This is a genomic window from Flagellimonas meishanensis, assembly GCF_019880545.1.
GTDB lineage: Bacteria > Bacteroidota > Bacteroidia > Flavobacteriales > Flavobacteriaceae > Flagellimonas > Flagellimonas meishanensis.
The window spans coordinates 980,147-1,441,519 of the sequence record NZ_JAINVW010000001.1; the positions used below are offsets into that span (position 1 = coordinate 980,147).

410 protein-coding genes, 8 tRNA genes and 2 riboswitches (2 of these 420 only partly in view) are annotated in these 461,373 nt (G+C 44.0%); of the genes, 235 read left to right on the forward strand and 183 right to left on the reverse strand.

Annotated elements, in window-relative coordinates; genetic code table 11:
* The 3 genes from K7G75_RS04430 to K7G75_RS04440 form a co-directional block, all read left to right on the forward strand.
* Positions 1–272: the 3' portion of a single-stranded DNA-binding protein gene (locus tag K7G75_RS04430; RefSeq protein ID WP_222983013.1), read on the forward strand. 61 nt of this gene lie to the left of the window's left edge; only the last 272 of its 333 coding nucleotides appear in the window; its start codon lies beyond the left edge, outside the window; it ends in the stop codon at positions 270–272.
* A gap of 141 nt (positions 273–413) precedes the next feature.
* Positions 414–809, forward strand: coding sequence for a hypothetical protein (locus tag K7G75_RS04435; RefSeq protein WP_222983014.1), 396 nt, complete (start codon positions 414–416; stop codon positions 807–809).
* Between the two features lie 166 nt (positions 810–975).
* Positions 976–1,395, forward strand: a complete 420-nt coding sequence (locus tag K7G75_RS04440; protein ID WP_222983015.1) for a hypothetical protein — start codon at positions 976–978, stop codon at positions 1,393–1,395.
* A 276-nt stretch (positions 1,396–1,671) separates the two neighbouring features.
* Here the strand turns inward: K7G75_RS04440 and K7G75_RS04445 are convergent, their stop codons facing one another.
* The 5 genes from K7G75_RS04445 to K7G75_RS04465 all read right to left on the reverse strand — a co-directional run bounded on the left by K7G75_RS04445 (position 1,672) and on the right by K7G75_RS04465 (position 8,916).
* Entirely contained in the window at positions 1,672–2,511 is an 840-nt protein-coding gene (locus K7G75_RS04445) for a phosphatase PAP2 family protein (RefSeq protein WP_222983016.1), read from the reverse strand.
* Positions 2,512–2,542: 31 nt separating this feature from the next.
* A complete protein-coding gene (locus tag K7G75_RS04450; RefSeq protein WP_222983017.1) occupies positions 2,543–3,445 on the reverse strand; it encodes a histone deacetylase family protein in 903 nt (300 codons plus the stop codon).
* Positions 3,445–5,526: a methionine--tRNA ligase gene (metG, locus tag K7G75_RS04455; protein ID WP_222983018.1), complete on the reverse strand. Its 2,082-nt coding sequence runs from the start codon at positions 5,524–5,526 to the stop codon at positions 3,445–3,447. Before metG ends, K7G75_RS04450 begins: the two co-directional genes overlap by 1 nt.
* 149 nt (positions 5,527–5,675) lie before the next feature.
* Positions 5,676–7,394: a DUF1501 domain-containing protein gene (locus K7G75_RS04460; RefSeq protein ID WP_222983019.1), complete on the reverse strand. Its 1,719-nt coding sequence runs from the start codon at positions 7,392–7,394 to the stop codon at positions 5,676–5,678.
* Positions 7,395–7,404: 10 nt separating this feature from the next.
* Positions 7,405–8,916: a DUF1800 domain-containing protein gene (locus K7G75_RS04465; protein ID WP_222983020.1), complete on the reverse strand. Its 1,512-nt coding sequence runs from the start codon at positions 8,914–8,916 to the stop codon at positions 7,405–7,407.
* Between the two features lie 170 nt (positions 8,917–9,086).
* Here K7G75_RS04465 and K7G75_RS04470 point away from each other — a divergent pair, with 170 nt between their 5' ends.
* The 4 genes from K7G75_RS04470 to K7G75_RS04485 all read left to right on the forward strand — a co-directional run bounded on the left by K7G75_RS04470 (position 9,087) and on the right by K7G75_RS04485 (position 13,465).
* Positions 9,087–9,446, forward strand: a complete 360-nt coding sequence (locus K7G75_RS04470) for a YraN family protein (RefSeq protein ID WP_222983021.1) — start codon at positions 9,087–9,089, stop codon at positions 9,444–9,446.
* A gap of 51 nt (positions 9,447–9,497) precedes the next feature.
* The gene (locus K7G75_RS04475; protein ID WP_222983022.1) at positions 9,498–10,157 is read left to right on the forward strand and encodes an aspartate kinase; all 660 of its coding nucleotides are present in this window, start codon (positions 9,498–9,500) and stop codon (positions 10,155–10,157) included.
* Positions 10,158–10,217: 60 nt separating this feature from the next.
* Positions 10,218–12,200, forward strand: a complete 1,983-nt coding sequence (locus K7G75_RS04480) for a DUF3352 domain-containing protein (protein WP_222983023.1) — start codon at positions 10,218–10,220, stop codon at positions 12,198–12,200.
* 104 nt (positions 12,201–12,304) lie between these two features.
* Positions 12,305–13,465 carry a serine hydrolase domain-containing protein gene (locus K7G75_RS04485; RefSeq protein ID WP_222983024.1) on the forward strand — a complete coding sequence of 387 codons (1,161 nt, stop codon included), beginning with the start codon at positions 12,305–12,307 and terminating at the stop codon, positions 13,463–13,465.
* Between the two features lie 10 nt (positions 13,466–13,475).
* Here the strand turns inward: K7G75_RS04485 and K7G75_RS04490 are convergent, their stop codons facing one another.
* From K7G75_RS04490 to K7G75_RS04515, 6 genes are all read right to left on the reverse strand, one after another.
* The gene (locus K7G75_RS04490) at positions 13,476–14,981 is read right to left on the reverse strand and encodes a hypothetical protein (protein WP_222983025.1); all 1,506 of its coding nucleotides are present in this window, start codon (positions 14,979–14,981) and stop codon (positions 13,476–13,478) included.
* A 42-nt stretch (positions 14,982–15,023) separates the two neighbouring features.
* Positions 15,024–18,416 carry a transcription-repair coupling factor gene (mfd, locus tag K7G75_RS04495; protein WP_222983026.1) on the reverse strand — a complete coding sequence of 1,131 codons (3,393 nt, stop codon included), beginning with the start codon at positions 18,414–18,416 and terminating at the stop codon, positions 15,024–15,026.
* A 193-nt stretch (positions 18,417–18,609) separates the two neighbouring features.
* Positions 18,610–19,242 carry a ligase-associated DNA damage response endonuclease PdeM gene (gene pdeM / locus K7G75_RS04500; RefSeq protein WP_222983455.1) on the reverse strand — a complete coding sequence of 211 codons (633 nt, stop codon included), beginning with the start codon at positions 19,240–19,242 and terminating at the stop codon, positions 18,610–18,612.
* Positions 19,243–19,245: 3 nt separating this feature from the next.
* Entirely contained in the window at positions 19,246–19,539 is a 294-nt protein-coding gene (locus K7G75_RS04505) for a type II toxin-antitoxin system RelE/ParE family toxin (RefSeq protein WP_222983027.1), read from the reverse strand.
* Positions 19,524–19,757, reverse strand: coding sequence for a hypothetical protein (locus tag K7G75_RS04510; protein ID WP_222983028.1), 234 nt, complete (start codon positions 19,755–19,757; stop codon positions 19,524–19,526). The genes K7G75_RS04505 and K7G75_RS04510 overlap by 16 nt, the downstream gene beginning before the upstream one ends.
* A gap of 259 nt (positions 19,758–20,016) precedes the next feature.
* Positions 20,017–22,479, reverse strand: coding sequence for a ligase-associated DNA damage response DEXH box helicase (locus tag K7G75_RS04515; protein WP_222983456.1), 2,463 nt, complete (start codon positions 22,477–22,479; stop codon positions 20,017–20,019).
* A 112-nt stretch (positions 22,480–22,591) separates the two neighbouring features.
* On the opposite strand from K7G75_RS04515, the gene K7G75_RS04520 reads away from it, so the two are divergent.
* A complete protein-coding gene (locus tag K7G75_RS04520; protein ID WP_222983029.1) occupies positions 22,592–23,014 on the forward strand; it encodes a TerB family tellurite resistance protein in 423 nt (140 codons plus the stop codon).
* A gap of 1 nt (position 23,015) precedes the next feature.
* Here K7G75_RS04520 and fbp read toward each other — a convergent pair whose 3' ends face one another.
* Positions 23,016–24,020: a class 1 fructose-bisphosphatase gene (gene fbp, locus K7G75_RS04525; protein WP_222983030.1), complete on the reverse strand. Its 1,005-nt coding sequence runs from the start codon at positions 24,018–24,020 to the stop codon at positions 23,016–23,018.
* Between the two features lie 109 nt (positions 24,021–24,129).
* On the opposite strand from fbp, the gene K7G75_RS04530 reads away from it, so the two are divergent.
* From K7G75_RS04530 to K7G75_RS04540, 3 genes are all read left to right on the forward strand, one after another.
* On the forward strand, positions 24,130–24,612 hold the full coding sequence (locus K7G75_RS04530) for a GNAT family N-acetyltransferase (protein ID WP_222983031.1): 483 nt from the start codon (positions 24,130–24,132) through the stop codon (positions 24,610–24,612).
* Complete coding sequence (locus K7G75_RS04535) at positions 24,613–25,863, forward strand: aspartate kinase (protein ID WP_222983032.1); 1,251 nt, start codon at positions 24,613–24,615, stop codon at positions 25,861–25,863. It abuts the gene before it with no gap.
* 73 nt (positions 25,864–25,936) lie between these two features.
* Positions 25,937–27,754: a GNAT family N-acyltransferase gene (locus K7G75_RS04540; protein WP_222983033.1), complete on the forward strand. Its 1,818-nt coding sequence runs from the start codon at positions 25,937–25,939 to the stop codon at positions 27,752–27,754.
* 9 nt (positions 27,755–27,763) lie between these two features.
* Here K7G75_RS04540 and K7G75_RS04545 read toward each other — a convergent pair whose 3' ends face one another.
* The 19 genes from K7G75_RS04545 to K7G75_RS04635 all read right to left on the reverse strand — a co-directional run bounded on the left by K7G75_RS04545 (position 27,764) and on the right by K7G75_RS04635 (position 41,607).
* Positions 27,764–28,186 carry an arsenate reductase ArsC gene (locus K7G75_RS04545; RefSeq protein WP_222983034.1) on the reverse strand — a complete coding sequence of 141 codons (423 nt, stop codon included), beginning with the start codon at positions 28,184–28,186 and terminating at the stop codon, positions 27,764–27,766.
* Between the two features lie 22 nt (positions 28,187–28,208).
* Entirely contained in the window at positions 28,209–28,700 is a 492-nt protein-coding gene (locus tag K7G75_RS04550) for a GNAT family N-acetyltransferase (protein WP_222983035.1), read from the reverse strand.
* Positions 28,701–28,709: 9 nt separating this feature from the next.
* Positions 28,710–29,201: a DUF6428 family protein gene (locus K7G75_RS04555; RefSeq protein ID WP_222983036.1), complete on the reverse strand. Its 492-nt coding sequence runs from the start codon at positions 29,199–29,201 to the stop codon at positions 28,710–28,712.
* Between the two features lie 2 nt (positions 29,202–29,203).
* The gene (locus K7G75_RS04560) at positions 29,204–29,527 is read right to left on the reverse strand and encodes an ArsR/SmtB family transcription factor (protein WP_222983037.1); all 324 of its coding nucleotides are present in this window, start codon (positions 29,525–29,527) and stop codon (positions 29,204–29,206) included.
* A gap of 80 nt (positions 29,528–29,607) precedes the next feature.
* A complete protein-coding gene (locus K7G75_RS14730) occupies positions 29,608–30,036 on the reverse strand; it encodes a YtxH domain-containing protein (RefSeq protein ID WP_262420240.1) in 429 nt (142 codons plus the stop codon).
* A 51-nt stretch (positions 30,037–30,087) separates the two neighbouring features.
* Positions 30,088–30,474, reverse strand: coding sequence for a VOC family protein (locus K7G75_RS04570; protein WP_222983038.1), 387 nt, complete (start codon positions 30,472–30,474; stop codon positions 30,088–30,090).
* Positions 30,471–30,929, reverse strand: coding sequence for a DUF1801 domain-containing protein (locus K7G75_RS04575; RefSeq protein ID WP_222983039.1), 459 nt, complete (start codon positions 30,927–30,929; stop codon positions 30,471–30,473). The genes K7G75_RS04570 and K7G75_RS04575 overlap by 4 nt, the downstream gene beginning before the upstream one ends.
* A 7-nt stretch (positions 30,930–30,936) precedes the next feature.
* The gene (locus tag K7G75_RS04580) at positions 30,937–31,443 is read right to left on the reverse strand and encodes a DUF4199 domain-containing protein (RefSeq protein ID WP_222983040.1); all 507 of its coding nucleotides are present in this window, start codon (positions 31,441–31,443) and stop codon (positions 30,937–30,939) included.
* Positions 31,444–31,542: 99 nt separating this feature from the next.
* Positions 31,543–31,959 carry a response regulator transcription factor gene (locus K7G75_RS14820; RefSeq protein WP_313777812.1) on the reverse strand — a complete coding sequence of 139 codons (417 nt, stop codon included), beginning with the start codon at positions 31,957–31,959 and terminating at the stop codon, positions 31,543–31,545.
* A gap of 9 nt (positions 31,960–31,968) precedes the next feature.
* Entirely contained in the window at positions 31,969–32,901 is a 933-nt protein-coding gene (locus K7G75_RS04590) for a 2-hydroxyacid dehydrogenase (protein ID WP_222983041.1), read from the reverse strand.
* Between the two features lie 18 nt (positions 32,902–32,919).
* Positions 32,920–33,285: a cupin domain-containing protein gene (locus tag K7G75_RS04595; RefSeq protein ID WP_222983042.1), complete on the reverse strand. Its 366-nt coding sequence runs from the start codon at positions 33,283–33,285 to the stop codon at positions 32,920–32,922.
* 8 nt (positions 33,286–33,293) lie between these two features.
* On the reverse strand, positions 33,294–34,646 hold the full coding sequence (mgtE, locus tag K7G75_RS04600; RefSeq protein WP_222983043.1) for a magnesium transporter: 1,353 nt from the start codon (positions 34,644–34,646) through the stop codon (positions 33,294–33,296).
* Positions 34,633–35,484, reverse strand: a complete 852-nt coding sequence (gene rsmA / locus K7G75_RS04605; RefSeq protein ID WP_222983044.1) for a 16S rRNA (adenine(1518)-N(6)/adenine(1519)-N(6))-dimethyltransferase RsmA — start codon at positions 35,482–35,484, stop codon at positions 34,633–34,635. The genes mgtE and rsmA overlap by 14 nt, the downstream gene beginning before the upstream one ends.
* Positions 35,485–35,502: 18 nt before the next feature.
* Positions 35,503–35,811: a gamma-glutamylcyclotransferase family protein gene (locus K7G75_RS04610; RefSeq protein WP_222983045.1), complete on the reverse strand. Its 309-nt coding sequence runs from the start codon at positions 35,809–35,811 to the stop codon at positions 35,503–35,505.
* Between the two features lie 4 nt (positions 35,812–35,815).
* The gene (locus K7G75_RS04615) at positions 35,816–36,133 is read right to left on the reverse strand and encodes a DUF4286 family protein (RefSeq protein ID WP_222983046.1); all 318 of its coding nucleotides are present in this window, start codon (positions 36,131–36,133) and stop codon (positions 35,816–35,818) included.
* Positions 36,134–36,168: 35 nt separating this feature from the next.
* Positions 36,169–37,923, reverse strand: a complete 1,755-nt coding sequence (locus tag K7G75_RS04620; RefSeq protein WP_313777813.1) for a tetratricopeptide repeat protein — start codon at positions 37,921–37,923, stop codon at positions 36,169–36,171.
* 113 nt (positions 37,924–38,036) lie between these two features.
* The gene (serS, locus tag K7G75_RS04625) at positions 38,037–39,308 is read right to left on the reverse strand and encodes a serine--tRNA ligase (protein ID WP_222983048.1); all 1,272 of its coding nucleotides are present in this window, start codon (positions 39,306–39,308) and stop codon (positions 38,037–38,039) included.
* 51 nt (positions 39,309–39,359) lie between these two features.
* Positions 39,360–40,676, reverse strand: coding sequence for an HTTM domain-containing protein (locus K7G75_RS04630; RefSeq protein WP_222983049.1), 1,317 nt, complete (start codon positions 40,674–40,676; stop codon positions 39,360–39,362).
* Positions 40,669–41,607, reverse strand: a complete 939-nt coding sequence (locus K7G75_RS04635) for a bifunctional riboflavin kinase/FAD synthetase (protein WP_222983050.1) — start codon at positions 41,605–41,607, stop codon at positions 40,669–40,671. The genes K7G75_RS04630 and K7G75_RS04635 overlap by 8 nt, the downstream gene beginning before the upstream one ends.
* 55 nt (positions 41,608–41,662) lie before the next feature.
* Here K7G75_RS04635 and K7G75_RS04640 point away from each other — a divergent pair, with 55 nt between their 5' ends.
* Complete coding sequence (locus tag K7G75_RS04640) at positions 41,663–45,436, forward strand: reprolysin-like metallopeptidase (protein ID WP_222983051.1); 3,774 nt, start codon at positions 41,663–41,665, stop codon at positions 45,434–45,436.
* Positions 45,433–46,119: a hypothetical protein gene (locus K7G75_RS04645; protein ID WP_222983052.1), complete on the forward strand. Its 687-nt coding sequence runs from the start codon at positions 45,433–45,435 to the stop codon at positions 46,117–46,119. Before K7G75_RS04640 ends, K7G75_RS04645 begins: the two co-directional genes overlap by 4 nt.
* On the opposite strand, the gene pth is transcribed toward K7G75_RS04645, so the two are convergent.
* The 3 genes from pth to K7G75_RS04660 form a co-directional block, all read right to left on the reverse strand.
* Complete coding sequence (gene pth / locus K7G75_RS04650) at positions 46,120–46,686, reverse strand: aminoacyl-tRNA hydrolase (protein ID WP_417950133.1); 567 nt, start codon at positions 46,684–46,686, stop codon at positions 46,120–46,122. It lies immediately after the preceding gene.
* A 155-nt stretch (positions 46,687–46,841) separates the two neighbouring features.
* On the reverse strand, positions 46,842–47,498 hold the full coding sequence (locus K7G75_RS04655; protein WP_222983054.1) for a 50S ribosomal protein L25/general stress protein Ctc: 657 nt from the start codon (positions 47,496–47,498) through the stop codon (positions 46,842–46,844).
* A gap of 79 nt (positions 47,499–47,577) precedes the next feature.
* Entirely contained in the window at positions 47,578–48,519 is a 942-nt protein-coding gene (locus tag K7G75_RS04660; protein WP_222983055.1) for a ribose-phosphate pyrophosphokinase, read from the reverse strand.
* A 280-nt stretch (positions 48,520–48,799) separates the two neighbouring features.
* Between K7G75_RS04660 and K7G75_RS04665 the strand changes: the two genes are divergently transcribed.
* Together K7G75_RS04665 and K7G75_RS04670 are read left to right on the forward strand one after the other, a co-directional pair.
* The gene (locus K7G75_RS04665; RefSeq protein WP_262420266.1) at positions 48,800–48,988 is read left to right on the forward strand and encodes a GIY-YIG nuclease family protein; all 189 of its coding nucleotides are present in this window, start codon (positions 48,800–48,802) and stop codon (positions 48,986–48,988) included.
* 6 nt (positions 48,989–48,994) lie between these two features.
* Positions 48,995–49,076 (forward strand) — tRNA-Leu (locus K7G75_RS04670).
* 39 nt (positions 49,077–49,115) lie between these two features.
* On the opposite strand, the gene K7G75_RS04675 is transcribed toward K7G75_RS04670, so the two are convergent.
* Complete coding sequence (locus K7G75_RS04675) at positions 49,116–49,988, reverse strand: hypothetical protein (protein ID WP_222983057.1); 873 nt, start codon at positions 49,986–49,988, stop codon at positions 49,116–49,118.
* 302 nt (positions 49,989–50,290) lie between these two features.
* Positions 50,291–50,599 (reverse strand): hypothetical protein, encoded by a 309-nt coding sequence (locus K7G75_RS04680; RefSeq protein ID WP_222983058.1) that lies wholly within the window; start codon positions 50,597–50,599, stop codon positions 50,291–50,293.
* A 503-nt stretch (positions 50,600–51,102) separates the two neighbouring features.
* Here K7G75_RS04680 and K7G75_RS04685 point away from each other — a divergent pair.
* The 4 genes from K7G75_RS04685 (at position 51,103) to K7G75_RS04700 (ending at position 59,136) form a co-directional block, all read left to right on the forward strand.
* A complete protein-coding gene (locus K7G75_RS04685; RefSeq protein WP_222983059.1) occupies positions 51,103–55,512 on the forward strand; it encodes a T9SS type B sorting domain-containing protein in 4,410 nt (1,469 codons plus the stop codon).
* A 19-nt stretch (positions 55,513–55,531) separates the two neighbouring features.
* The gene (locus tag K7G75_RS04690) at positions 55,532–56,470 is read left to right on the forward strand and encodes a PorP/SprF family type IX secretion system membrane protein (protein ID WP_222983060.1); all 939 of its coding nucleotides are present in this window, start codon (positions 55,532–55,534) and stop codon (positions 56,468–56,470) included.
* 1 nt (position 56,471) lies between these two features.
* Positions 56,472–58,421 (forward strand): OmpA family protein, encoded by a 1,950-nt coding sequence (locus K7G75_RS04695; protein ID WP_222983061.1) that lies wholly within the window; start codon positions 56,472–56,474, stop codon positions 58,419–58,421.
* A 127-nt stretch (positions 58,422–58,548) separates the two neighbouring features.
* Positions 58,549–59,136 (forward strand): precorrin-2 dehydrogenase/sirohydrochlorin ferrochelatase family protein, encoded by a 588-nt coding sequence (locus K7G75_RS04700; protein ID WP_222983062.1) that lies wholly within the window; start codon positions 58,549–58,551, stop codon positions 59,134–59,136.
* Positions 59,137–59,263: 127 nt separating this feature from the next.
* On the opposite strand, the gene K7G75_RS04705 is transcribed toward K7G75_RS04700, so the two are convergent.
* On the reverse strand, positions 59,264–60,394 hold the full coding sequence (locus tag K7G75_RS04705) for a response regulator (RefSeq protein ID WP_222983063.1): 1,131 nt from the start codon (positions 60,392–60,394) through the stop codon (positions 59,264–59,266).
* Between the two features lie 441 nt (positions 60,395–60,835).
* Between K7G75_RS04705 and K7G75_RS04710 the strand changes: the two genes are divergently transcribed.
* The 3 genes from K7G75_RS04710 to K7G75_RS04720 all read left to right on the forward strand — a co-directional run bounded on the left by K7G75_RS04710 (position 60,836) and on the right by K7G75_RS04720 (position 63,360).
* Complete coding sequence (locus tag K7G75_RS04710) at positions 60,836–61,429, forward strand: porin family protein (RefSeq protein ID WP_262420241.1); 594 nt, start codon at positions 60,836–60,838, stop codon at positions 61,427–61,429.
* Between the two features lie 13 nt (positions 61,430–61,442).
* Positions 61,443–62,528 (forward strand): DUF6544 family protein, encoded by a 1,086-nt coding sequence (locus K7G75_RS04715; protein ID WP_222983064.1) that lies wholly within the window; start codon positions 61,443–61,445, stop codon positions 62,526–62,528.
* Positions 62,529–62,850: 322 nt separating this feature from the next.
* On the forward strand, positions 62,851–63,360 hold the full coding sequence (locus tag K7G75_RS04720) for a flavodoxin domain-containing protein (RefSeq protein ID WP_222983065.1): 510 nt from the start codon (positions 62,851–62,853) through the stop codon (positions 63,358–63,360).
* A 612-nt stretch (positions 63,361–63,972) separates the two neighbouring features.
* On the opposite strand, the gene K7G75_RS04725 is transcribed toward K7G75_RS04720, so the two are convergent.
* From K7G75_RS04725 to K7G75_RS04800, 16 genes are all read right to left on the reverse strand, one after another.
* Positions 63,973–64,926, reverse strand: coding sequence for a hypothetical protein (locus K7G75_RS04725; RefSeq protein ID WP_222983066.1), 954 nt, complete (start codon positions 64,924–64,926; stop codon positions 63,973–63,975).
* Positions 64,927–64,956: 30 nt separating this feature from the next.
* A complete protein-coding gene (locus K7G75_RS04730) occupies positions 64,957–66,657 on the reverse strand; it encodes a SusD/RagB family nutrient-binding outer membrane lipoprotein (protein ID WP_222983067.1) in 1,701 nt (566 codons plus the stop codon).
* Positions 66,658–66,675: 18 nt separating this feature from the next.
* Entirely contained in the window at positions 66,676–69,921 is a 3,246-nt protein-coding gene (locus K7G75_RS04735; RefSeq protein ID WP_222983068.1) for a SusC/RagA family TonB-linked outer membrane protein, read from the reverse strand.
* A 259-nt stretch (positions 69,922–70,180) separates the two neighbouring features.
* The gene (locus K7G75_RS04740) at positions 70,181–70,534 is read right to left on the reverse strand and encodes a LytR/AlgR family response regulator transcription factor (protein ID WP_262420242.1); all 354 of its coding nucleotides are present in this window, start codon (positions 70,532–70,534) and stop codon (positions 70,181–70,183) included.
* A gap of 343 nt (positions 70,535–70,877) precedes the next feature.
* Positions 70,878–71,549, reverse strand: a complete 672-nt coding sequence (locus K7G75_RS04745) for a hypothetical protein (RefSeq protein ID WP_222983070.1) — start codon at positions 71,547–71,549, stop codon at positions 70,878–70,880.
* A gap of 3 nt (positions 71,550–71,552) precedes the next feature.
* Positions 71,553–72,446: a TolB-like translocation protein gene (locus tag K7G75_RS04750; protein WP_222983071.1), complete on the reverse strand. Its 894-nt coding sequence runs from the start codon at positions 72,444–72,446 to the stop codon at positions 71,553–71,555.
* Between the two features lie 7 nt (positions 72,447–72,453).
* Entirely contained in the window at positions 72,454–72,891 is a 438-nt protein-coding gene (locus K7G75_RS04755) for a TolB family protein (protein WP_222983072.1), read from the reverse strand.
* A 10-nt stretch (positions 72,892–72,901) separates the two neighbouring features.
* Positions 72,902–73,381, reverse strand: coding sequence for a TolB family protein (locus tag K7G75_RS04760; RefSeq protein ID WP_222983073.1), 480 nt, complete (start codon positions 73,379–73,381; stop codon positions 72,902–72,904).
* Positions 73,382–73,407: 26 nt separating this feature from the next.
* Positions 73,408–74,652, reverse strand: a complete 1,245-nt coding sequence (locus tag K7G75_RS04765) for a serine aminopeptidase domain-containing protein (protein ID WP_222983074.1) — start codon at positions 74,650–74,652, stop codon at positions 73,408–73,410.
* 179 nt (positions 74,653–74,831) lie between these two features.
* On the reverse strand, positions 74,832–75,275 hold the full coding sequence (locus tag K7G75_RS04770) for a DinB family protein (RefSeq protein WP_222983075.1): 444 nt from the start codon (positions 75,273–75,275) through the stop codon (positions 74,832–74,834).
* Positions 75,276–75,306: 31 nt separating this feature from the next.
* Positions 75,307–75,840 (reverse strand): ankyrin repeat domain-containing protein, encoded by a 534-nt coding sequence (locus K7G75_RS04775; RefSeq protein WP_222983076.1) that lies wholly within the window; start codon positions 75,838–75,840, stop codon positions 75,307–75,309.
* On the reverse strand, positions 75,840–77,429 hold the full coding sequence (locus K7G75_RS04780; protein WP_222983077.1) for a serine hydrolase domain-containing protein: 1,590 nt from the start codon (positions 77,427–77,429) through the stop codon (positions 75,840–75,842). Before K7G75_RS04780 ends, K7G75_RS04775 begins: the two co-directional genes overlap by 1 nt.
* A 50-nt stretch (positions 77,430–77,479) precedes the next feature.
* Complete coding sequence (locus K7G75_RS04785) at positions 77,480–78,211, reverse strand: LytR/AlgR family response regulator transcription factor (protein WP_222983078.1); 732 nt, start codon at positions 78,209–78,211, stop codon at positions 77,480–77,482.
* Positions 78,198–79,376, reverse strand: a complete 1,179-nt coding sequence (locus K7G75_RS04790) for a sensor histidine kinase (RefSeq protein ID WP_222983079.1) — start codon at positions 79,374–79,376, stop codon at positions 78,198–78,200. The genes K7G75_RS04785 and K7G75_RS04790 overlap by 14 nt, the downstream gene beginning before the upstream one ends.
* Positions 79,336–79,839, reverse strand: a complete 504-nt coding sequence (locus K7G75_RS04795) for a YybH family protein (protein ID WP_222983080.1) — start codon at positions 79,837–79,839, stop codon at positions 79,336–79,338. The genes K7G75_RS04790 and K7G75_RS04795 overlap by 41 nt, the downstream gene beginning before the upstream one ends.
* A gap of 72 nt (positions 79,840–79,911) precedes the next feature.
* A complete protein-coding gene (locus K7G75_RS04800) occupies positions 79,912–82,518 on the reverse strand; it encodes a DUF5916 domain-containing protein (protein ID WP_222983081.1) in 2,607 nt (868 codons plus the stop codon).
* Positions 82,519–82,805: 287 nt separating this feature from the next.
* Between K7G75_RS04800 and K7G75_RS04805 the strand changes: the two genes are divergently transcribed.
* Complete coding sequence (locus tag K7G75_RS04805) at positions 82,806–83,594, forward strand: alpha/beta hydrolase family protein (RefSeq protein ID WP_222983082.1); 789 nt, start codon at positions 82,806–82,808, stop codon at positions 83,592–83,594.
* 84 nt (positions 83,595–83,678) lie between these two features.
* Positions 83,679–84,359: a TolB family protein gene (locus tag K7G75_RS04810; RefSeq protein WP_222983083.1), complete on the forward strand. Its 681-nt coding sequence runs from the start codon at positions 83,679–83,681 to the stop codon at positions 84,357–84,359.
* 376 nt (positions 84,360–84,735) lie between these two features.
* Here the strand turns inward: K7G75_RS04810 and K7G75_RS04815 are convergent.
* The 5 genes from K7G75_RS04815 to K7G75_RS04835 all read right to left on the reverse strand — a co-directional run bounded on the left by K7G75_RS04815 (position 84,736) and on the right by K7G75_RS04835 (position 91,344).
* A tRNA-Asp gene (locus tag K7G75_RS04815) sits at positions 84,736–84,809 on the reverse strand.
* Between the two features lie 131 nt (positions 84,810–84,940).
* The gene (locus tag K7G75_RS04820; RefSeq protein ID WP_222983084.1) at positions 84,941–85,870 is read right to left on the reverse strand and encodes a DUF58 domain-containing protein; all 930 of its coding nucleotides are present in this window, start codon (positions 85,868–85,870) and stop codon (positions 84,941–84,943) included.
* Positions 85,871–85,942: 72 nt separating this feature from the next.
* Entirely contained in the window at positions 85,943–86,260 is a 318-nt protein-coding gene (trxA, locus tag K7G75_RS04825) for a thioredoxin (protein WP_222983085.1), read from the reverse strand.
* Positions 86,261–86,360: 100 nt separating this feature from the next.
* Positions 86,361–90,746, reverse strand: coding sequence for a DNA polymerase III subunit alpha (gene dnaE, locus K7G75_RS04830; RefSeq protein WP_222983086.1), 4,386 nt, complete (start codon positions 90,744–90,746; stop codon positions 86,361–86,363).
* 142 nt (positions 90,747–90,888) lie between these two features.
* Positions 90,889–91,344 carry a ferritin-like domain-containing protein gene (locus tag K7G75_RS04835; protein ID WP_222983087.1) on the reverse strand — a complete coding sequence of 152 codons (456 nt, stop codon included), beginning with the start codon at positions 91,342–91,344 and terminating at the stop codon, positions 90,889–90,891.
* 261 nt (positions 91,345–91,605) lie between these two features.
* Between K7G75_RS04835 and K7G75_RS04840 the strand changes: the two genes are divergently transcribed.
* Genes K7G75_RS04840 through K7G75_RS04855 form a run of 4 tightly spaced genes read left to right on the forward strand, consistent with a single transcriptional unit; the run spans position 91,606 to position 94,691 of the window.
* Positions 91,606–92,202: a 30S ribosomal protein S16 gene (locus tag K7G75_RS04840; RefSeq protein ID WP_222983088.1), complete on the forward strand. Its 597-nt coding sequence runs from the start codon at positions 91,606–91,608 to the stop codon at positions 92,200–92,202.
* 10 nt (positions 92,203–92,212) lie between these two features.
* Positions 92,213–92,740: a ribosome maturation factor RimM gene (gene rimM / locus K7G75_RS04845; RefSeq protein ID WP_222983089.1), complete on the forward strand. Its 528-nt coding sequence runs from the start codon at positions 92,213–92,215 to the stop codon at positions 92,738–92,740.
* Between the two features lie 2 nt (positions 92,741–92,742).
* Positions 92,743–93,456: a tRNA1(Val) (adenine(37)-N6)-methyltransferase gene (locus tag K7G75_RS04850; RefSeq protein ID WP_222983460.1), complete on the forward strand. Its 714-nt coding sequence runs from the start codon at positions 92,743–92,745 to the stop codon at positions 93,454–93,456.
* Positions 93,457–93,512: 56 nt separating this feature from the next.
* Positions 93,513–94,691: an acyl-CoA dehydrogenase family protein gene (locus K7G75_RS04855; protein WP_222983090.1), complete on the forward strand. Its 1,179-nt coding sequence runs from the start codon at positions 93,513–93,515 to the stop codon at positions 94,689–94,691.
* Here K7G75_RS04855 and K7G75_RS04860 read toward each other — a convergent pair whose 3' ends face one another.
* The 8 genes from K7G75_RS04860 to hutH all read right to left on the reverse strand — a co-directional run bounded on the left by K7G75_RS04860 (position 94,692) and on the right by hutH (position 107,944).
* The gene (locus tag K7G75_RS04860) at positions 94,692–96,998 is read right to left on the reverse strand and encodes an FdhF/YdeP family oxidoreductase (RefSeq protein WP_222983091.1); all 2,307 of its coding nucleotides are present in this window, start codon (positions 96,996–96,998) and stop codon (positions 94,692–94,694) included. It abuts the gene before it with no gap.
* Positions 96,999–97,004: 6 nt separating this feature from the next.
* Positions 97,005–97,373: a DUF7009 family protein gene (locus K7G75_RS04865; protein WP_222983092.1), complete on the reverse strand. Its 369-nt coding sequence runs from the start codon at positions 97,371–97,373 to the stop codon at positions 97,005–97,007.
* Between the two features lie 201 nt (positions 97,374–97,574).
* On the reverse strand, positions 97,575–100,604 hold the full coding sequence (locus tag K7G75_RS04870; RefSeq protein WP_222983093.1) for a DNA polymerase III subunit alpha: 3,030 nt from the start codon (positions 100,602–100,604) through the stop codon (positions 97,575–97,577).
* 53 nt (positions 100,605–100,657) lie between these two features.
* Positions 100,658–101,872, reverse strand: a complete 1,215-nt coding sequence (dinB, locus tag K7G75_RS04875) for a DNA polymerase IV (RefSeq protein WP_222983094.1) — start codon at positions 101,870–101,872, stop codon at positions 100,658–100,660.
* 266 nt (positions 101,873–102,138) lie between these two features.
* Positions 102,139–103,101, reverse strand: coding sequence for a formimidoylglutamase (gene hutG / locus K7G75_RS04880; protein WP_222983095.1), 963 nt, complete (start codon positions 103,099–103,101; stop codon positions 102,139–102,141).
* A 2-nt stretch (positions 103,102–103,103) separates the two neighbouring features.
* Positions 103,104–105,122, reverse strand: a complete 2,019-nt coding sequence (locus tag K7G75_RS04885; protein ID WP_262420243.1) for a urocanate hydratase — start codon at positions 105,120–105,122, stop codon at positions 103,104–103,106.
* A gap of 12 nt (positions 105,123–105,134) precedes the next feature.
* Entirely contained in the window at positions 105,135–106,361 is a 1,227-nt protein-coding gene (gene hutI / locus K7G75_RS04890) for an imidazolonepropionase (RefSeq protein ID WP_222983096.1), read from the reverse strand.
* Between the two features lie 2 nt (positions 106,362–106,363).
* Positions 106,364–107,944: a histidine ammonia-lyase gene (gene hutH, locus K7G75_RS04895; RefSeq protein WP_222983097.1), complete on the reverse strand. Its 1,581-nt coding sequence runs from the start codon at positions 107,942–107,944 to the stop codon at positions 106,364–106,366.
* Positions 107,945–108,028: 84 nt separating this feature from the next.
* Between hutH and K7G75_RS04900 the strand changes: the two genes are divergently transcribed.
* The gene (locus K7G75_RS04900; protein ID WP_222983098.1) at positions 108,029–108,583 is read left to right on the forward strand and encodes a nitroreductase family protein; all 555 of its coding nucleotides are present in this window, start codon (positions 108,029–108,031) and stop codon (positions 108,581–108,583) included.
* On the opposite strand, the gene K7G75_RS04905 is transcribed toward K7G75_RS04900, so the two are convergent.
* Entirely contained in the window at positions 108,580–109,092 is a 513-nt protein-coding gene (locus tag K7G75_RS04905; protein ID WP_222983099.1) for a DUF456 domain-containing protein, read from the reverse strand. The genes K7G75_RS04900 and K7G75_RS04905 overlap by 4 nt on opposite strands.
* A gap of 123 nt (positions 109,093–109,215) precedes the next feature.
* Between K7G75_RS04905 and K7G75_RS04910 the strand changes: the two genes are divergently transcribed.
* The 8 genes from K7G75_RS04910 to K7G75_RS04945 are packed head-to-tail and all read left to right on the forward strand — an operon-like array spanning position 109,216 to position 114,002.
* Complete coding sequence (locus K7G75_RS04910) at positions 109,216–109,689, forward strand: hypothetical protein (protein ID WP_222983100.1); 474 nt, start codon at positions 109,216–109,218, stop codon at positions 109,687–109,689.
* Positions 109,690–110,247, forward strand: a complete 558-nt coding sequence (gene ruvC / locus K7G75_RS04915) for a crossover junction endodeoxyribonuclease RuvC (protein ID WP_222983101.1) — start codon at positions 109,690–109,692, stop codon at positions 110,245–110,247.
* A gap of 45 nt (positions 110,248–110,292) precedes the next feature.
* Positions 110,293–110,649 (forward strand): four helix bundle protein, encoded by a 357-nt coding sequence (locus K7G75_RS04920; RefSeq protein ID WP_222983102.1) that lies wholly within the window; start codon positions 110,293–110,295, stop codon positions 110,647–110,649.
* A gap of 36 nt (positions 110,650–110,685) precedes the next feature.
* Positions 110,686–111,840 (forward strand): radical SAM family heme chaperone HemW, encoded by a 1,155-nt coding sequence (gene hemW, locus K7G75_RS04925; protein WP_222983103.1) that lies wholly within the window; start codon positions 110,686–110,688, stop codon positions 111,838–111,840.
* Positions 111,837–112,586 carry a cyclase family protein gene (locus tag K7G75_RS04930; protein ID WP_222983104.1) on the forward strand — a complete coding sequence of 250 codons (750 nt, stop codon included), beginning with the start codon at positions 111,837–111,839 and terminating at the stop codon, positions 112,584–112,586. The genes hemW and K7G75_RS04930 overlap by 4 nt, the downstream gene beginning before the upstream one ends.
* 32 nt (positions 112,587–112,618) lie before the next feature.
* The gene (locus K7G75_RS04935) at positions 112,619–113,242 is read left to right on the forward strand and encodes a DUF4230 domain-containing protein (RefSeq protein WP_222983105.1); all 624 of its coding nucleotides are present in this window, start codon (positions 112,619–112,621) and stop codon (positions 113,240–113,242) included.
* The gene (locus K7G75_RS04940; RefSeq protein WP_222983462.1) at positions 113,242–113,646 is read left to right on the forward strand and encodes a Dabb family protein; all 405 of its coding nucleotides are present in this window, start codon (positions 113,242–113,244) and stop codon (positions 113,644–113,646) included. The genes K7G75_RS04935 and K7G75_RS04940 overlap by 1 nt, the downstream gene beginning before the upstream one ends.
* The gene (locus K7G75_RS04945; protein WP_222983106.1) at positions 113,643–114,002 is read left to right on the forward strand and encodes an MmcQ/YjbR family DNA-binding protein; all 360 of its coding nucleotides are present in this window, start codon (positions 113,643–113,645) and stop codon (positions 114,000–114,002) included. Before K7G75_RS04940 ends, K7G75_RS04945 begins: the two co-directional genes overlap by 4 nt.
* Before the next feature lie 185 nt (positions 114,003–114,187).
* Here K7G75_RS04945 and K7G75_RS04950 read toward each other — a convergent pair whose 3' ends face one another.
* Both K7G75_RS04950 and K7G75_RS04955 read right to left on the reverse strand, forming a co-directional pair.
* On the reverse strand, positions 114,188–114,991 hold the full coding sequence (locus K7G75_RS04950; protein WP_222983107.1) for an MBL fold metallo-hydrolase: 804 nt from the start codon (positions 114,989–114,991) through the stop codon (positions 114,188–114,190).
* A gap of 367 nt (positions 114,992–115,358) precedes the next feature.
* Positions 115,359–116,459, reverse strand: coding sequence for a DUF4407 domain-containing protein (locus K7G75_RS04955; protein WP_222983108.1), 1,101 nt, complete (start codon positions 116,457–116,459; stop codon positions 115,359–115,361).
* 253 nt (positions 116,460–116,712) lie between these two features.
* Here K7G75_RS04955 and K7G75_RS04960 point away from each other — a divergent pair, with 253 nt between their 5' ends.
* On the forward strand, positions 116,713–117,915 hold the full coding sequence (locus K7G75_RS04960; RefSeq protein WP_222983109.1) for an NAD(P)/FAD-dependent oxidoreductase: 1,203 nt from the start codon (positions 116,713–116,715) through the stop codon (positions 117,913–117,915).
* A 45-nt stretch (positions 117,916–117,960) separates the two neighbouring features.
* Here K7G75_RS04960 and K7G75_RS04965 read toward each other — a convergent pair whose 3' ends face one another.
* Positions 117,961–119,355, reverse strand: coding sequence for a dipeptidase (locus K7G75_RS04965; protein ID WP_222983110.1), 1,395 nt, complete (start codon positions 119,353–119,355; stop codon positions 117,961–117,963).
* A gap of 227 nt (positions 119,356–119,582) precedes the next feature.
* Here K7G75_RS04965 and K7G75_RS04970 point away from each other — a divergent pair.
* A tRNA-Leu gene (locus K7G75_RS04970) sits at positions 119,583–119,664 on the forward strand.
* Between the two features lie 350 nt (positions 119,665–120,014).
* Here the strand turns inward: K7G75_RS04970 and K7G75_RS04975 are convergent.
* A complete protein-coding gene (locus K7G75_RS04975; RefSeq protein WP_222983111.1) occupies positions 120,015–120,965 on the reverse strand; it encodes a hypothetical protein in 951 nt (316 codons plus the stop codon).
* Positions 120,966–121,566: 601 nt separating this feature from the next.
* Here K7G75_RS04975 and K7G75_RS04980 point away from each other — a divergent pair.
* Genes K7G75_RS04980 through K7G75_RS04990 form a run of 3 tightly spaced genes read left to right on the forward strand, consistent with a single transcriptional unit; the run spans position 121,567 to position 123,936 of the window.
* Entirely contained in the window at positions 121,567–122,202 is a 636-nt protein-coding gene (locus tag K7G75_RS04980) for an outer membrane beta-barrel protein (RefSeq protein WP_222983112.1), read from the forward strand.
* Between the two features lie 4 nt (positions 122,203–122,206).
* A complete protein-coding gene (locus K7G75_RS04985) occupies positions 122,207–122,776 on the forward strand; it encodes a hypothetical protein (protein WP_222983113.1) in 570 nt (189 codons plus the stop codon).
* Positions 122,777–122,823: 47 nt separating this feature from the next.
* The gene (locus tag K7G75_RS04990; RefSeq protein ID WP_222983114.1) at positions 122,824–123,936 is read left to right on the forward strand and encodes a hypothetical protein; all 1,113 of its coding nucleotides are present in this window, start codon (positions 122,824–122,826) and stop codon (positions 123,934–123,936) included.
* 417 nt (positions 123,937–124,353) lie between these two features.
* Here K7G75_RS04990 and K7G75_RS04995 read toward each other — a convergent pair whose 3' ends face one another.
* The 3 genes from K7G75_RS04995 to K7G75_RS05005 form a co-directional block, all read right to left on the reverse strand.
* A complete protein-coding gene (locus K7G75_RS04995) occupies positions 124,354–125,058 on the reverse strand; it encodes a LytR/AlgR family response regulator transcription factor (RefSeq protein WP_222983115.1) in 705 nt (234 codons plus the stop codon).
* A complete protein-coding gene (locus K7G75_RS05000; RefSeq protein ID WP_222983116.1) occupies positions 125,033–126,088 on the reverse strand; it encodes a sensor histidine kinase in 1,056 nt (351 codons plus the stop codon). Before K7G75_RS05000 ends, K7G75_RS04995 begins: the two co-directional genes overlap by 26 nt.
* Positions 126,089–126,150: 62 nt before the next feature.
* Complete coding sequence (locus K7G75_RS05005) at positions 126,151–127,410, reverse strand: amidohydrolase family protein (RefSeq protein ID WP_222983117.1); 1,260 nt, start codon at positions 127,408–127,410, stop codon at positions 126,151–126,153.
* Between the two features lie 319 nt (positions 127,411–127,729).
* Between K7G75_RS05005 and K7G75_RS05010 the strand changes: the two genes are divergently transcribed.
* Positions 127,730–128,122, forward strand: a complete 393-nt coding sequence (locus K7G75_RS05010) for a response regulator (protein ID WP_222983118.1) — start codon at positions 127,730–127,732, stop codon at positions 128,120–128,122.
* A gap of 82 nt (positions 128,123–128,204) precedes the next feature.
* Here K7G75_RS05010 and K7G75_RS05015 read toward each other — a convergent pair whose 3' ends face one another.
* Together K7G75_RS05015 and K7G75_RS05020 are read right to left on the reverse strand one after the other, a co-directional pair.
* On the reverse strand, positions 128,205–129,116 hold the full coding sequence (locus tag K7G75_RS05015; RefSeq protein WP_222983119.1) for a universal stress protein: 912 nt from the start codon (positions 129,114–129,116) through the stop codon (positions 128,205–128,207).
* An 84-nt stretch (positions 129,117–129,200) separates the two neighbouring features.
* The gene (locus K7G75_RS05020) at positions 129,201–129,890 is read right to left on the reverse strand and encodes a Crp/Fnr family transcriptional regulator (RefSeq protein WP_222983120.1); all 690 of its coding nucleotides are present in this window, start codon (positions 129,888–129,890) and stop codon (positions 129,201–129,203) included.
* 118 nt (positions 129,891–130,008) lie between these two features.
* Between K7G75_RS05020 and K7G75_RS05025 the strand changes: the two genes are divergently transcribed.
* From K7G75_RS05025 to K7G75_RS05075, 11 genes are all read left to right on the forward strand, one after another.
* Entirely contained in the window at positions 130,009–132,381 is a 2,373-nt protein-coding gene (locus K7G75_RS05025) for a heavy metal translocating P-type ATPase (protein ID WP_222983121.1), read from the forward strand.
* A gap of 71 nt (positions 132,382–132,452) precedes the next feature.
* Positions 132,453–132,659: a cbb3-type cytochrome oxidase assembly protein CcoS gene (ccoS, locus tag K7G75_RS05030; protein WP_222983122.1), complete on the forward strand. Its 207-nt coding sequence runs from the start codon at positions 132,453–132,455 to the stop codon at positions 132,657–132,659.
* Positions 132,660–132,661: 2 nt separating this feature from the next.
* Positions 132,662–134,866, forward strand: a complete 2,205-nt coding sequence (ccoN, locus tag K7G75_RS05035) for a cytochrome-c oxidase, cbb3-type subunit I (RefSeq protein WP_222983123.1) — start codon at positions 132,662–132,664, stop codon at positions 134,864–134,866.
* 86 nt (positions 134,867–134,952) lie between these two features.
* Positions 134,953–135,141 carry a CcoQ/FixQ family Cbb3-type cytochrome c oxidase assembly chaperone gene (locus tag K7G75_RS05040; protein WP_222983124.1) on the forward strand — a complete coding sequence of 63 codons (189 nt, stop codon included), beginning with the start codon at positions 134,953–134,955 and terminating at the stop codon, positions 135,139–135,141.
* A 4-nt stretch (positions 135,142–135,145) separates the two neighbouring features.
* Entirely contained in the window at positions 135,146–136,093 is a 948-nt protein-coding gene (locus K7G75_RS05045) for a cbb3-type cytochrome c oxidase N-terminal domain-containing protein (protein WP_222983125.1), read from the forward strand.
* 53 nt (positions 136,094–136,146) lie between these two features.
* Positions 136,147–137,559: a cytochrome c oxidase accessory protein CcoG gene (ccoG, locus tag K7G75_RS05050; protein ID WP_222983126.1), complete on the forward strand. Its 1,413-nt coding sequence runs from the start codon at positions 136,147–136,149 to the stop codon at positions 137,557–137,559.
* A gap of 11 nt (positions 137,560–137,570) precedes the next feature.
* Positions 137,571–138,017, forward strand: coding sequence for a FixH family protein (locus K7G75_RS05055; protein WP_222983127.1), 447 nt, complete (start codon positions 137,571–137,573; stop codon positions 138,015–138,017).
* Position 138,018: 1 nt separating this feature from the next.
* Positions 138,019–138,726 carry a sulfite exporter TauE/SafE family protein gene (locus K7G75_RS05060; protein ID WP_222983128.1) on the forward strand — a complete coding sequence of 236 codons (708 nt, stop codon included), beginning with the start codon at positions 138,019–138,021 and terminating at the stop codon, positions 138,724–138,726.
* A gap of 143 nt (positions 138,727–138,869) precedes the next feature.
* A complete protein-coding gene (locus tag K7G75_RS05065; protein ID WP_222983129.1) occupies positions 138,870–140,285 on the forward strand; it encodes an MBL fold metallo-hydrolase in 1,416 nt (471 codons plus the stop codon).
* Between the two features lie 3 nt (positions 140,286–140,288).
* Positions 140,289–140,561, forward strand: coding sequence for a heavy-metal-associated domain-containing protein (locus tag K7G75_RS05070; RefSeq protein ID WP_222983130.1), 273 nt, complete (start codon positions 140,289–140,291; stop codon positions 140,559–140,561).
* Between the two features lie 87 nt (positions 140,562–140,648).
* Positions 140,649–141,914: an acetyl-CoA hydrolase/transferase family protein gene (locus K7G75_RS05075; protein ID WP_222983131.1), complete on the forward strand. Its 1,266-nt coding sequence runs from the start codon at positions 140,649–140,651 to the stop codon at positions 141,912–141,914.
* An 80-nt stretch (positions 141,915–141,994) separates the two neighbouring features.
* Here the strand turns inward: K7G75_RS05075 and K7G75_RS05080 are convergent, their stop codons facing one another.
* Both K7G75_RS05080 and hemN read right to left on the reverse strand, forming a co-directional pair.
* Complete coding sequence (locus tag K7G75_RS05080; protein ID WP_222983132.1) at positions 141,995–142,816, reverse strand: universal stress protein; 822 nt, start codon at positions 142,814–142,816, stop codon at positions 141,995–141,997.
* Between the two features lie 17 nt (positions 142,817–142,833).
* Entirely contained in the window at positions 142,834–144,192 is a 1,359-nt protein-coding gene (hemN, locus tag K7G75_RS05085; RefSeq protein ID WP_222983133.1) for an oxygen-independent coproporphyrinogen III oxidase, read from the reverse strand.
* Positions 144,193–144,354: 162 nt separating this feature from the next.
* On the opposite strand from hemN, the gene K7G75_RS05090 reads away from it, so the two are divergent.
* Complete coding sequence (locus K7G75_RS05090) at positions 144,355–146,202, forward strand: glutamate-cysteine ligase family protein (protein ID WP_222983134.1); 1,848 nt, start codon at positions 144,355–144,357, stop codon at positions 146,200–146,202.
* A 2-nt stretch (positions 146,203–146,204) separates the two neighbouring features.
* A complete protein-coding gene (locus tag K7G75_RS05095; RefSeq protein WP_222983135.1) occupies positions 146,205–147,398 on the forward strand; it encodes a succinylglutamate desuccinylase/aspartoacylase family protein in 1,194 nt (397 codons plus the stop codon).
* A gap of 52 nt (positions 147,399–147,450) precedes the next feature.
* On the opposite strand, the gene K7G75_RS05100 is transcribed toward K7G75_RS05095, so the two are convergent.
* Both K7G75_RS05100 and K7G75_RS05105 read right to left on the reverse strand, forming a co-directional pair.
* Positions 147,451–148,176, reverse strand: coding sequence for an energy transducer TonB (locus K7G75_RS05100; protein ID WP_222983136.1), 726 nt, complete (start codon positions 148,174–148,176; stop codon positions 147,451–147,453).
* Between the two features lie 295 nt (positions 148,177–148,471).
* Positions 148,472–149,437 (reverse strand): ROK family protein, encoded by a 966-nt coding sequence (locus tag K7G75_RS05105; protein WP_222983137.1) that lies wholly within the window; start codon positions 149,435–149,437, stop codon positions 148,472–148,474.
* A gap of 191 nt (positions 149,438–149,628) precedes the next feature.
* Here K7G75_RS05105 and K7G75_RS05110 point away from each other — a divergent pair, with 191 nt between their 5' ends.
* From K7G75_RS05110 to K7G75_RS05135, 6 genes are all read left to right on the forward strand, one after another.
* Positions 149,629–150,420 carry a universal stress protein gene (locus K7G75_RS05110; protein WP_222983138.1) on the forward strand — a complete coding sequence of 264 codons (792 nt, stop codon included), beginning with the start codon at positions 149,629–149,631 and terminating at the stop codon, positions 150,418–150,420.
* Positions 150,421–150,440: 20 nt separating this feature from the next.
* On the forward strand, positions 150,441–152,276 hold the full coding sequence (locus K7G75_RS05115; protein ID WP_222983139.1) for an SLC13 family permease: 1,836 nt from the start codon (positions 150,441–150,443) through the stop codon (positions 152,274–152,276).
* A 20-nt stretch (positions 152,277–152,296) separates the two neighbouring features.
* Positions 152,297–153,913 (forward strand): phosphoenolpyruvate carboxykinase (ATP), encoded by a 1,617-nt coding sequence (gene pckA / locus K7G75_RS05120; protein WP_222983140.1) that lies wholly within the window; start codon positions 152,297–152,299, stop codon positions 153,911–153,913.
* Positions 153,914–153,925: 12 nt separating this feature from the next.
* Positions 153,926–155,242, forward strand: a complete 1,317-nt coding sequence (locus K7G75_RS05125; protein WP_222983141.1) for an ATP-dependent 6-phosphofructokinase — start codon at positions 153,926–153,928, stop codon at positions 155,240–155,242.
* 77 nt (positions 155,243–155,319) lie between these two features.
* Complete coding sequence (locus tag K7G75_RS05130) at positions 155,320–155,619, forward strand: HPF/RaiA family ribosome-associated protein (protein WP_222983142.1); 300 nt, start codon at positions 155,320–155,322, stop codon at positions 155,617–155,619.
* 44 nt (positions 155,620–155,663) lie between these two features.
* Positions 155,664–156,290, forward strand: coding sequence for a hypothetical protein (locus K7G75_RS05135; protein ID WP_222983143.1), 627 nt, complete (start codon positions 155,664–155,666; stop codon positions 156,288–156,290).
* Between the two features lie 16 nt (positions 156,291–156,306).
* Here the strand turns inward: K7G75_RS05135 and K7G75_RS14740 are convergent, their stop codons facing one another.
* The 3 genes from K7G75_RS14740 to K7G75_RS05145 form a co-directional block, all read right to left on the reverse strand.
* Positions 156,307–156,435: a hypothetical protein gene (locus K7G75_RS14740; protein ID WP_262420244.1), complete on the reverse strand. Its 129-nt coding sequence runs from the start codon at positions 156,433–156,435 to the stop codon at positions 156,307–156,309.
* A 119-nt stretch (positions 156,436–156,554) separates the two neighbouring features.
* Positions 156,555–157,934 (reverse strand): sugar porter family MFS transporter, encoded by a 1,380-nt coding sequence (locus K7G75_RS05140; protein WP_222983144.1) that lies wholly within the window; start codon positions 157,932–157,934, stop codon positions 156,555–156,557.
* Between the two features lie 34 nt (positions 157,935–157,968).
* The gene (locus K7G75_RS05145; RefSeq protein WP_222983145.1) at positions 157,969–159,210 is read right to left on the reverse strand and encodes a 3-deoxy-D-manno-octulosonic acid transferase; all 1,242 of its coding nucleotides are present in this window, start codon (positions 159,208–159,210) and stop codon (positions 157,969–157,971) included.
* Positions 159,211–159,292: 82 nt separating this feature from the next.
* On the opposite strand from K7G75_RS05145, the gene K7G75_RS05150 reads away from it, so the two are divergent.
* From K7G75_RS05150 to odhB, 5 genes are all read left to right on the forward strand, one after another.
* Positions 159,293–160,447 (forward strand): DegT/DnrJ/EryC1/StrS family aminotransferase, encoded by a 1,155-nt coding sequence (locus tag K7G75_RS05150; RefSeq protein WP_222983146.1) that lies wholly within the window; start codon positions 159,293–159,295, stop codon positions 160,445–160,447.
* Position 160,448: 1 nt separating this feature from the next.
* A complete protein-coding gene (gene galE / locus K7G75_RS05155) occupies positions 160,449–161,465 on the forward strand; it encodes a UDP-glucose 4-epimerase GalE (RefSeq protein ID WP_222983147.1) in 1,017 nt (338 codons plus the stop codon).
* 146 nt (positions 161,466–161,611) lie between these two features.
* Positions 161,612–161,965, forward strand: coding sequence for a hypothetical protein (locus tag K7G75_RS05160; RefSeq protein ID WP_313777817.1), 354 nt, complete (start codon positions 161,612–161,614; stop codon positions 161,963–161,965).
* Positions 161,966–162,061: 96 nt separating this feature from the next.
* The gene (locus K7G75_RS05165; protein ID WP_222983149.1) at positions 162,062–164,860 is read left to right on the forward strand and encodes a 2-oxoglutarate dehydrogenase E1 component; all 2,799 of its coding nucleotides are present in this window, start codon (positions 162,062–162,064) and stop codon (positions 164,858–164,860) included.
* 25 nt (positions 164,861–164,885) lie between these two features.
* Positions 164,886–166,103: a 2-oxoglutarate dehydrogenase complex dihydrolipoyllysine-residue succinyltransferase gene (gene odhB, locus K7G75_RS05170; RefSeq protein WP_222983150.1), complete on the forward strand. Its 1,218-nt coding sequence runs from the start codon at positions 164,886–164,888 to the stop codon at positions 166,101–166,103.
* Between the two features lie 105 nt (positions 166,104–166,208).
* Here odhB and K7G75_RS05175 read toward each other — a convergent pair whose 3' ends face one another.
* On the reverse strand, positions 166,209–166,649 hold the full coding sequence (locus tag K7G75_RS05175; protein ID WP_222983151.1) for a retropepsin-like aspartic protease: 441 nt from the start codon (positions 166,647–166,649) through the stop codon (positions 166,209–166,211).
* A 129-nt stretch (positions 166,650–166,778) separates the two neighbouring features.
* On the opposite strand from K7G75_RS05175, the gene K7G75_RS05180 reads away from it, so the two are divergent.
* The 8 genes from K7G75_RS05180 to K7G75_RS05215 all read left to right on the forward strand — a co-directional run bounded on the left by K7G75_RS05180 (position 166,779) and on the right by K7G75_RS05215 (position 171,911).
* On the forward strand, positions 166,779–167,546 hold the full coding sequence (locus K7G75_RS05180) for a TatD family hydrolase (RefSeq protein WP_222983152.1): 768 nt from the start codon (positions 166,779–166,781) through the stop codon (positions 167,544–167,546).
* 3 nt (positions 167,547–167,549) lie between these two features.
* The gene (locus K7G75_RS05185; RefSeq protein ID WP_222983153.1) at positions 167,550–168,581 is read left to right on the forward strand and encodes an asparaginase; all 1,032 of its coding nucleotides are present in this window, start codon (positions 167,550–167,552) and stop codon (positions 168,579–168,581) included.
* Between the two features lie 68 nt (positions 168,582–168,649).
* Positions 168,650–168,737, forward strand: a tRNA-Ser gene (locus tag K7G75_RS05190).
* A 77-nt stretch (positions 168,738–168,814) separates the two neighbouring features.
* The gene (locus K7G75_RS05195) at positions 168,815–169,549 is read left to right on the forward strand and encodes a MotA/TolQ/ExbB proton channel family protein (RefSeq protein ID WP_222983154.1); all 735 of its coding nucleotides are present in this window, start codon (positions 168,815–168,817) and stop codon (positions 169,547–169,549) included.
* A gap of 26 nt (positions 169,550–169,575) precedes the next feature.
* Complete coding sequence (locus K7G75_RS05200; RefSeq protein ID WP_222983155.1) at positions 169,576–170,013, forward strand: hypothetical protein; 438 nt, start codon at positions 169,576–169,578, stop codon at positions 170,011–170,013.
* 12 nt (positions 170,014–170,025) lie between these two features.
* On the forward strand, positions 170,026–170,634 hold the full coding sequence (locus K7G75_RS05205) for an ExbD/TolR family protein (RefSeq protein WP_222983156.1): 609 nt from the start codon (positions 170,026–170,028) through the stop codon (positions 170,632–170,634).
* A gap of 12 nt (positions 170,635–170,646) precedes the next feature.
* Positions 170,647–171,129: an ExbD/TolR family protein gene (locus K7G75_RS05210; RefSeq protein ID WP_222983157.1), complete on the forward strand. Its 483-nt coding sequence runs from the start codon at positions 170,647–170,649 to the stop codon at positions 171,127–171,129.
* A 95-nt stretch (positions 171,130–171,224) separates the two neighbouring features.
* Positions 171,225–171,911, forward strand: a complete 687-nt coding sequence (locus K7G75_RS05215; protein WP_222983158.1) for a porin family protein — start codon at positions 171,225–171,227, stop codon at positions 171,909–171,911.
* On the opposite strand, the gene K7G75_RS05220 is transcribed toward K7G75_RS05215, so the two are convergent.
* The 15 genes from K7G75_RS05220 to hppD all read right to left on the reverse strand — a co-directional run bounded on the left by K7G75_RS05220 (position 171,906) and on the right by hppD (position 188,378).
* Positions 171,906–172,508: a hypothetical protein gene (locus K7G75_RS05220; RefSeq protein ID WP_222983159.1), complete on the reverse strand. Its 603-nt coding sequence runs from the start codon at positions 172,506–172,508 to the stop codon at positions 171,906–171,908. The genes K7G75_RS05215 and K7G75_RS05220 overlap by 6 nt on opposite strands.
* The gene (rpoN, locus tag K7G75_RS05225) at positions 172,508–173,965 is read right to left on the reverse strand and encodes an RNA polymerase factor sigma-54 (protein ID WP_222983160.1); all 1,458 of its coding nucleotides are present in this window, start codon (positions 173,963–173,965) and stop codon (positions 172,508–172,510) included. Before rpoN ends, K7G75_RS05220 begins: the two co-directional genes overlap by 1 nt.
* A gap of 37 nt (positions 173,966–174,002) precedes the next feature.
* Entirely contained in the window at positions 174,003–175,436 is a 1,434-nt protein-coding gene (gene asnS / locus K7G75_RS05230) for an asparagine--tRNA ligase (protein ID WP_222983161.1), read from the reverse strand.
* A gap of 88 nt (positions 175,437–175,524) precedes the next feature.
* Positions 175,525–177,921 carry an efflux RND transporter permease subunit gene (locus tag K7G75_RS05235; RefSeq protein WP_222983162.1) on the reverse strand — a complete coding sequence of 799 codons (2,397 nt, stop codon included), beginning with the start codon at positions 177,919–177,921 and terminating at the stop codon, positions 175,525–175,527.
* A gap of 76 nt (positions 177,922–177,997) precedes the next feature.
* Positions 177,998–178,552: a ribosome recycling factor gene (gene frr, locus K7G75_RS05240; protein WP_222983163.1), complete on the reverse strand. Its 555-nt coding sequence runs from the start codon at positions 178,550–178,552 to the stop codon at positions 177,998–178,000.
* A 42-nt stretch (positions 178,553–178,594) separates the two neighbouring features.
* The gene (gene pyrH, locus K7G75_RS05245) at positions 178,595–179,302 is read right to left on the reverse strand and encodes a UMP kinase (protein ID WP_222983164.1); all 708 of its coding nucleotides are present in this window, start codon (positions 179,300–179,302) and stop codon (positions 178,595–178,597) included.
* 104 nt (positions 179,303–179,406) lie between these two features.
* Positions 179,407–180,231, reverse strand: a complete 825-nt coding sequence (tsf, locus tag K7G75_RS05250; RefSeq protein WP_222983165.1) for a translation elongation factor Ts — start codon at positions 180,229–180,231, stop codon at positions 179,407–179,409.
* A 77-nt stretch (positions 180,232–180,308) separates the two neighbouring features.
* The gene (gene rpsB / locus K7G75_RS05255; RefSeq protein ID WP_222983166.1) at positions 180,309–181,433 is read right to left on the reverse strand and encodes a 30S ribosomal protein S2; all 1,125 of its coding nucleotides are present in this window, start codon (positions 181,431–181,433) and stop codon (positions 180,309–180,311) included.
* A gap of 207 nt (positions 181,434–181,640) precedes the next feature.
* The gene (rpsI, locus tag K7G75_RS05260; protein WP_222983167.1) at positions 181,641–182,027 is read right to left on the reverse strand and encodes a 30S ribosomal protein S9; all 387 of its coding nucleotides are present in this window, start codon (positions 182,025–182,027) and stop codon (positions 181,641–181,643) included.
* Positions 182,027–182,482 carry a 50S ribosomal protein L13 gene (gene rplM / locus K7G75_RS05265; protein WP_222983168.1) on the reverse strand — a complete coding sequence of 152 codons (456 nt, stop codon included), beginning with the start codon at positions 182,480–182,482 and terminating at the stop codon, positions 182,027–182,029. The genes rpsI and rplM overlap by 1 nt, the downstream gene beginning before the upstream one ends.
* 207 nt (positions 182,483–182,689) lie before the next feature.
* Complete coding sequence (locus K7G75_RS05270) at positions 182,690–183,793, reverse strand: pyridoxal phosphate-dependent aminotransferase (protein WP_222983169.1); 1,104 nt, start codon at positions 183,791–183,793, stop codon at positions 182,690–182,692.
* A gap of 2 nt (positions 183,794–183,795) precedes the next feature.
* Positions 183,796–184,665 (reverse strand): flavin reductase family protein, encoded by an 870-nt coding sequence (locus tag K7G75_RS05275; RefSeq protein WP_222983170.1) that lies wholly within the window; start codon positions 184,663–184,665, stop codon positions 183,796–183,798.
* On the reverse strand, positions 184,662–185,882 hold the full coding sequence (gene fahA / locus K7G75_RS05280; RefSeq protein ID WP_222983171.1) for a fumarylacetoacetase: 1,221 nt from the start codon (positions 185,880–185,882) through the stop codon (positions 184,662–184,664). Before fahA ends, K7G75_RS05275 begins: the two co-directional genes overlap by 4 nt.
* A 92-nt stretch (positions 185,883–185,974) precedes the next feature.
* Complete coding sequence (locus K7G75_RS05285) at positions 185,975–187,132, reverse strand: homogentisate 1,2-dioxygenase (RefSeq protein WP_222983172.1); 1,158 nt, start codon at positions 187,130–187,132, stop codon at positions 185,975–185,977.
* Positions 187,133–187,241: 109 nt separating this feature from the next.
* Positions 187,242–188,378, reverse strand: a complete 1,137-nt coding sequence (gene hppD, locus K7G75_RS05290; RefSeq protein ID WP_222983173.1) for a 4-hydroxyphenylpyruvate dioxygenase — start codon at positions 188,376–188,378, stop codon at positions 187,242–187,244.
* Positions 188,379–188,566: 188 nt separating this feature from the next.
* On the opposite strand from hppD, the gene K7G75_RS05295 reads away from it, so the two are divergent.
* Entirely contained in the window at positions 188,567–189,013 is a 447-nt protein-coding gene (locus K7G75_RS05295; RefSeq protein ID WP_222983174.1) for a MarR family winged helix-turn-helix transcriptional regulator, read from the forward strand.
* 163 nt (positions 189,014–189,176) lie between these two features.
* Complete coding sequence (locus K7G75_RS05300; RefSeq protein ID WP_222983175.1) at positions 189,177–189,347, forward strand: hypothetical protein; 171 nt, start codon at positions 189,177–189,179, stop codon at positions 189,345–189,347.
* An 87-nt stretch (positions 189,348–189,434) separates the two neighbouring features.
* On the opposite strand, the gene K7G75_RS05305 is transcribed toward K7G75_RS05300, so the two are convergent.
* Positions 189,435–190,172, reverse strand: coding sequence for a sulfite exporter TauE/SafE family protein (locus K7G75_RS05305; protein ID WP_222983176.1), 738 nt, complete (start codon positions 190,170–190,172; stop codon positions 189,435–189,437).
* Positions 190,173–190,349: 177 nt separating this feature from the next.
* Between K7G75_RS05305 and K7G75_RS05310 the strand changes: the two genes are divergently transcribed.
* Positions 190,350–190,904, forward strand: a complete 555-nt coding sequence (locus K7G75_RS05310; protein WP_222983177.1) for a hypothetical protein — start codon at positions 190,350–190,352, stop codon at positions 190,902–190,904.
* Between the two features lie 48 nt (positions 190,905–190,952).
* On the opposite strand, the gene K7G75_RS05315 is transcribed toward K7G75_RS05310, so the two are convergent.
* The 5 genes from K7G75_RS05315 to K7G75_RS05335 all read right to left on the reverse strand — a co-directional run bounded on the left by K7G75_RS05315 (position 190,953) and on the right by K7G75_RS05335 (position 198,029).
* Positions 190,953–192,455, reverse strand: a complete 1,503-nt coding sequence (locus K7G75_RS05315) for a serine hydrolase (RefSeq protein ID WP_222983178.1) — start codon at positions 192,453–192,455, stop codon at positions 190,953–190,955.
* Between the two features lie 75 nt (positions 192,456–192,530).
* Complete coding sequence (locus K7G75_RS05320; RefSeq protein WP_222983179.1) at positions 192,531–193,136, reverse strand: SET domain-containing protein; 606 nt, start codon at positions 193,134–193,136, stop codon at positions 192,531–192,533.
* Between the two features lie 187 nt (positions 193,137–193,323).
* Positions 193,324–193,575 carry a hypothetical protein gene (locus K7G75_RS05325; RefSeq protein ID WP_222983180.1) on the reverse strand — a complete coding sequence of 84 codons (252 nt, stop codon included), beginning with the start codon at positions 193,573–193,575 and terminating at the stop codon, positions 193,324–193,326.
* 471 nt (positions 193,576–194,046) lie between these two features.
* Positions 194,047–196,881 (reverse strand): DNA polymerase I, encoded by a 2,835-nt coding sequence (gene polA / locus K7G75_RS05330; RefSeq protein WP_222983181.1) that lies wholly within the window; start codon positions 196,879–196,881, stop codon positions 194,047–194,049.
* A 158-nt stretch (positions 196,882–197,039) separates the two neighbouring features.
* Positions 197,040–198,029 carry an isoaspartyl peptidase/L-asparaginase family protein gene (locus K7G75_RS05335; RefSeq protein WP_222983182.1) on the reverse strand — a complete coding sequence of 330 codons (990 nt, stop codon included), beginning with the start codon at positions 198,027–198,029 and terminating at the stop codon, positions 197,040–197,042.
* Positions 198,030–198,070: 41 nt separating this feature from the next.
* Between K7G75_RS05335 and K7G75_RS05340 the strand changes: the two genes are divergently transcribed.
* Together K7G75_RS05340 and K7G75_RS05345 are read left to right on the forward strand one after the other, a co-directional pair.
* Positions 198,071–198,790 (forward strand): copper homeostasis protein CutC, encoded by a 720-nt coding sequence (locus K7G75_RS05340; RefSeq protein WP_222983183.1) that lies wholly within the window; start codon positions 198,071–198,073, stop codon positions 198,788–198,790.
* 55 nt (positions 198,791–198,845) lie between these two features.
* The gene (locus K7G75_RS05345) at positions 198,846–200,081 is read left to right on the forward strand and encodes a metallophosphoesterase (RefSeq protein ID WP_222983184.1); all 1,236 of its coding nucleotides are present in this window, start codon (positions 198,846–198,848) and stop codon (positions 200,079–200,081) included.
* Positions 200,082–200,161: 80 nt separating this feature from the next.
* On the opposite strand, the gene K7G75_RS05350 is transcribed toward K7G75_RS05345, so the two are convergent.
* Positions 200,162–201,475 carry an OmpP1/FadL family transporter gene (locus K7G75_RS05350; protein ID WP_222983185.1) on the reverse strand — a complete coding sequence of 438 codons (1,314 nt, stop codon included), beginning with the start codon at positions 201,473–201,475 and terminating at the stop codon, positions 200,162–200,164.
* Between the two features lie 373 nt (positions 201,476–201,848).
* Here K7G75_RS05350 and K7G75_RS05355 point away from each other — a divergent pair, with 373 nt between their 5' ends.
* Positions 201,849–202,145 (forward strand): thioredoxin family protein, encoded by a 297-nt coding sequence (locus K7G75_RS05355; RefSeq protein WP_116185038.1) that lies wholly within the window; start codon positions 201,849–201,851, stop codon positions 202,143–202,145.
* Between the two features lie 33 nt (positions 202,146–202,178).
* Here the strand turns inward: K7G75_RS05355 and K7G75_RS05360 are convergent, their stop codons facing one another.
* On the reverse strand, positions 202,179–205,514 hold the full coding sequence (locus tag K7G75_RS05360) for a glycosyltransferase family 117 protein (protein WP_222983186.1): 3,336 nt from the start codon (positions 205,512–205,514) through the stop codon (positions 202,179–202,181).
* A gap of 192 nt (positions 205,515–205,706) precedes the next feature.
* Between K7G75_RS05360 and K7G75_RS05365 the strand changes: the two genes are divergently transcribed.
* The 4 genes from K7G75_RS05365 (at position 205,707) to infB (ending at position 210,360) form a co-directional block, all read left to right on the forward strand.
* A tRNA-Gln gene (locus K7G75_RS05365) sits at positions 205,707–205,778 on the forward strand.
* 140 nt (positions 205,779–205,918) lie between these two features.
* Positions 205,919–206,383, forward strand: coding sequence for a ribosome assembly cofactor RimP (gene rimP / locus K7G75_RS05370; RefSeq protein WP_222983187.1), 465 nt, complete (start codon positions 205,919–205,921; stop codon positions 206,381–206,383).
* A gap of 10 nt (positions 206,384–206,393) precedes the next feature.
* The gene (gene nusA / locus K7G75_RS05375) at positions 206,394–207,626 is read left to right on the forward strand and encodes a transcription termination factor NusA (protein ID WP_222983188.1); all 1,233 of its coding nucleotides are present in this window, start codon (positions 206,394–206,396) and stop codon (positions 207,624–207,626) included.
* Positions 207,627–207,669: 43 nt separating this feature from the next.
* Positions 207,670–210,360 carry a translation initiation factor IF-2 gene (gene infB / locus K7G75_RS05380; protein ID WP_222983189.1) on the forward strand — a complete coding sequence of 897 codons (2,691 nt, stop codon included), beginning with the start codon at positions 207,670–207,672 and terminating at the stop codon, positions 210,358–210,360.
* A gap of 50 nt (positions 210,361–210,410) precedes the next feature.
* Here the strand turns inward: infB and K7G75_RS05385 are convergent, their stop codons facing one another.
* Positions 210,411–210,782, reverse strand: a complete 372-nt coding sequence (locus tag K7G75_RS05385) for an SPOR domain-containing protein (protein ID WP_222983190.1) — start codon at positions 210,780–210,782, stop codon at positions 210,411–210,413.
* Between the two features lie 235 nt (positions 210,783–211,017).
* Here K7G75_RS05385 and K7G75_RS05390 point away from each other — a divergent pair, with 235 nt between their 5' ends.
* The 9 genes from K7G75_RS05390 to K7G75_RS05430 all read left to right on the forward strand — a co-directional run bounded on the left by K7G75_RS05390 (position 211,018) and on the right by K7G75_RS05430 (position 223,753).
* Positions 211,018–212,385, forward strand: a complete 1,368-nt coding sequence (locus tag K7G75_RS05390) for a cytochrome c3 family protein (RefSeq protein WP_222983191.1) — start codon at positions 211,018–211,020, stop codon at positions 212,383–212,385.
* A gap of 32 nt (positions 212,386–212,417) precedes the next feature.
* A complete protein-coding gene (locus tag K7G75_RS05395; protein ID WP_222983192.1) occupies positions 212,418–215,543 on the forward strand; it encodes a TAT-variant-translocated molybdopterin oxidoreductase in 3,126 nt (1,041 codons plus the stop codon).
* A 31-nt stretch (positions 215,544–215,574) separates the two neighbouring features.
* Complete coding sequence (nrfD, locus tag K7G75_RS05400; RefSeq protein ID WP_222983193.1) at positions 215,575–217,320, forward strand: NrfD/PsrC family molybdoenzyme membrane anchor subunit; 1,746 nt, start codon at positions 215,575–215,577, stop codon at positions 217,318–217,320.
* Between the two features lie 2 nt (positions 217,321–217,322).
* Positions 217,323–217,850 (forward strand): DUF3341 domain-containing protein, encoded by a 528-nt coding sequence (locus K7G75_RS05405; RefSeq protein ID WP_222983194.1) that lies wholly within the window; start codon positions 217,323–217,325, stop codon positions 217,848–217,850.
* A gap of 4 nt (positions 217,851–217,854) precedes the next feature.
* Complete coding sequence (locus K7G75_RS05410; RefSeq protein ID WP_222983195.1) at positions 217,855–218,424, forward strand: c-type cytochrome; 570 nt, start codon at positions 217,855–217,857, stop codon at positions 218,422–218,424.
* 17 nt (positions 218,425–218,441) lie between these two features.
* Entirely contained in the window at positions 218,442–219,779 is a 1,338-nt protein-coding gene (locus K7G75_RS05415) for a quinol:cytochrome C oxidoreductase (protein ID WP_222983196.1), read from the forward strand.
* Between the two features lie 27 nt (positions 219,780–219,806).
* Positions 219,807–220,931 carry a cytochrome c oxidase subunit II gene (locus tag K7G75_RS05420; RefSeq protein WP_222983197.1) on the forward strand — a complete coding sequence of 375 codons (1,125 nt, stop codon included), beginning with the start codon at positions 219,807–219,809 and terminating at the stop codon, positions 220,929–220,931.
* A 41-nt stretch (positions 220,932–220,972) separates the two neighbouring features.
* Positions 220,973–222,802: a cytochrome c oxidase subunit I gene (locus tag K7G75_RS05425; protein ID WP_222983198.1), complete on the forward strand. Its 1,830-nt coding sequence runs from the start codon at positions 220,973–220,975 to the stop codon at positions 222,800–222,802.
* Between the two features lie 126 nt (positions 222,803–222,928).
* Complete coding sequence (locus tag K7G75_RS05430) at positions 222,929–223,753, forward strand: GIN domain-containing protein (RefSeq protein WP_222983199.1); 825 nt, start codon at positions 222,929–222,931, stop codon at positions 223,751–223,753.
* On the opposite strand, the gene K7G75_RS05435 is transcribed toward K7G75_RS05430, so the two are convergent.
* Positions 223,754–226,018 carry an acyl-CoA dehydrogenase family protein gene (locus tag K7G75_RS05435; protein WP_222983200.1) on the reverse strand — a complete coding sequence of 755 codons (2,265 nt, stop codon included), beginning with the start codon at positions 226,016–226,018 and terminating at the stop codon, positions 223,754–223,756. It abuts the gene before it with no gap.
* A gap of 119 nt (positions 226,019–226,137) precedes the next feature.
* Between K7G75_RS05435 and ruvB the strand changes: the two genes are divergently transcribed.
* The 26 genes from ruvB (at position 226,138) to tsaB (ending at position 257,316) form a co-directional block, all read left to right on the forward strand.
* Positions 226,138–227,160, forward strand: coding sequence for a Holliday junction branch migration DNA helicase RuvB (gene ruvB / locus K7G75_RS05440; RefSeq protein ID WP_222983201.1), 1,023 nt, complete (start codon positions 226,138–226,140; stop codon positions 227,158–227,160).
* Position 227,161: 1 nt separating this feature from the next.
* Positions 227,162–228,085 carry a tRNA epoxyqueuosine(34) reductase QueG gene (queG, locus tag K7G75_RS05445; protein WP_222983202.1) on the forward strand — a complete coding sequence of 308 codons (924 nt, stop codon included), beginning with the start codon at positions 227,162–227,164 and terminating at the stop codon, positions 228,083–228,085.
* Between the two features lie 185 nt (positions 228,086–228,270).
* Positions 228,271–229,947: an MFS transporter gene (locus K7G75_RS14745; RefSeq protein WP_417950225.1), complete on the forward strand. Its 1,677-nt coding sequence runs from the start codon at positions 228,271–228,273 to the stop codon at positions 229,945–229,947.
* Between the two features lie 121 nt (positions 229,948–230,068).
* Positions 230,069–232,363 carry an NADP-dependent malic enzyme gene (locus K7G75_RS05460; RefSeq protein ID WP_222983203.1) on the forward strand — a complete coding sequence of 765 codons (2,295 nt, stop codon included), beginning with the start codon at positions 230,069–230,071 and terminating at the stop codon, positions 232,361–232,363.
* Positions 232,364–232,397: 34 nt separating this feature from the next.
* Entirely contained in the window at positions 232,398–232,979 is a 582-nt protein-coding gene (gene ruvA, locus K7G75_RS05465) for a Holliday junction branch migration protein RuvA (protein WP_222983204.1), read from the forward strand.
* Between the two features lie 5 nt (positions 232,980–232,984).
* Complete coding sequence (sov, locus tag K7G75_RS05470; protein WP_222983205.1) at positions 232,985–240,112, forward strand: T9SS outer membrane translocon Sov/SprA; 7,128 nt, start codon at positions 232,985–232,987, stop codon at positions 240,110–240,112.
* Positions 240,113–240,216: 104 nt separating this feature from the next.
* The gene (gene gcvH, locus K7G75_RS05475; protein ID WP_222983206.1) at positions 240,217–240,597 is read left to right on the forward strand and encodes a glycine cleavage system protein GcvH; all 381 of its coding nucleotides are present in this window, start codon (positions 240,217–240,219) and stop codon (positions 240,595–240,597) included.
* Complete coding sequence (locus K7G75_RS05480) at positions 240,590–240,997, forward strand: VanZ family protein (protein WP_222983207.1); 408 nt, start codon at positions 240,590–240,592, stop codon at positions 240,995–240,997. Before gcvH ends, K7G75_RS05480 begins: the two co-directional genes overlap by 8 nt.
* Before the next feature lie 52 nt (positions 240,998–241,049).
* The gene (locus K7G75_RS05485) at positions 241,050–241,754 is read left to right on the forward strand and encodes an energy transducer TonB (RefSeq protein WP_222983208.1); all 705 of its coding nucleotides are present in this window, start codon (positions 241,050–241,052) and stop codon (positions 241,752–241,754) included.
* Between the two features lie 164 nt (positions 241,755–241,918).
* The gene (cyoE, locus tag K7G75_RS05490; protein WP_222983209.1) at positions 241,919–242,821 is read left to right on the forward strand and encodes a heme o synthase; all 903 of its coding nucleotides are present in this window, start codon (positions 241,919–241,921) and stop codon (positions 242,819–242,821) included.
* 3 nt (positions 242,822–242,824) lie between these two features.
* On the forward strand, positions 242,825–243,406 hold the full coding sequence (locus tag K7G75_RS05495) for a cytochrome c oxidase subunit 3 (RefSeq protein WP_222983210.1): 582 nt from the start codon (positions 242,825–242,827) through the stop codon (positions 243,404–243,406).
* A 93-nt stretch (positions 243,407–243,499) separates the two neighbouring features.
* Entirely contained in the window at positions 243,500–244,474 is a 975-nt protein-coding gene (locus K7G75_RS05500; protein ID WP_222983211.1) for a cytochrome c oxidase subunit 3, read from the forward strand.
* 15 nt (positions 244,475–244,489) lie between these two features.
* Positions 244,490–244,873: a cytochrome C oxidase subunit IV family protein gene (locus tag K7G75_RS05505; RefSeq protein ID WP_222983212.1), complete on the forward strand. Its 384-nt coding sequence runs from the start codon at positions 244,490–244,492 to the stop codon at positions 244,871–244,873.
* Between the two features lie 66 nt (positions 244,874–244,939).
* The gene (locus K7G75_RS05510; RefSeq protein ID WP_222983213.1) at positions 244,940–245,572 is read left to right on the forward strand and encodes a hypothetical protein; all 633 of its coding nucleotides are present in this window, start codon (positions 244,940–244,942) and stop codon (positions 245,570–245,572) included.
* Positions 245,553–246,296: an SCO family protein gene (locus K7G75_RS05515; RefSeq protein ID WP_222983214.1), complete on the forward strand. Its 744-nt coding sequence runs from the start codon at positions 245,553–245,555 to the stop codon at positions 246,294–246,296. The genes K7G75_RS05510 and K7G75_RS05515 overlap by 20 nt, the downstream gene beginning before the upstream one ends.
* Positions 246,296–246,829 (forward strand): DUF420 domain-containing protein, encoded by a 534-nt coding sequence (locus K7G75_RS05520; protein WP_222983215.1) that lies wholly within the window; start codon positions 246,296–246,298, stop codon positions 246,827–246,829. The genes K7G75_RS05515 and K7G75_RS05520 overlap by 1 nt, the downstream gene beginning before the upstream one ends.
* A 6-nt stretch (positions 246,830–246,835) precedes the next feature.
* Complete coding sequence (locus tag K7G75_RS05525; RefSeq protein WP_222983216.1) at positions 246,836–247,048, forward strand: hypothetical protein; 213 nt, start codon at positions 246,836–246,838, stop codon at positions 247,046–247,048.
* 107 nt (positions 247,049–247,155) lie between these two features.
* The gene (locus tag K7G75_RS05530; RefSeq protein WP_222983217.1) at positions 247,156–248,400 is read left to right on the forward strand and encodes an ABC transporter permease; all 1,245 of its coding nucleotides are present in this window, start codon (positions 247,156–247,158) and stop codon (positions 248,398–248,400) included.
* Between the two features lie 23 nt (positions 248,401–248,423).
* A complete protein-coding gene (locus tag K7G75_RS05535) occupies positions 248,424–249,683 on the forward strand; it encodes an ABC transporter permease (protein WP_222983218.1) in 1,260 nt (419 codons plus the stop codon).
* A gap of 25 nt (positions 249,684–249,708) precedes the next feature.
* A complete protein-coding gene (locus K7G75_RS05540) occupies positions 249,709–250,821 on the forward strand; it encodes an efflux RND transporter periplasmic adaptor subunit (protein ID WP_222983219.1) in 1,113 nt (370 codons plus the stop codon).
* A gap of 91 nt (positions 250,822–250,912) precedes the next feature.
* Positions 250,913–251,614: an ABC transporter ATP-binding protein gene (locus tag K7G75_RS05545; protein WP_222983220.1), complete on the forward strand. Its 702-nt coding sequence runs from the start codon at positions 250,913–250,915 to the stop codon at positions 251,612–251,614.
* Positions 251,607–252,836 carry an ABC transporter permease gene (locus K7G75_RS05550; protein WP_222983221.1) on the forward strand — a complete coding sequence of 410 codons (1,230 nt, stop codon included), beginning with the start codon at positions 251,607–251,609 and terminating at the stop codon, positions 252,834–252,836. The genes K7G75_RS05545 and K7G75_RS05550 overlap by 8 nt, the downstream gene beginning before the upstream one ends.
* A gap of 59 nt (positions 252,837–252,895) precedes the next feature.
* Positions 252,896–254,095: an ABC transporter permease gene (locus K7G75_RS05555; RefSeq protein ID WP_262420248.1), complete on the forward strand. Its 1,200-nt coding sequence runs from the start codon at positions 252,896–252,898 to the stop codon at positions 254,093–254,095.
* 21 nt (positions 254,096–254,116) lie between these two features.
* Positions 254,117–255,235: an efflux RND transporter periplasmic adaptor subunit gene (locus K7G75_RS05560; protein ID WP_222983223.1), complete on the forward strand. Its 1,119-nt coding sequence runs from the start codon at positions 254,117–254,119 to the stop codon at positions 255,233–255,235.
* 34 nt (positions 255,236–255,269) lie between these two features.
* Positions 255,270–256,622, forward strand: a complete 1,353-nt coding sequence (locus K7G75_RS05565; protein WP_222983224.1) for a TolC family protein — start codon at positions 255,270–255,272, stop codon at positions 256,620–256,622.
* A 16-nt stretch (positions 256,623–256,638) separates the two neighbouring features.
* Complete coding sequence (tsaB, locus tag K7G75_RS05570) at positions 256,639–257,316, forward strand: tRNA (adenosine(37)-N6)-threonylcarbamoyltransferase complex dimerization subunit type 1 TsaB (RefSeq protein ID WP_222983225.1); 678 nt, start codon at positions 256,639–256,641, stop codon at positions 257,314–257,316.
* Here the strand turns inward: tsaB and K7G75_RS05575 are convergent.
* The 4 genes from K7G75_RS05575 to K7G75_RS05590 form a co-directional block, all read right to left on the reverse strand.
* Positions 257,313–258,158, reverse strand: coding sequence for a mechanosensitive ion channel family protein (locus tag K7G75_RS05575; RefSeq protein WP_222983226.1), 846 nt, complete (start codon positions 258,156–258,158; stop codon positions 257,313–257,315). The two genes, tsaB and K7G75_RS05575, sit on opposite strands and share 4 nt — an antisense overlap.
* A gap of 49 nt (positions 258,159–258,207) precedes the next feature.
* Complete coding sequence (locus tag K7G75_RS05580; RefSeq protein ID WP_222983227.1) at positions 258,208–260,322, reverse strand: thioredoxin domain-containing protein; 2,115 nt, start codon at positions 260,320–260,322, stop codon at positions 258,208–258,210.
* 64 nt (positions 260,323–260,386) lie between these two features.
* Positions 260,387–260,587 (reverse strand): dodecin family protein, encoded by a 201-nt coding sequence (locus K7G75_RS05585; protein WP_222983228.1) that lies wholly within the window; start codon positions 260,585–260,587, stop codon positions 260,387–260,389.
* A 71-nt stretch (positions 260,588–260,658) separates the two neighbouring features.
* On the reverse strand, positions 260,659–261,558 hold the full coding sequence (locus tag K7G75_RS05590; protein ID WP_222983229.1) for a NifU family protein: 900 nt from the start codon (positions 261,556–261,558) through the stop codon (positions 260,659–260,661).
* Between the two features lie 127 nt (positions 261,559–261,685).
* On the opposite strand from K7G75_RS05590, the gene K7G75_RS05595 reads away from it, so the two are divergent.
* Positions 261,686–262,681, forward strand: a complete 996-nt coding sequence (locus K7G75_RS05595; protein WP_222983230.1) for a PorP/SprF family type IX secretion system membrane protein — start codon at positions 261,686–261,688, stop codon at positions 262,679–262,681.
* 49 nt (positions 262,682–262,730) lie between these two features.
* On the opposite strand, the gene K7G75_RS05600 is transcribed toward K7G75_RS05595, so the two are convergent.
* Positions 262,731–263,894, reverse strand: a complete 1,164-nt coding sequence (locus K7G75_RS05600; protein WP_222983231.1) for a VWA domain-containing protein — start codon at positions 263,892–263,894, stop codon at positions 262,731–262,733.
* Positions 263,895–264,092: 198 nt separating this feature from the next.
* Between K7G75_RS05600 and K7G75_RS05605 the strand changes: the two genes are divergently transcribed.
* The 7 genes from K7G75_RS05605 to K7G75_RS05635 all read left to right on the forward strand — a co-directional run bounded on the left by K7G75_RS05605 (position 264,093) and on the right by K7G75_RS05635 (position 274,772).
* Positions 264,093–266,084, forward strand: coding sequence for a tetratricopeptide repeat-containing sensor histidine kinase (locus tag K7G75_RS05605; protein ID WP_222983232.1), 1,992 nt, complete (start codon positions 264,093–264,095; stop codon positions 266,082–266,084).
* Between the two features lie 2 nt (positions 266,085–266,086).
* The gene (locus K7G75_RS05610) at positions 266,087–266,818 is read left to right on the forward strand and encodes a LytR/AlgR family response regulator transcription factor (protein WP_222983233.1); all 732 of its coding nucleotides are present in this window, start codon (positions 266,087–266,089) and stop codon (positions 266,816–266,818) included.
* 76 nt (positions 266,819–266,894) lie between these two features.
* Positions 266,895–267,422: a gamma carbonic anhydrase family protein gene (locus K7G75_RS05615; protein ID WP_222983234.1), complete on the forward strand. Its 528-nt coding sequence runs from the start codon at positions 266,895–266,897 to the stop codon at positions 267,420–267,422.
* A 33-nt stretch (positions 267,423–267,455) separates the two neighbouring features.
* Entirely contained in the window at positions 267,456–268,337 is an 882-nt protein-coding gene (fabD, locus tag K7G75_RS05620; RefSeq protein WP_222983235.1) for an ACP S-malonyltransferase, read from the forward strand.
* Positions 268,338–268,493: 156 nt separating this feature from the next.
* Positions 268,494–271,826, forward strand: coding sequence for a T9SS type B sorting domain-containing protein (locus K7G75_RS05625; protein WP_222983236.1), 3,333 nt, complete (start codon positions 268,494–268,496; stop codon positions 271,824–271,826).
* Positions 271,827–271,861: 35 nt separating this feature from the next.
* A complete protein-coding gene (locus tag K7G75_RS05630) occupies positions 271,862–272,827 on the forward strand; it encodes a PorP/SprF family type IX secretion system membrane protein (protein WP_262420249.1) in 966 nt (321 codons plus the stop codon).
* Between the two features lies 1 nt (position 272,828).
* Entirely contained in the window at positions 272,829–274,772 is a 1,944-nt protein-coding gene (locus K7G75_RS05635) for an OmpA family protein (protein ID WP_222983238.1), read from the forward strand.
* Here the strand turns inward: K7G75_RS05635 and K7G75_RS05640 are convergent, their stop codons facing one another.
* Positions 274,773–276,026, reverse strand: coding sequence for an NRAMP family divalent metal transporter (locus K7G75_RS05640; RefSeq protein ID WP_222983239.1), 1,254 nt, complete (start codon positions 276,024–276,026; stop codon positions 274,773–274,775).
* A gap of 89 nt (positions 276,027–276,115) precedes the next feature.
* On the opposite strand from K7G75_RS05640, the gene K7G75_RS05645 reads away from it, so the two are divergent.
* The 3 genes from K7G75_RS05645 (at position 276,116) to K7G75_RS05655 (ending at position 279,903) form a co-directional block, all read left to right on the forward strand.
* Positions 276,116–277,141 (forward strand): alpha/beta hydrolase, encoded by a 1,026-nt coding sequence (locus K7G75_RS05645; protein ID WP_222983240.1) that lies wholly within the window; start codon positions 276,116–276,118, stop codon positions 277,139–277,141.
* A gap of 152 nt (positions 277,142–277,293) precedes the next feature.
* Positions 277,294–279,486 (forward strand): PAS domain-containing sensor histidine kinase, encoded by a 2,193-nt coding sequence (locus K7G75_RS05650; RefSeq protein ID WP_222983241.1) that lies wholly within the window; start codon positions 277,294–277,296, stop codon positions 279,484–279,486.
* 12 nt (positions 279,487–279,498) lie between these two features.
* A complete protein-coding gene (locus tag K7G75_RS05655) occupies positions 279,499–279,903 on the forward strand; it encodes a response regulator (RefSeq protein ID WP_222983242.1) in 405 nt (134 codons plus the stop codon).
* Between the two features lie 64 nt (positions 279,904–279,967).
* Here K7G75_RS05655 and K7G75_RS05660 read toward each other — a convergent pair.
* From K7G75_RS05660 to mutS, 3 genes are all read right to left on the reverse strand, one after another.
* Positions 279,968–280,055 (reverse strand) — tRNA-Leu (locus tag K7G75_RS05660).
* Positions 280,056–280,111: 56 nt separating this feature from the next.
* Positions 280,112–280,184: transfer RNA gene (locus tag K7G75_RS05665), tRNA-Gly, on the reverse strand.
* Positions 280,185–280,281: 97 nt separating this feature from the next.
* Entirely contained in the window at positions 280,282–282,873 is a 2,592-nt protein-coding gene (mutS, locus tag K7G75_RS05670) for a DNA mismatch repair protein MutS (RefSeq protein ID WP_222983464.1), read from the reverse strand.
* 148 nt (positions 282,874–283,021) lie between these two features.
* On the opposite strand from mutS, the gene K7G75_RS05675 reads away from it, so the two are divergent.
* Positions 283,022–283,591 (forward strand): RNA methyltransferase, encoded by a 570-nt coding sequence (locus K7G75_RS05675; RefSeq protein ID WP_222983243.1) that lies wholly within the window; start codon positions 283,022–283,024, stop codon positions 283,589–283,591.
* 89 nt (positions 283,592–283,680) lie between these two features.
* On the opposite strand, the gene folK is transcribed toward K7G75_RS05675, so the two are convergent.
* Positions 283,681–284,823 carry a 2-amino-4-hydroxy-6-hydroxymethyldihydropteridine diphosphokinase gene (folK, locus tag K7G75_RS05680; RefSeq protein WP_222983244.1) on the reverse strand — a complete coding sequence of 381 codons (1,143 nt, stop codon included), beginning with the start codon at positions 284,821–284,823 and terminating at the stop codon, positions 283,681–283,683.
* 70 nt (positions 284,824–284,893) lie between these two features.
* On the opposite strand from folK, the gene sppA reads away from it, so the two are divergent.
* Genes sppA through K7G75_RS05695 form a run of 3 tightly spaced genes read left to right on the forward strand, consistent with a single transcriptional unit; the run spans position 284,894 to position 290,090 of the window.
* Positions 284,894–286,654: a signal peptide peptidase SppA gene (sppA, locus tag K7G75_RS05685; RefSeq protein WP_222983245.1), complete on the forward strand. Its 1,761-nt coding sequence runs from the start codon at positions 284,894–284,896 to the stop codon at positions 286,652–286,654.
* A gap of 4 nt (positions 286,655–286,658) precedes the next feature.
* Positions 286,659–287,366, forward strand: coding sequence for a queuosine precursor transporter (locus tag K7G75_RS05690; RefSeq protein WP_222983246.1), 708 nt, complete (start codon positions 286,659–286,661; stop codon positions 287,364–287,366).
* A gap of 36 nt (positions 287,367–287,402) precedes the next feature.
* The gene (locus tag K7G75_RS05695) at positions 287,403–290,090 is read left to right on the forward strand and encodes an AsmA-like C-terminal region-containing protein (RefSeq protein ID WP_222983247.1); all 2,688 of its coding nucleotides are present in this window, start codon (positions 287,403–287,405) and stop codon (positions 290,088–290,090) included.
* A gap of 6 nt (positions 290,091–290,096) precedes the next feature.
* On the opposite strand, the gene K7G75_RS05700 is transcribed toward K7G75_RS05695, so the two are convergent.
* Positions 290,097–290,861 carry a DUF6090 family protein gene (locus K7G75_RS05700; RefSeq protein ID WP_222983248.1) on the reverse strand — a complete coding sequence of 255 codons (765 nt, stop codon included), beginning with the start codon at positions 290,859–290,861 and terminating at the stop codon, positions 290,097–290,099.
* Positions 290,862–290,897: 36 nt separating this feature from the next.
* Positions 290,898–291,692, reverse strand: coding sequence for a DUF2797 domain-containing protein (locus K7G75_RS05705; protein WP_222983249.1), 795 nt, complete (start codon positions 291,690–291,692; stop codon positions 290,898–290,900).
* A 97-nt stretch (positions 291,693–291,789) separates the two neighbouring features.
* Here K7G75_RS05705 and K7G75_RS05710 point away from each other — a divergent pair, with 97 nt between their 5' ends.
* Together K7G75_RS05710 and K7G75_RS05715 are read left to right on the forward strand one after the other, a co-directional pair.
* Positions 291,790–293,301, forward strand: coding sequence for a GH3 auxin-responsive promoter family protein (locus K7G75_RS05710; RefSeq protein ID WP_222983250.1), 1,512 nt, complete (start codon positions 291,790–291,792; stop codon positions 293,299–293,301).
* A 176-nt stretch (positions 293,302–293,477) separates the two neighbouring features.
* Positions 293,478–294,017 carry a hypothetical protein gene (locus K7G75_RS05715; RefSeq protein ID WP_222983251.1) on the forward strand — a complete coding sequence of 180 codons (540 nt, stop codon included), beginning with the start codon at positions 293,478–293,480 and terminating at the stop codon, positions 294,015–294,017.
* A gap of 4 nt (positions 294,018–294,021) precedes the next feature.
* Here K7G75_RS05715 and clpX read toward each other — a convergent pair whose 3' ends face one another.
* From clpX to K7G75_RS05750, 7 genes are all read right to left on the reverse strand, one after another.
* Positions 294,022–295,257, reverse strand: a complete 1,236-nt coding sequence (gene clpX, locus K7G75_RS05720) for an ATP-dependent Clp protease ATP-binding subunit ClpX (RefSeq protein WP_222983252.1) — start codon at positions 295,255–295,257, stop codon at positions 294,022–294,024.
* An 87-nt stretch (positions 295,258–295,344) separates the two neighbouring features.
* A complete protein-coding gene (gene clpP, locus K7G75_RS05725; RefSeq protein ID WP_222983253.1) occupies positions 295,345–296,025 on the reverse strand; it encodes an ATP-dependent Clp endopeptidase proteolytic subunit ClpP in 681 nt (226 codons plus the stop codon).
* Between the two features lie 90 nt (positions 296,026–296,115).
* Complete coding sequence (gene tig / locus K7G75_RS05730; RefSeq protein WP_222983254.1) at positions 296,116–297,438, reverse strand: trigger factor; 1,323 nt, start codon at positions 297,436–297,438, stop codon at positions 296,116–296,118.
* A gap of 100 nt (positions 297,439–297,538) precedes the next feature.
* Positions 297,539–297,883 (reverse strand): phage holin family protein, encoded by a 345-nt coding sequence (locus tag K7G75_RS05735; RefSeq protein ID WP_222983255.1) that lies wholly within the window; start codon positions 297,881–297,883, stop codon positions 297,539–297,541.
* A gap of 67 nt (positions 297,884–297,950) precedes the next feature.
* A complete protein-coding gene (locus tag K7G75_RS05740) occupies positions 297,951–299,450 on the reverse strand; it encodes an SGNH/GDSL hydrolase family protein (protein ID WP_222983256.1) in 1,500 nt (499 codons plus the stop codon).
* A gap of 134 nt (positions 299,451–299,584) precedes the next feature.
* Entirely contained in the window at positions 299,585–300,355 is a 771-nt protein-coding gene (locus tag K7G75_RS05745; RefSeq protein ID WP_222983257.1) for an alpha/beta fold hydrolase, read from the reverse strand.
* Positions 300,355–301,071, reverse strand: a complete 717-nt coding sequence (locus K7G75_RS05750; RefSeq protein ID WP_222983258.1) for a pyridoxine 5'-phosphate synthase — start codon at positions 301,069–301,071, stop codon at positions 300,355–300,357. The genes K7G75_RS05745 and K7G75_RS05750 overlap by 1 nt, the downstream gene beginning before the upstream one ends.
* 84 nt (positions 301,072–301,155) lie before the next feature.
* Here K7G75_RS05750 and K7G75_RS05755 point away from each other — a divergent pair, with 84 nt between their 5' ends.
* From K7G75_RS05755 to murI, 8 genes are all read left to right on the forward strand, one after another.
* Positions 301,156–301,812, forward strand: a complete 657-nt coding sequence (locus K7G75_RS05755; protein WP_222983259.1) for a CBS domain-containing protein — start codon at positions 301,156–301,158, stop codon at positions 301,810–301,812.
* A 1-nt stretch (position 301,813) separates the two neighbouring features.
* Entirely contained in the window at positions 301,814–302,695 is an 882-nt protein-coding gene (locus K7G75_RS05760) for an NAD kinase (RefSeq protein ID WP_222983260.1), read from the forward strand.
* 114 nt (positions 302,696–302,809) lie between these two features.
* Positions 302,810–303,493, forward strand: a complete 684-nt coding sequence (porG, locus tag K7G75_RS05765) for a type IX secretion system protein PorG (protein ID WP_222983261.1) — start codon at positions 302,810–302,812, stop codon at positions 303,491–303,493.
* A gap of 1 nt (position 303,494) precedes the next feature.
* Positions 303,495–304,235: an isoprenyl transferase gene (locus tag K7G75_RS05770; RefSeq protein ID WP_222983262.1), complete on the forward strand. Its 741-nt coding sequence runs from the start codon at positions 303,495–303,497 to the stop codon at positions 304,233–304,235.
* Complete coding sequence (locus tag K7G75_RS05775; RefSeq protein ID WP_222983263.1) at positions 304,207–306,882, forward strand: BamA/OMP85 family outer membrane protein; 2,676 nt, start codon at positions 304,207–304,209, stop codon at positions 306,880–306,882. Before K7G75_RS05770 ends, K7G75_RS05775 begins: the two co-directional genes overlap by 29 nt.
* 98 nt (positions 306,883–306,980) lie before the next feature.
* Positions 306,981–307,817, forward strand: a complete 837-nt coding sequence (locus K7G75_RS05780; RefSeq protein ID WP_222983264.1) for an OmpH/Skp family outer membrane protein — start codon at positions 306,981–306,983, stop codon at positions 307,815–307,817.
* 45 nt (positions 307,818–307,862) lie between these two features.
* Positions 307,863–308,372 carry an OmpH/Skp family outer membrane protein gene (locus tag K7G75_RS05785; RefSeq protein WP_222983265.1) on the forward strand — a complete coding sequence of 170 codons (510 nt, stop codon included), beginning with the start codon at positions 307,863–307,865 and terminating at the stop codon, positions 308,370–308,372.
* Positions 308,373–308,462: 90 nt separating this feature from the next.
* Positions 308,463–309,242, forward strand: a complete 780-nt coding sequence (gene murI / locus K7G75_RS05790; RefSeq protein ID WP_222983266.1) for a glutamate racemase — start codon at positions 308,463–308,465, stop codon at positions 309,240–309,242.
* Between the two features lie 4 nt (positions 309,243–309,246).
* Here the strand turns inward: murI and K7G75_RS05795 are convergent, their stop codons facing one another.
* Entirely contained in the window at positions 309,247–309,738 is a 492-nt protein-coding gene (locus tag K7G75_RS05795) for a dihydrofolate reductase (protein ID WP_222983267.1), read from the reverse strand.
* A complete protein-coding gene (locus K7G75_RS05800; protein ID WP_222983268.1) occupies positions 309,735–310,127 on the reverse strand; it encodes a 2TM domain-containing protein in 393 nt (130 codons plus the stop codon). The genes K7G75_RS05795 and K7G75_RS05800 overlap by 4 nt, the downstream gene beginning before the upstream one ends.
* Positions 310,128–310,181: 54 nt before the next feature.
* On the opposite strand from K7G75_RS05800, the gene K7G75_RS05805 reads away from it, so the two are divergent.
* Complete coding sequence (locus K7G75_RS05805) at positions 310,182–311,264, forward strand: aminotransferase class V-fold PLP-dependent enzyme (protein ID WP_222983269.1); 1,083 nt, start codon at positions 310,182–310,184, stop codon at positions 311,262–311,264.
* A gap of 155 nt (positions 311,265–311,419) precedes the next feature.
* Entirely contained in the window at positions 311,420–311,716 is a 297-nt protein-coding gene (locus tag K7G75_RS05810; RefSeq protein WP_222983270.1) for an isoamylase early set domain-containing protein, read from the forward strand.
* Between the two features lie 22 nt (positions 311,717–311,738).
* Here K7G75_RS05810 and K7G75_RS05815 read toward each other — a convergent pair whose 3' ends face one another.
* From K7G75_RS05815 to K7G75_RS05835, 5 genes are read right to left on the reverse strand one after another with little or no spacing between them, the layout of a single operon-like run.
* Positions 311,739–312,020, reverse strand: coding sequence for a DUF427 domain-containing protein (locus K7G75_RS05815; protein WP_222983271.1), 282 nt, complete (start codon positions 312,018–312,020; stop codon positions 311,739–311,741).
* Positions 312,017–312,994 carry an L-histidine N(alpha)-methyltransferase gene (locus K7G75_RS05820; protein ID WP_222983272.1) on the reverse strand — a complete coding sequence of 326 codons (978 nt, stop codon included), beginning with the start codon at positions 312,992–312,994 and terminating at the stop codon, positions 312,017–312,019. Before K7G75_RS05820 ends, K7G75_RS05815 begins: the two co-directional genes overlap by 4 nt.
* Before the next feature lie 16 nt (positions 312,995–313,010).
* Positions 313,011–314,171, reverse strand: a complete 1,161-nt coding sequence (egtB, locus tag K7G75_RS05825; RefSeq protein WP_222983273.1) for an ergothioneine biosynthesis protein EgtB — start codon at positions 314,169–314,171, stop codon at positions 313,011–313,013.
* Between the two features lie 38 nt (positions 314,172–314,209).
* Positions 314,210–315,703: a sensor histidine kinase gene (locus K7G75_RS05830; protein ID WP_222983274.1), complete on the reverse strand. Its 1,494-nt coding sequence runs from the start codon at positions 315,701–315,703 to the stop codon at positions 314,210–314,212.
* A 14-nt stretch (positions 315,704–315,717) separates the two neighbouring features.
* Complete coding sequence (locus K7G75_RS05835; RefSeq protein ID WP_222983275.1) at positions 315,718–316,431, reverse strand: response regulator transcription factor; 714 nt, start codon at positions 316,429–316,431, stop codon at positions 315,718–315,720.
* 224 nt (positions 316,432–316,655) lie between these two features.
* Between K7G75_RS05835 and K7G75_RS05840 the strand changes: the two genes are divergently transcribed.
* A complete protein-coding gene (locus tag K7G75_RS05840; protein ID WP_222983276.1) occupies positions 316,656–318,065 on the forward strand; it encodes a hypothetical protein in 1,410 nt (469 codons plus the stop codon).
* 97 nt (positions 318,066–318,162) lie between these two features.
* On the opposite strand, the gene K7G75_RS05845 is transcribed toward K7G75_RS05840, so the two are convergent.
* The 16 genes from K7G75_RS05845 to K7G75_RS05920 all read right to left on the reverse strand — a co-directional run bounded on the left by K7G75_RS05845 (position 318,163) and on the right by K7G75_RS05920 (position 331,642).
* The gene (locus K7G75_RS05845) at positions 318,163–319,023 is read right to left on the reverse strand and encodes a DUF5694 domain-containing protein (RefSeq protein ID WP_222983277.1); all 861 of its coding nucleotides are present in this window, start codon (positions 319,021–319,023) and stop codon (positions 318,163–318,165) included.
* Between the two features lie 91 nt (positions 319,024–319,114).
* Positions 319,115–319,351, reverse strand: coding sequence for a DUF1059 domain-containing protein (locus tag K7G75_RS05850; protein WP_222983278.1), 237 nt, complete (start codon positions 319,349–319,351; stop codon positions 319,115–319,117).
* A 95-nt stretch (positions 319,352–319,446) separates the two neighbouring features.
* Complete coding sequence (locus tag K7G75_RS05855; protein ID WP_222983279.1) at positions 319,447–319,797, reverse strand: nuclear transport factor 2 family protein; 351 nt, start codon at positions 319,795–319,797, stop codon at positions 319,447–319,449.
* 16 nt (positions 319,798–319,813) lie between these two features.
* Complete coding sequence (locus K7G75_RS05860; RefSeq protein ID WP_222983280.1) at positions 319,814–321,199, reverse strand: S41 family peptidase; 1,386 nt, start codon at positions 321,197–321,199, stop codon at positions 319,814–319,816.
* A 127-nt stretch (positions 321,200–321,326) separates the two neighbouring features.
* Entirely contained in the window at positions 321,327–322,889 is a 1,563-nt protein-coding gene (locus K7G75_RS05865; RefSeq protein WP_222983281.1) for a sugar porter family MFS transporter, read from the reverse strand.
* Between the two features lie 223 nt (positions 322,890–323,112).
* Positions 323,113–323,496, reverse strand: coding sequence for a VOC family protein (locus tag K7G75_RS05870; RefSeq protein WP_222983282.1), 384 nt, complete (start codon positions 323,494–323,496; stop codon positions 323,113–323,115).
* Between the two features lie 376 nt (positions 323,497–323,872).
* Positions 323,873–324,328, reverse strand: a complete 456-nt coding sequence (locus K7G75_RS05875; protein WP_222983283.1) for a VOC family protein — start codon at positions 324,326–324,328, stop codon at positions 323,873–323,875.
* 47 nt (positions 324,329–324,375) lie between these two features.
* Complete coding sequence (locus tag K7G75_RS05880; RefSeq protein WP_222983284.1) at positions 324,376–325,014, reverse strand: DUF998 domain-containing protein; 639 nt, start codon at positions 325,012–325,014, stop codon at positions 324,376–324,378.
* Between the two features lie 154 nt (positions 325,015–325,168).
* Positions 325,169–325,714, reverse strand: a complete 546-nt coding sequence (locus tag K7G75_RS05885) for a hypothetical protein (RefSeq protein WP_222983285.1) — start codon at positions 325,712–325,714, stop codon at positions 325,169–325,171.
* Between the two features lie 171 nt (positions 325,715–325,885).
* Positions 325,886–326,410, reverse strand: a complete 525-nt coding sequence (locus K7G75_RS05890; protein ID WP_222983286.1) for a hypothetical protein — start codon at positions 326,408–326,410, stop codon at positions 325,886–325,888.
* 110 nt (positions 326,411–326,520) lie between these two features.
* Positions 326,521–327,345, reverse strand: a complete 825-nt coding sequence (locus tag K7G75_RS05895; RefSeq protein ID WP_222983287.1) for a thymidylate synthase — start codon at positions 327,343–327,345, stop codon at positions 326,521–326,523.
* A 126-nt stretch (positions 327,346–327,471) separates the two neighbouring features.
* Complete coding sequence (locus K7G75_RS14860) at positions 327,472–327,660, reverse strand: four helix bundle protein (protein WP_417950271.1); 189 nt, start codon at positions 327,658–327,660, stop codon at positions 327,472–327,474.
* A gap of 11 nt (positions 327,661–327,671) precedes the next feature.
* Positions 327,672–329,138 carry a NupC/NupG family nucleoside CNT transporter gene (locus K7G75_RS05905; protein ID WP_222983289.1) on the reverse strand — a complete coding sequence of 489 codons (1,467 nt, stop codon included), beginning with the start codon at positions 329,136–329,138 and terminating at the stop codon, positions 327,672–327,674.
* 9 nt (positions 329,139–329,147) lie between these two features.
* Entirely contained in the window at positions 329,148–329,780 is a 633-nt protein-coding gene (locus K7G75_RS05910; protein WP_222983290.1) for a bifunctional nuclease family protein, read from the reverse strand.
* Between the two features lie 90 nt (positions 329,781–329,870).
* Entirely contained in the window at positions 329,871–330,839 is a 969-nt protein-coding gene (locus tag K7G75_RS05915; RefSeq protein ID WP_222983291.1) for an electron transfer flavoprotein subunit alpha/FixB family protein, read from the reverse strand.
* Between the two features lie 56 nt (positions 330,840–330,895).
* The gene (locus K7G75_RS05920) at positions 330,896–331,642 is read right to left on the reverse strand and encodes an electron transfer flavoprotein subunit beta/FixA family protein (protein WP_222983292.1); all 747 of its coding nucleotides are present in this window, start codon (positions 331,640–331,642) and stop codon (positions 330,896–330,898) included.
* A gap of 168 nt (positions 331,643–331,810) precedes the next feature.
* Here K7G75_RS05920 and K7G75_RS05925 point away from each other — a divergent pair, with 168 nt between their 5' ends.
* From K7G75_RS05925 to K7G75_RS05935, 3 genes are all read left to right on the forward strand, one after another.
* The gene (locus tag K7G75_RS05925) at positions 331,811–332,788 is read left to right on the forward strand and encodes a pyruvate dehydrogenase complex E1 component subunit beta (RefSeq protein WP_222983293.1); all 978 of its coding nucleotides are present in this window, start codon (positions 331,811–331,813) and stop codon (positions 332,786–332,788) included.
* 157 nt (positions 332,789–332,945) lie between these two features.
* Complete coding sequence (locus tag K7G75_RS05930; RefSeq protein ID WP_222983294.1) at positions 332,946–335,441, forward strand: DUF5686 and carboxypeptidase-like regulatory domain-containing protein; 2,496 nt, start codon at positions 332,946–332,948, stop codon at positions 335,439–335,441.
* Between the two features lie 143 nt (positions 335,442–335,584).
* Entirely contained in the window at positions 335,585–337,987 is a 2,403-nt protein-coding gene (locus tag K7G75_RS05935; RefSeq protein ID WP_222983295.1) for a sodium-translocating pyrophosphatase, read from the forward strand.
* 61 nt (positions 337,988–338,048) lie between these two features.
* Here the strand turns inward: K7G75_RS05935 and K7G75_RS05940 are convergent, their stop codons facing one another.
* The 5 genes from K7G75_RS05940 to K7G75_RS05960 all read right to left on the reverse strand — a co-directional run bounded on the left by K7G75_RS05940 (position 338,049) and on the right by K7G75_RS05960 (position 342,333).
* The gene (locus K7G75_RS05940; RefSeq protein ID WP_222983296.1) at positions 338,049–338,753 is read right to left on the reverse strand and encodes an energy transducer TonB; all 705 of its coding nucleotides are present in this window, start codon (positions 338,751–338,753) and stop codon (positions 338,049–338,051) included.
* Positions 338,754–338,864: 111 nt separating this feature from the next.
* Positions 338,865–339,905: a zinc-dependent alcohol dehydrogenase family protein gene (locus K7G75_RS05945; protein ID WP_222983297.1), complete on the reverse strand. Its 1,041-nt coding sequence runs from the start codon at positions 339,903–339,905 to the stop codon at positions 338,865–338,867.
* Positions 339,906–339,944: 39 nt separating this feature from the next.
* Entirely contained in the window at positions 339,945–341,222 is a 1,278-nt protein-coding gene (locus K7G75_RS05950; RefSeq protein ID WP_222983298.1) for a serine hydrolase domain-containing protein, read from the reverse strand.
* Entirely contained in the window at positions 341,219–341,620 is a 402-nt protein-coding gene (locus K7G75_RS05955) for a hypothetical protein (protein ID WP_222983299.1), read from the reverse strand. Before K7G75_RS05955 ends, K7G75_RS05950 begins: the two co-directional genes overlap by 4 nt.
* 98 nt (positions 341,621–341,718) lie before the next feature.
* Complete coding sequence (locus K7G75_RS05960; protein WP_222983300.1) at positions 341,719–342,333, reverse strand: deoxynucleoside kinase; 615 nt, start codon at positions 342,331–342,333, stop codon at positions 341,719–341,721.
* A gap of 286 nt (positions 342,334–342,619) precedes the next feature.
* Between K7G75_RS05960 and metK the strand changes: the two genes are divergently transcribed.
* The 10 genes from metK (at position 342,620) to K7G75_RS06010 (ending at position 355,969) form a co-directional block, all read left to right on the forward strand.
* Positions 342,620–343,873 carry a methionine adenosyltransferase gene (gene metK, locus K7G75_RS05965; RefSeq protein ID WP_222983301.1) on the forward strand — a complete coding sequence of 418 codons (1,254 nt, stop codon included), beginning with the start codon at positions 342,620–342,622 and terminating at the stop codon, positions 343,871–343,873.
* 74 nt (positions 343,874–343,947) lie between these two features.
* A riboswitch (SAM riboswitch) is annotated at positions 343,948–344,071 on the forward strand.
* Positions 344,072–344,187: 116 nt separating this feature from the next.
* Entirely contained in the window at positions 344,188–345,486 is a 1,299-nt protein-coding gene (locus tag K7G75_RS05970; RefSeq protein WP_222983302.1) for an O-acetylhomoserine aminocarboxypropyltransferase/cysteine synthase family protein, read from the forward strand.
* 24 nt (positions 345,487–345,510) lie between these two features.
* The gene (gene thrA, locus K7G75_RS05975) at positions 345,511–348,897 is read left to right on the forward strand and encodes a bifunctional aspartate kinase/homoserine dehydrogenase I (RefSeq protein ID WP_222983303.1); all 3,387 of its coding nucleotides are present in this window, start codon (positions 345,511–345,513) and stop codon (positions 348,895–348,897) included.
* Positions 348,894–350,066 (forward strand): trans-sulfuration enzyme family protein, encoded by a 1,173-nt coding sequence (locus K7G75_RS05980; protein ID WP_222983304.1) that lies wholly within the window; start codon positions 348,894–348,896, stop codon positions 350,064–350,066. The genes thrA and K7G75_RS05980 overlap by 4 nt, the downstream gene beginning before the upstream one ends.
* Before the next feature lie 57 nt (positions 350,067–350,123).
* Positions 350,124–350,534, forward strand: coding sequence for an RrF2 family transcriptional regulator (locus tag K7G75_RS05985; RefSeq protein WP_222983305.1), 411 nt, complete (start codon positions 350,124–350,126; stop codon positions 350,532–350,534).
* Positions 350,535–350,704: 170 nt separating this feature from the next.
* A complete protein-coding gene (locus K7G75_RS05990) occupies positions 350,705–351,328 on the forward strand; it encodes a phosphoadenosine phosphosulfate reductase domain-containing protein (protein WP_222983306.1) in 624 nt (207 codons plus the stop codon).
* Positions 351,329–351,426: 98 nt separating this feature from the next.
* Complete coding sequence (locus K7G75_RS05995) at positions 351,427–353,517, forward strand: nitrite reductase (protein ID WP_222983307.1); 2,091 nt, start codon at positions 351,427–351,429, stop codon at positions 353,515–353,517.
* A complete protein-coding gene (cobA, locus tag K7G75_RS06000; RefSeq protein ID WP_222983308.1) occupies positions 353,510–354,286 on the forward strand; it encodes a uroporphyrinogen-III C-methyltransferase in 777 nt (258 codons plus the stop codon). The genes K7G75_RS05995 and cobA overlap by 8 nt, the downstream gene beginning before the upstream one ends.
* A gap of 52 nt (positions 354,287–354,338) precedes the next feature.
* Positions 354,339–355,400, forward strand: coding sequence for an NAD(P)/FAD-dependent oxidoreductase (locus K7G75_RS06005; protein ID WP_222983309.1), 1,062 nt, complete (start codon positions 354,339–354,341; stop codon positions 355,398–355,400).
* A 107-nt stretch (positions 355,401–355,507) separates the two neighbouring features.
* Positions 355,508–355,969 (forward strand): DUF805 domain-containing protein, encoded by a 462-nt coding sequence (locus K7G75_RS06010; RefSeq protein ID WP_313777818.1) that lies wholly within the window; start codon positions 355,508–355,510, stop codon positions 355,967–355,969.
* Positions 355,970–356,028: 59 nt separating this feature from the next.
* On the opposite strand, the gene K7G75_RS06015 is transcribed toward K7G75_RS06010, so the two are convergent.
* A complete protein-coding gene (locus K7G75_RS06015) occupies positions 356,029–356,787 on the reverse strand; it encodes an RDD family protein (protein ID WP_222983310.1) in 759 nt (252 codons plus the stop codon).
* A 22-nt stretch (positions 356,788–356,809) separates the two neighbouring features.
* On the opposite strand from K7G75_RS06015, the gene K7G75_RS06020 reads away from it, so the two are divergent.
* The 13 genes from K7G75_RS06020 to K7G75_RS06080 all read left to right on the forward strand — a co-directional run bounded on the left by K7G75_RS06020 (position 356,810) and on the right by K7G75_RS06080 (position 373,263).
* On the forward strand, positions 356,810–357,787 hold the full coding sequence (locus K7G75_RS06020; protein ID WP_222983311.1) for a stage II sporulation protein M: 978 nt from the start codon (positions 356,810–356,812) through the stop codon (positions 357,785–357,787).
* Positions 357,777–358,499, forward strand: a complete 723-nt coding sequence (locus K7G75_RS06025) for a hypothetical protein (protein WP_222983312.1) — start codon at positions 357,777–357,779, stop codon at positions 358,497–358,499. The genes K7G75_RS06020 and K7G75_RS06025 overlap by 11 nt, the downstream gene beginning before the upstream one ends.
* The gene (locus K7G75_RS06030; protein ID WP_222983313.1) at positions 358,496–359,695 is read left to right on the forward strand and encodes a hypothetical protein; all 1,200 of its coding nucleotides are present in this window, start codon (positions 358,496–358,498) and stop codon (positions 359,693–359,695) included. The genes K7G75_RS06025 and K7G75_RS06030 overlap by 4 nt, the downstream gene beginning before the upstream one ends.
* Positions 359,685–360,665, forward strand: a complete 981-nt coding sequence (locus K7G75_RS06035; RefSeq protein WP_222983314.1) for an AAA family ATPase — start codon at positions 359,685–359,687, stop codon at positions 360,663–360,665. The genes K7G75_RS06030 and K7G75_RS06035 overlap by 11 nt, the downstream gene beginning before the upstream one ends.
* A 10-nt stretch (positions 360,666–360,675) precedes the next feature.
* A complete protein-coding gene (locus K7G75_RS06040) occupies positions 360,676–362,040 on the forward strand; it encodes a DUF58 domain-containing protein (protein ID WP_222983315.1) in 1,365 nt (454 codons plus the stop codon).
* A gap of 84 nt (positions 362,041–362,124) precedes the next feature.
* Positions 362,125–362,245: riboswitch (SAM riboswitch) on the forward strand.
* A gap of 71 nt (positions 362,246–362,316) precedes the next feature.
* Positions 362,317–363,330, forward strand: coding sequence for a homocysteine S-methyltransferase family protein (locus K7G75_RS06045; RefSeq protein ID WP_222983316.1), 1,014 nt, complete (start codon positions 362,317–362,319; stop codon positions 363,328–363,330).
* Positions 363,331–363,333: 3 nt separating this feature from the next.
* Positions 363,334–366,012, forward strand: coding sequence for a methionine synthase (gene metH / locus K7G75_RS06050; RefSeq protein WP_222983317.1), 2,679 nt, complete (start codon positions 363,334–363,336; stop codon positions 366,010–366,012).
* Between the two features lie 80 nt (positions 366,013–366,092).
* The gene (gene metF / locus K7G75_RS06055) at positions 366,093–367,046 is read left to right on the forward strand and encodes a methylenetetrahydrofolate reductase [NAD(P)H] (protein ID WP_222983318.1); all 954 of its coding nucleotides are present in this window, start codon (positions 366,093–366,095) and stop codon (positions 367,044–367,046) included.
* Positions 367,047–367,065: 19 nt separating this feature from the next.
* Positions 367,066–368,166: an acyloxyacyl hydrolase gene (locus K7G75_RS06060; RefSeq protein ID WP_222983319.1), complete on the forward strand. Its 1,101-nt coding sequence runs from the start codon at positions 367,066–367,068 to the stop codon at positions 368,164–368,166.
* Between the two features lie 76 nt (positions 368,167–368,242).
* Complete coding sequence (locus K7G75_RS06065) at positions 368,243–368,974, forward strand: head GIN domain-containing protein (protein WP_262420250.1); 732 nt, start codon at positions 368,243–368,245, stop codon at positions 368,972–368,974.
* Positions 368,975–369,039: 65 nt separating this feature from the next.
* A complete protein-coding gene (locus tag K7G75_RS06070; RefSeq protein ID WP_222983321.1) occupies positions 369,040–370,128 on the forward strand; it encodes a serine hydrolase domain-containing protein in 1,089 nt (362 codons plus the stop codon).
* A 123-nt stretch (positions 370,129–370,251) separates the two neighbouring features.
* A complete protein-coding gene (locus tag K7G75_RS14825) occupies positions 370,252–370,878 on the forward strand; it encodes a helix-turn-helix transcriptional regulator (RefSeq protein ID WP_313777819.1) in 627 nt (208 codons plus the stop codon).
* A gap of 63 nt (positions 370,879–370,941) precedes the next feature.
* Positions 370,942–373,263, forward strand: a complete 2,322-nt coding sequence (locus K7G75_RS06080) for a TonB-dependent receptor (RefSeq protein ID WP_222983322.1) — start codon at positions 370,942–370,944, stop codon at positions 373,261–373,263.
* On the opposite strand, the gene K7G75_RS06085 is transcribed toward K7G75_RS06080, so the two are convergent.
* On the reverse strand, positions 373,256–374,719 hold the full coding sequence (locus tag K7G75_RS06085; RefSeq protein ID WP_222983323.1) for a pyridoxal phosphate-dependent decarboxylase family protein: 1,464 nt from the start codon (positions 374,717–374,719) through the stop codon (positions 373,256–373,258). The two genes, K7G75_RS06080 and K7G75_RS06085, sit on opposite strands and share 8 nt — an antisense overlap.
* Before the next feature lie 192 nt (positions 374,720–374,911).
* Between K7G75_RS06085 and K7G75_RS06090 the strand changes: the two genes are divergently transcribed.
* From K7G75_RS06090 to K7G75_RS06105, 4 genes are read left to right on the forward strand one after another with little or no spacing between them, the layout of a single operon-like run.
* The gene (locus K7G75_RS06090) at positions 374,912–375,145 is read left to right on the forward strand and encodes a conjugal transfer protein TraF (RefSeq protein WP_222983324.1); all 234 of its coding nucleotides are present in this window, start codon (positions 374,912–374,914) and stop codon (positions 375,143–375,145) included.
* Between the two features lie 38 nt (positions 375,146–375,183).
* Positions 375,184–375,915, forward strand: coding sequence for a hypothetical protein (locus tag K7G75_RS06095; protein WP_222983325.1), 732 nt, complete (start codon positions 375,184–375,186; stop codon positions 375,913–375,915).
* Positions 375,912–376,175: a DUF2024 family protein gene (locus K7G75_RS06100; protein ID WP_222983326.1), complete on the forward strand. Its 264-nt coding sequence runs from the start codon at positions 375,912–375,914 to the stop codon at positions 376,173–376,175. The genes K7G75_RS06095 and K7G75_RS06100 overlap by 4 nt, the downstream gene beginning before the upstream one ends.
* Positions 376,176–376,229: 54 nt before the next feature.
* Entirely contained in the window at positions 376,230–376,835 is a 606-nt protein-coding gene (locus K7G75_RS06105) for a MarR family winged helix-turn-helix transcriptional regulator (RefSeq protein ID WP_222983327.1), read from the forward strand.
* A 36-nt stretch (positions 376,836–376,871) separates the two neighbouring features.
* Here K7G75_RS06105 and gldA read toward each other — a convergent pair whose 3' ends face one another.
* Complete coding sequence (gldA, locus tag K7G75_RS06110; protein WP_222983328.1) at positions 376,872–377,765, reverse strand: gliding motility-associated ABC transporter ATP-binding subunit GldA; 894 nt, start codon at positions 377,763–377,765, stop codon at positions 376,872–376,874.
* A gap of 447 nt (positions 377,766–378,212) precedes the next feature.
* Here gldA and K7G75_RS06115 point away from each other — a divergent pair, with 447 nt between their 5' ends.
* The 5 genes from K7G75_RS06115 (at position 378,213) to K7G75_RS06135 (ending at position 382,939) form a co-directional block, all read left to right on the forward strand.
* A complete protein-coding gene (locus tag K7G75_RS06115; protein ID WP_222983329.1) occupies positions 378,213–379,043 on the forward strand; it encodes a prephenate dehydratase in 831 nt (276 codons plus the stop codon).
* Positions 379,040–380,182 carry a pyridoxal phosphate-dependent aminotransferase gene (locus tag K7G75_RS06120; RefSeq protein WP_222983330.1) on the forward strand — a complete coding sequence of 381 codons (1,143 nt, stop codon included), beginning with the start codon at positions 379,040–379,042 and terminating at the stop codon, positions 380,180–380,182. Before K7G75_RS06115 ends, K7G75_RS06120 begins: the two co-directional genes overlap by 4 nt.
* 3 nt (positions 380,183–380,185) lie before the next feature.
* Positions 380,186–381,052 carry a prephenate dehydrogenase gene (locus K7G75_RS06125; RefSeq protein WP_222983331.1) on the forward strand — a complete coding sequence of 289 codons (867 nt, stop codon included), beginning with the start codon at positions 380,186–380,188 and terminating at the stop codon, positions 381,050–381,052.
* Between the two features lies 1 nt (position 381,053).
* Positions 381,054–382,136 carry a bifunctional 3-deoxy-7-phosphoheptulonate synthase/chorismate mutase type II gene (locus K7G75_RS06130; protein WP_222983332.1) on the forward strand — a complete coding sequence of 361 codons (1,083 nt, stop codon included), beginning with the start codon at positions 381,054–381,056 and terminating at the stop codon, positions 382,134–382,136.
* A gap of 128 nt (positions 382,137–382,264) precedes the next feature.
* Complete coding sequence (locus tag K7G75_RS06135) at positions 382,265–382,939, forward strand: head GIN domain-containing protein (RefSeq protein WP_222983333.1); 675 nt, start codon at positions 382,265–382,267, stop codon at positions 382,937–382,939.
* A gap of 65 nt (positions 382,940–383,004) precedes the next feature.
* Here the strand turns inward: K7G75_RS06135 and K7G75_RS06140 are convergent, their stop codons facing one another.
* Positions 383,005–383,445, reverse strand: a complete 441-nt coding sequence (locus tag K7G75_RS06140; protein ID WP_222983334.1) for a hypothetical protein — start codon at positions 383,443–383,445, stop codon at positions 383,005–383,007.
* Positions 383,446–383,539: 94 nt separating this feature from the next.
* On the opposite strand from K7G75_RS06140, the gene rsgA reads away from it, so the two are divergent.
* The 8 genes from rsgA (at position 383,540) to rlmN (ending at position 392,819) form a co-directional block, all read left to right on the forward strand.
* Positions 383,540–384,481 (forward strand): ribosome small subunit-dependent GTPase A, encoded by a 942-nt coding sequence (gene rsgA, locus K7G75_RS06145; RefSeq protein WP_222983335.1) that lies wholly within the window; start codon positions 383,540–383,542, stop codon positions 384,479–384,481.
* Positions 384,478–384,930, forward strand: a complete 453-nt coding sequence (gene dtd / locus K7G75_RS06150; protein WP_222983336.1) for a D-aminoacyl-tRNA deacylase — start codon at positions 384,478–384,480, stop codon at positions 384,928–384,930. Before rsgA ends, dtd begins: the two co-directional genes overlap by 4 nt.
* A 79-nt stretch (positions 384,931–385,009) precedes the next feature.
* On the forward strand, positions 385,010–386,911 hold the full coding sequence (locus K7G75_RS06155; protein ID WP_222983337.1) for a DUF3857 domain-containing transglutaminase family protein: 1,902 nt from the start codon (positions 385,010–385,012) through the stop codon (positions 386,909–386,911).
* A gap of 5 nt (positions 386,912–386,916) precedes the next feature.
* Positions 386,917–388,935 (forward strand): transglutaminase family protein, encoded by a 2,019-nt coding sequence (locus K7G75_RS06160; RefSeq protein WP_222983338.1) that lies wholly within the window; start codon positions 386,917–386,919, stop codon positions 388,933–388,935.
* Positions 388,936–388,939: 4 nt separating this feature from the next.
* Complete coding sequence (locus K7G75_RS06165; RefSeq protein ID WP_222983339.1) at positions 388,940–389,266, forward strand: nucleotide pyrophosphohydrolase; 327 nt, start codon at positions 388,940–388,942, stop codon at positions 389,264–389,266.
* A 70-nt stretch (positions 389,267–389,336) separates the two neighbouring features.
* Positions 389,337–390,566 carry a 3-phosphoshikimate 1-carboxyvinyltransferase gene (locus K7G75_RS06170; RefSeq protein ID WP_222983340.1) on the forward strand — a complete coding sequence of 410 codons (1,230 nt, stop codon included), beginning with the start codon at positions 389,337–389,339 and terminating at the stop codon, positions 390,564–390,566.
* A gap of 86 nt (positions 390,567–390,652) precedes the next feature.
* Positions 390,653–391,702, forward strand: a complete 1,050-nt coding sequence (gene queA, locus K7G75_RS06175) for a tRNA preQ1(34) S-adenosylmethionine ribosyltransferase-isomerase QueA (protein WP_222983341.1) — start codon at positions 390,653–390,655, stop codon at positions 391,700–391,702.
* Between the two features lie 76 nt (positions 391,703–391,778).
* Complete coding sequence (gene rlmN, locus K7G75_RS06180; RefSeq protein WP_222983342.1) at positions 391,779–392,819, forward strand: dual-specificity RNA methyltransferase RlmN; 1,041 nt, start codon at positions 391,779–391,781, stop codon at positions 392,817–392,819.
* A gap of 2 nt (positions 392,820–392,821) precedes the next feature.
* Here rlmN and K7G75_RS06185 read toward each other — a convergent pair whose 3' ends face one another.
* A complete protein-coding gene (locus K7G75_RS06185) occupies positions 392,822–393,232 on the reverse strand; it encodes a DOMON domain-containing protein (protein WP_222983343.1) in 411 nt (136 codons plus the stop codon).
* Positions 393,233–393,422: 190 nt separating this feature from the next.
* Here K7G75_RS06185 and K7G75_RS06190 point away from each other — a divergent pair, with 190 nt between their 5' ends.
* Positions 393,423–394,397, forward strand: coding sequence for a polyprenyl synthetase family protein (locus K7G75_RS06190; RefSeq protein WP_222983344.1), 975 nt, complete (start codon positions 393,423–393,425; stop codon positions 394,395–394,397).
* A 12-nt stretch (positions 394,398–394,409) separates the two neighbouring features.
* Here K7G75_RS06190 and K7G75_RS06195 read toward each other — a convergent pair whose 3' ends face one another.
* Positions 394,410–394,646, reverse strand: coding sequence for a zinc-ribbon domain-containing protein (locus tag K7G75_RS06195; protein WP_222983345.1), 237 nt, complete (start codon positions 394,644–394,646; stop codon positions 394,410–394,412).
* 111 nt (positions 394,647–394,757) lie between these two features.
* Here K7G75_RS06195 and K7G75_RS06200 point away from each other — a divergent pair, with 111 nt between their 5' ends.
* A complete protein-coding gene (locus K7G75_RS06200; protein WP_262420251.1) occupies positions 394,758–395,387 on the forward strand; it encodes a 2OG-Fe(II) oxygenase in 630 nt (209 codons plus the stop codon).
* 41 nt (positions 395,388–395,428) lie between these two features.
* Here K7G75_RS06200 and K7G75_RS06205 read toward each other — a convergent pair whose 3' ends face one another.
* Positions 395,429–396,313, reverse strand: coding sequence for a hypothetical protein (locus K7G75_RS06205; protein ID WP_222983346.1), 885 nt, complete (start codon positions 396,311–396,313; stop codon positions 395,429–395,431).
* A 226-nt stretch (positions 396,314–396,539) separates the two neighbouring features.
* Between K7G75_RS06205 and dnaG the strand changes: the two genes are divergently transcribed.
* A complete protein-coding gene (gene dnaG, locus K7G75_RS06210) occupies positions 396,540–398,510 on the forward strand; it encodes a DNA primase (protein WP_222983347.1) in 1,971 nt (656 codons plus the stop codon).
* Positions 398,511–398,559: 49 nt separating this feature from the next.
* Here dnaG and K7G75_RS06215 read toward each other — a convergent pair whose 3' ends face one another.
* Positions 398,560–399,189 (reverse strand): response regulator, encoded by a 630-nt coding sequence (locus K7G75_RS06215; protein ID WP_222983348.1) that lies wholly within the window; start codon positions 399,187–399,189, stop codon positions 398,560–398,562.
* A gap of 151 nt (positions 399,190–399,340) precedes the next feature.
* Complete coding sequence (gene nadE, locus K7G75_RS06220; RefSeq protein ID WP_222983349.1) at positions 399,341–400,129, reverse strand: NAD(+) synthase; 789 nt, start codon at positions 400,127–400,129, stop codon at positions 399,341–399,343.
* Between the two features lie 66 nt (positions 400,130–400,195).
* Here nadE and gldB point away from each other — a divergent pair, with 66 nt between their 5' ends.
* The 3 genes from gldB to K7G75_RS06235 are packed head-to-tail and all read left to right on the forward strand — an operon-like array spanning position 400,196 to position 401,939.
* The gene (gldB, locus tag K7G75_RS06225; RefSeq protein WP_222983350.1) at positions 400,196–401,179 is read left to right on the forward strand and encodes a gliding motility lipoprotein GldB; all 984 of its coding nucleotides are present in this window, start codon (positions 400,196–400,198) and stop codon (positions 401,177–401,179) included.
* Positions 401,180–401,512 carry a gliding motility protein GldC gene (gldC, locus tag K7G75_RS06230; protein ID WP_222983351.1) on the forward strand — a complete coding sequence of 111 codons (333 nt, stop codon included), beginning with the start codon at positions 401,180–401,182 and terminating at the stop codon, positions 401,510–401,512.
* Between the two features lie 52 nt (positions 401,513–401,564).
* Positions 401,565–401,939: a hypothetical protein gene (locus K7G75_RS06235; RefSeq protein ID WP_222983352.1), complete on the forward strand. Its 375-nt coding sequence runs from the start codon at positions 401,565–401,567 to the stop codon at positions 401,937–401,939.
* 45 nt (positions 401,940–401,984) lie between these two features.
* On the opposite strand, the gene yihA is transcribed toward K7G75_RS06235, so the two are convergent.
* Together yihA and K7G75_RS06245 are read right to left on the reverse strand one after the other, a co-directional pair.
* Positions 401,985–402,599 carry a ribosome biogenesis GTP-binding protein YihA/YsxC gene (gene yihA / locus K7G75_RS06240; RefSeq protein ID WP_222983353.1) on the reverse strand — a complete coding sequence of 205 codons (615 nt, stop codon included), beginning with the start codon at positions 402,597–402,599 and terminating at the stop codon, positions 401,985–401,987.
* Positions 402,600–402,601: 2 nt separating this feature from the next.
* On the reverse strand, positions 402,602–403,366 hold the full coding sequence (locus K7G75_RS06245) for an alpha/beta fold hydrolase (RefSeq protein ID WP_222983354.1): 765 nt from the start codon (positions 403,364–403,366) through the stop codon (positions 402,602–402,604).
* A 265-nt stretch (positions 403,367–403,631) separates the two neighbouring features.
* Here K7G75_RS06245 and K7G75_RS06250 point away from each other — a divergent pair, with 265 nt between their 5' ends.
* From K7G75_RS06250 to K7G75_RS06350, 21 genes are all read left to right on the forward strand, one after another.
* Positions 403,632–404,087 (forward strand): division/cell wall cluster transcriptional repressor MraZ, encoded by a 456-nt coding sequence (locus tag K7G75_RS06250; protein WP_222983355.1) that lies wholly within the window; start codon positions 403,632–403,634, stop codon positions 404,085–404,087.
* Complete coding sequence (gene rsmH, locus K7G75_RS06255; protein WP_222983356.1) at positions 404,080–404,982, forward strand: 16S rRNA (cytosine(1402)-N(4))-methyltransferase RsmH; 903 nt, start codon at positions 404,080–404,082, stop codon at positions 404,980–404,982. The genes K7G75_RS06250 and rsmH overlap by 8 nt, the downstream gene beginning before the upstream one ends.
* 10 nt (positions 404,983–404,992) lie before the next feature.
* Positions 404,993–405,310, forward strand: coding sequence for an FtsL-like putative cell division protein (locus tag K7G75_RS06260; protein WP_222983357.1), 318 nt, complete (start codon positions 404,993–404,995; stop codon positions 405,308–405,310).
* A complete protein-coding gene (locus K7G75_RS06265; RefSeq protein ID WP_222983358.1) occupies positions 405,310–407,319 on the forward strand; it encodes a penicillin-binding protein in 2,010 nt (669 codons plus the stop codon). The genes K7G75_RS06260 and K7G75_RS06265 overlap by 1 nt, the downstream gene beginning before the upstream one ends.
* A complete protein-coding gene (locus tag K7G75_RS06270) occupies positions 407,316–408,779 on the forward strand; it encodes a UDP-N-acetylmuramoyl-L-alanyl-D-glutamate--2,6-diaminopimelate ligase (RefSeq protein ID WP_222983359.1) in 1,464 nt (487 codons plus the stop codon). Before K7G75_RS06265 ends, K7G75_RS06270 begins: the two co-directional genes overlap by 4 nt.
* 105 nt (positions 408,780–408,884) lie before the next feature.
* A complete protein-coding gene (mraY, locus tag K7G75_RS06275; RefSeq protein ID WP_222983360.1) occupies positions 408,885–410,105 on the forward strand; it encodes a phospho-N-acetylmuramoyl-pentapeptide-transferase in 1,221 nt (406 codons plus the stop codon).
* Entirely contained in the window at positions 410,106–411,440 is a 1,335-nt protein-coding gene (gene murD, locus K7G75_RS06280; protein ID WP_222983361.1) for a UDP-N-acetylmuramoyl-L-alanine--D-glutamate ligase, read from the forward strand.
* Positions 411,441–411,443: 3 nt separating this feature from the next.
* Complete coding sequence (locus tag K7G75_RS06285) at positions 411,444–412,649, forward strand: FtsW/RodA/SpoVE family cell cycle protein (protein WP_222983362.1); 1,206 nt, start codon at positions 411,444–411,446, stop codon at positions 412,647–412,649.
* Positions 412,636–413,724, forward strand: a complete 1,089-nt coding sequence (gene murG / locus K7G75_RS06290; RefSeq protein WP_222983363.1) for an undecaprenyldiphospho-muramoylpentapeptide beta-N-acetylglucosaminyltransferase — start codon at positions 412,636–412,638, stop codon at positions 413,722–413,724. The genes K7G75_RS06285 and murG overlap by 14 nt, the downstream gene beginning before the upstream one ends.
* Complete coding sequence (gene murC, locus K7G75_RS06295; protein WP_222983364.1) at positions 413,721–415,070, forward strand: UDP-N-acetylmuramate--L-alanine ligase; 1,350 nt, start codon at positions 413,721–413,723, stop codon at positions 415,068–415,070. Before murG ends, murC begins: the two co-directional genes overlap by 4 nt.
* The gene (locus K7G75_RS06300; protein WP_222983365.1) at positions 415,060–415,779 is read left to right on the forward strand and encodes a cell division protein FtsQ/DivIB; all 720 of its coding nucleotides are present in this window, start codon (positions 415,060–415,062) and stop codon (positions 415,777–415,779) included. The genes murC and K7G75_RS06300 overlap by 11 nt, the downstream gene beginning before the upstream one ends.
* A 3-nt stretch (positions 415,780–415,782) precedes the next feature.
* Entirely contained in the window at positions 415,783–417,111 is a 1,329-nt protein-coding gene (ftsA, locus tag K7G75_RS06305; RefSeq protein ID WP_222983366.1) for a cell division protein FtsA, read from the forward strand.
* A 29-nt stretch (positions 417,112–417,140) separates the two neighbouring features.
* Complete coding sequence (ftsZ, locus tag K7G75_RS06310; protein WP_222983367.1) at positions 417,141–419,087, forward strand: cell division protein FtsZ; 1,947 nt, start codon at positions 417,141–417,143, stop codon at positions 419,085–419,087.
* A 101-nt stretch (positions 419,088–419,188) separates the two neighbouring features.
* On the forward strand, positions 419,189–419,638 hold the full coding sequence (locus K7G75_RS06315) for a GatB/YqeY domain-containing protein (protein ID WP_222983368.1): 450 nt from the start codon (positions 419,189–419,191) through the stop codon (positions 419,636–419,638).
* Between the two features lie 8 nt (positions 419,639–419,646).
* Positions 419,647–419,720, forward strand: a tRNA-Arg gene (locus K7G75_RS06320).
* Between the two features lie 499 nt (positions 419,721–420,219).
* Positions 420,220–423,078, forward strand: a complete 2,859-nt coding sequence (locus K7G75_RS06325) for a hybrid sensor histidine kinase/response regulator transcription factor (RefSeq protein ID WP_222983369.1) — start codon at positions 420,220–420,222, stop codon at positions 423,076–423,078.
* A gap of 137 nt (positions 423,079–423,215) precedes the next feature.
* A complete protein-coding gene (locus K7G75_RS06330; RefSeq protein WP_222983370.1) occupies positions 423,216–423,794 on the forward strand; it encodes a hypothetical protein in 579 nt (192 codons plus the stop codon).
* 123 nt (positions 423,795–423,917) lie between these two features.
* Positions 423,918–424,331, forward strand: a complete 414-nt coding sequence (locus K7G75_RS06335) for a hypothetical protein (protein ID WP_222983371.1) — start codon at positions 423,918–423,920, stop codon at positions 424,329–424,331.
* 72 nt (positions 424,332–424,403) lie between these two features.
* Positions 424,404–425,639 carry a BspA family leucine-rich repeat surface protein gene (locus K7G75_RS06340; RefSeq protein ID WP_222983372.1) on the forward strand — a complete coding sequence of 412 codons (1,236 nt, stop codon included), beginning with the start codon at positions 424,404–424,406 and terminating at the stop codon, positions 425,637–425,639.
* Between the two features lie 22 nt (positions 425,640–425,661).
* Positions 425,662–426,273 (forward strand): DUF2306 domain-containing protein, encoded by a 612-nt coding sequence (locus tag K7G75_RS06345; RefSeq protein WP_222983373.1) that lies wholly within the window; start codon positions 425,662–425,664, stop codon positions 426,271–426,273.
* Between the two features lie 164 nt (positions 426,274–426,437).
* Positions 426,438–427,712: an amidohydrolase family protein gene (locus K7G75_RS06350; protein ID WP_222983374.1), complete on the forward strand. Its 1,275-nt coding sequence runs from the start codon at positions 426,438–426,440 to the stop codon at positions 427,710–427,712.
* Between the two features lie 279 nt (positions 427,713–427,991).
* Here the strand turns inward: K7G75_RS06350 and K7G75_RS06355 are convergent, their stop codons facing one another.
* On the reverse strand, positions 427,992–428,717 hold the full coding sequence (locus tag K7G75_RS06355) for a nitroreductase family protein (RefSeq protein ID WP_222983375.1): 726 nt from the start codon (positions 428,715–428,717) through the stop codon (positions 427,992–427,994).
* 360 nt (positions 428,718–429,077) lie between these two features.
* Between K7G75_RS06355 and K7G75_RS06360 the strand changes: the two genes are divergently transcribed.
* The 7 genes from K7G75_RS06360 (at position 429,078) to K7G75_RS06390 (ending at position 440,468) form a co-directional block, all read left to right on the forward strand.
* The gene (locus K7G75_RS06360) at positions 429,078–433,082 is read left to right on the forward strand and encodes a response regulator (protein ID WP_222983376.1); all 4,005 of its coding nucleotides are present in this window, start codon (positions 429,078–429,080) and stop codon (positions 433,080–433,082) included.
* A gap of 62 nt (positions 433,083–433,144) precedes the next feature.
* Positions 433,145–433,879 (forward strand): Hpt domain-containing protein, encoded by a 735-nt coding sequence (locus K7G75_RS06365; RefSeq protein ID WP_222983377.1) that lies wholly within the window; start codon positions 433,145–433,147, stop codon positions 433,877–433,879.
* Positions 433,848–434,216 (forward strand): response regulator transcription factor, encoded by a 369-nt coding sequence (locus K7G75_RS06370; protein ID WP_222983378.1) that lies wholly within the window; start codon positions 433,848–433,850, stop codon positions 434,214–434,216. Before K7G75_RS06365 ends, K7G75_RS06370 begins: the two co-directional genes overlap by 32 nt.
* Positions 434,217–435,239 carry a HEAT repeat domain-containing protein gene (locus K7G75_RS06375; RefSeq protein WP_222983379.1) on the forward strand — a complete coding sequence of 341 codons (1,023 nt, stop codon included), beginning with the start codon at positions 434,217–434,219 and terminating at the stop codon, positions 435,237–435,239. It begins immediately after the preceding gene.
* Entirely contained in the window at positions 435,239–436,678 is a 1,440-nt protein-coding gene (locus K7G75_RS06380; protein WP_222983380.1) for a glycosyltransferase family 2 protein, read from the forward strand. Before K7G75_RS06375 ends, K7G75_RS06380 begins: the two co-directional genes overlap by 1 nt.
* A 42-nt stretch (positions 436,679–436,720) precedes the next feature.
* A complete protein-coding gene (locus K7G75_RS06385) occupies positions 436,721–437,956 on the forward strand; it encodes a YaiO family outer membrane beta-barrel protein (protein WP_222983381.1) in 1,236 nt (411 codons plus the stop codon).
* A 541-nt stretch (positions 437,957–438,497) separates the two neighbouring features.
* Positions 438,498–440,468, forward strand: coding sequence for a sulfatase-like hydrolase/transferase (locus K7G75_RS06390; protein WP_222983382.1), 1,971 nt, complete (start codon positions 438,498–438,500; stop codon positions 440,466–440,468).
* 48 nt (positions 440,469–440,516) lie between these two features.
* On the opposite strand, the gene K7G75_RS06395 is transcribed toward K7G75_RS06390, so the two are convergent.
* Positions 440,517–441,503 (reverse strand): formylglycine-generating enzyme family protein, encoded by a 987-nt coding sequence (locus tag K7G75_RS06395; protein ID WP_262420252.1) that lies wholly within the window; start codon positions 441,501–441,503, stop codon positions 440,517–440,519.
* Positions 441,504–442,104: 601 nt separating this feature from the next.
* On the opposite strand from K7G75_RS06395, the gene K7G75_RS06400 reads away from it, so the two are divergent.
* The 4 genes from K7G75_RS06400 to K7G75_RS06415 all read left to right on the forward strand — a co-directional run bounded on the left by K7G75_RS06400 (position 442,105) and on the right by K7G75_RS06415 (position 447,104).
* A complete protein-coding gene (locus K7G75_RS06400; protein ID WP_222983384.1) occupies positions 442,105–442,569 on the forward strand; it encodes an Hsp20/alpha crystallin family protein in 465 nt (154 codons plus the stop codon).
* Between the two features lie 209 nt (positions 442,570–442,778).
* A complete protein-coding gene (locus K7G75_RS06405) occupies positions 442,779–445,424 on the forward strand; it encodes a PAS domain S-box protein (RefSeq protein WP_222983385.1) in 2,646 nt (881 codons plus the stop codon).
* A 40-nt stretch (positions 445,425–445,464) separates the two neighbouring features.
* Positions 445,465–446,535, forward strand: coding sequence for a response regulator (locus K7G75_RS06410; protein ID WP_222983386.1), 1,071 nt, complete (start codon positions 445,465–445,467; stop codon positions 446,533–446,535).
* Between the two features lie 161 nt (positions 446,536–446,696).
* Positions 446,697–447,104 carry a hypothetical protein gene (locus K7G75_RS06415; RefSeq protein ID WP_222983387.1) on the forward strand — a complete coding sequence of 136 codons (408 nt, stop codon included), beginning with the start codon at positions 446,697–446,699 and terminating at the stop codon, positions 447,102–447,104.
* 37 nt (positions 447,105–447,141) lie between these two features.
* Here K7G75_RS06415 and K7G75_RS06420 read toward each other — a convergent pair whose 3' ends face one another.
* Together K7G75_RS06420 and K7G75_RS06425 are read right to left on the reverse strand one after the other, a co-directional pair.
* Positions 447,142–447,906 (reverse strand): exodeoxyribonuclease III, encoded by a 765-nt coding sequence (locus K7G75_RS06420; protein ID WP_222983388.1) that lies wholly within the window; start codon positions 447,904–447,906, stop codon positions 447,142–447,144.
* A gap of 82 nt (positions 447,907–447,988) precedes the next feature.
* On the reverse strand, positions 447,989–448,375 hold the full coding sequence (locus tag K7G75_RS06425) for a hypothetical protein (RefSeq protein WP_222983389.1): 387 nt from the start codon (positions 448,373–448,375) through the stop codon (positions 447,989–447,991).
* 264 nt (positions 448,376–448,639) lie between these two features.
* On the opposite strand from K7G75_RS06425, the gene K7G75_RS06430 reads away from it, so the two are divergent.
* A complete protein-coding gene (locus K7G75_RS06430; RefSeq protein WP_222983390.1) occupies positions 448,640–449,029 on the forward strand; it encodes a hypothetical protein in 390 nt (129 codons plus the stop codon).
* Between the two features lie 17 nt (positions 449,030–449,046).
* Here K7G75_RS06430 and K7G75_RS06435 read toward each other — a convergent pair whose 3' ends face one another.
* A complete protein-coding gene (locus K7G75_RS06435) occupies positions 449,047–449,907 on the reverse strand; it encodes a universal stress protein (RefSeq protein WP_222983391.1) in 861 nt (286 codons plus the stop codon).
* A 264-nt stretch (positions 449,908–450,171) separates the two neighbouring features.
* Between K7G75_RS06435 and K7G75_RS06440 the strand changes: the two genes are divergently transcribed.
* Positions 450,172–450,624 carry a DUF2267 domain-containing protein gene (locus K7G75_RS06440; RefSeq protein WP_222983392.1) on the forward strand — a complete coding sequence of 151 codons (453 nt, stop codon included), beginning with the start codon at positions 450,172–450,174 and terminating at the stop codon, positions 450,622–450,624.
* Positions 450,625–450,787: 163 nt separating this feature from the next.
* Positions 450,788–451,459 (forward strand): WG repeat-containing protein, encoded by a 672-nt coding sequence (locus tag K7G75_RS06445; protein WP_222983393.1) that lies wholly within the window; start codon positions 450,788–450,790, stop codon positions 451,457–451,459.
* A gap of 2 nt (positions 451,460–451,461) precedes the next feature.
* Here the strand turns inward: K7G75_RS06445 and K7G75_RS14750 are convergent, their stop codons facing one another.
* The 4 genes from K7G75_RS14750 to K7G75_RS06460 form a co-directional block, all read right to left on the reverse strand.
* Positions 451,462–451,812: an SPFH domain-containing protein gene (locus tag K7G75_RS14750; protein ID WP_262420253.1), complete on the reverse strand. Its 351-nt coding sequence runs from the start codon at positions 451,810–451,812 to the stop codon at positions 451,462–451,464.
* Between the two features lie 4 nt (positions 451,813–451,816).
* Complete coding sequence (locus K7G75_RS14755; RefSeq protein ID WP_262420254.1) at positions 451,817–452,209, reverse strand: SPFH domain-containing protein; 393 nt, start codon at positions 452,207–452,209, stop codon at positions 451,817–451,819.
* A gap of 218 nt (positions 452,210–452,427) precedes the next feature.
* Positions 452,428–452,817: a DUF302 domain-containing protein gene (locus tag K7G75_RS06455; protein WP_222983394.1), complete on the reverse strand. Its 390-nt coding sequence runs from the start codon at positions 452,815–452,817 to the stop codon at positions 452,428–452,430.
* A gap of 814 nt (positions 452,818–453,631) precedes the next feature.
* A complete protein-coding gene (locus K7G75_RS06460; RefSeq protein ID WP_222983395.1) occupies positions 453,632–454,096 on the reverse strand; it encodes a pyridoxamine 5'-phosphate oxidase family protein in 465 nt (154 codons plus the stop codon).
* A gap of 151 nt (positions 454,097–454,247) precedes the next feature.
* Here K7G75_RS06460 and K7G75_RS06465 point away from each other — a divergent pair, with 151 nt between their 5' ends.
* On the forward strand, positions 454,248–454,625 hold the full coding sequence (locus tag K7G75_RS06465; protein ID WP_222983396.1) for a response regulator: 378 nt from the start codon (positions 454,248–454,250) through the stop codon (positions 454,623–454,625).
* 21 nt (positions 454,626–454,646) lie between these two features.
* Here the strand turns inward: K7G75_RS06465 and K7G75_RS06470 are convergent, their stop codons facing one another.
* Entirely contained in the window at positions 454,647–456,017 is a 1,371-nt protein-coding gene (locus K7G75_RS06470; RefSeq protein ID WP_222983397.1) for an MBL fold metallo-hydrolase RNA specificity domain-containing protein, read from the reverse strand.
* Positions 456,004–456,864: an ATP cone domain-containing protein gene (locus K7G75_RS06475; RefSeq protein WP_222983398.1), complete on the reverse strand. Its 861-nt coding sequence runs from the start codon at positions 456,862–456,864 to the stop codon at positions 456,004–456,006. Before K7G75_RS06475 ends, K7G75_RS06470 begins: the two co-directional genes overlap by 14 nt.
* Positions 456,865–457,078: 214 nt before the next feature.
* On the opposite strand from K7G75_RS06475, the gene K7G75_RS06480 reads away from it, so the two are divergent.
* Both K7G75_RS06480 and K7G75_RS06485 read left to right on the forward strand, forming a co-directional pair.
* Positions 457,079–457,588 carry a nicotinate-nucleotide adenylyltransferase gene (locus K7G75_RS06480; RefSeq protein ID WP_222983399.1) on the forward strand — a complete coding sequence of 170 codons (510 nt, stop codon included), beginning with the start codon at positions 457,079–457,081 and terminating at the stop codon, positions 457,586–457,588.
* Between the two features lie 43 nt (positions 457,589–457,631).
* Positions 457,632–457,838, forward strand: coding sequence for a dodecin family protein (locus K7G75_RS06485; protein WP_222983400.1), 207 nt, complete (start codon positions 457,632–457,634; stop codon positions 457,836–457,838).
* A gap of 142 nt (positions 457,839–457,980) precedes the next feature.
* Here K7G75_RS06485 and K7G75_RS06490 read toward each other — a convergent pair whose 3' ends face one another.
* From K7G75_RS06490 to K7G75_RS06510, 5 genes are all read right to left on the reverse strand, one after another.
* Complete coding sequence (locus K7G75_RS06490) at positions 457,981–458,355, reverse strand: GerW family sporulation protein (protein WP_222983401.1); 375 nt, start codon at positions 458,353–458,355, stop codon at positions 457,981–457,983.
* Positions 458,356–458,366: 11 nt separating this feature from the next.
* The gene (locus K7G75_RS06495; RefSeq protein WP_222983402.1) at positions 458,367–458,861 is read right to left on the reverse strand and encodes a hypothetical protein; all 495 of its coding nucleotides are present in this window, start codon (positions 458,859–458,861) and stop codon (positions 458,367–458,369) included.
* A gap of 71 nt (positions 458,862–458,932) precedes the next feature.
* Entirely contained in the window at positions 458,933–459,919 is a 987-nt protein-coding gene (locus K7G75_RS06500) for an MlaD family protein (protein ID WP_222983403.1), read from the reverse strand.
* Between the two features lie 4 nt (positions 459,920–459,923).
* Positions 459,924–460,700: an ABC transporter ATP-binding protein gene (locus K7G75_RS06505; RefSeq protein ID WP_222983468.1), complete on the reverse strand. Its 777-nt coding sequence runs from the start codon at positions 460,698–460,700 to the stop codon at positions 459,924–459,926.
* 19 nt (positions 460,701–460,719) lie between these two features.
* Positions 460,720–461,373, reverse strand: the 3' portion of a protein-coding gene (locus K7G75_RS06510; RefSeq protein WP_222983404.1) for an MlaE family ABC transporter permease. Its footprint extends 153 nt past the window's final position; 654 of the gene's 807 nt are visible here — the last part of the coding sequence; the start codon falls outside the window, past its right edge; its stop codon occupies positions 460,720–460,722.

Here is a 461,373-nt window from a genome sequence, read left to right on the forward strand (position 1 = left end):
TCGTTATGGAAAATGGTACCAAATTGGCCAAATTCTCTGTCGCCACTAATGAAACCTACAAGAATGCACAAGGAGAAAAAGTAACGGATACACAATGGCACAATATTGTGGCCTGGGGCAAAACGGCCGAAATTGCAGAATCCTATTTGGCCAAGGGTAAGGAAGTGGCCATTGAGGGAAAACTGACCTCCCGCAGCTACGAGACCAAAGAGGGTGAAAAACGCTACATTACCGAAATACGTTGCAATGAGCTTTTGATGCTTGGTAAATAAGCACTCATTTAAGAGAACGAAAAAAAGAGGCAATACGCCTCTTTTTTGTTTTTAGTTAGGGTTAAATCAGTTTCAGTTGTTCTATGGATATACGCCAGATAGTAAAAACAATGAACAAAGGATTAACTCAAGCTTTAAAAGATGGGAAAATCAATACTATTTGGTGTAATTGCCTTTGGCTTCTGCACAGGGATGTTGGCCCAAAAAACAAATGGGGAATATATCAACTACGAGGATTTGGCTTTGAGAGATGCCCGATATGAGCAAACGATGGTCATGCTCAATGATGAGGATGAAAGGGATTACTGGAAAGATCAGAAGAAGTATGAAAACGATTTAAGGCGTCTAAACCAAAATGACTATCATTCCTATATGACGGTCAAATCCCATGCCCATAGCCTTCACGCAAAACATTGCAGTAGCCTCTGCAACCACAGAGATTTATATTTTAAGTTTATTAAGCATTATACTTCATATTTGGATTTTGATTCCTCCCAGTACACAACGCACTATCTATACACAGGCATACCGTATTGAGGATTCATTTTTTTGCCATTATCAGCACAGTTTCCACCTAGCAGATTATCGTAAAAGGGAACCAATTCGTCCCCTTTCTTTTTTTTAACACTCGATTCGTGATAACTTAAGGAAAGATTGGGAAACAATCAACACAGATTCCCGTCTTATGGTATAAAATAAGGTCATGAAAGCTAGGCTCCTTTTTTTGCTTCTTTTTGTATGGGTTTGCCCTTGGGTAGTTGCCCAACAGGGGGGAGCTGCATTTCAGGGACTGCGCTTTTATGAACAACTAGCCCTTAGGGATGCGGATTATGAAGCATCGCTCCATGTATTGACCGACCATGATGCCCAGGACTACTGGGTGGACCAACGCAACTATGAAAGGAAGTTGGGCAAGGCAAATTTCTCGGCTTATTTGGTGTACATGCGACAGAAAAAATCCGCCTACTACCAGCATCTTCAAAACTGCAATGCCTACTGCGGACACGGGCCGGAATATTATGCGCGGGCACAGGATTATCTTTCCTCATCCGATTTTGGCGATGTATTGGAAGAAAGCAAGAACAGGGTCTCGCAAAACCTTTTGGCAAGAAGGAAACAGTGAGATGAAACAAAAAATCCACGCAATGGTGGATTTAGGCTACTTTTTTTAGAAGGTCGAAGCAGGGACAACGCTTACAGCGCTTGTTTTCGCCCTTTTTATATTTTTTGCAGCATTTGGTCTTGCAATTGTCCAAAGGCAAGTTTTTTAGCAAGGCCTTTTTCTGCTTTTTTTTGGAATTTTTGTCCTTTTTTCCCATGGTTGGTTCCAATGGGTCAAAATTAACTATTTTAATTCAATCTAAATAAAAAATTATCAACAAAATGAAGTGGAGCAGTCCTAAAATCGGATTGCCATACCCAAAGTGCTCGGACCAAAGGTCAGGTTCCAGCTTACTTTTTTGGCGTCGGCATTGTATTTTTCATCATATTTTCTATCCAGATATCGATCTATCGATTCCACAATAAAAATACTCAGCACCGTACTGAAGGCCACATCCGAAACCCAATGGAAGTCGTCCATGATCCTTACAAACCCTGGGATGAATCCCACGGTGTACAGCCCTGCCTTCACCCAGGGACTTTTAAACTGTTTGGCTATGGCATAGGCATTACTGAAGGATAAAATGGCATGTCCCGAAGGAAAGGAATCGAAATTAAAAACGCGATTTACATTAAAGGGGTCATAAACGTCTGAATTCTCACCACTTTTGGGTCGGGCCCTGCCTATGATCCTCTTGCTCACCTGTTGCAGCAGACCTCCGGCGGTGGCCGAAGAGATGAGCAAGACCCCAGTGCGCCGTAGTTTTTCGTTCTTGGTAAACAGACCAAATAGATAAACACCCCCGGTTACCATGTAATTGTTTTCAGGACTACCATACTCATTGCCATAGTCAAGAATAAAATCGGGGACATCTTGATTGAAGCCATTGGTCCAGTTGTTGAGTTCGTCGTCCACGGTGAAGAGCAGCAAGGTGCCTCCGGCCAAGTATCCGAAATTCGCCCAATCCTTCCCTTTCCAATGAAAAGGACGTGAATAGGCATGCCCAACACCACCAAAAACATTGCCCATATCATAGGTAAAGTGATTCCAAAGGGGCTCTTTTTTTTGGGCCTTGGATGTTGATGGGGCCAGAAGCAGCAGTATTAGCAATAAGGGGAGGAATCTCATTGTTTTCATAAAGGTCGAACGGGTTGATTATTGCATAAAATTAAGCATAAATATCCTGTGCCAACCGGAAGGTGTTGGCGTGGGCCTCCACAATTGTCTTGATATCCGGGGAATAGCCTCCACCCATACTGCACTGCATGGGAATTTTGGCATCATGGCAGGTTTGGAGCACAAAGCGGTCACGTTCCTTGCAGCCCTCCAACGTCATGCCCAATGTGCCCAATTTGTCGGAGGCCAATACATCCACACCGCAGAGATAAAAGATAAAATCGGGCCGCACCCTTTCAAGAAGTGCTGGGAGGGTTCTTTTTAAGGCGGAAAGATATTCGTGGTCCATGGTTCCTTTTTCCAAAGGAATATCTAGGTCTGAAGTTTCTTTTTTGAAAGGATAGTTGCCCTTGCCATGCATCGAGAATGTAAAAACGGATGGATCGGTTCGGAAAATTTCTGCAGTACCGTTACCTTGGTGCACGTCCAAATCAATGATCAAGATGTTTTTGGCCAAACCCTTGTCCTGAAGATAACGAGCGCCAATGGCTTGGTCGTTCAACAGGCAAAAAGCCTCACCCTTATCGGAATAGGCGTGGTGGGTTCCTCCGGCAATATTCAGGGCAATGCCATTTTCCATGGCAAGATCGCATCCCTTGATGGTTCCATCCGCAATTATAAGTTCTCGCTGTATCAAGGCCTCACTCAAGGGGAACCCAATTTTTCGAATTTCACTGGGAGTAAGTTTAAGGGCAGTCAGATTTTGATAATAGCCCGCACTATGTACTGCCAAAATATGCCGTTCGTCCGGCAAAGTGGGCTCAAAAAAATCTGCTTCCGTGCAGGTGCCCTCGTGGAGCAGTTGCTGTGGCAACAGCTCATATTTGATCATGGGAAACCGATGCCCTTGTGGCAATGGGTGTTTGTAAATGGGGTGATAGGCTATTTTGAGCATCAGTTGATGGTCTCCCCATTCCCAACCCCTTCCTCATCCGGGTTTACAAAAACCAACTTGCCTTCCGCATTTTCGGTCATTAAGATCATCCCCTCACTTTCCACGCCGCGAAGTTTTCTGGGTGACAGGTTCACCAAAACGGTTACTTTTTTACCCACAATTTCCTTGGGGTCAAAACTTTCCGCTATTCCCGAAACAATGGTGCGGATATCGAGACCCGTATCGACCTTTAAGACCAAGAGTTTGTTTGTTTTGGGCATTTTTTCGGCTTCCACAATGGTGCCAACACGCATATCGAGTTTGGTAAAATCGTCGAATGTTATAGTTTCTTTCTGTGGCGTTACCTCTTTGCCCATTAGTGAGTTTGTTTTCTTTGTGGCTTCCAATTTGTCCAGTTGCTGTTGGATTTCGCTGTCCTCTATTTTTCTGAAGAGCAGTTCGCTGGGGTTGATTTGGTGTCCTGGAGGGAGAAGGGTGTCTTTTGAGGAAATATCATCCCAACCGATAGCTTTCTCCATTCCGGTGGACCTGACATTAAGCATGTTTTTAAGCTTTACCGACGTAAATGGCAAAAAGGGTTCGCTGAGAACGGCCAAGCCTGTAGCGATCTGCAGCGCTACATACATGACGGTCTTCACCCGTTCTTCGTCGGTCTTGATCAATTTCCAAGGCTCTTCATCCGCCAGATATTTGTTGCCCAATCGGGCCAAGTTCATCAACTCCTGACTACCCTCCCGGAAGCGGTATCGTTCCAGTGAACAGGAAAGGGTTTTTGGAAAACCTTGTAGAGCACTTAGGGTTTCCTTGTCAATTTCGGTAAACTCGCTGGGAGCAGGAACGACACCATTATAATACTTATGGGTCAAAACCACAACGCGATTGATGAAATTGCCAAATATGGCCACCAACTCATTGTTATTGCGTGCCTGAAAGTCCTTCCAAGTAAAATCATTGTCCTTGGTTTCTGGGGCATTGGCCGTTAATGCATAACGGAGCACATCCTGCATATCGGGAAACTCTTCCAGATATTCATGCAGCCAAACCGCCCAGTTCTTCGAGGTGGATAGCTTGTTCCCTTCCAGATTTAGAAACTCATTGGCGGGAACGTTCTCGGGCAGTACAAAATCGCCATGGGCCTTGAGCATGCACGGGAAAATGATGCAATGGAAAACTATGTTGTCCTTGCCGATGAAGTGTACCAACTGCGTGTTTTCATCCTTCCAATAGGGCTCCCAGTCCTTACCTTCGCGAGCTGCCCATTCCTTGGTGGATGAAATATAACCGATAGGCGCATCAAACCAAACGTAGAGTACTTTTCCTTCACCACCTTCCACTGGAACCGGTATTCCCCAATCCAGATCTCGGGTAACCGCCCGGGGTTTTAGGCCATCATCGATCCAGGATTTACATTGGCCATACACATTCGGCTTCCAATCATTTTTATGGCCTTCGAGGATCCACTCCTTTAAAAAATCCTCATAGCGATCTAAGGGCAAAAACCAATGTTTGGTCTTTTTTAGCGTGGGCACCCCTCCACTAATCGTGGATTTTGGATTAATGAGGTCCGTAGCGTTCAACGAAGACCCGCAATTTTCACATTGGTCTCCGTAGGCTTCCCCATGTCCACATTTGGGACAAGTACCAATCACAAAACGGTCTGCCAAAAACTGTTGGGCTTCCTCATCATACAATTGTTCTGTTTCCTCCTCAATGAAATCGTCTTGCTGGTTCAGTTTTTTAAAGAAATCGGATGCGGTACTATGGTGTACGTCCGCTGAGGTCCTTGAGTAGTTGTCAAATGAGATGCCAAAATCCGCAAAGGATTTTTTAATGATGTTGTGGTATTTATCGATAATCTCCTTGGGACTCACACCTTCCTTTTTGGCCTTCATGGGAATGGCCACCCCATGCTCGTCGCTACCACAGATAAAGGCCACATCGTTTCCTTTTAAGCGGAGATAGCGGGAATAAATGTCGGCCGGGACATAAACCCCTGCCAGGTGGCCAATGTGGATGGGGCCATTGGTGTATGGTAGGGCTGCGGTTACGGTATATCTTGCTGGAGCTATATTTTTGGGCATGTACTGGAGTTGATTAAGCCCCAAAAATACTGATTTTGGCAAAAGCCATCCCCATGTGGGCCCAAAAAAGGAAACCTCCTGATCATGCCTCCCAAATTGGGGTGTGGGGAGGTATGACCGGAGGAATCCGGAATGCGTATTTTTAGTGATTACATGATCATCACAGATTTGCTCATTCTTTGGTCACCAACCGAAATTCTGTAAATGTACTTTCCGGTGGAAAGGCTATCCCGCATGCGCTCCCGGATATTGATCTCGGTCGATCCCTCGAACATCATCTCGTTAAAGACCGTTCCCACCTTTTGTCCCAGAATATTGAACAATTCAATATCAACATGGGCGGCAAAGGGCATTTCCAAATGGATGTGCGGTGCCCGTTGATTTGGGTAGTATGGTGTATGCACGATGGTGTCCAGGATATCTGGATTTGGGTCCATGCCGTCATCGCTTGGTGGTGTATCCGGCAAAGTCGGTGGGTCACTGTCCATAGCAATATCGTCAAAGGTCTCCCCACTACAGTTGAAACCAAGATCAATGGCCCTATATTGATATCCCAATAGGTGTTGCTCCACAGCTGTCCTTGGTACGCAAAGCCATTCGGCCAATACGGTGCCGTATAGATCTCTAAAATCCATCGTATATTCCAGATTCCCCCTACTGTTTGGGCTATCTAAGGAAGGATGGTCGCCCACAAAGGCACTTCCGCTAAGCCCGGATCCAAAGAAAAGGGTGGGAGCGGCTTTTCCGTGGTCGGTACCATTGGAACCGTTTTCGAAAATCCTTCGGCCAAACTCGGAGAAAGTCATGCTCAATACTTTATCATCTTGTTCGGTACAGGCCAAATCCTCATAAAAATTGTTGATGGCAATGGAAAGATTGGACATCAAACGTTCGTGGGCAAGAGGCTGGTTGCCATGGGTGTCAAATCCTCCCATGGAAATCATGTAGACCTTGGTTCCCAAACCACCTTTGATCAACTTGGCCAATAGGGACAATTGTCGAGCAAAGTTGTTGTCTTGGTACTCCACGCATCTTAGGGCATCCCCACGCTCGTAAGCTTCATGGATTTTGCCGGCGTACTCGTAAGTTGTATTGGCAACACCGCGCAGAAAGCGAAGCTGATCACCGTACATACAGCTGTCAAAAGGAGCATTTTCGATGTCATAAAAAGTACCCGTTTGTGCTATTTGCTCTAGTTGATCAACGTTGTTGGTCACAAAGGCGTAGTTCGTCTCTTCACCCTGGAAGACCAAATTGGCAAGGTTTCCAATTTGAATGGCCGCAGGGGCTTCTGGCGGATTGATCAAATAGTCGGGGTACAGATTTTCAAAATGCCTACCCATCCAACCGGTATCCAGACCTGAAAATCCGGTAGTGGTCAAATCGGTATTGGCAAAAATATCGGATCCCGTAAAATGGGACAGACTTTGGTTTTCATAGCCCACGCCGTGAACGGCTTTGAACTGCCCCTCTCCCCAAAGGGGTTCCAGGGAGCCCATGTAGGTGGGGATACCAAAATCATCGGTAAGTTTTAGGATTTTACTTTCAGGAATATAGATATTGGGCCTGGCATTGGCATAAGAATCATATTGTTGGATAGGAATTACCGTGCTCAATCCGTCATTGCCTCCCGAAAGTCTGATCAATATGAGAATATTGTCTGTTTCGGCTTGTGCAATGGCCGCAGTAAGGGGCGATGGTGCTGAAGCTGAGACCAAGCTGCTCCCGAGGAACATGGATCCCGAACCGGCTATTCCCAAGGCTTGGATAAATGACCGTCGACTCCAGTTTTTGTGTTCCAAATCGTGGCCCTCGTGCTCGAGGCCCTTATATGGTGATGTATCGTGATTGTTATGAGTATCGCACATGATGGTAGGGTTATTTTAGTTGAAATTCGGGCTCTCTAGAAAGGTGACGTAATAGAATGTAGACCTGGGTGGGGACTTCCATACTTACGGAAAGTACCCAAAGGCTCAATCCACCGGGGACATGGTCCGGAGAGTAATACTCGTTTGGTACGTCGTCAATTTTAAAGGCATCTAGGGCCCTTTGAAAATCTGCATCTGTCAGGAGACCTTTTGGGGTAAACTTGTTTACCAAGGCCCTTACCACAATCTCTGGATTGCTGGTGCTGCTGTCGGCAGGACCGACTGCATCCATGGCCAGCGTTCTGAACTGTTCTGGGTTTGCTTGGAAAAAGCGCTCCAAGAACACTTCGGCCGTCAACCAGCGACCAATGATGAAATTGGTATTGATCCACTGCCTATCCCGTTGCCAACCGGCTACATCAAAAGGATCAAAAAGTTCCTGTCCTATCAACCTACTGGCGTCTATTACATTGATTACCGTAGAGTCATCATAGGCAAAACCAGTTTCTTTGAGCATGCCCATGTACAGATCAAATGGGCTTTTTATAATGACGCCGATGGCGGTATCATCAAAAAAGTGCTGGCTCTTGAACAATTGTCTCAGTACGGGGGCTATTTCAAAATTATTGGCGATAAAGGTCTGCGCCAGCCCATCGATGATTTGGGGTGCAATACCTCCATCATCATCTGTGGAATCTGGATGGATAAAAAATTCGTATAATTTCTTGCAGATGAACCATGCTATCTGGTTGGGTCTTTGGTTAAAGAGAATGTCAATGACATCGTCATATCCCCAATTACCGGTTTGCCCCAAAATGGTCTTGTTGTCCGTATTGAATTCCGTAGGATCAAAAGTAACCTGTGTACAGCCTTCCTCACCACGTTCGGTATATCCCGAAAGGGCCTTGGAAGTTTCTATAATGTCCTCTTCGGTATAACCGTTTCCTTCACCCAGGGTAAAAAGCTCATAGAGCTCACGGGCGTAGTTTTCATTGGGGTTGTTGCCCCGGTTTCTAACCCCGTCCAGATAGTACAGCATGGCACTTGTTAGTCCAATTTCGCTCACAAAGGTCTTGAAGTTTCCAAGGGCGTTGCGCTGCAAGCAATTAATGTAGTAGTACAAAAACTGGTTACAATTGTAGACATCCAATTCGGTCACAAAGTGGTTGCTCCAAAAGAAGCTCATTCGATCACGAAGGTTGTTGTCCAATAACTGGTTGCCGTAGGCGATAGAAAACTCTTCAGTTTGGGCTCTGCGCAGTTGTCTGGCTAAATCGTCGTCGTCTGGATAATTGGCGTCGGTCCAATCTGCCCATGCCGGGGGAGGAATGGGTGCGGCCGCAAGGGCTTGGTCTACCAGGTTATCCACGAGGGTGTTTGCGGTTTGTCCGACGGCGGCGTTTATGGTCTGCACTGAGGCACTGAAACCCAGCCTCCGGTACAAGTGGGCAGCACGTAACTCATCCAACGGAGTAGTATACGGCGCCAACGTTGAGGAATTACAATTGATAAAGTACTCCATAGCAATGTCTGGCGTTAAAAAGGTACATAGTTTTGGGGCAACTATATGTTTAGCTAACGTTGGGTGTGGTTCAATTCGGTCCAACAAATTACAATCTAAACGTTCGATTTGCCATCAACTACCAATTTTTTCGACGAACTGCACATTTTTTTTAATATTTTTCAGTTTAGATGGCGAAACACAACGAATTTGGGAGCCTTGGAGAGCAGAAAGCGGTCGACTTCCTTCGCAATGGGGGGTATGCAATTTTGGCCAGAAACTACCGATACCTGAATGCCGAGGTGGACATAATTGCCCAAAAGGAGGATACGTTGGCCATCGTTGAAGTGAAATCGAGAACCATGGGCTTTCTGGGGGATGTTTCCAATATGGTCAGTGCAAAAAAGGTGAAGCTATTGATGCTGGCCGCCAATCACTTTGTTGAGGAAAGGGACCTGGATGTTGATGTTCGGTTTGATGTGATCACCATCATCAGGAACGGAAACAAGTACGAAATTGAACATTTGGAGCGTGCTTTCTATCATTTTTAACCATTTGTTTGTTTTATAACAATATGTTATTTTTGTTATCAAATTGAACCAATGAAGACGATTTCCGCTGTAGTTGAGCATTACATTAAAAAGAAGCCATTTTTACAAAGTGCCTTGGCACAGGGTATTATCAATCTTACTTCCCTTTCAAGGCAGATTAGGCCCGAAATTGCGGAGGAATTGGGCAAGGAGGTAAAGGACGGTGCGGTTGTCATGGCCTTAAAACGCCTCTCTGATGATCTGGAGTTCCGTGCCACGCACCGAATCGTAAAAGTGCTAAAAAACATTGGTGAGATTACGGTGCGGTCCAATTTGACCGACTATACGTTTCTGGCGTCCGATAGCATTTTGGAGAATCAGGCGCGCTTGTTGGAAGAGGTCAATGCCAACCAAGATGTTTTCTATACGTCCTCGCGCGGGGTGAACGAGATCAATATTGTGATCAGCAATAGCTTGGACAACGTTGTGGAGAAATACTTTATCAATGAGCGTTGTACACAAAAGGCTGAAAACCTATCATCCATAACCGTGAAACTTCCTGCGGAAAACGTCTCGGTTCCAGGTATCTATTACTTCATCTTTCAGCGTTTGGCCTGGGAGGGCATTGTACTATACGAAGTGATTTCCACCACCAATGAGTTTACCATTTTGGTGAACGAGGAACAGGTGGATGTGGCCTTCAAGACCATCAAAGACTTAAAAACACTGTAGCACAACACTGCAAACTAAAATAGGGATGAGATCGTTATTGTTGCAGACGCTTCTTGAACAATGACCCTGAAAAGAATCTTGTATGGACTATTGGCCTTATTTGCACTGTACCTGTGCTATTTGGTCTATATTTTTGTCCTTTCCCCCAAAACCAATTTACAATCCATATACCTGATTCCCAAGGATGCGGTTTTTGTGATAGAATCCGAACAGCCGGTAAAAAGCTGGGGCAAGATCAGTGAAAGTGATGCCTGGCACCATCTGCAAAAGAATGACTACTTCGCGGAACTTACGGAGAACATTCAAAAAGTGGACACGGTTTTTAACAACAACCATAGGTTACTTGAGTTTTTTGATGGACGTTCCCTGTTCATTTGCATACACATGATTTCCCCAAAGGATTATGGGATTTTTTATGTGCTCGACCTGAAGCGAATTGCCAAACTGAAACTCCTCAAAAGTTACCTGAACACCTTGCTCAACGATAATTACACACAGAGCAAAAGACAGTACCACGGCCATGAAATTATTGAAGTACATGATCGAAATAGTAAGAAGACCATGTACTTGGCCTTTGTCAAAAACCAGCTGGTGGCGTCCTATACCCATTCGTTGGTAGAGGCTTCAATAGATCAATACCAAGAACCTGTTTTGGGGAGAAATCTCAATTTTATTGAGATCAACCAAAAAGTGGAGCATGAGGATCTTTTCCGCATGTATGTGCAATACAATTACTTTGATGATTATGTACAACGGTTTTCGGACAAACCTTCGGATTGGGTAAAAAGGGTCAGTGAAAATTTCCTCTTTACTGGATTTTATTTTGATTTGGATCCCAACGGCACCCTTACCGCCAATGGATTCACCAACATTAATCTGGCCAACGAACACTATTTAAAGGCCCTTCAAAAATCGGGAACCGCGGAGCGTACCATCCCCAGTATTGCCCCAAAACGCACTGCGCTCTACATCAGTTATGGTTTTGACAGCTTTGCCGAATTCTACAGGAATTTTGAAACGGTACAGCAGAACGACCCCAAGCAGTTTGAAAGCTATCAATCTGCGATTGAAAAGGTGGAAAAGTTCCTAAAAATCAATGTCAAGGAAAACTTTGTAAGCTGGATCGGGGATGAAATTGGACTGTTGCAGATACAATCCAGTATTTCCAAGGGAAAAAACGATATGGCCATGGTTCTCAAGGCCAATGCCATTGAGGATGCCAAAACCAATCTTGATTTTGTATTGAAGCAGATCAAGAAAAAGACCCCGGTCAAGTTCAAGGCGGTAGACTATAAGGAGCACGAGATCAATTTTCTATCAATCAAGGGATTCTTCAAAATGTTGTTAGGTGCCAGATTTGACGAATTTGACAAACCTTATTTCACCATAATTGAAGATTACGTAGTATTTAGTGATAACCCCAACACCCTGAAGAGCATCATTGATGGTGTTATGGACAAGGAGACCTTGTCCAGATCCGAGGATTTCAAAAAGTTCAACAAACACTTTGAACAAAAATCCACCGTGTTCGTGTACAGCAATGTCCCAGTGCTCTATAACAATATGTATGCGCTTGCTGATGCCACTACCAGGGAAAAATTACGCAAGAACAAGGATTTCATCATCTGCTTTCCCCAAGTTGGCCTTCAGTTGACTCCTGAGGATAACCTTTTCGAAAGCAGATTGGTGCTCAGTTATCAAGATGTGGAAGTGGTGAAAAAGAAGGTTCAGTTTGAAGAAAAGGAGCAAACATCAAGACCGATTACCCAAAACCTTGCTTCTGAAGAAATCACCGATGCCATTTTTGATCTCGCTCGCATTTATCCTACGGACCTCAATGCCGAATCTTTCCGCAAATTGTATGCGAATGGGGCGATCAAATTTGAAGTAGATCTGAGCGATGGCCTCAAACATGGCCGGTACACCGAATATTATCCGGACGGCTCTGAAAAAATTACTGGCCGCTTCCGCAAGGATGTCCAAGTAGGCGCTTGGCGCTATTATGATCCAGAAGGAAAAATGATCTGGAAAAAACGATTTTAGGCAATTCAATTCGTTCCAAATCCCAATTCAATGGTCATTCGAGCGGATGCGGGAAATCCATTTACAATCCTTAACTTCATTTATTCCAAAAAGAATATCCTCGAATGAAACATTTTTTACGATTCTCCCTGCTTCTTTTTTTGTTCGTGCCAAATCCGATGAAGGCGCAGGACCTTTATTTTCCTGAGAGAAATGAAATATGGAAGGCAGCTGAAAGCGATCAATTTAAGTTGGATGCGCAAAAGTTGAACGTAGCAGTTGGCTTTGCCAAGAATAATGAATATGCAGGCTCACGTGATTTGCGTCGCGCCATTTTGGAAGGATTTCAGCGTGAGCCCTTTCATGAGATTCTGGGTCCTACGAAAAAACGTGGTGGCCCGGCCGGAATGATCTTGAAAAATGGGTACGTCGTTGCCTCATGGGGAGATACCAAGCGTGTGGATATGACCTTTAGCGTCACCAAAAGCTTTTTGTCCACCATGGCGGGTCTGGCCGAGGACCAAGGATTGATTGCTAACACCAATGACAAAGTGGCCGACTACATTTGGGACGGTACTTTTGATGGGGAGCACAACTCCAAGATCACGTGGGAACATCTGCTGCAACAAAACTCAGATTGGTCCGGGGAATTATGGGGATTGAAGGATTGGGCAGACCGACCTCCCCGGGAAGGCGGCTTGGACGATTGGAAATTTCGAAAACTCAATGAACCGGGCACTGTAATGGAATACAACGATGTGCGGGTGAATGTATTGGCATATTCATTGACCAATGTATGGCGCAAACCTTTGCCCGTGGTTTTGAAAGAAGAGGTGATGGATAAAATTGGAGCAACCACTACGTGGCGTTGGTATGGCTATGACCACGCTTGGACGGTTATTGATGGTCTGAAAATGAAATCCGTGACGGGTGGGGGCCATTCGGGAGCCGGACTGTTCATTTCCACAGAGGATATGGCCCGTTTTGGCATGTTGTTTTTGAATGGGGGCAGATGGAAAAATCAACAGTTGATAAGCCAAGGTTGGATCAAAAAAGCGACCACCCCTTCAGTGCCCAATGTAAACTATGGATATTTGTGGTGGTTGAATGCAAAAGAGGGTCCAAGACATTGGGAAGGTGTTCCCGAACATGTTTTCTACGCATCTGGTTTTGGAGGTAACTTTATTGTGGTGGACCAAAAAAATGGACTGCTGATCGTGACCCGTTGGTTGGAGCCTTCAAAGATTGGAGAGTTTGTAAAGCAGGTATATCAGGCTATTGAATAGGATTAGGCAATTATTTTTTTGCTTCCAGAAGCATTACTTTTTTCTGATTATTGGAAGCAGTCAACATGATGAACCTATCGTTTTGAAAAAAGCCGTCGTAAGGATGATAAATATCCCTTCCTTTGTTCTCTCTCAGCTTTTCTTGGGTAACCTCACCATTTTCCTGATATACATAATCAAATAATGCCGTTGCCTCTAGCCAACCTCTCTTGGCCTTTACCCTTCCATCTTCCTTTTCTTTTAGGTTTTTGCCCGTATTGAATAAGACATGAAGTCTTTTGTCCACCACAAACGCATTGTATGAAGGTGTATAAGATGCCTTAAAAATATTTCGCCCCCATTTTAGGTCTCCGTTATTATCTAGACTTAGGACCAAAATGTTGTTATAATGAAAGGTGGTTGTCCAAGTCCCACCATACTCATTGTGCATATACGTTTGGGTTATATAAAACTGCTCGGCAAGAAGCGTGGAATTTCCATACTCATCTTCAATTACGTGGTCCAGATAATAATTGTTGAGTTCCTTATCTTTTTTTGATTCGACCTTCTCGGATTTGTATATGTCGGCCAACACAGATTCCGGCAACTTGGTTTGTTTGGTTTCGATTACGTTGATTTTATCTTTATCAACGATAAACTTATTGAGACCAGAGATTCTTCCGGCAACCTTGGTTGAGTAAAAGCCATAAAGATGAAGTTGGTCTTCTTTTTGAACCATTTTTAAGTCGGCAATGTGTTGGTTTTCGGCTAATTCGATTCGGGTGGAAATGGAGCCACTTTTGATCGTTTTATTGAGGACAATGGAATAATTTGGCGAGTCGTCCCCGGCTCTTTCTGACCTTCCTTCTGTGTACTCCTTGCCAACGGAGTATACGGCAGCAGAATCATCAATGACCATATCAAAGGATTTGAAAAAATTTTCCGGATTTTCGAAAAAAGTCTGTTCATAAACCAATTTCATGGTATGGGAGTCGTATACATGAATACTATAGGAATTGGAGTTCTTTTTGATATTATCTGTGGCCACAGCGAAGTAATTTCCGTTAGGGGAGGTGGCAAAGTTTGTCTGACGCTTGTTTTGCCCTGAGAACAATGCAGCCGTTTTCTCAACGGTGGTTTTAAAAAGCTCTACAAATTGGTGAGATCGGTTTTTGGCATCGAATACATGACATCTGATTACACGTTCGGTCTTGGAAGGTTTAAAAACGCTAAACACCTTCAAGAGGTCATTTTGTTCCAAATGACCGACAACCTCTTCTTTACTGTCCAAAACCGTGAATTTATTGAAGACCTTTTTCGCATCGGAATCATAAACATCAAATATCAATTTATTTTTTCCCGTACTCGCAGTCGCAATCTCATTATCTGAAGTGATGTAAACGGTTTTTATGGATGAAGCTTTATTTGAATCTGTGTAACCCTCAGATTCTATAATGTTGAAATATGAACTTTGGGAATGTAATGGTAATATGCTGGTTGTAAGTGTTAGAAGAAATAGGAAGGTGATTTTTTTCATTTAAACATTATTTGGTATGGCAATAAAGGAAATTATATGGTTTTATGCTAAAGTTTTTTCAGTCTTGAACGGCTCTAAAACCTCCAACGCTTTTTCTACACTGGTGATTTTATCGAAAACCAACAACAACCGCAATCCATTTCTTGTCTGTTTTTCCTTGAGTTTAGCCAGCTGTGGGTGACTTTGCACATATTGAAGCATTTGCGTAAATACTGGACTTTGGTAGAAGGCCGATTGTTGATCCGCGATAAAATAACCCAAGAATTTGCCCTGCTTCATCACGACTTTTTCCAATCCAATATGGGTGGCGATCCATTTAATTCGAACAGAATTTAGCAGGTCTTGGGCCTGTTCGGGCAATTCCCCAAAACGGTCCACCAATTCGGCCTCAAATTTTTGGAGTCCCTCCTCATTTTTCACCTCGTTGAGTTGGGTATAGAGGTTCAACCGCTCCGTGATGTTGTTGATGTAATCATCGGGGAAGAGCAGTTCAAAATCGGTATCCAGTTGCAGGTCTTTCACATACACCTTTTCCTTGTCTCCCTCAACCTCTTCATACAATTCCTTGAACTCATTTTCCTTGAGTTCTTCAATGGCCTCTGTCAATATTTTTTGATAGGTTTCGAACCCAATCTCGTTGATGAACCCACTTTGTTCCCCACCTAGCAGGTCCCCAGCACCACGTATTTCCAGATCTTTCATGGCAATGTTGAAACCACTGCCCAAATCGGTAAATTGTTCCAAGGCCTCGATACGTTTTCGGGCATCGGGGGTCATCACTTCGTAAGGTGGGGTAATGAAAAAGCAGAACGCCTTTTTATTGCTTCGGCCCACACGACCACGCATCTGGTGGAGGTCGCTCAATCCAAAATTGTTGGCATTGTTGATGAAAATGGTGTTGGCATTGGTCACATCAAGTCCACTTTCCACAATGGTGGTGGAAACGAGCACATCAAACTCCCCGTTCATAAAGGCGAGCATGAGCTGTTCCAATTTTTTGCCCTCCATTTGGCCATGGCCTATGCCAATTTTGGCATCGGGCACCAAACGTTGGACCATCCCCGCCACCTCTTTGATGTTCTCAATACGGTTGTGGATAAAGAACACCTGTCCACCCCGTTGGATTTCATAGGAAACGGCATCCCGGATAATTTCTTCATTGAAACGGATAACCTGGCTCTCGATAGGGTAGCGGTTGGGCGGAGGCGTATTGATCACGGACAGGTCGCGGGCCGCCATCAAACTAAATTGTAGCGTGCGGGGAATGGGCGTAGCGGTTAAGGTGAGTACGTCCACATTTTCCTTGATGGACTTTAATTTATCCTTCACGGAAACGCCAAATTTTTGTTCTTCATCCACAATGAGCAACCCCAAATCCTTGAACCGCACATTTTTGTTCACCAGTTGATGGGTACCAATAATGATGTCAATTTTGCCTGTTGCCAATCCCTCCAGAATTTCTTTCTTCTCCTTGGCCGTTCTAAAACGGTTAAGATAATCCACGGTAACCGGCATATCGGCAAGTCGTTCTTTAAACGTCCTGTTGTGTTGAAAGGCCAAAATGGTAGTGGGCACGAGAATGGCCACTTGTTTGCCATTGTCCACCGCCTTGAAGGCTGCCCGGATAGCCACCTCGGTCTTCCCAAAGCCCACATCACCACAGATGAGACGGTCCATGGGACGTTCACTTTCCATATCCTTTTTTACATCTTGAGTGGATTTTTCTTGGTCGGGGGTGTCCTCGTACAAAAATGAAGCCTCGAGTTCGTGTTGCAGATAACTGTCGGGGGCATATTGAAACCCTTTTTCCAGCCGTCGTTTTGCGTAGACCTTGATGAGGTCAAAAGCGATTTTCTTGACACGGCTCTTAGTCTTCTGCTTCAGTTTCTTCCAAGCAGCCGAACCCAGTTTGTATATCTTCGGTGGCGCACCATCTTTTCCGTTGTATTTGGAAATTTTATGAAGCGAATGGATGCTTACATACAAAATATCCCTGTCGCCATAAATCAGTTTGATGGCTTCCTGTTTTTTGCCCTCCACGTCAATCTTTTGCAGTCCCCCAAACTTGCCGATACCATGGTCGATGTGGGTGACATAATCCCCGATTTCAAGTTTGTTGAGTTCCTTTAGGGTAATGGCCTGCTTTTTCGCATAGCCATTTTTAAGGTGGAATCTGTGGTAGCGCTCAAAGATTTGATGGTCCGTATAGCAGGCCAATTTTAAATCTTGGTCGATAAATCCTTGATAAAGGGGAAAAACGATGGTCTTGTAATGTACCGTTTGATCTACTTCATCAAAAATGTCATGGAACCGCTGGGCCTGTTGTTCCGTGGAACAGAAAATGTAATTTTTAAAACCTGCTTCCCGGTTTTCATTCAGGTTTTCTATGAGCAGGTCAAATTTTTTATTGAATGCCGGTTGGGGTTTGGTGTTGAAAATGATTTCGTCACCCCGCACTTGTTTCAGGGTCTCACCTGAAAGAGCTCCAATTTCAACCAATAAAAAATCCTGTAGCTGCGATTTCAGCAATGCTGAATCCACAAAAAGCTCTTTGGGTTCTGCATGCTTGATCTCTTTGCTAAGTTTGGTGAAGCTTTCTTCTGCCTTGGCGAAAAAGGAATCGATGCGGTCGTAGATCAAAAAAGGGTTCTTCGCAAATACCACCGTTTTGGATGAAATGTATTTTAAAAAGCTTTCCCGGGATTCCTGCAAAAACTTGTTCTCCACATTGGGAATGATGGTGATTTTCTTCACTTTGTCCGTAGAGAGTTGGGTCTCCACGTCAAAGGTCCGGATACTGTCCACTTCATCCCCAAAAAACTCAATGCGGTAGGGTTCGTCGTTCGAAAATGAGAACACATCCACAATTCCTCCACGAACAGAAAACTCACCAGGTTCGGTAACAAAATCCACCCGTTTGAACTGGTATTCAAAAAGGACCTCGTTCAAAAAATCCAAGGAAAGGGTGTCTTCCAGTTTTATCTTGAGGGTATTTTTGTCCAGTTCCTTTCGGGTGACGACCTTTTCAAAAAGGGCGTCGGCGTAGGTAACAATCACCGCAGGCTTTTTTCGGGAGTTGATACGGTTCAACACCTCAGCACGAAGCAGCACGTTGGCATTGTCAGTTTCCTCAATCTGATAGGGTCTTCGATAACTTCCGGGATAAAAAAGCACATCGTTTTCCCCAACAAGCTGCTCCAAGTCGTTCAAATGATAGGCAGCTTCCTCCTTATCGTTTAGAATCAACAGGAAAGGCGCATCGACGGATTTGAAAATTTGGGAAACAGCAAAGGAAAGGGAGGAGCCCACCAGTCCTTTTACGTTGATTTTATGGCTGTCAGCTTGAGCGGAGTCAAGAGATTGGGAAATAGTATCCCCTAGTTTCCGGGTTTGCGGAGACTTTTCAAACAACTGGGGAATCGAGGCTTTGGTCAATCCAAAAACTTTGCGACAAATATAAAGTGAAATGTTCTTTTGGGGGAAGTGTTTTTAGATTTTTGATTGATAAGTACCAATGATAGCATAAAATTAAGGGGATGTCATTCCGTGCTTGATACGGAATCCAAACATAACAATGATGGGATGCTGAAACGAGTTCAGCATGACAATTGGGGAAAAGACTTAAAACTTAAACCCTTAGCACAGTATCTTCCACAATGGCATAAACTTCATCATCTGGTGACGGATGCAAGGCGTAGGTCCCCGTAAATTCGCCAAAAGCCGGCAATATCATTTGGTTTTTGGTCTTGAAAAAACAGGGCAGTCTCAACCGTTGCCGTCCAAAACCATGGAGCTTTATCGCAGGATGGATGTGTCCACAAAAGGTGAAGAAACCCTCTCGCTCCTCGGGATGGTGGGTGAGTAAAAAGTCCTCCATGAGTAGTTCCTGAAAAATCTCAATGCTCAACTGATTGTATTTTTCTGGAGCGATGATATCGTGGTTTCCAGCAACCAAAATGATTTCCGCAGGGGTCTTGGCCACCCAGTTCTCAAACAGTTCCCATTCCTTGTTCAGGGAAGAATGGAACAGATCACCCAAAAAACAGATCTGGAACGGCTCAAAATACGAAACAATCTTGTCCAGAAGCACGTAATTTTTGTGCAATGCCTTTCGAGGTACCGCGGCCCCGAACTTTCTAAAGTGGCTTACCTTTCCTAGATGCACGTCACTGATCAGCAGCATGGATTTATCCACCCAAAAAACACCACCCGATGGGTGGAGGTAAAAATTGTTTCCAAGTATTTGAATGAGGTAGCTGATAGTTTAAAACTTGAGTTTGTCTGGGTCTTGCCTAGTATCCCAAACCAGATGTACTATTATTTTGTTCGGTTTTGCCTCATAAAATACTTTATACTGTTTTTTTATGACAACTCGTACTCCCTTAACATTGGTTTTTATTCCCAACAAAGGATATTCAGCCACAGTATTCAATATCTGATGAATTTCTTTATTGAGCTTTCTGCTATAAGTTTTGGATTGATTTCTATGGTTGTAGAACTCAAGGATTTTGGTGAATATAGCATCTGCCCCCGAGGTCCAGATTATTCTTTTAGCCATTCCTCATTTCTTTTGTAGATGGTTTCTGAAGATAATACATGTCCTTTTTTGTATTCTTCTAAACTTTCTGAAATGAGGTTTTTCTCCAAATCCGAAACTTGATAGCCTTCCTTGGAGATACAGTTTTGTAGCATTTCTTTAAATAATGTGAGCGTACGACTGTCCTCTATGGTGAGCAGTTTTTTGATAATGTCGTTTTGCAACTCAGAAACACTCATGGATAATTCTTTTAGGTAAAGATAGTTAAATTGAAGATTTGCAGATTTTCCAGGAACACATTCGTATAGTATTTGTTAATTTGACCTGAATTTTTGGTTTAAATTTTCAAGCTTCACTCCTGCCTACCGACAGGCAGGTATCGGACGATATTACTCATTGAAATGGAGTCATATCTTAATCGATAAGTGCAATGGTAAAAACATCTTTTTTGTCAATCGTAGACGGGTTGGGAGTTTTATTGGTTACTTCAGCAGTTGGTCACTTCATCAAAATCTTGGTCATCCGCTTTATGCGGTCCGCCAATTTTTCGTTGGACAACTTTTCACGTAATCTATCTGTAATGATTGGAAAAGAGAACGGAGTGGGCCGCTCACATTTTTTCCAAACAATTTCTTGTTGGGCAATGCGCTCCAAGGCCAAACGAAGCCTACCTTCTTCCAACTGATGCTCAAAAGTCTCGGTAAATGCCTGTTGATAGAGCAAGTTATCGTCCTCAAAATCCTTGAACACATCGAACAACAATTCGGAACTGCTTTGCAGATGCTTCATTTTCACGCCTTTTTCGGGGTATCCTGTAAATACCATGCCACTGATAACGGCAATATCGCGGAACTTTCTGCGCGCCATTTCGTTGGAGTTCAAACTTTTTTGAAGGTCGGAGAGCATATACTCCGCAGTAAACAGATTGTTGTCCAGAATCGCCTGAATATCGATGGGCTTGTCCGAGAGCAGTTCAAAACCATAATCATTGAAGGCCAGGGAACAGGTTATGGGCGTCAAAAGACTGATGCGATAGGCCAATAGACTGCTCATGCCCTCATGGATGGCCCTTCCTTCAAAGGGATAGAAGATATGGTGGTAACCATCATCGGTCTTGAATGTCTCTATCAAAAATTGATGGGGTAAGGGGACAATGCTCCCTTCACGCTGTTTGGCAAACATGGGGGCCAAGGATTTTATTTCCGGGCCTTGTTTTGAAACCGGTAGCTCAGCTGTGTACAATTCTTCACGCAACAATTCCGACATTTTTGCTGAAAAACTCAGGCGGCCACCCATCCAACTGGGGACCTTATTGGTGCGCTTGGTGGAGTTTCGAACATGTGCGGACATACCTTTGATGCGGATGAACTCCAGATTCCGTCCTGCAAAGGTGAACACGTCACCTGGACTTAATTTTGAAATGAAATACTCTTCAATGGAACCGATATACCCACCTTTTTGATAGCGTACCGAGATAGTGGCATCCCCCACAATGGTCCCGATTTGAAATCGATGCCGCATGGCAACCATCCTACTGTTCACCTTGAACCTGCCGTCTTCCTCTACCTCCACTTTTTTGTACTCATCGTAGCTTTTCAGGCTTTGGCTGCCCATCACCAAAAAATTGAGAAGCCATTGCCATTGCTCCTCGGTCATGGCCTGGTAACAGAAGGTCTGTTTGATCTCATGGTAGATTTCTTCTGGGAAGAAACCATCGGAAACTGCCAAGGTGGTCAGGTATTGGATAAGCACGTCAAAGCTGTTCAAATATGGAATACGGTCTTCAACGGCACTGTTCAAAACGGCCTTTTGCATGGCCGAAGCCTCAATGAGCTCCATGGCATGGGTTGGTAGAAAATGGATAATGCTTTCCTTTCCTGGTCTATGGCCACTCCGCCCCGCCCGTTGCAAGAAGCGGGCAACACCTTTGGGTCCTCCAATTTGCACAACAGTTTCCACTGGGGCAAAATCCACGCCCAAATCCAAACTTGAAGTGCATACCACAGCCTTCAAACTTTCATTGCGTATGGCCTGTTCCACCCAAAGTCGGGTCTCCTTGTTGATGCTGCCATGGTGCATGGCAATTTCTCCTGCAAATTCAGGATACTTTTCGAGAATTTTTTGGAACCAGATTTCACACTGGCTGCGGGTATTGGTAAAGAGCAAAGTGGTTTTACTATGGTTGATGATGGGAATCACAGCTTCCAAAAGATGCAGTCCCAAGTGCCCCCGCCAAGGGAAAGTTTCCATTTTTTTTGGGATAATGCTCTTTACCGTTATCTTTTTGTTGAGATTGGCCTTGACCAATACAGAGTTCCCAAGCTCCTTTGAGGTTGGCCCCAACAGTACTTCACGTGCTTGCTCAAGATTCCCTATGGTTGCGGAAATGCCCCAAATTCTGAGGTTGGTGCAAACGGTCTTCAACCGGGAAAGCCCAAGTTCCATCTGTACGCCCCGCTTGGTTCCCATCAGTTCATGCCACTCGTCCACTACAATTGCCGAGCAGCTCTTGAACACTTTTTCATACGCCTTGGAAGAAAGCAACAATTGTAAGCTTTCAGGAGTTGTGATCAGCAGATCGGGCATAGCGGTTTTTTGCTGGGCGCGCTCTTTCGTAGGGGTATCCCCTGTGCGGATTCCTACGGTCATTTGGGTCTCCAAGTCTTGGGTGATTCGCTCAGCTGATTGTTTGATTTCTTGGGAGAGTGCACGCAAAGGAGTTATCCAAATGGCCTTAAGCCCTTTTTTGTGTCTGGTTTTATATTCGGGATGGGACTTGATGTAGTTCAAGACTATTGGAAACCAAAGGGCATACGTCTTGCCACTGCCCGTTGGGGCGTTCAAGAGACCATGTTTGCCTTCCAAAAAAGCTTTCCAGGTCTCTTTTTGAAAAGGAAAGGGTTTCCAACCCTGTTGATGGAACCAGTTTTCGGCAATATGGAAAAGTTCGGTTTTTTTCAGTGGTATGGTTTTGACAATTGTACAGCGAAACGAAAATTACAAATTTCTTTTGGGGCGAATTTTATAGACCTTTCTAGTTTAAGATTTATATTTGTTCCACAAAATTTTGACTATGCCCATAATGGACCTTTACGAGCACGGGGAAAAACGCAGGGAGCTTGCCCATTTTGCCACTTTAGCAAGCTTGGCCGCCGTGGACGGAGAAATAAATGAAAAAGAAAAGGCGGTGTTGGACAAGTTTGCCTTTAAATTGAACATTACTGCCGACGAGTACAAGATGGTAATGAAGAAGGAAAACAAATATCCGATTGAAACCCCTCATAGCGGTGAAAAACGGTTGAAGCGTTTGTTTGACTTTTTCCAAATTATCTTCTCTGACCTGGAAATGGATGAGGTAGAGCGCAAAATGGTTGAAAAATATGCCATTGGGCTAGGGTTTCCACCCAAAAAATCTCAGGAAATCATTGAAAAGTCGGTAGCAATCTTCACAGGAAAGATAGCTTTTGAAGATTACCTCTACCTGATGGAGAAATAGCTCAGGCCTGGATAAACTCCTCTACTTTTTCTACCATTTTTTTACTTCCGCAGAAGAAAGGGACCCGTTCATGTAGTTCTGTGGGTTCAATTTCCATTATGGGGCGGAAACCGTTACTGGCTTTGCCCCCTGCCTGTTCCGCCAAGAAAGCCATGGGATTGCACTCATACAAAAGACGCAGCTTTCCATTTTGGGCCACACTGCTTTTTGGGTACATATAGATTCCTCCCTTGATCATGTTTCTATGAAAATCGGACACCAATGATCCAATATATCTGGACGTGTACGGGCGGTCACCTTCTTCCATTTGGCAGTACTTGATATAGTCCTTTACACCCTGTGGGAAATGGATATAGTTGCCCTCGTTAACCGAATAGATTTTGCCCGTCTCGGGATATTTCATGTCGGGATGGGACAAATAGAAGGTCCCCAATGCTGGATTCAAGGTAAAACCATTGACGCCATTGCCCGTGGTATAGACCAGCATCGTTGAGGTACCATAAATTATGTAACCAGCGGCAATCTGGTTCTTCCCCGGTTGCAAAAAATCCTTCAGCGTTACGGGGGTGCCCACAGGGGTAACCCTTCTATAAATGGAAAAAATGGTTCCCACAGATACGTTAACGTCAATGTTTGATGAACCATCCAATGGGTCGATGAGCACAATATATTTGTTCTGATGGTTTTCATCAAAACTGTTTATGCTTATAAAATCATCTTCCTCCTCGGAAGCGATACCGCAAACAATTTCCCTGTTCTTCAATGTCTGGATGAACTTTTCGTTGGCAAGCACATCCAATTTCTGCTGGTTCTCGCCCTGTATATTCATTTCTCCCGCAGTACCTATGATGTCTACAAGACCTGCCTTGTTCACCTCATGGTTCACCACTTTTGCTGCTAGACGGATACCGTTCAGCAGACGGGAAAGCTCCCCAGAGGAATATTGAAATGAATCTTGATTGGCTATGATGAACTCACCCAAGGTAAGGTGCTGTTTTTCGAACATGGAAAGCTGTTTTATTTGGGCACAAATATCGGGCATTTTGTGAAACTACAACGATTTCGAAGAAGCAAAGTTTTCTATATTTATAACTTTGTGTTCTATTTGTAACAGTATGGAATTTTCAATCCGAGAAGCACTACCGGAAGATATGCAACAAGTGTTGGCACTGATCCAACAACTGGCCGAATATGAGAAGGAACCCAATGCTGTGGACATAGCCTCGGACGATTTGGTACGGGATGGTTTTGGTGAAAAGCCGCTTTTTCATTGCTTTGTGGCCGAATCGGAAGGTAGGATTGTGGGGATAGCCTTGGTATATCCACGTTATTCCACATGGAAAGGAGCGGTCCTTCATTTGGAAGACTTGATTGTAGCCGAGGAAATGCGCGGAAGTGGATTGGGAACCGCTCTTTTGGATGAGGTCATAAAATATGGCCATGGTTTGGGCGTTAAAAGGATTTGCTGGGAAGTGTTGGATTGGAACGAACCTGCCATTGCGTTTTACGAGAAGAAGGGAGCAAGGATTCTTAGGGACTGGGATGTGGTGCAACTGGATGAAAATGGGATTCAGAACTATATTGAAAGAATACGATAAATGAGAGTTTTTAAGTTTGGGGGGGCATCGGTAAAGGATGCCGAAGCGGTGAAAAATGTGGTTAAGGTGCTTAAGGAGGTGGGACACAAGGACACCTTGGTGGTCATATCGGCCATGGGAAAGATCACCAACGCCATGGAAAAGGTGGTGAAAGCGTACTTTGAGGATAAGAAGGCCCTATCCGGCTCGCTTCAGGAGGTTGTGGACTACCACAATGCCATAGTGTTGGATTTGTTCGAGAACAAGAACCATCCCGTGCACGAAAAGCTGAAACTGCTCTTTGATGAGATTAAGGGCTTTTTGGCATGGAACAAGTCCCCAAAATATGCGTTTGTATACGATCAGGTGGTGGGGTACGGCGAGCTGCTATCCACGACCATAATCAGCGAATATCTTAATGAAGTTGGCCTACACAATGTACTCCTGGATGTTAGAAATTTGATCAAGACCGACAACAGTTATAGGGATGCCCAGGTGAATTGGGACCGTACCCAAAAGGAAGTCGCTTCGAGAGTAGATCTATCAAAACTGAACATTACCCAAGGATTTTTGGGAAGTGATGAAAACAACTTTACCACCACTTTGGGCAGGGAAGGGTCGGATTATTCCGCAGCCATTTTGGCCTATTGCCTCAATGCGGAGTCCGTCACCATTTGGAAGGATGTGCCCGGGGTGCTGAACGCCGACCCAAGAAACTTTGAAAAGGCCCAATTGTTAAATCAAATTTCCTATAGAGAAGCCATAGAGCTAGCATTTTATGGAGCTTCCGTAATTCACCCAAAAACACTTCAACCATTGCAGCGAAAGGAAATACCATTACATGTAAAATCTTTTTTAAACCCCCAGGGCAATGGCACCACTGTGGGCAAAGGGGTGGGCATATCCCCTAAAATACCGTGTTTCATTGTAAAAAAGAACCAAGTGCTGTTGAAACTGTCCTCGCTGGACTTCTCTTTTATTTTGGAGGACAATATCAGCGAAATCTTCAAGCTGTTCCATGACCATCAGATGAAGGTGGACCTTATACAAAACTCGGCCATAAGTTTTTCGGTCTGTTTGGACAACAAGTTCAACGGACTGCAGGCCATGCTCAACGAGCTAAAGAGAAAATTCAAAGTGGTCTGTCATGAAGATGTTTCCCTGTACACCATAAGGCACTTCGATGACGATTCGGTCCTATCGCTCCAAAATGGCAGATCGGTACTGGTGGAACAACGGGGTAAGGAAACCGTTCAGTTGGTAGTCAAGTAAAATTACCTGGGACAAGTACCGAAGTCAATTACCGTAATTTTCTATCTTTACCCTTACCTAATTTTCTTGCTTTATGGGGTTGGTATCTGCGAAAGAAGTGGCAAAGGTCATTCATCTGGACAAATACGGTATTTTTGGGACCTTCGTTGGATGGCTGTTGATGGTTGCCACCAAGATTACCTCAATAAACCGCTTCTACAATAAGAACAAGGACCTCCCGGGAAAGGAGTTCTTGGATGCCATTTTGGAGCATTACGAGATCAACTTCGAGATTCCGGAGGAGGATTTAAAACGGCTTCCCAAATCAGGTCCGTTCATTACCATCAGTAACCATCCGCTGGGAGGCATCGATGGGGTGTTGCTTTTGAAGCTATTGTTGAACGAACGCAGTGATTATAAAATCATAGCCAATTTTCTGCTCCACCGAATAGAACCGCTCAAGCCCTATATTATGCCAGTGAATCCCTTTGAGACGCACAAGGATGCCAAAAATAGCTTCGCGGGATTCAAGAATGCACTTTTGCATTTAAGGGGAGGTCATCCTTTGGGCATTTTTCCAGCAGGTGAGGTGTCCACTTATAAAGATGATAAACTGGTTGTTGACAGACCGTGGGAAGAGGCCGCCATCAAATTGATTCGAAAAGCCGAAGTGCCCGTGGTGCCCATTTATTTTCATGCACGAAACAGTCGCCTTTTTTACAGATTATCAAAGATCAATGATGTTTTTAGGACCGCAAAGCTTCCATCCGAACTGACTTCCCAAAGCAGGCGCCCCATCAAGGTGAGGGTGGGGCAACCCATATCGGTTGAGGCGCAGAAAGAGGAAACGACCTTGGAATCCTATACGGAATTGTTGCGCAAAAAAACCTATCTCTTGGCCAATGTGTATGAGAAGGAACGCTTGATAGACATGGTGCCAACCACGATCAAAATTCCCAAACCTCCAAAAAAAATAGCCTCAGCGGTGAACAGCAAAGTGCTGGAAGGGGAGATAGAGCGGCTGCGGGAGAAGGATTGCAGAATGCTCCAGAGCAAGAACTACGAAGTGTACCTGGCACAGGAAAAGGACATGCCATTTATCCTTAAGGAAATAGGAAGACAGCGGGAAATCACTTTTCGGGAAGTGGGCGAGGGCACCAATAATGCTGTGGATCTTGACAAGTTCGACTCCTACTACCACCATCTTTTTCTTTGGGATGATGAGGACAAGTCCATTGTTGGGGCCTACCGCATGGGACTTGGCTCGGAAATATTCAAGAAATATGGCATAGACGGGTTCTACCTCCAAGACCTCTTCCGTTTTGAACCGGAACTTTATGGTATGATGGAAAAATCCATTGAAATGGGCAGGGCCTACATTATAAAGGAATACCAGCAAAAACCCATGCCCTTGTTTTTGCTTTGGAAAGGAATCGTGCATACCACCTTGCGCTATCCGGAGCATAAATACTTGATAGGGGGGGTGAGCATCAGCAACCAATTCTCAAATTTTTCCAAATCACTGATGATCGAGTTCATGAAATCCAATTATTGGGACCCTTACGTGGCACAGTACATAAGGCCGAAGAAAGAATTCAAGGTACAACTGAAGGATGCGGACAAAGAATTTGTGTTCGATGAGACACAGGCGGACCTTAACAAATTTGACAAGTTGATCAGCGAAGTGGAACCTGGCAGTCTCCGTCTTCCGGTGTTGATCAAAAAATACATCAAACAAAATGCAAAGGTGGTGGCCTTCAATGTGGATCCCCTTTTCAACAATTCCGTAGATGGGCTGATGTACATAAAAATTGCCGATCTGCCGGAAAGCACGGTAAAGCCGGTAATGGAGGAATTTCAGGCGGAGCTCGAACGAAAAATGTCAGAAGGCGCCACCCACAACATTGATTAGGATTTTGGATTAATCCATCAATTCTTCCTTTACAAAATCATAGCAAAATTCCTTTATGTCGTCCCGTGTGGCCACAAATGCCTCATGTATTTCTTCTTTGGAACCTTTTACTTTTGATGGATCCGCGAAATTTTGGTGCAGGCGTCTTGCATTTTTGGATGGGATAAACGGACAGTGTTCCTTGGCATGGTCGCACACGGTAATGATGAAATCCCAATCAATCCCGGCATATTCATCCACATGGTTGGACGTATGATGGGAAATGTCCACGCCATCCTCTTTCATGATGGCCACGGCATCTGGGTTGAGGCCATGCGTCTCGATTCCGGCACTGTACACTTTTGCCAGCTTGTCCTGAAAATGGTTCAGGTAGCCGTGGGCCATTTGGCTTCGGCATGAGTTTCCGGTACAGAGCACCAATATATTTTTCATAGTCGGTTTTGTTTGATTTTTATCAGCTTACGCCAACCTTGGCGCTCCTTTTTTCAAAGAGCAGGTTGTCTTTCCAAACGCCGTGAAGTTTACCCACGCGTTCACGTCTGCCAATATAGCGAAACCCAACATTTTCATGCAACTGAATGCTGCTTTTATTTTCAGGAAAAATACCTGACTGGATTGTCCAGAATCCCGCTTCTTCACTTTCTAGAATCAGACGTTCCATTAGCGCTTTTCCAACTCCTTTCCCTCGGCTTTCGGCACCTACATAAACACTTACTTCGCCGACACCACCGTATACACATCGACCGGAAACTGGCGAAAGGGCCGCCCAGCCCAGCACCGTGCCATTTTCTTCGGCTACTAGGCGGCAAGATTCGATATGGGCCTTGTCCCAGGCTTCATATGTAGGCGCTGTGGTTTCAAAGGTGGCAAAACCAGTGGCCATGCCTTCCTCATAAATTCGGGAAACCTGCTCCCAATCGGTTTGGTACATTCGGCGTACTTTCATAAGCAGGAATCAACAGCATCCACTTTCTGGGGAACAACAGGCCACAGCTTCTTTCTCCTGTTTTGTAGGAGCGACCCCACAGGTTTCTTGGGCCTTGCAGTTTGTTTTTTCCACAGATAACTTCAGTATCAGGGATTGATTTTCCAAAATATGGCCATCCACAAAGAGTTGGGCGGTATGGAAATTGGGATTGCCATATTCAAATTTTATTTCCGCATCGCGCACCATGGGTTTGATTCCATCGACCCGGTTCAAAATGTCCATAGCCTTGTTCACGGTCATGAACTCACGTTTGCCCTTTTCTTTTGGACTTTCCCAAAGCTGTACTATGGTTTCTTTCCAAAAATCGGTTCCGGCACCACAATCAACCGAGTCCACGGTTATGTTCTTGACCTCAGTGATGTGATAGTTTGCTCCCACGAATTTACCATCGGCATATTCAAAAAGAAGACTTTTTTCCTGATGTTGTTTTAGTAACGATAAAAGTTGTGCGGTATTCATAACTAACAGCAATTACGGTTTATATTGGTAAAAAATTCATTAAAGGATCGTTGCAACTCTTCCCAGCGTTCTTGATTGATGCAATAGCAAAGGTTTTTCCCTTCAAAAGTCCCTTTTAACAGGCCTATTTTTTTGATTTCGTTCAAGTGTTGGGAAATGGTGGGTTGGGCCAGGCCGATGATGTCCACCAAATCATTGCAAATACAGCTATCCTGTCGGCTTATATATTCAAGAATGGCAATACGGGCTGGGTGTGCCAAAACTTTTGCTACAACAGCCAACTCATTTTGTGTAGGTGAAAAGATGTGTGTCTTGGAAACGCCCATGAATTAAATTTAATATTGCAATATTACGATAAAGGCATTAAATAAAAAAGCCAGAAGTATTTTTTCTGACTTTTTTGGTTTTATAGATTCTTGAACCAGTTCTGAAAATACTCCCCGACCCAAAAGACCGGCTTTTGATTCCCATTGATGGCACCCACTAGACTGATAATCCATAGTATGAGTGGAAAGATCCATCCAACAAGATTTACCACGGGAATGATTCCCAATACAAATCCCACCAGGATGATTCCCAGGACCTGGCGGATATAAAAGGATCCCAGTTCCGTTTTATTGCTGCTGTTCATAATGATGGCAATAATCCAACCTATAAGTGTCAGGTGGGCAATTATGGCAACAGTTTTTCCACTTTCAGGATTTTTTGGGTCAAAAGCATCCTTTACATCTTCCTTGAATTCCTTTGCGGCTTCCTTGGCTTCCTCGGCTGCCTCTTTTGCTTTGTCAAAAGCTTCTTCCGCCTTGTCTCCTAAATCTTTTTTTTCTTCGGACATTGTTTTAATGTGTTGGTTAACAAGTTTTAAATGTAGCAAATAATTCAATATTTATTTAAAAGCTTTATCAACAGGTTCCCAAAGTTCTATTTTGTTGCCTTCCGGGTCCATGATCCAACCAAATTTTCCATAGTCATATTCCTGTACTTCACCAACTACAGTAACTCCCTCATCCCGCAGAGCCTTGAGGAGTGCTTCAAGGTTCTCTACCCTAAAGTTCATCATAAACTGCTTTTCGCTGGGTTCAAAATAGGTGGTGTCGTCCTTAAAAGGACCCCATTGGGTCATGCAGTCGTTCCCATCGTTGTCCTTCCACCAAAATGAGCAGCCATACTGATCCGTGTTCAGTCCCAAATGGTTCTTGTACCAGTCATTGATTTTTTTTGGGTCCTTGCTCTTGAAGAAAAACCCTCCGATTCCTGTAACTCTGTTTTTCATGATTTTTTAATGTTTTTTTCATAAAGGTTTATCCAATTTTCGACGGTCATTTTTTGGCAAAGCTCTCCGATAAGTTCATAGGGAATGGTGTTCACATTCTTAAATCGGATACAGCTTTTGCCCATATCCAATTTTGTCTTTACATGTTTGGGATATTCCTGCACAAACCAATCATGCAGGTCCTTGTCTGCATAAATACCAGAATGGTACAGGGCCACAAAATTTTTTTGTGAGGCAATGTTTATGAATGGCAATGGCAGTTTTGGATCACAATGATAACCATCTGGGTAAAGTGAGTGCGGGACCACATAACCGATCATTTTGTAGTTAATGCACTCTTCAAAACCCGCTGGCAGCTTCTTTTTTACGGTTTCCCGCAGTTTGGACACAGCTTCTTTTCGGTCTTCAGGCAGCTTTTCAATGTACTCGTCCGGGGTATTGGCATCAATGGTCATGGTGTTGTTATTTTCGTTGCAGGATCAAGGCTGAAATAAGGGAGATGATGAATCCGATGACGAACACCGTCATTGCCATGAGCAAAAATGACATGAGCGGGTTGGAGAACATTTCCCGCTGTGATTCCAATTCGGCCAATTTGGCTTCTACCTGATCCGCCGGTAAGGTGCTCCTTAAATTTTCTGCGGCATTTTCATAATAGCTCACCATAAAATCAGGATTCAGCACTTCGGTATATAGGATATCCAAAACACCAAAGGCCAATGCCGTGATCAAACTGATCAGAATACCTATTATAAGTGCCTTTTTAAAGCTTACAGTTCCCCCATTTTGTATATCCCTAAAGTGCTTGATTCCAAAAAAAACAAACGAGAGGGACACGACCATGGATACATATCCCAATACTTCCTGGGTGGATAGGGGTAGATCGGACAATACGAACCAGCTTATCAGAAACAATGCACAAATGGTCACTGCGCCATAGAGGCCAAATTTTAATACTGTTTTTTTCATCTTGTTTAGGTTTAGAAATTTTCTCAAAATTAGTGTCAAGAGGTTCTCCGGGACTCATACTAAAGTACCAAAAGCATGGCACTTTAGTCGGGAAATGGACTACTGGGATAGAATTTGGAGCTCTTTGGCCTTTTGTAAAGCCTGTGTTCGCCTTTTTGCATCCAATTTTATAAGAAGATTGGATACATGGGTCTTCACAGTGCTTTCTGACAAGAACAAGCTTTCGGCAATTTCTTGGTTGGACAGACCCTTACCAATCTGCACCAACACCTCATATTCCCTTTTGCTGATGCCCAACTCCTCAATTTTTTTATGATTGATTCCAGACTCGGCGATCATTTCCTTTTTGGCCGTTTTGGTTCTGAGGTACGCCCCAATAAAAAAGAAGATTATGGCGATGACGGCGATGATGATCTCAATGGATATATCGCCGGACATATAGGTGTATTTGCTCAATTGAAATAATACGAGCAGGGCAATGGTGAGTGCGGAAAAGATAAAAATGGTCTTCTTCACCCGTTCAAGTTAACAAAATCTTTTTTTGATTTTGTCCACTATGGTCTGCGCTAATTTCTCATTGCTTTCGGTGCTCCAACCGGCCACGTGGGGGGTGAGCAGTACATTTTTCGCCTTGCGGAGGTATTTGAAGGGCTTGGGTTTTTTGGAGAACATGTTCTCGAACGAGGTTTTTTCGTATTCAAGCACATCCAATGCCGCACCCAATATTTTTTTCGATTTCAGGGCCACGACGAGATCTTTTGTTACCACACAGGATCCCCGAGCCGTATTGATGAACCAAAAGGGCTTGTGGAATGCGTTGATAAATTCAGTGTTCACCATCCCTGTCGTCAATTCGGTCTGGGGCACATGCAGGCTCACGATATCAGATTTCTGTTGGAACTCCATAATGCCCACTTGTCGGGCATTTTCATCATCCACGCCACCCACAATGTCGAAACAAATCACTTCTACATCAAAACCTCGGAGTTTTTGGGCAAAGGCCTTTCCCATGTTCCCATAACCGATGATGCCCACAGTTTTTCCATTCAGCTCAACGCCGCGATTGCCCTCCCGGTCCCATTTTCCTTTTTTCACCTCCCTGTTGGCCTTGCACATATTGTTCATTATGGAGAGCAACATTCCCAGGGTGTGCTCGCCCACAGCATTGCGGTTTCCCTCGGGTGCTGAGGCCAAAAAAACATCATTCTGTTTGGCATAGCGCACATCAATATTCTCCATTCCGGCACCAACCCTTCCAATAAATTTGAGATTGGTGGCCCGGTCCAAGAATTGCCTATCTATCGGGAACCTGCTCCGGATAATGATGCCGTCGTACAGATGGATCTTTTCTTCCACGGCCTCTTTTGAAGACTTGTAGTCTTCATGGTTCTCAAAACCCAGGGCCGCAAATTGTTCAATAAGTAATGGATGGTTGGTATCTAGATGGAGGACTTTCATGGGCTAAATTTATAGATCCTAAATTTTGGGATAATGGGCCTGTGTTTTTTCATGCTGCACCTTGCCCGTGTGTGCTGTTGTCAACTTTTCAAAGAGCAGTACCTGCACCTCTTCGCCATTTTTGGTCATGGGATTGTGTTCCACGCCTTTGGGCACCACAATGATCTCCCCTTCCTTCACCACCTCGGTTCGATCACGAAACTGCATGTAAAGTGTTCCTTTGATCACTTGAAAAAGTTCATCCTCATGCTCATGCGCATGCCAAACAAATTCACCCTGTAATTTGGCCAACAGCACCTGCATATCATCCACAATGGCGATTTGGTGCGGATGCCATTGCTTGGTAAACTCGGCATGTTTTTGTATTAGGTTAATGGGTTTCATATTAATATTTATATGCCAAGAATCCATTTTGCGATCCAGAAATAGATCAAGATTCCAAAAATATCATTGCTGGTGGTGATGAATGGCCCGGTCGCAATGGCGGGATCTATATTTCTTTGATGCAGGAACAAGGGAATAAAGGTGCCGATCAATCCTGCAACCACGATGACCACCACCAAGGAAAGGGAAATGGCCAATGCGGTATCAAAAGTGCCTTTCCAGATCCACGTGAACACCAAAAGCAAAATGGCCAAAATAAGACCGTTCAATAGGGCCAACAGCATTTCCTTTATCAATCGGTTGCCCACGCTCCCCTTAAGATCATCGTTTGCCAAACCCTGCACAATAATGGCACTGGATTGCACGCCGACGTTACCTGCCATGGCGGCAATTAGTGGGGTGAAGAAAAACAGAATGGCATGTTTGGAGATCATTTCTTCAAAACCGCCCATGATGGCCGCTGCGCCCAATCCTCCCAAAAGCCCCAAAATAAGCCAGGGCAATCGGGCTTTGGTCAGCTCCCAAATGCTGTCATCCGCTTCCACATCCTGTGAGATACCGGCAGCCAGTTGGTAATCTTTGTCAGCTTCTTCCCGAATTACATCCACAATGTCGTCAATGGTGATCCTGCCCACGAGCCTCCCAATTTCATCCACAACCGGAATGGCCTCCAAGTCATATTTTGACATGATCTTGGCCACCTCTTCCGCTTTTTCATTAACATTTACAGAGTCCACTTTAGGGATGTAAACGTCCTTTATATTTGTTTTGGTTGATGTTGTCAACAGGTCTTTAAGGGAGAGCCTCCCTTTTAGTTTGTCCTCGTCATCCACCACGTAGATGGAGTGCACCCTAGTCACATTTTCGGCTTGGGCCCGCATTTCCTTTACGCAGGTGAGTACGTTCCAGTTTTCATTGACCTTTACCAATTCCTTTGCCATGAGTCCGCCAGCGGAATCCTCGTTATAGCGCAACAGTTCCACAATATCCTTGGCGTGTTCCCTATCCTCAATTTCCGAGATGACTTCCTGGACAATTTCTTTGGGCAGTTCGTTGATGATGTCGACGGCATCATCGGTGTCCAGTTCCTCCAGCTCACCGGCAATTTCCTTGGCGGTAAGGTTGTTCAAGACAGCTTCACGGGTGTCCTCGTGCATCTCCGCAATGATTTCCGAAGTCTTTTCGCTGTCCAAAAGTTTGATAAGATAGGTGGCTTCCTCGACCTCCAACTCGCCGGCAATCTCTGCAATATCCGCATAGTGAAAGTCGGTCAGCAACAACTTGAGGTCGGTATTCTTTTTTTCCCCGATCAGGTGCTGAATTTCTGAAATGAGCTCGTCTGTAAGTTTAAATGGGGTCATTGGCTATCTTCTGGGTCAATGTTATAAAATCGGTTACATGGAGCTGTTCCGGACGTTGGTCAAATATAGTATCTTCTTTTAGATTATTGGAAAGATTAAGGGTTTTAAGGCTGTTGCGCATGGTCTTTCTTCTTTGGTTAAAAGCCGTTTTCACCACTTTGAAAAAAAGCTTTTCATCGCAGGGAAGCCGCAGTGCTTTCTTCCGGGTAAGGCGAAGCACCCCTGAATGTACCTTCGGTGGGGGATCAAACACCTCTGGGGGAACGGAGAAAAGGTATTCGGCATCGTAAAATGCCTGGACCAGCACGGATAAAATACCGTAGGTTTTATTGCCTGGCGCAGCGCAGATACGCATAGCTACCTCTTTTTGGAACATCCCTGAAAATTCTGGAACTTGATGGCGCATTTCCAACATTTTGAAGACAATTTGACTGGAAATATTGTATGGAAAGTTTCCCGTTATGGCAAACTGGGCATCACCAAACAATTCTTTGAGGTCAAAATTTAGAAAATCAGCCTCAACAATTTTAAATCGATTGTTTTTTTCAATGAATTGGGCATACTCCAACCGAAAACTGTGGTTCAGGTAAATGATGGATTCCTCGTCCAAATCCATTACAACCAAATCCATATCCCTTAACAATAGGTGCTTGGTGAGCACCCCCATCCCCGGACCAATTTCCAAAACATGGGTATACCCCTGTAAAGAGAGCGTATTGGCAATTTTTTGGGCCACTTCCTCATCGTTCAAAAAGTGTTGGCCGAGATGCTTTTTGGCCTTCACCGCAGTATGCCCTGATCTTGGTTTCTGTGCGTGTTTTTGGAGTTTTTTGGGCACGGGATTTTTTTTTGCAAGTTACTCGGAATTTTTCAGATAAACCCAAGCTGTGATGCCGGATCCCAGTTGAAATGGTTCCCTTTTGTAGGCTGTGGTTTCATAGATGTCGGCCTTTTTTAAATCATGCTGTGTTACTTCATATGCCTTTCCTTGGACCATATCCCCTTCATTTTTTGTTCTGACCACCAAGGCATAGCGGCCATAGACGGCACGTTCCTGTTTTTTGAATCCTGAAAGCGAATCATCATGGCCAGAGAGGATTCTCCCAAAAATGTATTCCTGTACCTGGGGGTCCTGTAAAGTGCCGTAGGAAAAAAGGTATTCCAAAGCGTTAAGGAATCTGTTGGCTAATAACTTCGAGTTCGGTCCTGAAAGCCACAAACTTGTTTGGGAACATCTTTAGGGCATCGGTGCGGAGGCGGTCCGCATCTTCCCGATAATAGGCTTCCAATGTTTTTCGATCCTTGGTGGTGTACTGCACGGAATAGGTAATGCCCCCTTGATCCTCTTCTACCAAAACCTTGGTCATTTTTGCATGTGAGAACTTTCCGGTCGCCAACATATCGGGCACATGTTTGTCCCGCATCCAAGAAAGCCATTCGTCATGAACGCTTTCGTCTATGTTTATGGTTACACTGTATATAAGCATTCAACCCCTTATTTTGCTGTCTAAATGTATGGAAATTAATTAATGGCGTCTCCACGGAGCTGTCTAAATTTCTTTCTGGCTTTTGGAAAATAGTAGCTGTCCTGATAGGACATTATGATCCGTTCATAGTGATCTTTCGCCTTTTCTGGATCTCCCAGAAAGTTGCTGTACAATTCGCCCAAGGCAAAGTGCGCATCATCGGCAAGAATATCGTTCGCATAGAACTCCACTATTTTTTTATAATTGAATTCAGCAGCTTCATAATCCTTTTGGCCTTCGAGCAATTGCCCCTGTCGCAACAGGGCCTCGTCCTCTATTTTTTCGCCTTTGTGGTTTTGTAAGATGTCATCCAGCACTTCGATGGCCTCCTTGGTCTTGTTTTGATAGGCCAACAAATCGGCCCTTGCATACTTTTTTAATGCGGTTTGGGTGGAATCTTCCAATGAATTGTCCGAAATGGTCAAGCTCAATTGCATGGCATCATTGGCGATAAGCTGTGAGGTGGAGCCCCGAAGTACCTTTAACTGGGTGAGGGCCCAATCGAAATCTCCTTTATAAAAACTGGTCTGGGCCACTTTAAAACGGGCTTCTTGCCCCAGCACGTCGTTTTTTAGGCTTTTTTGCACCTGGGTAAAATGGATCAGTGCCTCATTGAATTTTTGGGAATAGACCAAGATATCGCCCAAGGCGAGCTTTACATAGGCATTTACCATGCGACCCATCGGCAGGTCCAAACTATTTTTGAGCATGGTTATTGCGGGGTCCGGGGTTTCCTTTTTGAATGCAAGAAAATTGGCATACGCTATTTGAAGCTGCAAGGTGTTGCTCTGGGTACCATACTCTGACACAAGGGCTTCGAACTTTTTTTCAATGACATCGAGTTTTTTATCCGATACATCCAAAAGTTCAATATCAATAAGATGTAGCTGGGCATTGAGTTTCGTCCTGGGTTCATAGGCATTGTCCACAATGAACTCAAAAACGGGGACGGCATTGTCAAAGTCCCTATCCTCAAGGGCCAGCTGCCCCAAATTTTCCATCCGGTCCAACGACCCATCATCCCTGCGCTTAAAAATGGCCTTTTCTTGCGCAAAGGCATTTCCGTATTGTTTTTGTTGCACAAATAGCCAGCTCAAGAGTTCGTTCCAAAGGATATCTGGATTTTTCTGGGCATTTTTTAGCAGTACCTTCCTGAGCAAAACGTTGTTCTCGTTTGCCGCATCCTCGGAAATGAAATCGTCCATGTTTCGCAGCACATTGGACCGTGAAGTCCTTCCTTCCCAAATTAGGTTGAGGTACGACTGGTACATTTTTTCAATATCGCCCTGTTCGCCGTATATGCGGGCCAGTTGAAAATCGTAGTTCAAATCGGGTTTTAGTTCCATAGCCCTCATGTAGGCCCGTTTGGCCTCGTCCAACAGGGCATATTTTTGAAAACGATACCCAATGCTATATCCAAAATTGGGGTTCTCATCTATTTTTTGAATGGCTTTTTCGTAATATACGGCTGCTTTTTCAGGTTGATTTTGGAGTGTATGGTTATAGCCCAATTCAATAAAAAAAGTGGGAAAGGCATAGCTGTCCTCAATTTTTTTCAACAGGAAATCCTCAGCATCCCCATAACGTTCGAGCTGTTGGTAGCAGGCCACCAGGCCTTCTGAATAATCGGTGCGCCTGGGGTTTTTCTCCACTAATTTTTCATAGAAGACCACGGCTTTTTCGTAGTCACCATCGTTGAAGTATTGCTTGGCCAAAAAATCTTCCTGAGCGTAGGAAAATGTTAGGAACACAAAATGGCATATTAGAAATAACAGGTATCGCAATAGCTTGTTTTATTTCAAATATAACGCAGAAAAACACCGGATTCTGTTAATTGAATCCAAAATTGACTTCTGATTGTCTCCTAATCGATTAGGTCAAAACCACAATAGGGCACCAATACCTCGGGGATTTTTATGCCCTTATCGGTTTGGTTGTTTTCCAGAATCCCGGCCAAAACCCTGGGCAGGGCCAGGGCACTTCCGTTCAGCGTGTGTGCCAGTTGTGTTTTTCCGCTGTTGTCCTTAAAACGTAGTTTTAATCGGTTGGCCTGAAAGGTTTCAAAGTTGGAAACGGAACTGATTTCCAGCCAACGGTCCTGGGCGGTGGAAAAGACCTCAAAGTCATAGGTTAGGGCTGAGGTGAAGCCAAGATCGCCACCACATAATCGAAGAATTCGGTAGGGTAACTTCAGTTCCCCAAGAATGCCTTTCACGTGGTCCACCATTTCATCCAAAGCGGCATAGGAACTGTCCGGATGTTCGATTCGGACAATCTCGACCTTGTCAAACTGGTGCAAACGGTTGAGTCCGCGCACATGGGCCCCATAACTTCCGGCCTCTCTTCTAAAACACGGGGTGTACCCGGTATATTTTATGGGAAAATCCTTCTCGGAAAACATGTCATCCCGATGCAGGTTGGTAATTGGCACTTCCGCAGTTGGAATCAGATATAAATTGTCAGCCTGCACATGGTACATCTGCCCCTCTTTGTCTGGCAATTGCCCGGTTCCGTAACCCGAGGCCTCATTGACCATGAGCGGGGGCTGTACCTCCGTGTAGCCAGCTTCCGTGTTTTTATCCAAAAAGTAGGCGATCAGTGCGCGCTGCAATTTGGCCCCCTTGCCTTTGTACACCGGAAATCCGGCCCCTGTGACCTTTACACCCAATTCAAAATCAATGATGTCATATTTTTTGGCAAGTTCCCAATGGGGCAGTGCATTTTCTCCCAAGGTCGGGATTGTCCCTGCACTGAAAACCTCTTCATTATCCTCTTCTGAGTTGCCTTTTGGCACTGATCCATGTGGAATATTGGGCACCAAATACAATTGCTCTTGCAGCGCTGCTGCTGCTGCTGTGAGGTCTTCGTTCAACTGTTTGGAGGTTTCCTTTAGGTTGGACGTTTTTTCCTTTAATGCATTGGCCTCTGCTGCTTTCCCAGATTTGAAAAGCATTCCAATTTCTTTGGAAAGCTTGTTGGATTCCGCAAGGGTATTGTCCAACTGGGTTTGTATGGACCTTCTTTCTTGGTCCAATTCTAGAATTTTTGCAATGATGGGAGCGGCATCAAAGTTGCGCTTTTTTAAGGCGTCAACGATTTTTTCTTGATTTTCCCGAATGGTCTGTAATTGAAGCATGGCCTACTATTGAGCCGCAAATTTAAATCAATCTATATTGCTGCCCAACAATTATTGGCTTTGGGAGGGACAGATCCATTCATTGTGAGAAAAATGTTTCCAGGGAACGCTGGCCAAGTCCACTGTTGGGTCGATAAATTCATAAAACTTTCCGTCGTTTATTTTGACCTTGTTGCGAACAAAAATCTGGACATCTTCCCCCTTTTCGGCATATTCCTTTTTTAGACGCTGTGCAAATTGCCATGTGAAATCGGGATAACAAGCCACTCTATCTTTTTGCTTGTCCGTAAGATAGTCATCCAATTTGGGGTATGTAACCCGGTTGTTTTCCTTGTTCACGATTTTGAACTGAATGGTGCCCTGCCTTCCACGGAGCATCATCCGCCAACTTAGCCGGTGGCCCTCTTCGGTCCATAGTACGTCGTCCTGAAACATATGGTGTCTGAGGGGCAACATCAACTGAACAACAAAGTAGATGCCTAAAATACCAACGATAACATTTCGGTTTTTGGGTACTTCAAATACTTTGGGGATGTCTATTTTCTTTGTCCTTAGAAAGATGTTTCGAATGGTTTGCGGCTCAAAAAAGAAAACGGTAAATGCCAGGGACAGGTAGGGGAAAATGCCTATCCTAAAAACATAGCTATTGAACAGGTGGAAGAAAATTGAAAATGCAAAGGCAATTTTCCGTGTTCGCTTCCAGAGCAGTGCGGGCACTATCAGTAAATCGAATAGAATTCCAAAAACGGCCACGGCTACATGTACCCATTTTTGCTGTAGAAGTTCCCCAACAAGGAAATAATCCTTTTTGGGCCGCATCAATACATCGATGAAAGTGAAATCCAACCAGTCCCCATAAAGTTTGGCCACTGAAGCGTAAGTATAAACAATGAAGAGCTGTAAAATGATGGTCCAGCGAATCCAGTTGGCCATGGTTTGTGCCCGTAGGACCGGATTGCGCTTGGCATCCAAGGAAGCGTCCCTATGGGCGGGGAAAAAGGCCATGATAAAGGCCAACAGCATCAACAAATAATAATGGTTGTTGTAGGATGTTTTTTGCATGAGGTAAACACCGGTCCACATAAAAGCAAAGGCAAATGCGTTGAAACGATATTTATACCCCACCATGATAAACAGGCCAAGCGTTCCCATGATGGCAAAATAAAAATACATACCATAGCCGGGAAGGGGTTGTAGCCATTCAAATCCTATAAAAGAGAAAGTGAACTTGGGTTCAACCAAAGTCCTGCGTACCCATCCTGTGATTATGGCCCCGTAGCACTCAGCGCTGACCAGGAAACCATAAAAAATTCGGAACACGACCAGTTGCGCGTTATCGATTTTTTTAAAAAGAAAACGGTCAAGCATCGGTTTTGGAAATTAGTTCCAGGGATTGGTCCTTGTCCTTGATCAATTGCGCCCTCAACTCATCTATGGTATCAAATTTATGCTCATCACGGATGCGGTGCAGGATGCCCACTTGGATTTTTTGGTCGTATAGGTTGCCATTGAAATCAAAGAAATTGATCTCAATGCTCTTTTTGGTTCCGGAGACCGTGGGGTTGAACCCAATGTTCATCATCCCGTGATATTCCATACCATTGATTTCTCCCGTAACCACGTACACTCCATTTTTGGGAATCAGCTTGTAGTCTTCCTCAATGTGTAGATTGGCGGTCGGGAACCCAAATTGCTTCCCGAGCCCTTTTCCTTTCATAATCGTTCCCGTTAATCTATAGGGATAACTTAGGTAGTTATTGGCGGTGGTGATGTCGCCTTCCAGAAGTGCTTTTCTTATTTTGGTGGAACTCACTGAAACCTCGTCGATTTCTTGGGCAGGGATTTCCTCGACCTCGAAATCAAGCGTATTCCCAAAGGCAATCAGGTCCTGTATGTTGGCGTTGCGGTTTCTTCCAAATCTGTGGTCGTACCCAATGATTATTTTCTTGGCATTTAAGCTATTGACCAATATATCCCGCACAAATTCGGTCGCTGAAAGTCTCGAGAATTTTTTTGTGAAGGGATAAATGATAAGATAATCAAGCCCCATTTCTTCCAAAATCTGTCTCTTTTCATCCAAGGTGTTGAGTAGTTGTATATCCGCATCCTTCTGCAAAACCATGCGGGGGTGGGGGAAAAAGGTAAGTACGGTGGACTTTAAGCCTGAGTTTTTGGCATCATTTATGAGGCGTTCCAATATCTTGCGGTGACCGAGATGGACACCGTCAAAAGTACCTATGGTGATGACCGTTTGATGTGCAATGCCCTTAAAACGAGAAATATCTTGGATTGTTTCCACCTAATTGAGAAATAAAAAAGGCTTATTTTTGAAATTTGACCGATGCCCTAATCGTATGAAAGCTAAATTACATCTTGTTTTTTCAATAACCATAATTTTTACTGGCTTTTCCATACACGGTCAGCAGGGCTACTGGAAATCTGTTCCCAAGGAGGCTGGCCTAAAGAGTGCCTCGGTCCACAACGCATCAAAAGCAAAGGCGGCTTATTTTCTGGACAAAGCCATGTTTGCCAAGGAATTACAACAACTTTCAGTTTCAAAAGAAAGACGCATTGTTGCCCATTTACCTATAGGAACCGACAAAATGCTGGCTTTTGACCTTAAGGAAACCGCTGTACTGAATCCTGAATTGGCCCAAAAATACCCTCAGATAAAATCCTACACGGGTTCCAGCCTCAATGGTGAATACAAGCTTAAGTTGAGCAGTTCCCACAAAGGATTGCAGGGTATGATCGTCAACAAGAGGGATGGAAAAACCTTTTTTATGGAAAAGGTGTCCAATAGGTCTGATACCTATCTTTTATATGAAAAAGGGTCTGGGGCTTCCGCCAAGGAAGACTTTTTATGCGAAACGGCGAAATTACAGGCATCGGTTTCCAAGACCATTGTGCCCTTGGTGGATGATCAATTGCTGAGGAGGTACAGGATCGCGGTATCCGCTTCAGGCGAGTATACCCAATTCCATGGCGGAACCGTGGCCGATGCCCTGGCGGCCATCAATGCAACCTTGACCCGGGTGAATGAAGTTTTTGAAACCGATCTGGGTGTGACTCTTGAACTGGTACCGAACAATGACCTTGTAATTTTTACCGATCCCAATACAGATCCCTACACTTCTAATTTGAATAGCCAAGTGCAAAATACACTGACCACCAATATTGGGGAGGCAAATTATGATGTGGGCCATCTTTTTCATAAAGTTGACGAGGGTGAGGATAATGGCAACGCAGGCTTTATCGGGGCGGTCTGTTCGGACAATCAGAAGGGCAGTGCTTTTTCCTCTGCGTTCAATCCACAGGGCGATGTTTTTGATCTGGACTACGTTTCCCATGAACTGGGCCACCAGTTCGGGGCGAACCATACGTGGTCTTTTGAGTCCGAAGGAACCGGAGTACAGGCGGAACCCGCTAGTGGAACCACAATAATGGGATATGCGGGGATTGTTCCCGGCAACAATGTGGCCCCCAATGGGGATGATTATTTTCACTATTACAGCATTCTGCAGATATCGGAGTATTTACAGACCATCTCATGTGCCCAGACTGTGGCGCTCACAAATGCTCCTCCAGTGGTTACTCCTATGGGGGATTATATTATTCCCAAAGGAACCGCCTTTGTTTTGGAAGGGGAGGCAAACGACCCCGATATTGGGGATATTCTCACCTACACCTGGGAACAGATTGACAATGGAGTAGTCACAACAGGTACGTTTGGACCCAACAATCCCAGTTCGGCCAATTTTAGGTCTTTACCGCCCAGTACCGATCCGGTACGATATTTTCCAAGACTTTCTGAAGTGGTACAGGGAAATCTTACACAAACCGATCCATTGATCAATGAGGCATGGGAAACAGTCTCCAATGTGGAACGGGACCTCAGTTTTGCATTGACCGTTAGGGACAACGCAGCAGGAGGGGGACAGGTTATTTCAGATGTACTGGGCGTTCGGGTCATCAATGCCGCAGGACCATTTGTGGTTACTTCGCAGGCATCATCGGAAGTATATGGTGCAGGAACAATACAAGAGGTGACTTGGGATGTGGCCAATACCAATCAACTTCCCATCAGTGCAGAGACAGTGGATATTTTTCTTTCCACAGATGGCGGGGCCAGTTTTCCCATTTTGTTGGCCGATGATACCTTGAATGATGGTATGGAGGATATTTTGATTCCAGGGAACGTTACAAGCAATGCCAGAATTATGGTAAAGGCTAGTGATAATGTCTTTTTCTCTGTCAGCGCATCAAATTTTTCCATTCAGCAATCAGATGTGGTGCTGGCATTTCAGAATCTCGATCATGAAGTATGTCAACCCAACGACCTTATAATTCCGTTCACCTATCAAACCTTTGGTGGTTTCAGCGAAACATCTACCTTTTCCGCCGATGTGCCTGTAGGTTTGACGGCCTCTTTCAATCCTGTAAATGCAACTGGAAATGATACTGCTGTTGATCTGACCTTGTCAAACACCAACAATGTTGCTCCAGGGGTATATGACATTACGGTTACATCAACTTCTGCATCGGTAACCAAGGAAGTTGTTTTGTCGGTTGCTATACGGGATGCAGGTTTTACCGATGTTGTGCTTTTATCACCGGTGGATGCTGCAGCCAATGTATCATTAAATGCGCAGTTGAGTTGGGAGGCAAACCCGCTTTACTCTTCCTATGACGTGGAGGTCGCAACCGATGTCGGTTTTTCGAGCATAGTTGCATCAGCAACGGTTCCATTTAATTTTTACTTGGCCTCAGACCTTTTGGAACAAACCGATTATTTTTGGAGAGCTCGGCCAAATAACGGATGCGGTTCGGGTGTTTTCGGAACACCATTTAGCTTCTCAACCACCCAGTTGGATTGCCAAAGTTTTGATAAATCAACTGATCTGCCCCTTGAAATTCCGTCCGCTGGAACCCCTACCGTATCGACTTCCATCCAAATTTTTGAGGATTTGGTCATTTCCGATGTCAATGTGAATATCGACCTTTCCCATACCTTCCTGGAAGATTTGGTAATTACGCTCATTTCACCTGCTGGCACCCGAGTGGCACTTGTGGCCAATACTTGTGGTGACCTGAACAATATCAACGCAATTTTTGATGACGATGGCTCCCCGATTTCCTGCTCGGGCAACCCTGCAATTTCAGGTACGGTTGGCCCACTGGGTTCGTTAGCCTCTTTGCAAGGTGAATCCGTCCTGGGAGAGTGGATTTTGGAAATAAGGGATACAGCTCCCAGCGATGGGGGGTTCTTGAACGGTTTTTCCCTTGAAGTCTGCGCCGAAGGAGCTTTTAGACCTGATGAAGATGAGGATGGTGTTTTTGACGACGGGGACGACCTATGCCTTGGGACTCCAAAAGGTACTGAAGTGGACGTTACCGGATGTCCCGTGAATCGATTTCCTGCGGATAACTTTACCGTGGAAATTCAGAGCGAAGCCTGCAGAAGCAACAATGATGGCTCAATTTCGGTGACGGCCTCCGACAGTTCAATAACCTATAGCGGGGTACTCACCGGGGTTGGCACGTCGCTCAATGCAGATTTCACCAGCACACACACGTTTCAAAACGTAGGGGCTGGCAGCTATACCCTGTGCATAAACGGGACAAATGGGGCCACAACTTTTCAGGAGACTTGTTTTGAGGTGGTCGTTTCCCAACCGGAAGTATTGTCGGTTGCAGCGGTTGTTGATGCAGGCCTGCTGGAACTGACCTTGCAGGGAGGAAATTTCTACAACGTTGAACTTAATGGATTGGTAACACAGACCGAAGAATCCAAAATAACGATACCCTTGGCCGAAGGGCGCAATTCCTTGAAAGTATATACCAACCTGCCTTGCCAGGGCACCTTCGAGGAAAGTTTCCTTTTTACTTCTAGACCTATTCTCTATCCCAATCCGGTGTTTGCCAGTGGCACCATTTTCTTGAACGGCTATTCGGGACCTGTTGGCATTGAGGTGTTCTCCATGATAGGAAGGCTCTCCATGTCCGATACCGTACAGGTTAATGGAAATCAGCTTGAACTGGATTTCTCAGCATTGGCATCGGGAACTTATGTTCTAAGGGTAAAGACCAATAATGCAACGGAAGTATTCAAATTGATAAAAAGATGAAAAAATACCTATACCCAATTGCTGTGTTGCTAGTGCTGACTTCATGTGGAGGCAATGACGACCCACCACCTGCTCCTGGAGGGGCAAATTTGGTCTTCCCCGAAGAGAATTCAGAATGCACAACGGGGGTGAGTGTCAATGAAAATCTTAGTCAGGTCACTTTTAGGTGGGAGGCTTCGAAGAATACGGACAGTTATACCTTGAGTGCCGTAAACTTGGACACAAACGTACCCCAAACAATATCCACAGCGGCTACTTCCGCCAGTTTATCCATTGCCAAGGGGACACCTTTTTCATGGTCGGTCACTTCTAGGAATTCGAGATCAGAACAAGTGGCTACCAGCGAAACATGGTTGTTCTACAATGCTGGTGCCCAAACAACCTATGCTCCGTTCCCGGCGCAGTTGGTAAGTCCCACATCAGGGGCAACGGTTCAAAAGAATATTGCCAATGAAGTGCTGCTCCAATGGATGGGTGCTGATGTGGACAATGATATTGATTCTTTCCAAATTCTCTTTTCGGACCAAAATCCGCCCCAAACCGAAGTGGGTACCACAGATGCATCTGTAATGGAAGTTTCCGTAAGCGTAAGTTCCGATACAGTCTATTATTGGAAGGTAATTACCACCGATTTGGAGGGGAACACCTCCGATTCGGGAATTTTTGAGTTCAGGGTCTTCTGATCAGGTTCCGTTAAATTGGTTCATGGTGTTTTTGACACCAGAAAAAACGAAAGATTGTATAAGGTCGGCTGATTTTTTAAGACGTTCCGGTAACGCGCTGGTTTCTTGCTCGTTCCATTTCCCCAAAACGTAATCCACTTGTCTTCCCTTACTAAATTCAGACCCAATGCCAAATCTAAAACGATTGTATTGTGTGGTCTGGAGTAGGTCTTGGATATTCTTTAACCCGTTATGCCCTCCATCGCTGCCTTTGGTCTTAAGCCGTAATGTTCCAAAATCCAGGTTGATGTCGTCTGTGACAATGAGCACATTTTCCAGAGGAATTTTTTCTTTTTCCATCCAATGCTTGACCGCCTTACCGCTGAGATTCATGTAGGTTGAAGGCTTTAGGCAAAGAATGCTCCGACCTTTGTGTTTGAACGTTCCTACCGACCCCAACTTTGCACTTTCAAATTTTAAGTCTTCCTGTTGGGCAAGAAAATCCAATATCTTGAAACCGACGTTATGTCGGGTTTCCTCATATTCAGGGCCAATGTTGCCAAGGCCGACGATAAGATATTTTTTCATAGCATCCTTTTCTTGAAGCCACCTTTGCGAAGGGCCAAATAAATCGGTTATCCACCTAATCATGCCTAATGTTGTTGAACGCTAAAAATACGAAAGCATCCCAAATTCTACAGCAAATGCAAAACTGGGATGCTTTTTGGTATGGATTGAAAAAATTATTCCGCCGCTTCAGTTGCAGGAGCTTCTGCACCACCTTCTTCGGCAGTAGCCTCCACGCCTTCTTCTGCACCTTCATCTTCCTCCTCCTCATCAACATCGTCAACCGATGTTCTGGAAGCTTTCACCTGAACAACAGCGGTGCTGTCGGGATGAAGAATTGTAAAATCATCGTTCAACAAGGTTTCCACGGCAATGGTACCTCCAATTCTCAGTTTGGAAATATCCACTGTAATGAAATCCGGAAGCAATCCGGGCAATGCCCTGATGGCAAGCTTTCTTTTTCTGAAAAGCAAACGTCCACCGTTTCTAACACCGGGGGAGTTCCCTTCCAATCGCACAGGAATGTTCATGGTAACAGGCTTGTCGTTGAACAACTGATAAAAATCCATGTGCAAGATCTTGTCCGTTACCGGGTGAAATTGGATATCCTGCATTACGGCATCGAACTTTTGGCCGTCCTCCAATTCAATTACGACAGTGTGTGCGTTTGGGGTGTAAACCAAATCTTTGAATGTAAGCTCGTCTGCTGAAAAGTGCAAAGCCTTATCCCCCCCGTACAACACGCAAGGGACCTTTCCAGCATTACGTAGGGCCTTGGTCGCTACCTTGCCCACGCTTTCTCTTTGGGATCCTTTGATAGTAATTGATTTCATAATAACTAGTAACTATATAAATTAAATTGTTTCTGATATCTTTTTCGAAGTGCCGGTGCCTGTCCGGCGTAGTCGAAGGCTACATTAAAAATTTTGATGATATGGAGGTGTTGTGGTGTACCCGGTGCATTACATCGGCAAACAGATCCGCACAGCTCAATACCTTTACCTTGTCCTTATTGTGCTCAACTGGGATTGAGTCGGTGATGATCAATTCCTTGAGTTTTGATTTTTCTACTTTTTCATAGGCATTGCCTGAGAGCAAACCATGGGTGGTAATGGCCCTGACACTCTGTGCCCCCCTTTCCATCATTAAGTCCGCTGCTTTTGTAAGCGTTCCGGCGGTATCCACCATATCGTCTACCAGCACCACATTTTTGTCCTTCACATCGCCAATGAGTTCCATATGTGAAATTACATTGGCCTTTGCTCGTTGTTTATAGCAGATCACCACGTCGCATTCCAAGGCTTTGGAATAGGCATAGGCCCTTTTGGAACCTCCCATGTCCGGTGAGGCCACACAAAGGTTATCCAAGTTTAATTTTTTCAAATAAGGCAGGAACAGCGTGGAGGCAAACAAATGATCAACCGGTTTTTCGAAGAACCCCTGTATCTGATCAGCATGCAAGTCCATGGTGATGATTCTGGTCGCCCCTGCGGTCTCCAACATTTTGGCCACCAATTTTGCGGCAATGGGAACCCTGGGTTTGTCTTTCCGGTCCTGTCTGGCCCAACCAAAGTAGGGCATCACAGCGGTGATGTGACGGGCGGAAGCTCTTTTGGCCGCATCCAGCATCAATAACATCTCCATTAGGTTTTCGGGACCCGGATGCGTGGAACCGATAATAAATATCCTGGCTCCACGGATGGATTCCTCGAACGAAGGCTGGAATTCACCATCGCTATACCTTGAGAACTGGACCTTGCCCAAATCGGCGCCATAGGAGGCAGCGATTTTCTTACCCAGCACAACGCTTTGTGTGCAAGCAAAAATTTTGGGTTCGGGAACTCTGTAAGACATTACAATCTGTTGTTAGCTAACTTTTTAAGATGCTTTTCCTTAAAAAGAGGTGCAAATTTAAAAATTAATTCGGGTTGCTAAAGGAATATTGATTCTAATTTTGGTGGTAAACAAAATAATTTTTTAGCTTTGCATCCGCTTTGACAGCATGTCAAGACAGTTTATGCCTTGGTGGCGGAATTGGTAGACCTGTCTGCCGACAGGCAGGCGCGCTGAAATTTTGTTTTTGATAATTGTTTATGCCATATCAAGTTTGGATTTCAACTATATTTATGTTGGAATGACATCAAATTTGGAAGAAAGGCTGAAGAGACACAACCGAGGCTGGGAACGAACAACCAGAATGTATGCTCCCTTTAGGTTAATTTACACAGAAAAGTGGGATAATAGACCTTTGGCCAGGAAGAGGGAAAAATTTTGGAAATCTGGAGTGGGAAAAGAAAACTCCGGGAGCTTAGGGATAAACTGACATAATGCCTTGGTGGCGGAATTGGTAGACGCGCTGGATTCAAAATCCAGTGACTTCGGTCGTGTGGGTTCGATTCCCACCCAAGGTACTCTAAAACCTCAACTTTCATAAATCTGATTGTTGGGGTTTATTTCTTTACGCTGATCAATACCGCTTCGCAGCTTCTAAGGTAGGAGTTCAGGGTGATGGTTTCCGCTTTGCTTGCGCTTGCTATTTCCACCGAAACCGTGTTTGGAGAAACTTCTCCTAAATTATGGGCATACAAGAGTAAGTCGTTTGGCTTTGCAGGGTCCAATTCAATGTCAAATTCCCGCAGATCATTGGTCAAAAGATGTTTGGATAGCACAAGTTCACCATTCAGGTAAATGGAAACGATGTCGCCATCCTCTTTTTCATGGTCCCATATTTTCACCTTCAAATGCTCACTTTCAAAAGCCAGATTTTTAACGTAGGAAATCCTTCGTCCCTCAAATTCTTTTGGGATTGGGCGCGCTTTTGTATTGGCATCAGCAGAAAGCGTGGCCAGTTTGTCTTGTCTTTTGGAAGGCACTTTATCGTTTCGAGCCAATTCCGATAGTCGTTTTCGCTCATCTGATTCCTTGTTTTTAATGGTGAAAAAAGGAGTCACAAATTTGGCAACTTGATCTTTTTTATTTGGAAACAATTCCATGCCCATTACTTGATAGCTACCACCAGAGTTTATGTTTTTTGCAAGCCTTATTCCCGTGGCATGCCCATTGTTTTTAAACCTGCCCAATTCTTGCACTACGGTTTTGTTTCGAACCAAGAAAAAACGGATGGATTTGGTGGTGTCCATGTTTTTGGTTGTCCAACGCAATTCGGCCAATTCCGGAATTTCCCATACCGTTGAGCTCATGGGATAGGTGATGGAAATGGTAGATTTGTCCGCCTCCTGGCCCTGTTGTGAATGGGTTGATTGCAGGCAAAGCGTAACCACCAAGAAAAACAACATCCGTATCGGGGCATTGCATTTTTCCATAGTAAACTGAACACTATTTTTCCTGCTATTCATTTAATTGAGGTAACATCTCGTGCTTTCTTAGTCCATTAGTTATAAAATCTAGAGTAAGATCTTAAAACCTTTCGGACAAAACAGGAGATTATTACTTTCTCCCTTTAAAATTGCATTCAAGATAAGGAATTGGAATCTTATTTAAGAGAATCCTACAATTCTGCCATATTTATGGGTTAGGAAAGACACTTACAGGACACCTGAAGTAAAGCGCTCAAGCATTTTGGGTCAGCGGACGGGATGGACGATTTTCGGAATAGGAGCGTTTTTTATGCGTAGTCCGGTAAGAACTCGTTCTCGACATGCAAAATCTGCAAACTAAATTTTTGGCAGAGCATCCGAAGTACATTAAAAACAGAGACTTGCATAAGGCCGTTGGCTTCCATCATCTCATTTTCCGGGTTGATCTCGATTCTTACCTGCTCACCTTTTTCGATTTGCACCTTGACACAACAGAATATGCCCAAGGTATTTTCGACCTGCTTTCTGATTGCCGTTTCATCCAACGGAAGGGATCCCACTCCCCAAATTGTAGTTGATGCCAGTTTGGTTCGTTTTGAGGTCCTTCTACCTAACATTATTTCTGTTTTGGGATGCTCAATTGTCGGTGCCATTTGTTTTTTCGGTAAAATTAGTGGGATTTAATCATATATTAATATTTATATTATAAATCTATTACATAACAATAATTTATAAACATTATCTTTTGACATTATGAAAAGTGGATGTTTTTTGGATCATCTGGGGGGTCTTTTTGAAAGAACAATGGGCGTTATCCTATTTATCAACAATGGCTTAGGCGGCTTTTCATATTAGGAAATGTTCAACCCTTTGTGTGCACTGAATTAAAGCAAAACACATAACTTCTTCATTCCCAAAACATTTGGTTGCCTATTCGAAGAATTCTAAAAGTTTAAGCCGAAACAGTGGAACAGGGCATAAAATATGCTGGGCTTTCATCACCAATCCGATGTTTCACAACAAATGATCGGTCAAATACAACATAACTTCCCTTTTGTTCCCTGTAGTTGGTATGTTTGAGGGTCTTACTACGTAAGAGAAAAACCTCATCCTCAACCGAATGAACCTAGCATCCACGTGCCAGAAAAAGAGCTTTGCCTTCACGGCACTTTCCTTGTTCTTCTTTTTTGGACAATGGATATGTGCACAAGATTGTTCCATTGGTGCGGGAGTGGATGAAACCATTTGTGAAAATCAAACACTATTTAACCTTTCTGGGACGGCTTCAGGATCTTTTTTGGTCAACCCGCAATGGTCGCAGGTAGGTGGCCCTGCAATTACAATCGATAATCCCTCCGATTTGAACACCCAGATCACTGGTTACTCTGGTGGCAATACCTATACCTTTCAATTGAGTGCAACCTGTTCCGATGGCACTCCGGTAGCTGAGGATGTTGATATCGTGGTGGAATTACAGCCTACCGCTGATGCAGGTGTTGATCAGGTTGTGAACCAGGTTACCGCTGTTTTTCTGAATGCGGTTGCGCCTTCTTCAGGTTCGGGTACATGGAGCCAAACATCTGGGCCAACCTTGGTTGGTTTTGCCAGTGCCAATGACCCAAACACACAGGTTTTTGGTCTGGTGGATGGCACCTACTTTTTTCAGTGGACCGTTTCCAATGGCGTTTGTTCCGTAGCAGCAGACATTGCTGGCATTTCCGTTCAGGGAATCGATTTGGAATTGGACCTTCAGGCCAGTGCTATAAGTCCCGATGTGGGCGATACCGTTACCTTTTCGGTAAATCTTGGCAATGATGGGGATGTGGCAGCTTCAGGCGTTTCTGTAGAGCAAATAATTCCTATTGGATTTGACAATATCGTTGGCATAAGCAACGGTGGCACATTTAATTTTGGCACACGGGCCATCACTTGGACCGGACTCAATGTTCCTTTGGGAGCGAATACCTTGGTGCTCACATTCAACGCAACCGTGCAGACTCCTACGGCCACCTCAGGCGAATTTACCCATACCGCTGAAGTGGTCTTTGCGAACGAATATGATAGCGACAGTACACCGAACAATGATGATGGGGACCAAAGCGAGGATGACGAAGCCGCACTTACTGTTGCCCCACAACAAGCCGACCTATCCTTGACGAAGACCGTTTTGGGCAACGATCTGATGCCCAATGTTGGTGAGCAGATCAGTTTTGTAATAACAGTGACCAACAACGGACCAGATGACGCAACCAATGTGGTTGTCGTGGACCAACTGCTTTCCGGATTCCAGTTTGAGTCTTATACGGCTACTGCCGGAACCTATGACAGCACCAGCGGGTTTTGGCAATTGGGGACGTTGCCGAACGGGGCGTCCGAAACCTTAACACTGACCGTAGCCGTAAATCCTACGGGAAATTATACCAATACGGCACAGGTTATAGCTTCTGATGGTTTTGATATAGACTCAACCCCGGCCAACGGGGTATCATCCGAAGATGATCAGGGCGATGTGACCGTAAGTCCTGTTGCGATTGTAGATATGGAGCTGGCCAAAACCGTGGATAATGACACACCCGATGTTGGAGACAATATTACCTTCACTTTGACCATAGCCAACTCAGGCCCCAGCGAAGCCACCAATGTGAGTGTTCAAGATGTGCTTCAAGTTGGATTCACCTATGTTTCTGATGATGGTGGGGGAAATTATGACGATGCGACCGGAATCTGGAATGTTGGTACGCTGGCGAGCGGAGCTTCCGAAACATTGAATATAATCGTGTCGGTAAATCCCGCAGGAGGCTATACCAATGTGGCAGAGGTGATTTCCCATGATCAAACAGATAGCGATTCCACACCAAATAACACTATATTGTCCGAGGATGATCAAGACGAGGTTATTGTCAACCCTAATCCAGTGGTCGACATTACTGTGACCCAGACTGCGGATAATCTTACTCCAGATGTTGGCAGTCAAATCAATTTTACAATTACCGTGCTCAATGACGGACCCAGTGATGCCACCAATGTGGTAGTGACCGATGTATTGCCTTCTGGTTATGCTTATGTCAATGCTGCCCCTTCGAGCGGGTTGTACAACCCCTTGATTGGGTCTTGGATAGTTGGAAATCTGGCCAGCGGGAACTCCGAGACATTGGTTTTGACGGCTGATGTGCTTCCGAGCGGGGTCTATGCCAATACCGCCGAGTTGACAGGGGTTTCGGAAACCGATAGTGATTCCTTCCCTGCAAACAACGATGGAACCGAAGATGATCAGCAAACGGTAGTACCAGTTCCGATACAGGTATCGGATCTTATACTTAGAAAATTTGTGAACGTTCTGAGCCCATTGGTTGGGCAAGACGTAATTTTTGATATCAACATTTCCAATGAAGGCCCCAGTGATGTCACAGGAGTGGAAATAAGGGATGTGCTGCCTTCTGGTTATACATATATTTCCAATTCGAGAACTGCCGGGGTGTATAATCCATCAACAGGCATTTGGGATTTGAATGGGGTGATCCTAAATGGCACTACGGAGACCTTGACCATTGTTGCTACGGTAAATCCATCCGGGGATTATTTCAACGTTACCGAGGTCATTGCTTCAGACAATATTGACCCCAATTCCACCCCGAACAATACCAATGTTTTTGAGAATGATTATGATACTGCCGGAACCACGCCGATTCCAGCCGCTGATTTAAGTCTGGACAAATCCGTGGACAATCAGTTTCCCGATGTTTTGGATAATGTGACCTTTACCTTGACGCTGACCAATGAGGGTCCTAGTGATGCTACCGGTGTGAGTGTTTTGGATGGATTGCTATCGGGCTATACCTATATATCGGATGATTCCGGAGGAGGATACAATCCCCTGAATGGCATTTGGAATGTGGGTAGCATCATTGCGGGAAATGATGCCGTGTTGAACATTGTGGCACAGGTGAATCCTGCTGGAAATTATTCCAATACCGCTCAGGTGTTGACAGCCATTCAACTGGATCCCGACTCAACCCCGAACAACATGTTGGCAGGGGAAGACGATCAGGACGAGCAGTCAACCACACCAAGGACTGTAACGGACATATCCATTACCAAAACGGCGGATAACCTAACCCCTTCGGTTGGTGACCCAATTGTGTTTACCATCACAGCAGAGAATTCAGGGCCGAACAATGCAACGGGATTGGTTATTGAGGACCAGTTGGCTTCGGGATACCGCTTCGTTTCTGCCTCGGCAACATCCGGGGTATATGACGAACTTTCAGGTGCATGGGATTTGCCAAATATCCTGAGCGGAACATCCGAAACGCTTCAAATCACGGCTTTGGTGCTTCCTACCGGGAGCTATCTAAATACCGCTGAATTGATAGCATTGGACACATTTGACCCAGATTCAACCCCGAACAACAATTTAAGTTCGGAAGATGACCAAGAAACCATAGTACCGGTGCCCAATGGATTGGGGGACCTCAGTCTGGACATCACGGTTGACAACCCCACGCCCAATGTAGGAGATGTGGTTCGATTTATTTTGAACATGACCAACAGCGGTCCAAGTGACGCCACAGGGATAATGGCAAACAGTTTGTTGCCCTCGGGATACAGCTACCAGTCCCATACTACCACTGCCGGTGTTTTTGATCCAGTCACGGGTCGTTGGAATTTGAATAGCACCCTGGTTGAACAGAATACGGAAACATTGGAATTGCTTGCGGTGGTGAACCCTCCAACAGGAACACAGGATGAGTATTTGACCATAGCCTCTATAACCGCCAGTGATTTTCCCGATCCCGACAGTGACCCCAATCAAGGAATTGAAACGGATGATTATTTGGATGGTATTGCCGACGATGATGAAACCAGTGTATTGGTGGTTCCGCAAACCACCGATATCGCCTTGAGCAAAACGGTAAATCGACTTAATCCCAATATCGGTGATGAAATATCCTTCACCGTAACCGCTACGAATAGGGGAAGTTCCCTGGCCACAAATCTTGGTATTGAGGAATTGTTGCCAAGAGGGTATGCGCTGGTTTCTTCACAGACCACTTTGGGGAGCTTTGATGCGTTTTCTGGATTTTGGGAAATTGATGCTTTGACCCCATCCGAAACAGCCACCCTTGTACTTAATGTGGAGGTGCTGGATGTTGACGACTATGTGAACACCGTAAATCTAGCCTTTGTGGACCAATGGGATGTGGATAACAGCAACGATACCGATCAAGCTTTTATTGAGCCAACCTGTTTGGTCATTTACAATGAGTTTTCCCCTAACGGTGATGGGGTCAACGACTTTTTCAAAATTGATTGTATCTCAAGATATCCTAACAATGTGCTCCAGGTCTATAATCGATGGGGAAATATTGTATTCGAAAAAAGGGGATATGGAAACGATTGGGATGGCATAACCAATGGCAGGGCAGCAATCCAGAAAGGGGAACTGTTGCCAGTGGGCACCTATTATTATGTGTTGGACCTGGGGGATGGCTCGGCACCAAAAACAGATTGGCTATACATCAACAGATAAAAAAGAATTTATGGGCAATATGAAAGCGACATATCAGAAAATATTGAAAGGCAAGCGACTGTTTGTAGCTTTCTTTTTGTTGTTTTCTTTTGTTGCACAAGCCCAGCAAGACCCCCAGTTCACGCAGTACATGTATAACACATTGAGTGTTAACCCAGCCTATGCTGGCTCTCGCGGACACCTGGCCAGCCTCTTGATGCACCGTTCCCAATGGGTGGGCATCAACGGAGCGCCAAATACCCAGGTGTTGTCCATGGATAGTCCCGTTAAGGAGAATATAGGTGCTGGATTAGTATTGGCCAATGATGCGTTGGGCCCGGCCTCAGAATTCTTTGTGGATGGAAATGTTTCTTATACGGTGCAATTGGACAGTGCGAACCGTAGGCTCTCATTTGGGCTTAAGTTTGGGGGCCGCCTTTTTAATGTTGATTTTTCAAAAGGACTTGTAGACGATCCAGATGTGGCTTTCCAAAATAATATTGCCAACAAGTTTTTCCCAACACTTGGTGCTGGACTGTACTATCATACCGGCAAGGCCTACCTTGGGTTTGCAGTGCCCAATTTCTTCTCACAGAACCATTATGATGTCGAAGAACAAGAAATAGCCGCGGAACGCCTGCATTACTATTTGATAGGAGGAAAAGTTATTGACATGACCCCAGAGATCAAGTTCAAACCTGCCTTTTTTGTCAAATGGGTTCCAGGGGCACCACTCATTGCTGATGTATCGGCCAATGTGCTGTTGAAGGAAACCTTTACGTTCGGACTGTCTTATAGATGGGACGACTCCTTTTCGGCCCTTTTGGGATTGCAGATATCCCCGGAACTCAATGCCGGCTACGCATACGACCTTACCACTACCAATTTGGGTAGTTACACAAGCGGTACTCATGAGATTTTTCTCCGATATGAGTTCAAAACCGTGGAAAAGAAACTAAAATCCCCCAGATTCTATTAAAATGAAGCAGCTAATAACCAATATTGCCTTATTCTTCTTGATTGGTCTTGGTGCTGTGCAGGGCCAGTTACAGTTTAACGACCCCGATACGAACTTTGATAACATGATGTACAAACGCGCCGCCAAGCAATATGAGGCCATGGCGTTGAAGGGTGATGATTCGCAACACGTGTTGCAACGGCTGGGAGATGCATACTACTTGAACTCCAATATGAAAAGTGCTGTGAAATGGTATGCCAGATTGTTCTCTAAATATGAGAAGGTATTGACCCCGGAGTATATCTTCAAATACGTCCATACGTTGCAGGGAACTGGGGACTATGTGCTTTCCAAGGCTATTATGAAAATCTACGGACAAGATCTGGAAGATTCGGGCTTTGCAGTGGCCCAGCTACAGAACAATGATGAAAGCATGGAGGAACTGCTTAACAAACAACCCGAGTTTTACATTGCAAACCTCTCCATCAATACATCCGTATCGGATTTTGGAACCACTTATTATAAAGATAAGATTGTCTTTTCATCAAGCAGGGACTCCTCGAAATTGGAAACTCGTGTCTACGAATGGAACCGACAGCCCTATTTGGATTTTTATGTTGCCGATGTCCGTGAACATGGATTCGATTTGGACAAGGTGACCTCATTTTCATCGGTGCTTAACACCAAATATCACGAAGCAGTGGCCACCTTTACCCCAGAGGGAGATCGCATCTATTTTACTAGGAACAATTTTACCGACCAAGTTTTGGGCAGGGACAACGAGGGTATAAACCACCTTAAGATCTATACGGCAAAATGGGAAGGTACGGCATGGGGGAGTGCCACTGAGGTTCCTTTCAACAACGACCTGTACTCTGTGGGGCAGCCTGCGCTTTCTCCTGATGGCTCAAAACTTTTTTTTGTGTCGGATATGCCCGGCAGTTTGGGCGGAACGGATATTTATGTGGTTAACATTCATGGGGACGGGACCTTTTCCAAACCAGAGAATCTAGGTCCTGGCGTAAACACCGGTGGAAGGGAAATGTTTCCTTTTGTTACCGAGGAGAAACTCTATTTTGCCTCTGATGGACATTTGGGCTTTGGTGGACTCGATGTGTTTGAAAGCAAAATTGGCAAAGATGGATATGGAAAACCAAATAATTTGGGAAAACCATTGAACAGTAATCTTGACGATTTTGCCTATATCGTGAATGAGGCGACCAATCGGGGGTATTTTTCGTCGAACAGAAAAGGGGGCAAAGGCGATGATGACATCTACTCCTTTCGAAGAATGGAGGAAACTTGTCACCAAAAGGTTAGGGGCAGTGTCATTAGAAAATCCAACGGTGTTCCCGTAGGGAATGTGCAGGTGCAGCTCATTTCTGAAAGCGCGGAAGTGCTTGGGGAAACCTTGACCGATTCCTACGGAGGCTACCACTTTGAATTGCCTTTGGACTGTGAATCCAAGTATGTCGTAAAAATTGAAAAACAGGGATTTGAACCTAACCAAGCTGGTTTTCGCACATCTGATGAAAAGGAGGTCGTCAACCAAGTACAGATCGAGATGACGAAGGAACTCAATAAACTTATAGTCCAAGAGAACGGGGTACTTAAAATAAAAATTGACAATATCTACTTTGATGTCAACAAAGCTGAAATTAGACCGGACGCTGCCCAAGAGCTCAACAAGATTGTTGAGGTAATGAAGGAGTATCCCAAAATGGTAATCAAAATAGAGGCACATACCGATTCCCGGGGAAGTGATACCTATAATGAAAGTCTCTCGGACAAAAGAGCCAAGGCCACTGGTAGCTACATTGTTGCCCAGGGCATAGAGGCACATCGCATTGAGAGTGCCATTGGCTACGGGGAAAAACAACTCTTAAACGGGTGTGGCAATGGGGTACAATGTTCCCAAGCAGACCATGACCTTAACAGAAGGTCGGAGTTCATTATTGTAAAACTCCAATAGATAACAAAGGACAGCCTAGATTCACCAGATCCGGACTTCGTGTTTCCATGAGATTTCTTGCTTATATTGCATAAGCGTTCTCCTTTGGGTTCCAGAGGATTTTCTTAAAGGCGCAATACAATGAGCTATGGAGCGGAATGAGCTATATCCCATTTTTTTAAAGGTTTCCAACCTAAATGTCCTGATTGTGGGTGGGGGTAATGTGGGATTGGAAAAGTTGACTTTTTTGCTAAAGTCCAGCCCAAATGCCAAGGTGCAAATGGTTGCTCCAGAGTTTTTAGACGAGACCAGGGAGCTTGCTGAAAAGCACCATGTGGATGTTGTAATCGCTTCATACCACAAAGATTTTTTACAAGGAAAGCATATGGTTGTGGCCTGTACCGATAAAGGGGAGGTCAACCAAAAGATATATAACGACTGTAGGGAACAAAGCATCTTGGTGAACGTGGCGGACAATCCACCTTTGTGTGACTTTTATATGGGAGGCATTGTGACCAAAGGAAATGTAAAAGTGGCCATTTCCACCAATGGCAAATCCCCGACCACGGCCAAAAGATTACGTCAATTTTTTGAGGATGTATTGCCCGAGAACATTGATGACTTGGTCAATAACCTGAACAAATACCGAAAAACATTACAGGGAGATTTTCAGGACAAGGTGGATGCCTTGAACGAATTCACCAAAAGTTTGGTTGAGAAGAAAAAGGACATATAAGTTTGACGTTTCCCATTTTGAACCAATTGCTCTGCCTTGACCTCAAATATTTTTAAGAGCCATGTCTGAAAATCACAAATGCCAATTGTAAGTAAGGAAAACTCCTAAAATTTTGAAAAGAAACATTTCAAAGCCGTTTCATGGCTTCCAGTAGATCGTCCTTTTTTCTAGGGGATATGCTCACATGCATATCATTGCTCATTATAATATATCCGCCATCGGATTTGATGTATTTCTTTACCTCATTCAGGTTGATCAAATAACTGTTGTGCACCCGCATAAACTGTTGGTCGGACAATAGGTTTTCATATTCTTTCAGGTGCTTGCTTACCATCAACGAGGAGTTGTCTTTCAAGATAAAGGAAGTATAGGAGCCATCCGCTTTGCAAAGCACAACATCCTCTATGGCAATAAACTCCATGCCAGCAGTGGTGGCCAAACAGATTTTTTCCTGTTTATTGGTCCCCCTCGAGAGGTTTTGCATGAGGGTATCTATCTGTTGACGGTATACGTTGGTATCCATTCTGGTTCGGGCCTTCTCAACGGCCTTCTGGAGCTCATCCAGATCAATGGGTTTGAGCAGGTAATCCAGCGAACTGAATTTGATGGCTTTGATGGCATATTTTTCAAAGGCGGTGGTGAAAATTACCTCAAAAGTAGGCTCCTTGATTTGCTCTAGGACGTCAAATCCAGTTCCGGGCTGTAGCTCTATATCCAAAAAAACTACGTCGGGACTATAAATGGACAATACTTTTACGGCTTCTTTAACCGAATCCGCTGTAGCAATTACTTTTACGTTTTTGCAGAATTCTTCCAAAAGGGACTTCAATGTCTCCCTGCTGTGCTTTTCGTCCTCAATGATTACTACTTTCAGATCCATGTCTGTGTACTTTCTTTTTTTGTTGATTCGGGGAAGTGCATAGGGTATGGCATACATCATCACCGTAGGGGCGATATCTTTTGGATAGGCATGCTTTCTTGGGGCAACTCCTCGGGTGACCTGCATGTAGATAAGGCAAGATTGGTCTTGGAGACCATTGGAACGGAGGAGTGCGGGAAGTTGGTTCTCCAATTCCATAAGATCGTACGGGATTCCAATTTTTTTTAGGTTTTCCCGAAGCCTTTGGAGGTGGGCATTTTTATAAAAGATACCATTTTCCAATTGCACCATTACCTCATAAATACCGTCACCAAAAAGGAACCCACGGTCAAATACGGAAATCTGGGTCAAGGCACTGTCCATTATTTTACCATTCAAAAAAACCTTGTCTGGGAAAGTACCCCGTGGCAACATGTCAGTATGGTTATGTCTCTTTGATCTCCATGAAGGTAGCAGATATTTTTTAAATAAAAACAGGCATTCAGGATTCTTAGCGTAGGGTGGATGAAACAATCTGCTGCGAAACTAAAATTTAGCAAGACCTGGGATCAACAGAAGCAAATTTATTGTTGTTGGAAAGGCAAGTCCATTCTCCCAGAAATGATCAGTTTCAAAGAACTTATTGCTTTTGGATTTTATAGGAGTCCCACATCTTTTTTACACCTTGACCCTGTATTGAAAAGCTTTTCATTCTTAAATAATAAGCAGCATGAAGGATGATAAACCTTAGGTTTCCAATAAATTGCTTATGACCAAGATCATTGCCAATATCTAGGCCCACGGCTACATTTGCTCACATAATCCCTTAATGGTAGAACTATGAAAACTTTAAAATTAGTTATGTTGTTTACCCTTTTGTTTCTTATTGGTGAAATGGGCAATGCGCAAGATAAGTGGTCCGTGGAAGTGCGGCCCAATCTGGATTTTCCAACCAAAGACTTGGGCAATGCCGACCTAAAGACAGGTTTTGGATTCGAGGTCGCCGTTGGCTATAAATTTATGGAGCATCTCGGGGCTTATGCCGGGTGGGGATATAATACATTCAATAGTGATATTGCTCTCACTTTTCCCGGCCCTGAGGATACGGATTTTGATGTTACAGGATATACATTTGGTCTGCAATTCATCCATCCTATTGGAGCTTCAGAAAATCTTTCCTACTTGGTAAGAGCAGGGGGGATCTACAATCACATTGAGGTAGAGAACGATGCCGGCGATATTAACGCAGATTCTGGTCATGGCCTTGGTTGGGAAGTAGGTGCCGGGGTTCAGGTAGATTTGGGAAGCAATTGGAAGTTGCGCCCCCAGTTGGGTTATCGGGCCCTGTCAAGGGATATCGAAATTGGAACGGTAACTATAGATGCGGACCTGAACTACTTCAGTTTTGGTGTTGGCATTGCCAAAGCATTCTAACATAGCAAACACCATGAGAGCAGTATTCTTCATGCTAATTCTGATTCACGGTCTTATCCATTTTATGGGTTTTGCCAAAGCATTGGATCTTGGCAATATGGAGCAGTTGACCAAAGATATCCCCAAGCCTTTGGGGATACTTTGGCTGTTAACGGGACTGCTATTTGTTATCTCCGCGGTACTCTACTTTATAAAGAAAGACTTCTGGCCAATTTTATCCATTGTCGCTGTGGTATTATCGCAGCTGCTGATTATAATGTTCTGGAAGGATTCCAAGTTCGGTACTATAGCCAATATCATAATCCTCATTATTGGAATAGTTGCATGGGCAAATACCAGTTTTGAAAATCAGTACCACGAAGATGTTTTTTTGGCAATGCGGTCAGCGCCAAAGGTGAAGGAGTTGATTACCGAGAAAGACCTAGAACATCTGCCAACACCAGTGCAGAACTACCTGAGCTACGTGGGGATAGTGGGTAAACCAAAAGTATTCAACTTTAGGATAACCTTCGAAGGGCAAATGCGGGACAAGGGGAAGGACTGGTTTTCGTTCACTTCGGAACAGTACAATTTCGTGGAAGACCCCACCCGGTTGTTCTTTATGAAGGCCAAAGTTTCGGGCTTGCCCACTGCTGGTTATCATCGGTATGCAACGGACGGCGCAAGTATGCTCATAAAACTATTATCGTTGTTCTCCGTTGCAAAAATGGACGGTCCAGAAATGTTTCCCACCGAAACGGTCACTTTTTTCAATGATATGTGCCTGTTCGCGCCAGCTGCACTTGTCGATGAACGCATCCAATGGGAAGAGCTTGACGCGTTTTCCGCGCGAGCTGTTTTTACCAATAATGGTTGCCGTATTTCGGCAGTGTTATATTTCAATGAAAAAGGGCGGCTGGTCAATTTTGTTTCGGAGGATCGGATAGCCGTATCGGAAATGAAGACTTTTCCGTTTTCAACACCCGTAGGGAACTATAAAGAAATCAATGGCCATATCCTCCCGACCTACGGAGAAGCCATTTGGCATTACCCAGATGGTGAATTTGTATATGGCAAGTTTAACCTGATGACCATCACATATAACGTAGAGAAACAATAATGAATGTCCATGCCACTAACTTGGAAAACAACCCATTGATCTTGGTGACCCCTACAGTCTGAAATACTACCAATCCAAGATGGAACAGCATGTGACCTGTACTGTTTAATGGTAGTCCGATAGTTGTAAGGGCCAAAGCGAAAAATGAAAACGGATATGGATAACGACATCAAACAGGCTGTTAAAAGGCATTCATACGGTTTAGCTTCAACCTTTATGGGATGGAAGGGTGGAACTTAAAAAAATCTTGAGGGTGATGCCGATCATTCTTGTGTTCATTACCTAAAAGTACTTTTACAATCGAACCAAAACAGCATATGCTATGAAAGGCGCAGTTTTTTATTGTAGTAAATATGGAAGCACAAAGCAATATGCGGATTGGATAGCGGGAGCTACAGGTTTGCCCATATTCGATGTCAAAAATGAGCGGACCGATCCAGCCATGTACGACTTTTTGATAATTGGCAGTCCAATTATCTACTTCAAGGTTTTAATCCGCAAATGGATTAGAAAGCATTTGGTGCATTTTGAGGACAAGCCCATAGTTTTCTTTTCGGTATCGGGCGCTCCCGCTGGGGAGAGGCTTAATGGTTGGATTGAAAACAGCTTGCCAAAGCGTTTTGTTTCAAGGATGTACCATGTGGCACTGCGGGGCAGGCAAATTCGAAAGAAGCTTACTTTTTTTGATAAAGTAATGTTGATGATTGGATCAATGTTCAACAAAGATCCGGAAGCCAGAAAACAAGAACGTAAAGGATTTGATTTCATGGACAAGGAGGCCATTGATCCTGTGGTAAAACGGGTTCACCAGTTTCAATCCCAAGCGGATTGATCAGAAGTACCCATGCCAAACCAACATATTTGCCGATATTTTCAGCCATAGGGGTAGAGGATTTATTACCACTTTCTTGACCGACTATTGGTTATTTAACTTTCCGGGACTCTTTTTTAATACTTATCCCGAGATTGTCATTGCCAATGCTGGCAAGGCGCGGTTTTCTATATACTTTGTTCAACTGTAAACTGGTTATTATCGGGGTCAAGTATTGAAAATTCTTTTGGTTTTCATAGCTTGCCAAAGGGTGGTTTTTTATGAACACAGCGGTTATCACCTTTTAACAAGGCTTAACAATATTGAAACCAGATTAAATTATTATTAAACAAATAATTCCCTTTTACATCGATGTATAGGAAAGCATATTTGAATGATACGGGGTGTGATTTTTGTAATGTTTCTCCTGAGACCGGATGCAAGCCTGGCGAAGTAAAAAATTCATGCTCATTGTCCTCATTTTTAATATATCAAATCAAAGGCTTACCATTTTCAGGGACCATTTAGCTTTAATGTTTTAGAAGTAGTAAAAGGTTTGGGCCCTGTTGGTTTAAAAAAACAACAAGGCCCAAAACCGATTTACAATCCAACCTGATGACTTATTTGTTCAACCTAAACCTTAGTCAATCGAATTGTCGCCTGTGCCGTTCCCGTGCCACAGTCATCAGTTTCATCAGAAGTGAAGTGGATGGTAAAATCGCTATCATCGGGATTTGCCAGGTCATAAGTTGCATTAATGATTGCTGGTCCATTACTTATTAAACTATTGCAGCCTACGCCACTCACACCTTGACCGGGTATAAATATAATTTCTCCACATACAAACTGAAACTGGATATTTGTGGGACCGAAAGGCCCAAATGCTGGAAAAAATGGCACGTTGTTTATCTGCCTCGTGGTATTATCTATGGTGGTCACGGTATACACTCCATCTTGGTAATCAGAAACCCCGAAAATACCTGGGGCTGTCTGTGTCAACTGGTAATTACCGGTATAAAGGTCGTCTGAGGGTAACGGAGCAATCAGGTTTACAGTATATTGAAAGGGTGAAGAAAAGAAGGATCCCCCTTGTACCGTACTGGTTACATCAGCAGAAGAAAAAGCGCGGCCGTCGGTAAGAACCAGCTCTAAACGAAGAACGAATGCATCTCCACAGTTGTAATCGCCCGGTGCTATGCCCAGGGCAGCGGCCATCTCACCCAAAGTGGCCGAAAAACTTCCCCTGGGGAGGCCGAAAGGACCTGAGGAAAAGTCAGCTGCAGGGATGGTGGTCAATATCGACTCACTCGTTGTTGTGGTTGCATCTGGGGTATTATCGGTCAGATTTACAAAAACACGTACCTCTGAGAGCAAGCCGCCATTCTCCACATCCTGTTCTTCTATTTCCACTGTGGTGGTTGCAGAGGTGTCCAATACGTCAAGGGCTCCACCAGTTACTTTGACCGTTCTTAAAACTGCACCACTTTCAACAGTTTCAAATAGGTTATCAATGATTTTGTCATCATCGCTACAGGACACTGTGGCCAGCGCCAACAGTGCCATAAAAAATATCCTTGTTCTTTTCATGAATTTGAATTTTGTGTCCATAACTTATTTTTAATTTGCCGGTGGCCCACTGGTGGTATCCCAGAAAACAGGTTCCGCATTGGTCGACTTCTGCGAGATGTTCGAGTTCGCGTTGACAGAAACCTCTGGATAATAGAATGATCGGATGAACTGTCCTGGATCTGGTTCGAGATTGGGCTGTACCGTATTCGGGAAACCCGTTCTTCTATAGAAATTGTAAGGATCTACACCGTTGCCAAAAGAGCCTATCAAGAACTGTTCACCCAATACATTCCATTTATCCTCCATAGTTCCGGAAGCAAATGCACTGTTCACCGAATTGATGTAACTCGTAACCTCTCCATCTGTAGGTGCAACACTCAAATCGGCAGCGGTGTCTAATGCTCCAAACGACCTCACCTTGGCAATCTGTTTCGTTACCCCGTTTACCAAATGATTCTGGGCAGCACCTATATCCCCAGTAACCAAGGCCATTTCTGCCCGCCAAAAATCTACCATAAAAGCTGTTAGGATGGGAGAGATTCCTGCCCCAGAAGCTCCGGCGGATGCCGGACCTTGGGCGATTGCGGTAAAGCTGCTGTCGTCAAATCGACCACCTGCTGGGTATACACCCCATGTGGTTCGCAACAGCCCATCTGGAGGAGTGCCTTCTGCATTCCCATGGTCACGACCCCAATATCCATCGTCTAGCCAGCAGAAGGTAAAGCCCCCTGCCACGTAATGTGGTGGCGGAGTAGTTAAGGAACATGCCAGTAGTTGTTCATCCGGCGGGATCTCGGCGCCCGGAACTGTGGGTGTCTGACGATAAAAATAGAAACGTATTCTCGGGTCGTTAGTAGTATTCATCAAATTCATCAACCAGTTCGACATATAGTCTCCAGCACCAGCCACGGCATAATTGATTCCATACCTGGGGTGCCTATTGTCAGGATTTGTTGCACTTGTGGCGGGCCAGTTGAACTGGAAGTCATCGGCCGTGTCCTGGATGTAGTTGCCAGAGGCGATAATTGCATTGAAGTTGGCCATCGCATTCTCATCCACCAACCTGCGCTGTAGGTAAAGTTTCAACTTCAAGGTATTGGCAGCGCGCTCCCATTGGCCATAGTCATTGCCATAGTAGAGGTCGTTAATGGGGTCGGCTGCGGGTATACTTTTGAAATTGGTGATGGCCTCATCCAGCAATACCAGGGCGGCATCATAAATGCTGGCACCCGGATCTGCAACAGGGTTCTGGATACCCTCTTCCAACCTGCCGAATTCAGAATACGGAATATCGCCAAAGAAATCGACCATTGAGCTCATTGTATAGGCCTCTATAAACTGGGCAATGCCAATATGATGGGTTAAGTCCGCTTCCTGAGCTAAGGGCTCCATAGCCTTTATATCAGCTAAAATTCCTCTATAGACATTTGTCCATTCATCGTCTACGTCAATGCCTTGAAAAGTACTTTGGTAGTTCCTTCCATTTAGATTGGCGGTGCGTACCAGTTCCATACCAAATTCGAAAAGACCATCATTACCGGTTTGGAAATTATCCTCAGTTGCAGCTACTCCTTCTAAGTGCCTTATAAAATCCTCTTGGATGGAAGCCAACAAGAATTCAGGATTGGCTTGGTTTGGTACAAGGGCATTCGGGTTCTCTGTGATATCCAGGTCCGCGGTCTCACAGGAGGTCATGGCGACCGCCCCTGAGAACAGGGCCAAAATCAAATATCTGTTCAATTTTTTCATCACTATCATTTTTTTATTTTAGAATGTTGCTTTTACACTTAACCCATATCTTCTTGAGCTTGGACCGTTCAAGAAGTCAAAGCCCTGTCCGTTGGTCACACCGAGTCCGGCCGTGTTTGGATCGAAATTGGCCCCTTTGGGCGTATTGACGGCACGGAACCATAGGTTCTGGCCGGATACAGTAAAGGTTAGGTTGCCGAAAGGTGTCCTGTCAAGGAACTTCTTAGGTAATGAGTATGATAGGGACGCCTCCTGCAAACGGATGGTCGTCGCATCATAGACCTGGAGTTCACTGGGTCCGAACAATACGTTACTGAAATAGTAGTCCGAGTTGTTGATCTGCCGACGGTTCGGGTTACCATTGGCATCCACACCGGGTAGTATAAAGGTGTTCTCCCGATCCAAGGTTTCAGGAATTAATCCTCTCCCCAGAAGAGTGGATACCGTTGCTGAAGAGACATCCCCTCCCTGGACATACTGCCATTGGAAACCAAGGGTGAAGTTTTTATAAGAAATACTGTTCCTCAAATTAGCGGTCCAATCCGGATTCGGATCACCGATAATACCATTATTGGCGTCCTGGACATAAAATCCGTTTCCACCCACTACAAAATTGCCATTGGCATCCCTTTGAATCCTATCACCATAAAGAACGCCCAAGGGCTCACCTTCAATAGCTGCATTGCCCAAATTGGTAAAGCCTGAGTAGACCACAAGGTCTGTGTCAAGGCCAAGGTCAACGACAGTAGTCTCATAGGCCGTAAAGTTTACATTGGTACTCCAATCAAAACCACCTTCTTTATCCGATCGTATCCAATTGACCCCAAGGTCTATCTCTACCCCTTCGGACTCTATCTCACCGATGTTGGTGGCAATCACCGTATTCCCAGTTGCGGGATCCAAGGGCCTGTCGAGGATAAGGTCCCTAGTATTGCGCTGGTACACCGAGGCGTCCAAGGTGATGCGGTTGTTCCAGAAGCGGGACTCGATACCAAGCTCGATTTCTTCCAATACTTCGGGCTTGAGGTCGGGGTTGCCGAAACGGCCGGCCGTGGTATTCGATACAATATTGGTGCCCGTGGCGTCTTGGGCATCCCTAACATCCAAGAACAAGGTTTGTGCAATGGGATAGGCGGTCGACTCAAAGTTCGCCGATGAACCGAAACCTGCACGAATCTTCAAATAGTTCAGCACGTTCTCCGATTTCAAACCTTCAAAGGCATTGGTCGGGATGAATGCGAGACTCGCACTGGGGTAAAACTGCGAACGGTTCTCACGGGCAAAGTTCGACACCCAGTCGTTCCTAGCCGCCAGGGTCAAGTAGATCATGTTGTCGTAGTCGAAATCCGCTTGTGCATAGACACCCGCGAGATTACGTTCCTCAAAAGCTTGTATGGGCAAGGAATTCAAGAAGTTGAAGTGCCGCAATACCCCAAATACTTGCTGGGCATTACTACTTACCCCATTTTGGTCAAAAATCTCCCTTCTTGAGGTCGCCCCGACGTTAAATGTAGAGCCAATCTTCTCGGTGATATTGTAATCACCATTCAAAACCAGGTTGTGGTCCCAGATAGTGTTGGTGTTGTTCCAGGTCTCATAGAAACCACTGGCCAATAAAACACTATTGCTATTGCTGTTGATGCCGCCCCTATTCTGGAAGTTCACGTTGTTCTCACTGTAGACATCAAGCCCCGCCCTATAGATAAGGTTGAGGTTATCGTTAATATCGTATTGCAGCGAGGCCTGTCCGAAGATTCTGTTGGTCTCTTGTGAAGATTCCGCATTGGCTATGGTCCACAAAGGATGTTGTATAGAGTTGTCTTGTCGGTAATATACGCTGCCTCCTGTAATCGGGTTTTGAAAGGGCAATCCCTGTACATCGATACTCCTTGGGGTGAACCAAAGGTCTCCAAATGTTGATGAACCTGTACCGGTTGCGCCGTTGCCCAAACTCAGCGCCACAGGTGGCGATACGAACTTGGTTCGTGAGAAGTTCAAGGTACCGCTGGCAGTGAACCTGTTCGAGAGCGCGGCGTTGCCACCGACGCTCAATGTGTTACGGATCACACTGTTGTTCGGGGTGAAGCCCTTATCATTCAGGTGACCATAGTTCACGTTATAGGATATCTTCCCGTCATCGGATGCACCACGGACGTTCACGTTCAAAGAGGCGACACCCCCTTGGCGGAAGAACTTCTCGACACTATCATAGGGCCTCCATTCGTAGCGCGCCCCCTGGAACTCCGGGAAGGCCGCCTGTATGGCTGCTGTCGATGTGGAGTATGGATGCGCCAAGGTCCCTTGTTCATTGATAAGCGGTTGGTTGCCCCACCCAGAGATACCGTCACGATCGAAGCTCGGCCCCCAGTTGCTGAAGAACCAACCGAAACTCTGGTCGAAACCATTCCCGTACTGGTCCTGGTAATCGGGCAGCGAGGCAATCTCGTTGATAAAGTATGAGGAGGTCACGGTGATTTCGGTCTTCTTTGGACCGGACTGTGCGCTGCCCCCTTTTGTCGTTATTAGGATGACCCCGTTGCGGCCCTGCGAACCGTAAAGTGTTGCGGCTGCAAGGCCCTTCAATACATTGACGCTCTCGATGCTGTTCGGGTCAAGGTCAAGGAACCTTGACGAACCATTGTTGCCGTTGATAAAGTCCTGTCGGTCGCCACCGCGGCCTTGGGAGTTGGTGTCGGTACTGAAGGGTACCCCATCCACTATGAACAGGGCTTGGTTTGACGAGCTGAAGGTTGATAGCCCGCGGATGATGATGTTAGTACCGGAACCTGAGAGCCCGTTCTGATTGGTGATCTGTACACCCGAGGCCTTGCCTTGCAGTACCCGGGCGACATCACCCTCGGCTCGCTGCTCCAGGTCCTCCTCGCCTACTTCGGCCACGGCATAGCCGAGCGCCTGTTTCTCTCTTTTGATACCAAGGGCGGTCACGACCACTTCCTCGAGGGCTTGGGCGTCCTCCTGCATCTGCACGTTGACAACATCGGCTGCGCCAACGGTACGACGTTCCTGTCGCTGGCCTATATAGGTAAACAAGAGTACCTGTCCCTGACTGGCCGAAATGACATAATTTCCATCGAAGTCGGTTTGAGTTCCAGTGGAAGTGCCCTGTACCAAGATGTTCACCCCTGGCAACGGTAGGCCGCTCTGGTCGGACACAGTACCGGACACCGTTTTTTCTTGGGACTGCGCTGTTGCAAAACACAAAAGCACCATGATGAGTGCCCCAAAAAGCTTGTTTGCTTTCATAGAATTAAAGTTTTGTTAGTAATTAATAGAGTCAGTGCAACTGAGAAAGGCGGGCAGGAGATGCGTTTGATAGCTAATTCAAAAACTTCAAAAAATGAGAACAAAACCTTATGGATTGTTCCAAGAAGAAGTAAGGCCTCTCACCGCCCTACCTTTACAATTGCGGGATAAATAAAATTGTAATAGGAATAGCTTTTTGGAATATGTTTTTTTAGGGCTACTTTTTGCAGAGAACCCACTACTTTTTGAAGTTTAATTTCTAGCTACGTATTCCAAGAGATTTAAAAAAGCTCTTTTTGTAGTTTTTGCTCAGCACGTAATTGGTGTTGTCATTCATGATAATACTAAAGTCTCCCTGTCCTTCGCTTATTATTTCTTTCATCTCATCTACATTTATAATTGCCGACCTATTTACTCTAAGAAAATTCTTGGTGCTCAGTGTGGCAATGAGATCAGACATGGTTATCCGAACGATATGTTTTTTGCCACTTTTGGTGTAAACCTCAGCATGATAATTTGAGCTCATGATATATTTTATACTCTCCACTTTGATAAAAAAGTACCTCCTTCCTTCTTTAATGAATATCTTGTGGTTGTCAAGTAGACTAATCATATAGTTCTCCAAATAGAATATCCCTTTATATTTTTACAAAGGATATATGACAATAGGTATCTATGAAGCACTAAAATCTTTTTTTAAGGGAAATAACAAGCGTGTTTTAATATAGAAAGACTTTATTCAGGGGCGAATATGACATCAATGTGAAGAATCATTAATATTTACCTAGATTCTTTCCTCTGATTCTTTTGAAAATTCTGAAAATGTTTATAGGGCTATGCCTATTTATGATTTGACGGGCGGTATTGCTGCGGAGACAATGTGAAAACAAGTATGTATCCGCTTGAACTTCTCTAACTAATGATACCACTGACACGGTAAATGCATTTCATCACAATTATTGATTGGATTCAAAATCAATGGTAAAATCATTTAAAAGAACATAATCAATCATCTGAACCCACCATTGACCACCTGGTTCATATGCAGAGTCCCAGAGGTTCAAATTGCCATATTTTATAATCTTTCCAAGAAAATGGGTCTCCGCATGATTATTTGACCTTCCGTATGCAACCGGATTTCCATTGAGATCACATGAAATCCAGACAACAAATGCATTGTCAATAAAAAAGTCTATTCTATCCTCTTTAACCAAATAACTTAGGTGTGGGTCTTTGATGGCAAGTAAATGAAAGATTCTAGTTGGAATACCAGGCCAAAATGATTTCCAATTATTTACTTTTTCATCGTCCCAGACTTCTAATTGACCTTTTGTGATAGTCCAACCATTATCAATGTTCAGGGCCTGTGTAGAGTTTGCACCATTTCCATACGTTTTTTGAAGAATCCGTGGATTTTGAAAATCAACCCAAAACTCTCGAACCAAGGGCAATTTAAGATTAGCATAGTGGGCAATTTCCAACATATGAAATCCCTTTGCATCTTTCCAAAACTTGGTCCCCCCAACAGCATTTAGAAGATTTTCGATGTCTTCTTCAAAATCTGAATTCTGACAAAACGATATTTGACAAAACAAGCTTAATACGATTATCAATCTAAGTAAATTCATTTTCTAGTAATATTTTATTGATAATACATCCGCTTTACTTCTATCGGCAGATTGTCTGGTAAATAAGACCCTTTTGTTTATCGCATCAAAAGCCGGGGTCAAATCTCTATATTCATCTTTACTTTTGGTCAATTGCGAAGTATACTGGCTTTTAATATCATACATAAAAATACTGGTGTGGTATTTTTCTGGGCCATCCAAATCTGAGACATATATTATTTGGTTTCCTGAATTGGTCCAAATGGGATGGGAATCGAATGCGGCATTATTTGTAATTCTCTGCTCTATGCCAGTTTCAAAATCAAGAATTACAATTTCTGAGTTGGTTTCATCAATTTCCTTAAAATATTTTCTAAAGACCATTTTAAGGCCGTTTGGAGAAATTTGCCCATGGGTGCTCTCTCCTGGGCTGGTTCTTAGCTTTTCAATTGTTTTGTTAACCAATGAATACGAATAGATATCATAGTCCTCTCCTCGAGCAGTAGAATTGAACACCAATTTCTTCCCATTGGGAAACCAATAGGGATGTATATCTTTCGACAGACTATCATTTGTAATGTTTCTTTGGGTTTTTCCGTCAATGTCCATTAAAAAAATATCGTAGTTACCATTTCTGGTACTTACAAATGCTATTTTTGATTTGTCGGGAGAGATGCTGGGCGTTCGGTCATTTGCTGGATTATTTGTCAACTGTTTGGTGATTCCCAAGGTTAGGTCGCTGATATAGATTTCATTGTTTCCTGAGATGTCACTATGAAATACCAGTAGTTGCGAATCATTTGAAAGATTTGGATAAGCGTTGTTTGTTTTTAATTCTCGAATCGTTTCTTGAGCCATAGCGATTGGGCAACAGATTAAAAAAAATAGCAACAAAGTATATTCACCTGTTCTTTTCATAAAGTATTTATAGTGTTATTATGAATAGTTCCACGTTACCATCCTTGGTTCTGGTACAGACTATTTTGGTGCCATCAGTTGACCATTGTGCTTTGGCAAATTCGGCATGCTGGGAATCAAAAGTGGTCAGTCTTTTCAATTCTGTGTCATCGATATTAATAGTGTAGATCTGCCAATTTTTTTCTCTTTCCCGTTCGGAAGCGAAAGCGATTTTTGTTCCATCCGGTGACCAAGAAGGCCAACCGTCATGCTCTGGATGATTGGATATGTTATGAGCATTACCACCATCCCTATCGGCAATGAACACCTCTGAATTTCCTACTTTCCTTCCCATGATATCGTCTTCGGTTCTTCTTCTGAAAGCGATTTTTGTTCCATCAGGTGAAATATCGGGATAAGAATCCCAGCTATAATAGTTGGTAACACGACTTATTATTTCTACCATCTAAATCCATTTAATAAAGTTCAACATTGGAATCTCTTGTAAATACAGACCCTTCATAGTTCTCCAATCCCATTATCCGATTGCTGTTGAATATGATTCTTTGTCCATCGGGCGGGAAATTTGGATGTCCGTCGTAGGCGGGATGATTGGTCAAATTTCTTTGCTCACTTCCATCAAGTTTCATGATAAAAATATCATGATTGCCTCCATCTCTCATAGAAGAAAAAACAATGTGTTTTCCATTGGTAGACCAAATTGGGGACCCATTAAAACCTTTGACAAAAGTGAGCCTTTCAAGATTGCTACCATCAACATTCATAACATATATTTCGGTATCGTTATCCAGTCTATCAGATTGAAAAACAATTTTTTTACCATCTGGAGACCAATAAGGATATGAGCTTTCGATGTTGGTGATTTTCTCAATCTCCTTTACCTCAGCGACTTGTGTGAAAAGAAAGTTTATTGCGCCAAAAAAAATCAAAAGCATAAGTGACCTTTTCAAATCCATTGCCTTTAAAGTTTTTGTTTTAACCAGTTCATTATGGTTTCATAGACTTTTGAATCGTATTGACCGGCCCCGAAGTTCTTAAAACTTTCCTCCACACTTTCATAGAACAACAAGCTATGGTTCATTTTTGGCATCTCAATGAATGAAGCCAAGTCTGGGTTGTTTCGATTTACAAGCTTAGTAATTTCCAAATGGTCATCCCTGTTCATAATCCAGTCGAATTCACCATAAATTGCTAAGGTGGGGACACCAACTTTGCTCCAGGCCTCTGCAAGGTTAAGGTCTTGCAATTGCTGATGGTATTCAATGGTTATACCATATTGATGATCAGGGCCCCACTGCCAAACATCGCTAAGATGGTTCCTTTCGGTCAAAACATCAATGGGTTGTCTCTTTTTGATTAAAATTTCGGTATACAGTTCTGAAACTAGTTTCAGCCTTCTCGAGACTTCTGCTGGAGAGTGGCCAAGCAATTCATATCTGTTCCTCTCAATCTCAAGCATATGCTCGAACCACGTTTTTGACCACCCACCCGAGATTACGTAGGCATTAATGTCAAATTCTTCCCCTACTAAAGGAGCGTAGGCTGCGCCGTTGCTTTGACCGATAATTATGATATTATTTTTATCGATATAGTCAAGATTCATAAAAGCTCTTAAGGCCTCCTTGTGGGCTTCAAGTTCTTCTTGAAAGGTGACATAGGCACAGGGTGGGCCTTCGCTGTCACCAAGTCCCGGTTTTTCCACCCTCATAACTGCGTAGCCTGAATTTTCTATAAATTCTTCCAATAAATAGTGTATCCCTACAGGGGAGCTCTCGGGAATGATTTCAACAGGATCACAACTTAGCCACCTGACAAAGAAAATACCAGGTACCTTTCCTGTCGTTCTTTTAGGTTTTGTTACAATTCCTTGCACTCTGTGCCCTGAAGAAAGGAGAATGGGCATGTATGTCACCTCAGAATTTTCAAATTTTTCTTTGGGGATACCAGGAATGATTCCTCGGACTTTGATTATGGTATCATTTCGCTCAATTAAGAGATTGACCTTGACATCTTTTCTTAAAATTCTAAGGGCCTCGTAATAGGATTTCCTGTCTTTTATGTAGATACTGTCAATTTTTAGGATCAAATCACCGACTTTCATGCCATTTCGGTCAGCAAATCCATCCTTGGTCGTAGCCGTTATTTTTGCGCCGACACTTTCAACGACCGGTCTTATTGAAGCTCCAAGGGTTCCCTGTCTGGTCAAAGTGCCATTCTCTTGACCTATACAATTGGCCCAACCAAAAATCAACAAAACGAAGGCGCATTTAAAATCTAGCATAACAGCTCTATTATATAATGGATAATCGAATTACTTTTGCAACAAGCTTTCCTTACCCAGTTTATATTGGCATAAAGGAGTTTTAATTCAGCCTATTGATTATTTTATTTTCTTATCTGATTAAGATGATGTTCCAAATGGGTAACATAATCCTGCATTAAAAACCTCAAATCAGCTATGGTGCCATTTGAAAGCACAATTGGATAACCCAAAGTTTTTTCAGTTTGCTGCCTCATTAAACTCTTGATTCTCCCATTTAGTGACATCCAGAGTTGTACCAACTCGCTGGTTTCTGAATTTTGATAGTCATTGGCCTTTACCAATTCACGTTGGTTATAATCTCTTATATAATAGGGCAAATGCTCAAATTGAATTTCCGTAAATCTTTGGATGTTGTTTATGGCAGAATCAATAAGATGGCCCAATATCTCCTGCTTCGACCATTTTCCGTGAGTTGGCTTTTTTTTGAATTCGAATGGTGAGGAACCGGAAATATGGTCATATCCTAAAATCAACAGTTTTTCCAATAGGGCTATGGTCTCTTCCATCTAATAAATTATAACCATATCCATGGGGCGATTACTTAAAAAAATCTTTAAACATATCTACCACAAGACCCTTCTCAATCAACCAACTCTCAAATTCTTTATGTTTTCCCATCTTGGCATGGTGCAACAAGGTAAAGCCATGGGGCCCAGGAGCATTTAATAACTGCGGGTTCAGACCAATTAATTGCTTTACCATTTCTATATGTCCAAAAAATGTCATACTAAAAATGTCCATTACGGCACCTTTTGATAACAACAAATCGGCTATATCCTTTCTGCCCATGTGGGCCGCGCCCCCAATGGCAGTTTCAAAATCTCCTCTTTGGGCCTGATTGGTACAATTTAGAATTAAGGGTTTATCCTCGATAATTCTTTTGGTTTTCTCAAAATCTGAATGTGCCGCAAAAACAAACTCCTTTATCTCTTCCAATGAAAACAAATCATTACTAACACTGTTAAATTCATTATCAAAAAACACACTTTTGGCAGATAAAGGAGTTATCGCACAGCCGGCAATCACCAGCCCTGATGTTTTTAAAAAGCTACTTCTAGACAGTTCTTTCATTATTCAATATTTGTTGTTTCTAAATATTTATGGATTGCCCAATAAATTTTTCCATTGGTAATGTCAGGAGAAACTGTAAAAGCCTGCCGCTGATTACATAATATAATAACTCCTTTACCCAAACCTAGGTTTACATCAGTACTTGAGGTAATGAACCCACCTCCCGTATGTCCAATCCAGTTATTAAAGTTATTTCTCCATACTAGGCCTACACCAGAACCAAAAGCCAAATTTGCATTCGGGTAAGCGATTTGAAGCATTTCGTCAATAGAGGCTTCATTGAGAATTCTACTGTTCTCATAAAGCCCTTTGTTGAGAACCATAATCAAGAAATTGCTCCATTCCATTACTGAAGTTCTCAAAAACACGGAAGGATATACAGGGCTGCCCAAATACTCCAGCAAAAGGTTGCCAGACGCACTAAAATTATCAGAAAGCAAAGCGTCTTCATAACTGCCAGGCTGACCCATGCGATGTTTTGTATTTATCATCCCCAATGGAATGAAAATGTTGTTTTCGGTATAATTCCTATAATCTTGCCCGCTTACCATTTCCACCGCATATGCCAAAATACTCATGCCTACATTAGAGCTGATATGGTTACCCGTTCCTGGAGCAAATTCTTTCCATATCAGCGGATTGTAATTTGGTCCACTAGGTACCAAATAATCAGGAATCCATTCCGATAGGGCAGGGGCGGTACCTGCTTGATAAGACAGGTTCAATTCTGGGATTTCACTAGCGTCAGGGTTTGCCAACCCAGCCTGATGTGACATAAGCATCCGTGGGGTTATTGTAACCTCTGGAAAATTAGGATGTCTTAGGTCAAAACCAATGTAAGAGCTAACATCGGAGTCTAGGTCAATATTTCCTAAGTCAACCTGCTGCATCACGGCAACCGCTACAACTAATTTAGCAAGAGACATGGTTACAAATAATGTGTTATCACTTGTTGAAATCCCGTCTTGCTGGTTATGTATTCCAAAACCCTTTGCATATGTAATGGTTCCGTTTTCAACCGTTGCCACCGCAAGCGCATTAATATTCCACACCCCCATTTCCTCAAGGATCAAATTTTCAAGTTTGGTTAGCTCATTTAGAAAATTTAGGGCATTTGAAGAAGTCGATAGGGAACTGATACCTGCAGCAATGCCATCTGCTATGGAAAGTACATAGGCAGTATAGCTGTTTCCTTCTGAAATTACATTTCCCGATGAATCCAATAGTGTTTCTGGAAGTGATAGGGAGACGTTGGAACCATTTGGATTAACAGTCAAAAACCTATCCCGCGATAGTGATTCACCCAGTTCAAGTGTCAACGTAGTGGATGTTTTTGCAATTATGACACGATATTCTTTGATATTTTCTTCATTTGGAGCCCTTTCAAATGAGACCCTTAGATCTGAGGCGTTTCCCTTGTTTGCAATATCCTCCAGAATGATATTTCGAGCCTGTTGCACCTGAACATCCAAAGGATTTATTTCTTCCATGGGGACTTCTTCCAAAGTAGAATCCTGGGAATCGGTTGAACAAGAAAAAATAAGAAACAGAAAAAGTATAAATGAAATTCTCATGCCATAATCTCTCATGAGAGTAATTTATGAAAGGCTTGGCATTCTCTAAATTTAGTTGGGACAGACTAACTCTTTTTAATTGTCAAATTGCTTTTGAGAATACTTTTTACGGCTTCCCGGTAGGAATTGGATGACTGAACAACATGGCGATTGGACATTGAGAAGGAATAGTCTCCCCGATCAACATGCTTCATCCTCGCAATCTGATTTTCATTGATGACATAAGACCTATGTATCCGTATAAATTGAGCATTTAGATGCTTATGTACTTGAGAGATTGAAATTCGTTTTTTGTACTCACCATTGGCCAGTACGATTTTTACGTAATTGCTTTCTGATTTTATGTAGATAATGTCGTTCAGATTTACTTTGATGAGTTCGTTTTTATCCTTGACCATGAGATACTTCACTTGATCAAAGCTTTCAATTTGTTCCATTCTTTTGGTGAGCCTTCGTAGTAGTGAATTGATCCTTGTATTATCAAAAGGCTTTAAAACGTAATCAAAGGCTTCTTTTTCGAATGCGCTGATAGCAAATTCATCGTGGGCAGTTATGAACACCAAAATTTTATAATCACTGGACCTTAATTGTTGAAGTACTTGAAAGCCATTCAATAAGGGCATTTTAACATCCAGAAATATTACATCAGGTTGCTGTAATCTTATGGTACTCAAAGTCTCAGGCCCATTGGTAGTTTTGGCAACCACTCTAAAGTCATTACTTTGGTCTATAATTTCCGAAATTCTATCCAAAGTAAGTTTCTCATCTTCTGCCACTAAAACCCTATACGGAGGCATTTTCTACTTTTTTTGGTAAGATCATTTTTATTTCGCTACCATGCACTACATCCAATATTTCGAATTCGCAATTCTCCATATAGAAATATTTCAGCCTATCCTTAAGGTTTTCAAGGCCTCCAGATTTCTTGTGGTAGGTGTCTTTTTTTTCAAACCCCGGCCCGTTATCTTTAATCAAAAAATTGACATGTTCGGTATTGCAATCAATTTCAATTACAAGCGCTGTCTTTTCTCCTGTGGCCTCAAAGCCGTGTTTAATGGAATTCTCCACAATGGGTTGAAGAATTAGACAAGGTACCTTTATGTTGGAAATTTCACCCTTAATTTGGAAGTCATAGCTTATAGTTTGGCTATATCGCAACTTTTGAAAATCCAAATACTTTTTTGTTATTTCAATTTCCTCGTCGAGCCCTACTAGATCAACTTCCAAATGGTTTATTGAAAACCTTAAGACTTCGCTTAAATTTGAAATAGCCTTATCTCCTTTCTTTTTGTCAATGTGAAATAGGTTTGAAATTGTCTGTAGACTATTGAAAAGAAAATGTGGCTGAAGTTGGTACCTTAGATTGGTGAGCCTTGTTTTTGTAAGATTTTTTTCAATAACCGTTTGTCGCTTTGCATCAGATATATTCTTTAGATATAATATGTATGCTGTCAACAATCCTACTACTATGCCATAGAATAAAGCGGAATCGGCAGATTGGTTGGGAAAGGCTCGTTGTAAGTATTCATAATACGTTTTTTTTCTCTCGGGCAACCATAAATCCAAATACGTTTGCAACCAGTAGTTCAATGTCAAAAAAAGGAAAGCATGAAGCGGGGCTATAAAGATTACTATCAAAAGGTGGTTTCGTACCCTTATTATCCATTTGGCGGAATGGAAGAAAATCTTAACGGATTCAACAAAAATGATTGGGATTAGCAAAATCCAAACTAGGGTGATACCAATGCTATGGATGAGCGCATGAGCCCAATAGACTTCCTCCCCATCTATTAGCTTTTTCAAATTATAGTTGAACGTTTTGACAACAGCATAGAACAGGGCTATTGCCAAAATGGACTGCATAAATTTTCTCCAATTTATTTGGTCAAGAATCGCTTTATAGGTGGCCTGATTCTTTTTCCTAAAGTCGCTCATAATCTTTTGGGCCAATTTTTTCTCCATTAATTTCGGCTACATCCCAATCTTGACAGATTTTCCAAACCCCATCCAATCGCTTCAGTACAATATGAAACCTACCGTATACATCCTTGGGCGACTCAGAATCTTTGTTCATCGTAATTTTGTAGTATCCGACTTCATATGCAATGTCCTTTGAATAAATTCGATGTTCAAACTTGAACTCAATCTTTCTAGGGATTGCATTTTCTTTGCCCATTGAAGATAATATTCTTTCCTTAAAGTCTGCACCCTTACGAATTTCCCACTTCGTGATTCTAAGAATGTCATCAGAATGCAAAGAGATAAAAGTATTTGCATCGTTATTGTCGAACGCTATTTTAAAGGGTTCCCAAACTTGCACATCTATTTCTTTGGAATGGTCATATCTCAGATTTTGGGCAAAAAGTTGGATGTGGCAAAAAATACCTGAAAAAAGAAGATAAAAAAATAGGGCTTTTGTGTTCATTGATTTGATTTTTAGTGATATCATGTAATTTTTAAATATTGTTTTAGTTCTTTTTAAGGGAAAGATTGCAGGTCATCTAAACCTATAAGTGGCCTTAATCAAAAATGTGTTGTCTCCCTGTGTGTTTAGCAGTTGGTTGTCCAAGCTTTGCAATAGTCCATCTGATGGATTTTGGAACCCTGTATTTGCCTTGGACCATACAAAGAACAATTCTGAACCAGGGATGTACTCCCAACGCAATACCAAGTTCGTTCTTAATTGAACAAATGAAAAGTCTGGATCGGAAAAGCTATAATCTGCGGTGCCATCCAAATCTTCGTCAATTGAGTAGCCTTGGTCAAAGCTTATTTGATTATCGTTATATAGTTGAAACCGATTTTCCAGTTTTTTTGCAATTGGGTCTGTTACATATTTGAAATCCGAAAACCTGACCCGAGAAACAAATGGTTGACCATAAAATTGAAGTGTCAAATTTGGGTTGAACGTATAGTTGAGCCTAATAGTGGAAGAAAGGGTCTTATTATCAATAGTGGCCAAAATATATCTCGGTGTTTCCACAAAATTTCTTTCAGTAACATACTGGGTGAGTGTGGGGTTGCTTACATAATCTGTCGAAATTGACAATTGAAAGGCATTAATGGGCTGGTATGTTATGCCTCCACCAATATTAAAAAGACTAAAATTATTTTGGCGACCCTCTGAATAGACGACTCCAAAGTTATAAAATAGCTTTTTCCTGTTATCAGAATTTATGAAGACTACGGCGTAGTTTTCACCTGATAAATTCCACCTTGGCCCTCCTCGAAGGAAGGTATTGCTAAAAATTCTGGGTTTGTGTGCCGCTCTAAAATCAAATTTCCAAAACGAATTCGTAAAAATCGTTGTAAACATCTCATAGTGTGAACGATTGTAATTTCCCTCAAAGTCAAATGTTGTAAACTGGTTCAATCTAATATTTCCTTCCCTAAAGGCGCCAAAAGGTTTTGTGCTCTGCAATTTGACATTGTTGTATTGCTTTATTTCATCGGTTTGCCTCAGGAAACCAATATCATTTAACTCCAATTCTGGTGAAGACCAAAAAATGCCGGAATTATAGCTCCAATTACCCCCACCTGCCTTGCCGACTTCAAATCTTCCTGCGGTACCGGTCAGTGAGGTTCGGGTAGAATCCACTTCAACATGGCCCGCATCGGTTCTTTGGAAAAGATGGGCCAAGGATTGCTGTGTCAGCAAGATGGACTCCTCACTTCCTATTACATGGCTGAATATTGCATAGCCCTCGAAGTAATATTTCCGGTCTTTCCATTGGTGTTTGAAATCAACCCCCCCTGAATAGGCGGCCTCCCTTAAAAAGGCGACCCCACGTTCAATATTTCGGTTTGTTGCGGTAAAGATTCCGCCCACAAAGGAATTCCTTTTGTTGAAATCTTTTTGAACCCTTCCGACAAAATAATTGGTCATGGGTTCTATCAGTTCTGTTGTGGTATTGCCGTCACTGGATATTTTTGCAAATTCCTTATCCGTTAGGCTTTCCAGGATCCCGATTGACCATCCATCTTTTGTTTTTCCGCTAAATTTGGCTGCTCCGATAATCGAGGTGTTTATAGGTTGGTCCAAAAATTCATGGGAGCCAATGGGAATGTTACGTTGGGGAGTGCGGCCAATCCTTCTTGAAAAGAAAACATTGTCCAATCTATCAGATGCTAAGGGATAATCAAAAATATTCTTGTTCTCCACGAAAAAGGGTCTTTGTTCCCTAAAGAATATTTCAAAGCCATCCAAGGCAATTGCAGATGGATCTGCTTCAACCTGTCCAAAATCTGGATTTATGGTGAAATCGAGCGTAAGATCGTTGGTAACCCCAAATTTTCCATCCAAACCAAAGCTGGTCTTGAACTCGTTATTGTCTCGAAAAGGGTTGTCTTTGTTGATATTATAATTTTCTAGTCTTGTAACCGTATAAGGCTGAATTTCCAATTGCCTTTGCCATTCAAGATCTTTGAGGCCATGTAATTCGCCAAACTCACTGATCCAACCAGGATTTCCCTGTGCTATTCTTTGCCATAAAGAACGTTCGGCCTCCCTGAATAGCCTTCTCTGAATCTGCAAGCCCCAGATTTGCTCCATGTCTTCTCCAAACCTAAGTTGGGTCAAAGGAATTTGCATTTCGGCACTCCAACCCTCTTCTAAAATTTTTGATTTTGTATACCAGATAGGATTCCAAGATGGATCCCAATTCACCCCATTGTTGGATATGAACTCGTCACCCTTTACTCCCGCTGCCGTAACATTAAAAGAAAAGCCAGACCTTAAATCGCGGTAACTGTCTATGTTGACCTCAACCCAATCACCTGCAAAATCGTCTCTTCTCGCTAGCCTTTTTTCTATTTTATCTGGTTCAGGATCCCAGGCCATAATTGCGATATAAAGGTTTTTGGAATCATATATAATTTTGAATTCGGTATTGAGTTTTGGGTTTTCATTGTCATTTGGAAACCACTGGACAAAATTTCCTTCCCAATTCACTAAATTCCAAGCGGCTTCATCGATAGAACCGTCAATTTTTGGAGCTTCCAGCGAACCAATTGATTTAGTATAGTACTTTTTCTTTGGCAGGGAGTTTTGTGCATAGGTCTGACAAATTATTAGGGAAAGCAGAAAAATATTGAATTTACGCACAAGAAGATATGTAATGAAAATTGAACGTTCAATTCTATACCATTCTTTGGCGTTGTCATGACTAGTGTATTTGAATCAACTCTATTCAGGGGCGAAATTACTGGTCAAAGTTCAAATAAGTGTACGCCTAATTGGTTAGAGAAATTTGTGCAGTAAGAACTTTAGTATTTAGTTACATTCTGTGGTTACCGTATTTTCCACATAAAAAAAGAGTCGACTTAAATTAAGTTTGCCGTGATATTCAATTATGTTAATGACATTGCTGTTATTAGTAAAAAGGAGAAATCTTGAAAACAGCTACTCTTTTGATAATTCCCGTTATGGTAATGATTTCATGTAAAAATGAAGGTAATAAACCTAAAGACAATGCCAACGACGTTAAAAGTGAGATTAGTTTTTATACTACAGACGATATTAAGATATACGGGGATCTTTATGAGATTGATAAAGAACATACTACCCTTTTATTGTTTCATCAAGGTGGATCGAATGCAGTGGGAGAGTATTCACCAATTATCCCCAGACTAATTGAAAAGGGGTTCAATGTTTTAGCCATTGACCAGAGAATGGGTGGACAGGCTTATGGAGGTTGCAATAGGACACTGGCCAATATACCAAGCAACCACATTGGGGATGGGTATGGTTACTGTGATGCCTATAACAATCTTGAGAGTGCTTTGGATTTTGTGATTGAATCCGGCTTTATAGGAAAGAAAATCCTATGGGGGAGTAGTTATAGTGCTTCTTTATCGATACTATTGGCGAATAAAAGGCAGGGTGATGTCAATGGCGTATTGGCCTTCTCTCCTGCATCGGGCGGACCCATGAAAGAGTGCCTACCTGATGAGTACTTCGAAACTTTGAAGATCCCTCTATTACTTTTGCGACCGGCTAATGAATTGGAAAATGAAAGCTCAAGAGTTCAGTTTGAATTGGCAAAAAGATTTGATCATAAAACCTATATAGCCAAAAATGGCATACACGGCTCATCAATGCTTGTAAAAGAAAGGGTTGGAAGTGATATTAAGGATAATTGGAATGTTGTGCTATCTTTTCTAGGGAGGATTGAACAATAGGACAATGGTCCTGAATGTAAATATTAAAAAACCCAAAGCAGCACTGATTTTTACTTTGGGATTCAAATTAAAGTTTTAAGAAACATGGGGCAGAAAGCAGTACTTATCTCAATTTTAACGGTAGTATGCAGCGCAATCTTGGCACAAGATGGGTCAACCAACGAATTGATTCTAACCAACAATGATTTTGAAGACCGATATGCTTCCTATTCGCCAGATGGTAAACAGATTCTTTTTGAGTCTAAAAGAAATGGAAAATGGGGAATATATTTAATGGATGATAGGGGTAACGGGGAAAGAAAATTGACCATGAACGCTAATGATAACCGAAGGCCCAGCTGGCATCCGAATGGTAAAAAGGTATTATTTGAATCCTTCAGGGATGGCAGAAATGGATTGTACACTTTAAACATTAAGAGCGGTAAGGAAAAACCAATAATAAAAGGGGGTAAAGGATTGGAGTTTATATTCGCTATGTACTCTCCAAATGGAAAAAAAATAGCAGTTAGTACGAAAGAAAATGAAAATAAAAGCAATATAGTGCTGCTCGGTAATAAAGGAAGGTTAGTTGAATGGTTAACAAAAAATGAATACAGAAACTTATATCCAAAATGGTCCACTAATGGAAAAGAAATAGTCTTTTTTTCTAGAAAGGATACAGATAATATAGATGACGAAATTTATCGGATAAATTTAGAAACGGGCCAGGAGATAAGATTGACCAATTGGCCAAGGCATAATTTTTGCCCCCTCGTGGTCAAATGATGGCCAGAATATTGTATTTGTCAAATCAATGGAAGGAACAAGGCCGGAAATATATGTTATGGACAAGGATGGTAGCAATGAAGTTAGAATTACAAACAACAATGATGGCGACACCCTCCCTTTTTGGTCTCCAATAGAAAACAAAATACTTATAACCGGTTATAGGAATGGCAATTTCGAGATTTGTGAAATCAAATTTCAGTGACTCCAACGGGGATAGGGAGGGTAGTTGTTTCCCAAGATAAATTCTGAGACCTTTCTCCGTTTTAAACTTTGAAAATGTTTATATGGATAACCTAGCAGAGGACCTGCATAAATGCTGTACATCTAGAAAATAAAAATGCTTCCAATCGCTTGGAAGCATTAACTTTATTTGCGGTCTGGACGGGACTCGAACCCGCGACCCCCTGCGTGACAGGCAGGTATTCTAACCAACTGAACTACCAGACCAATGATTTTGTCCTTTAAGGGACCCTGACAACAGTCAGGTTAAAATCTTGTTGCGAGTGCTTTTTTAGAAGCGAGTGCAAATATACACTCTCAATTCGGATTCAAAAAACATTTTTTTAAAAATTAGCGGCTTAAACAAACTTTTGCTGCTCTGTCATAAACGTGTTCAATACCTTGGTAAAATTGGATTGGACATCCACATTCACATACTTTATGCCATACCTTATGCATTGTAGCTTCAGGTTGTTTTGATATTCCATTACTTTTTGACTGTAAGCCTTCTGGATGTTTTCTGCGTATAGATCAATATGGGCGCCGGTTTCCACGTCCACAAATCGCTTGGGGGTGTTTTCAAAAGCGAAGTCCAGTTCATGTTTTTTATCCAAAAGATGAAACAGTACCACAGCGTGCTTGTTGTATTTCAAATGCCGTAGGGCATCAAAAAGCTCAGCTTCCCCTGTTTCGGTCTGGAACATATCCGAAAACAGGATGATAAGACTCCGCCGATGCACTTTTTCGGCTATTTGGTGCAGGTAGGTGTAGGTCTTTGTGGTTTCGGATTTACCCCTGTTCTGGGCAACCTCGTTCAATTTTGAATAGAGCATCTGAAAATGCCTTTCACTACTCTTTTCAGTAGTGTGAAAGTTATAAGTGTCCGAATAGATGCTCAATCCAACGGCATCCCTTTGTTTTTTCAGTATTTGCATTAGTGCGGCCATGGCCAGCACGCCAAAACCTATTTTGTTTAGGTTGTTCAGGGAGAGCTTCTTTACCTCTGGGTAATACATGGAAGCGGAGTTGTCCAAGACCATGTGGCACCTCAAATTCGTTTCATCCTCGTAACGTTTGGTATAGAGCCTATCCGTTTTTGCAAACAATTTCCAATCGATGTGTTTGGTGCTTTCCCCGGGATTATAGATTTTATGTTCGGCAAATTCCGCTGAAAATCCGTGAAACGGACTTTTGTGGATGCCGCTGATAAATCCCTCTACAATCTGGTGGGCCAAAAGCTCCAGGTTTTGAAACAGCGGGGCGCTGTGAAGTTCAGATCTTAAATCCATCTTGGTCCAAGATAAAACAAAAAAGGTTTGGCAATTGCCAAACCTTTTTTAAAATCCCAAAGGGGATTTTTTTTACAATGCCGCATCTATGGCATCCGTATATACTTTTTTGGGAGATACCCCTACCTGACGGTTGATTATCTCTCCATTTTTGAAGACCAATACGGTTGGTATGTTCCTGACACCATATTTCGCAGCATACTGCTGATTGGAATCTACATCCACTTTTCCTACCACGGCCTTTCCTTCATATTCTGCGCTGACCTCTTCGATGATGGGGCCAACCATTCTACAGGGACCGCACCAAGCCGCCCAAAAATCGACAACTACGGGTTTGTCGCTCTTAAGTACTACATCTTCAAAAGTTTCGTCTGTTATCTCTAGTGCCATCTTTTGTATTTTAATGTTCGCAAAGTTAGTCAAATATTGCCCAGCATCCTTACCGCTACTACATTCATTTTAATTATGGCACCATTGGCTTTGGTTATGCCTAATTTAATTTATAATGAATCTCGTTCGCTTCCAAAACAGATAACAACTCACTGTTTATCTTAACCTTTTGTTTTCTGCTGGAAAGCTTCAGTTTTATTTCATCCTCCATTTCATACACGACAAAATTGAGCGGATGGTCCCCTTTATACGACCTAAGCGTGTCTTTTAGGGTTTGGATGCGCTTTTCCTGAAGGCGTCCAATATCCAGTTTAATGGTCAATTTTTTGGCAAAAGAGTCCATTACATCCTGAAGCAGCTTAAAGTCATTGAACTGTAGACGGGGCTCTCCTTTTTTGCCAGTTTCCCGATTTACCCAGCCCTCTCGAACAAAGGCTTTGACGTACACGAAGGAATTGATCATCAAAAAATGTCTGAACTTCAGGTACTCCTCCCCAAAAATCCGAAACTCGTGGGTATCGGTATAATCCTCCAGCGTGAAGAGCCCCCAGCCTTTGCCATTTTTTGATATTCGGTGCTGCACATCGGTGATCACTCCCGCAACGGAAAGTTCCCGATTCACATAGTCATCCAAATTGGAAAAAACAGAAACGTTGGTATTGCAGAATGCCTTTATCTCCTTTTTGAAATCGTCCAAGGGGTGGCCCGAAATATAGATGCCCACCACTTCCTTTTCCCTGCGGAGTTTTTCCATGGTGCCCCAATCCTCACAAGGTGGAACCAAGGGTTCTGGAATTTGGACCTCGCTGGCCTCCCCAAAGAGACTGACCTGGGACGAATTCTCATTTTCCTGGAACTTGGCACCATATTTAATGGCCTTTTCCAAAAAGCTGATACCATCACCATCATGATGGAAATATTGTGCCCGATGCGTGTCTGTGAATGAGTCGAAGCCTCCGGCCAGGGCTAAGTTTTCAAAGGCCTTTTTATTGGCCGATCTTAAATCCACCCGCTTGGACAGGTCAAAGACAGATTTATAAGGGCCGTCTTTTTTACGGTTTTCCACAATGGTTTCCACCGCAGAACGGCCAACCCCCTTTATGGCACCCATGCCAAAACGAATCGCATTGTCCTTGTTGACGGCAAACTTATAATAGGATTCATTCACATCGGGTCCCAAAACCACCAATCCCATACGCTTACATTCCTCCATAAAGAAGGTTACCTGTTTTATGTCGTTCATATTGTTGGACAGGACCGCGGCCATATACTCGGCAGGGTAGTGGGCCTTCAAATAGGCGGTTTGGTATGCGATATAGGCATAACAGGTAGAGTGGCTCTTGTTGAAGGCATACGATGCGAACGCTTCCCAATCCTTCCAAATTTTCTCGAGCACCTCCCGTGGATGGCCATTTTTTTCTCCTCCGTCCAAAAACTGTGGCCTCAATTTTTGCAGTAGGGCAAATATCTTTTTCCCCATCGCTTTTCGCAGCACATCGGCATCGCCCTTGGAGAAACCGGCCAATTTTTGCGAGAGCAACATCACTTGTTCCTGATAGACTGTGATGCCGTAAGTTTCTTTCAAGTACTCTTCCATTTCGGGAAGGTCATAGGTGATTTCCTCGTCGCCATGTTTTCGGGCAATGAAACTTGGAATATATTCCATAGGACCGGGACGGTAGAGCGCATTCATGGCGATGAGGTCATCAAAAACCGTAGGTTTCAGGTTTTTCATGTGCTTTTGCATCCCAGGGGATTCGTATTGGAAAATACCAACGGTGTCGCCCCTTTGAAAAAGCTCATAGGTCTTTTCATCGTCCAGGGGAAACTCATCAGGAACCAGCTCAATACCTGTCCTTGCCTTAACGATTTTGACCGTATCCTTAATGAGAGTAAGGGTCTTTAGGCCCAAAAAGTCCATTTTGAGCAATCCGGCACTTTCCACCACGGAGTTGTCGAACTGGGTAACATACAGGTCTGAATCTTTTGCTGTGGCAACAGGCACAAAATTGGTAATATCATCCGGTGTGATGATGACCCCGCAAGCATGGATTCCCGTATTTCGGAGTGAACCTTCCAGCACACGGGCCATCTTTACGGTCTGGCCCTCTAAATCATCCCCCTCCGAAATATTGAGCAATTCATGAACTTTCTCCAGCTCATCGGAACGAAACCGTTTCTTCAGATCGGCTTCTTCCGTACCAAAAATCTTGTCCAGTTTGGACATATTGGGTATGAGCTTGGCAATCCGGTCGGCATCATTGAGAGGAAGGTCCAAAACGCGCGCCGTATCCCGAATGGAAGATTTGGCCGCCATGGTGCCGTATGTAATGATCTGGGCCACTTGGTTGGCTCCATATTTATTGATGACGTAGTCCATGACCTTGCTCCGTCCTTCATCATCAAAGTCGATATCAATATCGGGCATGGATACCCTATCCGGATTCAAGAATCGCTCAAAAAGCAGATCGTACTTTAAGGGGTCGATATTGGTTATGCCCAGGCAATAGGCGACCACGGAACCGGCTGCGGAGCCGCGTCCCGGCCCAACCGAGACACCCATGTTCCTTGCTTCACGGATAAAGTCTTCCACAATGAGAAAATAGCCTGGATAACCGGAGTTTTCTATGGTGGTCAGTTCAAAATCCACTCGCTCAAGAATGGGATCGGTGAGCTCTCCATAGCGTTTTTTCGCACCTTCCATGGTAATATGCCTCAAATAGGCATTTTCTCCGCGCTTGCCACCATCCAATTCATCCTCATTTACCTTGAATTCGTTGGGGATATCAAATTTTGGAAGCAAAATGTCGCTTGCCAGATTGAAGGGCTCTATCTTATCCACAATCTCCTTTATGTTGAGAATGGCCTCGGGAACGTCCTTAAAAAGTTCCTTCATCTCATTTGAAGACTTGAAGTAGTACTCTTGATTTGGAAGGCCATAGCGATATCCTCGACCCCGGCCTATGGGTGTAGCCTGCTTTTCCCCGTCCTTTACGCAAAGCAAAATATCGTGGGCCTCAGCATCTTTCTTATTACAATAATAGGTATTGTTTGTCGCCACCAATTTTACGTTGTGTTCCTTGCCAAACTGCATCAAAACTTGGTTCACCCGATCCTCGTCCTCTTGCCCGTGACGCATCATCTCTATATAAAGGTCATCACCAAACTGCTCTTTCCACCACAATAGGGCCTCTTCAGCCTGTTTTTCGCCCACATTCAATATCTTATAGGGGACCTCACCATACAGGTTTCCGGTAAGGGCGATGATGTTTTCCTTGTATTGCGATACAATTTTCTTGTCTATGCGTGGTACATAATAGAAACCATCGGTATAGGCAATGGACGACATTTTGGCCAGATTATGGTATCCTTTTTTGTTCTTGGCAAGCAAAACTATCTGGTGGCCGTAGTCCTTTACATTTTTATTGGTATGGTCCTCGCAAACGAAGAATTCACATCCAACTATGGGAATGATTTCTTTTGCAGGGGGTATTTCACCCGTATCCCCTAAGGATTCATTTTGTTCTTGGACGGATTTATTATGGGCCATTACTTCTTTCACAAAGTGAAAGGCCCCCATCATATTAGCATGATCGGTCAATGCAACGGCGGGCATTCCATTGTCCGCAGCGGATTTGACCAAATCCCTTATGTTGATGGTGGATTGAAGTACTGAAAACTGCGAATGATTGTGAAGATGTGCAAATGGGGCATCTTCAAGGGCTTGAATATTTACCTTGATTTCCTTAGCGGAAACTTCGCCCGTATCCTTCGCCCAAAGTGCATCTGCAATTTCCTGGGAAGCTTTTTTGAGGTTGATGTGCTTTAACCCAATGAGTTTGATCTCTTGCGGATTGACCTCTGAGAACCGTTCAAAGTAATCGGGCTGCACATCAAGTTCCTTGGCAGGGAAATGTCTTTTTCTGACCAATTCCAAAAAGCATCGTGTTGTAGCCTCCACATCGGCGGTGGCATTATGGGCTTCGGCAAAAGGTTCGCCAAATAGATGTTCGTGCAGTTCGGTAAGTGTGGGCAGCTTAAACTTTCCGCCGCGCCCCCCTGGCAATCTACAAAGTTCGGCCGTGGCCTCGGTACAGGTGTCCAGGATGGGCAGGGCGGTCAGTTTGCTCCCAACTTGCATCCTATGGAACTCGCATCCCATAATATTGATATCGAAATCCACATTTTGGCCAACCACAAATTTTGCTTTGGAAAGCGCTTTGTTGAATTCCTCTAGGACAAGGGTCAAATCCGCCCCCTTTTTTTCGGCAAGCGCGGTTGAGATGCCATGCACCTGTTCCGATTCATAGGGAATGTTGAAACCTTCGGGCCGTACCAAAAAATCTTTGTTTTCCACCAAATTTCCCATTTCATCATGCAGTTGCCAAGCAATCTGGACACATCTAGGCCAGTTGTCGGTATCTGTGATGGGAGCATCCCATCGCTTGGGCAGACCGGTGGTTTCGGTATCAAAGATCAGGTACATAAATGTTCTTAAGGATTGGAAGAAATTAAGCAATAAATGTAAGCAAGAAGATGGTTTTGGTAAAATTGAGTTTTTAGGAGTTATCAACGAAAAAAGCCAGACCTTAAAAGGTCTGGCTTTTTCCAGCTTATTTTATTCCTGATTAGGAGACCGCTTCTTCATATAGGTTGGCAGTTTGCAAGGTTTCCCTTATCATGTTTCGTTGTCGCATCAACAGGTTTTCGGTTGATGGTGGCAACACGAAGTCGGAGTCGTTGATAATGTCATTATAGGTTTCAATGGCTTCGTTTTCGCCACGACTTACTTCTTCCAACATGGCTTCATCGTCATTTGATGTAAAGAGTGATTTGAAATCGATCCATGTTCTGTGCAAGGTTCCTTTGGTGCTTCCACCTTTGTCCGGATTTTGTCCGAAAGCCTTTATTTCCTTCTTCAGCTCGTGGCCGAAATCATATCGTTGTTTGGCCCTGTTTTCAAAGAACTCCTTTATGACTTGATTGTTTGCCTTTTCTGCAACTTGCTTAAAGCCTTTTTCGGCATCATAAGTGCGTTCCAATAATTCGTTTAGTTTGTTTGAAATTTCTACTGTGTACTTCATTTAATCTACTTCATTTTAAATTAAAATGCCATTGACTCTCAATAGCTTGTATATAACTTACAGATTTTTTGACCAATTCCAAATCTGAGGGCACCTTTAATATAGTTTTAACGGGATTTGACGAAATTGTTAAAAGGATTTAACTTTTTGATTTCCTTTGGGATGCAATAAAGAAATAAATGTATATTTGCACCCGCTTAAGTAAAAAGCAGTTGAAAAGAATTAATAACCAGGGTCGGGCACCCTACAAATTAATGTGATATGCCAGTTAAGATTAGACTTCAGAGACACGGTAAAAAAGGTAAACCATTCTTTTGGGTGGTTGCCGCAGATTCCAGAGCAAAAAGGGACGGTAAATTTTTGGAGAAATTGGGAATTTATAACCCAAATACCAACCCAGCCACCATCGACATCAATGTTGACAATTCTGTAAAATGGTTGCAGCATGGGGCGCAACCAACCGATACCGCTAGGGCAATCCTATCTTACAAAGGAGTTTTGTTGAAACACCATTTGTTGGGAGGTGTTGCCAAGGGCGCACTAACCGAAGAGCAGGTGGAGGAGAAGTTCAACGCGTGGTTGGAAGAGAAAGAGAAAGCCATTCAGGCCAAAAAAGATGGTTTGGGCAAAGCAGAGGCCGACGCTCGTGCAAAAGCATTGGAAGCTGAAAAGGAGGCCAACGAGAAAAGGGCAGCTGCCGCGGTTGAAGTAGAAGAGGAGGTTGCTGAAGAAGCTGCCGAAACCACCGAAGCGGTCGCTGAGGAAGCTCCTGTGGCGGAAGAACCTGCAAAGGAAACTGCTGAGGAGGCCGTAGCCGAGGCTCCTGCCGAGGAAGAAGCTTCCAAAGAAGAAGAATAGAAATTGGACAATGCGCAAGGAGGACTGTTTCTACCTGGGCAAAGTCGTATCAAAATATAGTTTTAAGGGAGAGGTGTTGGTAAAATTGGACACCGATAACCCTGAAATCTACGAAAACATGGAATCAGTTTTTGTTTCAATGGGAAACAATCTGGTTCCATTTTTTATTGATAGATGCCGTCTGCACAAATCGAACCTGCTGCGAATCGATTTTGAAGAGGTAAAGGACGAGGCCTCTGCAGATAAGATTCTTGGATTGGAACTATATCTGCCCCTATCCTTGCTTCCACCACTCACAGGAAACAAATTTTATTTTCATGAGGTCATAGGCTTCACCTTAATGGACAAGTTGCATGGGAATATTGGTATCATCAAGGCAGTTAACGATAATGCTTCCCAAGAACTCTTTGAGGTAGAAAAGGAGGGGAAGGAGCTTTTGATACCCGTCAATGATAATTTCATAAAGGAAGTGGACCGGAAGAACCAAGTCATTCATATAGAAACGCCTGAGGGATTGGTTGATCTATATTTGAATTGATGATGGCGCACCCATTTAAATTCAAGCAATTCACCATCCACCAAGACCAATGTGCCATGAAAGTGGGAACCGATGGGGTTCTGCTAGGGGCATGGACATCGTTGGAACATAATCCCAACGCCATTTTGGATATTGGTGCAGGAACGGGTCTCATTGCCCTCCAAATGGCACAGCGCAGCAATGCCGAATTGATTGATGCCATTGAGTTGGATGATGCGGCCTATGAACAATGCGTGGCCAACTTTGAGGAATCGCCCTGGTCTGACAGACTGTTCTGTTATCATGTGGATTTCGATACCTTTGCGAACGAGATGGAAGAACACTATGATTTGATTGTCTCCAATCCACCCTTTTATGAAGAAGATGTGTCGAGTGGGAACATTTCAAGAGACAGGGCAAGACAAACCAATGCGTTACCATTTGATGGACTTGTGAGAGGGGTTGTAAAGTTGCTTGGGCCAGAAGGGCTTTTTTCCGTTATCATACCCTATAAGGAAGAAAAGGGGTTTCTTGCCATGGCTGGGGAAAATGGACTTTATCCAAAGCGGATAACCCGGGTCAAGGGCAATCCGAACAGTGAAACAAAGCGAAGTTTACTGGAAATGGGATTTTCCAAAGGATTGGCAAAAGTGGACGAATTGGTAATTGAAATGTCCCGTAATCAATACACAAATGCATATATTGAATTAACACGACCCTTTTATTTAAAAATGTAACAATGGTCGGTTAGATTGTTATATTTCATGATTATCTTTGACCAAAATTTCTGTAAATGAAGCCTGATCTATTCGAAGCTCCGGATTATTATAACCTGGATGACCTGCTATCCGAAGAGCACAAATTGGTTCGTGATGCGGCCCGACAATGGGTGAAACGGGACATTTCCCCCATTATAGAGGAGTATGCCCAGAAAGCTGAATTCCCCAAACAGATTATCGGCGGTTTGGCCGAAATAGGGGCGTTTGGACCGTACATTCCTGAGGAGTACGGGGGAGCCGGATTGGATCAGATCAGTTATGGATTGATCATGCAAGAAATCGAACGGGGCGATAGTGGGGTGCGTTCCACCGCTTCCGTGCAGTCCTCCTTGGTCATGTATCCCATTTTCACTTATGGCACCGAAGAGCAACGTAAAAAATATTTGCCCAAATTGGCAACCGGGGAGTGGATGGGCTGCTTCGGTTTGACGGAGCCCAATCACGGTTCCAATCCTGGCGGCATGGAAACCAAATACAAGGACATGGGCGACCATTATCTATTGAATGGTGCCAAATTGTGGATTTCCAATTCACCCTTTGCTGATGTGGCCGTTGTTTGGGCCAAAAATGAGGAAGGTCGTATCCACGGACTTATCGTGGAACGGGGGATGGAAGGATTTTCAACCCCGGAGACCCACAACAAATGGTCACTGCGAGCTTCTGCCACCGGCGAGTTGATTTTTGATAACGTAAAGGTCCCCAAAGAAAACTTATTGCCCAACAAATCCGGATTGGGTGCGCCGTTGGGCTGTTTGGATTCTGCCCGGTACGGAATTGCATGGGGGGCCATTGGCGCTGCCATGGACTGTTACGATACCGCGCTCCGCTATGCCAAGGAGCGTATCCAATTTGGAAAACCCATCGCAGCTTTTCAATTGCAACAAAAGAAACTGGCCGAAATGATCACCGAGATTACCAAAGCACAGTTATTGGCCTTCCGATTGGGTCAACTAAAAAATGAAGGTAGAGCTACCACGACACAAATTTCAATGGCCAAAAGAAACAATGTGGAAATGGCCATCAAAATTGCAAGGGAAGCACGACAGATTTTGGGCGGTATGGGCATCACTGGGGATTACAGCATAATGCGCCACATGATGAACCTGGAAAGTGTGATTACCTATGAAGGCACCCACGACATCCACTTGTTGATTACCGGAGCGGATATTACGGGAATACCAGCCTTTAAATAATCAATACTGCGAAATCTTTTCCACGGTAACCCTGATGGATTTACTGATGGGGGTCTGACTCTTATCCGCAAAATGATTGTACGGAACCAATAAATTGGTTTCGGGAAAATAGGCGGCCATGTTTCCTTTTGGAATTTCATAGGGAATCACGAGAAATTTTTCTGCAGTCCGTTGTATGCCATCATAATTGCTGTGAAGGTTTACCACATCCAATTTGCTCAATTGCCTATCCAGCATGTCCTTTTCGTTCATAAAAACCACCCTACGCTCGTTGTGAATGCCCCTGTAGCGATCGTTCAGGCCGTAGATGGTGGTGTTGAACTGGTCGTGGGAACGAATGGTCATCAACAGTAACTCATCAGGTTTCAGTTCATGGTCTGGCAAAGAGGTGATGGATAGTTGGGCCATGCCGTTAGGAAGCATTCTAAAATCACGATCACGCACATTATTGGGCAAATAGTACCCAAATCCTTTGGAGCGCTCGCTGGTATTTTCAAAGCCTTTTACAGTTTTGTCTATTAAGCTTCTAATTTGGTCATAATCTTGACCCAACATCTTCCAATCCATCGAATGGTTGCCCTTAAAATAGGCATCGGCCATGAGCGCAATGATCTCAGGCTCACTTTTGATATGTTTGGAAGCTGGTTTCAACAGACCTCTGCTCTGCCGAACCTTGCCCATGCTGCTCTCCATGGTCAAAAACTGAAGGTTGCCATTTTTCTCATCCTTTTCGGAACGGCCAAAAGTGGGGAGGAGCACCGCCGTCTTTCCAGTGACCAGGTGGCTTCTGTTCAATTTGGTGCTTATCTGAACCGTTAAATCACAATTTTGGATGGCTTCTGCGGTGTATTGGGTGTCCGAAGCGGCCATTAAAAAGTTCCCGCCCAAGCAAACAAAGACCTTGGCCTTTTTCTTATGCATCGCCTTAATGGCATGTACCGTATCATAGCCCGGCTCGGTGGGCGGCTCAAATTTAAGATGCTCCCGAATTTTGTCGTTCAAGCTTTGGCTTACATAGTGCATAATGCCTACAGAGCGGTCTCCCTGCACATTACTGTGGCCACGGACCGGACATGTTCCCGCAAAGGGTTTGCCCACAGCACCCTTCAACAACAAAATATTTACATATTCTTTGATGCATTCCACCGCATTTTTATGCTGGGTGAGTCCCATGGCCCAGCAAATCACTATTTTGGAATTTTCGGCCAACAGTTCAACCGTCTTGTCAATTTTGCGCATCGAAACCCCGGTTCGTTGGCGTAGACTTTCATTGTCATAGCGCAACAAGTCCTGAACCAATTCGTCATAACCATCCACATATTCCACTATGAACTCATGGTCAAGCACATTACTGTTTTTGGCATCCAGGGCTACCAGTTTTTTCAGAATGAGCTTGGCCAAAGCAATATCCTCATTGATTTTTACAGGTAGGTGTATGTCGGCTATTTGCTGGCCGCTGCCCAACATGTCCGAAACACTTTGGGGATTTTTAAAACTTACCAGACCTGTTTCGGCCAACGGATTAATGCTGATAATTTTACCGCCGTTGCGCTTACATTTTTCCAAAGCGGACAACATTCGGGGATGGTTGGTCCCTGGATTTTGTCCCACGACCAAGATGACTTCCGCACCATGAAGGTCATCCAATTTCACGGAACCTTTGCCAATACCCAAGGTCTCTGAAAGGGCCACACCCGACGATTCGTGGCACATGTTGGAGCAATCGGGCATGTTGTTGGTGCCAAAGGCACGGGCAAACATGCCATATAGGTAGGCCGCTTCGTTGCTCGATCTTCCAGAAGTGTAAAAAATGGCCTCATCTGGGTCGTCAAGTCGATGCAGTTCTTCCGCAATCAGTTCAAAAGCATCTGGCCACGAGATGAGCTCATAATGAGTACTGTTTGGTCGCAGGACCATTGGCTCCACAATGCGCCCCAATTTATTAAGCTCAAAATCACTTAAGCGGGATAGCTCCTCCACAGAATTTTTCGCAAAGAAATCCGCCGTAACATGGGCCGTGGTAGCCTCGTCGGCCAGCGCTTTGGCGCCATTTTCACAATATTCCGCAATTTTGGAGGGATGTTCCGGAACGGGCCATGCACAGCTGGGGCAGCGAAAACCGTCTTCTTGGTTCATATCCAAAAGCGCCCGCATGGAACGGACAACGCCCATTTCCTTGAAACTGTGCCGCAGGGCCTCCTTGACGCCCAATAGGCCCGCAGATGTTTGCATTGGTTTTTTAAGACGCAATCCTGTAAAATTGATATCCCCCGTAAGCGAAACGTTCCTTTTGAAATCTTTCTCCATGGTAGGTCAGGATTGAAGTTTGGGGTTGGGGTAGTTGTCGGATTGGTCCTCCATGGTATTATCAAGGCACACAAAATCTTTTTCCAATAAAAGATGAAGAATGGTACCATCCGGAAGCTTCAATTCGTGCTGAAATCCCACAAGTTCATTTTTGTGCCAGTTATTCGCCAGATGCAGGGGAACCATCAAAGTGATGTTCCCGTTCTCGAAACTGGCCGACAGATTATCAATTTGATCATTTTGGACAAGTTGATAGCACAGGTCACCCCCTGGGAATTGGGTATGGGCCATTACCTTTCCGGTTTCACAGAACTGTTTTACTTCGGATTGGGTAAGGCGATACCGGACAAAATTGTCCTTGATTCGTATTTTCATGTTTTGGGATATTGAGCATATAAGGTACAATGAAAAACAAGATTTATGAAGTTGACCACGGTTTTTTCTGCTTACACATCATTTCTTTTTATAAAAAAGAACAATCAGATACTTTTACTATGTAATTAATCAGAAAGTAATTTTTTCATTTTCATATAGTGTTCTCGTAAAAGAGTCCTCTCCTAACAGAAAGGGCTCTTTTTAGTTTGGGGCATTTTCTCTTGATTTCATATCCTCTCTGGGTTTCAAAAGTTTTTTACTCGTTTTCATATCCGCATAGCGGGGGTCGGGAATGTAGTCTTGCTTCACCATTTTTATGACCTCAATACTCAAAAAGCCAAATTCCTCCACGACTTTGCCATAAAAACGATAAATGCCCTTGCCCCGAAAATAATAATTGGCCGCCACGGGAGGGAACAATACTGTATCAAACACTTCTCCGTGTTGGTCCACCAAGGTGGCAAAGTGCATGCGCTTGCCCGTATGCGTATCTGTATTTTTTACTGTCACCAAATAGCCATAGATATCGATATGTTTGTTCAAATAGCGCTGCAAATCTTTTTGCCCATTGGAATTTTTGGGAGGTTCGACCAAAAGTTCAAAAGGACTGCACAGACAAAAGCCCAACAGTTCCAACTGTTCAAAAGCGGTTTCCAAAGTTGTGGTGTGCAGTTTGGGTATCTGGAATTTTTGATGCCGGGGCGGAAACAATTTGGGATGTTCCAAGCGGTCATTTTTGGAGAGCATCAAATGGGTTTTCCAAAGGAGCTCGTGCTTGTTGATGCCCGTAAACCGGAAGGCATCAATTCGGATAAGGATGGAAAGTTGTTCGACAGAAATAAAAACTCGGTCCAGAAAATCTTCCAACGAAACAAAATTCCCATTTTGTAGCCGTTCCCGTAAGATTCGCTCCATGACCCTGCTTTCCAAATCCCGTAGGTACATCATCCCCAAATAAATATGGGTTCCGCAAATGCGATTTACGATGATGCTGTTGTTGATGCAGGGCGGATGGATGGTGGCACCCAACATTCTGGCATCGTGGATATAGAATTCGGAACGGTAAAAACCACCCCCGTTGTTGAGCACGGCCACCATATATTCCAATGGAAAATAGGCCCTTAAAAACAAGCTCTGATAACTTTCCACAGCGTAGGAGGCCGAGTGCCCTTTGGCAAAAGCATAGCCTGCAAAACTGGCCACTTGGTTCCAGATCTCAAAAATCAGGGTATCTGCATAGCCCTTTTTTCGGCAGTTGGAGATAAACTTGTCCTTCACTTTCTGAAATTCTTCCCGCGACCGGAACTTACCGCTCATTCCCCTGCGGAGCACATCGGCCTCGCCCAGGTCCAAATCTGCAAAATGGTGGGCCACTTTAATGACATCTTCTTGGTAGACCATTACCCCGTAGGTGTCGGGCATAATGTCCAGCATCACAGGATGTGCCTTTTCTTCTGCCCGACCTTTGTTGCGGTGCCTCAAGATATATTCCCGCATCATCCCGCTTTTGGCCACTCCGGGCCGAATAATGGAACTGGCGGCGACCAATCCCAAGTAATTGTCAACCTCCAGCTTTTTGAGCAACATGCGCATGGCAGGCGATTCCACATAAAAACAACCCATGCACTGTGCCGTTTTGATGAGGTTATTAATGATACCGTCCTTTTTAAAACCCTTGATGTCATGGATGTCGACCTGTTCAAATTTCTCGGGTTGATTGTAGGCGACAATTTCCAGGGCCTCTTTGATCTTGCCCAATCCCCGTTGGCCTAAAATGTCGAATTTGTAGAGGCCTACATCTTCGGCAATCACCATATCGTACTGTGTGGTCGGAAATCCCTTGGGGGGAAGATGGGTGGCGGAAAACCAGTGCAGCGGCTTTTCACTGATCAAGATGCCCCCGGCATGGATGCTCAGATAATTGGGCTTGCCCTTGAGAAGGCTGCCATACTTCAAAACAAGTTTTGAAATCCCATCCAAGGCATCAAAGTTGTATCGGCCTTCAATTAAAAAATCAATTTCTTGTGGAGGAAGACCAAACACTTTGCCCAGCTCCCGAACAACGCCACGTTCCTTAAAGGTGACATAAGTGCCCAAAAGGGCGACATGCTCAAAGCGATTAAAAATGTATTCGGTCATGGCAGGGCGGTCCTTCCATGAAAAATCAATGTCAAAATCGGGGGGATTGGCCCGGTACAAATTGATGAACCGCTCAAAATAGAGGTCCAGCTCCATGGGGTCCACATCGGTAATGCGGAGCAAATAGGCCACAATACTGTTGGCACCACTTCCTCGGCCCACATAATAAAAGCCCCTTCGGCGGGCTTCGGAAACAATGTCCCAATTGATCAAAAAATAGGAGACAAATCCCATTCTTTTGATAAGTGCCAGTTCTTTATCCAATCGGTTTTTGATGGGGCCATCAACTTTCTCATAGCGATAGGGAAGCCCTTCATAGCATAGTTTTTCGATCAACTTTTCATCCGCTTCGACGCTCCCCGAATAACTTTTGAGGTTCTGGGGCTTTCTGCCTTTTGAAAAATCGAAATGGATGCTGCATTGCTTCAGCAGCCGCTCCGTGTTTTCCAAAATGAAGGGATATTCTGAAAAAGCGGCCGCCAAATTTTCTATGGGATACATTTTTTCATCCTCTTCGGCTTCTTCTTCCTTCGGAAGTTTGCTCAACAGTACATTGTTGTCAATCGCTCTCAACAAACGGTGGGCATTGAAATCTTGTCTGTTCCTAAAAGTGACGGGCTGTTGCACTACCAATTTGTCGCGAAATTTCATCAACCCAGAGAAAGGAAGTTTTCGGAGTTCTTTGATCGAGATTCCTATGAATTCGTTCTCCCGAAAATCCTGCAATTCGTTCAAAAGAACCTGTTCAAAGGGGTAGACGACAAAAGCATTTTTGAAATAAGGGGCCTTCTTGGGAATTTCAATCGTCCCATGGAGATGGTGCGATAAAAAAGTATTGAGCTCCAAATACCCTTCGTTGTTTTTTGCGATGCCCACAAAACGGGGTTGAACACCATTTCTAAAATCGATGCCGAGTATGGGCCGGACGTTGTATTCGGGTGCTTTTCGAACAAAGTTCAAACAGGCCGAAGTATTGTTTATGTCGGTCAACACCAACTGGGTCACATGGTTTTGTTGGGCCAGTTGTAGGAGTTCCTTTTCGGAAAAAGTCCCGAAGCGCATGCTGTAATATGTGTGGCAATTGAGATACAATTTTCAGTTGTCAATAATCAATTATCTGTAGTTCATTGCTCATTGAAGATTGTTCATTGTTTTCGATGTGCCAGTACCACGGGCGGCAATCCATTGAAGGGGTTGTGCATTCGGCCAATGGTCTTCGCTCCCATGGCCGAGGCCCTAAAAATGCTCCGGTCTCCAAAGCGGTTCCGAACCCTGTCCATGGCATTATATAGGTTCAGGGTCTCTTCGGTATCCTCAAAAAGGTTGATCTGATAATTACCCGATACCAGATGGCTGAAACGAATCCCGATCAAGCGCACCAACATCCGCTTGTTGTATAGCCCTCGGAACAAATCCAAGATCTTGGGTATAAGGATATGATCGGCACTGGTGTATGGAATCCGTAGCTGCTTGGAATAGGTGTTGAAATCGGAATACCGGATTTTTACCGCAATACAGGCCGTCAACTTGTCGCCTCTTCGGAGTTGATAGGCCAAATTTTCGGTCATGGCGATAAGGATGCCCTGGAGCTTGGTTACGTCAATCGTGTCACGGTCAAAGGTGCGTTCCGTCGATATGGATTTTCGATCATGGAATGGGATGACAGGGGTGTTGTCAATGCCGTTGGCCCTTTTCCAGATTACGGTCCCGTTGGCCCCCAGCACCCGTTGTATAATGTCCATTGGCATTTCCTGTATGGTCTGTACTTTTCGGATGCCCAGATTTCTAAGGGTCTGATAGGTTTTATCGCCTACCATGGGAATTTTTTTGATGGACAAAGGCGCCAAGAAGGGCTTTTCTTGCCCAAAATCTATTTTGAGTTGATTGTTGGGCTTGGCCTCGTTCGTGGCCACTTTGGAAACCACTTTGTTCACCGATAGGCCAAAAGAGATGGGCAGACCGGTCTCCCGGATAATTTTCTGCCGCATTTCTGAGGCATATTTGTAGCATCCAAAAAAGCGGTCCATGCCCGAGAGGTCGGCATAAAACTCATCAATGCTCGATTTTTCAAAAAGGGGCACATGCTCCTTGATGATTTCGGTGACCACATCGGAATACTTGCTGTAGGTGCCTGCATTGCCCCGGATCACTACCGCTTCAGGACAAAGTTCCTTGGCCATTTTCATGGGCATGCCCGAATGCACGCCAAAGCCGCGGGTCTCATAACTGCATGCGGCCACTACGCCACGATCGCTGGTGCCACCCACCAATAGGGGCTTGTTCTTGAGCTCCGAATTGATGATGCGCTCCACGGATACGTAAAAAGTATCCAGATCAAGATGTAAAATGGTCTTTTTCATTGTTCAGTTGAAGGAAAGCTAATTTATGGAATAATTCCTATAAAATGGATTTATTCCAAAAAATAAACACAAATATGATCAACTGTCATTTTTCAAAAAAATCATCATATCTTTGCCGCGTTGTGTTGGATTTCAGTCCGCAGGATTGAAATCAGGTTAAAGCATCGAAGTATGCTAACCAATGAAAGGCTTTCCTTTTGGAAGGCTTTTTTTGTTTGTGATCTCGACTGTGCCCGATCTGACAAACTATACCGATATCAATTTCCTTAACTATTGTGGGCCACGTAGTGCACCAAAGAGGCGGCCAATTTTGCCGTTTGTCCATCCACATCATATCGGGGGTTCATCTCCGCAATATCCAGACTGATCAATTTTCCAGAGGCCATGATGGTCTTTAAGCATTCAATGACAATGCGGGGCATGAAACCCATGGGAGAGGCAGCGCTCACCCCGGGAGCGAAGGCTGAGGAAAATCCATCCAAATCTATGGTCACATACACATGGTCCACATTATTGATGAAGGCGTTGATCCAGGTGTTGATTTCCTCCAAAAAGTGCATTTGAAAGGTATCGGACATCACATAAACGACATCCATGTCCTTGGCCGTTTGAAACAGTTCCCTATCGTTGGCATCCTTTCGAATTCCCAGGCATAGGTAATTGAAATCAATATTTTCTTTTTCACAATCCTTGGCTATTTGATAAAAAGGAGTTCCGGAATTGCCACGGTCCGTATTTTTTCGGAGGTCAAAATGCGCATCAAAATTGATTATGCCCATGCTCTGGCCTTTCTTCTTTGAATCCAAATAGTGCTTGATTCCCCGATAATGTCCATAGGCCACATCGTGCCCACCACCCAAAACAATGGGGAACTGTTTTTTCATGAGAAGTGATGAAACTGCATCGGCAAGTTCATTTTGTGCGGCTTCCATATCACCATCCTTGCAGGTAATGGACCCTATGTCGTGCAAAACGGTGTGACTTGCCAGATGGTTTGGCATTTTGCCAATGCTTTTTTTGATGGCATCCGGACCTTCAACGGCCCCAATTCTCCCTTGATTGCGCCGCACGCCTTCATCGCAGGCATAACCCAAAAGGGCAATGGACTTTTTCTGTGCCTCGGGAATTTCTTGCAATGGGGTACAGTGTACTTTTTCGTGCAGATACAGCCATTTGTTGGATGCTCTTCCGGTCCAAAGGTCTTTTTTTGGTGCTTCGTAATGTTCCATTTTCATTTAAAAAGGTCGTCCAAAATTTCTGGTTCCACCATGTTGGGGAGGGTCACTTTTAAGTTTGAGGTACGTTCCATTTCACGTTTTATGGCGAATAGTGCTTCTTTGTTCCGGGCCCAGCTTCTTCTGGAAATGCCATTGTTCACATCGTAGAACAACATACTTTTCAATCGGTCAGAAGCTTCCTTGGAGCCATCCAGCACCAAACCGAACCCCCCATTGATCACTTCGCCCCAACCGACACCGCCACCGTTGTGGATGGAGACCCAGGTCGCTCCGCGAAAGCTGTCCCCGATTACATTGTGTATGGCCATATCGGCGGTGAATTGACTGCCATCGTAAATATTACTGGTCTCCCTAAAGGGAGAATCGGTGCCACTGACGTCGTGGTGGTCCCTGCCCAACACTACGGGGGCGCTTATTTCCCCTTCCGCAATGGCCGTGTTGAAGGCATCGGCAATTTTACTGCGCCCCTCGGCATCGGCATACAGGATTCGTGCTTGCGAACCAACCACCAATCGGTTTTGTTCTGCTTCCGAGATCCATTTGATGTTGTCCTGCATCTGTTGTTGGATTTCTTCGGGTGCAACGGCCTTGATGTTTTTCATTACTTGGAGGGCAATAGCATCCGTTTTTTGGAGATCTTTTGGGTCTCCCGACGTACAGACCCATCGAAATGGCCCAAAGCCATAATCAAAACACATGGGACCCAAAATGTCCTGTACATAGGAGGGATACCTGAAATCTACTTTGTTTTCGGCCATGACGTCTCCACCGGCACGGGACACTTCCAATAAAAAGGCATTGCCATAATCAAAAAAATAGGTTCCCTTGGCAGTGTGCTTATTGATGGCATTGATTTGTCGCCGGAGGGATTCCTGTACTTTTTCTTTGAATTTTGCAGGATTTTCCACCATCATGGCGTTGGATTCTTCAAAAGTGATTCCAACAGGATAATATCCCCCTGCCCAAGGATTGTGCAGCGAGGTCTGGTCCGATCCCAAGTGCACAAAAATGTCTTCCTCATCAAACCTTTCCCAAACATCCACCACATTGCCAATGTAGGCCAATGAAACCACTTCTTCGTTTGCAATGGCGGTTCTGGTTCGGTCCACAAGCGTATCCAAATCTTCAATAAGCTCGTCCACCCACCCTTGCTGATGGCGTTTTTTGGCGGCTTCAGGATTTACCTCGGCACAAACGGTGATGCATTCCGCAATATTTCCCGCTTTGGGCTGGGCCCCGCTCATCCCTCCCAATCCGGCAGTCAGGAAAACTTTCCCCTCCGGGAATTGATTCCTGTTCAGTACCTTTCTGAAAGCGTTCATTACGGTGATGGCCGTGCCATGAACGATGCCCTGCGGACCAATGTACATGTATGAACCAGCGGTCATTTGACCATATTGGGTCACGCCCAAGGCGTTGTATTTTTCCCAGTCATCTGGCTTTGAATAGTTGGGAATCATCATGCCGTTGGTCACAACGACTCTTGGTGCTTCCTTTGAAGAAGGAAACAATCCCATAGGGTGGCCCGAATACACGTGTAGCGTCTGTTCCTCGGTCATTTCGGCCAAATATTTCATGGTCAATAGGTATTGGGCCCAGTTTTGAAATACAGCTCCATTACCTCCGTAGGTAATCAATTCTTCTGGATGTTGTGCCACGGCAGTATCCAGATTGTTCTGGATCATCAGCATAATTGCAGCAGCTTTTTTGGTCTTGGCCGGATATTCGGCAATGGGCCGGGCATATATCTTGTACTCCGGTTTGAACCTGTGCATGTAAATCCTTCCGAAGGTTTTCAGTTCGTTGGCAAATTCTGGAGCCAGTTCTTTGTGCCAAGTCTTTGGAAAATATCGAAGTGCATTTTGAACGGCCAGTTTTTTTTCTTCTTTGGAAAGGATATCCTTGCGTTTGGGGGCAGGATTTCCGTTTTTGGGATATTCCTTCTTAGGTGGAAGTTGTGTTGGAATCCCCTGTACTATTTGTGCTTGAAAATTGATCAATGTCGTTGTCATTTCTTTTTCATTTTAAAAAATGGGTGCACCATTTTTCCAAACGTGGCTAGGTTTCATTTGCCCTTGATGATAGGTGATTTCCTGATAATTTTCCGTTGGAAAAACTACAAAATCGGCCCTAGTGCCGGGTTCTAATTTCCCCCTGTCGGATAGGCGCAGTGCGGCAGCGGCCCTAAACGTTATTCCGGATAAAACTTCCGTATTGGACAGCTTTTCAAAAGTGCCCAGAATACTTGCTTGGGCCAATAGGTCTCCCATGGGTGCCGAACCCGGATTATGATCACTGGCTATGGACAAAGCCCCCCCAGCATCCAAAATTTTGCGAGCTGGGGTGTAGGCACATCCCAAGCCAAGGGAAGCTCCCGGCAAGGCAGTTGCTATGGTATTGCTCTGGGCCAAAAGCCGAATTTCTTTTTCGGTACTCGCTTCCAAATGGTCAGCACTGACAGCTCCAAAATCAACGGCCACCTGACTGCCCCCTGTGGTAAATTGGTCGGCATGCACCGTGATGTCAAATCCCATTTCCTTGGCTTTTTGAAAGTACGGTTTGATTTCCTCTGCAGAAAATGCACTTTCCTCTACGAAGGCATCTACCCTGTTTGCCAAATTTTCCTTCTTTATAATGGGGAACAATTCATTAATGATCACGTTCAGATATGCTTCGCCCTGATTCCAATCCTTTGGTTTCATGTGTGCTGCCAAACAGGTGGGAACCAGGTCTATCTTTGTTTTTGAGTTGGCTTGTTTGATGGCACGGAGCATTTTTAATTCTTCATCCACCGAAAGTCCATAACCGCTTTTTACTTCTATGGTCGTAATTCCATTTTTTAGATGTTTCTCGCTTCGGTAAACAATCCCTTCCCCCAACTCTTTTTGCGAAGCTTTTCGGGTCTGTGTTACCGTATCCCAAATACCGCCACCGGCCTTGGCGATTTCCAAATAGGTTTTTCCCGCATTTCGATAGGCATAGTCCCTCGCACGGCTCCCTGCAAAGCAGATGTGGGTATGGGAATCTACAAATCCGGGCAGGCAAACGTTCTTCCCCTCCAACGGATGGATTTGGACCTCATTGGATCTTAGATCTTCAAACAATCCAATTTTTAGGATTTTTCCTTTGGAAACCACTAGTCCGCCATTTTGGATCACAGGCAATTGCCCATCGTTCAATGCACCCTTTAAGGGCAATCCCGTCATGGGAAGCAGTTGTGTAAATGGTCCTATCAGGATGGGTTTGTCCATTTTTAGTATGTTTCAAATTCTTCAATATGTGGCGCGTCCCACCGAAGTTCATTGTCTTTCATCACGTGTTCCACAAGGAGGATTATCTCGCCCTTTTGAATCATCTCGATTCCTTTTTCAATGTCATCTGCGAAAACCCGATCATTCTTGGCAAAAGTAACCCGGGTGCGGATGAATTGGTGGACTTCGTCCAACAATAGCCCAGATTTGAGTGGTTTTCTATATTCAAAGGCTTGGGCTGCTGTCAAAAGTTCAATGGCCAATATCTTTTCTACATTTTCTATGATCTGAAGGGCTTTTCGACCACTGATGGATCCCATGCTCACATGATCTTCCTGACCCAATGAGGTGGGAATACTGTCTGCACTCGATGGAAAACACAACCCCTTGTTTTCGCTGGCCAAGGCAGCCGAGGTATATTGCAAGATCATATACCCAGAATTTATTCCAGTGTCTTCCATAAGCAATTTAGGCACTCCAGGACTGTTGCCTTCCAACGCAAGATAAATTCTTCGGTCCGAAATATTCCCAATCTCCGAAGCGGCCAGTGCAGCATAGTCCAAAGCCATTGCCAAGGGCTGCCCATGGAAATTACCGCCACTAATGGTGAGCTCTTCATTGATGATGACAGGATTGTCCGTCACGGAATTCAGTTCAATCTCCAAAAGTTCCTTTAGGTGTAACCACGCATTTCTGGATGCGCCGTGCACTTGTGGCATGCAACGTAACGAATAAGGGTCCTGTACCCGTTCACAGTCGATATGGTCCTCCAAAATTTCTGAACCTTGGAGCAATGTCCGTATACGCCCCGCCACATGCTGATTGCCCTTGAAAGGACGAAGCTGGTGTAAATCTTCAAGAAAAGGTTTCATGGAACCTTGCAGGCCTTCCAGCATCATGGCGCCTATAATGTCGGCATGCTTTAAGGCATATTGCAGCTTTTTGACCACCAACACACCATGTGCGGCTATAAATTGGGTGCCATTTATAAGGGCCAAACCTTCCTTGGGCCCAAGTTCTATGGGTTGAAGGCCTGTTTTTTGGAACAGTATTTCGGTGGAGATGGTATTTCCCAGATAATTAACCTTGCCAAGACCTATAAGGGGAAGGAACAAATGGGAAAGGGGTGCCAAATCTCCTGAAGCCCCTACGGAGCCTTGGGAGGGAACCACAGGAATGGCATCATTGTCGATATGCCACTTGATTCTTTCCAACGTTTCCATCCGAATACCGGAAAAGCCCTTGGCCAAGGCATGTGCCTTTAGAATTAGCATCAATTTTGCCAATTCGGCAGAGATGGGTTCCCCAACACCCACGCTGTGGCTTTGCAGAATATTTCGCTGCAGTATTCGGGTCTCTTCTTTGGAAACGCTTGTGGTGCAAAGCGGTCCAAACCCCGTATTGATTCCATAAACTGGGTGTTCCCTTTCAACAATGCGGTTCACAATTTCACTGCTCTCATGAACACGCCTTCGGGTTTCTTCGGAAAAGGTGGCTTGCAGTTTTCCGCGAGCAATGGAAATGGCAATCTTGGCGGTCAAGTGACCTTCACCGTACAGAAAATTGGTATGGCTGTCTTTCATTAAGAAAACGATTTCGTAGGGCTAAAAGTATTCATTAAGTTTGACATAAACGAGTCAAAAACCATTTCAAAAAAGATACATCCGATGATATTTGAAACCATAAAGAAAAGAAGATCTGTTTTCCCGGTTCAGTACAATGATGAGCCCATTTCCAAAGAAACCATTGAACTACTTCTTGAAGCGGCCAACTGGGCACCCACACATAAAAAGACCGAACCTTGGCGGTTTAAGGTGCTCATGGGAGAATCGAAAGCGAAGTTGGGACTGTTCCTTTCCTATAAGTATATGGACACGGAGCCAAATCCCAAGCAGATTAAAACAAGGAAATTGATGGAGAACCCAAAACGAGCCGCGGCCGTTATCGTCATTTGCATGCAACGCGACCCAAAAGAAAGTGTGCCCGAATGGGAAGAAGTCGCCGCAACCGCAATGGCAGTACAGAATATGTGGCTATGCTGTTCGGAAATGGGGATAGGTTGCTATTGGAGCTCCCCAGGACTCATTAAATATATGGACGAGTTCTTTGATTTGAAAGCCGGTGAAAAGTGCTTGGGATTTTTCTACATCGGGCATTATGATGATGAAATACCCGAGGGGGTCAGGGGTCCAATTTCGGAAAAAGTGGAGTGGATAGATTAACCGAACTGAAATATTTCGCCAGCATTCTTTATGGTCAGATAGACATAGAAAATTGCATAAAATACGGTGACTACCAATTTCATAAAGGTTCCGGTCAAAAAACCCAAAAATGAACCAAAGGCCGCCTTGAGGGCGGTTTTTTGATTGGCCTTGTTCAAAAGTTCCCCGACCAAAGCTCCGATAAATGGCCAAATAATGATTCCAAATGGACCAAAGATGGGAACAAATATGGCCACCAACAGCCCAACAATGGTCCCCCACATGCCCGCCTTGCTCCCGCCGAACCTTTTGGTGCCCATAGCAGGGATCACATAATCCATTACGGTTATGAAAAGTGCAATGAACAGCGTAATGCCCAGAACCCACCAATCGTCTGTAACGGCTTTGGTCAAATACAGTAAAAGCAGCCCTATCCAACTCAGGGGTGGACCGGGAAGCACGGGAAGAAAACTGCCTAGGATGCCAGCAAGCATCAAAATGAATCCCAAGAGGGTAAGGGCAATGTCCATATATTTTTGATTGTTAGACAAATTTAGGAAGGAATTGTTACATGGACTCTGCCTCATGACAGATAAGAACATCGATCAAAATCATTAAAAAATCGTAATTTCAACCAAATTCTTGGGGTTGCCATGAGGAAGTATCTGTTCTTGATCTGTTTGGGTATGTTCGTGTCCTGCGAACTGTTCATGTCCAAAGAAGATAAGGCCCAAAAAATAGTGAACGAAGAACTCTTGGCCATCGATTGGAACGATGTGGATCACTACCCGCTTTTTGAGGAATGCGATGAAACGGCCCTCAAACCCCAACAAAAAGAATGTTTCCAAAACGTCCTTTTGGGGCATTTTTCCAAAGCGTTGGACAGTCTCCATTTTCAAGTGGAGGAAAACCTGAACGATACCGTTTTTGTTGATTTTGAAATTGATGAGCACGGTTTCATTTCCATTAGGAATGTTGAGGAAAAAACAGCAGTTTTCAACCAGATAGAAAACTTCAAATCGGAGGTTACCGCACGGCTGAACGATTTTACGGTGAAACCGGCGGTAAAAAGGGGAATTCCGGTGAGCATACGCTTTCGCCTTCCTTTGGTATTAAGCACGGATTAAGTGGCAACAGAAAAAATTATTTTGGGAATAGATCCCGGCACCACGGTAATGGGCTTTGGCATAATTAAGGTGGTCAACAAACAGATGCACTTTGTGCAAATGAACGAATTGATGCTCAGAAAGTACGGTGATCCCTACACCAAACTCAAACTTATTTTTGACCGGACCATAGAACTTATCGACACCTTCCATCCCGATGAGATTGCCATTGAAGCTCCTTTTTATGGTAAAAATGTGCAATCCATGTTAAAATTGGGCCGTGCACAGGGGGTGGCCATGGCCGCTGGACTATCTCGACAGATTCCCATTACTGAATATATGCCCAAAAAGATAAAAATGTCCATTACCGGGAATGGAAATGCCAGCAAGGAACAAGTGGCCAAAATGCTGCAAAGCGTTCTCAAGCTCAAAACACTTCCCAACAATTTGGACAGTACGGATGGATTGGCCGCCGCGGTGTGCCATTTTTATAACGAAGGAAGGGTGGATGTTGGCAAAAACTATACTGGTTGGGAGGCTTTTGTGAAGCAGAATCCTAAAAAGGTAAATGACCAATAACCAATGAACAATTGACAATATTATCCCAATCTAAAACCTACTTTTATGGAAAAGGACAACCCTTTATTGAACAAGTCGTATCATTTTGCGCTGATAATTGTAAGATTGTATAAGAAGATTGTTGTTGAGAAACGTGAATATGTTTTGTCTAAGCAAATGCTTCGGTCAGGCACATCCATCGGCGCAAATATTTCGGAAGCTAATGGTGCAATTTCCACTGCTGACTTTTCTGCCAAAATATCCATTGCCTATAAAGAAAGCTTGGAGGTGAAATATTGGCTATCCTTAATGGAGGACTCAGGGTATATTGACCAAACCGATGCACAGAAATTGCTAACCAAGGCTGATGAGCTTTCAAAAATCATGTTTTCCATTTTGAAAACAACTAGGATAGGTAAATGATTATTGTGAATTGTTCATTGTTAATTGAAAATTGAAATGAGCGGAATTTACATCCACGTGCCATTTTGCAAACAGGCATGCCATTATTGCGACTTTCATTTTTCCACCCAAATGGACAAAAGGGAACAGATGGTCCGTATGCTCCAAAAGGAAATAGAGCTTCGCAAAGATGAACTTCAGCACCATGAAGTCGAGACGATCTATTTTGGGGGTGGTACGCCTTCAGTTCTGAATTTGGATGAAATAAAAGTGCTTATCGCCACTGTTTATGAACATTATAAGGTGGTCGATAATCCTGAAATAACCCTTGAGGCCAACCCCGACGATTTGGTTTCATCCCGAACACAATCGAGCAATGTTTTTCAGGGATATGGAAAAGTCGGAATCAACCGATTGAGCATCGGTATCCAATCTTTTTTTGATGAAGATTTGAAATTCATGAATCGGGCCCATAATGCCATCGAAGCGGAAAAATGCATCATTGGGGCCAAGGAACACTTCGAAAACATATCCATCGACCTTATTTACGGAGTACCCGGAATGGATAATGATCGCTGGAAGGCCAATATTGGGAAAGCACTGAAATTTCAATTGCCCCATATCTCCAGTTATGCATTGACCGTCGAACCCAGAACGGCCTTAAAAAAGTTCATTGAAAAAGGGATTGTTCCCGATGTGGATGATGCCCAGGCCGAGCGGCAGTTCCACATTTTATTGGAAATGTTGGAAAAAGACGGCTACGTAAACTACGAAATTTCAAATTTTGGCAAACCCGGCTTTTTTTCAAAGAACAATACTTCGTATTGGCAGGGCAAAACATATATTGGCATTGGCCCCTCGGCCCATTCTTTTGACGGGACACAAAGGGGATGGAATGTTCGCAACAATATCAAATACATCAAGACTTTGGAAAAGGGTGAATTGCCAATAGAAAAAGAGTCATTGTCCATAACAGACCAATACAACGAATATGTGATGACAGGACTGCGCACCATTTGGGGCGTTTCAAAAGAGCAGGTCAGGGACCGATTTGGAAAACAATACTTGAATTATTTAAACGTGCAGTCCCAAAGGTTTTTGGATGCCCATTTACTTTTTGAGGATGAGGGCCGTTTGCTCGCCACCAAAAGAGGAAAGTTTTTGGTGGATGGGATTGCAAGTGACCTGTTTATGCTTAATTTGGGTCAATGATTGCCAAAATAAAGCACAACTCCGAAGAATTTAAGATAGATCTATCCAAACCCCTGGATATTTCAATTCCGTTGACCGGCAATGATGATAATGTGAATGCCTGGTACCTGGACCCTCCCAAAATAGAACCGCACACGGATGGTGATTTTATAGGCAAGGTATCGGAAGGAGCTTCCACAAATTTTAATGATGTCTGGTTCAACCCCCATTCCCACGTAACCCATACCGAGTGCCTGGGACACATCACAGATGCGTTCCATTCCATCAACCAAAAGCTAAAACAATTTTTCTTTTTGGCAGAAGTAATAACCGTGATGCCTGAGCAGTCAGGAAAGGATTTTGTCATCTTAGTAAAGCAATTGAGGGATGCCTTGGGAAACAAAAAACGTGAGGCGGTCGTGATTCGAACTTTGCCCAACCCCATCGAAAAAAAATCCAGGGACTACTCGAACACCAATCCGCCCTATTTGATGGAAAGTGCCTTGGACCTTTTGGTGAAAAAGGGCGTGGAGCATTTGCTCGTGGATCTACCTTCGGTGGATAAGGAAAAGGATGGCGGAGCCCTGTTGGCCCATAAAGCATTTTGGAACGTAAATGGAAAGCCCAGGACCCGCGCTACGATTACCGAATTTATTTTTGTGCCGGATAGCGTAAAGGATGGTACATACTTTTTGAATTTGCAGGTGGCACCGTTCGAAAATGACGCCAGTCCGAGCAGGCCGGTATTATATCGGATTTTGGAATGAGAAAATGTCCACAATCTTCATATATTTAGGAAATGGGCGATATTTTAGAACTTTTTTTGGGACTCATCTTGGGGGCAATACTCATGTATTGGCTCTTTTCTTTATTTCGAAGGAAAAAAAACCGTGAAGTTACCAAGCACCAATCCACTATTTTATTGGACAAAATAAGAAGCGTCTGCAAATTGGTTTCTGTGGAAGGCGATTTTGCCGAGATCCATCATTACGAAAACACCAGGGAGGGCTTCATGAGCCTTTTCAAAAGCCGAAAAAAGGCCCTGATCGTGGTTAAGGCCAAGGCGCATATTGGATATGATCTTGCCAAACTGGACCTTAAGGCGGACAATGTGAGGAAAAAAATAATACTCACCAATTTTCCAGAACCCGAGGTCTTGTCCATTGAGCCCGAACTTCAATTCTATGACATCAAAAATGGACTGTTCAACAGTTTTTCACCGGATGACATGACCAAATTGAATCAGGAGGCCACGGAACTCATCAAGCAAAAGATCCCGGAGAGCGGGTTGATGGATACTGCCAAAAAAGAAGCACTACAGGCCGTTTTACTGGTGGAAAAGATTGTGGAGACCATTGGCTGGAGGCTCGATTATTCTGCCCTGCAGATTCCAGATGCAAAAAAACAGATATTGGAAAGATGATGAAAACTGTCAAATTGATCGCGTTGCTTTTATTTATGGTGTCAACTTTTGGAAGGGCACAAAGTCATGACACCGAGAGCATTTTTGACCATGAGTTTGCCCATGTCGTTTATTTCTGGCTCAAAAACCCGGACAATGAGGTCGATAGGGCCAAGTTTGAAACATCCCTGAAGAAATTTTTGGCCAACTCCGAATATGCCAAGACCAAATTTATAGGAAAACCTCCCCGGGCCATTCGTGGCGTTGTGGACGATTCCTTTACTTATTCGTTGATACTCTCGTTCGATTCTGCAAAGGCTCAGGCAGCCTATCAGGTTGAAGCCCCCCACTTGCTGTTCATAGAAGAATGTGAGGATCTTTGGGAAAAGGTCATCGTTTACGACTCTGAAGGGATTAAGCCATGAATGTTGAGCAGTTGCGCCATTATTGCCTTATTAAAAAGGGAGTGACCGAAGAGTTTCCTTTTGATTCGGAGACCTTGGTTTTTAAGGTGATGGGAAAAATGTTTGCCCTTATCCCCTTGGAACGTGTTCCCCCACAATGCAACCTGAAATGTGATCCCGAAAGGGCAATCGAGCTTCGGGAAGCCCATGACGGAGCTATCATGCCAGGATATCACATGAGCAAAAAACACTGGAACACCCTTTTTTTAGGAAACCTACCGCCCAACCTGATAAAGGAATTAGTGGACCACTCCTACGCATTGGTAGTTGCAGGGCTTACCAAAAAACTTAAAGAGGAACTGAAGCACCTTTCATAAACAGGCAGGCTGACCGAAGCTTTTCATCAAGAAAAAGTCATTGCACTTATCGGTCTCGGCTATGATTTTGTTTTGGAAAACGTCAAACGGACTTTTCTGCCCGAAATCGAACCTTTACTTAAAACTAGGAATTTCCGTTTAGGAAACCCTGCCATAACAAATTCGGGCCATTGTTGTGAATCGCTTTATTTTTCATAAACCCATTTCCATTTCTCACCGTTTCTTTCAGCAAACCCAAGACCTGGAAAATCAAAATGGAAAGCATTTATCCTCATACTTTCTTTGTCGGCAAGTTCCAATAGTTTGATTCTAGTCTGTTTGGCCTTTTTGTGATCCATGTCATAATTGGTCTGCCAATCTAGTTTTTCCATATGTAACGGATGTAAGAATGCATCAGAAATATATAGCAGTTGTTCATTTCCATCTCCGATTATCAATGCTATTTGTCCCTTGGTATGTCCATTTGCGTTGACTGAAATTACACCATCACAAACTTGTTGATAGTCTTGGGTAATGAAATTCAAGTTCCCGTTTTTAAGCGGTGTAATATTCTTCTCCACAAAAAATTTGAATAGGGGTGGTTGGGAATCGGACTTTGATGTATGCCAAAAATCCCACTCATCACGATGGATATGGAATTTTGCATTTTTAAACAAAAGTTTTCCTTCACTTGAGAAAACACCTCCGATGTGATCGGGATGGAAATGGGTAATCACTACATCGGTTATGTCATTTGTGTTGATGTCTTCCTTTTCCAGCAGTTGTTTTAATTTGCCCTTCAACACGAATGTTTTTCCTTTAAAAACAATCGGTTCCTCAGAAAATCCGATTCCTGAGTCAATAAGTATTTTTTGACCTCCTTTTTGCAATAGCATTGCTATATATGGGGAAGGGATGTTCTCAGGATTTGTATTGTAACTTTTCAATGCAATGTCAAGTTCATTTTCGTTTGCATTTATGAAATAGTCTTTTGCTTGATATTTGAACATCAAGTCTTTGAAAATTGTGCAGTCAAATCCTCCGATTTTACACTTGAAAGTTTCCACGTCCATGAATTCAAAGGTTAAAGGTTGCAGATTAATTAAAGGAATTGAGGCTAAAAGGCCACTATTCTTTTTAATAAATTGCCTTCTTTTCATTATACGCAGAATTTTCTAAATAATTGACTTAAAATGGTGTACGACGATTAGCTAAACATCCTTATCAAGGACGTTTTGGCGAACGAGACTGAAACAAGTTCAGCGCAGGTACGTGAAGTTCGGGAAATTCAATGTAATAGGCAATGGCTAATTTGTGAATCAGGTCTACGTATTCGCAAATTAGAGCGGGATGTCATTGGTTTGTCCCCAAGGCCAGCTACAACCCTTTTACTTGGATATTATGAAAAGAATCCGCCTGTAATCGAAGCAACTCTTCCGCTTTTTCCTTCTTATAGCGGTACAGTTCCTCCTCATTCTTGATATCAGTGTAAACTTTTTCATTTAGCGAAGCATCAGTGGCCATAAGCAGCTGCCGTTGTTCCACTTTTTGTGTCACCCAAGTGGCCACAACACTTTCCTGTTCCTCAAATTTATAATCGTATTCTCCTTTTGGAGCCAACAATTTGGCAATTATGGGTGCTGTTTCAATGGCCAAAAAAAGTAAAAAGATAAAGAAGGAGGGGAGCCAGGGCAGTTTTCCGAGCGCGTTGATGCGGGCCATAAGGCCATCAAAACCATCAATGATGGGTTGGGAATTGGTCACTGCGGAATCGTAATCGGAATTCAGGGCACTGATCTGTGCTTCCAGGGCCTGTATTCTTTCGCCATTGCTTGCCTTCAGTTGGTTAAGTTCGGCCAAATAGGTATCGTGCTTTTCCCTTTTTTCCTTGTAGACGGGTCCTTTACCCAGCAATCCTGTTCCAGCGGTGCCCTCCGCTTCCGAAATATAGACGTCGTAAAGCGCGTTTGTTTCCGCTTCTTTACCCGCAATTTCATTTTTTAGACGGGCTATTTCCTGATTGAGGGTTTCAATCTTGGGAGTATATTGAAGTGCCAGTTGCTGTTTATTGTTCAGGGTAAGGGCATTTTTTTCTTCAAGGAGCACTTGGTCAATTTCCTTTTCAAAAATCTTCAGCTCCAAGGGCTTGGAAATCACAATGGCAATGATCATTGCCAGTATGATCCGGGGCGTGGCCTGCCAAAGCTCACTTTTGATGCTGTTCCGTTTTTTGATTGTCGATACAATATATCGGTCCAGATTAAAGATCAACAACCCCCATATCAAACCAAAGAAAATGGAGGTATATATGTTGTCAAAAACCGTGAAAAGGGCATAGGAACTGGCTATAAAAGCCATTACGGCCGTGAAAAATACAGTGGCACCGATGCCAGCATATTTGTTGCGTTCCCCATTGGAACAAGATTCTAAAATGTGGGTATCCGCTCCCGAGCAGAAGATAAAAAAGCGTTGAAGCATAACAGTGTTCTCTTTTGATTGATAGGTTATTAGAACGCAAAATATGTGGATTTGTTACAATAAGGTCATGCTAAAATTGATTTTTGCGAGCATGTTTCCTGGATAGTATCCACTTGGGCGTTAGGCTTCTGAAGCGCAAGGAAAGTTGTCGTCAACCAGCTCAAAAAATCTTGAAAAAACGTGATTCTATGTGACTTAGGTTACTGTTTTTGAGCGGTAATGGTGATACCTTCATGCTATAAAATTTAAGGCCATGACAACAACAGTAGTAATAGGTGGAAATTTCGCAGGAATGACCGCTGCTTTGGAAATCAAGAGAAAGGGGAAAAAGGATCACCGAGTATTGGTTATCGATAAATCCCCTTTGTTCCTGTTCATTCCCTCATTGATTTGGGTACCCTTTGGTCGTAGGGAGGTCAAAGATATTTCCTTTAGGAAAGATGAAATTTTAAAAAGAAAAGGAGTTGAGTTCGTACAAACCGAAGCACTGAGCGTGGACCCCGAGAACAATCTTGTCAGGACCAAGAAGGGCAACTTCAACTATGATCACTTGGTTGTTGCCACAGGCCCAAAAGTGGATTATGATGTTGCTCCTGGCGTTAAGGAGCATGCCCATTATATTGGAACGCCCAATGGGGCCATGAAAACCAGAAAAGCTTTGGAGGAGTTCAAGAAAAATCCTGGCCCGATCGTAATTGGTGCTACACAGAATGCTGGATGTATGGGTGCTGCCTACGAGTTCTTGTTCAATATTGAAAAATGGCTCCGGGAGCAGAAAATCAGAAAAAAAGTGGATCTGTACTGGATTACCCCGGAGAACTATCTTGGGCATTTTGGGATTGATGGCATGCCCGGCGGCGAGACCATGTTGAAATCGTTCATGAAAATGTTCAACATCCACTACCGTACCGAGGTTGGGGTAGAGGAAGTTACCGAGAACAGTGTTAAATTGACTTCTGGAGAGGAGTTGCCCAGCGTCTTCACCATGTTGATGCCCCCATTTTTTGGGGTTGATTTTGTGACAAATTCACCGGCCCTTAATCCCACATCGAATGGATATTTGCCCGTGGGCGAGGACTATAGACATAAGGATTGGGCCAATGTTTGGGCCGCAGGGATTGCTGTCCAAGTGGATTTGCCCTTCAAGCCAGGAAAAGTGCCCTTTTCTGGACCAAAAACGGGTTACCCTTCGGATGAGACTGGTAAGATTGTTGCCGAAAACATCATCAGAGTGGAAAATGGCAAAGAAAAACTACGCAAGAAAGCTTGGGGCAAAATTCCCGGTATCTGCGTAATGGATGCAGGAAAAAAAGAGGTCATCATTTTGAGCGACCATCTCTTCAAACCAAGACGGTTCGCCATCATGATTCCGAATGTGCTCTACGACTTTTCCAAAGTGCTATTTGAAAAATACTTTTTGTGGAAGACGCGAAATGGCTATTCACAATTGCCCTAGTACATGCTACAAAAAAAAGCCGCTTGAAAGAGCGGCTTTTTTCTGTTAGGATGTTTTTGCCAGTTCGGTATAATATTTATAAAAGTAGGGGATGGTTTCAATACCTTTCAGGAAATTCCATACTCCAAAGTGTTCATTGGGTGAGTGAATGGCATCACTGTCCAAACCGAAGCCCATCAAAATAGTTTTACTGCCCAGAACTTCTTCAAACAGAGCCACAATGGGGATGCTGCCACCCGTTCGTTCGGGCACCGGTTTCTTGCCAAAAGTGGTTTCGTAGGCTTTGGCTGCCGCTTGGTAGCCAACACTATTGGTTTTGGTTACGTAGGGCAATCCACCATGATGGGGCATAACCTTCACCTTGACCCCTTTTGGGGCAATGGATTCAAAATGTTTTGCGAACAGATCGGTAATTTCGTCCGGATCTTGGTTGGGGACCAATCGCATGGATATTTTTGCATAAGCCTTACTGGCAATCACCGTTTTGGCTCCTTTGCCAATATAGCCTCCCCATATACCATTCACATCAAGTGTTGGCCGAATGGAATAGCGTTCCGGGGTCGTAAATCCCTTTTCACCATGGACATCGCCAATATCCAGTGCTTTTTTGTAGGCTTCCAAGTCAAAGGGAGCTTCCGCCATTTCGGCTCTTTCATCCTGGGACAATTCCTCTACCTTTTCATAGAAGCCGGGGATGGTAATATGGTTGTTTTCATCATGCAAGGAGGCAATCATTTTGCCGAGAATGTTGATGGGATTGGGCACGGCGCCACCATAAATTCCGGAATGCAGGTCCCGATTTGGCCCAGTGACCTCTACTTCCACATAGCTTAGGCCCCTAAGCCCGGTTGTGATTGATGGGATATCGTTGGCAATCATCCCAGTGTCAGAGATCAGGATGATGTCGTTCTTGAGTTTTTCCTTGTGCTCCTCCAAGAAATCTGCCAAACTATCGCTGCCCACTTCTTCCTCCCCTTCAATCATAAACTTGACATTGCAGGGCAACAAATCGTTTTTGATCATAAACTCCACAGCTTTTACATGCATGAAGAACTGGCCCTTGTCGTCACAGGCCCCTCGGGCAAAAATAGCACCATGAGGATGTAGCTCTGTTTCCTTGATCACAGGTTCAAAGGGAGGGGATTTCCAAAGGTCCATCGGGTCGGGAGGCTGCACATCATAATGTCCGTATACCAAGATGGTCGGCAGACTGGTATCGATGGTTTTTTCGGCATATACCACCGGATACCCTTTGGTCTCACAAATTTCCACATGGTCACAACCTGCATTGACAAGTGATTCTTCCACGGCCTTGGCTGTTTGCCAAACATCTTCGGAGTAGGCAGGGTCCGCACTGATGGAGGGGATTTTTAGAAGTTCAATAAGTTCTTGTATAAAACGGTCTTTGTGTGTGTTGATGTAGTCTTTTATTGATTCCATGTATTTTGTAAAAACTGACTAAATGTACAAAAAACAAGTTTTTAAAAGCCCTGCATTTGCAGATCGGAAAATTGATTTATATTTGCAACCCGATTCCCAATGGCTATTGGGACGGAACTAAGCGGGTGTGGTGGAACTGGTAGACCTGTCTGCCGACAGGCAGGCACGCTAGAAAGTCTAGCGATCAACGTTCAGTATATACTTTGCTTAAGGGTCTTTTTTAAATTGCGGGTGTGGTGGAACTGGTAGACACGCTAGACTTAGGATCTAGTGCCGTGAGGCGTGGGGGTTCGACTCCCTTCACCCGCACAAAGGAACTAACCTTAATCATTGATTATCAATGATTAAGGTTTTTTTGTTCTGTTCATTTGTCAACTTGTTGTCAACTATTGTATTTGTTTCAATAATTGTTGTGGAATACCCTGAAAAGTAAGGTATCTAAAATCAACAGTTAATTATTGAATCAAATAAAACCATTAATGATTCAACTGTCTGTTCATTTTGATAAAGTCAACAGGTAAGAATCAAAAAAGATTATTAATAATTCCGTCGCGCGCGTACTGTTTTGATTTTTGAAAAAAGAACAATCAATCAAACTTGAAAAACTTGATTATTCAGGAATGGAAAAGATTGGTTAATCAATTAAAGTTTTAAGTGGTTTATTCGAGATACTCTATTTGCCAAGTTGAGATAAAATCAGAGTTGAAAGTTTTAGTAAGTCTTATGGGCAATCCATCGACATCAAATTCATATTCTCGTTGGAGTTGGTCACCGACACTGACAATATATAATGGTAAATCCACTGTATCTTCATATGAAATCAACCCACTGTTACTTCTTATGATCTGATTATTTATGTTTCCGTAAAAACTTCCCCAAAAATTTTTAAAAGGTCCTGTGGGTTCAGTATTCTCTAAATATGCATGTTGAAATTCATCTGTTCCATCCGAACGTATTACAGATTTGGATATTGGCGCACCATTTTCTATAGCTACTTCTGCAATTATCCCATTATCCGATTTTGTTATAAAACCATTTGCATCTAAAGTAAATTCTGAATAAAACAATCGGTTTCTACTAGGGTTTAATGTTTCCCTAGTAATTAAATTATTTGTATAAACGAAGGAGGTGAATAGCGTGTCTGGCACAGCGCGGTTTCTTCTAATCAGTCTTATCGAACTTAAATTGTCATTTTCATAGTTCAAGTCCTCGATAATTTCTACCGTGCCATCTGAAGTATGCTCAATCCGTGTCTTCAATAATCCTTTGTCATCGTATCCATAAGTAGTGAAATTCTGTAGCACTCCGTCTGCACTTAAGCCATCCTCTCGAATCACCTTATTTCCTTCAAATTGAAACTCAACACGTCCTTGAACTATATTATTGACGATATTCTCATAACTCATTTTTGAGAAAAAAACAGTTTCTTCAGGTTCAATTGGAATTTCCTCTTCTGTCTCATTCGGTATTTGTTCCTCTTCAGATTCTTGGGTAGTTGGTGGAACATCTTCGGAATCACTACTGCTGCTACAACTGGTCAAACTGACAGAACCGATTATGAGGATAATAGAAAAGATAATTATTTGCGTAGGGTTTAATAAATGCTTCATTTAGGAAATTTCTTATTTAGGAGATACAAAAAAAAGAAAATATATTTAGTTCTGAAGAATATTGGTCCTGTATCATTTAAGGCTTAAATATCCTTTGTAGAATAATGATGTATTGGTATTTGATACAATCTAATTTCGAATTAATTAATGTTTTTTAATTCCCCTTAACCGTTTTTCAACCGTTTTTGACGTATGTTATGACTTCTCATTAATTCCGGGACTATGATTCTTTTAAGGGTTATTTGACCGTTTTTCGACCGTTAAGTTACTGGCAACTCTAAATCAATCGTCGTTTTATCGCCGTTTTTGTAAAGTGCAGTCCTCTTAATTTCTAATGCTAGGTTTAGTGAGGTTGTCAGGTTAACAAAGGCTAACAATTGAGGATGGGTTTTCTTAGGATATTTAAATATTCTATCCATTGAACAGATGGGACTGAAGTCTTCAATTTTGCCACTTCAAAGCAATCCATGATAATGAGGATTCTTTACAAAGAATGCATACTCTTTTAAGAGCTAAATGAAGTTAATCTATTTCTCTAAATGAAAATTGGTTAAGTAAAAATAATTCTACATTTTTGGATGTATTTTTTTATTGACCATAAATGGCTAAATCATTCCTACTCTCGTTAATTACCTTATTCCTTTTTTTTTCCGCTCACTCTCAAAGCAAGATTCAATTTGGCCTAAATGGAGGAGCAACTTATACCACTTTTTGGGGAAATGAATTTGCAAGGAATTTTAATCATAACATTGGTTTTATGACAGGAATCCATTTGGACTACAAATTTACACCTGGATTGTTGTTTGCTTTGAACCTTAATTACGAACGGAGGTCAATTGATGCCTCTAGTGTTCCATTTGATTCTACTGGCCAGTCATTATTTCCAACAGTAACGAATTACACTTACGACTATCTAAACATTCCAATAATGTTGAAAGTACCATTTGGTAAACAGGAATTATGGTTTTTCAATTTTGGGTTGTTTACCAATATTTTGATCAATGACAATGTAGACCAAGAAGTTTATGGAAACTCCTTCAAAAATTTGGATATTGGTCTAATTTCCGGAATTGGCAAGGCTTTTAATATTAATGACAATAACGAGTTGGCACTGGAATTGAGGACCAATCTAGGCTTGGCCAATATCAGTGACTTGGAAAGCCAGTTTCTTGGAGTTGAAAAATTGAGGACCTCTTCTTTAAATCTAATGATTACATATATTTTCAAAAACAAATAAGACAATGAAATACGTACCTCTGCTACTACTTCTTTTTATTACGATTAATGTTGATGCTCAACACGAAGTCCACCCTTCTAAAGATAAGGCTGTTGTATATTTCGTAAGATCAAAATCAATGGGGACGCTGATAAACTTCACCTATTTTGACGGGGATAAGGTAATTGGAAAATTCAATGGCCGAAATTATTTTCGTTATGAATGCGAGCCCGGTAAACATTTGTTTTGGGCCAGATCAGAAAATAAGTCCTTTGTCGAAGCCGAACTTGAAGCAAATAAAATCTATATGCTTGAAGCCATACCAAGAATGGGAGGTGTGAAAGCAGCAGTAAAACTTGTTCCAGTAGATATTGGAAAACATAAAATGAAGAATATAAAGAAACTTTTTGAAAACAAAGAACCGCTTATTTTTGAAATGGATGAAATTGTAAATACTCAAAGTGAAATGAGTGAAGTAATTGCTAGGGCAATGGAAAAATATGACAAGGACAAAGATGCGGGCAAGTCAATACCGAAATTGGACTCCCAAATGTATATTACCCGTGAGGACTTAGAGAGTGTCGATTCAAATTAGTCTTTATAAACTAACATTATACCACCAATGAAGGAGTTAATTGTTATATGAGGAAATTCTTCTTTTTGTTCTTGCCCATTTTTTTTGGTTGCTCAAATGAAGTATCCCAAAACGCATTAGTTTTTGAGGGTGATATATTGCTCGGCTCGCAAGAGGAGTTAGATAGTTTTACATCTAATGGCTATACTAGGGTTACTGGTAATCTTAGCATTAGACAAACTGCTTCTGATTCACCTATTCAGGATCTAACGGGCCTAGAATCTATATTAGAGGTTGGAAATTTGACAATTTCTGGAAACGAAAATCTAGGTAGTCTTGAAGGTCTTCACAATATTAGAAGAGTTGATGGCTATCTGACTATTGAAAATACACCACTCACAAATAGCAATTTATCGGGGTTAAGAGGATTGAAGACGGTAGGAATATCCTTCTTCGTGGCGAGAGTTGATAACCTTCTTTCTTTTTCCGGAATGGAATCCTTAGAGTCAGTTGGATCTTTGGAGATACTTGAAAACCCATCTTTGACCAGTCTTGCAGGACTTGATGTATTACAGTCCTTAGAGATGTTAAGGATTTTGGACAATCCTTTGTTGGAATCACTATCAGGTTTGGACAATTTAAAAGAAGTCGAAAGACGAATTGAATTGGTTGACAACACTTCTATCCAAAACCTCATTGCCCTATCTAATTTGAAGTCCTCTTCAAATCTATATTTTGAAATTACGACCCTTTCATCACTCCAAGATTTAAGCGGTCTTGGTGGGATGACCTATATAAAGGATTTATTGATTGGTGATATGGAGATGATGACCTCATTAAATGGATTAAGTAATCTTACCAGAGTAGATAATCTATTACTTGGAAACAATCGGTCATTAGTTGATTTAAGTGGTTTATCTAATCTTACACAAATTGGGGATGCCGAAATGACGGGTTCAATAATAATTGGCAACAACCCTAAACTGGTTTCGCTTAAAGGCTTTGAAAATATACAGTCATTTTATGGAGAAATAATTATTGAAGACAACAGTATTCTGGACAATTTATGTGATTTAGGAAGCATTTTCGCAAGTGATGGATTGAGTTCAGTCACAATTGAGAGAAACCTATTTAATCCATCATCAGAAGATATAGAAACGGGTGTCAATTGTAGTTTATGAACATTCAAGGTCCAAACATCAACAAACTTTGATATTGCTAAAAAGTCATTTGATCTGCAAGCCTGAGTTTGTCAATTAACCACTTATAACGTTTAGTCGGTTTCCCTTTATAGTGCTTTTTAAAGTAGGGTTTATTTAGTTCTAAATAATATTGTCCAATAAATTTTGAAGCTCAAATATCCTGCGGAGAATACAAGTCGGATGCTATTTGAGATAATCTAATTTCAAATTAATTAATGTTTTTTGATTCTCCTTAACCGTTTTTCTACCGTTTTGTGACCGTTTTATTATTGTCTACATTGCGTCAATCGTCGTTTTTTTGAGGTGCTGTCCTAACATTGGATAAATGAGGTTGATGAATTGTAGAGTTTAAGGTTTTTTTATTCCTATTTCTTGGGAGAGGGTTCAAAAAATCCTTCAAAAACGCCCGATAAAACTATCACCTATAATTCTATCGTAAACCTGTTTTCTAAGGTTTTTACTGATCCTGATTTTGTGGTTTTCCACATAAAGCAACGAACCCTCAATTTTCTTTACATGTGTTAGGCCCACTAGATAAGACCGGTGCACCCGCATAAACTTTGATTCGGGAAGTTGATTTTCGATATGCCCCAGGGAAACAAGGGTAAGGTATTTCTCAGAAAGAGTATGGACAAATACATAGTCCTTTGCCGTTTCAACAAAGATGATATCATCAACGGGGATACGGACCAATATTCCATTGGACTTTATAAAAATGTGATGGCTATCTTCAATAGGTCCGGGTTCGTTCATCAGGTTGACTTTGTCAATAGCCTTTAAAAAACGGGGATAGGAGAAGGGTTTCAACAAATAGTCCACGGCATTGAGGTCAAAACCCTCCAGGGCAAACTCGCGGTAAGCGGTAGTGAAGATAACCTTTGGGGGAAGGTTGAGCGATTTTATCAGTTCCAGACCGGTCATATTTGGCATTTGAATGTCCAGGAACATAATATCTACTGGATTGGACTTTAAAAACTCCAAGGCCTGAATGGCAGATCCCAAAGAACCTTTAAGCTCCAAAAATGGTGTTTGTGCCACAAACTCCTCGAGGCCCTTTCTGGCAAGAAGTTCGTCATCAACGATCAAGCACTTTAGTTTCATCCAGCTCAATTTTCAAATTCACGGTAAACCTTTCTTCCCCATCTTCTATTAAAAGATAATGATTGTTGGCATATATAAGTTCCAATCTTCGTTTAAGGTTGGTTAGTCCAATGCCCTTTTGCTCTCCTTTTTGGGGTATTTTTTTTGCGCGGTTCGATGAGGTGTTCCGTACGCTGAAGTTCAATATGCTGCCTTTAAATATCTCTGCGTTCACTTGAATTTGATAGCCTTTGCTGTTTTGACCGTGCTTGAAGGCGTTTTCAATAAGGGGCAGCAAAAGCATTGGGGCTATTTGCAAATCGCCGGGATTTTTGGGAAAATCGTAGGTCACTTTGGCCAGATCTGAATGTCTCACACTTTCAATATTGATATAATTGGCAAGGTTTTGAAATTCACTTTCCAGATTGATATGTTTCTTGTCCGTTTCATAAAGTTGATAGCTCAACAGCTCCGAAAACTCCAGCAACATTTTTTTTCCAGCATTTAGGTTTCTGTTCATCATTACGTAAATACTGTTTAGGGAGTTGAAAAGGAAATGAGGGTTTATCTGGCTCTTTAAAAGGCTCAATTCCGTTTCGAGCCGTTTTTGTTCCAATTCACTCAAAACCTGTTCCTTTTTGTACCACTGATCAATAAGGAACAATGTCATCGACAAACACAATGATAGCAATACTTCGGTGGCTATGGCAATCTTGCCCTCAAAACTATGGAAGAAATTGGCAGTGGGTAAATACACATTTATTCTCGAAAAATAGAAATGAAGATAATGGGAAGAAAACCAAGTAGTCAGAATGATGCATGCAATTAAAAAAATCAGGTAAGGGGCTATCTTCTTCTTCAACAAAAATCTTGGGGCCAAAAAATAAAGATTGAAATAGACCAGGACGGCATAAGGCACGAAGGCGACCAAATTTGTCCGAAAATTGTCCAACAGGTCACGGTGATAGTTAAGGTCGTGGGCACTCCATAAGGCTACGAATATTGCCCAAAACAACAAATGTTGGGCCACTCTTGACCACTTTTTTTTCATTTACCAAGGATTGTGGATAACGCCAATCAATTGTCGCAAAGATACTTAATCGGCATTTTTTGTCAATCTAGAATGATGCCCTGCTTTATTCGTAGATCAATATGCTCCGTAACCTCCGAAATAGCTATCAAAGGATCGATGTCCAAAACCAAAAAACTGGCCTCATAACCATCATGCAGTTTTCCGACCTTTCTGTTGGGAAAAATGGTTTCCGTTGAATTCTCGGTCCACATTTTAAGCAATTCCAAGTTGGTGAAAATGCCCAATTTCTGTAATAATTCAAATTCGTCTACGGAGTTTCCATTAAAATTATCAGATCCAATGGCCAGTTTGGCTCCTTCTCTTTTGAACTGTTCTAGGTTGTTGCCTATATTTTCCATCAATGCTTGAAAGTTGGGCTGCTTTTCCCTTTTTTGCACCAGGGAAATGGTGGTTACCGTGGTAATTCCTTTTTCTTTGGCCATTTTGATGTCTTCAGGGGCGATGGGTTGACCATTTTTTATTTCGGGCAAATGAGCAACTTCGTCCACACCGGCCATAACGGCCACGTGGAAATCATGGGCCGTCTCCACATGGGCACTTACACGGAGCCCATCAGTATGTGCTTTTTCAACAATTTTACCCACCAGTTTGGGGTCCAGTCCCTTTTTGCCAAAATACACAGGATCGTTCTTTCGCATTTCATATTCTTCAGAATATAGCAGGTTGATTTTGATAAATTCTGGCTCAAAAGAGAGGATATGCCCCCATTTTTTGGTAAGGTCCTGTTCCGTATCAATGACAAAATATCCGTGCGATTCTATGTCCTGCTTGGAATCGAATATGTCATAATAGCCCCAATCAAAGAATTTTTCACGGATTGCTATTGGATGTCCGCCGGTACCGGTCAAAGGAGCGTAGGTAGTGCTTATGTCCAACCCAGATGGTTTGTTGTAATGGTGCATCAATGGCTGTAGTTGCATCTTGATTGCAGACAGGTGTTTTACGTAGAACACCCCATTCTTGAGGTAGTCATCAATACGTTTTTCCAATTCGTAGTCACTTTCCAAGTTGTGGTTATGGGCCTCCGCAAAGGGAGGTATCACGAATTTTTCAGAGAGGTCCAATACGGTGTCTACCTCATTTTCAATGTTGTCAAAAGAAAGTAGACCGTCTTCTACCCACACTGTCCTTTCGATGAATTCCTGGCCATTGAACCATTTTCCATGCACCAGCTCCATTTTTAGACTTTTTGGATTGTCAACGGCGCTTTTTTCAGGTTTGGCCTGTTTTGTGGCACAGGAAACGAATAGAGATATTGCCAGAAGACTGTAACGTTGCATGTTCATTTTTTTCTAAAGGAACCTATTTGACCCCATACCGGAAAATCTTATAGCTGGAAGGATGTCGTTGGTAGTCATAAAGGACAAAACTGTAGATGAAATACATTGAGGATTGGGATTGTTTGAATAGAATTGTATCCAAATGCGATGTGCCCACGTAGGGGCTATCATTTTTTATAGTACTTTTCTTATAAAATATTCACAATAAATCTTTAAAAAGAAAGTTCTTTAACATACAACAAGTAGTATTTTTACAGATATTTCAGGTGTTTAAAACCAACAAAGTGACTAACTAACAAGTTAATTATAGCCAGAGACTATGTACAAGGAAATTTATTTGGTCGATGATGAAGATTTAGTAAACACGATCAATACGATTCATTTTAGGAAAATTGGAATGGAGGATAAGGTTAAAAGCTTCACCAACCCAGAATTGGCGTTGGACAATCTTCGGTTTAGGAAAAACCAGACGGATCGCACCTTGATTTTATTGGATATCAATATGCCAGAAATGAGCGGATTTGAATTTTTGGAGTTTATGGAATTGGAAAACTTTCCAGAAACCAATGAGGTACTTCTGGTAACTTCCTCCATTTCCCAGGCCGACAAAGAGGAGGCAAAGAAATATGGGAAATATGTGAAGCGATTTATCTCAAAACCCCTTCAAATAGAACATTTGGAAGAATATCTACAAACTTCGTTCGCAAAATAGTGAACGCCAATTTTTAACGGGACAGCTCGGGAATTAGCTTATCGAGGCTATGGAATGATGTAGAATGGCATCCCTGGCAGTATTATCTATTTACCGTGGTGTGTTCCTGGGCTCTATCCTTTATTTTTGCCGAAGCACCTTCCATTCCCAGTTCAGGGATCACCAATAGGGGTATCTGGGTATGGAACGCCGTTTTTTTCACAATGGGCTCCCGGGTCATCTTTTCCATATAGCTGTGCTGATAGTTCAACAAAGCCAGCAAATGGATGTCCAGTTCCTTGGAAAATATTTCCAGGGTCTGCGATACCGAGTGCAGTTCGGAAACCGTGTGCACATAATGCTCCACATCGCCCATATATCTCCGCAGCATGTTCAGGTTAAATTGCTGCAATTCGGACAGTGCCTTTATGCCGTATTGCACGTGGACGATTCGGATGGTGGCATGGAACATCCGGGCCATGTCCAGCAATGGGGTCAGTTCCGACTGGGTGTAAAAACGGTTGAAATCCGTAGCAAAGGCAATTTCGGAGGGCGTTACATAATCAAAATGATGCGGAATGGCCAAAATGGGACATTTTTTGACGCTTTTGATGATGCGTACGGTATTGCTACCCATAAAAATCTCATCAATGCCGGAAGCTCCTTTGGTGCCGGTGATTATCAGGTCTATGCCAAAACAGTCCACCATATCCTTCACTTCTTCCACCAAAAGGTTGAAAGAGGAAATGGTCTCAAATTGATGCAGCGGGTTTTTGTATTTTGATTTTATCTTGTCCACCGTTTTTTGCAAGCCCCGCTGGGAAGAATCCCTCACTGCATCAACAATGCGGACCCCATCAATCATTTTTGCCATGAATCTGCTGCTGGGAATCACAGGGGTGTAGGTATTTAGCAAATAAAAGGTGCATTCTCTATCGCGGAAAAGCTGCATGGCATAATCAATCGCGTTCCAAGCATTTTCCGAAAAATCCGTAGGTACTAAAATCTTCTGCATCACAAAAAAATAAAAGATGCAATAAAATTAGAGCCCTGTTAATAGGGATACTATGATAATTGTCAGCTTTCGGAAAAGGGACCTTTAGAACCCCTCCACGATCTCTTTCAACTTTTTCTCATCCTTTATCCCAATCCTCTTGCCGGAAGTATGGATGTACCCTTTTTTCTTGAACTCGGAAATGATTCGGATGGCCGATTCGGTGGCCGTTCCAACTACATTGGAGATATCTTCCCGTGAAAGTGTCAGGGCCAAAAAGCCGTCCTTGTCCTCACCGAAATTATTTCTTAGGTAGAGAAAAGCCTCTGCAATACGCTGTTTCACAGTCTTTTGTGAAATGTTCACTATCACGTCGTCCGCTTCCCGAAGATCATGGGCCATGTGGCGTAGCACCTCTAGGGTGAAATTGGGATTTTTCTGCAACGTGGTGTTGATGCTTTCCTTTGGAATGAAACAAACCTCCATATCGTTTATGGCCACAGCGGAAAGGTTTGTAGATTCTTCGGCAATCACGGAGCGTTGTCCAATGACCTCGCCCTTGGAGGCCAGTTTCACGATTTGATCCTTGCCATTGGCGCTCAGTTTGGAGAGTTTGGAAACCCCGTTCCGTACACAGAAAACACCATTTAACTTTTCACCCTCCTGAAAAAGCGGCTCTCCTTTTTTAATGGTTTTGGTGATTTTGGAATCCGATACTTTTTTCAATTCCTCCTTGCTCATGGCCCGTAGCGAATTGAACTGCCTAACAATACAATTTTCACACCTGCTCTCCATGACCTGTTGATTTACCTGATTAAACAAATTTAAGGCTTCATCGGTGAAATTTAACTGACAAAAGTCATATTTTTAGAAAGGAAGGTGTCTCAATTTTGTCCAAGGTAAGCAAATGTAAATGACAAACACTACATGTTATCATTGTGGGGATCAATGCGGAAAACAGCACGTCCGCTTTGACGAGCGGGATTTTTGCTGTAACGGATGCAAGACCGTTTATGAGATATTCACCACCAATGGATTGTCCACTTTTTATGACATAGAGGCCAGGGCAGGGACCACTCCCAATGCTATCGAAGGAAAATACAATTTCCTTGACAACTTGGAAATTATGGAGAAGCTGGTAGAGTTTGATGAAGGAGGCGTACAAGTGGTCAACTTGGGCATTCCTTCCATTCATTGCAGTTCCTGCATTTGGGTATTGGAAAATCTGAATCGACTGCATAAAGGCATTTCCAGTTCGCAGGTCGATTTTCCGAAGAAAACCATCCGGGTAGCCTACCGAACAGATACCATCTCATTAAAGGCCTTGGTGCTGTTGCTGGGCAGTATAGGCTATGAACCGAATATTTCACTGGAATCCTACAATAAAAAGCAAGCCGGGGTGGATAGATCTCTTATCTATAAACTCGGCGTGGCCGGATTTGCCTTTGGCAATGTCATGCTGCTGTCCTTCCCAGAATACTTTGAAGTGGAGGAATTTTGGCTGGACCAATATAAACCGGTCTTCCGGTGGTTGATGTTCGCATTTTCCGTTCCAGTGGTACTCTATGCAGGAAAGGACTATTTCATATCCGCCTACAAGGGATTACACTCCAAATTGCTGAACATTGATGTGCCCATTGCCCTAGGCATACTGACCCTCTTCTTGAGAAGCACGGCAGATATCATGTTTGATTTGGGTTCAGGTTTTTTTGACAGTTTGACGGGACTGGTGTTTTTTCTGCTCTTGGGGAAATTCTTTCAGCAGAAAACCTATGCCTATCTCTCCTTTGAGAGGGACTACAAATCCTATTTTCCCATCGCTGTTACACGTTTAAAGGAAAACGGAGTGGAAGAGAACGTTCAGATTTACAAAGTAAAGACCGGGGACCATATTTTGGTCAGAAACCAGGAAATAATACCAGTGGATTGTAGCTTGGTCAATGGCATAGCCGAAATTGACTACAGTTTTGTAACCGGGGAATCGCGCCCCGTGACCAAGGAGCCCGGCGAAAAAATGTTTGCCGGCGGCAAACAACTTGGAGGAGTTTTGGAGGTTGAGGTCCTGAAATCCGTTTCTCAGAGCTACCTCACCCAGCTGTGGGCCAATTCGGTTTTCTCAAAGGACAAGGCAAGCCAGTTTCAGACCATTACCGACAGTATCGGAAAACGTTTTACAATCGCAGTGTTGACCATTGCAACCCTAGCAACGGTATACTGGTTGATTTATGACGCCAGTATGGCATTGAATGTCTTTACGGCCGTATTGATCATAGCTTGCCCCTGCGCGATTGCCTTGGCCGCCCCGTTTACTTTGGGAAACATGCTCCGCATATTCGGCAAATATGGATTCTATCTAAAAAACACAAATACCTTGGAAAGGCTGGCCAAGATCAATATGGTCATTTTTGACAAAACTGGAACATTGACCACCACCCATAGGGACACGATTTTATATGAGGGCATGGAACTGACGGAAGAGGAGACCGCATTGCTGAAGACCACACTTCGCGCATCAAACCACCCATTGAGCCGGTCGCTTTACGACATTCTAAAATCCAATGAAATAATGACCTTGGATGAGTTTCAGGAACATACTGGAAAAGGAATTGAAGGGCGCGTCAAAGACCATTCCATGAAGGTTGGCTCCGCGGCCTATGTGGGAAAGCAAGGTTCCATGACCACGTCCAATACCGCGGTTTACATCAGTTCCGATGCGCATATAAAGGGAAAGTTTGTGTTCAAGAATGCCTATCGGGATGGGGTTGGGCAACTTTTTGGGGAGCTGGCCCAGCGGATGCAATTGGGCATCCTCTCGGGCGATAATGATGGGGAGCGTCAACAGTTGCAACACCTACTTGCCGCGGATGCCGAAATGCTGTTCAACCAAAAACCGGAGGATAAGCTCAACCATATCAAAAAGAAGCAAGAACACCATAACGTACTTATGGTTGGTGATGGACTCAATGATGCGGGAGCACTGGCCCAAAGCGATGTTGGAGTGGCGGTATCCGAAAACATCAATGTGTTTTCCCCAGCATGTGATGCCATTTTGGATGCTTCTCAATTAAACAAATTGCCTAGGCTCATTAAGTTGTCAAAAAAATCCATGCGCATTATAAAGCTCAGCTTTTTGCTGTCACTGGCTTATAATTTGGTAGGACTGTATTTCGCCGTTACGGGGCAATTGCAACCTGTCATAGCTGCAATTTTGATGCCTTTGAGTTCCATAAGCATTGTGGCCTTCACCACACTTGGCACAAATTGGGTCGGTAAGCAATTAAAATAATTCTAAATGTGATAAATGTCATTTTTTGAACATCACCATAAAACTAGTTTTACGCCTAAATTAAATCAGGTATGAGTGTCATTTATGTGTTATTGGCCATAAGCATTTCTGTTGCGCTGGCCTTTTTCGCCGCTTTTTTGTTTTCTGTAAAAAGCGGACAATATGATGACACCTACACACCTTCCGTCCGCATGCTCTTCGAGGATGAAATTGTGAGTCATCAAGACGACACGGACAGCAAATCAAAATCCAGTCAAACGAAAAGTACAAACCAATAAATATGGAAATACAGCAGTTTAGCTACGATAACAAGATCGTACAGAAGTTCTTATACGCCACCATGCTCTGGGGTGTGGTCGGTATGTTGGTGGGCCTATTGTTGGCCTTTATGTTTTTGTTCCCCAACGTAACGGATGGCATTTCATGGTTGAGTTTTGGCCGAATTAGGCCATTGCATACCAATGCGGTGATTTTTGCCTTTGTTGGTAACGCCATTTTTGCCGGGGTCTACTATTCGCTCCAGCGACTACTTAAAGCCAGGATGTTCAGTGATTTTCTGAGCAACTTCAATTTTTGGGGCTGGCAATTGATCATAGTGGCCGCTGCGGTAACATTGCCGTTGGGCTATACCACATCCAAAGAGTACGCAGAGCTGGAGTGGCCCATTGATTTGGCGATTGCCGTGGTTTGGGTAGCCTTCGGCTGGAACATGATCGGTACCATCCTAAAAAGAAGACAACGGCATTTATATGTGGCCATTTGGTTCTATCTGGCAACTTTTGTCACCGTAGCCGTATTGCATATATTCAACAGTTTGGAATTGCCTGTATCCGCATTGAAAAGTTATTCGGTGTATGCAGGAGTACAAGATGCCCTGGTGCAATGGTGGTACGGACACAATGCTGTGGCATTTTTCCTGACTACCCCCTTCTTGGGATTGATGTACTATTTCGTTCCCAAAGCGGCCAATAGGCCAATTTATTCATACCGACTTTCCATAGTCCACTTTTGGTCATTGATTTTCATCTACATCTGGGCAGGACCGCACCACTTGCTGTATTCCTCATTGCCAGATTGGGCCCAGAACCTGGGTGTTGTCTTTTCCGTCATGTTGATTGCACCTTCATGGGGAGGTATGATCAATGGGTTGTTGACACTTCGTGGGGTATGGGACAAAGTGCGTAGCGACGCCACACTAAAATTCATGGTGGTCGCTATTACCGGATATGGTATGGCCACCTTTGAAGGGCCCATGCTATCCTTGAAAAATGTAAATGCCATCGCCCACTTTAGTGATTGGATCATTGCCCACGTACACGTGGGTGCACTGGCCTGGAATGGGTTCCTCACCTTTGGTATGATCTATTGGCTTGTTCCCAAAATGTTCAAGACTACGCTGTATTCCAAAGGGCTGGCGAACTTCCACTTTTGGATAGGGACCTTGGGTATTGTGCTCTACGCTCTGCCCATGTATGTAGCCGGATTTACCCAAGCATTGATGTGGAAAGATTTCAATCCAGATGGAACCTTGGTATACGGTAACTTCTTGGAAACCGTCACTCAGATTATACCCATGTACTGGATGCGGGCCATTGGAGGCAGCATGTTCATTGTGGGTATGCTTATAATGATCTATAATGTGATAGTGACCATCAGAAAGGGAAGCAAGGTGGAAGACGAACTTGCTGAAGCACCGGCCTTGACCAGGGTTGCCAAAGGCAGGGTGGCAGGAGAAACTTTCCACAACTGGTTGGAAAGAAGGCCGATACAGTTGACCATATTGGCCACTGTCGCCATTTTGATTGGGGGAATTGTTCAGATTGTGCCCACCATTTTGGTGAAATCAAACATCCCGACAATCACCAGCGTAAAACCATACACCCCATTGGAGTTGGAAGGAAGGGACCTTTACATCCGTGAGGGATGTGTTGGGTGCCACTCACAAATGATAAGACCTTTCCGAAGCGAAGTGGAACGCTATGGAGAGTATGCCAAGGCTGGGGAATTCGTTTACGACCACCCGTTCCTGTGGGGAAGCAAGCGTACGGGCCCCGACTTGCTCCGGGTTGGTGGAAAGTATTCCGACAATTGGCACTTGAACCATATGTACGATCCACAGAGCACCTCTGCCGGCTCCATAATGCCTGCCTACCAATGGTTGGTAAGGGATAAACATGATCGGAGTGAGGTGGAGAGCAAAATGGAGGTAATGGTGAAACTAGGGGTTCCCTATACCGAGGAGGACATTGCCAATGCCCAGGAAGCTATGGCAATCCAAGCCGCTCAGATAGAACAGAACCTCTACGCAGATCCCGAATTTGCAAGGACATACGAAGCGGATAAAAAATATGCCCAAGAAAACGGGGAAGACTTCGTAGAGATGCGCGACCGTGAAATTGTAGCGCTTATTGCCTACCTACAGCGTTTGGGTACGGATATTAAAGTAAAGGAAACTGAAGAATTGCTTTCAGAGAATAAAGAATAAAAAATGAACCATGAGCCAAGACCAAGACAAAACGATGGGCTATACCTATCACGTCTTGATTCTTGTATCTAAAAGCTAATAGAACCATGTTGAAATTTGTAAAGAATCATATGGAAAGCATAGAGGGCGTTGCCAACTATCCCATGATATCCCTTTTGATATTCTTTCTGTTTTTTGTGGCCTTGTTTTGGTGGGTATTTTCCGCTTCAAAAGAGCACATAAAGGAGATGGAGGAACTGCCCTTGGACAATAGTAATCAACAAAACAAACCATAATATTATGAGCACAAGAACACCTTGGTGGATTCGGGTCCCCGTACTATTCTTTTTGATCTTCGGATTGATGGAATATTTCATCGATTCCGGTGAAAAACCGGCCATTATTGAATATCCTATCACGCAGTTTTTCATGTTCATGGTCTTGATGTTGTTGATAGCCATAGAGCTTATTGTAAAGTCTGTGGAAAACATCATGTTCCAGACCTTGACCGAGGAGGGCAAGGAACGCTATCTGGCCTCTAAAAGCAAGAAAGTGGAATGGAAATGGGCCAAAAACTTGTACCAGCGTCTTACCAAAAGTCGCTCCCTTGAACGGGAAGAGGAGATTATTTTGGACCACAACTATGACGGAATCAGGGAGTTGGACAACGTATTGCCCCCATGGTGGGTATATCTTTTCTATGCTACCATCATTTTCAGTGTGGTATACCTGGTTCGATTCCATATAGTTGGGGATTATGATCAAGCGCTGGAATATGAACAGGAAGTCGCAGCCGCCCAGATGGCCATTGAAGAATACAAAAAAACAGCCAAGAATTTGGTGGATGTGAATACCGTTGAATTTTTGACCGATGCTTCGGACTTGGCCGCTGGCGAAAAGATTTTTGTGCAAAATTGCGTGGTATGCCACATGGCTGATGGTGGTGGCGGAATTGGGCCTAACCTTGCCGATGAATATTGGATTTTGGGCGGAGGCATCAAGAACGTCTTCAATACCATTTCCGAAGGAGGAAGGGACGGTAAAGGGATGGTAGCCTGGAAACAGACGCTCAAACCATTAGAGATGGCCCAAGTGGCCAGCTACGTATTGACCTTGGGCGAAAACACGCCGGCCAATCCCAAGGCACCGGAAGGTGAAATTTGGGTAGACCCAGACGCACCACAATCGGAAGAAACGCCTGCAACGGAACAAGTCTCTGACTCGACCGATGTGGCCATGAATAAGTAGTGGGGACAAAAGGCCATTCACAATAAGGCCTGTTCCTTGATGATACAATTGCAATGGAGGAAGAAAATTTCAGGGATTCCATAGGAACTATAACCAAGGAAGGCAAACGGGCCTGGATTTTTCCCAAGAAACCCAGTGGACGTTTTTACCAATATAGAAAGTACGTAAGTTACGGGTTGCTTTTGTTTTTGTTGGCCTCGCCTTTCATCAAAATAAATGGCAACCAGTTTCTGCTTTTCAATGTATTGGAGCGCAGGTTCAATATTTTTGGTTTTCCTTTTTGGCCCCAGGATTTTCATCTAGTGGTCGTTTCCATGATCATCGGGGTGATTTTTATTGCACTGTTCACCGTGGCTTATGGCAGGATTTTCTGTGGATGGATGTGTCCACAGACCATTTTCATGGAGATGGTTTTCCGTAGGATTGAATTTTGGATAGATGGGGACCGAGGTGCCCAAATACGATTGGACAAAGCACCATGGAATGGTAAAAAAATTGGAAAAAGGGTGTTGAAATGGACCGTGTTCTTCATTATTTCCTTTTTGATTGCCAACGTGTTCCTTGCCTATTTGATAGGGAGCGATAAGCTCATTCGGTACATAATCGACGGACCAATGGCTCATTTGGGGACTATGGTACCCTTGCTGATTTTCACCGCCGTGTTCTATTTTGTTTTTGCCTGGTTCAGGGAACAGGTGTGCATTATTGCTTGCCCGTACGGAAGGCTTCAAGGGGTTCTTTTGGATGACAAGTCCATTGTAGTGGCCTATGACCATAAGCGTGGGGAAGGCGAGAGTGGGCGTAAAAAATTCAGAAAAAATGAGGACCGGGACGCATTGGGCCATGGAGATTGCATTGACTGCTTCCAATGCGTGAATGTATGCCCCACGGGTATCGATATACGCAATGGCACCCAGTTGGAATGTGTCAACTGCACCGCTTGCATCGATGAGTGCGACCATATTATGGATAGCATAAACAAACCACGAGGGTTGATTCGCTATGCCAGTGAGGATGAAATCACAAAGAAAGCCAAGTTCAGGTTTACCCCACGAATGAAAGGGTATACCGCCGTTTTGACCGTTTTGATAGGCCTGTTGATCGGGATGCTCTTTTTGAGGAATGAGTTGGAAGCCAATATATTGCGACTACCAGGTCAGCTGTACGAACGAAAGGCCGATAATATCATCAGCAATGTGTACACCTACAAGTTGATGAACAAAACCAGTAAGGATATCGAAGATGTGACCTTTAAACTGCATTCGCACAAGGGCACCATAAAAATGGTATCGCACGACAGTTTTATGGTCCCGGCGCAGGAACTGGCCGAGGGCACTTTGTTCATAGAGATAAACAATTCAGCGCTCACGGGCGACAAGGACAAATTGGAAATAGGAGTCTACAGTGGGGGTAAGCTCATTGAGACCACGATAACACAGTTTTTGGCACCTAGAAGCTATAATTAACAAGAAACAACATGAAGATAAATTGGGGAACCGGAATTGTATTGGCATTTATCGCATTTATAACCTTCATCCTATATTTTGTATACAGAATGAGCACGGATGATCGGGCCAACCACGATTTGGTAACGGAAGAGTATTATAAAAAGGAATTGAACTATCAACAAGAAATAGATGCCACTAAAAAGGCAGCTTCCATGGGAGTACAACTTACCGTGGAAAAATCGGAAAAGGGAATAACAATTCAGTTTCCAAAGCACATGGACCCCAACAAAATTAAGGGCAAAGTGTCCCTATACAGACCGTCTAACAAGCATTTGGATATAGACTTTCCAATAAGTTTGTCCAAAACACATTTGCTCATACCTGACAATAGCTTGGTGGACGGTCGCTGGGACATTACCATTGCGTGGAACTATGATGGCAATTCCTTTTTGCATAAAGAAAAATTAGTATACTGATATGCTTGCATCAGCTTTGGTCTTGGGACTTTTGGGCAGCCTGCACTGCTTGGGCATGTGTGGCCCCATTGCCTTTATGTTGCCTCTGGATAGGGATAACAAGGCAAAAAAGTTGATGCAAATGGGCGTATATCATTTGGGTAGGGCACTTGCCTATGCATCCATGGGGCTGGTTTTTGGATTTGTTGGCCGCGGATTGTATCTATTTGACTTTCAACAGAAATTGTCCATCGTAATAGGAGCTTTAATGATCGTATTGGTCTTGCTGCCTGGAAAATACCTGCAACGATTAGGGGCGGCTCGGCCCATTTATGGTCTTGTTTCCAAAGTAAAATCCAGATTAGGCAGCGAACTCCGAAAAAAAACACCGGACACTTTTTTGACCATCGGATTCTTAAACGGATTTTTACCCTGCGGGTTGGTCTATATGGCCCTTTTGGGAGCAATAGCTTTGGGCAACCCGTGGCAGGGGGCGCTCTACATGGCCTTGTTTGGCATGGGGACCATACCCTTGATGACCTCGGTCGTATTTTTCAGTTCATTTTTGAGAGGGGAAACCAGAAAGATGATTCAAAAGCTGGTGCCCGTTTTCGTCATACTTATCGGAACATTGTTCATTCTGCGTGGAATGGGCTTGGGTATTCCGTATGTGTCACCAAAGGCACCTCCCAAGGTTGAAGTGGTTACAACTGATTTGGAATGCCATTGAAATATTGGGTTTCTTCAAAACAAACGCTTCCCTGACCAAAATCATGTTTTATAGTGTAAAAAAATACCAGTTTTGCAACCGATGTTACTGAACCAAAGGAGACCAAAATCTACCTTTAAACAGTTAAACAAAATTCCAAAACCATGAGAGTACAACAGATTTATACAGGATGCCTGGCCCACGCCGCCTACTATTTGGAGAGCAAGGGCGAAGCGGCCATTTTTGACCCCTTGAGAGAGGTTCAGCCGTATATTGACCGCGCCGAAAAGGACGGGGCCAAGATAAAATATGTATTTGAGACCCATTTCCATGCCGATTTTGTCAGTGGTCATTTGAACTTGAAAGAAAAAACAGGGGCCACCATCGTTTTTGGACCCACCGCCAAGCCCGGATACGATGCGCTTGTTGCCGAAGACGGACAGTTGTTCAAGGTAGGAGATTACAAAGTGAAGGTAATCCATACGCCGGGACATACCATGGAGAGTACCACCTACCTCCTAATTGATGAAAATGGCAAGGAACATGGCATCATCACCGGTGATACCTTGTTCATTGGGGATGTTGGTAGACCAGACCTTGCGCAGCATGTGATCTCCGAACTCACGGAAGAAAAGTTGGCAGGGTACCTGTACGATTCCCTCCGAAATAAAATTATGCCATTGAGCGACCATCTCATTGTTTATCCCAACCACGGGGCAGGATCTGCCTGCGGTAAAAAAATGAGCAGCGAGACCATCGATACCTTGGGACATCAAAAAAAGACCAATTATGCCCTTCGTCCAGATATGACCAAGGAGGAATTTATCCAAGAATTGTTGGAGGGACTGACCCCGCCTCCTGGATACTTTCCGCAGAACGTGCTCATGAACATCAAGGGCTATGAAAGTATCGATACGATCATGGACCGTGGCTCCAATCCATTGTCCCCGGATGCTTTCGAAACTGCGGCCAAGGAAACGAATGCCTTGGTTTTGGACACCAGAAATGCCGAATCGTTTTCAAAGGGGTTTATTCCGAACAGCATCAACATAGGCCTTCAGGGAAATTTTGCCCAATGGGTCGGGGAAATGATACCGGATGTGAAACAGGAAATATTGCTGGTGTGTGAGCCCGGCAAGGAGGAAGAGGCCATCATCCGTTTGGCCCGCGTGGGTTACGACAAGGCGTTGGGCTATTTGGAGGGAGGCTTCGAGGCTTGGAAAAAGGCCGGAAAGGAAATGGACAAGGTACAGCGCATGGATGCCAATGCTTTTGAGCGTGTCTACAATGCCAGTCGACCCTTGGTGATCGATGTACGTAAAAAGAGTGAATTTGACGCTGAACATGTGATTGGGGCGGTGAACATTCCACTGAATGCCATCAACGATCATTTGGCTGAATTTCCAAAAGACAATGAGTTCATCTTACATTGTGCAGGAGGATATCGCAGCATGATTGCGGCATCCATACTAAAACAACGCGGCTGGGAAAATTTTGTTGATGTTTCAGGCGGGTTTGATGACATAAAGAATAAAAACGTTGAGATTTCGAAGTATGTTGAACCAAAAACCATGTTATAACCGATGATGACCACTATTGTAATTCAAAACTTGAAGTGTGGAGGTTGTGCCAACACCATCAAAAGGAATCTGGAAAAGTTGGATGGCCTCTCAAAGGTGCAGGTGAACTTGGAAAAGAACGAAGTTGTTCTTCAAGCTGTTTCAAATAGTGTTATGGAACGGGCAAAGGAATCACTTAAGCATATGGGTTATCCTGCTGTGGGGGACGATAACAGTTTTTCCACAAAGGCAAAATCCTTTATGAGTTGTGCCACTGGTAGATTATCACAGCATTAGCATAAATTTCATTTTAAAATGGATGGGAAGGATTGTCGTTTGGGATGATCCTTCTTATTTTTAACCATAATAGCTAGCACAGAAACTATGAAAATAACAACAGTTGAAGAAGCTGTCTCAATCGTTAAATCCGGTGATCGGGTGTTTGTACAGGGAGCGGCCATGACCCCGAATGAACTTGTTGATGCCCTATGCGAAAGGCACAATGAGCTTGAAAATGTGGAAATCATTTCCATACACACCGAAGGAGATGCCAAATATACCCGGGAGCCCTATCAAAAAGCGTTTAACCTTAACTGTTGTTTTGTGGGGGGCAACGTAAGAAGTTGGGTAAACAACGACCATGGGGACTATATCCCAGTGTTTTTGAGTGAGATCCCATGGCTTTTTGCTGAGGAATACCTGCCGCTGGATGTAGCCTTTGTGCAAGTGTCGCCACCGGATAAACACGGATATTGTTCTTTGGGGGTATCGGTGGATGTAGCCCTCCCCGCCGTTAGGACCGCGAAGAAAATCGTGGCGCAAATAAATCCGCAGGTGCCCCGAACCCATGGTACAGGCATTGTGCACAAGGATGAAATTGTTTTTGCCACGGAGGTCAATAGGCCGATACACGAACACGAGCCTTCGGAAATTTCGGAGGTGGAGCATCAAATTGGTAGGCACGTGGCCTCCCTGATCGAGGATGGCGCAACGCTTCAAATGGGAATTGGTAACATACCCAACGCCGTGCTTTCCAACTTGGGAAACCATAAAAATCTTGGAATCCACACCGAAATGTTCTCTGACGGTGTGCTTCCGTTGCTAGAAAGTGGGGTCATCAATGGTAAGGAAAAAACGGTCAAACAGGGAAAGATAGTCAGCTGTTTTGCGGTTGGCTCCCGAAAACTCTATGATTTTATCGACGATAACCCTATCTGCGATTTTCGGGATTCTGGATATACCAACGATACGGCACGAATCCGAAGGAATCCAAAAGTAACGGCCATCAACAGCGCCATAGAAATTGACCTGACCGGGCAGGTTTGTGCGGATACCATTGGCGGTTACCAGTTTTCAGGTGTTGGGGGACAAATGGATTTTATTCGTGGCGCATCACTGTCCAAAGGTGGGAAACCTATCATTGCCATGTCTTCCACCACAAAGAAGGGCGTTTCCAAGATTACCCCCTTTTTGAAACAGGGAGCTGGGGTTACCACCACTCGGGCACATGTGCACTACGTGGCCACTGAATATGGTGTCGTGAATCTTTTTGGGAAGAATTTGAGGCAACGGGCCATGGCCTTGGTCTCCATAGCGCATCCGGACCACAGGGAGGCTTTGGAAAGAGAGGCGAACGCAAGGTTCAAGTGAGAAAGAACTCATGAAAAGTAGCAAGGGAGGTGCCGTAGGCACCTCCCTTGCTGTTCCAATTCCATCGAAAGGAACAATCCCTAAATCTTGAAGGTGATCACTGGGGCTTTGGAATGATTGGCAATGTCCTCTCCAATGCTTCCCATAAAAAAGTGGGACAATCCCTTACGGCCATGGGTGGGAATGCCGATGAGGTCCGCATGAATGGATTCGGCAAAATTGAGCACTCCTTTTTCCACGGTATAATCGTTGTAAATTTCCACCTCAAGTCCCATATTTGCCTTTTTCAGGAACAAGGAAATTTTATCGTAGGCATCGGAGGTACTCAGGAATTCGTCCCCCGGGGTGTTTATATAGACCGGAATGAGTTCCGACTTCAGCAATTTGGCCATCTCCGATGCTTTTTTAAGGGCTGGAATGTTCTCTTCCTGGAAATCACAGGCAAAGACAAAGTTTTTGGGCTCAAATTTGTCAATCGCGCCCTTGATGACCAAAACGGGGACATCGGAATTTCTCACAACACGCTCGGTATTGGATCCAATAAAAATCTCTTGGAGCCCATCTGTGCCATGGGAGCCCATCACGATCAGATCTGCTTTGTGTTTTTCGGCAACCTCGTTCACTTCACTGAACACTTTGTAGTGCTTGATCACGGGGATGATGTTCACTCCTTTCAAATAGGGTTTGTCCAAAAAATCGTTAAATCGTTTTTCTCCTATCCTGATTAGGTGTACCACCTGCTCTTGGGACACGTAGCCCGATTCGCTCATAATGGCAGGTGACAGCTCCAACATGTGGAGCACGAACAACTCGGCATTGTTCTTTTTGGCAAGCGAACCGGCCACTTTAAGGGCATATTCAGACTGTTCTGAAAAATCTACAGGTACAATGATGCTTTTCATTTTTCTTGTTTTTTAGGTTAAACGGTCATGGAAAATATTCGGGTTTCTGGTTGTTTTCTATGTAATTTTAAATCGAAGGCCATACTGATGTTTCTAACAAATGGCCTTCCCTTTTCGGTTACTTTGATATGGTCGGGGCCAATGACCACAAGGCCATCGGTTTCCAATTCCACTAAATTTTCAATGATCTTTTGAAAGTCCACTACTTGGGTGTCCTGGTTTTCCCAAGAGGTTTCAAACCGGCACATGATGTTCAAAATGTGCTTTCTGATCAGTTGATCTTCGGAGTTCAAAATATGTCCTCTAAAAATAGGGATTATGCCATGCGCAACCAAATGTTGATATTCTTCCACGCTCTTTACATTTTGGGCAAAACCATACCAGCTATCACTGATGCTGGATACCCCAAGACCTATCATCAATTTGGTCTTGGAAGGGGTGTACCCCATGAAGTTACGGTGCAACGTGCCCTGCGCCATCGCTCTATAAAGATCATCTGTTGGCAGGGCAAAATGATCCATACCCACATCTTTGTAGCCAAAGGACACAAGCATTCTCTTGCCCAATTCGTATTGTTGCTTTTTGGTTTCGGTAGAGGGGAGGTCGGAATCTTTATATCCCCGCTGACCATTGCCCTTGAGCCATGGAACGTGGGCATAACTGTAAAATGCGATCCTATCCGGCTTCAATAGTTGGGTCATTCGTATGGTTTCCTCGACGTGGGAAACCGTTTGGAAAGGCAGGCCATAAATAATGTCATGTCCCACGGAGGTGTATCCGATCTCTCGGGCCCAATCGGTTACTTTTTTTACATTTTCGAAGGGTTGGATCCTATTTATTGCCTTTTGAACGCTATCATTATAATCCTGAACCCCATAGCAGACCCTTCTGAACCCCACATCGTATAGCGCCTCCAAGTGGGCTTTGGTGGTGTTGTTGGGATGTCCTTCAAAACTGAAATCCGCATTTTCCGCTTTTTTACCCAGTTGTAGGATTCCGTTAACCAATAGCTTTAAGTGCTCTGGAGAAAAGAAAGTGGGTGTCCCGCCACCCAGATGAAGCTCTTTGATCACCGGCTTGGCCTCCAAAAGTTCGCAATACAATTTCCACTCCCCCAGCACGGATTTGACATAAGGAAGTTCCAGTTCATGCCTTTTGGTAATACGTTTGTGGCACCCACAAAAAGTACACATGCTCTCACAAAAAGGGAGATGAATGTATAGGCTTATACCATCTTCCGGGTTTTCCTGAAAAGCCTTCAGTACGGACGACTTCCATAGTTTTCCGGAAAAATTATCCAAATCCCAATAAGGCACTGTTGGGTAACTGGTATACCTTGGACCCGGCACATTGTATTTTTGAACTAAATCACACATAAGTTGTCATTATAATCCAAAAGTAAATCTGCAAGGGAACAAAAAACATGATAATTGTCAGTATGGACATCTCTCTTGGATATGACAACAATCATGTTTTATAAATCCATGGCGTTGTAGTTTTAGAAAATTATCGGATCAAAGATTAATGTCTCTCAAAATATGGGCGAACATATAAAACAGAGCAAGTTTGACGAGGGAGAACGCAAAGCGTTTGTTGAAAACTTGATCGACGATGTCAATGCCTTGGAAATTCTTCTGAAGCGTGGACTTGTGGAAAACGATGTGATCAGAGTGGGGGCCGAACAGGAAATGTGCCTTATCGACAAGGAATTTAGGCCCGCTGGAGAATCCATCAAACTTTTGGAAAGAATAAATGATGACCATTTCACTACCGAGCTTGCCAGTTACAATCTGGAAGCAAATCTGGACCCCCAGGTCTTGGGCAAAGATTGCTTCAAGCAGGTAGAACAACAATTGGCGTCCCTACTCAAAAAAGGAAAGACGGAAGCGGAAAAAATGGGCATAAGAATACTATTGACGGGCATCCTCCCCACCATTAGCCGTGCCGAAATGGACATGGATTTCATGACACCAATTCCAAGGTATTACAAATTGAACGACAATTTAAAAGCATGTAGGGGAAAGGATTTCAGGATCAAGCTAAAAGGCGTGGACGAGTTGTCCCTCTACCATGATTCGGTACTTTTTGAGGCGTGCAATACCAGTTTTCAACTGCATTTGCAGATTGCACCAAACGATTTTATCAAAAGCTACAACTGGGCGCAGGCCATTACGGGCCCGGTACTGTCCATTTGCTGTAATTCTCCCCTGCTTATGGGCAGGGAGCTATGGAAGGAGACCCGTATTGCCTTGTTCCAGCAGAGCCTGGACACCCGTAAGTGGACCAATGCCCTGAAGGATCAACTGCCACGGGTTGGTTTTGGGGACCATTGGCAAACAGGATCTATTGCCGAGATTTTCAAAGAGGATATTTCGGCCCACCGCATTATTTTGACAAAACCCATAACCCATAATGCCCTGCAGCTGTTGGAAAATGGTGCCATTCCTAAATTGGAGGCACTCAATCTATTCAATGGCACAGTATATCGATGGAACCGTCCCTGCTATGGCGTAGGAAGTGGAAAACCACATGTGCGCATTGAAAACAGGTACATTCCCTCAGGCCCTACCGTAATCGATGAAATGGCCAATTTTGCTTTTTGGGTCGGTCTTATGGTAGGAAGGCCTGAAAAGTACGATGATATGTCCGCCATTATGGATTTTAGGGAGGCCAAACTCAATTTTTTAAAGGCGGCCTTCAATGGTAGGCAGACCGTTTTTTCTTGGTTGGGAGAACCCCGATCTTTGGAAAGCCTAGTGCTGGGAGAATTACTTCCGATAGCATACGAGGGACTACGAAAATTTGGAGTGGACGAAAAGGACATCAATCGATTGCTGGGGGTAATTGAAGCAAGGGCAAGAAAGGGAACGGGAGCAGAATGGCAGGTCTCCAATTTTAGAAGGTTGAAAAAGCAGATGAAGTTGGACAGTGCGATCGTGCAACTGACCAAGGCCATGTACAAGAACCAACAAAAAAACCTTCCAGTTTATGATTGGCCACCAATAGGACACGCAAAGGAAATAAAGGCATCCTTTCAATGGGTGTCACAGATCATGTCAACCAAGCTAATGAAGCTCCAAGAAGATGATTACGCCAATTTGGCCGTGGCCATCATGCAGTGGAACAATATTCACCATATTCCAGTGGAGGATACCGAAGGAGCGTTGGTGGGCCTTTTAACATGGAGCCACATAGAAGCGTTGGGAAAAATTAAGAACAACAGTGATATTCGTGTCTCCGACATCATGATCAAGAAAGTGGTGACGGTTCGACCCAGGACTAAGATTGAAACGGCAAGAAAACTAATGGAAGACTACCAAATTGGATGTTTGCCTGTTTGCTCCGGTTCCAATTTGGTGGGTATCATCAGTAAAGTTGATTTGTAATCATGCCAAAAGTATATAGCAAGGCCCTCGATGAAACAATCGAGGTGGAACGTGTCATTGACCATTTAAAGGGCAACCCAAATGGGCCCACCCTGGTTTTCTTTGCAGGGATACATGGCAACGAGCCCTCAGGTGTTTTTGCCCTAAAGCATGTATTACAGGAACTGAAGATCCAGGCAACTCCGGTAAACGGAGCTATTTATGCCATTGCCGGGAATCTGGTTGCATTGGACAAAGGTGTTCGCTTTGCAAAGGAAGACCTGAACAGGATATGGTTTCCGCAGCGCCTCAAAAAAATAGAACAGCGAGAAATCCTGGACAATGAAGAAAGGGAGATGTCCTCCATTTATCAACATATCAAAAAAATCCTTGATGAAGGCACGCCTCCCTTTTATTTTATCGACCTTCATACTACATCCAGTGATACGCACCCATTTATCGTGTTGAATGATAGCTTGCTGAACAGAAAATATGCTTCAAACTATCCGCTTCCAACGATTTTGGGCATTGAGGAATATCTGGAGGGAGCCTTGTTGAGCTATATAAATGAACTGGGGTATGTGTCCCTTGGCTACGAGAGCGGCAGCCATGATGATGTAAAAGCAATCAAAAACAGCATTGATTTTATCCGATATACCTTGGCCATAACGGATTCCGTATCATATGCAGCTCAAGAAACGCTTCGCTTGAGGAACGAGATCTTTGAATCCGGTGGGGTCTCAAATCGGTTTTATGAGATTTACTACCAGCATGATATTGCGCCGGAGGATCGGTTTAGAATGTTGCCTGGGTTCATCAATTTCCAGAAAATACCGAAAGGGGTGGATCTGGCCACAAGCAAAGGGGAGGTTTTGACCACAAAGGGCAAAAGACAGATTTTTATGCCCTTGTATCAAGATCAGGGAAGGGAAGGTTTTTACTTTGTAAGGCCCATCCCGAAGATATTGCTGTGGATTTCCAAGGGGTTGAGGAGGTTCAAGGCGGATCACCTTTTGGTGAGGTTGCCGGGTGTGGCCTGGAAATCTATTAGAAAAGATGCCTTGGTGGTGGACCAAAGGGTGGCCCGGTTTTTGGCCAAGTCCATTTTTCACTTATTGGGCTACCGTGCCAGACAGTTCGACAGGACCCATTTAGTAGTGAAAAGTAGGGAAATTGCATCCAAGACCAAAGACTATGTGAATACGGAATGGTTCTAAAAAAAGACCCGGAATTTATGTTCCAGGCCCTAGCTCTATGTGTATGTAACCATCACTCCATCACAAAATTTATAGGAATGCTGTATTTTACCTTGACCGGTTTGCCACGTTGTATACCGGGTTTTACCGTGGGCAAGGTGGATATTATGCGAACAGCCTCTGTTTCCAACAAACGGTCGGGCCCTCTTTTTTGAATGTCGGCCACTCTTCCCTTTGAGTCAATGACAAACTGAACAAAGACCCTACCGGTTATGCCCATTTCAAGCGCTGCTTCCGGATATTTGAACTTGGACCTGATATGTTCCTGGACCTTTTGGTTAAAGCAAGCCTTACGCTCTTCTTGGGTATCATAGACTTCACATCCCGGAAAAACAGGTACATATTCGATTACTGCAAAGGGAACTACAACATCTTCCTCAATTTCCCCCACGTCTACATCATCCACGTTTACAACGACATCTTCCACAAAGGTTTCCTGGCTACTTTCAGTGCTTTCAATGACGGATTCTTCCACATCCTCAACATCTTCAACAATCTCGATTACCTCGGGAGCCGCTGGCGGCGGTGGGGGAGGTGTGGTCTTAATGATCTCTGTAATGGGGACATCCTCGTTAAGGTCATCGGAAACTTCCAGTACTTCAGAAACCAAAGAGTCTTTCTCGTAGGTCTTCACCTCCAGGGATTGCCAAGTAAGGAACAAAACCGAGGCGAGTCCTATCATAAAATAGAGGCTGCTGTTTCGGCCTACATCTACGCTGGGATTCTTTTTAGGTTTCATGACTTTTCTACTTTAATTGTACTAAAGTTAGCCATCACCAAAAAGAAAAAACATGATAATCATCAGGTTACGGATTTGGATGGGTTAGATGCGAACCCCTACGCAACCCTTTTTATAAGTCAATAGTTGGGAATTGTGTGCACGGGACAGCTGATGAGAATTGTTTGAAGCCTTCTGGGGTAAAGAATTTTATGGAATTTCAGAAAAACACCGACCTCATTTCAAGAAGCAATTTAGCAACGTTATGGGCGGGTTGTAACTCTAGAGAGGCCTCCCTGGCGATTGGCCATCATAATTATACGTTTTGCCTCTCCCAGATAAGTGCAGCCGCTCCACAAATGGCAGCGGTTTTTCCTTCCATGGTGGAGAGCACGATCTTCACCTTGCCTTTGTACACTTCCAATAGCGATTCATTGAAATATTTTTCCAAAGGTTCCAAGATCCATTTACCACTATTGGTAAGTCCCCCCATCAATATGAATGCCTCGGGTTGCGTGAAAGCGGTGAAGTTGGCCAGGGCCAAGCCCATGATCTTTGCTGTATAGTCAAAGGCTTTTAAGGCAATTTCATCACCCTCTTCGGCCGCTTTGGTAATATCCTCCCCGTGCAGGTCGTTGAAGGCAACATCCCGAAACCTACTGTCCACCATATATTTGCTCATCATATATAATATGGTCCGTTTCAATCCGGTGGCCGACACATAGGCTTCCAAACCTCCTTTCACGCCCAGTCCTGTCAATCTCCCGTCTCCCAAAGTCATGTCCACGTGACCAAGCTCCCCCGCAAAGCCATCATATCCGTCCACGAGTTGTCCGTTGGTGACAATGCCCGCACCAAATCCGGTGCCCAATGTAATGACGATAAAATCCTGCATGTTTTTGGCCCCACCGAACAACATTTCGCCAAGGGCGGCCGCACTGGCATCGTTCATGATTCGCATGGGGAGATCCATGCGCTCCCTCAGTTTTTCCAATATGGGGACAGAGCCCTTCCAAACCAAATTGCTCGCATTTTCAATGGTGCCATTTTTGCTTGAGGCGTTGGGAGCACCTATGCCACAACCTAGCAGGTTAGCTTTGCCGTCCAGGCTTTCAAGAAGCTCGTCCGAAGTGCTTTTGATTTTGTCCAGATAGTCGTCCAAATTCGGATATTCCCTGGTCCTAAAAAAAGATTGCACAAGGCATTTTCCGTCTTTATCTACCAACCCGATCTTGGTCTTTGTTCCCCCAATATCAACCCCTAATACAATGTCCGTTGCCAAAATGCCAGTTTTTGATGTTTGTTTTAAAGATAATCATAATGGGGCTAAAAAATAAGGTCAAAGCTTTTCAAAAGACCGGATTATTTAGTATACTATGATGTAAAGCAAGAAACCTGACTTCTATCATATTTTAGGTTAAGGTGCCACTCTAATTTTGGACCGTAGTGTTTAATCAACAAACTATATAAGGTATGAGTACTATTGATAAAATTTTGGTTCCTTTTGATTTTTCCGAGGCTTCAATCAATGCCTTGGAGTATACCCTAAGTTTCGCGGGTCCAAATAGAGATATTGATATTTTGGCACTGTATGTTTCGGCCATGCCGATAACGGCATCTGAAGAAAATGGCTTGAAAACAGATTTTGCCAAAGTGGTTGCGGGATTTCAGCGAAGGGTAAAAAACACCCCCGAATTTATCACCACCACGGGAAGGGTCACCGAATCCATCCTCTCAAAAAGAAAAGAACACAACATGGACCTGATAATGATGGGGACCATGGGTGATAAAGTCACGGATGAAGCCATAACCAATACCTCCAGGCTTGTCTTGGAGGCCAATTGCCCAGTGATTTCAGTTCCCTATGGATGTGCCATAAAAGAGCCCAAAGACATTGCACTGGTCATGGGGGGTGAGGAAATCGAGGATAAAGAAGTGCTCAAAACCCTTTTGGAACTGGCCCGCACATTTGATTCCAGGGTACATGTGCTTACCATTTATAAAGAATCCGTTTACGCGGAGAAGTCTGTGGTTGACAGTACCGAGCATCTCTTGGAATATTATCTGGAGCATTTCTACGTGGAACATTCCTTTAACAAAAACCAAGATGTGGAACAAGGTATTTTGGACTATATCAATGATAAGAACATTGACCTTCTGGCCATCGTGCCCAGGAACCACGCAAAAATGAGTACACCATCCGAAGGTCGATTGACCAAGCTTTTGACCTTACATTCGGAAATTCCCGTATTGACCTTGGATTGATAACCCATTTAAGATAAAGCATGCTGCCACTGCTGGTAATACTGGGTATTACAATCATATTATTTATTTGGGGAAAATTTCCTCCCGATGTCGTTGCGCTCATGGCCATGTTGTCCCTATATCTCTCTGGGATTTTAGGGCTGGATGAAACCCTAGCGGGCTTTAGCAATCCCACAGTGATCATGATCGCTGCGCTGTTCATAATCGGTGAAGGGCTTTCCCGTACAGGTTGGACTGCAATGGCCGGACAATCCTTTGTGCGCTGGGCCAAAAAGAATGCCCCAAGGTTATTGGTGATCGTGACATTGGGCTCCAGCCTGCTTTCAGGTTTTGTGAGCAACACTGGGACGGTAGCCGCACTGTTACCCGTTACAGTCACAGCGGCATGGAGTGCAGGCACACTTCCCTCCAAATTGCTCATTCCGGTCGCTTTTGGATCCAACACAGGAGGTTTGCTGACCCTTACGGGAACCCCGCCGAATATTATTGTGAGCAATGCTCTGGTCGACAATGGATTTGAAGGCTTTTCCTTTTTCGAGTTTGGCCTGATCGGTGTCCCCTTGCTGGTCATTTCCATACTCTACTTCAGATATTGGGGGCATAAACTATTGCCGGACCATAGGACCAAGAACAAGCCCGTTGCCATAGATCAGGAAATGCACAAATGGATTGAAAACTATAGCATAGGGGATAATCTCTATCGATTAAGGATACGCTCCATGTCGGAATTGATAGGCACCAAGATTGGCGATTGGAATTTTGAGAAGACCCATAACGTGTCCATTATGCGCCTAAAAAGAAGGCACCCAAGCCAGCTTCAGGGAATACCACAGTTTGTTGAGATGCCGGGTCCCGAAACGGAAATGCGCTATCATGACATCATCACGGTAAAAGGGGAAACTGTAGATGTGGACAGGCTCATTATCAAATTCCACCTCGGGGTAATTCCCTGGAAACCGGAAAAAGACATGCTGAAAAAGGAACTGATCAATCAAGAGGTGGGCATGGCCGAAATGATGATAACACCTAAATCCGTCTTTGTGGGAAGAACGGTCCCTTTGGGACACTATTTGGAACAGACAGGGGTGCAACTTTTGGCCGCATCCAGAAAAAATAGGCCCCTTACGGGAAAAATAAAGATTGAAGCAGGGGATGCCTTCATTATTAGGGGCCAGTGGGAGAATATCGAAAGTTTGAAATCGGTTTATGAGAACTTGGTGATTTCAGGAAGTCCGGAGGCCCTCTCAAAAAATGTTGATGAACTAACGCCACGGAGCTACGTAGCATTGGGAACCTTACTTTTGATGGTTATCCTTTTGGTTTTCAATGTATTGCCTGGAGCGGTGGCAGCGCTTATCTGTGCTGGCATCATGATGCTCAGTGGATGTGTTCCGATTACCAAAGCCTACAAAGGAATAAGCTGGACCAGCGTGGTAATGATCGCCGCCATGATTCCCATGGGTTTGGCCCTCCAAAAAACAGGTGTGGCCCAGATGGCCGCAATCAGTCTGGTTGATGCTTTGGGGAGCATACACCCAACGGCACTTTTGGCCGGTATTTTTCTGTTGACAGCACTGTTCAGTCAAACCATAAACAATTCGGCCACGGCAGTACTCATGGCACCAATAGCCATTATGGCATCCACAGAACTCGGGGTTTCCCCAAAACCCTTTATGATAGGGGTTGCGGTGAGTGCGTCCACCGCATTTTTAACCCCGGTGGGGACCACTACCAATGCCATGGTGATGTCCGCAGGGGGGTATAAATTCATAGATTATGTACGAGTGGGAGGTCCGTTGCTCCTACTGTTTTTCATAGCGACACTAATATTGGTTCCATGGATATGGAGCTTTTAACCTCATAAAAACAATAGATTATGGACATGAACAAGGATTTAAGCAAATATGGACTCAAAGGGGTTACCCCCCATTGGAATTTGGCCGCAGAGACCCTGCAAAAAATAACAGTGGAAAAAGAAATGGGCGTTGAAACCAAAAATGGCACCTTGAGCATCAACACGGGAAAATTTACAGGACGTTCCCCAAAGGATCGCTTTCTGGTGAAAGATGATTATACCAAGGACCGAATTTGGTGGGGCCGTATCAACAAACCCATCTCACCGGAGAATTTTGATAAATTGTATGATGAGGTGGTCAAATACCTTTCGGGCAAGGAGCTCTACATAAGGGATGCCGCTGTGTGTGCCGACCCCAGATATCAGATGAAGGTGAGGACCATAACCGAATTTCCGTGGTCCAATTACTTCATCAAAAATATGTTTCTCCGCTTACCAGAGGAAGAGCTGAAAAATTTTGAAGAGGAATGGTTGATACTGTGTGCCCCAGGGTATGAGGCACCCAATCCGGTCGACTTTGGAATCATTGCCGGGAATTTCTCCATTTTGAACTACACTAGAAAAATAGCCCTGGTGGGAGGCTCGGAGTATCCGGGTGAAATGAAAAAAGGGGTATTTACCGCTTTGAACCTTATTTTGCCAGTGGAGAAGAACGTTTTGCCAATGCACTGTTCCGCAAATGTTGGGGAAAAAGGGGACACTGCCATTTATTTTGGACTTTCCGGAACAGGAAAAACGACACTTTCTGCAGACCCCGATAGAAAATTAATTGGGGATGATGAACATGGCTGGACCGAGGATAACACCATATTCAATTTTGAGGGAGGCTGTTATGCCAAGGTCATTGATCTTACGGAAGAGAAGGAACCGGACATTTATAGGGCCATACGGCCAGGGGCCTTGTTGGAAAACGTGGTCTTCAAAAAAGGGACCAAGGAAGTGGACTATTTTGATAGCAGCATAACCCAAAATACAAGGGTGAGCTACCCCATTGAACATATCGACAATATTCAAGTGCCATCCTATGCATCCAACCCCAAGAATATTTTCTTTTTAACCTGTGATGCCTTTGGCGTACTGCCACCAGTCTCCAAATTGACCCCTGGACAGGCGGCCTACCATTTTATTTCGGGCTATACGGCAAAAGTAGCGGGAACGGAAGCTGGAATAAACGAGCCCGTGCCATCCTTCTCGGCTTGTTTTGGAGAACCCTTCATGCCCTTGCACCCTGCCGTCTATGCCGAAATGTTGAGCAAAAAGATGACCGAGGCTGGGGTTAATGTCTGGTTGATCAATACAGGATGGAGCGGAGGGCCCTATGGTGTGGGTTCAAGAATTAAACTAAAATATACCCGTGCAATGATTTCTGCCATTTTGGAAGGGAAATTGGATGATGTGGATTTTGAAGTTCACCCTATCTTTGGATTGCATATGCCCAAATATTGCCCAGGGGTGCCCACGGAAATTCTGGATCCGATGAACACATGGCTGCAAAAAGGGGCCTATGTGAGCAAAGCCATCCAGTTGGCACACTCATTTCATATTAACTTTGATAAGTTTGCAAGTGAATCTTCTGAAGAAATCCTGAACGGAGGACCACTTATTGACTCACATCATAGTTTGGCAGAACATTTTTAACCCGAAATAGAATTGGACAAAAAAGATAGATTTCAGATAGAAAAGTTGGGAGAACCCCAGTTTAAATCTCCCCTACAGTTAAGTACCGTAAGGGGAGATAAAATTTTCAACTTTGTGGATGACAAGGACCGCTTGGTTTTTGACCTTTCCTTGGAGCAATACAAACAGAGCCTGAGCACAGGGGAGGAGCCCATGTGCTTGGATAAGGCCGGTCCACGACAGGAAATCTTTTTTGATCCCAAGCAGACCACGGCGGCCATTGTTACCTGTGGCGGGCTATGTCCTGGCATCAACAATGTAATCCGTGGTGTGGTCATGGCACTGCATTATTTTTATGGGATAAAAAGAATCATTGGCATTCCTTATGGGTATGAGGGGCTAAATCCCGAAAAAGGACATGGTCTGGTAGAACTCACACCCGAAAAAGTGAAGGACATCCACCAGTTTGGGGGAACATTCCTAGGTTCTTCACGGGGGGGCCAAGATGTTTCCACCATGGTGGACACCCTTGTGGAAAACCAAGTAAATATGTTATTTGCCATTGGCGGGGATGGAACCTTGAAAGGGGTTAATGCCATTGGGGAGGAAATTCAAAAAAGAAATGCAAAAATCAGTGTGGTGGGCATTCCCAAGACGATTGATAACGATATCGATTTGATTGATGAGTCTTTCGGTTTTGAGACCGCTTTTGATGTGGCCAGTCCCATTATCCGCGATGCCCACAACGAGGCCACTGGGGCTTATAATGGAATCTGTATCGTGAAGCTCATGGGAAGGGACAGTGGTTTCATAGCGGCTTCAGCGGCACTCGCCATGCCCGTGGTCAATTTTGTGCTCATCCCCGAAATGGATTTCTCCCTAGAGGGCGAAAATGGATTCCTTAGCGCTTTGAAAAAAAGGTTGGACCGTAAAAAACATGCTGTAATTGTGGTGGCCGAGGGGGCCGGACAACATTTATTCGAGCAGAAGACCGAGGTGAAAGATGCTTCTGGCAATATAAAGCATTCGGATATCGGACTCTTTCTTAAGCAGAAAATTGCGGAAAATTTCACCAAGACTCCTGTGACCATAAAATACATTGACCCGAGCTACATTGTACGGAGTGCCCCCGCCAATTCCAGCGACAGTGTGTATTGTAGCCGACTGGCATATCATGCGGTACATGGCGCCATGGCCGGGAAGACTAAGTTCGTGGCCTGCAAAGTGAACAACAAATATGTGTATGTGCCCATATCAGAGGTGACCAAAAAACGAAAAAAAATAGACCTGGAAGGCGAGTTTTGGTTCTCGGTGCTACAGAGCACGGGACAACCTTTTTTCTTGGGATAAAGTGGTCCCAAACTGACATTTGTCATTCAATTTTAGTTTTTACAATCCTAGCTTTGGATTAAAACAAAACGAGTAGTATGGAAGTGCATGTTCAATATCAAAAGATGAAAACCAGTGAAGCATTGAACGGGTTATTGATGAAGAAACTGGACAAATTGGGAGAAAAGTATAGTTGGATCATAAAGGCCAACGTGCTTTTTAAAATGGAAAATGTGAAGTCGGGCGATGATAAAATCTGCGAAATTGAACTGAGTGCTCCTGGGCCAAGATTATTTGCCAAGTCTCGAACCAACGATTTTGAAAAATCCATGGCCGAGACCGTGGAAGATCTGCGAAGACAACTGAAAAAGCGCCAGAGCACCTTTGCATCGCATTAGCCGATGTTAAATTTTGGCGTGCCTTAACCTGTAAAACCTTTCCGATGAGGTCAAAAATGATATCCGTTATTTTTTTGCTGCTGCTGGGTTGCTCAACGACCAAATTGGTAAGCACCTGGAAAAATCCGGAAATTGTGCTTTTTGATGCCTACAAAGTACTGGTAGTGGGTATGGCACAAGATGAGAACACAAGGATTGAGTTTGAGAGCCGTTTGGTGGACAAGTTGCAGGACAACGGTGTGGAGGCCATGCGAAGCATTGACCTTTTTGATGTGGAGTTCACAGCCTCGGAGCAATCGGAGCAAGAATTGACCCAGGTGGAGGAACAATTATTGGACAAAGGTTTCGATGCCATCTTGTTTACCAAAGTAGTGGGTACGGAAAACAAAAGGACTTTTAAGGAGAGAATGAACAATATTGATGCCCTCTTCGTTCGTTTTAGCAGCGATTATCTGGAACATCAAGATATTTATTTCGACCCGAGATATTATGACACGTTCAATATTTATCATGCCGAAACTTCATTGTACTGCATCTGTGTAGGAAAGGAACGGGAATTGATCTGGAGGGGAAATATCGATGTAACGGAACCCTCCAATGTGGACAAGACCATTGACACCTATATAAAACTGATTACCGGCGCAATGGCCGAACAAGATATCATTTTTTGATTGGGTTAGGAGGTTTCTATAAAATTCCGATCAGGTCCAACAAAATACAGACAGGAATTGCAATAAGAATAACGACCAGCACCACGACCATCACCCTTAAAAAGGCTACCATGGCCTTGTTGCCAAATGAGGTTTCATTAGACATAATAGTGTAATTTCCCTCAATGTACGGAATTATTCATTTAATCGATTCAAGTCCCCCGCCGATTTTCGATATAACGGGGGTATTTTTCGGCATCCGTTGATTCTCACTTGGATGGATAGTTATCTTTTGCCACTCAGAAGTTTGCCAAGTTCCTCAAGACTCTTTCCTTTGGTTTCGGGCATGGCGAAAATCACCCAAAGTAATTGTAGCACCATCATAAAGGCAAAGAAAATGAATATGGGCCATGGATTTTCCTTGAAAATACCTATTTCGGCATCCAAAAAGGTTGGGGTAAGCAGTGTGATAAGGGCGGCAAACACCCAATGGGTGCCCGTGCCCCAGGATTGGCCATAAGAACGAACCTTGTTCGGAAAAATTTCGGAAATGAACACCCATATCACGGCCCCTTGGCCTATGGCATGGGAGGCTATGAAAATCAGGATGAAAATCAACAAAAGCACGGAACTTGCTCCTGAATAGAAGGACCAGCCCACCATCGCCAAACTTAGAATATATCCCACGGAACCAATGTACATTAATTGTTTGCGCCCCAATTTGTCGATCAATGAGATGCCCACAAAAGTGAATATCAAATTGATCACCCCTATGGAAATGGAGCTAAAAAGGGATTCTTCGGACGCAAGGCCCGCCCGTTCCAAAATTTCGGGGGCGTAGTAAAGCACAAAATTGATTCCGGAAAGTTGATTGAAAAAAGCAATGAAGAAGGCCAAAAGAAGCGGTTTATTGAACTTGCCCGAAAACAATTTTTCCTTTTGTGTTTCTACCGACTCGGAAAGCCCCATCTTAATTTGGGTAAGGTATAGGGAGACTTGGTCGCTTTGGATCCCGAGCATGGTTATTGATTGGATTATCACCTCATCCGTCCTATTTTTCAGCGCAAGCCACCGTGGGCTATGTGGAATTCTCAAAACCAATATGGTATAGACCAGGGCCGGTAATCCTTCAATGCCCAGCATCCAACGCCAAGCTACGTTTTCGTCAAAAAGCACACCAATTACGTAGTTGGAAATGAAAGCAATCAAAATACCAAATACAATATTGAACTGGTACATGGCGGTCAACCGGCCGCGGTTCTTTGCCGTGGAAATCTCGGATATGTAGATGGGAGCGGCAACTGAGGAAACACCTACGCCCACACCACCAATAAACCTAAAGAATGAAAAAAGATACGGCTCAGGGGCCAACGCGGACCCAACCGCAGAAATAAAGTAAAGCACCCCGATCCAAAAAAGCGTTTTTTTCCGTCCGAGCCTGTCACAAGGGATACCCCCGACCAAAGACCCAAAAACGGTACCCCACAGCGCCATGGACATAATAAAAATTCCATGAAAGGTAAAAATGGAGTCGCCCAAGAACCAGTTGGTGCCCCAAAGATCTTTAATGGGTTGGTTGGCACCACTGATGACCACAGTGTCGAAACCAAACAAAAAACCGGCCAGTGCGGCGGTTAACGAAATGCCCAGAATGCGCTTGTCCATGTTGGTTGAATTTTGCTAAAGCTAACCAAAAAAATTAAAGAAACTGTTTGATATGCGCCATGATGACTTCGGTGGAGCCTACATTTTCCCTCAGGTAATCCGAATTCACCTTGCCAACTTTTTTCAAATAGGAGTCGTCCCCAAGTACATCTTCCAAGAGGGAGCTGAAATCCCCATAGGTGCCAATAGGCAGGATGCCACCCCGCTGTACCAGGTCTTCCGCCTCCCTAAAACCTTGGTATTGAGGACCTATGAGCACGGGTATTCCAAAGGCAGCCGGTTCCAAGGTGTTGTGGAGTCCGGTGGCAAACCCACCACCCACATAGGCCAAATTGGCATAGCTGTATATTTTGGTAAGAAGCCCGATGGTGTCAACAACGAGCACCTCACAATCGGCAAGCTTGGACTCCTCCATCTCGGAAAAACGAAGGGTAGTTTTGCTGATTTTGCCAACCAAACTGTCCACATGCGCCCGTTTTATCTCATGGGGAGCAATCACAAATTTTATGTCCTTGTCGGAAGTATTGATGTATTCCACCAATATCTCTTCGTCCTCGGGCCAAGTGCTTCCGGCCACCATGCAAAAATGGTCGCCCTTGAAAATTTCCATGAAGTCCAGTCGATTTTCCCTTTTCAGAATTTCATTCACCCGATCAAAACGGGTGTCCCCGCTTACGGTAGCGTTCCCAAAACCGATGGATTTCAAAAGTTTTTTGGAATTTGGGTCTTGGACAAAAAAATGCGAGAATGCCGTGAGACTCTTTCGCATAAAACCCCCAAATGGCTTGAAGAAAATCTGTCTTTTCGCAAAAATGGCCGAAACCAACAGTGTTGGGACCTTCCTTTTTTGTAACTGATGAAGGTAGTTGGGCCATATCTCATACTTTATAAAAATGGCAAGCTCGGGGTTGACCCTGTCTAGGAATCGTTTTGCATTCGAAATGGTGTCCATTGGAAGATAGGCCACCACATCGGCAATCGGAGTGTTTTTTTTGACCTCATAACCCGATGGGGAAAAAAAGGTGAGTACCAGTTGATGCTGGGGATAGTTGGCCCTTAACTTTTCCAAAATGGGCAGGCCTTGCTCAAACTCACCCAATGAGGCCACGTGCATCCAAATGGATTTGGTGCCGGGCTGAATCTTTGATTCAATCTGCTGAAAAGTACCTTCACGCCCTGATACAAAAAGTTTTATTTTGGGATTGAACAAGGCTACAACCCTGAGACCGAACCAGGAAAGTATCAAAAAAAAGGTATAGACAAAGCGCAAGGGCATCATTTTTGGCTAAAATACATTCTTTCGGCAATAAGGCGTTATGGCCCATGAATTTCTTAATTTTGAACCATAAATCTTTCGGATGAGAAAAATACAGATGGTCGACCTCAAAGGTCAGTATGAGGGCATCAAAAAAGAGGTCAATGATTCCATAGCCGAAATTCTTGATTCATCGGCGTTTATTAACGGACCACAGGTACACGCATTTCAAAAGGAATTAGAGGACTATTTGGGGGTAAAGCATGTTATTCCCTGTGCCAACGGAACCGATGCACTCCAGATTTGTATGATGGGGCTTGGGCTGCAGCCCGGTGATGAGGTCATTACGGCCGATTTTACATTTGCCGCGACTGTAGAGGTGATTGCTTTGCTCAACTTGACTCCCGTGCTGGTTGATGTTGAACCCGATACTTTCAATATTGATGTGGCTGCCGTAGAGCGGGCAATCACGCGAAAAACAAAGGCCATTGTCCCGGTGCATCTTTTTGGGCAATGTGCCAATATGGATGCCATCATGGATTTGGCCGACAAACACAATCTATATGTAATCGAGGACAATGCCCAGGCCATTGGTGCAGATTATACTTCAAAAGATGGAAGGAAACAAAAAGCCGGCACCATCGGCCACGTGGCCTCCACTTCATTTTTTCCCTCAAAGAATCTAGGGTGTTATGGGGATGGTGGCGCTATTTTTACCAATGATGATGACCTGGCGCACACCATTAGGGGAATGGTCAACCATGGCATGTACAAACGGTACTATCATGATGTGGTCGGGGTCAATTCCCGATTGGATTCGATTCAGGCGGCTGTGCTCAGGACAAAATTGCCCCACCTGGATTCGTATAATAAAAGAAGAAGGGAAGCGGCCAGAAAATATTCGAAAGCTTTTGCGGGTCAGCCCAATATTGTGGTGCCCAAAACGGTGAATGGCTGTGAGGGAATATGTGACACCTGTGACTGCCACGTCTTTCATCAGTATACCTTAAAAATTTTGAATGGCAAACGGGATGCGTTGGTGCAACATTTAAATGACAATGGGGTGCCCTGCGGAGTGTATTACCCGGTTCCCCTGCACCAACAAAAAGCGTATAGGGACGAACGATATAAAGAAACGGACTTTCCCGTGACCAACCAATTGATTCATGAGGTTATGTCTCTTCCCATGCATACCGAATTGGATGATGAGCAAATCGGATACATTACCAATTTGGTAATCAGATTCGTAAACAGTTAGGATGAAAATACTAGTTACGGGCGGATTGGGATACATAGGCTCCCACACTGTGGTTGAATTACAAAACCAAGGATTTGAAGTAGTGATCATCGACAATCTTTCCAATGCCTCCATTGAGGTTTTGGACGGTATTGAGGCTATCACGGGCAAAAAACCCATTTTTGAGAAAATTGATCTTCGAGAGAAGCAAAAAGTCCAGGATTTTTTCAAAAAACATGGAGATGTCGAAGGCGTGATTCACTTTGCAGCGTCCAAGGCGGTAGGAGAGAGTGTTGAAAAACCGCTGTTGTACTACGAGAACAATATTGCAACCTTGGTATATCTTCTTCAGGAACTACAAAAGAAAGAATCATCCAGTTTTATTTTCAGTTCCTCATGCACGGTTTATGGTCAGGCAGACCAGCTTCCCGTCAGTGAGGATGCTCCGGTAAAGCCTGCAGAATCCCCGTATGGTAATACAAAACAGATAGGAGAGGAAATCATATCGGACGTTTGCAGGGTGACCCCCCAGATAAAATCCATTGCGCTCCGGTATTTTAACCCCATTGGGGCCCATCCTTCCATTGAAATAGGTGAATTGCCTAAAGGAGTTCCTCAAAATTTGGTGCCATTCATCACCCAAACTGGAATTGGTCTAAGGAAACAGCTCGCGGTGTTTGGTGCTGATTATCCAACTGCGGACGGCACGTGCATCCGTGATTATATCCATGTGGTGGATTTGGCCAAAGCACATGTGGTGGCGTTGCAACGGTCGTTAAATGATAGAAATGAGGGTAATTTTGAAGTTTTCAATCTTGGTACGGGCAAGGGAAGTTCCGTATTGGAAGTCATACAAAGTTTTGAACGGGTCTCCGGGGTCAAATTGAATTATGAAGTTGTGGAAAGAAGACCCGGAGATGTAATACGGGCCTATGCCGATACCAAAAAGGCCAATGAGATTTTGGGATGGAAAGCGGAAACCACGTTGGATGAAGCCATTAAATCCGCTTGGGACTGGGAGCAAAAAATTCGGAACTAAGGAATTTCAATTGACCAAAGCAACCCATTGCAGCACAGCGGTTGAACAATTTCAAGACCTAGAAGAAGTTGGTTTTGCCTTAAAGAGGATAAAATCGTAGCATGAAAACAGAACCTTTTTCAAAATCTAGGCGTATATAGGGTATGATGCCAAACCCCGAAAATAGTCAGGAAGTATTGCAGCTTGCCCTGCAAGAACAATTGTACAAGAAATTGCTTCATCAACTGCAAAAGGACTTCAAACTTGCCAATGTTCGCATCAATCTCCCTGAGGACATAACACCGAAAGCATTAAAGCAACGGATACACGAAAAAATATATTTTCTTCTGGTAGAGCATTTTGATGTCTATTTGAACCTGCTATATGTTGTGGATATCCCGGAAGAGGATGTAAAGAAAATTACCGCTTCAGATGCAGTTGATATAGCTGGCGAAGTATGCTTTTTGATCTTGAAACGGGAGTGGGCGAAAGTTTGGTTCAAAAACAAATACAGGATATGAAAGATTTTTCCAATTATGGATAACTTTGTGCCCTAGCTACGCTATTTGTTGTATTTTTGATGAAATTTTCAGTTGGTTTTTAGCTAGGAACTGTCCATGGACAAATACTCATTTTTAAACGCCGCCCACACTTCTTTCTTCGCGGAGCTTTACGATAAATATCTCGCAAATCCAGATAGTATTGAGCCCAGTTGGAGGGCTTTTTTCCAAGGATTCGATTTTGGCCTGGAAGGCTCTCTCGAAGATTTGGGAATCGAGTCCAAGAAAGGTGGCATGGTGGTGCTCTCCAACGGCAGACAGGTGGAGATGCCCCAAAGCTTGCAAAAGGAATTCCAGGTCATTCGCTTGATAGATGGATACCGCTCACGCGGGCATCTGTTCACCCAAACCAACCCGGTAAGGGAACGAAGAAAGTACGAACCAACCCTGGAAATGGTCAATTTTGGACTTTCCGAAGAGGATTTGGACACTGTTTTTGATGCAGGCAAGATCATTGGGATAGGGGCCAGCACGTTAAGAGAGATTATTGATCATCTTGAGCGTATTTACTGCGATGCCATAGGGGTCGAGTACATGTACATCCGTTCCCCTGAGCGAATTCAATGGATACAGGATTGGCTCAATGTCAACGATAACCATCCCAACTTCAACGCGGACCAGAAAAAGAATATCCTAAGAAAATTAAACGAAGCGGTTTCATTCGAAAGTTTCCTACACACCAAATATGTGGGGCAAAAACGCTTTTCCCTTGAAGGAGGGGAGACGTTGATCCCGGCACTCGATGTTATCATTGAGAAAGCCGCCGATGCAGGGGTAAAGCAATTTGTAATGGGGATGGCACACAGGGGTCGTCTCAACGTTTTGACAAACATTTTTGGAAAATCACCCAAGGATATTTTCAGCGAATTTGATGGCAAGGATTATGAGGAGACCATTTTCGATGGAGACGTAAAGTATCACCTGGGATGGACTTCCATGCGGGAAACCGACTCCGGCAAAATGGTCAATATGAACATTGCCCCCAATCCTTCCCATTTAGAGGCAGTAAACTCGATTGTGGAGGGTATAACCAGGGCAAAACAGGACCGTGATCACCAAGAAAATATATCCGAGGTACTGCCCATTTTGGTGCATGGCGATGCCGCCTTTGCAGGCCAGGGCGTGGTTTATGAAATAATTCAAATGGCCCGTCTGGACGGTTATAAAACAGGAGGTACCATACACATTGTTGTCAACAACCAAATAGGCTTTACCACCAACTATTTGGATGGCAGGTCGTCTACCTACTGCACCGATGTGGGTAAAGTCACCCTATCACCAGTGCTACACATCAATGCCGATGATGCCGAAGCCGTGGTGCACGCGGCCACCTTCGCTTTGGAATATAGGATGCGCTACAAGCGTGATGTTTTTCTAGACTTGCTTGGATATAGAAAATATGGGCATAATGAAGGAGATGAACCCAAGTTTACCCAGCCGTTGCTCTACAAATCCATTTCCAAACATAAAAACCCGAGGGATATCTATGCCGAAAGGTTAATGGCCGAAGGGATCATTGACCAAGATTATGTGAAGAACCTGGAAGATGATTATAAAAAGAGCCTCGAGGAAGATTTGTTGGATTCAAGAAAAATTGAGAAAACCCGGATCACACCGTTCATGCAGGATGAGTGGGAAGGGTTCACCCAAGTGGTGGAGGATGCCATGCTAGGCCCCATTGACACCTCCTACCATTTGAAAAAGTTGGATGAGGTGGCCAGGAGCATTACGGCACTTCCTGAAGGAAAAAAATTCCTGCGCAAGTTGGAACGGCTTGTCGATTCCAGAAGAAAAATGTACTTCGAGGACAACCAATTAGATTGGGCCATGGGAGAGCTTTTAGCGTATGGTTCCCTCATTGAGGAAGGATTTGATGTGCGCATGACGGGCCAGGATGTAGAACGGGGTACTTTTTCCCATCGCCATGCCGTAATCAAGACCGAAATGCATGAGGAGGAGGTGATTTTGTTGAACAATTTGGGCAAAAACCAAAATGGGACATTTCACATTTACAATTCATTGCTTTCTGAATATGCTGTCATGGGATTTGACTACGGTTATGCCATGGCAAGCCCAGGAACACTGACAATTTGGGAGGCCCAATTTGGTGATTTCAGCAATGGGGCGCAAATCATCATAGACCAATATTTGTCATCGGCCGAAGACAAATGGAAACTCCAAAATGGACTGGTCCTATTGCTTCCCCATGGCTACGAGGGGCAGGGAGCCGAGCACTCCTCCGCACGTATGGAACGGTATCTCCAGCTATGTGCCAAGGACAATATGTTCGTGGCCGATGTGACCACCCCGGCAAACTTATTTCATCTATTCCGTAGACAGATGAAGGCGGATTTTAGAAAACCTTTGGTGGTTTTCACCCCGAAAAGCCTATTGAGACATCCCAAAGTGGTATCCACCAAAGAGGAAATGGCCAATGGAAGTTTTCAAATGGTTATTGATGATGAAACGGCTTCCGTTTCCAAGGTCAAGACGCTGGTATTCTGCACGGGCAAGTTCTACTATGATCTTTTGGAAAAGAGAGAGGAATTGGGAAGGGACGATGTGGCCCTAGTGCGCGTGGAGCAGTTGTTTCCGCTGCCCGCCAATGAGATACTGGAAATCATAAAAAAATACAATTCAGCGGACGATATCGTCTGGGCCCAAGAAGAACCCAGAAATATGGGGGCCTGGGGCCACCTGCTAATGCACTTGGAGGAGGCCAGACAGTTTAGGGTGGCATCACGAAGGTTTTATGGGGCTCCGGCGGCCGGTAGTGCTGTCCGTTCCCAAAGACGTCATGCCCAGGTAATAGAATATGTCTTTGACAAGACCAAGGACAACATGTTAATTCGATAAGGACAAAGTTTAAACTAGTATAGGAATGGTTTTAGAAATGAAAGTTCCCTCACCAGGGGAATCCATTACAGAAGTGGAGATCGCAGAGTGGTTGGTCGAGGATGGAGATTATGTGGAGAAAGATCAGGCCATAGCAGAGGTAGATTCTGACAAGGCCACGTTGGAACTGCCCGCTGAGGAAAGCGGTATCATCACCTTAAAAGCAGAAGTCGGGGACGCCGTTGCCGTGGGCGAAGTGGTATGCTTGATAGATACCAGTGCCAAAAGACCTGAAGGCGATGCACCCAAGGCCGATAAAAAAGAAGCACCAAAAAAGGAAGAACCTAAGGAGGAGCCAAAAAAGACCGAACCCAAGAAAGAAACATACGCTTCTGGAACACCATCCCCGGCCGCCAAGAAAATATTGGACGAGAAGGGCATAGAGGCCTCATCCGTAGCCGGTAGCGGGCGTGACGGGCGCATCACCAAGGAAGATGCCGTAAAAGCAGTCCCATCGATGGGAACCCCAACGGGTGGAAGTCGTGGAGAGAGCCGTTCCAAGCTTTCCATGCTGCGCAGAAAAGTTGCGGAGCGACTGGTTTCGGCAAAAAATGAAACAGCCATGCTCACTACGTTCAACGAGGTGGACATGTCGGCCATATTCGAGCTGAGAAACGAATACAAAGAAGAATTCAAAGAAAAACACGGTGTGAGTTTGGGCTTCATGTCCTTTTTCACCAAGGCCGTTATCCGCGCATTGCAGATGTACCCTGCCGTGAATTCCATGATCGATGGCAAGGAGATGATCACTTATGATTTCTGTGACATCAGCATAGCTGTTTCAGGTCCAAAAGGTTTGATGGTCCCCGTTATCCGCAACGCTGAGAATCTTACTTTTAGGGGCGTTGAGGCCGAGGTAAAGCGATTGGCCATTCGCGCCAGGGACGGACAGATTACCGTGGACGAAATGACGGGCGGCACCTTCACCATTTCCAATGGGGGTGTGTTTGGTTCAATGCTTTCCACACCCATCATCAACCCGCCACAGAGCGGCATCTTGGGCATGCACAACATTGTGGACCGCGCCATTGTCAGGGATGGAGCCATAGCCATTGCACCTGTTATGTACGTTGCCCTGTCCTATGACCACAGAATCATTGATGGAAGAGAATCTGTGGGATTCCTGGTTGCCGTGAAAGAAGCTTTGGAGAGCCCGAAGGAGTTGCTGATGGATGGCAATGTGAAAAAGGCTTTGGAACTTTAATCCCATTATGTCCGTAAACGCAGTCGAGATGCTGTCATTTCGAACCGCGCTGAGTACGAGCAGGAAACCTCAGGGGTTTAATCTCCTTTAAATTTACAAATGTCTTTACTTTTTTAAGTAGAGACATTTTTTGTCGTAGTCGATGACCGCTTGCCCCTTTTTTAGGATGTCCGCGCCAATGATCCCATCTACCGGAAGGGCGTTGTGCGATTTCAGTGCTTCGTTGACATGGACCAGGTCAAAAAGAACAATTTTTTGTTTCTTTTTTTTCCAATCCCCAATCTTGATCTTGTTTTTGGAGGAGACCAAGGTTTCCATTTCAGTGGCCCCTGCCCCTGCGGCTTTTATTTCCGAAGTTTCGGACAACATTTCAAAATAATCGATCTTATCCATTCCCACGCAGGTATTGGAGGCCCCGGTATCCAGAATAAATCGACCGGAAATCCCATTGATCTTTGCCTTGATCTCAAAATGGTCGGTATCCGTCAGTACCAAAGGTATCTTGATGTATTTTTTAGATTTGAGAAACTTTTTTAGTGATGCCATTTTGCCTTTGTCCCTTTAAACTTTAACATACTTAGCGCCCACCTGCGGACGGGCAGGCAGTTGAAATATTTAGGTGTTTATTTCAAAATGAAAATTCCATAGCATCTAAGATAAGCCTATTTTTACGACATGATTATCACTGACACCCACACCCATTTATACAGCGAAGCTTTTGATGAAGATAGGGATGCCATGATACAGCGTGCCATGGATGCTGGGGTGGAGCGATTTTTCATTCCGGCGATTGACTCCACCTACACGCAATCCATGCTGGATTTGGAGACCAAATATCCCAAAAACGTTTTTTTGATGATGGGCCTACATCCCACCCATGTAAAGGAAAACTACAAAGAAGAGTTGGCACTTGTTGCCGATTGGTTGTCCAAAAGAAAATTTTATGCGGTAGGGGAAATAGGCATCGACCTGTATTGGGACAGAGTTTTTTTGAAACAGCAACAAGAAGCTTTTGTGCATCAAATTCGACTCGCAAAAAAACATAAATTGCCCATTGTTATCCATAGTAGGGAATCCTTTGATCAGATATTTGAAATTTTGGAGCAGGAAAAAGGAGATGGCCTTTTTGGTATTTTCCATTGCTTTACCGGTACCAAACAACAAGCGGAGCGGGCTATCGGGTATAACATGAAACTGGGTATTGGGGGAGTGGTCACCTTCAAAAATGGCCAGATTGACCAATTTTTGCATGAAATCGATTTAAAGCACATTGTTCTCGAAACCGATTCGCCCTACTTGGCACCTGTTCCACATCGTGGAAAGCGTAATGAAAGTGGATACATAATTAAGGTATTGGAAAAACTTTCCCATATTTACGGTGTCCCTGCCGAAAGGATAGCGGCGATAACCACAGAAAATTCTAAACACATATTTGGCATTTAGTCCATGAAAAGGAAGACCAAAATCTTGTTGATCTATACCGGAGGGACCATTGGCATGGTCAAGGACTATAGAACCGGTTCCCTGAGGGCCTTTAATTTTGAGGAACTCATCAAGAACATTCCCGAGTTGGACCAGTTGGATTGTGAACTAAAGGGAGTTTCTTTCAAAGAACCGATAGATTCTTCCAATATGAATCCCAAATATTGGGCATTGATTGCAACCATAATCGAGGATAACTATACCGAGCACGACGGTTTTGTGGTCCTGCACGGCAGCGACACCATGAGCTATTCCGCCTCGGCATTGAGTTTTATGCTGGAAAATCTGGCCAAACCGGTCATTTTCACAGGTTCCCAATTGCCCATTGGCGATTTGAGGACCGATGCGAAGGAAAATCTCATTACATCAATAGAAATAGCATCCCTTCAAGAAAACGGTCAACCAGTGGTGCAGGAAGTAGGGCTGTATTTTGAATATAAACTGTATCGTGCCAATAGGACCACAAAAATAAATGCGGAGCATTTTAAGGCCTTTGCATCGCTAAACCACCCACCTTTGGTAGAATCTGGGGTATACCTAAAGGTGGATCATGCCAATCTGCGGGAACCGTCCCCAAAGAAAAAGCCGCTGAAGGTGCACAAGAATCTGGACGATAATGTCGCCGTCCTGAAACTTTTTCCCGGACTAAACCAGCAAGTGCTACGTTCCGTACTTGGAATACCAGGATTAAAGGCATTGATCTTGGAAACCTACGGAGCAGGGAACGCACCTATGGACAAATGGTTCCTGGATGCACTTGAAGATTCCATTTCCAAAGGATTGCATATCATTAATGTGACACAATGTTCCGGGGGCTCGGTTGCCATGGGACATTACGAGACCAGTAAAAGGTTGGGCAGCATGCAGGTGATTGACGGAAAGGACATTACGACCGAAGCGGCCATAACAAAAGCGATGTACCTATTGGGGACCAAGATTTCCGACCGGCTGTTCAAGACCGTTTTTGAAACATCGCTCAGGGGTGAAATGAGTTAAAATTAACGCCCCAAATTTCTATAACTAATAAATTTTTTGTTTATTGGACGGCCTAATTATCGATTAATAGAGAGGTGGCCGAGTGGTCGAAGGCGCACGCCTGGAAAGTGTGTATACACCAAAAGTGTATCGAGGGTTCGAATCCCTTCCTCTCTGCTAGGTATTTTAATTTTTCAATTGTAAAATTTTTATATCTTTAACATTATTAACTAACTAAATTTAAGTTTGAAGAAATGAAAAAAATATCCTTTACTCTGGCTGCTGCCGGAATGTTTGTTTTAGGAACTACGACTGCTTCTGCAGCCATGTTACAAGATGAAGCTGCGGCTGAAGCCAGCAAAGGTTTCACTCAGGTATTGAAAGAACAGTTCATCCAAGGGGGTCCTGCCTTTATGGGAATTGTACTTCTTTGTTTGATTTTGGGCTTGGCAGTGGCAATTGAAAGAATCATCTATTTGAATTTGGCCACTACCAACACATCCAAACTCAAGCAACAAGTGGAAGATGCATTGGCATCTGGAGGTGTAGAGGCCGCCAAAGAGGTTTGTCGAAATACCAAAGGACCCGTTGCTTCCATTTTCTACCAAGGTCTTGACCGAGCCGGAGAAGGATTGGAATCTGCAGAGAAGGCCGTTGTTGCCTACGGAGGTGTGCAAATGGGACAGTTGGAAAAAAACGTATCTTGGTTGTCGCTCTTTATCGCCATTGCACCCATGCTTGGGTTCATGGGTACGGTAATCGGTATGATCCAGGCCTTCCAGAAAATTGCAGCGGTAGGTAACTTGAGTGCCTCATTGATTGCAGGGGATATCCAGGTGGCGTTGTTGACAACCGTATTTGGTTTGATCACGGCGATTATCCTACAGATTTTCTATAACTATATCATTGCAAAAATCGATAGCATCGTAAACGACATGGAAGACTCCTCCATATCCTTGATTGATATGTTGGCAGCGCACAAAAAATAATTACGAATCATAAACTATCGAGAATCATGAATAAAATAGTAAAAATAGCACTCATCGTCATCGGGTTGATAGCGGCCGTACTTTGGTTCTCCCTGCCCTCTGCTGACGATCCAGATGCCATCAACAGTGGTTCCATGAACTTTATGTTCATCATTATGTATCTGTTGTTGGCCATAGCAGTGGTGGCGTCCGTATTTTTTGGTCTCAAAAAATTGCTCTCCACACCTGGAAGTCTAAAGAAATCCTTGTTTGCCATTGGTGGGTTGGCCATTGTGGTCGCCATATCCTATGGATTGTCTTCCGACAATATGGCCGTTGTTGAAGCCATGTCACAACGAGGAGTTGAAACTACTGAAAGCACCGTCAAGAATATCGGTATGGGATTGAATGTATTTTTCATTCTTACCCTTGTGGCCGTTTTGTTGATGGTATTGCCAGGTTTGAAGAAAATGTTTGTAAAGTAAAAAAAGTAAGTTATGCCTAGAAGAAAAGGAGCTCCGGAGGTCAATGCCGGTTCAATGGCGGACATTGCATTCCTACTGCTTATCTTTTTCTTGGTTACCACAACCATAGAGACTGATGCAGGCTTGGACCGTATGCTACCGCCCATGGAGCCGCCAGAGGATGTTGATGTTGTCATCAAGCAGAAAAATATCTTCACGGTGAACATCAACAAGAATGGACAATTGTTGGTAGAGGATAATCTGATGAATTTGAAGGATTTAAGAAAAGCGGCAGTTGCATTTCTTGAAAATAATGGTGATGGAAGTTGCAACTATTGCAAGGGAAAGAAAGATGCTTCTTCCTCGGATAATCCAGAGAAAGCCATTATATCGCTGAAGAACGACCGCGAAACGAAGTACAAGACCTATATAACGGTACAGAACGAACTTGTTGGGGCTTACAACGAACTTAGGAACCGGGAGGCACAAAGATTGTTCGGCAGGGACTTTACCGAAATGGAAGCGGAATTTTTGAACCCTGAGACTCCCTCCAAAGTTAGGGATGACCTTAAGGACAAAGTAAAGCGTGTTCAGGACATGTTTCCACAGAAACTGTCGGAAGCCGAAACCACAAGTAATTAAAGTATAGTTTTTATGGCAAAGTTTGCAAAAAAGAAAGACGGGGATTTACCAGCGGTTTCAACCGCATCATTGCCTGATATCGTGTTCATGTTGTTGTTCTTCTTTATGACCGTGACCACAATGAAGGACAGTTCCCTTCTTGTCGAAAATACGCTTCCCAATGCATCGGAGACCAAGAAATTGGAAAAAAAGGATCGCGTGATCTACATCTATGTGGGCAAACCCACTCAAGAGTATCAAAAGGTGTTCGGGACCGAGCCCAAGATACAGTTGAACGACAAGTTTGCCAATGTGGAGGAGGTTGGGTCCTATATCTTGGCCGAGCGTGCAAAGAAACCTCAGGAATTGCAGAATGTATTGACTACTGCGTTAAAGGTGGATAAGGATGCCAATATGGGCCTTATCGCCGATATTAAACAGGAATTAAGGAAAGTGAACGCCCTAAAGGTGAATTATACCACCTATGAGGGGGATGCCTTCAATAATTTACAGTAATCAATAACTTAGATTTAGTGGAAAACGCTCCAGATTAGTTTGGAGCGTTTTTTGTTTGGGGAGATCTCACCTATTTTTGTATGAGTCCTGTTTGAATGAGAAAATATCTGTGTGCCATATCGCTATTGTGCTGTCTGCCTCCAACCTATGGTCAGGAAGTTCGGGAGGGAGGTTATGATGAAAAATATCTGGAGGACCAGTTTTATCTGGGCCTTGGGTTCAACTTTGTGTTGGATAGGCCAGAAAGTGTTACACAGCAAAGTCTTTCCTATAATTTTCAACTCGGGTTCATCAAGGATATGCCCCTAAATAAAAGAAGAAATTTTGGTTTGGGCCTTGGCGTGGGGTACGCCACCAATTCATATTATACCAATATTGGAGCGACCGAGGTGGATGGGAGCATCGTTTATGAAGTCTTAAGTTCTGAGCAGTTTAAGCGCAGTAAGTTGGAGACGCATGCGGTGGAGTTTCCCCTAGAGCTGCGTTGGCGGACATCCACAGCCGAAACATATAAATTTTGGCGGATATATGCCGGTGCAAAATTGGGCTATGTATTTGGAGGTCGATCACGGTTGGTTACCGAGGATGGGACGGATGGTTTTTCAAATACCGATATACAGGACCTACAGTATGGCCTAATGCTCAACTTTGGGTATAACACCTGGAATATCCATGCTTACTATGCCCTTAATCCCTTGTTGAAGGATGGGGCCACTTTGGAAAATGGTGATCCAATCAACCTTAGGGCTCTACGAATCGGGGTGATTTTCTACATTTTATAGCCAGTACTTCAGTATGATCAGTTGGGAGCACGCCCCAATCAAGAATCCAATCAAAAGTTCCACTTTGGTGTGCGCACTCAGGTACAGCCTGGAGGTGGCCACCAGGCCGGTCACCAAAATGAACAAACTTATGGCCAAAGTGATGTTCTTTTCAAAATGAATGCTCAACCCAATCATGAACATCAGAATACTGCCCATGCCCAATAAGTGTATGCTTGTCTTGAATTTTAGAAAAAGCAAGATCAAGGCAGTACAGGTAGCGGTCAACAATCCGGTGAAGAAATAAAAAAGTTCATGCACGTAGTTGTTGGGGATCACCTTGTACAAAATCATCAACAGCAAGACACAACTGATATAAAGGGGGTATTTACGCTCTTGTAATGTGGGCAGGAAAATGGAATTAATGGCACCTATGTTCTTCAAGATCAAAAAGAAGATGATGGGAATGATTACCGTGAGGATGAAAATGGGAAGTATGTTGCCGCTTTGGATCTCCAGTGTGCTATAAGGGGCGATCATGAAATAAATGATAGTGCCTCCCACGGGAATGAAAAGGGGATGAAAAACATAGGAAACTATGCTGAAAAAATGACGCATCAGATCTGCTTTCTTAACCGGGCCACTGGAATCCCTAATTGCTCCCGGTATTTGGCCACAGTGCGTCGTGCTATGGGATACCCACGGTCCTTCAACATTTTGGCAAGTTTGTCATCCGTGAGCGGTTTTTTCTTTTCCTCATCACCAATGACGGTCTCCAATATTTTTTTGATCTCCCTGGTGCTCACATCCTCTCCCTGTTCATTTTTCATGGATTCGGAAAAGAACTCCTTGATCAATTTGGTCCCGTAGGGAGTGTCCACATACTTGCTGTTCGCTACCCTGGAAACGGTGGATACATCCATGTCTATCTCATCGGCGATATCTTTCAAAATCATGGGGCGAAGTTTTCTTTCATCCCCGGTCATAAAGTATTCCTTTTGATAGTTCATGATGGCGCTCATGGTCACGAACAAGGTCTGCTGCCGTTGCTTAATGGCGTCGATGAACCATTTGGCCGCATCCAGTTTCTGTTTGATGAACAGTACGGTATCCTTCTGGGACTTGGTTTTGTTTTTGGAATCCTTATATCCCTGAAGCATGTTGTTGTACTCTTTTGAGACATGGAGTTCCGGGGCATTTCTTCCATTTAGGGTCAGTTCCAGTTCGCCTTCCACGATGCGGATGGAAAAATCGGGGACAATGTGTTCCACAATTCTATTGTTTCCCGCATAGGATCCCCCGGGTTTTGGATTCAGTTTTTCAATCTCGCCTATGGCCTCTTTCAATTCCTCTTCGCCAATATGGTGTTTTTGGATAAGCTTGGCGTAATGTTTTTTGGTAAACTGTTCAAAGGACTTTTCCAAAATGGCTATGGCCAATTCAATAGCTGGTCTTTTCTCTTTTCGTTTCAATTGGATCAAAAGACACTCGTCCAATGATCTTGCGCCTACTCCAGGGGGGTCCAACCGTTGTACCACCTTTAGCACCGATTCAATCTTACGCTCCTCCACGTATACGTTTTGGGTGAAGGCAAGGTCATCCACGATGTCGGAGAGGGGCCTACGGATATAGCCGCTTTCGTCCACGCTGCCCACAAGAAATTCCGCAATGGACCATTCCTCATCATCCAAATAAATGGTATTGAGTTGGTTCAGCAGGTGTTGGTTGAAAGAAATACCCGCTGCATAAGGAATGCTTTTATCTTCATCATCGGAGCTGTAGTTGTTTGCCCTTGTCCTGTAATCGGGAATTTCGTCGTCGCTCAGGTAATCATCAATATTGATCTCGTCCGTGGAAATGGTCTCGTGGTCTGGGGAATCATCATAGGAATCTTCATAGTCATCGTCCATGCTTTCACTCTCGGCCTTTCCACTTTCAAGTGCTGGATTTTCTTCCAATTCTTGCTTCAACCGCTGCTCAAATGCCTGCGTGGGCAATTGGATCAGTTTCATGAGCTGAATCTGCTGTGGAGACAACTTCTGGGAAAGCTTAAATTGTAAGTGCTGTTTTAGCATACCTAAATGTTCCTTCTTATAAATTTAAGAATTCGGATCAAAACTCCGCATTCTGGGGTGTTCTTGGATATGGAATTACATCCCTGATGTTGCCCATGCCGGTTGCAAACTGCACCACGCGCTCAAAGCCCAATCCAAAACCGCTGTGCACAGCGGTACCAAATCGTCTTAGGTCCAGATACCACCACAGCTCCTTTTCATCAATATCCAAGGCCTTTATTTTTTGCTGCAGCACATCCAAGCGTTCCTCCCTTTGGGATCCTCCCACTATTTCCCCTATGCCAGGAAAAAGAACGTCCATGGCCCGAACGGTCTTGTCATCTTCGTTCAGGCGCATATAGAACGCCTTGATGTTGGCAGGGTAATCAAAAAGGATAACCGGGCAGTTGAAATGTTTTTCCACCAAAAAACGCTCGTGCTCGCTTTGCAGGTCGGCCCCCCATTCATTTATGGGGAATTGGAATTTTTTCTTTTTATTGGGTTTGCTGTTCTTCAGAATGTCGATAGCCTCGGTGTAGGAAACCCTTTTAAAATTGTTTTCAACAACGAACTTAAGTTTTTCAATCAGTGGCATTTCCGATCTTTCGTGCTGTGGTTTGGATTTCTCCTCATCCAACAGGCGACTTTCCAAAAACTGCAGGTCATCATTGCAATTGTCCAGTACATATTTCAGAATCCATTTGATAAAGTCTTCGGCCAAATCCATGTTGGCATCCAGATCATAAAAGGCCATTTCGGGCTCGATCATCCAAAATTCCGCCAAATGACGGGACGTATTTGAGTTTTCCGCCCTAAACGTGGGGCCAAAGGTATACACCTTGCCCAGGCCCATGGCATAGGTTTCCGCTTCCAACTGACCAGAAACGGTGAGATTGGTCTCTTTACCAAAGAAATCGTGTTCATAATCCACTTCGCCATTTTCTGTCAAGGGTGGATTCTTGGGGTTTAATGTGCTCACCCGGAACATTTCTCCCGCCCCTTCGGCATCGGAACCGGTAATGATGGGAGCATGCATGTAGTAAAATCCGTTCTGCTGAAAATAACTGTGTATGGCAAAGGCAAGTGCTGAACGCACGCGCATTACCGCAGCAAAGGTATTGGTCCGTATCCGCAGGTGCGCCTTTTCCCTTAAAAACTCGAGGGAATGCTTTTTTGGTTGAATGGGATAGGTGTCGGGATCCGCCTTGCCGTGCACAAAGATGTCCGTTGTCTGGATTTCCACAAGTTGCCCCTTGCCCTGGCTTTCTACCAAAGTCCCGGAAATTTTTAATGCCGCCCCTGTGGATATTTGTTTCAACAGGGCATCGTCAAATTGCTCAAAATCGACCACACATTGCAGATTGTGTATGGTGGAGCCGTCATTCAGGGCAATGAAGCGATTGCTCCTGAAGGTTTTCACCCAGCCGTTTATTACGACCACATCCCCAACGGGTTGCTTTTCCAATAGTTCTTTAACGGAATATGATTTCATTTCTCGCTTCTGGTAAATTAAGGCGTAAAGATAAGTTTTTGAAAAACAGAGGGCAATGGGATACCATTATTTATGGCCGTTTCCCCAACTATTTATCCTTGACGGAGTCTTCGTCCTTGGGTAATATATCGATCTGTGGTTTTTTGAGCACTTGTTTGTTGGCAATGCTTCTTTCCAAGGAGAGCAACAGGGACGGAAGCAAGATCAAATTGGACAGCATAGCGAATAGCAAGGTGGCCGAAACCAGTCCTCCCAATGCCTTTGTGCCCCCAAAATTGGAAATGATGAAAACCGAAAACCCGAAGAACAATACAATGGAAGTGTAGAACATGCTTACACCGGTCTCCCGCAGGGCCGCATAGACCGACTTTTTTATCTGCCAGCGATTGGCGGTCAATTCCTGCCTGTATTTGGCCAGAAAATGAATGGTGTCATCAACCGAGATACCGAAAGCAATGCTGAAAACAAGAATGGTGGACGGTTTGATGGGGACTCCTAGATACCCCATGAGCCCTGCCGTAATCACTAGCGGAAGCAGGTTGGGAACCAACGATATGATCACCATCCTGAAAGATCGGAACAGATAGGCCATGAACAGCGAAATCAATCCAATGGCCAAGGCAAGTGAAATCAAAAGGTTCTTTACCAAGTACCGCGTACCCTTTAAAAATAGTAGGGCCTTGCCCGTCATGTATACATTGTAGCGCTCTACCGGAAAAAATTTGTTGATGGCCTGCTGCAAATCCTGCTCGATTTCTTCCATCCGTTCTATTTTCACATCGCGCATAAAGGTTGTCAAACGGGCCACCTGCCCCGTACTATCCACAAAACTTTCTAGCAGGTCATCATCACTGGATGATTTTCTTGCCATGTCCATGATAAAAGTGTTCTCCTGCGATGTGGGCAGTTGATAGTATTTGGGAATGCCATTGTAGAAGGTCTGCTTTGAATACTTTACCAAATTGACCAAAGAAATGGACTTGGATAGCTCGGGTGTTTCCTCGATGAGCTCTCCCAATTGGTCCATCCTTTTAAGGGTGGCCGGTTTTACGGCCCCGTTCTTTCGTTTGGTATCAACAACAATTTCCAGGGGCATGATTCCATCAAACTCTTCCTCAAAAAAGCGAATGTCCTTAAAATAGTGCGTGTTTTTCGGAAGGTCTTCAATGCGACTTCCAGTAATTTTTATTTGATAAATGCCAATAATGCTGAGCACCAGAACAAGAACAGCGGTTATATATACCCCAATTCGATGATCTCTTACCATGCGCTCCATCCAGTTCACGAAAAAGTCGATCCATTTTTTGTTGAGATGCTTCAGGTGCTTGGTTTTGGGAAGCGGCATAAAACTGTAGACAATGGGAATGATCAACAGGGAGAGGATAAAAATCCCAATAATGTTTATGGAGGCCACGATTCCGAATTCTTTCAAAAGGTCACTGTCCAGTATGATGAAGGTGGCAAATCCTGAGGCCGTGGTAATGTTCGTCATAAGGGTAGCATTTCCTATTTTGGAAATGACACGTTGCAGTGAAAGGGCTTGGTTGCCGTGTTTTTTTACCTCCTGCTGGTATTTGTTGATAAGAAAAATGCAGTTGGGAATTCCAATTACAATGATCAAGGGAGGGATCAGTGCTGTAAGGATAGTGATTTCATACTGAAAAAGACCAAGAATGCCGAAGGCCCACATCACCCCAATGATCACCACGAACATGGATATGAAAGTGGCCCTGAAACTCCTAAAGAAAAAGAAAAAAATTAGGGATGTTACCAAAAGTGCCGCCAGTATGAATACTCCAATTTCGTCCACAATGGATTTGGTGTTCCAGGTCCGGATGTAGGGCATTCCCGAAACGTGGACATCCAATCCGGTTTCATTTTCAAAATTTTTGACCAGATCCCCAAGATCGTTCAAAATGAACTCGTTCCGCACCGCGGTATTCATGATGTCCTTGTCCAGATAGGCAATCGTTTGTATGGTTTCGCTTTTGGGGTTGTAGATAAGATTGTCGTAGAAGGGCAGTTGTTGGAAAAGTTGATTCCTTGTCTTTTCCACCTCGTCCTGTGTGGTGAACGGTTTTTTTATGAGAGGTTCCATGACAAACGCCTGTTGCAGGCTATCCTTCACCAACACTTTTAAGTTGTCCGTGGAAACCACAAAATCAATCTCTGGAAATGCCTGTAGCTGTTTGCTCAGCTTGTTCCAACGGTTGAATTGTTTTGGGGTAAAAAGCGCCGAGTCCCTAATGGCCAATACCACAGCATTGCCCTCTTCGCCAAATATTTTCTTAAAGGCGTTGTAATTGACCGTGGCCGGGTGGTCATCGGGAAGGATATTGGCCTCAGTATTCGAAAACTGCATATTTTTCCACTGGAGTGCCAAAAAAAAGGTAACCCCTGCAATCGCAAGTAGAATTAGAATTCTATTACGGAGGATAATACGTGCTACCTTGGGCCAAAATCCTTTTGTGAGCTTTGCTACCATGGGGGGATAATTGGGCGCAAAGGTAGAAAATGATGCGCTGTGTTCCTAGAAATTGGGTAAGTTCGACGAAAAGCGGTTAAACCTTCATGATTTCGGCTTCCTTTACCGTAAGGATAGAGTCTATTTTTTTGATGTATTTGTCAGTCAGTTCCTGTACATCCACTTCTGCATTGCTCAAAAGGTCTTCCGAAATGTCCAAGGCCTTTAATTCCTTGTTTGCGTCCTGCCTGGCACTGCGCACACCTACTTTGGCGTCTTCTGCCTCCGTCTTGGCTTGCTTCACCAGTTGTATTCTTCGTTCCTCGGTCAAGGGAGGAACGTTGATGATGACCATGTCACCATTGTTCATGGGGTTAAAGCCCAAATTGGCGTTCATAATGGCGGACTCGATTTCCGATAGCAAGTTTTTTTCCCAGGGCTGCACCGAAATGGTCCTTGCATCCGGCGTGTTTATGTTGGAAACTTGTGAAAGTGGGGTCTGGGAACCATAATATTCCACCATCACCGTGGATAGCATCATGGGGCTGGCTTTGCCCGCCCTTATTTTTACAAGCTCTTTTTCCAAATGGGAAATACTGGCGTCCATACTTTCTTTAGTGCTGTCCAGTATTATTTGTACTTCTTCGTCCATAATTTTTTCAATTTAAAATTTAAGAATCAAAGTATATGCCATTTAAATGTTGACAACGGTTCCGATATTTTCCCCGGAAACGATCTTCATCAAATTTCCCCTGGTGTTCATATCGAAAACAACAATGGGAAGTTCGTTTTCCTGACTTAAGGTGAAAGCGGTAGTATCCATGACCTTGAGCCCTTTGGACAGAACTTCGTTGAAGGAAAGGGAATCAAATTTGGTCGCATTTTTATCCTTTTCTGGGTCCGAGGTATAGATTCCATCGACCCGGGTCCCTTTCAAAATAACATCGGCCTTTATCTCTATGGCCCTTAAAACTGCTGCGGAATCGGTGGTGAAGTATGGATTTCCAGTGCCGCCACCAAAAATGACCACCCTGCCTTTCTCCAAATGCCGTATGGCTCTTCTTCTGATAAAGGGCTCGGCTACTTCGTTGATTTTTATAGCGGACTGCAATCTCGTTTCCACACCTTTTAGTTCCAAGGCGCTTTGTAAGGCGAGGCCGTTGATTATGGTGGCCAGCATCCCCATGTGATCGCCCTGTACACGATCCATGCCTTGGCTTGCACCGGAAAGACCCCTAAAAATGTTGCCTCCCCCAATTACAATGGCAATTTCCACCCCTTTTTCAACCACGGCCTTTATTTCCTCTGCATATTCGGCAAGGCGTTTACCATCAATGCCATATTGCTGCTCACCCATTAGGGCTTCTCCACTTAATTTGAGTAAAATTCTTTTGTATTGCATTGAGGATTTGTTGAAGTCCGGACAAAAATAATCAAAATTATTTATGGGATATCTCAAAAAAAAAAGCCGCTTCTTTAGAAGCGGCTTTTAATTGTAATACGTTTTTATCCCAGGGCAACCCTTGAAAATCCAGTCACTTCCAGTTTTGGGTCGACTGATTTTACATATTGGGCCACACTTTGCTTGCTGTCCTTGATAAAATCTTGATTGACCAAGGTGTTGTCCTTGAAGAAACGCTTCAATTTCCCTTTGGCAATGTTATCCAACATGGCTTCTGGTTTACCTTCTTGGCGCAATTGATCTTTGGCGATCTCAATCTCTTTATCAATAACGGATTGGTCAACACCAGCCTCGTCCAGGGCAACGGGATTCATGGCGGCCGCTTGCATGGCTACATCTTTGGCAGCCTCGGCAGCACCATCCACATTGGCGGAAAGGCCTACCAATGTTGCAATTTTATTTCCGGCATGGATGTAAGAACCGACAAAGGGAGCGCTAAGTTTCTCAAAACTTCCAATCTCGATTTTTTCACCGATAACACCGGTTTGCTCGGTCAATTTTTCGGCCACGGTAATTCCGTTGAAGGTTGCGGCCAAAAAATCATCTTTACTGTCAAATTTCAAAGCCAAATCTGCGAAATCATTGGCCAACTTCACAAAGCTTTCGTTCTTGGCCACAAAATCTGTTTCACAGTTCAACGAGATGATTACACCTTGGGTGCCATCTGCATTTACTTTTGCGATTGCGGCACCTTCAGAAGAATCCCTGTCAGCTCTGTTGGCTGCAACTTTCTGGCCTTTCTTCCTTAGGATTTCAATTGCTTTTTCAAAATCGCCCTCAGCTTCAACCAAAGCCTTTTTGCAATCCATCATACCGGCTCCGGTGGTCTGTCTCAATTTATTTACCTCTGCGGCGGTAATCTTTACCATTTTCTATGCTTTTAAAATTTATGTAGGGTAAAACACTATAAAAGTGTCTTGTTTTTATGGATAACGTTTATCAAATCTTAGGCTTCGACCCCTCCTTTGGCATTATCTTGCCATTCCTTCAGTTCGTCCCACTTACCATCTGCGGCCATTTTGGCCTGTTTGGGCCAAGTTGTTGGGTCCAAATGGGCCATTCTTGAACTTGCCTCGGTAAGGATCTCCTTGATTTTTTCCGCATCGGCCTTGCTCAACTCAGCATAGGTGCTGATGCCACTATTGCTAAGGGCTTCCGCTGCTTTTGGTCCAATTCCCTCGACCTTTGTAAGGTCGTCTGCCTGTGCAGCGGCCTTCTTCTCAACTTTTTTCTCTTCCTTGGCCTCGGTCTTTGTCTCTTCCTCCTCAACCACTGGTTCTTCCTTTACAGCTTTTTCCTCGGCTTTGGTTTCTTTCTCCTCAACTACTTCTTTTTTCTTGGCTTTTGGAGTTTCCTCTTCCTCTTCTTCTTGCTTTTCACTTTTCCTCTCTGACAAACCTTCCGCTACGGCACTGGTCACCGAGGCAAGAATAATCTCGATTGATTTTCCTGCATCATCATTGGCTGGAATGGCAAAGTCGATGGGTCTTGGGTCGGAATTGGTATCGACCATGGCAAAAATGGGAATGTTCAATTTTTGGGCTTCCTTAACGGCAATGTGCTCGCGCATAGTGTCCACAATGAAAATGGCACCTGGCAAACGGGTCATGTCGGCTATGGAACCTAAGTTTTTCTCCAACTTGGCACGCAAACGGTCCACTTGCAGTCTTTCTTTTTTAGAAAGGGTGTTGAAGGTTCCATCTTTCTTCATGCGGTCGATGGATGCCATTTTCTTGACCGCTTTTCGGATAGTGACAAAGTTGGTCAGCATACCACCGGGCCACCTTTCGGTGATGTAGGGCATGTTTACCTTGGAAACCTTGTCCGCGACAATGTCCTTGGCTTGTTTCTTTGTGGCTACGAAAAGGATTTTTCTGCCTGATGCTGCAATTTTCTTGAGGGCCTCGTTGGCTTCCTCTAACTTTGCCGCTGTTTTGTAGAGATTGATTACGTGGATTCCATTGCGCTCCATATATATATATGGGGCCATGTTGGGATTCCACTTTCTTGTTAGGTGACCAAAGTGTACACCTGCTTCCAATAAGTCTTTGACTTCAATTTTGCTTGCCATTTTTTGTAATTAGTTTACGTTCCGTTGGAGTAGCAATGGATTGGTGGTCGCACTAGGCTCGCCCTACCCATTTAGATGCTAAACTAAATTCCAAAAAGTCGATTTTTATCCTTTTTGGAACAACGACAACTTGGTTAAAATTTAACCCTGAAAAAATCAGGGCTTTCAATGAACTTCTATTTGTATGTGGTGCAAAGCACCAGAATATTAACGCTTGGAGAACTGGAATTTCTTACGGGCTTTCTTCTGTCCGAATTTCTTTCTTTCAACCATTCTTGGGTCCCTTGTCAATAAACCTTCTGGTTTAAGGATGTCCCTGTTCTCTCCATTTATTTCGCACATGGCACGGGATAGTGCCAAACGCACTGCTTCGGCCTGACCTGTAATGCCCCCACCGTACACATTTACCTTAACATCATAGGCACCTTCATTATCTGTAAGTGAGAAAGGCTGCATTACCTTGTACTGCAAGGTCGCTGTGGTAAAGTATTCTTTTAAATCTCTTTTGTTGACGGTGATATTTCCTTTTCCTTCGGAAACATATACCCTGGCAACAGCGGTTTTTCTTCTACCAATTTTATGAACCACTTCCATTATTTGTAGTCGTTTAGGTTTATAGCTTTTGGTTTTTGGGCTTCATGGCCATGCTCTTGTCCTGCAAATACTTTTAGGTTTCTAAAAAGCTCGGCGCCCAATTTATTTTTGGGCAACATTCCCTTTACGGATGTTTCAACTATGCGCTCGGGATGCTTTTGCAACAATTCGGCAACAGAGGTAGATCTTTGGCCACCTGGATAGCCGGTATATCTCAAATATTCCTTATCGTTCCATTTATTGCCGGACAAGGTGATTTTCTCCGCATTGATCACGATGACATTGTCCCCGCAATCCACATGGGGAGTGTAGTTGGTCTTATGTTTTCCTCTTAGCAACTTGGCCACTTTGGATGCCAATCTTCCCAATGCCTGTCCTTCAGCATCAACCAACAACCATTGCTTGTCAACGGTGGATTTGTTGGCAGAAATAGTCTTATAACTTAATGTGTCCACTTCTTGAAAATTATTGTTTTTGAAACCTAATCCGTTAAACGGGCTGCAAATGTACAATTATTAGATTGAATTACAAACGGTTGATTTGGAATATTTTTTCTTTTTCCGTGCCAAGTGTTGAAGCTCTTCTTCACTGGATGCCTGCCACTTTTCCAACATAATAAATGGAGCGTTTTACGAAACTGCCAAATAAGCCTGGGAACTACGTTATGTTTTTGTGATGATCACCTTCAAGGCTTCCACCAAGGCCATATTGGCCTCTTGATCCCCAATGGTGATCCGAACTTTGCCGGGAGCACCAAATTGGGAAACCGGTCGCACCATGATGCCTTCCTCCATCATTTTGTTCGTGAATTCCATCTCTGGCAACGGCGGGTCAATAATGAAAAAGTTGGCTTGGGTGGGCCAGTAGATCATGTTGAGTTTTTTAAATTCCTTTTCAAGATAGGCACGTCCCTCGTGTACCGTTTTGACGGTCTCCGCCACAAATTCATGGTCGTTGAGCGCCCCAATTCCAGCTTCTATCGAGGTCAAAGGCAATAAAAATGGTTTGTGGATCAGTCGGATGTAATTAGCTATGGTTGCAGTGGTATAGCAATATCCGATGCGCTGGCCGGCCAGTCCATACGTTTTGGAAAAGCTGTTCAAACCGATGATATTGTGTCCCTGTTGGACATAAGGAAGCGCGGTAACATAATCCCTGGCATCTGCAAAATGGCGATAGACCTCATCAAAGACCACCACTATGTTTTTTGGAATTTTGAAGAGGAAATCTTCCAAAATTGGTTTGGGAATATAAGTTCCCGTAGGGTTGTTGGGACTTGTCAAAAAAATGATTTTGGTCCTGGCGGTTATTGCGTCAAGGATACCATTTACATCCAAATCGTAATTCGGGGCCATCAAGGGAACATCAATTTGTCTGGCCCCATACCATCTTGAGAAAACGGAATAGGGCAGAAAACAGGGATTGGAGTAGATCACTTCATCTCCTTCATTAATAAAGGCCCTCAAAATCATATCAATCACCTCCGAGCCACTGTTTCCAGTCAAAAATTGGTCTGCGGCCAACTTTCCCTCAAAGTCTTGGACCAAAGCTTCCCGTAGCCTTATGTCCGTTTGGTCGGGATAAAGGTCAATCTGGTCCAAAACCGACTTAATAGCTCGTATTGCCTTGGGGGATGGACCCAATGGATTTTCATTGGAAGAAAGTTTATAGATTTTTTTCAGAGAAGGAGGGATGTTCTTGCCTCCCTTATAAACTTCTTTTGGTTCCAGATGGGATTTAAAAATGGATTCTATTCCTTTTTCCATGATCAGAGGGTTTCGGCGTGCATCAACAGGGCCATTGCCTGCTCTGTGTTTCCTTTTTCCAAAATTTGCTGTGCCATTTTATGCATTTCCGATTTGGATGTGGCCTTCAAATCCAAACTTTTGAGGGTTTCAATGACTTCTTCCTTGGAAGGCAACCGTTCCAAATTGCCCAATCGACCCAGATTGTTGCCCGTGAGCACCCCACTTTGACGGATACCCTCAGGAAGCGCATCCACACCAATTCCCTTGGTCCTAATGGGTTTGGGAATTTCAAAAAGGGCACTGTTGTTGGCACGGACATACCAGCTGCCGCCCATGCGCCCCACCAAGTCCAGTTTTTCGGTATCCAAAATACCCTCTGTTACATAAGCTTCGTTGATGTGAATGAGTTTTACTCTGGCGAGGATAAGGTTCCCTGCTCCGGGAGTTTGGCCAAGCTCAATGACCTGTTCCACGTCACATTCAAAGGAGACAGGAGCTTCGCCCACTCTGGGCGGTTTCACCGTTTCGCTGGGGACTTGTGTAAATCCAGCTTTTACAAATTCATTTACCCCTTTATCATATGCAGTACTGGAAAGTGACATTTGCTCCACCATATCATGATTGACGATGTTAATGACCACCTCAGGAACTTCTTTCACATTTTGATGGGAGTGTTTGGTTGTATTGTCGCGGCCACTTCGGGAAGGCGAGAAGATCATCACTGGCGGATTGGAACTGAATACATTGAAAAAGCTGAAGGGACTCAGGTTCACGTTTCCATCTTTGTCCACGGTGCTTGCAAAGCAAATAGGTCGTGGTGCGACTGCTGTCAACAATATATTGTGAAGGTCTGGCTGGGAAATTTGACTGGGATCTATGGTTTTTATCATTTTGCTGGGAGCACTTTTGTTGATACTTCACCAAAACCTACCCGGATACCACCTTTTTCTCCATATCCCCGCATGGTTACCGTATCGCCATCATTAATGAACTTACGCTCTGTTCCATCCTTCAATTTTAGGGGTTTTGTGCCCATCCAAGCCAGTTCCAACATGGAACCATAGCTGTTTTCATCCTTGCCCGAAATGGTTCCGGAGGCCATCATATCGCCCACGTGCACATTGCATCCATTCACGGTGTGATGGGCCAATTGCTGGACCATGTTCCAGTACATGTGTTTGAAGTTGCTATGGCACACCGTGGTTTCTTCACCATTTTCCGGTGTGATGCCAACTTCCAGATTGATGTCATAGTTTTTCTCCCCCGAATAGGCCAAGTAGGGCAGTACCATGGGCTCCTGTTTTGGACCTGGCATGCGAAACGGTTCCAGAGCCTCCAATGTGACTATCCAAGGAGAGATGGAAGAAGCAAAATTCTTGGCCAAAAATGGTCCCAGTGGCACATATTCCCATTTTTGGATGTCCCGTGCCGACCAATCATTGAACAATACCAGGCCAAAAATGTAGTTCTCCGCTTCATTGGTTGAAATGGTCTCTCCCATTTTTGTGTCTTTGCCGACCACAAAACCCATTTCCAGTTCAAAATCCAGCCGTTGCGACGGTCCAAACACAGGGGTAGTGCTATCCTTGGGCAGGGTTTGCCCATTTGGGCGGTGTATGGCCTGCCCGCTTACAATAATGGAGCTGGCCCTTCCGTGATACCCTACGGGTATATGTTTCCAGTTGGGCAACAAGGCATTTTCTGGATTGCGGAACATTTTCCCCACGTTGGTCGCATGCTCAATACTGGAATAAAAGTCGGTATAGTCGCCCACATGAATGGGCATGTGCATCTGTGCCTCGGATTGCTTTACGAACAACTCCGGATTTCCAGCCAAAATGGAATTATCATCCTGTAACCAAGCCTGAATGTCGGTCCTCACCTTGGATGTGATGTTTTTTCCCAATGAGATGAAATCATTGAGGTGTTTCTGTTCCAGAACGGCGGTGTTGAAATTGAACACATCCAGTTCTGCCAAAGCGGCCAAGTCCAGAATATGCTCTCCAATGGCCACACCGGCACGTGGGCTTCTGTCTTTGGTTGAAAATATCCCAAAAGGAATGTTATGTATGGAAAAGTCTGAGTTTTTGGGTATGCTTACGATCATTTATTATTTAAATATTAGATATGGGAAGTTAGATGTTGGATAAGATGAATTCAGTATTTCTTATATCGAAAGTCCAACGTTTAACCACTTTGCTATTCCAACCAAGATTTATAGTACTTGCCATCATCAATCTTGAGGGCATTTTCTGTAATCTGCAGGGGTTTGAAGGTATCGATCATCACCGCTAGCTCTTCGGTATTTTTTTTGCCAATACTACCTTCGTAGGTGCCCGGATGTGGTCCATGTGGAATCCCGGCGGGGTGCAGCGAGATGTAACCCGGTCCAATTCCCGTGCGGCTCATGAAATCCCCATCCACATAATATAAGACTTCATCAGAATCGATATTGGAATGGTTGTAGGGAGCTGGAATGGCCTTGGGGTGATAGTCATAAAGCCTAGGGCAGAACGAACAGATCACAAAAGCTCCGGTCTCAAAGGTTTGATGCACTGGAGGCGGTTGGTGAACGCGTCCGGTGATGGGTTCAAAATTATGGATTGAAAATCCGTAGGGGTAGTTATAACCGTCCCAGCCGACCACATCGAAAGGATGTGTAGCATAGACCAAACTGTGAAGCATACCCTGCTTTTTGATTTTCATCATGAACGCTCCAGTTTCATCATGGGCTTTTAGATCTTGCGGCAATTTATAGTCCCGCTCGCAAAAAGGGGAATGTTCCAAAAGCTGTCCGAACCAATTCCGATATCGTTTGGGTGTATAAATGGGATGGAATGACTCCGCATACAATATGCGATTTTCCTCCGTGTCAAACTCAATTTGATAGATCATGCCCCGCGGAATGATTAGGTAATCGCCATATTCAAAAGGGATATCCCCCAAAAAGGTTTTTAACCTTCCTGAACCCTTATGGATAAAGAGCATCTCATCCGCATCGGCATTTTTATAGAAATAATCCGTTAGTGATTTTTTAGGCGCGGCCAATCCAATATGCACATCGTTGTTCACCAAAAGAGGTTCTCTTGCTTCCAGAAAGTCATCTTTCGGCTGCACATCGAATCCGATCAACTTACGTGAAGTGATATTCCTTTGCACCGCAATTTTTGGAGTCATGTCCAAGGGCTTGCCAATTTCCCTCACCTGGGTGGGACGGTGGATATGATAGAGCAGGGACGACATGCCATCGAAACCGATTGTGCCGAACAACTGCTCATAATAAAGCCCTCCGTCTGATTTTTCAAACTGGGTGTGCCGTTTTTGTGGAATTTTTCCAAGCTTATGGTAAATCGGCATAGTCTAAATTTTGAAATTTAAATTCAAGTTACAAGTTCAAGTGGCAAGCAAAAAGCTCAAATAGGGATTCACCTTTGGTTTTAAAGCTTGCACTTGCACTTGTATTCTATCAATGAAGCGTTCCGCGCAACTCCTGTTCACGCTCTATAGCTTCAAACAATGCCTTAAAGTTACCTTTTCCGAACGATTGTGCCCCTTTTCTTTGTATGATTTCGAAAAACATGGTGGGTCTTGGTTCCACGGGTTTGGTAAAAATCTGCAACAGATAGCCTTCATCATCCCTATCTACAAGAATTCCAAGTTCTTTTAATGGGGCAATGTCCTCATCAATCTTGCCAACGCGATCCTTTACGGCATCGTAATAGGTCTCTGGAACCCTTAGGAATTCCACGCCACGGCTCTTTAGATCGCGTACGGTCTTGATGATGTCGTCCGTGGCCACGGCCACGTGTTGCACCCCTTCACCTTCGTAAAAATCAAGGTATTCCTCTACCTGGGATTTCTTTTTCCCCTCTGCGGGCTCGTTGATGGGAAACTTGATGCGACCGTTTCCATTGCTCATCACCTTGCTCATCAATGCGGTATATTCTGTGGAAATGTCATTGTCATCAAAAGAAAGGATGTTTTTGAATCCCAATACGTTCTCATAGAATCCGACCCAATGGTCCATCTTGTTCCATCCTACGTTGCCCACCATGTGGTCCACGAATTTAAGACCGGTTGGTGCTGGATTGTAATCTGGGGTTTCCCATTTTTTAAAGCCTGGCAGAAAAATACCGTTGTAATCCTTTCGCTCCACAAAAATATGGACCGTTTCACCGTAGGTATAGATTCCGGAACGCACCACTTTGCCAGTGCCATCTTCCTCAACAATGGGTTCCATGTACGACTTGGCTCTTTTGGCCATAGCCGTTTCGTAGGCATAGGTGGCATCATCTACCCAAAGGGCTACCACTTTTACGCCGTCACCATGCTTATCTATATGCTTGCCAATCTCCGTTCCGCTTTTTAAAGGGGAGGTCAGTACAAGACGAATCTTATCCTGCGCCACCACATAGCTTTCACGGTCTTTCAACCCCGTTTCCAATCCGGCGTAGGCCAACGATTGAAAACCAAAAGCGGTTTTATAGAAGTGAGCAGCCTGCTTGGAGTTGCCCACATAGAGTTCCACGTAGTCGGTGCCATTGATGGGCATAAAATCCTGCAACTTGCTGTTTGTTGCATTGGGCAGGGTAGAAGTTTCCATAAATTATATTTTTTTAATCCAATGATTATTGTTGTTAATGCAACAAAAATAATTATTTTTGGATTACGAAAGCGTTTTCGTGATTAAAATTTTGGTTAAAAAAAGAGGTTGTTTCAATATGGACGCAGCGATAGGAAAATTTGAGGCTGGGATCTGCCACATTCATTCGAAATGATCAAAAACAGAATATGCTAAGTCAAATTGATGAAATACAGGGAATAGGCCTGCATTTGGACCTGGTGCTTCGGAAAGTCCAGGATGCCTATCTGCGCAAGTTTGATGAGGTAGGTGTGGACATGACCATTGAACAGTGGGTGATTCTGCACCGGATTTACGAATTAGGGGAAGAAGCAAGCCAACGTGACATTGTACGAAGCAATTTTCGAAATCGTGCCACCACGTCAAGGGTTATCGGGGGACTGGAACGTAAGGGTTGGATCAACAAAACCCGTTTTAATGGCGACCAAAAAAGATTCAAATTGGAGTTGACCCCGGAGGGCCGAGAGGTAATCGATGCAGTATTGCCCCATGCCGTGCGACTTCGCAAACAGGCCATTGCAAATCTGGATGTAAGCGAATTTGAGACCTTTTTAAAGGTTTTGGACCTCATTGGTGACAATTATAGTGTTGGGTAGTGACCGTACCAGCTAATTTCCTTCCTGTTGTTACCTTTTATCCCAAAGAACTGTTAAAAAAACCCTTCAAGGTTAAAATAGCATAGAAAATGGCAAATACAGTCATTTTCGGACCCTGGAACAAGTCGGAATTTTGTTATTCATTTATCAAAAAAGTGAAAATATGAAAAAACTTGTTCATTATCCGAATATATGGCAGACGTATCCTTTTTCAATGGAACTGTTTGCCCATATTGAGAAGGAAGCCCGTTTGAGGGAAAGCGAGAAGCATGCAAGGAAAGAACTTGTGAAAAAAGAGAAAAAGTCAAAACTGAAACTGGCCTTGGGCTGGTAAACATCAAAAACGAATAGTAAGATCATTAAGGGCATCCAATTGGATGCCTTTTTTTGTTCAAAGTCCTGTGCGATAAACTTTTGGCTTTTATTGGGAGTACTTCACTGCCAATTGGGCCAGTGTGGCTAGGCCAATGAGCAGGATCAACAACAGACTTAGCCGTATAAAGACAACTTGTGGAATGTGGACCAAAATCCGTTTTCCCAAATAGGTGCCCACAAAACCGATGACCAATAGAAAGGGAAGGTAGGTGAGCTCCTGTTTTCCGATATACCCGTTGCCATAGTACACAAATGTGCGGGAAAAATCGATAAGAAAGTCGATAAAGGCGGAAGTGGCTATAAAGGCACTCTTTTCCAGGTTAAAGGCCGCCATGGTAAGCCCGCGAATGGCACCACCAGTACCCAGCAAACCTGCCGAAAACCCAGAGAGTGTACCGCCGATAACTGCATTTCTTTTATTTGGAAGGACGATAATTTCCCTTTTGATGAGAAAAAGTAGGGCAAAGGCCACCAAAAATATGCCCAAAACAATTTCCAGCATTGCAGTTTGGACCAGTTTGGAGAGAAATCCACCCACAATTACAAATAAAACAGAAGGCACTCCAATATAGAGCAAAAGCATCTTGTCCAATCCCTTTTTGAACAACAAGATTTTACTGAGATTGCTCGACAGGTGAAAAATAGCGGTCATGCCCAGTACGGAGTGGAAATCAAAATAGAAATTGCCCAACGGGACAAAAAATACCGAGGAACCAAAACCGCCCACCGTCCCGACTATCTCTGCCAAAAGGGCGAGGAGCAAAAAGAAATAATTGACTTTCATAGGTTGGTCAAGGATATGCCATCCAAAGGTAAGGAAGAATGTTTTTGTAAAATATTAACACAAAAAATAAAAAAAATGGACATAAAAGGTAAAATAGCATAGAAACTGGTGAATTCTATGGAAGTAGGGACTTATTAAGTTTCGCAATTTTGCACCGTATTTTAAATACAACGTATTATGAAGAATAACAAAGTATATCCAAATAAATGGCAAACAGTTCCTTTCACTTTTGATTTGTTTGCCGGATGGGAGGCCCAAGGAAGGCCTGCCAAGGAATTAATTCTAAAAAATGAAGTTATTAAGAACGGAAATGTTGCTGAAATGACCTTCAATATTTTCCGTTTCAGTGCCGTTGACTCGGAAGGAAGGGAATATTTGATCCAGGAATTTCCCGAAGACAATGCGGTCACTTTTAAAGGAATGGGATCAGGACATTTCACACGCTTGGGAGGCCTGGTCAATCTTCCTGCAAGGGACTACACAGCATTGCGATTTCATTTCAAGCGTTATGGCAACTTGTTGACCTGTGCCGATGGGAGTGAAGAACATGTAAATCAATTGGACCATTTGGATTTCACCATCGAAAATGGTTTTTCGATTCAAAAAGAGGGGACCATTGAGCTTAAATTATGGTTTGATTTGGTTCCTTTTCAATGGAAACGTCACCTGCGGACACTTCAAAGCTGGTTTGCCAAGAAGTATGAAAGACCCCGATGGGCGAATAGTTACTAATCCTGACCCCGCAAAATAATGGAAAAAGGCACCAAATAGGTGCCTTTTTTATTTTGTCTTGACAAAGGTTTCCCCAAATATTTCCAACGAGGCCACTTTCCCTGAAGTTCCAATTTGAAAATTGAAATCCATCACGGCATGAAAAGGATTTGCCTTGGTAGACTTGAACGCGTTGTAATGCCAATGGTAGGCGGATAATTTAAAAAAATTGTTGAAATCCATATCAAAACCATTATTCGATGATCTTATATGGACCTGCCCCAACATGGAGTGCTCGTAAGTGCCTTCGTAGGCTTGTAAAGGCAATGTGGTGCTGGTTCCAGAGACTCGTTCAGCTTTGCTTTTCTTCAAATCCTCCACTTGTTTTTCCCGGAAACCGGCATAGAGATCAAATATCTCTTTGTGCCAATCCCGACTGTCGTCATTAAACGCAAAGAGGTCCATGGCCTTGTACATGATGGCGTGGCGCAGCTCGGCATGATCTAGGTTGGCAAAAACATAAACGGCCAAATCTTTATCTCTAATTATGCCGCAAATGGCAACTAAACCTCCTATGCTGCCGGTATGAAAGTCGAGTTTCTCACCCCGATAATCATGCTGAAACCATCCCAAACCATAGGTTTTCCAATGCGGTTTGGTCAATTGCTGTGTGGGATAGAACGATTCATCGGTAACAAAACTGTGCGGTTTAAAAAGATAATCGAACGTGGACTTGCTGAGGATGGTATCCTGCCCGACCGCTGCATCGTTGACCAAATATTTCAGATAGTTGCCCATATCGGATAGGCTGGCCCAGATCATTCCCGCGGCGCCGATTTGGTCCGAAAGATTATAGTCGATGGTTACCATGCCATCTTCAATGTCGTTGAGGTAGGGGGTAGTGTAATTTCCTTTTTTGAATATATCCCCCGATTTAGCAACGGCATCTTTCATACCAATGGGTTCGAAGATGTTTTCTCGTACAAAATCCGTCCAATGTTGCCCACTCACGGCCTCAATAACCTCACCAGCGATGGCATACATTATATTATTATAATCAAAACCACCTCGGACCGGGTAGGTTTTTGGGGAATACGCAAATCGTTCAATCGTCTTTTTAGTGGAGGTGCTGTCCAGCACCCACAGCAAATCGGCCTGTTGTATGCCCAAATTGTGTGTCAACAAATCCTGTACACGGGCCTCCTCGGTGATGAATGCATCCGAAAGTTTAAAATGAGGTAGGTGCTGCCGCACTTTGTCCGTCCACTTCAGTTTTCCTTGATCCACCAAAATGCCCAATGCCATGGACACTATTGCCTTGGTAGTACTCGCCATGGTAAACAGCGTGTGCTCATCCACCGGAGCCTTGGTGTTCAAATTTTTTACTCCGTAGGTTTTCTTGAAAACGATTTCACCATCTTGCACCACCACAGCGGCTAAACCGGGGATTTTCCAATCTTCTATGCCTTTTTCGATCATGGCATCTAATTGATCGGATTTTGAACTTTGCTGGGCATAAGCCAATTGGAATATCAAAAGAAGGGTGGTGAGGGAAAGCAAATGGATTTTCATAAGTGAAAATAATGGATTAACGGTTGCCCCACTAAGATACAATGAAATGTATTGAGATCAGAAAGAGTCCAATGGTCAAGGGGAACTTTCCTCACCCTTACCATTGTAAAAATTATTGAGGATGGACTCCATTTCTTCCCTGCCATGGGTGATGTTCTCTATTTTGGACCACATGCCTTCCGGTAGAATGGATTCCAAGGGCTGTTCCAACTTGGTGATCTGGCCAAAGACCTTTTTGATCTTGTTGTCCCAGACCTTGTAGTATTTCAACAGGTCATCCGGATATACAACTTTCCTCCGGGTGCCCTCGTCCGCTGCCCTAAAGGGCAGAGGGATGTTCAGGTAGCCATAATCGTCGGTAAGTTGTTCGCCGGGTCTAATGTCGCGAATGGCGATTTCAAAATCGTAGGCCGTGGTAAGGCAGTTGGAGTTGAAACTATGGTTCACATACCGCCCATTGTCCCAACAGAGGATGTAGTTGCCCTTGTTGTTGCGGAAGGTGTAGGTGTCCAAAATGTTTTGATAGATGGGGTTCATTTCCTGGAGCTCGAGCGGGGTAAATTCCCGATCTAGTTTGTCCAAAACCCAAGTGATGGTCCCCGCAGGGATAAATTTCGTGGCCACTACGCCATAGCCAATTTCACCATTGATAAATTTTAACTCCGTATCTGGATGGATCATTTTTGTACCTTATTAAAAAGTGAATTGAAGGTATAAAATTGTTGGATATGTTTTTCGCCAATTTATGGGGTGCATACTCTTGATTTTTATTGCTGTATACAGGTAATTTTAACAAGGCTTGAGAATAATTTGGTGTTGATTGCGAATGATAAGACCTCTACCAAAGGCCTAGTTTATTTCAATTTTTCTAATCTTCAACCGCTGGAGGTGGTGGAGGTGGTGGAGGTAGTAAATCCAAAACACTCGTTGTTTCAAAAAGTATGGTATACCGATAGTACCCTTCACCCATTTCAGCATTGGCCTTGGTAAATTGCTTTTCGATATAGGCAAGGGTCTCCTTGGTCTTTAACATGGGATATTTGTCCTCTATAAATAGATGGACCAAAACTTGCTTTAGGACCGCTTGCCCATAGGAGTCAAAGTGATCAATATGCTTCATGGTTTTGAGTTGGTCACTTAGGCTGGAAATGGGATAAAGGGCCCTGTAATCCGCAGAGAAATTTTTTAAGGAATCATTTTTAATATGGATGGAATTACGATTAAAATAACAGGAAATAATATTTCTATCTGGGCAATCTGTATGGCCAAATTGATGGTATAAGGTATCATTTAAATGAAAAAAAAGGCCAGTATACTTGTCTTCGCATGACAATAGTTGCATTCTCTCAATTAGGCCACTGAAATTTGGGATTTCGTCAAGGTAAATCAATCCAAAATTTGGTTCAGACCGATGTTTTATAAATTTACTGGAAAAGACCATAGGACCAGAAAGTTTCCCATAGGTCCCATCCTGACTATTTTCTGATGAGGAATCGCAACCAATAGGGAGGTTGGTCAAGAACAATAGAAGCGCAAATTTTATATGTTTTTCCATGTTGGCATTAAATCAAAAATTATGCCTTATCGATGCTTAATGCGCCTCCAACCAGTTTTCGCCAACCCCCACTTCCACATCCAAGGGTACCGCCAAATCATAGGCACTTTCCATTTCAGTTTTGATAAGTTCCTTCATGGTTTCCAACTCGGGCTTGTAGCAATCGAACACCAATTCATCGTGCACTTGCAAGAGCATTTTGGTCTTGTACTTTCCTTCGGAAAGCTTTTTGTGGATGTTGATCATAGCAATTTTGATGATGTCCGCCGCACTCCCTTGAATGGGTGCATTCACCGCGTTGCGTTCCGCCGCCCCGCGCACCACCTGGTTGCCAGCATTGATGTCCTTTAGATAGCGACGACGGCCCAAAACGGTCTGTACGTAGCCATGTTCCCGAGCAAAATCAATTTGTTCACTGATGTAATTGCGTAGTTTGGGATAGGTTTTGTAATAGGTATCGATAAGGTCCTTGGCCTCGGTACGGCTCAAATCCGTTTGGTTGCTTAACCCAAAGGCCGAAACGCCATAAATGATCCCGAAATTTACCGTTTTGGCATTACTACGCTGCTCCCGGGTCACTTCGTCAATAGGCACGTTGAACACTTTTGATGCTGTGGACGCATGAATGTCCTCCCCATTCTTAAAGGCAGAGATCATGGTGTCTTCCTCGCTCAGGGCCGCAATGATGCGTAGTTCTATCTGTGAATAATCTGCGGAAAGCAGCACATGGTCTTCATCCCTTGGAATAAAAGCCTTACGAACCTGACGGCCCCGTTCGGTACGGATGGGGATGTTCTGTAAATTGGGGTTGTTGCTGCTCAAACGTCCCGTGGCGGCCACGGTCTGCATATAATCGGTATGCACCCGCCCACTGTGTTTTTGTACCTCGTTGGGGAGGGCGTCCACGTAGGTGCTCTTCAATTTGGTGAGCCCTCTGTATTCCAGTACATTTTTTATGATCTCATGGTCCTTGGCCAAATAGGAAAGTACATCCTCGGCGGTGGAATATTGTCCCGTTTTGGTCTTTTTGGGCTTGTCCACCAGCTTCAGCTTGTCAAACAAGATGTCGCCCAATTGCTTGGGGGAAGCAATATTGAACTGCTCCCCGGCCTGCTCATAGATTTTGGTTTCCAGATTCTTGATGTCCGCATCCAATTCTTTGGAGAGTTCCTTTAGAAAATGTTCATCCAGGTTGATGCCCTCACGTTCCATATCCGCCAGCACGCGAAGCAGTGGAATTTCAATGTCCTCAAACAATTTATCGGTATGGGCCTCTTTTAGTTCGGGCCTGAACTTTTGTGAAAGTTGGAAGGTTACATCAGCGTCTTCCACAGCATATTCAGTCTGTTTTTCCAGGGGAACTTCACGCATGCTCAGCTGGTTCTTTCCTTTTTTGCCGATGAGTTCGGTGATGGAAACCGGGGTGTAGTTGAGGTAGGTTTCGGAAAGTACGTCCATATTGTGTCGCATATCGGGGTTGATGAGGTAATGGGCCAACATGGTGTCGAACAGTTTCCCCTTGACTTCAACGCCGTAATTCTGCATCACCTTGATATCGTATTTTAGGTTCTGCCCAATTTTTTCAATGGACTCGGTTTCAAAGAAGGGGCGCAATTTTTCAATCAATGGCATGGCATCGTTTTTCCCTTCGGGAAAGGGCACATAGAACCCCTTGCCAACTTCCCAACTGAAGGCAATGCCTACCAATTCGGCCTCCAACGGATTGATGGAAGTGGTCTCCGTGTCAAAACAGACGGAGGGCTGCTCCATCAATTTTTTCAGGAAGAGGTCCAAACCCAAACCCTGCTGCACAGTCTGATAGAAATGGGGCACATCGGCAATGGTTCGCCTACTGTTGATATCCTTTATGGTAGCGGGTGCTTCGGTGGGATCGCCTCCAAAAAGTGTAAACTGTCCGCTACCTGCCACTTTGGCCTCCTGTTTTGCGGTTTCGGTACTGGTGACCTGGGGACCCGCTTCGGCCTCACCCGAAAATATCTTGATGAACTGTTCCTTGAGCCTTCGGAACTCGAGTTCCTCAAAAATTTCCTGTACTTTTTCGGCATCGGGAGGGCACATTTCATAATCTTCGGCATGAAAGGTCACATCACAATCGGTCTTTATTTCTGCCAATTGGCGGGAAAGTCGGCCCAGCTCGGCATGTTCCTCCACCTTCTCCTTCATTTTGCCCGTTAGCTTGTCCGTATTGCTCAACAAGCCTTCCAGGGACCCAAAATCCTCCAAGAATTTTTTGGCCGTCTTATCGCCGACACCGGGCAGGCCCGGAATGTTGTCGCTGGTATCGCCCATCATCCCCAAATAGTCGATCACCTGCTCGGGTCGTTCCACACCAAAACGTTTCTGTACTTCGGGAATACCCCAAATTTCAATGCCATTGCCCATTCGCGCCGGACGATACATGAAAATGTTTTCGCTGACCAATTGGCCAAAATCCTTATCGGGCGTCACCATAAATACCTTATAGTTTTCTTTTTCTGCCTGCTTGGCCAAGGTGCCTATAAGGTCATCGGCTTCGTAGCCTTCCAATTCGACCACAGGAATTTTCATGGCCTTCAATATTTTTTGGATATAGGGCACTGCGATGCGAATGGCATCGGGAGTTTCATCCCGATTGGCCTTGTAGTCCTCAAAAAGGTCCGTGCGCTCCACACTGCCACCCTTGTCGAATGCCACTGCCAAATGGTCGGGCTGTTCCCGTTTGATCACATCAAAAAGGGAATTCATAAATCCCATGATGGCAGAGGTGTCCATGCCTTTGGAATTGATTCGGGGGTTTTTGATCAAGGCATAGTAGCCACGGAAAATTAGAGCATAGGCATCAAGCAGGAAAAGTCGTTTTTGGTCGGACATGTTGTTCAGTTATCAATTAGCAATGTTCAATAAACAATAAGCAATGTGCAATAGGCAGGTTTTAAAAGTACGAATTGCTGTTTGAAAGACACAAGAAATTAGAGTCAAGAGTCAAGACATTTTGGTTCTTGTGTCTAGTAGCGCAGCGGTCTTGTTTTTCATTCATAAAAACTGCTTACTTCCTTGTTATCATGACCATTTTCCGTATACTCTCGATACGTGAATCCTGGATGCACACAGTAACCACCGGTTTCCCCCTGTTTGTTGATGGCCAAAAACCCAATCTGGAAATCCTTGCGGCCTTCATTCTTCTTCATGATTCGTTTCACCCCTTCTTCGCAGGCTTCTTGGGGGCTCATTCCCTGTCGCATGAGTTCCACGATCAAAAAACTGCCCACGGTGCGGATGACTTCTTCACCAACACCTGTGGCAGTGGCACCGCCCACTTCATTATCCACATACAAACCGGCCCCGATAATCGGTGAATCCCCCACACGACCAGCCACTTTATAGGCCATACCACTGGTGGTGCAAGCTCCGGCAATGTCCCCATTCTTGTCAATGGCGAGCATGCCAATGGTATCGTGGTTCTCTATGTTGATGGTAGTCTCATATTTTGAAGTTTTTAGCCACTCCCCATATTGCATTCGGGTACTTTCGGTCAATAGATCTTCTTTTTGGAATCCTTGTTCATAAGCGAATTTTTCAGCAGCTTTTCCTGCCAAAATGATATGGGGGGTCTCCTCCATGACCTTTCTGGCCACGGAAACGGGATGTACTATGTTTTGAAGGTAGACCACGGAACCGCAGTTGCCATCCTTGTCCATGATGCAGGCATCGAGAGTAACGTTGCCGTCACGGTCGGGCCTGCCGCCCTTGCCTACGGTTTCGTTTGTTACATCGGCTTCCTCAACCATCACGCCCTGTTCCACGGCATCCAAAGAAGTGCCTCCTGAGTTCAACACTTCCCAGGCCTTGGCAGTGGCATTATGAAAGTTCCAGGTGCATACGGTAATGGGCCTTATGGGTGTTGAAATGGTCATTGGAGCTTCAGGTTTGTTTTCAGTCTTGCAGGAAGCCAAGGCGGAGGCTGATACGATTCCTACCGTTCCCAGGCTTGAATTTTTTAGGAACTTGCGTCTTTCCATGGAAATGGATGTTTATTTTTAAGGGCCATAAATATAGCAATATGCTTGTAGAAGTTTGTGCCAATTCGTTGGAATCAGCGCTGAATGCTCAAAATGCTGGGGCGGACCGAATTGAGCTTTGCTCGGAATTGGCCGTTGGGGGAGTAACGCCATCTTTTGGAGTACTAGCATTGGTAAGGAAGAAATTGAACATCCCCATACATGTGCTAATTCGGCCCCGCAGTGGACATTTTACCTATTCCGATACAGAATTTGAGGTGATGAAGGCCGATATTGAAAAATGCAAGGAAATGGGGGTTGAAGGTATCGTTTCCGGGGTGTTGAGGGACGATTTTTCACTGGATGTGGAACGCACAGCACAATTGGTGGAACTTTCCAAGCCTTTACATTTTACGTTTCACAGGGCCTTTGACTGGATTTCGGACCCAGAAAGTGCTCTAAAAATGTTGGAGACCATTGGAGTGGATACGGTATTGACCTCAGGAATGCAGAACACTGCATTGGAAGGTTTGGAGCAGCTAAATATGTGGCAATCCCAAACCCAAATGACCCTTATGGCGGGGGGAGGAGTGAATCGAGATAATGCCAAAAAATTTATGGAAGCGGGTTTACGGGCCCTTCATCTTTCAGGAACTTTTTTTGTAAACTATATAGATGTTACCGAAAAAATCAACATGAATTCCTCCAAACATTGGGTGGAGGGTGAAGTTGCGGTAACAAATGTTGAGCAAGTACGTCATATTGTACAGACCGTTAAATAAATTTAAAATCCTCTTTAATTCAGTAGTTTAGCGATACTTTTGCAGAAAAATTGATATGCCACGATTTGTAATCGTTCTTTCCATAATTTACATCGTCATGGCCATTTATGGCTTCCAGGCGTTCCGAACCCTATTCAAGAGTGTATGGGCAAATTGGGCCTATGGTATCTTTTTTTTAGGGGCATTGTTGTTCTTAATCGTGAAGGTGTTGGCCTATACCCCAGGCGATGGTTTTAGGGGCTCTGTTGCCGTTGCAGCAGGCGTGTTTTTTGCCTTTTTCCTTTTGGGCGGGGTCTTGGGGTCTTTTATGTTGCTGGAGGATATTGGTCGCGGATTCGCCTTCGTATATAACAAGGTTTCAGGATTTTCCCATCCGGAAAACGGACATCTTCCAGCCCGTAGAAAATTCATAAGCGCCATAGCGGTAGGGCTGGCATCCATCCCCTTTGGAGCACTGCTTTATGGTATGTACCGTGGAAAATATAATTATCAAGTACTGAAATACGAATTGGAATTTGATGATTTACCGGAAGCCTTTCATGGATATCAGATAACCCAGATATCGGATGTGCACAGCGGAAGTTTTGATGATGCGGTCAAGGTGGCCTACGGCGTTGACCTGATCAACCAACAAAAAAGTGATGTTATTTTTTTTACCGGGGACATGGTCAACGACCGGACCGATGAAATGATTCCTTGGAAAGAGACTTTTGCCCGACTGGAGGCCAAGGATGGTATGTTCTCTATTCTGGGCAACCACGATTATGGGGATTATACCACATGGGAAACGGAGGAGGCCAAAGCGCAGAATCTAGAAGATCTGAAAGCAGTACAAAAGGAAATCGGTTTCGACCTGATTCTGAATTCCAATCGGTATTTGGAGCGTGACGGCCAAAAAATAGCTTTGCTCGGTGTCGAGAATTGGGGCCGGGGTGGTTTCAAAAAGGCCGGTGATTTAGAAAAGGCCAAGGAAGGTGTTTCCAAAGATGATTTCAAAATTTTGCTCAGCCATGATCCCTCCCATTGGGAGGACATTGCATTGCATGACGATTACCACTATCATCTTACCCTGAGCGGGCACACGCACGGCATGCAGTTTGGTGTGGAGATTCCGGGCTGGGTAAAATGGAGCCCTGTAAAATGGCGATACAAGTACTGGGCGGGACTCTATAAGGAACTGGGTCAGTTCATCAACGTGAACCGGGGCTTTGGGTTTATAGGTTATCCAGGTCGTGTGGGCATTTGGCCAGAAATCTCCGTGATTACCTTAAAGAAGAAGGGAATGGCCTAATATGCGATGGAATTACAATATATTATATATAAAAGCACCGATTTTAATCGGTGCTTTTTCATGATTGAAAAATGCCATTGCTATTTATTCCCCAGCTTCAGTGATGCTCCGACGGAAAACATGGAGGTCGTCATATCGTATGAAACGTCTGAGCCAGGAATGGCGCCGAATGGAGGAGAACTTTGGATAAACTGGGGATTCAATATAGGACCGGATGTGGCATCCCCGCTTGTTCCATAATGATAAAGAGCGTCAAGGGTCAGCCTTTCGCTGGCTTCGTAGCTTATACCTAACTGAAAGGCATTTTTTATAATTGCCGTTGCTGGAATGTTAAAGAAGGCCACCTCGCTATTGATTGGATTGGAACTGTAAGTGTATCCTACTCGTAATGGCAGTTTGTCTATTGCCTTGTACTGTATTCCCGCGGAGATGATGTTTATGTTTTCCCATCCAAAACCGGCAACTGATGCACGCTGTGTCCACCCCGCCGTTGAAAAGCCATCAGTATTTTCATAGTCCACCATTCTGTAATCCAGGGCTAGGTCAATGTTACCCAAAGAATAACCCAGCCCAAAAGAGAGAATGGCCGGATAGTCCAAATTAAAGGAGTTGGTCCCTTGGGAACCGTCTAAATAGGTGTTGTCAAGTTCAAAATTACCAAAGTATTGGGTGGTTTTATATGAAACACCCGCCTTGAACCCCCATGGAGCGTTGTAGAACACACCTAACTGCCCCCCAAAACCTAGGGCGGAAGATGGATCGGTACTTGGATATCCCGCTTGGGTTGGATTGGCAGTGGGATTGGGCATGAGTTCCAAGGATGCATAGTTAATAGTAGGTTGCAAGCCAATGGAAAATTCATTCGTAATCTCATATGCCCAGGCCATACCTATTTGTAGTAGGATATAGTTCGATTCTATTCTACCAAAGCCTCCCATGCTTTGCGGCATGTTAATTGGATTTGAAGTGCTTTCGGGAAAGGTTACCCCGAACCCGCTGATACCAAATGCAGATGCACCAAAGGTATGTCTGCTATCAGGTTTGCTCCAGACCACTGCAAGCGCGGGCAATGGCGATACACCTCGATCGTCCTCGGTTGTTCCACTGAAAAAGTTGCCTGTGGGTTGTCCTGTACCATCAAATTCTGGAACTGTTGAGCTCAATTCTGGAGAGGAAAAGAAAAGACCGATATCAAGTTTGAGGATATCTTCGTCAAATGTGACGATCGTAGCAGGGTTCCAGTGCAGGGCCCCTGCAATGTCCAAGGGTTGAGCGGTAGCGGCACCTCCCATTGACATATTAACAGAGCCCACGCCTTGCATAATATGTCCTGCCTGGGAAAAGATAAAGGTGCTTATAAAAAAAGCACAAAAGGGAAGGATGGAATTTTTCATAAGTTGAGGTTTTAATTCTTGAAACTTTCAGCACTCGATTGTCCAAACAGTCAGTACTGCTGAATTTCTTCACGGACAAATCTAGTTACAAACCATACCGGATTGAATGATAATTGTCATTAATAACCGGCATTTCTTGAGACTCTCCGTTGATTGCGATTGATGAGGGCTCAAAGAGGTTTCTTTTTTGGCCAAAATGAAATTGACTTCCTAGCCAATTTGGAATGCTGATAGGTATTGGTTTAAATCTTACAGCTGTAGTACAAAACAATGTTTAACGTGAATTTAACTTGTGTAGCGCTACGAATACACTTACTTGCTGTAAAACGTTAACAAATTTTCTTACTTTTGGCTAGTAAACCAGAGAATATCTATGTCTAAGTTTGGTGAACTCATTGATGTAAACGTCCCCGTGTTGTTGGACTTTTACGCCGAGTGGAACGAACAGTCCACTTCCATGCATCCTGTGCTACGCGATGTTGCCGCTGCCCTTGGTGATAAGGGAAAGGTGATCAAAATTGATGTGGACAAAAACAAGGAGCTTTCGCAGGCATTGCGAATCAAAGGTCTTCCCACGTTGATGATCTACAAAAAAGGTGAGATGGTCTGGCGGCAGAGCGGTGAGCAGGACGCCAATACACTTATCGGGATTTTGAACGAATATATCTAACAAAAAAGCGAGGCGAAAACCTCGCTTTTTTTATCATTCCTCTTCCACTATAACACCATCCTGTTCGGCCTCTAAGGTATCCAAGGGTATGGAGTCTTCCAAATCTGGATTGGATTCAGGCAATTCTTCAAAGGCATCCTCCTCTTCTCCCATGAATTGGGAAAATTTGTCGATGTATTCATTGAAAATCATCGTCTCAGATTCAGCAAACGACCTATCATCATTTTCGATAAGGATATCGATGTTCCTGCGATAGGCCTGCATATCGGCCAAAATATCATCGATTTTTTCGTATTGCTCATCCAAGGGAACACCGGCATAGTATTCCAGTCGTTCTTGGTATACTTTTTTCAGTTTTTCATAGAGTGCACGGGCCTTCTGGTTTTCCCCAACCTTATAATAACCGTCCACAAAAGGTTCCACAAAGGCATAAAAACCAAAGTGCTCCACCGGGGTATGGGTCATTGCCATGTTGATGACATCCTTGGCCTTGTCTATTTTGTTTTCTGCAATCAAGGTTTCGCTGAGACGTGCCAAATTGCTTCTGAAGGACAGCCCCTGTGAACGGGTTTGGGGATCATGGTATATATCATCACTTCCGGCATTGCCCCAATCCCACTTCTTAACAATATCGTACATGAGCTCCGAATCGATACGGCCCATTTCAAAGGAGCTTTGGTTCTCGGTCTTTATGGGGACCAATTTATAGACCAAGCCATCCAATTGCAGGTACTCCTTCATCCAAATATATTCGGCCCGGTCAAAACTTCCCCCTGAGAAATAGATGGGGCGTTTCCAGTCGTTGTTCGCAATAAGGTCCAACATTAGGATGCGGTTTTTGGGGAGTGCATTCTGCGGCAGGTCAATATCTATGTAGTCCACGATGAGTGCAGAATCTTTTTCCTTGACCAGCCCGCTTTTAAGCACATTCTCCTTATTGACTGGGATTCTGATTTTGTTGGTGGGATAGTATACAATGTCCAGATTGCTGTCGGAATACTCGCTAAGGTCCGCTCCCCGTTTTTCCAACAAGTATCGGAACTTGGTCTGGGGTTTGTCACTCCCGATCCAATTCATAAAGTCCTTGATATCCCATCGACTATCCGTAATTCCCTGATAGTATACTGCATCCCTGGTTCCGTAGCGGTATTTGTCATGCGTCAATTGCGAAGGGATAGGATTACTTTCATAGGCCCTTTTCTTCATCTGGTCAATGTACCAATCTGTGGCAAACAAACTGGTGTTCACAATTCGGACATCGGTACGGTAGTTTTCAATCTCCTGAACATACCAAAGTGGGAAGGTGTCGTTGTCACCTATGGTGAAGAGTATGGCGCCCGTATCTTCCTGACAGGAATCCAGATAGGCCTTTGCCGTGGATTGCGCTGTATATCTGCCAGAACGGTCATGGTCGTCCCAATTCTGAAAGGCCATTAAAAACGGTACTGCAATCAGGCATAATGTTGTGATCGCCGGAGCTGCTATTTTGGCGGAAAGTATTTTTTTAAATTCATCATAAAGGCCATACACCCCAATGCCAATCCAAATACAGAATATATAAAAGGAACCGACCAAGGAATAATCCCGCTCACGGGGCTGGAATATATAAGGGTTTGTGTAAAACTGAATGGCCAATCCCGTGAACATGAAAAACACAAAAAGCACCCAAAAATGTTTTGGATTCTTTGAGATCTGGAATACCAAACCGATGATTCCCAAAAGGAGGGGCAAAAAGAAATAGGTGTTTCTGGCTTTGTTGTTTTTCCAATCCGAAGGCAGGTTTTCCTGGCTCCCCAATCTTAAACTGTCCAAAAATCCGATTCCACTGAGCCAATGCCCGTTTTCATCATAACGGCCCTGCATATCGTTTTGCCTTCCGACAAAATTCCACATAAAATAACGCATATACATGTAGCCGAACTGAAATTGGAAGAGGTATCGCAGATTTTGTCCCAATGTGGGGGGCTCCACTTCAATATACTCCGAAAATTCACGCAAAAAACGGATGTATTGCTCGGTATCCAGCTCTCCCTGTTGATGGGCCGCCTTAAATTGTGCCACGGCCTGTCTCAGGTCGTTGTTTGAAATGTATTCGGACTTTATTCGAAAGTCCAGCACCCCAAAATACTGCATATAGTTCTCGGCATGCTGATCGCTCCACATTCGGGGCAGGGGACCCACGTGCTTTTCATTGGGTCCCTGCATGGCGTTTTGGTAATGGTTTACAATGACATATTTACCCAATTTTTCATCTTTCTCATATTTGGGACGGTCATCTTTGTCCTCTCCTGCCGGTGCAAACGTATCGGAATAGTAAGCCCCATAAAAGGGACTCTCCACCCCGGGATATTGCTCTCTATTGTAATAGGCCAAGAGTGAACGGGCATCCTCGGGATTGTTTTCATTGACCACTACGTTGGCATTCGCCCGTATGGGCAACATAAGCCACGACGAAAATCCAAGGATCAGGAACATGACGCTCAATACTACAAGGTTACCGGTCTGAAAATTATTCTTTCTGGTATACCTTAGGGCAAGGTAAAATGCCATAACGAACAGCAGACCCATTATGATGGTACCCGAGTTGAAGGGCAATCCAACTTCGTTGATGAAGAAAACCTCGCTCCATCCAAAAAGTCTTAGCACATAGGTAAGGGAAAATTTATAGACCAGCATGAGCAATGCCACCACCACTATGTTGGCCAGCAAAAAATTCTTGGCGTTGGTCTTTTTGTATTTTTTAAAATAGAATAACAGTCCAATGGACGGTATGGCGAGAAATCCCATGAACTGTATTCCAAATGTAAGGCCTATTACAAAGCAAATGAGCAAAAGCCATTTATGACCTCGTGGCTCATCCAGGTTGTCGGTCCATTTTATGCCCATCCAGAGCAACAGCGCCATGATCAAACTTGCCATGGCATACACTTCGGTTTCCACTGCATTGAACCAAAAACTATCGGAAAAAGTGAATGCCAGTGCTCCCACCAGCCCACTGCCCAATATGGCGATGGCCTTGCTGTTGGTAAGGGCCTTTTCCTTGGAAATCAGCTTGCGCGTAAGATTGGTTATGGTCCAGAAAGTAAACAAAACCGCAAAGGCACTGGATACTACCGATACCGCATTGACCATAAGGGCTATTTTGGAGGTGTCGCCAAAGGCAAACATGGCAAAAAAGGCCCCGATCATCTGTAAAAGTGGTGCGCCGGGAGGGTGCCCGACCTGCAATTTGGCCGAAGTGGTGATATATTCCCCCGCATCCCAAAAGCTGCCTGTTGGTTCAACGGTCAGGGCATATACCAAAAAAGCTATGGTGAAGGATATCCATCCGAAAATGGTATCCCATTTTTTAAAATTAGTTGCAAACATAAAGGTCGTGGTTAACCAAGTTGGGGCGAATTTAGTAAATATCGTACAGAAGGGCGTTTAATTTTTCAAAAGCTTTAACACGGGGCAGAATGAAAAATAGGCTCTATTCTGCTGAAATTATTTGCCGAAACCAAAGTTTGTTATAAATTTGCACGCTCAAAAGCCGAAACTGTTTCGGCGGACGACAGCGATTGGCCTATGGTGTAATTGGCAACACTACTGATTTTGGTTCAGTCATTCTAGGTTCGAGTCCTAGTAGGCCAACAAATTCCCGATCTGCCAAAGTTTTTTGTGGGGGTTGGGGTTGCATTTGCGGTAGAAATTATCGTATATTTGCACCGCTGAACGGATATATAAAGTATTCATGAGGGGACTTTGGGTCCCCTCTTTTATTACTTGGATTTATGCTAAAGGAGAAAGTGGAATCCTTATTAAACAAGGCGCTTGCGGAGCGACCATCCTTGTTTTTGATTGATTTTACGATCAGTGGCGACAATACCATACGGGTTGTCTTGGATGGCGATGAAGGGGTGAACCTCCAGGATTGCATCGAAGTAAGCCGGGCCATTGAGCACAATTTGGATCGGGAAGAGGAGGATTTTTCCTTGGAAGTGACCTCGGCAGGAGCGACCGAACCCTTGCTATTGCCCCGTCAGTACGAAAAGAACAAAGGAAGAAAGCTGAAGGTAAGAACGGACATGGGAGAACAGGAAGGAACCTTGGCCGAAGTGACCGAAAATAATATTATCTTGGAGTGGAAGGCCCGCGAGCCCAAGCCCACAGGTAAGGGAAAAGTGACCGTACAGAAAAAGCAGGAAATCGCCTTTTCTGATATTAAGGAAGCAAAAGTTGTTTTAAAATTTAATTGAAGATCAAAAAATGGAAAACCTAGCGCTCATCGAATCCTTTTCGGAGTTTAAGGACGATAAGTTTATTGACAGGGTGACCCTTATGGCCATTTTGGAAGAAGTGTTCCGAAGTGCGCTCAAGAAGAAATTCGGTTCTGATGATAATTTTGATATCATCATCAACCCAGACAAAGGAGATTTGGAGATTTGGAGGAACCGGGTTGTAGTGGAAGACGGTGAGGTCGAAGACCCCAATGAAGAAATCTCCCTTTCAGAAGCCAGAAGGATAGAGCCCGATTTTGAAGTGGGCGAGGACGTTTCGGAAGAGGTTAAATTGATGGATCTGGGCAGAAGGGCCATTTTGGCACTCCGCCAAAATTTGATCTCCAAGATCCATGAGCATGACAACACTACCGTTTATAAGCAATTCAAGGATTTGGAAGGCGAAATATACACGGCAGAGGTGCACCATATCCGTCATAAGGCCATTATCCTATTGGATGATGAGGGAAATGAGATAATCCTTCCAAAGGAAAAACAGATACCTTCCGATTTCTTCCGTAAGGGCGATAACGTTCGTGGGATCATCGAGAGTGTGGAACTCAAGGGCAATAAGCCATCCATTATCATGTCCCGGACCTCTCCTATTTTCCTTGAACAATTGTTCTTTCAGGAAATTCCAGAGGTGTTCGACGGTCTCATCACTATAAAGAAAGCGGTAAGAATTCCAGGGGAAAAGGCAAAAGTTGCCGTAGACTCCTATGATGATAGGATAGATCCCGTTGGAGCCTGTGTGGGGATGAAGGGATCAAGGATCCACGGCATTGTCCGCGAATTGGGCAATGAAAACATAGACGTTATCAATTGGACCAACAACCCCCAGTTGATGGTGACCCGGGCATTGAGTCCGGCCAGAGTGTCCTCTGTAAAGTTGAACGATGAGAAAAAGACCGCCCAGGTATACCTAAAGCCAGAGGAGGTTTCAAAAGCCATTGGAAGAGGAGGACACAATATCAGATTGGCGGGACAGCTTACCGGTTATGAAATAGACGTGTTCCGTGAAGGTGTAGAGGAAGATGTGGAGCTGACCGAGTTTTCAGATGAGATAGAAGCATGGATCATTGACGAATTCAAGAAAATAGGGTTGGATACCGCTCGCAGCGTTCTTGAACAAGACGTGGATGACCTTATTAAAAGAACGGACCTGGAAGAGGAAACCATTAGGGATGTGGTCCGCATTCTTAAAGAAGAATTTGAAGATTAAACTATATATTAGCAGCGAATTTTAGGGCAAGCAAAAACAATTTATGGCAGGAGACCCAACAATACGACTTAATAAAGTTCTCAGAGAATTGAACATTTCCCTGGATAGGGCAGTGGACTACTTGGCCGCACAAGGCCATGATGTAGAAGCCAGGCCTACCACAAAAATATCGGGAGCGGTGTATCAAGTACTGTTGGATGAGTTCCAAACGGATAAGAGCAAGAAGGTTGCTTCCAAAGAAGTAGGAGAGGAAAAGAGGAAGGAAAAGGAGGCCCTTAGGATTCAGATGGAACAGGAACAGGAGGAGCGAAGGATTGCCAGGGAAAAAAGGAATGCAGATAAAGTCATTAAGGCCAAGGTGGAACTCACCGGTCCAAAAACAGTGGGCAAAATCGATTTGGACAAAAAACCCGAGGCCCCAAAAGTAGAGGAACCGCCCAAAGATTTAGAGGAAGAGCCAGCTCCCGAGGCCAAAAAAGAAGAGGTTGCCAAAACGGAAACAGTGGAAAAGGCAGAGGCAGAACCCAAACAGGTGCAGCCAGAGCAGCCCAAGGAACCTGAAACCATTCAGACACAGTATCAAAAACTTAGTGGTCCGAAAATAACAGGGGACAAAATAGACCTTTCCAAATTCGACAAGCCCAAAAAGAAAAAAGAAGACTCCCAAAAGGCAGGGGCTTCTTCCAAGGATGATGCCGCTGACAGGAAAAAGCGCAGAAAGCGGATTATTAGCAAAAATACACAGCCTGGTGGTGGCGGAGCAAGACCCAATAAAGGTGGACAACTGCCCGGAAGAAGAGGCCAAAGGAGCGCTGCTCCGAAAGTGGAGCCCACCGAGGAAGAAGTACAGAAGCAGGTCCGCGAGACATTGGAGAAACTTCAAGGTAAGTCCGGCAAGGGTAAGGGAGCCAAATATAGAAGGGAAAAAAGGGACCAACACCGTCAACAGACCGAAAAGGACCTGGAGCAACAGGAATTGGAAAGCAAAATCCTCAAGGTTACAGAGTTTGTTACCGTAAATGAGGTGTCAACCATGATGGATGTGTCCACTACTCAGATAATATCCGCATGTATGTCATTGGGTATCATGGTGACCATGAACCAACGTCTGGATGCCGAGACACTTTCCATTGTCGCCGACGAATTTGGATACGAGGTTGAATTCGTTACCGCCGAAATAGAGGAGTCCATAGAAGAAGAAGTGGATGCCCCGGAGGATTTGAAGCCAAGGGCGCCCATAGTTACCGTAATGGGGCATGTGGACCATGGTAAAACCTCGTTGTTGGATTATGTAAGGGAAGAAAATGTGATAGCCGGCGAGAGCGGTGGTATTACACAGCACATTGGCGCCTACGGCGTTACGTTGGAAAGTGGACAAAGAATCACCTTTTTGGATACGCCGGGACACGAAGCCTTTACGGCAATGCGTGCCAGGGGAGCCCAGGTAACCGATATAGCTATCATAGTAATCGCTGCGGATGATGACATCATGCCGCAGACCAAAGAGGCTATCAGTCACGCGCAAGCAGCTGGTGTACCCATAGTATTTGCGATCAACAAAGTGGATAAGCCCACGGCGAATCCTGATAAAATAAAAGAAGGGCTTGCATCGATGAACTTATTGGTGGAAGATTGGGGCGGAAAAATCCAGTCCCATGATATATCTGCCAAAACAGGCCAAGGTGTCAAGGAACTTTTGGAGAAAGTATTGCTGGAAGCGGAATTATTGGAATTGAAGGCCAATCCAGATCGCTTGGCCACGGGTACCGTGGTAGAAGCCTTTTTGGATAAGGGCCGTGGATATGTTTCCACCGTATTGGTCCAGGGAGGTACGCTGCATATTGGCGATTATGTGCTTGCCGGAACATGCAGTGGAAAGGTGAAGGCCATGCAAGATGAACGGGGCAAGAACGTTAAAAGTGCCGGACCGGCAACCCCGATTTCCATTTTGGGATTGGATGGGGCCCCACAGGCAGGGGACAGGTTCAATGTATTGGAAGATGAAAGGGAAGCCAAACAAATTGCGGCCAAGCGTTCACAACTGCAAAGAGAGCAATCGGTCAGGGCCCAACGCCACATTACGTTGGATGAGATTGGGCGACGAATTGCCTTGGGAGATTTCAAGGAATTGAACATCATATTAAAAGGAGATGTGGATGGATCTGTGGAAGCCTTGACGGATTCCTTCCAGAAGCTATCCACTGATGAGATTCAGGTGAACATCATCCATAAAGGGGTGGGTGCCATCACAGAATCCGATGTGCTTCTGGCCACCGCCTCAGATGCCATAATCATAGGATTTAATGTACGACCCATGGGCAATGCCCGTGCGGTGGCGGATAAGGAAGAAATCGACATTAGGACATATTCCATCATCTACGACGCCATCAATGATCTGAAGGATGCGATGGAAGGCATGCTGTCCCCGGTGATGAAGGAAGAGATCACAGGAAACGCGGAAATAAGGGAAACGTTCAAAATCTCCAAAATAGGAACCATTGCCGGGTGCATGGTGACCAGTGGAAAGATCTTCAGAAACTCACAAATTCGTCTCATTCGGGACGGGGTGGTGATCTTTACAGGAGAGTTATCGTCCCTAAAACGATTCAAGGACGATGTCAAGGAAGTGTCCAAAGGATACGATTGCGGTCTTCAGGTCAAAAATTATAATGATATCAGGGAAGGCGATATCGTTGAGGCTTTCCAAGAAGTTGCCGTTAAGAAGAAGTTGTAAGACTTGGAAATAAGATCAAAAAATAAAATCCCGCTTTCGGCGGGATTTTTTTATCGGGAACTGTTTTCAGGTTTTAGCAGCATGGCATCGGGATATTTTTTCCTTACTTCCAAATACTTTCGTTCCGCTTCCAATTTTGTCTTGAATCTCCCCAAACGGACACGATAGGTCGGTGATTCAAATTCAATTTTAGAGTACCATCCAGGGAAATCGACCTCCACTTGCGATTTTAGGTTCTGGGCTTTTTGATAGCTTCCAAAACCTACCTGGATCTGATAGAAATTCTCCTTGGAATTCACTTCGGAATATAGCTCCAAGAGCCTATCTATTTTGGCGTCTTGTTTAATGCTGACCGTACCCTCCTGAGCATGGGCACTGAGGATAAAAAACATCAAAAAGGCTGTAGATACAAAGGTTTTCATAAGGCAGTACTACGATAAGAATCTGTGTTGATACAAATGTAAATTATTCTGGTTTAAACAAGGAAAGGCTTCTTTATTTAGAACGATTATAAATTATATGTTATAAATACCTTAACATTTCAAAAAAAGAGTCTATGTCGTACTTTTGTCTCCAATTTTGGTCAGGCTAAAAGCTATTATACTCAGTATCAACAGTAATTATCGTGCCAAAGATTTCGATAGAAATTTCGTGAATATGAAAAAGGTTTTATACCGCCATCTATTTTCTAAAGTTTTAGGTTTTTCTCTTTTACTTTTTTCCATTTCATTTTATGCACAAGAAGAAGCAGCTCCCGCTGAGGTAGTGGCTACGGAGGAAAGTGCCGATACGGGGGGCGGTGACCCTGTGAAGGGAAAACAGCTGTTCAACCAGAACTGTGCGGCATGTCACGCGTTGGACCGTAAAATGACCGGACCGGCCCTGGCCAATGTGGAAACTCGCTTGGCAGAGGATGAAGGTTTGGACAAGGAGTGGCTGTATGCCTGGATAAAGAATAGCGCAGGAATGATTGCATCTGGCGATGCTTACGCGAACCGGATATATGCGGAATACAATCAAGCGGCCATGACCGCGTTTCCCACGCTCTCCAATCAGGATATAGATGATATTTTGGCGTATACCGCCGCGCCACCTCCTACACCTGCAGTTACCACGGCTGCACCTGCAGATGGATCGGGCAGCGCATCGTCAGGCGGTATTTCCAATGAGATTATTTTAGGGGCCTTGGTACTGATCTTTGGCCTGTTGGTGGTGATGCTGATTTTGGTGAACAAAACTTTACGCCGCATTGCAGAGGCTAATGGCGTGATTCTTGAAAAAGAAAAGGCCGAGAAAAGAGTGCCCATTTGGAAAGCATTTGCACAGAATCAATTTTTGGTTTTGGTAAGTGCCATATTCTTGTTGTTGGCCAGTGCCTATTTCGCTTACGGTTGGATGATGCAGATTGGGGTGGATCAAGGGTATGCGCCAGTGCAGCCTATCCACTATTCCCACAAGATACATGCCGGGGACAATAAAATTGAATGTAAATATTGTCACTCTTCCGCAAGGGTTTCCAAACATTCAGGGATTCCGTCGCTCAATGTCTGTATGAACTGCCACAGATCTATCTATGAATATAAAGGAAATCCGGAAGGACCAAGTGCTGAGGATTTGGCCAACGGTTACACCAATGAGTTCTATACTGGAGAGATCAAGAAATTGTACAAGGCTGTAGGTTGGGATGAAGAGAACCAAAGATACACCGGGGAAACCCAGCCTGTGGAATGGGTAAGGATTCATAACCTGCCCGATTTTGCCTATTTCAACCACTCGCAGCACGTATCGGTTGCTGGTATTGAATGCCAGACCTGTCACGGCCCTGTCGAGGAGATGGAGATTATGTACCAATACGCCCCATTGACCATGGGATGGTGTATAAACTGTCACAGGGAAACCAATGTGCAAATGGAGGGCAACGCCTATTATGAGGCCATCCATGAGGAACTTTCCAAAAAGTATGGTGTGGATAAGTTGACCGCTGCAATGATGGGAGGTTTGGAATGTGGCAAGTGTCACTATTAACAATAAAAAGAAGATAATCTCAGATATATCGTATGGCATCAAACAAGAAATACTGGAAGAGCGAAGCGGAGTTAAACCCGAACGATTCCATTGTTGAGACGCTAAGACAGAACGAGTTTACGGAGCAGATTCCTGTGGACGAGTTTTTGGGAGACAAGGAAAAACTTTCAAACTCATCTACCAATAGGAGGGATTTCCTAAAATATGTAGGTTTCAGTACCGCCGCAGCCACAGTGGCCGCATGTGAGGGTCCCGTGCACAAATCTATTCCTTATGTGGTGCAGCCTGATCGGATTGTGCCTGGAGTGGCCAACTATTATGCCACCACCATTGCAGATGGATTTGATTTTGCCAGTATTTTGGTTAAAACCCGGGAAGGCAGGCCCATAAAGATTGAAAATAATACCGAAGCCAAGGTGAACGGAGGGGCAAATGCCCGTGTGCAAGCATCCGTATTGACACTATACGATAGCAAAAGATTGCAAGGTCCTTCTGCGAACGGCGAGCCAATCGAATGGAAGGTGCTTGATGCAACGGTAAGGGCAAAACTGAACAGTTTAAAAGGAGGCAGTCAACAAATTGTGTTGTTGACACAAACTTATGCCAGTCCTTCAACGGATAAGTTGATAGCAGAATTCAAGGCAATGTATGGTGAGAATGTGAACCATGTGGTTTACGATGCCATATCCGAGGATGCGGCACTAAATGCATTCAGCGCCGCTTATGGCGAACGTGCTTTGGCCGACTACCATTTTGAAAAGGCCGATTTGATCGTATCCTTCGGTGCGGATTTCTTGGGAGATTGGCAAGGCGGAGGTTTTGATGGCGGCTATGCGAAAGGACGTGTTCCAACGAATGGAAAAATGTCCAAGCATATACAATTGGAATCCAATATGTCCTTGACAGGGGCCAATGCCGACAAACGCTACCCTATGACCCCTACGCAACAAAAAGTTGCGCTTGCCAAATTGTATGGCAAATTAAATGGCAGTAATGTTGGTGGAGGAACTTCCGATGTTGATGAGGCTGTGGACAAGGTTGCCGCCCAAATTAGAAGAGCAGGCTCCAAGGCTGTTGTCGTCACCGGACTAAACGATATCCATGCCCAAACTGTGGTATTGGCCATCAATAAACTATTGGCCAGTGAGGCATTCGATGCTGAAAATCCACGATATGTCCGTCAGGGTGATGCTGCCAAGGTTTCCAAATTGATTTCCGATATGAATGCGGGACGTGTTGGTGCCTTGATCATGGATGGAGTCAATCCTGCGTATACCTTACCAAATGCCGATGAATTTATTTCTGGCTTGGAAAAAGTGGATGTCTCTGTGACGTTTGCCTTCAATAATGACGAAACCGCCCAGGCCTCCAAGTATGTTGGTGCAGCGTCGCACTATCTTGAATCTTGGGGAGACGCCCAGTTCAAAAAAGGACAATATAGCTTGATACAGCCCGCGATAAGGGAGCTGTTTGATACAAAACAGTTTCAGACCGCCTTATTGACTTGGATGGGCAGTGAAAAAACATACTACGAGTACATCAAGGAAAATTGGGAAACCGGTATTCTAAATGAAGCTTCTTGGAACAAAGCACTTCAGGATGGTGTTTTTGAAGAAAAAATAATGTCTGATGAAGGGCAACCCGTTGTTTCATCGGAAGAAAATGAAGGCGAACAGGCCGAAGAAAGTATTGTACCCATTGCTTCCGCGATCCGTTCTTTGGTAAACTCTACTGGAGGGGACACCGAATTAGTGCTCTATTCCAAAGTGGGTATGGGAGATGGCCGCCAAGCCAATAACCCATGGTTGCAAGAATTCCCAGATCCCATTTCAAGGGTTTCTTGGGATAACTATGTTACCGTTTCCAAAGCGGATGCAGAAAAATGGGGCTTTGAAAACTTCACAGTGGCCAACGGCGGTGTCAATGGAAGTTACGCCAAATTAACCGTTGATGGTAAAGTACTGGATCAGGTTCCTGTGATCATCCAGCCAGGACAAGCACCTGGAACAGTGGGATTGTCCTTCGGCTATGGAAAAAAGGCAGGAATGAAGGCTGAAATGGCCACTGGGGTTAATGCCTATACCTTATATAAAGACTTTTCCGATGTTCAATCGGTTACCGTGGAAAAAGCTGATGGAGAACATGAGTTTGCCTGTGTGCAGCAGCATAAAACCTTAATGGGCCGCGGGGATATCATCAAGGAGACCAGCTTGGAGATCTTCAATACCAAGGACCATCAGGAATGGAATCCAATGCCACATGTTTCCTTGAACCATCAGGAAATACCGGTTACTTCCCCCGATGCGGACCTTTGGGAAGAGTTTGATCGTTCCATCGGACACCATTTCAATCTATCCATAGACTTGAATGCTTGTACCGGATGTGGGGCCTGCGTCATTGCATGCCATGCGGAAAACAATGTGCCCGTGGTAGGTAAGGAAGAAATCCGTCGCTCTCGTGATATGCACTGGTTGCGTATTGACAGGTACTACTCGTCCGAGGAAACCTTTGAGCAGGACAATGAGAAGAAAGAGAATCTGGATGGCCTTTGGGGAGAAAAAGGTTCGTTGGGAGGCTTCCGCCAAATGGAAGATCCATCAGCAAACCCCGAAGTGGCATTCCAACCTGTAATGTGCCAGCACTGTAACCATGCACCATGCGAAACGGTTTGTCCCGTTGCGGCAACCTCGCACAGCAGACAGGGGCAAAACCACATGGCCTATAACCGTTGTGTGGGAACAAGATATTGTGCCAACAACTGTCCGTACAAAGTACGTAGGTTCAATTGGTTCCTGTACCATGACAATGATGAGTTCGATTTCAACATGAACAATGATTTGGGCAAAATGGTACTTAACCCAGATGTGAATGTGCGCTCCAGAGGAGTTATGGAAAAATGCTCCATGTGTATCCAAATGACCCAAAAAACCATTTTGGATGCCAAGCGTGAAGGCAGAACCATCAAAGATGGTGAGTTCCAAACGGCATGTTCGGCTGCATGTAACAGCGGTGCAATGGTCTTTGGGGACATTAACGATAAAGAAAGCAAGGTGGCCAAGTTGAAGGAAGATGATAGAATGTACCATTTGTTGGAGCACGTGGGTACAAAACCCAATGTGTTCTATCATGTGAAGGTCAGGAACACCGATGAAGCTTAATCAATAAAAAGAAGTAACTAGAAGATAAATTATGGCGTCGCATTACGAAGCACCTATTCGAAAGCCCTTAGTACTTGGAGACAAAGGATACCACGACGTATCTGTGGATATTGCCCGTCCGGTTGAGGGAAAGGCGAACAAGCAATGGTGGATTGTGTTTACCATAGCTTTGGTCGCATTCCTTTGGGGTCTAGGATGTATCATTTATACCATCTCCACGGGTATCGGGGTTTGGGGTCTTAACCGAACTGTTAACTGGGCCTGGGATATCACTAACTTCGTTTGGTGGGTGGGTATTGGTCACGCAGGAACCCTAATTTCCGCGGTATTGCTTCTGTTCAGGCAGAAGTGGAGAATGGCCATTAACCGCTCGGCTGAGGCAATGACCATCTTCTCGGTAATCCAGGCGGGATTGTTCCCCATCATTCACATGGGACGTCCATGGTTGGGTTATTGGGTACTTCCCATACCAAACCAATTTGGTTCGCTTTGGGTGAATTTCAATTCCCCGCTGCTTTGGGACGTATTTGCGATTTCAACCTATCTATCGGTTTCCTTGGTATTCTGGTGGACAGGTTTGTTGCCCGATTTTGCGATGATTCGCGATAGGGCCGTAAAACCCTTCCAAAAGAAAATATACAGCCTGTTGAGTTTCGGTTGGACAGGTAGGGCCAAAGATTGGCAACGTTTTGAGGAAGTCTCACTGGTTTTGGCAGGTTTGGCAACGCCACTTGTACTTTCCGTTCACACCATTGTATCCTTTGACTTTGCCACATCGGTGATTCCTGGATGGCACACCACCATATTCCCTCCATACTTTGTTGCCGGGGCGATTTTCTCCGGATTTGCCATGGTGCAGACCCTATTGATCATTATGAGAAAGGTTTGCAACCTTGAAGCCTATATTACTGTACAACATATTGAGTTGATGAACATAGTGATCATGATCACCGGCTCCATAGTGGGATGTGCCTACATTACAGAGTTGTTCATCGCTTGGTACTCTGGAGTGGAGTACGAACAATATGCCTTCTTGAACCGGGCAACAGGTCCATATTGGTGGGCTTACTGGTCCATGATGACCTGTAACGTGTTCTCCCCACAGTTCATGTGGTTCAAAAAATTGCGTACCAGTATCATGTTCTCATTCTTCATTTCCATAGTTGTGAACATAGGAATGTGGTTCGAGCGTTTCGTGATCATCGTTACCTCGTTGCACAGGGATTATTTACCATCTTCCTGGACCATGTTCTCACCCACTTTCGTGGACATTGGTATATTCATTGGAACCATAGGTTTCTTCTTTGTGCTTTTCCTTTTGTATTCAAGGACTTTCCCAGTTATTGCACAGGCCGAGGTTAAGTCCATATTGAAATCCTCCGGGGAGCGCTATAAGAAATTAAGGGACGCTGGACAGCCTTTGTACCAAAAACCATCGCAAAAGAGTGTAGCGAGAAAAGAAACCATAACCGATGATGTTTTGATGGGAGAGGTGAAACCCACTGTTGATGATAAAGTGGGCGTATCCGAATTATTGGGCTCTATCGGCACCTTTGATGCCACCACGGAAACCGCGGACGATTTGAAGAAAATCAAGGGGATTGGTCCGGAAATGGAGCGCATCTTGAATGAAATAGGCATTTTTACCTACGCTCAGGTAGGTCGAATGACAGAAAAGGAATATAACCTGTTGGACTCCATCACGGGAAGATTTCCCGGTCGCGCACAACGTGACGATTGGGCGGGTCAGGCCAGGTTGTTAAACAATAAAAAATAAGTATGGCGTCAAAAGTTATTCAGGCACTTTACAACGATGACGATGTGTTGATGCATGCCGTAAAAAAGGTACGGGCAGCACACCATCATATAGAGGAAGTCTATACACCCTTTCCAGTTCACGGTCTGGACAAGGCCATGGGGTTGGAGCATACCCGTATCGCGATTACATCCTTTATGTATGGCTGTTTGGGCCTAACCGTCGCCATTGTTATGATGAACTACATCATGATTGATGATTGGCCCCAGGATATTGGTGGTAAGCCAAGTTTTAGCTATATGGAAAATATGCCGGCATTTGTTCCCATCATGTTTGAGATGACCGTTTTCTTTGCGGCACACTTAATGGTGATCACTTTTTACCTAAGAAGTAGAATGTGGCCATTCAAGAAAGCGGAAAACCCGGACAAACGCACCACCGATGACCATTTTTTGATGGAAATAGGCGTGCATGACAATGAAAAGGAGTTGGCCGATCTGTTGTGGGAAACTGGAGCTGTGGAAATAAATGTTACTGAAAAGGAGTCTTAAAAATATGAAGCATTTAGGTAAAATAAGCGGAACGTTGATCTTGGTGCTGGCCATGGCCTCTTGTGCCGATAAGAACAGTCCCAACTATCAGTTCATGCCCAATATGTACGAATCTGTTGGTTATGAAACTTACCAAGGAGTGGACAATGGCCTCTTTCCCGATGGGACCTCAGCGATGCTTCCTGCGGAAAACACCATACCAAGAGGTTGGATGCCCTACGAATTTGAAAACACACCCGAAGGAAAGGAACTGGCCAGACTGAACCCAAGCCCTTTGGATTCCTTGAACATGGAAGAAAACTTGGCCGTCGGTAAGGAACTGTACGATATCTACTGTGCCATTTGTCATGGGACCAAGGGAGACGGGCAAGGTAATTTGGTGAAAAGAGAAAAAATATTGGGTGTTCCCAGCTACGCTGATGTCGCTAGAAACATTTCAGTGGGTACCACATACCATACCATTTATCATGGACTTAATTCCATGGGATCGTATGCCGCCCAGTTCGCCAGCGAAGAAGAAATGTGGCAAGTCTCCGAATATGTGATGAAATTAAAGGAGGACCTAACAAAATAATTGGATAAGAGTAAACTATGTACACCTTTTCAAACAGACTTAAAATAGGATCTTTCATTGCCATGGGCCTTGGGCTAATTTGCTTGGCAATCGGTTTTGTTTCTGCCCCTGCTACGGTGGAAGAAGCAAAGGCCATGGTGGCAGCTTCTCACGATGATGGCCATGGAGGAGGTCATGCAGAAGAAGCCGGCCATGAAGAAGGAGGCCAGGAAGCCCATGGTGCCACAGCCCATGATGAAGGTCACGATGCCTCACATGACGAGCACCTGCTGCACCAATTACAGAATAGACCCTGGGCTGCCCTCTATGTTGCTGCGTTCTTTTTCTTTATGATAGCTTTGGGAGTCTTGGCTTTTTATGCCGTTCAACGTGCCGCCCAGGCGGGCTGGTCACCCCTATTGTTCCGTGTGATGGAAGGAATTACAGCATATATAGTTCCTGGTGGGATTATTGTATTTGTCATTTTGGTCCTCTCCGTCATGCACATGAACCATATGTTCGTTTGGATGGATGCCGAGACCGTGGCACATGATAAATTGCTTCAGGGAAAAGCAGGCTACTTAAATCCAACGTTCTTCTTGGTAAGAGCTGCTATTTTCTTGGGCGGATGGATTTTTTACCGTGAGTACTCAAGAAAACTATCACTGGCACAGGACCAATCCGACGACAATTCAAATTTTGTGAAGAATTTTAGATGGTCGGCTGCATTTTTGGTATTCTATCTGATAACAGAGTCGATGATGTCCTGGGACTGGATCATGAGCTTAGATCCTCACTGGTTCAGTACCCTCTTTGGTTGGTATGTGTTTGCCAGTATGTTCGTTTCTGGGATCACAGTGATTGCCATGATTGCCATTTATCTGAAATCCAAAGGATATTTGGAAGATGTGAACGATAGCCATATCCATGATCTGGCCAAGTTCATGTTCGGAATAAGTATTTTTTGGACCTATCTGTGGTTTGCCCAGTTTATGTTGATTTGGTATGCAAACATTCCTGAGGAGGTAACCTATTTTGTGGCCCGTTTACAGGATTACAAATTACCTTTCTTCACCATGTTTGCCATGAATTTCATTTTCCCATTGTTGCTTTTGATGAACAGCGACTACAAGCGGGTGAACTGGTTTGTGGTAATGACCGGTATAGTATTGCTTTTAGGGCACTATTTGGATGTTTTCAATATGGTGATGCCGGCAACCGTGGGAGATCAGTGGTATTTTGGAATCCCTGAAATAGGTGGTATATTGTTCTTTGGGGGACTATTTGTGTATTGGGTCTTCAATACATTGACCAAAGCACCTTTGCAACCTAAACGGAATCCTTTTATAGAGGAAAGTAGGCAATTTCATTATTAATACGATTAAGTCTTAGATAACTATACAATGACTGCATTATTGACATTGACTGTTTTAGTTCTGGTGGGGATCGCCATTTGGCAGATGACCAAAATTTTTGAATTGTCGCAGATGAAGACAGCCGAGAATACGGAGATAGCAAACGACTCCGACAACAAGTACAACGGCTATCTGCTCTTTATGTTCCTGATTTTCATTTATGGGATCACCATCTTCAGTTTTGCCAAGTACACAAAGGTGTTACTACCAGAAGCATCTTCGGCCCATGGTGGCGAATATGACCAACTCATGTGGGTTTCCTTTGCAATCATATTTTTTGTGCAGACCATCACCCAGGCATTATTGCACTATTTCGGATATAAATACCGAGGTGAAAAAGGTAAAAAAGCATTGTTTTTTGCCGACAACGATCGATTGGAGTTTATCTGGACCATCATTCCCGTTATCGTTCTTGCTGGATTGATTCTATGGGGGCTTTACACATGGACCAATATCATGGACATCAACGATGAGGATGATCCTTTGATCGTGGAGCTTTATGCCCAACAGTTCAACTGGACGGCACGGTATGGCGGACAGGACAATGTTTTGGGGGATGCAAGTGTACGGTTGATCGACATCGACAAGGCCAATGTGCTTGGACTGGACGAATCGGACCCCAATGCGGAAGATGATATCATTGTAAAGGAACTGCACTTGCCCGTGGGTAGAAAAGTAAACTTCATGATGCGTTCCCAGGACGTACTGCACTCGGCCTACATGCCACATTTCAGGGCCCAGATGAACTGCGTGCCCGGGATGATCACCCAATTTTCATTTACTCCTACCGTAACAACCGAAGAGATAAGGCTTAATCCAGATGTTGTTGACAAGGTAAAAAGAACCAATGCAATACGCGCCGAATGGGCCGCCGAAGGAAAACCGAACTCTGAGCCATGGGTGTTTGACTACGTATTGCTGTGCAATAAAATATGTGGAAAATCCCACTACAACATGCAAATGAAAATTATAGTGGAGACCGAGGAAGAGTTCAATAAATGGTTGGCCGAGCAAAAAACATTTAAGGAAACCGTTATTGGCGATGATTCGGAACAGGCCTTCAACACCAGTGATGGAGTTGATGTGGAACCAGAAACGGAGGTAGTAGACTAATTGCTGAAAAAGAAGAAATAACTTAAAAAATACTTTGGAATATGTCTGTAGTAGCCAATGAACATGTTGACGATCATGCACACGATGATCATGGACATCACCATAAAGAGACTTTTATAACCAAATATATTTTCAGTCAAGACCATAAGATGATTGCCAAGCAATATCTTATTACCGGAGTTTTGATTATGGGCTTTATTGGGATAGCAATGTCATTATTGTTTCGGATGCAATTGGCATGGCCGGGGGAATCTTTCCCCATTTTTGAGGCCCTGTTGGGTAAATGGGCGTCCGATGGTGTTATGGATGCCGATGTGTATTTGGCATTGATCACCATGCACGGAACCATCATGGTGTTTTTTGTCCTTACAGCGGGATTGAGCGGAACATTCAGTAACCTATTGATTCCATTGCAGATAGGTGCCAGGGATATGGCATCGGGCTTTTTGAATATGCTTTCATATTGGATGTTCTTCCTGTCTTCGGTGATCATGGTGATTTCTTTGTTTGTTGAGGCAGGACCTGCCGCGGCTGGCTGGACCATCTATCCACCCTTGAGCGCATTGCCGATGGCACAACCCGGTTCAGGTGCAGGTATGACACTTTGGTTGGTTTCCATGGCCATTTTTATTGCATCATCACTTTTGGGCTCCCTGAACTATATCGTAACGGTGATCAACCTCAGGACCAAGGGTATGTCAATGACAAGATTGCCATTGACCATTTGGGCATTTTTCGTTACCGCCATTATCGGTGTCATTTCATTCCCTGTTTTGTTATCCGCAGCATTGCTGCTGATCATGGACCGAAGCTTTGGAACATCGTTTTTCCTTTCGGATATTTTCATCCAAGGAGAGGTATTGCACTATCAGGGAGGTTCGCCCGTATTGTTCGAGCACTTGTTCTGGTTCTTGGGACACCCTGAAGTTTACATCGTATTGTTGCCAGCTCTGGGAATCACCTCAGAGGTTATGTCCACCAACGCCAGAAAGCCCATATTTGGATATAGGGCCATGGTGGCATCCATTCTGGCCATAGCGTTTTTGTCCACCATCGTGTGGGGTCACCACATGTTCATCTCCGGAATGAACCCATTTTTGGGCTCGGTATTTACATTTACAACCTTATTGATTGCCATACCATCCGCGGTAAAAGCTTTCAACTATATCACTACCTTATGGAAGGGTAATCTGCAGTTGAATCCTGCAATGTTGTTTTCCATTGGCTTGGTTTCCACCTTCATAACAGGAGGTTTAACGGGGATTATCCTTGGAGACAGTACTTTGGATATCAACGTTCACGACACCTATTTTGTAGTGGCCCACTTCCACTTGGTTATGGGTATTTCCGCCTTGTATGGACTTTTTGCCGGAGTATACCACTGGTTCCCAAAAATGTTCCAAGGTAGAATGATGAACAAGAATTTGGGGTATATCCACTTTTGGATTACGGCAGTTTGTGCTTATGGGGTTTTCTTCCCGATGCACTTTGTGGGCATGGCAGGAGTGCCACGTCGTTATTACGAGAACACGGCTTTCCCAATGTTCGATGAATTGACCAATGTTCAGGTGTTGATGACCGTATTTGCCCTTATAGCCGGTTTGGCCCAATTGGTTTTTGTTTACAATTTTGTAGTGAGCATATTCTACGGAAAAAGAGGTCCCCAAAACCCATGGAGTTCCAACACCTTGGAATGGACCGCCCCGCAGGAGCACATGCATGGCAACTGGCCTGGGGAGATTCCGCACGTGTATCGTTGGCCATATGACTATAGCAAGACCTATGAGAACGGCGAATACATAATTCCTGGGCAGGATTTTGTTCCGCAGCATATTCCGCTCCAAGAAAATGAGGAGGAATTGAATCATTGATCATTTAGTCGGAAAAAAAATTAGAGCCCATTTCATGAATGGGCTTTTTTTTGGTCCCTATTGAATGATATATTGTTTACGATGAAATACATATCTTTAACATAAATGCCCCAAGCCAAGAGCACCATGAGAAAAATTTTGATACTGTTTTTTTTGGTTGGCCCAATAGGGCTGACCGCCCAACGAAAACCGAAAATAAAAGGGAGTAGGATTGTTGCACAGGTAAACGAGGAACTCCCAGCTTTCAACGCCGTTCTTCTCAACGACAACCTGGACATTATGCTTAAAAAATCCTTCGGTCCGGGGTATGAAATCATTGCAGATGACAATTTGATAGATATATTGAAATTTAGGGTAGAGGACAGTACCTTGGTAATCACTTCCTACTACGATGTGACAGCCAAGAAACAACTGGACATCACCATCAACTACACCGAGTTAAAATCAATAACAGTAAAGGAAGGGAGCGTCGTGACCATGGATAGGTTGGAGAGCGATGAACTTTTTGTTGATGGTTTTGGAACTTCTAGGCTGGACATCAAGGCGAGTGCCGCGGTTCTGGATATCAATTTGGAAGATGTGAGCAGGGGTGATTTCAATGTTGATTCGGATTCGTTGAACATAAGTCTCAATAAGCGGGCACAGGCCTATGTGTATGCCTCCGGCGAAGTAGGCTTGATAGATTTGGAAGGACAAAGCTCCTTGACTTTGGAAGGGACATCCCAACGACTACAGGTAAAATTGACGGGATATTCAAAATACAAAGCGGAGAACATGGAAACCGGAACCCTCAAAGCAATGGTGGAGAAAGAAGCAGATGCCAGGATCAATGTGTACCAACAACTCGAATTGAACGCCAGGGACAATGCCAGCATATATCTTTATGGCAATCCAAGCATCACGATAAACGAGTTTACCAATTCGGCCCAACTCATCAAGAAAGAGCTATGATCATTGGGCAATGGGGGCGGTAATGCAATGCTCTGGAATGCCGAATCCATCAACCAATACCTCAATATGTGGGCGAAGTTCGGAACACAAGCGTTCCACACGCTGTCTGATAGCCTTCGATTTGTTTCCACCTATGTAGCCCTGTTCCAAAAACCATATGGCATCCAAATGAATTTGGTCCAATGCATAAAGTGCACCCAACTTTTCCAAAAGGCCTCTGTATTTTGTGTCCTCAACGTTTTGGCAAACCTTATGGTATTCAAAATAGGCCAGTTCCACGCTATATGCTTTTCCCAGAGCCAACAGATGCGTCTGTACCTTTAAAAAAGCCTGATAGGACGGAACACCTTTCTTTATATAACTCCGGATGCGCATGGCCAATGTATAGGTCAGCCTACGGGTCCTATAATTAAAGGCGTGCATATGAAATTTTGGATTGTATAAGTGTTCCGCATCCACCTTGTTCGAATATAAAGGATTGATTACAGTCAACTTATCCGACAATTGGCTTTGCAACAATTTCAGAACCGAGGCAAACCCGGCACTGTTGAATTCAGCTTTAAAGTCGGACAAGATTCCCTTGGCGGCCAGTTGCAGTAGCACGGTATTGTCTCCCTCAAAGGTGGTGAATATGTCCACATCGGTCCTGAGGTCGGCCAATCTGTTCTCCAGCAAGTACCCTTTTCCGCCACACGCTTCACGGCACTCTTGTATGGTGCTGTTGGCAAACCAGGTAATGATTGATTTTAGTCCGGCCACTTGGGTTTCAATCTTCCTTTTGTCAGGAACTGACGGGTCCCTGTATTGGTTCATCATTGCCTCCAAAGCAAAATGATACACGTAAGTACCGGCCACTGCAGGGGTCAATCGTAATTGATGTGTGGGATAGTCCATGATCAAATCCTCCTGCATTTTTATGCTATCATTAAATTGACGACGGCCCAGTGCATACTTCACCGCAATCGTCAAGGCCATTTTGGCCCCTCCCAGGGCACCACGGGCCACGCAGATACGCCCACCAACCAAGGTCCCCAACATCGTAAAAAAACGTTTGTTGGGATTTTTAATTTTGGAAAAGTAAGAACCATCATTTCGGATTTCCCCGTACTTGTCCAAAAGGTTTGCCCTTGGCACCCTTACCTGATCGAACCAAATTTTTCCGTTGTCAACACCATTAAGACCCAATTTATATCCATTGTCTTCAACGGTGATTCCTTCGAGAACCTCGTGCTTTTCATTTCGCAAAGGAACCAAAACGGCATGTACACCCTCGTTTTTTCCATTGACGATCAACTGTGCGAACACCGTGGCCATTTTGGAATGAAGAGCGTTGCCGATATACTCCTTGTTATCGTTTTTTCCTGGGGTGTGGACGAAGATGCTGTCTGATGGGGCATCATAGGTGGCCGTGGTTTTTATTCCCCTAACGTTGGAACCGTGGCCTGTTTCTGTCATGGCAAAGCAGCCCAGTAAGTTGGCCTTAACGGTATCTTTTAGATAGAGATCATGATGTTTTGCTGTCCCTAGTTTTTGAATACTTCCTCCAAACAACCCAAATTGCACACCGAATTTCACTGCCAAACTACCATCAACAAACATAAGATGTTCAAAAATGGAGGCATAGCCAGGCATATCGTTCTTACCGCCGAATTCTTTTGGATAGGCCATGGCCCCATAACCCTTTTCGCCCAAAAGCGAAACCTGTTTCAGGACACGATTTCTGTACACTTCTTTGTCACGCTGGATATGCCATGAAAAAAGGGGATTATCCAAAAATTTACGGAACGAATCCACAATGTCGGCATGGGAACCCTTTAAAATTTCATCCAAGTTATGGGGGTCGTACAAACTGGAGGTCCTTTCATGCACCACTTCCACATCAAAAAGATGATTGTAATGATTGGGCTGGATTCCCAAATTGATCTCGATATGCTTTAGGTGATCATTGAACTCGCAGCCGGCGCAGTGGGCATTGCCCATACGTTGACTGAATGATGTAAGAGGATGGGTGTCGGTCTCAATAAGCTTCACCCGCGAAGCAGAAACAAGCTGTTTCCAGGTCTTGATTTCCTCATCCTCTGGTGGATTGCCTTTGTCCAACCATAAATATAGTTGCTGCTTTTCCTGCGTGCTCAAAGATGCGTCCAATTCTATTGTTTTCTTCACCACCGAAATCTCGGATGCGGAAAGCAGGTCATCGGACCAAATGACATAGAAAAAAGGGATATATTGTAAAACGCCCAAGGAATAATCTGTAGTGATCATAATGCTTTTGGATTGAGGCAATGCCGTTTTTTCAATCAAACTAAGTTAAGGCTAAGATTTGTAAGATGCATGGATCATTTTATAGTCCACATGCTGTTTTCAACTATATTTGTTTGAAGATGAATGAGAACTTAGACCCAACAGGGGAACATTTCTCCGAAGAGGAGCTGGATATAGAAAGGGCACTTCGTCCCGTTACCTTTGATGATTTCACAGGTCAGGAACAGGTGCTCGAAAATTTGAAGGTATTTGTGCAGGCCGCCAATCTCCGGGGGGAGGCTTTGGACCATACCCTTTTTCATGGCCCTCCGGGATTGGGGAAGACCACGCTGGCCCATATCTTGGCCAATGAATTGGGCGTAGGCATCAAGGTGACCTCTGGTCCCGTGCTGGACAAGCCCGGTGATCTGGCTGGATTGTTGACCAATTTGCAGGAGCGGGACGTCCTTTTTATTGATGAGATCCATCGTCTCAGCCCCATTGTGGAGGAATACCTCTATTCCGCGATGGAAGACTATAAGATTGACATCATGATCGAAACCGGCCCGAATGCCAGGTCCGTACAGATAAATTTGGCTCCGTTCACCTTGATAGGCGCCACTACACGTTCGGGCCTACTTACCGCCCCGATGCGTGCCCGGTTTGGAATATCCAGTCGTTTGCAATACTACGACACCGAACTGCTCTCCACCATTGTGCAGCGAAGCGCGGACATTTTAAAAGTCCCAATCACCAATGATGCCGCCATTGAAATCGCTGGGCGAAGCAGGGGTACACCTCGAATCTGCAATGCATTGCTACGCAGGGTTCGGGATTTTGCACAAATAAAGGGAAATGGTAACATCGATCTCGAAATCTCCCGATTTGGGTTGAAGGCACTCCATGTGGACACCCATGGTTTGGATGAGATGGACAATAAAATCTTGACCACCATCATTGATAAATTCAAGGGAGGCCCGGTGGGCATAACCACTTTGGCCACAGCCGTGTCGGAAAGCGCGGAAACCATTGAGGAGGTGTACGAACCCTTTTTGATTCAACAGGGATTTATCATGCGGACACCACGTGGCAGGGAAGTTACCGAGTTGGCATACAAACACTTGGGAAGGTTAAAGGGAGGAACCCAAGGCGGCTTGTTTTAGTTTGAATCCGAGAAAACAACATACCAAACTTATCAAAACCGAAGCCAAGCGCCTCGGTTTTTTGTCATGCGGGGTATCCAAAGCAGAATTTCTTGAAGAGGAAGCCCCTCGATTGGAAAAATGGCTAAGCAAAGGCATGCATGGTGAAATGGGCTATATGGAAAACCATTTTGACAAACGTTTGGATCCCACCAAGCTGGTGGATGGCGCCAAATCGGTGATTTCATTACTGTTGAACTATTACCCCTCGGACAAGCAGGCCCCAGATTCCTATAAAATCTCCAAATATGCATACGGAACCGACTATCACTTTGTGATAAAGGACAAACTCAAATCCCTGTTGCATTTCATCCAAGAGGAAATAGGAGAGGTGCATGGAAGGGCTTTTGTGGATTCGGCACCGGTTCTGGATAAGGCTTGGGCAGCACGGAGTGGTCTGGGCTGGATGGGCAAGCACAGCAATTTGCTGACACAGCAGGTTGGATCATTCTATTTTATTGCTGAACTTATTGTTGACCTTGACTTGGAATATGATACCCCAGTGACCGACCATTGTGGAACATGCACCGCCTGCATCGATGCCTGTCCCACTGAAGCGATTGTAGCGCCCTATGTGGTGGATGGAAGCAAATGCATATCATACTTTACCATTGAATTGAAGAACGAAATCCCCTCAGGTTTTCATGGAAAATTTGATGAGTGGATGTTCGGTTGCGATGTCTGCCAGGATGTCTGCCCTTGGAACCGGTTTTCAAAACCGCACCAAGAACCGCTCTTTAACCCCCATCCCGATTTGTTGTCCATGACCAAAAAGGACTGGGAAGAAATTACGGAGGATATCTTTAAAAAGATGTTCAAAAAATCGGCTGTAAAGCGAACCAAGTTCCACGGCCTGCAACGCAACATCAACTTTTTGAAGTCCTAAAAACAACTACAACGATTTCGCAATCATTTTAAGGGCAATAGATGTTAAGTTTTTTTAACCAAAAGATTAAAAATGCTATATTGTTTGGCAATCCTGCTGTGATATTCGCAAAAAGCCAACACTAATTTTGAAAGAATCAAAAACACGGCCCGGATTGGTTCCTAATAACTAACTAAACTCGAGGGATGGGCAAAATCACTAAACCAAGACTCAATTTTTGGCAAATTTGGAATATGAACGTTGGATTCTTTGGAATCCAATTCAGCTTTGGACTCCAGCAGACAGCGGTTAGTCCAATTTTTTCGTTTTTGGGAGCACACCATGACGAATTGCCGTTGTTAAACCTAGCAGGTCCGGTCACGGGATTGTTGATTCAACCCATCATCGGGGCCATATCGGATAAAACATGGTCTCCAAAATGGGGTGGAAGAAGAAAACCTTTCTTTTTGATTGGGGCCATTTTGGCAAGTTTGTGTCTTTTCGCATTTCCCTTCAGTCCAGAACTTTGGTTTGCCGTTGGGCTCCTTTGGATTTTGGATGCGGGCAACAATACAGCGATGGAACCTTATAGGGCCTTTGTTGGGGATAAGCTTCCCGACAGCCAGTTGACCTTTGGTTACCAAATGCAGAGTCTGTTTGTCGGGGCAGGGATTACACTCGCCAACCTATCGCTTTTTATGTTCCAGCATTGGTTCAGCACCCCGGTGGAAGGGGGTGGTCTGTTCGATACCACTTCAGAAACAGTCTCATCCATACCTACGTGGGTGTATTATTCCTTCTTTTTGGGAGCTTTGGCATCCATAGGAACAGTGATGTGGTCGGTTTGGAAAACACCAGAAATCCCACCTTCCGATGAGGAACTCAAGGAAATCCAAGCGCATAACGCTGGTACACCGGCTCCCATCATCCAGATATTCAGCGTACTTCTGGTCATTTTTTCTGTACCTCTTTTATTGGGCTATTTGGTAGGGGAACTGTTCCCTCAGTTATTGGATAATATCAATCTTTGGGTAATTATAGTACTGGTGTTTGCCTTTGTCTGGCTTTTTATGCTCTACCGAATCATCAAAAACAACACCAGCAACCGGAGTATCAAGAAACTTGGTGACACCTTGGACCCGTTGTTGGAGGCCGCTGAGGCCATAGGGGTAATGCCCGGTTTCTTGTGGAAATTGGCGGCAGTATACCTGTTTCAGTGGTACGCACTTTTTGTGTACTGGCAATTTATGCCGCCTATGCTCCGTACCAGTTTGTTCGGGATTTCCAACGAGGACAACGAGAGATTTGAGTCCATAATGGCCTCGTTTAGGGAAGGGGCCGAGATCAGTGCCCAGGACCAGTCCTTTGCGCAGCAGGTGCAATCGCTGGCAGAACAGGCATTGGGCCATGCTGGGTTAATGAACGGGACATACAATTTTGTGACCATGATAGTTGCCTTGGCCTTGGTGCCCTTGGCGGCCAGAATTGGCTCCAAGTTGGTCTACGTGGTCTGTCTATTCCTCACGGGTATTGCCATGTTGAGCATGCCATTCATTGCTGATAAATGGTTACTGTTGGCGCCGATGGTATTGTTTGGTATTGGTTGGGCCGCCATGATGGGCATACCATATGCAATGGTCTCCAAAGTTATACCTGAAGAGCGACGGGGCGTCTACATGGGAATTGTCAACATGATGATAGTGATCCCAATGCTCATACAAACCGTGAGTTTTGGTCCGATCATTAAAAACCTGTTGAACAACGACGCCATTAATGCCATATTGTTTGGAGGGGTGTTCTTTATCATTGCTGGAATCTTGGCGATGCGACTCAATTTGCCCAAGGACAAGTTGGATTCCGCAATGGATGTGGATATTCCATAAATTCGAACAAGCCTATAGAGCATCAGCGCATACTGGAAAAGAAGGAGCCATGGAAATTGTTTTTCAAACACCATGGCAATTATGGGGAAACCCCTAACTTTGGCGCCTCACTATCCACTATATGAGCAAGGAAAAAAATAGACGCGAGGCGTTACTCTATCACGCAAAACCACAACCGGGGAAGATCAAGGTGGTACCTACAAAGCCCTATGCCACACAACGGGATTTGGCACTGGCCTATTCCCCTGGGGTAGCGGAGCCCTGTCTAGAAATCAAGAAAAATAAGGATGATGTTTACAAGTACACGGCCAAGGGCAATGTGGTTGCCGTGATTTCCAATGGAACGGCTGTTTTGGGTCTGGGGGACATTGGTCCCGAGGCATCAAAACCGGTAATGGAGGGGAAGAGCCTTTTGTTCAAGATTTTTGCCGATATCGATGGTATTGACGTTGAACTGGATACCACGGATGTTGATAAATTCGTAGAAACCGTAAAGATCATTTCCCCAACCTTTGGTGGAATCAATCTGGAGGATATCAAAGCTCCGGAAGCTTTTGAGATCGAAAGACGCCTCAAGGAAGAACTGGACATACCCGTAATGCATGATGACCAACATGGAACGGCCATTATCTCCTCAGCGGCGCTTTTGAATGCCCTGGAACTGACGCGTAAAAAAATTGGAGAGGTAAAAATTGTGGTAAGTGGTGCCGGAGCTGCTGCCGTTTCCTGCACGCGCCTCTACAAAGCCTTTGGGGCAAAAGCGGCTAATATTGTGATGTTGGACAGCAAAGGGGTAATCCGAAGTGATCGAGAAAGCCTGTCAGAAGAAAAACTTGAGTTTGCCACGGACCGAAAAATAGATACACTGGAAGAGGCCTTGAAAGACGCAGATGTCTTTATTGGTCTTTCCATTGCCAATATCCTGACCCCAAAGATGCTAAAATCCATGGCCAAGGATCCCATCGTTTTTGCCATGGCTAATCCAGATCCCGAGATAGAATACAACTTGGCCATTAAAACAAGGAAAGATATCATCATGGCAACGGGCCGTTCGGACCATCCCAACCAGGTGAACAATGTATTGGGTTTCCCATTCATATTTAGGGGAGCTTTGGATGTTAGGGCCACCAAGATCAATGAGGAAATGAAGATGGCTGCGGTGAAAGCATTGGCGGAACTCACCCGGGAGCCCGTTCCCGAACAGGTGAACATTGCCTACGACACCACGAGGTTGACCTTTAGCAAGGATTACATCATTCCCAAACCCTTTGACCCCCGATTGATCACCAAAATTCCACCTGCGGTGGCCAAAGCGGCCATGGAAAGTGGAGTGGCCAAGGAACCAATAGAGAATTGGGAAAAGTATGAGGAGGAACTTTATCAACGGTCGGGGAACGATAATAAGGTCGTAAGAATGCTGCACAACAGGGCGAAAATAAACCCAAAGCGTATCGTTTTTGCCGAAGCTGAGCTTTTGGATGTGATGAAAGCAGCCCAGATAGTTCATGATGAGGGAATTGCGGAGCCTATTTTGTTGGGTCATAAGGAGACTATTGAAAACCTCAAGGAAGAGCTCGATTTTGATGCCGAAGTGCAGATCATAGACCCACGTTCGGATGAGTTCAGCAATATGAGGACGAAATATGCCCTGAAACTTTGGGAAACCAGAAAACGTAAAGGGGAGACCAAATATAGTGCCCGGGTGAGCATGGGCAAACGCAATTATTTTGGTGCCATGATGCTCTTGGAGGGTGATGCAGATGGGATGATTTCGGGTTATTCCAGAGCATATCCAAAGGTGTTGCGACCCGTTTTTGAGGTTTTGGGTCGAGCCAAGGATGTGAAAAATGCTTCCACGGTCAACATCATGATCACTGAAAGGGGGCCTCTGTTTTTGGCGGATACATCCATCAACATAGACCCCAATGCCGAGGAACTTGCAGAAATAGCACAAATGACGGCGAATGTGGCCAGTACCTTCGGATTTGACCCTGTCATGGCCCTGCTTTCCTATGCCAATTTTGGGTCATCGAACCATCCCAATGCACAAAAAGTAAGGGAAGCGGTTCGGATTCTTCACGAAAGGAACCCTGATTTGGTTGTCGATGGTGAAATTCAGACCGACTTTGCCCTTAGCCAGGAACTTTGCCATAACAATTTTCCATTTTCCAAGCTGGCCGGCAAAAAAGTCAACACGCTTATTTTTCCAAATTTGGAATCGGCCAACATAACCTATAAACTGTTGAAGGGATTGAATAAAGCGGATTCCATCGGCCCGATTATGGTAGGTTTGCCAAGGTCGGTCCATATATTGCAATTGGGTGCCAGTGTGGATGAAATGGTGAATATGGCCGCTGTGGCCGTTATCGATGCCCAGGAACGGGAAAAGCGCCGGAAAGCACGAATGGGCGAATAGCGTGCTGCGTCCAGTCTAACCAAAACAATACCAAATGATTACCCATCTTAGAGGAAAACTGGTCGAAAAGAACCCAACCCATGTGATAGTGGAATGCAATGGTGTGGGATACTTTTTGAACATTTCACTGCACACCTTTTCCTTGTTGAAGGACCAGGAGAATATCCAATTGTACACCCATTTGCTTATCAAGGAAGATTCGCATACCTTATTCGGTTTTGCGGAAAGATCGGAGCGTGAGATTTTCCGATTGTTGCTCTCCGTTTCAGGGGTGGGTTCAAGCACTGCCAGGACCATGTTGTCCTCCCTTTCCCCAATGGATGTCAAGAATGCCATTGCCAATGGCGACGTGCTTTCCATACAGTCCGTCAAGGGTATAGGCACAAAGACTGCCCAGCGTGTAATCTTGGACCTCAAGGACAAGATTTTGAATGTCCAGGATATGGGCGAAGTTTCGTCTAGATCAAACAATACAAATAAAGAAGAAGCGTTATCTGCTTTAGAGGTTCTTGGCTTCGCCAGAAGACAATCCGAAAGGATAGTGGACAAGGTGTTGTCACAAGACCCATCGTTAAGCGTGGAGGACATTATAAAATTGGCGCTGAAAAATTTGTAACTAGTTTGAAAAGAGGGGCAAAACCAATACTTAGATCGTCAAGATTTAGGCACTTTTTCTTTTTCATAAGTTTTCTTTTCACCACCATCTTGATGGGGCAGGAAACCAATGAGCAGGTCCAGGACTCGGTGAAAACCGGAGTTGAACTTGGACGCCTCATATTGGAAAACCCTGACAGTATCATTGCCAAGTATACCTATGACCCCAAAACGGATCGCTATATCTACACTGAAAGTATTGGGGATTTCAACATCAACTATCCGGTAATTCTTACCCCCGAGCAATATTTTGAATTGGTCCGCAAGGAGCAGATGAAATCCTATTTCAAGAGCAAAATTGACGCTTTTACGGGCAGAAAGGAGGGTAGTGAAGAAGCCAGAAAGAATCTATTGCCCAATTTTTATGTCAACAGCAACTTTTTCGAATCCATTTTTGGCGGAAATACCATTGAGGTAATACCCCAGGGTTCAGTCGCAATGGATTTGGGGGTACTTTGGCAGAAGAACGACAATCCAGCGCTTTCCCCCAGGAACCGGACCAACCTATCGTTCGATTTTGACCAGAGGATCAGTTTGAGCCTGTTGGGAAAAGTTGGTGAACGTCTTCAGGTAACCGCCAATTATGATACCGAGGCCACCTTCGATTTTCAAAACCTGGTAAAATTGGATTATACGCCTACCGAGGATGACATACTCCGTAAAATTGAGATAGGTAATGTGAACATGCCACTGAACAGTTCCCTGATCACGGGGGCGCAGAGCCTGTTTGGTGTAAAGACCCAACTTCAGTTTGGAAAGACCTCCGTTACTGCCGTGTTTTCGGAACAGCGGTCCCAAAACAACACCGTGGTGGCCCAGGGCGGCGGCACCTTGAACGAATTTGCATTGACCGCATTGGACTATGATGAGGACAAACACTTCTTTTTGGCACAATACTTTAGGGACAATTATGACCGGGCCCTTGCGGACTATCCGTTCATTCGGAGCCAGATACAGATCACGCGATTGGAGGTTTGGGTGACCAACAGGAACCAACAGACCCTAAACGTTAGGAATGTTGTGGCCATCCAGGATTTGGGGGAGGCACTGGAGGAGAAGACCCGAATTGGAAGAAACAACGGGGATCCTGCCGGATTTTTTAATCCCTCTGCCATTATTACCCAGCTTCCACAGAACCAGGCCAACGATTATGACCCCAATCAAATTGGAACAGGAGCACTTACACAGGCCATACGCGATATCGCTACCGTTGAGTCTGGATTCAATATTCCAGGATACCCCGTGAACCAAGGATTCGATTATGCCATTCTGGAGAATGCCAGAAAATTGGAACAGGGCAGGGACTATCAGCTCAATACCCAATTGGGATACATTTCCCTGAACCAGCGGTTGAGCAACGATGAGGTATTGGGGGTGGCTTTCCAATATACTTTTAATGGCGAAGTGTTCCAAGTGGGGGAGTTTGCCAACGGCGGTGTGGATGCCACAACGGTGAGTGGCGGGGTGAATCCGATAGTCGAGAACAACACGCTCATCCTTAAAATGCTGAAGAGCAACATCACCAATGTGGATGATCCCATTTGGGATTTGATGATGAAGAACATTTATTCTACCGGAGCCTTTCAATTGGATCAGGAGGATTTCAAATTGAATATTTTATATTCAGACCCAACGCCCCGAAACTACATTACCCCGGTTGATCCCAATGCCGGATGGCCCAATGGGCTTGAGGATAGAATATTGCTGTCCGTTTTCAATTTAGACCGTTTGAATATTTACAACGACATTCAAGCGGGAGGCGACGGCTTTTTTGATTATGTGCCTGGCATTACCGTGGACCCGCAGTCTGGAAGAATCATCTTTACCAAGGTGGAACCCTTTGGCGAGTTCCTTTTTGGACAACTCGGTGGAGGGGTGTACGATGTGGACAACGATCAAGGCTACAATGTGAACCAGCAGCGCTACGTGTTCCGAAATATGTATGCCAAGACCAAGGCCGCCTCATTGCAGGATGCCGAAAAGAACAGGTTCCAAATAAAAGGGCGTTATAAATCGACCGGAAACAATGGTATTCCCATAGGGGCGTTCAATGTGCCCCGGGGTTCGGTACGCGTTACGGCCGGTGGGAGGCAATTGCAGGAGGGCATCGATTATACCGTGAACTATCAGGCAGGGACAGTTCAGATTTTGGATCCCAGTTTGGCCGCTTCCAATACCCCAATAAATATTTCTGTGGAAAACAATGCCGTCTTCGGACAGCAGACACGTAGGTTTACCGGAATCAATGTGGAACACCGGTTCAATGAAAATTTTGTAATGGGAGGGACCATTCTAAATTTGAACGAACGACCGTTGACCCAAAAATCGAACTTTGGCGTGGAACCCGTGAACAATACAATTTTTGGTTTGAACGGGAACTTTAGCACCGAGATTCCCTTCCTGACACGACTAGCTAACAAGCTGCCCAATATTGACACTGATGTACCATCCAACCTGTCGCTGCGGGGCGAGGTGGCCTTTTTGAAGCCCAATTCACCAAAGAATGCCGATTTTCAAGGAGAGACAACCACCTATTTGGACGATTTTGAAGGGGCGCAGGCCTTGATAGATATCCGTTCCTCATTGGGATGGACCTTGGCGAGTCCGCCGGTTGAGTTTTTGGAGGACCGGACCGACATCGACGTTGGATTTGAGCGCGCCAAAATGGCTTGGTACACCATCGACCCTATATTTTATACCAACCAGCGCCCGACCGGACTTTCAGACAATGACATTTCCCTAAACGCCACCCGTAGGGTGTTCATTGATGAAGTCTTCTCTGAAACCGATATTGCCCAGGGGCAGACACAGGTGCAGAGCACACTGGACGTTGTTTATTATCCCAACCAAAAAGGACCATACAACGCCAACCCCAGCTTTGAAACCGAGACCCCTGACGATAAATGGGCCGGAATAATGCGCCCGATAAGCAGCACCAATTTTGAACAGTCCAACGTGGAATTTGTCCAATTCTGGGTCTTGGACCCCTATGTGGACGGACAGACCACCGATACGAATGCAGGAGAACTGGTGTTGAACCTGGGGAATATTTCCGAGGATATTTTGAAGGATGGTAGGAAACAATATGAAAATGGTTTGCCCGCCAGCACAAACAATGAGATTCCCAGGACAACCATTTGGGGGCAGGTGCCTTCCACGCAATCCTTGGTTTATGCCTTTGATGCCGATGAAACCAACAGAACCTTGCAAGATGTGGGGCTCGATGGTCTTGACGATGCCGATGAACAGGCCATTTACAACGGTCCTGCAGATGACCCTGCTTTGGACAACTACCAATACTACCTAAACCGGGATGGTAGCATTTTAGAGCGCTATTTCGACTTCAACAACCCAGATGGAAACTCTCCTGTGGCGGTTACCAATACCAATCGGGGTTCCACGACCTTGCCCGACGTGGAGGACATTGACCGGGATTTGACCATGAACACGGTAAATAGCTACTACGAATATCGCATCCAGATCAGGCCCAATACCACCATTGATGATCAATATGTGACCGACATTAGGGAAGGCCTTACCCCAACCTTGCCCAACGGAACCCAACTCAATAGACGTTGGATCCAGTATAAAATTCCGTTGAGCGATTTTACCGATGCCGTTGGTGGGATCACCGACTTTAGGTCCATCAGCTTTATGAGGATGTACCTCACAGGATTTACAGATGATGTTGTTCTGCGGTTTGCCACACTGGATTTGGTTCGGGGCGATTGGCGTACCTATACCAATTCGTTGCAGCCCCCCGATGTGGACAATGATCCATCGGATGATGGAACCGTTGTGGATGTGAACACGGTCAATATCGAAGAGAACTTTGGAAGACAACCCATACCCTATGTATTGCCTCCCGGGGTGGTTCGTGAGCAATTGAACAACAACAATACCATCATCAGGCAGAACGAGCAATCACTGTCCTTTGTGGTTGAAAATTTGGAATCCCAGGATGCAAGAGGAGTTTTCAAAAATGTGAACATTGATGTCCGGCAGTACCAGCGCATCAAAATGTTCATGCATGCCGAAAAAATTCTGAACGGTGACTATTCCGACGATGATACACCTTTGGTGGGTTTTCTTCGAATTGGAACGGATTTTTCAGAGAACTTTTATCAAATTGAATTGCCCCTTCAGTTTACACCATTCAACGTGACGTCGGCCGATCAGATTTGGCCGGATGTAAATGAAATCGATATTGCCCTGAGTGATTTGAACAAGGTAAAATCCAGAGGTATAGCCGAGCAGACCCTTAGCACCATCAATTATTATGAGATCATTGATGGCGAGGCAGTGCTCGTTGATGAATTTGCCCCTAGGACTTTGGGCAGGCTTCGAATTGGGATTCGGGGTAATCCTTCCCTGGGAAGTATCCGGGGTATGATGGTCGGGGTAAAGAACATTGATGATTTGCCCGCCCGTGGTGAAGTGTGGTTCAACGAGCTTCGCTTGGCCGGATTGGATAACAAGGGAGGCTGGGCCGCCATTGCCGCTTTGGATGCCAACATGGCCGATTTTGCCAATGTTACCGCAACGGGAAGCAAGAGCACCTCTGGGTTTGGTTCCATAGATCAAATGCCCAATGAGCGATCTAGGGAAGATGCCATATCCTACGATGTGGTCACCAATGTAAATGTGGGCCAGTTGTTTCCCAAAAAATGGAACCTGCAATTGCCGTTCAACTATGGCATATCCGAAACGCTGATCACCCCGGAGTTTGATCCCGTATATGACGATTTAAAGCTTGATGACCTGATTGCAGCGGCTGATACACCGGAAAAAGCCGAAGACACTAGAAAGAGGGCAGAAGATTATACCAAGCGAACCAGTATTAATCTTATTGGAGTAAGAAAAAACAGAGGAGAGGAAGCCAAGGAAAATTTCTTCGATATAGAAAACTTTACGTTCAACTACAGTTACAACGAAACCAATCACAGAGATTTTGAAGTGGCGGACCTTCGCGATCAAAATGTGAACACAGGTTTTGTGTACAACCATAACTTCAAGCCCGCTAGCGTGGCTCCTTTTGCCAAAAAAGATTCCCTGTTCATGAGCCGATACTGGCAATGGTTAAAAGAGCTGAACTTTAACGTGTTGCCCACCAGCCTATCGGTCAATGCCAATTATAACAGATCTTTTAATCAACAAAAGTTTCGAGCAGTTGAAGGAGATAACAACGCTGACCTTTTAGATTTGCCCTTGCTACAGCAACGGAACTATCTCTTTAACTGGCAATATGCTTTGAACTATAGTTTAAGCAGATCCTTGCGCCTGAACTTGACGACCTCCAACAACAATATTGTCCGTAACTATTTCAATGTTGATGATGACCCCGATTCTGGAATTGACCAGGCTTTGGACCTTTGGGACGGCTTTTTTGATATCGGCGAGCCCAACAGGCATTCACAACAGATGCAATTGAACTACGAACTGCCCTTCAGTAAGTTTCCGTTCCTTAATTTCATCAATGCACAATATACCTACACCAGCAATTTTGACTGGCAACGGGGCGGAGATGCTCTCATTGAGGTGGCTGGAGAGGATATTAATACCATCCAGAATGCAAATACCCATAACATAACGGCAAACCTGGGCATGCAGCGTTTGTATGATTTTTTGGGATTAAAAAAACAAGACGGAAAAGTTACGGCTACCCAGGCTGCTGTCCGCAGGGACAAGGCTGGCAATCCGGCCAGCGATTCCAACGAAAAAACACCCAAAAAGACTGGTAAGGCGTTCAATACCGTGGTGGATATTGTTACCATGGTAAAAAGAGTAAATGTAAACTATAGTGAAAACAACGGTAAGGTGTTGCCTGGCTATACCCAGTCCATTGGTTTTATTGGCACGGCCCGTCCCACGCTGGGCTTCGTGTTTGGAAGTCAGGCCGATGTGCGGTTTGAAGCGGCCAGAAATGGTTGGTTGACCACTTTTCCCGAGTTCAACTCCCAGTACATGCAGACCTCGAACAAGCAGCTGAACATTACGGCAACCGCACAGCCCACTCCCGATTTGACCATAGATTTGACTGCTGACAGGCAAATATCGAATAGTTATCAGGAGAATTTTAGGGTTGAGGATCTTGACAATAATGGTCAATTGGACTATGTCAACCTATTGGGGAACAATTTTGGCAATTTTAGCATTTCCACCATGATGATAGGGACCGTTTTCAACAAGAGTGATGAGTTCGATTCCGAAACTTTTGAGACCTTCAAGCAAAACCGGATTACCATCGCCAACAGATTGGTGTCCGACCGTGGGGAGAGTCCGGGGACGTTGGATGAGGATGGATTTCCCCAGCGTTATGGGAAAACGCAGCAAGAGGTGCTCCTGCCCGCTTTCTTTGCCGCATATACGGGCCAGGATGTGAACCGGGTGAACTTGGATGCCTTCCGCGAGATTCCCATTCCCAATTGGAACATAAAATATACTGGGCTGATGAAGAACAAATGGTTCCGAAAAAAATTCAAGCGCTTCTCTTTAAGCCATGGATATCGAGCTGCATATAGCATCAATTCGTTCCAAACCAACCTAGAAAGGGAGAATACCGCTTTTGATCCCGAGACCGAAGACCGTCTTCCAGAAAATATCATCAATAATGTGGTGTTGACAGATCAGTTCAATCCACTGATGCGGGTTGATTTTGAAATGACCAACTCCTTCAGCTTTTTGGCCGAGGTGCGAACCGATAGAACACTCTCCTTGAGTTTTGATAACAACCTGTTGACGGAAATAAACGGAAAGGAATACACGCTCGGCTTGGGATATCGATTCAAGGACGTGAAGTTTGTGACCAATATCGGTGGCGAAAAAACTAGATTAAAGGGAGACTTGAACCTTAAGGCCGATCTATCCCTACGGGATAATATCACCATCATCCGCAATTTGGATATTGACAACAATCAGATTACTTCCGGTCAGCAATTGATGTCCATTAAATTTACGGCCGACTATGCCCTCAGCAAAAATTTGAACGCACTTTTCTTTTATGATCATTCGTTCTCCGAATTCGCCGTGTCCACAGCTTTTCCGCAGACAACCATTAACACAGGGTTCACCTTGCGGTATAACTTTGGCAACTGATCCCTTTAAGTTGTCTCCCTTTGGTGAATTTTGTAGCCAAGTTTGTTTGAAAACCTATCCATGATCCGTTACATTTGTTCATTGACTAATTCAAACTTAATGGAATGAACATACCATCAGATTTAAAGTACACCAAGGACCACGAATGGGTAAAGATTGACGGCGACATTGCCACCGTGGGCATTACGGATTTTGCCCAAGGAGAATTGGGGGATATTGTCTATGTGGAGGTCGAGACCGTGGACGAAACCTTGGACAAAGAAGAAGTTTTTGGCACCGTGGAGGCAGTGAAAACAGTTTCGGATCTTTTCTTGCCACTAAGTGGGGAAATTATCGAGTTTAATGAAACACTTGAGGACGAGCCCGAAAAAGTAAATTCCGATCCGTATGGCGAGGGTTGGATGATCAAAATAAAAATCAGTGATGCCTCCGAAGTTGAGGACCTAATGAGCGATGAAGACTACAAAGCATTGATAGGTGCTTAAAAAATATGTCTTTACATTTTTGTTTATAAGCTGGGTGCTGCTGATTACGGTCCTCAGCTTATTTTCTTTTTCTGGGATGGAGCTGGATGCAGGAAAATTGGATATCCCCTATGCCGACAAGATTACCCATTTCATATTCTATCTAATGTTCTCGGTCCTGGGATGTCTCTTTGTCCGTGAGCAGACCAAAGGAGATTGGACCCTTCAAAAGACAACATGGTATATGGTCAGCTTTGCCATTGCGTATGGCATATTAATTGAGGTCCTACAATATACCCTAACGGAAGATCGTATGGCCGAAATGGGGGATGTTCTGGCAAATACCATTGGCGCAATCGCAGGAATAGGGTCAATTCGATGGTATTTTTCCAAAGAAAGGCAGTTAAAATGGAAAATTTAATTGTTTATTTAGGCAATTAATAATTAAATTAGCAAACACTAAAAGTTAAGAAATGGAACTAAAGAAGAATCCAAAAGCGGATGTTGGAAAAAACAGCACCCTATATTTCGTTATAGGTCTGGCCGCTGTCATGGGCGTTGTTTATGGTGCCATGGAGTGGAAAAAATATGATAGGGGGAATGATTACGACATCGCTTTGAATGTTGAAGATCAATTGGATGAGGAAGTGCCGATGACCGAGCAGATAAAAACACCACCACCGCCACCTCCACCGGCCGCTCCCGAGGTAATCGAGGTTGTTGAGGATGAAGAGGAAGTGGAGGAAACCGTTATTGAATCCACCGAAACCAGTCAGGAAGAGGAAGTTGTGGAAGTGGAAGATGTTGAGGTCGATGAAGTGGAAGAGGATATTTCCGTTCCATTTGCGGTTATTGAAGACGTTCCTGTGTTCCCTGGATGTGAGGGGGCAAGTGATAAAAAGGCCTGTTTTCAGGACATGATGCAGCAGCACATCCGTAAAAATTTCCGTTATCCCGAAATTGCCCAGGAAATGGGAGTTCAAGGAAGGGTGAACGTAATCTTTGTTATTCAGAAAGATGGAAGCATAGGAAACATCAGGATGCGTGGCCCGGACAAAAACTTGGAGGCCGAAGCATTGCGCATCATCCAAAAATTACCCAAAATGACCCCTGGGAAGCAACGGGGTAGAGCGGTGAAAGTACCTTTTAGTATTCCGATTACCTTTAAACTGCAATAAAATATTGGTGTTCCCGCTGCGGCGGGAATCTGAAAAAGCCCTGATGTAACTGTCAGGGCTTTTTTGTTTTGTCCAAAATGATTGTTTGCAGACCAATATAAACATCAACAAGGTTGGAAAAAATGGTAGCTGACCCTATCTTTGCCAGCCAATTACCTTTGTGGATGAAATCTGCCGTAGGCTCTGTAAAAAACAATTCCATATCCTTGATCTTTTCAGAATTCAAGGAAATAACCAAAGCGAAGCTGGCCGTCAGTGTCGTCTTCTCATCCATTGCCGGGTATTTTTTGGGAGCCTATCAAGTAGACCTTTTTTCCATTGCCCTGCTTGCTTTTGGGGGATATTGTATGGTCGGGGCCTCCAATGCCTATAACCAAGTCATTGAAAAAGACTTGGATGCGTTGATGAAGCGCACCAGAAATCGCCCCATTCCATCGGGACGGATGACGGTAAGGACGGCCATGGGCATTGCCATTGCACTTACCATATTGGGCATAGTTTCCCTATATATTTTAAGCCCAAAAACTGCCATGTTCGGGGCCATTTCCATTTTCTTGTATACCAGTGTGTATACCCCATTAAAGACAAAGACCCCCCTTTCGGTCTTTGTTGGTGCATTTCCCGGTGCCATACCCTTTATGCTTGGCTGGGTGGCCGCCACCGACGATTTTGGTATTGAACCCGGAACCTTGTTCATGATTCAGTTTTTTTGGCAATTTCCGCATTTTTGGGCCTTGGGATGGATGTTGCATGATGATTATAAAAAAGGGGGCTTCAAAATGCTTCCCACCGGGAAAAGGGATGCTGGGACAGCCTTCCAGATCATTTTGTATACCATTTGGATGATTGTCATCTCCGTGGTTCCGGCATTCGGTATTACGGGAAGACTGCATTTATCCATCCCCGCGGCGATAATTGTGCTGTTGTCTGGACTGGTCATGCTCTTTTTCGCATTGCGGCTCTACCAGATCAGGGACAACACCTCGGCAAGAAGATTGATGCTGGCCAGTGTTACCTACATTTCACTGATTCAAATAATTTATGTTATTGATAAATTTATAAGTTAAAAAATGGATTTGACCCAGGGAACCATAGAGGAAAAGAACAAAAGGGCGAAAAAAATGATGCTCTGGTTCGGCATTGCCAGTTTGATCATGGGATTTGCCGGGTGGACCAGTGCCTACATCGTTAGCAGCAAGCGCGAGGATTGGGTCAGTGACCTGGAATTGCCCCAAGCCTTTTTTATAAGTACACTGGTAATTGCATTGAGTAGTTTAACCTATATTTTGGCCAAACGCTCCGTGTCAAGGAACTCGCAGAAGCAGGCCACATTATTTTTGTTGGTCACGTTGGCCCTGGGAGCCACCTTCATTATATTGCAGTTTAAGGGCTTCTCCCAAATGCTGGCAAACGGATATTATTTTACCGGGCCGACCAGCAATATTAAAATGTCCTATGTGTTCTTGATTGCCGCCGTGCACATAGTGCACCTCGTTGCAGGAATCATTTCATTGTTGGTCGTGCTGGTACAGCAAATGCGTGGTAAATATGTCAAGGGCAATATGTTGGGACTGGAATTGGGGGCGACCTTCTGGCACTTTTTGGATTTTTTGTGGGTCTATTTGATACTATTTATGTATTTCGTGAAGTAAAATCGGGAAGAAGCACTTTTCATTGAAGATTATCTTTTCGAATTAGTCAAAAGGTGTAAATTTGTGAAAGTTTTATTAAAACGACCTTAATATATGGATGCAACGGTAACTACCGATACTGAAGGCAGCGTTTGGGGAGGAGGAAACAGACCCTTGGGCGCCAGCTACGGAAAAATGATGATGTGGTTCTTTATTGTCTCTGATGCCCTGACCTTTTCTGGCTTTTTGGTGTCTTACGGCTTCTCGCGGTTCAAGTTTATCGAAACATGGCCCATTGCGGATGAAGTTTTTACCCACGTACCGTTTTTTCATGGGAACTATCCCATGATCTATGTGGCATTCATGACGTTTATACTGATTATGTCTTCCGTGACCATGGTACTTGCTGTGGATGCCGGTCATCGAATGATGCAGAAAAAAGTGATCTTATACATGTTCCTGACCATTATAGGCGGTGCCATTTTCGTTGGTTCCCAAGCATGGGAATGGGCTACCTTCATTAAAGGGGATTACGGCGCATTGGAGACAAAAGGTGGTAGGATATTGCAATTCGTGAATGCCGAAACCGGGGAAAGGGCTGGCTTGGCCGACTTTGCCAAAACGCTTCCAGAGGAACGGGTGAAGCATACCGAAAGTGTTGGGGTATGGTTCCAGGGAGAGGGATACCAAACTTCCTTTTCCTTGAAAGAAGTGGTTGAAGGCTTTAAGTCGACCCCAAATATCCTGATCCGTACCGAAACGATCAATGAGGAAGGGGAGAAAACAGTCTTGAATAGGCAGGAATCCCTTGAGAAACTTGCACAGGCCACCCAGGTGGTCGAAGGGGCCAATCTTATCCACAATGAATATGGAAGCCGTCTTTTTGCAGACTTTTTCTTCTTTATAACTGGGTTCCACGGATTCCACGTATTTTCTGGTGTTGTGATCAACATCATTATATTTTTCAATATCATCCTGGGAACCTATGAACGCCGGGGACACTATGAAATGGTTGAGAAAGTGGGATTGTACTGGCACTTTGTGGATTTGGTCTGGGTATTTGTATTTACATTCTTTTATTTGGTATAAAATATTTACGTTTCAATGGCACACGAACATAAACTCGAGATTTTCAGAGGACTCTTAAAATTCAAGTCGAATACCCAAAAGATTTGGGGCGTTTTGATTTTTCTTTCCATCGTTACAGCAGTTGAGGTCGGTTTGGGTATTGCCAAGCCTGCTTTTTTGACCTCCAATTATTTGATCGGGATGAAACTCCTCAACTGGATCTTTATCATATTGACCTTGGTAAAGGCCTATTACATCGCTTGGGATTTCATGCACTTGCGCGATGAAAAAAGTTCCTTGCGAAGAGCAGTGGTGTGGACACCAATATTCTTGATTTGCTATCTGATATTTATCCTGTTGTTTGAGGCCGACTACATCTACAATGTGTTCAAGGACGGATTTATGGCATGGGATTTCTAAAGCATTATTAACAAGATAAAAAGACGGTTTCCCAACCGTCTTTTTTAATTTTGTAGTCCACTTGTTATGAAAAAGACTTTTGTTTTAGTGGTTCTCTTTGTGTTTCCGTTGGTGGCATACCTTTTCTTTGCTTCGGGAGTGAACAATTTTGGAAGGTTGCCGGTGCTTACCGAGAACATTCCCGACTTGTTGGCCATGGACCAAAATACTAGTTTGGATGGCAAGATTACCATTTTGGGCTTTTTGGGCAATCAACCCGATAAAAAAAAAGGCAACGCTTTTAACCTTAACCAAAAAATATACAAACGTTTTAGTGAGTTCAGGGACTTTCAGATAGTGATGGTTGTTCCAGAGGGGAATGAAGAAAGCGCAGAAGCATTGAAAAAAGAACTCGGGAAACTTTCCGAGGTTGACAAATGGAATTTTGCCTACGGCACAGAGGATGGGATAAAATACTTCTTCACGCAGATGAAGACCAATTTGGAGTTGGATGATGATTTATCCACACCCTATGTTTTCATAATAGATAAGGAACGAAGTTTACGGGGAAGAAAGGACGATGAGGATGAGGGCATCAAATATGGTTTCAACACCACATCCGTAGCGGAATTGAACAACAAAATGGAGGACGATGTTAAGATCATCCTTGCTGAATATCGATTGGCCTTAAAAAAGAACAATGCCGACAGGAGCAAATAAGAAAAAAAAGTATACCTACGTCTGGGTCTCTGCAATTATTCTACTATTTGGAATTTTTGCGGTGTACGAGATAACCAAAAGGGTAAAGGGAGGTGATGTTGTGGATAAGGACCGCATGAGTTCCATGAGCAAAACGGCTGAAGTAGGCTTTATTTTGAACAATGGGCAAAAAAGAAGTGTGCCGCCCTTTGCCTTCATAAATCAAGACAGTACGCTCGTGACCAACCAGGACTATTTGGGAAAGGTGTATATAGCTGAGTTCTTCTTTACAACATGTCCGACCATTTGCCCGATCATGACCAAAAACCTGGTGGAATTGCAGAACACGTTTGAGGACCAAGAGGATTTTGGAGTGGTATCCTTCACCATAAATCCAAGATATGATACCCCTTCCGTATTGAAAAATTATGCCAATAAATATGGCATTGTCGATAAAGATTGGAATTTGCTTACCGGGGACCAGGCTAAAATCTATGCGCTGGCACAGGAAGGCTTTTATATTTTGGCCAATGAGGTGGAAGATGCCCCAGGTGGTTTTGAGCATTCGGGAATGTTCGCGTTGATCGACAAAAATGGATACATTAGGTCCCGCAAGGACGAATACGGAAATCCATTGATCTACTATCGGGGAACAATCACGGAAGAACAAGGTGCGAACGCCGAAGGCGAAGAGCAGCAGATTACCATGCTCAAGGAAGACATTAAAAAACTTTTGGAGGAATAATGGAAAATAGTTTACAAAAAGCCAAAAATTTCAACAGATGGATCACCATTGTGTCGGTTGCAGTTCCCCTTGTGGTTGTGGTGCTCTTTGCCTACAAGATTCCTAATGCCGAGCCCTTGTCATTTTTGCCTCCAATCTACGCAAGCATTAATGGTTTTACGGCCCTTCTCTTGATATTGGCCCTTGTGGCCATTAAAAAAGGCAAGCGCAAGGTGCATCAAAGATTGATGAATACCTGTATTGCCCTATCAGTGCTGTTCTTGATCATGTACGTTGCCTATCACATGACATCCGAATCAACCGTTTATGGAGGAGAGGGTCCTTTAAAATATGTCTACTACTTTATACTGCTCACCCACATTGTATTGTCCATTTCGGTGATTCCGTTGGTATTGATAACATATTCCAAGGCCTATTTGGGAGATTTCATCATGCATCGGTTGTGGGCCAGGTTTACTTTTCCCATTTGGTTGTATGTCGCCATTACCGGAGTGTTGGTTTACTTAATGATTTCACCCTATTATCCGTATTGACAACCCATGAGGACGAAGATTTTCCTATTGCTGCTTGTTTTCTTGGTACTTCCCCAGATCATGGAAGCACAATGCGCCATGTGCCGAGCGGTGGTGGAAAGTGAGGCCGATGGAAAAACCGCAGAGGGCATCAATAATGGAATTGTATACCTAATGGCCATCCCCTATCTTCTTGTGGTCGCCCTTTTTTACTTCATTTACAAGAAAATGAGGGCTTGAAAGACCAATTGTTAAATTTTCTTTTCAAAAAGTGTAACAATGCCTTAGAATCTTTATCTTATACTCGTACGCTTTTTAATTCATCAATCAAATCCAAACACTGACCCATGTTCGACATTGAAAGGTGGCAAGAGATATTTGACACCATACGAAAGAACAAGCTCCGCACCTTTTTAACAGGTCTTTCCGTTGCATCGGGAATATTTATCCTTGTCATTTTATTGGGATTTGGCCAAGGCATGCAAAATGGCGTGGAACATGAGTTTAAAGAGGATGCCACAACCAGTATATGGGCGTGGCCGGGAGTGACTTCAAAAGAATTTAAGGGGCTCAATCCAGGGCGCAGGATCCAATTCATCAACGAAAACTTCGAAACGGCCAGTTCCATGTTCAACGATGTCATTGAGTATGAATCACCTCGGATATTTGTTCGCGACGTGAATGTAAACTATGGCAAAGAGGCTTTGGTCTATAGCATTCAGGGAGTTTCATCCGATTTTCAATTTATTGAAGGCCCCGTAATGAGGGAAGGTCGTTTCATCAATTACCAAGACGAAGTCTCAATCGGCAAAGTGGCGATCATCGGAAATAAAATCAAAAAGGATGTCTTCACCGATGTGGATTCGCCCTTGGGGGAGTTTATTGATATCTCTGGAATCCCCTTTAAGATTGTTGGTGTTTTTGGCGAGATGCGGGATCGGGAAGAAGAACGGATTTATATTCCGATAACAACGGCCCAGCGCGTATTCAATGGAGGCAATCGCATAAACAACATGTCCTTTACCCTTCCTCCCGTGGAAAATTTTGACGAAGCCGTGGCGCAGGCCGTTGATTTCAAGAAGAACCTCAGGACATATCTACAGCAGGCGCATACCGTGGCTCCCGATGACAATGGTGCCATGGAGGTCTGGAGTGCCATGGAAGAGGCCAAGCGGTATTATGGACTTACGGGAAACATCAAAATATTCTTTTGGTTTGTTGGAATCTGTACCATTATTGCGGGAGTGGTCGGCGTTAGCAATATAATGTTGATCGTGGTCCGTGAACGTACCCGGGAAATTGGAATAAGGAAAGCCCTTGGCGCCAAACCATGGTCCATCGTGGGCATGATCCTGCAGGAATCCATTTTCGTGACCGCAATTTCGGGTTTTACCGGCTTGATATTCAGTATGGGACTCCTGGAAATTGTAGGCCCCAACGTGGAGGTGGATTATGTAGTGAATCCTTCGGTTAGCTTCAATGTGGCATTTTCCACGGTATTGGTCTTGATACTTGCTGGGACGTTGGCCGGATTTGTTCCCGCTTGGAGAGCGGCGAAAGTTCAAGTGGTGGAATCGCTAAAGGATGAATAACGAATTGAATCAAACAAGGTAAAATGTTCAACAGGGACAGATGGCGGGAGATCTTGGAGGTACTGACCAGTAATGTGGGGCGGACCTTACTCACATCCTTTGGGGTGAGCTGGGGAATATTTATTCTAATCGTGCTATTGGCAGCGGGCAAAGGATTGGAGAATGGGATCCGCAAAGATTTCGGGGACATAGCCACCAATACCATGTTCATGTGGACACGAAGTACCACCAAAGCATTCGAAGGACTCCCTAAAGGGAGAAGTTTCGAATTCAAGATATCGGATGTGCAGGCCATATGGGACAATGTCCCGAATCTAAGGTTTGTGTCGCCGAGAAACCAATTGGGAGGTTTTCGTGGTGGTGGCAACGTGGTAAGGGGCATACGCACAGGCGCTTACAACATTTATGGCGATTATCCGGAAATCATCAATCAAGACCCCATGACCGTGACCTCGGGCCGGTTCATTAATGTCAACGATATCAACGAAAAAAGAAAAGTGGCCATTATTGGTCAAGGTGTCAAGAACGACCTTTATGAAAAAGGCGAGGATCCTTTGGGTACCTATATCAAAATCCAGGGGGTAAACTTTATGGTTATTGGAACCTATAAGAAAAATAGCAACGATGGTGATGGCGAAGAGGCCCAAAAAGAGATTTTTGTGCCCTTTACGTCGTTCTCACAGGCATTCAATAGAGGAGAGGAAGTCGGCTGGATGGCCATTACCGCAAAGGATGAAAGTTCCATTTCCATACTCAAGGAGGATATTGTCAATTTGATGCGCAAACGACATAAGGTACACCCGGAGGACAATCGGGCCATTGGGTATTTTGACCTTTATGAACAATACAATCGGGTGGAGAGCCTTTTTGGGGCACTCAAGGCCGTGGCCTATATCGTGGGGATAATGGTTTTGCTTTCGGGAATTATCGGTGTTAGCAATATCATGCTCATCGTGGTCAAGGAAAGAACCAAGGAAATTGGGATACGCAGGGCCCTTGGGGAACAACCGTGGTCCATCAAAAAACAAATATTGATGGAATCCATATTTCTCACCGTCATATCGGGAATGGTAGGGATTATTTTTGGTTCCTTGGTCATTTACGGAATCAACTCACTTTTGGACAGCGTTGGCCCAGTGGATATGTTCCTGAGCCCCAGCGTCAGCGTTGGTGTGGTCGGCGGGGCCATGTTTATTTTGACCATATCGGGTCTTTTGGCAGGGTTCATACCGGCCAATAGCGCCATCAGGGTTCGACCCATTGAGGCGCTTAGAACAGAATAGAATCAATCAAAACCATAGCATAAAAATGAAAAAATCAGTAACCATTACCATTCTTGCACTCATAGTAGTCGTCTTTAGCGGTTCCATGTATTATTTGTACCAAAAGAATACGGAAGACCCTGTCGTGTACGAGGTGGAGACCCCCTCCAAGCAGAATATAGTAAAAAAGGCCGTGGCCACTGGGAGCATTCTTCCTTTGGAAGAAGTTCTGATAAAACCCAATATCTCAGGAGTAATTGAGGAAATTTATGTGGAAGGCGGGGATTATGTCAAATCAGGCGATCTGCTGGCCAAAATAAAGGTAGTTCCCAATCTAAACGCCCTAAATGATGCCAAAAATGCTATCGATGAGGCCAAGATCAATTTGGATGATCAGAAAAGAAATTACGAAAGACAGTTATCCATTTTTAACAAAGGGGTTATTTCACAAGCTGATTTGGAACGTGCCCAAGTGGCCTATGATCAGGCAAAACAATCATATAACGCTGCCACCAAGCGATATGATATTGTCAAGACGGGCACTACACGCGGATTGAGCAATGCCGCCAATACACTTATCCGTGCCACGGTCAGTGGCATGGTGCTGGAAGTTCCCGTCGAAGTGGGCAACCAGGTGATAGAGAGCAATAACTTTAATGAAGGAACTACCATTGCGGCCATCGCCGACGTAGACAAAATGATTTTTGAAGGCAAGGTGGATGAATCCGAAGTCGGAAAAATAAAGGAGGACCTTCCTTTGGAAATTACGGTCGGGGCCATTGAAAACAAAGTTTTTGATGCTGTGCTGGACTATATTGCCCCAAAGGGAAAAGAGGAGAATGGAGCCATTCAGTTTGAAATAAAGGGCACCCTCAAAAAACAGGACAGCATGTTCATCCGTGCGGGACTAAGTGCCAATGCTTCCATAATCCTGGCACGTGCAGACAGTGTGCTGGCCCTAAAAGAAGCACTGATTCAATTTGACGATGACACTAAAAAGCCTTTTGTGGAAATAGAGACCGGGGAACAACAGTTTGAGCGAAGGGACATTGAACTTGGCGTAAGTGATGGTATTTATGTTGAGGTGAAATCAGGTCTTGGCATGGAGGATAAGATCAAGGTCTGGAATGCCATAGAGGAAGAGGAAAACAGCAACTAGTATAAAACAAAAAACAAAAATCTTGTAACATTTTAGCTCTTTGTGAGTCATATTACAAGAGTTTAAAGGTTATGCATCCAATAGCATTATCATGATAGAAATCAAAGACCTTCACAAGTCCTATAAAATGGGAAGCAATTCCCTCCACGTATTGAAAGGAATCAATTTTAAGGCTGATGCAGGGGAGTTGGTGGCCATTATGGGGTCTTCAGGTTCTGGAAAATCCACCTTGTTGAACATTTTGGGCATGCTTGATGGTGCCGACAGCGGGGAGTACACGTTGGATGGGGTGCCCATTAAGGACCTGAGCGAGACCAAAGCGGCCCAATATCGAAACAAGTTCCTCGGCTTTGTTTTCCAATCCTTCAATTTGATCAATTATAAAAGTGCCCTGGAAAACGTAGCCCTTCCACTTTACTATCAAGGAGTCCCCAGAAGGGAAAGACAAGAAAAGGCGCTTCATTATTTGGAAAAGGTGGGCCTGAAGGAATGGGCCACCCATTTGCCCAGTGAGCTCTCTGGAGGTCAAAAACAGCGTGTGGCCATAGCAAGGGCCATGGCAGCCGAGCCCAAGGTGCTTTTGGCCGATGAGCCTACAGGAGCATTGGACAGTACCACATCCTATGAAGTCATGGACCTGATCCAGAAAATAAACGACGAGGGCAACACCATTTTGGTGGTGACCCACGAGGAGGACATTGCCCACATGTGCAAGCGCATTGTCCACTTAAAGGACGGTGTTATCGTAGAAGACAAAAAAGTAAAACAAGTAAGGGCGGACCAATATGTTTGATCGGGATATTTGGCAAGAAATATTCAACACTATCAAAAAGAACAAGCTCCGTACCTTTTTGACCGGTTTTTCAGTGGGATGGGCCATCTTCATTCTGGTCATGCTATTGGCTTCCGTGAATGGCATGCAAAACGGATTTGTGGGCCAGTTCAACGACGATGCCACCAATTCCATCTTTGTTAGGCCAGGAACCACGGCCAAGGCCTATGCCGGTTTCGAGGCCGGAAGGCGCGTCCAGTTCAAAAATGATGACCTTGAGTACATCAAAAGAAGCTTTCCCGAAGATATTGAGTACATCAGCGCCAGATATTATGCCAATATTACTGCAAGATACAAGAGTGAGACCGGTTCGTATCCAGTGCAAGCCGTCCATCCGGACCATCAAATCATTGAAAAGACCATAGTTACCCAAGGAAGGTACATCAATGAGGCAGATCAAATAAACAAAGCCAAGGTCGCTGTCATCGGACGAAAGGTGGCCGAAGATTTGTTCAACAATGAGGATCCACTTGGCAAGTTCGTGGAGTTCAATAACCTCCCTTTCAAGGTCATTGGTGTGTTTATTGATGAAGGGGACGACAATGCGGAGCGTAGGGTATATGCTCCAGTTAGCACCTACCAAAGAATTTATGGCAACACCAACGATATCAATATTATAGCGCTGACCTACAACCCAAGCTATGATCTTACCAAGGCGTTGGAGTTTTCGGGGCGGTTGGAAGATTTGATGAAGCGGAGGCACAAGGTTTCCCCAGAGGACCAATCCGGTCTATTTGTATGGAACTATGCCGAGGCCTTTGACGACATCAGCAGTTTTTCTGCGGTATTGAAGGCCATTGGCATTGGAGTGGGCTTTTTGATTTTGATCGCTGGTATAGTGGGCATTGGCAATATCATGGTCTTCACCATAAAAGAAAGAACAAAGGAAATCGGTGTGAGAAAGGCCTTGGGGGCCAGACCTAGACAAATTATAAACCTTGTATTGTTGGAATCCATTTTCATCACTACACTTTCCGGATTTGTAGGGTTGGTTTTTGCATGGATCATCCTCGCCCTTATCGGACCCAATATTGAAACACCTGCCTTTAGCAATCCCAGTGTAAGTGCATCAACGGTCATCACAGCGACCATAGTGCTGATCATTGCAGGGGTCATGGCCGGATTGATACCGGCCATAAAGGCGGCAAACGTTAAACCCATTGTAGCATTAAGTGACAAATAATTATGTGGCTATTTGACAAGGATTTATGGTCTGAAATTTTCCACACATTGGGCAAGAATATGTTCCGCACATTTTTGACTATGTTGGGGGTCATTTTTGCCATGCTTATATTGGTGCTGCTATTGGGGTCGGCCAATGGTATGAGCAACGGGTTTGACAAGGTCTTTGCCGGCACGGCATCCAACAGTCTTTTTGTTTGGGGACAGAGCACCTCGGAACCCTACAAAGGTTTTGAACGCGGCAGAAACATACGCTATAAGCTTGAGGATGCAGAGATACTCAAAAAACAGATTCCGGAAATAGAGGTCTTGGCCCCGAGGATTGAACTGGGCAGCCATCGCGACGTGACCACAGTCTACAGAAAAGGCCAAACCAGCGGTTCCACTGTTTACGGTGACTTTCCGGAAATTGACAACATCACCAAAAAGCGGCTGGTTGAGGGAAGATTCCTCAACAACAATGATATGGAGGATTCCAAAAAAGTTTGCGTCATAGGGGAGGAAACCTACAAACTACTATTTGAAAAAGGTGAGAATGCCATCGGTGAGGACATACGTATCAATGGGGTATTCTTTTCCGTTGTTGGCATTTACAAACCCAATAACAACATCAACATTGATGGGGAAAATGCGGTTTTTATTCCGTTTACCACTTTTCAAAAAGCATTCAATTCAGGGGACAGAATGGGATGGATGGCCATTGCCGTGCGGCCGGATACCAAGGTGGCCGTGGTGGAAAACCAGATAAAGACCATACTCAAGACCAAATACGACATCCATCCAGATGATGAAAGGGCCATAGGCACTTTTGATATGTCCGAGATTTTTAACAACATCAGTGCATTTACCAATGTACTTAAAGGTTTTTCCTTTTTTGTTGGCATTTTTACCCTTTTGGCCGGCGTCATAGCCATAAGCAATATCCTGCTGATCACGGTAAAGGAACGGACCAAGGAAATAGGCGTCCGAAGGGCTTTGGGCGCAACTCCCAAGGTGGTCAAACGTCAAATAGTGGTGGAGGCAATAATATTGACGGCTTTTGCGGGGTTGATAGGTTTTGCCATTTCGGTTGGAATTTTGGCCATACTGAACAATTTATGGGGCAGCGGGGATGATTTCCCTTTTGTGAATCCCATGGTGAGCATTCCACAGTTTGGAATTTCATTTTTGCTGATGGTAAGCTTGAGCATATTGATAGGCTTGCTGCCGGCAAACAAGGCCATCAAGGTCAGACCAATAGAAGCGTTAAGAGAAGAATAATCAATCATAATAAAAACAACAATGAACAAATATGTAAAGTACGGGTTGATAACGGTTGCGGTAATCGGTATTTTGGCGGCCACTGTCTACTTTTTAAAGCAGAACAGCACACCTGATCAACTATACAAAACAGAAACCGTTGAACGGAAGGACATTACAAACAAGGTTATTGTAACTGGAAAGGTGATTCCTGAAGACGAAATCAATATCAAACCCCAAATTTCAGGCATCATTGATAAGATATATCTGGAAGAAGGAGCCGATGTAAAAGCTGGCGACCTTATAGCCGTGATCAAGGTGGTGCCCAACGAACAATCACTTAACCAAGCCGCAGGCAGGGTGCGAAATGCAGAATTGGCCCTGAACAATGCAAAGATAGAATATGAAAGAAACAAGGCCTTGTTCGATCGTGGGGTGATTTCAAACCAGGAATTCAACAACCAGCAACTGACCTATGACCAGGCAGTACAGGAACTTAAGAATGCCAGGGCCGATTATCAGATCATAAGGATAGGCTCCGCTGGCGGTTCCGCAAGTGCCAATACCAACATCCGTGCAACGGTTTCCGGGACCATATTGGAAATCCCAGTGGAGGAGGGAGACCAGGTGATCCAAAGCAACAACTTCAATGACGGGACCACCATTGCCACCATTGCCGATATGACCAAAATGATATTTGAAGGTGAGGTTGATGAAGCCGAGGTGGGAAAATTGCATGAAGGCATGCCCCTCGAGATAAGTTTGGGAGCATTGGAGAAAAACAAGTTCCAGGCCAATCTAAAATTCATAGCCCCAAAAGGCGTGGAGGAGGAAGGTGCCGTTCAGTTTAAAATAGAGGCAGATCTGGAAGTAAATGACAGCACCTATGTAAGAGCAGGGTATAGCGCAAATGCATCCATAGTGTTGGAAGAAAAGAAGGATGTTTTGGCCATCAAAGAGGCACTTTTGCAATTTGACAAGGAAACCGAGGAACCTTATGTGGAAGTTGAGGTAGGTGAAAATGAGTTTGAGCGAAAGGAACTGAAACTGGGCGTGAGCGATGGAATTGATGTGGAAGTACTCTCCGGACTAGAGGAAAATGCCAAAATAAAAGTTTGGAACAAGCTTGAGAAGAAAGACGACGAAGACGAAGATTCCTAGCAAGGACCAAATAACCAATTAAATCAAAAAACGAATGAGAAATAGATTAACCACAATCATACTGTTACTGTTTATTGTATGCACAACCCAGGCCCAGATGCGAAAATGGACCTTGCAGGAATGTGTGGAGTACGCCGTTGAGAACAATTTGACCGTTGAGCAATTTGAGTTGGACCTGGAAAATGCAAAAATTGACAAATCCGACGCTCTGGGCAATTTGCTTCCCAATTTGAACGGGTCCTCTACCGTATCGAGCAACACGGGTTTTTCCATTAACCCAACAAACAACTTGCCCACGAACCAAACGGCATTTAATGTCAATGGAGGCCTAAGTTCCAATCTTACTTTGTTTGATGGACTTCGAAACATTAAACAGTTGAACCGCGCCAAGATCAATGCCATTGCCAACCAATACCGTTTGGATGACCTTAAGGACGATATTCGCTTGAATGTGGCCAATGCCTATCTTCAGGTGCTTTCCAATAAGGAACAATTGAAAACGTTCAGGGCGCAATATGCCGTTACCGAACAAGATTTAAAGCGCACCAAGGAGTTGGTTGAATCAGGGGTGCTGCCCCAGGGGGATTTGTTGGAAATTGAAGCAACCGCAGCCAATCAGGAACAACAGATTGTCAATGGGGAGAGTCTCGTATTGATTTCGAGGGTGAATTTGGCGCAGCTTCTTCAAATTACCGATTACGAGAATTTTGATATAGCCGATGAAGAGTTCAATGTGCCACCATCCGACATTTTGGACAATTCCGCCAAGGTAATTTTTGATAAGGCACTTTCCTTCAGAAACGATATCAAATTATCCCAGACCAATGTGGAATTGGCCGAAGAGGATCTCAAAATTGCCAAGGGAGCTTACTATCCCACCCTTTCAGCATTCTTTCAATATGGGACCCGATATTCCGATGTTACCCAGATTCCGGATGCGAACGGGATACCTTTTACACCGGATTTCACGGACCAACTTTGGATTTTTGACGGTATCTCCTACGGCGCCCAGTTGAATGTGCCCATTTTTAACGGATGGAACACCAAGAACAATGTAAAACGTTCTAAAATAGGTCTATTGCAGGCCAAACTACAGTTTGAACAAGACAAGCTGGATTTGGAGTCAACCATTCAGCAGGCCTATGTGGATGTGGGCACTTTTGAAAAAGCCTATGAAGCCGCCCTAAAAACCTTGGAAGCCCGGAGACTGGCCTATAATTATGCAAAGGAACGGTATGATGTTGGGTTGATGAACGCTTTTGACTTTAGCCAAGCACAGGCAAGGGTGGACAATGCCGAGGCCGATGCGATCCGCACCAAATACGATTACATTTTCAGGTTGAAGATTTTGGAGTTCTTTTTTGGCATTCCCATTTCGCTAAACTAGTATCTTTGTGCCCGTTATGGCCAGGATACTTAATTTGGAAACGGCTACCACCAATTGTTCGGTCTGCGTTTCCGACGGAAATACAGTGATTGCCCTGAAGGAAAACAATGCGGTGGATTATTCGCATTCCGAGCAATTGCACATTTTTATAAGGGATGCGGTTGAAGAGGCTTCGTTGTCTTTTTCAGACTTGGATGCCATTGCCGTGAGCAAGGGACCTGGGTCCTATACCGGGCTGCGCATTGGGGTTTCTGCGGCAAAGGGCCTCTGTTTTTCCCTAGATTTGCCCTTGATTTCGGTGCCCACCTTGCAGAGCATGGCCCTTCAAATCCGGCCTGAAAAGGGTGAAGTGATAATTCCCGTTTTGGATGCCCGTCGCATGGAGGTATATGCATCCGTTTTCAATGAAAATCATGAGGAAATACGGGAAACCAGGGCAGAGATTATCGATGAAACATCATTTTCTACCTATACCGCAACACAAAAAGTCCATATTATTGGAAGTGGAGCGAAAAAATGCGAGGAAATCCTAAACTACCCCAATTTTCATTTTGATGCTGCCATAGTTCCATCCGCAAAGGAAATGGCAACTATTGCCCACCAAAAATATCAGGCAAAAAAGTTCGAGGATGTAGCCTATTTTGAACCTTTTTACCTGAAAGATTTTGTGCTTCAGGGCAAGAAAAAACCCTAACTTAATTGGCGAACCACACGTTGCGGGAAAGGAATTTCGATGTCCGCATCGTCAAAGCGTAATTTGGCCTGCTCAATTACGTAAAAGTTGGCCGCCCAGAATGCCTCGTTTTTGGCCCAGAACCGCAGTGAAAGGTCAACAGAACTGTCACCCAATCCACCAACATAGACTTCCGGAGCAGGATCCGTAAGAACATCTGGACAATCAGCGCAAATACCCAAAAGAATCTCTTTGGCCTTTTTGATGTTGGAGCCATAGCCGATACCCACATCAAATTTGCCCCTGCGCGTATCCTCCATATTGAAGTTGACGATATTTCCGTTCGAAAGCTGTCCGTTCGGGATTATGGCCACTTGGTTGCCGAAAGTGTTCAACTTGGTGTTGAAGATGGAAATTTCCTTTACCGTACCGTCAACACCTTGGGCGGAAATCCAATCCCCCACCTTGAAGGGCTTAAAAATGAGAATGAGCACCCCTCCGGCAAAATTCGCCAATGAGCCCTGAAGGGCCAGGCCAATGGCCAATCCAGCAGCACCGAGGATAGCCACTAATGATGAGGTCTTCACTCCTAATTGGGTCACGACCAAAACAGCTAATATTGCCTTTAGTGCAATGCTGATAAAACTTTGCAAAAAGGTCTCCAGGGTTTCATCATAGTCTTTTTTCTCAAAAAACCGGCGGACCATCTTGTTTATGAAACGGATTACCCAATAACCGACAATGAATATGACTACGGCCAGTACAAGATGGGGCAACATGCTCAAAGCCCAATCAATTCCCTTGTCAATGTATTCTTGATAATTCTGCAGCTCTTGTGTTGTGGTTTCTGATAGTGATGACATACTAATAAATAAGTTTTAAGATTAAAAGAGTTCTTTTAAGATTATGTATTTATTGGAACGATTGTATTTGTTGCAAGGCATCCGCCGCTGTTTTGACAGGAAGCTTGCAAGTGCCCTCAATGCAGACATAGACCAGGGTTTCGCCCTCAACATCCCTGTTTTTTAGCAATTCGATGGGACCCGCGCCCTTACTGCCGACCAAAATACTGTTCGGAAGATAGTTTTTGGCAATTGCTTTCCCAAGGGCCTTATAATCTTCCCCTACCACGGCCACTTCATAAAAATTTTGGTTTTCATATAGAACCAAATGTAACCAGTTGGCAAAACCTTGGGCAGAACTGTCAAAGTTGACCTGGACATTTTTTAGCATTTGCACTGCCATATCACCATACCCTTCCTTCGGATATAGTTTGTGGAATTTCAACAGATTTTTGGCCATTATGGAGTTTGATGCGGAAATTACGTTGTCGTTGGTCTCCATACTCCTTCGGATCAGGGAAGCATCTTGATCTGAGGTATAAAAGAACATCCCGGATTCATCATCCAGAAAATGGATCCTTGCATAGTCCAAAAGCGATTTGGCGTGCAAGAGCCATTTATCCTCAAAAGTTACCTCGTACAATGCCAAAAATGCTTCGATTACTGTTGCATAGTCCTCCAAAAAACCATTGATGTTGCTTTTCCCTTCCTTGTGGTTCCGGAAAAGGGCATGGTCATTTTGCATCATTTCCCTTTCAAGAAAAGCTGCATTTTGAAGTGCCATGGTCAGGTATTCCTCATGGCCCAGATATCGGTAAGCGTCCACAAGGCCTTTTAACATAAGTCCGTTCCATGAAGTTAGTATCTTATCATCCAACCGGGGTTTGTCCCGCTTGCTTCGCTCCTCTTTGAGGATTGCAAGGGCATTTTTCATTTTCTCCTGCAATGCCGGGATGGAAATCCCATGTTTTTCCGCAACCTCTTGTTCATCCTTGTCACGGATCAGGACATAATTTCCTTCCTCCCATAGCCCGTAGGAGTTGATGTTGTAGTGGTCCTGAAAAACATCAAAATCGTCTTCCAAAAGGCGTTGGAGTTCCTCTTTGGTCCAAACGTAGTAGGCGCCTTCCTCCAGTTCCCCGTTCTCATCCAAACTGTCAGCATCCAGAGAGGAGTAGAATCCCCCGTTTTCATCCCATAGTTCAGATTTTACAAAGGCAATGGTCTCCTCGACCACTTTTTTGTAAAGTTCATTTTTGGTTACGGCATAGGCCTTGGCATAAAGACTCGTCAACTGGCCGTTATCATAGAGCATTTTCTCAAAATGGGGCACGTGCCAGGTGGTGTCCACGGCATATCGGGAAAATCCTCCACCCACATGATCATAGATGCCGCCGTAGGCCATTCTTGTCAGGGTGGTGTTTACCTGCTCCATGACCTCTGGCTTGGAATTGGCGGTGGCATAATGCAACAGGAAATCCCAGTTATTGGGCATCATAAATTTTGGGGCACGCTTATAACCTCCCAGAAAATTGTCAAAATACTGGGACCAGTTGTTCACTGCCGTTTCCAGTTGTTCCAATGAATACAGGTCCGGGTCCACGTTGGTCTCGACCAAATTGATGGCATTTATGCCATTGAAAAGGTCAGCTGCGTATTGCTGCACCCTGCCTTTATCCTCTTTATACAACTTGACCAATTGCTCTAATGATTTAATCCAATTCTCCTTGGGGACGTAAGTGGCCCCCCAAAAAGGTCTGCCATCGGGTAGGGCCACAATGTTAAGGGGCCATCCCCCGTTACCAGACATCAATTGTATGGCATCCATATAGATCTGGTCCACATCGGGTCTTTCTTCCCTATCAATTTTAATATTGATGAAATTTTCGTTCATCATTTTTGCAACTTCCTCATCTTCAAAACATTCCTCTTCCATTACATGGCACCAGTGACAGGCAGCATAGCCAATACTGATCAAAAGGGGCTTGTCCTCTTTTTGTGCACGTTCAAGCACTTCCGGTTTCCATGCCTGCCAGTTTACAGGGTTGTGCGCATGTTGCAAAAGATAGGGACTGGTCTCATGGATCAGGTCGTTGGTATGCTTGTGGGTCACTTTGTTCTTGTTTTGATTACAGCCCTGCAAAAGGAAAATCAGTAGGAAAATCTGAACGATATGTTTTATCATTTTCAGCCTTTTGAACATAAAAAAAGCGCCCTTTTAGGACGCACTTTTGTTTTTGTCCTCAATATTATTTGACTTCAAAGGTAATTTTTACGTTGACCCTGTACTCGTCTATTTTTCCGTCCTTCACCGAGGCACTCTGCTCGTTGATATAAACGGAACGGATGTTCTTTACCGATTTTGAGGCGTGGTCCAATGCATTTTTGGCTGCTTGTTCCCAGCTTTCATCAGAATTTGCCAATACTTCTATTACTTTTAAAACTGCCATGACGATTGATTTTTAAATTTATTCAATGTAACAAAAATTGAGGAGAATATGTTTACCTGGGTGATTAAAAATCAACCGTTGATGGCCACTACCTCGTTCACTTTGTCGCCCATCATGTTCTTGAGCATGGTTTCTATCCCATTTTTTAGTGTGAACGTGGATGAGGGGCAGCCACTGCATGCACCCTGAAGGATCACGTTAACCGTTTTGCTGTCCTCCTCGTAGGATTGAAAGAGGATATTACCTCCATCACTGGCCACGGCAGGTTTCACGTATTCTTCCAAAATGTCAATGATTTGCCTGGAGGTCGCATCATGGATGTGCTCCTGTGACACCTTTGTGCCGGCTTCGTTTATGGCTTTTTGATAGGCCTCCGGTGAAACCACATCCTTTCCATCAGCCAAAAAGTTTCGGATAAATTCCCTCAACTCCATGGTAATTTCCTCCCAATTGGCCATATCATATTTGGACACGGAAATGTAGTTCTCATCAAAAAAAACCTCCTTTACAAACGGAAAATGGAAAAGTTCTTTTGCGAGCGGGGAATCTTTGGCCTCATCGATGTTCTTGAATTCGTAGGTAGCCGGAACAATACGCTTGTTGGAGACAAACTTCATGACCGCAGGATTGGGGGTCACTTCGGCATAGACCGTTATGGGTTGCTTTTTGCCCGCTTCCTTCTCATGTACAATCGGTTCTCCGGCATTCAAATACTCCACCAACTGTTGCGCCACCTCATCTTTTACATCTTGCCATTCCACAATATCAAAACGTTCCATGGCCACAAAGTTGCCCGAGATATAAACGGTTTTGATAAACGGAAGGTAGAACAACTGTTGGGCCAGGGGAGAATCCTTGGCCTCGTCTATGTTTTTGTACTCATAACTGCCCTTCACAAGGAAGTCATTGGCCTCAAACTTCAATATTTTGGGGTTGTTTGTGGCAACCACGGTAATGTTGTATTCTTTCATAGCGGTAGTTTCCACAAAAATACCAATTGTGAAGATGAGTAGCAAAAGATATAATAATGTATTGTTAAGACCGTTATTTAAATGTTTGCTTACTTTTAGTTTCAACAACTTAGCCCAAAACCGTCACATGAGACGCTATATAACCTCACTAATTCTTGCCCTGTTTTTTGGGCTATCGTCCAAGGCTCAGGAAGGTATCCCTGTCTATTTTGATTATTTGGCGGACAATTACTATTTGGTGTATCCGTCTATGGCAGGAATCAGTGAAGGCACCAAAATAAGGTTGACGGCCAGAAAACAATGGTTCAATGTGGATGAGGCTCCTGCATTGCAGACCTTGAACTTGAACTTCAGGGCAGGCGAGCGCAGTGGTGTAGGGTTTATTTTGTTCAATGATTCCAACGGGTATCACGCACAAACGGGTTTTAAGGGGACCTATGCACATCATTTGCAACTTGCAGGGGATTTCAGGACGCTTAACCAATTATCCTTTGGACTTAGCGCGGGGGTTATACTTAGCAGTTTGGACGAAACGGAGTTTAGGTCAGTGATTCCCGATCCCGTGGTAACGGGAGTAAAGAACACAGCCAGTTACTTCAATGTTGACTTTGGGGTCTCCTACAGTCTGTTTGAATTTTATGCCCACGCAGCAGTTTTGAATGTGCTGGGAAGCGGCAGGGACCTATACACGGTAGCAGAGTTTGACAATTTGCGTAGATATCTACTTTCTGCAGGTTATGTCTTTGGAAGAAACTTGCGTGTTGAGCCCTCTGTGCTGTTTCAAATGACTGATTTTACAAGGGAGAAAACCGTGGATATCAATGCCAAGGTATACAAAGATGTCAGTTTTGGTACCGTTTGGGCCGGGCTTTCGTACCGGAGGAGTTTTGATGGGGCCCAATTTCAGCAGAACGGCGGTTTTGGGGAACAGCGCTTGCAACTTTTCACCCCCATCATTGGCGTAAATTGGGACAGATTTCTTTTCTCCTATAATTATTCCTACCAGTCTGGGGATATCCGTTTTGATAATGGCGGCTTCCATCAGATTACCTTGGGATACGACTTTGGTCAAAACGACCAGTCCAAACGCTACGATTGTTATTGTCCCGCTGCCAATAACTAAAAATGGCCCACAAGTTTCTGCAGGCCATCTTTCCAACAATGGGAATGGACTAATCCCAAGTATAATTCTTCTTTGAAGCCTGGGTTTTAATGGCAGAGATCAGCGCATTTTCCAGCTCCCCTGTTTCCTGTGCTTGGTTTTCTGCGATATAAGCCTCACGCTTGGCATTCATTTCCTGGATTTGCTTTTGGATTTTTTCACGCTCCTTTTTCTTTTCGTCCACATAGGTTTTAATTTCGGATTCAGACTTTCCTTGCAGCTCAGCAGGCAGGTCATCCTCCTTCAATTCAGAAAGTTCCACAGCCTCTTCTTCAAACGCATCCACCAGGTCCCAATTGGAGTTTTTGTAGAGTCGGGAACTTTTGCTAACAGACCTTTTAACGGCCACTCCGGGAGTCATGCCCTCGGCGTTACTGTCCTGTGCACTTTGCAACATTTTCTTTTCCCGCCCCAGGGAACCATAGGAAATATAGGTATTGTTCAATTTTGAGTTCAGTTTGATGATTACATCATCATAGGGAGTTTCTATATGAACCACCTGGCGGTTATGGTCGATGGCCATGTATTCCCCTCCCGTCAAGGTGGCCCCGTTTTTCCACATGGTGGAGATCCCTTGCTCGTAGTTGCCACAGAAAATGGTGTTGACGATGATATCCTTTTCCTTGGCATTCGCCACGGCTTGCCTATAATTTAGTTTGCCCTGAGTAAAAGGTTCGTTTCCCGCAATAAAGATCATTTTAAGGTCATCGGCATTTTTTCCCCAATCCAATTGCTTCAGGGAAGTGTGTATCACTTGTCCGCAATATTCCTCTCCGCCATTGGTGGTGAGGGAGAACAATTTTTCCGAAATTTCGTCCAGGTCGTTGCTAAAACCGATTACCTGCCGAATGTAACCTTCGCTGGAAGATAGATTGTCGTTACCATATTCATACAGGGCAATTTGGAGCATGGGTCTGCTGTAGTTGCCACATTTGGCATGGGTAAATTCATTCACAATATCCCAAAGTTGCGCCTTGGCCTGGTTGATGAGCCCGTCCATACTGTTGCTGGTATCCAGGAGCAGCGCAATTTTCACAAACTGCTTGGAGGGTTTTTCAGCGATGGATTGTGTGGCGTTTTTTTCCGTTTCCTTTGCATTGACCTTGCATGCGTGCATGGTTCCCAAAGAACAAGTGAAAACCAGAATTCCCAATAGATGTTTCAAATATTTCATGATCATTATTTTTTAAAGTTGGCCTAAAAGTAGGCGCAACATTTTCCAATTAAAATTGAGAATGAGTGAAGAGTGCCTGTTGATGAGTGAACGGTGCCCTTGGCTTTGTAAACCCATAAAAAACAGTCTCTTTTTATGCGATTTGCCGCAAACACCATTTTTTAGTACGGAGGGGATGCACTAAGTTTACTGTAACGAATGACACCAAGAATTTACATAGGACTTATTTTTTTGATGGTATGCCTAAGTGGTTTTTCCCAAGAAAATCCACAGCGTTCCAAATCAAGCGCCGGTGAAGCCGATAAAAAGGAAAAAAGGGCCAGTGCTGATTTTGGTAGTGTTGCCGATCATCAACGTTTTCTTGATTCGGCTAGGGTTAATAGGCAAACGGACCTGGAAAAGAGCATCGATTTTATTGCGAAGTCCATTTCCTCCTTGGGCGAGCAGGGTAACAAGACGGCTTTGTCGCAATCCCTGTCAACATTGGGTGAAATATATCTGTACCACCGGCAATATGATCTCGCCATTGCCAATTTTAAGGACGCATTGGTCGCAATGCCTTCCAACAGGACAAAGATTTTGTTGGGTAAGGCCTATGTATCCAATAATCAATTTGAAGACGCTGAAAACACGCTGTCACCTTTGATCGATATAAAAAATATGGTCCCTTACCAGCGCATTGAGCTATACGAAGCATTGGGAGATGCCAATAAGGGCCGTTCTGAGTGGAAGGAAGCCATTGATTACTATAAGGAGGGCCTTCGCATTGCGGAGAAGAACATGGTCTCCCCAAAGATCATCGATTTGAACTCAAAAATAGCCGATGCCTATGCCGGAGGGGATAAAAATATTGAGGCCGAAGGGTTCTATAACAATTCCCTGAACCTTTCCCGAACAGTGGCTCCGGAAAGGGTGATCCAAGAAAATGAGAAGGTGGCCGATTTTTATAACCAAAAAAACCGTTTCCAGGACGAGATACAGCTACGCAAAAAAAGCCTTTCCGAACTACAGCAATTGGGCGATGCCAAGGGAGCACAAAAAGAAAGTGCGGGCCCTTCCGCGGATACCATCACCTCGCAGCGCATTAACTATAAAATTGCCAATGCCTACATTGCACAGGACAAATTGGATGAGGCCATACCCTATTTGGAGCGGAGCATTGTGGAAGCCGATGCCGAGGACGATCTTGTGGTACAGAAAGATGCTACCAGAAAGCTTTCCGAGGTGTACCGTAACAAAGGCGATTTTTCCAAAGCTTTGGAATCCTATCAGGCTTACGTGACCGTGGTTGATAGTCTCTATGTTAGGAAAGAGGAGGAAATTTCGAGGGCGGCCCGATTGAGCCGGGATATTGCCAACAAGCAGAACCGGATTTCTAGTTTGGAGCAAGAAAGGGAACTTTCGCAAAGCAAATACAGTTTGGCCGTTACCGAACAAAAACTCTTCGCGGAAACCAGCAAGCGGCAACAATGGATCATTTATTCCCTGATTTTTGGACTATTGTTGATGGGGATAACGGCCCTGCTCTACTACCGTAGCAACAAACAACAAAAACTGGCCAACAACCTTTTGGCATTAAAATCGTTGCGCACCCAAATGAATCCGCACTTCATCTTTAATGCTCTGAACTCGGTTAACAATTACATAGCCAAAAGTGATGAACGGAGTGCCAATCGGTTTTTGAGCGATTTTTCAATATTGATGCGAAGCGTACTGGAGAATTCAGAAGAGGATTTCATCCCACTTTCCAAGGAACTGGAGCTCCTCGAGCTTTATGTGAAATTGGAGCATTCCCGTTTTGCCGATAAATTCGATTTCGAAATAAACATCGATAAAAGAATAGATATCGAATCCTTTCGAATTCCGCCCATGCTGCTCCAACCCTATATTGAAAATGCCATTTGGCACGGTTTGCGATATAGGGAGGAAAAAGGATTTCTTCGAATAGGGGTGCAGCAGTTGACCCAAGATCTGCTGGAGGTGACCGTGGAGGACAATGGTATAGGCAGAAAAAAATCGGCCGAACTCAAAACCTCAAATCAGAAGAAGCAAAAATCAAAGGGAATGGGAAACATCAGAAAACGCATCCAGATCCTGAACGATATGCACAAGAATAAGGTGGAAGTGTCCATATCGGACCTTTATGATGACCAAACAGGGACCAAAGTATCCCTAAAGCTGAAAAAATAACCATGAAACTACGCACAATCATTGTTGAGGACGAGGCCAATAGTCGGGAGATACTTCGGAACTATTTGGCCAAGTATTGCAAGGAAGTGGAACTTTTTGGCGAAGCCGCCAATATCGCTGAAGGTTTGAAATTGATACAAAAAAATAATCCCGATCTGGTTTTTTTGGATGTAGAAATGCCCTTTGGCAATGCTTTTGATCTTTTAGATCAGGTGCCGGACAGAAACTTTGAGATCATTTTCGTTACGGCCTACAACCAATATGCCATGGACGCCCTCAATCAACATGCCGCCTATTATTTGATGAAACCCATTGACATAGATGAACTGGTAAAGGCGGTGGACTACGTCAGGGATGTCAAACAAAAAGAACAGGCCCTCGAAGGCCAGGTACTTAAAGCCAAGACCGTTCATACAGAAGGTAAGATTACTTTGCCCCAACAGGATGGATTTCAAGTTTTGGAGGTAGGGGAGATCTATTTCTGCAAAGCAGATGACAATTACACAGAAATTTATCTGGAAAAAAGAAAGATTGTGGTCAGCAAAACACTGAAATATTTTGAGGATGCCCTAGCCCCTTATGCATTTGCAAGAATCCATAAATCCTATTTGGTCAATGTAGCGGAAGTGGTTAAGTACAAAAAGGGAAAGGGAGGCAGTGTGGTCCTGTCCAACGGGAAGGAACTATCCGTTTCAGCGGCTAAAAAATCCAACCTGTTGTCCTATTTTCAGTGATTTTAATAGTCACATCGTGTGCAGTGGAGATACTTTGGGACTTGTAGGATTCTAATTTGACAAATACTTTAAAAAGATGATAATAAAATCGGTTAGGGGAAAATCCCCTCAGATGGGAGAAGACTGTTTTATTGCGGAAAATGCGACCATTGTGGGCGAGGTGATCATGGGCGATCAGTGCAGCGTCTGGTTCAATGCGGTGATCAGGGGCGATGTGCACTACATTAAAATGGGCAATAAGGTTAATGTCCAGGATGGAGCAGTAATCCATTGTACCTATCAAAAATCGCCCACTAACATTGGCAACAACGTATCCATTGGGCATAATGCCATCGTTCATGGCTGCACCATCAAGGACAATGTGCTTATTGGGATGGGAAGCATTGTGATGGACGACTGCGTGGTGGAAAGCAATTCCATCATTGCGGCCGGGGCTGTCGTCACCCAAGGCACCCATGTGGAAGCAGGCAGCATTTATGCGGGCATGCCAGCACGAAAAATAAAGCAGGTGAGCCCGGAATTGAGTTCCGGTGAAATTGACCGGATTGCCAACAACTATGTCAAATATTCCAGTTGGTTTAAGGAAGACCAGACAACCAAATAATCCCTATTTTAGCATCACCAAAAACTAAACGAAATGAAGGCATACATATTTCCTGGCCAGGGAGCGCAATTTGTTGGTATGGGGTTAGACCTGTATGAAAACCATCCAGAGGCACAAGAACTTTTTGAAAATGCCAATGAAATTTTGGATTTTTCCATTACCGATATCATGTTCGAAGGTACTCCCGAGGACCTAAAACAGACCAAGGTCACCCAACCGGCGATATTTCTTCACTCCGTAATTCTTAGCAAGGTAATGGGAACCGACTTCAAGCCCAATATGGTAGCAGGCCATTCCTTGGGAGAGTTTTCCGCTTTGGTGGCCAATGGCGCCCTCAATTTTGAAGATGGCTTGAAACTCGTTTCCCAGAGGGCCATGGCCATGCAAAAAGCCTGTGAATTGAAACCAAGTACCATGGCGGCCGTTTTGGGACTGGATGATGATGTGGTGGAGAGGATTTGTCAAGAGACCGAGGGCATTGTGGTGCCGGCCAACTATAACTGTCCAGGCCAATTGGTAATTTCTGGCGAGGTTGATGCCGTGAACACAGCCTGCGAAAAACTCAAGGAGGCGGGAGCGCGTAGAGCGTTGCTATTGCCCGTTGGTGGTGCCTTCCATTCACCATTGATGGAGCCTGCAAGGGAAGAACTTGCTGCGGCCATAGAGGCAACCGAATTTAAGAAACCCACCTGCCCCATATATCAAAATGTGACTACAACAGCGGTTTCTGATCCTGATGAAATCAAGAAAAATTTAATATCCCAACTCACGGCTCCGGTAAAGTGGACCCAAAGTGTGCAGCAAATGATTCAGGACGGTGCCACAACCTTCGTGGAAGTAGGTCCGGGCAAGGTGCTGCAAGGCTTGGTTAAAAAGATAAACAACGAGGCTGAAACCACTTCGGCAGAGGTGTAATGTTAAAGTTTTTTCGACTTTAGGCATTTCAACCAAGAAACATAGATTTAATCCACAAAGTTGCTGCTTTCTGGTGATTTTTAGTGATATTGGTAGTTCCCAAATAGCCAACCAACATGATACAAAAGAACAGCACTGAAAACTATTGAATAGGTAATGCTATCAATCCTTAATACAACCTCACCTTCTTTTTTTTCCAGCTATGGAAAGGAAAGCATACTGTTCTTAATAATCACGTTTTTTACTTTTAGTTTTGGGTTTGGGCAGTCGAGCATCAGCATAGACAGTCCCGCCCCGGTTGCGGAGGGCGACGGCCCGGGTGTTAGCACGATCGACTTCACGGTGAGCATCGACGCCTCGGACCCCCTGGCGGACATCACGGTGGACTATTTGATAAGCGGCGGCAACGAGGACGGCACGGGCGGCACCCTGACATTTTTGGCTGCCACGGCGACATTGGCCCAGACCGTTAGCGTGACCACCAACGGTGACACTGTTGTGGAGGCCGACGAGCCGGTGAGCGTGACCCTGAGCAACGCGAGCGCGAACGCCACGATCGCCACCACTGTGGGTAACAGCTCCTTTACCGACGATGACCTGTCCAACATCGGCATAGACAGTCCCGTCCCGGTTGCGGAGGGCGACGGCCCGGGTGTTAGCACGATCGACTTCACGGTGAGCATCGACGCCTCGGACCCCCTGGCGGACATCACGGTGGACTATTTGATAAGCGGCGGCAACGAGGACGGCACGGGCGGCACCCTGACATTTTTGGCTGCCACGGCGACATTGGCCCAGACCGTTAGCGTGACCACCAACGGTGACACTGTTGTGGAGGCCGACGAGCCGGTGAGCGTGACCCTGAGCAACGCGAGCGCGAACGCCACGATCGCCACCACTGTGGGTAACAGCTCCTTTACCGACGATGATGTTGCCGCACTGACTATAGAGGATGTGAACGGTAATGAGGATGATGGTCCTATATTACTTGAAGCAGTTTTGAATAACGCCGTAGCAGGTGGTTTTTCTGTTCAGGTCTCAACTTCTGACGGAACGGCAACTTTGGCAGATAATGACTACAATGCATTGCTTCAGACGTTGACTTTTGTCGGAACGCCGGGAGAAATCCAAAACTTTGTGGTGACCCCAGTTGCTGATGCATTGATTGAGGTAGATGAGACTGTTTTGGTTTCAATGAGCAATCTAAATCCAAATGCACTTTCAATAAATATTTTGGATACGGCAACGGTTACCATTGATAATGACGACACATGTGCCGCAGGAAATACAGCTCCTGTTTTGGACATAGATGAGACTACGGAGTTTTGTGATGCCTTCACCCAAGATTTGGATGATTATACCAATACACCAGCACCACCGGGTTCCGTGCTACAATGGAGTACAAACCCGGACCCATTACAAGTTGGGGATCATTTGGTCAATACTACAATTACTGACGACACACCAAGCACCTACTACGGATTTTTCTATGATGCTTTGAACGATTGTGCAAGTCCCATACTTACTGTTACCATTACCCAGAATTTCACTCCAAATCCTGGAAATACAACCGGGATTGCTCCGTGCAGTAATGCAGGGGATGGCAATACCATAATTGATTTAGATGATCAAATAGCCAACAATGATTTAGGTACTTGGGCTTTGACCAGCTCACAGCCTGGTTCATCAATCATAATCAACGCCAATAATATAATCAACTTTGACGGACAGCCCGAAGGACCTTACATTTTTACCTATACCACCACTGGGGCTATGGCTCCTTGTGTAAACCAAAGTGTGGATTTAACTATAACCGTAACCGATTGTTCATTACCATGCGATGCTGGAAACTCGGCTCCTCTTTTGGATACTTCGGAACCCACTGAATTTTGCGATACCATCTTGGCCGACCTTGACGATTATGTGACCAGCACGGCCCCTGCAGGGAGTGTATTGACCTGGAGTACCAACCCAGACCCGTTGCAAACAGCGGCGCATAGAAACAGTTTGGTCAATGCACCAGGGTCTTATTTTGGATTCTTTTATGATGATGCCAACGATTGTGCCAGTCCGGTATTGACTGTGTCCTTGATCCGAAACAATACACCAACCATAACCGATACCACGGGCGATGTGCGCTGCGGGGAAGGAACGCTGACCTTAAGCGCCGTGGCAAGCGATGTGGTGACCATAAATTGGTATGCCAACCCTACGGGCGGACCTGTTTTGGGCTCCGGAGGCACTTTTGTGACCCCTTCCATTGCCACTACCACATCCTTTTACGTGGAGGCAACAGCCAATGGTTGCAGCTCTGCCCGTGTGGAGGTAGTAGCCACGGTAAACCAAAATCCTTCGGCGGGGACACCGACCAATATTGAGGCATGCAACGTTGCTGGAAACGGCGGACCCACCGTTATAGATTTGGATGACACTTTAACCGGGGAGGATGCTGGCTCTTGGGCAGTGATAACTGATCCATCAAGTGGAAGTTTGACAATTGGTGCTGGGAACAGTGTTGATTTTGAAGGCTTGCCAGATGGAGAATACATATTTGAGTACACAACTACTGGGGCGGTGGCGCCATGTAGCAATACTTCGGTTCAGGTGACCATCTCCGTGAGTGATTGTGTGGTGGATACGGATGGCGATGGTTTGACCAACGGAGAAGAGAATGAATTGGGCACCAATCCCAATAATCCTGACACGGATGGTGATGGTTTGACAGATGGGGAAGAAGTTCTTGTAGTAGATGACCCGATTACGACGGCAGTTCCCGAAGGGGCCACGGATCCTTTGGATAGTTGCGACCCATTCCTAACACCTTCTTGTAATCCAGAGCCCATCGATTTGGCCATAACAAAGGAAGTGAACCGCGAGGAACCTCTTTTAAACAGTAACCTAGCCTTTACCATAACTTTAGAAAATGCTACCATAGATCGTGTTTTGGACATTCAGGTAAGTGATTTGTTGGACAGCGGCTTTCAATATGTCTCCCATTCTTCCACAAAAGGGCTTTATGATCAAATAACAGGAATCTGGTCTATTGATGAACTTAATCCTGAAGAATCCATCTCTCTTGTAATTGATGTGACTGTGGTGGCTTCTGGCCAGCTACAGAATACAGCAACCATTATTTCCTCTTTTCCCATTGACGGGGTAAATGATAACAATACAGCCACAGTATCCATTCAGGTAAATCGAAGTCAATGTGAAGATCCGGGTACAATCTGTAATATCTTTTCTCCCAACGGGGATGGCAAAAATGATTTTCTTGTTTTGGTCGGCCATGAAGGTTTTTCAAACAACAGCTTAGAGATTTTCGATCGCTATGGAAACAGCGTTTTCCAAATGGATGCCTACGATAGTAGTTGGGACGGAACGGGAAGCAGTGGCGAGTTGCCCAAGGGCACCTATTTCTATATTCTGGATTTAGACAGGACCGATGATAACAATGAGGTGATAAAAGGTTGGATTCAAATCATTCGATAAAAAGACAAATGCCCCAAATAATGAAATACAGATCAATGAAAATGTTTTTAGCCCTTTGGCTTTTGGCAATTACATTGGTCATAGCCCAAAAGGAACCCCAGTACACCCAGTACATGTACAATATAGGCAGTTTTAACCCGGCCTACGTGGGCACGGTGGAGAGCGCCGAGGCTGCAGGATTGTACCGGGCCCAATGGATTGACATTCCTGGGGCGCCGACAACCATCCGGTTTGGGGCCAACATTCCATTTGGGGACGACAGGACCGGTTTGGGACTTAATATTGTCAATGATGAACTGGGACCGTCCAACCAAACCTATATCGATGTTTCCTATTCCTACCAAATCAGCCTTTCTGATGACACAAAGCTTTCTTTCGGATTGGCCGCAGGTGGATCTTTGCTTAGTTTGGATTATTCCGAAGGGTCGTTCGTAGATCCTTCAGACCCTACAATCACAGGCGAAAATCTCAGCAATTTTTATCCGACAGTTGGAGCCGGATTATTTTTATATGGGGAAGAAGAATGGTATTTGGGGGTTTCCGTTCCCAATTTTTTGACGAATGGTCTGTACAACGAGGAAGTGGCTACCATTGTTGAGGACAACCTGCAGTTCAATGCCATCGGCGGATATGTGTTTCAATTGGCGGACCGAACCAAGTTCAAGCCCGCATTTTTGATCAATTATCTACAGGGATCTCCCGTAAATGTGAACCTATCGGCCAATTTCCAGTTTATTGACGCCCTTACCATTGGAGCCGCTTATCGATTTGACAATGCGGTGAGTGGACTGGCAGGGTTCCAGATTTCCAATGCGATGTTCTTGGGATATTCCTATGATTACAATACCAACGGGCTCGGAGAGTTCAGTGGGGGTTCCCATGAGGCCATCCTGAAATTTTATATTGGCCGTGGTGGATTTGGCGCGAGCAATAAATCGAAGACCAAGAGCAAAAAACTAAAAGGCAAACCAAAACAAATAGATTCCCCAAGATTTTTCTAACATGGACCCGATAAAAAAAACAATTCCCCTATTTCTTGCCTTTCTTTTGGGTGCGGTGTTTGCTTTTGCCCAAGAAGGGTACTCCAAGGGGGATGGCCACTTTTTTCAGTATGACTACCAAAGCGCAGTAACAGCTTACGAGACGGATTTGCTCAAGCAGGGACTCACAGATCGGCAATGGTTCAATCTGGCGGAATCCTATTTCAAGACAAAACGCTATGAAAAAGCGGCCGAAGCATACATAAACCTCCATAAGAAAGGAGCGGTAATGGAACCACATCATTTGAACAAGATGATGCAGTGTCTATCAAAAACATCGGACAAGGAAAGAAAAAATGCCTTTCTGGCTACCCTGTCCACCAATTTTGACAAGGAGTTGTTGGAGAACATGGACTTCAATAACAACCTATTGGAGAACAGTTCCGGAAAAACCACGCTCGATTTTGAAGTTTTCAACCTGGAGGGGAACAGCGCACAAGCCGACTTTGCACCGGCCTTTTACAACAAAAAGTTGTTGTTTTCCAGTGGAAGGATACAACAAAAAAAGGGTAGGGCCACTTCCCAAGAAGGCTTTCTCAATATTTATGATGCCAATTTGAAGCCTAATGGTCAGGTCGGTACGGCACAGCCATTTGCCAAAATCCCTGCTTCCAAGTTCCATAAGGCCACACCCTATTTCTCCCAGGGCCTGAACAGTGTTTTGTTTGTGATGTCCAATACCGAGGATGGGGAGCTAGCTTTTGATTCCAAAGGGAAAAATGCCTTGGCCATAGGTATGCAGACCCTGGACGGTTCTTTTCGCTTGTTGTTGAAGGACCTGAGCACCTCGTTCTATTATCCTTTTTATGATGAGGCAAGCGGCAAACTATATTTCGCGGCCAATTTCGACGATGGCTACGGTGGTACAGATCTGTATTTTGTGTACACTAATAATGGACAGATCATGTCGGCACCCATCAACTTGGGGCCGAGGATAAATTCACCCGGAAACGAAATAGCCCCGTTTATTTTTGAGGACAGTTTTTATTTTGCATCCGACATATTTTACGGTTTGGGGGGAATGGATATCTACAAATCCAATATTGAAGATGAATCCTTCAGTATTCCCATCAATTTGGGAGAGGGAATCAACTCCCAGGAAGATGATTTTGGTCTGATCATGCGGAATGAAGGGGATGGACTTTTGGGGTATTTTGCATCCAATCGACTTGGCGGTAAGGGGAAGGATGATCTGTACGGGTTCAAGGTGGACGAAAAACCCGGACTCAAAACACTGATCGTAAAGGGAAAGACGATAAAGCCGTACAAATCTTCCGAAACCATATCCAAGGCAGCAATTAGATTGTTGAAGCCCGACGGGACCTTGCTTTCCGAAACATATTCGGATGAAGAGGGAAATTATAGGTTGGAGATACCCTGGGAAAACGAAGTGGTGATTGAATCCTCCAAAGAGCGATATTCCCTTTTTAGAAAAAAGCTATCCGAAGAGGAACTGAACGCTTTGGAAAACAACGGATATGACATAGAAATTGCCCTTTACGATGATTTAGTGGAAGAAAAAGAGGGGCAAAAAGTGGTGAAAATGGACGATTTCTTTTTTGAGAAAGGCCAAACAACGCTTACTCCGCAGATCCAGCAGGAATTGGACAAAGTGGCATTCTTTGTGGAACAGTTTCCCTCTGTGCAGTTGCGTATTGAAACCTATACGGACAGTCGTGGAGGGAGCAGTACCAATTTTAGATTGACTCAGTCGCGCTCAGATGCCATTAAACAATATCTATTGAAAAAAGGGGTGTCTCCCACCAATATCATTTATTCCATAGGTTATGGTGAGGAAAAAATCCTGAACAATTGCACCAATGGTGTCTTTTGCCTGGAAGTTCTTCACAAAAAGAACCAAAGGTCGTTGGTGGTGGTGCTCAATGACAATGTGCTCTTCGACTAGTCATATCAAAAGCATCCAACAATAATAAAGGGCGAAAAAGGAAAGGAACACGATGCCCAAATAGGTCAGGAGGGTCAGGCCCATCTTTGGTCTGAACTCCTTAGGGACATCATTCCCTGTAACCGTCTTCAGGTTCATCCACCCCAGCAAAGGCGCCAAAACAAAACTGACAAAAGTGGCCAGAGCAACGAGCTGGGCCATATTGGCACTGAAAAGTGCAATGACCACCCAATTCACCACGGCCATGAAAACTACGGCCACACCAAACGCTTTATTGCTCTTAAAGGCCTTGTTCCTTGGGAACAGTTTTTCCAGCACGTCAATGCTTACGCGTGAAACCGCATCGTGGGCGGTCATGCAGGTGCTGAACATGGTGGCAAAGGCAGCTATGGCTATCAAGATATAGGCCCAATTGCCAATATGGGCAGTAAATAAATTTACCACCTGATCGGCAAAGACCACGGCATTCCCGCTCAGTTCCGTACCTGTTCCGTATAGCGTCATCCATCCAATGATTAAAAAGAACACGGCCAGCAAAGCCGTTAGAAAATAGCCCAGATCAAACTCTTGCAAGACGAGTTTTAGGGAAGGCTTTTCTTTCATGGTCTTGAAGTTTTCAATGGACCATAGACTTACCCAACCGGAAGCTTCAACCGCTGTGGGCATCCATCCCATTAGTCCAATTAAAAAAAGTATGCCAACTTCGTTAAAAATCTCCGGCCGCTGATAGTTTTCCGCACCCGGGACGGGACCTTTGTCAATAACCAATATGGTGGTTATTACGAGCGCCACAAATAAAATGGAAATGACCGCTTTCAAAGAGTTTTCCAGAAAGCGATATTTGCCAATGATCAGCAACAGGCCAATGAAAGCAAATAGTCCAAGGGCTACCATCCCCGTGCCCACACCGGATATTTGGAACAAATTCATGAAAAGTCCCGCAGTGACCACATAAAGTGCTGCCAGAATGGTAAAAGTGGATACCAAGGTGACAAAGGCATATATCCACAGGTATTTTTTCCCCATGCGGAGGTAACCCTCTACAAGACTCTTGCCCGTTACCGTGGTATAGCGCATGCCAAACTCAAAAAATGGATATTTGAAAAGATTGGCCAATATGATGGGAATGACCATGACCCATCCATATTGCGCACCAGCCTTTGTGGAAAGGACCAAATGTGAAGTGCCTATCGCCATACTGGCAAACAAAAGGCCAGGCCCCAATGCGTTTAACAGGGTTTTCAGTTTTGTCATGGAAAGTGAAAGTACGTTGGCCTAAAATAGTATATTTATGCCACACGGTAAAAACCAATTCTTGGCTCCATACCGCTTTATAAACATTGATGAAAATCCTATTTAAATTTATTAAGGCACTTATTTTTCTATTAGGCCTTTTTTTGCTGGTCTACCTTTTAGGTCCCAGGGTAGAAAAGCCCAATTTGGATACTGGCCTACCTAAGGTAAGCACGGATTTAGTAGATCTGGAACACTGGATACGCAGCAAGGAAGCATCCATTTCCAATATAAAGCCCAACAACGAAGCGCGCATTATTTGGTTTGATAGCATCCCTAAAAAAACCGAATACAGCATAGTCTATTTACATGGATGGTCGGCCAGCCAAATGGAGGGCCATCCGGTGCACATCAACATGGCAAAAAAGTTTGGATGCAACCTGTATCTGCCCCGTTTGGCGGGCCACGGACTAAATGAAGAGGAAGCCATGCTAAACATTACCTCGGATCAGGTGCTGGCATCGGCCAAAGAGGCCATCTCCGTGGCCAAAAACTTGGGGAAAAAGGTTATTGTAATGGCAACTTCCACGGGGGGTACCCTGGCGCTGCACCTGGCCGGTGGCGACAAGGATGTGGCGGCCATTCTATTGTATTCCCCCAACATTGAAATCTACGATCCCAATGCCAAGTTGTTGGCAGGGCCTTGGGGCCTTCAATTGGCCAAAATGGTGAAAAAAAGTGATTATCATGAGTTCGATGCCAGTCCGGAAAAACAAAAATATTGGACCACCAAATACAGGGTAGAGGCCCTGACCCACCTGCAGGCTTTGGTGGATAACACAATGACCCCGGAGACTTTCGAGAAGGTAACACAGCCAGTCTTCATGGGTTATTTTTACAGAAGCGATTCTATTCAGGATAAAGTGGTCTCTGTGCCGGCCATGCTGACCATGTTCGATCAGTTGGGAACCCCGTCGGAACTAAAACGAAAAAAGGCATTCCCCGATTCGGGAGACCATGTGATTACCTCGCAGATCACTTCAAAAGATTTGGAGTCCGTGCAACGGGAAACCGAGAATTTTTTACGGCAAATAGTGAAATTGGATCCAGTAGCTACCGAAGCCATCTCATTTTAATGCGAAAACCCAAACACATCACTTCCGCGTCTTTAGGATGGAAGGCACTTTGGCTTATTCCAATAGAAAGTAAAAAGGGCAATAATACCATTTTTTCCTTCGTTATTGTAAGTATTTAGTTACATATAGAGGTTTTTATCTAAATTAGTGCCATGATTGCCAACCAGGTCTATTTTCAAGGATTCCCGGTGCCGGTTGCCCTACTCGATGCCCATTTGTCCTATGTTGATTTTTCCAATCTATGGATTGATAAGTTCGGATTGTCCCAAGACATTAAGGGGCAGTCTTTTTTCCAGAGCATGCCGGAGCTGCCCGAGGAGTTGAAGATGGATATCCAATATTGCCTGGAGGGGGTGGTCGATAACCGATCGGACCAAGCTAAGGTGGTTGTTGCCAATGGGGACAGCATTTGGTATGAATGGAAGATAAGCACCCTTAGATCGGAGGAAAAGGAAATTCAGGGCGTTATTTTGGTATTGGATAACATCACCGAAAAGAAGCTGGAAGAACTGTTGCTTACCAAATCCCAGGAGGTGGCGCGTATCGGTGGATGGGAAGTGGATCTGGTGAACAGTAAGCTTTATTGGTCCAAGATTACCAGGGAAATCCATGAGGTACCCGTGGATTATATTCCTGATGTTGCCAAAGGGATTTCTTTTTATAAAGAAGGATATAGTAGGGACACAATAGCAAGATTGGTCCAAGAAGGAATAGAAAATGGCACTTCTTGGGATACTGAATTGCAGCTCATGACCGCAAAGGGAAATGAACTTTGGGTCAGGGCCATTGGCGAACCGGAAATAGTGGAAGGCAAATGTGTACGCATTGTCGGCACCTTCCAGGATATAGATAGAAGCAAAAGAGCGGAAATCGCTTATAAGAAAGTGAGTGATCGACTTGCCATGGCCACACGATCGGCGGGAATAGGCATTTGGGAATTTGATATCCCTAAAAATGAACTCTACTGGGATGCCAACATGTATAGATTATACGGTATCAAGGAATCCGATTTTGAAGGCGTCTATAGCGCATGGGAATCCTGTGTATTGCCAGAAGATCAGGCGGAATCTGCCAAGGCCGTAAGCGATGCCATTGCAGGGAAGGGAAATTTCGACACCAATTTTAGGGTGCGTTGGCCCAATGGAGAAATACGTTGGATCAAGGCCGAGGCCGTCGTCATTCGGGATGAAAAAGGGAAAGCACGAAGGATGATCGGTGTGAACCAGGACATAACCGAGCTCAAAACTACAAAGCTACAATTGGTCCAAAGTGAGGAATCACTACAAGGCGCTTTTGAAAACTCTTCAGTAGGAATGGCCTTGGTCGCTCTGGACGGTAGTTTCATCAAAGCAAATCAAAGTCTTTGTAAGAGTTTGGGTTACAGCGCTGAAGAATTGTCGAAACTTTCTTTTCAGGACATAACACATCCAGAGGACCTTGAAATTGATCTGGCCTTGCTGCAAGAGGTTATAGATGGTAAGCGTACCAACTATCAAATAGAAAAGCGCTATTTCAATAAAAAAGGACAGGTGGTCCACATTTTCTTGACTGTCACCGCTGTTAAGAAGATCAATGGGGAACTATCGCATTTCATTTCCCAAATCGTGGATATGACCTCTAAGGTGGAAGCTTCCAATAAGCTAAAGGGACTGCTGGAGCTCACCACGAGTCAAAACAACAGCTTATTGAATTTTGCGCACATCGTATCGCATAATCTGCGATCCCATACCGCAAATTTATCCATGATCACCAGTTTTCTTTTGGACAATGAAACCAGTGTAGAGGAGCATCAGGAGTCGTTAAAAATGCTGAAAAGGGCCGCAGGTGGCCTTGATGAGACCATAGCGCATTTGAATGAGGTGGTACAGGTGAAACTGGAAACTGGAAAAAGAATGAAACCGATTTCACTGTCCAAAATGGCGAACAAGGTGTTGAAGGATGTGGCTGCCCTGATCAATGAAAACAAACAACACCTAACCTTGGATATTCCCAAAGAACTAGAAGTCCAAGGGGTGCCGGCCTATGTGGAAAGTGTAATCCTGAATTTGATTACCAACGCCATTAAGTACAGAAATCCAGAAAGAAACGGAAAAATCAGTATTAAGACGCAACAAACAGGGGAACACGTAGTGCTACAGGTCAAGGACAACGGACTGGGCATAGACCTGGATAGGCATGGTCAAAAGCTGTTCGGTATGTATAAAACCTTCCATGGCAACAGTGATGCCAGGGGAATCGGACTTTTTATTACCAAGAACCAAGTGGAGTCCATGGGTGGGTCAATAGCGGTGGAAAGCAAAGTAGGCGAAGGGACCACGTTCAAGGTAAAATTCTTAATGGCATAACATAATATGGATATGAGCAAATTGGAAAGAGCATGTATTATTGACGATGATCCCATTCACCAATTTGGGATGAAGGTATTGATGAAGAAATTGGATTTTACCAAGGAGGTTTTGGTGTTCCATGACGGGCAGGAGGCCATTGATGCTCTGTTGGACCTACTTAATGTGGGGGATCAACTGCCATCGGTGATTTTCTTGGATTTGAACATGCCCATAAAGGATGGTTGGGGATTTCTTGATGATTTTGTAAAAATACCCCATCATAATCGCGAACGGGTGACCATCTATGTGGTGAGTTCCTCCATAAACCCGTCAGATAGGGAACGGGCTGTACAGTACGAAATGGTAAGCAATTACATAGTAAAACCAGTTGATGAGCGCCAGTTAAGGAAGCTTTTGGAGGAAGTTGGGGAATGAAAGGCCCCATGTCGTTCAGCATCTGGGAGCAAAAATAAAAGCCGAGAAGCAATTCTCGGCTTTTTGGTACTCGAGGCGGGACTTGAACCCGCACGGGCATAATGCCCACAGGATTTTAAGTCCGGCGTGTCTACCAATTCCACCACTCGAGCTTGTCTGCCGTGGCATGACAGGACTTAAACAAAAAAACGCTGCAAGCAGCGTTTTGAGCGAAAAACGGGATTCGAACCCGCGACCTCCACCTTGGCAAGGTGATGCTCTACCAACTGAGCTATTTTCGCATTTTAAAGAACCCAGCGCTTCGTAAAGCGCGGACCTGCCCGTTCGGCATAGGCAGGTGCAAATTTAATATATTTCTATAAAATAGAAAGAAATTTTTTAGGAAGAAGCCTTTTTCTTCTTGCTCAAAAGCCGCTTGATCTCGTTCAACTTCATAAGCGCCTCCACAGGGGTCAAGGTGTCAATGTCCAAATGCAGTATCTCATCCTTGATTTCTTCCAACAGCGGATCATCCAGATTGAAAAAGCTCAACTGCATTTCCTGTCCTTCATTTTGGGTTTGTTGGAGCTTGTCCGACATTTCCTCACTGGAATGGGACTTTTCCAGTTTCTTCAATATTTTATTGGCTTTCTGGATTACTTGTTGGGGCATTCCCGCCATTTTGGCCACATGGATTCCAAAACTGTGCTCGCTCCCACCGGGAACCAATTTTCTGAGAAAAAGTACATTGTCCTTCAATTCCTTCACCGAAACATTATAGTTTTTGATTCGCGAAAAGGTGGTGGACATCTCGTTAAGCTCATGGTAATGGGTCGCAAAAAGAGTCTTCGCCCTTGCCGGATGCTCATGGAGGTACTCCGAGATGGCCCAGGCAATGGAAATGCCATCATAGGTACTTGTACCCCGCCCAATTTCATCCAACAGCACCAAACTCCGCTCGGATAGATTGTTGAGTATGGAAGCGGTCTCGTTCATTTCAACCATAAAGGTTGACTCTCCCATGGAAATATTGTCACTGGCGCCGACGCGCGTGAAAATCTTGTCCACGACCCCAATGCGGGCCGCTGAGGCCGGCACAAAACTGCCCATTTGTGCCAGGAGCACGATTAGGGCAGTTTGTCGCAAAAGAGCCGATTTACCGCTCATATTGGGCCCGGTGATCATGATGATCTGTTGCTCGTCCCGATTCAAGACCACGTCGTTGACCACATAAGATTCGCCCAGGGGCAACTGTTTTTCTATAACGGGGTGCCTGCCTGCTTGTATGTCCAACACTGTGGAGTCGTTTACCTCCGGTTGCACATAACCATTTTCCATCGCCAATTGTGCAAAACCACAAAGACAGTCCAATTGCGCAATCAAGTGGGCATTTTGTTGCACCGGGGCAATATACTCCTGCATCCAAACCAACAACTGGTCAAACAATTGCTGTTCCAGGGCATGGATGCGTTCCTCTGCCCCCAATATTTTCGATTCGTATTCCTTTAGCTCCTCCGTAATGTACCGTTCCGCATTCACCAAGGTCTGTTTGCGAATCCAATTATCGGGAACTTTGTCCTTATGGGTGTTTCTCACCTCTATGTAGTATCCAAACACATTGTTGGAAGCTATTTTGAGGGAAGTGATTCCTGTAAGCTTGGTTTCCCGCTCCAGCATCTGGTCCAAATAATCCTTACCTGAAAATGCCAGTCCCCTTAGTTCATCAAGCGCTGTGGAATGTCCTTGTGCTATTGCATTTCCCTTGGCAATCTGGATTGGGGCATCTTCATTGAGCACCTGTTTTATTCTGGTCCGCAGCATTTCGCAACCATCCAATTGCTGTCCCATTTTTTCTAAGGATGCATTGCCACTTTCTTGGGCAAGCTGCTTTATGGGAACAATGGCTTCCAATGAATTTTTGAGAAAAATGACTTCTCTCGGATTGATTTTTCCCGTTGCCAACTTGGAGATCAATCGTTCCAGGTCGCCCATTTTTCCTATCCACTGCTGTGTTTTTTGGAGCAGTGTATTTTCACTCTTGAAGAAAGCAACCGTTGCATGGCGGTGCCTTATCTTTTCTATGTTTTTCAACGGCAGGGCCAACCAACGTTTCAAAAGCCTTCCGCCCATGGGGGAAAGGGTCTTGTCAATGACCTCCAGAAGGGTAACAGCATTTTGGTGGGGAGATTGGTACAGTTCAAGGTTTCGGATGGTGAATCGGTCCATCCAAACATATTCTTCTTCCGCAATCCGTTGAATTTTGTTGATGTGCTGTAATCGGCTGTGTTGGGTCTCGGACAAATAGTGCATTACAGCGCCCGAGGCAATGATGCCATGGTTCTGATGTTCAATGCCAAAACCCTTCAGGGTCTTGGTTTTGAAATGGTTGGTCAAGCTTTCGTGGGCATAGTCTTCCTGAAAGATCCAATCCTCCAAATAAAAGATATGGAACTGGTTTCCAAATAGTTCGGTAAAATCCTTTTTATGGTTTTTGGATACCAACACCTCATTGGGTCCAAAGTTTTGGAGCAGTTTGTCCACCTGTTCCGCGGTGCCCTCGGAGGTCAGGAACTCCCCTGTGGAAATGTCCAAAAAGGAAACACCGATTTTGCTCCTTCCGAAGTGCAGGGCACTCAAAAAGTTATTGCTTTTGGAAGAGAGGATGTCATCATTGAGTGCCACTCCTGGAGTGACCAGTTCTGTTACCCCTCGCTTGACAATGGTTTTGGTCTGCTTGGGATCCTCCAACTGGTCGCAGATGGCCACACGTTGCCCTGCCCGAACCAATTTGGGCAGATAGGTGTTCAGGGAATGATGTGGGAATCCCGCCAATTCCGTTTGGTCACCGCCGTTGTTCCTATGGGTAAGCACAATCCCCAGGATTTTGGCCGCCTTTACGGCATCCTCTCCAAAGGTTTCATAAAAGTCACCAACGCGGAACAAAAGCAGGGCGTCCGGGTGCTTGGTTTTGATGCTGTTGTATTGCTGCATCAAAGGGGTGACTTTCTTGGATTTTGAAGTGGCTGCCAAAGCGATTTAATTGGATTATTTTTGCACGATAAGGTAAAGTCACGAATGTATCGTTTTTGGGATACTTCCAAAATTTTTGTTGATATTTTAGGTAAAATGGTTGAAAAATATGGGGCGTAAACTGGAAAATAGCGAACTGGGACGTTTGGATGTGGATACATTCAAGCAGGCGGGGAAGTCGCCCATCATCTTGATTCTGGACAATATCCGCAGTCTTAACAATATCGGCTCCGTTTTCAGGACAGCGGATGCTTTTTTGGTGAAAAAAATCTATCTATGTGGCATTACGGCCACCCCACCGCACAAAGATATCCGTAAAACCGCCCTTGGTGCCACCGAAAGCGTGGACTGGGAATATCGGGAAAACATAGTGGAACTCATTACGGAATTGCAGCGCGCTGGGGCGCAGACCATTGCCGTGGAACAGGCCGAGGGGTCCATTATGCTCAATGATTTTGAGGTGCCAACGGATATTGAAATGGCATTGGTCTTTGGCAACGAGGTAAAGGGTGTTTCCCAAGAGGTGGTATCCACCTGCGACTCCATTTTGGAAATACCCCAGTTCGGCACCAAGCATTCCCTGAACATAGCCGTTAGTGTGGGGGTAGTGGTGTGGGACGTTTGGAACAAAATCCAAAAAAGTCCGATAAATAAAAAGCCCCGAAAAAACGGGGCTTGATATATAGTTTGAGTTAGTTAGTTTCTCACTACGAGACGGCTAATAAAATAAAACCATTCGTTATATCCAAACAATTCCTAAAAATTTTCTTAAAAGTAAGTGAAGAGCACGTGGTCCTCAATTTGGTCCAGAATGGCCGTATAATCCGATGGGTTGTCCACAAAATCAAGGTCGTTCATGTTCAAAATCAGGCTGTTCTGTTGTGGGTGGCTTTTTAGAAAATCCATATAGCCCCGGTTTATTTTTTCCAAATAATCGGCGCTAATATTTTGTTCATAATCCCGCCCCCTTTTTTTGATATTTGCCAAAAGTTGGTCGGTATCCTGATAAAGATATAGGTATACTTTAGGCTTTTTCACCTCCCTGTACATGAAATTAAAAAGCTTTCGGTATAGTTCAAACTCATCCGCTTTCAAGGTAATCTTGGCAAAGATCAGCGACTTAAAGATGTCGTAATCACTGACCATGAAATTCTTGAACAGGTCAAATTGGGAGGTATCATCCATAAATTGTTGGTAACGATCTGCCAAAAAGGACATTTCCAAGGGGAATGCATAGCGTGTTTGGTCGGCATAGAACTTGGGAAGAAAAGGATTGTCCGCAAATCGTTCCAAGACCAACTTGGCATTGAAATCGGCCGAGATCATTTTGGCAAGGGTGGTCTTTCCGGCGCCGATGTTTCCCTCGATGGCCACGAACTGCAAATGCGAAAAAAGTTCCAATCGGTTTTTAAACAGCTTTTGCTTGGTTTTGGTCAAGGTATTTCGATCCCTGCACTGCTGAAGCAGATTGCGGATATCCCTACCCAGTGTGGGATGATACATTTGTGGTGCAATGTCAGCCAACGGCCTGAGCACAAAATTCCGCTCCTGCATGAGGGGGTGTGGAATCTTCAAATTGTTATCCTGCAACACCACATCATCATAAAAAATTATATCAATGTCCAAGGTCCTGGATTGATACCCATCACTTTTCCTATTCCGTCCAAAATCCTTTTCCAACTGTAAAATGAGCAAGAGGAGTGCCTGGGGTGAAAGATCCGTTTCCAAAGCCACGGCAACATTCAAAAAGTCCTGACCTTCAAAACCCACTGCAGGATTTTCATAGACATGGGACACGGCCACGACCTCTCCCGCCATTTTCTGCAGAAAAAGAATGGCTTTTTGGAGCAGGGCGAAGCGATTCCCCATATTGCTTCCCAGCGAAAGATATGCCCTATGTTTAAATTCCATGGTCAATGGGCAAAATAAAGAAAACAATGGAACAATGGTTATATTTGCTCCCGAATAAAATTATAAGTGAATGAACTTTTTGAAAAACGTTTTAGCGGCAATTTTGGGGTGTTTGGTGGCGTTTGGGCTGCTTTTGGGCATGTTCTTCATTTTTATCGCCCTTTTGGGCCAAGCCGATGATGGGGTGGTAGTGCGCGAAAACTCCATATTGGAATTGGCTTTTGCCGAACCCATCAAGGATTATGTGGGTAAGGATGATACCGATCCTTTTGCTGGCCTCTGGGATGAAGAGATAGGGTTGGATGAAATAATCCATGCCATACAGGTGGCAAAGAATGATCCTAAAATTGAAGGAATCAGCATAACCACGGGCTTCTTGCAGGCAGGAATATCCCAGGTTAAGGAGATTCGTGATGCCCTATTGGACTTTAGGTCCGAAGGGAAGTTTATTTATGCCCATTCCGATTTCTTGACTCAAAAAGATTACTATTTGACCAGTGCAGCGGACGAAATCTATCTGAACCCGGTAGGGGGCTTGGATTTTAAAGGACTATCTGCTGAAGTGCTATATTTCAAAGATCTACAGGAAAAATCGGGTATCAAGATGGAAGTGGTTCGCCATGGCAAGTACAAAAGTGCCGTGGAACCATTCTTGACCAATACCATGAGCCCCGAGACCCGTTTTCAGATCCAGGAGTTGATCGGCTCGATTTGGGAGGTGATGGTGGAAGAGATTTCGGCCACTAGGGACATTGCCCCAGCGGACTTGAATCAAATTGCGGATACCTTGGGTGGAAGGACCCCTGAGCTGGCCGTTGCCAATGGATTAATTGATGGCCGACTGCATTTTGATGAATACGAGGATCTTTTGCGAAAGAAAACCGGCGTTATGGATGATAAAGACCTCCAGTATGTCAAGTTTCGGGATTATGTTAGATTGGCCAGCAACAAGAAAATTGCCACAGGAGCTGATAAAGTGGCCATAATCTACGCACAGGGCGAGATTTATTATGGGGAAGGAGATCAGGATTTCATCGGACAGGGAATAATGGTTGAAGCCTTGCAAAAGGCGGTAAAGAATGAAAAGGTCAAGGCCATTGTCCTACGCGTGGACTCTCCAGGGGGTAGCTCCCTGGTTTCCGATATCATTTGGAGGGAGATCCAGGTGGCCAAAAAGGTCAAGCCTGTTGTGGTTTCCTTTGGAAACATTGCAGCTTCGGGAGGCTATTACATTGGGGTTGGCGGTGACAAGATATTTGCCGAGCCAACCACCATAACAGGTTCCATTGGAGTGTTTGCCACCATTCCCAATATCAATGAATTGGCAGATAACATCGGAATAAATGCCGAACAGTTGGGAACCAACAAAAACTCAGTGGATTATTCGCTGTTCGAGCCTATGAGCGATTCCTTTCAGCGTGTATTGCAGGAAGGGGTAGATGCCACCTATCAAACCTTTTTGGAGCGCGTGGCCGAGGGACGGAACATGACCCTTGCGGAAGTGGATTCCCTTGCCCAAGGACGTGTATGGAGTGGTGTGGATGCGAAGGCCAATGGGCTAGTGGACGAGCTCGGAAATCTGGAGGATGCCATAGCCGCAGCAGCCGAAATGGCCGGGATGGATACGTACGGCATCAGAAAATATCCGAAGTACAAGTCCGGTTTTCAGCAGTTTATGGAAGACATGGGCGGAATGAAGGCCAAGATTGGCAACTGGGCAATACAGGAACAATTGGGCCCCGAAGCCTATGGATTGCTACAGGAGCTGAAACAAATGACGCAGCGGGAGGGCATTCAGGCCAAAATACCTTTTAGCATAAACATAAGATAGACGGATGACGCCAAAGGACAAGAAAGCTGCGTTTTCCATTTATCTATATCTGGGAGCACTTTTCATTACCTCCTTGGTGGTCTCCAATCTCATTTTTCAAAAGTTCTTTTATTGGCAACCTTTTGGGGATGTGACCATTTTTGGGGCTCCCCTTTTTGAACTGTCCGTAGGTATCCTTCCCTATCCCATTACCTTTCTCATCACAGACCTTATTTCGGAGGTTTATGGGAGAAAAAAAGCCAATCAGGTGGTCACCGCAGGTATTTTTGCCTCTGTATTTTCCATGCTGATCATTTTCGTCTCCAATGGGGCCCCTGCCATTCCATCCTCCCCAGTGGATGACGGAACCTTTACCAAGGTATTTGGCCTGTCGCCATTGGGGGTTTTGGCATCCATGTTGGCCTATCTTTTTGCCCAGTACATCGATATTTCCATCTACCACTTCTGGAAACGGGTAACAGATGGCAAAATGTTGTGGTTGCGCAATAATTTTTCCACCTTTTCATCCCAGTTTGTGGATACTTTCACCGTAGTGGGTTTGCTTTGTCTCTTCGGGGTGCTTCCCTGGGATAAATTTTATGGATTGGTGCTCAGTGGGTTCATTTTCAAGGTAATGATCGCCCTTTTCGATACGCCCCTGCTTTATCTCTTCGTGTACCTGATTCGGAAAAGATTTAACTTAAAAATAGGGGAAGAGATATCATTAGATTAGCAACTTCTGCTTTATTTTGTAGCAAAATCCCAAATTATGAAAAAAAGAGCCCTAAAGATAGTTGGCCTTATCCTACTGTTTGTCGTTGCCCTAGTGGTGGCACTGCCCTGGTTCCTAGAGGGTAAAATTGCACAGATTGTCAAGAACAAAGTGAACAACAACATCAACGCCACGCTGGATTTTGATGAGGCCCAGCTCAGCTTGATCAAAAGCTTCCCAAATGCCCATGTGTCCCTAAAGGGAATTTCCTTGGTGAACAATGCACCTTTTGAAGGTGATACCCTGTTCGCATCGGATGAAGTGGCACTGAGTATGTCCATAAAGGAACTGTTCAAATCACAAGAAGAGCCCATCGCGATAAAGCGGCTGCGTATTGATGGGGCAAAGCTTCACATTAAGGTGGATGCAGAGGAAAACGCCAATTATGATATTGCAAAACCAACCGAGGGCGAAACAGGTGCCCCAACTGAAACAGGAGACAATTTCACCTTTGCAATGGACGAGTATACCATCAGCAATTCGAGGATCATCTATGATGATATGGCCACTGGCCTTCGCTTGGATATTTCGGAGATGAACCATTCGGGAACGGGGGACCTTTCCCTGGAAACATCACAACTGGATACCCATACGGATGCGTTCATGTCCCTGGAGATGGACAGCACCAACTATTTAAGGAACCATAAAATAAATTTGGATGCCCTGTTGAACATTGATTTGACGGCGAACAAATATTCCTTTATGGAAAACAAGGCCATGGTGAACAAGTTACCGTTGGTTTTTGATGGATTTGTAAAAGTGAACGAGGAAAACCAGGAAGTGGATATCACTTTTGAGACGCCTTCTTCCGATTTCAAGAATTTTTTGGCAGTAATCCCAGAAGAATACTCCAAGAACATCGAGGAAGTCCAGACCACAGGCGATTTTGTGGTTCGGGGACAGTTAAAGGGCATTGTGGACGAGGAACACATTCCCATGTTCAACATCAAGATAAACTCGGACAATGCTTCCTTTAAGTATCCACAGTTGCCAAAATCTGTCAAGAACGTATTTATTGACACTGAAATAAACAATACAACCGGGGTTACTGAGGATACCTACGTGGAAATCAAAAAAATGTCGTTTACCATTGATCAGGATAAGTTCAACCTAAATTCCCGTATAAGTGATCTGATGGGGAATACCAAAGTGCGTGCGCATATGGATGGCAAGATCAATTTGGCCAATATATCTCAGGCTTATCCCGTGCCCGACAACTATAACCTAAAAGGGCTTTTGGATGCCAACGTAACCACTTCCTTTGATATGGAATCTTTGGAGAAGAAGCGTTATCAAAATACCAAAACCGAAGGGAAGATGACCATTTCCGGATTTGAATATGCATCGGAAGAACTGAAAAACCCCATGATCATCAACACCGCCTCGTTGACTTTTAATCCAACCACAGTGACGGTCAACTCCTTTGATGGAAAAACCGGGGGCACCGATTTCAAGGCCACGGGAACTTTGACCAATCTGCTTGGGTTTTTGTTCAATGAAGAAAACATGGAGGGTAATTTTAAGGTCAATTCCAATCGTTTTTCTCTGAATGATTTTATGGTGGCCGATGTTCCGGAAGAGGAATCCAAGACCGAAATCCCCTCTGGAGGTGAAGAGCGCATCAAGATTCCATCAATTTTGGACTGCACCATTGATGCAGAGGCCAATACGGTGGTTTATGACAACCTGAACCTGAAAAATGTAAAGGGCACATTCATTATAAGGGACGAGACCGCCACGGTCAAAAATTTGACATCCGATTTGTTTGGGGGTGATTTGGGACTTTCCGGAGCGGTTTCCACAAAAGGGGAAGCCTCAACTTTTGAAATGAATTTGGGGATGACCGATTTCAACATCGATGAGTCGTTTGCTGCCTTGGAGCTGTTTCAGGTGTTGGCACCACTCGCCAATGCCCTGCAAGGAAAGCTAAACTCCCAAATACAGATTTCGGGAAACCTGAAGGATGATCTTACTCCAAGCCTTACCTCAATTTCGGGTAATTTGTTGGCGGAACTTTTATCCACCAAGGTGAATCCGGAAAAAGCCCCACTGCTTTCCTCCCTGGATAGTAAATTGGATTTTCTAGACACCAAGGACATCATTTTTGACAACCTTAAAACGGCGTTGAGTTTTGACAACGGAACCGTTCAGGTGAAGCCTTTCAGTTTAAACTATAAGGATATCGCCATTAAGGTTGATGGCAGCCATACTTTTGATCGTCAAATGCAGTACAAAGCCACACTAGATGTCCCCACGAAATACCTTGGGGCCGAGGTGAACAAGCTCATTGCGCAAATAAATGAACCGGGCTTGCAGGATTTGACCATTCCGGTGACGGCGAATATAGGGGGTAATTATACCAGCCCTACGGTGAGTACAAATCTGACTTCTGGTGTAAAAAACCTGACCAACCAATTGGTGGAGATTCAAAAACAAAAATTGGTGAACAAAGGAAAGGACAAAGCGAAAGATTTGTTGTCCGATGTTCTGAAAAAAGATGAAGGAACCGATTCCACAGCAACAACATCGCCGGGAGTAAGGGAAACGTTGGGCACGCTATTGGGTGGAAACAAGACAGAGGAGAAAGACACTGTGAAGACCGAACAGCAGGATCCGGTCAAAAGCACGGCCAAATCCATTTTGGGTGGCCTTTTGGGCAAAAATAAAAAGGATACGATAAACTAAGATTGCCTATTCTTTTATTTCGGATTCTATGAGTTCTAAAATGGAATTCAAGTTTTCCATTAATGGAATGTAATGCGCCATTTCCGTGGCTTGACCTGTGATGATAAACAACAATATGTTGTTTTCAAACGCAATTGATTGCAATGCTGATAAATTGCTGACAGGCTTTTTGCCCATCGGAATTCCCAATTGGGATGCCATTCCGGTGTTATCCAAAATAGTGCGGATACTGTGACCTCCATCTCTAAAAGCATTGACCGTATTGCTGCGCTGCTCGCTGAGCATTTTTTCCTGATTGGCAACATCATCAATTGTGGAGATCCAGTTGGTCAATTGAATGCGCAACGTATCGTTGGAAATATCCTTAAGACTGCCGGAATTGATCATTTCGTTCAATAGGGAGTTGTTCGCATTGAAGAAAATATCGTAGGCAAAAGCGGTAACGAACAGTTCCGAAAGTTTTTCTTCCGAAGGTTCGCCTGGTTGGTCCATCAAAATGGCAATTTGGGTCGCGGCCTCATAGCTTTCTCTATTTACCCTGATCAATTCTTCCAATTTTGTCTTACTGGTCCCAAACTCATCCCTCAGGCCCATCAAATAGACCTGCTCTTTGTCTCTTTTTATCCTATCCTCGTTATTGTTGTTGATGGCGAGGGCAATCAAAATGCCGATGACCACCAAAACAATCTCTCCAATGGCATATAGCAGGTAGTTGCCAATTTTTTTATCGGCAATCATTTTTCTACGGATTTTTCTAAAGAGTTTTAGCATAGCACAGCTTCATTTCATACAAAGTTTCTTGGATATTTATTTGATTTCAAGTCCCACATAATATCCTTCATTGCCTCTTATGTTGAACACGGTGCCATCATCAAAAATGAGGTATTGCCCTTTTATTCCTTTTAGTATTCCTTGATAATTGGGTGTTTTATCGAGATTGAGGCTTTTGACCTTCAGGGGATATTGAAGAACGGGAAAATGCAAATGGGTTTCTGTGTTTGATTCGATAAAATAGTCCGACACCTCATCTGGAATACTGGTTTTCAGCCTATTGCGCCATTCGACCAAATCCACATCCTCAATGCGATTGGTAAGCATTTTTTGCCAACTGGTTTTGTCGCTAACGTGCTCTTTTAGCGCCACCTCGGTGATTCCTGCCAAATATCGGTTGGGCACTTCCACAATTTCGATGGCTTCGTGTGCCCCTTGATCAATCCATCGGGTGGGAACCTGGGATTTGCGTGTTACCCCTACTTTGACATTACTGGAGTTTGCCAAATATACGATGTGCGGTTGCAGTTGCATTCTTTTTTCATACTCCAGATCACGGTCTTCCTTGTCCAAATGGGCGGTGCTCAGTTCGGGTTTCATGATCCATTCTCCGGCAGATGGGGTTTCATAAAAACAGGTTTTACAGAAACCCTGACGATAGATTGGCCGTTCCTCACCACAGTTAAGGCATTGGAACTTAATGAAATCGATGTGGACTTCCCTGTCCAAAGCCTGGTTCAGGTGTAGAAAATTGTTTTCAAAGACCAAAAAGTATTGGATCGGATTTCCGTTTTCCGTTTGCATTTTTCGCAGAACTCCTTCGTACAGCATACTGGGATGGATGTTTTTTACTTATCTTGATAATGAATGCCAGAAAAGCTATTTTAGCCGTTGCACCCAACTAAACACTTGGTTAAATATACCTAAAATGCCAATACCGTTATTCAATTCCATTGCTTCTTGGTTGTTGAAGAAGCGCTACCACCAAATAGAACTTTTCCTAAAATATCCTTTGGATGTTCAGGGCGAGGTACTTCGGTACTTGGTGGATTTTTCCAAGGATACCATGCTTGGAAAACAATACGGGTTTGGCGAACTGCCCAAGTATGAAGATTTTGCCAATAGAGTGCCCATAGTGGCCTATGAAGATATTGCGCCTTTAATAGAGCGCACGCGCAGGGGCGAACAAAAGCTTTTTTGGCCCACGCCCATTAAATGGTTCGCAAAGAGCAGCGGCACCACCAACGCAAAGAGCAAATTTATACCGGTAAGCACCGAGGCTTTGGAAGACTGTCATTATAAGTCCAGCAAGGATTTGCTCTGTCTATACCTGAACAACAACGAAAACTCGCAACTTTTTATAGGCAAAAGCTTGAGATTGGGTGGCAGCAAAGAGCTTTATGAGGACAACGGCACTTTTTTTGGCGACCTTTCCGCCATTTTGATTGATAACATGCCCTTATGGGCGGAGTACAGCAGTACGCCCAGTAACAAAGTATCCTTGATGAGCGAGTGGGAATCCAAGATGGAGGCCATTATAGAGGAGAGCATTCATGAAAATGTCACCAGTTTGGTCGGGGTGCCTTCCTGGATGTTGGTTTTGTTGAATGAAGTGTTGGAAAAAACAGGCAAGAACCATTTGTTCGAGATATGGGAGAACCTGGAAGTGTATTTCCACGGTGGGGTTAGCTTTACGCCTTACAAAAATCAATACAAGAAACTTTTGCCCAGAAAAAAGTTCAACTACTATGAAACCTATAATGCCTCGGAAGGGTTTTTTGGTATACAGGATAGGAATGACGCCGATGATTTGCTGTTGATGCTGGACTATGGCATTTTCTATGAATTTATTCCTATGGATACCACGGGCGGGGAGGAGAGGGCTATTCCTCTTTGGGATATAGAACTTGGGGTAAATTATGCCATGGTCATTACCACCAATGCCGGACTTTGGCGGTACAAGATTGGGGATACCGTCCGTTTCACTTCCAAAAATCCATATAGAATAAAGATTACCGGCCGCACAAAGCATCATATCAACGCTTTTGGAGAGGAATTGATCATTGAGAATGCTGAGGAAGCCCTGAAGAGGGTCTGCCAAAAAACAGATTCGGAGATTATGGACTATACGGCGGCGCCAATCTTCATGAGCGGTAGCGACAAAGGGGGACATGAATGGATCATTGAGTTTAGAAAACCGCCAAAGGATATTGCCCACTTCACCGAATTCCTGGATAACGCCCTCAAATCCTTGAACTCTGATTATGAGGCAAAGCGGTACAACAACATGACCTTAAAGATGCCCACGGTGCATTTGGCAAGGAAGAATCTATTCCATGACTGGCTCAAATCACAAAATAAATTGGGTGGTCAGCACAAGATTCCCAGGTTGTCCAATGAGCGCAACTATTTGGAGGAATTACTTCAACTCAATCAATAATTATAGAAAATTTAGGGTAGGTCCATTATAATCCCTAGTTTTACGAAAACGTTTTCGTAAGGTTTGACCATTCATCGAACAAAGGTTTGTTTTGAACAAATAAAAGTGACTTTTCTGCGTTATTTGATGAAATTTCCCCCATCAAATCTTTGATAAACCAAAAACCAATAAATAATATGGCAAATAAACTTGTTGTTGTTTCGGATATGTGGGGCGCCAAAAAAGGACTCTGGATAGCTTCTTATTTTGGGTATTTACAACAATATTTTGACATTACCTTTTACGATTGCCAACAGTTGGGCGACATTGATGTGCCCATTTCTTCTGAGGAAAACATTCATGCAGCCTTTGTGAATGGAGGCATTGACGCTGCCGTTGCCAGTTTGCTTCGCAAGGAGACCGAACCGGCGCATTATCTGGCATTCAGCACCGGAGGCACCATTGCTTGGAAAGCTGCGCTCAGAGGTCTTCCCATGCAATCATTGACTACAATTTCATCCACTAGGATACGGCTGGAAGAACAGACGCCCGATGTTCCCATGAACCTTATTTTTGGTGAATGTGACGAACACAAACCAGATTTGAAGTGGGCAATGAAACATGGGGTCGCTTTGGAGATTGTCCCCAGCTTCGGACATCATCTATACACTGATGAAAAAATTATTGCCGATGTCTGTCTAAGACTCTTGGAAAAAGTGACAAAAAAAGTCGTTTGAACCGTTAGGATACCACTTTTAACTTTTTAATGGTCTCATAGCTGAGTTTTTCCTCGGCGTAGGCCTTGCTTACCTTGAACTCATTTTCGTCGCTGCTGGGCAGGTTAAACATGGCATCCGTGAACACCGCTTCGCAAAGCGAGCGGAGACCGCGGGCCCCCAATTTATATTCCACCGCTTTTTCAACAATATAATTCAGCGCCTGTTCGGTAATGGTAAAGGTAATACCGTCCATGGCAAAGAGTTTTTCATATTGCTTTATGATGGCGTTCTTGGGCTCAGTTAAAATGGCACGGAGCGTTTTGGCATCCAGCGGATTCATGTGCGTTAGAACGGGTAGCCTTCCGATAATCTCGGGAATGAGCCCAAAATCCTTAAGATCTTTGGGTATGATGTATTGAAGGATATTCTCATTGTCCAACCTATCCTCAGCTTTGGAAGCACTATAACCCACCGCCTGCATGTTCAAGCGTTTGGTGATGATGCGCTCAATGCCATCAAAAGCACCACCGGCAACAAATAGGATGTTTTCCGTGTTGACCTCAATAAACTTTTGGTCGGGATGTTTTCGGCCTCCCTTTGGTGGCACATTGACCATTGTTCCCTCCAAAAGTTTCAAAAGTCCCTGTTGTACCCCTTCCCCGGAAACATCACGGGTTATGGATGGGTTGTCACTTTTTCGGGCTATTTTATCGATTTCATCAATAAAAACAATACCCCTTTCTGCTTTTTCCAGGTTGTAATCCGCAGCTTGCAACAGTCGGGTAAGAATGCTTTCCACATCTTCCCCCACATAACCGGCTTCGGTAAGTACAGTGGCGTCCACAATGGCCAAGGGTACGTTGAGCATTTTGGCAATGGTCTTGGCGATCAGGGTCTTTCCGGTCCCAGTCTGGCCCACCATAATGATGTTGCTCTTTTGTATCTCTACGTCATCGTCCTTTCCCTTGGGCTGTAAAAGTCGTTTGTAATGATTGTAGACAGCGACGGACATTACTTTTTTGGTTCTTTCCTGTCCGATCACGAAGGTATCCAGGAAATCCCGTATTTCCACTGGTTTTTTCAGCACCAATTCCGAGGAAAGATCCTGGTTCTTGGACTGTTTGGATTCCTCGGCCACTATGCTATGGGCCTGTTCTATACAACGGTCACAGATATGGGCATCCAACCCAGCGATCAAAAGATTGGTCTCTGGTTTTTTTCTGCCGCAAAAAGAGCATTCCAAGTTTTCCTTTGCCATATCAACTGCTATGTTCAACCACTAATAACGCAAAAAAAAGGCATTTGGTTCATAAATTGCCTTTGTTTTGGTCGTTTTGGTCGTTTTTTAGGACTTATCCCTTACTAAAATCTCATCGATCATGCCATACGCTCTGGCTTCATCGGCCTTCATCCAATAGTCCCGGTCACTGTCCTCGTAAACCTTATCAAAACTCTGTCCGGAGTGCTTGGCTATGATCTGGTAGAGCTCATCTTTTATTTTCAGCACTTCCTTTGCTGCTATTTCTATGTCGCTCGCCTGGCCCCTGGCCCCAGAGAGGGGTTGGTGGATCATCACCCGGGAATGGGTAAGACCGCTACGTTTCCCTTCATGACCCGCGCAAAGGAGCACTGCTGCCATGGAGGCCGCAATACCGGTGCAAATGGTGGCCACATCGGGTTTTATGAACTGCATGGTATCGTAAATGCCCAAACCGGCATAGACGCTTCCGCCTGGAGAATTGATATAGATTTGGATGTCCTTGGAAGCATCCGCGCTTTCCAAAAACAGCAATTGGGCCTGCACTATATTGGCAACCTGATCATTTATCCCCGTACCCAGAAAGATGATCCTGTCCATCATCAATCGGGAAAAGACATCCATTGCAATGGCGTTCAACTGCCTTTCCTCGATGATATTTGGGGTCATGCTCACAGGATACAGACTGCTCATTATCTGATCATAGTGCATGCTGTTGATCCCATGATGCTGGGTAGCATATTTTTTGAATTCTTTTCCGTAATCCATAGGATTTTCTTCGAGTTATCTTAAAAAAAAGGTGCCGAAAACTTAGCTTTTCGGCACCGTAAAGATACTTATTTTTCTTTTAGCCGCTATTTAACTATAGGCCTCCTTCACAAAGTTGTCATAGGTGACCTCTTTTACCTTAAGGTTGGCTTTTTCCTTGTAAAGATCCAATAACTTCTGACTCATCAGCTGTTCCGACAGTCTTTTCACCTCATCTTGGTTGCCCATAACTCGGTTGGCAATGTTTTCCAATTCCTGTTCTTCAGGGTTCAAATGGCCATATTGGGCCATCTGCGATTTGATGAATCCTTTGGCAAACTCCTTTAGTTCATCAAATTGCACCTGCAGGTTGTTCTCCTTGATGATTTTCCCCTCGATGAGTTGGTAACGAAGTCCTTTTTCAGATTTTTCAAATTCTTCCTTGGCCTCGTCTTCGGTCAGCATTTTATCCCCGCTGATCTGGATCCATTTTTTTAGGAATTCCGAAGGCAGTTCAAACTTAATGTCCTCTATCAACTTTTCGGTCACATCATTCAGCAACTTTTGGTCGGACTGTTGCTCAAACTGTTTTTCAGAATCTTCCTTGATGCGCTCCTTAAGTTCTTTTTCTGATTTGACATTGTCCTTGCCGAACAATTTGTCGAACAACTCTTGGTCCAACTTGGCCGGTTGGCGCTCATTAATTTCCCCAATGGTGAAATTGACATCGAGGTTCAGTTTTTCCGCTTTTTCCCTAGAAATTCCCAATCCACTGGAAAGCAGGTAATCCTCTTTAAAAAGGCCTTTAGTGGAAATTGAAATGGATTCTCCCACTTTTTTGCCAATAAGGGCGCTTAGTGCCTTTTTGCTCTTGATCTTGTCCAGCTCCAGGGTAGTTTTGTGGTCTATTTCAGCCTCCTCGTTAAAAAAAGTGCCGATTACCTCGTCAGTTTTCCCCACCTCATTTTTTGAGACCAATTTTCCGTATTGCTTTTGGATACGTTCCACTTGGTCTTCAATCATTTTTTTGTCGGCCACTATTTTGTAGTGCACTATGGGCTTTTTGGTCTTTAGGTTGACATCAAAGTTCGGTGCCAATCCCAGTTCAAACTCAAAATCGAGGTTTTCCTTGTCCCAATCAAAGTTTTCCTGTTGTCTGGGCAGTGGATTTCCAAGAACGTCCAGTTTTTCCTCTGTCAAATATTTGTTGAGATTGTCCTGCAACAGCTTGTTCACCTCATCCACCAATACCGCTTTTCCGTATTGCTTTTTTATCAGTCCCAAAGGCACTTGACCTTTTCTGAAACCAGGTATATTGGCTTGTTTTCGGTAATCGTTGAGAATCTTGTTTACCTTATCCTGATAATCTTCCTTGCTGATGGCGACTTTTACAACTGCATTTAGTGCATCAATCTGCTCTTTAATAATATTCATCTCCTAACTTAGTTTGCTGTTCAAAAATGGGACGCAAAAGTAATGCATTTTTCGTTTGACGGCAACTTTTAAAGCATTGAATGCCAAAGAAAAAAAAGCGCTATTTGTCCTCCTTGAGCAATGAATGAAGGAAGGATTGCAAAAAGGATAGCAAAAGGCTGAACAGTATGGCCCACCATACGCTTGAGACTTCGAATCCCGGAACAAAGTGTGCCGTTATAAGAATGATGATGGCGTTAATGACCAGAAGGAAGAGTCCCAGTGTAATGATCGTGATAGGGAGTGTGAGGATGATAAGAATAGGCTTGACCAAAAGATTGAGCAGACTCAACACGATGGCAACGAGTATTGCGGTGATCATAGAGTCCACCCCAACCCCGGGAAGCAAGTAGGATAATATGATAACGGCCAGGGCACTCAGCAGTAGTCTTAAAATCATTTTCATATAGGATTGTTTCTGTAAATAAAAAAGGCACCAATTTGGTGCCTTGAAGATATGAAAATTAGTTTGTCTAATTGATATAGAGTCCTGTAAAATCCAAAGGATTTACCCCTGGAAGATTGGAACCAAATTTTGTATTGATCGCTGCTACAAATGCATTGGCCAAAATGGCGTACCCTCTAGGTGCCGGGTGTACACCATCCAATGAAAAACCACCACCGGTGCCGAAATTTGCGGTAACCACACTTCCATCCGTTTGTGGGAAACCGGTTGCCTTGAGTTCATTTAGCAGCGCATTGGCATCGACAAAGGCCAAATCATAGGCCGTTGCCAAGGTCTCAATGGTTTGATTATAGGCATTCAATGCGGTTTCCACGGCTTGTTGCTCCTCCGGGGTCAAAACCCATTGATCAGCCAAAGGAATAGCCACGCCATTAATGGAAGTTGGGTCGGCCGGATTTGCCAATGTGCCAATGAAAGACCTAGAAGTAAGCACCATCAAATCCTCCGCGGTCGCCTGTCGCATGTTTATCAGTGCAGGGTTTACTCCGGTTAAGTCCGTTAGGTCCTCATCCAAGATGACCACTGCATTTCCTTCTCCCGGAGAGAAAGAAATTGTTCTTTTCGCCACTTCATCGGCATCTATAAGTAAAAAACTCTGGGCCAATAACAATCCTTGATTGTATGCGTCATAGGCTCCGTTCAAAAGCGTGGCGGTCGCTTCATCCAGGGGAACGGGGTTATGGGGCACTGTGGTGAAATAGGGAATGTCCGTTACATTGGGCAGGTTTGCAATAACCCCTTCAGCGTCATTAGCGGTCATGGCCTGTAAAATGGCATCCAAGGAACCGGCAAATACAATTGGATCAGTGATATCGTTTCTGGAATAGGTGGCTGGGTTCAAGTTACCTGTTTGATCAACACCAGAACCACCATTCGTTGCATACAATAAGATGTCGTTGGCACCTGCCCATACCGAGAAAAAGGTCGGACTTTGCGCTGCAGCATCACCAATCACCGTGGCGGATTCGGAAGAGGAAAATCTTGCAAAATAAGGATTGGCTGTGCCCAAGGCCACTCCAGCTACGCTTCCATAGCCTGGGGCCAACAATTCATAGCTTTTGGCACCGGGAACTCCCATATTATTGAACGGGCCTGACAATTTTGTGGAAACTTCGGTGCTTCCTTGACCAGCCACGGGGGTAGGTGAGGGGCCGGTTGGCAAAAAAGCCAAGAAAAGCCTGTTTCCGGAAATTGGATTGCCTCCAAGAGTCATCCCTCCCAAATTATCAGCCATAAAGGGTATTTCGAAACTACCTCCGCCGGCCAAGGCAAAATTCGAGGCCAACATATTTGGTAAGGAGGCTTCCTGACCATCAATAAAAAGGGCGTTGTCTGAGAATCCAGCGGTCAACGAATTTCCAACGGCAACATAGTTGGAAAAATTAGCAGTTCCCGAGGTGTAAACAACGGGATCTGGGTCGGGGGTTGTATCTACAACAGTGTCATCTTCTTCACATGCAATAAAGAAAAAGCCTAAAAAAAGAAATAAGGCATAAAACTTTTTCATATCTAAAATCTGTTAGAGTTAGTTTAAGTTAAATATATGGATATCCCAGAATTAACCAAAACTATGTCAAATTTGTTATACAGCCAATAAAATGCCCAAAAAAATTATGCATGCATAATAAAAAGGGGTCAATTTTACGAATTTAGAAAGTCCATCGTTTTTTGAAAAAACTGAGTTGGATTCTCTGCATGCAGCCAATGTCCAGCATTGTCAACGGTTTCAAGGACGGCATTTGGGAAGTGTTTTTTGATCTCCTGAAAGTCACTTGGCATGATGTATTCCGATCTATCACCGCGAATGAAAAGTGATGGCCCTTCATATAGTGCAGTGGCCTCAATATTTTCTCCAATTTCCTCCATTTTGTTCTTCAAAACGTCCAAATTGAATCGGAAAGCAAGTTTTTCCTTGTCTTTCCAATATAGGTTTTTCAGCAAAAATTGTCGTATGCCGAAGTCGGATAGGTGTCGGGAAAGCTGTTCGTCGGCTTCTTTTCGGTTGGCAATGGCGCCAAAATCCAGTTGGGTAACGGCATCGATAATATACTGATGGTGGGGAGGATAAAACTTGGGCGCAATATCGGCCACAATAAGTTTTGATACCAGTGCGGGGCATGAGGTGGCCAACTGCATGGCTGTTTTGCCACCCATGGAATGGCCCAAAACACAGGCCTCTTCCAGAGTGTGGTATGCCATGTAAGCTACAACGTCCTCACTTAACAAGGTATAATCAAAATCAGGGGAATGAAAACTTTTTCCATGGTTGCGCTGGTCAATCAGGTGGACTTCAAATCCTTGTTCCGCATATTGACTTCCCAGTGTCTTCCAATTATCGGACATTCCCAAAAAACCATGTAGAATGATAAACGGGCGTCCCATACCCAAAATATTTGAATGCAATACTTCCATTACTTCAATCGGTGCAAATACATGTTGATAACATTTTCCAGGCCAAGATATATCGACTCACAGATAAGGGCATGGCCTATGGATACCTCCAATAAGTGAGGGATGTTTTCCTTGAAAAACTTGATGTTTTCCAGATTAAGGTCATGGCCGGCGTTTATTCCCAGCCCCAGTGCATGGGCCATTTTTGCTGCATCGGCATAGGGCTGGATTCCTTTTTCGCCTTTGCCTTTGGAAAACATTTGGGCATAGCTTTCCGTATAAAGTTCAATTCGGTCCGTCCCAGTTTTTGCAGCACCTTTGATCATATTTATGTCTGAGTCTACAAAAATAGAGGTGCGAATGCCATGTTCTTTGAAAGTTTTGATCACATCGACCAAAAAGTCTTTGTGTTTATTGGTGTCCCAGCCTGCATTGGAGGTAATGGCGTCCTCCGCATCGGGAACCAAGGTTACCTGGGTAGGTTTTACCTCGAGCACCAAATCGATAAACTTGGGAACGGGATTGCCCTCAATGTTGAACTCTGTGGTCACCACATTTTTTAGGTCTCGGGCATCCTGATATCGGATATGGCGTTCATCGGGTCTGGGATGAACGGTGATGCCCTCGGCGCCAAAAGCTTCGATATCCAATGCGGAGGTAATCAGGTTGGGTTGGTTGCCTCCCCGCGAATTTCGCAAGGTGGCCAATTTGTTGATGTTGACACTCAACTTTGTCATGGAGTACATTTAGAGCGTCAAAAATAAGAATTAGGCACACCTTTTGCGATTTAAAATTAGTATTTTGCACCTAATTGAAATATCATGCAGATTCAAAATCAAATATTGACCACCATTCCCATTTTTGAGGTCTCAGAGACCTTGGAGGAAGTGATCCGTTTTTTTGAGGAGACTACTTTCTCCCATGTCGGGGTCACCGAAAACGGAATTTATATTGGATTGCTTTCCGAAAACGATCTGGCCTGTTTTGAGCCCAAGAAAAAGATCGAGGACTTTCGGTACGAATTGGAAACCTTTTTTGTGACCAAAGAAACGGCATGGCTTGATGTTTTGGAGATGTTCTCGAGAAATGAAGCGAACATTTTGCCCATTTTGGATGAGGATGAGACCATTATTGGTTACTATGACCTTGAGGATATTGTGGGAATGTTCATCGATACACCTTTCTTTAAGGAACCGGGAGCAATTTTGGTGGTTGCAACCGGCATCAAGGATTATTCCTTTAGTGAGATTGCGCAGATAGTGGAAAGCAACAATGCCCGACTTCTTGGGGCGTTTATCACCGATTCGCAGAATGATCTGGTACAGATCACCCTAAAAATTGGCACTCAGAACCTCAACGAAGTAGCCCAGACTTTTAGAAGGTACAACTATACCATTGTTTTTGGGAACAGTGATGACCAGTTTTTGGAAGACTTGAAACAGCGATCGGACTACTTGGAAAAATACCTTAACGTGTAGCATGAAAATTGCCATTTACGGTCAGGCCATTCAAGAAGGGGATATCCGCTGTTTGAAGGATCTGTTGGAGGAACTGCATAAAATTGACGCCCGTATTTTTTTTGAGGCCCATTTTGCCAAAAAGATTTCCGGACACTTTCCAGAATTGATTTACAAAACATTTACCCAGGACAATGGCCTTGATGGTTCCTTTGATATTTTCGTAAGTTTCGGGGGAGATGGCACCATGCTCAGGGCAGTGACGTTCATTAAGGATTTGGGTATACCCATTGTAGGGGTCAATACGGGACGATTGGGTTTTCTATCCACCTTTAAAAAAGAAGATGTCCGCAAAGTGGTCACCGAGTTTGTGGCCGGGCACTACACCATTGAGGAAAGGACCTTGCTGGAGGTGGAACACACGGAAGAATTTGATGAGTTCGGGGACATGAACTTTGCCCTTAACGAAGTGACCGTAAGCCGTAAGGATACCACATCCATGATTACGGTGGAGACCTATTTGAACAACGAGTACCTGACCTCGTATTGGGCCGATGGACTCATTGTATCCACACCCACAGGCTCCACGGGATATTCATTGAGCTGCGGTGGTCCCGTAATCGCGCCCAATGCAAAATCATTGGTGCTCACCCCCATTGCCCCACACAACCTCAACGCCCGCCCATTGGTCATTGATGATGGCACCCGGATCCGCCTTAAGGTTTCCGGTAGGGAACAAACGCATTTGGTATCCCTGGATTCAAGAATTGCGGATATCTCCAACGGAAAGGAAATCAACATCAGAAAATCCAATTTTGCCATCAAAATGATAGAGTACAAATCCGAAAGCTTCTTAAAAACCCTTAGGAACAAATTGCTCTGGGGCGAGGATAAGCGCAATTGAACATATCAAAAACAATAAAAAGGGCCAAAAACTGTTTATCAAAGGAGAACATTCATAACCACGTATCTATTGACCTTCCTTTACTCCTAAACTTGCGTAATTTTTTTAGATAGTATGAGAATAGTATTGGCTATTTTTCTTTGCTGTATGGTCAAATTGAATGCCCAGACCTATGAGGTCGGCGTTTTTTTGGGAGGGGCCAATATGATCGGCGACGTGGGCCGTACCAACTATATTCTGCCTTCCGGGCCTGCCTTTGGCGGCATTTTCAAATGGAACAAGAGCAAGAGATACGCTTGGCGAGCCAGCGTGCTATACGGCGATATCACGGCAGATGATTCTAAATCCAGCAAATCTTCACGGCAGCAGCGCGACTACGTGGTGAAAAATTCCGTGTTGGAGGCCTCTTTGGGATTGGAATTCAACTTTGTTGAATATAACCTACACAAATTGGGACCTGCCTTTACCCCCTATCTCTACACAGGATTTACATACTTTAGATACGATTTTAATTATATTGATGCCCTTCAGGTGCAGGATATTAACCAAAAAGAAGGTAGTTTTGCAATTCCAATGACGGTTGGGGCAAAGTATCGGTTAAACCAATACCTGATTCTTGGTGCCGAAATTGGGGCCAGATACACGTTTACGGACAATTTGGACGCAAGCAACCCTGAAGGTTCCAATTTTGAGCAGTTTAGATTCGGCAATATATTGAGCGATGACTGGTATGTCTTTTCAGGTTTTACGTTGACGTATACCTTTGGACGCAAGCCCTGCCAGGATTGTTTTCAATAACATGCATACGCTAGAGAACCTAAACAAGGATAAACTTCCAAAACATGTTGCCATTATTATGGATGGCAATGGCCGATGGGCCAAACAAAGGGGCAAACTTCGCATTTTTGGACATGAAAACGGGGTTGAAGCCGTACGAAACACCGTGGAGAGCTGTGCCAAGCTCCAGATTGAATACTTGACACTTTACGCTTTTTCCACCGAAAACTGGAACCGTCCCAAAATGGAAGTGGAAACTTTGATGCGGCTGTTGGTGGCTTCCCTGAGGAAAGAGATGAAAACTCTAAGCAAGAACAATATTCGGTTGAAGGCAATCGGTAAAATCGACTCCTTGCCATCCAAGGCCCAAAAAGAACTTTCAGAAGTTATTTCAAAAACATCCAAAAACACGGGAATGACCTTGACCCTGGCCTTGAGCTACGGTTCCCGGGAGGAGATAAAATCGGCCGTCAAGGAAATTGCCGCCAAAGTTAAAAATAATATAATTTCACCTGAAAATATTGACGAAACCGTTATAAATACTCATCTTTACACGCATTTCATGCCAGATGTGGACTTGCTTATCCGGACCAGTGGGGAACGTAGGATAAGCAATTTTTTGCTTTGGCAGATAGCATACGCTGAATTATATTTTATTGATGTATTTTGGCCCGATTTTAGAGAGCATCATTTGGTAGAAGCAATATTAAGTTACCAAAACAGAGAACGACGATTTGGAAAAACTAGCGAACAACTCAACTAAAGGTACAAAGCACTTCACTCGGCCTTACCTAACACTACTACTTCCCATATTGCTTTTAACCGTCCAAGCCTTTGCCCAGGACACCTCTTTTGAGGATGGAAAACAGTACATTTTGGGCGGACTTGAGGTAACGGGCCTACAGAGTTACAACGAGCAGACCGTAAAGACATACACCGGACTTCGTGTGGGCCAAGCCATCACCGTACCGGGAGATGAAATCAGTGCCGTGATAAAAAAACTGTGGGGCCTTGAGCTCTTCAGCAATGTGGAAATGTACTATACCAAAATCGAGGGAGACCAAATATTCTTGGAACTCAATATTCTGGAACGCCCCACGCTGACCAATGTCACCATTTATGGGGTCAAAAAACGCAAGGTTGAGGATATAATAGACGATACCGACCTCAAAAAAGGCAAGAAAATAACCGAAAGCCTCATCGCCAACACCAAAAACTACCTTCAGAACAAATACAAAAAACAGGGCTATCTGAATGCCCGGGTAAACATTGCCACCGCTGTGGATACCTCCGAGGCCAACTCCCAGAGCATGGTGATCAATGTGAACAAAGGAGATAAGGTCAAAATAAGGAAGATTGTATTTGAGGGCAACGAAAAGCTCTCGGACAAGAGGCTCCAAAAGTCGTTGAAAAATACCAAAAAGAAGAAATTTTACCGGTTTTGGAAGAAGTCAAAATACATAGACGAGGACTATCAGGAAGATCTGAAAAGTCTTGTTGATGCCTATGCGGAGCGGGGGTACCGCGATGCACGTATACTATCCGATACATTTACAAAGGTTGACGAGAACAACATCGACCTGAAAATAAAGGTTGAGGAAGGCAATAAATACTATTTTGGGGAAATCGATTTTGTGGGCAACTCCGTTTATACCGATAGGCAGTTGAGCCAGGTATTGGGTATCAGAAAGGGACAGACTTACAATGGCGTGTTGTTGAAGGAACGAATTGCGGACGACTCCAAGCCCGATGCACAGGATTTGACCAATCTATATCAGAACAATGGGTACCTTTTTTCGAGCATCAACCCCGTGGAGGTTTCAGCGGCCAATGATACCATCAATTTTGAGATCAGGATCATTGAGGGAAAAGAGACCTTTTTGGATCACGTGACCGTGGTTGGAAACGACAAGACCAACGACCACGTTATTTTTAGGGAACTGCGCACCCGACCTGGACAGAAATACAGTAAGGACAACCTAGTGCGTAGTATTCGGGAATTGGGGCAATTGGGCTTTTTTGATGCAGAGCAGATTGTGCCGGACATTCAAAACCCGGATCCCAATGCAGGGACAGTGGACATAAAATATAGCCTTGTGGAAGCGGGCTCCAGCCAAATTGAATTGCAGGGAGGCTTTGGTGGTGGAGGATTCATTGGAACCTTGGGGCTTTCGTTCAGCAATTTTTCATTGAAGAACATCTTTAATGGGGAAGCCTACAAACCGGTGCCGATGGGAGATGGGCAGACCTTTGCCCTCCGCTTGCAGGCCAGTAGGACATTCCGTGTGTATAGCCTGAACTTTGCCGAACCCTGGTTGGGAGGTAAAAAACCTGTGCGTTTCAACTTAAGCCTTTCACGGACCCAACAGTTTGCCACAAGTTTCAACAATAGCAACAGATTGGATGTGGACAGAAGCAGGGGATTTGCCATTACCGGAATATCTATGGGCTTGGCCAAAAGGGTACAGTGGCCGGATGATTTCTTTACCATATCCCATTCCCTTAGCTATCAACTTTACGACTTCAACAACTTCAACAACGGTCTTTTCAACTTTGGAAATGGAAGTTCCAACTCGTTGAACTATACCATAGGAATATCAAGAAGTTCTCAAGGACCAAGTAGGATATTCCCATTGACAGGTTCCAACTTTGAGCTTACGGCCAAGTTTACCCCACCATACTCCTTGTTTGGCTCTAAGGATTTTAAACAGCTTCGGGAAGATATTGAAAGTACCACCGAAAGACTTTTTGAGATTGGGGGCCCCAATATAGGAAGTGTAGAGGAGCAAGCGGAATTTAACCAATTGAGTGACGATCTGGAAAGATTGGAAGAGGAACGATTCAAACTTTTGGAATTCTATAAGATCAAGTTCCGGGGCGATTGGTATACCAACTTGGTTGATAAATTGGTGTTGCGTACCAATGCGGAGTTTGGATTTCTGGGAAGTTACAATCAGGATATTGGAAATGTACCTTTTGAGCGGTTCTTTGTGGGAGGTGATGGTTTGGGTAACTTTACTTTGGACGGTAGGGATGTCATCCAGTTAAGGGGATACGAGAACAGCTCGTTGACCCCTGTCAGTGTAAACCCTATCACCAATAGGCAGGAACAGGATGGAGGCACCATCTACAATAAGTTCTCCTTGGAGTTGCGCTATCCATTGACCTTAAAACCATCGGCATCCATCTACGCCCTTTCGTTTTTGGAGGCAGGAAACGCATTCAACAATTTTAACGACTTTAATCCGTTTGAATTAAAAAGATCTGCCGGAGTGGGGCTACGTATTTTTATGCCGGCATTTGGTCTCTTGGGTATTGATTTCGGCTATGGATTTGATCAGGATGCCAATCCATCTTCCACCGGACCAAGCGGCTGGCAAACGCACTTCATCATCGGACAGCAGTTTTAATCAAGGAAAAAGAGTGTCTTTACAACATATAAATGGCTCATTTTAAATAAATTAGTTATTTTGGCACGATATTTTCTATATAAAATGCGGAACCAAAAATGAGTACCAAAGTTCTTTTGTCGTTAGTTGTTTTGATGTCATTCTCGTATGGCTTTTCCCAGCGTGGTGTTCGGATAGGTTATGTGGACATGGAATACATTCTGGAGAATGTGGAGGAATATAGGGATGCCACAGAGCAGCTCAACAAGAAGGCCGAAAGGTGGAAACAGGAAATTGAGCTCAAGCTTAGCACCGTTGAGCAAATGAAAAAGGACCTTTCTGCGGAAAAGGTATTGTTGACCGATGAGTTGATTGCCGAACGGGAGGAGGAAATCCAAATTTTGGAAACGGAAATGCTGAAATATCAGCAGGACCGTTTTGGCCCACAAGGAGATTTGGTGCTGCAGAAACAATTGCTGATACAGCCCATACAGGACCAAGTGTTCAACGAGGTGCAAAAAATAGGAGGAAATAAAAGATATGATTTTATTTTCGATAAATCGGCAGATGTCGTAATGTTGTACTCCGAAAAAAGACACGACATCAGTGATTTGGTTTTGAGGGAAATAGGACGCACCAGAAAAGTGAGTGCATCCAACAAAAAGGCCAACGATAAGAGTCGATTGGAGCAGTTTAAGGAAGAAGAGGGCGAAGCGGAAGAAGAAATTAGCGAGGCACTGCAAGAAAGACAGGCCAAGGCCGAGGCAACACGGGAAGCCAATGCCAAGGCGGCCGAGGATAGGAGAACGGAGCAGTTAAAGCTAAGGGAGGAAAGGAAAAAGGCATACGAAGCCAGGAGAAATAAATTATTGGAAGAGCGCGAGGCCAAACGTAAAGCCAAATTGGACGAACGTGAAAAAGCGCAGGAACAACCAAAAGATTCAATACAACAATAAATATTGAAACACTAAAATTAACATTCAAAATAGTAACTTAGAATCATGAAAAATGTAAAGAAGATTGCTGTAGCCCTAGTTTTATTTGTAGCAGCTACTGGGTTTGTAAATGCACAGAGCAAGGTTGCCCACATCAATGTGCAGCAGCTGTTGTCTGACATGCCGGAGATGAAAGCAGCGCAAGCAGAATTAAAAAAATTACAAGAAACATACAGAGCGGATATCGAGAGTTCCATGACCGAACTGAGGAACAAGTATACCCAATATTCCAACGAGGCTACATCAAAATCTGAGGAGGAAAATCAAAAAAGGGCTGTAGAGCTTCAAGGTTTTGAAAAGAACATTCAAGAAGCCGAACAAGCAGCTGTTCAGGAAATGCAGAAAAAACAACAAGAGCTTTTTGCACCAATTTCCGATAAGGCCAAAGCAGCAATCGAAAAAGTGGCCGCTGCCCAAGGTTTCGACTACGTAATCGATGCCAGCCCAGGATTGAGTCTTATTGTGGCAAAAGGAAAGGACCTATTGCCAGCAGTAAAGCAAGAATTGGGTTTCTAAAAGCTACATAACACCATATTTTAAGACCGCTTTATCCAAAGGACAAAGCGGTTTTTTATTTTTGTTCCGAATTAGCCGTTATTTTTGAACATGCTGGGACCTATTGGCATCTTTGACTCGGGAGTGGGAGGAACATCCATTTGGAAGGAAATCATCAGAAAACTCCCCTTGGAGGACACCCTGTATTTGGCAGACAGTGCCAATGCCCCCTATGGCAACAAGACCAAACATCAAATTCTTGCCCTGAGCATAAAGAACACCGAGTTTCTTTTGAATAGTGGGTGCAAGATCATAGTGGTGGCCTGCAATACGGCGACCACCAATGCCATAGACCACCTAAGAACCCATTACAAAGTCCCTTTTATTGGTATCGAGCCCGCCATAAAGCCCGCCGCACTCCAGACCAAGACCAAAAGAGTAGGGGTATTGGCCACCAAGGGGACCCTTTCCAGCAGTTTGTTCCACAATACCTCAAAGCTTTTTGCTCAAGGGATAACCATCATCGAACGCGAGGGAACAGGGCTGGTGGAACTTATAGAAACCGGACAGACCGATTCCAATCAACTACGGGAACTGCTTATGGAATACATTCATCCCATGCTCAAGGAAAATATAGATAGTCTGGTTCTCGGCTGTACCCATTATCCCTATCTAATACCCATTTTGCGGCAAATACTTCCCGATAACATCAAAATCATTGATTCAGGAGAAGCAGTGGCAAGACAGACCCACGCCATTCTGGAAAAAGAAGGATTGCTCTGCCACGAAAATAGAGCCCCGAGACATGTTTTTTACAGTAATTCGGATATTACCACACTTCAAAAACTTGTGGGCACGGACAAGGCGGATGTATCCTATTTGGATTTTTGAGGACTTATTTCCGGACGTACGTTAGGTAAGTGAACGAATGGGCATGTCTGTCATCCTTTGGATGGTGCTCCTCTTTGACCAACGTCCATTGGTTCCCATCAATTTCAGGAAAAAAAGTGTCCGCTTCAAAAGAAGCATGTATTCGCGTAAGTTCAATATCCGTGGCAACATCCATGGCCTGGTGATAGATCTCTCCCCCTCCAATGATATAGGCCGTCTCCGTTTCGCCAACAAGGGCCAGAGCTTCTTCAAGCGAGTTTACCACCTTACAAGGAAATTTTGGCGCATAATCCCTTTCCCGCGTAATGGCAATATGCTCTCTATTTGGCAGTGGTTTGGGAAAGCTCTCCAAAGTCTTTCTGCCCATAATGATCTTATGACCGGAGGTCAATGCCTTAAAACGTTTAAAATCATCGGGAAGGTGCCAAGGTAGGTCATTGTCCTTGCCCAAGGCGTTGTTCTCACCCGCAGCGGCAATAATGACAAGTCTCTTCAAAGCTCTTTTTTTTTATTCACCTTGGAAAGCGGAAAGTCCGTTTCAATTTCCTTCTGGATTTCGGAAATACGCTGCTTTTGCTTGGCCACTAGGCGCTCACGCTGCTTTCGTTCCCATTCTTGCCCCATGAACTTTTGCGTAACGAACACATTAAAGGCATGCAAAACGAACAAAAAAGACCATAGCAGAATGGCCCACAAAAACCAATCATAGTCCTCCCCATATTTTAGGATTTTGTTGATCAATACCAAAAAAACGCTTCCAATCAAAAAAATGACAAGGTGTGTGAACAAACGTTTTTTCTGTTTGATGCGTTTTTGGGCATTTTCCAACAGTTCGTGTTGCTCAAGATCAATGGATGGTTCTTTCTTTTTTCCGAAGGACAACATGTAATGGCTATCTTTAATAACAAATATAATTGAATTGATTCCAATACCCGTGTGATGCAAAACTTAAGAAAAAAGTTTCCCGTCCTCAACCAATGCATCTATGCCAACACCGCTGCCACCGGTTTGATGAGCGAGGATTTGATGGAATGGAGGCAAGGACATGATTTGGATTACCTCATAGGTGGGAGCGAAATAAAGATGAAGAATTTTGAGGAGATGCCCCAAATCAGGAAAACAATTGGCAATTTTTTCTATTGCAATGCCGACAATGTAGCCCTGGTCCCCAATTTCAGCATGGGGTTAAACATATTGTTGGAGGGGCTGGACAAAAACCAAAGGGTGTTGTTGCTGAAGGGGGATTACCCATCGTTGAACTGGCCTTTTGAATCTAGAAATTTTACAAGGGAGTACGTTGAAATCGACGAACAGTTGGAAGAGCGCATTTATGATAAGGTGTCCGGTGAACAATTTGATGTACTGGCCCTGAGCCTGGTACAATGGATCAATGGACTTAAAATAGATCTTGAATTTCTAAAAAAGTTAAAAAAAGACTTTCCCGATTTGATGATAATAACCGACGGCACCCAATTTTGCGGCACGGAGCAATTCAATTTTGAAACGTCGGGAATTGATGTACTGGGCACCAGTGCCTACAAATGGCTGCTGGCGGGTTTTGGCAACGGATTTTTTTTGGTAAAGGATGAAGTAAAGGAGAGGTTCAATCAGAAGTTCACGGGATATGGCTCCGTGGCTGGAGATCTGAGCAAAAAGGACAACATCCATTTTTGTGGGCACCTACAACCGGGCCATCTGGATTCATTGAACTTTGGCAGTCTTCGGTTTGCCCTGGATTTTTTGGATGAAATAGGGATGGAGCATATAGAGGCGCACCTAAAACGATTGTCCAAAAAAGCCACGGAAGAGTTTTCTTCGTTGGGACTTTTGGAAAATGATGTGATACGGAGAAAGCACCACAGCACCATATTTAATGTAAGGGGGGACAAAGCTTTCTATAAACGATTAAGGGAGAATGAGGTGGTCTGTTCGCCCCGTGGAGGGGGAATTCGTCTGAGTTTTCATTTTTATAACACCGAAGATGAGATAAAGGCCATTGCGAATATTATCCGAGGCCAGTAGGCAAAATTGTGATTTATAAAAAAAAACTCTCCAAATTTATAAAGGCACCGCTATTGTTAAGTGTATTTTATCAATATGATAAATCGAACTTAACTTATTGTAAATAAGAGGTTTTATATTTTGCTTTGCCATGAAATTTTAAAAGAACTGAAACCATGGCAATTAAAAAACAATATCTAAAAAGCAAACCGGTATGTAAAGTAACCTTTACAGTACCTGCTGAAGAGGCAAAGAAAGTAGCGGTAGTTGGTGATTTCAACAACTGGAACCCAAAGGGAAGCATGCTAACAAAGCTGAAAAACGGAACTTTCAAGGGAACTTTTGACCTTCCTATGGAAAATTCCTATGAATTCCGATACATTGTGGACGGTAGCTATATCAATGATGATGCAGCCGATCGTTACCAATGGAACGATTTTGCAGGTGTAGAGAACGCCGTTATCGAACTATAAAACCTAAGTCGCCATTGGGGATCTATTCCTCAATGGCGATTCCTTTCCAAAAGGCAACCCTTCCTTTAATGGCCCTCGCAAGTTCACTGGTCTCCGGATAGTACCAGGCCGCATCGGGGTTTTGTTTGCCATTCACTTCAACGGTGTAGTACGATGCGACGCCTTTCCACGGACATGTGGTATGTGTTCCGCTAGGCTTGAAAAAATGCTTTTTTAGACTTTCTGGGGGAAAATAGTGGTTGTTTTCAATGATCACCGTATCATCACTTTCTGCAATTACGGTGTTGTTCCAAATGGCTTTCATGGGCTATTTTTTTTGAATACGTAGTTTTTATAGTTTTCCTCTGGGTCGGAGAAAGAAGTCACAATTTTTAGCCCCGATTTTTTCGCCAGCCATTCCACTACATCATCGTCATACTTTTGTGAAATCTCCGTATGGATGGTCTCCCAGGTCTTAAAATGCACTTTTAGCCCCAATGCCTCAATCTCCACGATTTGATCCTTCTTGGAAACCAAATAGCTTTTTGCCGTCCCGCTCTGTGGGTCATAAACCTCCCAGTGCAGGAATTGGTCCGTATTGAAGTTCCCACCCATTTCCTTGTTGATCCTGTCAAGTATATTCTTGTTGAAAGCCTCAGTAATACCAGTTTTGTCATTATAGGCATCCAATATGGTCTGTGGGTTCTTTTTTTGGTCAAAACCCATGAAGATCAGGTCCTTTTCATCAATGGAATCCTTGAGATTACCCAAAAACTCGATGGCCATCGGATGAAGTAAGTTTCCAATATTGGACCCTAGAAATAGAACTACCTTCCTTCGGCCATTGGTTTCGCCGATGTTTCGCAAAGTCTCAAAGTAAGTGCCCTGTAGTGGGTGTATGATCACTTCGGGAATCTCCTTTTTTAACGATTTGGCAAGTAGTTCCAGCGCATTATGGCTGATGTCAATCGGGCGATAGTCAAAATCAGCGTCCTGATCAACAAGATGCTGCAATAATATCTTGGTCTTTCTTCCATCGCCGGCACCCAATTCAAAAAGACTAAAAGGACTTTCATTGTGGACGAAGAGAGACACGATTTCTTCCTTGTGGGTTTCAAGAATATCAAATTCGCAGTTGGTCAGATAATACTCTGGCATGGCCATGATATCTTGAAAAAGTTTGTCCCCAATCGCGTCGTAAAAATACTTGGAGGACAAATATTTTGGAAATGCCGTAAGGCCTTCATACACTTCTTGTTCAAAAGTCGAGGTAAAAAGGGCGGTATCTTTATTTTGCATAGAAACTGTGTCGTAATTATTTGGCCAACCTTATCCCAGTGAACTGCCAACGTAATTGCGGGTGGAAAAAATTTCTGTAGGTATGCCTTGTGTGTTTTGATGGTGTGGCCACCGAGCCACCACGGAGTACTTTTTGATTGACCATGAACTTCCCGTTGTACTCACCAAGTGCCCCTTCGGCTTTTTGGAAGTTCGGGTAGGGCAGGTACGCACTTTCCGTCCATTCCCAACGTTTGCCCCAGGGAAAAAAGCCTTGCGCAACTTCCCATTCAAATTCGGTGGGAAGACGATGGCCCTTCCATTGTGCATAGGCGAAGGCTTCAAAATAGGAAATATGGGTGACTGGTACGGAATCATCAATTTTTTGAAGGCCGTTTGCGGTATAGTGATACCATGTGCCATCAACATTATGCCAATACAGGGGCGCAGAAACTTTGTGCTGGTTCACCCAATCCCAACCTTCCGCATGCCAAATATTGAAACGTTGGTATCCACCTTCTTCTATAAATTCCAAAAACTCTCCATTGGTGACCAGTTTATTGGAAATTTCGTAGGAATGTAAATAGACTTTATGGCGGCCAAGTTCATTGTCGTAGCAAAAATCGGTTGAATTGTGACCTATTTCATAGTTTCCCGATGCTATGGAAATCCAATCCTGCTGATGCGACTCGATGGGATGGTCTTTGAAAGAATTGGAATATTTGGGCAATAAAGGATTGTTTCCCAATATGTATTTGATGTCCGTCAGCAGTAATTCTTGATGTTGTTTCTCATGATGGATGCCAATCTCGAGCAAGGCATTCAACTCGTCGTTCTGAGTCTCTGAAAATAGCTTTTTAATGCCTTCGGTGACATAGTTTCGATATTCATACACTTTTTTTACCGAAGGTCTCGACAGGTTCCCACGGTCTGAACGGACCACCCGCTTGCCCACGGTTTCGTAATAGCTATTGAACACAAACGAAAAATCTGCGTTGAATTCAGTATAGTTTGCTGCATGTGGCTTAAGGATGAACTCTTCAAAAAACCAGGTGGTGTGCCCCAAATGCCATTTGGGCGGACTCACGTCGACCACGGGCTGGACCACGTAGTCCTCAATTTCCAGCGGTTCACAAATGGCTTCAGTATGGGAGCGGGTTTCCAGAAAGAAATCCAGCAATGAATCGGTTATTATCATAGTAGGTTTTTGCACCCTTAAAGATAAGGAATATCTATCTAGCCCATGTGGTAAACCGGAAGACTGAAACTGAATGAAGTTCCCACTTCGGGCCCGCTAAGGACTTTAATGCTGGAATCGTGGATTTCCATGATTTTTTTCACAATGGCAAGTCCAAGACCAGATCCCTCTTTTTCCTGCCCAATTTTTGTCTGCCTGTACCGTTCAAATATCAACGATTGATTCTCTTTTTTGATTCCCGGACCGGAATCCTGGACAGTTGTCTCTACCATGGTATTTTGAACCTCGATTTTTACGATAACCTCACCCCCATTTGGAGTAAACTTCAGGGCGTTGTCCATTAGGTTTTGTATGGCCCTTTCCACTAGTGAGATATCGGCAAAAACCAACGGTATGTTTTCGGCCATGGAAAGTTTCAGGGCAATATTCTTTTTTTCTGCCAACAATAGATAATTTCGGTGGATATCGTTTGCGAGTTCGCTAATCAAAAAGGGCTCTTTTTCAGGTTGTATCTGATTGGCCTCTAACTTGGAATACTCAAACAATTGGGAAACAAGCTTGGAAAGCCGTTCGCTGCTTTTGGTTACCGTTTTTAGGTAGTCCTCACGTTCTTGTGGCGTCAGCTCGGAATTTTTCATATAAAGCGTTTCTATATAGCCTTGTATTATTGAGAGAGGCGTTCTAAGATCATGGGAAATATTGGTGATAAGCTCTCTCCGAAACTGCTCTACTGACTTTAATTTTTCTATATCCGAAAGGATAGTGTCCGCCATACCGTTATATGTGATAGCCACGTTGGAAAGGTCCGTTTTTTCCGCATTTTCAATGCGGTAGTGCAGGTCGCCCTGTTGAAAGCGTTTTGCGGCATGGATGATTTGTCTTAAACTTCGGGTTAGATACCAAATGGCAAGGATCCCAAGCAAAGTGGCAAAAATGAGTGTCAAAATGGACCCGCCCAATCCCAAACGCATAAAATAACTGTTGAAGAGGTCGCTCCGGGTGGCCAAAAAATCCTCTCCTGCCAGAATGATGTAGATGTAACCCTCATGTCCTTTCGCATTGAACCGTGCTGCGGAGAAAATAGTTTGTTTCGTCAAGTCCTTTGGATCATCACCCAAGATATAGCTAGCTCCTTTTTCAAGTATAAATTTTTCGATAGGAGCCAAATTCACACGTTTCTCCCTGATCTCAGGAGCGTCATGGTCAAGAACCACCGAGTATTGTACACGCCCTTCAGAATCCAACAGATATACCTCGATAGCGCGATTTACAGCCATCATATCGTGCATAATATCACCAAACAATGCTTTGTTCACAGCTCCGGTTGAATCGAAGGGTTGGGTCACCCGAAATTTCTCATCGATGAGATCTTGGGCCAAATTGGCATGGAGCTTTTGGGTGGTCTCATAAAAGTATTTGTTGGACAAATAAATGGAAGTAACTGTATACCCGATTCCTGCCAGTAGCAGAATGGCAAAAAAGGAAAGGGTGAGCTTTAGAATGAACTTGATGGACAGGATATTATCTTTCATGGTAGTCTTATACGTCAGGCTTCCGCCAGTTCTTCGTTGAATTTGTAGCCTACACCCCAGGTGGTCAAAATAAATTTTGGATTGCCCATGTCGGGTTCAATTTTGGAGCGGAGGCGATTGATATGTGAATTGACGGTATGCTCATATCCGCGGAAATCATATCCCCAGATCATGTTGAGCAACTGGGTACGGTCATAACTTTTGCCAGGGTTTGACGAAAGTAGGACCAAGAGCTCGAACTCTTTTGGGGAAAGTTCCACTTTTTGACCGTCCAGCAGCACTTTTCGCATTTCAATGTCGATGGAAAGTATGTCAAATTGCATCCTTTTAGGATCTTTTGTGCTTTTGGGCAGGGCATCATCCATTTTTTGTCTTCTAAAAATGGCTTTTACCCTTGCTATGAATTCACGTACGCTAAAAGGTTTGGTCAAATAGTCATCCGCCCCCACTTCAAGTCCCAATACCTTGTCAATTTCTTCTGAACGGGCGGTTAACATCATGATAGGGGAAGTGATATTGTTGGCCCTTATTTTTTGACATACTTCCACACCATCCATTTCGGGCAACATTACATCCAGAATGATTAGATCTGGATTTTCGTTCACCGCTCTGCGTAGACCATCTCCTCCACTCGTGGCACTTAGTACCAAGCAGCCTAGATCTTTTAGGTGTATTTGCAACAGCCTTACGAGCTCTGGATCATCCTCAATAATCAGTACTTTTTTCATAGGCATACGAAGTAAATGGTAAAGTATCACGAAAAGTTCACCGGTTTCCATTAAAAATGTCCGGTGTACCGTTTAAAAAGTCCATTTTTTGCCTAAATCTTTACAAAAACGCAAGTTTTTTGATGTAAAAAATTGATAATCAACATGTAATGAAAGTTGATTTTTACGTGATACTTCCGTAACAACTTCCTTCTTCATTTGTAGTGTAATTTTAAAAACACACAATGAACAACTTAAAATCTTTATTATTTGTTTTGGGGTTGGGTATTTTTCTCACTTCTTGTTCGGAGGACGACAATGGCCAACCGCTCGTTTTGGATGCCGGGACCCTTTCTGGTGGCCCCTTCACATTTGTAGTGGATGGAAATCCCGATATGGTAAGCGGAATTGGTTTAGATGCCAGTAATTTGGTTGGTAGCGAACAAACGTTTGTAATTACGGATGATGCTGGGAACATTTTGGGTATTCCACCAACTTTGGCCGCAGTGGAAGGAGTAAATTTTGATGAAGCTGGACCAGGCGTTTGTCTGATATGGCATTTGGTCTTCGAGGATGATTTTTTAGGGCTGGATGTTGGAGCCAACACGAGCAGTTTTTCTGGAACTTACGACCTATCAAATTCATTGACGGTTAATCGAAACGCCCTGAGTGCGGGTATGCTGCTAGGCGGTCCATTTGACTTCTCTGTCGATGGAAATCCTGATATGGTAAGTGGAATCACTTTGGATAACTCCAACTTGAATGGAAGCAATCAGACCTATCTTATCACGGATGATTTGAACAACATTTTGGGTATTCCACCAACCCTGGAAGCGGTAGAAGGGGTAAATTTTGATGAAGCCGGACCGGGCACATGCCTAATTTGGCACTTGACCTATGAAGATGATTTAACAGGACTTGAACCGGGGATGAATGTTTCGGATTTTGGCGGAACCTATGCACTATCCAACGCAATTACAGTAAATCGAAATGCGCTGAACGCAGGAACTATTTCCGGGGGACCATTTATTTTTACAGTTGATGGACACCCGGACATGGTCAGCGGAATCATATTGGACAATACCAATATAAGCGGTACATCCCAAGGATGGATAATCACCGATGACCAAAACAACATTTTGGGCCTTCCACCGACTCTGGAGGCAGTGGAAGGGGTGGACTTTGATGAGGCTGGTGTTGGCGTATGCTTAATTTGGCACATCACATATGAACCAGGCCTGGAAGGATTGATGGCCGGGTCCAATGTTGCTGATTTAGACGGTTTTTATGCACTTTCCAATTCGATAATGGTCAGCCGAAATGGATTGAATGCTGGGATGTTGTCCGGCGGGCCTTTCACCTTTGCGGTTGACGGATTCGCCGATATGGTCAGTGGTATTGCATTGGATGACTCCGATTTGACAGGAAGCAAGCAAACATTTGTGATCACCGATGACCAAAACAATATTTTGGGACTTCCCCCGACCCTTGAGGCTGTAGAAGGCGTAAATTTCGATGCCGCCGGAGTGGGGGTGTGCCTAATTTGGCATTTAACCTATGAAGAAGGCCTTACGAATTTGGCGCCTGGTAAAAATGTATCGGATTTTGAAGGCTTTTATGCGTTGTCAAACTCTATAATGGTGACCCGGGAATAATGAAAAAGAAGATTAGCTAGTATTTTCTAAGAAGGTCATTAAAAAAGCACCCGAAGCTTTGCTTGGGTGCTTTTTTTACACATTGATTATGCTGGTTTTATTGAAATTGCATAATTTCCTTTAACTCTTTGGTGGACCAATTCGCGTTACTGTCCACAAAATCTTTGATTAGCGCAATATGGCTGGCACCCATAAGTACCATTATCCGTCGGTCATCGGTATGGGTTCCCTTTTGGACCAAAGACCACATGTACAGATTTCGGCGATACCATTCCGAGGCCAGATATGGACCGATGAAGTTGTCCGAGCCCCCGACCAAAAGCGGTATTTGGGTATGGAATAGGTTGCTTACCTCACGATCTTGCTCTGAGTTAAGATGATAAGTAAGATCTAATAAGGAAATGCCTTGCTCAACTTTCTCGTCAAAATCCTTGCTAAAACTCTCGATTCCCTTTAGGATTACATTTTGTAAATCGGTTTGTCCGGAGGTGGCCACAACGGTCATCAAGCTATCAAAAGGGAACACGGTATTTCTATAATCCACGGCTTTTATTGACTTTAGCCCTGACTTTTTAGCGGCCCGAAAGGCCAATTGAAAAATTTCATTTTTCAAATAAAAACCGGAAAGACTATCATTGTTGAAATAGGTGCCGCTTAAATATATTTGGTACAAAGAATCCAGTTCTTTCTGTTGGTCATAAGGCCATTCCACAAAAATTTGGTCTGGTTTAAAATCCTTGATCTTTTCAGTAATGGCTTCCAGCTCCATTTGGGATTTTTCAGATAATATGTCAAAACTTTTGGTTTTTGCCACATCAGCTCCCGGGTTGTGGTAATGGAATGTGCCAATAAGCAAAGCTTCCTTGGTATTGGGGTTCTTTTCGGTTTGCTGAGCCGTAATTGCCACGCTGGTTGTGACAAGCAAAATGGATAGGGCTTTGGTCAATCTTGTTTTCATTGGTAAAGTTTCGTTGTTTTTTAAAAAGATGACCGAATACTACATTTGTTACATTTGGCAAATAATTTTTTGTTGGCCCTTATCTGACTTTCTAAACTTCGGGAAGTGCTTCAAACTCCTTTCTTTTGTTCTCAAACCATTCTTGCATCAATTCGGGTGAATTCATCAATTGCCTCATTTTCTCCATTGCCGCGAGGTGTGCCTGATCTCCTTTTTGAAACATATCCATTCCATGTTTCTTGCTCAATTCGGCAATTTCCTCAAAGGTTTCAGCTTGAAATTTTTTATCACAGGCGCCTCCCAATTGTTCACATGTCATTGTTTTCATGGCTTTTTTATTTATTGGTTCTGTTTTAAAAATAAGGGAAAACCACTAAACATTGCTTCGCCTCCGTTAAGTCCATTAATTTCATAATGCTAGGCTTAAGAATCCCCACGTCCCAAATACGCTCTTATCGAGGTGATTTTTCCAGTGGAATTGAATGTTATCACATCGACCACAAAGAGTTCCTCTTTCCCGTCAACCGTAATTTTCAATTCAGCGGCCACCGTGTCCTCATTTTCGTAGGTGGATAGCACATCAATTTCAATGGATGCAGCGGCTTCAAAGTTTTTCTTGGTTTCCCTTAGCGCTTCCTGTTTTCCAACCACCCGGATTTTCCAATCACGGAGGACAATGCCGTCCGAAAATAGATCTTCCATTGCTGTAAGGTCTTTTGCGGCATATTTTTCCAGGTAGTACAGACACAAATCCTTGTTGGTTTTTAGCGGCATAAGGCTCTATGAAAGGTTAGCTTTTGTTGTTGATTTTTTCCAAAAGACCATCCAAAACCTCGTCTTCCTCGTCCAGCAAATAATCTTTGATGAAGATATCAGGAATTACACCTTCCTCTTGCGTGCTGCCATTAACTCGAACTATTTTTCCTTTGGAAACGTTGACCGAAATTCTCGTATTGGGCAATTGGTATTGAAAAATAGAGGCATATAATGACGGATAGTCCCCTGTTTCTTCCCCAACAATAGTCCCAAATCCATAATCCTGGATCTGGGCAGCGGTCACCGCCGACTGGGAATGGGATTGCCGGTTTGCCAAAACATACACCTGACCATGAAAACGTTTTTCTTCCGGTTGCGGTTGATGGGCCTCAAACGGATAATCGTAGATTTCACCATTTTCGTGGGATACTACCGATTTCCAGAAGGGCTGCGTGGTATCATATTTTTTCTGCACATGATCTTTTAAAAATTGACTGGTCTTAAGGGTGAAACTGGAGTTCCATTTAAACGGTTTGTCTGCAAAATAGGCAACCATATAATCACTGAAAGAATCATCCCCTCCACCATTGTTCCTCAGATCAATGATAAGGTTCTGCATCTTTTTTTGGTTGATTTCAACAAAAGCGGAATCGATGAAACGTTGATACTTTGCTTCATCCCCAGAAAAGTTTCCTGGGTTCAGATAAGCTGCATTCTCAAAAAACTTCAGTTGCATGGAGGCGTTGAGCACTTCTTCGCGTTTCATTTCAAAATCTTCGATCAGGCCAATCGCCTTGAGCGTATACTGTTGTATTTCTCCATCAGTACGAATATCGACCTCAAAGACATCTTGCTTTCCGAACACCTGCCAATACAATCTAGGGAAAGAATACATTTCAATTTTAGTGTTTTTGAAATAGGGACGTTCTGCAGAAATCTGTGGATAGATTTGTGACAGAATTTCCGGCATTGGCACCCCATTGATGCCAACTACCTCAGCACCTATTTTGATTGAGTCGTTTTCTGACCAATTTTTTCTGACCAAAGCCCTATCATATTCAAAAGCAACTTCAAACGGGAAGAGGGTTCCACCGGATTGGGCATATTGTATGTAGGATTGGATTGGAAAATCGATATTGGTGTGTCCATTATTGGATTTGGAGATCAGTTTCTGAAATAAATTCGTGGTTTCCAATAAAGTCAAGCTGTCTTGTGATATGGACTTTTTCAACATGTTGAAGGCAGTGTCAAACTCTTGTTTTGGAGTATAGGCAAAGAGGTCATAATGTGCTTCATCCAAGGAGCTGTAGAGATATTCAAAATCCGCTGAAATGTCCTCCTTGGAAAATTTACTGGGGGATTGACTAAAGGTAATAGATGATACAATTAAGAATAAAAAGGCTGAAAAATAGTGCTTCATGGTTGTTTTAAATGGTTTTCTCCTAGACGAGAGGGTCCATGTCTTGTTACAATTTTTTGCGAATTTATCGCTTTCAATTGGGATAGGAAATAAAACGGAATCTTGTTGAAAAACCTATACGATTGTATTAGGATTTCACCAATTGCGCTTCCAATTCTTCCAAGGATTTTCCTTTAGTCTCCGGAATCACACGGATGATGAAAACAAGCCCTACCAATGCAAACAATCCGTAGATCAAGAATGTCCAGGCGCTGCCAATATTGGACAATTCCCAAGGGAAAATAAACTGTACCCCGGCTGAAACGGCTGAATTTACAAACCCGACAAAGGAGATGGCTATTCCCCTGACTTTTAGTGGGAAAAGTTCCGAAAACAGAACCCACATTACGGGCCCCAGTGAAATGGCAAAACAGGCCACAAAACCGATGATCCCGATAAGGATCAAAGAGGGATTCATGTCTATAGCAGCGGTAATCAATTCCGATTCATATTGCTTTGCCCTTTCATTTCCGAGCAATGCCTTTATTTCGTTTTTGTATTGTACATCATTTTTAAATGATTTTCCTGCCAACATGGAGACCTCTGTCCTTAGTTTTGCGTCCGAAAGTTGGTCAATCTTATCCTGGGTGAGGGTATAGTTGGCCGCACTGAATCCATAGGCCAGCAAGGCCATGAACACGGCTATTCCACCAACTCCGAAGGCTAATAAGGGCTTTCTTCCCAATCTATCAATCAAGAGCATGGCCAAAATGGTAAAGACCAAATTGGTCACCCCCACCAGAATGGCTTGGATAAAAGAGGCATCGGTACCGATTCCCGATTGCTCAAAGATCATGGGCGCATAGAAAAAGACCGAATTGATGCCCGTGATCTGCTGCAAGATACCGACCACCAAACCGATGGTGATCACCAAGCGCATGGCAGGTTTGAACAATTCCGCAATTCGGGTTTTTTCCTGATTGGCTGTGCTTTTCAAGGATTCTGTAACTGCTATAAGGTCTTTTTCGGCTTGCTCGGGAGAACAAAACTTACACAGGACCAGTTTGGCCTCGTCCAATCGTGATTTCATGATAAGCCAGCGTGGGCTTCTAGGCACGGTCATGAGACCAAAAAGGTATAGGACGGCTGGAAATGCTTCAACTCCCAGCATCCAGCGCCAGTTGTTTTCGGCAATCCCCAGTGACTTTACCCAACCCAGGTCCGAATCTCCCAGGGAAAGGATGAAGTAATTACTAAAAAATGCAATGGTGATACCGAGAACTATATTCAACTGGTTGAAGGAAACCAATTTCCCGCGCTGTTTGGGAGGCGCAATTTCAGCAATGTACATTGGGGCCAGAATCAGCGAAGCCCCTACGCCGATACCTCCAAGCATCCTGAAAATCAAGAAAAGTGCAAAGTTGGGAGCCAAGGCCGATCCTACTGCGGATATAAAGAAGACAATGGCGCAAATCTTTAGCACTACCCTTCTTCCAAAACGGTCACTCAATGGCCCGGAAAACATCATGGCCAGGGCCGCGACAATGGTCAGGGAACTGACTGAAAAACCAAGTTCCAAATCGGTGAGATTGAAGTCTATTTGCACGAATTTGTTCACCCCGGAAATCACGGAGGCATCAAACCCCATCAAAAAACCACCCAAAGCCACAATCAGGGCAATGCGGGTGGTAAAAAGTGTCTCTTTGGTCATAAGGCGCGGTTGGTTTTATCGCATATTGGTTTGCAAGTTCAAGATACTATAAATCTTTTAAAGCTTTTAAAGGAGAATGAGTTCGGGTTTGATGCAATGGGACCTTGGACATAAGGATGGATCCCAACCTGAAATTGTTAGCCCACACGGGCCAATAATGGAAAGGATTTCTGGAAATTCGTTGGTACGCACGATCACAGATAGCCCTGGCAATCAATCGAAATCAATTTCCGGTAAAAACTGTTTTTGCATCAACAAAGCAAATTGGGTTTCCAAAAGGGTCGTTTGCGTAGAATAGTGTTTCACCCCAGGGCATATGTTCAATTTCGCCAAGGAATTGGCACCCCAGATTTCCCATTTTATTGTGGACACCCTGCAGATCGGGTACTGAAATATAGATATATTGATTTTCGTGAAATTTCCATTCCGTTTGGGCGTCTCCATCGGATTTTGGGTCATAGCAAGCTAGGATGGTTCCCCCAATGTCAAAATAGTGTCGTCCAGGGGAAACCCGAATTCCTTTTTCAGCCAGAACTTGTGAGTAGAATGCCGCAGCTTTTTCAATATCGGCTACTGGGAAAATTATTCTATAGAGTTTTGCTGTCATGATTTGATACGTTGCCAGCGGTTTAAAATCACCGTCAGTTACCGGTTTTAAATTACTAATTTTCGGTTTACTGGGGGTAGAAACTCCGAGTTGCTCCCATGCGAAGTTGGATCTGCTACCATTGTGGTTGAAATTGTTGTGTGAGGTTTTTATTTTTCAATGCTCCGATAGTTATCAAAACCTTCAAAGCCCACAAAGTCTGTATTCCGGCCCATTCCAATTTTGTCCCTTCGCTGATGCCGTACCAAGTATCCTATCGCCCATCTTCTTTTTGTCAGCCAATTAATTCTTGAATCGCTGAGGCTTTATGGCAAGCAAACGATTTTATGGGCTAAAGGTTTTAAAGATGCTTATGCTCTTTTTAGTGGACAGGCATCTAGCTCTTTTCCAGTTCCAACCAGCGTTCATAGGAAATTATCCCGTTTTCTGGTTTTCCTTCTCCATCCAAAATTCCGATAAATTCTAGGGAGTGCCCATCGGGGTCGTCAAAATAGATGGCTATGGCCGGCATCCATGCGAATACCATGGGTCGCTCGGTTCCATCATTAAGGAAGTTCCTGCATTTCAAGTTCCGGGATTTTAGAAAATTTACCGATTCGTTTAAAATCCAATCGGGCTCACATTTGAATGCAAAATGCCTTACATCTATTTCTACTTTGGGTTTTTCCCAAAGTCCGAGCATAAACTGCTTGTCTTTTCCAATCCAAAAAAAGGCAACCCTGCGCTCCGCTTCATAATGGCATTGTTTTAGGCCAAGGACCTTTCCGTAAAAGTCTATGGAGCGTTGAAGGTTCTCCACAAACAAATGTGTTTCATAAAGGCCTTTGATCATGTATTGTTTTTTTACAACGGTCAGTATAAAATGCGTTTTAAAGCATTTTATAAAGTGTTACCTGATGGTATTATATTCTTTATCGTAATGGCACAAGTTACTATCCAAATAATAAATACTGTCTCTATAATTCGCTGATATAGGCCAATATATTCAGGATTCGTACCAGAGATTAACAAAGAGATGAACAGGATGCTTATTATTCCATAAGTGATTGCTTGTATGGATAATCTATTATAATTCTGTAGTTGTTTCAAGCCAATACCAATAATGATAATGCTAATAGGAACAAATATATAGGTCAATACCCCTGTAAGATTGTGTATTACTTGGGAAATACTTGGATCAATAAAATCTTTGTTACAACCACTGTCACAAGGGAAGATTGCAACAATTACTGTGGCCAAACCGTAAAATATTCCCAGTCCATAAAATCCGATTTTTGTTAGCTTAGATGGCTGAAAATATTTAGGTCCAAGAAAACAAAAAATAGTAAGAAGAATTCCACTGGGGATATATCCAAAGATTCGTAAAATTTCACCGTACTCCGTGTCAATTGCATAGGTTTCACTTATATATTGACTTGTTAAGCTATAATTTTCAATTAGAATTCCACCTACGATTGAAGAAACAACAAAAAGACTAACTCCAAGCATTCCGACAAAGAAAGTAAATCTATTACTCATCTGTTCATTGGTTTATATCTTAGGTATTTTTACTTGTGGGTAACGGTCTCGTATAACCGTAAGTTACGGGTTAATATGCGTTAATTTTCGGTTTGACACAGACGTTAGCAATTCCGAGTGGATTCGGACGCAGTCGAATCCGCCGTAATTGCGGTTATACATTGTTGTGTGCAGTTTTTATTATTTTTCCATTTTCAAATTCAAATTCCAACCGAACTTTTCCGTCTTCCGAATCAGGTAATCTTTTTATTGATTTAGAATCTTTCAGATTGTAATATTCATCATTTATTTCGAAGTCATAATCCATTCCGCCAACTTCTTTTTCAAAAATCCAGTAGTTTCTGACAACAGAAATGTATGGTCTGCCAATTACGCTTTTTGCTGTTTCAAATATTCTTATTTCATTGTCAATTTTTTGTGAGTTTTCGTTTGTTATTGCAAATGCAGTAATTGTCAAAATTGGAGCTCCCATTGGAAAGAAGCTCAATACTGTAAGTCCAACTAAAGTCATTCCGTAAATTTTCGCCCACTTTTTTCTTACATATTTGAAAACAATGTAAAATGTTCCAATGAACCAAATCCAAAATATTAAACGGTCAATTATATTTCCAGCAAATGAAATTCCGTTTGTCAAATACAGAATTAAATCTGCCACCAACAGAATTGTAATTCCAATATAGATTTTGATTTCATTTTTCATTGCTCAAATTGCACACAACGGTCTCGGCTATGAGTAGTTGCGTGGTTTAGCACTCAACTTTGCAAGTACACACCAAACTGAAAATCCGTGAGGATTTTCAGAAGTAGGCGTGAACAAGCAATTACTTATAGCCAATGTTGTGGTGTCGTTTTTTATTTTCGTTTTATTCTTCTATTCAATCTTTTTCCATTCTCCTTTTCGGAAATACATATTATGAAATTTCGGTGAATTAAACACCATAAAAAAGTCCCAAACTTCACGGTAAATTGTTGGATTAGTTGTTAATATGTGATGAGTTGGTTTTTCCATTTCAATTACAAGTCTTGCAGATTTGTATGGCGCAAGAGTCGATATTTTTCCTTTATACGTTTCGTTAATGATTTTTCCGTCTGTAACGTAAAAATATATTGAGTCATTTTCTTTTATTTCAAATCGGAAGTTATTGTATTGCCAGTCCGCTTGTTTTCCAGAAAAATAATTTCGGTCCACTATATATTCTCCATAAAAATCCGATTTATCAAGTACTTTTTTCGAGTAAAACGGCTGAAGTATTGCGGACAAAATCCATAATAATATCATTCCGCACCACATTCCAATTAATGCAATTCCGAAAAACTTTTTTTGAGTAAAAATCCATAATAAAAACAGGATTACTGAAATTGGTAATATGATAAAAATAAATCCTAATCCTGCCATTAATTATATTCTCAATGTTTTTCTTAAATGCACCACAACTTGTTTATATAGATGTAAAATACATCTATATACCCCCAAAATAGGAATAAATGTGATAAGTTTTAGCTTCTTTACACCGCCACTGCCGCGCGTATCGCTGGGTGTGGGTCATAGTTGAGCAGTTCAAAATCGTCAAAGGTAAAGTCAAAAATATCCATAACCTCTGGATTCAGTCGCATGGTGGGCAAGGGTCGAGGGTCACGGCTCAATTGTAGCTCCACCTGCTCAAAATGGTTGGTGTAGATATGGGCGTCACCAAAGGTGTGGATAAACTCCCCGGGTTGGTACCCGCAGACCTGGGCCATCATAAGCGTTAACAGCGCATAGGAGGCAATGTTAAAGGGAACGCCCAAAAAAATGTCGGCACTGCGTTGGTACAATTGGCAGGAAAGTTTGCCATCGGCCACATAAAACTGGAAAAAGGCATGGCAGGGGGGGAGGGCCGCCTTGCCATTGGCCACGTTTTCTGAAAAAGATTTTGAGGTGTCTGGCAGTACGCTGGGGTTCCACGCCGAGACCAACATTCTTCGGCTATCGGGGTTATGCTTTAAACTGTGTACAATTTGTTTTATCTGGTCAATCTCCTCGCTGTTCCAGTTGCGCCACTGGTGTCCATAAACCGGTCCCAGGTCCCCGTTTTCATTGGCCCATTCGTTCCATATACGCACCCCGTTTTCCTGCAAGTATTTGATGTTGGTGTCCCCTTTCAAAAACCATAGCAATTCGTGGATAATGGATTTCAAGTGCAGTTTCTTGGTGGTCACCATGGGAAATCCCTCATCGAGGTCAAACCGCATCTGATAGCCAAAAACGCTTATGGTTCCAGTTCCGGTGCGGTCGGCTTTTTTATTGCCGTGCTCCAAAACGTGCTTGAGGAGGTCGTGGTATTGTTTCATAGTGAGGTAAAAGTATAATGTAAAAGGATAAAGGGCAATACCTTATAACAACATGTTATTATATTTTATCAACGATGGTTTGTGGTGCAAGGGTGAAGGGTTGAAGGGTTTGGGTGTTGTATTTTATTAAAGGGGAGATTCTCTTTTAAAGTAATTGGACTTTTTTAGCAATGCCTCCAGTTCTTTTGCTTGGAAAAATTCCAAATCACCATATAGAATCAAGAAGGTATCCAATTCATAGGCCGAACCCGAACTGATCTGCAAAAAAAGCACAAAATCTATTTGTGAAAATTTACTACAGCCTTCGCCCTTCAACTTTCATTCTACTATCCCAAAATCATCCCGGCAATGGTCGCGGAAAGCAATGAAGCCAAGGAACCGCCCAAAACGGCTTTCATGCCGAACTCGGAAAGGGTCTTGCGCTGACCAGGGGCCAAAGAGCCGATTCCGCCGATCTGGATGCCTATGGACGCAAAATTGGCAAAACCGCAGAGCATGTAAGTGGCCATGATCACCGATTTATTATAGGTAAAATGCAGGCTGTTTGCCATGTTTTTCAATTCTGCGAGTTGAATATACCCGATAAATTCACTGGCCGCCAATTTTACCCCCAGCAATTGCCCCATTAGCATGATGTCCTCGTTGGAAACCCCAATCAACCACATCAGCGGAGCAAAAACCGTCCCAAGAATGGATTCCAGGGAGAAACTCTCGTATGGGGAGTTGGCTGCAATCCAGTCGTTGAAGCTGGTAAGGTCGCCCACCCACCCCAAAATACCATTGATCATAGCGATAAAGGCTACAAAAACCAAAAGCATGGCACCCACGTTCACGGCCAGTTTTAGTCCTTCTGTGGTGCCGTTGGCAATGGCATCCAGTAAATTGGAGCCAATTTTTTCGGTGGATACTTTTACCTCGGTGTCAACGGGTTCCGTTTGCGGATACAGGATTTTTGAAATGACAATGGCCCCTGGAGCCGCCATTACGGAGGCTGCGATCAAATGTCGGGCAAATTCCAGGCGCAATTGTTCATCGTTACCGCCCAAAAAACCGATGTAGGCGGCCAAGACCCCTCCAGCCACGGTGGCCATGCCACCGATCATCACCAGAAGTATCTCGGACTTTGTCATTTTTTCCAGATAGGCCTTGATCATAAGGGGGGATTCGGTCTGTCCCAAGAAAATATTGCCGGCCACACTAAGACTTTCCGGTCCGGATATCCCCAAGGATTTTGTTAAAAGCCACGCAAGGGCCCGCACTATTTTTTGAATGATCCCAAGGTAAAAGAGCACGGAGGTCAAGGCAGAAAAGAAAATGATGGTAGGCAAAATTTGAAAGGCAAAGACATAACCCACGCTGGGGTTGTTAATGTCCAACAGATTTTCTCCCAACAAAAACTGGCTGCCGGCTATGGTAAAGTTCAATATCTCATTGAACAGCTTCCCCAAAATGGTAAAGAATTCCCTGATGAAAGGAACTTTCAATATGCCAATGGCCAAAAGCAATTGAATGCCCAGCCCAATGCCAACGGTTCTCCAATTGATGGCCCTTCGGTTGGAACTGAACAAAAAGGCGATGAACACAAGCACACCCATCCCCAAAGCGCCCCTTGCCAAACTATTGAAGGAAAAGCCCTGGTTGGGAACGACTTCATCTATTTCCTGAATTACAGGCTGGTCAATACCTGCGGTGTTGATGACGGTGGTGAGGGTGTCGGTGGCTATGTTGTTTTGACTGAGAGCAATGGCACATACAAACAGGAGCAGCAGCAAACTTATAGTCTTTTTCCCCATGTATTTGGTTTATTTGCGCTTGGAAATTTCGTCGCGGAGCTTGGCGGCCTTTTCATAATCTTCGTTGGCTACGGCCTTTTTTAGTTCCGCATGGAGTTCTTCCATGGACATTTCACGAAAACCATGGGTAGAGGTGCCGGACTCAATCTCCACCGCTTCACCTTCTTGAAGGATTTCATCGACCACAATGCTGTCATCATCCTCGTTCTCGTCTTTTTCCTTGGATGAAAATTTTAGGAAAATCCCTGCCTTGTCCAAAATGGTCTTGTAGGTGAAGATGGGTGCCTCAAAGCGAAGGGCCAATGCTATGGCATCGCTGGTTCGCGCATCGATGATTTCCTCAACCTTGTCCCTTTCACAAATGATGCTGGAATAAAACACCCCATCCACCAATTTATGTATGATCACCTGTTTGACCACAATCTGGAACCGGTCGGCGAAATTTTTGAAAAGATCATGGGTGAGCGGTCGTGGGGGTTTGATTTCTTTTTCCAGTGCTATGGCAATGGATTGTGCCTCAAAAGCACCGATGACAATGGGAAGTTTTCGGTCACCCTCCACCTCATTCAAAATAAGGGCATATGCGCCATTTTGAGTCTGACTATATGATATCCCCTTTATTTTTAACCGTACTAAGCTCATATTCTCCTCCTAAAACCCAAAAAGGCCATTCAAATAAGTGGCTTTGCCAGTTATCTGAACAGCCCCTTGCAGTGGGCAAATTAACAAAATTTACCCGTTTTGGACCTTAAATTCCTTTAATTTTTCAATCAGTTTGGGCACCACTTCAAAGGCGTCGCCTACAATGCCATAATCCGCTGCCTTGAAGAAAGGAGCTTCTGGATCATTGTTGATGACCACTTTGGTTTTGGATGCACTTACTCCGGCCAAATGTTGTATGGCCCCGGAAATGCCTATAGCTATGTAAAGATTACTTGCCACGGGCTTCCCTGTTTGGCCCACATGTTCACTGTGTGGTCTCCATCCTAGATCCGACACGGGTTTGGAGCAAGCGGTGGCTGCGCCGAGAACTTTGGCCAATTCCTCGATCATGCCCCAATTTTCGGGACCCTTAAGGCCACGTCCACCTGAAACAACGATATCGGCATCGGCAATGGTCACCTTGCCCATTACTTTGTCCACCTCTACAGATTTGGTAGTGAAATCACCATCACCCAAAGAGGGGGCAAAATCTCCCACATTGACTGATGTGCTGTTTTCCACCGCACCGAATGCGTTGTTGGAAACCCCTATGATTTTGGTCTCGGAGGTGATTTCGGTATGGGCAAAACCTTTATTACTGAACGCCGTTCTTTTTACAACGAAGGGCGAAGTGCTCACCGGTGCCGCCACTACATTGGGCACATAACCCCCATTGCGTTTGGTAGTGAGTATGGGAGCCAGGAATTTTGTATCCGCGCTGGAACTCAAAATGATTACTTTGGCTCCTTCGGCTTCTGCCGCTTGGGCCAGGACATTGGCATAGGCCTTTGCATTGAAGGGGTTCAATTTTTCATTTGAAACCTTCAATACCTTGGAAACACCATAGTTGCCCAATGTCTCATTTTCTTCATTGTTTATGGTGACCGCTGTAACGGTATCCCCAAGATCTTGGGCCACTTTGTGGGCATAGGAGGCCACTTCAAAGGCGTTCTTTTTGAATTTTCCTTTATCAGATTCGGTATAGACTAATACTGGCATGATTCTTTACAAATTTTTTGATTCCAAATTCCAAATGCAATTTGGTTTTTGATGTTTTAAATGACTTTGGCCTCGTTGTGCAAAAGGTCGACCAGTCCGGCTACATTGTCAGCTTCCACTAGTTTAACGGGACCTTTTGGGGCAGGTTTTTCAAATTTTTTGTCGTTGGTGCGCATTGGTGCGTCAACGGGATCGACCACGTTCAACTTTTTTTGTCGGGCCATCATGATACCCCTCATGTTGGGAATGCGCAGATCGCTTTCCTCCACCAATCCTTTTTGTCCGCCTATGACCAGGGGGAGTGAGGTGCTTATTTTTTCCTTGCCGCCATCAATTTCGCGAATGGCGGTGGCATTGGAGCCATCGACTTCCAGGCCTATGCAGGTGTTTACAAAATTCATGTCGAGCAGCGTGGCCAATATCCCTGGGACCATCCCACCATTATAATCAATGGATTCACGTCCACCTATAATAAGGTCATAACCGCCATTTTTGACCACTTCGGCCAATTGTCGCGCCACGAAAAAACCATCCGTGGGCTCGGCATCTACCCTAATGGCTTCATCGGCACCAATGGCAAGGGCCTTGCGTATGGTGGGTTCGGTCTGTGGTCCGCCCACGGTGGCCACATGCACTACCGCACCTTGTTTTTCTTTGAACCACATAGCGCGTGTGAGACCAAATTCATCGTTGGGGTTGATCACAAATTGTACTCCGTTTGTATCAAATTTGGTATCCCCTTCCGTAAAGTTGATTTTGGAAGTGGTGTCCGGTACGTTGCTGATGCAAACTAATATCTTCATGGTATTTTTACGTTTTTCGCATCAAAGATAGCTATAAAATCCGAAATTTATTATGCATGCATAATAAATTTTGCTCTTTATTTGGATTTTTACAAACTCATGTTGTCCCAGTTTTTTCTATTTTTGCTTGCGTTTTAAAACGAACAGGACAAAACCGTAACGTAATAGATGAAAACACTACAGTTCAGGGAAGCCATTGCAGAGGCAATGTCGGAAGAAATGCGAAGGGACGATTCCATTTATTTGATGGGCGAGGAGGTTGCAGAATACAATGGGGCATATAAGGCATCAAAGGGAATGTTGGATGAATTTGGCCCTGAACGTGTGATTGATACACCCATCTCCGAACTGGGATTTGCCGGTGTGGGGGTCGGTTCTGCCATGATCGGAAATCGCCCAATTATTGAATTTATGACGTTCAATTTTTCCCTGGTGGGAATAGACCAGATCATAAACAATGCTGCCAAGATCAGGCAAATGTCCGGAGGACAGTTCAATTGCCCTATTGTTTTCAGGGGCCCAACGGCTTCCGCAGGACAATTGGCGGCAACGCATTCCCAGGCTTTTGAGAGTTGGTATGCCAACTGTCCGGGCTTAAAAGTAGTGGTGCCATCAAATCCGGCTGATGCGAAGGGATTGTTGAAGTCTGCAATACGGGATGACGACCCAGTGATTTTCATGGAATCGGAACAAATGTATGGAGACAAGGGTGAAGTGCCCGAGGGCGAGTATACCATTCCGATAGGTGTTGCGGAAATTAAAAGGGAGGGCACGGATGTAACCATTATTTCCTTTGGAAAAATCATCAAAGAGGCATACAAAGCTGCCGATGAGTTGGAGAAGGAGGGAATAAGCTGTGAGATAATCGACTTGCGCACGGTTAGACCCATGGACCATGATGCCATCCTCAAGTCGGTCAAAAAGACCAATCGCATGGTAATTTTGGAAGAGGCCTGGCCATTTGGCAATGTGGCCACTGAAATCATCTATCATGTTCAGGACAAAGCGTTCGATTATTTGGATGCACCCATCGTAAAACTGAATACAGCCGATACTCCTGCGCCGTATTCACCGACACTTTTGGCCGAGTGGCTCCCCAATCATGAGGATGTCATCAAAGCTGTTAAGAAAGTGTTATATCGTTAATCATAATAAATTTGTAAACTATATTAGCCTCGCCTACTAATGTTGACGAGGCTTTTTTTAAGGAACAGTTTTTGATAGAAATTACCCTTTAACCAAATTAGGACCAAACGCTCGGGAAAACCAAAAAATCGGTTTTCTTCTTGCCTACGTACAAATCATGAAAAGATTTCTGACTGTTTTCTTTTTCCTAACCTTTTTTGCCATTTTCTCCCAAACCAAGGTGGGGGGAATTGTTATCGATGAGTCGGGCAGCCCGGTTGCCTTCGCCAATATATTTTTCAAAAATTCCACAGATGGCACCATTACCAACGACAATGGCCGCTTTTATCTAGAGTCCGAGGAAACCTACCAAACCCTTTTAGTCTCTTTTATAGGATACGAGACCATTGAGCTGGAACTTCCCCAAAAGGTGAACTATGGGATGGAAATTGTGTTGATGGAGTCCGCCGAACAACTTCAGGAGGTGGTCGTCTATACCGGTAAACAGTCTAAAAAGAACAATCCCGCCATCGATATTCTAAAGAAAATATGGGCCAAGAAACGGGAAAATGGGGTTCGAAAATTCAAGCAGTACCAATATGATAAGTATGAGAAAATTGAATTTGACCTGAACACCATAGACAGTGCCCTGATAAAGAGCAAACTCTTCAAAGGTTTGGAATTCATGTTCGAGAATTTGGACACATCCAGGATAACCGGAAAAACCTATCTGCCCATCTTCTTGAACGAAAGTTTTTCAAGAGTGTATGGGGACAACCAACTTGAGGCGGAGAAGGAGGATGTGCTCGGAAACAAGAATTCTGGATTCGAGGGAAACCAAGCAATCACCGCATTTGTTGAAGACCTTTATTCCGATTACGATATTTATGACAATTATTTGAAGTTTTTTGACAAAAGCTTCACCAGTCCGCTGTCCAAAACCGGTGTGGATACCTATAATTATGTGCTTTCGGACAGTGCCTATATCGACAATAAGTGGTGCTACAACATTATTTATTACCCAAGACGGAAAAATGAACTCACGTTCAAGGGTGACTTTTGGGTGAACGATACCACGTACGCCATCAAGAACATCAACATGCAGGTGACCAAAAGTGCCAATATCAATTGGGTAAAGGAAATCTACATTGAACAGGATTTTGAAGTGGTGAACGACTCTGTCTTTCTTTTGAAAAGGGACTATATGCTCAGTGATTTCAGCTTTTCAAAAAAAGAACAGTCCAGGGGGGTTTATGGCAAACGCACCACGGTGTATGATAATTATGCGTTCGACATCAGCAGGCCCGAGGAATTCTACAAGGCCGAATCCGATCCCTACGATCCCAGGGTGTTTTCAAGGGACAGCGTTTTTTGGAAAAACGCCCGTTTGGAAACCCTTAACGATGACGAGTCCGGTATATTTAAATTGTTGGACACGTTAAAAACGGTCCCCAAGTTCCGCACGTATTACGACATTGTGAGTATTTTGGGTTCCGGTTATATTGAAATCGATAAATGGAACATCGATATCGGTGACATCTACAGCACCTTTGGTTTCAACGATGCCGAAGGGACCCGGATACGGGCGGGGGCCAGGACCTATTTTGGGCAAAATGACACGTGGCGATTGGAAGGCTACATGGCCTACGGTTTTTCAGATAAGAAATTCAAGCATGGCTTTTCGGGCAAGTTTTTACTGGATCGGAAAACCCGATTGATCTTATCAGGGGGCAATAGAAGGGATATTGAACAATTGGGATTGAGTTTGACCAGTACCTCGGATGTATTGGGCAGGAGCATTGCATCTTCATCATTGGTCACCGTGGGTGCCAACGATCGTTTGACGAACATCAACCTTTCCACTCTCAATCTTGAAATGGAGCCTGCAAAGAATTTTAGGATACGTTTGGGAGGTTCCTTTCGCACACTTGGTTCCGCCCTGCCCGAAGCATTCAGTTTGGAATACATCGATGAAGAAAGCCCGACAGGGATTGCTTCACAGGTCAAACAGTTCGACCTGAACACGACATTGATTTATACCCCGGGCAAACGGACCATAGGTTATGGTGTGGAAAGGGCAAACATCAATGATGATCACAGTACGTTGGTCCTCAACTACACCAAAGGTGTAGAGGGTTTTTTGGAAAGCGATTTTGACTATCAACGTCTTCAGTTTTCCTACAGACAACCTTGGCAAGTAGGTGGCATTGGCCGATTGACCAGTAGTCTGGAGCTTGGAAAAACTTTTGGAGAGGTGCCTCTGGCCCTGTTGAGCGTTATTCCCGGGAACCAAACACTGTTTTCCTTGTACAATACCTTTCCCAATCTGGATTTTTACGAATTTGTAACGGACACCTACGCCACATTGCACTTGGAGCATAATTTTAATGGAAGATTGTTTTCCAGGATCCCTTTCCTAAGGGACTTCAACCTAAGGGAGATTGTGGGATTGCGGGGGGCATGGGGTCAACTATCCGAGGGGAACATCGCCCTGAGTGCACCCACCAACATACCGCTGATGGCGCCGGAGGACCAAATCTATTGGGAATATTCCTTCGGAGTGGGCAATATCTTCAAAATATTGCGGATCGATTTCAATTTTAGGGGCAATTACTTGAACAATCCTGATGCCCGACCCTTCGGCATCACGGGAACCTTTGGATTTAATTTTTGATTTGAGCAAAGCGGATCCACCTATTTGCATCCAGATTGTTCTGAAAAGCGGATAATGGACCTTTTTGTAATAGGCAGGTTTTTTATTAGTCTGTATTTTACTACTTTTGCACGCATTGAAAAATTCTTAAATAACTACTAACTATGGATTTGATCGTAAAGTTTTTGCCCGCATTTGGTATCCTGGGCTTGTTGTATGTGTTCATTAAGAACGTATGGATCTCAAAACAAGAAGTCGGGGACGAAAAAATGGCAAGAATTGCCAAAAACATTGCCGATGGCGCAATGTCCTTCCTAAAGGCAGAGTATAAAATATTGAGCATCTTCGTGATAGCCGTTGCCATTTTGCTCTATTTCAAAGGAAGCAATGAAGCAGGTTCCAATGGTATGGTGGCTGTTTCCTTTATAGTAGGGGCCATCTGTTCAGCTTTAGCTGGTTTCATCGGGATGAAAGTCGCCACCAAAGCTAACGTTAGGACGACCAACGCTGCTAGGACTTCTTTAGGCAAAGCACTTGAAGTAGCCTTCGCAGGTGGAGCTGTAATGGGTCTTGGAGTTGTGGGACTTGGGGTTCTTGGATTGAGCGGTCTTTTCATGCTATATAGCGGACAAGGATGGGAAATTGGTGAAGTGTTGAACGTACTTTCCGGTTTCTCTCTAGGGGCTTCTTCCATTGCGCTTTTTGCCCGTGTAGGTGGAGGTATCTATACCAAAGCTGCGGATGTTGGTGCGGACTTGGTAGGAAAGGTTGAAGCTGGTATTCCTGAAGACCATCCGTTGAACCCTGCAACAATTGCGGATAATGTTGGTGATAATGTGGGTGATGTTGCAGGAATGGGTGCCGACCTTTTTGAATCTTATGTTGGTTCCATTATCGGTACCATGGTATTGGGAGCTGTATTTACAACCCTTCCGGAATTTGCAGGGGCTTATGATGGATTGGGAGCTGTTTATTTGCCCTTGGCGCTTGCTGCAATCGGAATCGTAATGTCCATCATTGGGACTTTCTTTGTAAAGGTGAAAGATGGTGGGAATCCACAGACTGCCCTTAATATTGGAGAGTTTGGTTCAGCAGCCTTAATGCTGATAGCCTCTTATTTCATTATAAACGCCATGTTGCCTGAATCTTGGATTGAAGGCGGCAAGGAATTTTCAGCCATGGGTGTTTTTTGGGCCACCATCGCCGGTCTTGTTGCGGGTCTTGCAGTTGGTAAGGTTACAGAATATTATACAGGAACAGGAACTAAACCTGTTAACTCCATTGTACGCCAGTCTGAAACAGGTGCGGCTACAAATATTATTGCCGGTCTTGGAGTAGGTATGATGTCCACAATGATTCCTATTCTTTTGATTGCTACCGCAATTTTGGTTTCGCATCACTTTGCTGGTCTTTACGGAATTGCAATTGCTGCAGTGGGAATGTTGGCTAATACAGGAATCCAGTTGGCCGTTGATGCTTATGGACCAATTTCTGATAACGCTGGTGGTATTGCCGAGATGGCTGAACTAGATCCAGAAGTTCGTGAACGTACCGATAAGTTGGATGCCGTTGGGAACACCACCGCGGCCATTGGAAAAGGTTTTGCGATTGCTTCTGCAGCCTTAACAGCTTTGGCCTTATTCGCAGCCTTTATGAAAACGGCTAACGTAACCTCTATTGACGTTTCGCAACCAGATATTATGGCCGGTTTATTGATTGGGGGAATGCTTCCATTTGTATTCTCCGCACTGTCCATGAACGCAGTAGGGCGTGCCGCAATGGCAATGATTGAAGAAGTTCGCCGGCAGTTTAGGGATATTCCTCAGCTTAAAGCTGCTTTGGAAGTGATGAGAGCTGTTGATTCAGATATGTCGAAAGCTACAGATGCGCAAAGAGCTACCTTCGATGCCGCAGATGGTGTAGCAGAATATGATAAATGTGTCGCTATTTCAACACAGGCTTCCATTAAAGAGATGGTATTACCAGGTCTTTTGGCAATCGCTGTTCCCGTAGCGGTAGGATTTATTGGTGGAGCTGAAATGTTGGGCGGTCTTCTTGCAGGGGTTACCACTTGTGGTGTTTTGATGGCTATTTTCCAATCAAATGCAGGTGGTGCTTGGGATAATGCCAAGAAAACTATTGAAGGTGATGGTAGAAAAGGTTCTGATGCACACAAGGCTGCCGTTGTTGGTGATACCGTTGGTGACCCATTTAAAGATACCTCAGGTCCTTCATTGAACATTTTGTTGAAGTTGATGTCCGTTGTTGCCTTGGTAATTGCACCAAGTTTGGTGAGCCTATCCCCTGCAGATGAGGTAAGTTTGCTCAAGGAAGACGGCACAAAAATCTCCATTACCACAGAAGGTATGAAGGAAACCAAAGCTGTAGTTGAACAAATCAAGGTTGAATTGAGCAACACTGCCGAAGGCACCTACAAGGCCATAGTGACTTCCACCGCCGAAGTTGAAGGTGAAATTGTTGAAGAAGTAAAGGAATTCACTGCCACTACCAAGGAGGAAGTGGAAAAACTGGTGGAAACCTATAAAAAATCAAAGACCAAGGAATAACCTTGATTCATATAAAGTAAAGGAAAACCACGCCATTGGCGTGGTTTTTTTCTTCTCAATACTATTGTAATTTGAAAGTAATGGGTATGGAAAAGGGAACCTTAACCGGATTTCCCCGTTGCTTCCCAGGAGTCATGACAGGAAGTTTTGAGATGATTCTCACGGCCTCTTGTTCCAATGTTTCGTGCGGACCGCGCATCCTCACTTCCGAGATGGTGCCGTCTTTTTGAATCGTGAACATGATGTTTACACGGCCTTGAAGCCCCATTTCTTGCGCAATTTCAGGATATCGGAAGTGCTTCCTGATGTGTTTTTGCATCATTTCCTGAAAACAGGCCTTTTTGTCATTTTCGTTTTCGCAACCTGGAAAGACTGGGGCATCTTCTATCAATATCCAGGGAATTGTTTCTGTTTCATCGGTTTCCGCCACTTCAATATTGTTGACAGAAACAACTTGTGTGTCCTCATTCGATTCTGATGGCGCAATAAAAGTCTCCACTTTATCGTCATCATCTTCCACAATTTCAATCACTGGAGGGGCCTGGATTATGGGTTTTGGTTTCGGCAGTTCAATCTTGGTAATGGGCACCTCTTCAATCAATTCATCCTGTATGGCCAAACGTGCATGGTCCCAATCAGTGGCTTTGTAATACGTTTTCCATTCCAGGGCCAAGTAAGCCAATAGGAGTATAAGAGTAAGCCCCATCAAAAAATAGATGGTGCTGTTTCTTTTTAAATCTAGATGTGGATGCTTTTTTGTTTCCATGATTTTAATGTATTAGTTCAGCATCTAAACTATTCTGAAAACCATATGGAAAAAAGCAGGAATGAGGGAACGGGTAGTTTGGGTGAGGCACCGGCAGAATTGCCCCTTTTTTTAGAATGAATTGATGACCAAAACCCCCTTGTTTCCAAATTTGTCCATGTTGGGCAAGGCAGTAACGGCATCTTCCAAGGAAATGGTTTTTTCAATAAGCTTTTCGGGGCTCAATTTTCCATTTTTTATCATCTCCAACATTTCAGGATACTTGAATGCCTGCATCCCGTGGCTGCCAACAATCTCCAGTTCGTTAGCAACAACCATGTCCATGGGTATTTTGGGATGTTTGTGCTCTCCGGTCATCAGGCCGACCTGGATGTGTTTGCCCCTTTTTCGCAAGTTGGCGACAGAGTTGAAACAAGTAGCGGGATTTCCTAGGGCGTCGATGGAGACATGTGCCCCACCATTGGTCAGTGATTTCACCTGGGAGATCACATCTGTGGTTCTTTGGGCATTGATGGTTTCAACGGCACCCAATTCTTTGGCAAGGGCCAAAGTTTCATCATTGATGTCAATGGCAATAGTTTGAGCCCCCAGAGTATTGGCAATCATAATGGCGGATAGTCCAACACCACCACAACCGTGTACGACAACAAATTGGCCCCCTCTGACTCCTCCCTGGTCAACAATGGCTCTGTACGCCGTTATGAAACGACACCCCAAAAGTGCCGCAGTCTCATTGGAGATTTCCTCGGGCAGCTTAACCAAGTTAGTATCTGCAAATTCCACTACAACATATTCGGCAAAAGAACCCCAATGTGTAAACCCTGGTTGGGATTGATGGTCACATACTTGATGGTTGCCAGATTTGCATTCCCTGCACGTACCACAACCACACACAAAAGGTACTGTTACACGGTCACCAATTTTGAACTGTTTTACATCCTTGCCCAAAGTCGCTATGGTTCCGGAAAATTCATGCCCCGGAACATGTGGTAATTTTATGTCTGCGTCGTGCCCCATCCATCCATGCCAGTCACTAAGACATAGGCCTGTGGCCTCCACTTTGATCACCACACCATGTTTATTAGGCACAGGATCGGGAACCTGTTGAATGATTAATTTGCCCTGAAAGCTTTCATAAACCAGTGCTCTCATATATATGAACCCTTTTCAAGTTTTATCCGTTTGGGATGCTCAATCCATCAGTGCCTGATAGACCAAAGCTCGTAGTTTGCCATGATCATCAATATTGACAGCCGGAATCAATTGGGTAAAATAGGCCACTATTAGCTCTTCGATGGGATCTACCCAGTAGGTGGAGTGATAGGCACCGCCCCAACCATACTCCCCTTCGGAACCCAATACGCCACGTGAGCCCAAATTCTCTGTGGTGGCAAAGCCCAATCCGAATCCGGTACCCTCTCCCCAGGGATACTTGATATCCCTTAAGTGGTTCACTGTCATAAGTTCCACGGTTTTGGGTGAAATAATGCGTTTCCCATTGAAAGTCCCCTTGTTGAGCATCATTTGTAGAAATTTAGCATAGTCCATGGCAGTGCTCAATAGCCCTGCCCCGCCCGAAAAGCTCTTTTTTGGGCCGTCCACATAAGCTCCTTGGCCCACCATGCCACCGGGATTGGATGCCCTTTCCAATCCGTTTTCGGTTGCAGAATAGACGACGGCCAAGCGGTCCTTTTTTTCCACGGGAAGGTAAAAGTGGGTGTCGGACATGCCCAAGGGGCCCAGGACGTTCTTTTCAAGGAAAACATCGAGGGGTTCTCCTGATACCACCTCTATCAGAGCGCCAAGAATATCTGTACTATAGCCATAAACAAATTGTTCTCCAGGTTGTGCATCGAAGGGTAGTCCAGCCATTCGGTTTACAGTGGCCTGAATTGGTTCGTCCCGATCTGCAAAATACCAGCCTTGTATTTTTGCTTCCTTCCAAAGATCTTGTGCAATTCCAGAACCATAGGAAACCCCTGAGGTATGTGTAAGCAGGTCACGGATGGTTATGGGCCTTTCGGCTTTTACAATTGTATAAGAATCCCCTTCTTCTTTAACTGCAACCTTTGTTTCCATAAAGGCTGACAGATATTTGCCCACAGGATCGGTGATAAGCAGTTTGCCCTCTTCTTGGAGTATCATAACACCGACACTTACTATGGCCTTGGTCTGTGAGGCGATTCGAAAAATGGAATTCTCGGTCATGGGAACATTGTTTTCCAAATCGTTCTTCCCGAAGGATTCCAAATAGACCAACTTACCTTTTCGTGCTACAAGCGCCACTCCACCTGAGAGTTCACCCTTATTCGCATAATCCTGAAGGGTCTTGGTCAAAAACTCAAGGCGTTCTGGGGATATCCCCACTTGTTCGGCAGATACTTTTGCCAAATCTTGGCCAATTAATGCAATATGGAACAGGAATGTGAGAAAAAGTATGATATGTCCATGGTTGAATGCTTTTTTCATGGCTGGCTCGATTTATTTCTATCAATAAAAATACTCGATATGAGCAATACAAAAGCCACCCCAAACCCCAAAACGCCAATATTGACACCTAGCAGGGTCTTTTCGCTTCCGTCCAAATACTTCATGGAGCCTCCATAGAGTTCTTTAAGCAAGAAGGCCAACAAGAACCCACCGGTAACGAGCAAGCTGAGAATCAAACTTATTTTGGTTTCTTTCTTGACCCAAACCAGCCAAAGGCACAATACCCCGATGCCGGAATTCGTGAGGAGTTGCCAAACTTCGTGGATGCGCACATGCGGGGTCCAATCGGGATTAAAAACGTGGGTGCTGTTGATTTCCAAAAAAGGCACGGCCACTGCAAAAAGCAGTACACTGAAGGTGATCACATATTTTTTCATGGAAAACTGATTTAAAGTTGCTCTATAAAAAGGGCCATTTTCCAATAAAAGTAATCAAATTGGGTGTGCTGAGGTGTTTTTAGGGATTTGGACGAGGACTAAAACAAACCATGTATCTCGCCATCAATACGGCTGATCACTTCCCCAAGGTCCTCCGGCTCATCGACAAAGTTGAGTTTGTCCACATCAAAAATGAGCAATTTGCCCTTTTCATACGTGTTCACCCAGGCCTCGTAGCGTTCGTTCAACCTGCTTAGGTAGTCAATGGAGATTGAGTTTTCATATTCACGACCCCTTTTGTGTATCTGGTTTACTAAATTGGGAATGGAACTCCGTAAATAGATCAACAGGTCAGGGGGTTGCACCAAACTTTCCATTAGCTCAAAAAGGCTCTTGTAATTTTCAAAGTCCCTGTTGGTCATCAGGCCCATGGCGTGGAGGTTGGGAGCAAATATGTGGGCATCCTCATATATGGTTCGGTCCTGGATCACATTTTTCCCACTTTCCCTAATCCTTAGAATCTGTCGGTAGCGACTGTTCAAAAAGTAAATCTGCAAATTGAAGCTCCAGCGTTCCATCTGGGTGTAAAAATCATCCAGGTATGGGTTGTCCACCACATCCTCAAAATGCGCGTCCCACTTGTAGTGTTTTGCCAACAAATTGGTGAGTGTGGTCTTTCCGGCTCCAATGTTGCCCGCTACCGCAATATGCATAAAGTGTTAGTGTTTTTGATTAGGAAAACGTGACCCGCAATATACAAAGTATATCCAGACAGGGAAAAAAAACTAGGTAAAATGAAGTGGGTCTGGTCGACTAAAAACAAAGTTTTGAAATTTCATTCAAATACGTACTTTTGCCATCAAAATGAGGAGAGATTTGACTGATTGCAACCTCTAAAAATGCTAAAGCAGTTTATCCCAAATGCAATTTGGGTTTCTCCGCCGAGATTTGTAAACTCCTTTGGGCCATTCCGTCAAATACTGTCCATAACATTAAAGAATGGCATATTTATTTACCTCAGAATCTGTAAGTGAAGGACACCCTGATAAAGTGGCGGACCAGATAAGCGATGCCCTACTGGACCATTTCTTGGCTTTTGACCCAGAGAGCAAAGTGGCCTGCGAAACCTTGGTGACCACCGGACAGGTGGTTTTGGCGGGTGAAGTGAAGAGCGATACCTATTTGGATGTGCAGAACATAGCACGGGAGGTGATCAACAAAATTGGCTACACCAAAGGGGAATATCAGTTTAGTGGGGATTCCTGCGGGGTAATCTCTTTGATCCATGAGCAATCCCAGGACATAAATCAAGGTGTGGATCGTGGTAGCAAGGAGGAGCAGGGGGCAGGCGACCAAGGGATGATGTTCGGGTATGCCACCAAGGAAACCGAGAACTATATGCCCTTGGCCCTGGACATTTCGCACAAAATGTTGCAGACTTTGGCGGACCTGCGCAGGGAAGGCAAGCGGATCCCGTATTTGCGTCCCGATGCCAAGGCGCAGGTGACCATTGAATATTCAGATGACAACGTTCCGCAACGCATTGATACCATTGTTATTTCCACCCAACATGATGAGTTTGCCTCCGATTCGGAAATGTTGGACAAGATCAAAAACGATATAACCAATATTCTTATTCCTGAGGTAAAAAAATTGCTGCCTGAGAATATCCAAAAACTTTTTAACGACAAGATCAAGTACCATATTAATCCAACCGGCAAGTTTGTGATTGGAGGACCCCATGGCGACACAGGCCTTACCGGACGTAAGATCATTGTGGACACCTATGGCGGAAAAGGGGCTCACGGGGGTGGTGCCTTTAGCGGAAAAGATCCCAGCAAGGTGGACCGGAGTGCAGCATATGCAGCCCGACACATTGCCAAAAATTTGGTGGCCGCAGGTGTCGCTGATGAAATATTGGTACAAGTGAGCTATGCCATTGGCGTAGTGGAGCCAACTTCCATCTTTGTGGATACGCATGGCACTGCCAATGTGGATATGAACGATGGTGACATTGCCAAGATAGCTTCTGACCTGTTCGATATGCGTCCCTTTGCCATTGAAGAACGATTGAAGCTGCGCAATCCAATTTATCTGGAAACTGCCGCTTACGGTCATATGGGCAAGCAACCGAGGACCTTGACGAAGGTTTTTGAATCACCCTACAACGGACGCATTGAAAAGGAAGTGGAACTCTTCACATGGGAGAAATTGGACATGGTAGATGAGGTAAAGAAAGCGTTTCAGCTATAAAAGATTGCCAAATATTAGGAATTTAGAATTTTCCGTCCCTATATTTGCAGCTCAAAGTTCAAACACGTATTGATTAGTTATCAAGAAAGGTGGAGGGAATAGACCCTATGAAGCCTTAGCAACCCTTGGGCCCTTCCGATGGCCATCGGAACCAAGAAGGTGCTAAATTCTATCCCAAAAAGAGGGAATAGATAACGACAATCGACATATTTCGATTTCACTTTCTTATAACTTTTTGATTTCCTATGGGCTGCAAGGTCCACAGGGTTTGACTTTTTATTTTATCGATTTAATAATTTAAAAAGACAAAAATCATGAGTGATCAAAAATTTTCTACCAACGCCCTGCACGCAGGACACGATGTAAAAGCAAACGGGGGAACACGTGCAGTTCCCATTTACCAAAGCACAGCTTATGTATTCAACGATTCGGACCATGCAGCCAATCTTTTTTCCTTGGCGGAGTTTGGCAATATTTATACCCGGATCAACAATCCGACCAACGATATTCTCGAACAGCGCTTGGCGGCCCTGGAAGGTGGAATTGCCTCCGTGGTCACATCCTCCGGAACGGGAGCCATCAATACGGCTTTGCTGGTGCTTTTGAAAGCGGGTGACCATATTGTGGCATCCAACAGCCTCTATGGGGGTACCTACAATCTGTTTAGTGTCACGTTGCCCCGTTTGGGCATCACCACCACATTTGTGGATCCATCGGACCCTGCCAACTTTGGTAAAGCGGTTCAAGAAAACACTAGGGCATTTTTTGTGGAGTCCCTAGGAAACCCAAAGTTGGACGTTTTAGATCTAAAGGCTATTTCCAGCGAAGCCAAGGCGGCTAAAGTTCCTTTTATCGTGGACAATACCGTGGCGTCGCCAGCACTTTTGAATCCGATTGAGCATGGTGCCAATATCGTAATACACTCATTGACCAAATACATCAACGGAAACGGTACTGCTCTTGGTGGAGCCATAATTGATGCGGGAACCTTTGACTGGGCCAACGGAAAATTCCCGGAATTTACGGAACCATCCCCAGGGTACCACGGTCTTGTATATCACGATGCGTTGGGTCCGGCGGCATTTATTGCCAAGGTCCGAATAGAGGGATTACGTGACCACGGTGCCTGTTTGAGTCCTTTTAACGCCTTCCAGATAATACAAGGTCTTGAAACATTGGAGATCCGTATGAAAAAGCACAGCGAGAATGCCTTGGCCTTGGCCCAATGGCTGGAGCAACGCGATGAGGTTTCATGGGTAAATTATCCAGGATTGCAGTCCAGTGCGTATAAAGCGCTATCAGATGCCTATTTGCCCAATGGCCAGAGCAGTATTGTCACTTTTGGTGTAAAAGGAGGTTTTGAGTCAGCCAAAAAAATTGCGGATGAAACGAAAATTTTCTCACTGTTGGCCAATATTGGGGATACCAAATCATTGATCATCCATCCGGCAAGTACAACACATCAACAACTAAGTGATGCCGACCAACAGTCCACTGGAGTGACCAAAGACTTGATACGACTTTCCGTTGGGTTGGAAGCCCTTTCAGACCTTCAAGCAGATCTGGAACAAGCTTTTGCCACTATTGACAAAAAAGTGTTGTTGGGATCATAGAAAATCAAAGTACATCTTAATCATATGCTACAACACCTAAAAATAGACCATTTTAAAGCCGAAAGCGGGGTTGTCCAAGATTTAAGGCTGTCCTATCAGCTGTTTGGTCAACCTCTGCATTCGGCACCCATAGTTTTGGTCAATCATGCTCTTACTGGCAACTCCAATGTCACCGGTGATCAGGGTTGGTGGTCCGATTTGATCGGGGAGGGCAAGTGCATCGATACAGAAGTGTATTCGATTTTGGCCTTCAATATTCCGGGGAATGGCTATGATAGTTTTGTAGTTGAAAATTACAAGGATTTTGTTGCCGGTGATGTGGCCCGTATCTTTCTTTTGGGACTGGAACAATTGAAAATAGACCGATTGTTCGCCATCATTGGAGGTTCGTTGGGAGGAGGAATCGCATGGGAAATGGCTGCGAAATGTCCAAACATTACGCAGCATTTGATCCCCGTGGCCTCAGACTGGAAATCCACCGATTGGTTGATTGCGAATTGTCAAATCCAAGAACAGTTTTTGGTCAATTCCAAACAGCCGGTCCATGATGCCCGCATGCACGCCATGCTCTGCTACCGCACCCCCGAATCCTTTAAGGAAAGATTCAAGCGAAGCACCAATGAGGAGCTGCAGGTGTTCAATGTGGAAAGTTGGTTGATGCACCATGGAAAGAAATTGCAGGAGCGCTTTCAATTGTCCGCCTACAAATTGATGAACCAATTGTTGAAGACCATTGATATTACCAGAAATGGTGAGGCTGCCTTCAAAGCACTTCAAGAAAGCGATACCCAAATCCATATCATTGGGGTCAATTCCGATCTTTTCTTTAGCGCTGAAGAGAATAAAGAGACTTTTAGGAGATTGGCCCAGGCCAATGCCAATGTCACCTACGGTGAGGTGCAATCATTGCACGGCCACGACGCCTTTTTGATGGAGTTTGAACAGTTGGAAAAGTTGTTGGAACCGGTTTTTCAGAAAGACAGAAAGCTGGAACGCATCAAGATTTTAAAATTTGGAGGTAAATCCTTGTCCAATGGCGAGGGCATCCAAAGGGTATTGAGTATTATTTCGGAAAAAGCAGAGGCAAAAGAGCATTTTGCCGTTGTGGTCTCGGCAAGGGGCAGGGCAACGGATGCATTGGAGGCCATGTTGGTCCAAGCTTCCAAGGGACAGGATTTTGATAAGGAATTGGAACTGTTTTCCAACTATCAAAAAGAAGGTTTGAATGACGCAAATATTGAACCGGAACTCCAGGCCATCCAAAGGATACTTCAAGGGGTTTCATTGTCAGGGGATTACAGTTTAAAGACCAAGGATGAATTGTTGTCGTATGGGGAGCTGATTTCTGGGAAGTATGTCACCGCAATGCTCAACTCATTGGGAGTAAAAGCACAATTGTTGGATTCCAGAACCTTGATCAAAACGGACGACAATTACAACAACGCCGAAGTGGACGAACGGATTTCCAAGGAAAATGTGATCCGTCGTTTCCACGAATTGGAATATGGTGTTGTTCCTGTGGTAACGGGATTCATTGCCTCCAACCATGAAGGCGCCACGACTACCTTGGGCCGCAACGGCACCAATTATTCTGCAGCTTTGCTGGCCAACTTTTTGGATGCTTCGGAACTCGTCAATTACACCCACGTAGATGGTATTTTTACTGCCAACCCCGATTTGGTGCCCGAAGCCAAGCTCATTGATGTGATTTCGTATGATGAGGCCAACGAACTGGCGAATTTTGGAGCTAACATTTTGCACGCAAAGACCATAATCCCCCTCATAGAAAAAAATATTCCCTTGCGCATATGCAATACCTTCAACGATACCAATAAAGGCACCTTGATCGGGCCCAAAACGGACAATGGGGGCATCAAGTCACTGTCGGTTTTGGAAAATATGGCCTTGATCAATTTGGAAGGCAGGGGGCTTTTGGGCAAAGTAGGTGTTGATGCCCGTATTTTTAGAACCTTGGGTCAAAATGGCATCAGTGTGGGTATAATTTCCCAAGGCTCCTCCGAGCGGGGGATAGGTTTGGTGGTGGATTCTTCAAAGGCACAAAAAGCCAAAAAGGTATTGGATCTGGAGTTTGAAACCGATTACTCCTCGCATGACATCACCCAAATCACTGTGGAAAGCGATGTTTCGGTCATTTCCATAGTTGGTATGGATCTCAGCAGCTTCCACAAACCCTTCAATGCGTTGGTTAAAAATCAGGTTGTCCCCTTGCTTTTCAACAATACGGTCACCGGGAAGAACGTGAGCTTGGTAATAAGGAAAAAGGATTTGCACAAGGCGGTCAACGTGGTGCACGGACAAATCTTCGGAATAGCCAAGAAAGTAAATCTTGCCATTTTCGGGCATGGAAACGTAGGCGGTACAATGATTGACCAAATCTTGGATTCCCAAAAAAATATCATTCACCGTAAGGGGATGGATATTCGCATTTTTGCGGTGGCCAATTCCAAAAAAGCATTGCTTCATTCCGGAGGGATAAGTTCCGATTGGAAAAAAAGATTGGACACGGAGGGAAGGGAATATCAGATTGATGATATCATCGCATTCGCCCAAAAATACCATCTGGAAAACTTGATTGCCGTGGACAATACCGCGAGCAGTGTTTTTGTGAAAAACTACGAATCCCTTATCCAGAATGGATTTGATTTGGTCTCTTCCAACAAAATTGCCAATACGTTGGATTTTGAAAGTTATAGATCCATCCGGAAGCTTTTGAACAAGAATCAAAAACAGTACCTGTACGAAACCAATGTGGGGGCCGGTCTCCCATTGATAGATACGATAAAGCTCCTGCATCTTTCCGGAGAGAACATCACAAGGATCAAAGGCGTGTTTTCTGGTTCGTTGAGTTACATTTTCAACACTTTTTCCGAAGGAGAAGCCAAATTCTCCACTATCGTGAAGGAAGCCATGAAAAATGGTTATACCGAACCCGACCCACGTGAAGATCTATCAGGAAATGATGTAGGCAGAAAACTGTTGATCTTGGCCAGGGAACTCGATCTACAGAATGAGTTTTCGGACATTTCCATAGAAAATTTGATTCCCAAGGAGTTGCAATCCGTTGGTCTTGAAGATTTTATTTCAAACATGGAGACCTTGGATCCCATATTCGATACCATCAAAAAGAAACAAAAAGAAGGTCATGTGCTGCGGTATGTGGGAGATCTTCACGGTGATTTACAACAGGACAAGGGTGTTTTGGACGTGAAACTGGTGTCTGTACCCAAACAGAGTGCATTGGGGCAGGTGAAAGGTTCGGATTCCATTATTGAGATTTATACCGAGTCTTATGGTGCTAACCCATTGGTTATCCAAGGTGCAGGTGCAGGTGCTGCAGTGACCGCAAGAGGGGTATTCGGTGATATTTTAAGAATAGCGGAAAAGATATGAGAAAGCAAGGTAAACAATTTGAGACAGAGGCAATACGGACCCAAATGGAGCGCACCCAGTTTTTGGAACATTCCAGCCCCATGTACTTGACCTCCAGCTTTGTGTTTGAGGATGCGGAGGATATGCGGGCCTCCTTTGCAGAAGAAAAGGAGCGAAATATCTATTCGCGCTATTCCAATCCAAATTCCTCGGAATTTATTGAAAAGGTCTGCAAAATGGAAGGCGCGGAGGATGGTTTTGCCTTTGCTTCGGGCATGGCGGCCGTGTTCTCCACCTTTGCGACCTTGTTGGAGAGTGGCGACCATATTGTTTCGTCCAAGAGCATATTCGGTTCCACCCATACCCTTTTTACCCAGTTTTTTCCAAAGTGGAACATCCACACCAGCTATTTTGATGCCCATAATTTGGACACGGTGGAGGGATTGATTACACCCAAGACAAAAATCCTGTATGCGGAATCACCCACCAATCCGGGTGTGGATATTTTGGATTTAGAGGTATTGGGCAAGATTGCCAAAAAGCATGGCCTCATTTTTATCATCGATAATTGTTTTGCCTCCCCCTATTTACAGCAACCAATCAAGTTTGGGGCCGATTTGGTCATTCACTCAGGCACCAAATTGATGGATGGCCAGGGACGTGTATTGGCTGGAATTACGGTGGGAAATCATGAGCTTGTTGACAAAATCTATCGCTTTGCCCGCATTACCGGGCCAACACTTTCTCCCTTTAATGCTTGGCTGCTGTCCAAAAGTTTGGAGACATTGGCCGTTAGGGTGGACAAGCATTGTGCCAATGCATTGGTGCTTGCAACCTATCTTGAAAATCACAATAAGATTGAATGGGTAAAATATCCCTTTTTGAAATCCCATCCCCAACATGAAATAGCCAAAAAGCAAATGAAAGCAGGAGGCTGTGTGGTGGCCTTTGGGGTTAAAGGTGGGCTTGAAGCGGGCCGAAAATTCTTTGACAACATTGAACTCCTTTCCCTTTCAGCCAATCTGGGAGATTCCAGGAGCATTGTAACGCATCCGACGTCCACCACCCATAGCAAATTGACCAAAGAGGAACGGGAAGCCGTGGGCATTTCCGATGGTATGGTCAGGATATCGGTTGGGCTGGAGCATATCGACGATATCATTGCCGATATTGAACAGGCTTTGGGCTAGAGTTTGTAAAATAAACCAAGCCCTCCAAAGAGTGCTAATTTTCGCTATATTCGTGGGATGCTCTCCAAGAAGACAAAATATGGCCTGAAAGCACTTACCTATCTAGCTTCGGTAGGCACCAAGGAACCTGTCCAGATCGCCGAGATCGCCAAGCACGAGAACATTTCGCAAAAATTCTTGGAAAGTATACTGCTCACTTTACGGAGAAACGGTTTTTTGGGTTCCAAAAAGGGAAAGGGTGGTGGATATTACCTTATAAAACAGCCCGAGGACATCCAAATGACCTCAGTGATGCGGGTATTGGAAGGTCCCATTGCCATGGTGCCATGCGTCAGTCTCAATTTCTATGAAAAGTGCGACGATTGCCCGGATGAGAACAAGTGTTCGGTGCATAAATTGATGCTTCAGGTAAGGGACAGCGCCCTGGAGGTCTATCGGAACAATACCCTGGCCGATCTCATTTCTTAAGTGTCGATTCTTTATTTTTTTCAAAAACTTGGTGAAAAATAGCCAAAATCCGAACCTATTTTATAGTAATCTACTAAAACCATAGGATAAAAGTAATTTTATCACGGTTTTAACGATTTACTTAACGGATAGTTTTATCTTTATCCTATTAAAACCATAGACTTTGTATTATGAAAGTTGAAATTGATTTGGATTATTACAATAGACAATTTCGTGGCATACCACCGGAAGAGATTATAAGTTGGGCACTACAATTGTCAAATAAGAGAATAGTTACTACTAGCTTTGGAAAGTATTCGGCGGTATTGCTCAATACATTTCATAATATAGAACCGAATATTGATGTAATCTGGTGCGACACCGGTTATAATTTGCCAGAAACATATGAGCATGCCTCATATTTGACTAACAATCTTAATCTTAACTTAAATACCTATGTTCCCAAGGAAACCAAAGCGTTCACGGAGCACAGACTAGGCTTCCCTACAGCCGACCAACCCGAACACCAAGAATTCTCAGAAATTATAAAATTGGAACCCTTTAGACGGGCATTGGAAGAACACCAGCCTGATGTATGGTTTACCAATATTCGCATACGGCAAACGGAATTAAGAAGTTCCAAAGACATTTTAAGTTTCAGTAAAGATGGCATTCTTAAGGTAAGTCCTTTTTATTATTGGTCCGATGAGGATTTGGACGATTATCTAGAAGCGCATGACCTGCCCAAGAACAGCACCTATTTTGATCCAGTCAAAGCACTGGAAACCAGGGAGTGCGGCATCCATCTTCAATAATACAAAGTGAGTGATTATTTAATCTAGCGTAGGTTATCCATATTGGAAGAGACAAATATTTAAAAATAACCTATTATATATATAGGATAAATATATAAATGAAAAGTTTTAGAACAGAAATAGAAAATCCGATTGTTGAAAAGGACATCGTTGAATTGGAGAAAAAGATTCGCCAGTTCAAGGAGGGCAATATCGATGAGGAAAAATTCCGAAGCCTTCGATTGGCCCGGGGTGTTTATGGACAGCGCCAAGCCGGTGTTCAGATGATCCGTATTAAATTGCCCTACGGAAAGGTGACCTCCAATCAGTTGCTGCGTATCGCGGATGTTTCAGATGAATATTCCCGAGGCCGACTGCACATCACTACCCGTCAGGACATCCAAATCCACTACGTGGACCTGGAACGCACTCCCGAACTTTGGGCACAGTTGGAAAAAGACGAAGTGACCCTTCGTGAAGCTTGTGGCAATACGGTTAGGAATGTAACCGCCAGTGAAACGGCCGGCATCGATGTGAACGAACCTTTCGATGTTTCCCCTTATGCCCAAGGCGTTTTTGAATATTTCCTCAGAAACCCCATCGGCCAGGAAATGGGAAGAAAATTCAAGGTTTCCTTTTCTTCAAGTGATGAGGACACTGGATTGTCCTATATGCACGATCTCGGCTTCATCGCCAAGATCCAGGGTGGAAAAAGAGGCTTTAAGGTAATGATTGGTGGTGGTTTGGGCTCCCAGCCTCGACATGCCGACGAACTTTACGATTTTTTGACCACCGATAAGATCATCCCAATAATGGAAGGGGTAATCCGTGTGTTCGATAGATATGGGGAACGAAAAAGCCGTGCCAAGGCGCGCATGAAATTTCTTTTGAAGGATATTGGCCTGGATGGGTTCAAAACTTTGCTGGAAGCAGAGCAAAAGGCCATTCCCCACCAGTCCTATCCCATCAATTTTGAAAACTATCCAAAGAGTATAGCGGTCGAAGTGGAAACACCTGAAGTCAACATTGAAGATAAGGAAGCATTTGAACAATGGAAGTCCACCAACCTTGTGCCCCAAAAGCAAGAAGGCTATGTGGCTATCGGAATCAAAGTGCTTTTGGGGGACTTTTATACGGATAAGGCCAGGGAATTGGCCAAATTGGTCCAAGAGTATGCCGCTGGAGAAATCCGATTATCACTACGTCAAAACATATTGATTCCTTATGTCAAGGAAGAATTATTGCCTTTCTTCTATCAAGAATTGAAAAAAATGGGCTTTGCCGAAGCGGGCTACAACAAAGCTTTGGACATTACGGCCTGTCCGGGGACGGACACCTGCAACTTGGGCATAGCCAGTAGCACTGGAATTGCTGACGAATTGGAACGGGTGATTAAGTCGGAATATCCCCAGTACATCAATAATCCCGATGTGGTCATCAAGATAAGCGGCTGTATGAATGCCTGTGGACAGCACACCATGGCCCATATTGGTTTTCAGGGAATGTCCATCAGGACCAAGGACAAATTGGTGGCCCCTGCCCTACAGGTCCTTTTGGGAGGCGGTAATTTTGGAAACGGCCATGGAAGATTTGCCGATAAAGTGGCCAAAATTCCAAGTAAAAGAGGACCACAGGCCCTTCGATTGATCTTGGACGATTTTGAGGCCCATGGCAATGGAGCTTCCTTCACCGATTACTATGTTGAAAAGGGAGAACATTATTTCTATGACTTTCTTAAACCACTCACTGAAGTGGATAATCTTACCCAGGACGATTTTATCGATTGGGGCAATGATGAAAAATACAAACAGGAGATTGGTATAGGTGAATGTGCGGGTGTTATCGTGGATTTGGTGGCTACCCTTTTCCTTGAAAGCCAAGAAAGGATTGAAAATGCCCAAGAGGCCATAGCTGAAGAAAAATGGGCGGCGAGTATTTACTACGCCTACCAATCCATCGTCAATTCCGCCAAAGCGTTATTGACAGCGGAAAAAGTAAAGACTAATACGCATGCCAGCATCGTTAAGGATTTTGATGAACTGTATGTCGCATCGGGAAAGATAGCAATCGACGGAGGGTTTGAAGATTTGGCCCTTCAGTTGAACAAGAATGAGCCTTCAGAAGCATTTGCCAAAAACTATTTGGAAGATGCCAAAATGGTTTTGGAAAGATTGGAAGCTTACAGAAAATTGGAATTGGAACATGCATAGCGGAAAATTGACAGTGGTTGGGGCAGGTCCCGGGGATGTGGATTTGATTACCCTGAAAGGAATCAAGGCATTGCAAGGAGCCGATGTGGTATTGTACGATGCATTGGTATCCACAGAGCTATTGGAATATGCTCCCAACGCGGAAAAGATTTTTGTGGGCAAACGCAAAGGATGCTATACCTATCAACAAGAACAGATCAATGAGTTGATTGTGCAAAGAGCCTCCTTAGGATTGCACGTGGTGAGGCTTAAGGGAGGTGACCCATTTGTTTTTGGGAGGGGAGCCGAAGAAATGGAGTATGCTGTCCAATATGGGGTGGAAGTTGCCGTTGTGCCAGGGATATCATCATCTGTCTCGGTTCCCGCGCTGCAACATATACCGGTGACCAAAAGGGGTGCGGCCGAAAGTTTTTGGGTGATTACCGGCACCACAAAGGAGCATAAACTGTCCAAAGATGTGGCCTTGGCCGCCAAGTCGAGTGCTACCGTGATTATCCTTATGGGGATGTCAAAATTAGGGGAGATCATGGAGCTCTTCAAAAAGGAAGGAAAAGAAAACACGTCTGTGGCCATCATTCAAAATGGTACCACAGAAAACGAAAAAGTGGGAATTGGTACTGTTGCTTCCATTGAGGACAAGGCAAGGGAGCAGCAGTTGGCCAATCCTGCGATCATCATCATAGGTGAGGTTGTAAATCATCGTCAACGCTTGATGGATTTACAGAAAGAGTATCAAAAAAAGGGAAAAGAATTGCTTGAAAAAGTTTAAAACCCCGATTGTCTCCGTGAGGGGACTTTAGGGGTGTTTTAAAAGAATAATTATGATTAAAACAGATATACTAATAATTGGAGCCGGACCTACAGGATTGTTCACCGTTTTTGAAGCGGGTCTTCTGAAGTTGAAGACACATTTAATAGATGCATTGCCACAACCTGGCGGCCAATGTTCGGAAATCTATCCCAAAAAACCCATTTACGATATCCCTGCCTATCCCGAAATTTTGGCGGGGGAACTTGTGGATAGATTGATGGAGCAAATCAAGCCTTTTGAACCTGGTTTTACTTTGGGAGAGCGGGCAGAGACTTTGGAGAAACAGGAAGACGGTTCCTTTATCGTCACCACGAACAAGGGGACCCAACACCATGCCCCGGTGGTGGTCATTGCAGGGGGATTGGGCTCTTTTGAACCCAGAAAACCTTTGATTGCCAATATTGCCAAGTTCGAGGACAAGGGGGTTTCCTATATGATAAAGGACCCTGAAGTGTTCCGAAACAAGAAAGTGGTCATTGCCGGTGGAGGTGATTCCGCTTTGGATTGGGCCATATTTTTAACCGATGTCGCTTCTGAAGTTTCCTTGGTGCACCGAAGAAACGAATTCAGGGGGGCCTTGGATTCCGTTGAAAAAGCAAGGGAACTGTCCAGACTGGGCAAGATTCAATTGTATACCGAAGCGGAGGTGGAAGAAGTCCATGGTAATGGAGGACTTCAGGCGGTGGTCATTAAGTACAATGACGAAACCAAGGAGCAGACCTATTTGGAAACCGACTATTTTATTCCACTTTTTGGACTTTCTCCCAAATTGGGGCCCATTGGCAACTGGGGATTGGAGATTGAGAAGAACGCCATCAAAGTGAACAATGCAAAAGATTATCAGACCAACATACCAGGGGTTTTTGCCATTGGCGATGTGAACACCTATCCCGGCAAGCTAAAATTGATCCTTTCCGGATTTCATGAGGCTGCGGTCATGTGCCAGTTCGCCTACCAGATCATCAATCCAAACAAACGATATGTTATGAAATATACCACGGTCGGTGGGGTCGAAGGATTCGACGGTTCCAAAAAAGAGGCCAAAAAAGAAGTGGTGCAAAGTATAGTCTAAAGTTTTTTTAGGTTATTTTGAGTTAGTCAAACCTTCCATTGCTTTCCTTTGGAAGGTTTTAACCTTGATAGAGAGTCGAGTTTTGCTTATAACCTCCCAATGATTTAGTGAACGTCCGCGATAATTTACCGGTTGGATACTTATTTATTTTTTTCTTCGTTAATAAAAATATTAATCAACCAACCAAAAAAATTATAATTATGAATTGGTATTTTAAAGTATTGAAGCAGTATGCTGATTTTAATGGCAGGGCCAGAAGAAAGGAATATTGGATGTTTTTCTTGTTCAACCTTATAATTACCTATGGAATTCAGTTTATCGCTATAGGTTTGGAATTGCCTGAAATTTTGATCGTATCAACTATTTATTCTTTTGGAGTTCTTATTCCAAGTATTGCTGTTGGTGTTAGAAGAATGCATGATGTTGGCAAAAGTGGTTGGTACTTGATAATTCCGATATATAGTTTGATTTTGGCGTGCACCAATGGTGAAAAAGGACCAAACAAATGGGGTCCGGACCCTAAAAATCCAGATACAGAATTGGATGATATTGGAGTTGCTGAGGCTTGATCAATAACAAGAAGATAAATTGAAAAAGGGTATAATTAAAATTGTACCCTTTTTTTTGTTCACATGTTTTTTGTGAAATGATTGTAATCTTTTATGATGCAGGAAATGAAATTCTCGGTGGTTACATCAGGAAGAGGCTCTTCGCCAATTACTCCGATTATTTTTTGACGCAATATCAATAGTGTTTGATGATCATTGTGGCGTTTTGCACGGATGAAATTTTCTTTGATGATACGAACATCATTGTCCGATAATTTGATTGCCGAGAAATAAGTAGGTTGATAGTCGTCGGATACTTCTTGCAAAATGGTGTGGTTGATGCCAATCTTACTCTTTAAAGTAATTACCGCCGTTCCGGAGGCCATTCCACCCAAGCGCTGATGTTTTTTGGAACTTCCTATGGCAATGAGGGCAACAACGCCGGAAAAAATGTTAATATCAACAAAGCGCATGACCCATCGAATAAAATAATCCAAAAAGGAAGCACGGTAACCATCAATTTTGACCACCCTTATTTTCATTACTTTTTTTCCGAGGGTCTGACCCATTAATAAAGTTTCAGAAACAATGGTGTAGAAAAAGATAGGAGCTCCTATAATAATAATTATGGCCATAACACTCCATGGGTCCACATTCACGTTTTCGTCGACATAATCGATTAGGGGTTCAGAAAAAATCCCAAACAGGAATGAAATAAAGAACAAATAGGTCATTTTTATGGCAAAGTCGATTAAATAGGCCAGAATACGTTCTCCAGCTTCAGCAGCTTTGAAGTTTATGGTGACATTCTGGGTAGTCGTAATTTGTATTTCTGCCATTATATAATGTTATTTGTAATGTATGAGAGAAGTAGCCTTTATTAGACAAAATAAAGAAAAATGGTTACAGTTTGAAAGAGCTATATCTCAAAAGAAGATTGAGAATCCAGACCAGCTTGCCGATTTGTACCTACAATTGATCAATGATCTGGCATACGCCCAAACCTATTACAAGAAAAGCAAACTTGTTGTTTACTTGAACAATCTTGCCGTTCATGTCTATCAAAAAATATATCAGACCAAAAGGGAAGAAAGTAATTTTTTGATATACTTTTTTAAGGTGGAGGTCCCTATGTTGTTGTACCAGTACCGAAGGTACATGCTCTACGCTTTTTCTTTTTTTTTGGTTGCAGTGCTGATAGGTGTCGTTTCAGCAGCCAATGACGATTCATTTGTACGTCTGATTCTCGGTAACGATTATGTGAACAAAACACTTCAGAATATCGAAAATGGAGACCCCGTGGCCGTTTATAAAAGTGGAAGCAACTGGGGGAGCTTTATCGGGATTACCTTCAATAATTTAAGGGTCGGCCTTACCGCCTTCGCTTACGGCGTTACCGGAGGTATAGGAACGGGATATGTGCTGTTGCAAAATGGGATTATGCTGGGGTCTTTTCAGTATTTTTTTGAGCAACAGGGCGTTTTATGGCAAAGTGCAAAAGGCATCTGGATTCATGGCGCAATGGAAATCTTTGGGATTGTGGTGGAAGGTGCCGCAGGTTTTATTTTGGGAGCGAGCATCCTGTTTCCGAAGACGTTTTCCAGATTGGTTTCGTTCAAACGGGGAATGCGGGATAGCATCAAAATTGTCATCAGCACTTTTCCATTTACAATTGGTGCTGGGTTTTTGGAAGGATATGTGACCCGATTTTCAGATACAATGCCCAATTTCTTGGCAGTTATGATCATTTTTGGAACACTGGCCCTGATTTCATACTATTATTTGATCTACCCCCATCAAGTGCATAAAAACTTAACCGCATCAAGACTTGAAAACTAAAAAATACATTTTTAAGCTTTTCCCGTTTTGGGTTTTGATATTGTCAATAGCGCCCGTTTGCGCCCAAGATCTTGAAAAAGTACCAGATCTTCCCGAAACGGTTAGGGTGTTGCCGGATAGTTTTAGAGATGATTATAGAGACAAGGTTTACGATTATGTCGAAACAACTTCTTGGCTTTCCAGGGCACGTCGTTGGCTTTTGGAGCATATTGCCAATTGGTTTGATCTAGGAGAAACAGGTGCAGTCAACTTTTTTGGCGTATTGGAATTTGTTTTTTACTCACTTATTGTTCTGGGAGTGGTTTATCTTATTGTAAAAATCATTTTGAACAAAGAAGGACGCTGGATTTTTAAAAGAAACAAGGAAAAAGAGAATACCCTAAGTTTTGAAATTGGGGAGAACATTCAGGAGGTGGATTTTGATACACTCATTAAAAAAGCTGTTTCGAACAAAGATTTTAGGGCCGCAATACGCTATTATTACTTGCTGTTGTTAAAAAAAATGGATCAGTTTGATGTCATTGACTACGATGCACAGAAAACCTCCCACGATTACCAAATGGAAGTGGAAGGTTCAAAATATGCCGCTGGATTCAATAAAGCAACGTATTACTACATCTACATTTGGTATGGCGAGTTCTTGATTGATGAAGAGGAGTACGGAACAATATCGGGTGTATATCGGCAACTGCTAAATCAATTTGCAAAATGAACAAAAAAGGTGTCTTCGCGTTGTGCGCAATGTTGCTTTTGGCCGTATTCATTATTGCCAACAGAAGTAATAAGGTGGATTGGACGCCTACTTTTGATGAAAATGGGACAAAACCATTGGATACCAAAGTATTTTTTGACCAGTTGCCCGCTTGGTTTAACGGAAAATCAACCAAGAAGATTCACACCACTTTCTACGAATACGACCAATATTTGAGGTTGCAACCGGTAGACTCCCTTAAAAACTACATCAGCATTTCTTCCAACTATCATATTGATGAAACCTCCTTCGAAGCACTTTTGGAATATGTGGCATATGGTAACAATGCATTTATATCAGCACATAGTTTTCCGTATTTCATGAAGGACACGTTGGCTTTTGATACCACGTACCATCCAATTGATCTTGAAGAAAAAACAACTACCCTGTTTTTAAATTATGCCCAGGACTCATTGAAATATCTATCAAAAATCCAACTGGGAAAAGCTTATGTGAAGGACACAACAACGGTAAAAAAACTGGGCTATTTGTCGGTAGATGGAGAAAAACAGCTTACCAATTTTGTTGGCATACCCTTTTATGATGGCATTTTTTATATTCACACCACTCCGGAAGTATTTACAAACTATCAAATGTTGAATGTTGATGATGTGAACTATTTGAACGCCGTAGTTTCATACTTGCCCAATGAGCCCATACTTTTGGATAAAGCCATAAAGATTGATGCCGAAGTTGACCAGAGTCCGCTTAGGTTCATCACTTCAAGAGAATCCCTGAGATGGGCTTGGTATCTTTTGCTGTTGGCCATAGGTATGTTCTTGATTTTCAATGCAAAAAGGCGCCAGCGTATTGTGCCCATAATTTTACCATTAAAAAATACAACTACGGAATTTGTGCATACCGTAAGCAATCTGCATTACGAGGCCGAGGATTATAATGGGGTCATTCAGAAAATGATCATCCATTTTTTAGAATTTGTAAGGAGCAATTATCATCTTTCCACAGAACATTTGAATCAAGATTTTATAAAAAAACTGGCCTTGAAATCAGGAAGGCCATTGGAACAAGTTCAGGAGTTGGTGCTGTTGATCTCAAAAATGCGAACCCATAACTTTAAAACAAAAGAACCACTCATAAAACTAAATAAAGCAATAGAAAAGTTCTACAATAACGATTACCACACTTATGGAAAATAACGATATAGAATTCAATAGTAGACTGGACCTTCAAGAATTGCAGGCTAGTGTTTCCCGAATAAGAACGGAACTTGCAAAGGTAATTGTAGGTCAGAAGCAATTGGTCAATTTATTGGTGACCGCACTCTTGGCCGAAGGCCATGTATTGTTGGAAGGCGCTCCAGGAGTAGCAAAAACAATTACCGCCAAATTATTGGCAAAATCTTTGGCTGTTGACTTTAACCGAATACAGTTTACTCCGGATTTAATGCCATCCGATGTTTTGGGAACTTCAATTTTCAATTTGAAAAAATCAGAATTTGAATTCAAAAAGGGTCCCATTTTTTCCAATATCATCTTGGCGGACGAAATCAATAGGGCACCTGCAAAAACCCAAGCTGCCTTATTTGAGGTGATGGAAGAGCGACAAGTGACCATGGATGGTGAAAAATATCTTTTGGATCCACCCTACATGATACTGGCTACCCAAAACCCTATAGAACAAGAAGGTACCTATAGACTGCCAGAGGCCCAATTGGATCGTTTTCTTTTTAAAATAAACATAGATTACCCCAATTTGGAAGAAGAAGTGGAGATCATTACACGGGAACATGGGTTAAAGACTTCAAAATTGGATATGGTTACCAGTAGTCTGGACAAAACCAAGATTATGGAATTCCAAAAATTGATTTTACAGGTGAGGGTAGAGGCAAACCTGATAAAATACATCGCGGAGATTATTTTGAATACCCGTACCAATCCATTTTTATACCTAGGGGCTTCCCCTCGGGCTTCCATTGCCCTGTTGAAGGCCAGCAAGGCATTTGCCGCAATAAATGGTCGTGATTTTGTCACTCCGGAGGATATAAAACAAATTGCAGTTCCAGTGCTTCAGCACAGAGTGATTATTACACCGGAAAGGGAAATGGAAGGTATTACAACAACCCAGGTGATCAACGATATTTTACAAAGCGTGGAGATTCCCAAATAAGTAGGTTGTAATGGCTGAGCACTCAATTTCAAACACATTTGTTGCAAAATTTTATAAAAACCTGTTTTTGAACAATAGGTTTTTCTATGCCTTTTTTGCAATAATCGTGCTCTTTGTGCTAAGCTATATGTTGCCAAGTTTACTGGTTATATCCAAGTTGTTGGTTTTCATCTTCTCTATAGTTGTGGTGTTGGATGTCCTGATTCTTTTCGGCGCGAAAAAAGGACTGGAGGGAGAAAGGATACTTCCTGAAAAATTCTCGAACGGAGATGCAAACCAGGTTGCCTTGAACATAAAAAACAAATATTCCCTAAAAATATACTGCACGATTGAGGATGAACTGCCATCCCAATTTCAACAGCGGGATTTTAACCTAAGGATACAGATAGACCCCAACCAAGAAGAGCGGATTGCATATTTCGTGACTCCAAAAGAAAGAGGGGAATATTGGTTTGGAAAACTGCACGTATTCGCGGCTAATAAAATAGGATTTGTTACACGTAGATTTTCTTTCGAAAGCTCACAAATGGTAAAAACCTATCCTAGTTTTCTTCAACTTAAAAAGTATGACTTTATATCGTTGAACCAATCCAACATGCAATTCGGAATTAAAAAGATACGCAGGATAGGGCACTCATTTGAGTTTGAACAAATAAAGGAATATGTGCAGGGAGATAACATAAGGGACATCAATTGGAAAGCCACCGCTAAACGAAACCAATTGATGGTAAACCAGTTTCAGGACGAAAAATCACAACAGATATATTCCATTATCGATAAGGGAAGGGTCATGAAAATGCCATTTGAGGGATTGAGCCTATTGGATTATGCGATTAATGCCGCGCTGGTAATAAGTAGTGTTGTGGTGCGAAAACATGATAAAGCCGGTTTGTTTTCATTTTCGAAAAAGGCCGATAATTTTATCGTTGCCGAAAGAAGAAATTCGCAGATGAATTTAATCCAAGAATCACTGTACAATGTAAACACCGATTACAGTGAATCCGATTTTGGGAACCTCTACGGCCTTATCAAAAGAAAGATTACAATACGAAGTTTGCTCCTTCTGTATACCAATTTTGCCAGTTTGGATGCCGTACACCGACAAATGGGGTATTTACGGGCCATCAATAAAAGTCATTTGTTGGTAGTTATTTTCTTTGAGAATACTGAATTGGAAAAGCTCAAAAGGCAAAAAGCAAATACGGTACAGGAAATTTTTGATAAGACAATTGCCGAAAAATTCAGTTTCGATAAAAAACTGATTGCAGCAGAACTGAACACATATGGCATACAGACCATACTTACGGCACCAAATAACCTCACCATTGATACCATAAACAAGTATTTGGAAATAAAGGCCAAAGGACTATTGTAGCACACCGCAAAATTTTACGACGTATTCTTTGTTTTTAAAACTAATGTGCCGTTACTTTGCGCTCAGTTCATTTAAAAATTGAAATTGTTATCAAGAAAGGTGGAGGGATTGGACCCTGCGAAGCCTTAGCAACCCTCGACTTCGAGAAGGTGCTACATTCTACCCTTGTTTCCGTTTTTGGAAAATGTATTGGGAAGGATAACGTAAAGGATACATTCAACGGTATTTTTCCACACTTTTCTTGATACACTTCAAAAATATCCCTTTAGGGACTTTATGAGTGTAATGAATATTGAAGAATTAATACAAAAGCGGATTTTGGTGCTGGACGGTGCTATGGGTACCATGTTGCAGCGCTATAAATTTCAGGAGGCCGATTTTAGGGGGGAACGCTTCAAGGATTGGCCGCATCCCCTTCAAGGGAACAACGATCTGCTGTCGTTGACACAACCACATGCCATTAAGGAAATCCACAGAAAATATTTTGAAGCGGGTGCCGATATCGTGGAGACCAACACCTTTTCGGGTACATCCATAGCTATGGCCGATTATGGCATGGAAGGCCTGGTATACGAACTCAACTTTGAATCTGCCAGAATCGCCAAAATGGTTGCAGAGGAATTTACCGAAAGGAATCCGGAGAAACCAAGATTCGTGGCCGGCAGTATTGGACCCACCAACAAAACGGCAAGCCTTTCACCAGATGTGAACGATCCAGGTTATAGGGGCGTAAGTTTCAATGAACTGCGCGTGGCCTACAAGGAACAGGTAGAGGCGCTCTTGGATGGTGGAGTGGATATTTTGTTGGTTGAGACCATTTTTGACACCCTGAATGCCAAAGCGGCATTGTTTGCCATTGAGGAAGTAAAGGATGAACAACATATTGAAGTACCTGTTATGGTCAGCGGAACCATTACGGATGCCTCCGGCAGAACCTTATCTGGACAAACGGCAGAGGCCTTTTTGATTTCCATTTCGCACATACCCATAATATCCGTTGGGTTCAACTGTGCCTTGGGGGCCAAACAGCTCACGCCACATTTGGAAGTCATTTCCGCGAAATCCGATTTTGCCATTTCTGCCCATCCCAATGCAGGTCTGCCCAACGCTTTTGGACAATATGATGAAACTCCGGAACAGATGGCAGAACAGATCAAGGAATATTTAGAAAAAGGATTGGTGAACATCGTGGGAGGTTGTTGTGGCACCACACCGGAACATATCAAGGCCATAGCCAATTTGGTAAAGCAATATCAACCTAGAAAACTTCTGGTGCCCATTAGGGCTTGATTTATGACGAAAGAAAGCAAACAGCGATATCTTAAGCTAAGTGGCCTTGAACCCTTGGTCATAACCCCGGAAAGCAATTTCATCAATGTGGGGGAAAGGACCAATGTGGCCGGTTCCAAAAAATTTCTTCACTTGATCAAGGAGGATAAATACGATGAGGCCCTCGAAATTGCGCGCCATCAAGTGGAGGGTGGCGCACAGATCATCGATGTGAATATGGATGATGGTCTTATCGATGGAAAAGAGGCCATGGTCAAGTTCCTGAACCTTGTTGTTGCCGAACCGGATATTTCACGTGTGCCCATTATGATCGACAGCTCCAAATGGGAAATCATAGAAGCCGGGCTCCAAGTTGTGCAGGGAAAATGCGTGGTGAACTCCATCAGCCTGAAAGAGGGTGAGAAGGAATTCATGAGACAGGCAAAATTGATAAAACGTTATGGTGCGGCGGTCATTGTTATGGCATTTGATGAGGTGGGCCAGGCCGACAATTTGGAAAGGCGTATCGAGATAGCCAAGCGTTCCTATGATATTTTGGTCAATCAGGTGAAGTTTCCTCCGGAGGACATCATCTTCGATTTGAACATTTTTCCTGTGGCCACCGGAATGGACGAACACAGACGCAACGCCATCGACTTTATTGAAGGTACAAGATGGGTTCGCGAAAATCTGCCATATTGCAGCGTGAGTGGTGGTGTCAGCAACGTATCCTTTTCATTTAGGGGAAACAATACGGTTCGGGAGGCCATGCACTCCGTGTTTCTCTACCATGCCATTAGGGCGGGAATGAATATGGGTATCGTGAACCCAGCTTTGCTGGAAGTCTATGATGATATTCCCAAAGATCTATTGGAGCATGTTGAAGATGTGATCCTAAATCGAAGGGAAGATGCCACCGAACGCCTTCTGGAATTTGCCGAGACCGTAGTGGGGAAGGCCAGGGAAAGCAAAGTGGACCTTACCTGGAGGGAGGAACCCTTACAGGATAGGATAACCCGGGCCTTGGTGAAGGGAATTGACCAATATATTGTTGAGGATGTAGAAGAAGCCCGGCAACAGGCTTCTAAACCCTTGGAGGTCATTGAAGGCCATTTGATGACCGGAATGAATGTGGTGGGAGACCTGTTCGGCAGCGGAAAGATGTTCCTGCCCCAAGTGGTAAAATCGGCAAGGGTGATGAAAAAAGCGGTGGCCTACCTTACCCCGTACATTGAAGCATCCAAGGATGAAGGGTCAAAACCTGCCGGTAAAATTTTGATGGCCACAGTAAAAGGCGACGTGCATGACATTGGAAAGAACATTGTTAGCGTGGTATTGGCCTGCAACAATTACAAAATTGTGGATTTGGGCGTGATGGTTCCACCGGAAAAGATCATCAACAAGGCCAAGGAAGAACAAGTGGACATTATTGGATTAAGTGGATTGATCACCCCATCCCTGGATGAAATGGTGTTTTTGGCCAAGGAAATGGAGCGCCAAAATTTCACGGTTCCCTTGTTAATTGGCGGTGCCACCACGAGCAAGGCCCATACTGCGGTCAAGATAGACCCTGTCTATAGTCAGGCCGTGGTCCATGTGAACGATGCTTCCAGAGCGGTGACCGTGGTTGGGGATTTATTGCAAAATGAAACTTCGGACGGTTACAAAAAGGCTGTGAAACTGGATTATGAGAGTTTTCGGGAAAAGTTTTTGAACCGCTCTAAACAGAAAGAGTATTTGAGTCTGGAAGAGGCCCGAAAGAACAAGCTGCGGATTGATTGGAACCCTTCGGACATCAAAGAACCCGATCAACTGGGTATTCAGGTTTGGGATGACTTTGATTTGGGCAAATTGAAGGACTTCATCGATTGGACCCCCTTTTTTAGAAGTTGGGACCTACATGGCAAATATCCCAACATTCTTGGGGATGATATTGTGGGCAAACAGGCCACCGAACTTTTTGAGGATGCACAAATACTGTTGTCCAAGATTTTGAACAAAAAACTATTGAAGGGCAAGGCAATTTTTGGACTGTTTTCTGCCAATCAAGTCAATGATGATGACATTGAGGTGACTAAAGAAAGCGAGATGTTCGTTTTCCGAACCCTTCGCCAACAGCTTAAAAAACGTGATGGCGTGCCCAACATCGCCCTGGCCGATTTTATAGCACCCAAAGAAGTTGGGATTCAGGGCTATATTGGTTGTTTTTGTGTTAGTACCGGATTCGGAACGCAAGAATTGGCCACAGAGTTTGAAAAAAACCATGATGATTATAGTTCCATTATGGTCAAAGCCTTGGCCGATCGTTTGGCGGAAGCCTTTGCGGAATACCTGCATAGGGAGGTCCGGACCAAACATTGGGGCTATGCCACAGATGAAAACCTGGACAATGATGCGCTGATCGATGAAAAATACCAGGGCATCCGCCCCGCCCCTGGTTATCCCGCTTGTCCCGACCATTTGGAAAAGTTGACCATTTGGGAGGTATTGGGGGTAAAGGAAAAAATCGGTGTGGAACTCACGGAAAGTTTGGCCATGTGGCCTGCGTCCAGTGTAAGTGGGTATTATTTTGCCCATCCCAAGGCCAAATATTTCGGATTGGGAAAAATAAAGCAAGATCAGGTATCGGATTTTGCGAAAAGAAAAGGGATAACAGTGGAGGAGGCCCAAAAGTGGCTGGCTCCCAATATAGTTGATGATTAAAGTTTGTCATTTCTGTGAAGACAGGAATCCAAATAAATTAGATAAGATTCCCACTTTCGTAGGAATGACAGAAAGCATTTATGAAAGTAACCGACCATATAAAAAAGGCGAAGGGGGAGACGCTCTTCAGTTTTGAGATCATACCCCCGGTAAAGGGAAAGAGCATTCAGGAACTTTATGACAATATTGATCCCTTGATGGAGTTTGAACCCCCATTTATTGACGTGACCACTTCTCGCGAGGAGTACGTGTACATTGACCGGGATGGGCTGTTGGATAAAAAATTGACCCGTATGCGCCCCGGGACTTTGGGCATTTGTGCTTCCATTAAGCACAAATATGATGTGGATACCGTGCCGCACGTGCTCTGTGGGGGATTCACCAAGGAAGAGACCGAATATTTATTGGTAGACTGTCATTATTTGGGGATAGACAACGTGATGGCCCTTCGTGGTGATGCCATGAAAGAGGAAAAGTATTTTGAGCCCACCAAGGGAGGGCACCGTTTTGCCTCGGATTTGGTACGACAGATTCGGGATATAAACCGTGGCAACTATCTGCACGAGGTGATAGAAACCGATTACTGTGCCAATTTCTGCGTGGGAGTGGCCGGATATCCCGAAAAACATATGGAAGCCCCTTCCCTGAAATCAGATTTGAAGCGGTTGAAGGAAAAAGTGGACCTAGGGGCCGATTATGTGGTGACCCAAATGTTTTTCGATAACAGAAAATTCTTCGAATTTGTGGATGCCGCCAGGGAGATGGGCATCACTGTTCCCATTATTCCCGGGATAAAGCCCATTGCGGTGAAAAGGCATTTGCAGTTGCTGCCCCAAGTGTTTCGGGTGGATATTCCCCAGGACCTTGTTGACGCGGTTGAGGCATGCAAATCCAACCGGGAAGTACGCCAGGTCGGGGTGGAATGGTGCATTCAGCAATCCAAGGAATTGAAAAAGGCAGGGGTGCCCGTGCTCCATTTTTATTCCATGGGAAAATCAGATAATATCAAAGCCATTGCGCAGGAGATTTTTTAATTTCCTACTTTAGTGTCCCATGAAGTACCTACTGAGCATTCTTACCTTGTTTAGTCTTTTTTATGGTTTTTCGCAAACCCAAGAGGAGCCCAAAAAGTATGTTTTGGATGCCAGCCAGTTCTACGGATCCATCTTGTTGCACAATCCGGATATTTCCCATTTGATTACCGAACATCCCGGAGGGATCATACTCGGGATCAATAGAAAAACCTACGGACATAAGGATTGGGAATCCAGATTCGGATACCCCGATACGGGCTTTTCCTTTGTGTATCACGACACGAACAATTCCACATTGGGCACGCACTATGGTTTGTATGCGCACTACAATTTCTACTTTTTAAAAAGAAACCTTCAATTTAGAATTGCACAGGGCTTGGCCTACAACACCAATCCCTACGACAAGGACGAAAATTTCAGGAACAACGCCTACGGTACCCATTTGCAAAGTTCCACCTTGGTGATGTTCAACTACCACAAGGAAAATTTGTTCGCCGGATTGGGCTTTAAGGCGGGAATCTCGCTGATCCATTATTCCAATGCCAATTTCAAGGCCCCCAATACATCAACCAATACAATCGCCTTTAATGCGGGACTTACCTATGATTTGGATGCGGGCGAAACGCATGAATACCTGCCATCCAAAACTGGAGAAAAGATAATCGAGCCCATACGGTATAATCTCGTTTTTAGGAGCGGGGTGAACGAAAGCGATGTGATTGACCTGGGCCAATATGGTTTTTGGATTCTTTCGGCCTATGCCGATAAGCGATTGGGGAGGTTAAGTGCCATTCAAGTGGGCACCGATGTGTTCTTTTCCAATTTCTTGAAAGAGTTGATTCGGTTTCAATCCACATCGTTCCCGGAATTGGAGGTGGCTCCCGATACCGATTTTAAACGGGTAGGGGTGTTTTTGGGCCATGAACTGTTCGTAAATAAAATGAGCGTTATCACGCAATTGGGTTATTATGTATACTATCCCTTTGATTTTGAGGGGCAAGTGTACAATCGAATTGGGTTAAAGCGATACTTTGGGGATAAGGTTTTTGGGGCCATTACCTTAAAATCGCATGCCGCCAAGGCGGAGGCGCTGGAATTTGGAATAGGGGTTAGATTATAGATTTGAGATGTTGGATTTTAGAAAAGTTAGTAATGGTCATCAAGTCATTTTGAGCGCAGTGGGGAAATCTATTGTATTGCTTTTTGCATTCCTGATATCTTGTAACGGGGAGAACACCTTGGATTGTTTTCAAAATGCCGGGGATTTGGTAAGGGAGACCGTGGATGTGGATGAATTTGGAACCATTACTGTTTTTGAGAATCTCAACTTGGTTATGAAACAGGGGGATGAGCAAAGGGTAGAAATAGAAACCGGCGAATTCCTTCGCAATGAAGTAACCGCAGAGGTTGAAAATGGACGGCTCATCCTTCGAAATGAAAACAATTGCAATTTTGTGCGCGATTATGGTCTTACGACGGTATATGTGACCGCACCCAATATTTCTGAAATACGAAGTAGTACCGGACTTTTAATTTCCAGTGATGGGGTTTTGGACTATCCGAGCCTGTCTTTGATCGCAGAGAGTTTCAACAACCCTGAAACCGAGACCACGGATGGTTCTTTCGATCTAGATTTGAACTCCGAGACCGTCAGAATTGTGGTAAATGGGATTGCGTTCTTTCAACTTAGGGGCACCACAACAAATTTCTCGGTTACTGTGGCTGCTGGCGATAGCCGAATTGAGGCAGAAGGTTTGGTCGCGAATCATGTTAACTTGAACCATCGGGGATCTAACGATATTTTCGTCAATCCCCAACAACGTATTGAAGGTGTCATTCGCGGTACCGGAGATGTCATCAGTGTGAATCGACCCCAAGAGGTTGATGTGGAGGAACTATTTAATGGGAGATTGATTTTCAGGGACTGAAAATTCGTGTTCCACTTTACTTTCTTTGGATTTCTCACTATGTTCGGAAAAGCAAAGCTGTACAGTTGAATCCACTTTTTACCTATCTAAAGCATTTGTTTTCCGGCAGCCCAAAGATTAGATCTTTGGAGCATCTCCAAGGTCTGGGGAAGGCAGATACGTTATTCCATAATTTGGTTGCGGAGAAACAGCTTCCAGGTATAGGTGTCACCTTACTGAAACAAGGAGAGGTTTTGCTTCAAAAGGGCTATGGATATGTGGATATGGATGAGAAAATCCCGGTGGAGCCAAATACTACCATATTCCGTATTGCAAGTATTTCCAAATGCATTACTGGTCTGGCCCTTGGGAAAATGATGGAAGAAGGGTTGTTGGAACTGGATGCCTCTTTTTATGAGTACGTACCGAATTATCCTAAAAAGAAGCATGATTTCACTTTAAGGCAATTGGCATCACATACAGCAGGGATCCGGGGCTATCGTGGCAAGGAATTCGCGTTGAACAAACCCTATTCCGTCAAGGAAAGCATTGAAGTTTTTCAAAATGACCCTTTGGTCTTCGAACCCGGCAAGGGTTATCTGTACAACAGTTTTGATTTTGTACTGCTGTCATTGGCCATGCAAGAGGCGGCGCAAATACCTTTTGAAACCTATGTGAAGCAAAAAATACTGGATCCGTTGGGAATGAAAAACACCTCATCTCCCCAGATCGGAAGTGTTGGTTCCAACACAGTTGAGAATTTGGCCCGGTTTTATACCAAGACCTCAACGGGTTTTAAAAAAGCGGTGGCTGTTGACAACCATTACAAAATGGCAGGCGGAGGCTTTTTGTCCACCAGTGCTGACATTGCCATACTGGGACAAGCCATTTTGGATGGTAAATTGCTTAAAAAAGAGACCTACGACCAAATTTTCTCCTCTCAACTTGTAAACGGGAAGCCAACCTATTATGGTCTTGGATTTCAGGTGAGCCAAGATGCACAGGGCAGACATTTTTTGGGCCATGTCGGCAATAGTGTGGGAGCTTACACCAATTTTTTTGTGTACCCAGTGGAGGAAGTAGTGGTTTCGGTGTTGATCAATTGCACGGATCCTAAAGTACAGCACGATTTGGATGGGGCTATCAATGCTATTTTGAGTTTGTCAACTTCATAAAATTTGCGGAAATTTATTCAAACGATTGTTTTGAGACTCAGCATTGTTTTTATATGGGTTCTATTATGTGCATCGACGACTAGCTTGCTTGCCGGTGAACAAAGTCATCTTTTTGCCCATTTCGTGTCACAACAACAGCCTGATGACGGACTTTCCTCCAAAGAATTAAGGAAGTTTAGATATTTTGAGCAGAGGCTAAACGATGCATCCCTGTCCCAAAATGAAAAAGAAGCACAATTAAAAGATTACGCTAGGGACTCCATCCAAATCCTAAAGGTAAAACTCATTGCGATTAAAGTGTTGGATGAGCGAAACCTGTTGCGTCGCGATATTCAGGAAAATCCAGAATTTTACAGTGCCTTCTTGCAAAAGCTCAAGGACAGCGATATTCCCCCTAATGAATATTTGTTTTTGGAGGAAAAGATGGCCCATTTAAATCTGCCCATCCTTCAAAGAAAATTGAGCTGGAGTACCGGTTTTAATGTTGGCCTTTTGGTCCTAATCTTTCTATTTATAGGATTGGCCATATGGTATTGGCGCTCTCAACATAAATCGGGTACAGTGACTCTCAGCAAACAAGAAGCCTTGGTAAAAAATCTTATTCTTCAGGGAAAGAGCAACAAGGAAATCGCCAATGAACTTTTCATTAGTTTGAGTACCGTAAAGAGCCATATCACCAATATTTATACTAAGCTACAAGTATCTGGAAGGCAGGAACTTTTACAAAATAGCACTGGGACTAGTACCTAAATCAGACCGGTTCAGCTTTCGTTTTTTTTATTTGTCCTTTACTTTTCCCCAAATTAGACTGTTTTGAGATGTCTTTTCTTGATTTCTTTTTTGGTGGCCATCGGCGTTCACGGTCAGGAATCATTTAAGTTAAAAGGAAATGTGACCGATCTTGAAGGAAACCCAATTCCAATTGGCGATGTATTGCTATATGATGAGCAAGAGAATGTCCTGATTCGGTATACAACCATGGTTGATGGTCATTTTTATTTTGAAAATGTTTCTTCCTCTACATACAATATAAAAATTTCTTCTTTGGGGTTTAATGACTTTAAACGAACGGTCAATTTGAATAAAGACATTGATCTTTCCATACTGCTTGAAGAAAAGGCTACCCAGTTGGATAATGTGGAATTAGTGGTCTCTAAAAATCCAATTACGACCAACAACGGCAATATTACCATTGATGTGAGCAATCCGGTGTTCTCTTCGCTTGCGGATCCATTGGATGTATTGTCACGATTGCCCAATGTCCAGATTTCTCCTGACAGGGAATCGATAACTGTTATCGCAAAGGGAACCCCCCTGATTTATATTGGAAGGCAGCGTATTGAATTTGAAGAGTTTATGGCCCTGTCGGTAGATGCCATACAAAGCATTGAATTGATCAATAATCCATCTGCAAAATATGAGGCTGAGGGAAGGGCCGTCTTGGTGGTTACACTTAAAAACAATGTTGAACGCGGAACAAAGATCAATCTCTCTGAAACGCTTTCTTCGCGAAAAAATCTTAACAATTACTTCAGCGCAAACGGAAATCATTCCAATGGAAAATGGAATCTGCGTGCAAACCTCAATTATAACCAATTGGGACAATGGGAAAGCAACTCATTTGCCTTTGACATTCCAACCGAGGACATATTTTCCGATTATCTGGTGCTGGTTTCAAAAAACAACAGAACACAAATCAATGCCGGGCTTGGTTGGTATTTGCCTTTATCGGATAAGGACTACCTTTCGCTGAACACTACCTTGCGCCGTCAAACGGACAAGGCTCCCATTGACACCGAGACCTTTCTTCAAAATGGGGGCCAACAAGATTTTATTCTCACGGAAACGAATAATGACAATAGCAAGGTGTATGAAAGTGCCAATCTCAATTTCAACAAAAAACTAAGCCATAACTTAAATCTTTTTGCCGGCCTTCAATTTTCGCAATTTACCCAGAAGCTGGCCTCGGAAATATCAAATAACTTTAACAATACCGCTTTCCAACTGGACCAAAAAAGAAACCAACGATACCGAATCGGTGCCTTGGCCCTTCGAATAGACATGGAACATGAAATTACTGAAGGAACGAAAGCTGAGTTTGGAGGTAGTTGGAGCAATATTAACGCGGACGCATTTACCTTGATTGAGGAACCACCGACCTTGGCTGGGGACCTGACCCAGTATGACTATCAGGAATCGCTCTATGCGGCCTATTTTGATTTGAGTTCCAAAATGGGGGATAAACTGAGTTTCAATGTTGGGGCAAGAACCGAGGATAATCGGGTGACTGGAATACTGAACAAGGATGAACAACCTTTGATTGAAAGGAACAACTTCAGATTATTTCCAAAAGCAGGTGTTATTTATCAGCTAGATAGCACGAAAACGCTTTCTATAAACTACGCCAAGGCAATCACAAGACCCAATTTTTCTCGAACAAGCACCATAGCCGTGTTCATCAACCCCTTTTTGGAAGGTACCAATAACATCAATATTTTGCCCACATTGACCCAAGAGGTCACGTCCAACTTACAGCTCAAGGGAAAATCAATATTTCTGGGAATTTATAGGAATACCAATCCTGTTTCTTTTGCAATAAGTTTTGAGGAGGGTGATGGCGCGGCCACCTTATCACCCATCAATTTGGATAAGGAAATGGGGATGTATTTGGGGGCAACCCTTCCTTACTCCCATAAAAAATGGACCACAACAAATACGATAAGCATCAATTATAATAAACTTGAGGACAATGGCGCAGAACTGTTGGAGACAAAACCTTATCTGTATGCATATACGAACCATCAATTCCGAATCGCCAGGGATACCGTTGTTTCATTGGGTGGTTGGTATTTGTCAAAGAGGAGGGAAGGAATTTTTCAACGCAATTCACTGTTATTCTTGGAGGCTTCGATAACCAAAAAAATTGGCTCTTTTGATTGTGCCCTTCGTTTTAACGATATTACAAGAGGATTGAATTTTGAAGAACGCTATTCCATTAATGGCATTGAGGCAGAGGGAATTTATTTTGGCGATGCCCGCGAAATGGCAGTATCGGTCAAGTATAGTTTTGGGAAGAACAAATCCTCTGATTTCAAAAACAGGGACGTTGATGAAAACCTCGATAGAATCAACTAGGGGTAGAAGGAGCTTCCACATTTTTCTTTTCCCATTGCAAGGCAAAGTGTTCACAGAGCTCAAAAGTTTCCTTTACGTCATCCAAAGTGGTTCGGGGATTGATCAAACACATACGCAGAACCACCTGGCCATGTAAAATTGTGGTGACCAAGAGCGCCTTTCTGGATGAGACCACCTTTTCCGAAATATATTGGTTGATGGTGTCCAGTTCTTTTTCACTGTATTTTTTCTTTATAGGGTGGTACCTAAAGTTGATCACGGCCAGTGTGGCCGGAAAAACAACTTCCCAATATTTACTGCCCCGTAGGATGGATTCCACCTTTTCGGCCAATTCTATATTATAGGTAATGGCATCACGAAACTCCTTAAGCCCAAAAGTCTTTAACGACATGTAAAATTTCAGTGCCCGGAACCTGCGCGTCAATTGAATACCGTGATCATAAAAATTGATCTCTGAAGTGTTCCCCTCGATATCGCGAAGATATTCCGGTTTTTCAGTAAAAGTATGACTGAGGTGTTTGTGGTTGCGAACCAACAAGCAGCCCATTTCATACGGTTGAAAAAACCATTTGTGCGGATCCACGGTCAATGAATCGGCCTTTGCCATGCCTTTCATCAGGGGTTTTCCTTTTTCGGAAATATAGGCTACGGCACCATAAGCTCCATCAATATGAAACCAGATATCCTCCTTTTTGCAGATTTTGGCCAGTTCCGAAAGGGGATCTACGGTTCCTGTGTTCGTAGTACCCGCGGTGGCAATAAGGCAAAAAGGGTGCAATCCCTGCAATCGGTCCTTTGCAATGCAATTTTTTAGTTTGTTCACAGCAAATTTCAGCTCATTATCGGTGGGGATGACCCTGATTTGGTCTTTTTTGAACCCCAGTACACGTATGGCCTTGATATTTGAAGAGTGGGCCTGGTCGGAAAGATAGATGACCGCCTTGGAAAAATCGTCACCGCATTTTATTCTACGGGCCGTGGCCAGGGCCGTTAAATTGGCCATGGAACCACCACTGGTAAAAATACCGCCACCTTTTTTCTTGGGAAAACCGAATAGCTTCAACAACCATTGTATGGTGATGATTTCCAGTTCCGCTGCTGCCGGTGAGGCCACCCATCCTCCAGAGAAAATATTGTATCCGGTAGCCAAAGCATCGGCCATTACGCTCACATAATTGCTTGGACCGGGAACAAAGGAGTATGCTTTTCGATGTGAAAGATTCGTGCTGTTGGTCATTACCTTTTCCAAAACAAAGTCCAAAACTTTATTGGGATCCATGCCATTTTCAGGAGCTTCTTCCAGAAAGAGAGAGTCCATTTCCTCACGGGAACCCAGGGCAACGGGAAGCTTTTCATGTTGGGTGGTCTGGTGTTCCACGATGGCGTCAACCACACGATAACCATACGTTTTCATGGTATTTTGAGGTAATTCAAGCCTGGCCGGATTCTTCTTCATGAGCTAACGGTTTCTTTGTGTGGCAAAAATACCACAAATGGGATGGTTCTGGATAGAAATGCAAAAAAGCTTGAATGCCTAATTGGCGAAAGTATGCCCACAATCATGTTAAAATTGGGTAATTAGTTTTAATAGTTAGGAATCCTAATTATATTTGTTCTTTAATAAATAGTAATCAAATTCAATGTAATTATGGAAAAAACAATTTTTTATCATGCCGGGTGCCCGGTATGTAGGAGTGCAGAAGAAGAAGTTATCGACCTGATTGGAAAGGAAAACCTGATTGTGGTCCATTTGGGAGAGCAAAGGGAACAAATCGGAAAAGCGGAAACCTTCGGGGTTAAATCTGTACCGGCCCTTGTGACCGGCAAAGGCAATGTACTTCATATCAATTATGGGGCATCCATTGAGGAAATCAAAAACTAATATAACGTATAAAGTTAGGAATCCTAATATAATTGATTATGAAAACATTTAGATCTTTTATTGTATTTGTTGCGCTGTTGGGCTTTGTATTGACTTCGTGTGCCCAAAAGGACCCATATCATACGGCAGATTTTAATATCCAGTCCGTTGAGGTATCCCATCTTCCCAATTTGGGAGTTACGGTTTGGGAAATCATGGTTGAGGGAAAAGCGGGACAAACTGTTCCTGTTCCGGTAGGTCAATTGGATGGTGCCCCGGTCTTGGGCTATGTTTTTCCCACCAGTTTGCAATCAACCGATGTCCAATTTGGAAACACTGAGGGTATTGTAGCCTTGGCTCTGACTTCACATCCCGATTTTGATGACACTCCTTTATGGGATGAGAACAGCGATGCGATTTTTGATAATGATGGAATTATTTGGCACCCGCATTGGGTAATTTTGGTCGAAGATGCTCGTGTTGAAGGCGGGTTGTCCGTAAAACAATTCAAAAAAGCAGATGAGACCGTGGTATTGCCGCCGACAAATCCGGGCATGCCAATGTATATGGATTCCCCTGGGCATCCGGTAACTTTGCAACAAAACGCCATTAGGGTAGTTGTGCCTGATTACAGGATCAACAATAGAACCGATTTTTCGTATGATGGTGTTGCCGCTTTTATGAAGGTCAATACCAGTGATGAAAAGAAACCTATGCTGGGTGTGTACAAAGTATACAGTGTGTCAAGCGGGGATTTATCGCTGCCCTACAAAGTAGTACTTAAAAAATGAGGGTAGCAGTTTGGGATACTTATGTGCAGAGAAATGATGGGTTGGTCATGCATTTTGACATACTTGTTCCTGATGATTTGGAAAATGAAGAGGTCATTTTCAGGTTTGGAAAGGAGTACTTGAACACCAAACCTTTTGCAACTGGGAAACTTTCTGCCGAGGAATGTCGGTTTTGCCACATGGAAGTTGCTCCCTACCAGGTGGTTGAGCAAATAAATAAGAAAGGTTACTTCGTAATAGAAATGGAAAACTGTTCCTAATTTAATTAGGAATACTAACTTTGCCTATCGGTAAGCCGGTAGGCAAAGCTTATTATGAACAAGAGCATATTTGATCCAGAGTATCAGCAGCATGACCTTTCAAGTAAGATCATTGCCGGATTGGAGCGCATATCACAGGCGTTCAAGGTCTTGCTGTGGGAGCGGGCCAAAAACTTGGGAATAAGCCCTATCCAGATACAGATTTTGATTTTTGTGGCACATCATAGGATAGCATTGAACAACGTTAGCCTTTTGGCGCAGGAGTTCAATGTTAGTAAACCTACTATCAGTGATGCCGTAAGGGTGCTTCATGAAAAAGGACTGATAGTGAAGGACCATTCCCATTCGGACAATCGAAGTTATTCCATTTTTCTCTCGGATGAAGGAAAGAAAATTGTGGCCGGAACCGAAGATTTTGCCACCCCAATGGCCAATATGTTACAACACATTTCAAAAGGGGACCAGGAAAGTCTTTTTAGCGCTATAAGTAAATTGATCTATCAGTTGAACCAGCAGGATATTTTGACGGTCCAGCGCACCTGTTTCGCCTGTAGATTTTATGAGCAGGGAGGGGAGGAGCATTATTGTCGTTTGCTAAAAAAGCGACTAAAACATTCCGATATACGATTGGACTGCCATGAATTTGAAGCCAAGTTGTAGGCAACTCAAGGTGCATACAAGGTTAAACCCAGAAAGTTAGCTGGTCAATTCCGTGAACAGACTCTCCAAATTCCTGTTCTTTCTGCTTAATTGAAGTGTTTTCAATTGGTTGTCATGGGCAAAGTCGAAAACAGCGGGACGCATGTCCTTATCTGTTTTAAAATGAATTTCGTATACAAAACCACTAACATTCTTGACGTCGGCCACATGGGGTATCTGTTTTAGTAGCACCTCTTCCACGCGATAATCGAACTCAACAATAATGATCTGCTCTCCAGTTGCCCGCAGCTCATCCAGTTTTTTGTCGGCCACCAGCTTTCCTTTGCTTATGATGATGACCCGATCGCATATTTCCTCCACTTCTTTCATTATGTGTGTGGAAAGCAAGATGGTTTTGTGCCTGCCAATATCCCGGATCAGTTTTCGGATTTCCATCAATTGGTTGGGATCAAGGCCTGTGGTCGGCTCGTCCAGGATAAGTACTTCGGGGTCGTGCAAGAGTGCTGCGGCCAATCCCACACGCTGTCGATACCCCTTGGACAACTGGCCAATTTTTTTATGGGATTCAGGAGCAAGTCCCGTTAGTTCAATCACCTCGCCTATCTTGTTTTTTGACACGCGGTGCACTTCTGCATGAAAGGACAGATATTCCTTCACGTACATTTCCAGATACAACGGGTTGTGTTCCGGAAGATAGCCAATGCTCTTTTGTGCTTCCCGTTCGGCAGTGAGCACATCAAAGCCATTGACCTCGGCATTTCCGCTGTCTGCCATATGGTAGGTTGTCAAAATTCGCATCAATGTGGATTTCCCAGCCCCATTGGGCCCCAAAAATCCAACGATTTCCCCCTTTTTTATGGAAAAGGATACGTCGTCCAATGCTTTTTGCGCACCAAAGTTTTTGGTAATGTTCTGGACAGAGATTGACATGCCTTAATCTTTGCTTTCAAAAATACACTTTTGGCGCATATATTGGCCCATGGAAGATTTGGAGACCCATAGCTATGGAACCCATTCAATGGTTCATAAAAGTCAGATTCATAAAAAAACCACGTTTACTCAAAATAATTTGCAACAAACTTGAATTTTTTAGAGAAAATTCAAAAAAAGTGTATCAGGTCTGTACTTTTTCGTTTGAATGGCTATCTTAGCCATAAGATTAGTTGAAAAATGACAACAACGTATTTCTGGAACGGATTCTACTTTTACTTCTTTTTTAAAAGAGGTGTGGGACTGTTCTGAATACGATTAAAGTATATCATCACATAAAGTCCCGGTTAGAGCGGGGCTTTTTTTTTGAATGAAATCCAAATGGGCAATAGCCAATCTGGGGATGAAATTTTTCCCGAAGCTGTTTCGGGTCAAAGCAACATAAAAATGTCTATAAAAGTAGCGATACAGGGAATAAAGGGGTCCAACCATCATCAGGTGGCCATAGATTTTTTTGGCCATGACATTGAATTGTTGGAGTGCCTGTCCTTTGATGCAGTGGTGGACCATTTGCTGACTGGAAGGGCGGACAAAGGCATCATGGCGATAGAAAACTCCATTGCAGGATCTATAATTCCAAATTACAATCTGGTGTACCATAACAATATTCACATCATCGGGGAACATTATTTGAACATCCACCACAATTTGATGGTGCTGAGGGGCAGTACCATTGAAGATGTCCATGAAGTCCATTCGCACCCCATGGCCCTTTTGCAGTGCATGGAGTTTTTAAAATCGTACCCACATATAAAAATGGTGGAAAGTGTAGATACAGCGGAGACAGCGATGCGCATCAAATTGGGTAAGTTGGCCAATATTGCTGCAATTGCTCCAAAAATGGCGGCGGATCTGTACGATTTGGATATTATTGCTCCTGAAATACAGACCATTAAGAACAATGCAACACGATTCATTATCCTAAAAAAACAGAATAAAGTGCTGCCCAAGGAGGAAATCAACAAAGCATCACTTCGGTTCATTACGGACCATAAGAGGGGGAGTTTGGCAACGGTGTTGAACGTGATGAGCGATTGCAACTTGAACCTGACCAAGATTCAGTCGCTACCGGTGATAGAGACGCCATGGAAATATGCCTTTTTTGTGGATGTCACTTTTGAGGAATACGACCATTTTACAAAGGCCAAATCGTTGTTGCAGATCATGTCGGAAGATTTTCGGGTTTTGGGAGAATACAAAAATGCCCTGCTAATATGACCACGGCGGATAGATTGGAAAGCGTACAGGAATACTACTTCTCCAAAAAGTTGAGAGAGGTCAGGTCTCTTATGGAACAAGGCAGGCCCATTATCAATATGGGGATTGGGAGCCCCGATTTGGCACCATCCCCTGAGGTGCTCAAAACATTGACAACGGCCATTGCCGATACGGGAGCACACCAATACCAAAGTTATCAGGGTCTTCCTGAGCTTAGAAGGGCCATTGCCGATTTTTATCAAAGAAAGTTTGACGTTTCGGTTGATGCTACCCATGAAATATTGCCTCTAATGGGTTCCAAGGAAGGTATTATGCACATCAGCATGGCCTTCTTGAATCAAGGTGACCAAGTGCTTTTGCCCAATCCAGGATATCCCACTTATGGGGCCGTGACCAAGCTTGTAGGGGCAGAACCCATATATTACGACCTTAAGGCCGAGAATGATTGGTTTCCCGATTTGGAAGAACTTTCCAAAATGGATTTGTCTAGGGTAAAATTGATGTGGGCCAGTTATCCACACATGCCCACAGGTGCTACGGCATCAATATCCCAGCTGAAAACCTTGGTGGATTTTGCAAAACGGCACCAGATACTTCTGGTAAACGATAATCCGTATAGCTTCGTGCTATCCAAAAACCCAACAAGTATTTTGTCCATTGATGGGGCGATGGAATGCACCCTGGAGCTTAACAGTCTCAGCAAGACATTTAACATGGCAGGTTGGCGAGTGGGAATGGTTTTGGGAAATTCAGCTTTTATCAATGCCATTCTCAAGGTGAAGAGCAACATGGATTCTGGGATGTTCTATGGTATCCAAAAAGGAGCCGTGGTCGCCCTGCAAAGTGGTGCCGAATGGTTTGATGCACTGGACGAGGTTTACAATAAGCGCCGGGAGCTTATGTTCCAATTGGTGGAAAAATTGGGCTGCGAATACGATAAAAATGCAGTAGGTATGTTCGTATGGAGCAAGTTGCCAAAGAACGCCCTTCCGTCGGAAGCGTTTATCGATCAGGTACTCCATAAGAAAGACATTTTTATTGCACCCGGGACCATTTTTGGAAGTAATGGAGAAGGATATATTCGATTTTCACTGTGCGTGAAAGAAGAAAAAATCAAAGAGGCCATTGAAAGATTTTAGATTATGAACGTAGTTGTCATCGGAATTGGATTGATTGGAGGTTCTTTTGCCAAAGACCTGAAAAGACTATATCCCAATGTCAACATTGTGGGTGTTGATAAAAACGAGGCACATCTTGATGAAGCACTGGAACTCCAGATCATTGATGAAAAAGGGGGTTATGGAACATTGGCGCAAGCCGATGTGGTTTTTGTGAGCATACCCGTCGATGCCATGGTCCGGGAGCTTCCAAAAATTTTGGATGCCGTGGGTGAGGAGACCGTAGTCATGGACGCTGGATCTACTAAAGAGTTGATATGCCAATCGGTGGCCCAACATCCGAAAAGAAGAAACTACATGGCCTGTCACCCAATTGCGGGAACCGAGTTTTCGGGGCCTTCCGCAGCTATGGAAGGATTGTATGAGGGCAAGACCAACATAATTTGCGAGGTGGAGAAGACTGCCTTTAAACTCCAAGAGCGTGCCTTGGCCATCTTCCAGGACATGAAAATGCGGATACGGTACATGAACCCAGAGGCGCACGACAAACACATTGCCTATGTGAGCCATCTTTCGCATATCAGTTCCTTTATGCTGGGCAAAACGGTGATTGAAAAAGAAAAGAACGAGCGTGATATTTTCGATATGGCGGGCAGTGGTTTCGAGAGCACGGTGCGACTGGCCAAAAGTTCCCCTGAAATGTGGACGCCCATTTTTGAGCAGAACCGCGACAATGTGGTCGAAACCTTGGAGGAGTACATCCAGAACTTGGAGACATTCAAACAGTTGTTGCTTCAAAGGGATTATGAGAACGTATATCGTGAAATGAGCGATACCAACAGAATAAAACAGATTTTAAAAGGAATTCCACTTACAAAAAATAGAACATAGTATGGAAAACAATAAACAAATGAGGAAATGGCTGGATGATATGAATCTTCCACATCCATTGGTGATAGCAGGTCCGTGCAGTGCCGAGACCGAGGAACAGGTATTGAAGGTTGCCCATGATCTGAAGGATACCGATGTGAACTATTACCGTGCCGGAATATGGAAACCCAGGACCCGTCCTGGTAATTTTGAAGGGGTGGGTGCCATAGGATTGAAGTGGCTTCAAAAGGTAAAAGAGGAAACGGGACTGAAAACCGCCACCGAGGTTGCGAACAGAAACCATGTAGATCTGGCCCTGGAACACGATGTTGACCTACTTTGGATAGGCGCCCGCTCCACGGTTAGCCCATTTATAGTGCAGGAAATCGCTGATGCACTGAAGGGAACCGATAAGGTTGTTTTGGTAAAGAACCCGGTCAATCCCGATCTTTCCCTGTGGCTTGGGGCCGTGGAACGACTCCATTCATCAAACATTGAAAAGTTGGGGGTCATCCACAGGGGATTTTCAACCTATGAAAAAACCAAATACAGGAACATACCCGAATGGCAATTGGCCATTGATCTGCAGACTCGGTTCCCGGATCTGCCCATCATAAACGATCCAAGCCATATCACCGGCAAAAGGGATATGATCTTTGATGTGTCGCAGACCGCATTGGATCTTAATTTTGACGGATTGATGATTGAAACTCACTGTGATCCCGACAATGCATGGAGCGATGCTGCCCAACAGGTAACCCCAGATAGATTGGTCCAGATCATGAAAGATCTCCGAATTAGAAAAGAAACCGACGAACAGGCGGAATACAACAGCAAGTTGAACAATCTTAGGGCCCAGATAGATGTCATTGACAATCAATTGATCGAGATCATGGGCAAAAGGATGAAGGTCTCGGACGAAATCGGAGCGTTGAAGAAGAAAAGAAACGTTGCTGTTTTGCAAAGCAACCGATGGAATGCCATTTTGGGCAATATGATTTTGGAGGGCGAGCAGCGCGGACTGAGCGAAGAGTTCATTTTGCGCATGTTCAAGGCCATTCACCAAGAATCCATCAACCATCAAGAGAAGATCATCAACTCCTGAGTAATGGTCTAATTTGACCTAAATGCCATTCAAATCCCCAAAAAAAGGTTCTTGAATGGCTTTTTTTCGCCCCATACTGTAACAATTCATTTTGGAGCGCATCTTTATAAAAATTAAACACCGGTGAAATGAAAAAAGCATATCTATTTTGTTTGTTGTGGCTGCCCTTTTCTGTTTTTTCCCAAAGGATAATCGATACAGAGGTTGGTGAATTCGATACCATAAAGGTTTTTGATTTGATAGAGGTCAATTTGATTCAGTCCGACGAAAACAAGATCATGATCAAAGGCTGGAACGTGGATGATATAACATGGACCAACAAGGGTGGCGTGCTCAAGTTGAGAATGCAATTGGACAAAAAGTTTCGAGGAGAGGACACCATGATCGAGGTCTATTATACCGATTTGGACGTCATAGACGGCAACGAGGGAGCCCAAATAACCTGTAACGAAATGGTGAAAAAGAGCAAGATCGAGCTGCGGGCACAGGAAGGCGCGCGCATACATATAGGAATGGATGTGGATTATGTGGATGTAAGGGCAGTGACCGGGGGAACAGTGGAAGCATCGGGATTGGCCAAAAACCAAAGCATAGTTCTGAACACAGGGGGTATATTTGAGGGAAGAAAACTGAGGACAACAAACACTGCGATCAAGATTTCCGCTGGGGGCGAGGCGGATATTTTCGCTTCTGAAGAGGTAGATATTAATGTGATGGCGGGGGGTGATGTCACGGTATATGGAAAGCCCTCAAAAGTGAACAAAAGGACTTTTGCCGGAGGAAGGGTTCACTTCAAACACTAAAAACAATGAAAACAAAAAAGCCCTTTGCAATCGCAAAAGGCTTTTTTGTTTAGGAAAAGGATCCATTATTTCCTGAAAATGTATCGGGTAATAAAGATACCCTGGCCATCTCCTTTGCCGCCTTCACTTTCAACGCCACTTACCACAAAGGCAAGTTCCCATCCATTGGTGATCATGTCATTGATCATGGAAGTGATCAAGGCATCGTTGGCCGCAATATTTTGAAAACGGATACCACCCAAATTGTAGAAGTTCAGCAATTTGGTCTCTTCAAAGTTCTTTACCCGAATTTCGCTTCGGTCAGACTTGTTTCTTGTGTTGTCATCTTCCGTCTGAACACTGGTAAACTCTTTGTAATCTTTGTTCTCAAGTGCATTGATGATTCGGGACCTTCCCAAACCATTGGGCACGATGGATTCCACACTAGTAATCACCTTGTACTCTTGCGCATTGGCGCCAAACGTTGCAGCTAGGGCTATCACTGCTAGGAATACGATTTTTTTCATAATTTGATTATAATTGATTATTAACTCTGTTAACAAAGATATACGTACAAAGCCCAAGATTATTGTTTCTTTGTAATCAAAATGTCAACAAATAGTGCAGGGAACTGTTTATAAATCCACGGGAAGCTGGTATTCCGTAAAGGCCCAGGATGGTAATTTTTATGATTGTCGGATAAAGGGAAAGTTTCGCATGCAGGATATCAAGAGTACCAATCCCATTGCCGTGGGTGATCATGTGGAGTTTGATTTGGAGCAGGCCGGGGACGAAACCCTTGGCATAATCACCGAAATCCATGATAGAAAGAATTACATCATCCGGAAATCCGTAAAGCTCTCCAAGCAAACCCATATCATAGCCGCCAATTTGGACCAGGTCTTTTTGCTGGTCACCTTGAACAACCCCACCACATATACCATATTCATAGATCGTTTTTTGGCCACCGCGGAGGCCTATGATATTCCCGTTGTGATTTTGTTCAACAAGATAGATACCTATGGCAAGGATGAAATTGAAGAGGTGGACCATCTGTTTCAGTTGTACAGCGAAATAGGATACCATTGCCTTAAAATAAGCGCCAAGACAAAACAAAATGTAGAAAAGGTCAAGGAACTGATGAAGGACAAGACTAGTATGTTCTCTGGCCATTCCGGCGTGGGGAAGTCAACCTTGATCAATGCGGTGGAGCCGAACATGGAACTTCGGACCGCCCAAATATCCGAACAGCATCAACAGGGACAGCATACCACCACTTTTGCGGAAATGTACGATCTTTCTTTTGGGGCAACGATCATTGATACCCCCGGAATAAAAGGCTTTGGCATTGTAGATATGGAAGCCGAGGAGATTGGGGATTATTTTCCGGAGTTCTTCAAGCTTAAATCGGCGTGTAAATTCAATAACTGTTTACATCTTGATGAACCCAAATGTGCGGTCAAACAAGCTTTGGAGAATGATGCACTAGCTTGGAGCCGTTATCGCAGTTATGTACAGATGATAACAGGTGAAGATGATGATAATTTTAGGGATAGGTCATGAGGGCGGTAATCCAAAGAGTGTCCAGGGCAAGTGTAACGGTCGATGGCAAGTTGGTCTCATCGATAGAACTCGGGCTTCTGGTTTTGCTGGGCATTGAGGACGCAGATGGAAGTGAGGACACGGAATGGCTGTCCAAAAAACTGGTGAACCTTCGCATTTTCAATGACGAGCAGGGTGTAATGAACCGTTCCATAGTTGATGTGGGTGGGGATATCATCGTAGTAAGCCAGTTTACCCTGCATGCTCTTACAAAAAAGGGTAATAGGCTCTCATATATAAAAGCGTCCAAACCTGAAATTGCAATTCCTATCTACGAAGGGTTTGTAAAAGTGTTGGAAAAAATTCTCGGTAAAACCATTGGCACCGGGGTTTTTGGAGCCGACATGAAGGTGGAATTGCTTAACGATGGTCCGGTAACCATTGTGATAGACTCCAAAAGGAGGGAATAAAGCTTTTCGTCTATTTTATTTTCCTTTTTGTAAGAAATTAGGCATATTAGCACCAGCTAAACCAACCTATATTTCTTTAATGCGATTACCCCACGTACTACTTCTTTTCATAAGCTTTCAATTGTCCTTTTCCCAAAACTATAGTTATCAGGCAATTCCGCAGGAACTGCTTCAAAATGCAGATGCTGTGGTAAGGAATGATGAAATGAGAGTGGTTATTCTTAGGCAAGATTTGATGGAAGTTTCAACAAGGAGGGTCGTCACAGTTTTGAACGGACAAGGAGATAGATTTGTCAAAGCCTATATGTTTTATGACAACAACGATAAGATTAATACACTTGAGGCCCGAGTATTTGATAAGACCGGAAAAGAAATAAAGAAGATAAGGCAAAAGGATTTTTTTGATCAAAGCGCAGTAAGTGGAGGCACTTTGTATTCTGACACACGAATACTGTATTTGAGATACACGCCGACCCACTATCCCTATACTGTCGAATTCACTAGGGTATATACTACTTCCAACACAGCATTCAGTCCTTCATGGAATTTTTTGGATGGATATCGGGTTAGCACACAACAGAGCAAGTTTACCTATAGGGTTGATTGTAATATACCATTCAGATTTAAAGATTCAAATTTGGAGGAATATGAAATACAAAAGAAAATATCTGAAAACCAGATTCAATATTCGGGAAGTAAGTTGAAGGCACTTGAGGCAGAACCAATGTCTCCACCTTTTTCTGATTTTGTGCCCAATGTGAGAACTTCAATCTCCAGATTTCATTTGGAAGGAGTGGATGGTGTTGCAACAAGTTGGCAGGATTTTGGCAAATGGATGCACGACAAATTACTTATGGGAAGGGATTATTTAGACCCTCAAACAATCAAAACCATGGGAGCCTTAGTAAAAGACATTGAAGACCCCTATGAAAAAATTCAAAAAGTATACGAATATGTTCAGGACAACACAAGATATATCAGCGTACAATTGGGAATTGGCGGTTGGATGCCTATTAGTGCTGACGAAGTTGATCAGGTCAAATATGGAGATTGTAAGGGATTGAGCAACTATACCATGGCTCTTTTAAAAGCTGTAGGAGTAGAATCATATTACACCGTACTCTATGCGAGTAATAATGGTCAAAAAAGGAGTATAGACCCTGATTTTGTATCGCTTCAAGGAAATCATGTTTTTCTCAATATACCATTAGAAGAAAAAGAACTTTGGCTAGAATGTACCAGTCAAGTAACACCCATAAACCATTTGGGGACGTTTAGCGATGACCGCAAAGTATTGAAAATCACCCCTAATGGAGGCGAGATAGTCCAAACTAAGACATACGGCGATGAAGAGAACCATCAGGTAATAAAAGCAGAGTTTTTTGTTGACAATACAGGAACGATTCGGGGTGACATGACCATACAGTCCGAAGGCATACAGTATGATCAAAAATTCAGAAATACATTCAAAACCAAACTGGAACAAGAAAAGTTCTATAAAAATCATTGGGACTATTTGAACAACATATCGTTGAGGGATATTTCTTTTAAAAACGACAAAACAGCCATTCAATTTCAGGAGAACATAGCCATTGAAATAGAAAATTATATCGCCGATTCCGATGGAAAATTACTTTTCGCTCCAAATATTGTAAATAGAAATTTTGAGGTACCCCGTAAAGTAAAGGAAAGAAAAAGAGATCTTGTTATAGCACGTGGATATCTGGATGAAGATGAAATCATCATTCATCTTCCAGAAGGGTATAGAGCAGAAACACTGTTTGCCCCGCTTTCGTTGGAAACAAAATTTGGAAGCTTCAGGGCAGAGATTAGTGAAAAGCGTCCTGGAGTTCTTCTGTATAAAAGAGAAATTTTAGTGCAATCTGGCTACTATCCAAAAGAAGAATATCAAGCCTATCGGGACTTTTGTAAAAAAATTGCCCAATTTGACAATTCAAGAATAATAGTTATCAAACCTTAGTTAATATGAAAATCAATGTTGCCCTTTTATTGTTGCTTATTACAAATTATACCGTTGCCTTGTCCGAACCCGATTATAAGTTTGGAAAAGTTTCCGAGGAAGAAATAGCAGAGACAAAACATCCCTTAGAACCTGAAGCTGAAGCTGCAATTCTTTATAAAAAGGAAAGGGTTTATTACGACTATAACATTGACAAGGGATGGTACATTACAAAAGAGTACCATTACCGCATAAAGATTTATAACAAAGAAGGATTTAACTGGGCCACACTTCAAGTGCCTCTGTATGTTTCAGGTGGTGATGAGGAACGAATTTCTTCTGTCAGGGGGTATACTTTTAATTTAGTGGATGGTAAAGTTGAGAGCGAAAAACTACAGAAAAATGGGGTCTTTGTAGAAGAAGTCAACAAGTTCAGGAACAAGGCCTCCATTACGATGCCAGAGGTTAAAGAAGGTAGCGTATTAGATATTGAATATAATGTTTCGTCTCCATTATATTGGTACTTGGATGATTTTTTATTCCAATATGATATTCCAGTAAACAATGTTTATTTGCGTTTGGATATTCCGCAGTATTTCTTTTTTAAAAGGTACGGTAAAGGTTACTATCCCATTAAGTTAGATGAGTCCAAGGAGAGAAGGTCTATCAAGATAAATTATAGGTCTAATAATGAAGCAGATCAATTGTTGGGGAGAACCCATAAATCAGGTAGTATTGATTTCGATGAAAATGTTTATGAGGTAAAGGCAACAAATCTTCCTTCGCTTAGGGAGGAGGCGTTCACCAACAATATTAATAACTATAGAACAGCTTTAAAATTTGAATTAGCTTCCACACAGTTTCCCAATCGCCCCTACAAGAATTATAGTTTGTCATGGGAAGATGTGGCAAAGTCCATATACGACTACGACGATTTTGGACCGGAGCTTAGCAAGACTAAATATTTCGAAGAAGACATCAGCAAGCTTTTACAAGGAGAAATGGCTATGAATGAGAAAATCATGTTGATTTATAATTTTGTGAAATCCAGAATGACATGGGATGGCTATTCGGGAGTAGGTTGTTCTAAGGGAGGAATCAAGGAATCTTATAGTGAGGGTGTTGGTAATGTTGCAGACATCAATCTTATGCTAACATCCATGATGCGATATGCGGGTATAAAAGCCAATCCAATTTTGGTCAGTACTAGATCCCATGGCATACCTCTTTTTCCTACAACTGATGGGTTCAATTATGTCATTTGTGGAGTTGAGGTCCAAGACAATGTTATACTTCTCGATGCGACCGAGAGAAATGCATATCCAAACATTCTTCCTAACAGAGCGTTAAATTGGATGGGTCGACTTGTGCGGGAAGATGGAAGTTCTTCAAGTATCAACTTAGTTCCTGTAGATTTATCTCAAGAGACCCATTATCTGCAGGTTCAGATCAACCAAGATGGATCCGTTGAGGGGAAATCGAGAACTCAATATTCCAACCAATTCGCAATGTCGGTTAGAAACAATATTGATACCGTTGATGAAACCGTATATATGGAAAATCTGGAAACTGAGTATGGCGAAATGGACATTACGGAGTACGATTTGAAAAATAAACGAGACTATTCAAAGCCACTGATAGAAAGTTGCTCTTTTTCTAGAGAAAATCAGTGTGAAATCATCGGAGAAGATATTTATTTTAAACCCATGCTGTTTTTGGCCAAAACAGAGAATCCATTTAAGATGGAAAAAAGGATTTACCCAGTCGATTTTACGTTTCCAAGACAAGAAAAATACATCATTGGGATAAATATACCTGAAGGTTACAAAGTCCAAAGTTTGCCTGAAAATGTTACCGTTCAACTACCCGACAATCTAGGAAAGTTTTCATTCAATATTATGTCCAATGGAAATACTGTTAATGTCAATGTTTCCTCAGAAATCAATTCGGCCTTTTTTCCGGCAAATTACTATGATGTAATCAAAGAGTATTACAAGAATTTGGTAGAAAAGCAATCAGAAAAGGTAGTTTTGTCTAAAATCTAGATAAATGAACATTGAAAACGCCCAAAAGGCCGTGGATGAATGGATCACAAACCACGGGGTCCGGTACTTTAATGAACTGACCAATATGGCCCAACTTACCGAAGAGGTGGGTGAAGTGGCCCGGATCATTGCACGCCGATATGGGGAACAGAGTGAAAAGGAGTCAGACAAAAACAAGGATCTGGGAGAGGAGCTGGCCGACGTGCTTTTTGTTGTGTTGTGTCTCGCCAACCAAACCGGTGTGGATCTTCAGAAGGCTTTTGACAAAAAACTGGAACTCAAGGCAAGGCGGGATCATGACCGCCATCAAAATAACAAAAAACTGAAATAAAGTTATTCCTTAAAAAGGACTTTAGTAGCGTTTTTTCTAGCTTTGGGGATTCAATCAAAACAGCAAATTTTTGAAACTCCAGCTTTCCGCCCCAAAAGACAAGACTTTTAAAAAAGCCATCCAGATAACGGGCTCCAAAAGCGAGACCAATCGCCTGTTATTGCTACAGGCCCTTTTCCCAAACATTGATATTGAAAACCTGTCCAACTCGGATGATGCCCAAGTCATGCAAAAAGGACTCAAAACGACATCAGGGGTTGTGGACATCCACCATGCAGGTACGGCCATGCGCTTTTTGACAGCCTATTTTGCTTCCCAGGAAGGAAAGAACGTGATTTTGACAGGCTCAAATCGGATGCAGGAACGGCCAATCGCCGTGTTGGTGGATGCACTTCGGGATTTGGGCGCATCCATTGCCTACGAAAATAATGAAGGATATCCACCTCTGAGAATCACTGGAAAAAAAATCGTTGCCAACAAGGTGTCATTGCCCGCAGACATTAGCAGTCAGTATATTTCTGCATTGCTGCTGATCGCACCAAGTCTGGTGCACGGCCTGAAATTGGAACTTGTAGGAAAGATAACCTCCGTCCCCTATCTAAAAATGACATTGGCACTTCTAGATCAGATTGGGGTTCAGACATCATTTAAGGGCAACCATATTAAGATAATCCCCGCGGAAAAGGCGGGCAATAACAAATTGGTGGTGGAATCCGATTGGAGTTCCGCCAGCTATTTTTATAGTATCGCAGCCCTCTGTGGCGCGGGCACCCAGATTGAACTATCTTCTTATAAGAAGGACTCCTTGCAAGGGGACAGTATTTTGAAGGATATCTATACCGATTTTGGTGTGGAAACTGTTTTTTCTAAAAATACCATCTTGCTTAAGAAAACAAAGGAGGTCCATTCGTTCAAGGTTAATTACGACCTTTCCAATGCGCCTGATATTGCCCAGACCTTGGCCGTCACATGTCTCGGATTGGGCGCGGGATGCCATCTTACCGGATTGCATACCCTTCCAATTAAAGAAACGGATCGTTTGGCCGCACTTCAAACGGAACTGACCAAATTGGGGGGAACGGTACATATCGATAATGAAAGCCTTACATTGGAACCGGTATCCAAACTTTTGTCCAATGTGGCGATAGACACCTACAACGACCACAGAATGGCCATGGCCTTTGCCCCCTTGGCCGCAAAAATAGACCTGAGCATCAACGATGCAGAAGTGGTATCCAAGTCCTATCCCGATTTTTGGAAAGACCTTTCGGCGCTTGGTTTTGGCATAAAGGAAATCTAATGGGGATTTAATCACCAAATTACTTGACATCCCCCTGAACGAGGTTGTATATTTGCGGTCTTTGAAAAAAACCAAAATAAGCCTGAATGAAATTATCGAACTTCAATTTTGAACTGCCCAAGGAGTTGTTGGCAGAATACCCCTCTGAGAACCGTGACGAATCCAAACTTATGGTGCTGCACCGTGATTCTGGAAAAATTGAACATAAAATGTTCAAGGATTTGATCGACTATTTTGACGAAGGGGATGTTCTGGTATTGAACAACACTAAGGTTTTTCCTGCACGACTTTATGGAAACAAGGAAAAAACAGGAGCTCGAATTGAGGTGTTTTTGCTTCGTGAGTTGAATCAAGAGCAGCGTCTTTGGGACGTATTGGTAGATCCAGCTCGAAAAATCAGGATTGGGAACAAGCTCTATTTTGGGGATGACGAAAGTTTGGTGGCTGAAGTAATAGACAACACCACATCAAGGGGAAGGACATTGCGGTTTCTTTATGATGGTTCATATACCGATTTTAGGAGAAAACTGCGTGAACTCGGTGAAACACCGCTTCCAAAATACATAAAGCGCGCCGTGGAGCCCGAAGATGAGTTGCGCTATCAAACCATTTATGCCAAATACGAAGGTGCCGTTGCAGCACCCACTGCCGGACTGCATTTTTCCAAGCACTTGTTAAAGCGTCTGGAGATAAAGGGAATCGATTTTGCCGAACTTACCCTACATGTTGGCTTGGGAACCTTCAACCCTGTGGAAGTGGAAGATCTGTCCAAACACAAAATGGATAGCGAAGAATTGGTAATCGACGAAAAGGCAACGGAAATAGTCAACAGGGCCAAAAGGAAAAGGAAAAAAGTATGCGCCGTGGGCACCACGGTGATGCGTGGTTTGGAAAGTGCCGTGTCTTCAGAGCATACGCTGAATACTTTTGAGGGATGGACCAATAAATTCATATTTCCTCCTTACGACTTCAGTATTGCCAATTGCATGGTCACGAATTTTCATTTGCCAAAGTCAACTTTGTTGATGATGATTTCCGCATTCGCCGGTCATGATTTAATGAAGAAAGCCTACAAGCAGGCCATTCTGGAAGGGTATCGTTTCTATTCCTATGGAGATGCCATGCTCATCCTGTAAGAGGTAAAAAATATATCACCGAGAATCCCGTCGGTTTCAAAACTGATGGGATTTTTTTGTGGCTATATTTGCACAAATGAAAGGGGACAAAAGGGACATACGGGCACTTACCAAAGAGCAGCTGCGCGCATTTTTTGAGGACAGGGGAGACAAGGCCTTTCGCGGCAACCAGGTATATGAATGGCTATGGCAAAAGGCCGCCCATACTTTTGATGCCATGACCAACCTGTCCAAGGAAACACGGCAGATGCTGGAGGACAACTTTGTCATCAACCATATAAAAGTGGATACCATGCAGCGAAGCTCTGATGGCACCATTAAAAATGCCGTGAAGCTTCATGATGGTTTGGTGGTGGAATCGGTACTTATTCCTACCGAAACACGAACCACAGCCTGTGTCTCCAGCCAGGTGGGATGCAGTCTGGACTGCCGTTTCTGTGCCACATCACGCCTAAAGCGGATGCGCAACCTGAATCCGGATGAAATCTACGACCAGGTGGTGGCCATTGACAATCAAAGTAGACTATATTTTGATAGGCCATTGAGCAACATTGTTTTCATGGGAATGGGCGAACCTTTGATGAACTACAACAATGTATTGAAGGCGATAGCGAAGATCACCTCACCGGAAGGATTGGGCATGTCACCAAAACGTATCACGGTTTCCACCTCCGGAGTACCTAAGATGATCAGGAAAATGGCCGATGAGGAGGTCAAGTTCAAACTGGCGGTTTCCCTCCACTCCGCCATCGATGCGGTGCGCACCTCCATCATGCCGTTCAATGCCACTTTTCCTTTAAAGGATTTGAGGGAAGCCCTGGAATATTGGTACAGCAAGACCAAGAACCGGATTACCTATGAGTATGTGGTCTGGAAAGGAATCAATGATACTCAGGAGGCTGTGGATGCCCTGGTCAGATTTTGCAGGTTTGCCCCCTCCAAGGTCAATTTGATAGAGTATAACCCTATTGACGATGGTGAGTTCCAGCAAGCGGATGATTTGGCCATAAAGATGTACCAAGATACACTACAGGACAATGGCATTACGGTAACTGTACGACGTTCTAGGGGCAAGGATATCGATGCGGCCTGCGGCCAGCTGGCCAATAAGACCTGATTTTATAGTGTGATTTCAATATGCCTTCGCATACGGGAATGGTGATCAAATTCATCTTCCATGCTGTAAGCACAGATTAGCCAAAGTTTTCTTCCCTTGCTCAAATCAAAATGATAATTATCAAAAGCCACAACCGGCATAGAAAATGTTATTGTCGTAATTCCGTTTTCCTCCGAACCTTGGGGATCAATGACTTGGGATTTAGATCCTAAGGCTTTTACCGGTTTGGGATTACCTGCACTTACCACGTAAAAATCTTCAGCAGTGGTTTTGTCATCACTTACGGCAACCATGATTAAATTGGTGTCAACAATGTCATTTTTTGAATTGAATCCGATAGCCACCCAACCATCATCCGGTGCAGAGGCAGTAAATGTGACATAGTTTTCATGGTGTTCCCATGAAACTTTCATACGTTCCACCTGGACTTCTTGCGCGCTAGAATTGGACCCTATGAAAATTAGAAGTAAAAAGGATACTGTTTTAAAGTTTATCATTTCATTTAACCCTTATAATTGTAAATAACTAAGCTAAGACTTACCTCATTATTTTACTCTTAACATCCAGTTAAAAACACTTGGTATAAGTATCTTTGAAATCACGATGAAGATTGTATCTCAAATTAGGGAGCCGATAGAACGGGAGATGGAGCTTTTTGAAGAAAAGTTCCATAAATCCATGTCGTCCAAGGTGGCTTTGTTCAATAGGATAACCTACTATATCGTCAATAGGAAGGGTAAGCAAATGCGCCCCATGTTTGTGTTCCTGACAGCCAAATTATTGAATGGGGAAGTGAACGAAAGAACCTATTGTGGGGCATCCATCATCGAGTTGATCCACACAGCCAGTCTGGTGCATGATGACGTGGTGGACGATAGCCACAAACGTAGGGGCTTTTTCTCCATCAACGCCCTGTGGAAGAACAAGATTGCCGTTTTGGTAGGAGATTTTCTTTTTTCAAAAGGGGTTTTGGTGGCCCTGGAGAACAAGGATTATGATCTATTGCACATTATTTCCAATGCCGTTCGTGATATGAGCGAGGGTGAATTGCTTCAGATAGAAAAAGCACGGCTTTTGGATATCACAGAGGAGGTGTATTATGAGATCATCCGGCAAAAGACGGCCACTTTGATCGCTGCATGTTGCAGTATGGGAGCATGTTCCGTTAGACCAGACTCTGAGGAAGTCGAATCTTTTAGAAGATTTGGGGAACTATGCGGTATGGCCTTTCAGATCAAGGATGATCTCTTTGACTATGGTGCGGAAAAGATCGGAAAGCCAACGGGTATCGATATCAAGGAACAAAAAATGACACTTCCACTCATTTATGCCCTGAACCAAAGCGACAAGGAGAAAAAACGCTGGTTGATCAATTCCATCAAGAACCATAATAAGGACAAAAAAAGGGTTAAGGAAGTGATTGCCTATGTGAAAGAAAAGGGAGGACTTGAGTATGCCGTGGAAAAAATGCTGGAATTTAAGGATAAGGCCTTGGCCATTTTGGACAATTATCCCGATTCCGAATATAAGAACGCTCTGATTTTGATGGTCAACTACGTAGTAGATCGAAAAAAATAAAAGAGCCTGGGATCACAGGGCCTTTTGCATTTCCTGGGTAAAATCTTCCTTATAATATACCTTTTTACAATGCGAGCATTCTGCAAACTGCTCCGTTTTGATCGTGAAGATAGGGACCCAAAATAGGTGGGCATAATTGGGTTGGGACACAACGGTCAAAGTGTCCCTTTGCCCGCAAAAGGGACATGCAACGTTTTTTAAGCTCTTGGTTTCCCTTTTGCCTGGTCTTGTTCCAAAGAAGAGGATCATAATAACCCATATTTAAGTCCTTACTAAATTAAAGCTTCTTGAACAATGAAAGTGAAATGGCCGATCTTTTCATCTTGAAATTTTTTCTACATTGGCACACATTTATAGCACTTGGATACCTATCATGGTTTGGAGCAATGGTTCTCTTGGATGGATGACCTCTCCAGTAGAAATTATGTCGTAATCGACAATTTTTTTCGGGATGAACTGTATGCTGATATGAAGGCCTTTTTTCTTCAAAAGCTTCCCGATTTCACCGAAGCAGGAATTGGTTCAAACAGGGAAAATCAAATAAAAAGAACAGTCAGGGGTGACTTTACGCATTGGCTTGACAGAAAAAGGGATGAACAGCTCAGTACATTTTGGGACTTGGTGGATGAAACCTTGTACATGTTCAATAGGTATTGTTATTTGAGTCTGTCCGGATATGAGTTTCACTTGGCCCATTACCCTCCCGGAAGTCATTACGCAAGACATTTGGATCAGTTTGAAAACAGGAACAATCGGATGATTTCCGTAGTGATTTATTTTAATGAGGATTGGAAAAAAGGGGATGGGGGCGAGCTGGAGATTGTTAATGCGGATAACAGCCTTCTTCTTGTGGAGCCCCATGCGGCACGGTGTGTTATGTTCAAAAGTGCTGAGGTGCCCCATGCGGTACTTCCGGCAACAAAGAGCAGGTTTAGTTTAACGGGTTGGTTGCTCTACCAACCAGCTTCCCTAGGTCAGTTTTTTGGTTGATAAGGGCAATAAATAATCAACAAGTGCCCAACAAAAGTGGATTATTTCACAACTGATGGTATAAGGCCGCGAACTCCCATGTCAACCACAATATCGCCTTCCGTAGGTTCAAAAGTACCGTTCCCGTTGTTGTCCACCCATTCAAAACTCTGATTGATGGAAATGGAACATTCAATGATTACGTCATTGGTTTCATCACCGGTGATTTCAAAAGGAGTTTCAAAGACGCCCGTGACCAAGCAAGAACCAGGCGGAATAGGTGAAAATTCACTTATCGGATTGGGCACTGTGGTGGCATTCGCCGGAGCCTGACCTTCAATAACAGGGATGTTGGGAATGTCGGTTTCAAAAGCCCAATACCCTTGAAGTTTATTGCCATTTACGGTTACAGTCTGGTTTTTTACCGGATAGGAACCAATATAGGTGTTGGCCCCCACAAATGAGGCAATGGTGCCAGTGAATTCCTGGTTTTCCGCCCGAAACTGGATACTGTAATTTTGATAGGACAGGGAAATGCGAAGATATTGATATACTCCTGGCACGACATTTTTAATATCGGTTTCATAAAAGATTTGATTATTGCCCGCGTACAGCGCTTGGTCAAAATCGATGGCCTCGGAACCTCCCTTGTTGGTCATTGGACTTTCATACACCTGGGTGCCATTGTAGGCTGGGATATCATTTTTTTCAGCAAGTTCAATATAATGGGCTCCCATTTGATTAAACAGGGGAGTTTGTGCAGCATGGCCTTCGGGTATTGGTTGTGACCGGCCAAAATTGTCCAAGCGTTCCTGAAGCGGATTAAATTTGAATTTGAAAATCAGCCTTGGTCCATTTATGGGTTCCGATTTGTCTTCAGAACAGGACAACAGAACAATGAACAAAAAGACAAGTGGTCTGCTAAACTTAAAATATTTGTTTTTCATACCATTAAATTTGAGGCATGGTTCTTAAACTTTTTATCTTGACCGTTGCAATGATGGAATCAACGGGGAGTTGGATACCATTTGCTTGCATCTTTGGCAATCTTATTGACCAATGATAAATAAATTGCTTTTCAATTGATGGATGAACTATATGATCTGACGTAAATAGAGGATTTTCAGAAATTTGTTTTTTATCTACCTTTAAAGGCTTAATTAAATTGTTCCGTTGATTTCGAAAAACACCATAGATCAAGTGTATGAGGTTGCCCGCGTGGAAGAGGTGATAGGCGATTATGTGCAATTGAAAAAATCCGGTTCCAATTTCAAGGGACTGAGCCCTTTTACCGACGAGCGCACACCGAGCTTCATGGTTTCCCCGGTAAAGCAGATTTGGAAGGATTTCAGTAGTGGAAAAGGTGGCAATGTGGTGGCATTTTTAATGGAACACGAGCATTTTACCTATCCGGAAGCCATTAAATATTTGGCAAAAAAATACAACATCGAGATTGAGGAGACCGAACAGACCAATGAAGACAAGGAGAAGGCCAACGAAAAGGAAAGCATGTATCTGGTTTCAGCGTATGCCCAAAAATATTTTTCAAGAACACTTTGGGACCACGAATTGGGCAAGGCCATAGGGCTTACCTACTTTAAGGAACGTGGTTTTGAGGATGAAACCATCAAAAAGTTTGGACTGGGCTACAGCCTTGACCTTTGGGAGACCTTTACGCAAACAGCTTTGGAAGATGGCTACCAATTGGAATTTTTGGAAAGGACGGGCTTGACCATCGTTAAAAAGCAGAATGATGGGACTACCAAACAGTTTGACCGTTTTAAAGGACGGGTAATGTTTCCCATTCATTCCATGAGTGGAAGGGTACTGGGTTTCGGTGGCCGCATCTTGACCAGTGACAAAAAAGCGGCCAAATACCTGAATTCCCCTGAAAGTGAAATCTACCACAAAAGCAAGGTGCTTTACGGCATCTATTTTGCCAAACAGGCCATAGCCAAAGAGGACAACTGTTACTTGGTGGAAGGATATACCGATGTAATCCAAATGAGCCAACGCGGGGTGGAAAATGTGGTGGCTTCAAGTGGTACGGCGCTTACCCCGGAGCAAATACGGTTGATCAATCGGCTGACGAACAATATCACCGTACTTTTTGATGGAGATGCCGCTGGACTGCGGGCCTCACTTCGGGGAATAGACCTGATCCTGGAGCAGGGAATGAATGTCAAGGTCTGCACCTTTCCGGAAGGAGAAGATCCAGACAGTTTTGCCAAGAACAATTTGTACGAGGACCTGGTGCTGTATTTGGAAGAAAACGCTAAGGATTTCATTCAATTCAAGACCTCCTTGCTGACCAAGGAGGCTGCCAACGACCCTATTAAAAGGGCCGATACGGTGCGTGATATTGTGAACAGCATCAGCAAGATTCCTGACAGGATAAAAAAGGAAATCTACATTCAGGAGTGTGCCCGGATGATGGATATTTCTGAAGAAGTACTGTACAACACCTTGGCCCAAATAGGCAAGAAGGAGCTTTCCGACGTCCAAAAAAGGAACAAGCAAGAGCAAAAGGCCTTTGAGGTCGTTAAAAACGACCCGGTCGAAAAGGTAAATGTGCAACATGTATTAGAGCGCAAAATCATTGAGATGCTGCTTCTATATGGCAATCAGAAACAGGAGTTTGAGGACTTGGTGCTGAAGGAAAATGAGGAAGGGGAGTTGGTATTGGAACCGGAGGTGGTGGAGGCCAAGGTATATGAAAAAGTATATCTGGACCTTCAGGAAGATGAGATTGAGCTTACCAACGAACGTTTTAGGTCAATCTATTATACTTTGATCGAGGATTTGAACGAAAATGAGGATTTTTCAGTGAACACCTTTCTGTCCAAGCTTGATCAGGAGATGGTGCCCGAGGTTTCCTCCATTTTAATGGAAGAAGAACAGTATGTGCTCCACAATTGGGAGCGAAAGGATATTTATCCAAAGGAGAAAAAGCATGGGGTCGCCCAATTGGTGGATGAGACTATACTCACGTTGCGATGCAATTTGATCAGAAGTAGAATCCAAAAATTGCAGCAGCATACCCAGGAACAAAATGATGATAACTCGGAAATCCTCGAGGAAATTGTCAATTACCTACAATTGAACAAGCTGCTCAACGCCAAACTCAATCGGGTGCTTTCATAAAAAAATCCCAGACACTTGTCCGGGATTAAATAGTATATGGCGTAAGATTCTAGTAAAGTTCCAGGGCTTTGGCCTGTTGGAGCAGATCTACCAAATTATCCACGTTCAATTTTTTCATCAAGCGCGCTTTGTAGGTACTCACCGTCTTTTCATTTAGATTGAGTCCCTCGGCAACTTCCTTGTTTCTTTTTCCGCTGGCCAATAGTTTGAGTACTTCCACCTCCCTTGAAGATAATTTTCTGAAGAATCTTCTTGGCTTTTGCGTACCCTCATCAAAGGCAAGGCGTTGTGCAAGTTCGTTGGTGATGAACATATTGCCCTCACTCACCTTTTTTACCGCTGAGATGATGTAGTCCAGCTCCGAATCTTTTGATAGATATCCGTAGGCACCGGCACGGATGGTGCTCAATGCATAAACATCTTCTGATTGCCCGCTGAACATAAGGGTTTTTACGTTGGGGAACTCTTGTTTTATTTTTCGTAAGGTGGCGATACCGTTAATTTCTGGGATGTCCATTTCCAGCATCACTACGTCGGGGGTAACTTTTTCCAGTACCTCGAACAGCTCTGAAGTGGTGGAAACATCTCCAATGATTTCCATTTCCGCACTGGACTCGAGTACCTGCTTTATTCCTAGTCGAACTATGGGATGGTTGTCTGCAATTAAAACTTTTATCATTCGGCTATAATTTGGTTTTAGTACTTATTTACTTACACAATACTAGCTGGCAAGATAACGATTTGGGTGCGTAAAGGTGTAACTTTTTTCTTAAAACCGTAGTTTTTTTAAGGTTTTTTTCGTTCGACACAGGGGTTTTTCGGTCAAAATGCTACTTGAGGTGTGCGGGAATCTCACAAATAGGTATAGGAATCATCTTATGTTTGTTGCTATTGTTATACCTTTTATAGATGTCAAAAACAATCTTTTCCCTTCCCGTGAAATCCTCCGAAGATTTTCCAAGATCACTCATTTTCATGGCCCATTCCAATTCGGGATACGATGCACCGATTTGGTCTTCATCGGTCCTGCTATCACCCCAAAGACCATCCGTTGGAGCGGCGGTCATGATATCTTCATTTATGCCAAGCACCCTGCCCAATTCATACACCTCGGTCTTGAGCAGGTCGGCAATGGGGCTTAGATCAACTCCACCATCACCATATTTGGTGTAAAAGCCAATGCCAAAATCTTCCACCTTGTTTCCCGTTCCGGCCACCAAGTAGCCCTTTAGCGCAGCAAAATAATAAAGTGTTGTCATCCTCAAACGTGCTCTGGTGTTGGCCAACGATAAGTGGCGCTCCTCTTCATTGTCCACCTTCGGAAAAGCCGCCACCAAACTGTCAAAAACAGGAGTAAGGTCAACAGGTTGTCTACTGACATTGGCAAAATTATCCATCAACCAATCAATATGCCTGTCGGCTCGGGTAACCTGATTTTTACCTTGATGGATGGGCATTTCCAGGCATAAAAGCTCCAATCCGGTTTTGGCACAGAGTGTTGAGGTCACCGCGGAATCGATTCCCCCTGAAACACCAATGACAAATCCTTTGCATTTTGCGTTTTGGGCGTAGTTCCCTAACCAATCAACAATATGGGCTATTACCTTTTCTGTTTGCATGCCACTTTTTTTAGATTCTATAATTTACCTTTGTGCCCTGTAAATTTAAACCCTGTGGTTTTAAAAATGAAGCGGTTCCGCAAATACTTTGTCTTTTCTGTGGTGTTGGCATTTGCTGTGGGCAGCTTTGTTGCCAGCTGTAAAAAAGAGAACAAGAACGAGGAAGCCATTTCGAAGCTTGAGGTGGACCTACAGATTCTCCGATTTGACCGTGAATTTGCCAGAGCAACCCCTAAAGATATACAGGGGCTAAAGAAAAAGTACCCCTACCTTTTTCCGGAACAGTTTGCCGACAGTGTCTGGTTGGCCAAATTATCCGATACCATTCAGAAGGAGCTATCTGATGAGGTGGAAAGAACGTTTGGTGATTTCAAGGAGGAATCGATTGCCCTACAATCACTTTTTCAACATATCATCCACTATTTTCCGGATTTTCGGATTCCAAAAGTGGTAACATTGACCTCGGATGTTCGCTATAACGACCGCATCATCCTGACCGATTCCCTACTACTAATAGGTCTCGATAATTATTTGGGGCCAGACCATCATTTTTATGAAGGTTTGCAGCGCTATATTGTTGCAGGACTGGATAGGCAGTACCTCGCTTCCGATATTGCAAGTGCCTTTTCAAAAAAGGTGTTGAGATACCCTACGGACCGTTCCTTTTTGGCCAGAATGGTACACTACGGAAAGGAATTGTACATCAAGGACAGAGTGCTTCCACAGGCGTCCGATGCCCAAAAAATAGGATACACTGCGGAGGAAATGGAGTGGGCACAGGCCAATGAGGAACAGATTTGGCGTTATTTTGTGGAGCGTGAGCTGTTGTACAGCACCGATTCCGAACTGGACCGACGTTTTTTGGACCCTGCACCTTTCTCCAAGTTTCGATTGGCTTTGGACAACGAATCACCTGGAAGGTTGGGCCGCTACATGGGATGGCAGATCGTAAGGGCGTTCATGGACAAAAATGAGATAGGCCTGCATCAACTTTTGGATATGTCGGCCAATGAGATTTTAACTAAATCTAACTACAAACCAAGAAAATAAATGGCAGTTACACATACTTCGGAGATAAAATTGAAGGTAGGTCTGGATGAAAACCGTATACCCGAGGAATTGACCTGGTCCGCAGAGGACGGAGGGGTGGAAAATGAGGAGGCCAAAGCCATGATGCTTTCGGTTTGGGACAGCAAGAACAGGGAGTCGCTAAAAATTGACCTTTGGACCAAGGATATGCCCGTTGATGAGATGAAGCTATTTTTCCATCAAACCTTGGTGACCATGGCCGATACTTTTTTCAAGGCAACCCAGGATGAAAAGATGACCGCAACCATGAAGGATTTCTGTGAGTATTTTGCCGAGAAGTTGGAATTGAAGTAACGCTTGCCCCTTCATAACTTGCAATTCTCAATTTTTCTATTATATTATAGGTATGATAGGAAAAGAAAAAGAAGAGAACAAAGCATTGCTGGAAAAATCAGTGGAATACCTCCAAGGAAGAGGTTTTGACAACATCAAAGTGGACCTTTCCGGGCACGAACGGCCAAAGACATTTAAGTCCAAGGCCAGGGACCTTGAAGTGGCGGCAGATATTTCGGCCACAAAAAATGGCAAAAAGTACTTTTTCGACATCAGTCTGAAAACGGAGAAGTCAAAATTGCTAAAATCCAAATGGTTGTTGCTGGATACCGTGGCGAGATTAAAGTCCAATGGATTCAAAATCATTACCACCAAGGGTCATTTCAAGTTCACCGACGACCTTTTGAACGAGGTGAATCTATCCAATAAGGAACCCATAAGAATTTAACTTACATAGCTGCCAGCCAAAGTAGTCGATACAGGAAAGTCTTGGTCACGAATTGGCCTTGAAGAAATCTTGGTTAATATCATTTATATAGGATAAAAGCTCGTCCTTTCCCCAATTTTTGGAAGAGGACGTCACAAAATAGGGCGGGACCTCTTCCCAGGAACCTTCCAAAAGTTGCTGTAGATAGTCGTTAACTTTTTTATCCAGTTCGGCTGGTTTTATTTTGTCCGCCTTGGTAAAAATGATGCTAAATGGAATTTGATTTTCCCCCAGCCACTCCATAAACTCCAGATCTATGGGTTGGGGTTCGTGCCGAACATCAATCAAGACAAAACCGCAGACGAGTTGCTTCCTTTTTTCAAAATATTCGGTGATATACTTTTGAAAGGTCCTCTTGTCCTTTTTGGAAACACGGGCGTAACCATATCCCGGTAAATCCACCAAAAACCAGTTCCCATTAATTTTGAAATGATTTATGAGCTGTGTTTTGCCAGGTCTGCCGGAGGTTTTGGCCAGACTCTTGCGACCGGTCAGCATATTTATCAAGGATGACTTGCCCACATTGGAACGTCCAATAAAGGCATATTCGGGCAGTGGCTCGTTGGGACATTTGGCCACATTGGAATTGCTCATTACAAATTCCGCCGAAGTTATTTTCATGATTAGAAATTGCGTTTGGCGAGCCAGGCTTCCAAGATCGCATTGAACTCCTCGGGATGTTCCATCATCGGTGCGTGTCCACATTTTGGTATCCAGAACAGGTCCGAATCAGGTAAAAGCTCATGGAACTCCTTGGCAACGTTCGGAGGAGTCACCGTATCGTTTTCACCCCAAATAATACAGGTAGGCGTGTGCATGTGGGGCAAATCCTTGGACATGTTATGGCGTATGGCACTCTTGGCGATGGCCAAGGTCTTGACCAGCTTCATTCGGTCGTTCACCGTGGCAAAGACTTCATCCACAATTTCCTTTGTGGCCACCTCAGGATCATAGAAAACATCCTGTGCTTTCTTCTTTATGAATTCGTAATCCCCTCGTTTGGGATAACCGTCGCCCATGGCACTTTCATAAAGGCCGGAACTCCCGGTTATCACCAAGGCCTTTACCATTTTGGGAAACATTTTGGTGTGCAGGAGCCCAATATGGCCGCCAAGCGAATTTCCCAAAAGGATAACATCCTTCAACCCCTTGAACTCTATGAAATCCTCAAGAAATTTGGCAAAGTTCTTTACCGTTGTCTTGAGCATGGGCATATCGTAGATGGGAAGTTCAGGAATCAGCACTTTGTACCCTTTGGAGGGAAAATAGTCGGTCACTCCCTGAAAGTTGCTCAACCCTCCCATAAGACCATGTAGAATGATCATGGGCGTTCCCTCTCCTATCTCAATATATCGGTATTTACCTTCCTCAATAATGTGATCTTCCATCAATTGTTAGTTGGTCCTAAGAGCGCAAATATAGGCATTTCAGATAACAAAGATTTCACGGATATGCCTTGATAAAACCAAACTTTTTGCAAATGCTAGGGCCAGTGCTACACTTGGACTTGGGAGCGTCGGAATCTGTTTTGTCGTAAAATTCTTGTTTTTCATCCAAAAAGTGGTAAAATTATTAACAAAAGTGGATTTTAGTGGAGAAATGTGGAAATAAAATCTATATATTTGAGTTGTATAAGTAACCAATTGATTTCTAGTGACCCATATAATCGGACAACATGATTGTAAGGCTGATGCAAAAGGGAGGGTGCTCTTGCCCATTTCCCTAAAGAACCAGCTGTTGCCCGTTTTGAAGGATGGGTTCATAATCAAACGCTCTGTTTTTCAGCAATGCCTGGAGCTCTATCCAAAACACGAGTTTGATATACTCATGCAAAAGGTCCTCAAGAAAAGCCGGATCAACAGAAAGTATGACGCCTTCGTAAGGAATTTTGTGGCGGGCATGAAAGAGGTGGCCATCGACAGCGATTCCGGAAGGCTGCAGATACCCAAGAATTTGGCGGACTATGCTGGAATTGAAAAAGAGGTGGTGCTCAATGCGGTTTTTGACAAAATAGAAATCTGGAACAAGGACAAGTATGAAAAAGTACTTTCCGAAGGTGAAAAGGATTATGCGGACCTAGCGGAGGAGATTTTTGCCGACGATGAATAGGCCCTATCACGAGCCGGTGCTGTTGCAGGAGTCCGTGGATGGGTTGGCCATAAAAAAAAGTGGAGTCTATGTGGATGTCACCTTTGGTGGCGGGGGACACTCCAAGGAAATATTGAAAAGGCTGGGAGGCAGCGGGAAATTGTTTGCTTTTGACCAAGATGAAGATGCTTGGGCAAATACCATTGATGACCCAAGATTTCAATTGATAAACCAGAATTTTCGATATCTCAAACAGTATTTGAAGTTCTATGGCATTCGGAAAGTTGATGGAATCCTGGCCGATTTTGGTGTTTCGTCCCATCAGTTTGACAAGGCTGAGCGGGGCTTTTCCATACGGTTTGATGCAGATTTGGACATGCGGATGAACCAAACCAATACCCTTACGGCCTATGATGTGGTCAATTCCTATGCTGAGCAAGACTTGGCAAGAGTCCTGTTCGATTACGGTGAACTGCGCAATGCACGCGCCATGGCAGGAACCATCGAAAAGGCCAGAAAGGAAACGCCCATAAAAACCACCGAACACTTGAAGCAGGTTTTGCATCGCTTTTTGCCAAAGATGAAGGAGAACAAAATATTGGCACAGGTGTACCAAGCAATTAGAATTGAGGTGAACCAAGAAATAGAAGCGCTTAAGGAGTTCATGGCACAGGTTCCGGAATTATTGGAAAAAGGGGGCAGATTGAGCGTGATCAGTTACCACTCCCTGGAGGATCGCTTGGTAAAGCGCTTTATCAGGGCGGGCAACTTTGAAGGTGACCCTGAAAAGGACTTTTATGGCAATGCGGTGGTGCCGCTCAAAAAGGTGGGGGGACTTATTGTCCCGTCAAAAGAAGAAATAGCCCTGAACAATAGGGCAAGAAGTGCAAAACTCCGCATTGCGGAACGCATATAGGGAACAAAAAATGAGAAAAGGACTTTTAGACATATTAAAGGGAAAGTTTTTGGTGAGTGGAGATGCTCCCAAGAACTGGATGTTTTTGCTGTTTGCCTCCTTTTTGGCCGCACTAATGATTTCGAGCAGCCATCGCACGGACAAAAAGGTGCTGGAAATTGCCAAGTTGAATGAAGAAGTTCGAAAACTGAGGAGTGAATTTGTGGAGGGCAGGTCCACCGTGCAGCAATTGAAACTGGAATCCACATTAAGAAAAGCAGTGGCCGACCGGGGCATTGCACCTTCCGAAAATCCACCAAAAAAGATCAAGGTAAAAACCGAAAAATAATGGCGATTACGGAAAAAAATATCATGAACAGGCTTTACCTCGTCGCAGGGGGTCTTTTTGTTTTTTCCATTGCGGTTGTCGTCAAGTTGGTGGACATTCAAATGATCAAGGGCGAGGATTATCGTGAATTGGCATTGAACCAAACCGAAAAAATGTTCACCATAGAGCCCAACCGCGGTAACCTATACTCGCACGATGGCAGCCTTTTGGCAGCCTCCGTTCCAAAATATGAGATTCGGTTTGATGCGGTCACGGTTTCGGAAGAAAACTTTCAAAACAACGTAGCGGCACTTTCTGATTCCTTGGCACATCTTTTTGATAGGCCTTCGTCCTATTATAGACAACTCTTCAGAAAGGCAAGGGCCAATAATAACCGATATGCCTTGGTCGCCCGTAACGTGGATTACCTGGATTACGTGCGGATAAAACAATTTCCCCTGTTTGGGTTGGGCCCATATAAGGGTGGTTTTATCGAGACCCACCGGGTTGTTCGGGAGTATCCCTTGGGCAAAATGGCTGCAAGGAGCATTGGTTATGAGCGTGTTGATGAGAACGGATACTATACCCGCGTGGGATTGGATGGTGCTTTTGGAGAGGCCTATTTGAGAGGAAAGGAAGGAAAGCGACTGAAACAAAAAATAGCCAAGGGGCAATGGAAGCCCGTTGGTTTGGACAATATTGTAGAACCGAGGGACGGATTGGATGTCGTATCCACCATCGACATAAATATCCAGGATATAGCCCATCACGAACTATTGGCCCAACTTGAAAAATATAAGGCGGATCATGGCTGTGTGGTGGTCATGGAGACCAAAACGGGAGAGGTAAAGGCCATTTCCAATCTTGGCAGGACTTCCAATGGAAAGTATTACGAGAAGTTGAACTATGCGGTTGGCGAGTCCCATGAACCGGGCTCCACATTTAAATTGATGTCACTGGTGGCTGCGCTCGAGGACAAAGTGGTGGACACCAGCACGGTGATTGACACGGAAAAGGGACGGTACCGCATCTATGATGGGGTCGTCAAGGATTCAAAATGGGGCGGTTATGGAAAAATATCCGTTTCCGAGGCCTTTGCCGTTTCCTCCAATACGGCCTTTGCCAAGATGATCCATGAGAATTACAAAGAACAACCCGAAAAATTTGTCAACCGCTTAATGAATATGGGCCTCCATAAAAAACTCGATTTACCCATTATTGGTGAGGGAAGTCCGGTTATTCGCTACCCGGGTGACAAGGGCTGGTCCGGAATTTCCCTGGGATGGATGTCCCACGGGTACGAAGTGTCCTTGACTCCAATTCAAACTTTGGCATTCTATAATGCCATTGCCAATGACGGGGTAATGGTAAAACCAAGACTGATTCGGGAAGTACGGGAGGGAAACAAGGTGGTCAAACGATTTGAGAAGCGAGTGCTGAATCCATCCATCTGCTCCGGGGAAACGGTAAAAAAAGTACGCCAGTTGATGAAAGATGTAGTGGAAAAGAAAAATGGTACCGGGCATGGCCTTTATTCCAAAAACTTTTCCATGGCAGGCAAAACGGGAACCTGTCAAAAAAACTATGTGGAGAAAAACCCGGACAAACTGGCCTATATCTCATCATTCGTGGGATATTTTCCAGCAGATAATCCGAAATATTCATGCATTGTAATAATCCATGAGCCCGACAAGAGCGTCGGGTATTATGGAGCGGATGTCTCCGGACCCGTTTTCAAGTCCATGGCACAAAAGATCCATGCCATTTCTCCCATGGTCGATGAGGTCCAGCAACAGGACTATGACGAGCAAACGCTAGAGGCCGAATATCAAAAGTACTATGCCCAAGTCCAAAAAAAATACAGCACGGTTCCCAATGTAACCGGAATGAGTGGGATGGATGCGGTGTCCTTGCTGGAAAATCTAGGCCTAAAAGTGGAAGTGCAGGGTAACGGGAAAGTAAAAAAACAATCCATCCAGCATGGAACCGACATTAAACAAGTGGATAAAATAATATTGGAGCTTTCATGAAGCTATTGAAGGACATATTATATGGTGTAAGTCTTACCGCGGTGAGTGGAAACACCAATATCTTGGTCAATCAGGTTCACTTTGATTCCAGAAAAGTGGAGATGGATGACGTGTTTGTGGCCATAAGGGGGACCATTACCGATGGACATAAATACATCCAAAAGGCCATTGAATTGGGGGCCAATGCCATTGTGTGCGAAGAGTTTCCAGAACTTATGGTGAATGGCGTTACCTATGCAAAGGTGGGCGATAGCAATAACGCACTTGCTATAATTGCCGCAAACTATTTCGATAACCCATCCAAAAACCTGAAGCTGGTCGGGATTACGGGAACCAATGGAAAGACCACGGTGAGCACCTTATTGTACCAACTTTTTAAAAAGGCAGGGTTCAAGGTGGGTCTCATTTCTACCATAAAAGTGATGGTTGATGAAAAGGAGCACGAGGCCACCCATACCACACCCGATGTTATTACCATCAATGAGCACCTTTCCAAAATGAACGAAGCCGGCGTGGAGTATTGTTTCATGGAAGTGAGTTCTCATGGAATCCATCAAAAAAGAACCAAGGGCCTGCATTTCACTGGGGCCATATTCACCAACCTTTCCCATGACCATCTAGATTACCACAAAACCTTTGCGGCCTATCGGGATACCAAAAAAGTATTGTTCGATGAGTTGCCAAAGACAGCATTCGCCCTGGTGAATATAGACGATAAGAATGGCCTGGTAATGCTACAGAACACCAAGGCCAAAAAACTTACGTATGCCTTAAAAACCTATGCCGATTACCGGGGACAGATACTGGAAAAGCAGTTTACTGGACAACTGCTCAAGATCGATGAAAATGAACTCTGGACCCGACTGATCGGGGACTTTAACGCTTACAACATATTGGCCATTTATGCAACCGCTGACATCTTGGGGTTGGAAAAAATGGAGATTCTACGATTGGTCAGTGAACTTGAAACCGTTGATGGAAGGTTTCAATATTTCATATCCAAGGAAAAAATAAAGGCAATTGTTGATTATGCCCATACACCGGATGCACTCAAAAATGTGTTGATGACCATCAATGCATTGAGGACTGGAAATGAAAACGTCATCACCGTAGTGGGGTGTGGTGGTGATCGTGACAAGTCAAAGCGTCCGGTTATGGGTCATATCGCCTCGGAAATGAGCAATCAGGCCATTTTTACCTCGGACAACCCACGAACTGAATCCCCTGCGGCGATAATCCAAGAGATGGAAGCCGGGGTGGAGCCCCAAAATACCAACAAGGTGTTGTCCATAGAAAACAGAAAACAGGCAATTAAAACCGCGTGTAAGCTTGCCGCGGCCAACGATATTATCCTTGTGGCGGGAAAAGGTCATGAAACGTATCAGGAAACCAACGGGGTCCGAGTGGATTTTGATGATTTAAAGGAGGTGAAAGAAGCATTGTCCAGTTTGGGCAAATAAAATTGTAACGAATAAGAATGGAAGAACCAAGAAACAGGAGCCAAGAACCAAGATCATACAATATATGGTCCTATGTCCTGAATTCTAAGTCTTAAGTCAAAAAACATGCTATACTACTTATTCGAATATTTGGAAAAACAATACCAACTGCCAGGAGCGGGACTTTTCCAGTTCCTGACCTTCAGGGCGGCAATGTCCGTTTTGTTGTCCTTGCTGATAGCCATGGTGTACGGTAAACGCATCATCCTGTTTTTGCAGAAAAAGCAGATCGGAGAGAGCATACGCGATTTAGGATTACAGGGACAACAGCAGAAGGCGGGCACCCCCACCATGGGTGGAATCATCATCATCATATCCACGCTGCTGCCGGTGCTCTTGTTTGCGGATCTAGAGAATGTGTATGTCATCCTATTGATTATCACCCTGATATGGATGGGCATCATAGGCTTTATTGACGACTATATCAAAATCTTTAAAAAGGACAAGCAGGGCCTCAAGGGCAGGTTCAAGGTAATCGGTCAGGTTGTCCTGGGATTGATCGTGGGGACCACCCTTTATTTTCACCCCCAGGTCACCATCAAGGAGAAGGACACTACCCGGATTACTGAAAACTTCAGGGTCGAAAAAGTTTATGGAGAGGAAATGAAGGCGGTCAGAACCAATGTTCCCTTTTTCAAGAACAATGAGCTTGATTACGCCGAATGGATTTCCTGGGCCGGGGAAGGAATGGAAGAGTATGCCTGGTTGATTTTCATTCCCGTGGTCATTTTTATTATTACGGCAGTATCCAACGGGGCCAACCTTACCGATGGTATAGATGGCTTGGCGGCGGGTTCCTCCGCTATCATTGTACTCACGCTTGGGATTTTTGCCTGGGTATCCGGCAACATCCAGTTTTCGGATTACCTCGACATATTTTATTTGCCCCGAGTGGGAGAGTTGGTCGTGTTCATAGCTGCATTTGTGGGTGCCCTTGTCGGGTTTTTATGGTACAACACCTATCCAGCCCAGGTATTTATGGGAGATACGGGCAGTTTGACCATTGGCGGTGTGATCGCTGTGATCGCCATAATTGTTAGAAAGGAATTGTTGATTCCCATTTTGTGCGGGATATTTTTCGCAGAGTCCCTATCCGTCATGCTGCAGGTTGGCTATTTCAAGCATACCAAAAAGAAGTATGGAGAGGGGAGAAGAATATTCCTTATGGCCCCATTGCACCATCACTATCAGAAGAAACTATATCACGAAAGCAAAATAGTGACCCGTTTTTGGATCATTGGAATATTGCTGGCAATCATAAGTATTGTCACACTTAAAATTCGATAGATGGGCCGCTTGGTGATATTGGGAGGAGGAGAAAGTGGTGTGGGAACCGCCATTTTAGGGCAAAAAAAAGGATATGAGGTCTTTGTCTCGGACAAAGGCGAAATAAAGGAGAAATACAGCAAAGTTCTTGAACATTTTGGAATTGAATGGGAGTCGGGCCAGCATACCGAAGCCAAGATCATGAATGCCCATGTGGTCATGAAAAGTCCTGGGATACCCGATACGGTTCCGTTGGTAAGGCAGCTGGTGGAAAACGGCATTCCGGTAATCTCGGAAATTGAATTTGCGGCCAAGTACAGCAGTGCAACCACTATTGGCATCACGGGCAGCAATGGAAAGACCACCACAACGATGCTCACCTATCATTTGTTGAAGAATGGGGGTTTGAACGTGGGCATGGCCGGAAACATTGGGGACAGTTTTGCAAAAATCGTCGCCGAGCGTGATTTTGAGCACTACGTGTTGGAGATCAGCAGCTTTCAATTGGATGGCATTGTGGATTTTAAGCCCCACATCGCCATAATTACCAATATTACCCCAGATCACTTGGACCGATATGGGTACAAATTTGAGAACTATATCGCCTCCAAGTTTCGCATTGCCATGAATCAAGACCAAAACGATTACCTGATCTATGACGGGGATGATCAAGTGATCAGGGATTGGTTGGCGGAGCACCCGGTTCAATCCAAATTGATACCATTCTCCCTAAAGGAGAAACCAAAAGAAGGAGCTTGGCTGGAAAATGATATGATAAAACTAAAAATTGAACACAAAACCTTGGAAATGAGTACAGATATTCTGGCCTTGGATGGCCAACACAATGTTAAGAATGCCATGGCGGGCAGTTTGGCCGCGCTTTTGGTGAATGTGAGGAAAGAGAACATTCGCCAGAGCATACAGTCTTTCCAGGGGGTGCCACATCGGTTGGAAAAAGTGCTGAAAATAAATCATGTGGAGTACATCAACGATTCCAAAGCCACAAATGTGAATGCCACTTTTTATGCCTTGGACGGTATTAAAAAACCAATTGTATGGATCGCCGGTGGGATAGACAAGGGCAATGATTATAATGAATTGATGCCCTTGGTCAGGGAGAAAGTAAAGGCCATTGTTTGTTTGGGAATGGACAACACAAAACTCAAAGATGCTTTTGGCAATGTGATCGATCTAATGGTGGAAACCTATTCCATGGAAGAGGCGGTGAAGGTGGCCTACAAGATAGCCGAACGTGGGGATGCAGTATTGCTTTCCCCAGCGTGTGCCAGTTTTGACCTTTTCAAAAATTATGAGGATAGGGGAGACCAATTTAAAAATGCAATAAAGAATCTATAGGCCATGTTGGCATTGTTCAAAAATCTGAAAGGAGATAAGGCCATTTGGGGCGTAGTGGCCCTATTGGCGCTCTTTTCTTTTTTGCCGGTTTACAGTGCCAGTACCAATTTGGTCTATGTGAACGATGATGGCACCACATTTGGACACCTGATAAAGCATGCCGTACTGTTGTTCCTTGGTTTCGGGATCATCTATGCGATCCATCGAATCCCCACCCACTATTTTAAGGGACTTTCCATAATTGCCATGCCCATTGTGTTGATTCTGTTGGTCTATACATTGACAGTGGAAACCGAAATAGGAGGTGTTACGGCCAATCGTTGGATCAAGATTCCATTTGTGGGGGTCAACTTCCAGACATCCACGCTGGCTTCGGTAGTCTTGATGATATGGATTGCCAGGTATCTTACTAAGATTAAGGATGTCAAAATTACCTTCAAGGAAAGCATTTTACCACTTTGGTTGCCAACAGCACTTGTTGTACTATTGATTCTGCCCGAAAACTTCTCCACAGCGGCCATTATTTGTTTTCTGGTATTGGTCCTCTGCTTTTTGGGGGGTTATCCGTTAAAATATTTGTTTGCCATGATTGGCACAGGACTGGTGTTGGGAGGCATGTTTCTCTTTGTCCTTTTCAAGGCGCCCGAAGTATTGCCACAGCGAGCTGGGACATGGAAATCGAGGATTGAAACCTTTGTCCATCCCGAGAAAGCCGATAGGGACGACCTGCACCAATTGACCTTGGCAAAAATAGCTATCGCCGAAGGAGGAATCGTGGGCAAGGGAGCAGGCAAGAGCGTCATGAAGAATATGCTGTCGCAAAGCACATCCGATTTCATTTTTGCGATCATTATTGAGGAATATGGGCTTTTGGGCGGCGGAGCATTATTGTTTTTCTACCTATTGCTCCTTTTCAGGATCGTGGTGGTAGCGCATTCCGCCAAAACGGTGTTTTCGAAATTGTTGGTGATAGGGGTGGGTCTTCCGATAGTTTTTCAGGCCTTTATCAATATGGCGGTAGTGGTTCAGTTGTTTCCGGTAACGGGTCAACCTTTACCACTGATCAGTATGGGGGGGACATCCATTTGGATGACCTGCTTGGCCATCGGAATAGTGTTGAGTGCAAGCAATAAGAAAGAGAACAGTGAGGAGCAATCCTATAACATAGATGAAACCAATCCTTTAGAAGTGTTGAGTGGGCAGATATAGGTTCATACTTTCTGGAGGGGGCACGGGAGGACATATTTATCCCGCCATTGCCATTGCCAACGAACTGAAAAGGAGGCATCCCGAAGCGGAATTTTTGTTTGTAGGGGCAAAAGATAAAATGGAAATGGAAAAAGTGCCACAGGCGGGATATAGAATAGAAGGCCTGTGGATAAGTGGAATACAACGGAAACTGACATTAAAAAATCTCATGTTTCCATTAAAATTGATGAGCAGTTTGTTTAGGGCACGAAAAATAGTGAAGCAATTTAAACCCGATGTGGCCATTGGGACCGGTGGTTTTGCCAGTGGACCCCTGTTGCGCGTGGCGGCAAGCGTCCGTGTACCCTATGTGCTGCAGGAGCAGAATTCCTTTGCAGGTGTCACGAACAAATTGTTGGCAACCAAAGCCAATAAAATATGTGTGGCCTACGATGGCATGGAGCGGTTTTTTCCCAAGGAGAAAATTGTCAAAACAGGAAACCCGGTACGAATGGATTTGTTGGATGTGAAGGCAAACAAACAAGAAGCCATGACATTTTTTGGTCTGGACCCTGATAAGCCGACCGTTCTGATATTGGGAGGAAGTTTGGGTGCGAGACGCATGAACCAGTTGATTGAGAAGGAGCTCCATTTCTTCGATAAAAAAGATGTTCAGTTGTTATGGCAATGTGGCAAGCTCTACTTCGAAGACTATAAAAAATATGAATCTGATGCGGTTAAAGTGTTGGCATTTGTAAACCGTATGGACTTGGCATATGGTGCCGCCGATGTCATAATATCCAGAGCTGGGGCAGGTTCTGTATCCGAGTTGTGCCTGGTGGGCAAACCGGTAATTTTTATCCCATCACCCAACGTAGCCGAGGACCATCAGACCAAGAACGCCCAAGCATTGGAGGCAAAAAATGCGGCGATCGTATTAAGGGAAGATCAATTGGATTCCATTTTTGAACAAAGCTTTTCCCAGTTGATGGATTCCAAGGAAATGCAGGATGAATTGGGGGCAAACATCAAAAAATTAGCGATGCCAAAAGCTACGGAACACATTGTGGATGAAATTGAAAAGATGCTAAAGTGAACTTAAAGGACATACATAGCGTGTATTTTATTGGCATCGGAGGTATCGGTATGTCTGCTTTGGCCCATTATTTTCATTTTGTGGGCAAAAAAGTTGGTGGCTACGATCGTACCGGCACGCCCATTACCCAAGAGTTGATTGAAAAAGGCGTTTGGATTCATTTTGAAGATGATGTGGAGCAAATCCCAAAGACCTTCAAACATCCTGATACCTTGGTTGTTTATACCCCAGCGGTTCCATCTACCCATACAGAACTGAACTTTTACAGGAACAAGGGTTTTCAAACAAAGAAACGTGCCGAGATATTGGGCTTGGTCACCAAAAACAGCTTTTGTTTGGCCGTGGCGGGAACCCATGGGAAAACTACCACCTCCTGCATTCTAGCGCACTTGTTAAAGGAGTGTGGGATGCCTTTCATGGCGTTTTTGGGAGGTGTTTCGGAAGATTTCAACAGCAATTTTGTGCTGGACGGGACCCAATATGCTGTGGTGGAAGCCGACGAGTTCGACCGATCCTTCCTGCAGCTTTCACCCAAAGTGGCTTGTATCACTTCCATGGATGCGGATCATTTGGACATCTATGGCACCAAGGAGGCCTTGCAAAAATCTTTCAAGGATTTTTCAGATAAAATTGGGCCGGATGGAATCCTACTGGTCAAAAGCGGGCTGCCCATTAAAGGCATCACCTTTGGCATAGAGGACGGTTCTGATTATTGCATTAAAAATATTCAAATTGAACAGGGTACCTACATATTTGATTTGGTTACGCCATCGGAGGTTTTGAAACGGGTTCGTTTCAACAAGCCCGGAAGGCACAATTTGCTCAATGGATTGGCTGCTTTTGCGATGGCGGTGCAAATTGGTTCCCCACCACACCGCCTAGTCAGAACTTTGGAGACTTTTAAGGGTGTCCAACGCAGGTTTTCGTACCAAATCAAGGAAAGGGACTTTGTTTTTATCGATGATTATGCGCATCATCCTACCGAAATCAACGCAGTGCACCAAGCAATCAGGGAAATGCATTCCGGGAAAGAAATAACCGCAATTTTTCAACCACACCTTTTTTCCCGAACGCGGGATTTTGTGGATGAGTTTGCGGAAAGCCTATCCCAATTTGATGTGATTTTGTTGCTTGAAATCTATCCGGCCAGGGAGGAACCTATAGAAGGGGTAACATCCTCATGGCTTTTGGACAAAATTGGGAATCCAAGGAAAAAGTTGGTTTCCAAATCAGAGTTGTTGACGGAGATAAAAAAATGCACTACCGGAGTATTGGTAAGTATGGGTGCAGGTGATATTGGAATTGAAATACCTAAAATAAAAAAAGAGTTGCAGTATGCGAGTTAACTGGGATTACATAAAATTGGCGTTCCTATCCGTTGCGATAGTAGTCCTCTACGGTTTTGCCGACCAAAGGAGCAAAAGGAAGGCCGTGGACGGGCTCTCCATCAAATTTGTGGGCAAGGACAATTTGTACATTACGGAGGATGCAGTTAATAAATTGTTAATACAAAATTATGGCCCCGTAAAAAATAGGCATAAAGAACAATTAGTTTTGAATACCATAGAGGAGGTAATTCTGTCCAACGATATGGTGAAAAATGCCCAGGTCTATCTTACTGTAAACGGGGAACTTATATCTAAGATTGTTCAGCGAAAACCAATCGGAAGAGTAGAGGGAGTCTCTAAATTTTATTTGGATGATTTGGGAGAACGTATGCCGTTGTCAAAGAACCATTCGGCAAGGGTTCCGATAATCACAGGTAAAATTACGGGGAAAACCTTGGAGGATGCCTATGTCATTTTGAATTATATAAATGCGGACGATTTTCTGCGGAAAAATGTCATTGGCATACACATAGAGGAAGAAGGAAAGTATCAATTGAAGTTTCGCATGGAGAACTTTGTGGTGAATTTGGGAGGAGTGGACAACCTTAATGAAAAGTTCAAAAATTTCATGGCATTTTATGCCAAGGCGACCAAGGACAAATCCTTGGAAAACTATGCAGTAGTGAGTTTGGAATTCAACAATCAAGTGGTTTGCACCAAAATATAAGGTATGGAACAAGGTAATTATTCAGTTGGGCTGGACATTGGAACCACCAAGATCGTAGCGATCATCGGTAGGGAAAATGAATATGGAAAAATTGAGATTCTGGGAACGGGCAAGTCCAAAAGTCTGGGGGTGCACCGTGGCGTGGTCAACAACATAACCCAGACCATCTCATCCATTCAGCAGGCCGTGGAACAGGCGGAGGTCAACTCTGGACTAAAAATAGGCTCGGTGGTGGTGGGCATTGCAGGACAGCACATTCGCAGTCTGCAACACAGCGATTACATTACCCGACCCAATTCGGAGGAGGTCATCAACAACGATGATCTGGACCGACTGTGCAACCAGGTCTATAAGTTGGTTATGCTTCCCGGTGAGGAAATCATTCATGTACTGCCCCAGGAATACAAGGTTGATGGCCAATCCGAGATAAAGGAACCCAAAGGAATGTACGGTGGCCGTTTGGAAGCCAATTTTCATGTGGTGGTGGGCCAGGTATCCTCCATCAAAAACATTGGAAGATGCATAAAAAGTGCCGGCCTGGATTTGGGCAATATCACGTTGGAACCCTTGGCATCCGCAGAAGCCGTTTTGAGCCAAGAGGAAAAAGAAGCTGGTGTCGCTTTGATTGATATAGGAGGTGGGACCACGGACCTTGCCATTTTCAAGGATGGTATCATCCGACACACTTCGGTAATTCCTTTTGGGGGGAATGTAATCACTGAGGACATAAAAGAGGGATGCTCCATAATCGAAAAACAAGCCGAACTCTTGAAAATAAAATTCGGTTCCGCCTGGCCAGGGGAGAATAAGGACAATGAGATTGTGTCCATTCCAGGACTTCGAGGGCGAGAGCCCAAGGAAATCACCTTGAAAAATCTTTCTAAAATAATCCATGCCCGTGTGGTCGAGATCATTGAGCAGGTCTATGTGGAGATCAAGAACTATGGCCATGAGGAGCAAAAGAAAAAATTGATTGCAGGTATTGTGCTTACGGGTGGTGGAAGCCAATTGAAACACCTAAAGCAATTGGTGGAATACATAACTGGTATGGACACACGTATCGGGTACCCCAACGAGCATTTGGCCGGAGACTCCGATGAAGAGGTTGCCAGCCCACTTTATGCCACCGCAGTGGGATTGTTGATGAATGCTTTGGAAACCACCAATAAGAATGCGGTTCCAGAACAGTTGAAAGTACAGGAAGAAGAAAAAGTTTTGGTGGAGCAGGGACATGCTGAGACCAAGACTGCCATGGAAAACCATAGGGACAGGAAATCCATTTTTGATAAATGGTCTGAAAAGCTGAAGGACTTTTTGGACAACGCAGAATAATAACCCCATTAAAACGAAACAACACCGTCATGAGTAAGAACACCGAATTTGACAATATCGCCTTTGATTTGCCCAAGAACAAAAGCAACGTAATAAAAGTGATCGGCGTTGGAGGTGGAGGAAGCAACGCTATCAACCACATGTTCCAGGCCGGTATCAATGGAGTGGACTTTGTAATCTGCAACACCGATGCCCAGGCATTGCAGAACAGTCCCGTGCCCAACAAAATCCAACTGGGTGTATCCTTGACGGAGGGACTTGGCGCCGGGGCCAATCCTGACATTGGCGAACAGGCTGCCTTGGAAAGTATTGAGGAACTCAAGGGTATGTTGGAACTCAACACGAAAATGGCCTTCATCACTGCTGGAATGGGTGGGGGAACCGGGACCGGAGCAGCTCCGGTAATCGCCAAATTGGCCAAGGAAATGGATGTTCTTACCGTGGGCATTGTGACCATACCTTTTCAATTTGAAGGGGCTATGCGTAACAAACAAGCACAGTTGGGTATAGAAAAATTAAGGGCCAATGTGGATTCGCTGATTGTAATCAACAACAATAAACTTCGCGAGGTATACGGCAATCTTGGGTTTAAGGCCGGTTTCTCCAAGGCTGATGAGGTATTGGCCACTGCTGCTCGGGGTATTGCAGAGGTCATCACACACCACTACACACAGAACATTGACCTTCGGGATGCCAAGACGGTGCTTTCCAATAGCGGAACCGCAATTATGGGCTCGGCCATGGCAACTGGTTCCGCAAGGGCCAATGAAGCCATAATGAAGGCTTTGGATTCGCCCTTGTTGAACGATAACAAAATCAATGGAGCCAAAAATGTACTGTTGCTCATAGTTTCTGGCAAGCAAGAAATCACTATAGACGAAATCGGCGAGATCAATGACCATATCCAAATAGAAGCGGGGCACGGAGCGAACATTATAATGGGTGTGGGCGAGGATGATAGTCTTGGTGAGGCCATTGCCGTAACGGTGATTGCCACGGGTTTCAACATAGACCAACAAGATGATATTGTAAACACCGAAACCAAAAAGGTATTCTATACGCTTGAAGACGAGCAGATTGCTGAACAAGAGCTTACTCCAGAGGCCACATCGGTTCAGGAAGTGAAGATGCAGAAAATCATGGTTGAGCCAGAGCCTGAAGTGGTCAAGCACACCTTGGAAATTGAAGAGGAGGAGGAAATACGAACTCCAATATTGGATTCTGACCTGATACCGACCACTAGCTACATAAGAAACTTCAATGTGTTCTATGAAGAAGTGGTACCGGAAAATGTGGAAAATGACTTCATCATAATCGAGGCCAAGAACATCCTAAAGAACATCGAGGTAATCGATGCTGAAGTGGTTTCACCCAAGGTTGAAGAGGACCAATTCACGTTGAGCTTCGATATGCCACTAAGCCATATGGAAGAGGAAAGGGAACAAACAGTGACCTTTAATCTTGATGAAGAGGTCAAAGACGTGGACGTAAACGAATATGTGGAGGTAAAACCCGTGTTGGAGTATCGAAAAGAAGGCGAGACCCGTTACAATTTGGAAGAGTACATGGAATTGGAAACCAAATTGACCGGTGCTAGGTCCATGGCTGAGACTCACGAGCCCAAGTTGGTGGAAGACGAACTGGTCTTTGAGAAAAAAACCATCAAGGTAGAAGCCAGGCAAGAAGATAGTATGGAGGACCAAAACCTTGGCCCCCTCAATAGTCCGATAAACGAATTGTTAAAAGATCGTGCGGACGAGCGAAGAAGAAAATTGAAAAACTTCAATTATAAGTTTCAGAATAATCGGAACAGCATTGATGAAATAGAAAAGCAACCTGCCTACAAGCGACAGGGTGTTGATCTTAATGATATTCCCAAAGAGCAGAAAGTCTCTAGGACCACATTGAGCGAGGATAGCAACGACGACCTGCAGTTGCGTTCCAACAACTCTTTTTTGCACGATAATGTTGATTAGTAGTGTTTAAATTGAAATCCATTTTTATGGAGAGCATAAGCCCGATTGTTGAATGACTTTCGGGTTTATTTTTTTATCTTCGCAGCCCAAAATGGTATAAAATGGGTTTGCAAGAAAGCGTAATGATGGAAATGAAGGCGGCGATGCGGTCCAAGGATACCACTGCGTTGGAATCCTTGAGGGCCATTAAGTCGGCAATACTATTGGCAAAGACGGATAAAGGTGCTGCAGGTGAGCTTTCTGAGGAGGACGAGGTAAAAATCCTTCAAAAATTGGTGAAGCAGCGCAAGGACAGTGCTGCCATTTATCAACAACAGGGACGTGATGACCTAGCAGGACCGGAATTGGCCCAGGCAGCCATTATTGAGCGTTTTTTGCCCGAACAGCTTACGGAAGAGGAAATAGAAAAAGTGGTGGTGCAGACCATTGATGCCATCGGAGCCTCGGGAATGCAGGATATGGGAAAGGTAATGGGAATCGTTTCCAAGGAGTTGGCAGGGCAGGCGGATGGCAAGACCATTTCCAACATAGTGAGACAAAGATTAAGTTAATAAATAAAGGCCGCGTAGTTCAACTGGATAGAATATCAGATTTCGGCTCTGAGGGTTGGGGGTTCGAATCCTCCCGCGGTCACTGGGAACTACATATTTGAATTCAAAAAGTCTGAAAGTCGTTGATTTTCAGACTTTTTCATTTTCACTGATTTTGTTTGATATCGAAAGTACTCACCAATTCTGGTGAGTGATTCGGCATCCCCTTTGCAGAATTCGAAAAAGGGATACCAGAATTATCTTAAAAACCTGTTTGTCAATTACAGGTAATGATAGTTAAATACCCTACTTATAAATTTGGTAAACCTAAAGTGTCCAATAAAAAATGAATTTCCGAAATCATTAAAAAGGACGGAAAATGAGACTTGCTATTTGAATTGAAATCGATTTAGCAAAAACATCCCTTAAAACGGCCGATTTCCAGAACCTTATTTCTAAATTGGGATTTACCAGAACTTTTCATAAAATAAATCTAGTTTTTCGGAAAAGGATTATGCTTAAATTTAGGCATGGCCAGACTTCAACTTTTAATCCTGTTCTTTCTCTCTATATGTGTTTATCCCCAATCTAAGATTGATAGTTTGGAGCAAAGGCTTGGTGTCGAAAGAGCAGACTCGTCCAAGGTTAAGACATTGCTATCTCTGGCGAACGAATATCGCTACGTAAATCAAAAAAAAGCCGAAAAAAATGTTCTTGCGGCCTTACAGATTGCCAAAAGAATTAAAGATAAAAAGGTTGAGGTTTCTGGTTTAATAGCCCGTGCCGACCTATTCGCCGATAGATCGAGCTACGATTCAGCGGTAACGGTCTTCTCCAAAGCCCTATCCATTGCTGAGCATATCGAATTCAACGATGGTAAGAGTGCCGCCTTAATTGGTTTGGGCAATACGCATACCAGAAAAGGAGACCTCGATAAGGGAGAGGAATACCTGCAATTGAATATCGCCTTCGCAACGGAAACTAAAGACTTTGAGGGGGTGGCAAGTTCTTATAATAATTTAGGAAACATCTACAACGAACGAGGGGAGTATAAAAAGGCCATGGAAGCCTATACCGAAGCGGCCAAAATGAACTCGGCGATCGGCCATGAAAAAAATACGGCCATAAATTTCGCCAACATTGGGATGATCAACCAAAAACTGGAAGATAGTGAGAAGGCCATTTTGTATTATCAAGAGAGTGATAGCATTTTTAAAAAGCTCGATTTCTTGCCAGGCCGTGCCTTTGTACAGAATGGCATGGGAATAGTATACCGAAATATACAAAAGCCCGATAAGGCCTTGCAGAACTACTTACAGGCCCTGGAAAGCTATGCAAAGATGGGCCGAAAGCGTGAAATGTCCCAAACCTATCAAAACATCGGGAACATTTTTTCTGATAAAAAGCAATCCGGCGAGGCCATTGAAAACTATCGCCGATCCTTATCAATAGCAACTGAAATCAACGATTCGATAAACATGGCCATGGCCAGCCAGGCCTTGGGCCAGGAATTTCTTTATTCCAAAAAATTGGATAGTGCAGCAGGGTATTCTATCGAAGCCATTGAAATCGCCCGCGCCATCGGAGCCAAATTAACTGTGATGGATGGCTACAAGACCCTGTCCGAAGTGAATTTTGCCATCGGGGATTATAAAAAAGCTTACGATTTTAGAATTAAATACGAGGCTGAAAAGGATAGCCTTTATACTATAGAAAAGCGAGACCTGGCCGAGGATATAGAGGCCAAATACCAAAACGAACAAAAGACCCGGGAAATCGCTTTATTGGCTTCCGAAAAGGAAGTGCAGGCCCTGCAGTTGGGCAAAAGAAAGAACGAGCGCAATGCCATCATCATCTTTGCCCTGTTTATCCTACTATTGGCAATTTTGTTGTACAACCTGTACCGTATTAAACAAAGATCCAACAAAGAACTTCAGGAACTTGATAGACTGAAATCCAACTTTTTCGCCAATATTTCCCATGAGTTCAGAACGCCATTGACCTTGATTCAAGGGCTCATTCAACATTTGGAGCAAAATCCTGACCAAAAACTTGAGAAAGAGGACATCAAGATGATACGTCGCAACACCAATAGACTTTTAGGGCTGGTCAACCAGCTGTTGGACCTGTCAAAAATAGATGAAGGAAAACTTAAGCTCAAACCGAGTGAAGGAGATGTATTTAAGTGCATAAGAACGGCTGCAGCTTCCTTTAATTCCTATGCCGTCCAGCATCAAATGGATTACAGAATAAAAGTACCCGATACCGCCCTTTGGGCTTCATTTGACCGCGACAAAATGGAAAAGGTCATTTATAATCTTTTGAGCAATGCCTTTAAATTCAATGATGAAGCTGGCAAGGTAATCATAGAAGTATCCCATGGCAACGACGAACTTATGGTTCAAGTTTCTGATAATGGCGAAGGTATAGCCCCCGAAAAGTTGCCCTTTATTTTTGATCGCTTTTATCAGGTTGATGGGGGCATTACCAAAGAAAGGGAAGGTTCCGGTATTGGCCTTTCGCTCTCACGGGATCTAGTGGAGCTTATGGACGGCACTATTACGGTATCGAGCGAGGTGGGTCAGGGCACCTTCTTTACCGTCCAGGTTCCCATGCAAAAAATCAGAACAGGCCAACGTTCTGAATTGGCAACCATGCAAAATCAATCGGCCATGGATAAAGGCACGTTTGATTTCCCAAAGACCGATGACCGTTCGGCACCGAAGATATTGGTCATAGAAGACAATGAAGATATGCGCCAATATATTGGGAAACAACTTTTGGAGCATTATAGGGTGATGGAGGCAAGGAACGGGGAACAAGGCCTAAAATTGGCAATTTCCGGAATGCCGGAATTAATTATTACCGATTTGATGATGCCGAAGATTGATGGTATGGAACTCTGTAAACAATTGAAATCCAATATTGAAACCAGCCACATACCCGTAATCATGTTGACCGCAATGGCCGGTGAGAAAAACAAAATTGAGGGATTGGAAACCGGTGCCGATGACTACTTGACCAAACCTTTCAGCGCAAAAGAGCTATTGGCGCGGGTCAGAAACCTAATGGCCCAAAGGCAACGACTACGCCATTATTATTCCGATAACCAAGCTTCGCTTGAACCTGCAAAATTGGCCACTACAACTTTGGACAGAAGATTTCTCAATCAGTTACTTGAATTGATGGAAAAAGAGTATGCCGACCCTAATTTTGGAGCTCCTCAAATGCAAATGGCACTGGCCATGAGCAAGACCCAATTGCACCGAAAAATAAGGGCGCTTACCAACGAGTCTCCCGGAGAGCTGTTACGTAATTTCAGATTAAAGAAAGCTGCCAATCTCTTATCCCAAAAGGCCGATACCGTAACCCAGATTGCTTACCAAGTTGGCTTTAACAACCTTTCCTATTTCGCCAAATGCTTTAAGGCATTGTACGGTGTTTCTCCCTCTTCTTATTAATTCTGGGCTTTAGGTACATTATTTGGGAATTTAGAATCATAATTTGGAACTGTGGTGTCAGCCCTGTTTGTGGCCAACTGCTAGTTTTGGTTCGATTCTAATGGTTCCCCAAGAAAGTTCAATCAAAACTATTACTAATGAAAACACAAAATGGTATTATAGGAGTTTACCATTGGGGAAACAAACGAATTTTTCTCAATGCAGCAATTGGTCTTTTTTTATTCTTTTTATGTTCCTGCGAATCCAGCGATGGAGATATGCAAGAGCCAGATTTGGATGAAGTAGGTTTCAACATCGATGTTTCGGGGAGTTTTTCAAGGGATATGGAAGGCACCAATGCCACCTACAAATTTAATGAAATGCCTAGCAGTTTTGTTACCACCCACCAACTGGCCATATACCTGACAGATGGCGAGGGCTATACGGTTACGGCAACAATTTTGTTGAACGGGGCTTCCCTTCCTACCAAGGGAAAGTACAACATTACGGATTTTTCAAGTGGTACAGGACTCCAAGAGTTAGATGCTGGTCTGATATTCGGACAAAACGGGGGCGTCAGCCATAACAGCATTGGCAGTAGTATCGGGAGTATTACCCTTACCGAAACAGGCAACGGTTTCGTCAAGGGAACGCTTGTTGGTGCGCTATTGGCTACAGGCAACGGCTCAGGAAGTATAAGCATCAATGGCTCCTTCCATGCGGAGTTCATTCCCTAAAAATTGCGTTTAAATGAAACCAAATTTGAATCTATCTACGGTAGGTGGAGAATAATGTATAAACATATATGCAGTGATATGAAAAATTCAAGAAAAAAATCAGGGTCACTTTATCTAAAAACTATGATGGCCTTACTCTTCATACTCTTTAGCATAGGCTGTAGCAATGACGATGAAGATCGCCCATCTATAGTACTGGGAGAGCTAAGGGTAGAAGATCCGAACTTTTGTGCACATAGTTCCGGTACCGGTGGACGTTACGACATTATTATCCCTTACAGCGGCACACAGAATGATGTTCTTAAACATATATTGTATGAAGGAACTTTGGATGACGGTAAAACCGACAGTGGTGCGCTGGACCAATTTGAAGGATTTGAATTGGAAGATGGCGACGGTGAACTCAATTGGGGGAACATCTGCCTGGGATTTGCCGATTCAGCTTGGCTGGATTTCGAAATTCGGATTGAGACTACGGAGGGTAAAATTAGCAGTGCTTCTTCCATTAGGTTGAACCGAACCGATTTTGATAATTGACCTATTGATTCCATGGCAGAAAGAACAATTTTGATGATATAAGTTAAACGCGATTCAACACTCAAGGAAAAAATGAAAAAAATACTTCTTTTTATTTTATTAGCCTCCATAATCACCGCTTGCAGTGAGGACGGTGGCACTATCGATCCAGATACGGAAAACACCGAAAACCCCCAACCCAATAATGATGATATGGACCCCAGTGACCCTAATCCGGATCCAGATCCTGACCCCGATCCGGACCCTGACCCCGATTTGCCTTTTATAATTACTTGGATAGTAGGAGATCCTACCTATGGAGATGGGGGATTGACCATTGCCATCCCAACCAACCCTTTGTTTATGGAAGATTACCTTTATACAGTGGATTGGGGAGATGGTGATGTTAGCACGGATGCTACGGGTGACATTGACCATACCTATGCATCTGCCGGAACATATACGGTTTCCATATCGGGTGATTTTCCCAGCTTACATATGATTTCAGGGGGATTTAGCAACCAGGGAAAGTTGCTTACAGTGGAACAATGGGGTGATATATCCTGGGGTACAATGAAATGGGCTTTTTATGGATGTTCAAACCTTTCTTTTAATGCCATTGACGTGCCAGATTTGAGCAAAGTGACCGACATGAGCGAAATGTTTAGCAACGCAACTGGTTTCAACGAGGATTTGAATTCATGGGATGTGAGCAACGTTACTAAGATGGTGTATATGTTCAGCGATGCGCACGCTTTTAATGGAGACATAAGCAGTTGGGATGTAAGTAATGTCACCGATATGAGCGGCATGTTCTCAGAGGCGACCGTTTTTAATCAAGATATTAGTGGATGGAATGTAGGTCAAGTCACCAATATGCAATCTATGTTTAGTTTTGCCCATGCTTTTAATCAGGATATTGGCGAATGGAATGTGGCCAATGTTGAAAGAATGAGAAACCTGTTTAATCAGGCAAGTTCTTTCAATCAAGATATTGGTGGATGGAATGTTGAAAATGCAACGCTTATGGATGGCATGTTTGATGGGGCCATTGTCTTTAATCAGGATATTGGTTCTTGGAACGTAAGCAAGGTAACGGACATGGCTACCATGTTCAGGAATGCGGCATCATTCAATCAAGATATCAGTGGCTGGGATGTAGGCAATGTTACCGATATGGAAGCCATGTTCAATAATGCCCTATTGTTCAATCAAAATTTAAGTGGCTGGAATACGGTCAATGTAACCAAATGTTCGGTATTTGCTGAAAATTCGGCCATGTCCCTAGGTGGTTTGCCTATCTTGGGGCCATGTGATTTTGGATTTTAATACCCATTAAAGAAGTGGATCAATGAAAACGAAAACATTTCTTCTAATTATTTTTTGGACGTTTATTGTTTCCGTTTCGGCATACTTCTATTTTTATAATGTTCTCGGCTATTTTTTTGGATACAGGAATGAAAGATTTGAATCAAACCAAGTTTGGTTCATTTCCCATATGGTCGGAGCGACCTTCTCGCTTTTTCTCGGACCCATTCAGTTTTGGCCTTCCATTCGTAAAAAGTATGGCTCCTATCATAAAATTGCCGGTAAGCTGTACATAATTGGGTCCATAATTGCAGGAATTTCAGCTTTTCGACTCTCACTCATTTATGATTGCATTGGCTGCCGCTATTCACTGGTCATATTAGCATTGCTGTTTCTTTTGACCACTTCTTTGGCTTGGGTGGCAATAAAACGAAAAAATATTGTGGCCCATAGACAGTTCATGGTCAGAAGTTACACCTGTGCCTTGGCCTTTGTTTTTATTAGGCTCTATCAAATTTTGCCATTGGATTTTCTATACGGTGCAATTGATGATCCAGAGTTGCTAAGAACGGTCAACGAATGGCTGTTTTCGTTTGTTCCCCTTATTATCGTTGAAATAGCTATGATATGGGTTCCTTCAATTACAAGAAAGTAGTTTGGATCGATTCGATTCTGTCACAGAATTTTTTGCCAGCCTCTTTTTTGCTTATATTTTGGTTCAACCACTTATTTAAATCGCCTGGAATGAAAAAATGTATTGTTTTAATCGCTTTGTGGGTCATTTACAGTTGCAGTTCAAAGCCAGCAACAGCGTATGACATGGTCATTACAAACGTCAATCTTATCGACGGTACCGGTAACGAGCTTCAAAAGGAAGTTTCCATTGGCATCAAAGGGGGCAAAATAGCTGCTGTGGGAAAAGAGGTTGTTGGAGGGGGTAATGAAACTGTAGATGGTAGGGGTAAATACCTTATTCCAGGGCTATTTGACTGCCATGTCCACACAAATGATTTTGAAAGTGACTTTCCTAAGTATGTGCACTACGGAGTGACATCTGTCTTCATTACTGGGGGAAGTTTATGCACCAATGCCTATTATTCCGAGATGCGAAAGCGGGGCAATCAAGACAGTATCCCGGCACCCTACGTATTTCATACAAGTCAGCACTTCACTATGGAGGGCCGGCATCCCGTTAAAACGTACAAAGGCAATTGGATTGATGGAAAAACGGTGTTTCTGTTGAAAGACACCCTGCAAATCGAAGAACTGGTAAAAAAAGTAAGCAAGCAGCCCATTGTGGGTATAAAGCTCACCATTGAAGACGGACCTCATCCACCACTGGTTGAAAGAATGCCACAATCGTTCATAAACAAAGTCCAGAAAGAGGCGGTCAAAAATGGAACACGGGTTTTTGCGCATGTAAGTGACAATTTGGAATTGGAAATGGCATTGGATGCCGGTATCCAAAACTTTGTCCACTGGACCGGGATTGATCTGGATTTTGAAAAAGACACCCTGCTTTTAGAAAAGTTGTATACCATCAAACCGTCGTTCATTACCACCTTCATGATTGACAAAGGTTTTTCATATCCTCTACATCCCGAATGGGTGGAAGCCATTCGTAAGGAAAAGGTGTTCGATGAAGCCGATTTGTCAAAAGCCAACGATTCCGGCTACATTGCGCGATCAAATGACAACATCAAATTTTGGAAACAATATCTACATAAAGAGGATATTCACCTTACCGACATTGTCTCTTTTCAGGTAGAGGATATCAAGGCCTTACAGCGTAACGGTATAAATTTTGCCTTGGGGACGGATACGGGAACTTTTGTTTTACCGGGCCATAGTTTGCATGAAGAAATGCAGTTGTTCGAATTGGGCGGAATGGATCGGTTGGAGATCATCAAAATGGGAACCTTGAACGCCGCAAAAATGATGAAAGCCCAAGACAGTTTAGGCTCCATAGAAGTGGGTAAAATTGCCAATATGATATTGCTGGATAAAAATCCTTTAGATGAAATTGCCAATACATTGACCATCAATACGGTTTTCAAGAATGGCAAGGTTCAGAAAAGATCACCAATTGAATAAAATCCATATTGTATGAAAGGGATAATCGTAATCTTGTCAATCATGGTTTTTAGTCCATCAATAATTTTGGGCCAAAAATCAATTCAGTCAAGCGATGTGGAAATTCACACCCAGCTTACTTTTTAAAGCGTTTTGCCAAAAGATGTTGTAGCTGTTGAGAAGGTCATGGACGAACTAATTTCCTTATCCGTGGAAATGAAACTTAATCAAAGCTTATGGGATTCGATGACCTGCTTCACCTTAAAAAATGGGGAATCAACCATAACCAAAGGGGGTAGACTAAACCCGCTTGTACACTTGCTCAAAAGGTACCCGGAATCGTGGGCCATATACCCCTTCAGGTTCTCGGATACCACATGCAATCACCATGGTTATCTCGGCGCCGCCGGGTAATCCCAGTGCTTTTTTTACCAGAAGGCTGTCGTGCCCTTCCATAGGGCAGGTATCGTATCCTATGGCGGCCATGGAGAGCATGAAATTCTCCGCAGCAAGGGCAGCACTTTTGTGGGCCACTATACGCATATCGGACGACCGGACCTGTCGGTACATGGGTCTAAACAACCCCGCTACATTGAAAAAGACGTATTTAAAGAACCCTAGTATGCCCAGAAAATCAGAATAAAGTGTGGGGATGAGTTTATTGTAGTAGGAGAAAACGAATTTTTCACGCTGGTTGTACTCGCTTTTGGGCTTTTTTCCAAAACTCTTTTCCAAGAACCCAATATTGGCTTGGACACGGTCCCGCCATTTGTCCTTTCGCGCCACAACCACAACCAGTTGCTGCGCAGTCCGGGCCGCAGGTTGATTCATGCACGCATGCACAATTTTGGCTTTGGTATCTGAATGGATAACCTGATAGAACTCCCACAACTGTAGGTTGGAACTCGTAGGGGCCAATACGGCATTCTCGATACATGCCTTAACCTTTTCGGGATCAATCGGTTCTTCCCGATAGACCCGGACCGAACGTCTGTATGCTATGGCTTCCGATACCGTCTTTTCCATGCTGATATTGTTTTAGAGGTCAAAAGTCGGTCAGAAGGTGGCATTATGCAAATTTTTTATGCTTTGGGATTGAATACCTGATGATATTAAATGTGTCTATGAGTCCCATAAAAGCGCCGAAGTACAGAAAGGATACTATATGACTATTTTGATTTCGTCCGAGATCCCCACTTTTATTTACTTTTTACCGCTTTCATAATGAATTGGTTTTTCTCCAACCATGAGCTTTTTGATTTCATCCTCGTTAAGTCCATCTGAGATATTTCCCAATATGCGAATTAAATAAAGGATTACACAGAACGAGTAATTTACAATAATATTTGTAAGTATTTCGTTACAATTTTGTTTAATACATCCAAAATGCTCAAGAAAACCATAGTCAGTATAGCCATTACACTAATAGTGGTATCAGCTGTTGTACTATTGGGGTGGCTTCTTCAGATTGAAGCTCTTACCTATAATGTTACCGGTCTTCCGACCATGAAGTTCAATACTGCATTTTCCTTCATGCTGTTGGCAATGGTTATTTTCTTAAATGTTAGAAAGGGCAATATGGCCATACCCCATGTTGTTAATGGTATATTGCTATGTTTGGGATTACTGACCTTGTATCAGGACATAGCTGGGGTCAATCTTGGCATAGATCAAGCCATGGTCAGTGACTTAGATGGAATTTTGTCCGGTAATCCGACCCCAGGAAGAATGTCATCGGTTACTTCCCTGTCCTTTATATTGTTGGGCGTGTCGCTGCTTCTCATTTCGGTAAGAAAACCCAGATATTTGAATGTGGCCGCCTACTTGGCCCAATCGGTCGCTTTTTTTGCCTTTCTTGCCATGTCTGCCTTTTTTCTGCAAATATCAACAGTAGATAAAATCTCCTTCATTTCCTCCATGGCGGTCCACACGGCCATAGGATTTTTATTGGCCAGCATAGCCATTTCATTGCTTATCCCGACGTATGGACTAACCGAGCTTTTTATTGGAAAAAAAATAGGGAGCCATTTGATGAGAAGATTATTTTTTCAATTGTCCGTACTGATATTGGCGCTTTGTTCATCGGTACTCCTACTATACAGAAAGGGCCTGTTGGCACCAGATTTTTCCATAGCTATTTTAGGGGTTGCATTTATTACCTCTGTGTTGTTTATCTTGATGGTGGTCATCCCATCCATAAACCAATTGGAGAAAGATAGAAGGGTGGCCGAACAAGAGCTCCATATCACCAATACCTACTTGAACACTACCCCAAACCCAATGGTGATAATCGATGGTTCCAGAAAAATTCTGCTTTCAAACGCCCTTACCAAGAAGATTTTTGGGTATGCTGAATCTGACCTGAAGGGCAAGGACCTTTCAGAGCTGATCGCTGGAAATTTCACCAAAGAACATGAAGAACACCTTAAAGCCTTTCACGCCATACAACCAGATCCGGAATCGGAACACGACAGTTTGGAATTGGCCCAGGAGAACCATGTCTCTACCATGGAAACCAAGCTGTTGGAAAAAAGGGGTAAGAAAATTCCGGTTGAGATAACACTCAATTCCATTAAAGCTGGAAGTGGATTTAATACCGTAGTTGCGTTCAGGGACATTTCAAGAACTGTGGAGGCGGAACGAAACTATAAAGTTGCCAACGAAAAAGTATTGGCGGCTCTTGACGCTTCAATTGTTGGTGTTTGGGGTTACGACATTGAACAAGGAAATCTGGAATGGGACGATAACATGTACAACCTCTATGGTCTTCAAAGGGAAAAGGAGGAGGCGACCTTCGCACTATGGAAAAAACATGTTCATGAAGAGGATTTTGGCAGAATACTGGAACAATTGGAAGATGCCGTTAAGAACAAGAGCAAATACGAGGCGGACTTTAGGGTTATATGGCCAGACGGCTCCATTCATTACATACGGGGAAAAGGTTCTGTGCTCTTGAATGAGCAAAGCGAGGTAATACGCGTAATGGGAACCAATTGGGACATTTCTACCCAAAAGAATTATGAACTGGCACTACAGGCCAGTACCGAGCAGAATAGACTGTTCATTGAGGAAGCCCCCACTGCTATTGCCATGTTCGACACCAACATGGTTTACCTGGCGGCTTCCAAAAAATGGTTGGAGGACTATAACATAACCCAAAAGGTTATCGGAAGGTCCCATTATGATGTTTTCCCAGAAATTGATGACGATTGGAAGAAAATACACAAAGAATGCTTGGCAGGGGCCATTAATACCTGTGACGAAGCAGTTTTTGAAAGAAAGGATGGATCCAAGCAATGGATAACCTGGGAGGTAAAGCCATGGTACACGCATGATAATGAAGTGGGCGGTCTGTTAATATACACCGCCAACATTACCCAGTTTAAGGAAAATGTAATGGAGCGCCTTAGGTTGCAAGACATGCTGGAACAATCCAATGAGATTGCAAAGATCGGGAGTTGGGAGTACGATGGCAATAAGCAAGCATTGGCGTGCAGCCCAATCACAAAAATGATATACGAGGTCCCCACCGATATTGTTCCCAGCATGGAAAGCATGCTTTCATTTTATGATGAAGAAGAATCAAGGAAATTGCAACAGGCCATGCAAGATGCTTTGGAAAAATCGCATTCCTTTGATATGGAACTGAAGTTGACAACGGCCAAATCCAACGAAAAATGGGTGCGGATCATTGGCAGGACAAAAGGTTCGGAGGCGGATGGCAAAGTATATGGAATATTCCAGGACATTACGGCCATGAAGAATTATGAAACTTCTTTGATAAAGGCAAAACAAAAAGCCGAAGCGGCAAGCAAATCCAAATCGGAGTTTTTGGCCAATATGAGCCATGAGATCAGGACCCCATTGAACGGAATAATCGGATTTACCGATCTTTTGATGAAAACCGAGTTGTCCGAAAGTCAACAAGAGTACATGCATACAGTGTTCAATTCGGCAAACCACCTTCTTGATATTATCAACGACGTACTCGACTTTTCAAAAATTGAGGCGGGCAAACTGGAGCTGAGTATTGAGAAAGTCGATCTCTTGGAGCTTTGTGACCAGACCATGGATATAGTAAAGCACCAGGCCCATGCCAAGGGACTGGAAATACTGCTGGATGTGTCCTCCGATGTTGATCCCTATGTTTTTGCGGACTCCGTTCGCCTCCGTCAGGTTTTGACCAATCTTTTGGGCAATGCCGTAAAGTTCACCAACGAAGGGGAGGTGGAATTGAAGGTTAGGTATAGTCCGGAATTGGGGAAGGACAAAACCAAAAAGTGCTATGTTTTTTCCATTAGGGATACCGGAGTGGGGATTGCGGAACACAATTTGGAGAAAATTTTCAAGGCATTTGACCAAGAGGATGCCTCCACCACCAGGAAATTTGGTGGAACCGGTTTGGGACTTACCATCAGCAACCGCTTGCTAAACTTTATGGGAAGCAATTTAAAAGTGGAAAGCAAACTCAACGAGGGCAGCGTCTTTTCCTTTGTCATTGAGTTTGAAACTACGGATGGTCCCAGCAAATCCAAAAAGACCGGTTCTTCGAAAGTGAAGAAAGTCTTGGTAATTGACGATAACAAGAACAACAGGATTATCCTGCAGGATATTCTACGATTATACCAAATTGAGGCTGTTTTGGCCGAAAGCGGCATTGAAGCGCTGGAAATCCTGGAAGAACAAAAAGATTTTGATTTGGCAATCGTCGATTATAATATGCCATACCTCAATGGTATTGAGGTAATCCAGCACATCAGGGACAACTTCAACATGGGACCGGAAATTCTGCCCATCATGCTGTTGCACAGCTCGGTAGAGGATGGGGCCATAAATAATGCATGCCATAGGCATGGCGTCCAGTTTAATTTGACCAAACCGATCATGCTACGACAATTACAGTCCGTTCTGGACAAAATAGGGCGTCCCCAGAAGAAAATAGCACCAGAATCCGTGAAGAAAGGTCCCGAAGAGGTAAGTCTAGAAGAATTGGAACCAACAATCTTGGTAGCGGAGGACAATCCCGTGAACAGATTGTTAGCAAGGACCCTACTACAAAAAATAGTCCCAAAATCTACCATAGTTGAGGCACACGACGGTTTTGAGGCGGTGAAGTGCTTCGAGGAAGACAAGTTCGATTTTGTTTTTATGGATATCCAAATGCCGCTTTTAAGCGGATACGATGCCACACAAAAGATTAGGCAAATGGAGAAAGGCGATACCCGCGTGCCCATAATAGCCCTTACGGCAAGATCCATTAAAGGGGAAAAAGAAAGGTGCTTGGAGCATGGAATGGATGGTTATGTGACCAAGCCCGTGGTTTATGAAACATTGAAAGACGTATTGTCTGAATATTTATTAAGTAATTTATTACAAATAATGAAAGATTAATACAATTTATTGCTGATAAAAATGTTAATGATAACAAACGGATTTCTAATATTGGCAGTACTTTGAAAAGGATTTTACTAGTGGGCAGCAATGAAGACCTAACAGTGTCTCTTCAGAAGTTTGCAGCGCGCAACGAATGGGAAATGGACTCCTGTTCCGATAGCTTCAATGCCATACAAAAGGTAAAGAACGCCCCTTACGACATGATCGTTATGGACCAGGACATTGCTCCTTTGGATCCGTTCAAGTTGATGGAATACATATCTCATGAACTACAAAAAGTATTGGCCATGGTAGTTGTAGGCAACCAAGATTCAAATAATGCGACAAGTCATGGAACTTATTTAAAACTTGCCTATCCCATTAGCGAAGAAGACCTTGATAAGATGGTCACCCATATGGATTTGGTTCCAAAAACGGAAAAACAGACCAAGGTGTTTTCCTTGGACTACTTGATAAAACTTTCCGATAACAACGAAGAATTCATCCAAGAGTCCATTCAGCTTTTTCTCGAATCTGTGTCCGCTAAACTTGAAGAACTAAAAACAGCAATAACGGATGGTAATTATAATGCAGCGAGAGAAATCGCTCACAATGTGAAACCCACTTTTGCCATGCTTGGCAATGACAAAGGCAGAGACATCTGCGATATCATTTGCCATGATGCGGAGGATGCGGAAATACCTGATTTGGCAAAATCCTTGGAAGACGAATCGATTTTGATAACCAATGAATTAGAGAAAGAATTCCCCCAATTAAAACAGTATGAAAAAGAGAATCTTGATTATAGAGGATAATCCCATGGTCGCCAAATCGTTACAATTTAAGTTGACTAGCGATGGATATGATGTCCTTATCGCAGAGGATGGAAAAAAAGCATTGCAGATATTGGAAGAGGAAGACTCCATCCAATTGGTCATCACGGACCTGATGCTACCATTTGTAACTGGGACCGAGCTTATAGAACACATCAAGAACAACACTCCCAATTTGCCCATCATTGTATTGTCCACCTCCAATCAGGAAGAGATTATAACAGATGCGTTCATGATGGGGGTAAACGATTTTATAACCAAGCCCTTCAGTCCCAACGAACTATCGCTAAGGGTGAAACGGACCATAGAAAGTTATTGATTGGCCACTCTCAACAATATATTGGAAGATTCGCCTTGGATTCTTAAGGTCAATGTGCTGTTTGCAATCCTATTTTTTCTATTGGTTGCCATCATAGTGCTGGCATTGGTCTTTCTCAGAAAATATAAAAATGGACGGGAACAACGTAAGCGGTCATATCAGGATCGGATAGATGCATTTTTGAACAACTATCTTTTTGATGAGCAGTTTGATTTTAGAGCCGAGGTGAAAAATTTCAGGAACCGCCATTTGGTTTCCTCACTGCAGAAAAAAATGGCCATTCGCCAAATTCTGGAATACAATGAAAATCTCAAAGGGGAATCATCCAATTCCATTAAAAGGATATTCCATGAACTTCGGTTGGATGAGTTTGTCCTAGATTCCTTAAAGAATGGGAAATGGTACGAAAAATCCAGGGCCATACATGTATTATCACAACTTTTGGTAAGGCGCCCCGGTGTAGTGGCCAGATATTTAAACGATCGTCACCACTCGGTAAGGGCTCAGGCCATCTATTATTTTATTAAAACGGCGGAGGACAATCCATTGTCCTTTTTTGCCAAATTGAATAAAGAGTTGACACTTTGGGAACAGATTCATATTGAAGATGGTATAAAGCACATTTACAAAGGACCCATACCGGATTTTTCCAAATGGTTGGACCATGAACTCACAACCGTGCTGGTTTTTTCCATAAGAATGATACAGCAATTCAACCAATTTGAACATATTCCCCAACTGGTTCCCTTCTTGCATCATCACGACCGTACTGTCCGAAAGGAAACGGTCCGTTCTTTGCGCAAGTTCAATTACGAAGGTCTTTTGGACAAAGTGATACCGCAGTTTTTTTCCGAGGACCAACTAGTCAAAAAAGAAATCGTGAAATCCGTTCAAATATTGGGCGACCTAAAGATGCTCCAAGTACTGAAGTCTGCTTTCACACAGCAAGAGGAATGGCAAATCCGTCTTGAACTACTTAGGGCCGAGAAGAGCATGTTGTCCAATCTTAACCCAAATCTGTGATGGAATTCCCCACGCAACAAATAATTGAGATAATCAGTTGGTCTTTTCTGGTCTACGGCATCCTTGCCTATGCAGGCTACTCCTTTTCCGCCTTCTTTTCATTTTTTGAGATACGGGAATACAAGCGCATAAACAATCAAAGGGACGAAATGGCCCTGTTGCAGTCCACCAGTTTGCCCCCCATCTCAATATTGGCACCGGCCTACAATGAAGAGGCCAATATTGTTGAAAATGTAAGGTCTTTGTTGACCGTAAACTACCCTTCGTGCGAAATCGTAATCATTAATGATGGCAGTAAGGATGGCACATTGACAAAACTCATCGACAGCTTTCATTTAATAAAGGACGATTCCCTGTATTTTGATATTCTTCCTTCCCAGCAGGTAAGGCAGATATATCGGTCCACCTTTAAATCCTTCAAGAACTTGACGGTGGTGGACAAAATGAATGGGGGCAAGGCAGATGCCCTGAATGCCGGGATTAACGTTTCCAAGCATGATATCATTTGTTGTATAGATGTGGACTGTGTTTTGGAAAGTGATGCCCTGCTGAAACTGATCAAGCCTTTCCTGAACAACGAGAAAAAGGTGATTGCCTCGGGAGGTATAATCCGCATTGCCAATTCATGTGTCATTGAAGATGGAAAGATTACCGAGGTAAGGTTGCCCGAAAAGTTTATTGTCAGGGCACAGACCATCGAATACTTCAGGGCATTTTTGATGGGGCGTATGGCCTGGTCTAGGGTGGATGGCCTTTTGCTTATCTCCGGTGCCTTTGGCATGTTCGATAAAGAAACCGTTATCGAGGCTGGCGGATATAACAGTAAGACCGTTGGAGAGGATATGGAGCTATTGGTGCGTATGAGAAGACTGATGCGGGCCAAGAAAGAGGAGTACAGCGTTGGCTTTATCCCCGACCCACTTTGTTGGACAGAGGTCCCACCAAATTGGACCATATTGCGGAGGCAAAGGAACCGATGGACACGGGGCACAATGGAAACCTTATGGACACACCGTAGCATGTTGTTCAACCCAAAATATGGGGTGCTCGGTATACTGAGTACGCCGTATTGGCTCTTTTTTGAATGGCTTGCACCCATTGTGGAATTCACGGGCATTCTTTTTTTCATAGCATTGTTGATCATGGGACAGATCAATTGGTTCTTTGTCCTGGGCTTTTCCATGGTAACCTATGGTTTTGCGGTGCTCTACTCCGTAACGGCCCTTTTCTTTGAGGAATATTCGTTTCAGCAATACAAAAAAACCAACTATGTGTACAAATTGGTCCTTACCGCATTTTTGGAACCCATTTTTTTTCACCCCTTTATTTTGTGGGCTTCCCTGCAGGGAAACATTGACCTTATCCGCGGGAAAAAATCATGGGGAACAATGAGCAGGACAGGTCTGGGCAAAGTTGGAAAAGAAGTAATGGCACAGTAAACGCTCAATTTTAAGTACAGATACATGCAAGCCTTTCGTGTTATGACAAAATACCTATGGATGTTTGGCCTATTGCTCTGCATAGGTACCGCCTGGTCTCAGGAAAACATAACGGCCGATGAGATGTTCATGAGGGCCAGAAAGGAAGCTTTTGAGAAAAAGAATTACCCAGAGGCCATAGCATTGATGACGATTGCAACCCAAAAGGTCCCAGAAAACATCGATTTCAGGATTTTTTTGGGGAGGTTATACACATGGGACGGCCAAATGGATAAGGCTAAAAACATTTTAGAAGCTGTTTTTGAAGAGAATAAAAACTATGAAGATGCTGCTTTGGCCTATGCCAGTTTGGAATATTGGGACAAAAACCCTGAAACTGCCCTGGAAATCGTAAATAAAGGCTTGGAACATAATGAAGATTCCGAGAGTCTGTTGGTTCTTAAGGCCAAGATATTGATGACCTTGAAAAATTACCGAGAGGCCAGTGGAACTTTGGATAAGACCCTGGAATACCATCCCAAATCCACCACGGCCTGTTCGTTGTTTAGGAGCATTGGAACAGGGTCCGTTCGGAACGAGGCAGGGGTATCCTATAGTTTTGTTCATTTTAAAGAGCGTTTTGACCAACCATGGCATTTGGCGAGCCTGCATTACGGCAGATGGTCCGGTCTGGGTCCCATTTTTGGACGATTCAATTATGGCAATCGATTTGGAACGGGCACAACACAGTTTGAAGTTGATTTTTATCCCCGGATTTCCAACACTTTTTATGCCTATTTAAATGGAGGAGTGTCAAGTGATAAGGGAATTTTCCCTGAATATAGGGCCGGTCTCTCCCTGTATGCCAACCTTCCTGCTGCCTTTGAGGCGGATGCAGGATTTAGGTTGTTGAAATTTACCGATGCCACATGGGTATATGCTTTTGGACTGGGAAAATACTATAAAAACTATTGGTTCAACTTTAGGAGTTATTTGTCAATGTTGGACGATGGTGTGGCCGATGCACATGCCTTTACAACAAGATATTATTTTGGAGGAGCGGATGATTATTTCAGTGTAAGTGTAGGTGCAGGGTTTTCCCCGGACAACAGCACAAACAACATTTTGCTAGGAAACAGCACAAGACTTCGGTCCAATAATATAACGGCCGGTTTTCGAAAACTGTTGGGGGACACACATGTCATTTATTCCGAAATCGCCTATGACCGCATCGAATTTGCCGCAGATTCCCGAGACGACCAATATTCACTCCGAGTAGGGTACATCAAAAGATTTTAGTGCTTTTGGAATCTTGAGGGACATTGCTATCCATTAGGGTTAAATCTACCCTTAAAAAGAACTGTTTGAAAATGTAGGAAAACTTTCAAGATCCATTCAGCGAGACTCTAAAAATATATTTTTTATATATCAATTAAGTAAATCCGATTCTTCAATTCCTCCATAATCATTTAGAAATATTCCCAACTTAAAGAAATACCTTTAAAACCTTTAATTTAATGGCTTGGGTTGTTTTCTGACTTTCAGGTCCGCAATTAGGCCAACTAACTTATTGTGGACATTTCTTATCCATTTGCATACTTGCGGTAATGGATGATAATTACTCCAACCTTCTTCAATTTTGGTCATGTACGTATGTCACCATGGGATATTGGCATTGGTATTTTCTTAAGGAGAAACCTCCTTTTTTAACTTAAGTAGCTTCCCGTCGCATCAATCAAAAAAAAATCTATAAATTCACGATTCTAAAATCTATCCAACTGAAAATGAGCTAGAAAACATTTTCATATCTCATCATTCTTTCAACCAAAAAAGCTTTCACATGAAGACAAAACTGACCAATTTTTTTTCCATTCTTTTGATGTTAATCGGTTATCTGAGCACCCTGACCGTGCATGGCCAAGAAAAACCCAACATCATATTGATTTTTCCGGACAATTTGGGTATAGGCGAAGTTAGTGCCTACGGCAGTGCACGTGGGATCAAAACTCCGAATATTGATAAGATTGGTGAAGAAGGGATTAGGCTGAATAACTTTAATGTTGAGTATTCATGTGTGGTGTCAAGAATAGCCATTCTCACTGGGCGCTATGCGGTACGCACAGGGGAGGGTGCTGCTGGTCATGGAATGACACTATGGGAAAAAACCATTCCGGAAGGTCTTAAGACCGCAGGCTATGCCACGGCACTATATGGTAAATGGCATGTTGGTGGCCCCAACTGGCATGGCAATAGGGAACCTACCCATCAAGGTTTTGATGAATGGTGGGGCATACCTGGCACTAGTCATACCGCACAGTTTACCTCTTTTGATGGTTTTGACCCCAGTAAATTTGAAACACCATATATCTGGGAAGGGGTATCAGGTCAGGCTGCAAAAAAGGTAAAACCTTATAATTTGGAGGCCAGGAGAACTATAGATCGAGAAGCAGCCATTAAAGGGGTTGATTTCATTAACAGGAGCGCCAAGAAGCAACAGCCTTTCTTCTTGTTCTATCCTATGACCCAAATTCATTTTCCTACCCTTCCACATCCTGATAAACAAGGTGTAACTGGCTCTGGCGATATTGCTGATGCCATGGCCGACGTAGATCACAATGTGGGCTTGTTGTTGGATGAACTTAAACGTTTGGGTATTGAAGAAAACACGCTGGTTATATGGTGCACGGACAATGGAGCCGAGATGAGGCGCCCTTGGCGTGGATCTGCTGGCCCTTGGAGGGGCTACTATAATTCCGCCATGGAAGGAGGTATTCGGACACCCTTTGTTGCCAGATGGCCAAATAAAATCAAGCCAGGCCAGGTGTCGAACCAATTGGTACATGAGGTGGATTTGTTTCCAACTTTGATGACCATTGCGGGCATTCCAGAATTTGTGCCCAAAGACCGAATAATTGATGGTGTGGACCAGTTACCTTTTCTTGCAGGTAACCAGGAAAAATCAAATAGGGAAAGTGCTCTTTTCTTGGCACGTGAGGGCCATGTGATGGCCGTTAAGTGGCATAATTGGAAAATGTGGTACTATTTCAAAACAGAACTGAACCCTGAACCCGATAACCTTATCAGATTGTTCGACCTGAACGTTGATCCCAGGGAAGAGGTCGATGTCAAGGATTTTTATCCCTGGGTCATACCTATAATGGATGGAATCGTGGCAGAATATGAAGCCTCTTTGGTAGCACATCCACGTGTGCCGAGATACGCTGAAGACCCCTATATTCCCCCAAAAGCCGGTACGGGAGAGCCAGTGGAGACTTATGCGCGTTCGGATAGGGCCGTCCTATCGGAACGCTCTGAGGCAATGCCCAAGCCTAATTTTTCAGGTTCTTGGTCAACAACAATTCTTAAATCCTCACCTCCAAGAAGGGGACCTGCCATAGAACCTTCACCCACTTTGGGCAGTGGATGGGGCGACGAAATTTCCATCATTCATACGGATGACCAAATTGAGATAGAAAGAATCCTGTTTGTTCCAAGAGAAATACAACCCCCAATCCGATATCGCTATGCCCTTGACGGTAGTAAAACACAAAACGGTATAACAACGGGCCGAACCTTGCCTCCGCCCGTTTCTAAAACCGAGTGGAAAGACAATAGATTGGTAATCACCACCAATTATTCTTATCCGGAGGATGGAAAATGGTTAAAAGCAAAGTTGGTTCAAACCGTATGGCTTCAATATGCAGATGACACGCCTTGGGAACCTTCACTGGTGGTGGAAACCGCAAGATATGGTGCTATGGGAGGAATACCTGTTACAAACCGCACAATATACAGCAGGGGCTATAATTGATTGGTCCTTTGGAAATGGAACGGTTTTGTTCATATAAAGATGATGCGATTACTTGCTATCAATTTTAGAGGTTGTGCGCAGAACCGTTCTGAAACCCAAATGTTCCTGTGATGAGTCAAGCGAATTGGCCATGCGTGCAGAGACACGATAGCTTGCACAATAATTGGCGTTACAGAGAAATGATCCACCTTTGATTACCTTTTCACTGGCGTAAGCATTATAGCGATTGAAGGCCGAAGAGGGCCCTTTAGGGTTTTTTATGGTGTCCCTATTGGCAGCTCTTTCCGTATAATAGTTATGATTGTACCAATCTTGTGTCCATTCCCACACATTGCCGACCATGTCGTGCAGTCCATAGGCATTTGGTGGAAAGGAACCTACCGGTGCTTTATTTTGAAAGCCGTCAGCGGCATCATTTATAACGGGAAAAATCCCACTCCAGGTATTGGCACGTTCGTTCAGTAAATCTGTTTGGTTTCCCCAAGGAAAAATGGCCCCTTTCAGGCCTCCTCTGGCGGCCAGTTCCCACTCTGCCTCTGTTGGTAGCGAACGCCCTGCCCATTCACAATAGGCCACAGCATCCTCATAGGCAATATGGACCACAGGTTGTTCCTCTTTTCCATTCAAGTCGCTTTGTGGGCCCTGGGGATGTTTCCAATTTGTGCCCACCTTCCAATCCCACCACTGCGAGTAATCCGCAAGATTGGTCACCTGATGTTTGGGCATTTTAAAAAGTAACGAACCGGGCTTCAAAACGGAATCGTGTGGTTTAGGTGTACCTGATGGAACCTGTTTCTTCACCTCTTCCCAATCAATCGGTCGCTCAGCAACGGTCAAATACCCAGTTTCTTCCACAAACTTGGCAAATGCCGCATTGGTAACTTCGGTGACGTCCATGAAAAAACCATCAACAGCAACAGTGTGTTTGGGATGCTCATGCTTCATGGCAAAACTGTCTGAAGATATCGCCCCCTGTTCGAAAATACCACCAGGAATCCATACCATTCCATGGGGAACAGATATACTATCTGGCATTTCCATTAACACCGAAACTGGCGTCACACTCTTTTTTTGGTTAATGGAGGGTTCTTGCCTGTTTTTGCAGGAGATTAAAACAATTCCCAAGGCCATTAGAACGCATAAATGTCTTTTGGTAAGATACAGCACAGACATAGGGTATTAAACCTCAAAGATACTTGACTTAGTTGGTTTACCCAATAAGTGGCATTTGATATGTTATTTACCCGGTACTAGATTTATTCCAAGAGCAAGGCCTCATAAAAGAATTAAGGAACACTGCAATATGAGTATGGATAAGAGTTTTCCCTTGGGAATTACATTGTTTGAGGAGGGATTAAAAGTTTTGTAAACCAAACCATTAAACAATCAAAATTGCCAAAAGTTAAAATTCAAGTAAATAAATCTAATCTTCCTGCTTTTCATTTACCGCATGAAGGTCACACCAAATAAAACCCAATTTGTGCTACTTGGTCATCTGCCCAAGCCAGTGCCCTGATTGAATCAAATAATTTTATGGCAATCCCTAGGATACTGATCTGGATCATTTCAGGAATAAGGGTTCCATTGTACTTTTCCTTATCAAAATAAATGATTGTTTAATCTAAAAAATACTGTTATGTCACTCGTAAAATTTAGAAAAAGACCCTGGGGAAATCTGATCACACAAGATTTTTTCGACATGGATGACTTTTTTGACAACCGCAAATGGGTTCGCGATATGCTACCAAGTAAATTCTGGAATGGCAAAACCATGGAACCAGCTTTGAACATCAAGGAAACTGATGAAGACTTTGAGATAGAGCTTGCTGCTCCTGGATTCGGCAAAAAGGACTTCAATGTCACCATTGAGGATGGGTGTCTCAACATTTCGGCCAAAAAAGAACACTCCGAAGAAGAAAAAGAAGACAACTATACACGAAGGGAGTTCAGCTACAATGCATTTGAACGGTCGCTCCAATTGCCCGAAAGTGTGAAAGAGGAAGAAATCAAGGCCAAGTACCATGATGGCATCCTTAGTTTTAAATTGGCCAAAAAGGAACAGGCCAAGAAACGCCCACCAAAAATTGTTGAAGTAACATAGGTCTCAATCCATTTTTTACTTTTCTTCAACATGTCCTCTTAACGAACCTCGGTGTCTCCTATGTGATGGGGTTTAGTTGAGGGGACATGGCGTTTTACCCCCTTTAGGCAAATGTTCCGGCCCTTAACGATTTCCTGCATGGTTTAGGGAAGTATGACAAAGGTCATTTATTTGAACCTTTGAGTACGGTACATTTGCTTAAAAATTATATGGACGAACTTGGTTCATATCTGCTCGATAGGGAATCATGGTTGGCCCATTTGGTCGTACCGGTAGTCGCCGTATTGGTCGGTATCCTCATAGGTTGGGCCCTGATGGTCCTTTTGAGGATATCAAAAAAAAGAAATCCAACCAAAATAAAGGAAGAATACACTGAAACGGAAAAACTGGCTCATTATCTGAACTCCGCCGCTTCCATGTTCGTTGTGATCGACCGGGACCACAAAATAAAGCAGGTCAACCATAAGACTTGTGAAATATTGGGCTACCAAAAGGAAGAATTGTTGGGTAAGGATTGGTTTGAGGCCTGTCTGCCCAATTCGGAACGAAATACCGTTTTAAGGTTGTTTGATGACACGATGGATGGTAATCGGCCTTTGGAAGAATATTATGAGAACCACATTGTTACCAAGCAAGGCAAGAAACGTTTGATCCGGTGGCGGAATACCATCCTAAGGGACGAAAAGGGCAGGGCGGTGGCATCATTGAGCTCAGGAGTGGACATCACTGAAAATAAGGCGACCTTAGATATGCTGCATTTGCGCAATAGGGCCTTGGAAGCGGCAAGTAACAGCATATTGATCGTAGATGCGACCAAACCTGATATGCCCATCATTTTTTGTAACACCGCCTTCCAAAAAATGACGGGGTATTCGGAAGACGAGATATTGGGTAAAAATTGTCGCTTCCTGCAAAGCGATGACCGTGATCAAAAGGCAATTGCGACTATGCGGAAAGCCATTTCCAAAGGAAAGGGTTGCCAGGTGGAACTTCGCAATTACAGAAAGGATGGCTCACTTTTCTGGAACCAGCTCACCATTACCCCGGTCAATGATAACAACGGAAAACTTACACATTTCATTGGGGTGCAGAGGGATATCACAGAGCGTGTCCAAGAGGAACAATTAAAGGACCAGGTTCGACAGGTATTGGAAATGGCAGCACAAGATGGCCCTTTAAGAAAGGTGGCAGAAGAAATAATTAGGGGCGTGGAGGCCTATCTTGACAGTGGGAAAGCCGTCATTTATTCGGTCAACCCTGAAACTGAAAAGCTTGAGGCATTTGCGGCGCCCAATGTTCCAAAACCACTGCTAGTGGGGATTGAAGGTGTTCCCGTCGGCACAAAGAAGTGCTCTTGCAGCACCGCGGCCCACCTAAAGAAAGAAGTGATCGTAGAGAATATAGCCACCAGCGAGGAATGGACCGAACTCAAGGGGCTTGCATTGGAAAATAATATTGGGGCCAGTTGGTCATTTCCAATTGTGGATTCGGCAGAAGTGGTCTCGGGCACTTTCACGGTTTATTTGGATCAACCAAGAAAACCCAATAAAAAGGAGTTGGAAGTGGTGAAAGATATGGTTAAGCTGAGCGGATTGGTCATGGAGCGGCACACCATTAAAAGGGAGCTCAAGGAAAGCCGCAAACAACTACAGGAATATGCCGATTCCCTAGAAAAGAAGGTTCTGACACGCACGGCCGAACTTAGGAAGACCGTACTGAAACTGGTGGACACAAACCAAAGGCTTGCCGAGCAGACCGAATTGGCAAGGACCAACCAGGAAATTTTCTCCGCCATAGCCCAAAATTTTCCAAAGGGGGTAATTTTTGTCTTCAATGCGGCTATGGAGTTCGTTTTTATAGAAGGAGAGGAACTTTCAAGAATCGATTTGAGCCAAGACGACTTTAGGGGCAAACATATTGATGACGTTTCCATTTTCTCAGAACATCGGATGAACCGCATAAAGGATGACATACAAAAGACCCTAGATGGGGAACATCTTTCCTTTGAGATTGATTATGGTACTGAGGTTTATGCCGTCAATTCTGCACCGCTACAGGCTGTAGGCGATCAAGTTTGGGCTCTCTTCGTTTATAGTAACATCACCGAACAAAAACAGGTTGAAAAGGAAATACGCAAGAACCTTCAAAAGGAAAAGGAACTCAGCGAACTCAAATCCCGCTTTGTATCCATGGCCTCCCATGAGTTCCGCACACCCCTTAGTGCCATACTTTCCTCGGCCATTCTCATTGAAAAACAAAATGCCCCAGACAAGGTGGAAAAAAGAAAAAAGTATGTTGAGCAAATCAAGTCCAATGTCAGAAACCTTGTGGTCATCCTCAATGATTTTCTCTCTTTGGGCAAGTTGGAGGAAGGTAAAACCGTAAGCCAACCCGAATATTTTAACATAGTGCAATTGGCCGAGGCACTTATTGAGGAAATGACTTCGGACAAGAAAGATGTCCATTCCGTTTTATTGCAAACCAAGGGAGAACCGACCATTGTATTTCTAGATCCAAAATTGATACGGCATATCCTGATCAATCTATTATCGAATGCCATGAAGTACTCAAGCAGCGATACCACAATTACGGTAACCCTAGATTTTAAGGATGACCAGGTGTTGATACATATAGAGGACCATGGAATCGGAATACCAAAAGAGGAACAGGAACATCTTTTTGAACGCTTTTTTAGGGCCCGCAATGCCGAAAATATTCAGGGCACGGGCATAGGTTTGCATATTGTGAAGCAATATGTGGAACTTATGGAGGGTGAGGTAAGCTTTGTCAGTGAACAGGACAAGGGCACCACGTTTACCACAAAATTTCCTGTCAAAGCCAGGACTGGAATATAGAATCGTCAATTTGAACACATAGGTTTTAAACTGTTGAAAAATGAAAAAAATACTGATTATTGAGGATAACAAGGATGTCCGCGAGAATATGGCCGATATTCTGGAGCTTGCCAAGTATAATGTGAACACCGCGGAAGATGGTGAAATTGGGCTGACCATGGCCTGTCAACTAAAACCTGATCTTATTGTATGTGATATCATGATGCCAAAGCGTGATGGCTACGAAGTTTTGATGGAGTTGAACAAGCAAGATGATACTGCGGGGATACCGTTTATCTTTTTGACCGCAAAAACGGAAAGGACCGAAATGCGCAGGGGAATGAACCTTGGGGCCGATGATTATTTGACCAAACCCTTTGAGGATCATGAGCTTATTGACGCCATTGAATGCAGGATCCAAAAGAATGAGTTCTTACAGAAAAAAGTGCGCAAGGATGTTGAGGGAGTCCACGAATTTTTGAAGGAGGCCTCCGATTATCTCAATATTGAAAACATCTCCAGAAAGTATCGTGCAAGGAATTATTCCAAGAAGGAGTTTTTATACATGGAAGGAGATGCTGCCCATACCCTGTTTTTTGTGCAGCGGGGCGTCATAAAAACATATAAGTCCACCGAATCCGGAAAGGAGCTGGTAACGGGCCTGCACAAGACAGGGGATTTCTTCGGTCAACTTTCGTTGCTTAGTCAGGGGGGAAGGTACTTGGAGTCGGCCGAGGTGTTGGCAGAGGCCGAGGTATTTGGCATACCCAAGGAACAGTTTACACAATTGATCTTTGGGAACAAGGAAGTGGCCCAGAAGTTTATTGGGCTTATCTCCAACAATTTGATAGAGGTACAGGAGCAATTGGTGGATATGGCATATTCTTCTGTACGGAAAAGAGTGGCAAAGACCCTGCTTTCCATGCAGGATAAGGGAATGATAAAATCCGGGGCCAAGGAAGGCCTGGAAATTCCCAGAGAAGACTTGGCCGGAATAGTTGGCACTGCAACGGAGACCGCCATACGCACATTGACCGATTTCAGGGAAGAAGGTTTGATAGCCATGGGCAAGGCACGTCGCATTGTACTCTTGAACAAGGATGAACTGCAGCATGTTGCCGAATTTGGCTAATCCTTGGACACTCGTTAAAAATCCAAATAAGCTGACTCAAATCATTTTATATGATAGTTGAAACCTGCATATTTGGGACCATAGGATAGTATGTTCTAGAGGATAAAAGAAGAAGCATTTTGGCTCAGAAAATAATGGACAAACGTTTAAAAAGGACTCCCATGAATGCGACAAAATCAAATCCCAGGACCGCATTTTTGCTCGAGGTCGGACTGGAGAAACTTCATCAAGAAAGTCGTGAATGGCTTCGCACCATAGCTTTTTGGAAAGATGAAACCAGGTTTTTTGCCAGAATATTGAAGAAAAAGGATTTCAGGAACCACACTACTTCAGAATATGGCAAAATCTTGAACAATCTGGATAAGGTACATGCCGACCTTTTTGATTATTTAGCAGACGACATCATCGCACACGAAAAACTTCTTGCCCGAATAGTTCGTGCAGAGAAAGGCGCTTCACATGAAGAGTACCGGGACCAACACGGCAAGTTGAAATCGAGAATGGATACATTCACAGAGGATTTCAGGGCATTCAAAAAAATGGTGTTTGGTTATGTAACCGCCCTATAGCTATTGTCCGAACAGAATAATCCGCAGGACTTTCGTGCTATAGATTTATGTCCAATGCTATCGGGCAGTGGTCCGAACCATGTATCTCCGAAAATATTTGGATGGATTTTATTTTTTCCAATAGCCTTCGGCTAACCAAAAAATAGTCGATACGCCATCCCACATTTCGCTCCCTGGACTTAAAACGATAGCTCCAATAGGTATAGGCCACTTTTTCTGGGTGCAGTTCCCTAAAAACATCTACCAGCCCAGAACCGACGAAGTTGTCCATACCATCAATTTCTATTTGGGTATATCCGGCCGTTTTGTTGTAGTTGGCCTTATCATTTTTCAGGTCGATTGCCCTATGTGCCACATTAAAGTCACCACAGACTATAATGGGTTTTTTCTTTTCAAGAGCCTTCAAATACTCCAAAAAATCGGCATCCCATTGTTTGCGGTACTCAAGTCGGTCCAACTGCTGTCCGGAATTGGGAACATAAACGTTTACCAGATAAAAATCCCCATATTCCGCACATTGTATTCTCCCTTCGTTATCATGTTGGGCCACGCCCATGTCAAGCAAGACCTTTTCTGGTTTTTTCCTGCTCAATAGCGCCGTACCCGAATATCCTTTTTTCTCAGCTGAGTTGCAGTATAGTTCATATCCATCCGCACGGGACAGTGCACTTTGCACTTCATCGTCCTGGGCCTTGGTCTCCTGTATGCAAAGGATGTCGGGATGCAACTGCTTTATGGATTCAAAGAAGTCTTTTTTGATGGTGGCACGTATTCCATTGACGTTCCAAGAAACGATTCGCATTTTATCTATCTGTTTTCTATTGAATAAAGATAGGGCATACTACTTTTATGGCAAGCAAAATGCGGAGGAGGTATGAGTGTAATTACATATATGTGGTCAAAAATCGAAAAAAGTCCTTTTTAAGATTGGCGTAGATTAGGCGTTGGGATTCCATTTTGCTCCTTACTTGAACATGGTTTTTGCACAAGACCACGTTGAGCACCTCCTTCCCAGACTTACTTTGGCTGGCCATTTGTCCCTCATGTATATCAATACATTCTTTAAGATCCTCGATGGCCCCGCCGTGCAGGATAAACTCATTCTGAAAATGCTCCACTTTGGATAACACTTCCTTTTTGGTCCACCGCGTGACAAGTTCGCTCAATCGGTTGTTGAAACTTTTGAGTTCATCCTCCCAAAAGGCGAGTTCACTCCGCCATTGCCTATGTTCAAAATGCAAATTTTCATTGTATAGCACTTCCTTTTCCATGATGTTATGGTTTTATGCTGTTCCCTTTTTTTTTGTGTCATAGTTGGGTCATACGGTGGGCGTCACGTAGCTTGTTCATGCTTTCAATCAAGTAATTGCAGCTTTTGGAAAGGTCTTTTATCATCTGTTCAAATCTTATTTTCAAATACAACATTTTCCAACACCCATATCAAAACTAGTCCACATTGTAGAGGATTGAAATGATTCAGGTCATTTGGTCAATGCTTGGTAGGCACTTATTTTGATATAGTAAACCACATAACGATGAGAACACAGATAATCAGTTTGAAAAAGGTTTTGGTTGCCATGGCAATCTTCCTGTTTGCCGGATGTGGTCCCGTGGTATGGACCGCAAGCATACAGCATCCACCTCCACCTTGGTTTTACCCCAATAGGCTTGAAGTGGTCCGCTATGTCTATTTTCCAGAGTATAGCATTTATTATGACCTTACCACCCGTGTTTATCTCTATTTTGATGGAGGGATATGGGTACGTAGGACTACATTACCGCCCAGATATCGAACTTTGGATTTAAGCCGGGCGCGCTACGAAAGGATAAAGGGCTATCGAAACGATAATATTCAACCGTATCACCAAGAGCACAATGCCAACAGGGGAAGGAGCAATAGAAGTGGTGTCCGAAGAAACAACTGAGACCAATTACCCGAAATCTACCTTGTGATACTGGCGGTGTCCCTGATCACCAAAAAGGGAATTTTGATATGGAAACCTATCTGGTCAATATTTTGCCTGAGTAAAATACGCTCAAAGAAAGAATGTTTCCGATTCATCATCGCCAAAAGCTGGAATTCATTTTCTTCAATATGATCCAAGATGGCTTCGGGCAGCTTTTTGCCTGTTATTGCAACAAAGTTGTTCGGGATTTCATCCAAATTTCGCTCTAGGTATGTCTTGTTCTCTTTCTGTTCATCCGTCAATGGCTGCAAAGGCTCTTCATGTACGTGGAGCACTGTGATTTCGGCCAAATGTTCATCTGCCATTTCAATAAGTGTGTTTAGCTCCTTGTTTTTGTATCGTGACCATAGATCGGTCGGGAAAAGGATTTTCTTCAATTTTTTGTATCTGCTGTTTTCAGGTATGGTCAAAACAGGAATTCTTGCCTTTCGTATAACAAATATGGCATTGGATCCCAAAAACAATTGCTTGGCCCCGGTTGCACCTTTGGTGCCCATTACGATAAGGTCAATGTCCTTCTCATCAGCCAATCGGTTTATCTCATCCGTCAAAGTGTTGAAAGCCGATACTGTTTCAATGGTATGGTTTGGATTGGGAAATTTTTCTTGAATATCATTTAAGGTTTTTTCCAGTCCGGCAAGGGAAACATCAACCTTTATATCGGGGATGGCACTGTAAGCGGGGCCGCCAATCAGATAATCCATGCGGTAAAATACTGGGGTATAGGTATGCAACAGATAAAACTTGACAGTCTCTTCTTTGAAGAGCTCCATAGCGTAGCAAATGGCGTTCCATGCATTGGCGGAAAAATCGGTGGGTAGGATAATCTTTTTCATGGTGCGTTTATTTTATGTACCGGTGGGGAAGCGTATCAAAAGTACTTTCATAAATAATGGAAAACCATGATGCGTGTCAGTTACCGTTATATCGCCAAAGGGCGCTCGGATTGCTTTTTAGTCAAGGTATTCCAGACTTGGGTTGTATAGAAAATTCACAAAATCCCGGAATTGGGACAAACTTTGGGAATGACCAAGATCATTTTGGATGTTCAATTAAAGTAGCAACTTTAGGTCAGTACTAATTATTAAAAAAAAGATATCATGGCACTCAACTTTAATCAATATGCAACCGAGGGGAACACATTTTTGAAGGACTATGCAAAGCAATTGGGCCTTGAAAAGGATACGGAAAAAGCCGGAAGGATATTCGCATCAATAATGCATGCACTGCGGGAAATTATCCCTGTGGAAGAGTCGATGCAGTTTATTGCACAACTGCCCATGTTCTTGAAGGCAGTTTATGTAAACGGATGGAGGGTAAAGAAAAGAAAGCCGAAGATTAAGCGAATGGATGAGTTTGTTGAGCTGGTTAAGCAAATGGACGAGCCTGCCGCCATTAATGATTATGGGTACGAGAACGAACTTGCTGAAAAATATATAGACCTCACATTCATTTACCTCAGAAAGTACGTTTCATTGGGAGAGATGGAGGATATCCGGGATGGACTTCCAAAGGATCTAAAGAGTATGATATACTCCAATTTAATGTTTTAATTCATTGAAAATGAACTTATTGCTTGGCTTGGTGATATATGCCATTTTATTTCTTTTTGCCCAATATCTCAGAAAAATTAGTGCCTGAGCGTGGAGATCAAAATGATCAAGGTCATTGTGCATAAAATCAATCCAAGGTACATTGTCCTGTAAAATTAACGCCATGAAAAAACTAATTTTTTTATCACTCATCCTTGTGTTGCTTCCCTTCGTTGGAATCGCCCAAACCTTGGAAGCAATCAATAAGCCTAAAATAAAAGGACTTTCGGACGTCGCTCCCTTCAGCGAAGGGTTGGCAGCGGTTAGAAAAGGAGATCAATGGGGTTTTATGGACCATACCGGGGAACTGGTCATCGATTTCAGAGGTGATTTGGTTTGGAACCAAAATGCGGATGTCACGCGGAGCGATGTAAAAGGAATAGCTTATCCACAATTCAAAAATGGACTTTGCCCAATCAAAGAGATCAAAGATGAGGACATAGCTTATTATGGATTTATGGACACCAAGGGACAGGTCGTCATTAAACCTGACTACCTCAATCTGACCGAGTTTGAAGATGGAAAGGCGATAGGTGTTTTCTGCAGAAGAACGTTTCGGGGAAAGAATAGCTTTCAACTGAATATTTACGACTACACCTTCACAGAAGTTGTGCTCAACACGAAAGGTGAAATCATTTGGCCAATTGGTGAAAGGCAAGGCATTTCCATGAACAAGAAACGCTACGAAATGCCCGAACTTAAGGCCCATTTGATTTCGACGGACCTGTTATCGGTTAGGACGGAAGCCAATGGGTTGGAGATTCGTACCATAAACCATCAAGACCAACAGCCTTGAATTCAAGGATTTGTTTCCTTGGAGTTTCTTGGTAACACCTCTTCCGGGAAGGGGAACAGTATGGTCGAGTTCTTCTCAGCGGCAATGTTCGACAGGGTTTGATAAAGACGCAGTTTAATGGCAGAAGGGGATTTGTCAATTTGCAGACCTGCCTCCAAAAGCTTCCCGGCGGCCTGCTCTTCAGCTTCGGCAAGAATAATGCGGGCCCTTCTTGAACGCTCTGCCTCGGCCTGGTTGGCCATCATCCGTTTCATGTTCTCTGGCAATTGGATATCCTTGATCTTTACGTCGATGATTTCAATGCCCCAATGATGGGTTTCCGTTTCCACGATGCTTTTTATGTTCTTGCCCATTTCCTCACGTTTGGATAGGATCGGTATCCAGTTCCACTTTTCCACACACGTCACGAAGCGCGGCCTGTGAAAGCTGTGTGATGGCAAAATTGTATTCCTCCACTTCCAAAACCGCTTTCTCCGGATCGTTGATCTTAAAAAAAACCACCCCATCAATACTACAGGGCACATTATCCTCTGTCATCACCTCCTGGGAAACTATGTTTATGGTGATCACCCGTATATCCACCACTTGAATGGTCTCCACCAGTGGAATGATCCATCGGAATCCCGGCTGAAGTGTTTTGACATACTTGCCAAAACGGAATTTCAAAGCTCTTTTGTATTCGTAAACAATGCGGATTCCCGCCAGTAAAATGATGCCCACTAAAATGAAAAGAAAGAGAGGAATGTTCATGGCTAAATGTATTTAGGTTATGTGCAATACTTCTTATAATTTACGAAAAAAATGTGGCAATCGTAGTGGTAAAAGCTTTTAAAATCATTACTAGGACTGGGTTTTTTCCATAATTTTCACAATGATTGGCGCAGATGCCCTACCAATGTCGATTTTATTCCTTGTAATGGTTATGGTATAATGTGATGTTTAACAAAAGAAACCTAAGGATTGAGAAATTAGAGACTATCCACGGCTTTTTTAAGTTTGTCCCGCACCTCTTCGGCGATTCCGGCCAAGGCCTCATTTTTTATGCCCATCATTGAAGCTATGGGATCAACGGCAGCTACCTCTATGTTTCCTTTATCCGCTTCGCGGACAATGACATTGCAAGGCAACATGGTGCCAATCTTATCTTCTGCCTGGAGGGCTTTGTGGGCAAATGGTGGATTGCAAGCTCCTAGAATTGTATAGTTGGGAAAATTGACATCCTGTTTTTTCCTGAAGGTGGCCCGGATGTCAATTTCGGTGAGTATTCCAAATCCTTCACGATTCAAAGCCTCGATTGTCCTTTCAATGACCTCTTCAAAAGAGGAACCAGTCAATAGTTTGCTGAAATAGTATTCCATTTGGTTTTGTAATGATTTTTATGGTGTATGCCGCAAAACGAAAACAGGAAGCTTTTGGGCCTCCTGTTTCCTCCAATAGTTGTGACTGAATCTTTGCATTTTGTCCATGCTAATCCATTCTATTTCTAAAAAGACGTAGAACAGCCTTTTTACAAGGAATTTGCTCACAACCTATTGGCCTTACCACCTTATGGCAATAAGGGTTCCTTCTATTTTTTAAAGGACTGGAACAGTAGGGTGCTCCAGTCCTTCAATCCGGATATCGCAAATGCTTTTTGTCATCCAAATTGGAACGTAGCGAACACGTAGACTAAAAGATGTCAAGACCGACAGGATATTTGCGATATCCATTTATGACCGCTAAGGCATCGCTGCTTAGAAGTCTTTGCCATGTTTAAAAGAACATTGTTTTATATATAAGAAACCGGAACACCGAAATGTTCCGGTTCCAAAGAAGATGTTACGCTACCGAATGACCACTTACACTGGACCTTACTTAGGTTTATTGCTAAACCTTTTCTTGACTCAAAAGGTATAAAGGGTATCTGTAACCTCTTCTTTTTCCATAGATTTTTTATCCCCACGATCAAAAATCCATTGCTTGTTTTCAAAGAGCAAAATCAAATATGGAGCTAAAATAGGACTGAAAAACGGACTGCGAAATGACCCAGGTCAGTTGACCGTTTTTTTTCAGATTTTGTTATGTTCTGCACCGACCACTGGTAAAAGGTTTCTTGTGAAGGGGAATACCGAAAGTTATATCCCCATGGGAAATGATTATTGGCCACACCTATGAAAGATGAACTGTATGCCACTAATCCTTTCGTTGTTTCCCTGTTATTTCATGAATGTTGATTCGATATACGATCGGAGGATTATTATTCGCCTGTAGTTTGCTTGAAAATTCATGGATGAATTGCACATTTTTATCGGAATCGCGATTTATGAGGCTTTTCACCCCCTGTGCAAATTCATGAAGAAACCGTTTGGCATCTATCTGGTGGAGCTCTTCAAACTCCCCATGCGCCAAAACGGATTTCCATTGGTTCATGGATTCAATTTCATCCACCTGCAACGATACATACGGATTGTTTCGCATGGCATCAATTTTATGGCCCTCCAAGGAATAACTTATGATGCTGTCTTTTTTGTCCTCGTCAAAATAAAAATAGGTAATGGGTGCAACAAAGGGGACCTTGCCCGCCAAATAAGCCAATCTGCCCACATAATGGTTTTTGAGCAATTGGATGCAATCCTCATGTTTCAACGCTTTTATCATCATCTTGATTTTCCCCAAAATTAGAACGGAGTCCAGTTTCCTGTTATGATTTATGTCATACTGGAAAACTTATTGCCATGGCTTAGCATATTCTTTCAAATACGTATCTTTATATCAATCCCCAAAACGGCTTGAACAACAAATTCTCCACATGACCGGCGCACGCATACTGATTATTGAAGATGATACCTGTATCTTGGATAATATTGCAGAACTCTTGGAACTGGAAGGGTATGTGGTCTTTACCGCGAGCGATGGGAAGATTGGGATGGAAAAGATATTCCGTTCACCACCAGATCTTATTATCTGCGACCTTTTGATGCCCAAAATGGATGGACTAACCTTATTGCAAAAACTGGGAAAACACCCCAAACTGAAAAAGATTCCCTTCATTTTTTCCAGCGCCAAGTCGGAAAAAGTCGATATCAAACGGGGATTGGATTCGGGCGCAGACGACTACCTGGTAAAGCCTTTTGATTTGAAAGACCTGCTCAGGGCCATTGAAAAATGCTTGGCAAAACAAAAGTAAAGCCCTGCTGTGTTTTGGTTGTCACAGCACTAGTGTAAATATCTGGTTCAATTGGGGTATGGTGATGTGCCAACCAAAAACATCCATTAGCTTATTTTGAAATTTTTGGAGCACATCAGGTTCCCCATGTATCAAAAAGGTATTCTCGGGTATGTTCCGCAATTTCCCCAACCAATTCATAAGTTCTTGCTGGTCTGCATGGGCCGAAAGGCTTTCAAAATGAACCACACTTGCCTTTACGGAATGGTGCTTGCCGTATATCTTTAGTTCTTCGGTGCCTTCAAGCAGTTTCCTCCCTCGGGTTCCTTCCGCCATATATCCCACCAACAGTATTGTAGTGGTCGGTCTGTCCACCAATTGTTGTAAATACGTGAGAACCCGCCCTCCGGTGACCATGCCGCTGCCTGCAATTATTATTTTGGGCCTTGGGTCATCAATTGTTTCCCATGTTTCGCGATAGGATTGGATTATATTCATGTGCCCACACATGGCCCGGTATTCGTTGTGTGCCAATTGATGCCATTGTGGGTGTCTTTCAAAAACGGAAAGTACATCATTGCCCATGGGACTATCCACATAAATGGGAATGTTCGGAATCTTGTTCTTGCGATACATGTGCCATAGCAGGTACATGAGTGATTGTAATCTTTCTACTGCAAATGATGGGATGATCAGGTTTCCTTTTTGATGGATGGTTCGGTTGACCAAATCGGCCAATAGGGTTTCCACATCTTCCTCGGGATGGTCTTTATCGCCATAGGTGCTTTCCATGAAAAGATAATCGGCCCATTCCGGTTGCTCGGGGGGTGCCAATAAAGCATCATGTTGCTTGCCCACATCTCCAGAGAAAACGAACCGTTTTCCATAAATATCCATTTCAATGAAAGTGGCCCCGATAATATGGCCATTGTACCGGAATCGATATTTGATGTTTTCAGATAGGCTGTACCACGTATCCCGTTCTTTGGGGTTGAAGAATTTTATGGCAAATTCGGCTTCGCTAAGCGAATAGAATGGAAGCGCCGGGTCATGTTTGGAGTAGCCTTCGGCATTGGCCATTTGGGCTTCTTCCTCATGGATTTTGGCACTGTCGGAAAGAATGATTTCTGCAATATCCAAGGTAGGTGCGGTGCCATAAACCGGACCCCGAAAACCTGCCTTGAATAATCTGGGAAGGTATCCTGTGTGATCCAGATGTCCATGTGTGAGGAATACAGCGTCCAAGTTTTGGGGCACTATGGGCAAGGGGTCCCAGTTCCTTTGGCGCAATTCCTTAATGCCCTGGAACATACCACAGTCGACCATTATGTTTTTTTCGGGTGTTTCCAGATAGAATTTTGAACCCGTTACGGTGCCCGCTGCCCCGAGAAACTGTATCTTAATCGTGGGCATGTTGTCTCTGGTTAAGTGTGCAGAGCATTTTCATCTCTTCCAAGATTCTTTTTTTTCGCATATCGGAGATACCCAAGTGATCCAGGAAAAAGCGATCGCCCAACAGTTGTTGGCAGAGTACCACATCCCTACTCAATAAAAAATCTTTTTCCCTTTTGGTGAGTAGTGTGGATACGGTTATGGGGTAGAGGCCAAGATCATCTATGCGGTCCTTAAGCGCATTGCCCATTGGATGGTCCCAGCCCAACAAATAGAGTTTTGCACATTGGCCATACTGCAATGCGTCGGCAGTGAAACGGGTGTTCGTTACCAGCCAGCCTTCTTTCAGGAGTTTTTTGCCACGTGTCCCGTTCCAGCGTTTTTGCACATCCGTATACCTGCTGTGGATGTACAACGGGTCCTTTACACTGCACTTTTTGGTCTTGTCACTGTGAAACTTACATTCGACCAGTATGAAAAAATCACCGTTTTCCGCCAGCACATCTATTTCGTGCTTCACGCAGGATCCCTCCACCGTTTGGCCCACATCAACGGTGTACCCTGAATATTTCAATAGCTGCCCCACAAATTTTTCAAAAGGAAATCCTGTTGGCCCCAGCTCATAAATGGCTTTCTTCAATTTGTATTTTGAAGCGAAAATGGCGCGTTCTTTTTTCAACAATGCAAAGGCCCTGTTGTGTATTTCCTCTGTGGTTATTTTGGGATACAGTTCACTTTTTATGGTCTGTACTATGTGTTCCACGACCTGCTCACTGGCCCCTGATTTTTGTAGCGAGGCCTTGAGTTTTTTTAATGAGAAGGGGGCCTTTTCCCCGGTGGACTTGATTACCTCGAACGGTTCTTTCATACCATCAATCTTATAAAATGCATCCAAAAAGGTTGGATCCATCAATTAAGGTAACCCCAAACTTTTAGCTTTTCCATGACCTTTGTCATAAATGTCAAAACAAGCCTCCACTGATGCAGGTCATTGTGAACCAGGGACTTTACAGATACATTTGGATAAGAAATACAGATGGGCCCGGTGGGATCATCTTTTTGTTAACCTAAATACTAAAGTCATGAAAAAATTACTATGTGGTCTATTTATACTGGGCCTGACCATCCCAAGTTTCGCACAGGTCATAAAAACCGAGGAGCTTTCTGAAGTTGTTGTCTATGCCACAAACTATAAGTATTTGAACAATGTTGATACAGAAGAGGAGGCTTCCATTCCCGTAGAGATGCTTAGAAGAAAGGTGGCGGCATTCAATGTTCAGGAATCTGAGTACTATCAAGATGACTATGATCTTTACAACATCAACTTTTTTATTCCCGAGGGAAAGATTCTTGCTGCCTATGACAAGGACGGCAAAATAATCCGGACCGCTGAAAGGTTCAGGGACATAAACTTGCCCACTGCCGTAAAGGAAGCGGTATTGGATAGATTTCCGGAATGGACAATTACCAAGGACATTTATCTTGTAAATTATCACGATGAAAAAGGAGTTGCCAAAAAGTACAAATTGAAACTGGAAAATGGTGATAAGGTACTTCGGGTAAAGGTGGATGGCGAGGGTAATTTTCTATAAAGGAGGAAACAATCCCCTAATGTTAATCAAAAAAAATTGAATCATGTCAGTATTGAAAGTCATAGAGATTTTGGGAAACTCCACCGTTAGTTTTGAGGATGCGGTACAGAACATTGTGGATGAGGTGTGCAAAACGGTAAAAAATGTCAAATCGGTGTATGTGAAGGATATGCAGGTAACGATAAATGACAATCAAATTGCCGAGTACCGTGTAAATGCCAAGGTTACCTTTGGCATTATGGAAGATTAGACCGTTTGTTTGGTCTTTACAATATGGCCCGAAAGTAGCAGAGTTTTCGGGCCATATTTTTATTCCAGAGGTATTCCTACCTAAAAACGGGCAGGATTTGATCTTTAAAGATCAAATCCTGCCATGCAATTGGTCAACCACCTTAAGCCATTTCGGCCTCTTTTTCCTTGCGTCGGTTTTCCACAAGTTTCTCGATCAAATCGGGCACTTTTTCAAAGGCTGCTGAGAGTCCGTGTGCCTTTCCGGTTTCCAAGAAGGAGATCTCATCGTCCTTGGTCACCAAAAAGCCGATGGGTTCTATTCCCATACCAGCTCCGGCACCCATGCCTTGGCCTTTTCCTTTTTTGGGTTCGATGCCTTCACCGCCCCCTGAGCCAAAGCCCAATCCCACTTTAATGACGGGCACACATTTGAATTCTCCAAGCTCGAACTGCTCTCCGACAACGGTTTCAGTTTTTGCCTCAGACTTTATGAAGTCCGTAATTTTTCCCAGTAATTCTTCAAAATGTAAATCCATGGTTCTAAAATTTAAAAGTTAATAAATGATCTAATGATACGTATGGGCCTATTTCGCAATAATAGCTCCACGCGGTTCCTTCCTTCAAAGTTGATCTTGAATCCTCCTACATAATGATCTAGCAACACAAATGCGGGGTATAATTTCGCATTGGTAATACAATCACCTGTATCAAGGTCTATTTTTAATCGTTTTATGCTGAAGGATTTCAACAATCCAATGATTTTTTTTGGGGGAAATCCCCTTGTTTTCTTCTTTTCTTTCCTCTTCGTTTTTGGTTTTGGCACGCCCAGCTTTCTCAAGGGATAGAAGGAAAAGTTCTTAAAGGGCACTTTCAACCGTATTTTAATAATCTCCTCCTTGTCCGGTTCTATGCTTGCCTTGACCAACCCCTTCAATTGCACATAATATTGGCGACTGTTCGTATCAATATAAATCTCGAGGGGGATGAGCAGCAAGCCAACAACAAGCAGAATGAAGACCAAAACTATAATACCGAAGACCATAATCCCCTTTTTTGCAAAGGACGTGATAACCTTATGGAATCACAATGACGCAGATCATCCAATGACTGCATTCACTGGACTTTTTTGGCCTCTTTTTTCTGTTGTCGCTCCAGTTTTTTAAAGTAACCCCTTGTCAAAAAGTTATGCTTTAGGGCCTCCATGTTTTGGTTGAACTTTTCAGCGCCCATTTCGATATTGAGCATGGTGCTTTCCAATTGGTTTACCATGGTGGTGTCTTGGGAAAGATAGCGCAACGCACCTTTTCCACCCTTCACATCTTCCAACAACACCCCCAGGTCGCCCACGATTTTTTCTATTCCGTTACTCGAGTTTTCCAGATTGGAGATAATGCTACGCATTTGCTCACCCGAAATGCTGTCCGCTAGCAATACCCCGGCCGTGCTCTGCTCGAAATCAATGTTTTTTATCATGTTGTTGAGTGCTGCAAGGGTGGTGCTGGCCTCTTGGCTTGAATATTTAAGGTTGGTGATGGTATGCTTGAGGTCATTGGCCATTATGGTATCGTTCAAAAGCCGTCCCAAGGTACCCTTGCCCTGGGTGAGTGATTCTGTTACCTGCAAGAGTTCCGCGGTCAATAGTGCTGCATTTTCATTGGTGGTGTTAAGAGTGCTGAGCATATCCTGAGATGCAATCTTACTGTACGATTTCAGCTGGTCGCCCGGTTCCACCAGATCTGCATCGCCTTTTCCGGGGACAATGTTTACCAGCATACTGCCCACCAAACCGTCCGATCCTATTGTTGCCACCGCATCCTTCTTTATATGGGCACTCATTTTTTCTTCGATGATCATGTGGACTTTAATGGTGGTATCATTGATCATTTCAATGCGACTTACCGTGCCCACATTGATTCCGGAAAAACGCACGTTATTTCCATTTTGAAGGCCATTGGTGTTTTTGAAGACCGCGCTCAAAGGAAAGGTGTCCCCGAACATGTTCTGTCTATTGCCAATTAGATAGGCAGCAGTCACCAGCAGTAGGGTGCCGATGATTACAAAAATGCCCAGTCGTATATTTTGTGCCGTTGTTTTTTCCATGGTTCTATTTTTTAAAAAAGGCTTCTACCTTGGGGTCGGTGGAGGCCGATAGTTGCGCAAAAGTGCCTTCTGCATAATTGATGCCGTCGACCAAGAGTATCATCCGTTCCGATATCACCCTGGCGCAGTCAACGTCGTGGGTGATTATGAGGGATGAGGTGTTATATTTTCTTTGGATACTTCGCATAAGCTCGATGATTTCCTTTGCGGTGATAGGGTCGAGTCCACTTGTTGGCTCATCGTACAAGATCACTTTTGGTTTAAGGATCAAGGTCCTTGCCAGGGCCACCCGCCGTTTCATTCCCCCAGAGAGCTCAGCGGGCATGAGGTCCATGGTATGTGCCAGGCCAACATTTTCCAGGGCTTCCAAGACCAAGGGCCTGGTATCGGATACATTGCCCAATTTTTCCTTATGCCTTCTCATGGGGAATTCCAGGTTTTCGCGAACGGTCATGGAATCATACAGTGCACTGCCTTGGAAAAGAAAACCAATATCGGCCCTAAGGGCATCCAATTGGCCTTGGTCCAAGGTGTTTACTTCTTGTCCCATTACTTCAATGTATCCGCTGTCGGGTTGCATTAATCCCACAAGACATTTGATCATTACGGATTTTCCAGATCCGGATTTTCCCATGACCACAAGATTCTCACCTTCATGCAGTTTTAGGTTGAAACCATTGAGCACATGGTTGTCACCAAAGCTTTTGCGCACATCTTTTATATGGATGACCAAATTCTTTTCCTTATCGGATACCGATGCTGGTTTTTCTATCTGCGCCATGTGTTTTATCTTTTCCATGTTATAGGTCATAAAATATATCCGAAACAAAAACTGCAATAAAATCGACAACAAACAACAGCAACGAAGCGGTAACCACAGCCGTATTGGCTGCGACACCCACACCAGCAGTGCCCTTCTTACTGTAATACCCTTTGTAGCAGCCCACAAGACCTATCACAAAGCCAAAAAAGAACGACTTGATCGAGGCAGGGACCAGGTCCCCAAACCCCAAAGCATCAAAAACGGTATTGAAATAAAGTTGAAATGACACATCGCCCTTCAAATTTTCCACTAGGGCAGAACCATAGAGTGCGATTACATCACCAAAAATCACCAAAAGTGGCAACATCAATGTAGTGGCCAAAATGCGGGTGACCACCAAGTATTTGAAGGGATTGGTCCCCGAAACTTCCATGGCGTCAATTTGTTCGGTGACCCGCATGGAACCCAACTCCGCACCAATGCCGGAAGCGATTCGCCCAGCACAGATAAGAGCCGTTATCACGGGACCTATTTCCCGCACAATGGAGATACCCACCATGTTCGGCATCCAAGAAACTGCTCCAAACTCAATAAGTGTAGGCCTTGATTGCAAGGTGAGCACTAGGCCAATAATGAAACCCGTTACACCCACCAACACCAATGAGCGGTTGCCCATGTGGTAACATTGGCG

Coding starts and splice junctions, on each gene's coding strand:
- K7G75_RS04435 (WP_222983014.1), top strand. CDS start 414: ATGGGAAAATCAATACTATTTGGTGTAATTGCCTTTGGCTTCTGCACA.
- K7G75_RS04440 (WP_222983015.1), top strand. CDS start 976: ATGAAAGCTAGGCTCCTTTTTTTGCTTCTTTTTGTATGGGTTTGCCCT.
- K7G75_RS04445 (WP_222983016.1), bottom strand. CDS start 2,511: ATGAAAACAATGAGATTCCTCCCCTTATTGCTAATACTGCTGCTTCTG.
- K7G75_RS04450 (WP_222983017.1), bottom strand. CDS start 3,445: ATGCTCAAAATAGCCTATCACCCCATTTACAAACACCCATTGCCACAA.
- metG (WP_222983018.1), bottom strand. CDS start 5,526: ATGCCCAAAAATATAGCTCCAGCAAGATATACCGTAACCGCAGCCCTA.
- K7G75_RS04460 (WP_222983019.1), bottom strand. CDS start 7,394: ATGTGCGATACTCATAACAATCACGATACATCACCATATAAGGGCCTC.
- K7G75_RS04465 (WP_222983020.1), bottom strand. CDS start 8,916: ATGGAGTACTTTATCAATTGTAATTCCTCAACGTTGGCGCCGTATACT.
- K7G75_RS04470 (WP_222983021.1), top strand. CDS start 9,087: ATGGCGAAACACAACGAATTTGGGAGCCTTGGAGAGCAGAAAGCGGTC.
- K7G75_RS04475 (WP_222983022.1), top strand. CDS start 9,498: ATGAAGACGATTTCCGCTGTAGTTGAGCATTACATTAAAAAGAAGCCA.
- K7G75_RS04480 (WP_222983023.1), top strand. CDS start 10,218: ATGACCCTGAAAAGAATCTTGTATGGACTATTGGCCTTATTTGCACTG.
- K7G75_RS04485 (WP_222983024.1), top strand. CDS start 12,305: ATGAAACATTTTTTACGATTCTCCCTGCTTCTTTTTTTGTTCGTGCCA.
- K7G75_RS04490 (WP_222983025.1), bottom strand. CDS start 14,981: ATGAAAAAAATCACCTTCCTATTTCTTCTAACACTTACAACCAGCATA.
- K7G75_RS04505 (WP_222983027.1), bottom strand. CDS start 19,539: ATGGCTAAAAGAATAATCTGGACCTCGGGGGCAGATGCTATATTCACC.
- K7G75_RS04510 (WP_222983028.1), bottom strand. CDS start 19,757: ATGAGTGTTTCTGAGTTGCAAAACGACATTATCAAAAAACTGCTCACC.
- K7G75_RS04520 (WP_222983029.1), top strand. CDS start 22,592: ATGCCCATAATGGACCTTTACGAGCACGGGGAAAAACGCAGGGAGCTT.
- fbp (WP_222983030.1), bottom strand. CDS start 24,020: ATGTTCGAAAAACAGCACCTTACCTTGGGTGAGTTCATCATAGCCAAT.
- K7G75_RS04530 (WP_222983031.1), top strand. CDS start 24,130: ATGGAATTTTCAATCCGAGAAGCACTACCGGAAGATATGCAACAAGTG.
- K7G75_RS04535 (WP_222983032.1), top strand. CDS start 24,613: ATGAGAGTTTTTAAGTTTGGGGGGGCATCGGTAAAGGATGCCGAAGCG.
- K7G75_RS04540 (WP_222983033.1), top strand. CDS start 25,937: ATGGGGTTGGTATCTGCGAAAGAAGTGGCAAAGGTCATTCATCTGGAC.
- K7G75_RS04545 (WP_222983034.1), bottom strand. CDS start 28,186: ATGAAAAATATATTGGTGCTCTGTACCGGAAACTCATGCCGAAGCCAA.
- K7G75_RS04550 (WP_222983035.1), bottom strand. CDS start 28,700: ATGAAAGTACGCCGAATGTACCAAACCGATTGGGAGCAGGTTTCCCGA.
- K7G75_RS04555 (WP_222983036.1), bottom strand. CDS start 29,201: ATGAATACCGCACAACTTTTATCGTTACTAAAACAACATCAGGAAAAA.
- K7G75_RS04560 (WP_222983037.1), bottom strand. CDS start 29,527: ATGGGCGTTTCCAAGACACACATCTTTTCACCTACACAAAATGAGTTG.
- K7G75_RS14730 (WP_262420240.1), bottom strand. CDS start 30,036: ATGTCCGAAGAAAAAAAAGATTTAGGAGACAAGGCGGAAGAAGCTTTT.
- K7G75_RS04570 (WP_222983038.1), bottom strand. CDS start 30,474: ATGAAAAACAGAGTTACAGGAATCGGAGGGTTTTTCTTCAAGAGCAAG.
- K7G75_RS04575 (WP_222983039.1), bottom strand. CDS start 30,929: ATGACCATTGATGCCAATACCCCGGACGAGTACATTGAAAAGCTGCCT.
- K7G75_RS04580 (WP_222983040.1), bottom strand. CDS start 31,443: ATGAAAAAAACAGTATTAAAATTTGGCCTCTATGGCGCAGTGACCATT.
- K7G75_RS04590 (WP_222983041.1), bottom strand. CDS start 32,901: ATGAAAGTCCTCCATCTAGATACCAACCATCCATTACTTATTGAACAA.
- K7G75_RS04595 (WP_222983042.1), bottom strand. CDS start 33,285: ATGAAACCCATTAACCTAATACAAAAACATGCCGAGTTTACCAAGCAA.
- mgtE (WP_222983043.1), bottom strand. CDS start 34,646: ATGACCCCATTTAAACTTACAGACGAGCTCATTTCAGAAATTCAGCAC.
- K7G75_RS04615 (WP_222983046.1), bottom strand. CDS start 36,133: ATGCTTATATACAGTGTAACCATAAACATAGACGAAAGCGTTCATGAC.
- serS (WP_222983048.1), bottom strand. CDS start 39,308: ATGCTTCAATTACAGACCATTCGGGAAAATCAAGAAAAAATCGTTGAC.
- K7G75_RS04630 (WP_222983049.1), bottom strand. CDS start 40,676: ATGCTTGACCGTTTTCTTTTTAAAAAAATCGATAACGCGCAACTGGTC.
- K7G75_RS04640 (WP_222983051.1), top strand. CDS start 41,663: ATGAAAGCTAAATTACATCTTGTTTTTTCAATAACCATAATTTTTACT.
- K7G75_RS04645 (WP_222983052.1), top strand. CDS start 45,433: ATGAAAAAATACCTATACCCAATTGCTGTGTTGCTAGTGCTGACTTCA.
- pth (WP_417950133.1), bottom strand. CDS start 46,686: ATGAAAAAATATCTTATCGTCGGCCTTGGCAACATTGGCCCTGAATAT.
- K7G75_RS04655 (WP_222983054.1), bottom strand. CDS start 47,498: ATGAAATCAATTACTATCAAAGGATCCCAAAGAGAAAGCGTGGGCAAG.
- K7G75_RS04660 (WP_222983055.1), bottom strand. CDS start 48,519: ATGTCTTACAGAGTTCCCGAACCCAAAATTTTTGCTTGCACACAAAGC.
- K7G75_RS04665 (WP_262420266.1), top strand. CDS start 48,800: ATGACATCAAATTTGGAAGAAAGGCTGAAGAGACACAACCGAGGCTGG.
- K7G75_RS04675 (WP_222983057.1), bottom strand. CDS start 49,988: ATGGAAAAATGCAATGCCCCGATACGGATGTTGTTTTTCTTGGTGGTT.
- K7G75_RS04680 (WP_222983058.1), bottom strand. CDS start 50,599: ATGTTAGGTAGAAGGACCTCAAAACGAACCAAACTGGCATCAACTACA.
- K7G75_RS04685 (WP_222983059.1), top strand. CDS start 51,103: ATGAACCTAGCATCCACGTGCCAGAAAAAGAGCTTTGCCTTCACGGCA.
- K7G75_RS04690 (WP_222983060.1), top strand. CDS start 55,532: ATGAAAGCGACATATCAGAAAATATTGAAAGGCAAGCGACTGTTTGTA.
- K7G75_RS04695 (WP_222983061.1), top strand. CDS start 56,472: ATGAAGCAGCTAATAACCAATATTGCCTTATTCTTCTTGATTGGTCTT.
- K7G75_RS04700 (WP_222983062.1), top strand. CDS start 58,549: ATGGAGCGGAATGAGCTATATCCCATTTTTTTAAAGGTTTCCAACCTA.
- K7G75_RS04710 (WP_262420241.1), top strand. CDS start 60,836: ATGAAAACTTTAAAATTAGTTATGTTGTTTACCCTTTTGTTTCTTATT.
- K7G75_RS04715 (WP_222983064.1), top strand. CDS start 61,443: ATGAGAGCAGTATTCTTCATGCTAATTCTGATTCACGGTCTTATCCAT.
- K7G75_RS04720 (WP_222983065.1), top strand. CDS start 62,851: ATGAAAGGCGCAGTTTTTTATTGTAGTAAATATGGAAGCACAAAGCAA.
- K7G75_RS04725 (WP_222983066.1), bottom strand. CDS start 64,926: ATGAAAAGAACAAGGATATTTTTTATGGCACTGTTGGCGCTGGCCACA.
- K7G75_RS04730 (WP_222983067.1), bottom strand. CDS start 66,657: ATGAAAAAATTGAACAGATATTTGATTTTGGCCCTGTTCTCAGGGGCG.
- K7G75_RS04735 (WP_222983068.1), bottom strand. CDS start 69,921: ATGAAAGCAAACAAGCTTTTTGGGGCACTCATCATGGTGCTTTTGTGT.
- K7G75_RS04740 (WP_262420242.1), bottom strand. CDS start 70,534: ATGATTAGTCTACTTGACAACCACAAGATATTCATTAAAGAAGGAAGG.
- K7G75_RS04745 (WP_222983070.1), bottom strand. CDS start 71,549: ATGAATTTACTTAGATTGATAATCGTATTAAGCTTGTTTTGTCAAATA.
- K7G75_RS04750 (WP_222983071.1), bottom strand. CDS start 72,446: ATGAAAAGAACAGGTGAATATACTTTGTTGCTATTTTTTTTAATCTGT.
- K7G75_RS04755 (WP_222983072.1), bottom strand. CDS start 72,891: ATGGTAGAAATAATAAGTCGTGTTACCAACTATTATAGCTGGGATTCT.
- K7G75_RS04760 (WP_222983073.1), bottom strand. CDS start 73,381: ATGCTTTTGATTTTTTTTGGCGCAATAAACTTTCTTTTCACACAAGTC.
- K7G75_RS04770 (WP_222983075.1), bottom strand. CDS start 75,275: ATGGAAGAGACCATAGCCCTATTGGAAAAACTGTTGATTTTAGGATAT.
- K7G75_RS04775 (WP_222983076.1), bottom strand. CDS start 75,840: ATGAAAGAACTGTCTAGAAGTAGCTTTTTAAAAACATCAGGGCTGGTG.
- K7G75_RS04780 (WP_222983077.1), bottom strand. CDS start 77,429: ATGAGAGATTATGGCATGAGAATTTCATTTATACTTTTTCTGTTTCTT.
- K7G75_RS04785 (WP_222983078.1), bottom strand. CDS start 78,211: ATGCCTCCGTATAGGGTTTTAGTGGCAGAAGATGAGAAACTTACTTTG.
- K7G75_RS04790 (WP_222983079.1), bottom strand. CDS start 79,376: ATGGAGAAAAAATTGGCCCAAAAGATTATGAGCGACTTTAGGAAAAAG.
- K7G75_RS04795 (WP_222983080.1), bottom strand. CDS start 79,839: ATGAACACAAAAGCCCTATTTTTTTATCTTCTTTTTTCAGGTATTTTT.
- K7G75_RS04810 (WP_222983083.1), top strand. CDS start 83,679: ATGGGGCAGAAAGCAGTACTTATCTCAATTTTAACGGTAGTATGCAGC.
- K7G75_RS04820 (WP_222983084.1), bottom strand. CDS start 85,870: ATGGATTTAAGATCTGAACTTCACAGCGCCCCGCTGTTTCAAAACCTG.
- trxA (WP_222983085.1), bottom strand. CDS start 86,260: ATGGCACTAGAGATAACAGACGAAACTTTTGAAGATGTAGTACTTAAG.
- dnaE (WP_222983086.1), bottom strand. CDS start 90,746: ATGTACCTGATCTTTGATACCGAAACCACCGGTCTGCCCAAGCGATGG.
- K7G75_RS04835 (WP_222983087.1), bottom strand. CDS start 91,344: ATGAAGTACACAGTAGAAATTTCAAACAAACTAAACGAATTATTGGAA.
- K7G75_RS04840 (WP_222983088.1), top strand. CDS start 91,606: ATGCCAGTTAAGATTAGACTTCAGAGACACGGTAAAAAAGGTAAACCA.
- rimM (WP_222983089.1), top strand. CDS start 92,213: ATGCGCAAGGAGGACTGTTTCTACCTGGGCAAAGTCGTATCAAAATAT.
- K7G75_RS04850 (WP_222983460.1), top strand. CDS start 92,743: ATGGCGCACCCATTTAAATTCAAGCAATTCACCATCCACCAAGACCAA.
- K7G75_RS04855 (WP_222983090.1), top strand. CDS start 93,513: ATGAAGCCTGATCTATTCGAAGCTCCGGATTATTATAACCTGGATGAC.
- K7G75_RS04860 (WP_222983091.1), bottom strand. CDS start 96,998: ATGGAGAAAGATTTCAAAAGGAACGTTTCGCTTACGGGGGATATCAAT.
- K7G75_RS04865 (WP_222983092.1), bottom strand. CDS start 97,373: ATGAAAATACGAATCAAGGACAATTTTGTCCGGTATCGCCTTACCCAA.
- dinB (WP_222983094.1), bottom strand. CDS start 101,872: ATGAAAAAGACCATTTTACATCTTGATCTGGATACTTTTTACGTATCC.
- hutG (WP_222983095.1), bottom strand. CDS start 103,101: ATGGAACATTACGAAGCACCAAAAAAAGACCTTTGGACCGGAAGAGCA.
- K7G75_RS04885 (WP_262420243.1), bottom strand. CDS start 105,122: ATGACAACGACATTGATCAATTTTCAAGCACAAATAGTACAGGGGATT.
- hutI (WP_222983096.1), bottom strand. CDS start 106,361: ATGGACAAACCCATCCTGATAGGACCATTTACACAACTGCTTCCCATG.
- hutH (WP_222983097.1), bottom strand. CDS start 107,944: ATGAAAGACAGCCATACCAATTTTCTGTACGGTGAAGGTCACTTGACC.
- K7G75_RS04900 (WP_222983098.1), top strand. CDS start 108,029: ATGATATTTGAAACCATAAAGAAAAGAAGATCTGTTTTCCCGGTTCAG.
- K7G75_RS04905 (WP_222983099.1), bottom strand. CDS start 109,092: ATGGACATTGCCCTTACCCTCTTGGGATTCATTTTGATGCTTGCTGGC.
- K7G75_RS04910 (WP_222983100.1), top strand. CDS start 109,216: ATGAGGAAGTATCTGTTCTTGATCTGTTTGGGTATGTTCGTGTCCTGC.
- K7G75_RS04920 (WP_222983102.1), top strand. CDS start 110,293: ATGGAAAAGGACAACCCTTTATTGAACAAGTCGTATCATTTTGCGCTG.
- hemW (WP_222983103.1), top strand. CDS start 110,686: ATGAGCGGAATTTACATCCACGTGCCATTTTGCAAACAGGCATGCCAT.
- K7G75_RS04930 (WP_222983104.1), top strand. CDS start 111,837: ATGATTGCCAAAATAAAGCACAACTCCGAAGAATTTAAGATAGATCTA.
- K7G75_RS04935 (WP_222983105.1), top strand. CDS start 112,619: ATGGGCGATATTTTAGAACTTTTTTTGGGACTCATCTTGGGGGCAATA.
- K7G75_RS04940 (WP_222983462.1), top strand. CDS start 113,242: ATGAAAACTGTCAAATTGATCGCGTTGCTTTTATTTATGGTGTCAACT.
- K7G75_RS04945 (WP_222983106.1), top strand. CDS start 113,643: ATGAATGTTGAGCAGTTGCGCCATTATTGCCTTATTAAAAAGGGAGTG.
- K7G75_RS04950 (WP_222983107.1), bottom strand. CDS start 114,991: ATGTTCAAATATCAAGCAAAAGACTATTTCATAAATGCAAACGAAAAT.
- K7G75_RS04955 (WP_222983108.1), bottom strand. CDS start 116,459: ATGCTTCAACGCTTTTTTATCTTCTGCTCGGGAGCGGATACCCACATT.
- K7G75_RS04960 (WP_222983109.1), top strand. CDS start 116,713: ATGACAACAACAGTAGTAATAGGTGGAAATTTCGCAGGAATGACCGCT.
- K7G75_RS04965 (WP_222983110.1), bottom strand. CDS start 119,355: ATGGAATCAATAAAAGACTACATCAACACACACAAAGACCGTTTTATA.
- K7G75_RS04975 (WP_222983111.1), bottom strand. CDS start 120,965: ATGAAGCATTTATTAAACCCTACGCAAATAATTATCTTTTCTATTATC.
- K7G75_RS04980 (WP_222983112.1), top strand. CDS start 121,567: ATGGCTAAATCATTCCTACTCTCGTTAATTACCTTATTCCTTTTTTTT.
- K7G75_RS04985 (WP_222983113.1), top strand. CDS start 122,207: ATGAAATACGTACCTCTGCTACTACTTCTTTTTATTACGATTAATGTT.
- K7G75_RS04990 (WP_222983114.1), top strand. CDS start 122,824: ATGAGGAAATTCTTCTTTTTGTTCTTGCCCATTTTTTTTGGTTGCTCA.
- K7G75_RS04995 (WP_222983115.1), bottom strand. CDS start 125,058: ATGAAACTAAAGTGCTTGATCGTTGATGACGAACTTCTTGCCAGAAAG.
- K7G75_RS05000 (WP_222983116.1), bottom strand. CDS start 126,088: ATGAAAAAAAAGTGGTCAAGAGTGGCCCAACATTTGTTGTTTTGGGCA.
- K7G75_RS05005 (WP_222983117.1), bottom strand. CDS start 127,410: ATGCAACGTTACAGTCTTCTGGCAATATCTCTATTCGTTTCCTGTGCC.
- K7G75_RS05010 (WP_222983118.1), top strand. CDS start 127,730: ATGTACAAGGAAATTTATTTGGTCGATGATGAAGATTTAGTAAACACG.
- K7G75_RS05015 (WP_222983119.1), bottom strand. CDS start 129,116: ATGCAGAAGATTTTAGTACCTACGGATTTTTCGGAAAATGCTTGGAAC.
- K7G75_RS05020 (WP_222983120.1), bottom strand. CDS start 129,890: ATGGAGAGCAGGTGTGAAAATTGTATTGTTAGGCAGTTCAATTCGCTA.
- K7G75_RS05025 (WP_222983121.1), top strand. CDS start 130,009: ATGACAAACACTACATGTTATCATTGTGGGGATCAATGCGGAAAACAG.
- ccoS (WP_222983122.1), top strand. CDS start 132,453: ATGAGTGTCATTTATGTGTTATTGGCCATAAGCATTTCTGTTGCGCTG.
- ccoN (WP_222983123.1), top strand. CDS start 132,662: ATGGAAATACAGCAGTTTAGCTACGATAACAAGATCGTACAGAAGTTC.
- K7G75_RS05040 (WP_222983124.1), top strand. CDS start 134,953: ATGTTGAAATTTGTAAAGAATCATATGGAAAGCATAGAGGGCGTTGCC.
- K7G75_RS05045 (WP_222983125.1), top strand. CDS start 135,146: ATGAGCACAAGAACACCTTGGTGGATTCGGGTCCCCGTACTATTCTTT.
- ccoG (WP_222983126.1), top strand. CDS start 136,147: ATGGAGGAAGAAAATTTCAGGGATTCCATAGGAACTATAACCAAGGAA.
- K7G75_RS05055 (WP_222983127.1), top strand. CDS start 137,571: ATGAAGATAAATTGGGGAACCGGAATTGTATTGGCATTTATCGCATTT.
- K7G75_RS05060 (WP_222983128.1), top strand. CDS start 138,019: ATGCTTGCATCAGCTTTGGTCTTGGGACTTTTGGGCAGCCTGCACTGC.
- K7G75_RS05065 (WP_222983129.1), top strand. CDS start 138,870: ATGAGAGTACAACAGATTTATACAGGATGCCTGGCCCACGCCGCCTAC.
- K7G75_RS05070 (WP_222983130.1), top strand. CDS start 140,289: ATGATGACCACTATTGTAATTCAAAACTTGAAGTGTGGAGGTTGTGCC.
- K7G75_RS05075 (WP_222983131.1), top strand. CDS start 140,649: ATGAAAATAACAACAGTTGAAGAAGCTGTCTCAATCGTTAAATCCGGT.
- K7G75_RS05080 (WP_222983132.1), bottom strand. CDS start 142,816: ATGAAAAGCATCATTGTACCTGTAGATTTTTCAGAACAGTCTGAATAT.
- hemN (WP_222983133.1), bottom strand. CDS start 144,192: ATGTGTGATTTAGTTCAAAAATACAATGTGCCGGGTCCAAGGTATACC.
- K7G75_RS05090 (WP_222983134.1), top strand. CDS start 144,355: ATGGGCGAACATATAAAACAGAGCAAGTTTGACGAGGGAGAACGCAAA.
- K7G75_RS05095 (WP_222983135.1), top strand. CDS start 146,205: ATGCCAAAAGTATATAGCAAGGCCCTCGATGAAACAATCGAGGTGGAA.
- K7G75_RS05100 (WP_222983136.1), bottom strand. CDS start 148,176: ATGAAACCTAAAAAGAATCCCAGCGTAGATGTAGGCCGAAACAGCAGC.
- K7G75_RS05110 (WP_222983138.1), top strand. CDS start 149,629: ATGAGTACTATTGATAAAATTTTGGTTCCTTTTGATTTTTCCGAGGCT.
- K7G75_RS05115 (WP_222983139.1), top strand. CDS start 150,441: ATGCTGCCACTGCTGGTAATACTGGGTATTACAATCATATTATTTATT.
- pckA (WP_222983140.1), top strand. CDS start 152,297: ATGGACATGAACAAGGATTTAAGCAAATATGGACTCAAAGGGGTTACC.
- K7G75_RS05130 (WP_222983142.1), top strand. CDS start 155,320: ATGGAAGTGCATGTTCAATATCAAAAGATGAAAACCAGTGAAGCATTG.
- K7G75_RS05135 (WP_222983143.1), top strand. CDS start 155,664: ATGAGGTCAAAAATGATATCCGTTATTTTTTTGCTGCTGCTGGGTTGC.
- K7G75_RS14740 (WP_262420244.1), bottom strand. CDS start 156,435: ATGTCTAATGAAACCTCATTTGGCAACAAGGCCATGGTAGCCTTTTTA.
- K7G75_RS05140 (WP_222983144.1), bottom strand. CDS start 157,934: ATGGACAAGCGCATTCTGGGCATTTCGTTAACCGCCGCACTGGCCGGT.
- K7G75_RS05145 (WP_222983145.1), bottom strand. CDS start 159,210: ATGCCCTTGCGCTTTGTCTATACCTTTTTTTTGATACTTTCCTGGTTC.
- K7G75_RS05150 (WP_222983146.1), top strand. CDS start 159,293: ATGAGAAAAATACAGATGGTCGACCTCAAAGGTCAGTATGAGGGCATC.
- galE (WP_222983147.1), top strand. CDS start 160,449: ATGAAAATACTAGTTACGGGCGGATTGGGATACATAGGCTCCCACACT.
- K7G75_RS05160 (WP_313777817.1), top strand. CDS start 161,612: ATGCCAAACCCCGAAAATAGTCAGGAAGTATTGCAGCTTGCCCTGCAA.
- K7G75_RS05165 (WP_222983149.1), top strand. CDS start 162,062: ATGGACAAATACTCATTTTTAAACGCCGCCCACACTTCTTTCTTCGCG.
- odhB (WP_222983150.1), top strand. CDS start 164,886: ATGGTTTTAGAAATGAAAGTTCCCTCACCAGGGGAATCCATTACAGAA.
- K7G75_RS05175 (WP_222983151.1), bottom strand. CDS start 166,649: ATGGCATCACTAAAAAAGTTTCTCAAATCTAAAAAATACATCAAGATA.
- K7G75_RS05180 (WP_222983152.1), top strand. CDS start 166,779: ATGATTATCACTGACACCCACACCCATTTATACAGCGAAGCTTTTGAT.
- K7G75_RS05185 (WP_222983153.1), top strand. CDS start 167,550: ATGAAAAGGAAGACCAAAATCTTGTTGATCTATACCGGAGGGACCATT.
- K7G75_RS05195 (WP_222983154.1), top strand. CDS start 168,815: ATGAAAAAAATATCCTTTACTCTGGCTGCTGCCGGAATGTTTGTTTTA.
- K7G75_RS05200 (WP_222983155.1), top strand. CDS start 169,576: ATGAATAAAATAGTAAAAATAGCACTCATCGTCATCGGGTTGATAGCG.
- K7G75_RS05205 (WP_222983156.1), top strand. CDS start 170,026: ATGCCTAGAAGAAAAGGAGCTCCGGAGGTCAATGCCGGTTCAATGGCG.
- K7G75_RS05210 (WP_222983157.1), top strand. CDS start 170,647: ATGGCAAAGTTTGCAAAAAAGAAAGACGGGGATTTACCAGCGGTTTCA.
- K7G75_RS05215 (WP_222983158.1), top strand. CDS start 171,225: ATGAGAAAATATCTGTGTGCCATATCGCTATTGTGCTGTCTGCCTCCA.
- K7G75_RS05220 (WP_222983159.1), bottom strand. CDS start 172,508: ATGCGTCATTTTTTCAGCATAGTTTCCTATGTTTTTCATCCCCTTTTC.
- rpoN (WP_222983160.1), bottom strand. CDS start 173,965: ATGCTAAAACAGCACTTACAATTTAAGCTTTCCCAGAAGTTGTCTCCA.
- asnS (WP_222983161.1), bottom strand. CDS start 175,436: ATGAAATCATATTCCGTTAAAGAACTATTGGAAAAGCAACCCGTTGGG.
- K7G75_RS05235 (WP_222983162.1), bottom strand. CDS start 177,921: ATGGTAGCAAAGCTCACAAAAGGATTTTGGCCCAAGGTAGCACGTATT.
- frr (WP_222983163.1), bottom strand. CDS start 178,552: ATGGACGAAGAAGTACAAATAATACTGGACAGCACTAAAGAAAGTATG.
- pyrH (WP_222983164.1), bottom strand. CDS start 179,302: ATGCAATACAAAAGAATTTTACTCAAATTAAGTGGAGAAGCCCTAATG.
- tsf (WP_222983165.1), bottom strand. CDS start 180,231: ATGGTAAAGATTACCGCCGCAGAGGTAAATAAATTGAGACAGACCACC.
- rpsB (WP_222983166.1), bottom strand. CDS start 181,433: ATGGCAAGCAAAATTGAAGTCAAAGACTTATTGGAAGCAGGTGTACAC.
- rpsI (WP_222983167.1), bottom strand. CDS start 182,027: ATGGAAGTGGTTCATAAAATTGGTAGAAGAAAAACCGCTGTTGCCAGG.
- K7G75_RS05270 (WP_222983169.1), bottom strand. CDS start 183,793: ATGGAAAAAGGAATAGAATCCATTTTTAAATCCCATCTGGAACCAAAA.
- K7G75_RS05275 (WP_222983170.1), bottom strand. CDS start 184,665: ATGATAAAAACCATAGATCCCAGTCAAATTTCCCAGCCAGACCTTCAC.
- fahA (WP_222983171.1), bottom strand. CDS start 185,882: ATGATCGTAAGCATACCCAAAAACTCAGACTTTTCCATACATAACATT.
- K7G75_RS05285 (WP_222983172.1), bottom strand. CDS start 187,132: ATGCCGATTTACCATAAGCTTGGAAAAATTCCACAAAAACGGCACACC.
- hppD (WP_222983173.1), bottom strand. CDS start 188,378: ATGGAAACTTCTACCCTGCCCAATGCAACAAACAGCAAGTTGCAGGAT.
- K7G75_RS05295 (WP_222983174.1), top strand. CDS start 188,567: ATGCTAAGTCAAATTGATGAAATACAGGGAATAGGCCTGCATTTGGAC.
- K7G75_RS05300 (WP_222983175.1), top strand. CDS start 189,177: ATGAAAAAACTTGTTCATTATCCGAATATATGGCAGACGTATCCTTTT.
- K7G75_RS05305 (WP_222983176.1), bottom strand. CDS start 190,172: ATGAAAGTCAATTATTTCTTTTTGCTCCTCGCCCTTTTGGCAGAGATA.
- K7G75_RS05310 (WP_222983177.1), top strand. CDS start 190,350: ATGAAGAATAACAAAGTATATCCAAATAAATGGCAAACAGTTCCTTTC.
- K7G75_RS05315 (WP_222983178.1), bottom strand. CDS start 192,455: ATGAAAATCCATTTGCTTTCCCTCACCACCCTTCTTTTGATATTCCAA.
- K7G75_RS05320 (WP_222983179.1), bottom strand. CDS start 193,136: ATGATCCATCCAGATACGGAGTTAAAATTTATCAATGGTGAAATTGGC.
- K7G75_RS05325 (WP_222983180.1), bottom strand. CDS start 193,575: ATGAAGCATATTGATCACTTTGACTCCTATGGGCAAGCGGTCCTAAAG.
- polA (WP_222983181.1), bottom strand. CDS start 196,881: ATGTCCGACCAAAAACGACTTTTCCTGCTTGATGCCTATGCTCTAATT.
- K7G75_RS05335 (WP_222983182.1), bottom strand. CDS start 198,029: ATGGAAAGACGCAAGTTCCTAAAAAATTCAAGCCTGGGAACGGTAGGA.
- K7G75_RS05340 (WP_222983183.1), top strand. CDS start 198,071: ATGCTTGTAGAAGTTTGTGCCAATTCGTTGGAATCAGCGCTGAATGCT.
- K7G75_RS05345 (WP_222983184.1), top strand. CDS start 198,846: ATGCCACGATTTGTAATCGTTCTTTCCATAATTTACATCGTCATGGCC.
- K7G75_RS05350 (WP_222983185.1), bottom strand. CDS start 201,475: ATGAAAAATTCCATCCTTCCCTTTTGTGCTTTTTTTATAAGCACCTTT.
- K7G75_RS05355 (WP_116185038.1), top strand. CDS start 201,849: ATGTCTAAGTTTGGTGAACTCATTGATGTAAACGTCCCCGTGTTGTTG.
- K7G75_RS05360 (WP_222983186.1), bottom strand. CDS start 205,514: ATGTTTGCAACTAATTTTAAAAAATGGGATACCATTTTCGGATGGATA.
- rimP (WP_222983187.1), top strand. CDS start 205,919: ATGCTAAAGGAGAAAGTGGAATCCTTATTAAACAAGGCGCTTGCGGAG.
- nusA (WP_222983188.1), top strand. CDS start 206,394: ATGGAAAACCTAGCGCTCATCGAATCCTTTTCGGAGTTTAAGGACGAT.
- infB (WP_222983189.1), top strand. CDS start 207,670: ATGGCAGGAGACCCAACAATACGACTTAATAAAGTTCTCAGAGAATTG.
- K7G75_RS05385 (WP_222983190.1), bottom strand. CDS start 210,782: ATGAAAACCTTTGTATCTACAGCCTTTTTGATGTTTTTTATCCTCAGT.
- K7G75_RS05390 (WP_222983191.1), top strand. CDS start 211,018: ATGAAAAAGGTTTTATACCGCCATCTATTTTCTAAAGTTTTAGGTTTT.
- K7G75_RS05395 (WP_222983192.1), top strand. CDS start 212,418: ATGGCATCAAACAAGAAATACTGGAAGAGCGAAGCGGAGTTAAACCCG.
- nrfD (WP_222983193.1), top strand. CDS start 215,575: ATGGCGTCGCATTACGAAGCACCTATTCGAAAGCCCTTAGTACTTGGA.
- K7G75_RS05405 (WP_222983194.1), top strand. CDS start 217,323: ATGGCGTCAAAAGTTATTCAGGCACTTTACAACGATGACGATGTGTTG.
- K7G75_RS05410 (WP_222983195.1), top strand. CDS start 217,855: ATGAAGCATTTAGGTAAAATAAGCGGAACGTTGATCTTGGTGCTGGCC.
- K7G75_RS05415 (WP_222983196.1), top strand. CDS start 218,442: ATGTACACCTTTTCAAACAGACTTAAAATAGGATCTTTCATTGCCATG.
- K7G75_RS05420 (WP_222983197.1), top strand. CDS start 219,807: ATGACTGCATTATTGACATTGACTGTTTTAGTTCTGGTGGGGATCGCC.
- K7G75_RS05425 (WP_222983198.1), top strand. CDS start 220,973: ATGTCTGTAGTAGCCAATGAACATGTTGACGATCATGCACACGATGAT.
- K7G75_RS05430 (WP_222983199.1), top strand. CDS start 222,929: ATGAGAAAAATTTTGATACTGTTTTTTTTGGTTGGCCCAATAGGGCTG.
- K7G75_RS05435 (WP_222983200.1), bottom strand. CDS start 226,018: ATGATCACTACAGATTATTCCTTGGGCGTTTTACAATATATCCCTTTT.
- ruvB (WP_222983201.1), top strand. CDS start 226,138: ATGAATGAGAACTTAGACCCAACAGGGGAACATTTCTCCGAAGAGGAG.
- K7G75_RS14745 (WP_417950225.1), top strand. CDS start 228,271: ATGGGCAAAATCACTAAACCAAGACTCAATTTTTGGCAAATTTGGAAT.
- K7G75_RS05460 (WP_222983203.1), top strand. CDS start 230,069: ATGAGCAAGGAAAAAAATAGACGCGAGGCGTTACTCTATCACGCAAAA.
- ruvA (WP_222983204.1), top strand. CDS start 232,398: ATGATTACCCATCTTAGAGGAAAACTGGTCGAAAAGAACCCAACCCAT.
- gcvH (WP_222983206.1), top strand. CDS start 240,217: ATGAACATACCATCAGATTTAAAGTACACCAAGGACCACGAATGGGTA.
- K7G75_RS05485 (WP_222983208.1), top strand. CDS start 241,050: ATGGAACTAAAGAAGAATCCAAAAGCGGATGTTGGAAAAAACAGCACC.
- cyoE (WP_222983209.1), top strand. CDS start 241,919: ATGAAATCTGCCGTAGGCTCTGTAAAAAACAATTCCATATCCTTGATC.
- K7G75_RS05495 (WP_222983210.1), top strand. CDS start 242,825: ATGGATTTGACCCAGGGAACCATAGAGGAAAAGAACAAAAGGGCGAAA.
- K7G75_RS05500 (WP_222983211.1), top strand. CDS start 243,500: ATGGATGCAACGGTAACTACCGATACTGAAGGCAGCGTTTGGGGAGGA.
- K7G75_RS05505 (WP_222983212.1), top strand. CDS start 244,490: ATGGCACACGAACATAAACTCGAGATTTTCAGAGGACTCTTAAAATTC.
- K7G75_RS05510 (WP_222983213.1), top strand. CDS start 244,940: ATGAAAAAGACTTTTGTTTTAGTGGTTCTCTTTGTGTTTCCGTTGGTG.
- K7G75_RS05515 (WP_222983214.1), top strand. CDS start 245,553: ATGCCGACAGGAGCAAATAAGAAAAAAAAGTATACCTACGTCTGGGTC.
- K7G75_RS05520 (WP_222983215.1), top strand. CDS start 246,296: ATGGAAAATAGTTTACAAAAAGCCAAAAATTTCAACAGATGGATCACC.
- K7G75_RS05525 (WP_222983216.1), top strand. CDS start 246,836: ATGAGGACGAAGATTTTCCTATTGCTGCTTGTTTTCTTGGTACTTCCC.
- K7G75_RS05530 (WP_222983217.1), top strand. CDS start 247,156: ATGTTCGACATTGAAAGGTGGCAAGAGATATTTGACACCATACGAAAG.
- K7G75_RS05535 (WP_222983218.1), top strand. CDS start 248,424: ATGTTCAACAGGGACAGATGGCGGGAGATCTTGGAGGTACTGACCAGT.
- K7G75_RS05540 (WP_222983219.1), top strand. CDS start 249,709: ATGAAAAAATCAGTAACCATTACCATTCTTGCACTCATAGTAGTCGTC.
- K7G75_RS05545 (WP_222983220.1), top strand. CDS start 250,913: ATGATAGAAATCAAAGACCTTCACAAGTCCTATAAAATGGGAAGCAAT.
- K7G75_RS05550 (WP_222983221.1), top strand. CDS start 251,607: ATGTTTGATCGGGATATTTGGCAAGAAATATTCAACACTATCAAAAAG.
- K7G75_RS05555 (WP_262420248.1), top strand. CDS start 252,896: ATGTTCCGCACATTTTTGACTATGTTGGGGGTCATTTTTGCCATGCTT.
- K7G75_RS05560 (WP_222983223.1), top strand. CDS start 254,117: ATGAACAAATATGTAAAGTACGGGTTGATAACGGTTGCGGTAATCGGT.
- K7G75_RS05565 (WP_222983224.1), top strand. CDS start 255,270: ATGAGAAATAGATTAACCACAATCATACTGTTACTGTTTATTGTATGC.
- tsaB (WP_222983225.1), top strand. CDS start 256,639: ATGGCCAGGATACTTAATTTGGAAACGGCTACCACCAATTGTTCGGTC.
- K7G75_RS05575 (WP_222983226.1), bottom strand. CDS start 258,158: ATGTCATCACTATCAGAAACCACAACACAAGAGCTGCAGAATTATCAA.
- K7G75_RS05580 (WP_222983227.1), bottom strand. CDS start 260,322: ATGATAAAACATATCGTTCAGATTTTCCTACTGATTTTCCTTTTGCAG.
- K7G75_RS05585 (WP_222983228.1), bottom strand. CDS start 260,587: ATGGCAGTTTTAAAAGTAATAGAAGTATTGGCAAATTCTGATGAAAGC.
- K7G75_RS05590 (WP_222983229.1), bottom strand. CDS start 261,558: ATGAAAGAATACAACATTACCGTGGTTGCCACAAACAACCCCAAAATA.
- K7G75_RS05595 (WP_222983230.1), top strand. CDS start 261,686: ATGAGACGCTATATAACCTCACTAATTCTTGCCCTGTTTTTTGGGCTA.
- K7G75_RS05600 (WP_222983231.1), bottom strand. CDS start 263,894: ATGAAATATTTGAAACATCTATTGGGAATTCTGGTTTTCACTTGTTCT.
- K7G75_RS05605 (WP_222983232.1), top strand. CDS start 264,093: ATGACACCAAGAATTTACATAGGACTTATTTTTTTGATGGTATGCCTA.
- K7G75_RS05610 (WP_222983233.1), top strand. CDS start 266,087: ATGAAACTACGCACAATCATTGTTGAGGACGAGGCCAATAGTCGGGAG.
- K7G75_RS05615 (WP_222983234.1), top strand. CDS start 266,895: ATGATAATAAAATCGGTTAGGGGAAAATCCCCTCAGATGGGAGAAGAC.
- fabD (WP_222983235.1), top strand. CDS start 267,456: ATGAAGGCATACATATTTCCTGGCCAGGGAGCGCAATTTGTTGGTATG.
- K7G75_RS05625 (WP_222983236.1), top strand. CDS start 268,494: ATGCTATCAATCCTTAATACAACCTCACCTTCTTTTTTTTCCAGCTAT.
- K7G75_RS05630 (WP_262420249.1), top strand. CDS start 271,862: ATGAAAATGTTTTTAGCCCTTTGGCTTTTGGCAATTACATTGGTCATA.
- K7G75_RS05635 (WP_222983238.1), top strand. CDS start 272,829: ATGGACCCGATAAAAAAAACAATTCCCCTATTTCTTGCCTTTCTTTTG.
- K7G75_RS05640 (WP_222983239.1), bottom strand. CDS start 276,026: ATGACAAAACTGAAAACCCTGTTAAACGCATTGGGGCCTGGCCTTTTG.
- K7G75_RS05645 (WP_222983240.1), top strand. CDS start 276,116: ATGAAAATCCTATTTAAATTTATTAAGGCACTTATTTTTCTATTAGGC.
- K7G75_RS05650 (WP_222983241.1), top strand. CDS start 277,294: ATGATTGCCAACCAGGTCTATTTTCAAGGATTCCCGGTGCCGGTTGCC.
- K7G75_RS05655 (WP_222983242.1), top strand. CDS start 279,499: ATGAGCAAATTGGAAAGAGCATGTATTATTGACGATGATCCCATTCAC.
- mutS (WP_222983464.1), bottom strand. CDS start 282,873: ATGCAGCAATACAACAGCATCAAAACCAAGCACCCGGACGCCCTGCTT.
- K7G75_RS05675 (WP_222983243.1), top strand. CDS start 283,022: ATGGGGCGTAAACTGGAAAATAGCGAACTGGGACGTTTGGATGTGGAT.
- folK (WP_222983244.1), bottom strand. CDS start 284,823: ATGGAATTTAAACATAGGGCATATCTTTCGCTGGGAAGCAATATGGGG.
- sppA (WP_222983245.1), top strand. CDS start 284,894: ATGAACTTTTTGAAAAACGTTTTAGCGGCAATTTTGGGGTGTTTGGTG.
- K7G75_RS05690 (WP_222983246.1), top strand. CDS start 286,659: ATGACGCCAAAGGACAAGAAAGCTGCGTTTTCCATTTATCTATATCTG.
- K7G75_RS05695 (WP_222983247.1), top strand. CDS start 287,403: ATGAAAAAAAGAGCCCTAAAGATAGTTGGCCTTATCCTACTGTTTGTC.
- K7G75_RS05700 (WP_222983248.1), bottom strand. CDS start 290,861: ATGCTAAAACTCTTTAGAAAAATCCGTAGAAAAATGATTGCCGATAAA.
- K7G75_RS05705 (WP_222983249.1), bottom strand. CDS start 291,692: ATGCTGTACGAAGGAGTTCTGCGAAAAATGCAAACGGAAAACGGAAAT.
- K7G75_RS05710 (WP_222983250.1), top strand. CDS start 291,790: ATGCCAATACCGTTATTCAATTCCATTGCTTCTTGGTTGTTGAAGAAG.
- K7G75_RS05715 (WP_222983251.1), top strand. CDS start 293,478: ATGGCAAATAAACTTGTTGTTGTTTCGGATATGTGGGGCGCCAAAAAA.
- clpX (WP_222983252.1), bottom strand. CDS start 295,257: ATGGCAAAGGAAAACTTGGAATGCTCTTTTTGCGGCAGAAAAAAACCA.
- clpP (WP_222983253.1), bottom strand. CDS start 296,025: ATGGATTACGGAAAAGAATTCAAAAAATATGCTACCCAGCATCATGGG.
- tig (WP_222983254.1), bottom strand. CDS start 297,438: ATGAATATTATTAAAGAGCAGATTGATGCACTAAATGCAGTTGTAAAA.
- K7G75_RS05735 (WP_222983255.1), bottom strand. CDS start 297,883: ATGAAAATGATTTTAAGACTACTGCTGAGTGCCCTGGCCGTTATCATA.
- K7G75_RS05740 (WP_222983256.1), bottom strand. CDS start 299,450: ATGAAAAAGTTTTATGCCTTATTTCTTTTTTTAGGCTTTTTCTTTATT.
- K7G75_RS05745 (WP_222983257.1), bottom strand. CDS start 300,355: ATGGAAGTATTGCATTCAAATATTTTGGGTATGGGACGCCCGTTTATC.
- K7G75_RS05750 (WP_222983258.1), bottom strand. CDS start 301,071: ATGACAAAGTTGAGTGTCAACATCAACAAATTGGCCACCTTGCGAAAT.
- K7G75_RS05755 (WP_222983259.1), top strand. CDS start 301,156: ATGCAGATTCAAAATCAAATATTGACCACCATTCCCATTTTTGAGGTC.
- K7G75_RS05760 (WP_222983260.1), top strand. CDS start 301,814: ATGAAAATTGCCATTTACGGTCAGGCCATTCAAGAAGGGGATATCCGC.
- porG (WP_222983261.1), top strand. CDS start 302,810: ATGAGAATAGTATTGGCTATTTTTCTTTGCTGTATGGTCAAATTGAAT.
- K7G75_RS05770 (WP_222983262.1), top strand. CDS start 303,495: ATGCATACGCTAGAGAACCTAAACAAGGATAAACTTCCAAAACATGTT.
- K7G75_RS05780 (WP_222983264.1), top strand. CDS start 306,981: ATGAGTACCAAAGTTCTTTTGTCGTTAGTTGTTTTGATGTCATTCTCG.
- K7G75_RS05785 (WP_222983265.1), top strand. CDS start 307,863: ATGAAAAATGTAAAGAAGATTGCTGTAGCCCTAGTTTTATTTGTAGCA.
- murI (WP_222983266.1), top strand. CDS start 308,463: ATGCTGGGACCTATTGGCATCTTTGACTCGGGAGTGGGAGGAACATCC.
- K7G75_RS05800 (WP_222983268.1), bottom strand. CDS start 310,127: ATGTTGTCCTTCGGAAAAAAGAAAGAACCATCCATTGATCTTGAGCAA.
- K7G75_RS05805 (WP_222983269.1), top strand. CDS start 310,182: ATGCAAAACTTAAGAAAAAAGTTTCCCGTCCTCAACCAATGCATCTAT.
- K7G75_RS05810 (WP_222983270.1), top strand. CDS start 311,420: ATGGCAATTAAAAAACAATATCTAAAAAGCAAACCGGTATGTAAAGTA.
- K7G75_RS05815 (WP_222983271.1), bottom strand. CDS start 312,020: ATGAAAGCCATTTGGAACAACACCGTAATTGCAGAAAGTGATGATACG.
- K7G75_RS05820 (WP_222983272.1), bottom strand. CDS start 312,994: ATGCAAAATAAAGATACCGCCCTTTTTACCTCGACTTTTGAACAAGAA.
- egtB (WP_222983273.1), bottom strand. CDS start 314,171: ATGATAATAACCGATTCATTGCTGGATTTCTTTCTGGAAACCCGCTCC.
- K7G75_RS05830 (WP_222983274.1), bottom strand. CDS start 315,703: ATGAAAGATAATATCCTGTCCATCAAGTTCATTCTAAAGCTCACCCTT.
- K7G75_RS05835 (WP_222983275.1), bottom strand. CDS start 316,431: ATGAAAAAAGTACTGATTATTGAGGATGATCCAGAGCTCGTAAGGCTG.
- K7G75_RS05840 (WP_222983276.1), top strand. CDS start 316,656: ATGAACAACTTAAAATCTTTATTATTTGTTTTGGGGTTGGGTATTTTT.
- K7G75_RS05845 (WP_222983277.1), bottom strand. CDS start 319,023: ATGAAAACAAGATTGACCAAAGCCCTATCCATTTTGCTTGTCACAACC.
- K7G75_RS05850 (WP_222983278.1), bottom strand. CDS start 319,351: ATGAAAACAATGACATGTGAACAATTGGGAGGCGCCTGTGATAAAAAA.
- K7G75_RS05855 (WP_222983279.1), bottom strand. CDS start 319,797: ATGCCGCTAAAAACCAACAAGGATTTGTGTCTGTACTACCTGGAAAAA.
- K7G75_RS05860 (WP_222983280.1), bottom strand. CDS start 321,199: ATGAAGCACTATTTTTCAGCCTTTTTATTCTTAATTGTATCATCTATT.
- K7G75_RS05865 (WP_222983281.1), bottom strand. CDS start 322,889: ATGACCAAAGAGACACTTTTTACCACCCGCATTGCCCTGATTGTGGCT.
- K7G75_RS05870 (WP_222983282.1), bottom strand. CDS start 323,496: ATGACAGCAAAACTCTATAGAATAATTTTCCCAGTAGCCGATATTGAA.
- K7G75_RS05875 (WP_222983283.1), bottom strand. CDS start 324,328: ATGATCAAAGGCCTTTATGAAACACATTTGTTTGTGGAGAACCTTCAA.
- K7G75_RS05880 (WP_222983284.1), bottom strand. CDS start 325,014: ATGAGTAATAGATTTACTTTCTTTGTCGGAATGCTTGGAGTTAGTCTT.
- K7G75_RS05885 (WP_222983285.1), bottom strand. CDS start 325,714: ATGAAAAATGAAATCAAAATCTATATTGGAATTACAATTCTGTTGGTG.
- K7G75_RS05890 (WP_222983286.1), bottom strand. CDS start 326,410: ATGGCAGGATTAGGATTTATTTTTATCATATTACCAATTTCAGTAATC.
- K7G75_RS05895 (WP_222983287.1), bottom strand. CDS start 327,345: ATGAAACAATACCACGACCTCCTCAAGCACGTTTTGGAGCACGGCAAT.
- K7G75_RS05905 (WP_222983289.1), bottom strand. CDS start 329,138: ATGGGGAAAAAGACTATAAGTTTGCTGCTGCTCCTGTTTGTATGTGCC.
- K7G75_RS05910 (WP_222983290.1), bottom strand. CDS start 329,780: ATGAGCTTAGTACGGTTAAAAATAAAGGGGATATCATATAGTCAGACT.
- K7G75_RS05915 (WP_222983291.1), bottom strand. CDS start 330,839: ATGCCAGTATTAGTCTATACCGAATCTGATAAAGGAAAATTCAAAAAG.
- K7G75_RS05920 (WP_222983292.1), bottom strand. CDS start 331,642: ATGAAGATATTAGTTTGCATCAGCAACGTACCGGACACCACTTCCAAA.
- K7G75_RS05925 (WP_222983293.1), top strand. CDS start 331,811: ATGAAAACACTACAGTTCAGGGAAGCCATTGCAGAGGCAATGTCGGAA.
- K7G75_RS05930 (WP_222983294.1), top strand. CDS start 332,946: ATGAAAAGATTTCTGACTGTTTTCTTTTTCCTAACCTTTTTTGCCATT.
- K7G75_RS05935 (WP_222983295.1), top strand. CDS start 335,585: ATGGATTTGATCGTAAAGTTTTTGCCCGCATTTGGTATCCTGGGCTTG.
- K7G75_RS05940 (WP_222983296.1), bottom strand. CDS start 338,753: ATGGAAACAAAAAAGCATCCACATCTAGATTTAAAAAGAAACAGCACC.
- K7G75_RS05945 (WP_222983297.1), bottom strand. CDS start 339,905: ATGAGAGCACTGGTTTATGAAAGCTTTCAGGGCAAATTAATCATTCAA.
- K7G75_RS05950 (WP_222983298.1), bottom strand. CDS start 341,222: ATGAAAAAAGCATTCAACCATGGACATATCATACTTTTTCTCACATTC.
- K7G75_RS05955 (WP_222983299.1), bottom strand. CDS start 341,620: ATGAAAAAATATGTGATCACCTTCAGTGTACTGCTTTTTGCAGTGGCC.
- K7G75_RS05960 (WP_222983300.1), bottom strand. CDS start 342,333: ATGCATATTGCGGTAGCGGGCAACATTGGAGCCGGAAAGACCACACTC.
- metK (WP_222983301.1), top strand. CDS start 342,620: ATGGCATATTTATTTACCTCAGAATCTGTAAGTGAAGGACACCCTGAT.
- K7G75_RS05970 (WP_222983302.1), top strand. CDS start 344,188: ATGAGTGATCAAAAATTTTCTACCAACGCCCTGCACGCAGGACACGAT.
- thrA (WP_222983303.1), top strand. CDS start 345,511: ATGCTACAACACCTAAAAATAGACCATTTTAAAGCCGAAAGCGGGGTT.
- K7G75_RS05980 (WP_222983304.1), top strand. CDS start 348,894: ATGAGAAAGCAAGGTAAACAATTTGAGACAGAGGCAATACGGACCCAA.
- K7G75_RS05985 (WP_222983305.1), top strand. CDS start 350,124: ATGCTCTCCAAGAAGACAAAATATGGCCTGAAAGCACTTACCTATCTA.
- K7G75_RS05990 (WP_222983306.1), top strand. CDS start 350,705: ATGAAAGTTGAAATTGATTTGGATTATTACAATAGACAATTTCGTGGC.
- K7G75_RS05995 (WP_222983307.1), top strand. CDS start 351,427: ATGAAAAGTTTTAGAACAGAAATAGAAAATCCGATTGTTGAAAAGGAC.
- cobA (WP_222983308.1), top strand. CDS start 353,510: ATGCATAGCGGAAAATTGACAGTGGTTGGGGCAGGTCCCGGGGATGTG.
- K7G75_RS06005 (WP_222983309.1), top strand. CDS start 354,339: ATGATTAAAACAGATATACTAATAATTGGAGCCGGACCTACAGGATTG.
- K7G75_RS06015 (WP_222983310.1), bottom strand. CDS start 356,787: ATGGCAGAAATACAAATTACGACTACCCAGAATGTCACCATAAACTTC.
- K7G75_RS06020 (WP_222983311.1), top strand. CDS start 356,810: ATGAGAGAAGTAGCCTTTATTAGACAAAATAAAGAAAAATGGTTACAG.
- K7G75_RS06030 (WP_222983313.1), top strand. CDS start 358,496: ATGAACAAAAAAGGTGTCTTCGCGTTGTGCGCAATGTTGCTTTTGGCC.
- K7G75_RS06035 (WP_222983314.1), top strand. CDS start 359,685: ATGGAAAATAACGATATAGAATTCAATAGTAGACTGGACCTTCAAGAA.
- K7G75_RS06040 (WP_222983315.1), top strand. CDS start 360,676: ATGGCTGAGCACTCAATTTCAAACACATTTGTTGCAAAATTTTATAAA.
- K7G75_RS06045 (WP_222983316.1), top strand. CDS start 362,317: ATGAGTGTAATGAATATTGAAGAATTAATACAAAAGCGGATTTTGGTG.
- metH (WP_222983317.1), top strand. CDS start 363,334: ATGACGAAAGAAAGCAAACAGCGATATCTTAAGCTAAGTGGCCTTGAA.
- metF (WP_222983318.1), top strand. CDS start 366,093: ATGAAAGTAACCGACCATATAAAAAAGGCGAAGGGGGAGACGCTCTTC.
- K7G75_RS06060 (WP_222983319.1), top strand. CDS start 367,066: ATGAAGTACCTACTGAGCATTCTTACCTTGTTTAGTCTTTTTTATGGT.
- K7G75_RS06085 (WP_222983323.1), bottom strand. CDS start 374,719: ATGAAGAAGAATCCGGCCAGGCTTGAATTACCTCAAAATACCATGAAA.
- K7G75_RS06090 (WP_222983324.1), top strand. CDS start 374,912: ATGGAAAAAACAATTTTTTATCATGCCGGGTGCCCGGTATGTAGGAGT.
- K7G75_RS06095 (WP_222983325.1), top strand. CDS start 375,184: ATGAAAACATTTAGATCTTTTATTGTATTTGTTGCGCTGTTGGGCTTT.
- K7G75_RS06100 (WP_222983326.1), top strand. CDS start 375,912: ATGAGGGTAGCAGTTTGGGATACTTATGTGCAGAGAAATGATGGGTTG.
- K7G75_RS06105 (WP_222983327.1), top strand. CDS start 376,230: ATGAACAAGAGCATATTTGATCCAGAGTATCAGCAGCATGACCTTTCA.
- gldA (WP_222983328.1), bottom strand. CDS start 377,765: ATGTCAATCTCTGTCCAGAACATTACCAAAAACTTTGGTGCGCAAAAA.
- K7G75_RS06115 (WP_222983329.1), top strand. CDS start 378,213: ATGTCTATAAAAGTAGCGATACAGGGAATAAAGGGGTCCAACCATCAT.
- K7G75_RS06120 (WP_222983330.1), top strand. CDS start 379,040: ATGACCACGGCGGATAGATTGGAAAGCGTACAGGAATACTACTTCTCC.
- K7G75_RS06125 (WP_222983331.1), top strand. CDS start 380,186: ATGAACGTAGTTGTCATCGGAATTGGATTGATTGGAGGTTCTTTTGCC.
- K7G75_RS06130 (WP_222983332.1), top strand. CDS start 381,054: ATGGAAAACAATAAACAAATGAGGAAATGGCTGGATGATATGAATCTT.
- K7G75_RS06135 (WP_222983333.1), top strand. CDS start 382,265: ATGAAAAAAGCATATCTATTTTGTTTGTTGTGGCTGCCCTTTTCTGTT.
- K7G75_RS06140 (WP_222983334.1), bottom strand. CDS start 383,445: ATGAAAAAAATCGTATTCCTAGCAGTGATAGCCCTAGCTGCAACGTTT.
- dtd (WP_222983336.1), top strand. CDS start 384,478: ATGAGGGCGGTAATCCAAAGAGTGTCCAGGGCAAGTGTAACGGTCGAT.
- K7G75_RS06155 (WP_222983337.1), top strand. CDS start 385,010: ATGCGATTACCCCACGTACTACTTCTTTTCATAAGCTTTCAATTGTCC.
- K7G75_RS06160 (WP_222983338.1), top strand. CDS start 386,917: ATGAAAATCAATGTTGCCCTTTTATTGTTGCTTATTACAAATTATACC.
- K7G75_RS06165 (WP_222983339.1), top strand. CDS start 388,940: ATGAACATTGAAAACGCCCAAAAGGCCGTGGATGAATGGATCACAAAC.
- queA (WP_222983341.1), top strand. CDS start 390,653: ATGAAATTATCGAACTTCAATTTTGAACTGCCCAAGGAGTTGTTGGCA.
- rlmN (WP_222983342.1), top strand. CDS start 391,779: ATGAAAGGGGACAAAAGGGACATACGGGCACTTACCAAAGAGCAGCTG.
- K7G75_RS06185 (WP_222983343.1), bottom strand. CDS start 393,232: ATGAAAGTTTCATGGGAACACCATGAAAACTATGTCACATTTACTGCC.
- K7G75_RS06190 (WP_222983344.1), top strand. CDS start 393,423: ATGAAGATTGTATCTCAAATTAGGGAGCCGATAGAACGGGAGATGGAG.
- K7G75_RS06195 (WP_222983345.1), bottom strand. CDS start 394,646: ATGATCCTCTTCTTTGGAACAAGACCAGGCAAAAGGGAAACCAAGAGC.
- K7G75_RS06205 (WP_222983346.1), bottom strand. CDS start 396,313: ATGAAAAACAAATATTTTAAGTTTAGCAGACCACTTGTCTTTTTGTTC.
- K7G75_RS06215 (WP_222983348.1), bottom strand. CDS start 399,189: ATGATAAAAGTTTTAATTGCAGACAACCATCCCATAGTTCGACTAGGA.
- nadE (WP_222983349.1), bottom strand. CDS start 400,129: ATGCAAACAGAAAAGGTAATAGCCCATATTGTTGATTGGTTAGGGAAC.
- gldB (WP_222983350.1), top strand. CDS start 400,196: ATGAAGCGGTTCCGCAAATACTTTGTCTTTTCTGTGGTGTTGGCATTT.
- gldC (WP_222983351.1), top strand. CDS start 401,180: ATGGCAGTTACACATACTTCGGAGATAAAATTGAAGGTAGGTCTGGAT.
- K7G75_RS06235 (WP_222983352.1), top strand. CDS start 401,565: ATGATAGGAAAAGAAAAAGAAGAGAACAAAGCATTGCTGGAAAAATCA.
- yihA (WP_222983353.1), bottom strand. CDS start 402,599: ATGAAAATAACTTCGGCGGAATTTGTAATGAGCAATTCCAATGTGGCC.
- K7G75_RS06245 (WP_222983354.1), bottom strand. CDS start 403,366: ATGGAAGATCACATTATTGAGGAAGGTAAATACCGATATATTGAGATA.
- rsmH (WP_222983356.1), top strand. CDS start 404,080: ATGAATAGGCCCTATCACGAGCCGGTGCTGTTGCAGGAGTCCGTGGAT.
- K7G75_RS06260 (WP_222983357.1), top strand. CDS start 404,993: ATGAGAAAAGGACTTTTAGACATATTAAAGGGAAAGTTTTTGGTGAGT.
- K7G75_RS06265 (WP_222983358.1), top strand. CDS start 405,310: ATGGCGATTACGGAAAAAAATATCATGAACAGGCTTTACCTCGTCGCA.
- K7G75_RS06270 (WP_222983359.1), top strand. CDS start 407,316: ATGAAGCTATTGAAGGACATATTATATGGTGTAAGTCTTACCGCGGTG.
- mraY (WP_222983360.1), top strand. CDS start 408,885: ATGCTATACTACTTATTCGAATATTTGGAAAAACAATACCAACTGCCA.
- murD (WP_222983361.1), top strand. CDS start 410,106: ATGGGCCGCTTGGTGATATTGGGAGGAGGAGAAAGTGGTGTGGGAACC.
- K7G75_RS06285 (WP_222983362.1), top strand. CDS start 411,444: ATGTTGGCATTGTTCAAAAATCTGAAAGGAGATAAGGCCATTTGGGGC.
- K7G75_RS06300 (WP_222983365.1), top strand. CDS start 415,060: ATGCGAGTTAACTGGGATTACATAAAATTGGCGTTCCTATCCGTTGCG.
- ftsA (WP_222983366.1), top strand. CDS start 415,783: ATGGAACAAGGTAATTATTCAGTTGGGCTGGACATTGGAACCACCAAG.
- ftsZ (WP_222983367.1), top strand. CDS start 417,141: ATGAGTAAGAACACCGAATTTGACAATATCGCCTTTGATTTGCCCAAG.
- K7G75_RS06315 (WP_222983368.1), top strand. CDS start 419,189: ATGGGTTTGCAAGAAAGCGTAATGATGGAAATGAAGGCGGCGATGCGG.
- K7G75_RS06330 (WP_222983370.1), top strand. CDS start 423,216: ATGAAAACACAAAATGGTATTATAGGAGTTTACCATTGGGGAAACAAA.
- K7G75_RS06335 (WP_222983371.1), top strand. CDS start 423,918: ATGATGGCCTTACTCTTCATACTCTTTAGCATAGGCTGTAGCAATGAC.
- K7G75_RS06340 (WP_222983372.1), top strand. CDS start 424,404: ATGAAAAAAATACTTCTTTTTATTTTATTAGCCTCCATAATCACCGCT.
- K7G75_RS06345 (WP_222983373.1), top strand. CDS start 425,662: ATGAAAACGAAAACATTTCTTCTAATTATTTTTTGGACGTTTATTGTT.
- K7G75_RS06350 (WP_222983374.1), top strand. CDS start 426,438: ATGGTCATTACAAACGTCAATCTTATCGACGGTACCGGTAACGAGCTT.
- K7G75_RS06355 (WP_222983375.1), bottom strand. CDS start 428,717: ATGGAAAAGACGGTATCGGAAGCCATAGCATACAGACGTTCGGTCCGG.
- K7G75_RS06360 (WP_222983376.1), top strand. CDS start 429,078: ATGCTCAAGAAAACCATAGTCAGTATAGCCATTACACTAATAGTGGTA.
- K7G75_RS06370 (WP_222983378.1), top strand. CDS start 433,848: ATGAAAAAGAGAATCTTGATTATAGAGGATAATCCCATGGTCGCCAAA.
- K7G75_RS06380 (WP_222983380.1), top strand. CDS start 435,239: ATGGAATTCCCCACGCAACAAATAATTGAGATAATCAGTTGGTCTTTT.
- K7G75_RS06385 (WP_222983381.1), top strand. CDS start 436,721: ATGACAAAATACCTATGGATGTTTGGCCTATTGCTCTGCATAGGTACC.
- K7G75_RS06390 (WP_222983382.1), top strand. CDS start 438,498: ATGAAGACAAAACTGACCAATTTTTTTTCCATTCTTTTGATGTTAATC.
- K7G75_RS06395 (WP_262420252.1), bottom strand. CDS start 441,503: ATGCCAGATAGTATATCTGTTCCCCATGGAATGGTATGGATTCCTGGT.
- K7G75_RS06400 (WP_222983384.1), top strand. CDS start 442,105: ATGTCACTCGTAAAATTTAGAAAAAGACCCTGGGGAAATCTGATCACA.
- K7G75_RS06405 (WP_222983385.1), top strand. CDS start 442,779: ATGGACGAACTTGGTTCATATCTGCTCGATAGGGAATCATGGTTGGCC.
- K7G75_RS06410 (WP_222983386.1), top strand. CDS start 445,465: ATGAAAAAAATACTGATTATTGAGGATAACAAGGATGTCCGCGAGAAT.
- K7G75_RS06415 (WP_222983387.1), top strand. CDS start 446,697: ATGAATGCGACAAAATCAAATCCCAGGACCGCATTTTTGCTCGAGGTC.
- K7G75_RS06420 (WP_222983388.1), bottom strand. CDS start 447,906: ATGCGAATCGTTTCTTGGAACGTCAATGGAATACGTGCCACCATCAAA.
- K7G75_RS06425 (WP_222983389.1), bottom strand. CDS start 448,375: ATGGAAAAGGAAGTGCTATACAATGAAAATTTGCATTTTGAACATAGG.
- K7G75_RS06430 (WP_222983390.1), top strand. CDS start 448,640: ATGAGAACACAGATAATCAGTTTGAAAAAGGTTTTGGTTGCCATGGCA.
- K7G75_RS06435 (WP_222983391.1), bottom strand. CDS start 449,907: ATGAAAAAGATTATCCTACCCACCGATTTTTCCGCCAATGCATGGAAC.
- K7G75_RS06440 (WP_222983392.1), top strand. CDS start 450,172: ATGGCACTCAACTTTAATCAATATGCAACCGAGGGGAACACATTTTTG.
- K7G75_RS06445 (WP_222983393.1), top strand. CDS start 450,788: ATGAAAAAACTAATTTTTTTATCACTCATCCTTGTGTTGCTTCCCTTC.
- K7G75_RS14750 (WP_262420253.1), bottom strand. CDS start 451,812: ATGGGCAAGAACATAAAAAGCATCGTGGAAACGGAAACCCATCATTGG.
- K7G75_RS14755 (WP_262420254.1), bottom strand. CDS start 452,209: ATGAACATTCCTCTCTTTCTTTTCATTTTAGTGGGCATCATTTTACTG.
- K7G75_RS06455 (WP_222983394.1), bottom strand. CDS start 452,817: ATGGAATACTATTTCAGCAAACTATTGACTGGTTCCTCTTTTGAAGAG.
- K7G75_RS06460 (WP_222983395.1), bottom strand. CDS start 454,096: ATGATAAAAGCGTTGAAACATGAGGATTGCATCCAATTGCTCAAAAAC.
- K7G75_RS06465 (WP_222983396.1), top strand. CDS start 454,248: ATGACCGGCGCACGCATACTGATTATTGAAGATGATACCTGTATCTTG.
- K7G75_RS06470 (WP_222983397.1), bottom strand. CDS start 456,017: ATGCCCACGATTAAGATACAGTTTCTCGGGGCAGCGGGCACCGTAACG.
- K7G75_RS06475 (WP_222983398.1), bottom strand. CDS start 456,864: ATGAAAGAACCGTTCGAGGTAATCAAGTCCACCGGGGAAAAGGCCCCC.
- K7G75_RS06480 (WP_222983399.1), top strand. CDS start 457,079: ATGAAAAAATTACTATGTGGTCTATTTATACTGGGCCTGACCATCCCA.
- K7G75_RS06485 (WP_222983400.1), top strand. CDS start 457,632: ATGTCAGTATTGAAAGTCATAGAGATTTTGGGAAACTCCACCGTTAGT.
- K7G75_RS06490 (WP_222983401.1), bottom strand. CDS start 458,355: ATGGATTTACATTTTGAAGAATTACTGGGAAAAATTACGGACTTCATA.
- K7G75_RS06495 (WP_222983402.1), bottom strand. CDS start 458,861: ATGGTCTTCGGTATTATAGTTTTGGTCTTCATTCTGCTTGTTGTTGGC.
- K7G75_RS06500 (WP_222983403.1), bottom strand. CDS start 459,919: ATGGAAAAAACAACGGCACAAAATATACGACTGGGCATTTTTGTAATC.
- K7G75_RS06505 (WP_222983468.1), bottom strand. CDS start 460,700: ATGGCGCAGATAGAAAAACCAGCATCGGTATCCGATAAGGAAAAGAAT.